The organism is Pseudomonas sp. efr-133-TYG-103a, assembly GCF_030209235.1.
GTDB lineage: Bacteria > Pseudomonadota > Gammaproteobacteria > Pseudomonadales > Pseudomonadaceae > Aquipseudomonas.
Genome location: NZ_JARVSK010000006.1, coordinates 1 through 354504, shown reverse-complemented (window position 1 = coordinate 354504; position 354504 = coordinate 1). Strand labels below are relative to the sequence as shown.

Genomic DNA, 354504 nt, shown 5'->3' with positions numbered 1-354504 from the left:
TCCCGCGATCTGGCGCGCAGCGGCAGCAGAATCGGACGGGGTATGTCAGGCAGACCGCATGGCCGGGCTTTACGACGACTTCGTCGCCGATCGCGGGACAAGCCGCGCTCCTACGGGCAGTGCATCAATCCTTCGCGAGCAAGCTCGCTGCCACAGGTTTTGTGCTTGACGCAATACCAGGCGACGCCGCAGAAATCGTGTGGGAGTGAGCTTGCTCGCGATGGGGCCGATATGTTCGCCGGAGAGATAACGCGTGACAGTTAGCCTTCGCGAGCAAGCTCGCTGCCACAGGTGAGTGTCTAGCCGAACGGTTGATCACCCAACCGTCAATGTCCCGCTGGCGACCAGTGTCGCGTAGCCGCCGATCTTGACGCGGTCGCCTTCAAGCCTGCAAAACAACTCTCCACCACGGGCTGAACTCTGGTGTGCGGTCAGGCTGAATTTGTTCAGGCGTGACGACCAGTAGGGAATCAGGCAGCAATGGGTCGAGCCGGTGACCGGGTCTTCAGGAATACCGATGGCAGGCGCGAAATAGCGGGACACGAAATCGTAGCGCTCGCCATCACCTTTTGCCGTGATGATCACGCCCGGCCAAGGCAGTCGGGCGATCGCGGCGAGGTCCGGTTTGCAAGCGCGAACCGCCTCTTCCGACTCCAGCACCACCAGCAGCTCCGCCGAGCCCAGCACGTCGACCACTTCTGCATTCAGGGCGCGTTCGACATCGACGGTCACCCCCACCTCGCTCGGCGGCATGGCGGGGAAATCCAGCAGCAACCGGCCGTTCTCGCGCGTCACACTCAATGGGCCCGACTTGCTGACGAACTCGATGGTCTCGGACGCTTCGCCGTATTTCTCAAGCAGCACAAACGCACTGGCCAACGTGGCGTGGCCGCAGAGCGGGACTTCATGGGTCGGGGTGAACCAGCGAATGTGCCAGCCCTGTGCTTCGCGCACGACAAACGCCGTTTCAGAAAGGTTGTGCTCAGCGGCAATGCGCTGCATCAGCTCATCGGTCAGCCATGCATCGAGCCGGTAAACCATGGCCGGGTTGCCCGCGAACGGCCGATCACTGAACGCATCGACCTGATGAAATTCAAGCTGCATGGAAGGCATCCCCAATCATTGTTGTAGGGCGGCGTCCTGCCTCGGTCGCCGCAAAACGGTCGCTGTACGAATAATCGGAATATTTCTGACGATGCAGAGGAATCATTCGCGGCCAATCTGCGCAAAAGTCGCGTTGGTGTGCTGCGCCAGCACTGCTGCGGAAAGCTCGACCTCAAGTCCCCGTCGGCCCGCGCTGACGTAGATGGTGGCAAAAGGTTGAGCGGTCTCGTCAATGAAAGTTCGCAGTCTTTTCTTTTGCCCCAGCGGGCTGATGCCACCGAGCAAATAGCCGGTCGCTCGCTGTGCTGCGCCGGGGTCGGCCATCTCGGCCTTTTTTGCGCCAGCGGCGTGAGCCAGGGCTTTCAGATCGAGCGAGCCTGCAACCGGCACGACCGCCACCAACAATTCGCCTTTTTCAGTGCTGGCCAGCAATGTCTTGAAGACCTGAGCGGGCTGCAGGTCGAGCTTTTCTGCCGCTTCCAGCCCGTACGAAGCCGCTTTGGGGTCGTGCTCATAACTGTGCACCCGATGCTCGGCGCGGGCTTTTTTCAGTAAATCCAGTGCGGGGGTCATGCAGCGCTCCAGAGGACCAGATTGTCTCTTGTTTTCTCCCGTCACTTTATGCCATTTGCTATCGAAACGCCTCTGTTCGGCGCGCTGGCGCGGATAAAATCGACCCTGTCGTCCAGGCCTTGCAGCCGTTCACTTTCGACCTTTGACATTGTTCGTTTACGTCTATATTTTTTCGAATGCGAATATTCAGTCGTCCTTCGTGAAGAGCACCGCGCAATCGGTGCGTTTTCGCACGTAAACTGATGGCCAGTCTTCCGGACACCCGCGTTATCACCAGGCAATCGACATGACCGACACCGAAAACAAGAATTACATCATCGCTCTCGACCAAGGTACGACCAGCTCTCGCGCCATCATTTTTGATCGTGACGCCAATGTGGTCAGCACTGCGCAGAGCGAGTTCGTTCAGCATTATCCGCAGCCTGGCTGGGTCGAACACGACCCGATGGAAATCTTCGCCACCCAGACCGCCTGCATGACCAAAGTGCTGGCGCAGGCCAATCTGCATCACAATCAGATTGCTGCCATCGGCATCACCAACCAGCGGGAAACCACGGTGGTCTGGGAGAAAGACAGCGGGCGTCCGATCTATAACGCGGTCGTCTGGCAATGCCGACGCAGCACGGAAATCTGCCAGCAGCTCAAGCGCGACGGTCTTGAGGACTACATCAAGCAGACCACCGGCCTGGTCATCGATCCATACTTTTCCGGCAGCAAGCTGAAATGGATTCTCGACCACGTCGAAGGCAGCCGGGAACGCGCGCGCCGCGGCGAGCTGCTGTTCGGCACCGTCGATAGCTGGCTGATCTGGAAATTCACCGGCGGCAAGGTGCATGTCACCGACTACACCAACGCGTCGCGCACGATGATGTTCAACATCCACACCCTGGAATGGGATCAGCGGATGCTGGAAGTGCTCGACGTGCCGAGGGAGATGCTTCCCGAGGTCAAGTCCTCATCTGAAGTGTACGGTCACAGCAAAAGCGGGATTGCCATCGCCGGTATCGCAGGCGACCAGCAATCGGCACTGTTCGGTCAGATGTGCGTAGAGCCCGGTCAGGCCAAGAACACCTACGGCACCGGTTGCTTCTTGTTGATGAACACCGGCAAGAAAGCCGTCAAGTCGAACCACGGCCTGCTCACCACCATCGGCTGCGGACCGCGCGGCGAAGTGGCTTATGCGCTGGAGGGCGCGGTATTCAACGGCGGGTCGACGGTGCAATGGCTGCGCGACGAGTTGAAGATCGTCAACGACTCGATGGACACCGAATACTTCGCCACCAAGGTGAAGAACAGCAACGGGGTGTATCTGGTTCCGGCGTTCACCGGGCTGGGCGCGCCATACTGGGATCCCTACGCGCGCGGCGCGCTATTCGGCCTGACGCGCGGCGTGAAAGTCGATCACATCATTCGCGCAGCGCTCGAGTCCATCGCGTATCAGACCCGCGATGTGCTGGATGCGATGCAGCAGGACGCCGGTGAACCGCTCAAGGCGCTGCGCGTCGACGGCGGCGCGGTGGCGAACAACTTCCTGATGCAGTTCCAGGCGGACATCCTCGGAACTCAGGTGGAGCGCCCGAAAATGCGTGAGACCACCGCGCTGGGTGCCGCTTATCTTGCAGGGCTGGCGATCGGCTTCTGGAGCGGGCTGGATGAGCTGAAGGACAAGGCCGTGATCGAGCGCAAGTTCGAGCCGCAGTGCGACGAGGCCGAAAAGGAAAAACTCTATGCCGGCTGGCGCAAGGCCGTTGAGCGCACGCGCGACTGGGAGCCTCACGAAGAGGCGGAATGAGCACATACGCCGTGTTTGACCTGAGGGAGCTCGCTCCCAAAGGTTGAACTGACGTGCAGATTTTTCCGGCTGACAGGTAATGGCTGCCTGCGGCATCATGGGCGCCCTTGCCCGAAGGAAAAAAAATGAATCTGCCACCCCGTCAACAGCAGATCCTCGAGCTGGTCCGTGAGCGCGGCTATGTCAGCATCGAGGAAATGGCGCAATTGTTCGTCGTGACCCCGCAAACCATCCGCCGCGACATCAATCAGCTGGCAGAAATGAACCTGCTGCGCCGCTACCACGGTGGTGCCGCTTACGACTCCAGCATCGAAAACACGGCTTACGCGATGCGCGCCGACCAGATGCGCGATGAAAAACAACGCATCGCCGAGGCCATCGCGGCCCAGATTCCCGACCACGCCTCGCTGTTCATCAACATCGGCACCACCACTGAATCCATCGCTCGCGCGCTGCTCAATCACAACCACCTGAAAATCATCACCAACAACCTGCATGTTGCGTCGATTCTCAGCGGCAAGGATGATTTCGAGGTCCTGCTGGCGGGTGGCAATGTGCGCCGCGACGGCGGGGTGGTGGGTCAGGCCAGCGTCGACTTCATCACGCAGTTCAAGGTCGATTTCGCCTTGGTAGGGATCAGCGGCATCGACGAAGACGGCAGCCTGCTGGACTTCGACTACCAGGAGGTGCGGGTTTCCCAAGCAATCATCGCCAATGCCCGGCAGGTCATTCTGGCCGCCGACTCCAGCAAGTTCGGCCGCAACGCCATGGTTCGGCTCGGCCCCATTACGTTGATCGACTGCCTGGTAACCGATCAGGCGCCGGTGCCGGCGCTGGCCCAGCTGCTGACGCAGAACAAGATCCGGCTGGAAGTGGTCTAGCCTCCTCCTCCCCCCGCCTGCGTCTGCCCTGAGACGCAGGATGGCTGCGCGCTGCCGCGCTCTTTGACCTCCCTCCTCAATCAATCGCAAGTCGCGTGTCGCGTCCATGCTCCATCGGAGCAACGCTCCAATGTTCGATATTGTTCCTTTCCTGCCTCTCCAATCAGTATTTTCAATCAATACTGAGTGGTTCGTTGCTCGTTATTGCGCTACTATTTTCGGAAATGAACATAAATGTTCGAATTCGCCTTTCAAACGAGCGCCCTTGACGACAGGCGTCACCGAATCCACACAGGAGGCCCCGATGGCCAGCGCCACTTTGCCCACCCCACCCCTTTCAGAGGTCTATGACATCGCCGTTATCGGCGGTGGTATCAACGGTGTCGGCATTGCGGCAGACGCATCGGGGCGTGGCCTTTCGGTCTTCCTGTGCGAAAAGGACGACTTGGCCAGCCATACGTCATCCGCCAGCAGCAAACTGATCCATGGCGGTCTGCGTTATCTGGAGCATTACGAGTTCCGCCTGGTGCGCGAAGCACTGGCCGAACGCGAGGTGCTCCTGGAAAAGGCTCCACATATCGTCAAACCCATGCGATTCGTGCTGCCCCACCGCCCGCATTTGCGTCCGGCATGGATGATTCGCGCCGGCCTGTTCCTTTATGACCACCTGGGCAAACGCGAAAAGCTTCCTGCGTCGAAGAACCTGCGCTTTGGTGCTGACAGTCCGCTGAACAGCACCATCACTCGCGGCTTCGAATACTCGGATTGCTGGGTCGACGACGCGCGTCTGGTCGTACTCAACGCCATGGCCGCTCGTGAAAAAGGCGCTCATATTCATACCCAGACCCGCTGCCTGAGCGCCCGACGCAGCGGCGGCCTGTGGCACCTGAACATGGAACGCGTGGATGGCAGCCTGTTTTCCATTCGTGCCAAAGCGCTGGTGAATGCGGCGGGGCCGTGGGTGGCCAAATTCATTCGTGAAGACTTGAAGCTCGAGTCTCAATACGGCATCCGTTTGATTCAGGGCAGCCACCTGATCGTGCCGAAACTCTACGAAGGCGAGAATGCATTCATTCTGCAGAACGAAGACCAGCGCATCGTATTCGCGATTCCTTATCTGGAGCGCTTCACCATCATCGGCACGACCGATCGCGAGTACACCGGCGATCCGGCCAAGGTGGCGATCACTGAAGGCGAAACCGATTACCTGCTGAAAATCGTCAACGAGCACTTTAAAAAGCAGCTTAGCCGCGACGACATCATCCGCACCTATTCGGGTGTGCGACCGCTTTGCAACGACGAGTCGGACAATCCGTCAGCGATCACGCGCGATTACACGCTTTCTCTGTCGGGAAGCGCTGAAGAGGCTCCGATTCTCTCGGTCTTCGGCGGCAAGCTGACGACCTATCGCAAGCTGGCCGAATCGGCAATGCAGCAACTGGCGCCGTTCTTCCCGCAGATGAAGCCGAGCTGGACCGCCAAATCCAGCCTGCCGGGTGGTGAAAGCATGACCACGCCAGCGGCACTGGCCGCTGAGCTCAAGCAGCGTTTCAGCTGGCTGCCGGCGGACATCGCCAGCCGCTGGGCGATTACCTACGGTTCGCGCAGCTGGCGCATCGTCGAAGGCGCGCGGGATCTGACAGACCTGGGCGAGCACCTTGGCGGAGGTCTGTACAGTCGTGAGGTTGATTATCTGTGCAGCGAAGAGTGGGCGGCCAAAACCGAAGACATTCTGTGGCGCCGTACCAAGCTGGGCCTGTTCACCACGCCTGAAGAACAGCAGAACGTCCAGACTTACCTCGATAAAGTGGCGCGGAACAAAGGTGCCATCGAGGCGGCATAAATCAATACCAAACATTGTAGAGCGAGCCTGCTCACGAAGAATGCCTGTCAGACGCACGTAAGTGTGATCAGTAATGGCCCCTTCGTAAGCAAGCTCACTCCCTAAGGATTTCCGGGCATCCCCGAGCTCTCTGGTCAGACACAAATCCCGTAGGAGCGCGCTTGCCCGCGAAGACTGACTTCCAGCCGCTGCATCTCCACCGGCCACACCGGCCAATTCGCGGGCAAGCGCGCTCCTACAAAGTACGCGGGGCCGACTGGTAACAAAACCTGTGGGGCAAGCTTGCTCATGAAAGCTGACGTCCAGACACTACATTTCCACAGCATCCACTGGCCTCTTCCCGGCTGAAGCCGGTCCTACAGGCGCTGCAAATGAATGTAGGACCGGCTTTAGCCGGGAAAGCATCGGGCGTCACGCCGTTGATCGAGGGGCTGTTAAAGACAGTTAGCTCACTCCATCAGTGATTAAACGACGTCGCTTGCATCCCATTCGGATTTCCGAACACCTCTCCCCCGCCTATTCGGCATTCCGTACGTCCCATCCCTCCTCGCTGCATAAAACTAAATAAATCCCTTTATTTTTCAGCCTCTTAGCCACTGTCACGCGCCTGGCATGACTCATGCTCTACACTCTTTCACGATTGCTCCGATGTAGCGTGCCGCCTGGTTGGGCCGCCGTTGTAGCGTTCTGAAACGATAGGGCCGACCCAACACCGGACCCATAAAAAAAACAATGTCGAGGATAAACAGATGCGTATCGTTCCCCACCTCCTGGGCGCAGCCATCGCTGCCGCCGTTTTGATCAGCACCCCAGTGTCCGCTGCCGAGCTGACCGGAACCCTGAAGAAAATCAGCGATTCAGGCACCATCACCCTCGGTCACCGCGACTCTTCGATTCCTTTCTCGTATATCGCTGACGCTTCCGGCAAGCCAGTCGGTTACTCCCACGACATTCAGCAGGCCATCGTCGAAGCGATCAAAAAAGACCTGAACAAGCCTGATCTGAACGTCAAGTACAACCTGGTCACTTCTCAGACCCGTATTCCGCTGGTGCAGAACGGCACCGTCGACGTTGAATGTGGTTCGACCACCAACAACGCCGAGCGCGCGCAGCAAGTCGACTTCTCGGTCGGCATCTTCGAAATCGGTACCAGGCTGCTGACCAAAGTCGGCTCGCCGTACAACGACTTCGATGACCTCAAGGGCAAGAACGTCGTGACCACCGCTGGCACCACGTCCGAGCGCATCATCAAATCGATGAACGCTGACAAGCAGATGGGCATGAACGTCATCTCCGCCAAAGACCACGGCGAGTCCTTCCAGATGCTGGAATCGGGTCGTGCCGTTGCCTTCATGATGGACGACGCACTGTTGGCAGGCGAAATGGCCAAGGCCAAGAAGCCGACCGACTGGCACGTGACCGGCACGCCGCAATCCTATGAAATCTACGGCTGCATGGTTCGCAAGGATGATCCTGCGTTCAAGAAAGCCGTCGACGACGCGATCGTCGGCCTCTACAAATCGGGCGAGATCAACAAGATCTACGACAAGTGGTTCACCCAGCCTATTCCTCCAAAAGGCCTGAACCTGAGCTTCCCGATGAGCGAAGAGCTCAAGAAGCTGATTGCCAACCCGAACGACAAGCCGGCCCCAGACAAGAAGGCCTGAGCCCTTCGTCGCAAACCATAAGAACGTAAAAGCCTGATTCCCGGGAAGACCCAGTGTTTTCCCGGGAGCCGCTGCAAAGCGCATGCGTGCATAACGATCGATCAGAGGGGAGACCCTGATGAATTACAACTGGGACTGGGGCGTGTTCTTCAAGTCCACTGGCGTTGGCAGCGAGACCTATCTGGACTGGTACATCACCGGTCTGGGCTGGACAATCGCCATTGCCGTCGCCGCCTGGATCATCGCGTTAATCCTGGGCTCGGTGCTCGGGGTCATGCGTACGGTGCCTAACCGCATCGTTTCTTCCATCGCCACGATCTACGTGGAAATATTCCGTAATGTGCCACTGCTGGTGCAACTGTTCATCTGGTACTTCCTGGTGCCCGATCTGCTGCCCGAAAACCTGCAAGAGTGGTACAAGCAAGACCTCAACCCGACCACCTCGGCATTCCTGAGCGTTGTCGTGTGTCTGGGCCTGTTCACTGCCGCACGGGTTTGCGAACAAGTGCGTACGGGCATCCAGGCGCTGCCGCCCGGCCAGGAATCAGCCGCGCGCGCCATGGGCTTCAAACTGCCGCAGATCTACTGGAATGTGCTGCTGCCGCAGGCCTACCGAATCATCATTCCGCCGCTCACCTCCGAATTCCTGAACGTGTTCAAAAACTCGTCCGTGGCGTCGCTGATCGGCCTGATGGAGTTGCTGGCGCAGACCAAACAGACCGCCGAGTTCTCCGCGAACCTGTTCGAAGCGTTTACCCTGGCCACGCTGATCTATTTCACCCTGAACATGAGCCTGATGCTGCTCATGCGCCTGGTCGAGAAGAAAGTCGCCGTGCCCGGCCTGATCTCCGTGGGAGGTAAATAATGGACTTCTCTGGAGTAATTCCGGCCATTCCAGGCATGTGGAACGGCATGGTCATGACCCTGCAACTGATGGTCATGGGTGTGATTGGCGGTATCGCGATCGGCACGCTGCTGGCGCTGATGCGGCTGTCGTCGAACAAACTGCTGTCGCGCATCGCCGGTGCCTACGTCAACTATTTCCGTTCGATTCCGCTGCTGCTGGTCATCACCTGGTTCTACCTGGCGGTGCCCTTCGTGCTGCGCTGGATCACCGGGCAAGACACGCCGGTCGGCGCGTTCACCTCCTGCGTCGTGGCGTTCATGATGTTCGAGGCGGCCTACTTCTGCGAAATCGTGCGCGCCGGTGTGCAATCGATCTCTCGCGGCCAGATGGGCGCAGCCCAGGCGCTGGGCATGACCTACAGCCAGATGATGCGCCTGATCATCCTGCCGCAGGCCTTCCGCAAGATGACCCCGCTGCTGCTGCAGCAAAGCATCATCCTGTTTCAGGACACCTCGCTGGTGTACACGGTGGGGCTGGTCGACTTCCTCAACTCGGCGCGTTCGAGCGGCGACATCATCGGTCGCTCCAATGAATTCCTGATCGTCGCAGGTCTTGTCTATTTCACGATCAGCTTCGCGGCATCGCGTCTGGTCAAGCTCATGCAGAAAAGGTTAGCCGTATGATTTCCATCAAAAATATCAACAAGTGGTATGGGGACTTTCAGGTGCTGACCGATTGCAGCACCGAGGTCAAGAAAGGCGAAGTGATCGTGGTCTGCGGGCCTTCGGGCTCGGGCAAATCAACCCTGATCAAATGCGTCAATGCGCTTGAGCCCTTCCAGAAAGGCGACATTGTGGTCGACGGCACGTCCATCGCCGACCCGAAAACCAATCTGCCGAAACTGCGTTCGCGGGTTGGCATGGTGTTCCAGCATTTCGAGCTGTTTCCGCATTTGACCATCACCGAAAACCTGACCATCGCGCAGATCAAGGTCTTGGGCCGCAGCAAGGAAGAGGCCACCAAAAAGGGCCTGCAATTGCTCGAGCGCGTCGGCCTGTCGGCCCATGCCCACAAGCATCCGGGCCAGTTGTCCGGTGGTCAGCAGCAGCGTGTGGCGATCGCCCGCGCGCTGGCGATGGATCCGGTGGTCATGCTGTTCGACGAACCGACCTCCGCGCTGGACCCTGAAATGGTCAACGAAGTGCTCGACGTGATGGTGCAACTCGCCCATGAAGGCATGACCATGATGTGCGTGACCCACGAGATGGGCTTTGCCCGCAAAGTCGCCGACCGGGTGATTTTCATGGACAAGGGCCAGATCGTCGAGGACTGCGCCAAGGAAGAGTTCTTCGGTGACGTCAACGCACGCTCCGAACGTGCCCAGCAGTTCCTCAACAAGATCCTGCAGCATTAATTGATTCACGCCTCACAAGGGCAAAAAACCACCCGCCGCCCGTACTCGATCATCAATGACACGGGCGGCTGGCCGGTCCAGGACGACTGTGATGAAATGCGATCCACCTCTTAGCGCGCCGCCATCACTTGCCGTGAAACCCCGCCTGATCCGCCACCTGTTTCTGCCGCCGCTGGTCATTCTGCTGATGATCGCGCTGGGCTACGTCACCTATCTGTACAGCGAAAAGAACGGCATCAAGGCGCTGAGCGAAAATGGCGAACGTCAGCTCGAACTGCACGCGCGCACCGTCGAAAGTGAAATCAACAAGTACAACTATCTGCCCAGCGTGCTGGAGCTCGAATCCAACGTTTCCGATCTGCTCAACGACCCCTCGCCGGAGTTGCGCAGCAAGGTCAATGACTACCTCGAAGGCCTCAATCGCCGCAGCCGCAGTCGCGCCATCTACGTGCTCGACACCACGGGCCGTGTGCTGGCGACCAGTAACTGGCGCGACGCCGACAGCTATCTGGGCGAAGACCTGTCGTTCCGGGCTTATTATCAGGACGCGATTCGCGGACTGCCGGGGCGCTTCTACGGCATCGGCAGCACCACCGGCGAGCCCGGTTATTACCTGGCCCACGGGCTGGAAGAGAAAGGCAAGATCATCGGCGTCGCCGTGATCAAGGTACGCCTGGAAGCGCTGGAAGAGCGCTGGCAGCGGGCGCGCCTGGAGGCTTTCGTCAGCGACGAAAACGGCATCATCATTCTTTCCAGCGATCCTGCGCGGCGGCTCAAATCCGTTCGCCCGCTGACGGCCGATATCAAGGAGCGTCTGGCGCGCAGCCTGCAATATTACTGGTGGCCGCTTAACGAGCTGGTGCCGCTGGAGCGCGAATCCATCGCCGATGGCGTCGAAAAGCTGACCTTCCCGGCCAACAGCAGCGTCGACCATGAACACACGGTGGTCAGCTATCTGGCGCAGACGCGCGATCTGGCCGACACCCCCTGGCACCTGACACTGCTCACCCCGCTCGAGGACCTGCGCCGGGAAGCCGCCAATCAAGGCATGCTGGTGGCGGTGGCCTGCGCTTTGGCAATGTTTCTGCTGATCGCCTGGAATGAGCGGCGCAAGGTGATCTCCACACGCCTTGCGGCCCGGGAAGCACTGGAAGAGGCCAACAACGAACTTGAGCGTCGGATTACCGAACGCACCGCCGATCTGCGCGCGAGCAACGAGCGGTTGAAGGGTCAGATCCGCGAACGTCGCCAGGCCGAGGAAACGTTACGTCAGGCTCAGGACGAACTGGTACAGGCCGGAAAACTCGCCGCCATCGGCCAGATGTCCACCAGCATCGCTCACGAACTCAATCAGCCTCTTGCGGCATTACGCACGCTGTCGGGAAATACGGTGCGCTTTCTCGAACGCGGCGCGCTGGAGACCGCGAGCACCAATTTGCGCACGATCAACGATCTGGTTGACCGGATGGGTCGCATCACCGCCAGCCTGCGCGCCTTCGCCCGTCGCGGCGAAGACAAGGGCCAGGCGTCACTGACCAAGGCGGTCGACGCAGCGCTGCAACTGTTGGCCGGTCGGCTGGAAAGCCACGCGCCGGAGCTGCGTCAGCAACTCGATGACGTGGAACTGGCGATCGACCAGACCCGCCTGGAACAGATTCTGGTGAACCTGATCGGCAACGCGCTGGACGCCATGCAGGCGCAGCCATTGCCGGTGCTGTGGCTGGAGGGCGAAGTGTTCGAGGGCCGTTATCGGTTACGCGTGCGCGACAACGGTCATGGCATCGACGCCGAGGCACGCAAGCATTTGTTCGAGCCATTTTTCACCACCAAACCCGGCGAACAAGGCCTGGGACTGGGTCTGACCCTGTCGGCAAGCCTCGCCGCCGCGGCAGGCGGCAGCCTCAACGCCGAAGACCCGGCAGAAGGCGGGACGATGTTCGTACTGGTCTTGCCTTTGGTGGCGACTGGAATGTCGTTTCCATGATGCATCTGACCGCCCACTCTCCTGTAGGAGCGCGCTTGCCCGCGATTGCAGTCTGTCAGTCACCACTTTCAAACGTGATGAACAGCATTCGCGGGCAAGCGCGCCCTACGAATACGGATGAAGCATACACATGAACACTGAACTGACCGTTCTGATCGTCGAGGACGACCCCCACGTGTTGCTTGGCTGTCAGCAGGCGCTGGCGCTGGAAGACATTCACAGTCAGGGGGTGGGCAGCGCCGAGGAAGCGCTGTCGTTGGTCGGCGACAACTTTGCAGGCATTGTCATCAGCGATATCCGCCTGCCCGGCATCGACGGCCTTGAACTGCTCAAACGTCTCAAAGCGCGCGACCGTACATTGCCAGTGGTGCTGATCACCGGTCATGGCGATGTCTCGATGGCAGTCGGGGCGATGCGCGACGGCGCGTACGACTTCATGGAAAAACCCTTTTCGCCCGAACGCCTGGTGGACGTTGCCCGCCGCGCGTTGGAGCAGCGTGGCCTGGCTCGCGAGGTGTGGTCGTTGCGTCGCCAATTGGCCGAGCGCGATTCGCTGGAAGGCAGAATCATCGGTCGCTCTGCTGCCATGCAGAACCTGCGTGCCCTGATCGCCAATGTCGCTGACACCTCGGCCAACGTGCTGATCGAAGGCGAGACAGGCACCGGCAAAGAGTTGGTCGCCCGTTGCCTGCACGATTTCAGTCGGCGCCACAGCAATCAGTTCGTCGCGCTGAACTGCGGCGGATTGCCGGAAAACCTGTTTGAAAGTGAAATCTTCGGTCATGAAGCCAATGCGTTCACCGGCGCCGGCAAGCGCAGGATCGGCAAGATCGAACATGCTCACAACGGCACGCTGTTCCTCGATGAAGTGGAAAGCATGCCGATCAATCTACAGATCAAACTGCTGCGCGTGCTGCAGGAGCGCACCCTGGAACGGCTGGGCTCCAACCAGAGTGTCGCGGTGGATTGCCGGGTCATCGCGGCCACCAAATCGGACCTGAACGAACTGAGCAAAGCCAGCCAGTTTCGCAGCGACCTGTACTACCGCCTGAACGTCGTGACGCTGGAACTGCCACCGCTGCGCGAACGCCGCGAGGACATCCTGCAACTGTTCGAGCATTTCCTGCAGTTGTCGTCGCTGCGTTTCGACCGGGAGCCGCCGCAGCTCGATGCGCAGACTCTGTCGTCACTGATGAGCCACGACTGGCCGGGCAACGTGCGTGAACTGCGCAACGTTGCCGAGCGTTATGCGCTGGGACTTCCGGCGTTCAAGAAGTCGGGGCTGTCGGCGAGCAGCCAGAGCCTCGGGTTTTCCGAGGCAGTGGAAGCGTTCGAAAAAAACTTGCTCAGTGAGGCGCTGCAACGCAGCGGCGGGAACCTGAGTCAGGCCAGCCAGGAGCTGAGCATGGCCAAGACCACGTTGTTCGACAAAGTGAAAAAGTACGGATTGGGCTGAGGTCAATCCTGGAGGAGCGCGCTTGCCCGCGATGGCGGCCAAGCGCACGAACCTACTGTTGCGCGTTCCCGATCAGCTCATCCACCTCGTCGGCCTTCGGCGCTGTCGCCGGCCCCCAGCGCGTGACGGCAATCGCCGCCGCCGCGTTGGCACGCAGTGCCGCTTCTTCCGCCGACAGTCCGGCCGCCAGCCCCGCCAGCAACACGCCGGCATGAGCATCGCCCGCGCCGTTGGTGTCAATGGCCTTCACCGGGAATCCGCGCACGTGCTGGGTACGGTTTGCCTGGCGAATCCAGCAACCCTGCGGCCCGTCGCGGACCACAATCAGCGCGTCCTGATTCAGCCATCGCGCCAGGGTCTCCAGCGCATCGGCAATGGCGTTGCACTGAGTGAAACGCAACGCCTCCTCACCATTGCTGGTCCACAGCGAGATAACCGGCAGAACAGCCTGCATCTCGGCGCCATCTGGCGAATTCACCAGCGGCCCCGGATCGAACACCACGCCAGTCCCCTGCGGCAGCGTCCCCAACCAGTCGAGCAGCGTGGGGACCTTGTTCGTGTGCAACAGGCTGTAGCCGCTGACGAAAACGTAGTCCTCAGGCTGCACCGAGACATCACGCAGGTCGTCTTCCGACAAACCACCTTCTGCCCCGACGTAGGAGATAAAGGAACGCTCGGCCGAAGGCTCGATCAGTGCAACCGACAAGCCCGTGTCCTGCTCATCGGCGCTGGCCGCAGCGAACGCGATGCCTTCCTCGGTCATGGCCTGACGGGCGAGGTCACCGAAGCGACCCTTCCCGTGACGCCCGAGATAGCGTGTCTGCATGCCATTGCGACAGGCAGCGGCCATGACGTTGAAACCACCACCGGTCTCGAATCTGGCGGAGCTGGCGAGCACATCGCCCCCCGACCGCGGCAGCGTGTCGAGCGCCATGACCAGGTCAACCACGACCTGGCCGGTGTACAGCAATCTAGCGGGCATGAGCAGCCTCTTCGTTGACGACGCGGCGATCGCGCGAACCGCCGAGAATCGCGTACAGACCGCCCGCCACTATGAATGTCACGATCCAGCCCAGACCGTTATGGCCGAACCAGGAATCTGACAGAAAGCCTTTGAACAGCACGTTTTCCGGCGTGGTCGCGACCGTCGTGAAGCTGAAGCCCAGTACGATGGCCAAGGCCCACGCGCCCACCGCGCGCCACTCCACGCCGCCGCGATACCAGTAGGCGCTGCGCGGCGAGACATCCATGAGGTCTTTGGCCGAGTAGTAATGGCGATGAATGAGGTCGACGACGAAGATCCCGACCCACGCCGTGATCGGCACTGCCAGCATCGAAATGAAGGTGATGAACGGGCCGTAGAAACTGTCTGCGATCAGCATGAAGTAAATCGACCCGGCGAAGATGGCCACGATGTCGACGATCACTGCGTGCACGCGCTTGATCTTCAAGCCCAGCGTCAGCGTGGTCAGGCCTGCCGAATACACGGACAGGTTGTTCGACAGCAGCAGACCACCGAAAGCAGTGATCAGATAAGGCACCGCCATCCAGGTCGGCAGCAGCTCGCGGATTGCAATGATCGGGTCGGTGGCCGAGGCCAGATGATCGTTGCCCACCGAGAGCAGGCCGCCGAGGGTGATCAGCAATACCAGTGGAATGCCTGCACCGAACGCTGCCGACGCAACCAGCCCTGCAGCCCTCACGCTGCGATGTTGATAACGCGACATGTCGGCGCCAGCGTTGGCCCAGCCGATACCGGTGCCGGCGGCCATGGTGCCGACGCCGATGATCATCGCGCTCAAGGGCGCCGGTGTCGCGTTGAACACCGCCGTCCAGTCGATGTGCGCAATCAGGAAGCCACCGACGATGATGTTCAGCGCACCGAAAATGTAGGTCGCCCACTTCTGGATCACCAGCAATGTCGCGTGGCCGAGACCGGACACGGTCAGCGTCATCAGCACGAAGATGGCAATGAACACCAGCGTAAGACCCGGCGCGCTCTTCGCTTCGACCGGCGTGCCGAAGAGGATCGAGCACAGCGACAGCAGTACGAAAGCGGCCGTCGTGGTGTTGACTGTTTCCCAGCCCAGGCGCGACATCAATGAAACGATGGTAGGACCGATGTTGCCACGCACCCCGAAAATGGCCCGGGACAATGTCAGGCTTGGCGCCCTGCCGCGTCGGCCTGCGATGGAGATCACCCCGACCACGGCGAAGGAGCCCGCAGCTCCCAGAATCGCCACGATGATGGCCTGCCAGATCGACAAGCCACGAAATGCCACGAGGGTCGCACCCAGCGGCAAGCCGAGAATGCTGATGTTGGCGGCGAACCAGACCCAGAAGAGCTGCAGCGGATGACCGTTGCATTCGTTTTCCGGTACGGGCTCGATACCGCGTGTTTCAAGCTGTCCTGCGCCCTGATTGGCGTTGGATGACGTCATTGGAAATGCTCCTGTTGCCATTTGTTCTGGTTGTGGGCAGTACGCAAAGCAAACGACGTCCGTGTCAGCATGGGGCTTTCTGGACAGCAAGAGGCCCCGGATCGCCGCTGTGATCAGCGACGACGTGTGTCTTATTCATATCAGTGCTCTGGCGTCGGCCGGCTCAGGCCGCGCGCAGGGTCAACAGGTTTTCGACCAGCGTGGTGAGGTCGAGATCGTTCACTGTGCGGATCTGCTCGATCATGGCGTGCGGCCAGGCATTCATGCCCTGGCAAGCGCCGAGCATGGCGCCGAGCACCGCTGCGATGGTGTCGGTGTCGCCGCCCAGACTCGCGGCCATGCACAGCGCATCGAACGCATCGAGCCTTGCGCTCGCCACTTGATGCGCGATGGCGAACGCTGCGATCACCGACTCCTGCGACGCCACCGACGTGCCAATGACGTCGTAAATCACATCGGGCAACTCCTCGTTGCTGCAATCGGCGCAGAGCGTCTGGGCCCAGCGGATACGCGGACCGATACGCGCGCCAGCGATCCAGTAACCGAAACGCTCGGCCTGATCGGCGATGCGCGCGCCGACAGTCAAGGCGTCGCTCAGACTGCCGCCATTGATCCCTGCCGACACCACGGCCGCGACCGCCGCAGCGCTGGAGATACCCAGATTGGTGTTATGGGTGACCTGGCACGCCTGTTTGACCGACTCGACGAAAGCCGCTTCCTCAGCCACGTCGAAAGCGATTCCAATTGGCGCAATGCGCATGGCCGCACCATTTGTCGTGCCGAAACGTCCAGCTTCTTCAGGGCTATGGCCTGCCAGAATCATTTCGATCGCACGCTTTGTCGACGGGCCAAGCAGGTCTTGCGAGCCCTTGGCCTGCATCACGGCTTCCCACTCGATCAGGCTCTGCGCCAGGTCCGACGGGACGATGCGCCCTGCTCCTTCGACCAGTAACTCACCCACCAGCACCGCTTGCTCGGTGTCGTCGGTGATGGAACCTGCAGCCATGTTCGGAGCAATCGGCTGGTCGGCATCGGCTGCCGTCAGCGTGGTGATACGGTTGAAACGTTGCTTGATCTGCTCGCGACTCAACGACTGCGTGGGCATACCCAGTGCGTCGCCGAGGGCCAGGCCATAGAAAGCGGCCAGGCTTCGGTCGCGAATGTCGATCAGTGCGGTCATGTGGACGATCCAAAAGCCAGATGCAGTCGAAAATGCACGGGGTCCAGAAGGCTCTCCACGTGCTCCATGAAACGTTCGCGACGATCAAAGGTGGTTCGAATGGCCTTGAGGAACACCGAGCCGGGCTCGCGCAACATCAACGTCGCATCGTCCTTGCTCAAAGGCTCCGCTCCGATCCACTGATCGCCCCGGTCACCGACGAATCCATGGGCGGCCATGGTCACCGTCAGCGAATCATCGATCAGGCCATCGCGCGGCAGATTCTCCAGGCCGTCACTGGCCGGAATCAGGACGCGCTCCAGCGATACCACGCTGCCGTCGGCCGCCGTACGACGACGATCCAGCGCGATGAAATCCGCCGTTCCGAAACGACCCGCAAGGTCCGGGCGCTGCACAGCCACCAGTCGCAATATTTCGGTCGTCACCCTGGCACCGGTATCGGCCAGTGCCTGCGCCCAGCCGGCGCGCTGATCGAGCGAAATACCGTCGTACGTGACAATCGATCCCACGCCTGTCTGGGTCGCGATGTAGTTGCGCCGCTTGAGTTCGGACAGCGCCTCGCGCAGCGTGCCGCGACTGACATTGAATTCCTGAGCGAGCATGTTCTCGCCGGGCAGCAACTCCCCGGAGCCCATCTGGCCGGTTTCAATGCGTCGGGCGAGCTCATCGACCACGCGTTTTTTCTTGTCGAATCGAACCTGTCTAATCATGTACAAATTGATATCCGAAAGTGGTTGATGGGAGCAAGTGATTTTTTATTTGCAATCGAAGATTTGTTACATCCGTTACATCGCATTACGAGCGCGCATGGCCCCTTTCAAAGAATGCGAAGGTGACAGATGACGCCCGCGGACACACGCGTGACTGGGCAGAGCGTCCGTCAGCGTAGCTCATCACTGCGCCGGGTCGATCACGCTCGATTGTTCGCTGACGATCTGACGAATGGCGCTGACGAACACGTCGACAGGCTGCCCGCCGGACACCGCGTACTGGTCATTGAAGACGAGGGTGGGCACTGAGCTGACGCCTCGCGAAACCCAGAGTTGTTCAAGCTCCCGTACCTGGACCGCGTACTCGTCGGACGCCAGCACCGCTTCGGCACGCATCCGATCCAGCCCGACTTTCTGTGCGATGTCGGCGAGCACCTTGTGGGACGACACATCGGCGTGATGACTGAAATAGGCGGTAAACAGGGCCTCTTTCAGGGCCTGTTGCTGCCCTTCAAGCTCCGCCCAGTGCAGCAGGCGGTGAGCATCGAAGGTGTTGTAGATCCTCCGCTCGCCCTGCATGAAGACAAAGCCCAGCTCGGCACCACGCTGACGAATGTTTTCGGCATTGGCCTGATACTGCTCGCGGCTGGAACCATATTTTTCAGCGATGTGCTCGAAGATTTCCTGCCCTTGCGGGCCCATGTTCGGGTTCAGTTCAAAAGGTTGAAAGTGAATCGTGGCCTGGACTTCGTCGCCCAGATGCTCCAGCGCCTGGTCCAGGGCGCGTAGACCGATGATGCACCAAGGGCAGGAAACGTCGGAAATGAAGTCGATCTTCAGCGGAGTGCTCATGGCAGCCTCGTGCAAATGAGGGAAAACGCCACGATACGCCGATCAGGCTGACACACAAACCTGTGCGCGGCCCGCTGTCATTAAAGTTGCGCCACGTGAGACGCATCCTCGCGGTGCTCACGCAGGTATGGCAACACGGCCGCGAGCAACGGCGCCTTGAATGCCTCCTGAAAACGATGGGCAAGGCCGGGAATCAGCTTCAGCTGACTGCCCTGGATATGCGCGGCCACATGAATGCCGTGCATCACGGGCAGCAGTGGATCAGCCGTCCCGTGCACCACCAGCGTTGGCACCCGCAGACGATTCAATAACTCCACTCGACTGGGTTCAGCGAGGATCGCCAGAATCTGCCGCTTCACGCCTTCCGGATTAAACGCACGGTCGTAGGAAATCGCCGCTTGCTGAAGCAGTTTCTGTCGATCGTCCTTGACCTCAGGACTGCCGAGCGCGGCCAGCAAATCAGCCTGTTGTTCCAGCGCGCTCTGACGATCCGGCGCGCCACGGCGGGCCAGTAACTGAAGCAGTGCCGGGCTCGGCATTGGCAGTCCCGGCGCACCTGAACTGGTCATGATCAGCGTCAGACTCTCCACGCGCTTCGGCGCCATGTCGGCCAGATGCTGCGCGATCATCCCGCCCATGCTCGCCCCCAGCACGTGGAATTGCTGAATGCGCAAAACGTCCATCAGGCCCAACGCATCCTGCGCCATGTCGGTCAGCGAGTACGGCGCGGACACCGGCAAACCGATTTTGTAGCGCAGCACTTCGTAGGTCAGGTTCGCGTTGCCAGGCGTCTGCACCCAGGTCGACAGTCCGACGTCGCGATTGTCGTAGCGAATCACCCGAAAACCCTGCTGACACAGCGCGACGACGACCTCATCGGGCCAGTGAATTAATTGCCCGCCCAGCCCCATCACCAGCAGCAGCGCAGGGTCGGAATCCTGCCCGATGCTCTGGTAAGCCAAATGCACGTCGTCAAGCTCCGCCACTTGCGTGGGAACGTCAACATCGCATCGAGAGGCCGCAAAAGACGGCAAGCCGCACATCAGCGCAGCCAGAAAGAAGAAAAACCGCATGGAAAACACCGAACCGCAGAACCCCAGTAGGCCGCGAGTCTGATGAAGTTTTCAGATGCGCGCTGCCACAGTTGCATGACAGTTTGATGAAGGGAGCCGGGTGGTAGGCAAACGGGGCGTACTGTCACCCTGTAGAGCCCCGGCGCACGGGTTGGAAGCGATATCGACAGCGACGCTCACATGAGACAAACTCATCACATTCGTCCCGACCACAAAATTCATTCATGGAGCGCCTGGGTGCTTGAGATCCGCCATCTGAAAACGTTGCACGCCCTTCGCGAGACCGACAGCCTGGTGGACGCCGCCGACCGGCTGCATCTCACCCAGTCCGCGTTGTCGCACCAGTTCAAGGAACTCGAAGAGCGCATGGGCATGCCGCTGTTCGTGCGCAAGACCAAACCGGTTCGCTTCACCAGCGCGGGGTTGCGTCTGTTGCAACTCGCCGACTCGGTGTTGCCGCAGTTGCGTCATGCGGAACGCGATATTTCTCGCCTGGCGGGCGGCGTTGCTGGACGTCTGCACATGGCAATCGAATGCCACAGCTGTTTCCAGTGGTTGATGCCGACCATCGACCAGTTCCGCGATGCCTGGCCTGAGGTCGAACTGGACCTGGCGTCCGGCTTCGCGTTCGCCCCGCTGCCTGCTCTGGCGCGAGGCGACCTTGATCTGGTGGTGACTTCCGATCCGCTCGACCTGGCAGGCATTACCTATGTGCCGCTGTTTACCTATGAAGCGATGCTTGCCGTTGCCAATCAGCACCCGCTGGCTGCGCGCCCCTACGTGGTGCCGGAAGATCTGGCCAGCGAGACACTCATTACATACCCCGTGGAGCGAGACCGGCTGGATATTTTCACGCGCTTCCTCGAACCTGCGGATGTCGAACCGGCGCAGGTCCGCACCTCGGAGCTGACGGTGATGATGATGCAGCTTGTGGCCAGCGGCCGCGGCGTCTGTGGGATGCCGCACTGGGCGCTGCACGAATACAGCTCAAGGGGCTATGTGAAAGCCAAACGGCTGGGGGAAAAGGGACTGTTCGCCACGCTCTATGCGGCGATTCGTACAGATATGCTGGATGCGCCCTACATGCGGGACTTCCTGCTGACGGCAAAGGACACGTCGTTTTCGACGCTGGATGGCGTCAGCGCGGTACGCTGAGCCAGCGTGTCCTGGGCAGACCGCAAGAACGCAGGGTGAAACGCGGTCGTTTCACCCTCGATACAGCGTCGATCAGGCTGTCTGCAGCGTTCGGTACAGCGGCAGGATGGCGTCGCGGGTCAGCGGCGCGAGTTTGAGATGGCCAACATCGCCAGCGTCAACCCACACGATTTCTTCGATTTCTGCCGCTGGCACAACGTCTTGCTCGACCTGCACGCGGTACAGCTGGCAATTGACCTCGTGTCCGGGTTCGTTGGCCGCGACAGCGGAAAATTCGCCGAGAAACCCGGCGTCTTCGGTCGCTATCACCAGCCCCAGTTCCTCGTTCAACTCACGGGCCAAGGCCTGAACCGCGGATTCGCCGGCGTCGATTTTGCCACCCGGCTGCATGAACGCCTGCGTACCGCGCTTGCGCACCAGCAGGGTTCTGGCGTCGGGCCCGATCAGCAACGCTGCAGCAATACGAATCGTCTTCACAGCACCACCTCGGTTTTCAGCGCGCGGGTTTCCTCGGCCCGCTCCAGCGCCAGTACGATCAGCCTGTCGATGAGCTCGGGATAGCTCAGGCCGCTCGCCTGCCACAATTTGGGATACATGCTGATGGAGGTGAAACCGGGGATCGTGTTGATTTCGTTGATAATGATTTCCCGCGCTTCAGTGACGAAGAAATCGACCCGGGACAGACCTGCGCAGCCGAGCACGCGGTAGGCCTGCAACGCGACTTCTCGGACTTCGTCGCTCAAACCGTCGGGCAATTGCGCCGGGATCGCGATGCGCGCCTGGCCATCATTCAGGTACTTGGTGTCGTAGGCGTAAAACTCATCGTTGGCGACCACTTCACCGCACACGCTGACCTGAGGTTCGTGGTTGCCCAGCACGGCGCACTCCACTTCACGGCCAACGATACCCTGCTCGATCAACACCTTGTTGTCGTACTCGAAGGCAAGCTTCAACGCCTGCAGATAGCTGGCCTCGTCCGTCACCTTGCTCACACCCACTGACGAGCCCTGACATGCGGGTTTGACGAACAGCGGCAATCCAAGCTGCGCCGAGACGTTGACGAAATCCACGGATTCGCCGCGATGAAGCACCACAAATGGCGCCACGGCGATCCCGGCGTCGCGCAACAAACGCTTGGTCACATCCTTGTCCATGCACGCAGCGGAACCCAGCACATCGGGGCCGACGAAGGGAATATCCAGCAGACGCAGCATGCCCTGCAAGCAACCGTCTTCGCCGAAGCTGCCGTGAATCAGCGGGAATACGACGTCAATGCGCGGGACTTCCAGCCCGGTTTCCACTTCAACGAACTGCGGCCCTTGCGCGCCGGGCATCAGCGACAGCAGACGGCCAGACTCACTGAGCTTGATATGGGCCGGATCCGAGGCATTCTGCAGGTAATCACGCTCGTCGAAGCGCAGCCAGTGGCCTTGCTTGTCGATACCGATGAGGGTGACGTAGTAGTTGTTGCGATCAATCGCATTGATCACGTTGCGCGCCGATTGCAACGACACTTCATGTTCGGAGGATTGCCCACCGAAAACGATGGCGACTGACTTTTTCAAAGGGTTGGCTCCTGGATTTCAGGTCGCAGAGCTAAAAGCAATTTGCGCCGTTAGTCCAGTGCCACGGTCATCTGCTGGACGGAATGCAGACGTTAAACGCAGACAAAAAACCCGCGCCTGGCGTGCCGCAAAGCGACATTTCAAGCGCGGGCGCAGCACCGGTCATTCAGCTTTTTTCGCGCCGGAGCCAAAGGTCGCGAAGCGTTTGTTGAACCCTGCGATACGGCCTTCGGTAGTGGTCTTGCGCTGCTGCCCGGTGTACATCGGGTGTGAGGCGCTGGACACGTCGAGGGCGACGTAGGGATAGGTGTTGCCATCCGTGTGCTTTTGAGTGCGATCGGTATCGACGGTGGAGCCGATCAGGAAGTACACATCGGCAGCGGTGTCGTGAAACAGGACCTGACGGTAGTCGGGATGGATATCGGCTTTCATGGCGCTCTCCAGATGTAAGTAATCATGTAATACGTTATACAGTAACACGAGAACGAAGTTCAATCGAACCATTTTGTAACCGTTACAACTTTAGTCTTTGCTCTCATCCCCCCTGCCGCTAATGTTCGCGCCGCTGAAGCCAGCCCGGATTTCCGGGAACGGAATCGAACCGCCACCAGGAGGTAATGCCATGTACATGATCGACCGATATGAACTGACCATCCCAGGCCACATGCGCCTGGTCGACGCACGGAGCGCGCTGAATCATCTTGAGCGTCTGGTGCAGTCCACGGAAGAACCGCTGGGAAGGGACCAGCTTGTCGACTCGCTGACACCGCTGGTGGAAGCGCTGAACGACGCCGCTGACGACGTCCGCGCAATCAACGGTCACGACGCATTCATGCGCCAGGCCTGCGAGTGGAATTACATCGCGCTGTCGCCATCGGAACGAGAGATGTTGCATCAGATTCGCTGCTGCAACGACGACGGGAAGAAGGACATCTGCAAAATGGTCAGCGAAACCATGAACCGCAAACCGATGCCCGAACCGAAGTAACAACGGCCGTCGCCGCAGTTCAGCGGCGCAGGTGACATCCACACAGCAAAAAAAGGCGCACCCGAAGGGCGCGCCTCGCTGTGATCAGGTCGCTTCCTGAAAGTCCATTTCAGGCGGCTGGCGACGAAAACCGCCGGTCAGCCAGGCCAGATAGACACAACCCACCGCAAGCCAGCTCACGCCCAGGATGATCGCCAGCCTGTCCAGACTGACCATCAGCCAGAGATCGGCAATCAGACCGATCAACGGGCAGACGAGAAACAGCAACAGTTCACGCAAGCCGCGCTTTTCCCCCGCGATCCAGTAATGAAAGATCACCGACAGGTTGACCAGGCTGAACGCCAGAAACGCACCGAAGTTGATGAATGAGGTCGACGTGGTCACGTCCAGTTTCAACGCCAGCAACGCGACGACCGCGCACAAGAGAATGCTGTTGACCGGCGTGCCGAAGCGCTCGCTCAGCCCCGCGAAGAAGGATTTCGGCAGGACGCCGTCGCGACCCATCGCGTAGAGCAGGCGCGAACCGCTGGCCTGCGCCGAAAGCCCAGACGCGAACTGGCCAACGATCAGACCGATCATGAAAATGGTCACGAATACATCGCCGCCGATGTTGCGCGCAATTTCGTAAGCGGCCGAATCGACGTTGTCGAATTGCGCCGATGGGTGAGCCAGTTGCACGAAGTACGACACACCCACGAAGATCAGCCCGCCGATCAGCGTAATGAGCATGATGGCTTTGGGAATCGTGCGCCGCGGATCTCTGGTTTCTTCGGTCAGCGTGCTGACAGCGTCAAAGCCCAGGAACGAATAACAGGCAATCGCCGCACCGCTCATGATCAAGGGCATCTGCATGTCGCCATTCAGGAAAGGGGTCAGCGTCCACAACGGCTTGCTGGCGTCGCCGGCGATGTAATGAATGCAGAGCGCCACGAAAGCCGCCAGCACCAGGAACTGCACGATCATCAGCAAGGCATTGACCGTGTTCGCCAGTTTCAGGCCGACGATATTGATCAGGCTGGTGACGACGATGAACGCCAGCACCCAGACCGGCTGCGGCACCGAAGGAAACGCCGAACCCAGGTATGCGGCGCCGATCAACCAGATCGCCATCGGCAGGAACAGGTAGTCCAGCAAGACTGCCCAGCCCGCGATGAAACCGAGCTTCGGGCTGATCGCCTTGCGCACGTAGCTGTAAGCAGAACCGGCGACGGGAAAGGCCGAAGCCATACGGCCGTAGCTCATTGCGGTGAAGAACATGGCGACCAGCGCCGCCAGATACGAAGCCGGAACCATGCCGCCGGTGGACTGCGCCAGGATTCCGAATGTCCCGAGCACGATGATGGGGGTCATATAGGCGATGCCGAACAGCACCACCGACCCTAACGAAAGGGTGCGTTGCAAACGAGCCATGAGCGACTACTCCGAATTTATAGGTTTTATGGCAGAGAAAAGTTCGGCAGAACAAAGGCGTTTCTTTTATTGAGTGACGCGGTGACCGTCGAGGGAATGCGCCCGGCGACGATCACTGATGACTTCTTATGGGTGCTTCGGAATCAACAGTTCGCGGATGCCATCGGGCCGCTCGATCACTTCGCCCGGCAGGCGCAGGCGCTGGTCGTCCAGATAGCGGTAGTCGCGACGGGCAGCCTGCAACTGCTCCAGATCGAGTTCGACGCTGAACTGCTCTTCGTCACGTCCTGCTTCGTGCAACAGCGTGCCGAACGGGTCGACCAACGCACTGCCGCCGGCGAATACCAGGCCGCCGTCGCCCTCGCCCACGCGGTTGACCATGAGCGCGAACGCCTGGTTTTCCTGGGCGCGCGCCATGATCGCGGTGCGATGCGTTGGGCCGTACGGGTCCATGTTGCCGTTGGTGACGATGATCAACTCGGCCCCCAACTGGGCCAAGGCGCGGGCCGACTCGGGAAATTCGATGTCATAGCAGATCAGCATGCCGACGCGCACGCCGTTCCAGAGGCAGGTTGCATAGCGATCACCTGCGCTGAACACGCCTCGGTCAGAGGCCCACAAATGGGTTTTGCGATAGCGCAGCGCGACGCCTTCAGGGGTGATCAGCAACGTGGTGTTGTAGAAACGCCCCTGGTCATTCTCGGCCATGCCGATCACGACCGAGACGTCCCGCGCTCGGGCTGCCTGAACAATCGCGCGCACGGTCGGACCGCCGAGGTGCTCGGACACGTCAGCGACGGTTTCGCTGGAAGGGAAGCCCATCAGATGGGTCTCCGGGAACACGATCAGCGCGGTATCGCTGGCGCACGCAGCAATTGCGTTCAACGCCTGTTTCAGGTTGTGCGCCGTGGCGTTGTCCTGGCCCGTCAGTTGGGCTAATTCCACCTTCATGGGTTCTCCTTATTAGAGTCACGTGGCCGATCGGGCACAAAATGCTGGCCTGAACATTGGCTCTGCGGGCAGTATGCGCATCAGCAAGTGTCACGGGGTATTACGCAGCTGTAGTAACCCATTAGGGGTAGATCAATGACAATCGCACTTCAGGACATTGCCTGGCATCGCTCGGTCGCGCAGTTGATCGAAGCGCTTGACCGCCCCAACTTCTGGGCGCAACTGGTACGCCTGCTGGGTCAGTACGTCAGCTTCGATAGTTGGGTGGCGCTGCAATTCAGCTCTGGCCAACGGCCCCACGTATTCGCCGAATGCCCGGCTGAGGACGGCAGCCCCGATCAATTGTTCCAGGACTATCTCAAAGGCCTGTACCTGCTGGACCCCTTCTACATCGCCAGTCGCGAGCGCTCGCAAAGCGGTCTGTTTCGGCTTGCAGAAGTCGCGCCGGAGCACTTCGAACTGACCGAGTACTACCAGCGATACTTTCGTCTGAATGTCGTCGCCGATGAAATACAGTTCAATTGCCAGCTCGATCAGGACCGAACGCTCTGCCTTTCGCTGGGTTCGACGCAACGTTACAGCGCCGAGCAGATCGCCCTGCTGTCAACGATCCAACCGTGGGTCATTGCGCTGCTGCGCCAACGGCTGCCGTTTGAGCTGGCGGAAAGGACGTCCGATAACGAACCGGTCATCGCCCAGCAGCCCGGCGCCGACTGGCGTATCCAGCTGGAGGCCTCGGTGCAGCAAAGTCGCGGAGCACAGTTGACCGCCAGGGAGCTGGACGTAGGCCGCCTGATGCTCAGCGGTTGTTCGAGTAAGGAAATCGCACGCAAACTGGATATCTCCGCCGAAACCGTGCGGGTTCATAAAAAGCACATCTACAGCAAGCTCGGAATCAAATCACAGTCCGAGCTGTTTTCGATTTTTCTTCAGGCGCAGAGCGCGTGAAGCGAAACACAGTCTTGCCGAAACAAGGCGCGGCACAGCGCTCTCTCCCTTAACCGTGTAAAGACCAGGACCGCCTATGAGCTTGTCGCTTCTAAGTCGCTACGCCGTATTCGTCGGCTGCGTATTGTTCACCCTGTTCAGCCTTCCGTTTCTGTACCACGAATGGCTTTGGCCGTTCACCCTCACCACGGCAGTGTTGAGCCTGATCGGGCTGTTCGATCTGATCCAGGTGCCACACTCGATACGTCGCAACTATCCGATTCTTGGCAACATCCGCTACGCCGTCGAGACCATCCGACCGGAGATCCGCCAATACCTGCTGGAATCCGACAGCGACGCCCTGCCCTTCTCCCGCGCTCAACGTTCGCTGGTTTATGCACGCGCGAAAAATGAATCGGCCGACAAACCGTTTGGCACCTTGATCGACGTCTATCAGACCGGTTTCGAATTCATCAGCCATTCCATGCGCCCGGCGCCGCTGGCCGACCCGAACCAGTTCCGCGTGACAGTTGGCGGGCCGCAATGCGCTCAGCCGTATTCCGCGTCGATCTTCAACATCTCCGCCATGAGCTTCGGCTCATTGAGCGCCAACGCAATCCGCGCGCTGAACAAGGGTGCAAAACTGGGCAACTTCGCCCACGACACCGGCGAAGGCAGCATCAGCCCCTACCATCGTGAAAACGGTGGCGATCTGACTTGGGAACTGGGCAGTGGCTACTTCGGATGCCGTACCGCCGATGGCCGCTTCGATCCTGAACGCTTTGCGAAACAGGCGCAGGATCCTCAGGTGCGGATGATCGAGATCAAGATGAGCCAGGGCGCCAAGCCGGGTCACGGCGGCATTCTGCCCAAGCACAAAGTCACTCAGGAAATCGCCGACACGCGCGGGATTCCCATGGGCGAAGACTGCATTTCGCCCTCTCGGCACAGTGCGTTTTCGACGCCCACCGAATTAATGCAGTTCATTGCGCAACTGCGTGAGCTGTCCGGCGGCAAACCGGTGGGCTTCAAGTTGTGCCTGGGCCACCCGTGGGAATTCATGGGCATCGCCAAGGCCATGCTGGAAACCGAGATTCTTCCGGACTTCATCGTCATCGATGGCACCGAAGGTGGCACCGGAGCCGCACCGGTGGAATTCACCGACCACATGGGCGTGCCGATGCGCGAGGGCCTGTTGTTCGTGCACAACACGCTGGTGGGCCTGAACCTGCGCGACAAAATCAAGCTGGGCGCCAGCGGCAAAATCGTCAGCGCGTTCGACATCGCCAGCGTGCTGTCCATCGGCGCTGACTGGGCCAACTCGGCGCGCGGGTTCATGTTCGCCATCGGCTGCATCCAGTCGCAAAGCTGTCACACCAACAAATGCCCGACCGGCGTCGCCACTCAGGATCCGCTGCGCCAGCGCGCGCTGGTGGTTCCGGACAAAGCCCAGCGGGTGTTCAACTTCCACCGCAACACGCTTCACGCGTTGGCCGAGATGCTCGCCGCGGCCGGTCTGGACTCGCCATCGCAACTGGAAGGCAAGCATCTGGTGCGCCGCATGTCCGCCACCGAGGTCAAACTGTTCTCTCAGTCACACGTCTTCTTGCAGCCTGGGCAGTTGCTCAATGGCGTGGTCGATGACAGCTTTTATTCACGCATGTGGCGCATGGCGCGGGCCGACAGCTTCGAGCCCAATGACATCGATTGATCGATTCGCCCTCGCGACTGAATGGAAGTCGCTATTGCCGGCAGCGTGTTGAACACGCTGTTGGCGCACCTGCGCAAGGCTGCTTCAGCCCTGTTCCAGAGCGGCCGGTTGAGACATCCTGTAATATTCAACCTTTGCCTTTACCCCCTAAAAGCCCCACCCTTCGCGCCGCCGATCAGCCCTGGCTGTCGCTGCGGAACCAAGGCCTCCATTGGCCTATCTTCTTTAAACACATTGCAAGAGCTCCACCGTCATGACGAACGGACGCGACCATCGAATCGACTTCTTTCGAGGTTTGGCGCTGATCTTCATTTTTTGGGATCACGTACCGGACAACCCTTTCGCGCAGTTGACCCTGCGCAACTTCGGCTTCAGCGACGCGGCTGAAGTCTTCGTTTTCCTCGCCGGTTATGCCGCTGTTCTGGCCTATGGCCGTGTCGCCCAGCGCGACGGTTATGCTGTTGCCTGCCTGCGCATCCTGCGACGCACGTGGGTGCTCTATGTGGCGCACATCTTCCTGCTGACACTGCTGATGGGCATCGTATTCGTTGCCAACAACCACGTCGAAACCCGCGACATGGTGCGCGAGATGGGCCTCGAATATTTTGTCGGCAATCCGCAACAGGCGCTGGCCGACGAATTGCTGCTGCGCTTCAAACCCAACCTCACCGACCCGTTGCCGCTTTACATCCTGCTGATGGGAGCGTTGCCGCTGATCTTGCCGATCATGCTGCGCAACGCTGCCGTCGCCGTCGGCCTATCGATCTCGCTGTACATGATGGTGCCGCTGTTCGGCTGGAACCTGCGCGCCTATGAAGGCGGCGGTTACTGGTACTTCAACCCGGTGGCCTGGCAATTGATCTTCGTGCTCGGCGGCGCCTTCGCCATGCACACACAAAAACCGATGACCGTTCGTTCTGGCGAGCGCCCGTTGTGGCAACAGCCGCTGTTTATGGGCGCCGCGCTTTACCTGTTGATCGCGGCAAACATCGCGCTGCTCTGGAAATTCCCGGAGGTGCACGACGCCTTGCTGCCCAAAGCGTTCACCGACCTGATCTATCCGATCGACAAAACCAACCTCTCTCCACTGCGCCTGTTGCACTTCGTCGCGCTGGTCTACGTGGTCGCCAAACTGCTGCCCGCCTCACACGCGTGGCTGGACAACTGGCCTGCCCAGCAAACCTGCCGCATGGGCCGCTACTCTCTGGAGATCTTCTGCCTGGGCGTGCTCCTCGCTCCCCTGGCCGACGGCATCAACGCGCTGGCAGGTGACATCTGGCAAATGCGCGTGATCACCGCCCTGCTGGGCCTGGGGCTGATGTTGCTGCTGTCCAACTGGCTGGAATTGAACAAGCGACTGGGCAGCCCGAAGAGAGCGCAGGTGGTGCAGGTCTGAGAACGGGTTCTCACTGAACGAAACCCTCGGAACTTTCCTACTGGTTTATCAGGCAAAGCTTTTCCGCATGCGGCCGTTATGCGAGGAAGGTACTGGTAAATCAGCGAGGAAATAATGGATATAACTCTTCGGGTCAGCGTCCCGAAGAGGGGTGCCGACCGAATCCGCAACAAGGCCTGACTGGACGTCATGACGTCGTCTTACTCAGGTAATAATCGAAATAATATAGAAACAGGATACTTCTACCCATCACTGCAGCCCAGGAAGTGAAAATCTGACGTCGAGCTCGAAACCACAGCCGGTCGCCCCCGCCTGCTGCGCCCCCGAGGGAAAATTCACAAATCCCTCACCCTCCCCACCCAGCGTCTAAGCTTGTAGTCAGGTGCGATTAACAGGTTTAACCGGGCCAACGATATGGGCGCTTTCTGGCATTCCGATACGAAGAAGACTGCGGTTACGGCTGACAGTCAGGGGGAATCTCCAATGCCTGTGAGCCCGAGACAGAGGCAGTATGTCTGGCGGGTCGTCTGGGTTGTGTTGCTGATGGCGATGGTGGCTCTGGGGTTTGCCGTTGCCTCGGAGGTGCGCAGTTCCAGACTGCAGGCCCGCGAGTTCAGCGATTTTGCCAAGGACCTCAGCTACACCGTGGAACCGGGCGCAAGCGATGCGATTGTCTACCCCGGCGATGGCCCGTTCGATAAGCGTTTGGGTTATTCGGCGCTTGGGGAGTTTCTGCCACGTCTGCTCAAGCGCGATTACCTGATCAGCGCGCAGGCGCGGTTCTCCCCCAGTATGCTGTCCTACGCCAACCGCGGTTTCTTCGTGCCTTATCAAGAGAAAAGCCAGTCTGGCTTGACGATCACGGACTGCCGCGGCGATGCCCTCTATCAATACACCTACCCTCAGCAGCTTTACCCGACCTTTGCGGCGATCCCGCCGGTGCTGGTTAACAGCCTGTTATTCATCGAAAACCGCGACCTGCTCGATGCCGGTCAGCCGCAGGCCAACCCGGCCGTCGACTGGCCCCGGTTCCTCAAAGCCGCCGTGTCTCAGGTCGCCAAGGCAGTTGGCTTGCCCGGGCAATCGGCGGGTGGCAGCACGCTTGCCACGCAACTTGAGAAATACCGTCATTCGCCTGATGGCTTGACGCAATCCGGCAGCGAGAAGATCCGTCAGATGGTGTCCGCCAGCGTGCGGGCCTATCAACCAGGGCCGCAAACCCTTGAAGCCCGGGAGCGTGTCGTGCGTGACTACCTCAACAGCGTGCCGCTTTCTGCTGTGCCGGGCCACGGAGAGGTCCACGGCATGGCAGAGGGGCTGCGGGTCTGGTACGGCGCCGACTTCGACCGCACCAACCAGTTGCTCATGGCAGCGGGCAACGATGCGAAGACCCTCGCCGCACAGGGGCTTGCGCTGCGCGAAGTGCTGTCACTGGTGATCGCGCAACGGCGGCCTTCGCACTTTCTGGCAAAAGGCCGAAAGGAACTGGCGGACCTGACTGACAGCCACATTCGTCTGCTGGCGCAGAACAAAGTCATCGACCCGCCGCTGGCCGACGCTGCGCTCGCGGCGACCGTGACCTATCGCGACTGGGTGCAGCAGCCTACCGTGCAGCCCATCGAAACCAACAAGGGGATAACGGTCGCGCGCAATCGCCTGTCGAACATGCTGGATCGCCCGCTCTACGATCTTGATCGTCTGGACCTGTCAGCGACCAGCACCTTGCAAAACGATCTGCAAATCAGTGTCGGCCAGTACCTGCGGGACCTGGCGAATCCTGAATTCGCAGGCAAGCTGGGCCTGATCGGTGAGCACTTGCTCACGCCCACCAGCACCCAGGCGGTGCGCTACAGCTTTACGCTGTTCGAACGGGACATCGACGGCTCGCGTGTGCGCGTGCAGACCGACAGCACCGATCAGCCGTTCGACATCAACGAGGGGAGCAAACTGGAGCTGGGCTCGACCGCGAAAATGCGGGTGTTGACCACTTATCTGCAGGTCATCGCCGAACTCCACGACAAGTACGCGGGCATGAGTAATGTCGAACTCAAGAAAGTCCCGGTCGAGGATCCTGACCGGCTGAGCCGGTGGGCGCTGGACTACTTGATGCAGAACAAGGACCGCGACCTGTCGAAGATGCTGGCCGCAGCACTGGACCGCAAGTATTCCGCAAGCCCAGGCGAAAGCTTTTTCACTGGCGGCGGCATGCACCACTTCAACAACTTCCGGCGCGAAGACAACGCGCGCAATCCTACGCTGCGCGAGGCGTTGCGTGAGTCGATCAACCTGCCGTTCATTCGGCTGATGCGCGACCTGGTGCGCTACACCACGTATCAGGGACCGAACAACAGCGCCGTGTTGCTCAAGGACGACAGCGATCCGCGACGTCAGGAGTACCTGGCGGAATTCGCCGATCGCGAGGGCACCTCGTTCCTGCTGCGGTTCTGGAAACGCTACAAGAACAAATCGACGCAGGAGCGGCTCGATACGTTTCTCGACAGCGTTCATCCCTCAGCCAGCCGGCTTGCCGCCGTGCATCGCTATCTGCTGCCCGAAGCCAGCCAGAGTGCTTTCAACGCATTCGTACGGGCCCATGCCGTGGCGGACAAAACCAGGCCCGGGCTGACCGAGAAGCGTCTGGACGAGCTGTATTACGCCTACGGCCCGGGCAAGTTTGATCTGCCGGATCAAGGCTACATCGCCCGCGTTCACCCGCTGGACCTGTGGCTGGTCGGCTATCTGCTGCAAAACCCTGATGCCAAGTTCAAAGACGCCGTAGCCGCCAGTCGTTTCGAGCGTCAGGAGGTGTACAGCTGGCTGTTCAAGAGTCGGCACAAGAGCGCTCGGGACAGTCGCATCCGGACGATGCTGGAGATCGAAGCCTTTCTGGATATCCACCAGCGCTGGCAGCGTCTGGGCTATCCATTCGATCATCTGGTGCCCTCGCTTGCGACGGCGATAGGCAGCTCCGGCGATCGCCCTGCCGCGTTGGCCGAGCTGATCGGGATCATTCAGAACGACGGCGTGCGCTTGCCTGTTCTGCGTATCGACAGCCTGCATTTCGCCGCCGGAACGCCTTACGAAACGCAGCTGAACAACAACCCGGAACTGGGCAAGCGCGTGCTGTCTTCCCAAGTGGCGGCCGCCATGCGCGAGGCGTTGTCCCAGGTGGTCGACGCGGGTACGGCAAGGCGCGTCTCCGGAAGCTTCAAGCTGCAGGACGGGACGACCCTGGCGATGGGCGGCAAGACCGGGACAGGCGACAATCGCATCGAAAGCATTGGCTCCGGCGGACGCATTCTGGCGTCCAAGGCGATCAACCGGACCGCCACCTTCGTGTTCTTCATCGGCGATAACCATTTCGGCACGCTCACCGCTTACGTGCCCGGTCGCGCGGCCGAGAGTTTCAAGTTCACTTCCGCTTTGCCCGTTCAGGTGCTCAAAGGCATGGCGCCGATTCTTAATCGGTATCTGGAACCGGGCACGTACAGCCAGTGCAAAGCGCCTGCGGCGACGCAGGTGGCGAGCATCTACTGACCGCCAAACGAGAACCGTTCGTCTTAACGTCTCTTGCGGAAGCATTAAGATATATCTTAAGGTATATCTAACTGTAACGAGAGATGAAAAGCGATGAGAGACCACTCACACGATCACCCCCACCATCACCGGCCGCATTTCGGCGAACATGGCGACAGCCGCGACGGTTTCGAGAAACGCACCGGCCGCGAACGCGGCGGACGCGGGCCACGTGTTTTTGCGCCCGGCGACCTGAAGCTGCTGCTGCTCGCCTTGATTTCCGACCAGCCTTGCCACGGCTACGACCTGATCCGGCAGATCGAGGGCATGTTCGACGGCGCCTACAGCCCGAGCCCCGGCGTGATCTACCCGACGCTGACCTTCCTGGAAGAAAGCGAACTGATCCTCGGCGACGCTGAGGCAGGCAAGAAGCGTTACCAGATCACCGCGACCGGGCAGCAATTCCTTGCAGAACAGGCTGTCGCGCTGGACGGCGTGAAGATGCGCATCGATGTCAGTAAGCGCTCGCTGCGGGGACACGACCGTCCGCCGGAAATCCACGAGGCTGTGCATAACCTGCGTCACGCCCTGCAGATGCATCACGGTCGCTGGAGCCCGGAAGAAATCATCCGCGTTCGCGACCTGTTGAACGAAACCGCCAAAGCCGTCGTCGACGGTCCAGTCAAGCCGTCGGAGGCGTCCGTATGAATTCGCAGCAGTCGATCCACCGAGTCAGCCATGAGATCAAGCGCCGCAAGCTTCAGGTGTTGCGCGTCACGGACATCACGCCGCGAATGCGCCGCGTCACGTTGCACGGGCCGGAGCTGGCCGGCTTCATCAGCCTGGGCACCGACGACCACGTCAAACTGCTGTTCGCGACCACCCCGCAGGAACAAGCGGCGCTGGACAGCTTCATGCCTGGGCAGAACAGCGAAGGGCCAAAGCCTGCGATGCGGGATTACACGCCACGCCGCTATGACGCGGCATCGGGCGAGCTGGACATCGATTTCGTCCTGCACGGCGAAGGTCCGGCCGCCACTTGGGCCGCTCAGGCTCAAGCCGGGCAGTTTCTGTACATTGCCGGCCCGCGCGGCTCGATGATTGTCCCGGACATGTTCGACAGTTATCTGCTGATCGGCGATGAAACCGCCCTGCCCGCCATCGCCCGCCGCCTGGAGGAACTGCCCGCCAACCGCCGCGCGCAGGTCGTCATCGAGATCGAAGACGCCGCAGAGCGTCAGACCTTGAACAGCAAGGCCCAGGTGGACGTAATCTGGGTGCTGCGCGGGGAGCGCGACCTGTTGGAGGTCACACGCCAACTGACCTTACCCGAAGGCAAGCTGTATGCCTGGGTGGCGACCGAATCAGGCCTGTCGCGCAAAGTTCGTCGCGTATTGCTCGATGAATTCGGGCTCGATGAAGCATCGGTCAAAGCGGCAGGCTACTGGCGCATCGAAGGTTCGGACGAGCAATAACCCTGACACCGCGTGACGTCGAGGGGATCGCAGCTATTCCCTTCGACGCCTCGACCTGTCGATCAGCAGGATCAACAACCCGATTCCGACGTACCCCGCCAGCACCCCGAATGCATTGATCAATGCACTCGTCACCCCCAGCGTGCCGATGTCCAGAAACGGATAGAGGTAGTCGCCGTAGATGTCCCCGCGAAACAGTAAGTACGCAAAATACAGCGCCGGATAAAGCATCCACAGCAGCACGTGATTCAGACGCAGCACGCCCCTCGCGACGTACAGCCACCAATACACCAGAAACAGCAGCGGCATGACGTCGTGCAGCAACTCGTCAGCGACCCACTGCCAGCCCTGCGGGCTCCATAAATGGCGCAGCAGCAGGCTGTAAGCGATGCCGACCAGCAGAATGCTGGTGACGATACCGCCGCACACCACGGGGGATCTGAAGAAGCGATGACCCGCGCTGTGCCGGTCGGTGATCGCACACGTGAGCGCCACGGCGACCAGCGTGTTGGTCAGTACCGTGAAGAAGCTGAAATAGCGCACCAGCCCGCCCATCACACTGGCGTCGTCAGTCCAGCGGCCCCACAGAATCAGATAAAGCTGCACGGCCAGCGCAAACCAGCCCAGTAGCGCAGCGGCGGTGGCATAGCGGCGCTGTCCCCGCGCCAGGTGCAGCGTTTGGCTTTCCATCCAGCGTCATTCCTGTGCGATCGAAGCGGAGTGAATCAGCCGCGTTTGGTGCGGGCCAGTTTCACGTAAAGGGCTTCGACCTTTTCCCGCGCCCAAGGTGTCTTGCGCAGGAACGTCAGGCTCGACTTGATGCTCGGATCGCTCTTGAAGCAACGAATATCGATGCGCTCGGCAAGGCCAGACCATTCGTAGTGCTCGACCAGCGCATTGAGGATCTGCTCCAGCGTCACGCCATGCAGCGGGTTGTTGTGGGGTGTGGTCATGCCAGGCCTTTTGCATTCGATGAGTGACAGGGTCGCGAGGTGCGCACCTTAACGGAGCAACCGGCAGGTGTGAAGAGACAGCTGACGTGCAGGAGCGGCCTTGCCCTTACAGGCCTGCGAAAGGGCCGCCGGCGCCAGCCAACGAGCGCTGTAATCGTCGTCCGATTCCAAAATGATTGCAATTTTATTGTTATGTTATAACACTAACAGCCCGATCATTTTCGAATCACTCCCTGACAAGGAAACGCTGCATGTCCCGCCCATCCATTTTTCCGCTCTGGCATCTGACTCCGCTGGCCACCGCGCTGCTGCTGGCGTCACCGGCGAACGCCATAGAACTGGAGCAACAAACCATCACCGCCAATCCGCTTGGCAGCGATCAATTGGCGTCGCCCAGCACTGTACTGACGGGCGACGAACTGACGCTGCAGCAAAAAGGCAGTCTGGGCGAGACGTTGAACAAGCAGCCAGGCGTGTCCTCATCGTACTTCGGACCTGGCGCAAGCCGACCGATCATTCGCGGCCTGGACGGTGACCGCATCCGTCTGCTGCGCAACGGCGTCGGCGCGCTGGACGCTTCATCGCTGTCCTACGATCACGCGGTTCCGCTGGACCCGGTCAACGTCGACCGTATCGAAATCGTCCGCGGCCCAGCCGCGCTTCTCTATGGCGGCAGCGCCATCGGTGGCGTGGTCAACACGTTCGATAACCGCATCCCCACCGAGGCCATCGAAGGCATTCATGGCGCAGGCGAACTGCGCTACGGCGGCGCCGACACCACGCGCAGCAGCGCAGGCAAGCTTGAGGCGGGCAACGGCACGTTCGCCCTGCATCTGGACGCGAACGCTCGCGAGTTCAACGATCTGAAGATTCCGGGGTATGCCCGGACCGCCGATCAACGCGCACGCGATCCGGATGGCGACGACAAAAAACATCGACTCGGCAACAGCGACGGGCGCCAGGACGGCGGGGCAATCGGCGGGGCGTACACGTGGGACGAAGGTTATGCCGGGCTCTCCTACAGCAACTACGACGCCAACTACGGTTCGCCCGCCGAGCAGGACGTGCGTATTCGCATGAAGCAGGATCACTACGCCTTCGCCTCTGAGATCCGTAACCTCAGCGGTCCATTCAGCTCGGTGAAACTGGACGCCGGCTACACCGAATACAAACACATGGAAATCGAAGACGGCGAGGTCGGCACGACGTTCAAGAACAAGGGTTACGAAGCCCGCGTCGAAGCTCGGCACCAGCCGATCGGTCCATTGAATGGCGTGATTGGCGCGCAGGTGACGCGCAGCGAATTCTCCGCCCTGGGCGAGGAAGCGTTCGTGCCGCAGACCGATACCGATGCCGGCGCGCTGTTCATTCTGGAAGAAATGCAGGCAACCGATCGCCTGAAACTGAGCCTGGGCGGGCGACTGGAGCACACCACCGTCGACCCGGACGGCAAGGGCAACGAGCGCTTCTCCGGCGCCGACAGTTCAAGCAGTTTCACGGCGGGCAGCGTGTCTTCCGGTGCGGTCTACACGTTGACGCCGGTCTGGTCGCTGGCGGCCACTCTGGGCTACACCGAACGTGCGCCGACGTTCTATGAGCTGTACGCCAACGGTGCTCATGTCGCCACCGGAACGTACGAAGTCGGCGATGCCGGTCTGTCGAAAGAAAAAGCCGTCTCCAGCGATCTGGCGCTGCGCTTCGACAACGGTACCCACAAAGGCAGCGTCGGCGTCTTCTATAGCCGCTTCTCCAACTACATCGGGCTGCTGGGGACAGGTCGCACCCTCAACGATGAGGGCGTCGAAGACCCGGACGGCATCCCCGAGTACGGGTATTCGGGCGTGCGCGCGCGGTTCGCCGGTTTCGAGGCGCAAGATCACTGGAAGCTGGGCGAAAGCCGCTACGGAAGCTTCGCCCTCGAGCTGGCGGGGGATTACACCCGCGCGAAGAATCTCGACACCGGCGAAGCACTGCCACGCATCGCCCCACTTCGCCTGAACAGCGGGTTGCTGTGGGCGCTGGACAAGTGGCAAGCGCGTATCGATGTGGAGCACGCCGCGTCACAAGGACGAGTGCCGGACAACGAAACCGGCACCGACGGCTATACCACGCTGGGCGCCAGTGCCGGATACACATTCGACGTCGGCGGCAGCCAGTGGCTCGCTTTCGTCAACGGCGAGAACCTGACCAACCAGACCGTGCGCTACGCCAGCTCCATTCTGCGCGACATCGCTCCGGCGCAAGGTCGCAGTATCGAGGTCGGGCTGAGGACCACCTTCTGATCTGATTCGCCCATCCGGTCAGTCATGCGTCCGCAGCGTGCAGGGGCCAGCCATCTGGTTCCTGCACATGCACAACCACGCAGCGTTGCCGCCTTATCTGTACATCCTGCGCAACGGTCTCATCTTCCAGCTTCAATCGTCTCATCCTCTCGAAACAGAAGAATCATGAGGGACAGCGCTGTCCCGTCTTTTCACGACTGTTGCGCAACCTGTAACTATTCTTGTCGCAAAAACCTCTTTTTTTAAAATCGTTAGCCCCCTATCATCGCGCCGCGTTGCATGCTGAAACGATTAATTTTTTTGTCTGTCAAGTTTTGACACGCGGCTTATCGACGCAGCTCGCGCCTGTGCCGTCTTTAGATCACTGAAAAGAACTCATTGCCCTATGCCTTCTCACTCCAAACGCTGCATCTGCATTCGTCCGCTTCGTCATCGCCATGTGCTGGGACTGGCCGTCTTGAGCCTGGCGACAAGCGCTCACGCTGCGCCCGCCTTCGACAGCCAATCGCCGTGGATGCTGGGAGACTGGGGCGGCAAACGCAGTGAGTTGTCGCAGGAAGGCTACGACTTCAAGCTCGATTCGGTCGTGGAAGTGGGCTCCAACCTGCATGGCGGTTACGACCACGACAAGGCCACCCGCTACAGCGATCAGTTCGCCCTCGGCGCGCACATGGATCTGCAGAAGATCCTTGGCTGGCAGGACGCCGAATTCCAGCTGACGCTGACCAACCGCAACGGCGACAACATCAGCAACGACCGTGTCGGCGATCCGCGCGTGGGCACGATTTCTTCCTCGCAGGAAGTCTGGGGCCGTGGCAACGTCACGCGCCTGACGGACATGTGGTATCAGCAGAAATTTTTCGACCGCTCGCTCAGCGTCAAGGTCGGCCGCTTCAACCCGGGCGAAGACTTCAACACCTTCCCGTGCGACTTCCAGAACCTGGCGCTGTGCGGTTCGCAAGTGGGCAACTGGGGCGGCGGCATCTGGTACAACTGGCCGATCAGCCAGTGGGCGATGCGCGTCAAGTACGAGCTGAATCCGGAACTGTTCGTACAGATCGGCGCCTTCGAGCAGAACCCTTCGAATCTGGAAAACGACAACGCGTTCAAGCTCAGCGGCAGCGGCACCAAGGGCGCGGTACTGCCTGTGGAAGTCGTGTGGTCGCCGAAAGTCAACGGACTGCCGGGTGAATATCGCCTGGGCTACTACTACAGCACCGCCAGCAGCACAGATGTGGTCAAGGACAGCAACGGCGGTTACGCAGCCCGCAGCGGCGATGACTACGCGTCGTCGTCGAGCAAACACGGCATGTGGCTGACCCTGCGCCAGCAAGTCACCAGCGAGGCCAGCGATAACAGCCGCGGCCTGAGCCTGTTCGCCAACGGCACGCTGCACGACAAAAAGACCAACATGATCGACAACTTTGTCGCCCTCGGTGCCACGTACAAAGGTCCGTTCGACGCGCGGCCCGAAGATGACCTCGGGGTTGGCATCAGTCGCATTCACGTCAATCCGGCGTATCGCAAGAACATCAATCTGAGCAATCAGGCCGCAGGCGTGTCGGACTACGACGACCCGGCCTTCCTGCCTGTGCAGGACACCGAATACAACGCCGAGGTGTATTACGGCGTGCACGTTACCAACTGGCTGACCGTGCGTCCCAACCTGCAATTCATCCGTCATCCGGGCGGCGTGAATCAGGTCGATGATGCGCTGGTTGCCGGCCTGAAAATTCAATCCTCGTTCTGATCGGCTTAATTAACCTTTCTGAATCCCGTTTCAGGAACTAGCTTCAATAAGACGGATTCAAAGGGCTCGAGCCGAAAAAATTGAAAAGAACAAAGCGTCAACCACTTAATCGTTACGGAGTACGACACTATGAGCACTGAAGGTGCTTTCGGTAAGGGTCGCCTGCTTCCGAGCTTGCTCGGACTGGTGATTCTGATCATGGGCCTGGCCTTGCTGGCCGGGGGTATCAAACTGCTGACGCTGGGCGGGTCGTTGTACTACCTGCTGGCCGGTATTGGCTTCATTGTCACTGGCGTCTTGCTGATCATGGCGCGTCGAGCCGCACTCGGTCTGTATGCACTGGTGCTGTTTGCCAGCACCGTGTGGGCCTTGTGGGAGGTCGGCCTGGACTGGTGGCAACTGGTGCCGCGTCTGGCCCTGCTGTTCGCCCTCGGCATCGTCATGTTGCTGCCGTGGTTCCGCCGCCCTGTGCTGCGTGGCCAGGCAGGCGGCATGGGCACCGGCGCACTGAGCGTGGCAGTCGTGCTGGCTGGCCTGGCTGCTCTGGCGAGCCAGTTCACCAACCCCGGTGAAATCAAAGGCCAACTGGACCGTGAAACCGCAGGCACCTCCAGTGCCGCGCCTGCCATGCCTGAAGGCGACTGGCAGTCGTACGGCCGCACGGCGTTCGGCGATCGCTACTCGCCGCTGGCGCAGATCACCCCGGACAACGTCAGCAAGCTGGTCCCTGCCTGGACCTACCGCACCGGCGACATTCCGGGTCCGAACGATCCAGGTGAAACCACTGCCGAGAACACGCCGCTGAAGGTCAACGGCATGCTCTACGTCTGTACTCCGCACAGCCAGGTGATTGCCCTGGATCCGGACACCGGCAAGGAAATCTGGCGTTTCGATCCGAAGATCAGCAGCGGCAAGGCGGCCAACTTCAAAGGCTGGGCGCACATGACCTGCCGTGGCGTGTCGTATCACGATGACGCCGCTTATGCTGCCGCCGCACCGACCGACGCTGCCGCTCCGGCGCAAAGCCCGGCCACGCCGGCCGTTGCCACCACCGGTAATGCCTGCCCGCGTCGCCTGTTCCTGCCGACCGCAGACACTCGTCTGATCGCACTGAACGCTGACACCGGCAAGGTCTGCGAAGACTTCGGCACTAACGGTTCGATCGACCTGAGCGCCAACATCGGTACGTACGCGCCAGGCGGTTACTACTCCACCTCGCCACCTGCCGTGACCAAGGATCTGGTGGTCATCGGCGGTCACGTCACTGACAACGTCTCCACCGACGAACCGTCGGGCGTGATCCGTGCATTCGACGTCCATACCGGTCGTCTGGTCTGGAACTGGGACAGCGGCAACCCTGATGACACCACGCCGCTTGCGCCAGGCAAGACCTACACGCGCAACTCGCCCAACATGTGGTCGATGTTCAGCGTCGACGAGAAGCTGGGCATGCTCTACCTGCCGATGGGCAACCAGATGCCTGACCAGTGGGGCGGCAACCGTACGCCTGAGTCCGAGAAATTCAGCGCCGGCCTGGTCGCGCTGGACATCGCGACCGGCCACGTGAAGTGGAACTTCCAGTTCACTCACCATGACCTCTGGGACATGGACGTGGGCGGTCAGCCAACCCTGATGGACATGAAAACCGCTGACGGCGTGAAGCCGGCCGTGCTGGCGTCCACCAAGCAAGGCAGCATCTATGTGCTGGATCGCAGCAACGGCCAGCCGATCGTTCCGATCAACGAAGTACCGGTTCCCGGCGGCGCTGTCGCAGGCGACCACACTTCGCCGACTCAGCCTAAATCCGACCTGAACTTCATGCCGCCTCCGCTCAAGGAACGCGACATGTGGGGTGTCACCCCGTTCGATCAGATGCTGTGCCGGATCGACTTCAAGTCGCTGCGTTATGAAGGCCCGTTCACGCCGCCGTCGCTGCAAGGCTCGATCGTCTACCCAGGTAACTTCGGTGTGTTCGACTGGGGCGGCATTTCGGTCGACCCGGTGCGTCAGATCGCTTTCGTCAACCCGAGCTACATGGCGTTCCGCTCCAAGCTGGTTCCGGCTGCCGAAGTGGAAGGCGGCCCTGGTCGCAAGAGCGAAACCGAAGGTGTACAGCCGAACAAAGGCGCACCGTATGGCGTGATCCTCGAAGCGCTGCTATCGCCGATGGGCCTGCCATGCCAGGCGCCAGCATGGGGTTATGTGGCGGCCGTCGACCTGACCACCCACAAAACCATCTGGATGCACAAAAACGGCACCGTGCGTGACAGCTCGCCTGTTCCGCTGCCGCTGACCATGGGCGTTCCAAGCCTGGGCGGCACGTTCATCACTGCCAGCGGCGTATCGTTCCTGAGCGCAACGCTTGACCAGTACCTGCGTGCCTATGACGTGCGTAACGGCAAGCAACTGTGGGAAGGCCGTCTGCCAGCAGGCGCCCAGACCACACCGATGACCTACACCGGCAAGGACGGCAAGCAATACGTGCTGGTCGTTGCAGGCGGTCACGGATCGCTCGGCACCAAGCAGGGCGACTACGTGATGGCGTTCAAACTGCCGGACTGATCCGGTCAGCAGCAACGCAAAAGGCGGTCATCGCAAGATGACCGCCTTTTTTGTGGGTGAAGATTTCGTGTGTCAAGTTCGGTGCCTGGAGATTTCGCGCCCGGCGCGGCGGCTGCCGGCCGGCTGCACACCCCCCATGAGTGCCCGTACAGCCGGAGCCGGGACGTTATCGGCGCGACCCTTTAGGGCCGGCGCGCAAGATGTCGCCCCAGCGGCGCACCAGATAGTTGTGTTCATCCATCACCGCGTTCCACACCGCGATGTGCCCCATGCGTTGTTCATAAGAGCCGCCATCGCGGACTTCTCCCACGTCGATCAGCGGCAGACCATCGCTGCCCAGCAGCTGCTCACGGGCAGGCAAACCGGCGTACCAGTAATCCCACTCAGCCGGGCTCAGGTGATCACGGCTGCGAGCCGGATTGCCTATGTAATAACCCTGACGTGCCATGACCGCACCGGGCCAGCCGGACAGCCACCAGTTCAGGTACGCATAGGCCGCATCGAGCACTGCGCCTTTGGCGTGGCGTGACAGCGACAACCCACCGAACCAGCCCCGATAACCTTCGCGCGGCACCGCCACTCGGTACTTGACCCCGGCGCGGTGCAGGCGCACCAACGTCGGCGACCACAGGCTCTGAATGTCGATGGTCGGGTGCAGCATCAATTCGGCGGCTTCCTCATCGTCGGACCAGAAGGCGCCAAACATCCCCTCCTCCTGCTTGCGCACCAGCACATCGGCGAGCACGTCTATCTCCTCGATGCTCATGTTGCCGATGTCTCTGAACTGCGCCAGACCCGCACCCTGTACGGCCAACGCTGCGTCCAGAGCGCCGATGGCCGCATCGCTTTGCAAGGCAATACGCCCGCCCCAGGCCGGGTCGAGCAACCAGCCCCAACTTTCGTTCTGCGCACTCAGCCCCTCGGGCAAACGCTCCGGGCGATAAGCGAAGCTGTCGGCATTATGGGTAAGCGGCAACATACTGATGCGGTCGCTGACCGCACTGCCCAGGCTGCCATCGTGCTGCACGAACAGACGCTCGCTGGGCACGCTGCCGCTGCCCAGCTTGTCGTTCACCGACAGCCGGCCGCGTTTGGGGAGATCGTTGATTTCGTGCCACAGCGCGATACGACGCGTGTCGATCGGCTGGATGGCCCGGGCCGGCCAGACGAAGTCGACGTTATGGAACCATTGATCGTACAGGTCATAACTGTCGGGCTGCATGACCGCGATACGCTGCGCCGTCTGCACGTCGTGCACCTGATACACCAGCTTGATACCCAGTTCCTGCTCGGCCCGAACCCGCAGCGACTCAAGCAGTGTCACCGAGGTGCCCAACACCCGAAGCGTCACACTCATGCCGCCGCCCCGTTGGTCATGGGCGCAAGGCTCTGACTGAAAACGGTGAAAGAGCGACGCAGTTGATCCGCGTCCAGCCCGCGCAGGATGAATACCAGTCTTGAGGTGTGATCGTCGCTCGGCCATGCGGGCAGATGAACCGGCGCATGCAGGCAATGCTGCACACCATGGATAACGATGGGGGCCTGGCTGTTATTCACGTTGAGCAGTCCTTTGACGCGGAGGATTCGTTCGCCGTGGCATCTTAACAGCATGGAAAGCCACACCCCGAAGCCGATCCAGTCCAGCGGCCGTTCAAAGGTCAGGCAGCAAACCTGTGCGTCACCGTGGCGTGCCGGTGTCGACTGCACGCGATGCAACTGCCAGCGTGCCACCTCGTGAGCCGGTTCGGCACTGCGCAGACCTTCGCCGAGCAGCAGTTGATCGCCGCTGTGAATATCGGCACTGTCCAGAACCGGCGCCGGGTTGAGGGTGTGCAAACGAGCGCGCAGAACCTGCTGTTGCTCCGGGCTGACCGTGTCAGTCTTGCTGATCAGCAGCCGGTCCGCAGCGGCCACTTGCGCCAGCCACTCGGGCTGCAGGCGCTGCTGCATCTCGGCGTGACTGGCATCGACCAGGGTCACCACGAGACCGATATGAAAACGCCCGCGAAGATGAGGGTCGTTGTTCAGCGTGGCCAGAATCGGTGCCGGGTCGGCCAGGCCGGTGGTTTCCAGAATCACCCGCCGAAACGCCGGGATTTCGCCCCGCCCCCTGCGCTCCAGCAATCCCGACAAGGCATCTCTGAGTTCGCCGCGAATCGAACAGCACACACACCCACTGGGCAACAGCACCGTGTCGGGCGCGACCTCTTCCACCAGCAGGTGATCGATACCGACATCACCGAACTCATTGATCAGCAACGCGGTGTCGCCCATGTTCTCGTCGCTGAGCAAGCGTTTGAGCAAGGTGGTTTTGCCGCTGCCGAGAAAACCGGTGATCACATTCAGCGCGATACTCATGATCCGCACTCCAGTTGATTGAGCAGCGCCGGATCCAGCGGATCCAGAGCACGTCCGATCAGCGACTCGGCGCGCTGCCAGAGCTGATCCAGGCCGGTCGCCAATTCCTGTTTGCCCGTCGCGCCGAGCAGCAGGTAAGAGACGCCCTGAAAGTCCTCGACCTTGAGTCGAAATGGCGCCAACACCTTGTTGATCGCAACGATGCGGCTCAGTCGCTCACGGCGGCGCGGCAAACCGTCGCCCAGTGGATCGCTCCAGTGCACATCCTCGCCCAGCAGCCCGCACAATCCACACATGCTCATTCACTCCGAGGTATCAAGGCATGACGTCGCCGGAATTGGGACCCAGCGTCTGACCGACGAACAGGTTGCCGCCCGGCTCGCTGGCCAGCAACACCGCCACCGGCGCGACTTCCTGGGCCAGTCCAAAGCGTCCCAGCGGCAACTCGGCGGCTTTGGCGGTCTTCCAGCTGCTGCTGATGCCCGACACCAGCGGTGTCTCGATCGGCCCCGGCGCGATAGCGTTGACCAGTACGTGGTCCTTGGCCACTTCCAGTGCCAGCGACTTTGTGAAACCGATCACGCCCGCCTTCGCAGCGGCGTAATGCGTCAGCTCGGCGCCGCCTTTGATGCCCAACTGGGAGGCGATATTGATGATGCGCCCCCAGCGCTGGGCGAGCATGTGCGGCAAGGCGCGCTGGCTGGCAACGAAGACGCTGGTCAGGTCCACGCGCAGCATGTCGTTCCACATCTGGAGAGTCAGATCGACACACCGTGCCTGGGTCAGCATGCCGGCGTTGTTGACCAAAATATCGATGCCGCCAAAGTGAGCCACACAGGCGTCCACACCGGCCTGCGCACCTTCGACACTGCCGACATCGGCGACACTTTCAAGCACTTGCGCGCCCAGTTCGCGACAGCGTTGCGCGGTGTGCGCCAGGGTGACGGCGTCGCGATCGCCCAGCACCAGCCTCGCGCCCTGTTCGGCGTAGGCAAACGCAATGGCGGCGCCGATTCCGCTGCCGGCACCGGTGATCACGGCGCGTTTGTTGTTCAGTTGCATAGGATTGTCCTCAATTCGTGATCGCCCTGCGGATGCGCCCGCTCACTCTGGCCAGCGCACCGTCAGGCCGCCATCGATGACGATGCTCTGGCCCGTCAGGTAGCTGGACTCATCGCTGCACAAGAAGCGCACCAGCGAGGCCACCTCGTCCGCCCGCCCGACGCGTCCCAGCGGGATGGCACGTGCCGCTCTGGCCAAGCCTTCGGGGCCCAGCGAGTTTTTGCTGTCAAGGGACTGCGGCGTCTCGATCAGCCCCGGAATGACGGCGTTGCAACGAACGCCACGGGGCGCCAGTTCGACGGCCAGCGAGCGACACAGGCCCGGCACGCCAGCCTTGGCGGCAGCGTAATGGGCATGGTCCTGCCAGCCATACACGCCGCCGGCAATCGATGAAATCGCCACCATCGAACCGCCTTCGCCCATGTGTCGGGCCGCGGCCCGGAAGGTGCGCATGACGCCAGTGAGGTCGACATCGAGCATTTCGTTCCAGCGCTCGTCGGTCATTTCCAGCAACGGAGCACGGCGCAGCAGGCCTGCATTGGCGACCGCGTAATCGATGCGGCCAAACGCGCTGACCGCACACGCGGCCAACGCATCCACAGAGGTGCTATCAGTCACGTCCAGCGGCGCCATCAGGCATTCGCCACCCGCCTCCTGCACCAGCCGGCGGGTGATCTGCGGGTCGTGGGGGTCGGCGGGGAAGAATCCACCCACCACCGCCACACCGCTTCTGGCGAATGCTACGGCCAATGCCTGGCCGATGCCGCTGGCGGCACCGGTGATCAACGCTACTTTGCGAGTCATGTCTCGTTCCTTATTTCACGGTTTCCGGACGCACGTGGCGAGCGGCGAACATCAGTGCGCCGGAGAGAAAGCACGGCACCGCTCCGAAATACAGCGCGGAGGTCTGCCAGTCACCGCCTGCACTGAGCACCGAGGTCGCGCCGAAACCTGCGACCACTGCGCCAATGGGGCCCATCGCATGAATGATTGCGCCTCCGGTGGCTCGGATGCTGGTCGGGAAACTTTCGCTGATGAAAAACAAGGCCGCCGAGTAAGGGCCGATCAGGAAGAAAAGGCCCAGGCTGTACAGCCCGACCACCATCGGCATGTTGCTCGGCCCGTAAAGCATGCCGGCGAACGACAGGCCGCCGAGCATCCAACCCAGGCCGATGACGTTGCGGCGGCCGATCTTGTCGCCCATCCAGCCATGACTGAGGTAACCGCAATAGCCCACCAGGTTCGACAGCACCAGGATGATCAGCGAGTTCTCGAAGGAGATGTGGTGCACGCTGACGATGACCGATGTACCCAGCACGCTGAACACTTGAATCGCTGCCCAGTTGAGCAGAATCGCAGCGCCGATCACCAGCGTCGCCCGGCGTGAGGTGCCGCGAAACGCTGCCGCAAGGCCTGCAGTGCGGTGCTCTTCATAATCCACGCCGTAGGTTTGCGCCACCGCCTGTGCCTGACCGACGTCGCCGGCCTTGCGCAGTTGAGTGATGCGCTGGTGAATCTGGAACTGCGGGCTTTCCTTGAGTTTGCGCGCCATGATGGCAATGACGATGGCCGGAATTGCGGCAAAGATGAAGCAGCCCTGCCAGCCGATGATGGGCAGTAACACGGCAGTCAGGCCCGCAGCGATCAACGCGCCCACCGGCCAGCCGCCCTGCACCAGGCTGTAAATGAAGCCGCGACGCTTGGCCAGCTTCGGGTCTTCCGAGGCAGCGTAGATTTCACTGAGGTAGGTCGCGTTGACCGTTTCCTCGGCATAACCCAGCCCGCTCAGGGAGCGAATCAGAATCAACGGCGACTTGCCCCATGAACCACCGATGGCGGTCAGGGCCGAGCAGATCGCCGAACCGGTCACCGTGAAAATGATGCCCATGCGCCGACCGAGTCGATCCACCAATGGCCCGATGGCCAACGCGATGACTGCCGTGCCCACTGCCGCCCATGTAGCGATCTCGGCCTGCTCCGCTTCGCCCCAGTTGAAATGACGGCCGATCTCCGGCAACAGCGTTCCGAACAGGATGAAGTCATACACCGCAAAAACCCATGCGAAGAACGCGATCCACGTGGCGTAACGCACTTGCTGGGAGGTCAGAGGCTGAGGTTTCCAGCCGGTCAGATCGAGCTTGTTGTAAATGGACATGGGTCATGCCTCGGAATGAAAGAACAATCAGCGGTTACGAGGGTTGCGGCGCACGAAGTCATCGGCGATTTCATCGAACGTCACGAACTTCACGCCCGCGTGGCTCTGGATGTGTTCGATCAGCCGCTCCAGCATCAGCAGCACCTGTGGCCGGCCCGAGACATCAGGGTGAATGGTCATCGTGAATACGGCATGCTCGTGCTCGCGGTAGACCCAGTCGAACTGGTCGCGCCACATTTCTTCCAGGTGACGCGGATTGACGAAGCCGTGGCTGTTTGGCGCCTTCTTGATGAACATCATTGGCGGCAGGTCATCGAGGTACCAGTTGGCCGGAATCTCGACCAGATCGGTTTCCTCACCTCGCACCAGCGGTTTCATCCAGGTGTCCGGATGCTGGGTGTAATCGATCTTCGTCCAGCTGTCGCCGACGCGGACGTAGTACGGATGGAAGTCGTTATGCATCAGGCTGTGGTCGTACTTGATGCCCTTTTTGAGCAGCAGCTCGTTGGTCACCTTGCTGAATTCCCACCAGGGCGCGACGTAGCCGGTCGGGCGTTTGCCGGTCATCCGGGTGATCAGCTCGATGGATTTGTCGAGGACGATTTCTTCCTGTTCGGGAGTCATCGCGATCGGGTTTTCGTGGCTGTAACCGTGTACGCCGATTTCATGCCCGGCATCGGCCACCGCCTTCATTTGCTCAGGGAAGGTTTCCATCGAGTGGCCGGGGACGAACCAGGTGGTGCGCAGGCCGTAGCGTTCGAAGAGCTTGAGCAGGCGCGGCGCTCCGACCTCGCCGGCGAACAGCCCGCGTGAAATGTCATCCGGCGAATCTTCGCCGCCGTACGAACCCAACCAGCCAGCAACCGCGTCGACGTCGACGCCGAATGCGCACAGAATTTCTTTAGCCATCATTGTTCTCCTGCGGATTAATCGAATCGGATCAAACGTGAATCAGAGCCCGCCGAGCACGGCCTCGACCGCCAGGGCCGCGCGCAGCAGGCGCGTGTCCTCGCCGGCAGGCGCACTGATCAGCAAGGCGGTGGGCAATCCCGACGCATCCCGCCCGCTGGGGAGCGACACGCCGGGCAGGTTCAACAGACTGCCCGGCATGGTCAGGCGCAACGTCGCCAGATTGGTGCGCGCGAACAGCTCGTCATCGGCCTCCAACGGCGCAAGGGGCGGCGCGACATGAGCCACGCTCGGGGTGATGAGGAAGGCGCCATCGAGTTCATCGGTGAGCTGCTGTTGCAGCCGCTCGCGCTCGTTGCACAGGTGAATCAACTGGCTGGCCGGGAAATGCCGGGCCGCTTCCAGACGGCGGCGCACACGTGGATCGAGCTGTTGAGCTGCCGGGCTGTCGAGCAGCGGTTGATGCAACGCAAAGGCTTCCGCCGAACCGAGCCAGCCGTGCTGCTCGATCAGCGTCAACGTCGCTTGGAATGCAGGCGATGGCCGCACATCGAGGCTCGCGCCTGCGTCCTTGAGCATCGCCACGCAGCGCATCAGGTTGTCGCGCACCGCAGGCTCCGTGCGCGGGTCGAGCATCACCGCTTCATCGACCCAGAAACGCTGTCCAGCGAGGCTGCGCGCCAGTAGCGAGGTGGGCTGTGAACGCGCCCTGAGAATGTCGTCGATCGCCAGAACGTCGCGCACGCTGCGGGTCAATGGGCCAATGCTGTCGAGCGTACGCGCCAGCGGGAAAACCCCATCGCGGCTGTAGCGCTTGCAACTGCTGCGAAACCCGACCAGGCCATTGAACGCCGCCGGAATGCGAATCGACCCTGCGGTGTCGGTGCCCATCGCAATGGGCACGACGCCAGCCGCCACCGCCACCGCCGATCCCGAAGACGAGCCGCCCGCCACCCGGGGCTGATCAAGGCCATGGGGGTTGGTCGGCGTGCCGAAGTGAGGGTTGAGCCCAAGGCCGGAATAGGCGAACTCGCTGAGATTGGCCTTGCCCAGGCAAACCAGCCCGGATCGGCTCAGCAGCGCCACTGCCGTTGCGTCAAGCAACGCAGGCGAGACATCAAGGCGAACAGCCGCAGCGGCCGAGGTCACGCTGCCCGCCACATCGAACAGGTCTTTCCAGGCAACCGGCACGCCATCCAGACGACTCAACGGCTGTCCGGCTTTCCAGCGAGCAGCGGATGCCTGCGCTTCGCGACGCGCCCGTTCGTGGGACAACGAGATGAACACGTGCTCTGCCGTCGCAGCGCTGGCCAATGCAGAATCCAGCGCTTGCACGGGATCGCTTTCGCCGAGAGCGAACGACTCGGCCATCGCGATGGCATCAGCGAAATCACTGGAGCGAGCAGCGTGGGCATCCAGCATGGGACCACCTTAAATGTACATATTAGTAAAATGTACGTTTTACAAAGGCAGAAAGCATGCCAGAGTGGCGAAAGGTGCTCGGCTGGACGCGCCGATGCGAAGCGATGATTCTGGAGCAGGCCTTGCCGGATGAGCCTTGTAGCGTTGGACAACAAGGGACCAATTGTCAGGCGCTTCTGTGAGAAGAGTGGCCGAAGCCTAATAATGTACTTTTCATAAAAGATACATTTCAGTGCAGAAAAGTAACGCAGGCCCCACGAATGGGCACAAACAACGTGGTCTGCGGTGACAAATCCACATGTGCGAGAATCGCCGTCCGTTTGTTCGAGAAGCGTATGAAATCGATGTCTGCTGAGGATTCGCGCACCGCGTCACGCTACGCCATGATTCGTCAGGTCTTGCGCGACGCCATCGTCAATGGCGCTGCGGCCCAGGGCCTGGTACTGCTCGAAGCACCACTGGCCGACCTGTTCGGCACCAGCCGTGTACCCGTGCGCAAGGCGCTGAATCTGCTGCATGAAGAAGGGCTGATCAGCCGCTTTGACGGACGCGGCTATCTGGTCAATCCCGAAGGTGCGCAAATCGAGCCCGTGCGGTTGACGTTGACCCACAAGCAGTTCGGCCTGGACAGCAGCGAAGAGCTGGTCGATACGCGGCCGCTGGGCGAAAGGATGTACGACGAAATCGGCGCCGCGCTCTCGACCTGCATCGCCTTCGGTCATTACCGCCTGGATGAGCAGAGCGCCGCCGAGCATTACGGCGTCAGCCGCGCGGTGGTGCGTGAAGCGTTGATGCGTCTGCGGGATCGCGGCCTGGTGGAAAAAGAGCCTTATTCACAGTGGCTGGCCGGGCCGTTGACCGCCCGTGAGGTGACCGAGGATTACGAACTGCGCGCCTGTCTCGAGCCCGAGGCCCTGCGCCAGACCGCGCCACAGCTGAGTCGCGAGGTGCTCGAGGCCATGCTGGAGCGGGTGATCGCGGCTCAGAACGGCCCGCAGTGCAGCCTCGCCGACATTGAGCGCATTGAAGAGGATCTTCATCACCACTGCCTGGCCGGGCTGAACAATCGCAAGATTGCCGCGCTCATCCGGCAGGGTCAGAACCCGATGATCATCAGCCGCATCTTCTATAGCCAGCTGGGAATCGGCCCTGACGAAGCGATGCTCGCCGAACATCGCCTGATCCTTGAGCTGTTGCTGCACGGCGCTTTTGACGCCGCGGCACTGAATCTCAAGGAACACCTGAACCGCGCCCGCCAACGCATGTTGCAGCGCCTGAAGGTGTTGTCGGTGTTGCCCGAGCAGGAGGCGCCGGGTTATCTGACCAAGTTGAGTTGAGTGCGCAGTAGTCGCCTGCGCCAGCACACATCGGACGGCACGCGTTCTACTTCTCGATCACTTCCCCACGCTGCGGCGCAAGCCGCGCGATCAACCGGTTCTGCGCTGGCACGGGAATGTGCTGGTCGTCCATCGCGTCGATCAGGTTTTCCACCAGCGCGTTGAAATCACTGCGGCTGATGTTCAGGCCTTTGTGCGCCTCGACCAGGGTGTCGCCGGTGTAGGTGCACGGGCCACCGGCTTCGACGCAGAATTTCTCGACCAGTTTGTCACGCACCCGAACGATGTCGACTTTGGCGAAATACTTGTAAATCCGGTCGTCTTTGGCGATGTGCAGCAACATGCCTTCGACGATTTTCTGAATGCCGGCGCGTTGCCCCAGCTCCTGATACAGGCTGTCATCTTTGGGCGGCTGCTGCGCGCACCCGACCAGCAACGCCAGCGCCAACGCACTGATCCATCGAACGGGCCGCATCATCAGAAGCTCCCCTGTACGGACAAGTACGTGCCGTTCTGATTATCCAGGGTGGCGATTTCGCCCAGGTGCGCGTAAGCCAGCACCACCGAAACATGTTTGTTGGGGAACCAGCCGACGAACATGTCGACCCAGTCGCTTTCGCCTGCAAACGACAGGTTGTCCGGCTTTTCGCGGTAATCGACGCCAAGTGCCCAGTGCGGGTTGAACAGAATCGCCGCGCCGCCTTCTTTCAGCACGCTGCGGGTGTCCCGGCGGTCGCCGCCGAAACCCAGCAGACCGGTTTCATTGGCGCGACTGTAACGCAGGCCGCCGTTGACCACGACGTTGTAGCCAAAGGCGGCACCCATGAACAGACGGCTGGCGGTCAGGTAGCCCTCGACGTCCGAATCGCGTCTGGCGCCGACCAGACTGGGGATCAGGAAATCGTTCTGGTGCTTGTATTCAAGGCCGGCGGAGACTTGAGGCAACTGGTCATAGATCAGGTCGCCGAACAGACGCACCTTCACCCCGAAAATGTCCTGAGTGAGGTTGTCCTCGGGCAGGCTCAGCTTGCTGACCAGAGACCCCAGATCGAAACGCTGATGGGCGTAGGAAAACTCGATGCGGTTAGCGTAGGACGCCGCTGCGCCGACCACGTCCAGCGTGTAGTCCGGCAGATTGACGTGGGTCGCGAAAGCGCTGCCACCCCACTCGCCCTTCTCGCCGTAACCGGCCAGGACGGCCCATGGAATGACGCCGCCGCCCGCGCCGCCTTCGATGCTGCTCGCACCGCCGGTCGCCACCAGACGACCCTGTTCGCCCCAGGCCAGTGGCGCGCCCGCGCTCACGCAGCCGCCGACCACACTTGCCAACACCAAAGGGCTGAAAACAGCCGAGAGACTACGTGCCATAACATTGACCAATCAGTGAACCATCAAGCTCGGAGAAGTGTGCGACTTGGCGATCCATGCCTCGAACGCGACCGCATTGAGCGGCCGGCTGATGAGGTAGCCCTGCGCGGTATCGCAGTGCCAGCGCTCCAACAGACGCAGACTGTGTTCGTATTCAACGCCCTCGGCGACCACCTTCAAGCCCAGGTTGTGGCTCATTTCGATGGTCGATCGAACAATCACCGCGTCTTCACTGGTTTCGTCCAGATTGCGCACGAATGATTGATCGATCTTCAATTCCTGCACCGGCAGGCGCTTGAGGTGCGCCAGCGACGAATAACCGGTGCCGAAGTCATCGACCGACAGGCTGATGCCGCACTCACGCAAGCGGTTGAGCACCTTGAGGGACTGCTCGGGCTCGCGCATCACGGCGCTTTCGGTGATCTCGAATATGAGTTGTTCGGCTGGCACGCGGTACAGCTTGAGCAGATCCGACACACGGTCGGGCAAATCGCCACCGAGCAAATCATCGGCCGAGATATTCACCGACAACTGAACGTGCAGACCGCGGCGAGCCCATTCCGCCAACTGGCGCATCGACTCTTCGATGACCCAGTTGGTGAGGATTTGAATGCTTCCAGTGCGCTCGGCGAGCACGATGAACTCGGCAGGCGAGACATTGCCGAATTGCGGGTGCTGCCAGCGCAGCAGCGCCTCGGCCTGACGAACGCGGCCATTGCGGATGTCGAGTTTGGGTTGGTAATGCAGCATCAGCTCGCCATTGCGAGCGGCCTGCCGCAGGTCGCGAATCAGGCTGATCTGGCGCTGGTGAGCCAGATCGCGCCCGTCTTCGTAGACTTGCAGGCGGCCGGGCATCTGCACCGCGTCCTGGCGGGCAATGGAGGCGCGCTGGAGCAATTCGGCTGCCGAATCGCCGTTGGCCGGGTACACCGCGATACCGATGCAGGCATCCATGGCGATGTCGTGTTCGCCGATGCGCTGAGGCTTGAGCAACAGGCGCTGCAGACGGTCGGCCACCGCCACGGCGGCGTCGGTGCCAGCGTTGTGCACCAACAGCAGGAATTCGTTGCCGGAAAGGCGCGCGACGGTGTCGCCGGGACGCAGCGGCAACAACAGCTGTTCGCCGATGATCTGCAGCAACTGCTCGACGCCCTCAGGACCAATGCTGTCGTTGATCGCCCGGAAGTTGTCGATCCCCAGATACAGCAGTGCCACGGCACGCTTGGCTGCAATCGCACTGCCCAGACGCTCCATCACCAGCGCCCGATTGGGCAGGCCGGTCAGCCCGTCGTGCAGCGCATTGTGTGCCAGTTGCTGTTCGCGCTCGGCGATGCCGCTCTGCATCGAGTTGATTGCACCGGCCAGCAGACCCAACTCATCGCTGCGCGCCAGCACCACCGGCGTGCTGTAGTCGCCGTCACCAATGCGCTGGGCCGCCTGGGCCAGTTCGCGCACCGGCAACGACACACTGCGCGCCAGCAACAGCGTGCCGATCAGCGAACCGACGAGCGCCACCAGCGTGATCCAGAACAGCTTCTCGTCCAGTGGCGCGAACGCTTGCATGGCCTGATCCAGCGGGCTTTGCAGCAACGCCACGACTTCGCCGTCGCTGTCACTGATGCTGCCCAGCCTCAGGGTTTTGCTCAGAAAGCTCTGGCTCTGGTGCTCAGTCATCTGCATGTGATCGCTGGACGCGCTCATCATGACGCCGCGCAAACTCTCGAACAGCGCTTCAGGCTGGGTGCTGATGATCTGCCCCGGCAATCGGTGCACGACCGACAGGAACGAGACCTGCAATCCACTGAGCGAACGCAGCTCCTGCGCCAGGTCGTTGTCCATGCTGAACCCCATGACCACGCGCGCAATCGGCAGCGGTGCCATCACTGTGCTGTCGACCAGCAAGTGCGGCTGACCCTGCAACGGCACGATCAGCATCGACTGGTTTTTGCTTTTGAGGTCGCGCAGCGCCTGGATGTACGGAAAAGGCGTGCCTTCGGGAATCTGCGCCACGGTGCTGGAGAGCACAGTCCCGTCCATGCCCAGCAGGAACATGTCATTGGCATTGATGCGCGCTCCGTGATTGAGCAGCACCGAACGAATGGTCGCCGAGTCGGCAGACGCCACGGCGTCCCGAAACCCGAAATCGGCGGACAGCAACTGCACCGCATCGCGCAGACGCTTGCCGCGCATCTCCAGCAGCCCTTCGAAAACCCGCGTACCCACTTCCAGCTGCGCCTGAGCCTGCTTGCGCACAGCATCCTGCGTCGCGGCCTTGACGGCCAGAAACACCGCGACCACAACGATCAACAGCAGCATGATCAGCACGCCGGCAATGCGTGCCTGGAAGCTAGTTCGTAGTTTCATTCATGGGCGGCTTTGTGAAAGGCGTCGCCGAACGCACTGGACGGCGGCGCTGCGGGCATGTCGTCACCCTTGGGTTGCACGGCCACGCTGAAGCGCTGGCGCAGGCCCGAGGCCGGAATGTCGAACTCGCCGCCGGAAACCGGCTGCATGTCAGGCGCAAGCGGATGCCACAGGGTTGCCGAATAGTGGCCCGCCGGCAGTTGATCAAGCGTCAGCGTGCCTTTGTCATCGCTCACCCCGAACCAAGGGTCGTCGGTGACGTAGACATAGCCCAGCATCCAGTCATGGATGTTGCAGCCGAGCACCACGACGCCGGGTTTATCGAACAGGACCGGATCCGACGGCGTGCCGCCATAAAGGCGCAACTCGAAACGCTTGGGCGTCGAAAAGGAGTACACCTGATGGCGTATGTTGTCGCTGTTGGGAAATTTGATCTGCGTCCCGGTGCGCACGGCGAGGACATGAGGCGCAAAGCGCTGGTCGCGCTGATCCATGTCGGCCTTGAGCGCTGGCTCTGCCTTGGGCGCCGGTCCTTGCAGGGTCAGCACGGCGTCAGTCAACGGCTTGCCCTGCCCGTCGACGAACTCGGCGGTCAATGTAGCGGCGCTGGCAACAGCGCCGAACAGGACAGATGCGGTCACCAACAGTGAAGAAAGGACATGGGTCATACAGATGTTCCAGAACGGCGTAGTCGGTAGAAAAAGCGCCGGCCCTGGCAAATGTTGCAGCGTCCCGCGCAGATTAACCGTCAGCCGACGGAAGATCACGCACTAAAAGCAGGCATAAGGCCATCACTCTCGAACCGCCGACGAAAGGCACACAGGCACTCTCTTTATTTATATCGGCGTCGTTATTCATTGCTATCGACCGCTCCTATTGAAACCTGAGCCCGACTGCCCCATCTAAGCCTCATCTCCATTTATGCAGGTGCCCCATGAGCGACCAGCAAACCGACTCTACACACGCGCAACACGACGACGAGCACGAACACGAAGTCATTGGTTCAGACAGAAAGAGTCTCGCTCTGCCCGGCCAGAACCTGCCGGACCAGGTCTACATCATTCCGATTCACAACCGTCCCTTCTTCCCGGCGCAGGTGCTCCCGGTCATCGTCAACGAAGATCCGTGGGCCGAAACGCTGGAACTGGTGAGCAAGTCCGACCACCACTCGCTGGCCCTGTTCTTCATGGACACGCCGCCCGACGACCCTCGCCACTTCGATACCAAGGCGCTGCCTGAATACGGCACGCTGGTGAAGGTTCATCACGCCAGCCGGGAAAACGGCAAGCTGCAATTCGTGGCCCAGGGCCTGAGCCGTGTGCGCATCAAGACCTGGCTCAAGCACCATCGCCCGCCATTCCTGGTGGAAGTCGAATACCCGCATCAGCCCAACGAGCCGACCGATGAGGTCAAGGCTTATGGCATGGCGCTGATCAATGCGATCAAAGAACTGCTGCCGCTCAACCCGCTGTACAGCGAGGAGTTGAAGAACTACCTCAACCGCTTCAGCCCCAACGATCCTTCGCCGTTGACCGATTTCGCTGCCGCCCTGACCTCCGCCACCGGCGTCGAGCTGCAGGAAGTCCTCGACTGCGTGCCTGTGCTCAAGCGCATGGAAAAAGTGCTGCCGATGCTGCGCAAGGAAGTCGAGGTGGCGCGCCTGCAGAAAGAAATCTCCGCCGAAGTGAACCGCAAGATCGGCGAGCACCAGCGCGAGTTCTTCCTCAAGGAACAGCTCAAGGTCATCCAGCAGGAGCTGGGCCTGACCAAAGACGATCGCAGCGCCGACATCGAACAGTTCGAGGAACGTCTCGAAGGCAAGGTGCTGCCGCCACAAGCGCGTAAACGCATCGATGAAGAGATCAACAAACTCTCGGTGCTGGAAACCGGCTCGCCGGAGTACGCCGTCACGCGCAATTATCTGGACTGGGCGAGTTCGGTGCCGTGGGGCGTGTACGGCGAAGACAAGCTGGACCTCAAGCATGCGCGCAAAGTGCTTGATCAGCACCACGCCGGGCTCGACGACATCAAGAGCCGCATTCTGGAATTCCTTGCCGTGGGCGCCTACAAAGGCGAGATTTCTGGCTCCATCGTGCTGCTGGTGGGCCCGCCGGGTGTGGGCAAGACCAGCGTCGGCAAGTCCATCGCCGAATCCCTGGGTCGTCCTTTCTACCGTTTCAGCGTCGGCGGCATGCGTGACGAGGCCGAGATCAAGGGCCACCGTCGCACCTACATCGGCGCCCAACCGGGCAAGCTGGTGCAGGCGCTCAAGGACATGGAAGTGATGAACCCGGTCATCATGCTCGACGAGATCGACAAGATGGGCCAGAGCTATCAGGGCGACCCGGCCTCGGCGCTGCTGGAAACCCTCGATCCGGAGCAGAACGTCGAATTCCTCGACCACTATCTGGACCTGCGTCTGGACCTGTCGAAAGTGCTGTTCGTCTGCACCGCCAACACACTGGACTCGATTCCAGGCCCGCTCCTGGACCGTATGGAAGTGATTCGCCTGTCGGGCTACATCACCGAGGAAAAACTCGCGATCGCCAAGCGTCACCTGTGGCCCAAGCAGCTGGACAAGGCGGGCGTGTCGAAAAACAGCCTGACCATCAGCGACAGCGCATTGCGTGCGGTCATCGAAGGTTATGCGCGTGAGGCCGGCGTGCGGCAGCTGGAAAAGCAGCTGGGCAAACTGGTGCGCAAGGCGGTGGTCAAGCTGCTCGACAACCCGGACACCGTGGTCAAGATCGGCCCGAAAGACCTCGAAGCGTCCCTCGGCATGCCGGTGTTCCGCAGCGAGCAAGTGTTGTCCGGCACCGGCGTCATCACCGGACTGGCCTGGACCAGCATGGGCGGCGCCACGCTGCCGATCGAAGCCACGCGGATTCACACGCACAACCGTGGCTTCAAGCTCACCGGCCAGCTGGGCGATGTGATGAAGGAATCGGCCGAAATCGCCTACAGCTACGTCAGCTCCAATCTGGCGAAGTTCGGTGGCGACAAGGGTTTCTTCGATGAAGCCTTCGTCCACCTTCACGTTCCGGAAGGCGCGACGCCGAAAGATGGCCCGAGTGCCGGCGTGACCATGGCCAGCGCCCTGCTCTCACTGGCTCGCAATCAGGCGCCGAAAAAAGGTGTCGCCATGACCGGCGAACTGACCCTCACCGGGCACGTCCTGCCCATTGGCGGCGTGCGCGAAAAGGTCATCGCGGCCAGACGGCAGAAAATCTTCGAGCTGATCCTGCCTGAACCGAACCGCGGCAACTTCGAAGAGCTTCCGGATTACCTCAAAGAAGGCCTGACCGTGCACTTCGCCAAGCGCTTCTCGGACGTGGCGAAGGTGCTGTTCTAAGCCTCGCGCCACTTGCTCGATGCCCTGCAGGACGCTCACTCCTGCAGGGATCACCGGGTATTCCCGAATTCTCCTCCCAGACACGAATCCTGTAGGAGCGCGCTTGCCCGCGAAGAGTGAATTCCAGCCGCTGCATCACCACGGCATGCACTGGCCTCTTCCCGGCTGAAGCCGGTCCTACAGACGTTCCAAGTCTTTCGTAGGACCGGCTTCAGCAGGTCCTACAGACGTTCCAAGTTTTTCGCAGTACCGGCTTTGGCAGGTCCTGCAGGCGTTGCAAGTTTTCCGTAGGACCGGCTTTAGCCGGGAAGGCGTCGGTTGTTACGCGTTGATCGAAGGCGGCGTTAAAGACAGTTGGCTCACTGCTGCAGGGTTTCTCTCCCGCATTCTTCGGTTATGCTCCCCTCACGTTGCCCACGACCGGAGCCCTCATGACCCCTGCACGACTGCTCGTTCCGCTGAGCCTTGCCCTGCTGGCCGCCTGCGCCCAGCAACCGAAACAAATCGTGTCTCTTGAAGATCAAAAAGACTGCCCGATCACCCTCAAGACCGGTCAGACCCTGATGCTCATGCTGCCCAGCAACCCCACCACCGGGCACCGCTGGTTGATGCAGAATCCCGCGCCGTCGATCCTCAACGCCCTCGGCCCGGAAGTGTTCAACGCGCCGGAAGACGTCGGTCTGGTCGGCACCTCGGGCCAGTCCGTCTGGCGCTACAAAGCCGCGGCGGCAGGCAGCGGCCACCTGATGATGGTCTATCAGCAACCGTGGGCGCCGGAAGTCGCGCCTGAACGCACGTTCGATTGCGCGATCACCGTGCAGTAAACACGGCTGCGCTCCCCCGCGACACCTGCAAGCTCAAACGTCCGGATCAGATGAGGTTTCGGCATTGCCACACAATTGGCTAAAATGCCGCACTTTTCGCCTCGTCCCCCGGAACCGCCGTGAGCCAAGAACCCGACCGCCTATTCGCCCAGCCGCTGGCCCAGGTGCCCGACTTCGCTTTCAACGAAGACGTGGTGCGGGTATTTCCGGACATGATCAAACGGTCGGTGCCGGGTTACCCAACCATCGTCGAGAATCTTGGCGTGCTGGCGGCGCAGTTCGCGCAGCCGCACAGCGTGTTGTATGACCTGGGCAGCTCGCTCGGCGCCGTCACTCAGGCGCTGCGCCGACACGTGCGCACCGAGGGCTGCCGGGTGATCGCGATCGACAACTCCTCGGCGATGGTCGAGCGCTGCCGCGAATACCTCAACGCGCAGGACTCGATGTTTCAGGAGCTGCTGCCGGTCGAGGTGATCGAAGGCGATATTCTGGCTCTCGAATTTCAGCCTGCCTCGGTCGTCGCGCTGAACTTCACGCTGCAATTCATTGCGCCCGATCAGCGTCTGGCGCTGCTCGGCCGGATCCGCCAGTCGCTGCTGCCCGGGGGAGCCTTGATCCTCTCGGAGAAGCTGCGCTTCGACGATGACGGCGAACAGGCCCTGCTCACTGAGCTGCACGTGGCGTTCAAACGCGCCAACGGCTACAGCGAGCTGGAGATCGCCCAGAAGCGCAGCGCCATCGAAAACGTGATGAAGCCCGACAGCCTCGAGCAACACCGCGAACGCCTCCTCGCGGCCGGTTTCAGTAAAGTCGTGCCCTGGTTCCAGTGCCTTAATTTTGCCTCGTTGATTGCCCTGCCATGATTGATCTTGCCCCACTGGTTCGCCGTCTGGCGGGCACACCTCTGTACACCTGGGCCCAAGGCCTGCAAGCGCAACTCGATGCGAAGCTTGAAAAAGGCCATGGCGACCTCGATCGCTGGCAGGGTGCGCTCAATGCATTGCCCGATCTGGTGCCAAGCCGCGTCGAGCTCAAGGACGACTTCATTCTCGACGCCGAATGCGATGACGCCACGCGCGAACAGACACGCGCCGCACTGATGGGCCTGTCGCCCTGGCGCAAGGGCCCGTTCGATGTCTTCGGCGTCCACGTCGACACCGAATGGCGTTCGGACTGGAAATGGTCGCGAGTCTCCCCGCATCTGGATTTGAAAGGCAAACGCGTACTGGATGTCGGCTGCGGCAACGGCTACTACCAGTGGCGCATGCTGGGCGCCGGCGCCGACAGCGTCATCGGCGTGGACCCGAACTGGCTGTTCTTCTGCCAGTTCCAGGCCATGCAGCGCTATCTGCCGGACCTGCCGGCCTGGCACCTGCCTTTCACGCTCGAAGATTTGCCTGCGCGACTGGAGGGTTTCGATACCGTTTTTTCGATGGGTGTGCTGTACCACCGCAAATCGCCCATCGATCACTTGCTGGCACTGAAGGACTGCCTGGTCAAAGGCGGCGAACTGGTCCTGGAAACCATGGTGGTGGAAGGCGACGCGCAGCAGGTGCTGGTGCCGGAAGACCGTTACTCACAGATGCGCAACGTCTGGTTTCTGCCCTCCGTACCGGCCCTGGAACTGTGGTTGCGCCGCGCCGGGTTCGTGGATGTGCGCTGTGTCGACGTCAGCACCACGACGATCGAGGAGCAGCGCAGCACCGAATGGATGCGTTACCAGTCGCTGAGCGACTTCCTCGATCCGGCCGACCACAGTAAAACCGTAGAAGGACTGCCCGCGCCACGGCGTGCGGTGATCGTCGGTCGCAAAGCCTGATCACAAAACAGCGGTCATGACCCACCGCGCCCCCCTGTAGGAGTGAGCTTGCTCGCGATCCGCAATGAGCCAGCCATGCGATTGGCTTACGACACCCCGCAATCGCGAGCAAGCTCACTCCTGCAAGGTGCCCACCGGCTCAGCCCTTGGTCGCTGCCAGAATCAACGCCTTCATCTCCGACACCGCCGACTTGAAGCCGACGAACAGGGCATGCGCCACCAGCGCATGACCGATGTTCAGCTCGTTGATCCCCTTGATCGCGGCCACGGCTTCGACGTTGTGGTAATGCAGACCATGGCCGGCGTTGACGATCAGGCCCTGGCCCAGCCCGAAGGCGACGCCATCGGCAATCCGCTTGAGTTCCAGCGCCACTTCGGTCGGGGTTTCGGCATCGGCGTAGCGACCGGTGTGCAGCTCGATGGCCGGTGCGCCCACCCGCGCCGATGCTTCGATCTGGCGCTCATCGGCGTCGATGAACAGTGACACTTCGCTGCCGATGGCCGAAAGCCGCTCAACCGCTGCCTTGATCCGCGCTTCCTGCCCCGCTACGTCGAGACCACCTTCGGTGGTCAATTCCTGCCGCGTTTCCGGCACCAGACAGATGTGCGCCGGGCGAATACGCTCGGCGAACGCCATCATCTCTTCGGTAACGCCCATTTCGAAATTCATGCGGGTCTGCAGCACGTCCTTGAGCAACAGCACATCGCGCTCCTGAATGTGGCGACGGTCCTCGCGCAAGTGAACAGTGATGCCATCGGCACCGGCTTCTTCAGCGTCCAGCGCGGCCTTTACCGGGTCGGGATAGCGAGTGCCACGGGCCTGACGCAGGGTAGCAACGTGGTCGATGTTGACGCCGAGCAGAATTCGGGTGCTGTGGGTCACGGGTCTCTCCTGAAACTTGATCTGAACAGGCGACTGACGCCTGCGACGGTCTTATCGATTAAGGCTTGCGGAACAATTCACGGCTGACCAGCGGGCGCCCTCCCAGATGGACCGCCAGGGCCTGACGCATCAAGCGTTTGGCTGCCGAAAGCGCGCCGGGCGCGGTCCAGTCGGCTTCTGACATCGCCAGCAGTTCGGCGCCCTGAAACAGCCCCGGCTGAAAGAGATACACCCGCTCCAGCCCAGCGTCTACCTGCAACCGGTACATGCCGTCGCCAGACAACGGGTCGCCGTTCACGTCCGCATCGAGGGCGAAACCGTAACCCAGGTCGTCCAGCAGACGCCACTCGAACGAGCGCAACAAGGGTTCCAGCGCACGCCCTTCGGCGAGCGCCAACAGCGTTGCGGCGTAATGGTCGAAAACACCAGGATGCGGGTCTTCGGCGGGAAGCAGACGGATCAACAGCTCATTGAGATAAAGGCCGCTGAACAACGCCTCGCCTTCGAGCCAGGCGGCGATGCCCGCGCTTTCCATCCGGCCGACGTTCTTCAGCTCGCCCTTGCCCCGAAATTCGACTTCAAGCGGCACGAACGGCCGCGCCAGAGAGCCAGCCTTGCCACGGGCACTGCGCAACACGGCGCGCAGACGTCCCTGCGGGGTCAGGAAATCGACCAGCGCACTGTTTTCGCGGTACGCCCGGCTGTGCAGAACGTAGGCAAGCTGGCCGACGGGAGGCGTTTGCGACATTGCGATCTCAATGAAAGAACGGGTCTTACAGGCAATCCGGAAAACAGTGTGGGAGAAACCACTGTGGGAGCGAGCTTGCTGGCGAAAGCGGCGTATCAATCAACATCAATGCTGAGTGCTACACCTCATTCGCGAGCAAGCTCGCTCCCACAGTCGGCCGGCGTACAGCCTGATTTTACAGGTCGCCGTAACCCAACGAACGCAGCGCGCGCTCGTCGTCGGACCAACCACCCTTGACCTTTACCCACAGGTTGAGCATGACCTTGGAGTCGAACAGCACTTCCATGTCACGGCGCGCATCGGAGCCGATGCGCTTGATGCGCTCGCCCTTGTCGCCAATGATGATTTTCTTCTGCCCGTCACGTTCGACGAGGATCAGCGCATGGATGTGCAGCGTCTTGCCCTGCTGTTTGAACTCTTCGATCTCGACCGTGATCTGGTACGGAAGCTCAGCACCCAGCTGACGCATGATCTTCTCGCGCACCAGCTCGGCAGCGAGGAAACGGCTGCTGCGGTCGGTGATCTGATCTTCCGGGAAGAAGTGATCGTTTTCGGGCAACTGCTCGGCGATGACCTTTTCCAGCGCCTCAAGGTTGTGTCCCTGTTGGGCGGAAACCGGGATGATCTGCGCGTTCGGCAGTTGTTCCTGCAGCCACGACAGGTGCGGCATCAGTTCGGACTTGTCCTCGATGCGGTCGGTCTTGTTCAGTGCCACGATCAGCGGACCGGTGACGTACTGCACGCGCTCCAGCACCATCTGGTCTTCTTCGGTCCACTTGGTGCGATCGACCACGAAGATCACCACGTCAACGTCTTTCAACGCTGCCGAGGCAGTCTTGTTCATGTAGCGGTTGAGCGCTTTGTCGCTGCCCTTGTGCATGCCCGGCGTGTCGACGTAGATCGCCTGCACGTCGCCTTCGGTCTTGATGCCCAGCATGTTGTGACGCGTGGTCTGGGGCTTGCGCGATGTGATCGCCAGTTTCTGCCCGAGGATGTGGTTCAACAGCGTCGACTTGCCCACGTTTGGCCGGCCGACGATGGCGACATAGCCACAGCGTGTTGCAGTTGAATCAGTCATTGCCATTCTCCACACCCAGGGCGATAAGGGCTGCGGCCGCTGCTACCTGTTCGGCAATGCGACGGCTGACGCCCTGTCCCCGGCTTTTTTCGTTCAAGAGGGTGATTTCGCATTCGACGAAAAACGTTCGGCAATGCGGCTCGCCCTGAATGTCCACCACTTCGTAACGCGGTAATTCACAGGCGCGCGACTGCAGGAATTCCTGCAGACGGGTCTTTGGGTCCTTGTTGGTGTCGACCAGCGTCAGGCTGTCGAACTCGCTTGTCAGCCAGGACAGCACGCGATCACGGGCGGTTTCCATGCCGGAATCGAGGTAGATCGCCCCGATCAAGGCTTCCAGCGCATCGGCCAGAATCGACTCGCGACGAAAACCACCACTTTTCAGCTCACCCGAACCCAGACGAAGATATTCGCCCAGATCGAAACCGCGGGCCAGCAGCGCCAGGGTCTCGCCTTTCACCAGACGGGCGCGCAGTCGCGACAATTGACCTTCGCGCGCCTGCGGAAAGCGCTCGAACAGCGCTTCGCCGGCGACGAAGTTCAGAATGGCATCACCAAGGAACTCCAGACGCTCATTGTTGCGGCCGGCAAAACTGCGGTGGGTCAGGGCCAGAACCATCAGTTCCTGGTCTTTGAAGGTATAGCCGAGCTGACGCTCCAGGCGACTCAATGACACGCTCACGGTTTACCCACGCTGAATTCGTGGTCGAACGTGACCACCAGATCGATGTTCTGGATCAGTGGCTCACGCTGTTCGTATTTCAAATGGGCGAGGAACCTGTTGTTCTCCGTCGTCACACTTAACGCCTTCTTCAAATCCACATCCCGAATATTGTTGACCTGCATGCCTTTGGCGACATAACTGTAGAAATCGTCGCTGTCACTGATATCGCCGCCCCGGTCGGTGCCCGCGGCCTCGATGATTTTCTTCAACGACAGATAATCCAGATAATGCGGCACCAGTTTGGCTGCGGTACTCCCGACAAACGCCAGAACTGCCAGCAATACCAGCCAGCCAACGAATGACAAACCTTTTTGCGATCTGGCAGAACTCATGTTTGCCCTCAAGAATAGTCCTTCCCTGCTGCCTGCACGTTCAGCTACGCAACATAGCCCGCCGAAATGACATACGGCGCTGCATCTGGCAGCGCCGCATCGGTTACTTGATCAGGCCAACCCGCGAGAAATTAGGCAGGTGGCTGAGCTTCGGCTCGGGCCAGCTCATCCAGACCGCGAAGGCCTTGCCGACGATATTCCGGTCCGGAACCATGCCCAGCTCGTCTTTGGGAATGTTGGGATCATCCCAGTAGCGGCTGTCGTTGGAGTTGTCGCGATTGTCGCCCATCATGAAGTAGTGAGCGGCCGGAACCGTCCATTCGTGATCGGGTGGCGCACGATAGCGGCTCATTTCCTGACGAATCTGGTGCTCAACCTCGCCCAGCTTCTCGTTGTACAGCTCGGCGCTGCCCAGCGTTCCAGGCTCCGAGCCGATCAACTGCTTGGCGACCAACTGGCCGTTGATGAACAACTGCTTGTCATTGGTGTAGCGAATGACATCGCCCGGCAGACCGACCACACGCTTGATGTAATTGACGTTCGGATCGCTTGGGTAGCGGAACACCATCACGTCGCCGCGCTGCGGATCGCCGACGGGAATGACCTTCAGGTCGATCACCGGCAGACGAATGCCGTAGGAAAACTTGTTGACCAGAATGAAATCACCCACGTCCAGCGTCGGCTTCATCGATCCCGAAGGAATCTGGAACGGCTCGACCAGAAACGAGCGCAGGACCAGCACGATGAACAACACGGGAAAGAACGACTTGCCGTATTCCACCAGCAGAGGTTCCTTGTTCAACTGCTCCACGACGGCGACGTCCGGCTGGCTGACGCTGCCTTCGTAATTCGCTATCGCGGTGCGGCGACGGGGCGCCAGTATGATCAGATCGAACAAGGCCAGCAGACCGCAGACAAACACGGCGACGACCAGCAACAGCGGGAAATTTAGTGACATAGGGCCTGACTATTCCAACCTGAGCACTGCAAGGAAAGCTTCTTGTGGAATCTCCACGTTGCCGACCTGCTTCATGCGTTTCTTACCGGCCTTCTGCTTTTCAAGCAGCTTGCGCTTACGGCTCACGTCGCCACCGTAACATTTGGCCAGTACGTTCTTTCTGAGGGCCTTGACGGTTGTACGCGCGATAATCTGGCCACCGATGGCAGCCTGAATAGCCACGTCGAACATCTGACGAGGAATCAGTTCTTTCATCTTTTCGGTCAACGCCCGGCCTTTATAGGCCGCGTTGTCACGGTGCACGATCAGCGCAAGCGCATCGACCTTGTCACCGTTGATCAGTACATCGAGCTTGACCAGGTTTGCCGACTGGTAACGATCGAAATGATAGTCCAGCGACGCATAACCGCGACTGGTGGACTTCAGACGGTCGAAGAAGTCCAGCACCACTTCGTTCATCGGCAGGTCGTAAGTCACTTGAACCTGGGTGCCGAGGAAAAGCATGTCGTGCTGAATGCCGCGTTTCTCGATGCACAGCGTAATGACGTTGCCCAGATGCTCTTGAGGCACAAGGATGTTGGCGCGCACGATAGGTTCGCGCATGTCCTCGATCGTCGAGAGATCCGGCAGCTTCGACGGGTTGTCGACGTAAATGGTTTCGCCGGTCTTGAGCAACAGCTCGAAAATGACCGTAGGTGCCGTGGTGATCAGGTCAAGGTCGTACTCGCGCTCGAGACGTTCCTGGATGATCTCCATGTGCAGCATGCCCAGGAAGCCGCAACGGAAGCCGAAACCCAGTGCGTCGGAGCTTTCAGGCAGGTATTGCAGCGACGAGTCGTTCAGCGTCAGCTTCTGCAGTGCATCGCGGAAGTCTTCGAAATCGTCGGAGCTGACCGGGAACAGACCGGCATAGACCTGCGGTTGAATGCGTTTGAAACCGGGCAGCACTTCAACGTCTGGCGTCGAGCTGAGGGTCAGGGTGTCACCGACCGGCGCACCGTGAATGTCCTTGATGCCGGCGATGATAAAGCCCACTTCGCCCGCTTTCAGGTCAGCAGTCGCGGTGTGCTTGGGGTTGAATACGCCGACGCTGTCCACCAGATGAATCTTGCCGGTGGACTTGACGAGAATCTTGTCGCCCTTCTTGACGCGGCCATGACGCACGCGCACCAGGGAGACGACGCCCAGATAATTGTCGAACCAGGAGTCGATGATCAGTGCCTGCAGGGGATCTTCGATGTTACCGGTCGGCGCCGGAATGGTCTGAACCAGACGTTCCAGCACCTCATCCACGCCCATGCCGCTCTTGGCGCTGCAGGCCACGGCGTCGGTGGCGTCGATACCGATGATTTTCTCGATCTCTTCCTTCACACGGTCCGGATCGGCCTGCGGAAGGTCCATCTTGTTCAGGACCGGCATGACCTCCAGGCCCTGCTCGATGGCGGTGTAGCAGTTGGCGACGGACTGCGCTTCGACGCCCTGACCGGCATCAACCACCAGCAGCGCACCTTCGCACGCGGCCAGCGAGCGGCTGACTTCATAGGTGAAGTCGACGTGGCCGGGCGTATCGATGAAGTTCAGCTGGTAAGTGATGCCGTCCTTCGCCTTGTAATAAAGGGTGACGCTGTGGGCCTTGATCGTGATACCGCGCTCACGCTCCAGGTCCATGGAGTCAAGCACCTGCGCTTCCATTTCGCGCTCGGTCAGGCCGCCGCACATTTGAATGAAACGGTCAGCCAGCGTCGACTTGCCATGGTCAATGTGGGCGATGATGGAGAAATTGCGGATATGACTCAAATCACTCACGGATCAACACTCGAAAAAGGTTGCAGGCAGACTGCCCGCCGAAAAATAGCCGGGAATTGTACCTGAAGGAAGCCTGAGGCGTCACGTTCACACGCGAAGCCGGACGGCCACAAGCCCTCCGCGCACAAAAAAAGGAGCGGTCCGACCGCTCCTTTTTCTATTTCCGACGCTTATTCGGCCAGTTTGAACGTGATGAATGTCGCACGTCCCTGACGCAGGACCCGCATCGACACCGAACGGTTCTTCGGCAGGCCTTTGGCGACCTCAGTGAACTGCCGGGCCGAGGTGATCGCCTGATTGTTCAGATGCGTGATCACGTCACCGGTCTGCAGGCCGATCAGCGAAGCCGGGCCGTCCTGCACGTCCTTGATGATGACGCCGCCCTTGAGGTCAAGCGACTTCAGCTGCTCGGCGGTCAGATCCGTCACCGAAACGCCCAGCCGATTGCTGTTGCGCTCGACGCCGGCATCGGCTGCGCCCATTTCTTCACCTTCAGCTGGCAATGCGCCAACGGTCACGGTCAGTTTCTGGCGCTTGCCGTCGCGGATCACTTCCAGCTCGGCTTTGCTGCCGTCTTTCAGATTGCCGATCAGGTGTGGCAGGTCAGCGGACATGATGATCGGCGTGCCATTGGCGCTCAGGATCACATCACCCACTTGCAGGCCGCCCTTCGCTGCCGGGCCGTCCTCGAGTACCTGTGCGACCAGCGCTCCGGCAGGCTTGTCCAGACCGAACGACTCAGCCAGATCCTTGTTCACTTCCTGGATGACTACACCGAGCCAGCCGCGGTTGACCTTGCCGTTAGCCTTGAGCTGGTTGGCCACGTCCATGGCCACGTCGATCGGGATCGCGAACGACAGCCCCATGAAACCACCGGAACGGGTGAAAATCTGCGAGTTGATGCCCACGACTTCGCCAGCCATGTTGAACAGCGGACCACCGGAGTTACCCGGGTTAATCGCCACGTCGGTCTGGATGAACGGCACATAGGTGTCATTCGGCAGGCTGCGCCCCTTGGCGCTGACGATGCCTTTGGTCACCGAATGGTCAAAGCCGAATGGCGAGCCAATGGCCAGTACCCACTCACCCACTTTCAGCTTGTCTGAATTACCCAGCTTCACGGTGGGCAGGTCTTTACCATCGATCTTGAGAACCGCGACGTCGGTGCGCGGATCGGTGCCGATCAGCTTGGCCTTCATCTCGCTGCGATCGGAGAGCCGCACGAGAATCTCATCAGCGCCGTCAATCACATGGTTATTGGTGAGGATGAAACCGTCAGCGGAGATGATGAAACCGGAACCCAGCGACTGCGCTTCACGCTGACGGTCGCCTTTGCCCGCTCCCGGCGGACGCGAACCTGGCGGCATGCTCCGCTCCAGAAATTCGCGAAGCATCGGCGGCAGCCCTTCAAGGTCGGGCGCCTGCCCCTGCGCCACCGAGCGATCCGGCAGCTTCTGGCGGGTACTGATGTTGACGACGGCAGGTGAGGCCTGCTCCACCAGAGAGGTGAAGTCTGGCAACGCTTCTGCCTGCGCGGTTAAGACCTGGCCAAGCATGACCACTGCGGCCATCCAGGACAGATAGGATTTCAAACGTGGTATCGACATACGGCTCCCGTTCACAACGAGCATGGTTAAGCGGTACGAACCAATCGGTTCGAGGAGCATCTACGCGCTGCGGTCATCCGCAACGCATTCTCAACGCCTGTTTCAGCGCTCAGCGGATTCACTGGGGCTGAAACAACAAAGGCCAGAGCTGCGAAGCTGTGACCTATAGAAAAAAAAGAGTGGGTTTGCAACCTGCAAAGCTCACCAAACATTTCAGTGTCTCGTCCAAAGCCCGAAATTGCCGGGCCGGCAGCCTGAAACGCCCAATATGAAACCTTTTTCACACTGGGCATTCACCGGTATTGTCAGGTTACTTCTTGCTCGTGGCAGCGGCGTCGTTACGCATGGACAACGCGATGCGCTCCGCTGTCCCGATCGGTATTTCGCCGACCACGGTCACCATCGCATCGCCCTTGGGCGTGGTCAGTCGGCGAGAAACGGCAACGGTGGGCCCCAGCTGAGTGCGAATATCCGTCACGGCAGCACCACTGACCGGCTCGATAAACACCGAAAACCGCGCCAGCCCATCGTCGTACATCAAGCTGGTGACAAGATTCTTGGACTGAGGATCTTTGCGCGCGGCAGCACTGCTGAGCGCAAATCCTGGCGGAAGCCAGTCAGAGCGCCACGCTACCTGAGCCTTCTGCGCATCAGCGGCCTTCGCCTTCACCGCATCCACCGGTTTGCAGTCACCGCTTGGCTGCAGCGCCTGGTCGCTCGGCAGTTCTTTGGTGTCCAGCTCAGTGAACTGGAAGCGCTCGAGCAACTGGCCCTTTTCGCTCAACAGCAGCGATTTGAGCGGCAGGCCGGTTTCACTGTCCAGATGCAGCTCGATTCCGTAGCGATGCTGGTCACGCGGCGTCAATGTCACGACAACGGCTGGACGGCCCGCCACACGCGAATTTCCCGCCACTTTCATGTCGTACCACGAAGACAGCTTCGCGGCATCGAATGCGTGGGCAGGAGAATCGGGGATATTGGAGACGCCCGCCTCAAGAGTACCGCTTACGCATTGGGTCACCCCGTCGACGCGCAGTACTTCTTGTGCGGAACCATCAAGCTGGAGAAGGTGCTCACGAACCTTGCCGTCGGCAACCCGGTGCCAGATTCGGTGAGTGGAAAAGCTTCCATTACGCTCGTAAACGAAGGTGCCTTGAAAGCTTTGCTGCTGTTCTGCCTGCGCAAGACGCTTGAGTTGGTCTTGCGCATCATCGGCATGAACTGGGAGGACCAGCCATCCACCAAGCAGAAGCGGCACTAGAGGGATGGCGCGCATGATCCTCCTTAACGGTTTTCCAGGCTGGCGGCGCGTGCGTATGGCAGAGCGCTTTCAGTGCCTTTCAACGCGGCTTGCTGAGCATGCTGACGCAGGTAACCTGGCAGACGCTGGTCATGCCAGCCAGCCTGATTCTGCAACACGCCGCTGGCCATTGGACCCGGGGCTTGCTCGCCTTCAGTGTAGCCGGCCAGTACTGCAGGGCCCTTAACTTGAGGCATGGCGATGTTGGCAGGCTGAGCCGATTGCTGAGCCAGTTGAGCGCCAGCGATTTCATCCTGGTTGTACAGACGGACACCTGCCAGAACAGCCACGGTGACGGAAGCAGCCACTGCCAGACGACCCAAGGTACGCCACGGGCCGCGACCGGCCTTCAGCGGGCTGACTTCATCGGCGATCGCGGCAGAAACAGCAGCCGAGATGTCCAGATGCGGCATCAGCAGTTCTTTATGCATTGCTGCGCGAGCAATTTGATAACGCGACCATGTGGCACGTGTATCCGCATCGTCGATTGCATTGAGCACCCGACGTAATTCCAATTCGTCCGCTTCGTTATCCATCACCGCGGACAGCGATTCCTGCAGGGCTTCACGACTCATGGCGGTTCCTCTCATATGGCTATCGCCGCTGTCTCAGGTTTCCTGCAACAAAGGCTGCAGGGCTTTATCAATGGCTTCCCGAGCGCGGAAAATGCGAGAGCGCACGGTACCAACCGGGCATTGCATGACGCTGGCAATGTCCTCGTAACTCAGACCGTCGAACTCACGCAAAGTTAGAGCTGTACGCAAATCTTCTGGCAGTAACTGGATGGTCCGATGGACGGTGCCCTCGATCTCATCCCTTAACAATGCACGCTCCGGCGACTCGATGTCCTTGAGGCCATGATCGCCGTCGTAGAACTCCGCGTCTTCAGATCTGACATCGCTGTCCGGCGGTCGCCGACCTCGCGACACCAGATAGTTTTTCGCCGTGTTGATGGCGATGCGGTACAGCCACGTATAAAACGCACTGTCGCCGCGGAAGTTCCCAAGCGCGCGGTAAGCCTTGATAAAAGCCTCTTGCGCAACATCCTGGGCTTCATGGGTGTCGTGGACGAATCGCACGATCAACCCAAGAATCTTGTGCTGATATTTCACCACTAGCAGATCAAAGGCTCGCTTGTCGCCGCGCTGTACGCGTTCGACCAGTTGCTGATCCTCTTCCTGGGTTAGCATGAACACTCCTCATAGAGCTTAAAGGAGCATTGCATCGGCTCTTTCGCAGGCTTGCAAACATAGACTCGGGCTTTTAGCAAAAGTTCTCCCCCCTTCAAGCAAGTTTCCGGCGAGCGTCGGTAGCCCGCACGAAAAACGCAGCTCGAACCAGGTCGGCTGCGTGAATAATCTTGTCGTCGAAAGCGCTTGCGCTGGTCCGTGAAACGGCCATTGCAGAACGCCGACGCTGTCCCTTTATCGGCAACCCTCTATTGAACGTGGGGCTTTATGAAAAGTTCCCACATTTCGCATTAGAGCGTAAGACACACACCTGCCCGAATGTAGGATCCATTCCCGCCCAAAAACCTGGGACGGGGATCGACTGCCAGACGGTATGCACGATGTCGCGGAGTGGCGCACAATTCGCCTCCGCCGTGATTCACAATTGCCATAAATCACGGCCATTGTGCCGTTCCCACCCTTCATATACTAGTGGCCATTAGAAGCCGGAATAAGACATGAGTCAGCATTTTCAGCACGACGTATTGGTGATCGGCTCCGGGGCAGCAGGCTTGAGTCTGGCGCTGACATTGCCCGCACACCTGCGCATCGCCGTATTGAGCAAGGGCGACCTGGCCAACGGCTCGACGTTCTGGGCTCAGGGCGGCGTTGCGGCCGTTCTGGACAACGCCGATACAGTCCAGTCCCACGTCGAAGACACCCTGAATGCGGGGGGTGGGCTATGCAATGAAGAGGCCGTGCGCTTTACCGTGCAGCACAGTCGGGAAGCCATTCAGTGGCTCATCGACCTGGGCGTGCCGTTTACCCGGGACGATCAGTCGTCGGTGGAAGATGGTGGCTTCGAATTTCATCTGACCCGCGAAGGCGGCCACAGTCATCGTCGTATCATCCATGCCGCCGATGCGACGGGTGCGGCCATCTTCCGCACGCTGCTCGCTCAAGCCAAGGCGCGTCCGAACATCGAGCTGCTGGAACAACGCGTCGCCGTTGACCTCATTACCGAGCGACGGCTGGGGCTGGAGGGTAAGCGCTGCCTGGGCGCCTACGTGCTGGATCGCGCCACGGGCGAGGTGGACACGCATGGCGCCCGGTTCACCGTTCTGGCTTCCGGGGGCGCAGCGAAGGTCTACCTTTACACCAGTAACCCGGACGGTGCCTGCGGTGACGGCATTGCCATGGCGTGGCGGTCGGGGTGCCGGGTCGGCAATCTGGAATTCAATCAGTTTCACCCCACCTGCCTTTATCACCCGCAAGCCAAGAGCTTCCTTATTACCGAGGCGCTGCGCGGCGAAGGCGCTTACCTGAAGTTGCCTGACGGCGAACGCTTCATGCAGCGTTTCGATCCTCGCGCCGAACTGGCGCCGCGAGACATCGTTGCCCGGGCCATCGACCATGAGATGAAGCGCCTGGGGGCGGACTGTGTCTATCTGGACATCAGCCACAAGCCCGAAGCGTTCATCAAAAGCCACTTCCCGACCGTCTATGAGCGCTGTCTGGCGTTCAATATCGACATCACCCGCCAGCCCATTCCCGTGGTGCCGGCCGCCCACTACACCTGCGGTGGCGTGATGGTGAACGAGCAAGGGCGAACGGATGTGCCGGGGCTGTACGCAATCGGCGAAACCAGTTTCACGGGCCTGCATGGCGCCAACCGCATGGCCAGTAATTCGTTGCTGGAATGCTTTGTGTACGCACGATCGGCGGCTAACGACATCGTCGGACAATTGACCGAGGTCAGTCAGCCACAGGACTTGCCGGCGTGGGACTCGAGCCAGGTGACGGATTCGGACGAAGACGTAATCATCGCGCACAACTGGGATGAATTGCGGCGATTCATGTGGGACTACGTCGGCATCGTGCGCACCAGCAAGCGCTTGCAGCGCGCGCAACACAGGGTGCGGCTGTTGCTGGACGAGATCGACGAGTTCTACAGCAATTACAAGGTCAGCCGTGATTTGATCGAGCTGCGCAACCTGGCCCAGGTCGCGGAGCTGATGATCGCCTCGGCCATGGCGCGCAAGGAAAGCCGGGGCCTGCACTACACGCTGGACTATCCGGACATGTTGCCGGAGGCGCTCGACACTATTCTGGTGCCGCCCACCTTCGTCGACTGAACTTCAAGCGCAGACGCAAGCGTCGGTGGCTGTCCGGCGCCATTGCGTCGGCAGGAATGCAAAGGCTGCGAACCCGCAACTGTCGCAACCAGGAGCCGGAACGCAGCCGGAATCGCAAGATGACGAGCTGCGGCAGCGCAACGCTGTCGGGACGAAGCTGCGCAGGCTCCCATCCGCCCTCCTCGCTCCAGAGATGCCAGCCCGAGGTATCGCGGCGCAGGCCCGTGAACGCCCGGGCGCCGTTCTTTGCGGTCAATGCGCGCAGGGTGCACGCGCCGTGCAGCAGGCACAGCAACACGCCGACCGATCCGGCCCAGAGGGGAATATTCAGTTGAGAGAGTGACACGAGCGCCAGGACCTGCGCGCCGAGGTACGCCGTCAGCAATGCCCGAGAGGCCTGCCAACGGCATTCGAAACGATCACTTCGGCTGGACACGGTCCAGAATCATGCGGACCATGCGCTGCAGCTCCGGATCTTCCGATTCGCCACGCTGCATGAACCAGCCGAACATGTCCTGATCTTCACAGGTCAGCAGGCGACGGTAGAGTTCGCGATCGACATCATTGAGCGATGGATAGACTTCTCTGACAAACGGCACCAGCAACACATCCAGCTCGAGCATGCCGCGGCGGCTGTGCCAAAAGAGGCGATTGAGTTCAACATCTTCGACCATGGGGCGCTCCTCGAATTTGCCGGCGAGTATACAGGGGCAGCGTCGCGGGGCGTACCCGCTCTTAGTCGCAGCTTTTTGCATATACCCATAAACGAAACACGGCACTATGATGGTGCCCCAGACTTTTACCCCTGCGATGACTCATGGCCGATTCAGCTTTTTTCTGCCCCTTGTCCCATGAAGGTGTGCTTGCCGTTCGCGGCGTGGACGCCAGCAAATTCCTGCAAGGCCAACTGACCTGCAACATGGATTACCTGAGCGAGGCGAAAGCCACGCTGGGCGCGCGTTGCACGCAGAAAGGCCGCATGCAGTCCAGCTTCCGCATTCTGCTGGAAGGCGACGGTGTTGTGCTGGCGATGGCCAGCGAACTGGTCGAACCACAGCTGTTGGATCTGAAGAAATACGCCGTGTTTTCCAAGTCGAAGCTGACTGATGAAAGTGCATCGTGGGTGCGTTTCGGCCTGAACGGCGGCGACGGCGCGCTGGTGAGCCTCGGGCTCGATCTGCCCCAGGACACCGATTCGGTCGTACGCGCGAACGATCTGATCGCCATCCGCGTCTCGCCTTCGCGCGCAGAATTGTGGGCTAAAGCCGATCAGGCCGATGAGCTGCACAATCGTCTCGCCGCGCAAATGACCCAAGGCACCCTGAACGACTGGCTGCTCGGCCAGATCCGCGCAGGGATCGGTCAGGTGTTCGGGCAAACCCGCGAAGAGTTCATCCCGCAGATGATCAACCTGCAAGCGGTGGGCGGCGTCAGTTTCCGAAAAGGCTGCTACACCGGGCAGGAAATCGTTGCGCGGATGCAGTATCTGGGCAAACTCAAACGCCGCCTGTACCGCCTGTCGCTGTCTGGCGAAGACGTACCGGCGCCGGGCGTCGAATTGTTTTCCCCGGTTCACGCTAGTTCGGTGGGTAACGTCGTCGTGGCGGCGCGCGCCTCTGGAGGCGTTGAATTGCTGGCGGTGTTGCAGGCCGATGCGGTGGAAAACGGTGATATCCGCCTGGGCTCTTCCGATGGCGCCGCGTTGCAATTGGGCGAATTGCCATACACTCTCGACGCCAAGCTTGAAACGCAGCGTTGAACCTTGATACAGACACCGTTTCAGCTGTCAGCGTAGTCGCCCGCGCCTGTGCCAGTGGATGGCCAGGCGCCGGCCGGAAGGCAATGTCCAGAGACCCGATATGAGTAGCATGGCTGACGAGGTGCAGAGGAACCTGATCAAGGCGATCGACAAAGACGCCCTGTTCCTGCCGACGCTCCCTGAAGTGGCAATGAGAATTCGCCTGGCGGCGGAAGATTCGGAAATTTCCATCATTGCCCTGAGCAAGGTCATCGGCAGCGACACCGCCCTGTCCGCGCGCCTGATCAAAGTCGTCAACAGCCCGCTGCTGCGGCCGAATTTCGAGGTCAGCGACGTGCTGACAGCGGTTCGGCGGCTGGGCGTCAATTACAGTTGCAACCTGGCGATCGGGCTGGTGGTGGAGCAGATGTTCCATGCCAAATCCGAGGTTGTCGAAACCAAGATGCGCGACATCTGGAAGCTCAGCCTGCAGGTGGCGGGCGTGAGCAACCTGCTGAGCCACCGCCGGGCGCATCTGAAAGCCGACAAAGCCACACTTGCCGGGCTGATCCACCTCATCGGCGTGCTGCCGATCCTCACGTACGCAGAAGATAACTTCGAACTGCTCGCAGACCCGATCAGCCTGAATCATGTCATCGAGCGGATTCACCCGATCATCGGCGAGCGGCTGCTGCGCTCCTGGGACTTCCCCGAAGCACTGGCGATCGTGCCGCGCCAGTTCCAGAACTTCAGCCGGGTGTCGCAACAGGCCGATTACGTGGATCTGGTGCAAGTGGCGACGGTTCACGTTCATGAAGCCACCGGCAGGCCGTACCCGCACCTGGACGTCCAGGCGATTCCGGCGGTCGCTCAACTGGGCCTAAACATGGCGGAAGGCGCCCTCATCGGCGAGATGAACGAGGCAATGACGCTGCTGTACTGAGTCGGCCTTTCGCGCGGTACGCGCCGCTACCGTCCTTCCGTTTCCACCGCCGCAAACGTCACCCGGACTTTCAGACCGCGCTGAGCACCGTCGTGCAGCGTGATGCGCGCCAGATGCGCCCGGCATATTTCACCCACGATCGCCAGACCGAGCCCGGAACCGGTGCCTTGCTGATGGCGCCGGTAAAAGCGCTCGAACACGCGGTCGCGCTCGTGCAGCGGAATGCCGGAGCCGTCATCCTCGACTTCAAGAACGCACGGCGCGTGTACGCGCAACACGACGTTTCCGCCCGGCGGCGTGTGCGCCAGGGCGTTGTCCACCAGATTGCTCAGCAGCTCGTTAAGCAACGTCGGCTCGCCGCGCACCCAGATCGGCGCATCGGCCTCCAGCGCCAGGGCGACGCCGCGCGCGTGTGCCAACGGCGCCATCGCCATGCCCAGTTCGCGCGCCAACTGGCTGAGATCAAGCAACTGCGCGCCGCCTTCGGCAACCGCCCGCGCGCCGTTTTCGATGCGCGCAAGGGACAGCAACTGGTTGGCCAGATGCGTCAACTTGTCGGTGCCGAGGGCCGTGCTTTCCAGCGTGGCGCGCCAGGCATCCGGCTCCTGATCGCGCAGCCCCAGTTCGACCCTGGCCTTGAGCGCAGCCAGTGGCGTGCGCAGTTCATGGGCGGCATCGGCGATGAACTGTGCCTGACGCTCGAACTGCATGCGCAGGCGTTCGGTGAAGTGATTGAGCGAGCTGACCAAGGGCCGCAGTTCGTGCTGCACCTCAACCATGGGCAGCGCGCGCAGGTCGTCCGGCTGACGCTCCTCGACCGCCGTGCGCAAGCGCTCCAGCGGACGCAGCGCGGCGCTCACGGTAAACCACACCAGCAACAAAGCGCCGCTGCCGAGCATGCCAAGGCGCAACAGCGTATCGGCCATCAGGCTGCGGGCCATGGCCACGCGCTGCTCTTCGGTTTCGGCCACGCGGATTTCGGCGATACCGTTCATGTTCGGTTCGCTCACCGCTTTGAGCAGGCTCACGACGCGCACGTCCTGGCCCTGATATCGACCGCTGTAGAACTTCGCCAGCGCGGGATAGGCGTCGGTTCGAGGCGTGCCGGGCGGCGGCGCAGGCAAATCTTCGTAGCCGGAAATCAGCTTCTGGTGGATGTCGTTGACCTGATAGTAGATGCGCCCGGCGCTGTCGTAAGCGAAGGTATCGAGGGCCACGTAGGGGACGTCGGCGCTGAGGGTGCCGTCGTGCGCCGACAAACCGGCGGCGATGGTTCTGGCCGAAGCCAGCAAGGTGCGATCGTAGGCGGTGTCAGCCGCTTCGCGGCCGTTCCAGTAGGCGCTCATGCCGCTGGCGATCATCAGCACGACCAACAACAGGCCAAGGTTCCACAGCAGGCGCCAGCGCAGGCTGTTTTCCGCGGAGGGAAACGGATTAAGCATCCCGGCTTTCCAGCAAGTAACCCAGCCCACGAAAGGTGACGATGGCGATGGGCTGGCCATCGAGCTTCTTGCGCAGGCGATGCACATAGATTTCGATGGCATCGGCGCTCGCCTCTTCGTCGAGACCGAACACCTGCGCCGCCAGTTGCTCCTTGCTCATCACCCGTCCAGGTCGGGCGATCAGGGCTTCGAGCACCGATTGCTCACGGGAGGTCAGGGTCAGCATCTCATCACCAAGGGTGAACCGCCGCGTGTCCAGGTCATAGACCAGTACGCCGCAGCGCTGCTGACGCTCGCCCCCCAGCACGCTGCGCCTGAGCAGCGCCTTGACCCGCGCTTCCAGTTCCGTGAGTTCGAAGGGCTTGGCCAGGTAGTCATCCGCGCCGAGGTTCAAGCCGTGAACGCGATCTTTGACGTCGCTCCGCGCCGTGAGCATCAGCACCGGGATGTTTTTGCCGCGAGCCCGCAAGCGCGCCAGCACTTCGAAACCGTCCATGCGCGGCAGCCCGACATCGAGGATCGCGACCGCGTACTCTTCGCTGCCCAACGCCAGATCGGCAGCAACGCCATCGTGCAGAACGTCCACGGTGAGTCCGCTGCCCTTGAGCGCCAGCGCGACGCTTTCAGCCAGTTGCAGATGGTCTTCGACGAGCAGGACACGCATCGACTTCTCCCGAATCAGGCGTTGTTTGGTGGCGGAGTTTACAGGCGCGCTGCCGTCTGTGAAGACCCGACCCACTTCGAACCCGGCCAGCCCCGCTCAGTGCACGTCTGGCGAAAGCTTCATGAAAGGTAGTTGAAAGGTTGATGAAAGCTTCGCTGATTAGGATTCAGTCACGACTTGTTACGCCTGCGGCCAGCGCCGCCTGCGCAACGCCTCTGAGTCGTGACGAAAAACGCCTCGACGCGTTTTCAACAATAAAAACAATATCGGAGTCATCGGTGATGCAATCACTGCAATCCTCGGCCACCGTGCCGCCTGAATCCCGTTCTGTTTTCTGTTCGCCACGCAGCCCTGCCGCGCGGTGCTTCGTCACGTCCCTGACACGGGTCCGATACGCGCAGCCAGCGTGCGAACGCGCCTGACCGATTACCTGACCTTCCAAAAACAACAACTCCTCTGGAGACAGACCATGAACCTATCGATGCGTCGTATCAGCGTTGCTGCCAGCTGCATGCTGCTTGCCACCCAGTTATGGGCGGCCAGTGAGCCCAAGCGTCCCGAATGCATTGCCCCGGCCTCGCCCGGCGGCGGCTTTGACCTGACCTGCAAACTGGCACAAAGCGCGCTGGTGAACGAGAAAATCCTGACCAAACCCATGCGCGTGACCTACATGCCCGGCGGCGTTGGCGCGGTGGCCTACAACGCGGTGGTCGCCCAGCGGCCGGCCGATGCCGGCACTCTGGTCGCGTGGTCCAGCGGCTCGTTGCTCAACCTGGCACAGGGCAAATTCGGGCGCTTCGATGAAAACGCCGTGCGCTGGCTGGCGGCCGTTGGCACCAGTTATGGCGCCATCGCGGTGAAAGCCGACTCACCGTACAAGAACCTCGACGATCTGGTTAAAGCGCTGAAGGCCGACCCGAGCAAAGTGGTCATCGGTTCCGGCGGCACTGTGGGCAGTCAGGACTGGATGCAGACGGCGCTGATCGCCAAGGCCGCCGGCATCAACCCGCGTGACCTGCGTTATGTGGCCCTGGAAGGCGGCGGCGAAATCGCCACGGCATTGCTCGGCGGCCATATTCAAGTGGGTTCCACCGACATCTCCGACTCCATGCCACACATCCTCAGCGGCGACATGCGCCTGCTGGCTGTCTTCTCCGAGCAACGCCTGGACGAGCCGGAAATGAAGAACATCCCGACCGCCAAGGAACAGGGCTACGACATCGTCTGGCCGGTGGTGCGCGGGTTCTACCTCGGGCCGAAGGTCACCGACGAAGAATACAACTGGTGGAAAGACTCGTTCGACAAGCTGCTGGCCTCCGAGGATTTCGCCAAGCTGCGCGACCAGCGTGAACTGTTCCCCTTCGCCATGACCGGCGAGGAACTGGACAAGTACGTCAAGAAGCAAGTCGCGCAATACAAGACGCTGGCCAAGGAATTCGGCCTGATTCAGTGATTGAGCCCAATTGACTGACGACGGTCACGCCGCCTGCGCGGTGGCGTGACCCAGGAGCTTTCCCATGGTCTTGCAACGCATTTTCGCCCTGGTGCTGCTGTTGGCCTGCATTGGCCTGGCACTCATGGCCTGGCCTTATCAGGCCCCGTTTTCCTATGAGCCCGTCGGTCCGCGTGCGTTTCCGCTGCTGATGCTGGGGCTGATGGGCATTTCCCTGCTCTACATGCTGATTCGCCCGACGCCGATCAAGCATTCCGAGGACGAGCCGCCGCTGGACCGTCCGACCCTGATCAAGATCGGGATTTGCACCCTTTTGCTGCTGATCTTCGCCGGGCTGTTCGAACCATTGGGCTTCGTGCTCAGCAGCATGCTGATCGGCATTCCGATGGCGCGCCTGTATGGCGGTCGCTGGCTGCCGAGCATCGTCATCATCACTTTCATGAGCATCGCGCTGTACGTGCTGTTCGACAAGGTGATGGATGTGCCACTGCCCTTGGGCCTGCTCGACGTTCTGGAGAACTGATATGGACACTCTCGGCTATCTGGGCCAGGGCTTCGGCGTCGCGCTGACCCCATACAACCTGGTTACAGCGCTTTCCGGCACCCTGATCGGCACCATCGTCGGCCTGTTGCCGGGCCTGGGACCGATCAACGGCGTCGCCCTGTTGATCCCCATCGCTTTCGCACTGGGCCTGCCACCGGAGTCGGCGCTGATTCTGTTGGCGGCGGTTTATCTGGGCTGTGAGTATGGCGGGCGCATCAGCTCGATCCTGCTGAACATTCCAGGCGAGGCATCCACCGTCATGACCGCGCTCGATGGCTACCCGATGGCGCGCCAAGGGCTGGCGGGTGTGGCGCTGTCGTTGTCGGCGTGGAGTTCGTTCATCGGCGCACTGATCGCCACCTGCGGCATGGTCATGTTCGCCCCGCTGCTGGCCAAATGGGCGATTGCCTTCGGGCCGGCTGAGTATTTCGTGCTGATGGTGTTCGCCATCGTCTGCCTGGGCGGCATGGCCGGCGATCGTCCGCTCAAGACTTTCGTCGCGGCGTTGATCGGGTTGTTCCTGTCGAGTATCGGCATCGATGCCAACAGCGGCGTGTACCGGTTCACCGGCGACAACATTCACCTGGCGGACGGCATTCAGTTCGTGGTGCTGGTGCTGGGCCTGTTCTCGATCAGTGAAATCCTGCTGTTGCTGGAGAAGACCCATCGCGGTCAGGAAGCCGTCAAGGCGACGGGCCGCATGATGTTCAACTTCAAGGAAGCCAGCTCGGTGTTCGCCGTGAACATCCGCTGCGGCCTGATGGGCTTCATCATGGGCGTACTGCCAGGGGCCGGTGCCACGCTTGCCAGCGCCGTGACCTACATGACCGAGAAACGCATCGCGGGTGCCAGCGGCAAATTCGGACAGGGCGACATGCGCGGTCTGGCAGCGCCCGAAACCGCGATCGGCGCAACCGCCTGCGGTGCGCTGGTGCCGATGCTGACACTGGGCGTTCCAGGTTCAGGCACCACTGCGGTCATGATCGGCGCGCTGTCGCTGTACAACATCACCCCAGGACCGCTGCTGTTCCAACAGCAACCGGACATCGTCTGGGGCCTGATCGCCTCGCTGTTCGTCGCCAACATCATGCTGGTGATCCTGAACATTCCAATGATCCGCATCTTCACTCGCATCCTCGCCGTGCCTAACTGGGCGCTGGTGCCGGTGATCGCGATCATCACGGGTATCGGTGTCTATGCGGTGCACGCCACCACGTTCGACCTGTTCCTGATGGTGGGCATCGGCATCTTCGGTTACATCCTGCGCAAGCTGGACTTCCCGCTATCGCCGATTCTGCTGGGCTTCATTCTGGGTGGCCTGATGGAGCAGAACCTGCGTCGCGCGTTGTCGATTTCCAATGGCTCGATGGACATCCTGTGGTCCAGCCCGATCACCTTGGGCGTCTGGGTGGTCACCGCGTTCATGCTGGTGCTGCCGCTGATTCGTATCTGGCGTAAACGCGCCGTGCAGCGTCGCGCGCTGGCCGATGTCTGACCAGCCATTCAAGACATGGTGGGGAACACCGCTGGTCGGCCTGCTGGGGGGATACCTCGCCAGTCAGGTCGGCTGGCCTTTGCCGTGGATGGTCGGCTCGTTGCTGGCGATCATTCTGGTTCGCTGCCTGACGCCATGGCAGCTGGCTGAAATCCCCGGCGGTCGCAAGTGCGGCCAATGGGTGGTCGGCATCGGGATCGGCCTGCATTTCACGCCGGTGGTCATCGAACAGGTGGTTTCGCACTTCGGCCTGATTTTCATCGGCGCGCTGGTGACCAGCGTTTCCAGCGTCGTTGGCGTGTGGCTCATGCTGCGCACCGGCGAAGACCGCGCGACTGCTTTCTTTTCCAGCATGCCCGGTGGTTCGGGCGAAATGGTCAACCTTGGCGCGCGAAATGGCGCGATCCTCAGCAACGTCGCCGCCGGCCAGAGCCTTCGGGTGCTGGCGGTGGTGCTGTGCGTTCCGGCGATCTTCAAATACCTGATGGGTAACGGCGGCCCGCCCTCCCACGCGAACGTGGTGGATGGGGGGTGGCTGCTGATTCTGTTTCCACTGGGCGCAGGGGTGGCCTGGCTCTGGCAACGATTGAAGCAGCCCAATCCGTGGCTGTTCGGGCCGTTGCTGGTGAGCGCGGTGATCAGCGTCAGCTTTGACCTGCACATCGGGCTGCCCAACGGCGGCAGTCAGATGGGTCAATGGCTGATCGGCAGCGGCCTGGGTTGTCATTTCAATCGAGCGTTTTTCCGCCGTGCGCCCTCGTTCATCGGGCGTACGCTGATTGGCACGGCGCTGACGATGAGCATCGCCGCACTGTGCGCACTGGCGCTGAGCACGATGACTCATCTGGACCTGCGCTCCCTCACCCTGGGCATGATGCCCGGCGGCATTGCGGAAATGAGCCTGACCGCCGAAGTGCTGCAACTGTCAGTGCCACTGGTCACGGCGATGCAGGTGATGAGGCTTTTGTTTGTGTTATTTCTGGCGGAGCCACTGTTTCGCTACTGGGATCGCAAAGCCTGCGCCGACCCAAAACCGTAGGTGTACGGCTGTTTCCGCAATCGGCAAAGCCGGTCCTACGAAACGTTGCAGCATCTGTAGCCGGGGCATGCTGTGGATACCTGCGCCGCAGAATCCAGTCCTGTACCCGACAGGCCCAGCACCTGCTTCAGACGTTTGCCGGCAGCCGCCACTCGATCGGCGAGATGCCGTTGTCGACCAGAAACTTGTTCGCCATGCCGAAATGCCCGCAGCCGAGGAAGCCTTTGTAGGCCGACAGCGGTGAAGGATGCACGGACGTCAGGATCAGGTGCTTGGTGGCATCGATGAGCTTTTTCTTGCTCTGCGCGTGAGCGCCCCACAGCAGGAACACCAGATGCGGCTGGTGGGCGCTGACGGTTTCGATGATCTTGTCAGTAAAGTGCTGCCACCCGCGCCCCGCATGGGAAGCGGCATTCGCCCGCTCGACGGTAAGGGTGGTGTTGAGCAGCAACACACCCTGCTCGGCCCAGGATTGCAGATAGCCATGATTGGGAATGTCGATGTTGAGGTCGCGCTTGAGCTCTTTGTAGATGTTGACCAGCGACGGCGGCGCGGGCACGCCTGGCTGCACAGAGAAGCACAGCCCGTGCGCCTGATTGGGGCCGTGATAAGGATCCTGACCGAGAATGACCACCTTGACGTTGTCCAGCGGGGTGGAATTCAAGGCATTGAAAATCAGCGGGCCTGGCGGGTAGATCTCCTTGCCCGCCGCATGTTCCTGGCGCAGGAACTCACGCAGCTCGCCCATGTAAGGCTTCTCGAATTCCTCGCGCAGGGCCTGCTTCCAGCTGGCCTCCAGTTTGATGCGGTCGTCATTGGTCATGATGCTATCCGGCAGGAACAAATGGGCGGACTTTAGGGGTTGTCGCCAATTATTTCCAGCGCAGCGCACGCCGCGTTTCCTACACTGGTCTGCGTCACCTGATTTGCAACTTCCCGGCGTCGACGGGACTCACAGTCCTTTATAGATGCCCGTACCACTGACAAGAGGTCACGATGAATCTGCAATTCGAAGAGCTCACCGCTACCGATGGCGCCCGTCTGGGCGTTGCCACGCTGGACGCGGAAAAATCCCTGAATGCCTTGTCCTTGCCAATGATCCTCGCCCTGCAGGATCGGCTCGACGCGTGGGAAAGCGACTCCGGAATCGTCTGCGTGCTGTTGCGCGGCAAGGGCGAGAAGGCCTTTTGCGCGGGAGGTGACGTCAGGGCGCTGATCGAGGCCGGACGCGGAAAAACCGGAACCGTCCCACCGTTGGCGGCGCACTTCTTCGCGGCTGAATACCGACTGGACTACAAGCTGCACACGTATTCAAAACCGCTCATCTGTTGGGGCCACGGTTATGTCCTTGGCGGAGGAATGGGCTTGCTGCAAGGGGCCAGCATCCGCGTCGTCACGCCAAGCAGCCGGCTGGCAATGCCGGAAGTCAGCATTGGCCTGTATCCCGATGTAGGCGCCAGCTGGTTCCTGTCGCGATTGCCCGGCAAGCTCGGGCTGTTTCTGGGCCTGACCGGCGCCCACATCAATGGTCGGGACGCGTTGGATCTGGACCTCGCCGATCGGTTTCTGCTGGACGATCAGCAAGAGGAAATGATCGACCGGCTGCTGCAGATCAACTGGCAGGAACAGACCGCGGTGCAACTCAACAGCCTGTTCAAGGCCTTGCAGCAAGAGGCCGTCGAGCAGTTGCCCCAGGCCCAATGGCTGCCGCGTCGAAAAGCCATCGACGAACTGCTGGATGTCGCCGATGCACCGGCGGCCTGGAACGCGTTGAAGCTTGAACTCGGCTCGCACGACGCGCTGATCGCCAAGGCCGCGAAGACGCTGATCGAAGGATGCCCGATGACGGCACAACTGGTCTGGGAACAGATACAGCGCGCTCGACATATGTCGTTGGCCGAGGTCTTTCAACTGGAGTACGCCATGAGCCTCAACTGCTGCCGTCATCCCGAGTTCGCAGAAGGTGTACGCGCCCGGTTGATCGACAAGGATCAGACGCCACGCTGGCACTGGCAGGACATCGCGACGATACCGCTGGCCGTGATCGATGCGCATTTCGAGAAGGCCTGGGAAGGACGCCATCCGTTGGCTGATCTGTCGGAATATTGAAGGTCGGACAAACAAAAGCATGGCTTGCTGCGTGTTCGGTTGCAGAGCATTCATCAACCTGGCGCATTGGCAGTTCCAGGCAGATTCGGTGCGAAGGATTGACTGCCGCTGCGCGCCAGATCGCGGGGCAAGCCACGCTCCTACACGTTGACTTGACAGATACAGCGCTCCCAGCCGTCGTACTCTGTATGCCAGCGGCATCAGCCAGATCGGTGTGCTGGATTGGCCGCCGTTGCATGCCAGGTCGGGACAAGCTACACGGCCGCAGGGTGAATCGGCAGGACAAAAAACGGCGCTCTCAGGAGCGCCGTTCAATTTTCTCACCAGGGAAGTTTGCTTCAGCGATTTCCGCCGCCGGGACCGCCGTGTCCGCCTCGGCCGAATCCGCCGTCCTGACGAATGCCGCCTGACGGCCTTCCCGGAGGTCGGCCTCCCCCGCCGCCACCGCCCGGATTGCCGTTCCATCCCGGACGCGGACCATTACCGCCACCGCCAGGCCTCGGACCGGGCGGCGGTGGGTGATAACCGGAGCCGCCACCACCATGGTAGCCACCGCCACCGTGATAGCCGCCTCCTCCGCCGTTCCAGTGACCACCACCGTAACCGGGTCGACCACCGCCGTATCCTGGGCGACCCCCGCCATAGCCAGGACCGTAATAGCGTGGCGGGGCGTAATACCGCGGAGGCGGCGCGTAGTAGCGCGGCGCCGAGTAATAACGCGGTGATGAGTAATAAACCGTTGATCCGTAATAACCGGATGGCGTGTAAGGGCGATAGCCGTCGTACACATAACTGCTGCTATAGCCGCTGCCGTAGACCGGTCTTGGCAGCGTATACGTCTCTGACTCGTAATAGCCTCCGTAGCAACCTGCGAGGGACAGTGTCATCAAAACGGTTAGCAAGCTTCGTCGATACATGGCGGCCTCCCGGACCGCGATAGAGCTCGAACCAGCGGCGCTGGTCGGCGTTCTCCCAATTGCCGAGAACGTAATTTAAGACTGCCGGATCCGTTTCGAGTGCCCCAGCTCAAGCCCCAACCGCCGGACGGCGCCCCGCAACAGTGCATATTCTTCCGCTCGGCAGACCAGGTTTTCGCCATTGCTCCCACCCACCAAGGCCTGCTGCAACTTGGCACAACTCTCGCTTGGTAAACCTTGTGCAGGAGTCAACACCGGTTCGCGGCACCACAATTTGCAATAGCCGACTAGGGTTCCGGCTCGCTTGAAGCGAGTGGCTGGTCCGAGAGTTGGCGACCTCCAGTAGAGGTTACACGGCGGGATAAAAGCCCGGGAGACAGGACACCAGTGGTGTCGCCGTGCTCCTGAACGTCCCTTTTCGCTACTGGAGGTTTTCCAATGCAGAAGTCCCCTCTCTTCGGCCTGATCACCGCAGGCCTCATCGCAGCTTTCAGCCTCTCGGCCAACGCCGCCCCGAAAAAAGATTTCGACGTTTGCTGGACGATCTATGCCGGCTGGATGCCGTGGGAGTATGCGGGTACTCAAGGCATCGTCGACAAGTGGGCCAAGAAGTACAACATCAACATCAAGGTCACCCAGCTCAACGACTACGTCGAGTCAATCAACCAGTACACCGCCGGGCAGTTCGACGGCTGCACCATGACCAACATGGACGCCCTGACCATTCCTGCCGCCGGTGGCGTGGAAAGCACGGCGCTGGTCGTCAGTGACTTCTCCAACGGCAACGACGGCATCGTCATCACGGGCGACGGCAAGAAAGTCACCGATCTGAAAGGCATGGACGTCAATCTGGTGGAGCTGTCGGTGTCCCATTACCTGCTGGCCCGCGCGCTGGACTCGGTGGACCTGACCGAGAAGGACCTCAAGGTGGTCAACACCTCCGACGCAGACATCGCGGCTGCCTTCAACACCAGTGACGTCAAAGCCGTCACCACCTGGAACCCGATGCTGTCGGAGATCAAGGCCAAGCCTGGCGTCACTGAAGTGTTCGACTCCAGCAAGATCCCTGGCGAGATCATGGACATGATGGTCGTCAACACCCAGACCCTGAAGGACAACCCGGCACTGGGCAAGGCGTTGACCGGCGCCTGGTTCGAAGTCGTCGCACTGATGAACGCCAAATCCGCCGAGTCCAGCAAGGCGCTTGAGCACATGGCCAAGGCTTCGGGTACCGATCTGGCCGGTTTCCAGTCGCAACTGGACACCACCAAGCTGTTCGCCACGCCTAAAGAAGCCCTGGAATTCGCCACCAGCAAACAGCTGCCGAGCACCATGCGCAAGGTGGCCGACTTTTCCTTCGAACACGGCTTGTTGGGCGAAGGCGCCAAGGACTCGAGCGCGGTGGGCATGACCTTCGCCAACAGCGTGACCGAGGGCGACAAGGGCAATCTCAAGCTGCACTTCGACCCGAGTTACGTGCAGATGGCCGCTGACGGCAAGTTGTAAAACCCGCTCCGCTGAAGGTCACATTTATGCGTCTGATAAACCGCCGCCCGGATCGCGCCAGCCGTTTGATTCTGGTGATCCTGCCGTTCGCCCTGCTGCTGTTCGCCTACTTCACAGGCTCGGCAACGCGGCTGACGGAAAACCCCAACGACAAGCTGTTGCCCAGCGCCGTGCAAATGACGGATGCGATCAAACGTGTGGCGGTCATTCCCGACCAACGCACTGGCGAGTACATCCTCTGGCAGGACACCGGCGCCAGCTTGCAGCGTCTGGCGATCGGGCTTGCGATCAGCGCAGTCGTCGGATTGTGCCTGGGCATTGCGTCGGGCGTGCTGCCGCTGTTCGGTGCGCCGTTGTCTCCTCTGCTGACCGTGCTGTCGATGGTGCCGCCACTGGCGATTCTGCCCATCCTGTTCATCGTCTTCGGGCTGGGCGAGCTGTCGAAAGTGATGCTGATCGTGATCGGCATTACGCCCGTGCTCGCGCGTGATCTGGAGCAGCGCGCCCGGGAAATTCCGGTTGAACTGCTGATCAAGGCACAGACACTCGGCGCTTCGACATGGACGTTGATTCTGCGCGTGGTGCTACCGCAGCTGCTGCCGCGCCTGTTGATCTCGCTGCGGCTGGTGCTGGGTTCGGCGTGGCTGTTCCTGATCGCGGCGGAAGCGATTGCGTCCACCGACGGGCTGGGTTATCGGATCTTTCTGGTGCGGCGGTATCTGGCGATGGACATGATCCTGCCTTACGTGGTCTGGATCACCTTGCTGGCCTGGCTGATGGACTGGGGCCTGAAGGCCCTCACGCGTAAAGCGTTTCCGTGGTACGAGGGGGCGCGCGCATGAGCTTCATTTCGGTCAATAACGTTTGGCAACAATACGGCGATCAAGTGGTGCTCGAAGGCCTGAACCTGAGCATTGCCGAAGGCGAATTCTGCACCCTCGTCGGCGCATCGGGCTGCGGAAAATCGACGTTCCTGCGCCTGCTGCTGGGTCAGGAAGTGCCGAGCAAAGGCAGCATTCTGCTCGACGGTCAGCCCTTGGCCCGAGAGCCGGATGCCAGCCGCGGCGTGGTGTTTCAGCGCTACTCGGTGTTTCCGCATCTTTCAGTGCTCGACAACGTCGCGCTGGGACTCGAACTGCCGCGCTCGGCGCTGCTGGGGCGACTGTTCGGAAAAGCCAAACGCGATGCGCGGGAGCAGGCTTCGGTGCTGCTGCACAAGGTTGGCCTGGGCCACGCGCTGGACAAATACCCGACGCAGCTGTCAGGCGGCATGCAACAACGTCTCGCCATCGCCCAGGCGCTGATCATGAAACCTCGCGTGCTGTTGCTCGACGAGCCCTTCGGCGCACTCGACCCAGGCATCCGCAAGGACATGCACGCGCTGCTGCTGGACTTGTGGCGCGAGACGCAACTGACCGTGTTCATGGTCACCCATGACCTGTCCGAAGGCTTCAATCTCGGCACGCGCCTGATGGTCTTCGACAAAGTCCGCCACGACCCGCACGCCCCCGGTGCCTACGGCGCCCGCATCACTTACGACATTCCCCTGAACAGTGATCGCCGCGCCGCGCGCGCGGCCATCGAATCGCTGCAAACGGCTTGAAGGATTTCGACATGACTGATTCAACCACTGTGTTTCCGGTTTTCGCCGAAGAGTTGCTGCCCGGCGGCGGGCACCTGTCTTTCGTGCTCAGACGTGGCGAGCTGCTGCGCCTGACCGACATCAATGGCAACGCCAACGTCAGCCTGACGATGTTCAACGCCCACGAGAAAACCGAGCGGCTGAACCTGCCCGACAGCCTCAAATGCCAACACACGGCGAAGCTGACCACCGGCCACTGCCTGTACTCGGACATGGGCCGCGTATTGGCGGCGATCACCGCTGACACCTGCGGCTGGAGCGACAGCATCGGCGGCGTGCTGTGTGCCGAAGAAGTGACTGAAAAATACGGCCAGGGCCGCTATCAGGAACTGCGCAACGGTTTCTTCCGCAACGGCGCCGACAACCTGCTGGTGGAAATGGGCAAATGGGGGCTGGGGCTGTCCGATCTGCTGATGACCCTGAACCTGTTCAGCCGGGTCAACGTCGATGATCACGGCGCCCTCGCCTTCGTCCCCGGCAACGCCAAAGCGGGAGATTACATCGAGCTCTATGCCCCGATGGACACGCTGGTCGTGCTGACTGCGCTGCAACACCCGATGGACCCCAATCCCGACTATGCCCCGCAGCCCGTGAAGCTGAGCCGGATGAAAGCTGACGCCAGTGTCGCCGAGCACTGCCGCACCTCGCGCGAGGAAAACGTGCGCGGCTTCATCAATACCGACCGCCTGTTCGCCTGAGGAGGCCTGCCATGAACACTGCACACACCCACACGAACGCCCCCGTTTCCATCACCCACATCCCGGCAGGCGAACCGTCGCTGACCGAGCTCAAGGCCGGGCAGACCCTGCGCCTGCTCGACCTGGAAGGCAATCAGGCGGTCGATACGCTGTTTTACAGCCTCGCCAACCCTCGCGAGCGCTATGACGTACAGCGCACGTTGCGTCGACAGAACAACGTTTATCTGAGCAAGGGCAGCGTGCTGTATTCCAACCTCGGCAAACCGATGCTGACCATCGTCGAAGACACCTGCGGGCGCCACGACACCCTTGGCGGCGCCTGTGCGCAAGAGAGCAACACCGTGCGTTACGCGCTGGAAAAACGCCACATGCACAGCTGCCGCGACAACTATCTGCGGGCCTGTATGCACGACGGCCGCCTGGGCAAGCGCGACATCAGCCCAAACATCAACTTCTTCATGAATGTGCCGGTCACCGCGGAAGGCGGCCTGACCTTTGAAGACGGTATCTCCGGCGCGGGCAAATACGTGGAACTGCGCGCTGAAATGGACGTGATCGTGCTGATCTCCAACTGTCCGCAGCTGAACAATCCGTGCAACGGCTACAACCCGACGCCCGCTGAACTGTTGGTGTGGGATTGAGCGAGCGGCGCTCACCGATCTGACGTTTCGGCGCGAGGGACGGCCTTCGCGCAACCAGTACCACAGCGGGACGGCCCGCTACCCCAGTTCGGGATCGATGATCGTCGGTCTCCAGGGTCAATGCCATGTTCGACACACTGCTGATCGCCAACCGCGGCGCCATTGCCTGCCGCATTCTGCGCACCCTGCGCACCTTGAACGTCGAGGGCGTGGCGGTTTATTCCGAAGCCGACGCCGCCAGCCTGCATATTCTCGAAGCCGATCAGGCCCACAGCCTGGGTGAAGGCGGCGCGGCCGGGACTTACCTGGCGGTGGACAAGATTCTCGCCATCGCGCAATCCACCGGCGCCAAGGCCATTCACCCAGGCTATGGGTTTCTTTCCGAAAACGCCGCGTTCGCACAAGCGTGTGAAGACGCGGGCATCGCTTTCGTCGGTCCGACGCCTGAGCAACTGCGCGTGTTCGGGCTCAAGCACACCGCCCGCGCACTGGCCAGACAGCATGGCGTGCCGATGCTCGATGGCACCGAACTGCTCGACAGTGTCGAGGCGGCCCTGAGCGCAGCAGCGGCCATCGGCTACCCGGTGATGCTGAAAAGTACGGCAGGCGGAGGCGGCATCGGCATGCGCGTGTGCCGCAGCGCCAGCGAGCTGAGTGAATCGTTCGAAGCGGTCAAGCGTCTGGGGCAGAACAACTTCAGCGACGCAGGCGTGTTTCTGGAGAAGTACATTCAGCGCGCTCGTCATCTGGAGGTTCAGGTATTCGGCGATGGTCAGGGGGATGTCATTGCGCTGGGCGTGCGGGATTGTTCGGTGCAGCGGCGCAACCAGAAAGTGCTCGAAGAAACCCCCGCGCCAAACCTGCCCACCGGCATGGCCGATGAGTTGTGCGCCGCAGCGATCCAACTGGCGAAAGCCGTCAGTTATCGCAGCGCGGGCACGGTCGAATTCGTCTTCGACAGCGACGATCAGCGCTTTTATTTCCTTGAAGTGAACACGCGGCTGCAGGTGGAACACGGCGTCACCGAGCAGGTCTGGGGCGTTGATCTGGTGGCGTGGATGATTCAACTGGCGGCCGGTGATCTGCCGCCATTGCCGCAGTTGGCTGCGAAACTCAAACCGGACGGTCATGCGATTCAGGCACGCCTGTACGCCGAAGATCCGGGCCGGGATTTTCAGCCAAGCCCAGGCCTGCTGACTTCCGTGCAGTTTCCGCCTGCCGATGGTCGACAGCTGCGTATCGACACGTGGGTCGAAGCCGGCTGCGAGATCCCGCCGTTCTTCGATCCGATGATCGCCAAAGTCATCAGTTGGGCGCCTGATCGGGCAGCGGCCAGCGCCGGGCTGTCGAAGGCGTTGGGCGAGTCGCGTCTGTATGGCGTCGAAACCAATCGCGACTATCTGCGCCAGATCATCGACGATGCGCCTTTCGCCAGCGGCCAGCCGTGGACGCGCTGCCTGGAAGGCCTGGTGTACCGCGCCGACACATTCGAAGTCATCAGCGGTGGCACCCAGACCAGTGTTCAGGACTATCCGGCGCGCCTGGGTTACTGGGCAGTCGGCGTCCCGCCGTCAGGGCCCATGGACAGCCGCTCGCTGCGCCTGGGCAATCGCCTGCTGGGCAACCCAGAGGGCTGCGCCGCGCTGGAAATCACCATGAGCGGGCCGATGCTGCGCTTCAATACCGACGCGGTCGTGGCGGTGACGGGTGCGGTAATCCCTGTGGCGCTGGACGGCGAAGTGCAGCCGATGAATCAATCGCTGCGGGTTCCGGCCGGTTCGACCTTGTCGCTCGGAACGATCGCCGGCGCCGGCGCGCGCAGTTACCTGTGCCTGCGCGGCGGGCTGGACGTGCCGGATTATCTGGGCAGCAAGAGCACGTTCACGCTGGGTCAGTTCGGTGGACACGGGGGACGTGCGTTGCGCGCCGGCGATGTCCTTCATCTCGCGCCGCTGGTGGACCGCAGCGCCGGTCAGCAACTGGCCGCCGAATTGATCGCCGATCTGCCGACGGTGCGGGATATCCGGGTGATCTACGGCCCGCACGGCGCGCCGGAATACTTCACCGAAGGTTACATCAAGACATTTTTCGACACCGACTGGGAGGTGCATTTCAACTCCAGCCGCACCGGCGTCCGCCTGATCGGACCGAAACCTGAATGGGTGCGCGCTGACGGCGGCGAAGCCGGTTTGCACCCCTCGAATATCCACGACAATCCTTATGCCATCGGGGCAGTGGATTTCACCGGCGACATGCCGGTGATTCTCGGCCCGGACGGTCCGAGTCTGGGCGGCTTCGTGTGCCCGGTAACCATCATCGAGGCCGATCTGTGGCAACTGGGGCAGCTAAAGGCGGGGGATAAAGTCAGGTTCCATGCCGTAAGCATCGAGACAGCCCGCATGCTGTTTTGTAGGAGCGCGCTTGCCCGCGAAGACCATGGATCAGCCGCCAGAGATGCAATGGATGTACCGGCCTCTTCGCGAGCAAGCTCGCTCCCACAGGGTGTGGATGGCGCCTCTGATATCGCGTCCGAACCTCAGTCCTGCAGGAGCGCGCTTGCCCGCGATGACGATGGATCGGCCGCCAGAGATGCAACGGATGTACCGGCCTCTTCGCGGGCAAGCGCGCCCCTACAGGGAGCGGCGCTGACCTCGCCGATTGTGTTGGACATTGGTGTCGACGACACGCGCCTCGTTGCTCGTCTGTCCGGCGATACGCACCTGTTGCTGGAGATTGGCGCGCCGGAGCTGGATCTGGTGCTGCGTTTTCGTGGCCACGCGCTGATGCAGGCGCTGGAAGGCAAACGCCTTGCGGGCGTGATCGACCTGACGCCGGGCATTCGCTCCCTGCAAGTGCATTACCAGCCCGAGCAACTGCCGCTGGCCGAACTGCTCGCGGTCGTCGCGGGTGAATGGGACGGCGTCTGCGCCAGCAAGAATCTTGAGGTGCCTTCGCGCATCGTGCACCTGCCGCTGTCGTGGGACGACCCGGCCTGTCAGCTGGCCATCGAGAAGTACATGACGACCGTGCGCAAGGATGCGCCGTGGTGCCCGAGCAACCTTGAGTTCATCCGTCGCATCAACGACCTGCCGAACCTGGACGAAGTGCAACGTACAGTGTTCGACGCCAGCTATCTGGTCATGGGGCTGGGAGATGTCTACCTCGGCGCGCCCGTCGCCACGCCGCTGGACCCGCGCCATCGGCTGGTGACCACCAAGTACAACCCGGCGCGCACCTGGACCGCCGAGAACTCGGTCGGCATCGGCGGCGCCTATATGTGCGTTTACGGGATGGAAGGTCCGGGAGGCTATCAATTCGTTGGCCGCACACTGCAGATGTGGAACCGCTACCGCGCCGTCGAAGCGTTCGATGGCAAGCCCTGGCTGCTGCGTTTCTTCGACCAGATCCGCTTTTATCCGGTGAGCGCCGACGAGCTGCTGAAAATCCGTCGCGACTTCCCGCTCGGGCGTTACCCGCTGCAGATCGAGCACAGCACGCTCAATCTGGCGAACTATCAGGCGTTCCTGGCTGACGAGGCCGACAGCATCGCGGCGTTTCGCGCTCAGCAGCAAGGCGCTTTCAACGCCGAGCGCGAACGCTGGATTGCCAACGGTCAGGCGACTTTCGAGAGCGAGGAAGCGGTGGCCGAGTCCAGCGAAGAAGCGCAATTGCAGGCCGGGCTGATGAGCGTGGACAGCCATATCGCAGGCAATCTCTGGCAGGTGCAGGTCAACGTCGGCCAACGCGTCGAAGCGGGGGAAACACTGGTGGTGCTGGAGTCGATGAAGATGGAGATTCCAGTGCTGGCGCCCGTTGCCGGCATCGTCAGCGAAATCCGTGTGCAACCCGGCTCCGCCGTGCGCTCCGGTCAGCGGGTCGTGGTACTGGAGGCGTCGACCTGACCGCCACGCCCGTCGGCTCGCTCGAGCACAGGCACAAAAACCCGTCGCAGGCGCCATAAATAGTTAGCGCCTTTTGACAGACTTACCGCGCCATAGTGAGGGTCTTTTCACGTGGCGCAGTATTCATGAACGACAGCATCCACCCATCGGCCGATCACGGCCTGAATCTCAACATCAACGACGCCCTGCCAGACCCCGCTTTCTCGGGCATCCCGCCCTTCGAAGAACTGACTCGTCCTGAAGTCGCGCCGCCTGCCCAGCCGCCAGCCGATGCGCCACGCACGCTGGATCACAGGCGTCTGGCGCAGCTGTCCGCCAGCCCCGTCGCCACACTGTTGGTCGGCTCGGCCACGGTTTTGCGCGCCTGGCAACTGGATCTGGAACTGCCCCCTTCGATCCACGACCATCTGGACCGCTGCCTGCAGGCCGGGCTGCGAGATGAGTATGGCCAGACGCTCGATCTCGACGCGATCCACATCGGTTTCAGCACCGACCACGCGCCTGAAGTGCACAGCAACGGTGAGGAGCGTTTCGAGCGACGACTGTCCCTGCGGCAACTGGGCCGCGCTGTTCTGGACCCTGCCGCCTTCCTCGCGCTCAAGCGCTGTGCCGAGCCCGATCGCGCGCTGCGGGACGAGCTTCCCGGCTTCACCATCAACGCGTTCTTCAAACGGCTCATCAGCGCTCGCTGGACGCTGGAGTACGAGCAGACCCTGGGCCAGTTTTGGGCGCGCCATCGCGACACCTGGCAAACCCTCGCCAAACTGTCGTTTCTCGACAGTTTGTGCCGACTGCGAGCACGCAAACGCATCGACAAGGAAGGCTACGCCCTCGCGCTCGATGCGTTGGGGCTGGACGCTTTTCCGCGCACAGTGGCGCAGCTGCGTCAGGGCAAGCGGCGAAGTGGCTCCTCGGTCTGCGGCATTGCGCTGAACGGCAGAATCATTCCTGGCGTGTTTCACCTGAAAGCCAGGCACACCGGCCACTGCTACGTTCATGTGCTCGGCCAGCATCCGCAATGCCGCGAATACATCAGCGACGACGCGCCGTGGCGTGCGCAGAGCGTTCTGGATGCGCTCAACGCGTCCGAGTGGCATCGGCTGCATCTGCAGCCCGGCGATGTCGAACAAGGGCTCACTCTGACAGAACCGGTGGACGACGTGTTCACCTTGCTGCAGCGCGCGCAGGAGGCGTTCTGCACAGCGAGACTCGAGTCGGGCGACGCCTGCGAACTCCTGGAACACGACGCCACTGACGAAGATGACTGCGTGGTGATGCCGATCCTGCCGGCGCTGACGCTGATCGGCACCCTGAACCATTGGCACGCCCCCGCGCAGATGCCGCAGCGTGTGCCGACGCCGTTGAAACTGGCCAACCGAATCATGAGCAAATGGCTCAAGCATCAACATGGCCTGGATATGGACCCACGGCAGGTGTTTATCCGCTATTTGCGCGGCACGTCGACGACGCCGTGGGGGCGCCCGTCCATTGCGGCCGGCAATGTCGTGTTCACCCCTGATGAAACGCCAGTCGCGCTGGATCAGGCACTGGTGGACAACCTGCGCGTGCGCGCCCCGCAAGGCTATGACGACCACGGCGGGCGCTGGGTCGTGTACGCGGACCCGAGCGCCGCGGGCCACTGGACAGGCCAGAACGAACTGCCCATCCGCGCAAACGACGTCGACGCCTACCTCGCAAGCGTTGATCTGCTGTCCTTGATGCAGCGCCGGCTCGAGCGCTTCTGGCGCAGTCAGCGCGACGCGATAGAACGCTCATTGTGTTCAACCCTGATTGGCCAGGCGCTCGTGAGCCTGAAAAGCGGCGATCTCTCGGTTGACGATTTCAACTCGCTGGCGGCGGCCATGGAAGCCGCCGAATGGCAGACGCCGCACGCCTCGCTGCAGTGGAGCACGCTGGGGTTTTATGTCAGCACCGGACTGCCCGCCGAGAGTGACTGCCCTTTTTGTGTGGGCCTGTTGCTGCTGCGCCACAAGGATCGACCGGGCGGCCTGCTGTATCAGGCCGGCCAGAAACAACCGTTCATGGCGTTTCGCGACCCGCGACAACTGACCGAACACCTCGCGCGTGCGGCCGGTGACGAGCAGTGGCGCCGGACGCTGCTCAACCACATGCCGGCCCGTTATCACACCAGGCTGACGTACATTCTTGAGCTGTGGGCCGGCATCAGGCAGCCGCCGCAGCAGGTTTCCATTCTGCGTCCGTGGCTTGAACCGCTCTACCGCCCGCACGCTCACAAAGCTCGCCAACACACGCTGTGCGAGATGCAGGTGGACGGGTCGCCGGCAGCCTTCATCTGCCAGGGCCTGCAACGCAACAGCCAGTACGATGCAGAGGACAGCATCGTGACCGACCGGGAGGTGGCGCTGCGCAACTGGACCCGACTGGCTGAGCGATTGCAGTTGCTGCTGGCACCGCTGGCATTGCTCATTCCCGCGGCGTCCATTGCGTCGCTGACCGCAGGCGCCGCCACACTCGCGCTTCATGTCCAGGCCGCTCATCTGCCGGGGGATCGCGAGGCGGAGCGTCGGCAGGTTTTGTTCGCCATTCTCTCATTGGGGTTACTGCAGATGGGACCGGCCACGCCCCGACTGCTGCGGGCGTTCAGGGCTATCAGCGTGTCGAACCCACTGCCGGGGCGAGCGGTGCCGGTGGCTCCGGCGCGCGGTTTCAGCGGCTGGCTTGAGCGCATCACTGCATCGCGCAAGACCACGCTCAAGCCCTTCTTCAACGATCTTGGCCCGCTCAAGACCTGGAGCGTGGCCGGAAACGCGACGTTCGGGACAGAACCGGTGCGAGTCTGGAAACTCGGCCGGCGGTTTCTGCTCTGGACGTCCGAACACCGGCAGGCGCGCACGCTGGTAGTCAGCAGCCACGGCTATTATCTGCCCTGGACGCGCACAAGCGCCGTTCCCAACGGCACCGAGTTGAGGACCTACGCGCCCCATGGTCACTCGCTGGTCGACCCGTCGCTGCATCGAGTGGTCAGTCAGAAGATTGCGCCTTATTCGCTGCTCAATGACACGCACACGCTTCCGGGCCCACGTACCGGCGAGTTGTCCGGCGCCCCCGGTGCCGACGTTCTCATGGCCGGCACGCCGCTGGCAGGGCGCATCAAAAACTACACGCTGGCCAAATTCCAGAGTGAGCGCTACGAGAGCTACCGGCAAATCAGCCATATTGTGCGCAACTCTCATCAGCCCTCGCCCGGCAGCGACCTGCCTGCCGTTGCGATGGACGTGATGACCGTGCGCAACCGGTTCGGCATGCCCAACCCGAGCCTTGAGGATCTGTTCGCCGAATTGCATCGCCACGGCATTCATTACGACAGAATCCTGCTGCTGCATTGCCGTTGTTCTGCGCTCAGCTCGCTGCTGGGCCGGGCGCCGGAGTTTGTTGCGCCGCAGGGTTCGTCGCCGATAACGCCCTGATCCGGTCCGTCGCAAACTGAAAACGCCCATGGCGCAAAACAGTGGCCGCAAGCTAGCATGTCCGGCTTAACGGATTAATCATTCAAGCGGATCGGTCATGCCCCTTCGTTCCACGCTCCATTCACAACGCTCCCTGCTGTTGACGTTGGTGATCCTTTTGGGGAGCGGCTTTCTGGCAACGTCCTTGCTGAGTTACTTCGCCTCCAGGGACGCCATACGCGACAGCATCGTCAACACCGAATTGCCACTGACCTCCGACACGGTCTACTCGGAGATCCAGAAAGACCTGGTCAGGCCAGTCCTACTGTCGTCGATGATGGCCCGCGATACGTTCGTGCGGGACTGGGTGGTGGCGGGTGAAAAAGATCCGCAGCAGATGACCCGTTATCTCAAGGAGGTCATGAATCATTACGGCGCGTACACCGCTTTCTTCGTCTCCAACCAGAGCCTGACCTACTACCAGGCCAAGGGCGTCCTGAAAAAAATCCGCGCCGATGAACCCCGGGACGTCTGGTATTACCGCGTGCGCGACATGCGGGACCCGTATGAGATCAACGTCGATCCGGACATGGCCAACAAGGACAACCTGACCTTTTTCATCAACTACAAGGTCTTCGATTACAACGACAACTTCATTGGTGCCACCGGCGTGGGCCTGACGGTGGACGCCGTGATCAAGCTGATCGATCGCTATCAGCAGCGCTATCAACGCAGTGTCTATTTCGTCGACACATTTGGTCGGCTGGTCCTGACAGGCGCCGAAGGCGGCCCCAATGGCGCCAAGATCGGTCAGGTGCTGCGTGACCTGCCGGATCTCAAGGAGCTCCATCGGCAGATGCCGAAGCCCCACAGCGGCAGCTATCAATATGACGCCACCGATGACGGGCACTTTCTCAACGTGCGCTACATCCCGGAGTTGAACTGGTACCTGTTCGTCGACAAGCGCGAAAACGGCGCGCTGAACGAGATTCGCCGCTCCCTGTTTCTGAACCTGCTGATCTGCCTTGTCGTCATGATCGTGGTGCTGATTCTGCTCAACCGGGTCGTGCGCCGATTCCAGTTGCGCATCGAAACCCAGGCGATGACCGACAGCCTCACCGGTCTGCCTAACCGCCGTGGCTTCGACCGAATCGCCATGAATGCCATTGCCGAGACGCGTCGCGAGCACAAAGCATTGTCCGCGATGCTGCTGGACCTGGATCACTTCAAATGGCTCAACGACACCCACGGCCACCTGGCCGGCGATGAAGTGCTGAGCGGGTTCGCCGAAGACATCCGACGCTGCCTGCGCGATACCGACATCATTTGCCGCTGGGGTGGAGAAGAGTTCATCATTCTGCTCAAGGACACCAACATCAGCGGTGCCCGACGCGTCGCCGAGAAGATTCGCTTGCTGGCCGAGCAACATACTTATGTGTTCACCGGCTCCGCCCTACAAGTAACGGTAAGCCTGGGCCTGACCGAACTGCATCCCGACGACACCCTGCAAAGCCTGATCGCACGCGCTGACCAGGCGCTCTACAGCGCCAAACAAAGCGGCCGCAATCGGGTATGCACTGAAGCAGCGGAACCGGCATGACCCTGATATCCCCCGCCGCAGACCTATGCCCGGTCTGCGGCCAGAGCAATCGCTGCACGCTGACCGATCCACGCACGGTGGACCGCGCCTGCTGGTGTTTCAGCGAAACCATCGACCCCGCCGTTCTCGCCGCCTTGCCTGACGAGGTGCGCGACAAGGCATGCCTGTGTCCGCGATGCGCCGGGCTGGCTGATAAACACCTGCCGGCCCTATGACGCTCGCCTGCCGAACATAGCCATGCGCCTCGATCGCTTTCTCAGCAACCTCCCCCGTTTCAGTCGCAAAGACGTGCGCCTCGCGCTGCTTGCTGGCCGTGTGCAGGTCGATGGCTGCACGGTCCGGGATCCACTGCACGAGGTGCGTGAGTTCAGCCGTGTCATGCTCGACGACGAAGTGCTGCAGGTGGGCAAGCCCGCTCGTTACTTCATGCTGCACAAACCGCCCGGATGCGTCAGCGCCACCACCGATCCTCAGCATCCGACCGTGCTCGATCTGCTGCACGAGCCTGACAAGCACGACCTTCACATTGCCGGGCGTCTGGACTTCAATACGTCCGGGCTGATGCTGATCACCAACGACGGCCAATGGTCGCGACGACTGACCCAGCCCACCACCAAACTCCCGAAGGTCTACTACGTCGAGACCGAGCAAGCGATCGGCGATCATTACCTCGAAAAGTTCGCCGAAGGGTTTTATTTCGCTTTCGAAAACCTGACCACGCAGCCGGCGCTGCTCACGATCCTCGACAGTCACTGCGCCAGGCTCAGCATCGTCGAGGGCCGCTACCATCAGGTAAAACGGATGTTCGGTTATTACGACAACAAGGTTGTGCGCCTGCACCGTGAAAGCATGGGGCCGCTGGTCCTCGACCCATCGCTGGCGCCCGGTCAGTACCGGCCATTGACGGCTGAAGAGATTCAGCTGATCTGAAGGCTTGCGACCGCCCGGCAGATCGTGTCGGACAATTCACCAACGGCACTTGCGGGTTACCCGATCGCCTGCTTGAATCCAGACGTCGGTCCACAAGTGACCGGCGAGTCACCTGTGCATCCAAAAAAACGATTTCGCCGCTGCAGCTGCCTCCCCTGGCACTGCGTCCGGCAACCCGCCCGCCAATAACAATACCTGTCGGACAGACCGTTGCGGACCGACATGGGGCCCCTTCAAGGCAAATGCCTACCTGTCACGAAACTCGTGCAACGTGGTTGCGCGCACACCTGTTTTTACGTCAGGAGACATGGATATGAGGCCAGAAATCGCTGTGCTTGATATACAGGGCCAGTTTCGGGTTTACACGGAGTTCTATCGCGCAGATGCCGCAGAAAAGACCATCGTCATGGTCAACGGCTCACTGGCCACTACTGCATCTTTCGCCCAGACCGTCCGCAACCTGTATCCGCAATTCAACGTGGTCCTCTACGATCAGCCCTACGCGGGCAAATCCAAGCCCCACAATCTTCATGAAAAACCGCTCACCAAGGAGACAGAAGGCCAGATCCTGCTGGAGCTGATCGACCACTTCAACGCCGAGCACATCATGTCGTTTTCATGGGGTGGCGCAGCCGCGCTGGTCGCGCTCGCGCATCGGCCCAAACGCATCGAAAAGGCCGTGATCAGTTCGTTTTCGCCTGTGATCAACGACCCAATGCGCGACTACCTCGAACGCGGTCAGCAACACTTGGGCGCATTCGACCGCTACGAGGTTGGCACGCTGATCAACAGCACCATCGGCAAGCACTTGCCATCGCTGTTCAAGCGCTTCAACTACAAGCACGTCAGCTCGCTGGATCTGCATGAATATGCGCAGATGCACCATCACATCAACCATGTGCTGGACACCAACACTCAGCATCAACTGAAAGCGGCCAAGCGCATCAACGTCCCCGTGCTGTTCATGAACGGCGAATGGGATGAGTACACCGCAGCACTGGACGCCCGGCTGTTTACCCACCACATTCGCGATTGCCATTTCACCACGATCCACGGCGCCGGCCACTTCCTGGACATGGAACACAAGGCGGCATGCCTGCAATCGCAAAACGCCCTGATGGACTTTCTCGCACCGACACCCGAGCCCGGCAGAACTCGCTATCGACAGGTACAGACGCACCATGCATTTGCAATCTGACCGTGCAGGTCTCAAGGAACGGATTCATTCGTCAACGCCCGTCATTCGCGGCGACGAATGAATCCTGTCCTTTCTCGCAGCAAGGCGGATTTCCCCGCCGACGATTTAACGCTTCAATTCACCGCCCGCATCTGGTACAAAGTCAGCCGCTGAAAGCGTCATAGCGTTCTCACAGCTGATACGAGGGTCTGACAGACCTGTCCGTTCAGTGAGTAAACAGACGAAAAAAGCGGGTATAGTTTAGTGGCAAAACGAAAGCTTCCCAAGCTTTAGTTGAGGGTTCGATTCCCTCTACCCGCTCCATCTTTCCTCCTCCCTTCAATCCTCTGGCTCTTCCCCTCATCAGCATTCCTGGCTGACCCCAACGCCAATTTTACTTCTCCATTCTCGAAGCCCTTTTGCAGTCAGTTGCACACTGCAGTCACGCAATTTCAGCGCTGATCAGAATTCCTGACTGCTGACTCTGCGTCATGAAAATAAAATCATCAGCGCATCTTGGGAAACCGATATGCGCAGTCTCCCTACGAACGCTCCGATGTACTTTCTTTATGGTGGCCGCAGGTCGTAATTTGCTCAGCACGTAGCGCTTTTTGCTGAAAATGGCCCAGTGCAAAGGGCATTGAGGGCGTTTTGATTGTAGTGGCGATGTGGTTTATCAAACCCATGCTCAAGCTGTATATTTCAGCGTCCAAAAATGACCATGCAAAACTTTTCATCGCCATCAGCCTCTGGTTTAGTTTTGCACAGCTAACTTCCTGGTTGGGTTTTCATCAAGCGATCGGAGCTGTGCTTGCCGGATGTGTTTTTTTTGGCATTCCAGGAGTGGCCGAAGCTTGGAAAAAAACAATATGGTTTTGCAGACTTTCTCCTTACGCCAGTGTTCTTCGCTTGTTCCGGCCTCCAAGTTTCACTTATTTTTTCCGATGGCCTCAGCATTTGGGCATGGCTCTGCATTCTCGTTATCGGCGGATGTTTTGGTAAGATTTTCGGATCGTATGTGGCCAGTCGGCTGATTGGCCTGGATAAGGCGACCTCGCTGGAAGTGGGCGTTCTTATGAACACGAAAGGGCTGGTAGAACTCGTGGTTTTGGGAGTGGGACTTTAAACGGGGATATTGAGTGGTGCTGCATATAGCGTTTTGCTGCTATTGGCATTGATATCCACAGCGCTCACTGTCCCTCTTATAAACCTCATTAATGGCGCGGTACCAAAGCCTGATAACCAGTACCGAGGAATTGGGAGGACAAGCGTTTGATTTTCGATTGGATCCAGTTTACTGTGCCGAGGATTTGGAATTCAACAAGAAAAAGGACGCACAGTGGACGTCGTAATGGGGCTTTTGGCGGCTGTATTTTGGGGGGCGACTGACTTCCTCGTTGGGGTAAACGCTCGTAATGTTGGGATCAAGAGAGCTGTTTTCTTCGGGCAACTCTTAGGATTGATGATAATGAGTATTATTCTCTTATTGTCTTCTGGTTACTCAAAAATTCTTGCAGCCCCCCCTCAAGCGTTGGTTTTCGGAGTTGTCGCCTCTTGCTTCACCCTGACAGGTGCGTTAGCCATTTCTAAAGCGTTTGCTTTAGGTAAGACCGCAGTGGTCGCTCCATTAGTAACCTCCTATGGTGTTTTCACTGCTCTTTTTTCTTGGTGGAGTGGAGAAAGCATTTCTTCGTCGCAACTCGCGGGGATCTTAATATGCGTGTGCGGTGTAGTCCTCGCCAGTTTGAAAGAGAGGGCCTCCAAGGCTAAGCCTACGCAGAACGGTGGAGTGGCTATTTTTTTTGCCGTGCTCGCGGCATTGCTATATGGCAGCAGCTTTTGGCTACAGGGGAAGTTTGCCCTCCCTAGCCTAGGCGCCACGACAATGCTTTGGTTAGGCTATGCAGTGGGAATAGCGATGATGACGCCGACGTTTCTGAGTAGCGCTATTAAAGCGGAACTGGGACTTCCCCCAAAAGCTGCACTGGCTCCATTGTGCGCTGCGAGCATATTTAATCTTGGAGGATTCTCCGCTTTTGCATGGGGCGCACTTAATGGGTCGATTTCAATTGTCACAGTTATCAGTACTCTCTCCGGAGGCATTGCAGCGCTCATGGGATACGTATTCTATAAAGAAACGCTCTCGCCCGTGCAGTTGGCAGGGATTCTCCTAGTGCTTGCTGGTGCGGCCGTGCTACATGCGTATGGCTGAGCACGATTCTCGCCAACGCCTGGCCAACTCTCTCACAGATGCATACAGATCTACTTAACTTCTGCTCAAATCGACATAAGTGGTATAAATAATGGAATATAGCGATTATCTTCCTAGGCATCACGTGGAAATGCTGCCTTGCATGGCTGCTTTCGCAGTGGTAGTCGAAACAGAAAGTTTTATTGATGCCTCATTGAAATTAGGCGTCACCGCTTCTGCGGTCAGCAAACATATATCCAGACTGGAAAATGCGCTATCTATTAGATTACTTGAGCGCAGCACTCGACAGCTGAAGGTCAATGCCGAGGGTGCAGAGATATACTCTCATTGCCGAGAGCTGCAGGAACTGAAAATGCGATGTAAAGATTTCTGGGCGCTAATATTCCGACGGGCCAGAGTCCTCTCAGACCGATTCAGAGCATGGAATCCCTCCCGGAACCGCTTTTGAAGATATCCCTGACGACTGGGTGTGCCCAGACTGCGGCATGGGTAAAGAATATTTCATCGCAAAACTAGAGTAACTGGCTTGAGATGCTAAGCATCAACGATGCCATGCTTCAAGCCAAGCCACTCTGCCTTTATCCATTTTCACTTAGCCCGTAACTTACTAACGAGTGCTTTAGTCAAGCTCGTTCGTTGGAAAATGCTTTCTGAGTCTCATAGCACCGTGCTCTCCTAGGATGATCAGATCAATCGGCCACATTGGCCGCCGTGCCGTGAACATGATGAACCAATCCTGACTCCGCATCTGCGCCGATGCGCCGATGCGCCTTCATCCCGAAGAAGTTTTGAGGACTTGCTCGGAGACCCTCAAAGTGCGCGCAGGCATCTTCCAAAATGGTCATCCAACCACTGTCATTCGCCGCCCTTCATTCGTCGGGCGATGAGATAGATCGCCAACCCTGCCAGTGCAGTGGCAGCGCCCACATATCCCGTGCTCGTCCAGCCAAATCCCGCCGTTATCGCCATTCCGCCCAACCATGGCCCCAAGGCATTGGCGAGGTTGAACGCGGCATGATTTGAAGCCGCCGCCAGACTGGGCGCTTCATGGGCGATATCCATCAAGCGAATCTGCAAGGGTGCCGCCATAGCAATCATGGTTCCGACGAGACCGATGCCGAGCATCACTCCCCAGACCGACTGGGCCGCCCACGGGAAGAAGGTCAACACCGCAATCGACCACAACAGAACGCATCCCACCGCTCGAAATTGCAGGCGATCGAACAGTTTGCCGCCTGCGATGTTGCCGATGATGCCGCCTAAACCGAAGGCTGCCAGGCCAAACGGGATCAACGTCGGAGACGTCCGGGTGACCTCAAGCATCGTCGGCGCCAGATAGCTGAAAACCGAAAACATGCCTGAGAAACCGATGGCGGCAATGGACAGTGCCATCCAGACCTGAGGTTTCTTGAATGCCTGCAACTCTTTACGCGGATTGCTTCGGGCTTCGTCCCGACGATCAGGGACACAGAGCCATATCAACGCAATGGTGATGACTGCAATGACGCCCACGAGCGCGAACGCAGAGCGCCAGCCGAAGAATTGACCCAGGGTCGTCGCCAGAGGGTTTCCAAGCAGCATCGCCAACGTGAGCCCCATCATCACTCTCGCGACTGCACCGGCACGCTTGTTGGCCGGCACCATGCTCGAAGCGACGACTGCAGCGATGCCGAAGTAGGCGCCGTGGGGCAACCCGCTGATGAACCGAAATGCCACCAGGCTTCCGAAGGTGGCGGTAAACGCCGTCGCTACGTTGCCCGCTGCATACAGCACCATCAATAAAATCAGCAAATGCTTGCGCAACATCTTCGCGCCGAGGATGGCCAGCAAGGGTGCGCCTACCATCACCCCTAATGCATAAGCACTGATCGCATGCCCAACCTGCGGCTCGCTTAAATGAAGATTATTGGCGATGTCCGGCATCAGGCCCATGATCGCGAATTCGCCGGTGCCGATGGCGAAACTGCCCACCGCCATCGCCGCTTCCATCTTGGCTGCGCTGCGGGCAGACAACACTTGGCCAGGTGTTTGCTGGATAGACATTAGAAGTGCTCTTTAGAAGGAAAATCAGGAAAAGCGTCATTCACGTCGATGACGCGAGAACACCTTGAAACGCTCTCGACGCACTGGAGCGATAAATCCATATTCGATGCGCACGCATCGACGGCAGTCCGCGCAATACGGATCAGCAAAAACAAGGTGTTTGAAACATGACCGACCCGAGCGGCCGGTGAAGAGGTCGTCATAAAGCCACGCAACTAAAGGACGGACGTGTCCTAAGGTTGCGTTGGTTGACGTTAACGCTTACGCAAAGCGCGGGTGAGCGCAATGTCTGTGACGAAATGTATCAAACCCACATCCGCCACTTCAAGCGACAGGACCGTTGCCCGGACGCGCCGAGCTATTCGGATGATCGGGTCAGCAGTATATAAAAGCACCTGTGTAACTCGCCGAGCGCCAGGAAATACCAGAATTCCAGAAAGTACATGAGGTAGGACAACCACGCGCCCCATCCTGATTCGGGCAAACTGCGGTGCAAGCAGATAATCACTACGGCACCCACTGACCAGGCGACAAACGCCAAGCCCCACGCCCGTCGGCGACATTCGCTCTGTTCTATTTTTATCATGCTCGCAACATCTGGCTCGATTACTCATTCGGCCTCACGGCACGAGAAACGTTCGCTCGGGCGCAACGCGACATTGCTGAAATCACCTATAAAAAAACCCGGAACAGGTCCGGGTTTTTAGCGTGCATCGAGTCGTTATGCGGCAAGGTCCGACATCAGCGACTTCTTATACTGAGCCTTCATGGCCTCCATCTGTGCGCCGAGTTCGTCGAGCTTGGCTTTACCCAGCAGTTTTTTCGCCTGCGGGAACATCTCGGATTCTTCTTCCTCGATGTGATGCTCCAGCAACTCCTTGACCACTTTGACCCGGCCTGAAAATTCTGGCGTCGAGGGGTCGGTCTGCTTGAGGTCTGGCAGTACGAGGGAATCGACGGTGCGGTGCTCTTCCTTGGCTTCGTAGTACATGATGTCCTGCTCTTTGGCGCCGGCCTCTTTGAAGGCTGGGTAAAGAAGCTCTTCTTCCAGCTTGGTATGAATGGTGATTTCCATCTCAAGCTTGTTGAGCAAATCAGTGCGTTTTTTCACACCACGTTCGGTGGATTCGCTCAGCTGCGACAGGATGCTCTTCACGCGTTCATGGTCGGCGGTGAGAAGGTCGATAGCGTTCATGATTATTTCCTCTGGCTTCACGAATGGTGGACCGATCTGACGTCGATCCTGCAAGTACCCCTAGTGGGTTGCATCGACCGTGCCGCCAAGCGCCAATAAAATTTGTTCAGCTATTACAATGAGTTAAGTCGAGCGTGAGAGGCAGGTAGTCGTGCACCTTGCATGAATCTGCGCAAACGGGTGTTGCAGATGAAGGGACCACGCAAGGTCCGCACGGGAGTGACAGGCACAAGACGATGACCCGCGAAAAACTGTCCATACAAAAAGCCCCGGTTTCCCGGGGCTCTGGTCGATCAGTGCTTGGCTCGTGGCTTTTCAGCTTCATCTGACGCATCCGCCGTGCGATACGCCGTTCGCTCCTGATAAGCAGGCAACGATGCCGCGAAGGCCATCGCCTCTTCACGGGTGCTGAACGAACCTAATCGATCATGGTGGGTGCAGACCCGCCATGGGCCGTTGTTGACGTTGATGACGTCATAACCGTTGAAGTGCGTTTTACTGAGCATCGCGTTGTGCATGGTGACCTCCCTCTCGTTTTGAGAGTGTTATTGGAAGCAAAACCTTACGCCGGACAATTCTTCTGCAGACGACCGCCAGACAAATGGCCTTCAAGGCTTGAGGGGAATTTCCTCGTCTTTCTCCGACAGACTCTTACCGTCGTCCGGGTGTTTCCAGGTCTGCGGCGGGGGGATTTCTGATGATTGTTCATCGGCGTGCTCTACCCGCTCGAACTCTTGCGCCTGCTGGCGGGTCGCATCCTTGCGCGGGTTTTCCATGGGGCTTGGGTGCGGCCCGGGACTTTGCGCCGCTGTGCTATTCACTGGATCGGTTTTCATGTTCACCTCGCAGCGAACCGGATTCGGGGTTCAAAGCTTAGAAGCACGTCCGATGTGCGGGTTCGAAATATCTGCCGGGCGGCAACCCGTTCCCGCAGCGTTGACAACGCGGACCTGGGTTTCTATAAGTCCACTCCGTTCTGGCGTCCGGTCAGTACTGCTCACCTGAAAGCGAAGCGAGAAGATGGAATTCACGGATTTTGATGCCGAACTGGCCGACTGGAACACGCTGCAGACCACGCATCCCTGCTCGGGGCTGTTGATGGGCAATGGCGCCAGTCTGGCCGTGTGGAGGAACTTTGCCTACGATTCGCTCTTCGAACTGGCACAGACCACGCGCAACAAGCCGCTGAGCCCGACCGAACTGGCGTTGTTCAAATCCATGGAGACCGAAAATTTCGAGCCTGTCCTGAGCGGCTTGAAGATCGCCATGCGGGTGAACGCGGCGCTGACGATCAGTTCGTCTTCTCCGCGCAATCGCTATTTCGCCATCAAAGAAGCGCTGATTCACGGCATTCGTTCGGCGCACATCCCGTGGCGGCTGATGGAAACCAGTACGATTGCCCACCTCAGCGCGGCGCTGAGCCAGTACGCAACCGTCTACTCGACCAACTACGACCTGCTCGCCTATTGGGCGGTGATGCACGGGGCGCAGCCATTCGACGACCTGTTCGAAGAAGACGCGGTCTTCAATCTTCATCGCACCCACAGCCACGCCACGCGCATCCTCTATCTGCACGGCGGCATGCACCTGGTGAAGAACTTCGACGGCACGGCGCGCAAATTGATGTCTTCGGAGAGCACCCTGCTCGGCAGCTTTGCGGTGAACGCCCTGGACGACGTGCCACTGTTCGTCTGCGAAGGACGCAGCGACGACAAGATGAAGATCATCCGCAGTTCCGATTACCTGTCGTTCTGTCACGCGCAACTGGCGCAACATGACGGCGCGCTGTGCATCTTCGGTCACTCATTGGGCAAGCAGGATCGACACATCCTGCAGGCCATCCTGCAAGCCCGGCCGAAGACCGTCGCGATTTCCGTGCTGCCACGCAGCGAAGCGTTCATTCAGCACCAGAAGCGCCATTACAGCGCACTGTTCACGGGCCAGAACATCGAGCTGCAGTTTTTCAATGCGAAGACCCATCCGCTCGGCCAGCCGCATTTGAGTGTGTCCACAGGACGACTGAAAGAAACGCTGGAACACAAGAAGGCGTGAATCCGCGGGACGTGCAAAACAGCCCAGCCAGGGGCGGATCAGAAAGAGCCGCCCGAAGACGGCTCTGTTGAGGGTGAAGCCTGATGCTTCTGAACTTCCCAACCCTGACGCTTATTCGTTACCGTCCGACAGCGCGCCCACCACAACGGCCTCGCCTGGTGATTTTTTATTGACGCTCTGTGCAACCGACTCGGTTGACAGGCGCACGCTGCTCAGCGCCGCCAGGCGGTCGCTGCTGGTCGATCTGACAACGCTGGATGATCATTGAGCCGCTACGGTCGCCATCCATGCGAACAGGAACACCACGACACCTTGCAACGCCCACTTTCCGATGACCGACACGATTGTTCTCCTGGCTGAATTCGATGGCACCCATTTGACCTTCAAACGGTTGCAGCAAGATTGCATTCAAGTTCTGCACCAAGATCCGGGCTGGAAATGCGCGCGGCTGAAAAATCCTCGATTACGGCGTTTCCCTCACTGACGGCAAGTGTACGGATGATTCTGTCGCCAGCTGTTAAGGGGCTTTCGCGACGATCTGTGGCTGAATGAATGCCTTCTTTCATCCCTGCTCTTACTCATAAAAAGAAAGGCACGCTTACCATGTCCTCTCGTGAAAACACTGGAATGATCCTCGGCCTGATCGGCGTTGTGATCTTCAGCCTGACCCTGCCCATGACACGTATCGTCGTTCAGGAAATTCACCCGCTGCTCAACGGTCTGGGCCGCGCGCTGTTCGCCGCGATCCCGGCGGCAGCGCTGCTGCTGTGGCGCCGGGAAAAATGGCCGACGCGTGCGCAAGTGAAGGCGCTGATGGTCGTGGCGCTGGGCGTGATCATCGGGTTTCCGGTGTTGTCGGCCTGGGCAATGAAAACCCTGCCGGCGTCGCACGGCGCGCTGGTCAACGGTCTGCAGCCCTTGCTCGTCGCGATCTACGCAGCCTGGCTGTCGCATGAACGTCCGTCGAAAGCCTTCTGGATGTGCGCGGCGATGGGCAGCGTGCTGGTGCTCGGTTACTCGTTGATCAGCGGCGCGGGCAATCTTCAGGCGGGCGATCTGTTGATGGTCGGCGCAGTGGCGATCGGCGGCCTGGGCTACGCCGAGGGCGGGCGACTGGCCAAGCAGATGGGTGGCTGGCAGGTGATCTGCTGGGCGCTGGTGATCTCGATTCCGGTGCTGATCATTCCGGTCGGCTATCTTGCCGCGCAGCATGAAGGACCGATCTCGGCAGGCACATGGTGGGCGTTCGGCTACGTGTCGCTGTTCTCGCAGTTCATCGGCTTTTTTGCCTGGTACGCTGGCCTTGCCATGGGCGGCATTGCGCGCGTGAGTCAGATCCAGCTGATCCAGTTGTTCTTCACGATGGCGTTCTCGGCGCTGTTCTTTGGCGAGCACATTGACCCGATCACCTGGATCTTCGCAGCGGGCGTCGTGGTTACCCTGGCCATCGGGCGCAAGACCGCCGTCATCGCGCCCAAACCAGTGACCTCGGCGAGGATCTAGCCGAGCAGGCTGTCCGCCTGGAGCAAGCTCTCCAGGCATTGCTCCTGAATGCCGTAGAAGGTTTTCAGCTCCTGAATCTTAGCCAGCAGCTGCGCGGGATCGGCCGGAGTCGCGCGCTTCACCGCCAGAATCATCTTGTTCTTGTTGGTGTGTTCCAGCGAGATGAATTCGAACACTTTGGTCTCGTAACCGCACGCTTCCAGCAACAGCGCACGCAACGCATCGGTGACCATCTCGGCTTGCTGGCCCATGTGCAGGCCGTATTGCAGCATCGGCTTGAGCAGCGTCGGGCTCTGGATCTGCGAGCGGATCTGCTTGTGGCAGCAAGGCGAGCACATGATGATGGAGGCGCCGGAGCGAATGCCGGTGTGAATCGCATAATCGGTGGCGATGTCGCAGGCGTGAAGCGCGATCATCACGTCCAGCTCGCTGGGCGCCACAGTGCGCACGTCGCCACACTTGAACACCAGCCCCGGATGATCCAGCCGCGCCGCCGCGTCGTTGCACAGCGTAACCATGTCCTCGCGCAATTCCACGCCAGTCACGTTGCCTTGCGCCTGCAGCGTGTTGCTCAGGTAATCATGGATGGCGAACGTCAGGTAGCCCTTGCCCGAGCCGAAATCGGCGACCGTCACCGGTTGGTCGAGCCGAATGGGCGACGTTGCCAACGCGTGGGAAAACACCTCGATGAACTTGTTGATCTGCTTCCACTTGCGCGACATCGCGGGAATCAGCTCGTGCTGCTTGTTGGTGACACCAAGATCCACCAGAAACGGCCGGCTGAGCTCCAGATAACGCTTCTTCTCGCGATCGTGTTCTGCCGCAGGCGCCTGGCGCTGTTGTCCGGACTTGTTGCGGAACAGCGTGCTCTTGCCCTTCTTGCTGAACTCCAGCTGCACTTCATCGGTGAGCGAAAGCAAGTGCGCATTCTTGAACGCATCGGGAATCAATGTGGCGATCAGCGCCTGCGCATCGGTCAGCGGATGGTTCTTGGTGATGTCCCGGGTTTTGTAGCGGTAGACGAATGACAGGCAAGCCTGATCCTTTACCGTCACCGGTTTGATGATGACCCGCTGCAGGTCCACTTCATTCCCGACGTACTTGGCCAGTACCAGCTTGATCAGCGAGTTTTGCGTCAGGCAGGTCTCCAGCAGGCTGAGGAACTGAGCGCGGTGATCGGGCGCTGAAGCGGCGGCGGGAGCTGTTGCGGACATCGGATGAAGCCTCGGGAGCGAAAATGCGAGGGCGCTATTTTAGGCGTGTCCGACGATTGTGGTGGATTTAATTGCCGACCGGTCCGTAACGGGCCGGATCGATCAGCCAGCACGTCCAGGCAAGTACCTGCGCGCCTGCTCGACGGTCAGTCGAGCACCACCAGGCGATTGGGCAATTCATTGCGCGCATCAGTGACCGGCACACTTTCGCTCAGCACCTCGCCGCAGGAGCGGATGCATCCCAGAAACCCTTCCAGAATCCGCCCTTCTCTGACCTGCCCGGTGAAGGTGTCGACCATCGACCGCCAGACCTGATCGTCCACCCGCCGCGCGATGCCATCGTCGACGATGATCTCGACATAGCGCTCCGCTTCGCTGACGAATATCAGCACGCCGGTGCCGTTGACCGTCGCGTGCAGGTTCTGCTCGAGAAATTGACGCCGGGCCAGACTTCCCGCTCGCCAGTGCCGCACGGCGGCGGGCACCAGCCGCGTGGTGATGGCCGGCAGGCGGCAGAAGAACGCGACCGCAATGAAGGTGGCCACTTGCGTCACCAGCAGTTCGTTGGCGTTGAGCCAGCCGGGATAGAAATTGATCAGACCGGGCAACAGCATTCCGATGAACCCGGCCCAGATCAGCGGCACATAGGTGTAATCGTCGGCGCTGGCCGCCAGCACGGTCACAAGCTCCGCGTCGGTGACGCGTTCGACCGCTTCGATGGCCTCGGCCACCTGTCGCTGTTCGTCTTCATTGAGTAACGCCATACCACGCATCCTTATTGAGCTATCGACTACCAGCCACCGGAGGCACCGCCACCGCCAAAACTGCCACCGCCGCCACTCATTCCGCCCGAGCTCGATCCGCCCGAGCCCATACCGCCGGAGCCGAAGCCGCCCGAGCCGATGAAGCCGATCCCGTTGCCCCAGCGCATGCTGATGTAGCCGGCAATCACGAACAACGCAAAGAGCAGCAACGTGATTCGCCAGTCCGAAACCTCTTCTTCGCCGCCCGAGGCGCCAACGGCCGGTTCGGCCAGCGGATCGCCGCCGAGGACCTGCACGATCGCTTCAGTGCCACGGGTGATCCCGCCGACAAAATCGCCTTGTCTGAAAGCCGGGGTAATGATCTGGCTGATGATCACCGACGCCTGCGCGTCGGTCAGCCGGTCCTCCAGGCCGTAGCCGACCTCGATACGCACCTTGCGCTCGTCCCGGGCGACGATCAGCAGCGCGCCATTGTCCTTGCCCTTCTGCCCGATGCCCCAGTAGCGGCCGAGCTGGTAGCCGAAATCCTCGATGGTCGAGCCCTGCAGGTTCGGCACCGTCACGACCACGACCTGCTCGGTGCTGAGCTCCTCGTGCGCCCGCAGCATCTGGGACAGACGTTCCTTGCCGGGTGTGTCGAGCATGCCGGCGGTGTCCACCACCCGGCCGCTCAACGGCGGAAACGTCAGGTCAGCCTGCGCCCACTGCGCGCAGACACTCAGGCACAGCGTCAGAATCGCCAGCCACGCACGCCGCCGAACCCCGAGCATCAGAATTTCACTTGCGGCGCTTTGTCGGCGTCGGCGGCAGTGGCTTCAAAATTGGGCCGTACCGGCAGATCGCTGTACATCACCGAATGCCAAAGGCGACCGGGGAAGGTGCGGATTTCGGTGTTGTATTTCTCCACCGCAGCGATGAAGTCGCGCCGGGCAACGGCAATGCGGTTTTCAGTCCCTTCAAGCTGCGATTGCAGGGCCAGGAAGTTCTGGTTGGATTTCAGGTCCGGATAACGCTCGGAAACCACCATCAGTCGGCTCAGCGCCCCGGTCAGTTGTCCCTGGGCGTCCTGAAACTGCTTGAGTCTGGCCGCGTCATTCAGGGTGTTGGCGTCCACCTGGATCGATGTCGCCTTGGCGCGCGCCTCGATGACAGCGGTCAGCGTGTCCTGCTCCTGCTTGGCGTAGCCCTTGACCGTTTCCACCAGGTTGGGAATCAGATCGGCGCGCCGCTGATACTGGTTCTGCACTTGCGCCCAGGCCGCTTTGACCTGTTCATCGTAGGTGGGAATATTGTTGATGCCGCAGCCGGCCAACAAGGTGCTGAGGAGCATCAACAATGTCAGTGACAAATTGTAACGACTGCCCCGTATGTGCCCGTAACGCTCTATTTGCATGGCCTGCGCGCTCCTTGTTGTCGCTATTAATGGTTCCGGTCAGACATGACTTTAGCCAAATCGGATGATCCCCGGCATAATCCTGCCCCATCGCGTTGTCAGGGGTCTGGATTGCCAGACCGCAATCAGATAAAACTCGCTGCGCTACTGATGCTCATAAGAATCAGGAGTTCAGCGACTTCCCCGTCCTGACGACAATAAAAACCAAAGGTTCGACACCTGAAAAATGGCTGACCGGTATTACGCGCGAGTTGCCGCTACCGCCTTGAGAAAACCATTCATGAATAAGCTGTGTTTATTGAGTCTCGTCATCGGTCTGGCCAGCCAGTCGGCCTGGGCCGAGAACGCCGCCAGCCCTGCGGGCAACCTTTCTACACTCCAGGCCAAGAATGCGTTCGTTGCCAATCTGATGAAGCAGATGACGCTGGACGAAAAGATCGGCCAGCTGCGATTGATCAGCATCGGTCCGGAGATGCCCAAGCCGGAAATTCTCAAGGAAATCGCCGCCGGACGCATTGGCGGCACATTCAACTCCGTGGTCCTGCCTGACAACCGCGCCATGCAAGACGCCGCAGTTGCCCACAGCCGCAGCAAAATTCCGATGTTCTTCGCTTACGACGTCGTACACGGTCAGCGCACCATTTTCCCGATCAGCCTGGGTTTGGCTTCGACCTGGGACATGGACGCGGTCACCCGCGCCGGTCGCGTCTCGGCGATCGAAGCCGCTGCCGATGGCGTGGACATGACGTTCGCGCCAATGGTCGACATCACGCGCGATGCCCGCTGGGGCCGCAGCTCCGAAGGTTTCGGCGAAGACACGTATCTGGTTTCACGCCTCTCGGCGACCATGACCCGCGCCTTTCAGGGCACCAGCACTCAAGCGCCCAACAGCATCATGGCGGCGGTCAAGCATTTCGCGCTGTACGGCGCAGTCGAAGGCGGTCGCGACTACAACACCGTCGACATGAGCCCGGTGCGCATGCAGCAGGATTATCTGCCGCCCTATCGCGCCGCCATCGACGCCGGCGCGGGCGGTGTCATGGTCGCGCTCAACTCGATCAATGGCGTGCCGTCCACCTCTAACGCCTGGCTGCTGCAAGACGTGCTGCGCAAGGATTGGGGTTTCAAAGGCGTGACCGTCAGCGATCACGGCGCGATCAAGGAACTGATCGATCACGGGGTCGCCAAAGACTTCCGTGAGGCCGCCAAGCTGGCCATCAAGGCGGGCGTGGACCTGAGCATGAACGACAAGGCGTACGGCGAAGAACTGCCGGCGCTGGTGAAGAGCGGCGAAGTGTCGGTCAAGGAAGTCGACAATGCCGTGCGTGAGGTTCTGGGCGCGAAGTGGGACATGGGTCTGTTCGCCAACCCTTATCTGCGCATCGGCGCTGCGGTCGATGATCCCGCCGATCGCAACGCGGAAAACCGCCTGCATCGCGAAGAAGCCCGCGACGTCGCGCGCAAGAGCATCGTGCTGTTGAAAAACGAGCGCAACACCCTGCCGCTCAAGAAGCAAGGCACCATTGCCGTCATTGGCCCGCTGGCCAAAAGCTCGCTGGACATGATGGGCAGTTGGTCGGCAGCCGGTCTGGCGCGCCAGACCGTCAGCGCTTATGACGGCCTGGCCAATGCCGTGGGCGACAAGGCAAAACTGCTTTACGCGGCCGGTTCCAACGTGACCGACAACCAGGAAGCCATCGCTTACCTGAACAACATGGACGACAAGATTCATATCGACGGCCGTCCGGAACAGGAGATGATCGACGAAGCGGTCAAGGTCGCTCAGCAGTCGGATGTGATCGTCGCCGTCGTGGGTGAGTCGCGCAACATGTCTCACGAAGCCGCGAGCCGCGTCGACCTGGTTCTGCCAGGGCGTCAACGCGACCTGATCCGCGCGCTCAAGGCCACCGGCAAGCCGCTGGTGCTGGTGCTGATGAACGGCCGGCCGCTGGCGCTGGGCGAAGAAAACCAGTTGGCCGACGCCATGGTGGAGAGCTGGTTCCTTGGCACCGAAGGCGGCAATGCGCTGGCCGATGTCCTGCTGGGCGATTACAACCCGTCGGGCAAACTGCCGATGACGTTCCCGCGCTCCGTCGGTCAGGTGCCTGCGTACTACAACCACCTGAACACCGGCCGCCCGTATCGCCCGAACGATTCTAACTACACCTCGAACTACTTCGAAGAGCCGACCAGCCCGTTGTTCCCGTTCGGCTACGGCCTGAGCTATACGCAGTTCAGCGTCTCGGACATCACGCTGTCGATTAACAAGATGACGCGCAAGGACAAACTCACCGCCACCGTACAGGTCAAGAACACCGGCAAAGTCGCCGGAGAGACCGTGGTGCAGCTGTACCTGCGTGACGTCGCCGCTTCGCTCAGCCGTCCGGTCAAGGAGCTGAAGAACTTCCAGAAGATCATGCTCAAGCCGGGCGAAGAGAAATCCGTGAGCTTCACCGTGACAGAGCAAGACCTGAAGTTCTTCAATCCTTCTCTGCAATTTGCGGCCGAAGCCGGGGAGTTCAAGCTGATGATCGGCCTGGATTCAGAAGATGTGAAAGAAACAACGTTCAATCTGCTGTAGGCATCGCGGCCGGGGTGCGGTCCGTTTCGGCCGCACTCACACGTGCAGCGCTGCGATCCACGGACGACGTCTGGCGAGCGCACCTGCGCAGCTGCGCTGGACCGCGCCACGGCAAGTCGACTCAGGTTTTCGTCAATAACAAAAACAGTGTGAGCAGCCCGTCCGTCATCGGGATGACTCGCCACGGCGCCAACCGGATCGCCGCACATGACAGGCCCCTCCATGTCCCGCTCAGCGCGCCTCGCTCTCTCCGTTCTGCTGATTCTCGCCGGCGCGGTTCTCGTTGCTTCTCTGGCGATGCATCAGGCGCAGCGTCATGCACTCGAAGACGACGCGGCACGCGCCGAGGATCGCCTTTCGCTGTACGCGAATACGTTGCAGACACTTATCGAGCGCTACCGGGCATTGCCTGCCGTCCTCGCGCTGGACACGCAGATGCGCGCAGCCTTGAGCGGCCCCGTCAGCCCTGAAACCACGCAGGTGCTCAACGAAAAGCTGGAGCAGATCAACGGCGCCGCGCAGTCCTCCACCCTCGAGTTGCTGGATCGCGAGGGTCTCGCCGTGGGGGCCAGCAACTGGCGGCTGCCCAGCAGTTACGTCGGCCACAATTACGGGTTCCGGCCTTACTTCACGCAAACCAGGGCCAACGGCGTCGGCCGGTTCTATGCGGTGGGCGTGACCAGCGGCATTCCCGGCTACTTTCTGTCCAGCGCGGTGCGCGACGATGCCGGACAGTTCATTGGCGCGATGGTGGTCAAACTCGAATTTCCCGATCTGGAGCACACCTGGGCGCAGGGCGATGATCTGCTGTTGGTGAGTGACGCCAAAGGCATCGTGTTCATCGCCAATCACCCTGGCTGGCGCTATCGTGCGCTGCGCCCGCTGTCCGAACAGGATCGCGCAGAGCTGGCCAGCACTCGCCAGTACGATAAACAGCCGCTGACCTCGCTCACGCACACGTCACTGCGCACCTTCGGCGAGCACAGTCAGCTCAGCCGCGTTGTCGCTCCCGGCGAAGAAGCCGACTACTTGTGGCAATCGCTGCCGCTGCAGCCGGAAGGCTGGACGCTGCACCTGCTGCGCAAACCGCAGCCTGCCGACGAAGACATTCGCAATGCGGCGCTGGCGGCTGCCGGGACGTGGCTGACACTGGTCTTTCTGGGGCTTTTCCTTTACCAGCGCTGGCGGCTGGCCCGGATGCGTCAGCGCAGTCGCGAAGAGCTCGAACAACTGGTCGCCGCGCGCACGCGGGACCTGCAGACCGCGCAGGACGGTCTTGTCCAGTCGACAAAGCTGGCGGCGCTGGGGCAGATGTCCGCCGCCCTCGCCCACGAAATCAACCAGCCGTTGACCGCTCAGCGCATGCAGCTGGCGACCTTGCGCCTGCTGCTCGACCACGGCCGCGTCGAAGAAGCTGGCAAGGCGCTCGATTTGCTGGATCAGCAACTGACACGCATGGCTGCCCTGACCGGCCACCTCAAGACCTTCGCGCGCAAAAGCCCCAGCGGCCTGCGCGAACGCGTCGATCTGGCGTGCGTGGTCGATCAGGCGTTGTTGCTGCTGGACGCGCGCATCCGCGAAGAGCGCGTCAGTTGCGTGCTGGATCTGACGCGCCCGGCGTGGGTGCGCGGCGATGCCATTCGCCTCGAACAAGTGCTGATCAATCTGCTGCGCAACGCGCTGGACGCCATGCGCGACAAGCCCCTCAGGCGCCTGGAAATCCGCATCGATGACACCGGCGAGCATTGGCGCCTGACGGTCGGCGACAGCGGCGGCGGAATTGCCGATGAACACCTGGCCAACGTCTTCGATCCGTTCTTCACCACCAAACCGGTCGGCGACGGACTCGGCTTGGGACTGGCAGTGTCCTACGCCATCGTTCACGAGTCGGGCGGTCGTCTGAGCGCCGAAAACCTGAATAATGGCGCACGATTTTTCTTCTCGCTGAGCAAGGCTCCGGAGACTCAACCCCCATGCTGAATTCAGTGATCGTGGTCGATGACGAAGCACCGATTCGCGAAGCGGTCGAGCAGTGGCTATCGCTGTCCGGTTTCACCGTTCAGGTGTTCAGCCGGGCAGAGGATTGTCTGACGCACCTGCCGGCGCATTTTCCCGGTGTGATCCTCAGCGACGTGCGCATGCCCGGCATGGGCGGACTGCAATTGCTGGGAGCGCTGCAGGCGCGGGATCGCGATCTGCCGGTGATTCTGCTTACCGGCCACGGTGACGTGCCGATGGCAGTCGACGCCATGCGCGACGGCGCGTACGACTTCCTAGAGAAACCGTTCACGCCTCAGACACTGCTCGACAGCCTGCGCCGGGCGCTGGAAAAACGCGCGCTGGTGCTGGAAAACCGAAGACTGCTCGAGCAGGCGGACAGTCGCACGCGTCTGGACGCCACCCTGCTGGGGATGTCGCCGACGATGCAGACCCTCAGGCGTCAGGTGCTTGATCTGGCGCAACTGCCGGTGAACGTGCTGATACGGGGCGAAACCGGCAGCGGCAAAGAGATGGTCGCGCGTTGCCTGCACGACTTCGGTCCTCGCGCGAACAAGCCCTTCGTGGCGGTCAATTGCGCGGCGATCCCTGAGCAGCTGTTCGAAGCAGAGCTCTTCGGTCATGAAAGCGGTGCGTTCACCGGGGCGCAAGGCAAGCGCATCGGCAAACTGGAATTCGCAGACGGCGGCACGGTGTTTCTCGACGAAATCGAAAGCATGCCGCTGGCTCAGCAGGTCAAACTGCTGCGCGTGATCCAGGAGCGCCGACTGGAACGGCTGGGATCGAACCAGAGTATCGAGGTCGATCTGCGGATCATCGCCGCGACCAAGCCGGACTTGCTGGAAGAGGCGAAAGCCGGGCGTTTCCGCGAAGATTTGGCCTATCGCCTGAACATCGCCGAGCTGCGGCTGGCACCGCTCAGGGACCGACGCGAAGACATCCCGATGCTGTTCAGTCACTTCTCGCGCAACGCGGCGGAGCGCCTCAGCCGCAGCGCGCCGGTGTTGAGCGGTGAACAGCTGAGCCACCTGCTCAGCCACGACTGGCCGGGCAACGTGCGCGAACTGGCCAATGCCGCCGAACGCCAGGTGTTGGGGCTGGACGGGCCTGCTGTGCAGCAGGGCATCCCGGCGGGGCAGTCGCTGGTGGCGCAGCAAGAAGCCTTCGAAGCCCATTGCATTCGCTCGGCGCTCAGGCGCCACCGAGGCGACATCAAGGCGGTCATGCACGAACTGCAACTGCCCCGCCGCACGCTGAACGAGAAGATGCAGCGGCACGGGTTGGTGCGCGAGGACTTTCTGGCTGAGGGTAATGCTCAGCGCTGACCTAGGCCGAGCAAGACCGGTTTCAGCGAGTCTTATGATGAACACGGGGTGTACGCGACACCCGCGACGGGCGCGGCGTACGCGACGGGCGCGACGGGCGCGGGTGCGCGGGTGCGCGGGATCTCTAGGACCGGCTTCAGCCGGGAACAGGCCTTCATGAACACCTTCAATTCAGCGGCGCGACACCCGACGCTTTCCCGGCTGAAGCCGGTCCTACGAATGCACCCAGAGCACGCGGCGGGCGCGGCGGGCGCGGCATCTGTAGGACCGGCTTCAGCCGGGAACAGGCCTTCATGAACACCTTCAATTCAGCGGCGCGACACCCGACGCCTTCCCGGCTGAAGCCGGTCCTGCGAAAAGCACGTGACGCACGTGGTCATGACACCTCACGCCCGCAGGACAATGAGCGGATTTTCGCTCAGGATTTTCGGGGAGCAAGCGGATTTCCGCTCATCGCCTGCCCCAAACCCCTTCTAAACCGGGCCTCTGGGCCGTGGCACGGCTCCTGCTATCACACTCGCCAGACCGCATCGCTGCGCTCCTTCTAAAAACAATGATTGCAGGAAAACCTATGGCTATCCCCAACTCTGTGTCGAACGGCTCGACGGCTGCAACAGCCGCCGAGAAAACCACCGGCAGTCGTCTGAAATCCATTTTCAGCGGCTCCGTCGGGAACATGGTCGAATGGTACGACTGGTACGTCTACGCCGCATTCTCCCTCTATTTCGCCAAAGTCTTCTTTCCCAAAGGCGATACCACCGCACAACTGCTCAATACCGCCGCGATCTTTGCCGTGGGCTTTCTGATGCGCCCGATCGGTGGCTGGCTGATGGGCCTCTATGCCGACCGCAAAGGCCGCAAAGCCGCACTGATGGCCTCGGTGCTGTTGATGTGCTTCGGGTCGCTGATCATCGCGTTGACCCCAGGCTACGAGACCATCGGTGTCGGCGCGCCGATCATGCTGGTGCTCGCTCGCCTCATGCAGGGGCTGTCGGTGGGTGGCGAATACGGCACTTCCGCCACTTATCTCAGCGAGATGGCGACCAAAGAGCGCCGCGGCTTTTATTCCAGCTTCCAGTACGTCACCTTGATCTCCGGCCAGCTCATCGCCCTGGCCGTGCTGATCGTGCTGCAGCAGGTGCTGACCACCGAGCAGTTGAATGAATGGGGCTGGCGTATCCCGTTCGCCATCGGCGCGTTGTGTGCAGTGGTGGCGCTGTTCCTGCGCCGCGGCATGGAAGAAACCGAATCCTTCACGCGCAAGAAAGAAGCCCCGAAAGAAAGCCTGATGCGCACGTTGATGCGTCATCCCAAAGAGCTGATGACGGTCGTCGGCCTCACCATGGGCGGCACGCTGGCGTTCTACACCTACACCACCTACATGCAGAAGTATCTGGTCAACACGGTCGGCATGAGCATTTCCGACTCCACCACCATTTCTGCCGCGACCTTGTTCCTGTTCATGTGCCTGCAGCCGGTCATCGGCGCGCTGTCCGACAAGGTCGGCCGTCGTCCGATCCTGATCGCCTTCGGCGTGCTGGGAACGCTCTGCACTGTGCCGATCCTGAGCACGCTGCACACGATCCAGACGTGGTGGGGCGCGTTCTTCCTGATCATGGCCGCGCTGATCATCGTCAGCGGCTACACGTCGATCAACGCGGTGGTCAAAGCGGAGTTGTTTCCGACCGAGATCCGCGCGCTCGGCGTCGGGCTGCCTTACGCGTTGACCGTATCGATATTCGGCGGCACTGCTGAGTACATTGCTTTGTGGTTCAAGAGCATTGGCATGGAGACCGGCTACTACTGGTACGTCACCGCGTGCATCGCGGTTTCTCTGCTGGTGTACGTGTTCATGAAGGACACCCGCAAGCACTCCCGCATCGAGACCGACTGACCGAATCAGCGTCGCAACGGCCCTGCCAGGCCGGTTTGCTGGAGCAAGAGCACCAGAAAAGCCGGATCAGCGCCGGCTTTTCAGACGCCAAGCCATGGGGCAGCCACGCAAATGGCTGCCCTTTTTGCTGCCGTGAACGCGGCTAAGTCGCTGAAACCGCTGGCCCTTTGCGTAGTATCAATTTCAGCGATGTTCGCTACTAATGCGATTGACTTCTTAATAATCCAGACGCGAGTAAAGTTAACTCCATACCGAGTTACCACTTAATTAAATAGATCTGGAGCAACTACCATGAAAACTAACAAACTGATCTTCGGCCTGGCCTTCTCGATTCTTGCCAGCAGCGCTTTTGCACTTCCAGCTGTCGATGCCAGCAAACACGTGAATGCCCCTGTCGTTGCAGAAAACGGTTCTTCCCATACCAACATTGGTCGCGTTGCTGCTGACGGTGCTGACCACGTAGGTGCCAACCGCGTTGCCGCTGACGGTGCTGACCACGTAGGTGCCAATCGCGTTGCCGCTGACGGTGCTGATCACGTAGGTGCCAATCGCGTTGCCGCTGACGGTGCTGACCACGTAGGTGCCAACCGCGTCGCTGCTGACGGTGCTGACCACGTAGGCGCCAACCGCGTTGCCGCTGACGGTGCTGACCATGTTGGTGCAAATCGCTTCGCTGCTGACGGTGCCGATCACGTGGGTGCAAATCGCTTGAGCTGATTTTAAAAGGCTCATCCTCTAGCCCGGCTTTTGCCGGGCTTAATTTCTTTCTGCAGCAACAACCCGTTACAACCCCCGGAATACCTAACGTTCGATCGCCGCCTGGCAGATTTCCCCTGATCCTGATCCACTTGCGCAACTAGGCTTCAGCTTGCACCTATCCTCAGCAACGCAAAGCCATAAAAATTTCCAACCACAAAACTAACGACAAGTCAACAGACAAAACTGACGATGCCGCTGTTTTTTGCCCCGTTTCGGTTCAGCCTCCGCTGAAACGCTTTAAAACCGGGCGCTCCAGCCAACTATCAATTTTAGCGATGGTCGTTAGCAATGTTGTTAACTTCAACTTAATCCGTGCGCGCGTATTATTAGCTCCATACCCAAGTTGAAAAAATTATTGAACTTTCGCTGGAGCGAACATCATGAAAACTTCAAATATCCTGTTTGGCCTTAGTCTTTCCATCCTGGCATCGAGCGCTTTCGCTCTGCCTGTTTCTGACACTCATTCGGCATTGAATGGCACTGTTGTTGCGGAAGGTGGTTCGTCTCACACTAACGCTTCGCACACTGGTTCTTACCGTCAAGCCTCTGATGGCGCCGATCATGTTGGCGCAAATCGCCTGGCAGCAGACGGTGCCGACCACGTCGGTGCAAACCGTCAGGCCGCTGATGGCGCTGACCACGTCGGTGCAAATCGCCTCGCAGCAGACGGCGCCGATCACGTTGGTGCAAACCGTCAGGCCGCAGATGGTGCAGACCACGTTGGCGCAAACCGCCTGGCAGCCGACGGTGCCGATCACGTCGGTGCGAACCGCGTCAGCTGATCCGTTTCAACACGCTCTACGTTTCACGCTTCACGTTCCACCTCCCGAACTCCCTTTGTAGCCCGGCATATGCCGGGCTTTTTTTTGCCCGCAGGTTGGTCAGGTCTGGAATAGCGCGTGAATGCCTTGCACTATGACGGGCCTCATCCTCTGCGGACGTCATTGCCGATCCGCTGTGTAGAAGCACTTTTCAGGAAATGCGCCATGTCAGATGAAATTCATTTCTACGAACCCTCCAAGGGCCACGGCCTGCCGCACGACCCGTTCAACGCGATCGTGGGCCCACGGCCGATTGGCTGGATTTCGTCGAAAGATGCGCAAGGCATGCTGAACCTCGCGCCGTACAGCTTCTTCAATGCGTTCAACTATGTGCCGCCGATCATTGGTTTCTGCAGCATCGGTCGCAAGGACAGCCTGAACAATATCGAGCAAACCGGCGAGTTCGTCTGGAATCTGGCGACGCGCCCGTTGGCCGAGCAAATGAACCTCAGCTGCGCAGCAGTGGCAGCCGACGTCAACGAATTCGAGCTGGCGAATCTGACCGCCGAGCCCTCGAAGATCGTCTCGGTGCCGCGCGTGAAAGAGACGCCCGTGGCCTTCGAGTGCAAGGTGACGCAGATCATCCAGCTGCAGCGCGCCGACAAGGAAGTCGTGCCGAGCTGGTTGATTCTGGGAGAAGTGGTGGCGATTCATATCGCCAAGCGGCTGCTCAAGGACGGCGTCTATGACACCGCGGCCGGCGAGCCGATCTTGCGCGGCGGCGGCCCCGCCGATTATTTCCAGCTGGGGCCAGAGTCGTTGTTCAAGATGTACCGCCCCAAAGCCTGATCAGTCCTGAGCGAACATCAGTTCGCCTTCGGATGTAACGTCGATCAGGCGCTCAAGTTCCTCGACCGCAGCCTGATCGGCGGCCAGCGCGGTTTTGAATGTCTGATCGAGCAGTACACGATGGAAAGTCGGCGCGCCACCGGCGCCCAACCCTTTGACGGCGATGGCGGCGCTGTAGCCTTCGTTGCCCGGGACGGCGGCCGACACCGCTTCGTAATGCTGGAATTCTTTGCGTGCCATGAATCGAAAACCCTGCCTTGGTGAGAAGGCCGGGATTTTAAACCGTCAGCAGCACTTTGGCGCCCGTTCAATGATGGAGGGCGTGGGGCATCAACCGGCTTTGCGCATGTCGCCCATCTGGGCCGAGGCTTCGGCTTGAGCCGCACTGATGGTCGCGAAGGTCTGGAAATCCAGACTGCTCACCAGCCGCTCGGTCACCAGGTCAGCGAACACTTGGAGTTCGGGGTTGGAAAACCAGTCATTCATCGCCGATCGGTCAGCCCACGATCCACTGACCATCCAGACGTCGTCCTCGATCAGCGATTGTTGCAGGACAAAGTGCATGCAACCGGCGGCCTTGCGAGCAGGCGCGAGTAATGCGCTCAAGCGTGCGCCCACTTGCGCGCTGTTGCCGGCGCTCGAGCGAACTGATACGAGATGGCTCACGACTGATTGGCTGTGCATGGTCTGCGCTCCTTTTGATGCAGCCACAATCACGAAAGGCGTTGTGGCCGGAAGTGAAGATTAGGGGGACGCGGGTCAATCCCGTTAGCCGATTACTGCCAGGTTATTGCCTGATTCTGCGCTGGTAACCCGGCGCATGCAGTAATGAGCACCGGATTTGCCTGCTGCTGCATCGGACTTTCAAGCAATCGTCCCGGCATTACAGGGCCTTTCGTCGCGACAGGCATGAAGCGTTGGCAGAATCAGGCAATCATCCGACAGGATTCGCCTAACGCTTGCGCTTGCACAAAAATAAGCTGTGCTGCATCAACGCTCCGCCAGAGGAATTTCCCGATGTTGCCATCCGCTCTTGAGCCTACCGTATCGGACAGCCGCCCCATGCCTGAGCTGAGCGCGCAGTTGGAGCAGCAGCGTGCTGAGCTGGCCGACCTGATCCGCCGTCATGCGCCTACCGATGGCAGCTTCCAGACGGTGATCAAGCAACTGTTCATGGTGCGTCACGACCGTCCGCTGCAATCGGTGCCTGGCCTTGTACAACCGGCGTTGTGCATCATGGCCCAGGGCCGCAAGGACGTGACATTGGGTGGCGAAGTGTTCACCTATGATCCGCTCAACTACTTGGTGTTGTCAGTCGCACTGCCGATCAGCGGCAAGGTGATTCACGCGACGCCGGAAGACCCTCATCTGGCCATGCGCCTGGACATCGATCCGGCCGACATTAACGCGCTGATCGCCGAGGCGGGTCCCATGAGCGTGCCAACCCGGCCGAGCGGGCGCGGCATGTATGTCGAGCGCATCGACGCGCAGTTGCTCGACGCCGTCATCCGCCTGATTCGCCTGCTGGACAGCCCGAAAGACATTCCCATGCTGGCGCCGTTGATCACTCGGGAGATTCTTTACCGCCTGCTGCGCGGGAGTGAGGGATATCGTCTGTACGAAATTGCCATCTCGAATTGCCAGACCCATCGCGTCAGCCAGGCGATCAAATGGCTGAACAGCCATTTTCAGCAACCGCTGCGCATTGAGGAACTGGCCAGGGAGGTCAATCTGAGCGTCTCGACGCTGCACCACCGTTTCAAGGCAGTGACCGCCATGAGCCCGCTGCAGTACCAGAAGCAGCTGCGTTTGCAGGAAGCCCGGCGGTTGATGCTGTCCGACGGCCTCGAAGCGTCGGCAGCCGGTTACCGAGTGGGATACGAAAGCCCGTCGCAGTTCAGCCGCGAATACAGCCGTTTGTTCGGCGCGCCACCCCTGCGAGACTTGGCGCGCCTGCGCAAAACACTGTGATCACACGGCGCGGATGACGTGCTTGATCTCCTGGAACGCTTGCAAGCCCCACGGGCCCAGCTCGCGTCCCAGACTGCTCTGTTTGTAACCGCCCCATGCCGCCTGCGCAAAGATGACCTGTGGCGCGTTGATCCAGACCAGCCCCGCCTGCAATGCATTGGCGACCCGCTCGGCATTCGCGGTGTCGCCACTGACCACGCTGGCGACCAGACCGAACTGGCTGTCGTTGGCCAGTGCGATCGCTTCAGCCTCTGAACCGAAGCCGCGCACACACAGTACTGGGCCGAATATCTCTTCGCGCCACAGCGCACTGTCCAGCGGCACCTGAGTGAACACCGCCGGTTGCAGGAAATACCCGCGAGGTTGATTGTCGGGACGTCCTCCGCCACACAGCAGACGTGCCCCGGCTTGCTTGCCAGCCTCGATATGGGCAATCACCCGCTGGTATTGCGCCTGATTGACCAGCGGCCCCATTTCGGCGCCTTCTTCAAGCGGGCCGGCCACCTTGATCGACTCAGCCTTGGCGACGAGGCGTTCGAGAAACGGCTCCAGCAGCGCTTGCGCGACCAGCACCCGGCTGGTGGCTGAGCACATCTGGCCTGCGTTGAAGTAACCGCCGCCACTCGCCAGTTCCACTGCCAGGTCCAGATCGGCATCGGCGAGCACCAGCAATGACGATTTGCCGCCCAGTTCAAGGCTTACGCCCTTCACGGTCTCAGCCGCACGCTGCATGACCTGCACGCCCACCGCATTGCTGCCGGTGAAGGATATTTTCGCGACGCCCGGATGCCCGGACAGCGGCGCACCGACCGCTGCGCCAGTGCCGCATACCAGGTTAAAGACGCCGCCGGGCAGTCCGCTGGACGCGATGATATGCGCCAACTCCAGTTCCGCCAGTGGCGTCACTTCCGAAGGTTTCAGCACTACGCAGCAACCTGCCGCCAGCGCGGGCGCCAGCTTCCAAGCGGTCGTCACCATCGGAAAATTCCAAGGCACGATCAGGCCGACGACCCCACATGGCTCACGACGCAGTCGCGCGGTGAAGTCGTCGCTCGGCAGCTCCACGGCGGTGTTCTGCTGACCATCGGATGCCTCCGCCAGCGCCGCGTAATAATTGAACGTGGCGATCACGTCATCGACGTCGATGCCTGCTTCGAAGGCTGGCTTGCCATTGTTGCGACACTGCAGTTCGATCAGTTTTTCACGCTTGGCCGCCACGCCCGCGGCAATGTTGCGCAGGATCATCGCGCGCGCCGCGCCTGTGGTTTTTGACCAGGCCTCAAAAGCCTGGCGAGACGCCTGAACGGCGTCATCCACCGCCCTGGCGTCGCCGCCGGTCACAATGGCCAGACGCTCCTCGGTCGAAGGATTGATCACCGTCAGTTGCTCGCCGCCGGTACGCCATTGCCCATCGATATACAGTCCAGCCAAAACCGGGTTCAACACAGTTGCCTCACTCACGATGCTTTCAGTCCGTTCATCCAGCCACGCTGGTCAATTTCAATCACGGTCGGGCCGTTGCGTTCACTGGCGGCACGCAATGCAGCTTTCAGTTGCTCGACTTCGACCACCGTTTGGGCCGAGCAACCCAGGGCTTTGGCGACGCCGATGAAGTCAGGCGTGTAGATGTCCACGCCGACCGGCTCGATGGCGCGGTTGACCATGTATTTCTTGATCTCTTCGTAACCCTGGTTATTCCACAGCAACACGATGATCGGCGTCTTCGCTTCAACGGCGCTGGCAAGCTCGGACAAGGTGAATTGCAAACCACCGTCGCCGATCAGGCACGCCACCGGGTTGCGTTCGCCTGAGTCCTGACTGCCAAGCCAGGCCCCCACCGCCGCAGGCAGCGCATAACCCAGCGTGCCGTAGCCGGTGGAGGAATTGAACCAGCGGCGGGGCTCGTCCAGATCCAGCGTCAGGTTGCCGGTATAGACCGGCTGTGTGGAGTCGCCGACGATCACGGCCTTCGGCAAGACCTCGAGCACCGTGCGCAGGAACAGCGTCTGCCCGCGCGTCGCCTGATCCCAGCTCGCATCGAGCGTGGTTTTCAGCGCGGCGGCTCGTGCCTGTCCCCAGCCCTCACTGCGCGGCGTCGAAGCCTCGTTTTTCACAGCGGCTACCAGCGCCTCGGCGGCCGTGCCGGCGTCGGACACCAGCGCCACTTTCGGCGGGAAGTTGCGCACCGTCTGGTCTGGATCGATGTCGATACGCAGCAGCGTGCCCGGGATCTTGAAGTGCCCCTGAAAAGTAATGTCGTAGTCGGTTTCTGCCAGCTCTGTTCCGATGGCCAGCACCACGTCGGCGGCCTCGATGATCTCGCGCGTCGGATCGAGCGACTGCGTAGAGCCGATGAGCAAGGGATGGCTGGCAGGCAACATGCCTTTGGCGTTGATCGTCAGCGCGACAGGCGCGTCCAGGTATTCGGCCAGATCCGTCAAAGGCGCCGCGGCATCGATCGCGCCGCCGCCTGCCAGAATCAGCGGTCGTCTGGCACCTGCCAGCAGCGCCGCCATTTGCTTGATTGTCGCGGGCGCAGGCCCCGCGCGGGTGACCGAGACAGGTTGGCTGTCGAGCAAGTGATCGGCGTTTTCCACCAATACATCCAGCGGGATCTCGATGTGCACCGGGCGAGGACGGCCGGCCTGAAACAGCGCAAAGGCGCGCGCCAGTACCGCCGGCAGTTCGTCAGCCGACATCAGCGTGTGGGAAAACGCCGCAACGCCCGCCACCAACGCGCCCTGGGCCGGCAGTTCGTGCAGCTTGCCCCGCCCGCCGCCCAGTTGACTGCGCGATTGCACACTGGAAATCACCAGCATCGGAATCGAATCGGCATAAGCCTGGCCCATGGCGGTGGTGATGTTGGTCATGCCCGGGCCGGTGATGATGAAGCACACACCCGGTTTGCCACGGGTACGCGCGTAGCCATCGGCCATGAAGCCTGCGCCCTGTTCATGGCGCGGGGTGATATGGGTGATCGACGAACTGGCCAGTCCGCGATACAGCTCGACGGTATGCACGCCCGGAATGCCGAACACCCGCTCGACGCCATAACCTTCCAGTAACTTGACCAATACTTCGCCGCACGTCGCCATGTGTCAGGGCCCTTAATTCAGTGTGATGACATCTGCGCCGCTCGCCGGACTGCGCCCGCTTGAGCATGCGCGGTCATTGGACCTGCGCGGCCATATCGGTGACAACGCAAAAAATGTCATGCTTAGCCATGTCTCCAGCTCATGCCTCGCGCCTGCCATGAAACGTCTGCCTCCCCTGCCCGCTCTGCACACCTTCCTGATCACGGCCCGTTGCTGCAATTTCACGCGTGCGGCGCAGCTGTTGCACATCACTCAAGGGGCGGTCAGCCGACAGATTTCTGGGCTGGAGAGCCACTTGGGCTATCGCCTCTTCCACCGCCAGGCCCGGGGTTTGAGCCTGACCGCACAAGGTCGGGCGTTTTTTCCCCGCATCGAGCAGATCTTCAGCTTGCTCGAGGATGCGGTCGACGAGGTGGGCACGGCGCGCCAGGCACTGCAGTTGAAGGCGCCGACCTGCATCACGCGATGGCTGCTGCCGCGCTTGATGCAATGGCAAAAAGAACGGCCCGATGTCCCCGTGGAACTGACGACCACCATCGCTCACGGCGTGGACTTTCGACGAGAGCGCTTCGATGCGGCAGTGGTCTACGGCGCTCATCCCGGCGACTCGATGAACGTCCATCACCTGTTCGACGAACAGCTCACGCCTGTCTGCTCCCGATCGCTGATCGGCGAGTCGCAACCGCTCGCACAATACAGCGACCTGGAACGACACATGCTGCTGCACCCCACGCTGGACGAGCAAGACTGGACGCAGTGGTTGAAAGCGGCGGGCACCCGGCTGAGCAACGTCGGCAAGGGTCAGCATTTCGATACGATGGACCTGGCGATGACAGTGGCGTCTCAAGGGTCAGGCGTGGCCATGGGCGATTGGGCCCTGATCGGCGAAGACCTGAGCGCAGGTCGGCTGGTCACACCGTTCGAGCTCAAGCTCAGAACGGGTGCGGCGTACTATTTCGTCTACCCGGAGCGCGCGACCGTCCCTGCACAACTCAATGAACTGCTGGACTGGCTGAAGACCCAGGCTGCCCAGCGACAGATTGCGCACTGACTGCCCCAAACGGCTGCATGAGCGCATCTCTGGCAGCCGCGCGGTCGATATAAACATTCAATCCCGATCCCTGCGCCATGATGGCCATCGGCGCCTACACTGACCTTAACGGTAGAAATTCATTTTTGACCGGATCGAGGCAGACGTCATGAAAACCACAATAAAAAGGCAGTGCGTTTATGTAGCCGCCGTTGTGACCGTACTCAGCATCTATGCAGCGGGCGCCTACAGGATCGAGCAGCTTCGCAGTGAACCGCGCATGGCGGTGGTCTGCACCTTCGGCCATTGCATGCCGACGGACGCCAGTTTCAGCGCCCTGCGCTGACGATCACAGGTTTCGAGCTCGGTGAATCGATACACGCGGCTATCGATTAGCAAGCTAACGGACTAGACTGGACCCACTTTTCCCGCGCAGGTCTGCGTGGGTCAACTTGCCAGTTCGAGTCTTTTCCGTGACGAGCCTCCACCAAACCCGCCCGGACATCCGCAGCATTCTGTTCGCGTTGATGATGGCTGTATTTCTCAGCGCGCTGGACCAGACCATCGTGGCGGTGTCGATGCCCGCCATTTCTGCTCAATTCAAAGACTTCGACCTGCTGGCCTGGGTGATCTCGGCCTACATGGTCGCCCTCACCGTGGCCGTGCCGATCTACGGCAAACTCGGCGACCTGTACGGGCGACGTCGCCTGATGTTGTTCGGCCTCAGCACCTTCACGATTGCCTCACTGTTCTGCGCCATGGCCCAGAGCATGGAGCAACTGGTGCTGGCGCGGGTGCTGCAAGGCATCGGCGCGGGCGGCATGGTCTCGGTCAGTCAGGCCATCATCGGCGACATCGTGCCGCCTCGCGAACGTGGGCGATATCAGGGTTATTTCAGCGGCATGTACGCGGCGGCCAGTGTGGCGGGGCCGGTTCTGGGCGGATTCATGACCGAATATCTGTCGTGGCGCTGGGTGTTCATCATCAACCTGCCGCTGGGCTTCGCAGCGTGGTGGGTGGCACGCAAGACCCTCGTCGGGCTGCCGGTTCCGCAGCGTAAACCGATCATCGATTACCTCGGGACGGTGCTGATGATCATCGGCCTGACGGCCTTGCTCCTTGGCATCACTGAAATCGGTCAAGGCCACAGCTGGCGGGACGAACACGTGCAGTTGCAACTGGGCGTGGCGCTGCTGGCGCTGGTGGTCTTCGTCCTCTACGAACGCCGCACCCGCGAGCCGTTGCTGCCGATGCACCTGTTTACAAATCGCAGCGCGGTTCTGTGCTGGTGCACGATTTTCTTCACCAGTTTCCAGGCGATTTCGCTGATCGTTCTGCTGCCGCTGCGCTTCCAGACCGTCACCGGTGGCGGTGCCGACAGCGCTGCACTGCACTTGATGCCGCTCGCCATCGGCATGCCGATGGGCGCGTACTTCGGCGGGCGCAGAACTTCGCTGACGGGGCGCTACAAGCCCATCATCCTTACCGGTGCGCTGCTCATGCCGCTGGCAATCCTCGGCATCGCCTTCACGCCGCCGCAGTCGGCGCTGCTGACCGGGCTGTTCATGGTGCTGACGGGGATCGCCAGCGGCTTGCAGTTCCCGACTTCACTGGTCGGGACGCAGAACTCGGTGGAGATGAAAGACATGGGCGTGGCCACCAGCACCACCAATCTGTTCCGCTCATTGGGCGGTGCCGTCGGCGTGGCGAGTATGTCCGCTCTGTTGCTGGCGATGCTCGCGGGTTCCGGGATTGCCCAGGCAGACCACAGCATGATCGGCGTCGAAGGCAGCTCCGGCAACCTGTTGATGGACAGCCTGCACGCAGCCAGCGGCCCCGCGCTGGATCTGTTGCGTGGACAACTGTCGATGACGTTCCAGCACCTGTTGATGGGCAGCGCCGCGGTATCGCTGCTGGGTCTGGCGGCGGCGCTGGCGATGCCCAATCATCTGCTGCGCGGGCGCGAAGACAAGGACCGCTGAACCCGTGCCCGGAACCTGTGGGACTGCTTCCCACAGGTGTTGACTCAAAGACCCGACAACTCAGCCGTTGTAATACCCCACGGCAACCAGGAAATGGCCCACTTTACGGACGTACGCGTGTTTGCGTTCGATCTTGCTGGTGACCGGATTACGCCAGCGATACTCGTACTCGCCTTCGGCCTGCTTTTTGATCATCTCCAGTATCGGCGCCCCCACCGGCTTGCCTTCCGGGTCCTTGACCTTGCTGAAATCGGTATTCACCAGCCGCAGGTTGGTGCCGTGGGCGACGTATCGCTTGGTGTCAACGTCGACCACGAACACATAAAGGTCATCTTGCAGGAATCCGCCCTTGAGGCCATTGATGGCCTGAACGGTGCCCTCCGAGTCCTGTTCGAGCGCCTTGGACGCCTTGTTCAGCAAGGCGCGAGCTTGCTCGGGCGACGCACGGGGCAAGTAATAGCCCACCGCCAGAACGCGGTCGCCGATGCGCTGAAAATACACGCGCTTGCGCTCGACCTTGCCATCGCGCCAGTTCTGCCAGCGGTATTCGGCCTGTTGAATGCCGGCGCTTTCCGGGGTCTGCAACACCTGCTTGAAGGCCTTCTGCAAATCGGGATCGAGGACCGAAGAAACGTCGCGCCCGATGAGCACGACAGAGGGCCCGCCGCTGGCCAGCATGATGCCGTTGGTGTCGGTCACGAACACATAACGCTCACCATCGACGAACTCGCCCTGACGACTGAATTCGGCCAATGCCTTGTCGCCTTGCTGCTGATAGCGCGCCACCGCTTTTTCCAGCAACGCTCTGGCGGCTGGAGCCTCTTGCGCTTCATCGCCCGTCGCCCACGCCTGGCCGATGCACAGGCAGGCCAGCAAGCCGAAAATTTGCCTTCTCAACGCTCCACATCCTGAAACGACCGGCATCGCGCTCACCCCGTTTTTATTGGTTTGGCAGCAAGCTTAGACGGACGATGGCAATAGGGAAGCATTCGGGCGCTGGATGAACGGCGTGCACATCCTCAAGAGGCAGCGGCAGGCTGTCGCGTGGCTGAATGCGAAGATGAATTCAGGTAAAGGCTCGGTAAACCTCCTGTTCAATCGGAAAGAACGAATGTATAGATGCAGGCTAAGCGCCACACAGTTATAGTCCAACGCGTGAACAGGCCGAACGGCGTGGCTTGCAGACGATATGACGGGGACTGGAGGCGAATCAGGCGAGTCGCGCGACGGCCTCGGGCGCAGGGTCGCGCAGCGCCGGGCTGAAGCGCAGCATGTCCAGCACGGTTTCGACAAGACGTTCGGCGTCGTCGTACAGCGAGAAGCTGTCAGGCACCAGCAGCCACTGACCGAGAATGCCGTGAATATAAGCGTGCAGACACAACGCGCCGCGCCGGGGGTTCAGGTCGGCGGGCAACTGTCCCTGACGCGCAGCATTACCCAGCGCAAGTGCAATGCGCTCATTGGCATCGAGCCAGACCGACTGACGCTGACGGCGCATGTCACACATTTCATCGGTGAACTCGAATTTATGAAACAGGATTTCATTGATGCGGCGGGTTTTGGGATCTTGTGCAACTTGCTGAAACAAATGAATCAGAAGTTTTCGCGTCCAGCCAAGTGGATCGACTTCGTCTTCGCTCTCGCTGGCCCTGGCCATTTCCTCCAGCGGCTCGTGCAGGCTGTCGAGCATCGCCTGCACCAGATCGGCCTTGTTGCTGAAGTGCCAGTAGATGGCGCCTCGGGTCACCCCCGCCAGCGCAGCGATGTCTGCCAAGGTCGTGCGCGCAACGCCACGGTCGTAAAAAGCCTGCTCAGCGGCTTCAAGAATCTGCCTGCGGGTTTCCTGGGCTTCCTCTTTCGTGCGACGGACCATGGCAGTAAATCCTCAATAAAAATGCTTCAGGCTCTCTGGTCGAGTGGCCTGAACAGCATGCCGGGCGGCCTTTGTAATGCCTTGTCCCGGACCTACAATCGATGCCCCCGCTGCGTTCGAGTGTCGCAGGCGCGGGTGTTTACAAACAACCGTGAACGTAAGTATATTCATTAGCTTGCTACTTATCCAGCCGGAACGCTTAAACACCCCTTCCACTTTTCATGAGCCATGCTCCTGACCCGAGGATCTTCATGCAATTCAAGCCAGCTGTTACCGTACTGGTCACTGCCGCCGCCTTGGCATCGCTGCTCAGCGGATGCAGTAAAAAGGAAGACGCGGCCGCGGCTGCACCACCGCCCCCTCAGGTCGGCGTCGTGACTATCCAGCCTCAAGCCTACACACTGATTTCCGACCTGCCAGGCCGCACCACGGCTTATCGCGTCGCCGAAGTGCGTCCACAGGTCAACGGCATCATTCTCAAACGGCTGTTCACCGAAGGCTCCGACGTGAAGGCCGGTCAGCAGCTGTATCAGATCGACCCGGCGGTCTATGAGGCTAACCTCAACAGCGCCAAGGCGACTTACGACTCCAACAAGTCGCTCGCTGATCGCTACAAGCAGTTGATCAACGAACAGGCCGTCAGCCGTCAGGAATACGACACCGCCGTTGGCAATGCTCGCCAGGCTCAGGCCGCCGTGCAGACTGCCGAGATCAACCTGCGCTACACCAAAGTGTACGCGCCGATTTCCGGTCGCATCAGCCGCTCGCTGGTCACCGAAGGTGCGCTGGTCAGCAACGGCCAGGCCGATGCGATGGCAACCATTCAACAGCTCGACCCGATCTACGTGGACGTGATCCAGTCGTCGGCCGAGATGCTGCGTCTGCGCCGCGAATTGGAAAGCGGCAAGCTGCAGAAAGCGGGCGACAACGCGGCGAAAGTCAAACTGACCCTGGAAGACAACAGCCAGTACCCGACTGACGGCAAGCTGGAGTTTTCTGAAGTGTCGGTCGACCAGACCACGGGCTCCGTGACACTGCGCGCCGTGTTCCCCAACCCGACCCACACGCTGCTGCCGGGCATGTTCGTGCACGCGCGTCTGCAATCGGGTGTGAACGAACAAGCCCTCCTCGTCCCACAGCAAGGCGTGACCCGTGACCTGAAAGGCACGCCGACCGCGCTGGTGGTGAACAAGGACGACAAAGTCGAACTGCGTACCCTCGTCGCCAACCGCACCAGCGGCACGGACTGGGTCGTGGAAAAAGGTCTGAGCGCGGGTGACCGCGTCATTACCGAAGGCCTGCAGTACGTCAAGCCAGGCGCGCAGGTGAAAGTGGCCGAGGCGACCAATATCAAACCTGCTGCCGCCCCGGCTCCCGCGCAAGGGAGTAACTGATCCATGTCGAAGTTTTTCATCGACCGACCGATTTTCGCCTGGGTTATCGCCCTCGTGATCATGCTGGTCGGTGCTTTATCGATTCTCAAGCTGCCGATCAACCAGTATCCGGCGATCGCGCCACCGGCCATCGCCATTCAGGTGACCTACCCGGGTGCGTCTGCACAGACCGTGCAGGACACCGTGGTGCAGGTGATCGAACAGCAGATGAACGGCATCGACAACCTGCGCTATATCTCGTCTGAAAGTAACTCCGATGGCAGCATGACCATCACGGTGACCTTCAACCAGGGCACCAACCCGGATATCGCTCAGGTACAGGTGCAGAACAAGCTGAACCTGGCGACCCCGCTGCTGCCGCAAGAAGTGCAGCAGCAGGGTCTGCGCGTGACCAAGGCAGTGAAGAACTTCCTGATGGTGGTCGGTCTGGTGTCGGAAGACGGCAGCATGGCCAAGGAAGACTTGTCCAACTACATCGTTTCCAACATTCAGGATCAGATCGCGCGTACTCCCGGCGTGGGTGACTTCCAGGTGTTCGGTGCGCAGTATGCGATGCGCATCTGGCTCGACCCGGACAAGCTGAACAACTTCCAGCTGACCCCGGTCGACGTCAAGACCGCCATCACTGCGCAGAACGTTCAGGTGTCGTCCGGTCAGATCGGTGGTCTGCCAGCGGTCAAGGGCCAGCAGCTCAACGCCACCATCATCGGCAAGACACGTCTGCAAACCGCCGAGCAGTTCGGCAACATCCTGCTCAAGGTCAATCAGGACGGCTCTCAGGTTCGCCTGAAAGATGTCGCCAGCATTGGTCTGGGCGGTGAGAACTACAGCGTCGACGCACAGTTCAACGGTAAGCCGGCCTCGGGTCTGGCGATCAAACTGGCGACCGGTGCCAACGCGCTGGACACTGCCAAGGCGATCCGCGACACCGTCAGCCGTCTGGAACCTTTCTTCCCGCCGGGCATGAAAGTCGTATACCCGTACGACACCACGCCTGTGGTCAAGGAGTCGATCAACGGCGTTGTTCACACACTGGGTGAAGCAATCGTCCTGGTGTTCCTGGTGATGTATCTGTTCCTGCAGAACTTCCGCGCCACTGTCATCACCACGATGACGGTACCGGTCGTACTGCTGGGCACCTTCGGTATCCTTGCCGCCGCCGGTTTCACCATCAACACGCTGACCATGTTCGGGATGGTGCTGGCCATCGGTCTGCTGGTGGACGATGCCATCGTTGTGGTGGAGAACGTCGAGCGGGTCATGGCCGAGGAGCATTTGTCTCCCAAGGAAGCGACGCGCAAATCCATGCAGCAGATCCAGGGCGCCCTCGTCGGTATCGCCATGGTGCTCTCTGCGGTACTGCTGCCAATGGCATTCTTTGGCGGATCCACGGGCGTGATCTACCGCCAGTTCTCGATCACCGTGGTATCGGCCATGGCGCTCTCGGTACTGGTCGCGCTGATCTTCACCCCTGCCCTCTGCGCCACGATTCTCAAGCCGATCGATCCCGAGAAGCACGGCCAGCCGCGCAAGGGTTTCTTTGGCTGGTTCAACCGCACCTTCGACCGCAGCGTACTGAGCTACGAGCGCGGCGTCGGCAACGTCATCCGCCACAAGATCCCGTCGTTCCTCGTCTATATCCTGATTTTCGCGGGCATGATCTGGATGTTTACCCGCATCCCGACCGCTTTCCTGCCCGAAGAAGATCAGGGCGTGATCTTCGCCCAGGTGCAAACGCCGCCCGGCTCTACCGCCGAGCGGACTCAGAACACCCTGGACAAGATGCGCGAATACCTGCTGACCGACGCAGGCGTCAATTCCGTGTTCACCGTCAACGGCTTCAACTTCGCCGGTCGCGGTCAGAGCTCGGGTCTGGCGTTCGTGATGCTCAAGTCGTGGGAAGAGCGGGATTCGTCGAACAGCGTGTTCGAAGTGGCCAAGCGTGCGCAGGCGCACTTCTTCGGTTTCCGTGACGCCATGTCGTTCGCCGTCGTTCCTCCCGCCGTACTGGAACTGGGTAACGCCACCGGTTTCGACCTGTACCTGCAGGATCAGGCCGGTCTTGGCCACGAGAAACTGATGCAGGCGCGTAACCAACTGCTGGGGCTGGCCGCGCAGAGCAAGATCCTGACGGGCGTACGTCCGAACGGTCTGACCGACGAGCCGCAATACCAGCTGTTGATCGATGACGAAAAAGCCCGTGCGCTGGGCGTGACGCAATCGGACATCAACACCACCCTGTCGGTGGCGATGGGTGGTAACTACGTCAACGACTTCATCGACCGTGGCCGCGTGAAGAAGGTTTACATCATGGGTAATCCGAAATCCCGGATGAGCCCTGAAGACCTGAAAAAGTGGTACGTGCGCAACGCCAGCGGCACGATGGTCCCGTTCGACGCCTTCGCCACCGGCGAGTGGGTGTTCGGCTCGCCGAAGCTGTCGCGCTACAACGGTGTTCCGGCCGAGGAGATTCTCGGTACGCCGGCGCCGGGTTACAGTACCGGCCAGGCGATGGCCGAAATCGAAAACCTGGCCAAGCAGCTGCCACAGGGCATCGGTTACTCCTGGACAGGTCTGTCGTTCGAGGAGCGACTTTCCGGTTCGCAGGCCCCGGCGCTGTATGCGATCTCGGTTCTGGTGGTGTTCCTCTGCCTCGCGGCGCTGTACGAAAGCTGGTCGATTCCGATCGCGGTTCTGCTCGTCGTTCCACTGGGCGTCATCGGTGCGTTGATGGCAACCAGCCTGCGCGGTCTGTCCAACGACGTGTTCTTCCAGGTGGGTCTGCTGGTGACGGTGGGTCTGGCGGCGAAGAACGCCATTCTGATCGTCGAGTTCGCCAAGGAACTCCATGAGCAGGGCAAGTCGCTGATGGATGCAGCGGTGGAAGCGTGCCGGATGCGTCTGCGTCCGATCGTGATGACGTCGATGGCGTTCATCCTCGGCGTGGTGCCGCTGACGATCTCCAGTGGCGCAGGTTCAGGCAGCCAGCATTCGATCGGTACCGGCGTTATCGGCGGTATGATCACGGCGACGATTCTGGCGATCTTCTGGGTACCTCTGTTCTTCGTTTCGGTATCCTCGCTGTTCAAGAGCAAACAGAAAGAAACCCCACACGATGAGGCTGGCCAATGAGCAAGTCCCTGATCTCGCTGGCAGTTACCGCGTTCATTCTCGGCGGCTGCTCGTTGATCCCCGATTACAATCAGCCTGCCGCACCGGTGCCCGCACAGTATCCGCAAGGTCCGGCGTATTCGCCGGCCCAGGCGGCCAACCAGGCGGCCGCCGAGCAAGGCTGGCGTCAGTTCTTCCACGATCCGGCGCTGCAACAGCTGATTCAGACATCGCTTGAAAACAACCGCGATCTGCGCGTTGCCGCGTTGAATATCGACGCCTACCGGGCGCAGTACCGCATTCAGCGTGCGGACCTGTACCCAGGCATCAATGCACAGGCGACCGGCACGCGTCAGCGTGTGCCGGGTGACCTGTCACAGACCGGTGAGGCTGGCATCAGCAGCCAGTACTCGGTGGGTCTGGGCGTGAGCGCCTATGAACTGGACCTGTTCGGCCGCGTGCGCAGCCTGAGCGAGCAGGCTCTGGAAACCTACTTCGCTGGCGAAGAAGCCCGTCGCAGCACGCAGATCAGCCTGGTGGCCAACGTCGCCAACGCTTATCTGACCTGGCAGGCGGACAAGGAACTGTTGAAGCTGACGCAGGACACACTCGGTGCGTTCGAAGAAAGCTTGCGTCTGACCTCGCGCAGCAACGAAGTCGGTGTCGCGTCGGCACTGGATCTGGCGCAATCGCGTACGTCGGTTGAAAGCGCCCGCGTGAAGCTGGCGCAGTACCAGCGTCTGGTCGCGCAGGACGAGAACAACCTGGTGCTGTTGCTGGGCACTGCCCTGCCCGCCAACCTGCCGGCCTCGCAACCGCTGAGCGCCGACATGCTCAACGAGCTGCCGCCCGGGCTGCCTTCGGAGTTGCTGCAACGTCGTCCGGATATCCTCCAGGCCGAGCACAGCCTCAAGGCCGCCAACGCGAACATCGGCGCTGCGCGTGCCGCGTTCTTCCCCAGCATCAGCCTGACGGCCAGTGCCGGTACCGCGAGTGGCGATCTGAGCGGCCTGTTCAAAGGCGGCTCAGGCACCTGGCTGTTCGAGCCGACGATCAATCTGCCCATCTTCAACGCCGGCAGCCTGCGGGCCAGCCTGGATTACTCGAAGATCCAGAAAGACATCGGCGTCGCCAACTACGAGAAGGCGATTCAGACAGCGTTCCAGGAAGTCTCCGACGGTCTGGCTTCGCGCAAGACCTTCACCGATCAGTTGCGCGCACAGACCGACTTCGTCAACGCCAACCAGGATTACTACCGCCTGGCCGAGCGTCGTTATCGTATCGGGATCGACAGCAACCTGACGTTCCTCGACGCTCAGCGTCAGCTGTTCAGTGCTCAGCAGTCGCTGATCACCGATCGCCTGTCGCAGCTGAACAGCGAGGTCAACCTGTACCGCGCCCTCGGCGGCGGCTGGTATGAACAAACCCCGACCGGCCAGCAACAGCCGACCTCGGGCGATGTCCCCTCGACACGCTTGTTCTGATCCACGCTCAATAAAAAAACCCACCGTCTGGTGGGTTTTTTTATGGCTGTTGGCATCGCCCGTCAGTTCGGACAGCGGTCCTTACCGGCTGGAAGAGCTGCGTGAATTAATGCCTTCCCACAATGGGGATGCGCCCGGACTGGGTATCAGCTCAGCAGGAACTCTCTCACACGCAAGGTAAAAGTTTCGCCCAGTTCGACGTTGGAAAGGTGCGCCGCGTAGTAGTCAGACAGCTGCGAGCCATGGATATGGTTCTGCAGGTAGTGACCGTCCGCCACCGTCGTCACTGCATCATGACTGCCGCATATGATGAGGGTGTCCACCGTGATTGACCCGACCTGCTTGCGAAAATCGACGTCGCGCACCGCAGCACAGCATGCGGCGTAACCCAGTGGCGAGGTCGCGGCCAATACGTCCGTAACCGCCTTGACCTTGTCGGCATGATCGCGCGCGAACTCAGGGGTGAACCAGCGCCCTACCGCACCAGCGCCTAATTCCTGCATCGCCTGTTCACCGCCTTTTTCGATCATCTCGATGCGCGGTCCCCACATCTCTGGACCACCGATTTTGGCGGCGGTGTTGCACAGGATCAGCTTGTGCAGACGGTCATTGGCGTGAATGCCCAGCCACTGGCCGATCAGGCCGCCCATGGACAACCCGCAAAAATGCGCGCGCTTGATGTTCAGCGCGTCGAGCAAGGCCAGCACATCGCGGCCCAGCTGCTCGACGGTGTACGGGCCTTGAGTGACGAGCGATTTGCCGTGGCCACGAGTGTCGTAACGAACCACACGGAATGACTGGCTGAACGCTGCGACCTGCGCGTCCCACATGTGCAGGTCGGTGCCCAGGGAGTTGGACAGCACCAGCACGGGCGCGTCGGCCGGCCCGTCGATCTGGTAATGCATTTCACCGTCTTCAAGTTGTACGAATGCCATAGCGGCCCCCTTTTGCGGACTGTCGTGAACGTCATGAGGAGTATGGAAGACGCGCGCCCGATTGCAGGCGCGCGCAGTGGATCAATGATCTTCGTGCAGATAAGCCGGCTTTTTCGGCAAGCGCAGGCTGAACAGGAAGGCAATCGCCATCATGGCGGTGACGTACCAGTAGAACGTGTTTTCCATGCCCATGTTCTTCAGGCCCAGCGCAACGTATTCCGCCGAACCACCGAAGATTGCGTTCGCCACGGCGTAGGCCAGGCCGACACCCAGCGCACGCACCTGCACCGGGAACATTTCGGCTTTTACCAGCCCGCTGATCGAGGTGTAGAAGCTGACGATGGCCAGCGCCAGCGTGATCAGGATGAATGCCATGATCGGGCTGGTCGTGGTTTTCAGCGTCAACAGCAGCGGAACCGTGCAGAGCGTACCCAGACCGCCGAACCACAGCATTGAAGCGCGGCGCCCGATCTTGTCAGCGAGCGCACCGAAGACCGGTTGCATGCACATGTACAGAAACAGCGCGCCGGTCATGATGTAGCTGGCAACCTTGGCGTCCATGTGCACGGTATTCACCAGGTATTTCTGCATGTACGTGGTGAAGGTGTAGAAAATCAGCGAACCACCGGCGGTGTAGCCCAGCACAGTGATGAACGCCGCCTTGTTGTCGCGGAACAACGCGGCCATGCTGCCGGCGTCCTTGTCCTGACGCGCTTCGGCGGTGGTGGTTTCCTTCAGCGAGCGGCGCAGCAACAGCGAGATGACCGCGGCAACGGCGCCGACCACGAAGGGAATCCGCCAGCCGTAGGCTTTCAGCTCATCGGCAGAAAGAAATTGCTGCAGGATGACCACGGTCAGAACCGCCAGCAGCTGGCCGCCAATCAGCGTCACGTACTGGAACGACGCGAAGAATCCACGCTGCCCCCGCAACGCGACCTCACTCATATAAGTGGCCGTGGTGCCGTATTCACCGCCGACCGACAAGCCTTGCAGCAGACGCGCCACCAGCAGAAGAAACGGTGCCCAGGCGCCGATCGAGGCGTACGTGGGCAGACACGCGATCACCAGCGAGCCACCGCACATCATGAGGACGGAAATCATCATCGAGTTTTTGCGGCCATGCTTATCGGCCACGCGACCGAACAGCCACCCGCCAATCGGACGCATCAGGAAGCCTGCAGCGAACACGCCTGCGGTATTGAGCAATTGCACGGTCGGGTCGTCGGAGGGAAAGAAAGCCGGTGCGAAATAGATCGCGCAGAAGGCGTAAACATAGAAGTCGAACCATTCCACGAGGTTGCCCGAAGAGGCGCCCACAATCGCAAAAATCCGTTTGCTCCTTTCTTCTCCGGTGTAGTGAGTCGTTGTCATTATTTTATCCCCAGTTTTTATAAGACCAGCTTCAAACCACCAGTCTACGACATAGTCTGTAACAGTTAGACTTAAGCAGTAACACTTCGACATCACAAGGACAACCGCCCGAGCCATCAAGTTGCCTTTTCGTGGAGGCAACCGATGACTCGGGTGGCTGATTCGGTTGTGTGGCGCTTAGCGTTCGATCGCCAGAGCCAGGCCCTGCCCAACGCCGACGCACATGGTTGCCAATCCTTTGCTGCCGCCGGTTTTCTCCAATTGATGCAATGCCGTCAGAACCAGACGCGCCCCGCTCATCCCCAGCGGGTGTCCGAGAGAAATTGCGCCGCCGTTCGGGTTGACCTTGGGCGAATCGTCCGCAAGGCCCAGTTCGCGCATGACCGCCAGGCCTTGGCTGGCAAACGCTTCGTTGAGTTCGATGACGTCGAAGTCCGAAACCGCCAGACCCAGCCGCTCCACCAGTTTGCGAACGGCCGGCACCGGGCCGATGCCCATGACCCGAGGTTCGACGCCAGCGCTGGCCATGCCCAGGACGCGGGCGCGAGGGGTCAGACCGTGCTTTTTCACCGCATCGGCCGACGCGAGAATCAACGCCACCGCACCGTCATTCAGGCCTGCCGCATTGCCCGCCGTGACCGTGTTGCCAGGGCCGTTGACCGGCTTGAGTTTGCTCAGTGCCTCCAAAGTGGTGTCTGCGCGAGGGTGCTCGTCCCTGTCGACGATGGTTTCGCCCTTCTTGTGGGCGATGCGCACCGGCACGATTTCTTCAGCGAAGAAACCCGAGGCCTGCGCCGCTGCGGTCCGTTGCTGACTGCGCAAGGCAAAGGCGTCCTGATCTTCGCGAGAAACCTTGAAATCCTGCGCCACGTTGTCGCCGGTCTGCGGCATGGTTTCGACACCGTACTGATCTTTCATCTGCGGATTGACGAAGCGCCAGCCCAAGGTGGTGTCTTCCAGCTTCTGGCCGCGACCGAATGCTGTGTCTGCCTTGCCCATCACGAAGGGCGCGCGGGACATCGACTCGACGCCGCCGGCAATCGCCAGCTCCATCTCGCCACAGGCAATGGCGCGGAACGCCGTGCCCACCGCATCGAGGCCCGATGCGCACAGGCGATTCAACGTCACGCCGGGTACGGTTTCCGGCAGTCCCGCCAGCAGCGCAGCCATGCGCGCCACGTTGCGGTTGTCTTCACCGGCCTGGTTGGCGCAGCCGAGGAATACCTCGTCGACCTGATTCCAGTCGACCGAAGGATTGCGCTCCATCAACGCCTTGATCGGCAAGGCCGCCAGGTCGTCGGCACGAACGGTCGCCAATGCGCCACTGAACCGGCCGATGGGCGTGCGGATCGCGTCGCAGATAAATACTTCACGCATCATGCTTCTCCCGGCGCCTGACCGTGAGCGGCGGCGGTCCGCGCCTCCAGATCACGCAGGGCGTTCAATTCGTATTCTGAAGGCGCTTCGGACACCGCCACGTTGTCGGCAAAGCGAACGTCCCAGCCGGTCGCGGCGATCACCTGTTCACGGGTAACGCCTGGGTGCAGCGTGGTGACGACAAACTCATGGGAGTCGGCTTCAGGTTCCATGATGCACAGGTCGGTGATGATCCCGACCGGGCCGGCCCCAGGCAGACCGAGGCGTTTGCGCGAGTCACCGCCCTCGCCATGGCCGACCGACGTTACAAAATCCAGTTTGTCGACGAAGGCCCGCGAGGACTGTTTCAGGATGATCAGCACTTGCTTGGCGGAACCTGCAATCTCCGGCGCGCCACCGGCACCCGGCAGACGCACTTTCGGGTTGTGATAGTCGCCCACCACCGTGGTATTGATGTTGCCGAAACGGTCGACCTGCGCAGCGCCAAGGAATCCGACATCCACCCGACCGCCTTGCAGCCAGTAGCGGAAAATCTCGCTGGTCGAGACCACTGTGTCAGCGGTTTCAGCCAGTTCCCCATCGCCAATGGACAGCGGCAGAACATTGGGCTTCGCGCCGATGGGGCCGGATTCGTAGATCAGCACGACGTCAGGCGATGAGGTCAGTCGGGCAAGGTTGGCAGCCTTGGATGGCAAACCGATGCCGACGAAGCAGACCGAGCCATTCTTCAAACGGCGGGCAGCGGCCACGGTCATCATTTCACTGGTGGTGTAGGTCATTATTTTGCCTCCGAAGCGTGGGCCAGCTTGCTCTGGAATTCACTGAAATCACGCGTGCCGTGGATGTATTCGTCGATCCACGCGGTAAACGCCTCACGGTCACGGCCGATCGGGTCCCACGCCTGATAGAAACGATTGTCGCGCTCGTAATAACCGTGGGCGTAGGAAGGATGCGCTCCGCCGGGAACCACACACACCGCGCTCAATGCCCAGGTGGGCAGGACACAAGCGTTCATGGGGGCATTGAGGTCATCGACGATTTCCTCGACGGTCACGATGCAACGCTTGGCAGACAGCGCGGCTTCTTTCTGCACACCGAGAATTCCCCACAGCAATACGTTGCCCTTGCGATCGGCCTTCTGCGCGTGGATTACGCTGACGTCTGGCCGCACGGAAGGCACTGCCGCCAGCACTTCGCCGGTAAAAGGACACGTCACCGATTTGATCAGCGGGTTGACCTTGGGCAAATCAGAACCGGCGTAAGCACGCAGCACCGCGAATGGCAGACCGGAGGCGCCAGCCACGTAAGCATTGGCCAGGTCGGCGTGGCTGTGCTCTTCGATTTCCATCGGTTGCGGCCACTGTTTCTCGACAGCGTCACGCAGCCGGTGCAGGGACCCCACGCCAGGGTTACCGCCCCACGAGAAAATCAGCTTTTTCGCACAGCCTGCACCGATCAACTGGTCGTAGATCAGATCCGGAGTCATGCGAACCAGCGTAAGGTCCTTCTTCTTCTGACGAATGATTTCGTGACCGGCCGCTGTAGGAATCAGATGGGTGAAGCCTTCCAGCGCAACGGTGTCGCCATCGTTGACGAATTGCTTCACGGCATCGTGCAGGGAAAGAATTTCAGCCATGGGGTGCTCCAGGTTCAAATCTCGATCGGTGGACGGCGCACGTACATCAGCGCCTGATTGAGATCGAGGTTAAGCCTGAGCAAGAAAAGCGACAATCCGATAATCGACTATCTGTTCGATAATCGAACAGATAGTGACAAGCAGGATTCAAGTGAACAGCTGGGTGCTCAGGTCTCGGCTGGCGTCGAGCATGATCGGGAGAAACTTCTGCTCGAGCTCGTTGCGCGTCACCCGGCCAGCGCTGGTGCTGACGTTCAACGCGGCCAGGACCTGGCCCGATGCATCATAGACGGGCACGGCAATCGACCGCAGACCTTGTTCGAGCTCCTGATCGACGATGCACCAGCCTTGTTGCCGGACTTGCTGCAGGCACTCGAGCAGCGCTTCGGGCGTGCGCAGCGTTCGACTGGTCTTGGGCTGCAGGTCAACGTGGTCCAGGTATTCGCGCAAGGAAACGTCGTCCAGCGCCGCCAGAAGAATCCTGCCCATCGATGTGCAATAAGCAGGAAGGCGCCCGCCCACCGCCAGATCAACGGAGATCAGTCGCTGAGTGGTGGCCGAGCGCGCGATATAAAGGATGTCATCTCCCTCCAGTGTCGCCATGTTGCAGGCTTCGTGCAGTTGATTGCTCATGCGGTCCAGATAAGGCTGGGACGACACCGCGAGCGGCGTGGAAGACAGGTAAGCGTGGCCGAGGGTCAACACTTTCGGCAGTAATGAGTAGGTGCGGCCATCAGTGGTCGCGTAACCCAACTTGATCAGCGTGTGCAGGCAACGGCGCACGGCGGCGCGCGGGATTTCGGTTCGATGGCTGATCTGCGCGATGGTCAGGTGCCGCTTGCGCTCCTGAAACGCATGAATCACAGCAAGCCCGCGCGCCAGCGAGGTCATGAAATCCGGATCACCTGTGAGGGCCTGAATCCTCTTCGCGGGGGACGCCACAATGGGCGGCGCCAGGGAGGCAAAGGAATTACGCAGTTGATCGTTCATGCTGACACCGTTCGTCGCGGCCATGCAGGCCTTCTGTTGCGCCACTCTCGCCTCTTTTTGCAAATGCGGCAAGGCTGCTTTGGGCGATTATCGAACCACTGGCCGATAATCGCAATTGACCCGTCGCCCGGTTGCTTATACCTTTCACACGCCACCATGTGGCTTCTTGGAAATACTGGTCAGGTACCCACTGAGAAGTCCCAGGCACGGCCTTGCTCACCGCAAGGCCGTTTTTGTCTCTGCCCGCCAGCACTCCCGATAAATGTATGAGTTCGGATACATTCGTGCCGTCCGATTCACGATCGCTTGCATTTACGTCGTCAGAAATTTGTCTCGCCAGTTCTGAATCCTGAATAACAAAGTTCTGTCACAACTCCGTTCGGTCTAAACTTCGGAACCTTCGTACAGCAAAATAGTATTTATCCCATCTAATGGAACTGCGACACTTTCTACAGTTGACTCCTCTGTAGTTCTTGGAGATAGTAGCGTTTCATTGACGATCTAAACGCTACAGCGTGTTTTCAATCCATCGCACATCCTGCATGGATCCAATTCACGCAGGCCCTGCACAACTCATCGAGCAGGTTCAGCGATAGACAGGCCAGAAGCCTGGTCAATATGCCAGCATCCTGGCATTCGATAATGAATTGTAGCTACGACAAGGTTGTCGTTCTGGTGCACGTAGCCGCAGATATGAAATGTGCTTAATACTTTCGCCGCGCTCTGATTGCGAAGGTCAGTCCTGGCAACCGGCAATCCGGGCAGCAGGCCTTGGTACTTTTCAGACCCTGTGTTATCGCCGGAATCAAACTCGACCATTCAGGTAATAACGTGACCAAAGATGAACTGCGCGCAGAACTAGAGCGCCAGGAACAACGTTACAAGGAAGTTTACGGTGGCGAAGTGACCACCTATGCCGCTCAACCCGAGCCAGAGCGCAAACCGTGGCGCAAGCGAGCGAGTCTGCTCGATCAGGCGTTCAAGCAAGAACTGCAGAAGATGGAACAGGAACTGAAGGAAGAGCCTTGAGCGACCTTGGCAGTGCGCTCGACATGGGTCACTGACGGTCACTCGCCTCGCCCCTTCCCGGATTCAGCTAAGGTTGAAGCGTGCATGTGCGCTTCCTGACAGGAAGTCAATGGGCTGTATCGGCAGAAATTTCGTTGCAGCGTGCTACCAGTTGGCAGCTTGCCTATCGATTAGTTTTTTTTCTGTCATAATCCCGCCCCCTTAATACCGGGTCAGAAAACCTTCCATGATCGATTTATTCAGCGGACTGGATGCTTGGGTGATTGTGAGCCTGTTGCTCGCCCTGGCTTTTGTCCTCACCTTCGAGTTCATCAACGGCTTTCATGACACCGCCAACGCGGTGGCGACAGTCATTTATACCAAGGCCATGCCGCCGCATCTGGCCGTGTTCTTCTCGGGGTTCTTCAACTTTCTCGGGGTATTGCTCGGCGGCGTCGGCGTGGCTTATGCCATCGTCCATCTGCTGCCGGTCGAGCTTCTGATCAACGTCAATACCGGTCACGGGCTGGCGATGGTGTTCTCGCTGCTGGCGGCGGCGATCACCTGGAATCTGGGCACCTGGTATTTCGGCATTCCCGCATCGAGCTCGCACACGCTGATCGGCTCGATCCTCGGCGTGGGCCTGGCCAACGCGCTGATCAACCACATCCCACTGGGCGAAGGCGTGAACTGGCAGAAGGCGATCGACATCGGCGCCTCGCTGGTTTTCTCGCCGCTGGCGGGGTTCATCATCGCGGGTCTGGTGCTGATCGGCCTGAAAGCCTGGCGTCCCTTGTCGAAAATGCACAAGACGCCCGAGCAACGCCGCAAGCTCGACGACAAGAAGCATCCTCCGTTCTGGAACCGCCTCGTCCTGGTGATCTCCGCGATGGCGGTGAGCTTCGTACACGGCTCCAACGATGGCCAAAAAGGCATCGGCCTGATCATGCTGGTGCTCATCGGCATCGTGCCGGCCCAGTTCGTACTGGACCTGAGCACCACCACTTACCAGATCGAACGTACCCGCGACGCGACTTTGCACCTGAGTCAGTTCTATCAGCGCAACAATGCAACGCTGGGTGAATACCTCGCACTGGGCAAGGCGACGACAGGCGACCTGCCTGAGCGTTTCAGCTGCAACCCGGAGCAGACCGAGCCCACCATCGATGCGCTGCTGAACAATCTCAAAGGCGTCACCGACTACCACAGCCTGGCGCCTGAACATCGCATCGAAGTTCGCCGTTATCTGCTGTGCCTGGATGACACCGCGCGCAAAGTCGGCAAGCTGCCGGCGCTCGATGCCCGCGAGAAATCCGATCTGGAGAAGCTGCGTAAAGACCTGACCGCCACGACCGAATACGCGCCGTTCTGGGTGATTCTGGCCGTCGCGCTGGCGCTTGGCATCGGCACCATGGTGGGCTGGAAGCGCGTCGTGCTGACCATCGGCGAGAAGATCGGCAAGCAGGGCATGACCTACGCGCAGGGCATGTCCGCGCAGATCACTACCGCCAGCGCCATTGCCCTGGCCAACGTGTTCAGCCTGCCGGTTTCGACCACACACATCCTGTCGTCCGGCGTCGCCGGGACCATGGTCGCGAACAAGAGCGGCCTGCAAGGTGGCACCGTGCGCAACATCCTGCTGGCGTGGGTTCTGACATTGCCGGCCACCGTGCTGCTGTCTGCCGGCCTGTTCTGGCTGGCGTCCAAAGCATTGGCCTGACCCGACCGATGTGAAAATGCCCATTCATTGAATGGGCATTTTTTTGTCCGGACGTTGCTTGAACATCTCCGGCAGGAGCCGTCACCGCCGCTTCTTGCCCCCACCCAGCAATGACCCCATCAACCCACGCACCAGCTCTCGGCCGATCTGATTGGCGGCCTGACGCACCGCGCTTTTCATCGCCTGCCCAGCCAGTCCTCCCAAAAAACCGCCTGCCAGGTCGGCGAAACCGCCTTCGGGCTTGGCTTCCGCAGGCGCAGTTGAAGCAGTGTCTTTTCCGGTCTCGCCTTTGCGCGCCAGCAGCATTTCGTACGCCGACTCCCGGTCGATGGGCTTGTCGTAGCGGCCAGACAGTGCCGACTGGCCGATCAACTCCGCGCGCTCCGATTCGCTCAGAGGTCCGATCCGCGATTGTGGGGGCGCGACCAGAACCCGCTGCACCATAGCGGGCGTGCCCTTTTCCTGAAGAGTGCCGACCAACGCTTCGCCGATGCCCAGTTCGGTCAGCACGGCCAGCGCATCGAAATCCGGATTGGGACGAAACCCCTCGGCCACGGCGCGCAGCGATTTCTGCTCTTTGCTGGTGAACGCGCGCAAGCCGTGCTGAATCCGCAGGCCAAGTTGCGCCAGAATGTTGTCCGGCAGATCCCCCGGCGACTGAGTCACGAAGTAGACGCCAACGCCCTTGGAGCGGATCAGCCGCACCACTTGCTCCAGCCGATCCTGCAAGGCCTTCGGCGTGTCGGCGAAGAGCAGATGTGCCTCATCGAAAAACAGCGCCAGCAGCGGTTTATCGGCATCGCCCCGCTCCGGCAACTGCTCGAACAGCTCGGCCAGCAACCACAGCAAGAAGGTCGCATAGACCTTCGGTGCCTCGTGCACCAGGCGGCTGGCATCAAGCAGGTGGATGCGCCCGCGACCATCGCTGGCTGGCTGCAAAATGTCTTCCAGCTGCAACGCGGGTTCACCGAACAATGCTTCGGCGCCCTGTTGCTCAAGTACCGCAAGACGCCGCAACAGGGCCTGACTGGAACCGGTGGTCATCAGCGCGCTGTCTTCGCCCAGCACCTCGGGGTTGTCTCGAAGATGATTGAGCAGGGCTTTGAGGTCCTTGATATCCAGCAGCAGCAGACCTTCGCGATCCGCCACTTTGAACGCCGCATATAACGCCGATTGCTGACTGTCGGTCAGCTCCAGCAGGCTGCCCAGCAGCAACGGTCCCATTTCCGACAATGTAGTGCGCAAAGGATGACCGGACTGGCCGTGTACATCCCACAATGTCACGGGATATCCCTGCGGTTTGTGGTTCAGCCACGGCATACCGGCGATGCGTTCGGCGATCTTGCCCTGGGGATTGCCAGCCGCCCCCAGGCCGCAAAGGTCGCCTTTGATGTCGGCGGCGAACACCGCAACGCCGGCATCGCTGAAAACCTCTGCCAGGCGTTGCAATGTCACGGTTTTGCCGGTCCCGGTCGCCCCGGCCACCAACCCGTGACGGTTGGCCAGCCGCAACGCCTGGCCCACCGGTTCGCCGCTCAGATCAGCGCCAATCAGAATCTGTTGAGAATCAGCCATGTCTTTACCCACAAGTCGCGATTGATTGTCCCGAGAGCATCGAAGCCGCGTCCTGCATCGGCGGCAACCCACGGTGCCGGTCAGGCTGGCTTTTTCACTTTAGCCCACGTGGCGCAATTCCCCTTGGCGGCGCTTATGGCGGCGGATATGTAACCGAACATCTATTCTCGGGAGGGGTCAACCAATGACGACAGTCCGGACGGAGGCATACCGTGCACATCGCTGACATGACCATGTTCTACGCCCCTGCCAGCGGTGGCGTGCGCACCTATCTGGACGCCAAGCATCGGCGTCTGGCGCTCTATCCCGGGGTTCGGCACAGTCTTCTGGTGCCAGGTCCGGACAGCAGTCATGAAGACGGTGTCTATCGGGTTCCGGCGCCGCCTGTGCCTTTCGGCAACGGCTATCGCTTTCCGCTGCGTCTGGCGCCTTGGCGAAACACGTTGAACAACCTGCAACCGGACCTGATCGAGGTCGGCGATCCCTACCTGACGGCATGGGCAGCGCTCGATGCGCGTCGTCAACTGGATGTCCCGGTGATCGGCTTCTATCACTCGGATCTGCCGCTGCTGGTGAGCAACCGGATAGGCACCTGGCTGGGCGCCAACGTGGAGGCCTATGTCAGCAAGCTGTACGGCAATTTCGACCGGGTTTTGGCGCCCAGCACAGCGATGGCCGAAAAGCTGATCCGGCTTGGCGTCAAGCATGTCCATGTGCAGCCGCTGGGGGTCGACCTGCAGACGTTCGAACCAGGCTGCCGCGATCCGGGCCTCAAAGCCGAACTGGGACTGAGCCCGGATACTCGCTTGCTGATTTTCGGCGGTCGCGGCTCGAAGGAGAAAAACCTGCCGGTACTGCTCGATTGCATGAAGGCACTTGGCAAAGGCTATCACCTGCTGCTGGTCGGCTCGCACATGCCGACCGCCGTGGCGGACAACGTTTCCGTCATCGATCACTTCCGCCCTGCCGGGGAGGTTTCACGGTTACTGGCCAGCGCCGATGCGCTGGTGCATGCCGGTGATCAGGAGACATTCGGGCTGATCGTTCTTGAAGCGATGGCATGCGGGATTCCCGTGGTGGCCGTCGATGCCGGGGCGTTTCGCGAAATCATTCCCGAGCGCTGCGGCCTGCTGTGCAAACCCAATGACGCGCAGGACATGGCTGCGACTGTTCGGCAGCTGTTCAGCGAAGACGTCGAAGTCCGTGGAAACGCTGCGCGCCGGCACGTCGAGCAACATTACGCATGGGATGCCGTCGTCGCCGGACTGCTGGGCCATTATGAAGCGGTGCTCGGTGTCAGCACCCCGGTGTACGCCCATGGCTGACCACTACGTTCGCCAACCTCGCAGCGTCATGCTGGTGCTGCACGACGTCGCGCCGCAGACCTGGGAAGATTATCGCCCCTTTGTCGAAGCGGTCGATGCGCTGGGCGATATCCCGATCACGTGGCTGGTCGTGCCGGACTTTCACAAACACGATCGTGTCGATGCCGCACCCGCGTTCCAGCGCCTGATGCACTCGCGCCTGGCGCGTGGGGATGAACTGGTGCTGCATGGCTACTTCCATTGCGACGACAGCCCCGCGCCGCGTACCCCGCAGGCCTTTTTCATGCGCCGGATCTACACCTGGGAAGGCGAGTTTTACACCCTCGACCAACGTCAGGCCCTACAACGCCTCGAAGCCGGAATCGAGGTCTTTCGACATAACGACTGGCCGCTTCACGGCTTCGTCGCCCCTGCATGGCTGATGAGTGAGGGCACCCGCCAGGCGCTTCGCCAATTGCCGCTGGACTACACAAGTGATGCCCAACACTTGTATCGTTTGCCTGACTTTCACGCGATAGACGCACCGGGTATCGTCTGGAGCGCCCGCAGCGCCGTACGTCGCGGGCTGTCGAAAATCATCAGCGACCATCGAGAGGCTCATTTGCACAACGCTGCCACCATTCGCCTGGGTTTGCACCCGGTCGACATGCGCCACGAATTTTCCCGCCGCTATTGGCTGCAGACGCTGACACGCTTGCTGGAAAACGGCCGCGAACCGGTAACCAAATTCACTTGGTTACAGCATCAGCCATTGATCAGGTCCGCAGCGTGAAGCGACTTGGCTGGCTGGCGGCAGGCCTGATCCTCGCCCTCCTCATTCCCCTGTTCATGGGCGGCACGGACATGTTCCACCGCTTGCGCAACTTCCCGGTCATGCTGTTGATGGGCATGTTCGCGATGGTGTTGGTCGGCTGGTGCATGAACACGATGCGCCTGCGCCTGCTGCTGGGTGACAGCGCCAAAGGGCTCGGCATGCGCAGAAGCCTGGGGGTGGTCATGGCCACTGAATTCGCCTATTGCGCGACGCCCGGCGGCAGCGGCGCGCCTTTGACGCTGGTTGCCTTGCTGTCGCGCAGCGGTATCGGGCCGGCGAAAAGCACGGCGGCGTTCGCGACGGATCAACTCAATGATCTGGTGTTTTTCCTGCTCGCGCTGATCGGCATTCTGATCTACGCGGTGTTTCACAAACTCAGTGAAAATCTGGAATGGATGCTGATTGCCAGCGCACTGCTGATCGGCGCCGGGTTATGCGCCTGCGCCGGGTTCGCGCGGTATCACCGACGAATCATTCTGTTCAACGGCAGGCTGCTCAAACGCCTGAAGCGCAAGAACACTACCCGCATTCGCTGGGCTCGCAAGCTGCTGCACTTTCGCGACGCGCTGGCCGATACCTGGAAAATGCCGCACCGGATTCTGTTCCAGGTCTTCGTGCTGACGTGCATTCACTGGAGCCTGCGCTACAGCGTGATGTACCTGGCGCTGCAAGGTCTGGGCGTGGATATCCAGTGGGCCTGGACGTTCCTGGTGCAGATGCTGTCGCTGAGCGCCGGGCAATTCAGCCTGTCGCCAGGCGGTGCAGGCGCTGCGGAACTGACATCGGCCGCCTTGCTGGCGCCGATGGTGGGCAAATCGACTGCGGCGGCGGCGATCCTGATCTGGCGGATCGTCACCTACTACTTCTATCTCGTGGCGGGCGGTCCGGTGTTTCTGTTGATGGTCGGACGTCCGTTGCTGTTGAAGCTACTGCGGGTCCGAGCCGCCTGAGCCGTCGTCTTTCTCGTTGGCTTTCAGTTGTTCCCACAGCTGCGCAGCGCCCTCGAATTCCGTGCCGTCGTCCGGCGAAAGGGCGTCGACATCGTAGCGACTCAGGCAGCCCTCCCCCAGCGTCGGCGGCGCTTTGGACGTGGCTTTATCGAGCGGGTCGGTCATGGCGGTTGCCTCTGTGAGGAATGAAAGCGGCAGTCAGGGATGTGCCGTACGGCACCCCTGAATCATGTAAACGAACCATGCAAACGCGGCCTCGCAAACTGAACGGTATGCCCGCCTGACGCCCGGCGCGGGCAGGCATCCCCTGCCCCGCCGAGTCGGGTCGAGCCCGATCAGTCAAACACGACCGTCTTGTTGTCGTGCACCAGTACGCGATCCTCAAGGTGCGCGCGCAGACCCCGGGCCAGCACCATCTTCTCGACATCGCGGCCGAAGCGCACCATGTTCTCGATGCTGTCACGATGACTCACGCGAACCACGTCCTGCTCGATGATCGGCCCTGCGTCCAACTCTTCGGTGACGTAGTGACAGGTCGCGCCGATCAGCTTCACGCCCCGCAGTGACGCCTGATGGTAGGGCTTGGCGCCGACGAACGATGGCAGAAAGCTGTGGTGAATGTTGATCACCTGATGGGCGTATTCACGGCACAACTGCGGCGGCAGGATCTGCATGTAACGCGCGAGCACCACGACATCGGCGTCGTGCTGCTTGACCAGCCGCGACACCTCGGCGAACGCCGGCTCCTTGTCTTTCGGGTCGACCGGGACGTGGTAATAAGGAATGTCGTGCCACTCGACCATGCTGCGCAGGTCCTGGTGGTTAGAAATGACGCAGGCGATCTCGCAGTCGAGTTCATCGCTGTGCCAGCGATGCAGCAGGTCCGCCAGACAGTGGGACTCGCGGCTTGCCATCAGCACCACGCGCTTCTTCTGATCCGAATCAGTGATGCGCCAGTCCATCGAGAATTCTTCTGCAATCGGCGTGAATGCCTGACGGAAGCCTTCCAGGTCAAACGGCAAGGTATCGGCACGGATTTCGTGACGCATGAAGAACCAGCCGCTTAGGTTGTCAGAGTGATGACTCGCTTCGGTAATCCAGCCGTTGTACGACGCCAGAAAGTTACTGACTTTGGCAACGATACCAACACGGTCCGGGCAAGCAATCACCAGACGAAAAGTGCGCATGAGGGGAAACTCCAGAACTTCGCAAAGGCCGCTATTCTAGCGATTACCTGAGGACTGTGCAGTATTCCGGTGCACCTGATTGATGAGGACACAAAACCACGTCCGATCGGCGGTAATGGACGGCCGGCCCGGCATTTCCGGGCGCCGGGATTTCGGCGCCAGACGCTGGCACTAAATAAGCGATATTTTTTTGTCCGACAGCGCCCATTTGTTTCTAAGACGCGCAGCGCATGTCACTATTTCAACAATCGACCGATAAAACTTTTCTTAAATGTTTACTTGCGCAAACGCTATGACTATTATTGCGTCATTGCACCCTGCCCATCACAACATAGGTAGTCCTCATGTCTCTGATCAACGAATACCGCGCCACAGAAGAAGCCATCAAAGAACTGCAAGCCCGTCTGCAGAACCTGCAACAAGACGACAAACTGCAAAAGGAACTTGAGTTCGAAGGCAAACTGCGCACCTTGATGGGTGAATATCAAAAATCCCTGCGTGACATCATCGCGCTGCTGGATCCGGATTCCAAACTGAAAGCACCGCGCGGCGCCGCCGTCAAAACTACCGGCACCAAGCGCGCGCGCAAGGTCAAGCAATACAAGAACCCGCACAACGGTGAAATCATCGAAACCAAAGGCGGCAACCACAAAACTCTGAAAGAGTGGAAAGCCAAGTGGGGCGGTGACGAGGTTGAAGGCTGGGCAACTCTGCTGGGCTAATAGCCTGCGTGATGTGACAGCAGTTGTGCAGTGATGTACGACGTAAAAAAACGCCAGCACTCGCTGGCGTTTTTTATTGCCTGGGGTTCACCTTCCGCCTGTCTGCAGGCCCAGCCGTTGCTGCAACTGCAGCGAGTATTCCTGCCACTGGGCGAGCACCTTCAACTGCTCTGGCGTCGCCTTCATGGACAGCTCGATCAACGCCCGGGAAAAGGCTTTCAATGTATTGGGGGCCCCGGCGACGGGATCAGTCAGGCGCCACTGGCAGAAATTCAACCAGCGTTGCTGCTCGGCGACATTCAGTGTCTCGGCAAAGTTACGGGCGCGATAGCGGAACAGTAATTCGGGAAGACGTGGGTCATCGAATGGCCACGGGTCAGTGCCCAGTTGCTGCGGTTCGACAGTGCGCACCTGCTCACAAAGGCGCCGGTCGCGGTCGTTAATAAAACCATCATATAACTGCTGTTCGGGGTCTTCGCTGACAGCAAAATCGTCGCTGGCATAAACGCTTTTCAACTTTTCCAGCCAGACGGCCTGACCTTCATTCAAGCGCGCGACGCGCTCTTTGTAGGCCGGCATATCCAATTGCAGGCGTTGACGGTCTTCCTCGCGCAGCACGCTCAATGGCGCGACCACGGGGCATTTATTTATATGCAGTAACTTGAGCGGGACCGCTAATTGCCCCTGCGCCAGATCTTCGCGGCGTGTATATAAACGCTGACGCAAGGTGTCGCCATCTTCGTCGAGCAATGGACTGTGGTCATGAAACAGATCGCAAACAATTAGCGCATTGCGATTGACCGGATGCCAGGCCAGCGGCAGCACCACGCTCAAATAACTTCGCGCGGCGGAGAACCGTCCTGATATATGCACCAGCGGCTGCAGCAAGCGGATCTGTTCCTGCACCTTGTGCTTGCTGCGTAACTGAAACAGATAGTCATAAAGCTTGGGTTGTTTTTCTCGAATCAGACGCGCCAGCGCAATCGTCGCCCGCACGTCCGAAAGCGCATCGTGAGCGTGACCGTGGTCGATGCCGTTGGCCGCGGTCAGACGCTCGAGTTTGAGCGTGACCCTGCCCTCCTCTTCCGGCCAGACAATGCCTTCCGGGCGCAGCGCATAGGCCGTGCGCGCTACATCGATCAGGTCCCAGCGGCTGTTGCCGCCCTGCCATTCGCGCGCATAGGGATCGAAGAAATTGCGGTAAAGACTGTAACGCGTCATTTCATCGTCGAAGCGCAAGGTGTTGTAACCGGCGCCACAGGTACCCGGCAGCGACAGCTCGGCATGAATCCGCGTCATGAAATCAGCTTCGCAAAGCCCTTTTTCGGCCAGACGCTGCGGGGTAATCCCGGTGACCAGACACGCGGCGGGATGCGGCAGGATGTCGTCGCTGGGCTGGCAATAAAGGTTGACCGGCTCGCCGATCTCGTTGAGCTGGTCATCCGTGCGAATGCCCGCCACTTGCAACGGACGGTCGTTGCGCGGATTGATCCCGGTGGTTTCGTAGTCGTACCAGAAGATGCTGGAAGTCACGGGCTGATCCTGAACAAAAGACCGACGAAGTCTACCAGATGGGTTCTACGCCGATCCGCGCAACATGGAAGGGACACGGTTCAAAGGCGCAGTCGAGGTGCAGGACGGCGAGCCCGCCGGCCGGCCGGACAGCTACGAAATGTCAGCGCCTGATCGCGCGCAGCACTTTGTAACGCAGGTTGCTTACCGGTCGTGGCGTGGCTAGCATCAGACTTTAATTTCTGGCGTACCTCCTCCGAATGTCCTCCTCGCAAGCCTGGCCAAGGATCGCTGCACAGCCTGCTCCGCTGGACACCCGTATTCGCATGGAAACGCCTGAGGGCATTGACCTGCTTCTGCGCCCGGCCGGTCTGCTGTCTCGCTCGCTGGCATTCGCCATCGACCTGATCATTCGAGGCGTGCTGCTGACCGGTCTGTTCTTCCTGCTCGGGACGCTCGGCGACTTCGGCACCGGGCTGTTCGTGCTTTCGCTGTTCCTGATCAACTGGTGGTACATGGTGCTGTTCGAGGTGTTGCATCAGGGGCGCACGCCGGGCAAGCAGGTCATGGGGCTGCGGGTCATTCACGACGACGGCACGCCCGTCGGCTGGTCTGCGTCACTGCTGCGCAACCTGCTGCGCTTCGTGGACATGCTGCCCTTTGGCTACACCGTGGGCGCGTTCAGTTGCCTGCAGCATCCGCTGTTCAAACGGCTGGGCGACATTGCCGCCGGTACGCTGGTGATCTACCGCGATACGCTGCCGCCAAGGCCCGTGTTGCCGGATGCCGCGCCTCTGGTGGCACCGGTCGCCCTGACGCTGGATGAACAACGCGCATTGCTCGCCTTCGCCGAACGTCAGGGCCAGCTCGTCACGGCGCGCGCCCATGAGCTGGCGGCCATTGTCGTCGAGCCCCTGCAAATCCCGTCGCAGGCGGATCCGCAACAGTCCGTGGACCGGCTCAACGGTATCGCTCGCGGGCTGGCGGGCACGCCATGATGCGGGGGGCGAGATGAAACAGAGCCAGTTCGAACGACGGCATCAGGACGAATGGCAGCGCTTCGGTGCTCGGCTGGACGTGCTGGAACGCAGCCGCGGCAGGAGCGAATCCGGCGACGATTTCACCCGTGATTACCGGCAGATCTGCCAGCATCTGGCCCTCGCGCAGGCGCGGGGTTACAGCAGCCATCTGGTCGATCCGCTGCAACAACTGGCGATGCGCGGGCATCAACAGCTCTATCGCCATCGCAGCCAGTTTGCCGCACAACTGCTGAGCTTCGTGCTCGCCGATTTTCCCCGCGCGGTGCGTGCAGAATGGCGTTGGGTCGCACTGGCCGCGCTGCTGTTTTTCGGCAGTCTGATCGTCATGGGAGGGTTGGTGTACGGCTACCCGGATCTGATCTACAGCGTGGTCAGCCCCGCTCAGGTGGATGAATTGGAAGCCATGTACGATCCCGCCGCGCGGCGCATCGGCCAGGCCGTCGAACGGGCGTCGAGCACTGACTGGCTGATGTTCGGCTATTACATCATGCACAACATCGGCATTGCGTTTCAGACCTTCGCCAGCGGCCTGCTGTTTGGCGTCGGCAGCCTGTTTTTCCTCTTCTTCAACGGCTTGATGATCGGAGCGGTGGCGGGCCATCTGACTGATGTGGGTTTTGGCGAAACCTTCTGGCCGTTCGTGATCGGCCACGGCGCGTTCGAGCTGACCGGCATCGCGCTGGCGGGCGCCGCCGGACTGAAACTCGGCTGGGCGTTACTCGCCCCGGGCGCTCTGCGACGGGATGAAGCGCTGCGCCTGGCTGCCCGCACCAGCGTGCGACTGATTGGCGGCGTGATGCTATTTCTGCTGATCGCCGCGTTTATCGAGGCGTACTGGTCGTCGATGACCTGGCCGCAACCGACCACCAAGTATCTGGTCGGCGCGGCGCTCTGGGCGTCGGTCGCCGCTTACCTGCTGTTCGCTGGACGCTCGTCCCATGCGCCTGACTGAAGCCAGCGTCGAACTGCGTCCGCGCAACCCTTGGGAGGCTGTCGATCTGGGCGTGCTCCTTGCGCGCAGACATCGCCGCTTGCTGATGAGCAGTTGGGCGATCGTCACGCTGCCGGTGTTCACGCTGCTGAGCCTGCTTCTTTGGGATTATCCGTCGCTGGCGATCCTGCTGTTCTGGTGGCTCAAACCCGCTTTCGAACGACTGCCCTTGTTGATCCTTTCCCAGGCACTGTTCGGCGCCACGCCAACGCTCAAGCAGGCATTGAAGGCCTGGATTGCGGCGCTCAAACCACAATTGATTGCCAGCCTCACGCTGCGTCGGCTGAGCCTGAGCCGCAGCTTCATCCTGCCAGTTCAGCAGTTGGAGGGACTGGACGGTTCCGCTCGCGCTCAGCGCATCGCGTTGCTGGGGCAGAAGGATTTGCGCGCGGCCCGGCTGCTGACATCCATGGGCGGCTCGCTGGAATTGTGTCTGTGGCTGGGGCTGATGCTGCTGTTCTACGCCATGATCCCGCCACAGATCGAAATCGACTGGTCGTGGCGCAGCCTGCTGGACGTCGAGGGCGACTGGAACTGGCTTGAGCATCTGACCAACGGGTTCTACGCCATTGTGCTGGTGCTGTGGGGACCGATTTACGTGTCGTGCGGATTTGCGTTGTATCTCAATCGACGCACCACGCTGGAGGCCTGGGACATCGAACTGGCGTTTCGCAGGCTTCGCCAGCGCGTCATGGGCAGCGCTTATGCGTTGCTGCTCGGCGCGTTGGTTGCCTTGAGTTTTTCGCCCACGGTGGTCATGGCTGACGATGCCCCGCAGGAGCAGGCCTACAGTTGCCCGCTGCCGCCGCTGGATTCCCCCGAACTGGACGAACAGGCCGCAGCGCCGGGAACGCCGCGTCTGCTCAATCAGCCATTGACCAGCCAGGCGTCACAGACCGCCATCAAATCCGTGCTGGGAAACCCGCCGTTCAAGAACCCCAAGCCGGTTTCCGGCTGGCGCCTGGCCGAGCACAAGAAAGCAGGCAAGGCCGGCGACGCACCCGACTGGCTGGCGAAGTGGGTGGTCGGGCTGTTGAATGTCGGCAAGACCCTTTCAACGGTGTTCGAGGTGGCGCTGTGGACGCTGCTTGCGCTGGGGGTGACGTGGGTGATCTGGCGCTATCGCGCCTGGTTCAGCACGTATGTCGGGCGTTCTCAGCAAAAAACGCGGGTACCGCGCAAGGCGCCTGAACAGTTGTTCGGCCTGCAGGTCAGCGCCGAGAGTCTGCCGGCCGACATCGCCGGCACCGCCGAACGCCTGTGGCAGCAATCGCCCCGCGAGGCCTTGAGCCTGCTCTATCGCGCGTTGCTCAGCCGTCTGCTGACGGACTATCAGTTGCCGCTCAGGCACGCCGATACCGAAGGTCAGGTGCTCGCCCGCATCGCCGAACTCAAACAGCCGTCACTGGATGCGTTCAGCCATGAATTGACACAGCATTGGCAGAACCTCGCTTACGGTCATCAGCTGCCGCCCCTGACGGCCAGGCAAAACCTCTGCGATCGCTGGCGGCAATTGTTCGCAGCGCAAGGCGCGACATGAGCCGGCGCAACACGTGGATTCTGGTCAGTGTATTGGCGCTGCTCGGCCTGAGCATCGCCAGCCTGCCGCTGCTCAAGCGCGTCGAACACTATGAGGAAGTGGTCGATCAGGGGCCTTCGCCGGATGTCCGGGCCAATCCCTACCTTGCAGCCCAGACTTATTTGCGTGGGCAGCATGTGCCGGTGAACGTCGCCGAGACGCTCAACAGCCTGCCAGACACCGCCCAGCAGGCACAGACTCTGATGCTGCTCGACACGCGAGAAAACATGACGCCGGGCGAGGTCAGGCGTTTGCTGGCGTGGGCGCGCGCCGGTGGTCGTCTGTTGTTCGTCGCCGAGCAATTGTGGGATGAAGAAAAAGGACGCAGCGGCGATCTGCTGCTGGATCAATTGCAGATTCGCCAGTTCCTCACGCGCGATGTGCGTGAACAGGACCGGCGACGCGAGCGCGAGTTGATCAAACCGGTCATTCCCCTGAGCGCACCTGAGGTTCAGACACCGAAAACGCCCTGGCCCGAGCTGACGCGACTCTATGTCGAAAACGAAAGCGACCCGGCCTACATGAGTTTCGACCCGGCCTTTCATCTCGACGACCCGCAGGATCACGCCCGATCCTGGGCCAACAGCGCCGACGCCACGCACCTCTTGCAACTGATCTACGGTAAAGGGCTGATTACCATCGTCACCGATGCCGACCTGTGGAAAACCCGCGCGATCGCCAAGTACGATAACGCGTGGCTGCTGTGGTATCTGAGTCAGGACAGCGAGGTGACGATGTTGCTTCGTACCGAACACGATGATCTGTTCGGCCTGTTGTGGAAGTTTTTCCCACAGGCCCTGTTGGCGCTGGGGCTCTGTCTGGTCGCCACGCTATGGCACGCGGGCATGCGTCACGGGCCGATGCTGCCCCTTGCTCCTCGCGCACGTCGTCAGTTGAGTGAACATTTGCGTGCAAGCGCCGACTTCATGCTGCGGCGCCGGGGCCAGCATGCCCTGCTGCGTGCGCTTCAGCAGGATATCCTGCGCCGCGCGCGCCAGTTACACCCCGGATTCGAAACGCTGCCTGTGACCGAGCAATGGCAAACCCTGGCACGCATGACGCGCCAACCCACCAGCAACGTCGGCCAGGCCCTGCGGCCCCGCCCCGAAGAACGCCTGTCCAACAGCGACTTCACCCGTCAGGTTGCGTACCTGCAGACACTCAGGAATGCCTTATGAGCGAACATCCGACCGAACCGTCGAGTTCCGTATTAAACGGAGCGAGCGAGACTGACCCCGCGGCACTGGAACCTAAAGACAGTGAGGCTGGCGCGGCGCCGTCGAGCAATCCCGCCCAGCAGCGCCAGCGTGCGATCCATCTGGCGCAGGCTGTGCGTCACGAGTTACAGAAAGCCGTCATCGGCCAGAATGCTGTCATCGACGATGTCTTGACCGCGCTGATCGGCGGCGGGCATGTCTTGCTCGAGGGCGTGCCGGGGCTAGGCAAAACGCTCCTCGTGCGCGCCCTCGCCCGATGCTTCGGGGGCGACTTCGCGCGCATCCAGTTCACGCCCGATCTGATGCCGAGCGATGTGACCGGCCACGCTGTTTACGACATGCAGAGCGAGCAATTCAAGCTGCGCAAAGGCCCGCTTTTCACCCATCTTCTGCTCGCCGACGAGATCAACCGCGCGCCGGCGAAAACCCAGGCGGCGCTGCTGGAGGCCATGCAGGAACGTCAGGTCACTCTGGAGGGCCGCGCCCTGCCGGTGCCCCAGCCCTTCATGGTGCTCGCGACGCAGAACCCGATCGAACAGGAAGGCACGTACCCATTGCCGGAAGCCGAGTTGGACCGATTCATGCTCAAGCTGCGCATGGACTATCCGCAGGCTGAACAGGAGCTGGAGATGGTCCGTCAGGTCACCCGCTCCACGCGCTCGGACATGCTCGATGTGCAACCGCTGCGCACGCTCATGCAGGCCAGGGACGTCATCGCGTTGCAGCGCATTGCCAGCGAACTGCCGGTGGATGAACAGGTGCTCGATTACGCCGTGCGACTGGCGCGTGCGACCCGCACCTGGCCGGGACTGAGCCTGGGCGCAGGTCCGCGCGCATCGATCGCGCTGGTGCGTGGCGCGCGCGCCCGTGCATTGCTGCGCGGTGGCGAGTTCGCCATTCCGGACGACATCAAGGGCTGCGCTTTGGCGGTTTTGCGTCATCGCGTCAGGCTGTCGCCCGAACTGGACATCGAAGGGCTGTCTGTCGATCAGGTGCTTAAACAACTGCTCGATCAGGTCCCGGCGCCTCGCCAATGAAGCAACTGCTCAAGCCCTCGACGCGACTGCTCAAGTGGCTGGCGATTCTGGCCGGCATCGCCGTCTTGCTGGGCATCAGCCAGGCGCTCGGGCGCGGGATCGCGGCCAGACTGGAGGGTCTGTTCTGGTCGTTGCTGTGGGTGATGGGCGGCCTGGCCTTACTCGATGCGTTCTGGGTCTGGCGCACGCCGTCGCCACAGGTTCAGCGGCGATTGCCCGGCAGTCTGGCGCTGGGCCGCTGGAGCGATGTGCACATTGAACTGCTACACGACTCGCGCCGCTCGGTTGCGTTGAGCCTGTTCGATCACGGCCCGCAAGGCCCGGGCAATCGCTTCGAGGTCGAAAATCTGCCGCAGGACATCGTGCTGCGTCCGCAACGCAAAGCCGATTTGAGTTATCGGCTGAGGCCGACCAGCCGCGGCGCGTTCCTCTTCGAACGCATCGAAATCCAGCTGCGCAGCCCCTTGCGGCTGTGGCTGTCGCGACGCTATCTGGCGAGCGCGGACACGGCGCGGGTCTATCCGGACTTCGCCCGTTTGCACAACGGCCAATTGCTGGCGGTGGACAACTGGCTGAGCCAGATCGGCATACGACAGCGACAGCGCCGAGGACTGGGGCTGGAATTCAATCAGTTGCGCGAGTTTCGTGAGGGCGACAGCCTGCGCCAGATCGACTGGAAAGCCACCGCGCGGCAGCGCACGCCGATCGCCAGGGAATACCAGGACGAGCGCGATCAGCAGATTGTCTTCATGCTCGATTGCGGCCGACGCATGCGCAGCCAGGATGGCGATCTCACCCACTTCGACCACGCACTCAACGCCTGCCTGCTGCTCAGTCACGTGGCACTGCGCCAGGGCGATGCGGTGGGTATTTCCACGTTTGCCGCCGATGAGGATCGCCACCTGTCACCGGGCAAAGGTGCGCGGCACTTGAGCGTGCTCCTGAATCAGGTCTATGACTTGAACAGCACCCAGCGCCCGGCCGATTACAGTCTGGCGATCCGCCAGTTGCTGGCCCGACAGAAACGCCGTGCGTTGGTGGTGCTGGTCACTAACCTTCGTGATGAGGACGACGAACAGCTCATTGAGTCGGTAAACCAGCTGTGCAGGCATCATCGGGTTCTGGTTGCCAGCCTGCGCGAAGAAGTGCTCGATCAACTTCGTCACACGCCGGTACACACCTGGCAACAGGCGCTTGATTACTGCGGCACGGTGGAATTCTCCAATGCGCGGGCCAGCCTGCATGAGCGCCTGAGCGCCCACGGCATTCCGGTGCTGGACGTGCGCCCCGCAGAGCTGGGGCCGCAATTGGTGAGTCGCTATCTGAGCTGGAAGAAAGCCGGCACCTTATGAAGGTGCCGTTTTCAGGCGGACGCTTCCAGAGGATAGAAGCTGAAATAACGCTGCAAGGCCTGAATGAGGTGGTAATACTCGGCTGGCGCAACCTGCAGCCGGAAACCGGAATCGAAAACGCCAGGCGTTTCGTCTTCCTGGCACCACAGGCAGCTGGCGTTGATATCGATGTTGTAGAGTCCGTTCTTCTCGTCCGGGACTTTCAGGCGAAGCTGAAAGTCGGCACCGACGAGAATGGGCAGATCGCTGATCAGCATCAGCCCCTGTTCGGATACATTACCCAGGCAACCTAACGGCTTATCGGTGTATCGATTGAACACCTGCAGGTAATACGGCAGCTGGTGACGCTCTATTCGCCTTTCGTTCAGCATTGGACACTCGCCCTGGAATGACCATTTAGCATGGTCGTGCTAGTGCATTGAGATTCGGTCGTACGTGAACTGCCGGGACGACGAAAACGAACGAATCCACCTGTTCATTACAACAGGGACGTCATCTGACTCACCAGCGTTAACCGAAGTCACTCATCCGATTATTCGATTTCGCGATAACCGCGACGATAAACCGAGCGCCCTCGCCACTCCTGTGAGAAACACTTAGGTCCCTACTCATTGCAGCCTAGCCAAGATTTTTACAAAGGCCACTCAAAACAGGTGCCGTCCATCCATACGGGTGTAATCAGAGTGACGCAGGCCGTGCCACCGCTGGCGGAGCGAGGTTGTCGTAACCCAGCTGGTGCAGGGTATCCAGGCGCGCCTGAGCCCGGAAAGCGTATTCGCTGTACGGAAACTGAGTGATGATGAAGCGGTAGGTCTGCACGGCGTCGACGTACAATTTCTGGCGTTCCAGGCACTGGCCGCGCAACATTGACACTTCCGGTTGCACATAGCGCCGCGCGCGGCTCTCCCGGTCGACCTTCGACAGGTTGTACATCACAGCGTCGCAGTCGCCCTGGGCGTAGGCGCGGTTGGCATTGTTCAAGTGGCTGTTCATCGCCCAGCGAGTGCAGCCGCTGAGGGCGGCAAGCGCCACAAATATGATCACGATTCGCATGAGAGTCTCCTGTGCTCTGCATTGTATCGGCGCCTGACGGGATTTCTTCAAGAGCGATTTGACCGCCGCCGGTCTGCCAGTTGCCCACCATTCGGGCAGTCAGGTAGTGCAAAGGAACAATGACTACAGACCAATACAGTAGTAGCCTCTCGCTGCGCTTCATTTAAGGAGTTTGTGCATGTCCGTTCGCCGCACCAAAATCGTAGCCACACTTGGCCCTGCAAGTAATTCGCCAGAAGTCATCGAGAAGCTGATCCTTGCCGGGCTAGACGTCGCCCGCCTGAACTTCTCCCACGGCACGCCCGACGAGCACAAGGCTCGCGCGAAGCTGATCCGCGACATCGCCGCCAAGAACGGCCGCTTCGTCGCGTTGCTGGGTGACCTGCAAGGCCCGAAAATTCGTATCGCCAAATTCGCCAACAAGAAGATCGAGCTCAAGGTCGGTGACAAGTTCACCTTCTCGACCAGCCATCCTCTGACCGAAGGCACCCAGGAAATCGTCGGTATCGACTATCCCGATCTGGTCAAGGACTGCGGCGTAGGCGACGAACTGCTGCTCGACGACGGACGAGTGGTGATGCGCGTTGACACGCAGACCGCCGACGCCCTGCACTGCACCGTGACCATCGGCGGCCCGCTGTCGGACCACAAAGGCATCAACCGTCGTGGCGGCGGTCTGACGGCTCCGGCGCTGACCGAAAAAGACAAGCAAGACATCAAGCTCGCTGCGGAAATGGACCTGGATTACCTCGCCGTTTCTTTCCCGCGCGACGCTGCGGACATGGAATACGCCCGCAAGCTGCGTGACGAATCCGGCGGCACCGCCTGGCTGGTTTCGAAGATCGAACGCGCTGAAGCCGTCGCCGATGACGAGACCCTCGATGCGCTGATCCGCGCCAGTGACGCGGTCATGGTTGCCCGTGGCGACCTGGGCGTCGAGATCGGTGACGCTGAACTCGTCGGCATCCAGAAAAAAATCATTCTGCACGCACGTCGCCACAACAAGGCGGTGATCGTTGCCACGCAGATGATGGAATCGATGATCTCGAGCCCCATGCCGACTCGCGCCGAAGTGTCCGACGTGGCCAACGCCGTGCTCGACTACACCGACGCCGTCATGCTGTCCGCCGAAAGTGCTGCCGGCTCCTACCCGGTCGAAGCGGTCGAAGCGATGGCGCGCATCTGCGTCGGCGCCGAGCGTCACCCGACTGGCAAGACGTCCAGCCACCGCATCGGCCACTCGTTCACCCGTTGCGACGAAAGCATCGCGCTGGCGGCGATGTACACGGCGAACCACTTCCCGGGCGTCAAAGCGATCATCGCGCTGACCGAAAGCGGCTACACCCCGCTGATCATGTCGCGCATTCGCTCCTCGGTGCCGATCTACGCGTTTTCTCCGCACCGCGAAACCCAGGCACGCGCCGCGATGTTCCGTGGCGTTTACACCATTCCGTTCGACCCGGCGGCATTACCGGCCGGTCAGGTCAGCCAGTCGGCTGTGGACGAACTGGTCAAGCGTGGTCTGGTCGAGCAAGGTGACTGGGTCATCCTGACCAAGGGCGACAGCTACCACACGATCGGCGGCACCAACGGCATGAAGATCCTGCACGTCGGCGACCCGATGGTTTAAGACGCGGTACGCAACAGGCAAAAGCCCCGGCGCTCGTGAGAGGTCGGGGCTTTTGCGTTGTAGGGCTGCGAATCAGGATCACAAGGCCACTCGGGCCTGACGCGGGGACCATACTCCTGCACGTACCTTGGGTGGCATACCGACTGGCGAGCCTGCTCCGGTCAGGTTTTCTCGAGAAACACATCGGCGAGCATCTGCCCTCGCGGCAATCCGGCGATGAATAAGCGCCTGGAAAACGCCTCGACGGTCGCGGGCGAGCCGCACACCAGCGCGATGGTCTGCCGGGAGGTGATGCGCAGATGCGCGAGGGCGGCTTGAAAATCGGCCGCGGCTACGAGTTCGGTCTTCAGGTTTGTATGTGCGTGCGCAAGCTGCTTCATCGGTTCGGCCAGATAGTGCTCGCTGCTGTCGCGAGCGACATGCAGTACGTTGATCGGCCCTTGATGATCCTGCCGCAAGGCTTCGCGCAATACGCCCCACAAGGGTCCCAGGCCGGTGCCAGCCGCCAGCAGCAACAACGGCCGGTCCTGCCAGTCACGATCGTATTGCAGCGCGCCGCCGCGCAGTTCGCCGAGCCTGAGCGGATCGCCCGCTTTGAGGGTGCGCGCCACATCGGCGAAGGCACCGGGACGCTGGCAATCGATGTGAAATTCCAGAAATCCGTCCTCGCCAGGCAGGCTGGCCAGTGAATACGGGCGAGCGACGCCGCTGGCGGTCCACAGGACCAGATGCTGCCCGGCGCGATAGCGCAGCGGGCGCTCGGGCTCAAGGCGCAGGCGCAACACCGAAGCACTGAGCCAGTGGCAGTCGCTCACCGTGGCGGGCAGGCCATCGCTGGCAGGATCGAAAATTTCCACGGCCAGGTCGTCGACCACGCGGCACTGACACGCCAGCCGCCAGCCCTGATCACGTTTGTCGGCGTCCAGCGCCTGCGGCAGTTCATCGAGCGGCTCGCCGCCGACGCAGCGCACCAGACAGGTGTGGCAACTGCCGGCTCGGCAGCTGTAAGGGACGGAGAAACCGGCATCGTTCAGGGCATCGAGCAGGTTGGCAGCCGGCGCGACCGTCCATTGACGGCCGCCTGCCCGCAAATCAGGCATCGGCATAATCCCAGGCGCCGTGACAGCGATTGCGGCCCTGATGCTTGGCCCGGTACAACGCCTGGTCGGCCCGCTGCAGTGCCGGGTCCATGTGGTCATTGCGCTCGATGAGGGTCATGCCGATGGACAGACTCAGGTCCAGATCAGGCACGTCCGCAAGCTTGACCTGCATGAACGCCAGCCGGATACGCTCACAGCAATCGACCAGTTGCGCGCGGGTGCAGCGCGGAATCAGCAACACGAACTCTTCTCCTCCGTAGCGCGCCAGAATGTCATCCGGGCGCAGGCACTCGTCGGCAATCTTGGCGAAGACCTGCAAGACCCGGTCACCTGCGGCGTGACCATAAATGTCGTTGACCCGCTTGAAGTGGTCCAGGTCGATCAGCGCCAGTCCGGCGGCATAACTGCCCTCCATGGCCTCCAGCTCACGGGTGGCCAGGCGCAGGAAATACCGACGGTTATACAGGTTGGTCAGTTCGTCAGTGGACGCCAGTTCCTCGAGCTGGAACATCATTCCGCGCAGGGTTTCCTGATGGGCCTGCAACGTGATCCTGCGCTGATGCATCCGCTGGCGGGAGGCCTGCACGAACCGTGCATAGAGGCACAGCCAGGCAAGCACGATGAACAACGCACAAGTCTGCAGCGCAGCCAGGCCGGGATCGTCGAGTTGGTCATGGGCCGCATCCCACAGGTTAAGCCCTGTGAAACCGAGCAAGGCGAGCACCGAACAGCGGATGAATACTTTCGGCCTCAGGTGAAACAGACCGAACAGCAAGACCAGCACATACAGCACCAGAAACGTGCCTCGGGCCGAATCCATGTGGGCGAGCAGAAAGGTCTGCCAGCCAAGCCCCATGAGCACCTGAAACTCGGTCAGGCTCGGGTCTTTGAAGCGCAGGTTGTAGCCGCCAAAGAACACCAGACTCAGCACGCCCTGCATCAGCAATACCGACACACTGGCGAGCCAGACGCCAAAAAACGTCGCGTGGTAATACCCGGCGCAGTACGCAACCATTATCAGCATGATCAATAACACGTACGTGCCAGTTGCCAGGCCAAAACGCTTGAGCCTTAAGCGCTGGATAGATCCGTCTAATGGAGGCTGGGTCGTCATCGTCTGCGCTTTCGTCCTGTCCGGCCACAGGGGCCTGCTTCGCGCCGCTGGCCGAGAGAGGTCAGTGGACGCTTCGATCATCCGGGAAGATGCCAATGTAGTGGAAACCGCGCGTTTCGCCAACGCGCCCGTCGCCCCGGATGTCGATACTGCCATTCGAGTGTAAGGATTTTGGTACTGCGCGGTGCGATGACTGCCGAATCTCCGCTGCGCGCGTCGAAACATCGCGTTATATCTGGGCACCTTCTCGATATATATATTTATATCAATTCGGACGATGCAAGCGCGTAGTCTGAGGCTGCACTCAACAACCACGGAAGGTTACCCATGCATATCGAATTCAAAGATGACGCCAAATGGCTGAGCAAATTCAAGATTGACGTGACGTCAAACTCGAACAAGCTTTATAACAATGGCAGTCAGCAACTTAAAGTCACCGTCAGCCTGACGCCGGTCAAAGGCGAGCGCATCACCGATGAACAGATGGACAGAATCTGGCTCTTCCTCATCAAGGATGGCAGCGACCACCGCGATCTGGGTATCGATTTCGGTCGCGGTGCATACGATCCGGCGTGGGCAAAGAATAACCCCGCAGAGCCAGAGGAGCTGTTCAGGGTGTCCACGATTAAAGATCCGCGCTTCGAATACTTCGCAGCGACGGGTTTTGCTCCTCAAAACCTGACTGCATCCGCGCCGCGAAGCCGGGATTTCTATGTTTCTACCTTAGCGCCAGGCGGAGAGCGTTATAAAATTTACGCGGGTATCGTGAAAGAGGATGGGGTGGACTACGCCACCAGCACGTCGCGCTTCAACTCGTACGTCGAACTTGAGGCGATCAGCTTTCCGCGCCGCAGACGCACCGACTTTACGCTGGAGCGAGTCCATGCTTTCGTAGGCTCCACCGACGACGACAAGACCGAGGTAGACATTGACGTGTACTACCTGGAGTTCAAAGATCGCGGGTTGAGAATTGTCGATGCGATCCCGCTGGGTGCTGACGAGAACAATCATTATTACGACGACTGGCGAGATGCTGACCCGTTCGTGTTTACCGGTACCCATTACACTGAAATTCAGCGCCACTACGCATTCAAACCTGGGGCTGCCCGGCATTTCAATTACCAAAACGCTTCCGCCGCGGTAAACAACCGCCCCGGCGCGATGAGTCTTTAACGATTGGAGCTGATCGGTCCGGCCGATTTAACGCCTCGCGTCCCGGCAACCGGTCCAACGCGCTGGATAGTGCTGGACCAATACGGCACCGAACACTTCATTGAAATGACCCAGAAAAACTCGGGCAACGAAATAGATTTCAGAATGTTTGACGTGTAAGTCGAACTTGCGCTGGCGCGTCATATCGACTTTCTCATGACGCGCTTTTTCACTTAATGGCCTACCACTAAAGAGAATTCGCATGTCCAGCATTCATACCCAAGCCAACAACTTCATGGACTGTATAAAAACCGGTGTCGATGCCCGCACCGGACAATTCACCATCGCTTTCAAACTGCCTCTACTGCCGGCCAACAACTTGGCCGGTCCCGCGCTCACGCCCACGCTGAGTTTTGGCGTACTGGGCTCGACCCGCAATAAAGGGTTCGGACTGGGCTGGTCGCTGGACTTGAGCGAGCTCGACCTGCATCAGGATGCGCCATCGCTGCGCTTGTCGTCGGGCGAACAGTTCGCCGTCGACCTCGACGACACCACCTTCACCCCGGGCAGCGAGCTGAAGCTGTTCGACGCCAAACTCACATCCATGGTGGTGACATGTGAGCATGAAGACGTGTTCCGCGTGGATCAGAAAAACGGTCAGACGGAAATCCTCACTCGACAGCACGACAGCGCGCGCTACCTGGTCACGGAAGTGCGCAGCCCGGAAGGCAATCGCGTGTTCGTCGAATGGGCGCCTCATGGTAATGGCGATTTCATCCTTGAAACGATCCGCGACGAAACCCGGACCTTGCTCGAGCTGAACACCGATGACGGCGAAGTCGTGTTCTCGATACCGGGACGCGAGGACGAGGCCGTGCGCCTGCAACTGGCCAACGACAAGCTCAGCGAGATGTACCTGCCCGGCATCGAGACGCCCTTCTCCATCGTCTACGACCATCATGCCCTCGACGCCCAGAACTTCCTGCTGCTGCCAACCAGCCTCACCAGCCCTCTGGGCGCGACCGATTCAGTGATCTGGGCGACTGGGGAAGAAGGCCATCGACTGCCACCCGGTGCGCCTTTCGACGTCATGCCCAGAGTGCTGGAATGGACACACTCGGCGGGAACGGCCGATACCGCACTCTCTCGCTATTACGAATGGTCCGGCGCCCATAACTTTCTCGGGTTCGGCAGCGATCAGGCTTTTGACTGGCAACGAGGGCGCGACAACCTCTATCAGGTCGAGCAGGATTATGAGTACGAAGTCGTCGAAACCCTGACCGCGCCCAACGGGGAAACCCTGGCGACCATCACCCGGACTTGGAACCGCTTCCATTTGCTGACCTGCGAAGTGACACGCCGCGGCAGCGCCGAGAAGCGCACCGAAACCACGTTCGGCCTTGAGCCCGATGTCGACTGGGATGGCCAGCCCGCGTGGTGCCAACTGCCCCATCTGCAGACCGTCACGTACATCGACCACAGCCGCGCCGGTGTGCAACGCAGCGAGCAAACCGAATATCGCTACGACGTGTCGGGCAACATCGTATTCGCCCGATCGCCCGCCGGCGTTGAAGAACACAGCGAGTATTACCCGGCTGAAGGCGCTTCGGCTTCGGCCGAAGGCAGCGGTTGTCCGCCCAACGCGCTGGGCATGGTGCGGCACTTGAAGAAAAAGACCATCAAGCCCGCGCCCCTTGGAGACGGCACCTACGGCGGCGCCCCGGTGATGTCCACCACCTACCATTACGAATCACTGGCCTCGAAGCTCAAGGGCGCGCCCGCATTTGTCGTGGTGAACAGCGAAACCGTGCGGGACGACACCCAAGGTCGTCTGCTGGAAACCACCACGCAGACCTACATCACCGAACCGGGACCGCACTACGCACGTCTGGACAGCAAGGTCACGACCCTCAACGGCAAAGCCACCACAACAAGCTTTCGCTACGAGCTGAGCGAGGACGAGCTGAGCACTCACACCACCATCACCGGTTTCGAGAACACCGAATACGTGCGTGCCACGCAAAGCAGTGCCAGAGCCCTCGACACGGGCCGGCTGACGCGGGAGCGCAATCAGGCGGGCGTCGTTTCGCGCTACGTCTACGACAGCCTCGGTCGCATCACACTGGCGGTGACCGCCGATGACAGCCGCTACGAAGCCAGGCGTGCGTCGACCTACCATGTGCACGATCAAAAAGCGCGTGAATGCAGGACCGGTGACGAGAATCCGGTGTTGATCGAGCATCGGCACTCGACCGGACAGCGTCGTCGCCAATGGCTCGACGGCGAGGGTCGCACAGTGCGCGTAGAGCTCGAAGACATCGACCACGCCCCTGACGTGTTCCGCGAGATCGCCTGCTGTGTGTTCGACGCCGAAGGCCGCACGGTCAGTGAAACGCAGCAGGACTGGCTGCGCGATCCCGAGGATCCGACCACCGTGACCGCACTCAGACTGACCACTCACACGCACTACGACGACTGGGGCCAGACCAGCCTGAGCGTTACACCCGATGGGGTCCAAAGCCATACCGAGCACAACCCGATCAACCTCAGCGTCAAAAGCTGGCAGCAGAATGGCGCACTCAAGGGGCCGCACACGGTCACGCACCACAACGCCGCCGGCAGCGCGATCATGGAGCAGCTCTACGACACCGAGGGCAGGTTGATTCGCGCCAAAAAATGGCAACGCGATGGCCTGGATCGAGTGACCCGAACCACCCTTCAGGTGCCTGGCCAGGTCGATCGCGTGACGTCCGTGCGACTGGACGCATACGGGCGCATCGTCGAACAGCGACTGGCTGACGACACGGTCGTGAACTGGACCTTCGCCGCTCACAGCGACGACAACCACCCCGAGACCGTCGCCGTCACCGCGCCCCTTGTCACCCAGGCGTCGTGAGCACAGTGCTGGAACACGGCATGTCATGAACGGGAACGCTGCGGCGCAGAGCAGCGCTTCCGATGGAAGCAACATTTCGAAGGATCGAAAACATGAACAACCCCACAATCATCGGTCGTCAGACCTTCGACGGCCTGGGCCGTCAGCTGTCGGTCAGTGTCGGCGGCAACACCTCCCGCTTTCACTACCACGCCGGGCAACTGCCGCCTACATCGACCACGCTCGCTGATGGCAAAAAGATTGAGTTCACCTATGAGAAAGACCTGAACAACCCACTGCTCAGGGTTGAAGCTGATGGTGAAACCGCAACGCAGATAGCCAGGCACGCACAATTCGGACACCCTTCGACAATCGTCGGTGAGCTGGGCATCCAGGCTTTCGCATTCAGCACCACAGGACAGGCAACCGAAGACAGCTGGACCGTCGACGGACAAACGCACACCACCGCCTGGCGCTACTCGTTCAGTGGCCTGCTGCAGGGCTTTCGAGATGCCAAGGGGGTAACCCATCAGCGCGAATTCGATCCATCTGGCCGCGTGTGCACCACCCGCGTCGGCGAGGTTGACACCCACTACACCTACGACGCCCTGTCGCGACCGGCGACCGTCAGTGTCAGCGACCCGCAAACCGGGAAGACCCTGACCACTGCGATCACGTACGATGCCGCAGGGCGTGAGCACACGCGCACCTTCACCCTCACGCGAACGGGTGAGACGCGCGGCACAGACGGTCGAACGATCACCCAGACCCTGACGTACACCGGGCTCGACCAGATCCTCTCTCGAACCTGGGACGATGGGACCGAGCGCCGCGCAGAGCATTTCGCCTACGATGTGCGCGATCGGCTCGTGCGCTACACCGCAGATGAGCACGCGGCAGCGCCGGATCCATTCGGCAACCTCATCGTCGATCAGACCTTCGCTTTCAACGCGTACAACGGCCACGAGACAGTCGTGAGCACCTACGCTGACGGCAGCCGCGATGAAGCCCGCTTCAGCTACGCCGTCGACGACCCGACCCGTCCGGTGAAAGTCACTCACACCCATCCGTCCTGGCCGTCAGAGATCACGCTGGAATACGACGCGTGTGGGCGCGTGGTCAGCGACAGCCTTGGTCGTCACCTGAGCTGGAACACCCAGGGTCGACTGACCCAGGTCCGCTCGCCATCCGGCACTTGCACGTACCGATACGACCCCAGCGGACAGCTGACTGACCGAGAAGTCGACGGGCTGCTGACACGTGATTTCTACAGTGCCGATCAACTCACCCATCAGCGTTGCGGCGAAGACAGCATCGAATTGATCGGCGATCTGAGCACACTGTTCGCCGTGAACAAAGTGACGGGCAGCATCCGCAAGACCATCCTGCTGGGCACTGACGCACAGGGCAGCGTGCGCCTCGAAGCCGACAGCACCGTGCGCACACGCCGCTACACCGCCCATGGGGCACAGGCTCCAGACGCCAGCGAAGTCGCATTTGGCTACGCCGGCGAGCAGATCGAGCCCCTGTCAGGACTGAGCATCCCCGGCGGCAATCGCCCCTATGACCCGGTGCTGATGTGCTTTCTCGCACCCGACACCGACAGCCCGTTCGGGCCGGGCGGGATCAATCCATATGCGTGGTGTGCAGGGGATCCGGTCAATCGTGTAGACCCCGATGGCCATAGCTGGACGGATTACATTCTTCCAGTCGCAGGTATCGCAGTGGCCGTGGTATCGGTAATTGCGGGGCTCATTGCGACCATGCCGGTGGCAGGAGCGCTGATCAGCGTTGGACCAGGCTTACTGACCTCCTCACAAATCGCCGGGCTTGTCAGTATGGCGCTGGACATCGTCGGCATGACGACAGGCATTGCCAGCGTGATATTGGAAGCCGCTGGCGACGACAGCGCCGCCTCCGGTGTCTTGGGCGGCATTTCCATGGTAGCCGGCCTGGCGGGCGCTGGCGTAGGCCTAAAGCTGTTCACGTTGAAACAGGCAGGCAAACAGCTCAAGGCGCTGGACCGCAAGCAAGGATGGGCAGTGCCCAAGCCGGGCCGGCTGGGCAAGGGAGAAGTGCTGGCGCAGCACACATCCAAGGGAGTGGACGTCGGGTTCATCGAGACGTATCTCGGTTCCAACCGCGCCGCCCTTCTGACCCACGGAGATCCAAAACGCGCGCTGCTCATGGCGCCAGACGGCAGCACATTGCGTGCAGCCGACCTCGCAAGAGACATCATCGCCCCTCGACTGCAAGCGCTCGGTGCCGGCGCAGATGACACGTTCGTGCTGCTGTCGTGCTGGGGCGGGAAGAACGGTGCTGCGCTGGAGATTGCCAAGGAGCTGGGCCGTCCCGTTCAGGGCTTCACGGAAAAGGTGTTCGTCAAAGGGTTCGCCAATCTGCAGTTGAACCCGAACGCCGCAAACATCCCGACGCAAGCCACTTCTTACCTCGAACGCATGCGTGCGACGGGCAACCCTTTCAAAGCCTGGAAAACCACCTACAAACCGGCGCGATCCAATATCTATCACCCTGACGGCACCGTGGTGCCGGTCTGAATCGTCGGCGCACTTCTCGGACATCACCTCCAAGGATTGGAACCATGAATGCTCCTCTCATCATCGGTCGTCAGGCCTTCGACGGCCTGGGCCGTCAGTTGTCAGTGCAAGCAGCGGGCTGTCTCACGCGCTTCCATTATGCGAAAGGACAACTTCCGCCGTCAGGCAATACCCTGGCCGACGGCACACACGTTGAGTTCACCTACGAGCCGGAATTGAACAACCGCCTGCTCAGTGTCACCCCTCGCGACGAGGCGACGCAGCGCATCACCTACCACCCGATGGGCATGCCGGTTTCGGCAAGCGGTGCGCTGGGCACCGAGTCGTTCAGCTTTACGACGTCCGGGCAGCCTGAGGAGGACATCTGGACGGTGGACGAACGCCACCACCGCACCCAGTGGCATTACTCGCTGAACGGCACGCCGCTGGGTTTCGTCGATGCGTTGGGCAAGGTTCACCGCCGCCGATTCGACGCCTTCGGTCGCGTGCAGGAAACGCGGGTGGGCGATGTGGTGACCCGCTATCGATACGACGGGCTGTCTCGGCCCGTCGAAATGATCGTCGACGATCCCGACAGTGCAGGATCGTTGATGACCACACTCACCTACGACAGCCTGGGCAGGGAGCACACACGCACATTCACGGCCGTCACGCATGACGGCGAATCCACGACATCCACTCAGACACTGGGCTATTCGGCGCTGGATAAAATGACCTCGCGCGCCTGGGTAGACGACGCCGGAACGGGCGCGGAAACGTTCACCTACGACGTCAGAGGCCGCCTGACCGGTTACGCAGCAGACGCGCAAGTCGCCCCCGAGGATCCGTTCGGCAATCGTATCGTCAGACAGGCCTTCACCTTCAACGCGCTCAACGGTCACGAAAAGGTGGTGACGCTTTATGCTGACACGAGCGTCGATGAGGCGCGCTTCACCTACGCCGCCAACAACCCGGTTCAAGTGGTGAAAATCACCCATACCCACCCGGCGTGGCCCAAAACGGTGACGCTCACTTACGACGCCTGTGGTCGGGTCATCAGTGACAGCCTGGGCCGTCGCATGGTCTGGAACTCGCAAGATCGCCTGGTCGAAGTGCACCACGCGAACCGCACCTGCCAATATGGTTACACCGCTCATGGCCGCTTGGTCGATCGCACCGTCGATGGCACGCTGAGCCGCAGTTTTTACAGTGGCGAGGAACTGACCCATGAAACGACCGAAGGCGTCAGCCGACAGTTCTGCTCAGGTGAACTGGGCCTGTTCGCAGTCAGCAAGGTAACCGCGGGCATTCGTCAAACCACCCTGCTTGGCGCAGACGCGCAAGGCAGTATTCGTCTGGAGGCCGGACATTCGGTGCGCACGCGCCGCTACGGCGCCTACGGCGTCGAGCCACAGGATGAGGCAAGCGTGCCGTTCGGCTACGCGGGTCAACGCCATGAGCCGCTCACCGGATGGCAGATCCTGGGCGACTACCGCCCTTACGACCCGGTGCTGATGTGCTTTTTGAGCCCCGACAGCGAAAGCCCGTTTGGCAAGGGCGGCATCAACCCCTACGTTTATTGCGCGGGTGATCCGGTCAATCGCATCGACCCGGATGGACACAGTTGGGTGAATTACGCGCTGGCGGGGGTTGGCCTGGTGATCGGTGTCGCGGCAGCGGTGGCCAGTGCGGGCGCTGCAACGGCAGTGATCGGATCATTGTTTTATGCCGGCTACGGGTCGCTGACTGCAGGTTCGGTGATGATCCTCACCGCCGCGACGCTGGATGTCATTTCGGTCGCGACAGGGGCTGCGTCGCTGTTAATGGAAATAGCGGGTTGTGACAAAACCACCACTGGCGTGCTCGGCTGGATTTCACTGGGTACTGGGATCGCCGCAGGCGCATTGAGCGGAGCTGGTCAGCATCTGGCCAGAGCCGCGTCGCGCAAAGCTGCAAGCCCGTCTTCCACGCTTCGCAAACAAGCACACGCTCATGTCATGTGGGAGAGTGGTCCTGGCGGACACGACGTGACGTTTTATGAACAGCTATGGGGGACCAATAATCTCAGAGCCTTTGAAACCCATGGTTCACCACGTGGCCATCTGCTTAACGCAAACGGGGTCTTCGAGTCAGCCGGCACCGTTGCCAAACGCGAAATCATGCCGCGGCTGGTCGGCTATGAAAACCATCGCCCGTTGGTACTGCTGGCGTGTGAGGCGGGGTCCAGTGGCGCAGCGCAGCAGGTTGCCAATGTCTTACGCAGGCCGGTAATTGCATTTGACGAGATCATCTACGTCGGTCAGACAGGCGAACTGCAGTGGTTTTTCCACACTGCCGGGCGTCATGGCATCGATACCAGTCTTCCCTTACAGAAAATCCCTTTTCTAAAACGTCTGGTTGGCGCCAGAGGGCCAGGTTACTCGAAAGGACAGAAATTTGACCTGGCAACGCCCGGCGTCTACCTCCCTGTTTGAACATTCTCCTCAACGCAACCTGCGGGCCCGGAACGAACCTTGACCACTCGGCGCCCCCTGCCCATTAAGACCAATGTTTACCCTGCGGCAGGGTGTCGCGTCGGCGGTCAAGCGGTATACTGCCGCGCCTTTTCCTGCCGCAGCGCCCGAGCGGTAGCCGAGCCAAGGCCGTTTGCGCGATTGCCGATCGCATCCTGCGCGAACCGCCCTACATAATGTTCCCGCCTGATAGAGGAGAACGCCCATGACCGTGATCAAGCAGGATGACCTGATCCAGAGCGTCGCCGACGCCCTGCAGTTCATCTCCTATTACCACCCCGTCGATTTCATCCAGGCCATGCACGAAGCCTATCTGCGTGAGGAATCGCCCGCTGCCCGCGACTCCATGGCCCAGATTCTGATCAACTCGCGGATGTGCGCCACCGGCCATCGCCCGATCTGCCAGGACACCGGCATCGTCACCGTATTCGTACGCGTGGGCATGGATGTGCGCTGGGATGGCGCCACCATGAGCCTGGACGACATGATCAACGAGGGCGTGCGTCGCGCCTACAACCTGCCGGAAAACGTCCTGCGTGCCTCGATCCTCGCCGACCCGGCGGGCGCTCGCAAGAACACCAAGGACAACACCCCGGCGGTCATCCACTACTCCATCGTCCCGGGTAACACCGTGGAAGTGGACGTGGCGGCCAAGGGCGGCGGCTCCGAAAACAAATCGAAGATGGCGATGCTCAACCCGTCCGACTCGATCGTGGACTGGGTACTGAAAACCGTCCCGACCATGGGCGCCGGCTGGTGCCCGCCTGGCATGCTCGGCATCGGCATCGGCGGCACCGCCGAGAAAGCCGCGGTCATGGCCAAGGAAGTCCTGATGGAATCCATCGACATCCACGAGCTCAAGGCTCGCGGCCCGTCGAACCGTCTGGAAGAAATGCGTCTGGAGCTGTTCGAGAAGGTCAACCAACTGGGCATCGGCGCCCAGGGCCTGGGCGGTCTGACCACCGTGCTCGACGTCAAGATCATGGATTACCCGACCCACGCTGCGTCGCTGCCGGTCTGCATGATCCCGAACTGCGCCGCCACCCGCCACGCACACTTCGTCCTCGACGGTTCCGGTCCGGCTTCGTTGGAAGCGCCGCCGCTGGACGCTTACCCGGAAATCGTCTGGGAAGCCGGCCCGTCGGCTCGCCGCGTCAACCTCGACACCCTGACGCCGGAAGAAGTGCAGAGCTGGAAGCCGGGCGAAACCGTTCTGCTCAACGGCAAGATGCTCACCGGTCGCGACGCGGCGCACAAGCGCATGGTCGAGATGCTGAACAAGGGCGAAACCCTGCCGGTCGATCTGAAAGGCCGCTTCATCTACTACGTCGGCCCGGTCGATCCGGTCGGTGACGAAGTGGTCGGCCCTGCAGGTCCTACCACTGCCACGCGTATGGACAAGTTCACCCGTCAGATCCTGGAGCAGACCGGTCTGCTGGGCATGATCGGCAAATCCGAGCGCGGCCCGACCGCTATCGACGCGATCAAGGACAGCAAAGCCGTTTACCTGATGGCCGTGGGTGGCGCTGCCTACCTCGTCGCTCAGGCGATCAAGAAGTCGCAAGTGCTGGCATTCCCGGAACTGGGCATGGAAGCGATCTACGAGTTCGAGGTCAAGGACATGCCGGTCACGGTCGCCGTCGACAGCAAGGGCGAGTCGGTTCACATCACAGGTCCTGCCATCTGGCAGAAGAAGATCAGTGAGAGCCTGGCGGTGGAAGTGCAATAAGCGCAAACCGTCTGTCAAAAAAGCCCGGCCTGTGTGCCGGGCTTTTTTCATGCGCGCGAACGGCCTGCCTGTTTTACTGATTAGACCGATTCGAAATGAGCATTATCTCCAAATTGGATAGCTCATAACGCTTCGCGATATTAGACCGACTGCTTAACTCCCTTTTTACACCGTCAGCGCTATTCGCTATAACGCCACTGCTGGCCGAAGCACAGTGGCTATTAACTTTTTTAACTCTACAGCGCTCGGACTTTCTCTGCCGAGACAACTTAATACTGCTCGCCAAAAGAATGCTAAGGTTGGTTTAATAGCAGTCCTGACAGGATGATGCAGTCATGGAAAGACCCAATGAAGCGGCCAATAGGCATGGAGATATCACTGAGTGGCTTAGCACTTTCAAAATTGAAGTCAGCTCAACAAATTCTGGGCTGTACGGCAACGGCTTACAACAAGTTGAAGTTACGCTGACCGTCGAAGCGGTGGAAGAAGAGATTATTACAGAGGAGCAACTGAAGTCGCTCACGCTCGTTTACCTCGATGCCGAAGGCAGTTACATACCGCTTCCCGATCATAGAACTGAAAGCTTTGACTGGTTTGCCAGCTTGACGCACGACGAGCGTTTTGACTACTACGAAGGTTCGGGCAGAACTCACGTGTCTTCCTCCCCGCCTTCTTCCGCCAGCAGAGCCGAGCTCACCAAGAAATTTTACGTGAGCACAGTCGCCTTGGGAGGCAGTGAGATCACGCTGCGCGCCAGGATCAGCAAAACAGACAATGAACATTACGTCACCGAAGACACCTTTGATTCAAGTGTCGATCTATCTTCCGTATCCGTCCCGACTTATTCCTTTCCCGACGACTACAACTGGGCAATTACCTGGCAGAACGGAGGCCCTCCTGCTAGCGCTTTCGTAAACGAATGGTCGATTTCTACCAAGCAGGATGTTCTTGTTTACGCTGAGGCACGCGATGCTCACTCCGATGGGATGATCAAATGGCAGCGCAATGCTAATGATGAATCCGCAGCGTCGAACGTTGGCATCGCTTATCCGAATGATAAAAAGTTCCGATTCAACCCGGCTATCGTAGTCGGAGCCGATTTTTCTGGACGCCGGCATGAAGAGGTCAAGTCAACTAACAGCCATCACGTCGTCGTTGTGCTACAGGCCGACAACAAAATCCCTTTTAACGCTGAAGGACTTGAGCATCAAGGCCCTTGCGGCGTACTGGCCTTTGACAAAAATGGCAACAGCCATGAACTGAAGTTTTCGTTTGGCCAAGGTAATGATTATGAACAGCGCACTACGCTACAAGTAAACGTCGCCTCCCCCGCTCACATCGGCCATCGGTCTGCAAAGCCTTCTGATGGAGCAGTGAAAAGATGATAAGCGACGTGTCCCGGGCGCTTACCAGCGCGCGTCTCGAAAACCCCGGAGGCCTCTATTCCCAGAGCAACAATTTTCTGGGGGTCGTGCAGTCTGCTGTTGATCCTCGTACGGGTCAGTTCAATCTTGCTATTACGTTACCCGCCGTACACGCCAATGAACTGGGCGGCCCTTCGTTCGCCTTGACCCTGTCGTTCAGCCCGTTGTCATCGTTGCAAGATTACGGTTATGGCTTGGGTTGGTCTGCTCTGGTCTCAGCACTCACGCTGAAGATGGATATGGCATTTCTGACGCTGTCGTCCGGCGAGCACTTCTCTGTGGATCGAGACGCCAGCGGCGGCGCCATCGGCAGCGAGTTGGTATTTGCCGATCACAAACTCAAGTCACGGAAGGTGACCAAACTCAGCGCCGACAGCTATCGGGTGGACAGCAAATCGGGCGAAGTCGAGATCCTGGAGCGGCTTGGTGGGGAAGGCGATTTTCTGTTGCGGGAAATGCGATCACCGGAAGGCCGCAGGATGTTTTTCGCCTGGCGTCCGGACGGTAAGGGCGGACACACGCTGTCCAGTATCTCCGACGCGAGCCGAACCTTACTGGAGATCGAGCGTGAAACCGGCCGGGTCCATTTTGTGTTCGACCCCGGTTCCGAGTCTCCTCACACCATTGAGCTGAGGCTGCTCAATAGTCAGCTTTCAAACATCATGCTGCCAGGATTCGAGTCGTCTTTTCATATCACGTATGAACTGATCGACCTGGGCGCCGAGCGAGACTTTCTCTTTCCCAAGCAAACCACCAGCCCCCTGGGGGCCACAGACACGATCACATGGAGTTCGCGGAACAACGCGCATCAACTTCCCACTGGCGCGCCCGTCGAATACGTACCAAGGGTGGTGGCATGGAAACAAAGCACAGGCGCTTCTGAAACGACTTTGCATCACAGCTACAGATGGATCGGCAATACCAATCACTACGGATATGGCAGTCAGGCCGGCTTTGTGTGGGATGAAGGCCGTGACAATCTCTACAAAGTTCAGCAGAACTATCAGTATTCGGTTGTGGAAACGTTGACCGACAAGGCGGGAACGACGCTTGTCACCATTACCCGGCAGTGGAACCGATTTCATTTGCAGACCCGTGAGAACACCGTCCGGGGCCAGGCGCAGGTTCAGGTCAGCACTGTGTACCATGACGATCCGGATTTGAACTGGGAAGCACAACCCGCGTACTGCCAATTGCCTCATATAGTCACCACGACTTATTACCAGGATGCGCAGAATCAGCGCAGCGAGGCCATCGAGTACCGCTATGACGATTACGGCAATGTGATTTACACCCGTTTTCCAACGGGCGTGATCGAACAAAGCCTCTATCATCCGGCAGAAGGCTGTGATGACGCTCCGCAGGATCCGTTGGGCATGGTGCGATTGCTCAGCAGGAAAACCACGACACCCGCCGACCACTCGGCGCCCACGCTGTACACCACTTATCGTTACGAGAATCTTGCGTCACTGCTGCCCGGAGAATATCCCCGCGCCGTGGTGGTTGAAGAGCAGAGCTGGAACCAAGCCGAGGGCCAGCTGCTGGAGCGCACGCTGCAAACGTACATACGCGGGAATGGGCCGGACTACGGACGACTCGATACCTCGGTGACCCACCTCAACGGCCGGGCTACGACCACTCGATATGTGTACACCACGGAAGCAGATCGGCTTCGTACCCAGATGATTATCGAGGGGCACGACTTCGACCCCAACCGTCCGGTCAGTCGTTCAATGACGTCTGACAGCCGCTCATTGTTCACTGGCCAGACCCTGGATGAGACAAGCCCCGCAGGCGTTGTCACCAGTTTTCGATATGACCTGCTGGGTAGAATCATTCAGACCGTCATCGCCGACGGCTCCGAGTACGAGGCCAAACGCACTTGCGACTACCACGTGGCCGATGCCTTCGTAGACGCCAATCGCCCCAGAAACCTGGCGACGAGCGTCGGGCTCGAAGAAACCGACGCTTCGGGCCAACGTCGGCGAACGTGGCTGGATGGAAAAGGCCGTGTCGTCGCTGTCGAGCTGGAAGACCTTGACCACGCCGAAGGCACGTTCCGCGAAATCTCGCGTACCTCATACGACCCGTTAGGCCGCGTGATCACGCAAACGACCCTTGAGTGGCTCGCCGACGGCACCAAAGCGTTCGAGTTTTGCACCCGGACAGCTTACGACGACTGGGGAAACGCCTGCTGCATGACCTCTCCCTCGGGTGTCATCAGCCATCTCATGCATGACCCGATCAAAATGCGCACCGTGCGGTGGGAGCAGGCCACCTCCGGCAAACGCACCGCCAAGCGAGTAACCCGCAGCAATGTGTCCGGCAGCACGATCCGGGAGGACATCCTGGACGATCAGAATCAAGTGGTTCGCGCGACTGTGTTCAAGCGTGACGGCCTGGACCGAATAGTCGAACGACGGATCAAGGTACCGAGGCAACAAGACATCGTCACCCGATACCACTACGACAGTTACGCCAGAGTCGTCGAGCAGGTGCTGCCGGACAACACGCGGGTTGCCTGGACCTATGCCGCGCATAGCGATGGCGAACACCCGGAATCGGTCAAGGTTATTGAGGTCAGTCTTGATCGTTAGTTTTTCCGTCCCGAAAGACAAAACGCACACGAAACAGAGGGAGTCATCATGGCCAGGATTATAGGTTTGAATCATTTTCAGATTAAAGGCAATGGATCACCGGCGGATCAGCATGAATGTAAGGTGTACAAAAATGGCCGGCAGCAGTTTCAAGTTGATATCGTTATCGAGGCTTACGCAGAAGGTGGAGTTATTGTTCCGCTGTCCAAGGATCAGTTAGAAAGCGTAAGGCTTATCAACTATGACAGCGGTGCTGTCGTGGATAGTCAGTTTTCCCGAAGCGCAACAAAAAATGTGTACGAATTTTATGGCGCTCCCCCTCCGTCTCGCACTGGCTCGGTCAAGCAGAACATGAGTGCCATTACATTTTTTATGTCGGTGCCCGCCTCAGCAAACTTTGCTCAAATGCAGATTGCAGCAGAGATCACTCTGGATGGCGCAACGTACCGAACCAATGCGCGCGACTCTGCACCTGGGGGCCACGTCGACAAAGGGAAATTCAACAGCTCCATTCTTGTCGCTCCGCTGGCTGCTTATTTACTTTCGGCTCGAGACTTCTGGATCGCATATCTCGGACACATTGGTTATGGCTACCCCGCTGGGGGCAGCGGCGACAACAGATACTTTTTTCGCTGGGAAATAATGTTCAGAAACGCGAACTTTCGCATACTGGGCTCTGACATATCTGATACTGCCTATCCTACTAACTGTTTTTCCCAATTCGTTCGAGCTGGTGGTAACAAGGACACGAGACATTGGGCATTGCCTGTTCGCGGAGTGGGTCAGCAGGCGGATTTAGGTGCCGCATTCGAGGGAACCAACATTCACGATGTTTTCGTGTTGCCGTACGACAGGCATGGCGCAGCTTACGCGATCCATGAAGAGGCGTCGTGGCTGGCGGACCAACGCTACACCTCTAAAAAAATCATGTATATCGACCAAAACGGTTGTGGGCATTACGTCTACCTGCTTCCCAACAACAATGGCACCACTTTCCAATTGTCCGACACTGCCACTGGCGTATTAGTCGATAGTGGTGCATCCATGTAGCCCATCATCGTCACCATCACCTCGCCTGACATCATTTTACAAGTGGAAGTGCTGACCGCTGTTCATCTGGATAAGTTGCGGTCAGAAACGAGCGGCTAGGAGGATTGTATGTTGACGCTGGGCCAGCAAACCTTCGACGGTCTGGGCCGACAACTGACTGTAGTTGTCGGCGGCCGCACCACTCATTACGAATATGTGGCTGAACAACTTCCACCCAGCGCCAATGTGCTGCCTGACGGCAAGCGGGTGGAGTTTACCTATGAGCCGAAGTTGGAAAACCAGCTTCGCTCGATTCAGCCAGCCAACGAAGCCGCCAACAGCATTGCCTACGATCGGCGACTGGGTCTGCCCATTTCCCTGACTGGCCCTTCAGGCACCCAAGTCTTGACGTATACCCTCTCAGGGCTGCCCAGAACCGGCACCTGGACGGTCGACGGCAATGAACACGTCACCACGTGGCATCACACGCTGAGCGGTCTGTTGAAGGGATTCGCCGATGCTGACGAAGTGCAACATGAGCGAGACTACGACAGTTGCGGTCGCTTATCGAAATTGACCACCGACGGCATCACGCGCGACATCACCTACGACGAGTTCGACCGGCCCGGCTCATTCACTGATGTCGACACGACTTCCGGCAATCGTCTGGTGCAGACACTGACCTACGATGCCTTGGGCCGCGAGCACACGCGCACCTTCGACATCAGCGTGAAAGGTTGCGGCACTCGCAACATCGTTCAGACCCTTGTCTACTCAGCGCTCGATCAAGTCATCTTTCGTCAATGGCGAGACGGCACCGAAACCGGCGAGGAGACATTTGCATACGACAGCCGTGGCCGTCTCATTCATTACACCGCCAACGCAACCGCCGCCCCGACCGACCCGTTCGGCAACCGGGTCGTCGATCAGGTCTTCAAACTCAATGCCGTCGATGGCTACGTGGAGATCAGCAGCACCTTCATCGGCGGCGAAGTTGATGTCGCGACATTCGAGTACGCCTCGATTGTCGACCCCACTCAAGTGTCGAGCATCAGCCACAGTCACCCTTCATGGCCGACCCAGATAGATATCGCCTACGATGACTGTGGCAGAGCGATCAATTACCGCTTCCCCGCCACAGCCACACGCCCTGCCCTTGATCGGACGCTGACATGGGATGCACAGGATCGGTTGGTCAAGGTCGACGACCAGACCACGACGTGCAACTACCGCTACAACCCCAGCGGTCAACTCACCGATCGGGTGGTCGATGGCAGGCTTACCCGCAGTTTCTTCAGCGGCGATCAGCTCACCCATGAACGAACCGGTGATCAGACGCTGCGCCTGATCGGGGACGGCAACGCGCTGTTCGCGCAAACGAGGATGGCGGCTGGCGTGCGTCAGGTGACCACCCTGCTGGGCTGCGATGCTCAGGGCAGCGTGCGCCTGGAAGCAGACAACGCAGTGCGTACCCGGCGCTATTCGGCCCACGGCGCGGAAGCCGCCAATGACGACAACAGCCCGTTTGGTTATGCCGGCGAACGCCGCGACACCTTGACTGGCTGGTACATGCCGGAAGGCTATCGTCCTTACGACCCGGTCATCATGGGTTTTCTGTCGCCCGACAGCGACAGCCCGTTCGGTCAGGGCGGCCTCAACGCCTATGCGTACTGCGCAGGCGATCCGGTCAACCGCATCGACCCCAGTGGTCACGGCTGGGTCACCTGGCTGGTGGCCGGCATCGGCATCGGATTGGGGGTGATCGGCACCATTGCCACGTTCGGTGCCGCTGCTCCGGCGTTTGCCGCACTGGCAGCAGGCGGCGTTGGAGCACTGACTGCCAGTAGCGCCATGGCCATGACCGCCGCCACCATGAGCGCGGTATCGCTCGGTACCGGGATCGCTTCAACCGTACTGGAAGCCACCGACAAAGACAGCAAGGCCGCCAGTGTCTTGGGATGGGTTTCCTTGGGCACCGGATTAGTGGGGTTAGGGCTGGAAATGGCGCCCAAGGCCGCGGCCAAGCTGAGTGCCCAGCTGGGCCGTTCAGCAGGACGCGCCGCTAGCAAGTCCGGACGAGGAGCTTCCTCAGCCCGGTTGTCTGCACCCACCCGCTCAGGCAGCTCAGGCAGCTCAACCACCCTGTACGAAGCCCGCCCTACGGCATACAAAAATGGAGCGATTGAACTGGGCAGCCATGATGTCGTATTTCACGCAGACTGGTTGGGCTCTGGAGTGGCAGCCTTCGAGACTCATGGCAGTGCAGTGGGTAAGTTGATGAACAGTAACGGAATAATGCGTCCCGCCTCGGAAGTTGCTCAGATGGACATTGCGCCTGCGCTGCGTAATGTCGGCTATCCAGACGACAAAGGAATAATTTTGTTAGCCTGCGGTGCAGGAAAGTCCGGCGCGGCTCAAGACGTTGCCAACAGTCTGAACAGGACCGTTTCTGCGTACGATAAAATCATATGGACCGGTCACCCCAAGTTCGCAAATACACTAGACGTAGGACCGGGAACAACCTCTTTGCCTTTGTCTAAAGTTTCGTGGCTGGACTGGTTTCTAGGATCGAGCGGGAAGTTCGGACCGCGTTCAGCGTTCGATTTAGCAGCGGCGCGGCTGTATCGACCCAATAACATCGTGTGAAGCCACATACGGGCTCTAGACACACACGAATCAGCCCCGCCGATCCAGCGCATTGACCACCAGCCGATCCACCCATCCCCACACGCGCTGCTTGATGCGGCGCCAGAGCGGACGGGATTGCCAGTCTTCCAGGCTGATCTGGCTGCTGACGGCGAAATCCCGGGTGAAACTGGCAACCACGTCCTGCGTCAGTTGCGCGTCGAGCGCCTCAAGATTCGCTTCCAGATTGAAGCGCAGATTCCAGTGGTCGAAGTTGCAGGAGCCGATGCTGACCCATTCGTCCACCAGCACCATTTTCAGGTGCAGGAAACACGGCTGGTACTCGAAAATCTTCACGCCGGCCTTGAGCAGACGCGGGTAGTAGCGATGGCCTGCGTAACGTACAGACGGGTGATCCGTGCGCGGGCCGGTCAACAGCAGTCGCACATCAACACCGCGGGAAGCGGCACGGCGCAACGCACGTCGAACCTTCCAGGTCGGTAGAAAGTACGGCGTTGCCAGCCAGATGCGTTTTCTGCCGGTGTTCAGCGCGCGAACCAGGGATTGCAGAATGTCGCGATGCTGACGGGAGTCGGCATACGCGACTCGCCCGAAACCATCGCCCGCTATCGGGGCCTTTGGCAGTCGGGGCAATCCGAAATTCTCTGCCGGGCGCCACGCTCGGCGACGATTGTTGGCATGAAACTGACGGTCGAACAGCGCCTGCCAGTCGATCACCAGCGGCCCGCGGATCTCCACCATGACTTCATGCCATTCGCTGGTGTCCTGATCGGGCCGCCAGAACTCGTCCGTGACCCCTGTCCCGCCGACCACTGCGAGTTCTTTGTCCACCAGCAACAGCTTGCGGTGGTCACGGTAGAAATTGCGGATGCCGCGACGCCAATGCACGCGGTTATAGAAACGCAGAATCACCCCCGCTTCGGTCAGGCGATTGCGCAGACTGAGTGTGAACGCGAGGGAGCCGAAATCATCGAACAGGCAGCGCACGATCACGCCGCGCTTCGCCGCATCGACCAACGCCCGAACCACGGCCTCGGCGCAGGTCCCCGCCTCCACCAGATACAGCTCCAGTTCGACCTGCTGCTGCGCGTTATCAATAGCGGCGATCATGCGCGGGAAGAACGCTGGCCCGTCTATCAACAGCTTGAACTGGTTGTCATCGCGCCACGGAAAGATAGCGCCCCTCATACGCGACGCGCCTTCATGGGCGAAGCACCGCCACCTGCAAAGCGTGCCGACAGGGCGAACGAGGAAGGACAGCGAGTGAGCATGCAAACTCCGGGCGGGCGATTGAGGCAACCTTATCCGCCTGTCTGACCGCTGGCAAACCGCAACGTTCTGTGAGCGATGCGGCGCGTCGGAGGCCGAAATCAACCGGCCCTGCCGCATCCTCTTGTCGACCGCCCTGCTGATCGGTCAGACGTCAGCCTTCAAAGAATGATCTGCGTGCCGAGCACCTTGAGAAACGCCGCCAGCCACGCAGGATGCGCAGGCCATGCCGGGCCGGTCACCAGATTGCCGTCGGTGTGCGCCTCATCCATCGCGATCTCGACATATTCGCCACCGGCCAGCCGGACTTCCGGCGCGCACGCAGGATACGCGCTCAACGACTTGCCTTTGAGCAGCCCGGTCTCGGCCAGTAACTGCGGCCCATGACACACCGCTGCAATCGGCTTGTCATCACGACCGAATTCGCGCACCAGTTCCAGCACCCGTTGATTCAGGCGCAGGTATTCCGGAGAACGTCCGCCCGGCACCAACAGCGCGTCGTAGTCGGACGACTTCACGCTGTCGAAATCGAAGTTGAGGCCAAAGTTGTGGCCGCGTTTTTCGCTGTACGTCTGATCGCCCTCGAAGTCGTGAATGGCCGTGCGAATCACGTCGCCTTTCTTCTTGCCCGGGCACACTGCATGCACCGTGTGACCGACCATTTGCAATGCCTGAAACGGCACCATCACTTCGTAGTCCTCGACGTAATCGCCCACCAGCATGAGAATTTTCTTCGCCGCCATCATCCATCCTCCAATGTCATTGCGCCGTTTGCAGGCGCTGCCCGTGTTCGTCGGGTAACAGACTAGTACTACAGAACTGGCAGAGCTCAGGTGTCAGACATATGGAAAACGCTTACAGCGTTGCAGGCTCCAGTCGACAGCCCTCTCGTGCGCCGAGCCACTGGGCGCGGCTCTCACGCCCCATCCCGTTGGCGATGACGCGCTTGCGGGCGGCGTCCTCGATCAACGAACTCGGCAGCCATTGCTTCACGTAGCGCTGACAGTACTCAGCCGGGTTGTCCATGACATAGCGGCACGAGCAATACTCCTTGGCAGTGTAGGCGCTGATGATGCCGGGAAAGGCTTGTAGCTCAACGCGCCAGACCCACATCAACGCGCACAGAAGCAGCAGGATCAGGATGCAGACGGTGCTGAACGGACGCCGCCGGACAAAACTGCGCGAACTCATTGCGTGCCCTCCTCGGCCACTGCTTTCAAGGCCCGTTTGAGCAGCTGATTGTGTGCATAAGTCCCGTCACGATCATCGCCGTAACGCACAATCAACAGCCCTGCGCTCGGGATCACATACAGCGCCTGACCCCAGTGGCCGAGTCCGGCAAAGGTGTCGGTCGGTGCGTCCGGCCAGGGTCCGGGCTTGCCGTCGGCGGTCTTGTTCAGCCACCAGTGACCACCCGGCGCCTCATCCACCGGCGTCCCGGATTTGAACGGGGTGAGGTTGAAATCAATCCAGGCCACAGGCAGCAACTGCCGCTCGTGCCAGCGTCCGCCGCGTTGCATCAGCAAACCGATCCGCGCCAGATCCCGAGCGGTCATGTAGGCATAAGACGAACCCACGAACGTGCCCGTGGCATCGGTTTCCCACGTCGCGCTCGTGATGCCCAGCGGATCGAACAGCGCCGTCCACGGATAACCGGCGTATTGCGTTTCGCCGACCATGCCTCTGAGCGCGGCGGCGAGCACCGTGCTGTCGCCACTGGAATAGCGATAGGCGGTGCCAGGCGCGCTGGCCACTCTGTGCCCGGCGGTGAAACGCGCCATGTCGTCGCGACCCCGCGTGTAGAGCATCGCCACCACGGAGGAGTTGAGCGGCGCGTATTCGTAATCTTCTTGCCAGTCCAGGCCGGAGGCCCAGTGCAGCAAGTCTTGAATCCGGACCCCAGGATGCGCGCTGAATGGCGCATAGAAGCGCATCACCGGATCATTGAGCGTGAACCGTCCTTCGCCGAACGCCACGCCCAATACGGTTGCCAGCACGCTTTTGCTGATCGACCAGATCAGATGCGGCGTCTGCGCCCGAGTGACCCCGCCGTAGCGTTCGTAGACCACTTCACCGTTGCGAATGATCAGCAGCGCATCGGTGCGAACACCTTTGCGCTCTTCCTCGTCGCGAGGCGGGAAGGCATAAGTTTCAAGGTCGTTAAGCGCAGGCGAAGGCTGCAAGGGGCGCGCCTGCCATTGCGCATCGGGCCAGGTTTCAGCGCGGGCCGGGGCGTCGATCAACGACAGCACCACGACCAGCGCAGAACAGATAAACAAGCCACGGCTCATGAAAGGACCTCGGACGAAAGCTGCAGGCAACCCTAGCAGCGATTCATGACAGCCTCTGGACGAGCCCGCGCGTGCCCCCCCTGACAAGTCGCGTATCCGCTGCGTTTCCCCTGTCACGCAACCATCACCAAAGCTTAACGGTGATGACATCGGCCCTCCCTAGCCTGCATTTGTACAGCAATGCTTTCGAATAATCAGTCGACCGGCCTGGACCAGGGCTGGCCCACGGAGACGCCACATGACTCAGATCGCCAGTATTCGAGACACCCGCTCCGAACGCCGCCTGCAGGCTGAACGCCTGGTCGGCATCAAAGCCCTGCAGGAAGCACAGGCCTTGCGCTTCAGCGTTTTCAGCGGCGAATTCAACGCCAGACTAAAAGGCGCCGAGCTGGGCCTGGACATCGATGATTACGATGTGCACTGCATGCACATCGGCGTGCGCGACCTGAGCACCGGTCAACTGGTGGCCACGACCCGACTGCTGGACCACAAGGCTGCCAGCACGCTGGGCCGCTTTTACAGCGAAGAAGAATTCAGCCTGCATGGCCTCGGTCATCTGCAGGGGCCGATTCTGGAACTGGGCCGCACCTGCGTCGACGCCGCCTACCGCAACGGCGGGACCATCGCTGTGCTGTGGAGTGAGCTGGCAGAAATCCTCAACGAAGGCGGCTACAGCTACCTGATGGGTTGCGCGAGCATTCCGATGCAGGACGGCGGCATTCAGGCCCATGCGATCATGCAGCGCCTGCGCGAGCGCTATCTGAGCACCGAGCACCTGCGCGCCGAACCCAAGAAGCCTCTGCCCACCCTCGACCTGCCAGGCAACGTGATCTGCGAAATGCCGCCGTTGCTCAAAGCCTACATGCGCCTGGGCGCCAAGATCTGCGGCGAGCCTTGCTGGGACGAGGACTTCCAGGTCGCTGACGTCTTCATCCTGCTCAAGCGTGACGAGCTGTGCCCGCGCTACGCCCGCCACTTCAAGGCTGCAGTGTGATGAGCACCCTGCGCAGCCATGCGCGCGTCATCCGTGTGCTGTGGGTCATCGCTCTGGGCCTGACTATCGCCGGCGCGTTCACGCTGATGGAGCGCCTGCGCATCGGCAACTCCATGGCCCGCCGCCAGCGCTGGACGAGTTGGTTCATGGCGCGTCTGAGCGCCGCGTTGCCATTTCGCGTGACGGTGAGTGGCAAGTTGCCGAGCCAGCCGACGCTGTGGGTCAGCAACCACGTGTCGTGGACCGACATCCCGCTGCTGGGCATGCTCGCGCCCCTGTCCTTTTTGTCCAAGGCCGAAGTGCGCACCTGGCCGGTCGCGGGATGGCTGGCGCTCAAAGCTGGCACATTGTTCATCCGCCGGGGTTCGGGCGACAGCAAGCTGATCCAGAAGCAGATCGGGCAGCATCTTCTGGGCCATCACTCGCTGGTGATTTTCCCGGAGGGCACCACCACCGATGGCCGCAGCCTGCGCACCTTTCATGGTCGCCTGCTGTCCAGCGCCATCGAGACAGGCGTCCCGTTGCAACCGGTGGCGATCAAGTACGTGCGCGCCGGCAAGCCAGACCCGATCGCGCCGTTCATTGGCGACGATGACCTGCTCTCGCATCTGCGTCGGCTGTTCGCCAATGAGGTGAGTGAGGTGCATATCCAGTTGCTGCCGACCATTGCCTCGCAAGGCAAGGAACGCGCGGCGCTTGCGTTCGAAGCGCAGCAGGCGGTGCAGGTCGCGCTGTTCGGCGAAGTGGATCAGCCAGCCGACGTTCGCCCGGCCGCGAGAGCCGCTTGAGCGAAGCGTTGCACCTGTGGATAAAACGCAGTGAAATCTTCGCTTAATGGCCGATAAAGCGCCTGCAGTTCCTGCATGGCGCCGGCCAGTCCTTCAGGGCGCGATAACCGGCGCGAAATCCCGGCGAGCGCATCGCCCACCACCTCAAAATCCTGGTACGAACCCAACCAGTCCTGAGCGGCCATGCGCGGTGCAATCCTCGCCAGACGCTCAGGCAACTCGGGTTCGTTCGCCAGCACGCGGTAGACCTTGTCGGTGAACGCACCCAGCGGCACATCCGAATACTGAGGCCAGTCCCGCGCCAGACAGTGATCGAAAAACACATCGAGCACGATGCCGGCGTAGCGCCTGCGTTCGGCAGGGAACCGCCCCATCGCCTGTCTGATCAGCGGATGCGAATCGGTGAATGCGTCGATGCTGCGGTGCAGGCGGATCGCCGTTTCGATCTCGGCCGGGAAACGCCCAGGCAACAGCCCTTTCACGAAGTCGCCGTACAGACTGCCCAACAGCTGCGCAGGGCGGTCGCCGCCCAGGTGGAGATGTGCGAGGTAATTCATGGGAGTCTTCGTCTGCCGCTCAACGGCTCAAGGTATCCAGTGGCGAAACTAGCCCGGCCCGTGGTGTATGACAAGCCGACGTGTGCCAGACCTTGGAAAAATGCTGTCGCTTGAGCGCCAACGCGATCAATCATTTCGCGATAAGCGCTATCGCGGCGGGGATTAATTTATCGCGGCGGGTTATAACGCGCGATGAGATGTGCAATTAACTCACGCAACTTTCCTTCCTTATCAATAAGCAACACGTCCGTTAGTCACACCAGGAATATCAAGTACTCAGAATTGAAGAGTGAATTTCCGGGCGCTAATGACCACCTTGAACTCGGCGCGAGATTTTCTATTCTTCAGACACCTATCAATACACCAGCCGGCGCGCCGCCGGCCTGACCAATCAACTGATAGCAACATTATTTCGTTGAGCGCCAGCCCACTTTATCTATCGACATTGCCAATCTGACAGGGAAGTTTTCATCATGCGTCCGGAAGAAGCAGAGCGCTCACGTCCACGACAACTTTCCGGTGGTATTCACACCCAGGCGATGAATTACCTGGGTGCGGTTCAATCGGCGGTCGATGCACGCACCGGACAGTTCAATCTGGCGATCAAACTGCCCGCGTTGCATGGCAATAACCTGGCCGGGCCTGTGCTCTCTACGGCGTTGTCTTTCAACATGATGGGGTCGACCCTGAATCAGGGATATGGCCTGGGTTGGTCCCTGCTGTTGTCAGAACTCGTGCTTGAGCCAGATGCCCCTTACTTGCTGCTGTCATCAGGTGAGCGGTTTGCAGTGGATTGGGAGGCGTCGGGTGACAAGAGCAAGTTGGTGTTTTCCGACAACAAGTTGCGCTCGATGGAGGTTGTGCGCATCAGCCCGACCAGCTACCAGATATCCGACAAATCCGGCGAAATACAGATCCTCACGCAGCCTCCTAATCGGAGCTCCTACCTGTTGAGCGAAATACGCTCGCCTGAGGGACGACGGTTGTTCTTGAAATGGTCGCCAGCTGGCGCAGATGACAGTTGGTTGGATTCCATTTCCGACGAAAACCGGATGTTGCTGAAAGTAGAGCGACAGGCGGGTGTGAAATTCGTGTTCGATCCACAGACCGAACATGCCTATGCCCTCGAACTGTCTTTGGCCAACGACAGGCTGGCGTCCGTCAAATTGCCGGAAACCTCGGAGCGCCACCGCTTTGTCTATGAATCCACTGCAGTGGGTCTTGGCCAAACCCTGCTGTTGCCTAAAGAAGTGAACGGGCCACTGGGCGCGCGGGACACTGTCTTTTGGTCATCCCGCGAGAACAGCCACAAGCTACCGGAGGGAGCGCCTTTTGGCTGGCTGCCGCGTGTCACCACTTGGTCTCAGACCCCTGGAGACGATGACACTCGCATTATTCATGAGTACGTCTGGAAGGGTACGGCCAATTTCCTCGGCTATGGCACCGATGCCGGGTATACCTGGGAACACGGCCGCGACAACCTTTATCAGGTCAATAAAGACTACCTGTACAGCGTCGAGGAAACCCTGAAAGACCACGAAGACACTGTACTGGCCGTCACCACCCGTACCTGGAACCGCTTTCACTTGCAGACCCTTGAGCAGACCGTCGTCGGCCAGTGCGAAATTCGCACGGACACCGAGTACGGCGTCATCCCGGATGCGACATGGGAAATGCAGCCTGCGTACTGCCAGTTGCCGCATCTTGTCACCGTCACCTACATCGATCATGGAAAGGAGGCAGAGACCGGAGAAGGCACCGCGCGGCGCAGCGAGCGCAGCGAATACAGCTACGACGATTACGGCAATGTCCTGCGTACCGAGTTGCCAACGGGCGTTGTAGAGTGCTCGGAGTACTATCCGGCCGACGGCAGCGCTCAGGGCTGTCCAAGAGATGCATCGGGCCAAGTGCGCTTTCTGAAGAAAAAAACGACCTTCCCTGCGCCGGCGATGGCTGACGTCGAAGCACCCACACTGTCGACATCATACGTTTATGAGGATCTGCCCTCGCTGATCCCTGGCGACCCTGCTCATTCAGTGGTCGTGCAGGAACAGTTAAGGGACGAATCTATTGATCAGCTCATCGAAAGCACGGCACAGACGTACGTCACCGATGCAGCCAGCCCCCACTATGGTCAGATTGCCACGTCAATCACCACCCTCAACGGACTGGCGACCACCACACGGTACACCTACTCGATTCTCAAAGAGGGCTGGCTGCGTACGACCACCATCATCGAAGGCCACGACTACAGCACGTTCAATCTGGCTTCGCGCTCCGTGACCCACGAGGCCCGCTCGTTGACCACCGGTTTGATCAAGGAACAGACCAGCGCCGCCGGTGTGGTCACGCAGTATGAATATGATCTCCTGGGCAGGAACACACGGACACTCATCGCCGCCGACGGGGCATTCGAAGCCGAGCGCACGTGCAGTTATCACATCAACGATGAGGCCGTGGCGCAAAGACCGCCCGACATCATCAGCATTGCCTTCAAGGAAGAAACCGACGTCACCACCACACGCAGACGCTCCTGGCTCGACGGCGCGGGCAGAGTGATTTGCGTGGAACATGAGGACAAGGACAACGCCCCCGGTACCTTTCGCGAAATCAGCCGCACGCGGTATGACCCGTTGGGCAGGGTCACCCGACATACCAGCACCGACTGGCTCCCAAATCCGGATGTTCCGGATTCATCTGCGCCCCTGACGCTCACTCATGCGTTCACCTATGACGACTGGGGCAATGCCGCCACGGACACCGGGCCGGATGGCGTGACGCTGCACACGTGGAACGATCCGATCGGCCTGCAGGTTCAAACGTGGCGGCAGAGCGCGTCCGGCGTGGCTTCCAAAAGAGAGACTGCCATCAAGAATGTCGCCGGCAGCGCAGTGAAGACGCTTGTCCACGACGACGGCGGAGTGCTGCAACGCTGCACGCAGCTGATTCGTGACGGTCTGGACAGAATGATCGAACAGTCGACCGTCGTGGCGGATCAGCCCCCGTTCGTCACGCAGTATCGGTATGACGCGTATTCACGGATCATTGAAAAGACCTTCCCTGACGACACCCGCGTACGGTGGACCTATGCCCTGCACAGCGACGGCAACCACCCGCAATGTCTGGAAATGGACGAGGTCGGGGTATTGGGCCGCCAGACGTTCGACGGCCTGGGTCGCCCGTTGACCATTGCAACAGGTGGCCGCGAGACGCAGCTGCGTTATGTGCCGAACCAGCTTCCCGCTTGCGCTCACAGGCTGCCAGACGGCAGCGAAATCGCTTATACCTACGAGCCGCAGCTGGAGAATCGCAAGCTGTCCGTTGCCCCCGCGGCGGAGACTGTCAGCCGTTTCACTTATGATCCGACGCTGGGGTTTCCGACCTCTGCCAGCGGCGCGCTGGGTACGCAGGAGCTGGCTTACAAGGCGTCCGGCCAACCGCGCTCTCAGACCTGGACCGTCGATGGCCAGCAACATGTCGCCAGCTGGCAACACTCGCTTAACGGGTTGCTGCTGCAATTCGACGACGAGGACGGCGCGACGCATCGTCGGTTCTACGATGCCTGCGGTCGGGTTCGCCAGGTGGTCGCCGGTGAGGTGACCATGGACGTCACCTACGACAGCCTGTCCCGACCCGACACCTACACGGCGCGCGATGCCGCGACGGGCCGCACCCTCACACGCGCCCTGACTTACGACGGCATGGGGCGCGAACGCACCCGCACGTTCAGCACGACGCTCGACGGCACCCTGCGCGAGTGGACGCAAACGTTGGTCTGGTCGCCGCTCGATCAGTTGGTGCAGCGTCAGTGGCAGGACGCAGAGCAACGAGGCGAGGAGACGTTCGACTACGACAATCGCGACCGGCTGGTGCACTACACCGCCAACGACCAGGCGGCTCCTGTCGATCCGTTCGGTAATCGCATCGTCGAACAGACCTTCACGTTCAATAAGCTCAGTGGCTATGAACGGGTTTCCAGCCTGTTCCTCGACGATACGCGGGACGAGGCGGCGTTCAGCTATGCCACTGACGATCCTGCCCAGGTGCGTCACATCACGCACACCCACGCTTCCTGGCCCCAATCCATCGAGCTGACCCATGACGAGTGCGGTCGGTTGATCAGCGACACGCTGGGCCGGGTGTTGCGTTGGGATGCCCAGGGCCGGCTGATAAAGGTCGATTACCGTAATCGCACGTGCGATTACCGCTACGACCCGCCGGGTCAGCTTTCCGATCGGGTTGTCGATGGCGCCCTGACCCGCAGTTTCTTCAACGACAACCAGCCCACTCATGAACGGAGCGATACCGGTACCTTGCGCCTGGCGGGCGATGGTCAGACCTTCTTTGCGCAGACTCGGCTGGCGGCGGGCGTGCGCCAAGGCACGACTCTGCTCGGTACAGACGCTCAGGGCAGCGTGCGTCTGGAAGCTGACGCAGACGTACGGACCCGCCACTACACCCCGCACGGAGCCGATCCCGACAGTGAAGAGACCGGGCCTTTCGGTTTTGCGGGGGAGCGCAAGGAGGCCCTGACCGGTTGGTACATTCAAGGCGGCTATCGCCCTTACGATCCGGTGTTGATGAGCTTTTTGAGCCCCGACAGCGAGAGCCCGTTCGGCCGCGGGGGGTTGAACCCCTATGCCTACTGCGCGGGTAATCCCGTTAACCGGATCGATCCTGATGGGCATGGCTGGCTGACCTGGGCGTTGATCGGTATCACGACTTTAGCGGGCATCGCAGCGACTGTCGCCTCATTCGGCACCGCCAGCCTGGCCTTCGCAACCTTTGCAGCGTATGGATGGGGCGCCCTCACCGCCAGTGAAGTAGTGGCCATTGGTGCTGCAACCTTAAGCGCTGTTTCACTTGCGTCCGGGGCTGCGGCCAGCGCAATGGAAGTATGGGGCAAGGACGACAAGACCGCCGACATCCTGGGCTGGATATCGTTTGGCACCGGCCTGGGCGAATGGGCAGCATCGTCTGCCAAAGTCGTGAAAATGGCGACCCGATTGAGCCGCTCGGCGGGACGAGCCGCCAACAAAATATTACGGCGAGGGACTATCTATCACGTACAACCCTTGCCTAAGGTCAACTGGCAGCAGAGTTATGCACAGGCCAGAGCTGCTAGCCACCGAGCAGTGAATCATGCCGCAAGGTGGCTACTGACCGAGGGTACGATCAGGGACGAACTCCTCGGCATGCTCATCAAAGAAATTGAATCCTATATCGAGGAAAGGCAGGCCAAAATGCAAGAACAGCGCGCCCAGGCTGCGAGCGACGTCGCCCCCCCGATCCGACCAAGACAGCTGCAGCTGCCGGAGCATCAAGCTGATCGTCCCGACCCTGAGCCCTACTCCGAGCGCGCAGGTCATTTCAAGCTCGATGACACAGGCACTGAAACTGATGCGCCTGGCGCAGGACGTTTCTTTTCCACAGATCAGGCTGCCTTCCTCATTGGCGGCAAATGGCGGTTGCTCCTGACCTGACTCGTCGAACATGGCGCAGGAGCCACCGCCCTATATCGTTATAACCCGATATAGCGATTCAGCCTTCACTTAGCACCACTTCATATTTGTATATCGCGATAGACAGATATAAAGTTCGCTCCATCGCGATATATCGCTACACGACTTGAGAACGACATGCCTATCGACCTCGACGAAATAATAAAAGCCCTGGCGCACCCTGTTCGCCGCCAGATCCTCGTCTGGCTCAAAGACCCATATGCCTGCTTTCCGGATCAGGATCACTCGCTGGAAAACGGCGTGTGCGCCGGTCAGATCGATCAACGCGCCGGCCTGTCCCAGTCGACCGTCTCCTCGCATCTGGCAACGCTTCAGCGTGCCGGTCTGATCACCAGCAAGAAGTTCGGGCAGTGGCACTTTTTCAAACGCAACGAAGACGTCATTCAGGCGTTTTTGCAGGAACTGGCCGAGCAACTCTGAGCGGCCAGCTCAAACACAGACTTCAGGAGACGCACGTGCCCCTTTCACTACTCATTCTGGCCCTGAGCGCCTTCGCCATCGGGACGACCGAGTTCGTCATCATGGGCCTGCTGCCCGACGTCGCCTCGGACCTGGGCGTCAGCATTCCGGGCGCCGGCTGGCTGGTAACCGGCTATGCGCTGGGCGTGGCCATCGGCGCACCGTTCATGGCGATGGCCACCTCCAGGCTGCCGCGCAAGGCCGCTCTGGTCACGCTGATGGGCATTTTCATCATCGGCAATCTGCTCTGCGCCATCGCGTCGGACTACAACGTGCTGATGTTCGCCCGCGTGGTCACGGCGCTGTGCCATGGCGCGTTTTTCGGCATCGGCTCGGTGGTGGCGGCGGGTCTGGTCCCGGCCAATCGTCGCGCCTCAGCCGTGGCATTGATGTTCACCGGTCTGACCCTGGCCAACGTACTGGGCGTTCCGCTGGGCACCGCGCTGGGCCAACAAGCTGGCTGGCGCTCGACCTTCTTTGCTGTGACGGTGATCGGTGTGATCGCCTTCATCGGCCTCATCCGTTTTCTGCCCACGCGACACGATGAAGAGAAACTCGACATGCGCGCCGAGCTGGGCGCACTCAAAGGCGCCGGTATCTGGCTGTCGTTGAGCATGACGGCACTGTTCGCCGCGTCGGTGTTTGCACTGTTCACCTACGTTGCGCCGCTGCTGGGCGAAGTCACCGGCGTATCGCCACGTGGCGTCACCTGGACCCTCATGCTGATTGGCCTGGGGCTGACCGTCGGCAACATCATCGGCGGTAAACTGGCGGATCGCCGTCTGGCTGCGACGCTGATCGGCGTGTTCATCACCATGGCGGTGGTCTCGACCCTCCTGAGCTGGACCAGCGTCACGCTGATCCCTGCCGAGGTCACGCTGTTCCTTTGGGCGGTGGCGTGCTTTGCAGCGGTGCCGGCCCTGCAGATCAACGTCGTGACCTTCGGCAAGGAAGCGCCCAACCTGGTGTCGACCCTGAACATCGGCGCGTTCAACGTCGGCAACGCGCTTGGCGCATGGGTCGGCGGCAGCGTCATCGCCCACGGCTTCGGCCTCACCAGCGTGCCGCTGGCTGCCGGAGCTCTGGCGGTACTGGCGCTGCTGGTCACCCTGATCAATTTCCGTCAGCGCGGCGACGCCGAACTGGCTGCTGTCACCCCATGAATTCGAACGACTGCGGATCCATCCACTACTGACTGCTTTGAGGATTTCCCCGATGGCAACAATTTTTGACCCGATCAAACTGGGCGACCTGGAACTGGCCAACCGCATCATCATGGCGCCGTTGACCCGCTGCCGTGCCGATGAAGGCCGAGTGCCCAACGCGATGATGGCCGAGTACTACGTGCAGCGCGCATCGGCCGGCCTGATCATCAGTGAAGCGACCTCCGTCACGCCGATGGGCGTGGGCTATCCGGATACGCCGGGCATCTGGTCCAACGATCAGGTGCGCGGCTGGGGCAATGTCACCAAAGCCGTGCACGCCGCTGGCGGCAAGATCGTCCTGCAACTGTGGCACGTCGGTCGGATTTCACACCCAAGCTACCTGAACGGCGAAGCTCCGGTGGCGCCAAGTGCCATCGCCGCCAAAGGCCACGTCAGCCTGGTTCGTCCGCTGGCTGACTATCCGACGCCACGTGCACTGGAGCTGGCCGAAATCGAAGACGTCGTCGACGCCTACCGCGTCGGTGCCGAGAACGCCAAGGCAGCGGGCTTCGATGGCGTTGAAATCCACGGCGCCAACGGTTATCTGCTCGACCAGTTCCTGCAGAGCAGCACCAACACGCGCACCGATGCCTACGGCGGCTCGCTGGAAAACCGCGCGCGTCTGTTGCTGGAAGTGACCGATGCAGTCGTTGAAGTCTGGGGCGCGGGGCGCGTGGGCGTGCATCTGGCCCCTCGCGCCGACGCTCATGACATGGGCGACGACAACCTGGCCGAGACCTTCACCTACGTTGCGAGCGAGCTGGGCAAACGCGGCATCGCCTTCATCTGCGCACGTGAGCGTGAGCTCGATGACAGCCTGGCACCGCGTCTGAAACAGGCCTTCGGCGGCGCGTTCATTGCCAACGAAAAATTCACCAAGGCAACCGCCAACGAGTGGCTCGCCAGCGGCAAGGCAGACGCTGTGGCGTTCGGCGTGCCGTTCATTGCCAACCCTGACCTGCCAGCGCGTCTGGCCAAAGATGCGCCGCTGAATGAGCCGCATCCCGAAACGTTCTACGCCAAGGGCGCCGAAGGCTATCTGGATTACCCGACGCTGTAAGGCTCCAGGTTGTGAAAGGGCTTGAGGGCTAACAAGGTTTCAGGTTGTTACTCTGATGCCCTTCGGGCCGCTCGCGAGCACGCTCGCGCCCACAGGGATTGAAACGTGCCATGGTCTGAGGAACCGAGTGGGTAGCTTTAGAGGCTGACCACTCGGTTCAACAGAATAGGGTTCGTTGCAAAAAATGTGGGAGCGAGCCTGCTCGCGATCAGGCTCGAAGGGCTTCAATGCAGCAATCCAAAGCCCGATTGAACCTACTGCGGCCGGGCGTTGATCTGCTGCGACAACGTCTGGATCTGGCTCTGCAAAGTATTCAGGTTGCGCGTCATCTGCCCGCGGAATGCATCGAACTCCGCCGTGCTCGCACCCGTGGAAGCACCTGCCGCCGGACGATTGTCCTGCTCGCTCTTGAGCACAATCATGTCCTGCTCAAGACGCTCGATCGCCTGGCTGTTGTTGCTCTTCTTGAGAGTGGCCACGTCCGCGCTCAGGCTCTTGACCTCGTTGTCCAGTCGATCCTGACCCGACTGCGCCGATTTGCTGTCTGCCACAGCCGCTTTCAAGGCGGCCAGTTCAGTCGTCACGGCTTTGAGCTGATCCTGCAACTGCTGATTGACCGCTTGCTGCTGAGCACTCTGCGTGCTGATCTGCTCCAGCCGTTTATCCAGCCCGCCCTGCAGACCGGCCACGCCCTGTTGCTGCTTGCTCTGGTCAGCCAACTGATCCTGCAGCTGCTTGATCTGAGCCTTGAGCGCTTCGCCGCCGCTGTTGGCAACCGATTCGGTCGCGACCACCTTTCCGGAAATATCCTGCAGCCTGCCAGCGGCTTCCTCACTGATGCGCGCGAAGCTTTCCTGCGTGGCGACCAATTGCTGCTCCATCAACGTCACCTGTTGAAAACTCCACCAGCCCAGGCCGCAGAACGCAATGAACAGCGCCCCGATCAAGGCCCACAAGGCGCCGGTACCGGGCGCTTTGACTTTGACGACCGGCGTGGTGCGCGAATACACGGTGGTGCGCTCGCGGGCACCGGCGTCGGGAAGGAAATCATCGTCATCATCTTTGGCACTGAGGCTTGGGACGTCATCGACGTCGTCATACGGATCTTTGCGCATGCGTTTCCCTTTGAAAAAACCGCTGAATCTGAATGGCAGGCAGTATAACCACGGATGCTGACAGCCGTTTACAGCGCCCCGCCGTGCTGCGCTTTCCACCAGCCGCAGAACTCATCGAGCGCGGTCCAGACGCTGACGTTGGGCTGGTAGTCCAGATAATACTGGGCGCGGCTGATATCAAGCGTGAAATCACGCGTCATCACCTGCATCCCCAGTCTGGACAGCGTCGGCTCAGGTCGGCCCGGCCACATCATGCACGCCGCCTCGTTCAGCGCCGCCACGCCATAGGCCAGGCCATAAGAGCGATAACGCGTGACCGGCGGCAATTGCATCTGGCGCATCACGTAATTGACCACATCCCAGATCGGCACCGGCGCGCCGTTGCTGATGTTGTACGCCTTGCCCAGCGCCGAACCGCTGGCGAGCAGGCTGCTGATCAAAGCTTCATTGAGATTCTGAATGCTGGTGAAATCGACCTTGTTCAAACCATTGCCAATGATCGACAGGCGTTTCTTGCGCTGCATCTGCATCAGACGCGGAAAAATGCTCGTGTCCCCGGCGCCGGTCACGAAACGCGGGCGCAGCGCAATGACTTCAAGACCGAACTCTTCAGCGCCGAACACTTTCTGCTCAGCCAGATACTTGGTCGCGGCGTAATGATTGCTGAAGCGCTTGGGCACCTGTTCCTCGCGGATATTCAGGTGCGAACGGCCATCGAAATAAATCGACGGCGAGGACAGATGCACCAGCCGCCGCACGCGCTGTTTGAGGCAGGCCTCGACGACATTTTCGGTGACCTGAACGTTGCCCTGATGAAAGTCCTGCCGACGCCCCCACGTGCCGACCGCCCCGGCGCAATGCACCACGGCTTCGACGTCGTCGCACAGTGCGTGAACCACGTCGGGATCGTTGAGATCGCCCTGAATGAATTCGGCTCCGCGCCGGACCAGATGCTCGACGCCTTCTGCGCGGCGGCCGTTGACCCGAACGCTCAACCCCTGCTCCAGGGCAAAACGCGCGAAGCGCCCGCCGATGAAGCCGCTTGCGCCGGTGACCAGAATCTTCATTTACCGCTCCGTTTGCTTACCGTCTTTCATGCATGAATGCGGGGCCATCCCGCGCTCATCGAATCTGAACCGCTGCCGCTGCCTGATGGCGCGGGAATCAGAGACGCTTAGTGTGTCTGAAGGGGCACCAGCCAACGACCGGCTTTTTTCGCCAGATGTGCGGTCAGCTGCGTCAGCAACAGCCCGCCATTGCGCCAATGATGCCAGTACAGTGGGACATCGATGCAGTGATCGGGCACCAATTCCACCAGACGGCCGCTCGCCAGTTGCTCGCCGACCTGCAGTTCGGGCACCAGTCCCCAGCCCATCCCGGCCTCGGTCATGCGCATGAAGCCTTCGGACGAAGGGCACAAATGGTGTTCGAACCCGCCCTCGACACCCAGCGACGCCAGATAGCGATGCTGGAGAAAATCGTCCGGGCCGAATACCAGCGCCGGCGAGCGCGCAAGCGCCGTGGCGGTGACCCCTTCGGGAAAGTGCCGGGCAATGAATGCCGGACTCGCCAACGCACGATAACGCATCGCGCCAAGCAAAAGACTGCGGGCGCCCGCCACTGGCCGTTCGCTGCCGCACAGGCACGCCGCCACTTCTCCGGCGCGCATGCGCTTGAGGCCAACGTCCTGATCTTCGACCACTAGGTCGGTCAGCAATTGATGTTCTGCGCAGAAATCGCCTACTGCCTGCGCCCACCAGGTGGCCAGACTGTCGGCATTCAGAGCGATACGCAGTCGCTCGGGCGTGCCGCCTTCGTCCAGCGCCGGCACGACGCTTTGCAGATCCCGTTCGAGCAGACGAACCTGCTGCACATGGTTCAGCAACCTGCGACCGATGTCGGTCGGACTGGGCGGCGTCGCGCGTATCAGCACCGGCTGGCCGACCCGTGCTTCCAGCAATTTGATGCGCTGAGACACCGCTGACTGGGAGAGTCCGAGGACCTGCGCCGCACGCTCGAAACCCGCCTGTTCTATCACCGCGGCCAGCGCTGCCAACAGCTTGTAGTCGAACATCAGTTTTCCTAATGAGCGATCATGATTATTGGTTTTTCTTATACCGTGTCGGACCCGACAATGGCCACTTCTGTTTAGCGAGATATGTCATGTCCGGTGAAACCTCCCTCGGTGTGCTGCTGCGCAGCATGAGTCCTGAATTGAACGACGGCGATTACGTGTTCTGCAGCGTGCCCGACGTCAGTCATCTGCACGGAACCCAGCCTCTGGGCAGCTTTCGCGAGCGCGAAGGCATGACGGTCATTCTTGAACGTCAGCAAGCCCGGGCGCTGGGGCTTGATTCGGATTATGTGATGGCGTGGATCACCCTGACTGTGCACTCGTCACTGGAAGCCGTCGGACTGACCGCCGCCTTCGCCACGGCGCTGGGCAATGCGGGGATCAGTTGCAACGTCATCGCGGGGTTCTATCACGATCATCTTTTCGTCGGTAAGGACGATGCGCACACAGCGCTGACCGTTCTGCGTGAGCTGGCCAAGAACGCCCACTGATCCGACTCTGGAGCCAACTACCATGTGGCAAAGCTATCTCAACGGGCTGCTGGTGGCCGGCGGTCTGATCATGGCCATCGGCACACAGAACGCCTATGTCCTCGCGCAAAGCCTGCGCCGCGAGCATCACGTCTCGGTCGCGGTGCTGTGTATCGTGTGCGACGCGGTTCTGGTGGCCGCCGGTGTATTCGGGCTGGCCAACGTGCTCGCGCACAATCCTGCGTTGTTAGCGGTGGCGCGCTGGGGCGGCGTGGTGTTCCTGCTGTGGTACGGGGCGAAGGCGCTGCGTCGCGCCCTTTCACCACAAAGCCTGGCGCAGGGCGACGCCGATGGCCAGCGCTCGCGTCGCGCCGTTCTGCTGACCGCACTGGCGGTAACGCTGCTCAATCCGCACGTCTACCTCGACACCGTTCTGTTGATCGGTTCGCTCGGAGCCCAGCAAGCCGTGCCCGAGGCCTATGTGGTGGGCGCTGCGAGCGCGTCGCTGTTGTGGTTTTCGACTCTGGCGCTGGGCGCGGCGTGGCTGGCGCCGTGGCTGGCACGCCCGACGACGTGGCGACTGCTGGATCTGATGGTGGCGGTCATGATGTTCAGCGTGGCCTTGCAGCTGATCCGCTCGGCGTGAACCTGGAATTGATTGCAATGCTCTGGAACCTCTATCCCACACAGTTGTTGCGTGGTTAAGGGCCGGGGCCGGTGCTATGATCCAGCCCCTGCGTCGCAAAGAGTATAAAACTCGCCGGCGTATGTTCTGTCTGGCCGCCCGTGATCGGCCTTGCGCAAACCGCAACTGACCTGATTAGGAGAATTACCATGGCTTTCGAATTGCCGCCGCTGCCGTACGCTCATGACGCTCTGGCACCGCACATCTCCAAGGAAACTCTGGAATACCACCACGACAAGCACCACAACACCTACGTCGTGAACCTGAACAACCTGGTGCCAGGCACCGAGTTCGAAGGCAAAACCCTGGAAGAAATCGTCAAGACCTCCTCGGGCGGTATCTTCAACAACGCAGCCCAGGTCTGGAACCACACCTTCTACTGGAACTGCCTGGCTCCTAACGCCGGCGGTCAGCCAACTGGCGCACTGGCAGATGCCATCAACGCTGCGTTCGGTTCCTTCGACAAGTTCAAGGAAGAATTCAGCAAGACCTCCATCGGCACTTTCGGCTCCGGCTGGGGCTGGCTGGTGAAGAAAGCTGACGGCTCCCTGGCACTGGCCAGCACCATCGGTGCCGGCAACCCGCTGACCAGCGGCGACACCCCGCTGCTGACCTGCGACGTGTGGGAACACGCTTACTACATCGACTACCGTAACCTGCGTCCAAAATACGTCGAAGCATTCTGGAACCTGGTGAACTGGAAGTTCGTCGCTGAACAGTTCGAAGGCAAAAACTTCACCGCCTGATGACTGATTCACACAAAAAACCCGGCCTGGCCGGGTTTTTTTTCGCCTTCTGTTCATCCTTTATGTATTGTCAGAAAGCGATAGCGGACTAATATCAGCTGACGCCCATTCGACGAAACGAGGCTCAAGTTCCGCCCACTGTCTACCGACACAGTAGTGATAGCCTTACGTGCCTGCATGTGAAACGTTATCCGAATCATACGAGTCATGCGTTAACCAGGACGCTTGACCCGAAGGCCTGCAATGTCAATGCTTGCAAGCAGTCGCCCCGCTATCAGCATGGATGAAGGAATGCCCATTTGAAGCTGGAACTCAAAAACAGCTTGTCGGTAAAGCTGCTGCGCGTCGTGCTGCTTTCGGCACTGATCGTTGGCGTTGTGCTCAGTTGTGCGCAGATCGTCTACGACGCGTACAAGACCCGACAAGCTGTCGCCACCGATGCCGCGCGGATCCTCGACATGTTCCGCGACCCGTCTACGCAGGCTGTCTACAGCCTGGACCGTGAGATGGGCATGCAGGTCATCGAGGGGCTGTTCCAGGACAAGGCCGTGCGCATGGCGTCCATCGGTCATCCCAACGAGACCCTGCTGGCAGAAAAAACCCGCGATCTCAAGGCATCCCCTACCCGCTGGCTGACCGACCTGATCCTCGGCCAGGAGCGCAGTTTCACCACTCAGCTGGTGGGCCGCAGCCCGTACAGCGAATATTACGGCGATTTGCGGATCACCCTCGACACCGCCACTTACGGCGAAGGCTTTCTGATCAACTCGATGATCATCTTCATCTCAGGCGTGCTGCGCGCGCTGGCGATGGGCCTGGTGCTTTATCTGGTCTATCACTGGCTGCTGACCAAACCGCTCTCGCGAATCATCGAACACCTGACCAGCATCAACCCCGATCGTCCCAGCGAGCACCAGCTTCCGTTGCTCAAGGGCCATGAAAAAAACGAGCTGGGCATCTGGGTCAATACGGCGAACCAACTGCTGGCATCCATCGAGCGCAACACCCATTTGCGCCATGAGGCCGAGTCGAGCCTGCTGCGCATGGCGCAGTACGACTTCCTCACCGGACTGCCCAATCGCCAGCAATTGCAGCAGCAACTGGACAAAATCCTCATCGACGCCGGCAAGGTGCAACATCGCGTGGCGGTGCTGTGCGTGGGTCTGGACGATTTCAAAGGCATCAACGAGCAGTTCAGTTATCAGGCGGGCGACCAACTGCTGCTCGCGCTGGCCGATCGCCTGCGCAGTCACAGCGGAAGACTCGGTGCGCTGGCACGTCTGGGCGGCGATCAGTTCGCGCTGGTTCAGGCCGACATCGAGCAACCGTATGAAGCCGCTGAGCTTGCGCAGAATATCCTCGATGACCTTGAAGCGCCTTTTGCCGTGGAGAACGAGGAGATCCGGCTGCGCGCGACCATCGGCATCACGTTATTCCCGGAAGACGGCGACAGCACCGAGAAGCTGCTGCAAAAAGCCGAACAGACCATGACGCTGGCTAAGACCCGCTCGCGCAACCGTTATCAGTTCTATATCGCCAGCGTCGACAGCGAGATGCGCCGACGTCGCGAACTGGAAAAGGACCTGCGCGAAGCGCTGGTGCGCAATCAGTTTCATTTGGTGTATCAACCTCAGATCAGCTATCGCGATCAACGCGTGGTGGGCGTCGAGGCGTTGATTCGCTGGATTCACCCGGAACATGGCTTTGTGCCGCCGGATCAGTTCATCCCGCTGGCCGAGCAGAATGGCACTATCATCGCCATCGGCGAGTGGGTGCTCGACCAGGCCTGCAAACAGCTGCGCGAGTGGCATGACCAGGGCTTTACCGATCTGCGCATGGCGGTGAACCTGTCCACCGTACAGTTGCACCACTCCGAGCTGCCTCGAGTGGTCAACAACCTGCTGCAAATCTACCGTTTGCCGCCCCGCAGTCTGGAATTGGAAGTCACTGAAACCGGCCTGATGGAAGACATCAGCACCGCCGCTCAGCATCTGCTCAGCCTGCGCCGCTCCGGTGCGCTGATCGCCATCGACGACTTCGGCACCGGGTACTCGTCATTGAGTTACCTGAAAAGCCTGCCGCTGGACAAAATCAAGATCGACAAGAGCTTCGTTCAAGACCTGATCGACGACGATGACGACGCCACCATCGTGCGCGCGATCATCCAGCTGGGTAAGAGCCTGGGCATGCAAGTGATTGCCGAAGGGGTCGAAACGACGGAGCAAGAGGCGTACATCATTTCCGAGGGCTGCCACGAAGGTCAGGGTTACTTCTACAGCAAACCATTGCCCGCCCGTGAATTGCTGTCGTATCTGAAGCAGGCGCAACGTACTCACGTCGGCGTATTGTAAGCTCAGGTCACCGGCCTGCAGGGACCCACTCCTGCAAGATGACGGGCTCCGAATCCTTGTAACAGCTTGAAATATCTCCCCTCGCCAGTAAGGGCGTTTTGCCTTTACACGGAATGCAAATCCTTCGCATTATGTCGCAGCTTTTTTGGCGCTCGCCAACGCTCACATACTCTTTCGACGCAGGATTCCGTCATGATTCGTACGCCTCTGGCAACCGCTAGTCTGCTGGCCCTCGCTATTTCTCTGGCCGGCTGTGACCAAGGCAAGGACAAGCCCGCCGCCGCCGCACCGACGCCCGCAGCGGCAGCCTCCGCACCCGCCGCTCCCGCTGCCGCCCAGACAGACGAGTCCACCACCAAGGCAGTGGTCGCGAATTACGCCAGCATCGTGTTTGCCGTGTTCAGCGACGCCGAGTCAACCGCGAAGAAACTGGGCACGGCCGTCGACGCCTTCCTCGCATCACCCAACGATCAAACGCTCAAAGCGGCCCGCGACGCCTGGACCGCAGCCCGCGTGCCTTACATGCAAAGTGAAGTCTTCCGTTTTGGCAACACCCTGATTGACGACTGGGAAGGTCAGGTCAATGCCTGGCCGCTGGACGAAGGCCTGATCGACTATGTGGCCAAGGATTATCAGCACGCCCTGGGCAACCCTGGCGCGACCGCCAACATCATCGCCAACACCTCGGTACAGGTCGGCGAAGACAAGGTCGATGTCACCGAAATCACCCCGGAAAAGCTTGCGAGCCTCAATGAGCTGGGTGGCTCCGAAGCCAACGTTGCCACTGGCTATCACGCCATCGAATTCCTGCTCTGGGGTCAGGATCTGCATGGCACGGGCCCAGGCGCGGGTGAGCGCCCGGCCAGCGATTACATCGAAGGTCAAGGCGGCACGGGAGGTCATAACGACCGTCGTCGCGCGTACCTGAAAGCCGTGACACAGCTGCTGATCAGCGACCTCGAAGAGATGGTCAACAACTGGAAACCCGGCGTGGCCGACAACTACCGCGCAACGCTGGAAGCCGAGCCTGCCGAAAGTGGCCTGCGCAAAATGCTGTTCGGCATGGGCAGCCTGTCGCTGGGCGAACTGGCCGGCGAGCGTATGAAGGTCGCACTGGAGGCCAAGTCCAGCGAAGACGAACACGACTGCTTCAGCGACAACACCCACAATTCCCACTTCTATAACGGCCTGGGCATCCGCAACGTCTATCTGGGCGAGTACACCCGCGTGGATGGCAGCAAGGTCAGCGGGGCGAGCCTCTCTTCCCTCGTCGCCAAAGCGGACGCCGCCACCGATGCCACATTGCGTGCAGACCTGGACGACACCCAGGCCAAGCTGCAAGTCATCGTCGATCATGCGAACAAGGGCGAGCACTTCGACCAGTTGATCGCCGCCGGCAACACTGCTGGTAATCAAGTGGTGCGTGACGCCATCGGTGCGTTGGTCAAACAGACCGGCGCGATCGAGCAGGCCGCAGGTAAACTGGGCATCACGGACCTGAACCCGGACAACGCCGACCACGAGTTCTGACGGATCGGGCGGCGCCTGTTCGCCGCCCGTTCAAGCGAACGACAAACCAATGCCGACCCGGTCACGGGCCGGCATTTTTTTTGTCATCCGAAGGCTGGAAATACCTCACACGCGACCGAATTTGAGGATCGATCCGTAAGGTTTGTAAGGCATTTCCTGTTCGCTCGCCGTCGGATTGAACGCCCTTCCCACGCCGTCGATCATGCGCACTTCCTTGACCCCATCCCATCCAGGAGGAGACAGACAGTGCCCAAGAGAGACAAGAAAAGGCGCCGCGTCAGCAAGCAGAAAGCCAACGATTACGGCATCCATCTGTTGGTCGGCATCAAGGGGCCTCGAGCCTGGAAAGTGACGCTCTATCGCGATGGCAAAACCTTCAACCGACTGTTCTCATTCTCCCGCTATGGCGGTCGCGAAGCAGCGCGCAAGGCAGCCGACGCCTGCCGCGATCAACTGCTCCTGAGCCATCTGCCCAGACTCAGCCGCGACATTCGTCAGCGCATCATCGCCACCAACACCAGCGGACATCCCGGGGTGCATTACCGCTGCTACACCGGCGTCGCCTACTGGGTCGCGCGGACAACACTGCGCAACGGCAGCAGCGTCACCAAGTCGTTCCGGGTCGAGTATTACGGCTACGAGCGGGCCAAGGAGCTGGCCATCCGGGAGCGAGAACGACAGCTCGACGGCATTGGCGACTACCGCTCATTCAAGGTGGTCGAAGGCGAACGGCGGCTCATGCAACTGCTGGTGGAAAACCCCACGCTGGAGATCGCCGGCACCTGAAATCGCGGATTGATCGCGCTCGATCGGCGAATTGGTAACAACACATTGCGAGAGGCACTTACAAACGCAAATCCCTCTTATTCATCAAAGTCGGGGCTGGTAAGCTTGCTCGCCCCGATTTCCAGCCCTTTGCAGGATCTGTATGACTGCGCGGTCCCGTTCCTCGTTATTCCTGCTCGTGGCCATGGCCATTGGCGGGTGCGATGACGCCCCGCGTTTCAGCACCGCCGAACCCGGCGAGGCCCAGTCCGCCGGCGCGGCCACCGTCAACAAAAGCGACCGCAACGCCTTCTCCATGCCTTCTGCCAACCTGTCGCCATCCCGGCGCCTGGACTTCAGCGTGGGCAACAGTTTTTTCCGCAGCCCTTGGGTAATCGCGCCGGCCACGACGACCGCCCGCGACGGCCTCGGCCCGCTGTTCAATACCAATGCCTGTCAGAACTGCCACATCAAGGATGGCCGTGGTCATCCTCCCGAGGCAGGGGCCGACAACGCCGTATCGATGCTGGTGCGCCTGTCGATCCCCAATGACCCCGCATTCGCCCGGCAGATCGAACAGCTGGGGCTGACACCCGAACCCGTTTACGGCACTCAGTTGCAGGACATGGCCATTCCCGGTGTCCCGCCGGAAGGCAAGGTGCGGGTCGAATACGACTCGATGACCCTGCACTTCCGCGACGGCACGCCGGTGCAACTGCGTCGCCCTACCCTGCAGATCACCCAGCTCGGGTACGGCCCGATGCACCCGCAGACCCGCGCATCGGCGCGCATTGCCCCGCCCATGATCGGCCTGGGCCTGCTGGAGGCAATCCCTGAGGCGGCGATTCTCGCCAACGCTGATCCCGAGGACAAAAAAGGCACCGGCATCACCGGCACCCCCAACCGAGTCTGGGACGATGCGCAGCAAAAAATTGTGCTTGGGCGCTTCGGCTGGAAGGCCTCGCAGCCCAGCGTCAATCAGCAGAATGCCCACGCCCTGGCGGGCGACATGGGGCTGACATCCCGTCTGAAGCCAGCCGACGATTGCACCCCGACGCAAACGGCCTGCCTGGCTGCGCCCAATGGCGAGGGGCCAGATGGCGAACCTGAAGTCAGCGACAACATCCTGCGACTGATGACCTTCTATACGCGCAATCTGGGTGTTCCCGCGCGCCGTGACGTCGCCGACCCGCAAGTGCTGGCGGGCAAGAACCTGTTCTTCAAGGCCGGCTGTCAGCAATGCCACACGCCACAGTTCACTACTTCCGCCGACGCCGCCGAACCTGAGCTGGCCAATCAGGTGATCCGGCCCTACACCGATCTGTTGCTCCACGACATGGGCGAAGGCCTGGCCGACAACCTCAGCGAGTTTCAGGCCAACGGTCAGCAATGGCGCACGCCGCCGCTATGGGGCATCGGCCTCACGCAGACGGTCAGCGGCCATACCCGGTTTCTGCATGACGGGCGCGCCCGCAACCTGATGGAAGCGGTGCTCTGGCATGGCGGCGAGGCGTTGCCCGCACAGCGCCAGGTGCTGGCCTTCGATGCGCAGCAACGTGCGGCGCTGCTGGCGTTCCTGAATTCTCTATAACGTTTTCCAAAGATAAGGAGTCGGGCATGTTCCGTCCCAAGCTGTTGTTCACCAGTCTGGCCGCCCTCGCGCTCGGCGCCTGCGCGCCTTCCGACCCGCAGGCGGTGACGTCGGCAGCCATCGCCAAACAGGTGATCCTGCCGACCTACAGCCGCTGGGTCGATGCAGACAGGCAGCTGGCGGTCAGCGCATTGGCCTACTGTGAGGGCAAGTCCGATCTCGACACCGCGCGCGCTGACTTTCTGCATGCGCAAAAAGCCTGGGCCGAGCTGCAACCGCTGTTGATCGGTCCTTTGGCCGAGGGCAATCGTGCGTGGCAGATTCAGTTCTGGCCAGACAAGAAAAACCTCGTCGGGCGTCAGGTCGAGCAACTGGTCACCGCTCAGCCGCAGATCACTGCCGACGCGCTGGCGAAATCCAGCGTGGTGGTCCAGGGCCTGTCGGCCTACGAATACATTCTCTTCGACGCCAGCATCGACATGGCCAACGCCGAACAGAAAAGCCGCTATTGCCCGCTGCTGATCGCCATCGGCGAGCGTCAGAAAGCCTTGGCCGAAGACATCCTCAACGGCTGGAACAACAGCGACGGCATGCTCGCGCAGCTGAGCAAATTCCCCAACCAGCGCTACGCTGACGCTCACGAAGCGATTGCCGAATTGCTGCGCGTGCAAGTGACTGCGCTGGACACGCTGAAGAAGAAACTCGGTACGCCGCTGGGTCGCCAGACCAAAGGCATGCCGCAGCCTTTCCAGGCCGAAGCGTGGCGCAGCAAGGCGTCGCTGAGCAGCCTGCAGGCGAGCCTCGCCAGCGCCGAAACCGTCTGGTCGGGTGTCGACAACAAAGGTTTGCGTGGCCTGTTGCCCGCTGGGCAGAAGCCGTTGGCCGACAAGATCGACGCGGCCTACGCGGAGAGCCGCAAGCAGCTCGCCGCGTTGAAACCGCCCCTGGCGGATTTGCTGGCGACTGAAGAAGGCCGTCAGCAATTGAACGCTTTCTACGACAGCCTGAACGTCGTCCATCGCCTGCATGAGGGCGAACTGGCCAAGGCGCTGGGCATTCAGTTAGGTTTCAACGCCAACGATGGTGACTGATATGTTGCGACGTCAGGCTCTGGCCCTCGGCAGTCTCGTGCTCAGCGCCTGCACCCTGGGCGGCTGGACGCTGTTCAGGAAAAAGGGCGAAAGCCCGCTGCTGCTGTCCGCCCGGGACGGCAGCGACGGGCAGCACTACGCCGTGGGCTATCGCGTGGATGGCACTCAGGTGTTCGCCACCGCCGTCGCGCAGCGTTGCCACGACATCATCAACCATCCGCACCGGCCGCTGGCGCTGTTCGTCGCGCGCAGGCCAGGGACGCAAAGCTACCTGATCGATCTGCGCGACGGGCGTCTACTACAAACCATCACATCGCGACCGGACCGGCATTTCTACGGCCATGCGGTCATCCACAAGAGCGGCGAATGGCTCTACGCCACTGAAAACGACACGCGTGATCCGGGCCGCGGCCTGCTGGGCATCTACCGTTTCGTCGGTGACCGGCTGGAGCATGCCGGTGAGATGCCGACCCACGGCATCGGTCCGCATCAGGTGTCATGGATGCCGGATGGCGAGACGCTCGTGGTCGCCAACGGTGGCATCCGGACCGAGGCGGAAAGCCGCGTCGAAATGAACCTCAATGCGATGGAGCCGAGCCTTGTGCTGATGCAGCGAGACGGCACGCTATTGAGCAAGGAGACGCTGTCGCAACAGATGAACAGCGTGCGGCACATGGCGATCGCCAGCGACGGCACGGTTGTCGCCGGTCAGCAGTTCATGGGGCCCTCTCACGAGTCAGCCGAGTTGCTGGCGATCAAGCGTCCGGGCCAGCCGTTTCAGGCATTCCCGGTTGCCGCGCAGCAGCTGCAGTCGATGGCGCATTACACCGCCAGCGTGGCCATTCACGACGAATTGCGGCTGGTCGCATTGACTGCGCCGAGGGGCAACCGTTTCTTTATCTGGGACCTGGACAGCGGCGCACTTCGCCTGGACGCGCCACTGCCTGATTGCGCAGGCGTCGGCGCGGTCGCGGACGGGTTCGTCGTGACCTCGGGCCAGGGCCGCTGCCGGTTTTACGACTGCCGCCAGAACACATTGATCGCCCAGCCACTGGCATTGCCTTCGGGATTGTGGGACAACCATCTGCATCTGGTGTGAGTGGGCCTGGGGTTGGCTTGGGATTGCGACTTTGATACCTGCGGGCATCAAAATCAGTGGTTCAAATCAACGCCTGAGCCCGTAGGGCATCGAGTTTCCAAGGAAGTGAAATATGTTGCGTCGCCGCATGGTGATCATGTTGGGAGTCGTGTTGATCGTGGTGCTCGCCCTGGGTGGCTACAAGGCGTTTTCGATCTACCAGCAGATCCAGCAATTCAGCGCTCCGAAGCCGCCGATCAATGTGGCGGTCGCTGTGGCCGAAGAACGCGCGTGGCAGAACCGGCTGCCGGCCATCGGCACGCTCAAGGCCTTGCAAGGTGTCGATCTGGCACTGGAGATCGCCGGCACGGTCAGGGCTGTGCAGTTCGAATCCGGGCAGAAGGTCAAGGTCGGCCAACCGCTGGTGCAACTCGACAGCGATGTTGAAAAAGGATTGTTGGGCACTGCCGAAGCGGACTTGGGGCTCGCTCAGGTCGACTACGCCCGCGGCAGCAAGCTGGTGGGCGACTCGGCCATTTCCCGAGGCGAATTCGACAAGCTCGCCGCGACCCAGAAGAAAGCGGCGGCTACCGTGGCGCAACTGAATGCCTCGCTCGCCAAGAAACGAATTCTGGCGCCCTTCAGCGGCACCATCGGCATCCGCCAGGTGGACGTCGGCGACTATCTCGCCAGCGGCACGGTGATCGCCACGCTTCAAGACCTCACCAGCCTTTACGCCGACTTCTATGTACCGGAACAAATGGTGCCCAGACTTGCCATCGGCCAGCAGGTGCAAGTCAGCGTTTCGGCGTATCCGGACAGCGTGTTCACCGCCAGCATCAGCGCGATCAACCCCAGGGTCGAGGACACGACGCGCAATGTGCTGGTCCGCGCCACGCTGCCCAATCCCGACGGCAAGCTGCTGCCGGGCATGTTCGCCAACCTGCAAGTGCTGCTCGGTGAGGACAGCCGGCAACTGGTGCTGCCCGAAAGCACGATCACCTACACGCTCTACGGCAACTCGGTGTACGTCGTCGTTCCTAAAAAAGGCAGCGACGGCCAGCCTGAAAAAGATGCCAAGGGCGAACCGCAGCTCATCGTCGAACGGCGCTTCGTCACCACCGGCGAGCGTCGCGGCGGTCAGGTCATCATCAGCAAGGGCCTGCAACCGGGCGAGCAAGTGGTGACCGGTGGCCAGCTCAAACTCGACAACGGCGCCGCCGTCGCCATCAGTGCCGATCAGGCAGCACCCGCCGAGCAGAACTCTCAGCCCAAGGCTGATTGATCGGCTGACTGTCCAAGGAGCATTCATGGCATTCACAGACCCGTTCATCCGCCGTCCGGTGCTCGCCAGCGTGATCAGCCTGCTGATCGTGTTGCTGGGTTTCCAGGCCTTCAACAAGCTGACCATCCGCCAGTACCCGCAGATGGAAAACGCGTTGATCACCGTGACCACGGCGTATCCCGGCGCCAATGCCGAAACCATTCAGGGCTATATCACGCAACCTTTGCAGCAAAGTCTGGCAAGCGCTGAAGGCATCGACTACATGACGTCGGTGAGTCGACAGAATTTTTCGGTCATCTCCATCTACGCCCGCATCGGCGCCAACAGCGACCGGCTTTACACTGAACTGCTGGCCAAGGCCAACGAGGTAAAGAACAAGCTGCCGCAGGACGCCGAAGATCCGGTCCTGACCAAAGAAGCGGCCGACGCCTCGGCGCTGATGTACATCAGTTTCTACAGCGCCGAACTGAATAACCCACAGATCACCGATTACCTGTCGCGGGTCATTCAACCGAAGCTGGCTACCCTGCCGGGGATGGCCGAAGCCGAGATTCTCGGCAATCAGGTCTTCGCCATGCGCCTGTGGCTCGACCCGGTAAAATTGGCGGGTTTCGGCCTGAGCGCCAATGACGTCACTGACGCAGTGCGCAAGTACAACTTCCTGTCGGCCGCCGGTGAAGTAAAAGGCGAATACGTCGTCACCAGCGTCAACGCCACGACGGATCTGAAATCCCCGGAAACCTTCGCCGCGATACCGCTGAAAACCGTGGGCGACAGTCGCGTGTTGCTGGGGGATGTGGCCCGCGTGGAGATGGGCGCGGAAAACTACGACACCGTCAGCTCGTTCGACGGCACGCCCTCGGTGTACATCGGCATCAAGGGCACGCCCAGCTCCAACCCGCTGGATGTGATCAAGGAGGTGCGGCGGATCATGCCGGAGCTCGAAGCCCAGTTGCCACCGAGCCTGAAAGCCTCCATTGCCTACGACGCCACGCTGTTCATTCAGGCCTCGATTCACGAGGTCGTGAAGACGCTGATCGAAGCCGTGCTGATCGTCATCGTCGTGGTCTTCCTGTTCCTCGGCGCGCTGCGCTCGGTGCTGATTCCGGTCATTACCATCCCGCTCTCGATGATCGGCGTGCTGTTCTTCATGCAGATGATGGGCTATTCCATCAACCTGCTGACGCTGCTGGCGATGGTGCTCGCCATCGGTCTGGTGGTGGACGACGCCATTGTCGTGGTCGAGAACATCCATCGGCACATCGAAGAAGGCAAGACGCCGCTGAATGCCGCCCTTGAAGGCGCGCGCGAGATCGCCATGCCGGTGGTGTCGATGACGATCACCCTGGCGGCGGTGTACGCCCCCATCGGCTTCCTCGAAGGGCTCACCGGTGCGCTGTTCAAGGAGTTCGCCCTGACGCTGGCCGGGGCCGTGGTGATTTCCGGCATCGTGGCGCTGACGCTGTCGCCGATGATGTGCGCCCTGCTCCTGCGACACGACGAGAACCCGAGCGGCCTGGCGCATAAGCTCGATCAGGTCTTCGAGGGCTTGAAAGTGCGCTATCAGCGCCTGCTGCACGGGACGTTGAACACCCGAGCGGTGGTGATCGTCTTCGCTGTACTGGTGCTGTGCCTGATCCCGGTGTTCCTCAAGTTCAGCCAGTCGCAACTGGCCCCTGACGAAGATCAGGGCATCATTTTCATGATGGCGACGTCGCCGCAGCCGACCAACCTCGATTACATGAACCGCTACACGGATCAGCTCATCGAGATCTTCAAGGCGTTTCCCGAGTACTACTCGTCGTTCCAGATCAACGGCTTCAACGGCGTGCAGACGGGTGTGGGTGGCTTCCTGCTCAAGCCGTGGGATGAACGCAGCCGCACGCAGATGGAATTGCTGCCCGAGGTCCAGGCCAAGCTGAACAGCATCACCGGCCTGCAGATTTTCGGCTTCAACCTGCCTTCTCTGCCCGGCACCGGAGAAGGCCTGCCGTTTCAGTTCGTGGTCAACACGCCCAATGATTACGCGGCGCTGCTGGAAGTGGTCGACCGGATCAAGAAGCGCGCGGCGGATTCGGGCAAGTTCGCGTTTCTGGACATCGATCTGGCGTTCGACAAGCCGGAAGTGGTGGTCGATATCGACCGCGCCAAGGCCGCACAGATGGGCGTATCGATGCAGGACCTGGGCGCGAGCCTGGCGACGTTGCTGGGCGAGGCGGAGATCAACCGCTTCACCATCGATGGCCGAAGCTACAAGGTCATCGCTCAGGTTGAGCGCGCGTTTCGGGACAATCCCCAGTGGCTCACCAACTACTACGTGAAGAACGCGGAAGGCAAAATGCTCCCGCTGTCGACGCTCATATCAGTCAGCGACAGAGCAAGGCCGCGCCAGCTCAATCAGTTTCAGCAACTGAACGCCGCGATCATTTCCGGCTTTCCACTGGTGAGTCAGGGCGAGGCGATCGAGTTGGTCAGGCAAATCGCCAGTGAGGAAGCACCTCCCGGCTTTTCCTACGATTACGCCGGCGCCTCCCGACAGTACGTTCAGGAGGGCAATGCACTGTGGGTGACGTTCGGGCTGGCGCTGGCGATCATCTTCCTGGTGCTGGCGGCGCAGTTCGAGAGTTTCCGCGATCCGCTGGTCATTCTGGTCACGGTGCCGCTGTCGATTTGCGGCGCGCTGATTCCGCTGTTCCTGGGGATTTCGACGCTGAACATCTACACCCAGGTCGGGCTGGTGACGCTGATTGGATTGATCAGCAAGCACGGCATCCTGATCGTCGAGTTCGCCAATCAATTGCGCCGCGACAAAGGCCTCACGGCGCGTGAAGCCGTGGAAGAAGCCGCCGCGATCCGACTGCGCCCTGTGCTGATGACCACTGCAGCCATGGTGTTCGGCATGGTGCCGTTGATCCTCGCGACCGGCGCCGGCGCGGTCAGCCGTTTCGACATCGGCCTAGTGATTGCCACAGGGATGTCGGTCGGCACGTTGTTCACCCTGTTTGTGTTGCCGTGTGTGTATGCGTTGTTGGCTTCTCGGGCGTCACATTGACGCCTTATGGACTTGGAGTAGGCAGAGTAAGCACTTCAAGCGAACGGCAGGCCCTGAACAAATCAAAATAAAAAGGCCCCGATGTTCGGGGCCTTTTGGTCAGGTGGTTGTATCAATGCTGCGGCCCCGTTCCTTGTGCCAAGCCAAACATCAACAACAGCAGATCATGATCGGGTTGGGCCGAAGCAACGGCCTTGGTCCGAGGCAAAGGACAGGCCCCTTCGCCATGCACAGCACTCAGAATCTTCGGCCCGGGTTGATCCCAGGCAGCCAGGGCAATGGAAGTGACTCCCAGCGCCCCGATCAAAAACAAACCTCGTGCCATTTCTAACTTCATCGATCTAAACCTTTGATGGAGCTGCCAAACGCGGTTTCGTAAAAGTAGACTAGCTTGCTCCAATCTGCAGGTTTGAACGACGAGTGGCGACGCAGTTGCTTCATGTCGTGCTGAGCGGCGGCGTAGGCGGTCATTCGCTGGCGGCATTTCTCAAGATCGAGCAGCGCGACCTCAGGCTTGGCATCCGCGCCTTCGCCGACGACGCGCACGAACACATGCTTGATGTAGATGCAGCTGTGCTGCCAGCGCCCTTTGTGCATGCGAGCCAGATTGCCGGCCAGTTCCTTGAGCATCTGCTCATAAACGGCTTCGCCGTACTGCTCGCGACCGCCCGCTTCCAGCCACTTCTCGAATTCGACGTAGCCGTCCAGAGAAGCGGTGACCAGCAGCGCACGCCACTCGTTGTTTTCATCGCGCTCCGCCCCGCAGAACACCATGCGCGGGACGTTGACGTTCAGCTGGTGCAGACCTTCGAGGGCGTCACGCTCGCGCAGCACCGTCGGACGACCGAACGGGTGCAGCCAGCTGCGATAGATGTGGCCGGTCTGGCGCTTCACGTACAGCAGGCGACCATTCTCTGAAACGACGCGCTGCACACCACTCTCACCGCCCCGGCGAACGTTGGGCTCTTCCACCCATTCGCCCCGGGTGTTCCAGAAGTAGGCGAAACGGTCCTTGGCAGGAACGGTAAACTCTGCAGCGAAATCCACGGCCATCCTGTTACCTCTTACGTAATAGATACACACGCCACATGGCGTACATCGGCAGGAAATCCAGTCGTTCCTGGATGCGGAATCCTGCCTGTTGAAATTCAGCTTCGACCGTATCGACCGGTAACACAAAACGATTCTGGAAATCGTGCGGGTTTCGGGTTTTCTCAGCGCGCTTGCGTTTCCAGGCTTTGAAATTGCCGTCAACCCACAGCGAGACGATCACGCTGTCTCGGGTGACCCGATGAAACTCCTTCAGCAAAACCGCTCTGTCCTCGGCTTTACCGATATGGTGCAGCAGGCGCATGGAAAAAATACTGTCGACTGCGTTATCCGGCATGTCGATGGCGAATGCAGATGTCTGCAAGGGTTGTACCCGTTTCACCACCTCGGCCGGCTGAGACTCGCAGGCAATCTTGACCATCGAGGCCGAGTTGTCTGCGCCGATGATCACGCGGTTCTCTTTTTCTGCCAATACGGGCCAGAAGCGACCCGCACCACACGGCAAGTCCAGAACCAGCCCCGGCTCACCTGCCAGCGCGAGCGCACGACGCGCCAGCTGCTTGTCCCGGCGATCAGACAACCGTCGAGCCAGTCCGTCCTTGTGTTTGCGCAAATATTTTTTCGCGTGTTCGTCGTCGTATTTGCGTGAAAAATCCAGCTCGATCCGATTGCTCATGTGTGCATCTCCTGAAGTTGACGCCACCAAACTAGGTAGATTGGCGTCATCGGCAGGTAATGCTGGTGTGAAAAAAACGTCGAAAAAGCGGGCCAAATGTTACGGGGTTTTTCAAGACGATAGGGCTAGCATATGGCCATATCGCGTCAGATCCCAGCAACATTTCATTTTGGCCGTTTGCAGTCTAGGCAATCGGCTGTCACTGGCGGTCCGATCGCATGTCCACGCTGAAGCGGCAGCCGTTGGGCTCCATGGTGTCGAGCGTGACGGTCCATCCCTGGTTCTCGCAGATCCGCTGGACCAGCGACAGCCCCAGCCCCAGCCCTTCTCCGCGCTTCTCGTTGCCGCGCACGAACGGCTGAAACATCGCTTCGCGCTTCTCCTCGGGAATGCCCACACCGGAATCTTCCACCATGAAGCCTTCGTCTCGCAGCGTCAGGCGAATGAAGCCCTGATCGGTGTAGTGCAAGGCGTTACGCAGCAGGTTGCCCATGACCGCATACAGGAAGGTAGCGTTGTAGGGTTTGTCTGATGGATCCGCAGGACAGTACTCCAGCTTTAACCCCTTGGCCTCGATCGGCTCCCGCCACAGGTTGATCAGCTGTTGAGCAGCGCCTTGCAACGTCAGCTGAGGATGCATACCGGCGTCATCGCGCTGGGTACGAGCCAGCATGAGGAACGTCTGCACCAGATCGCGCATCTCTTCGCACGCCCGCGCCACCCGCTCGACCTGCGCCCTGGCACGCTGATCCAGCGCCGGGTTGCCCAGCAGCAGTTCGCAAGAACTGGCCAGCACCATCAGCGGCGTACGCAGCTCATGGCTGACGTCGCTGGTGAACATCCGTTCGCGGGTCAGCGCATCGCGCAGACGCCCGAGCGTCGCATCGAAGGCCACCGCCAGCTCACCCACTTCGTCGGCGGCGTAATCTGGCGCCAAGGGCGGCGCCAGGCCGAGTAATTGATCGCGATGGCGAACCTGCCGGGCCAGCCGCACCACTGGCGCCATCACCCGACGCGCCAGCACCCAGCCAAGGAACACCGCCAGCGCCAGTGCCAGCACGAAACCCACCAGCACGACGGCGAACAGCACACGCTCGCGCTCTTCAAAGTCGCTTTGATCCTGAAGGAGCACGTAGTGTCGGCCGTCGACGATCTCGACCATCGCGTGGTACGACAACGGCCCGCGAAACACTTCATGAAATCCCGGTTCCAGGTGGCGCAAATCCTTGGGCAGTTCGAAATCGCCCGGCCCGCCACTGAAGTAGAACAGTTGGTCGGGCTCGGGACGGTGACTCCAGTCGCTGACGCTGTCCATCAACAGCAAGCGAGTGAGGTCGCCGCCCAGCCCCGCCGAGATCAGCTTTTCTTCGACCAGATGGACAGTGGCAACGATGCCCATCGCGAACGACCCGGCAACCAGCGCACTCATCAGCGCAAACGCGATGATGATCCGCTGGGCAAGGCTTTGCTTAAACTCCATCGCGGCCCTCGGCCAGGCGATAGCCAACACCGTGCACGGTCTGCAGCAGAGGTTTGTCGAACGGCTTGTCGATCACCTGACGCAATTGGTGGACATGACTGCGCAAGCTGTCGCTGTCCGGGCAATCGTCGCCCCACAGGGCCTCTTCAAGCACCTCGCGGCGCAGCACGTGCGGGCTTTTCTGCATCAACACCGCCAGCAGTTTGAGGCCGACCGGGTTGAGCTTGAGCATCTTGCCGCCGCGCGTGACTTCCAGGGTGTCGAGGTCGTACTCCATATCGGCAACCTGCAGCGTACGACGTCCGCCGCCTTGTGCACGACGCAACACCGCTTCGATCCGCGCAGCCAGTTCGGAAAGCGCAAAAGGCTTGAGCAGGTAATCGTCAGCCCCGGAGCGGAAGCCCTGCAGGCGGTCATCCAGTTGGTCCCTGGCGGTGAGCATGATGACCGGGGTGTCCCGGCGCGCGTCTTCGCGCAGGCGCTTGCACAAGGTATAGCCATCGATGCCAGGCAGCATGATGTCGAGCACGATCAGATCATAGTGTTCAGTGGCCGCCAGGTGCAGGCCAGACAAGCCATCCTGCGCGCAATCGACGGTGTAGCCCTTGAGGCCAAGATAGTCGGCGAGGTTCGCGAGAATGTCGCGATTGTCTTCAACCAGCAGAATTCTCATGAGTGCAGGTCTCCCATTGCGGTTGTCGGCATGTCATGAAGGCACTACGGATAACGCGTTCAAGATGCTCGAAGTTGGCGGCAGCTTACGGCCAAGAACGCCCAAGGGCCAGCGTCGGCGTGCATAACGTTTTTTTCACTCGCGATTCACACCCCGCCGACAGCGCCGCGCACAGACTGCCGACGCTTTGACTCACCTGCGAAATTTCTTCGTCATCACACGGAATCTGCCATGTCACACGTCTTCGAACGGCCGGCCTCCCGCCCGATCAACCTATGGGTTTTCCTGGGCATTCCAGCGCTGACCGCCCTGACGTTGCTGCTGTTGGAGTTGACGTCGCTGGACATGGACATCGCTAAGCTGGCTTATGACCCGGCCACCGGCGATTTCATCGGTCGCCACAGTTACTTCCTGGAAAACGTCTTGCATGACCGCGCCAAACAGGTGGTCATCGCGTTGGCCCTGTTCTCGGTCGCGGGATTCGCTGCTGCTTTCTTCGTCGAAAAACTCAAACCGTGGCGGCGTGAACTGGGCTGTATGGTGCTGTCCATGGCGCTGTCCACGAGCTTTGTTACGCCTGTGAAAGCGGTGACAGCGGTGCAATGCCCCTGGAGCCTGACCGAGTTCGGCGGCAAGGAAACCTACAGCGAACTCCTCAGCCCACGCCCACAAACCGACAGCCCCGGCCGATGCTGGCCCGGCGGTCATGCGGCAACGGGCTTCACGCTGTTCGCATTGTTCTTCGTGTTCCGCGACCGAAGACCCCGGCTGGCCAGAGCGGGCCTGATCTTCGCTTTCAGCCTGGGGACGATCTTCTCCATTGGACGAATGCTCCAGGGCGCGCACTTCTTCTCACACAACATCTGGACAGCGGTGTTCTGCTGGTTGATTTGTCTGGGCGCTTACTACGCCGTGCTCTACCGGCCAGAGGCTGGGAGGGATAAGGTGGTTGAAGGGGCGGCGGTTTCTGGATAGGTGTTGGCTTCAGGGCGCTACATCGATGCCCTGCGGGCCCATCGCGAGCAAGCTCACTCCCACAGGGATCTGCGGGTATTCCCGAACTCTCCGGCCACACCCAACTCCCGTAGGAGCGCGCTTGCCCGCGAAGACTGAGTAACAGCCGAAGCATCTCCACCGGACACACCGGCCAATTCGCGGGCAAGCGCGCTCCTACAAAGGTACGCGGCGCTGACTGGTTACAAAACCTATGGGGCAAGCTTGCTCATGAACGGTGACGTCCAGACGCTACATTTCCACAGCATCCACTGGCCTCTTCCCGGCTGAAGCCGGTCCTACAGGCGCTGCAAATGTTTGTAGGACCGGCTTTAGTCGGGAACGCGTCGGGCGTCACGCCGTTGATCGAGGGGCTGTTAAAGACAGTTGGCTCACTCGCACATTTGTTGCAACGTGCCGCAGTCCGACAGATCTCCTCGTCCGCATTTCGGTGTTCCATCGAAATTCTTGGCGAACACGAAGGCGATCAACTCAGTCCAGCAGACCGCGGCACGTTGCAACAGATGTAGGAGTGAGCTTGCTCGCGATAGGCCCGAAGGGCATCAGAGTAACGATCCAAAGCCAGACCCCCATAAAAAAACCCCGCCGAAGCGGGGTTTCTTTATTACAGCTAAAGGGTGAAGGCCGACTTACATCATGCCGCCCATGCCACCCATGCCGCCCATGTCCGGCATGCCGCCAGCTGCAGGCTTGTCTTCAGCCACGTCAGCGATCATCGCCTCGGTGGTGATCATCAGACTGGCGATGGAGGACGCGGCCTGCAGAGCAGAACGAGTCACTTTAGCCGGGTCCAGAATACCCATTTCGATCATGTCGCCGTATTCGCCGGTGGCAGCGTTGTAACCGAAGTTACCCGAACCCTGCTTGACCTTGTCGACTACAACGCTTGGCTCGTCGCCGGAGTTGGCAACGATCTGACGCAGCGGTGCTTCAACAGCGCGGCGCAGCAGTGCGATACCGACGTTCTGATCGGCGTTGTCGCCTTTCAGCTCGGAGATGGCCTGCAGGGAGCGGACCAGCGCCACGCCACCGCCAGGTACCACGCCTTCTTCGACGGCTGCGCGGGTTGCGTGCAGGGCGTCTTCAACGCGGGCTTTCTTCTCTTTCATTTCAACTTCGGAACCGGCACCGACCTTGATCACTGCAACGCCGCCGGACAGCTTGGCCAGACGCTCTTGCAGCTTCTCTTTGTCGTAGTCGGACGAAGTGTCACCGATTTGCTGACGGATCTGAGCGATACGTGCGTCGATGTCGGTTTTCACGCCGGCACCGTCGATGATGGTGGTGTTTTCTTTGTTCAGCACGACGCGCTTGGCGTTACCCAGGTGCTCCAGGGTAGTGCTTTCCAGGCTCAGACCGATCTCTTCGGAGATGACGGTACCGCCAGTCAGGACAGCGATGTCCTGCAGCATGGCCTTGCGACGGTCACCGAAGCCTGGCGCCTTGACGGCAGCGACTTTGACGATGCCACGCATGTTGTTCACAACCAGAGTCGCCAGGGCTTCGCCTTCAACGTCTTCGGCAACGATCAGCAGAGGACGGCCGGCTTTGGCGACGGCTTCCAGGACTGGCAGCATTTCGCGGATGTTGGAGATCTTCTTGTCAACCAACAGCAGCAGAGGGCTGTCCAGCTCGGCAACCATGGTGTCCGGCTTGTTGATGAAGTACGGGGACAGGTAGCCACGGTCGAACTGCATGCCTTCAACGACCGACAGCTCGTTTTCCAGACCCGAACCTTCTTCAACGGTGATGACACCGTCTTTGGTCACTTTTTCCATGGCTTCGGCAATGATGTCGCCGATGGAGTTATCGGAGTTGGCCGAGATGGTGCCGACCTGAGCAATGGCTTTGGTGTCGGTGCAAGGCTTGGACAGCGACTTCAGCTGAGCAACGATGGCGATGGTCGCCTTGTCGATGCCGCGCTTGAGGTCCATCGGGTTCATGCCGGCAGCGACGGCTTTCAGGCCTTCGTTGACGATGGCTTGAGCCAGAACGGTAGCGGTGGTGGTACCGTCACCAGCGTCGTCGTTGGCACGGGAGGCAACGTCTTTGACCAGCTGCGCGCCCATGTTTTCGAAACGGTCTTTCAATTCGATTTCTTTGGCAACCGACACACCGTCTTTGGTGATCAGCGGAGCGCCGAAGCTTTTCTCGATGATGACGTTACGGCCTTTCGGGCCCAGAGTTGCTTTGACAGCGTCGGCCAGGACGTTTACACCAGCCAGCATCTTTTTACGGCCAGCGTCGCCGAATTTAACTTCTTTAGCAGCCATGATCGTTATTCCTTAAATACTTTGTAGTAACGGGAAATGCGGGGTATCAACTCAGCCTTCGACGACCGCGAGAATTTCGTTCTCGCTCATCACCAGCAGGTCTTCGCCGTCTACTTTCACAGTGTTGCTGCCGGAGTAAGGGCCGAACACCACTTTGTCACCCACTTTCACGGCCAGCGCACGTACTTCACCGTTGTCCAGGATGCGACCGGCACCGACGGCGATGATTTCGCCACGGTTTGGTTTCTCAGCAGCCGAACCTGGCAGCACGATACCGCCAGCAGTCTTGGTTTCTTCTTCGCTGCGACGGATTACGACGCGGTCATGCAGAGGACGAAGCTTCATTGTCGATCTCCTAATTATGGTTTTTGAACGCCCGGTGTTGGCACCGGGGGGTTAAAACATCCGGGCTTGCCGGTTACGGTTCGCGAGCGAACCGCAGAATACGGTCTGACGAAATGCGCCAGAAACCTTGCGGTGACCCATACATAAGGGCGAGCAAGCTGATTACAAGGCTCGACCCAGAAATTTTTTAACGAAATGGCGGTCGCCAAAAAGCAGCACGGCACCCGAAGGTGCCGTGCAAGTCCTGGAGGCGGATCACTTTTTGTCGAGCGGCTCGTATTCGCCTTCGATCACCTCACCTTCGATGACCTCCGGCCGCCGCGCACTCGGGCGACCCGCGCTCGGGCCTGCGGGGTTCGCCGCATGCATGTCTTCGGCAAAGGCCCGCTGCCGCGCGGCCTGATCCTGCGCACGCTGGCGCACCTTGTTGGCCAGCAGACGACGAGTGAACGGCATCAGGCAGATGACACCGAGCACATCACTGATGAAGCCCGGCAGCACCAGAAGCCCGCCGCCGACCGTCATCATCAAGCCATCCATCATCTGCTGCGCGGGCAGTTCGCCCCGAGCCAGACTTTCGCGTGCGCTCATGGCAGTGGCCAGACCGGCGACGCGAATCACGAAAACCCCAAGCATCGAGCCTGCGACCACCAACAGAAACGTCGCCAGAAAGCCGATAGACATCCCGACCTTTACCAGCACGAACAGCTCGAGCACCGGAAAAAGCAATAAAAGCAAAAGAAAAGCGCGCATCAAATCAGTTCCTCAACGGAAGACGTCTTCCAGTAGAGCCTAGATGAAGTCGCAAATTCGTTAATTCAAGCCTCGACGGCTTCAGCGACCGGCCATTTTTCAGCGTGAGCCAGCTGAACCAAGGCCTGGCGCACTTGTGTCGGCGTATTACAAGGTTCCGGGAAAGCCAACCAGAACAGTCCCTGACCGATGCGCAGATGCATGCCTTCGCTGTCGATGCCGACCAGCGTCGCGGGCTCGGTCGCCGGCAGACCCGCCAGTTCGACATAGTGCGCGATGGCTTTGGCGTGGTCCTGGTTCATGTGCTCGACCATGCTGGTCTCGGCGGCACCGGCGAAAGGGTTAGTCAGTGCGACCTCGTCCAGCCAGTGGATCGCGCCGAAGCCACCGATGAAGCGATAACGCACCGGCGTCAGCACCCAGAAGTCGAAATCGTGCGCGCTGTGGTAGCTCTGCGATTCGGGGAAATAGCGGTAATAGCGCTCAGCGGCGGCTTCGATGGCCACGTCATCGCTGAGCTTATGCGCCTCGGCCATGACAGTGACGCGCCCGACGGCCTGAATGTCTTCGGCGCCCCGCTCGCCCACCAGCAGCGAGCATTTGGGGTCGAGCTGCAGGTTGTGGGTGTGCTGAGCGATGCGGCTGATCAGGATCAGCGGACGGCCCTGGTCGTCCAGGCAATACGGCACCACGGAGCCGAAGGGGAAACCGGGCATCGACTTGGAATGAGTCGACAGCACGCCACGATATTCCTTGAGCAGCAATGCTCGGGCTTGCCGGTTGGCTTTGGCGCTCATGGTGGGGCTCCTCAAAGAAACGTGATCTGCACAGACGAAAAGACCCACATCGGCGGGTATCGGGAACAAGATAATCGTTATCGCAGGCGGGTGCCAGATTGAGAAGCTGTGACGATTTTGCGGAGAAATCGCGTAAAAACTCTGCGGGCAGTCGCGAACGCTGTGGGAGTGAGCCAACTGTCTTTAACAGTCCCTCGATCAACGGCGTGACGCCCGACGCTTTCCCGGCTAAAGCCGGTCCTACGAAAAGCTCGCAGCGTCTGTAGGACCGGCTTCAGCCGGGAAGAGGCCAGTGCATGCTGTGGAGATGTAGCGTCAGGACGTCACCGTTCATGAGCAAGCTTGCCCACAGGTTTTGTTACCAGTTAGCGCCGCGTACCCTTGTAGGAGCGCGCTTGCCCGCGAATCGGCCGGTACATCCGCTGGAGATGCTTCGGCCGTTACTCAGTTTTCGCGGGCAAGCGCGCTCCCACGGGAGTTGGGTGTGGCCGGAGAGTTCGGGAATACCCGGAGATCTCTGTGGGAGTGAGCTTGCTCACGAAGCGGTCATGACATCCGGCAAAGATGCGACGACAGCCAGCAAGCATTCGCGAGCACGCTCGCTCCCACAGTGCCTGACTCCGCAAGCCGACTGAAACTCAACTTGCGGGCCCAATACCAAGAAACCGCCTTACCAGGCCACGCCGAAGCCTGCGGTGTAACGAGTCTTGTCCAGATCGCCGTCGTCAGATCCGCTGATGATGTTCTTCTCGGCCTTGAGGTTGAGGGACGCCCACTCGGTGACTTTGTAACGCAGGCCGATTTCGGTATCCAGGCTGTAATCCGCAACGCCACTGATGGGCTTGCCGAGTTCGCCGTTGGTGAAGAACTCAACCTTCTTGCCAATCAGGTAGCGGTTGTAATCCCAGGTGCCGGATACCGAGTAGAAGTTGTCTTTCTCACCGTTGGAGTATTCGTAGTCCGTGCGGTTAAGCAACGTCCCGACCTTGAACGCACCCAGTTCGTCGTCCCAGAACTGATAGCCCGGACCGGTACCGACCGTTCTCTGGCGGCGCAGGTCTTCGATGTTGTCGTGCTTGTAGGTGATCCGGCCATCCCAGAACCACTTGTCGGTGATGAACCGGTCAATGGAATACTCGGCGTTCCAGTTGTCGGTGGTGGTCTCTTTGTCCTGCGTCTCGCGGTTGTACTCACCCTCGGCGTTGTGACGCCATCTGCCATGAGTAGCCGAAGTCTTGAACGCGATGTTGTAGTCGTCGGTGTCTTTGTCAGCACGCTGGAAGTCCAGCGCAGCGTCGACATTGCCCTTCCAGACCAGATCAGTCACCACAGGCTTGGGCTTCATGATCTGCTGGATGCTGGCCAGGTCCACGGTCTTGGGCGCGTCGCCGTTGGCAAGGGTGACCTTGCCGTCATCGGCGGCGTGCAGCGACTTGGAAATCTCACCGTTGTAGGCATCCTGCTTGACCAGCAAGTGCTGGTCACTCTCCAGCGTCTTGACCTCTTTCCAGTCCAGCGGGATATCGCCTGCATACTTGGTGTTGAGCAGCAGCTTCCCGCCGTCGAAGACCTTGATGGTCCCGGTCAGCTTGTCACCGTTCTTCAACCAGACGGTGTCGGCGAGCAAGGGAGTGGAAGCGCTGGTAATAGCTAGACACAACAGGGTTCTGGACAACATAAGCAACTACAAGGCTCTGGTTCGCGGAAAATCGGGCATTATCCTTGCGGACAACGTCAAGGCAATCGAGGGACCGCCGGCACAGGTATCACTGACCGTAGGAAATTTCCCAAGTTCCTTATCGAAAATTCCCGTTGGTCCTACAATCAGGAACGAATGCGTGATCGAACAATCCTCGATCGAAAACGACCCCACCGGCCTGTCTCCCGCAGAGGCCCGGCGCACGGCGCTTTACCTCACGCTGCATCAAGTGCCGGAGGGAAAAGTCGTGAGTTACGGGCAACTGGCCGAGCTGGCCGGTTTAGGACGAGCGGCACGCTTCGTCGGCCGCGCCTTGAGCCAGTTGCCTGACGGCAGCACCCTGCCGTGGCATCGCGTATTGGGCGCCGGAGGTCGACTCAGCCTGGCGGCAGGCACCGTGTCGGGAGAGGAGCAACGGGCGCGGTTGCGTGCCGAAGGCGTGACCATCCGTAACAATCGTGTGGATATGCAGCGTCATGGCTGGCGTCCGACAGAGCACAACGGTTAGAGTGCGCGCTTTGTTTACGTAATCTGAGGCAGATTCCAGCCCATGCCCCGCAAAACCTGGCGCGCCGCGCTCGCCGCATATGCCAGCCCCTCTACCTTTGTGCTCTTGCTGCTCGGGTTTGCCGCAGGCATGCCTTACATGCTGGTGTTCTCTACGCTTTCTGTCTGGCTGCGCGAAGCGGGCGTGGCCCGTGAAACCATCGGTTATGCCAGCCTGATCGGCCTGGCCTACGCGTTCAAATGGGTGTGGTCGCCCCTGCTCGACCAATGGAGTCTGCCGCTGCTGGGTCGGCTGGGTCGTCGGCGCTCCTGGCTGGTGCTGTCGCAGTCTCTGGTGACACTGGGTCTGATCGGCATGGGCTTCTGCGACCCGCAGCAGCACCTGTCCTGGCTGATCGCGATTGCCGTTCTGGTCGCCTTCTCGTCTGCCACGCAAGACATCGCCATCGATGCTTACCGCCTGGAGATCGCCAGCGATAGCCAGCAAGCCACCCTCGCCGCCAGCTACATGGCCGGTTACCGGGTCGCGGCGCTGCTTGCCACGGCCGGCGCGCTGTATTTTGCCGAAGGTTTCGGCTCCACCGGCTTCGCTTACAAACACTCCGCCTGGACCGGCACCTACGTGTTGTTCGGTTTGCTCATGGTGCCCGCGCTGATCACCAGCCTGATCATGCGCGAGCCGTCCGTGCCATTGCGCACGCAGCTGTCGGCGGCCCGTTACGGCTTCGTTCATCAACTGGCATCGGTGTTCGTGCTGATCGTCCTGTTGGTGTCGGTGCCTGCCATGTTCACGCAGTTGTACAACACCGACTTCGCCAGCGTGCTGTTTCAAGGCACGACCTGGAAAGACCTGCTCATGGAAGACCGCGCCTTTCTGCGTGCGATTCTCTACACCCTCCTGACAGGCGCGTGCCTTTCTTCTGTAGGACGTCGCGGATTGGCGCCGGTGCTGACGCCGATCAACGACTTCATCCTGCGTTACCGCTGGCAAGCGCTGTTGCTGCTCGGCCTGATCGCGACCTATCGCATGTCCGATACGGTGATGGGCGTGATGGCGAACGTGTTCTATATCGACCAAGGCTTCACCAAGGATCAGATCGCCAGCGTCAGCAAGATTTTCGGGCTGGTCATGACCTTGGTGGGCGCGGCATTCGGCGGTCTGGCGATCGTGCGGTTCGGCATCCTGCCGATCCTGTTCATTGGCGGCGCAACCTCTGCCGCCACCAACCTGCTGTTCCTGATGCTGGCCGACATGGGCCCGAATCTGAAAATGCTGATCGTCACCATCTCGCTGGACAACTTCAGTTCCGGCCTTGCGACATCGGCGTTCGTGGCGTACCTGTCGAGCCTGACCAACCTGAAGTTCTCGGCCACGCAATACGCCCTGCTCAGCTCGATCATGCTGCTGTTGCCGCGTCTGATCGGCGGCTATTCAGGGGTCATGGTCGAGAAGCTGGGCTATCACAACTTCTTCCTGGTGACGGCGCTGATGGGAGTACCGACACTGTTCATGATTGCGCTGCACTGGGTGCAGGAAGCGCGCAAGGAGAAGCGCGAAGAGGACGAGAAACCGGCCGAAACGCAGGTAAGCGAACAGCCCTGATCTTCACCCGGCAAAACGCGCGTAGCCTCTGACGCACTCCCGACACCCAACAAAAAGCCCCGGTCTCTTTCGAGCCGGGGCTTTTGCGTTTCTGCTCAGGGCTTAACGCTGAGGCATTGCTTCCTGCTGCTCCTGCACCACACGAACCACTCGCTGCGGGAACGGGATGTCGATGTTCGCTGCACGCAGGCGATCACGAATCTCGGCGTTGAAACGGTTGGACACTTCACCGAAATCGCCGGTCTTGGTCCAGACCCGCAGTGACACGGTGATCGAGCTGTCGCCAAGCGCCGCCACCACGGCCTGCGGCGCCGGATCCTGCAGCACGCGCGGATCGTCGGCCATTTCCATCAGCACGCCAAGCGCCTGCTTGAGGTCGGCGTCGTAATCGATGCCCACGTCGAAGGTGATCTTGCGGGTCGGCTGACGGTTGGTGTTGGTGATGATGCCGTTGGACAGGTTGCCATTGGGCAGGATCACGGTCTTGTTGTCGCCGGTGCGGATGATCGTGTGGAAGATCTGAATGCTGTCGACGGTGCCCGACACACCTTGCGCTTCGATCCAGTCACCGATGCGGAAGGGACGAAACAGCAGAATCAGCACCCCACCGGCGAAGTTGGCGAGGCTGCCTTGCAGCGCCAGGCCGATGGCCAGACCGGCAGCACCGATCGCAGCGACGAACGAGGTGGTTTCGACGCCGATCATCGAGGCGACGCTGACGATCAGGAGGATCTTGAGAATGATGTTGCCCAGGCTGCTGATGAACCCCTGCAACGCCAGATCAACGTGACGCAGGGCCAGCAGCGCGCCCACTTTTGAAGTCAGTTTATTTATCAGCCACCAGCCGACCAGCAGCACGACGACCGCCAGCAGCACGCGGCTGCCGTATTGCATGACCATGGGAATCCAGGCTTGGGAAGCCTTGACCAGGTGATCCACCTGGCCGTTCAAATCCAGCTCCATTGAGTGCTCCTTGTGGTCGCGAAACGAAAGCAGAAACGATGACGCTCACAGGCGCCATCGTTTCAAGGGGACCTGCACTCCGACGCGCGTAAAACCCTCAGGTTCCCGCGTTGAGGCAAATCGGCGGGATCAGTCGCGGAAGTTATTGAATTGCAGCGGCATGCCGAATTCTTTCGCACGCAGGGCGGCGATGGCTTCCTGCAGATCGTCACGCTTCTTGCCGGTCACACGCACTTGCTCGCCCTGAATGGCGGCCTGGACCTTGAGCTTGGCGTCCTTGATGTGCGCGACGATTTTCTTGGCCAGCTCCTTGTCGATGCCTTCCTTGAGCGTGGCTTCCTGCTTCATCACTTTGCCGGACGGATAGGCGTCCTTCACTTCCAGACATTGCACGTCGATCTTGCGCTTGATCAGGGCCAGTTTAAGGATCTCGATCATGGCTTCGAGCTGAAACTCGGCCTCGGCGGTCAGGTTGACGGTGAGTTCCTTTTCCTTGAACTCGAAGCTGCCTTTGCCTTTGAGGTCGTAGCGGCGGTCCAGCTCCTTGATCGCGTTGTCGACGGCATTCGTGACTTCGTGTTTATCCAGTTCGGACACTACGTCGAACGAGGGCATGTAGATTCTCCAATTGATACGGCGCGGCTCGACATGTGGATGGAGCACGCCTGACTTGACGGTATGAAAGCCCGCTCATTATAACGAGACTTTTCCCACGTTCATGTGAGCCTGCGATGTCGATTTTGTTTTCACTGCCCACCGCACTCACTGACCTGCGGCGCGCCCGCTCTTGAAACCGCTGTGCTGGCACATACTCGGCGCGGGCAGCCTGGGCAGTCTGTGGGCCACGCGACTGGCTCGCGCCGGCCTGCCAGTGCGGCTGATCTTGCGCAACGAAGCGCGACTGGCGGCCTATCACGCGCACGGCGGGCTCGTTTTGAATGAAGGAGGCCAGCGTCAGACCTTTGCGCTCCCTGCCCAATCGGCCGCGTCTGCGGAGCCTGTCGAGCGACTGCTGGTCGCCTGCAAGGCGTACGACGCGGAACGTGCCGTGGCCTCGATCGCTTCGCGTCTGGCCGACGGCGCCGAGGTTCTGCTGTTGCAGAATGGTCTGGGCAGCCAGGATGCCGTCGCAGCGATGATCCCCAAGGCTCGCTGCATTTTCGTCTCCAGCACCGAAGGCGCATTCTGCGACCCGCCATGGAACGTCGTGTTTGCCGGACAAGGCTTCAACTGGCTCGGCGATACCACGCAGACACCGCCGGCATGGCTGGACGAGCTCTCGGCAGCGGGAATTCCTCACCAATGGACCGCCGACATTCTCGACCGCCTCTGGCGCAAGCTGGCGCTCAACTGCGCGATCAACCCGCTGACGGTGCTGCACGCGTGCACCAATGGCGCGTTGCTGCAACAGGGCGAAGAAGTCCGTGCGCTGTGCGACGAACTGGTTCAAGTACTGAACGTATGCGGCAGCCCCGGCGCCGCCACGGGTCTGCACGACGAGGTGAATCGGGTGATTCAGGCCACTGCAGCCAATTACTCGTCGATGTATCAGGACGTGGCGCACGGACGGCGCACCGAAATCAGCTACTTGCTCGGTTACCTCTGCGCCAAAGCGGTTGAACACGGCTGTCCCGCGCCAGAGCTGAACCGGGTGCGCGAGCGGCTGACCGCCCACCTGGTCGCCAAAGGCCTGCCCAGCGACTGACCACGGAGAAGGTCGCGCTTTGCCGGGTGCCGATCATTTCGCCGGTTCGGGTTTGCGCAAGCCGCGAACAGCGCTAACCTGCCTGCTCCTCATTTCGGTGACTCTGCCCCATGCCATTGCGCCAGCGCCTTGAAAATCTGCCGGTCGGTCAAAAGCTTCTGGCCGCCCTGTTGGTCTTGCTGACTACGGTCCTGCTGGTCGCCAACCTGACCTTCATCAGCGCCGCTTACTACATTTCTCAGGAAGCGATGGCGCCGCAGGCCCTGCAGACGATCGGCCGGCTGATCAGCAATCCCGGCCTGTCCGAACAGGCGCTGTCTTCGCCCTACAACGCGCAAGCGCTGCTCAAGGAGCTGAAAAACTACAGCCCTTTGAGGGCAGCGGCAGTCTATGACAGCAACGGCAATCGACTGGCCCAAATGCAACAGGGCGACAAGCTGCGCCTGCCCGATCACTATCGCAATCTGGAAAGCTGGCGCATCACCGAGTTTCGCAATACTCAGGTGATTCCAGTGCCCAAGCCCGGTCAGGCGCCCGGTCACCTGCTGCTGGTGGCCAGCAGCGAACTGCCGACGGCGTTCTACACCGGCACGCTGACGGCCAGCCTTGGCATTCTGATTTTCAGCGTGCTGCTCTGGGCCGGGGTCGCCCGGCAGATTCGCCGCTTCATCACCGAGCCGATCTATCAGCTGGAAGACTTGTCCCGACGAGTCACCCGCGAGGAGAACTACGCGCTGCGTGCCGGCCCCGGCAATCATGACGAGATCGGCTCGCTGGCCGAGGCATTCAACACCATGCTGTCGCGCATGGAGGCCCGTGAGCAGCAGCTCAAGCGCGCGCGTGACGAGTCGCAGGAAGCTTACGATCAGGCGCAAGGGCTGGCCGAAGAAACCCGCCACACCAACCGCAAACTGGAGCTGGAAGTTCAGGTACGCAGCAAGATCGAGAAGAAGCTGACCGGCTTTCAGAACTACCTCAACAGCATCATCGACTCGATGCCTTCGGCGTTGATCGCGCTGGACGAACAGCTTTACGTCACGCAGTGGAATCAGGAGGCGGGCGCGTTGTCGGGCACCCCTCTGGACGAAGCCTTGAACCAGCCGATCTACCTGGCCTTTTCGCCGATGAAGGCCTTCCTGCCGCAAATCAAACAGACGGTCGAACGCCACACGGTCACCAAGATCGAGCGAGTGACTTGGGTCAAGGGCGACGTCTCGCACCATTACGCCCTCACCTTCTACCCGCTGACCGGCGGCGCAGGTCGCGGCGCGGTGATCCGGATCGACGACATCACCCAGCGCCTGTCGCTGGAAGAGATGATGGTGCAATCGGAGAAAATGCTGTCGGTGGGCGGCCTGGCAGCCGGCATGGCGCACGAGATCAACAACCCGCTTGGCGCGATCATGCACAACGTGCAGAACATTCGCCGTCGCCTGTCGCCGGAATTGCCGAAGAACCTGGAGCAGGCCGAACAGGAAGGCGTCGAGCTGAGCGCAGTGAACCAGTACCTCAGCGCCCGCGAAGTGCCGCAATTGCTCGACGGCATTCAGCAGGCCGGTGCGCGCGCTGCAAAGATCGTCAGTCACATGCTCAGTTTCAGTCGTCGCAGCAATCGGCAAATGGCACCTTGCGATCTCCCGGCGCTGATCGATCAGGCTGTGGAAATCGCCAGCAACGACTTCGACCTGACCATCGGCTTCGATTTCAAGGGCCAGAACATTATCCGTCAGTTCGATCCCAACCTGGGACCGGTGCCCGGCACCGCCAACGAACTGGAGCAGGTGTTGCTCAATCTGCTGAAAAACGCGGCGCAGGCCATTCACCAGCGCGAGAACGACGCCGAGCCAGGACGCATCATTCTGCGCACTCGCCTGAATCCGCCATGGGCCGAAATTCAGGTCGAGGACAACGGCATCGGCATGTCGGAAAGCGTACGCAAGCGCACGTTCGAGCCCTTCTTCACCACCAAGGAAATCGGCCAGGGCACCGGGCTCGGGCTTTCGGTTTCCTATTTCATCATCACCAACAACCACAAGGGCCAGATGGAAGTGCATTCCACGTTGGGCCAAGGCACCTGCTTCACTTTGCGCCTGCCGCTGGCGGGCAGCGAGATGAACGTGCCCGAGCAGATCATTGCCGGTAATGAATAGGTCCGCAGGACCAGGAGAAAACGATGGGATTTCGCTTGTCGAAAATCTACACGCGCACGGGTGACAAAGGTGAAACCGGGCTGGGCGATGGCCGCCGCGTGCCCAAGGATCACCCTCGCATCGAGGCGATTGGCGAGGTCGACACGCTGAACAGCCAGTTAGGGTTGCTCCTGGCCGGCCTTGAAGGGCTGGCGGGAGCAATGCCGGCGATGCAGGAAATCATCGAAGTGCTTGGGCCGTGCCAGCACCGGCTGTTCGATCTGGGCGGTGAGCTGGCGATGCCCGAATATCAGGCGCTGAATGCCGCCGAAGTCGAGCGTCTGGAAGCGGCGATCGATCGCTGGAATGAGGAACTCGGCCCGCTGAAGAACTTCATTCTCCCGGGCGGCTCGTCGCTGATCGCTCAGGCGCATGTCTGTCGAAGCCTGGCACGCAGCGCCGAACGCCGTTGCCAGCACTTAAACAGCGTGGAGCCACTGGCCGGCGTCGGGCTGGCTTATATCAATCGGCTGTCGGATTTGCTGTTTGTCGCTGCGAGGATCATCGCCCGACGCGAAGGTGTGGCAGAAATCCTCTGGGAGCCAGCGAAGAAGCCTGAGTGACCACAAGCCTGCAAGCGCGCGGCGGGTCCCGCGCCTGCAGGAATCGCGTTCAGACGGTTGGCCAAAACGCCCGGATTCCGGCTACACCTTGTGCGCCGTTTTCCCACGCAAGCTCGCGCTCGGCAGGACCCACTCCGCCAAGCAGGTAAACCGGTTTGCTGAAGCCATCGATCAACTCGCGGGCCAGCTCCCAACCCAACGGCTGCGCGTCCGGGTGAGTCTGTGTCGGCTGGACTGGCGAGAGGGTGACGAAGTCCACGCCCATCTGCTCTGCAAGGCTCAGTTCTTCAGCGCTGTGGCAGGATGCCGCCAACCAGCGATCTTCGGGAAACGGCCTGCCCTTGCTGGCGTACTTTCGCAATTGCTCGCTGGTCAGGTGCCAGCCAGCGGCGGGAAAATCGCCCAGCCATTCCAGTGGGCCCTTGAGCATCAACTGCGCCTTGCCCGCACACAGGCCGACCGCATCGACCGCCACATCGCGGTATTTCGGGTCATAGCCATTCGGCGCACGCAGCTGGATCAGCTTGATCCCGTCGCCAATCGCTTTCTGCATGCCCTGCAACAATTGCGGGGTGTCGAGGGCATCCGGGGTGATCAGGTATTCGGCAGGCAAACGGGCAGCCGCGACGATGGGCCGATTGGCGGCCGGAAAGTCGTAACCGGCCAGCTCGCGATTCGACACCCAGGCCAGCGGCTGGCCTTCCGCCCCGTGAGGTTCGCCAGTGAAGGAAGAGACCTCCCAGACATCCAGCAGCACTTGCTTGTCGGGGTAATCGTGCTTGATCTTGATCAGCGGGCGCGCCGCCTTGACGACGATGCCCAGCTCCTCGTTCAGCTCTCGGGCCAGCGCTGTTTCGACGGATTCCTGAGGTTCGACCTTGCCACCGGGAAACTCCCACAAGCCGCCCTGGTGCTGCTTGTCGGCACGTCGGGCGATGAGAATCCTGCCGTCGATGCCACGAATGACGGCGGCGGCCACATGGATGCGTTTCACGTTAACCTTCCTCCAGACCGGCCTGCTGCCAACGCTTGAATGCAGGCCATTGGTAAATCGTCTCGACATACGCACTCGCCGCATCCGGCAAGTCGACGTGGTACGTGCGCAGCCGCACGGCTACCGGCGCGAAAAACGCGTCGACAATGCCTGGCTTGCCGAACAGAAACGGGCCACCGTCTCTGGACGCCGCGCGGCACTCGGACCACAGCTCGACCATGCGATCGATGTCGGCCTGTGCCTCCACCGGAATGACTTCCAGCGCCTCATCGCGGCGCAGGTCCATCGGCAGGTTGGAGCGCAGAGCGACGAAGCCGCTGTGCATCTGAGCGCACGCCGAACGCGCCTGAGCACGCGCCGCCACATCCACCGGCCACAGCGCAGCGTCGGGAAAACGTTCGGCAAGGTATTCGCAGATCGCCAGCGAATCGACGATGGTGCCGTGCTCGCATTTCAGCGCAGGCACCTTGCCGGTGGGTGAATGCTCGCGAATCAGGCGGGAAGTGTCCGCCTGATTCAGACGGATGACCTGATCAGTGAAGGGCTGGCCGATCATTTCAAGCACCAGCCAAGGTCGCAATGACCAAGAGGAGTAGCGTTTGTCGCCGATGATCAGGTGCAGGCTCATGTTTCAGCTCCATTGATATCTGTATGAAATGAACCCTGTCGAGGGCGAATTCATTGGCAATGCGGCAGTCCGGCGATGAAGCCTGACGCTGATACCGCCCTGTCGCAGGCATTCGCCCTTACAGATTCAGCACCGGAGTGTGCATGCCCGCCGCACGGGGTCCGATCAGGTGCGGTATTCCGCGTTGATCTTCACGTACTCATGGGACAGGTCAGTGGTCCAGATGGTCTCGCTGCAATCGCCACGCCCCAGCTCGATGCGGATGGTGATTTCTTCTTCAGCCATGACCGCCGAACCTTGCGCTTCGGTGTAAGTAGAGGCCCGCGCGCCCTTGCTGGCGATGCACACGCCGCTGAGGAACACGTCGATCTTGCTCACGTCCAGTTCCGGCACACCCGCACGCCCAACGGCTGCCAGAATGCGGCCCCAGTTCGGATCGGAGGCGAACAGCGCAGTCTTGATCAGCGGCGAATGAGCGACGGTGTAGCCGACGTCCAGACACTCCTGATGGTTGGCGCCGCCGTTGACTTCGACGGTCACGAACTTGGTCGCGCCCTCGCCGTCACGCACGATGGCCTGAGCCACGTCCATGCAGACTTCGAAGACAGCCTTTTTCAGCGCGTCGAACAGCGGACCGCGCGCTTCGGTGACCTCCGGCAGGTCGGCCTGACCGGTGGCGATCAGCATGCAGCAGTCGTTGGTCGAGGTGTCGCCATCGATGGTGATGCGGTTGAACGACTTGTTCGCACCGTCGCGGATAAGGTCCTGCAATACGCTCTGGGAAACCTTGGCGTCGGTGGCGATGTAGCCGAGCATTGTGGCCATGTTCGGGCGAATCATGCCCGCGCCCTTGCTGATGCCGGTGACGGTGACGGTCACGCCATCGATCTGGAACTGACGGCTCGCGCCTTTGGGCAGCGTGTCAGTGGTCATGATGCCTGTGGCCGCGGCAGCCCAGTTATCCACGGACAGATCATCCAGCGCCGCTTGCAGTGCGCCTTCGATTTTTTCCACAGGCAACGGCTCGCCGATGACGCCTGTGGAAAACGGCAGCACGGCGCTGGCGTCGACGCCGGTCAGGTCAGCCAGACGCGCGGTGGTGCGCTCAGCGGCTTGCAGCCCAGGCTCGCCGGTGCCCGCGTTGGCGTTGCCGGTGTTGGTCAGCAGATAACGCACGGTGCCGCCGACGCGCTGCTTGGAGAGGATCACCGGCGCTGCGCAAAAGGCATTGAGGGTGAACACGCCCGCGACGCTGGAGCCTTCGGCGCAGCGCATGACCACGACATCCTTGCGCCCCGGGCGCTTGATGCCGGCAGAGGCGATGCCAAGTTCGAAACCGGGAACCGGGTGCAGCGTCGGCAGAGGACCAAGACCAACAGCCATGAAATGCGCTCCTTGAAATAGCCGGCCGCCCGCTATCGCCGGTACGGCTCGATCAATTGAAAAACGCCGCGACGGCAAAGCCGGTCGCGGCGCGGTATTACGGTGCAGCCACTGTCGAGCCGTTACTTAATTGATCTGGCCGTGACAGTGTTTGAATTTCTTGCCCGAACCACACCAGCACAGTTCGTTACGGCCCAGCTTCTGGTCGTTGCGCACTGGCGACATGGCCGTGGCGGCGGCAACGGCGACGTCTTCACCGTCTTCCGCCAACGCCTCAGGCTGATCCAGCCCCGGTGCTTCGGCATGCTGGAACTGCATGCGCTGAGCCAGTTCTTCGGCTTCGCGGCGCAGACGGGCTTCTTCTTCGGCCGGATCTTCGCGGCGAACCTGGACGTGAGACAGCACACGGATGGTGTCGCGCTTGATCGAATCCAGCAATTCCTGGAACAGCGTGAACGACTCGCGCTTGTATTCCTGCTTCGGGTTCTTCTGAGCGTAGCCGCGCAGGTGGATACCGTGACGCAGATGGTCCATGGTCGACAGGTGGTCTTTCCACAGATCGTCCAGAACGCGCAACAGAATCTGCTTCTCGAAGGTGCGCAACGCTTCTGCGCTCGCCTGATCTTCCTTCTCGTTGTAAGCCTGCATGATTGCTTCAAGGAGTTTCGGACGCAGGGTTTCTTCGTGCAGGTGATCGTCTTCGTCCAGCCACTGCTGAATCGGCAGCTTGACCCCGAAATCGCTGTTCAGCGCGGCTTCCAGACCGGCCACATCCCACTGCTCTGGCAGCGATTGTGGAGGGATGTGCGCACTGATGGTCGCGTCCAGGACTTCCTCGCGGAACTCGGCGATGGTGTCACCAATGTTGGTCGCAGCCAGCAGGCTGTTACGCATGTGGTAGATCACTTTACGCTGTTCGTTGGAAACGTCGTCGAACTCGAGCAATTGCTTACGGATGTCGAAGTTGCGTCCTTCGACCTTGCGCTGCGCCTTCTCGATTGCGTTGGTCACCATGCGGTGTTCGATCGCCTCGCCAGACTGCATGCCCAGCGCCTTCATGAAGTTCTTCACCCGGTCAGAGGCGAAAATGCGCATCAGGCTGTCTTCCAGCGACAGGTAGAAACGGCTCGAACCGGTATCACCCTGACGGCCCGCGCGACCGCGCAGCTGGTTGTCGATACGACGCGATTCGTGACGCTCGGAAGCGATGACGTGCAGGCCGCCCGCTTCGATCACTTGCTGATGACGCTTCTGCCAGTCGGCCTTGATCTGTGCGATCTGCTCTGGCGTCGGATCTTCCAGGCTGGCGACTTCCACTTCCCAGTTGCCGCCCAACAGGATGTCGGTACCACGACCGGCCATGTTGGTGGCGATGGTCAGCGCGCCGGGACGACCGGCCTGAGCGATGATCTCAGCTTCTTTTTCGTGGAACTTGGCGTTCAGAACCTTGTGATCGATGCCTTCCTTGCGCAGCAGATTGGACATGTGCTCGGAAGTTTCGATGGTCGCGGTGCCGACCAGAACAGGACGTTGCTCGGCCAGACAAGCCTTGATGTCCGTGATGATCGCCGCGTATTTCTCTTCGGCGGTCAGGTACACCAGATCGTTGAAATCCTTACGCGCCAACGGCTTGTTAGGCGGAATGACCATTACGGCCAGCGAGTAGATCTGGTGAAATTCGAACGCTTCGGTGTCTGCAGTACCGGTCATGCCGGACAGCTTGTTGTACAGACGGAAGTAGTTCTGGAACGTGGTCGATGCCAGTGTCTGGCTTTCGGCCTGGATGTTCAGGTGCTCTTTGGCCTCGATGGCCTGGTGCAGGCCCTCGGACAGGCGACGACCCGGCATCGTACGGCCCGTGTGTTCGTCGACCAGCAGAATGCCGCCGTCCTGAACGATGTATTCAACATTGCGGTGGAACAGCTTGTGCGCACGCAGACCGGCGTAGACGTGGGTCAGCAGGCCCAGGTTGTGCGCCGAGTACAGGCTTTCGCCTTCAGCCAGCAGACCCACTTCGGTCAGCATTTCTTCGATGAACTGGTGGCCGGATTCATTCAGCTCCACCTGACGGGACTTCTCGTCGATGGTGAAGTGACCTTGCTTGGTGACCTGACCTTCCACTTCCTCGATGTGCTGTTCGAGCTTCGGGATCAGCTTGTTGATTTCGGTGTACAGCTTGGAACTGTCTTCGGCCTGACCGGAAATGATCAGCGGCGTACGGGCTTCGTCGATGAGGATCGAGTCCACTTCGTCGATCACGGCAAAGTTCAGCTCGCGCTGGAATTTGTCTTCCAGGCTGAAGGCCATGTTGTCGCGCAGGTAATCGAAACCGAATTCGTTGTTGGTGCCGTAGGTGATGTCCGAATTGTAAGCAGCACGCTTTTCTTCAGGCGGCTGAAATGGCGTGACGACGCCTACGGTCAGGCCGAGGAATTCGTACAACGGACGCATCCAATTGGCGTCACGACGGGCCAGGTAATCGTTCACGGTTACCACGTGCACGCCCTTGCCGGACAGCGCATTGAGGTATACCGCCAGGGTCGCTACCAGGGTTTTACCTTCACCGGTACGCATCTCGGCGATCATGCCTTCGTGCAGCGTCATGCCGCCGATCAGCTGAACGTCGAAGTGACGCATCCCCATGACGCGTTTACCCGCCTCGCGGCAGACCGCGAAAGCTTCAGGCAGGAGCTTATCGAGGGTCTCACCTTTGGCTATGCGGGCCTTGAACTCTTCGGTCTTGGCGCGCAGTTGCTCGTCCGAAAGGGCCACCATTTGCTCTTCGAAGCTGTTGACGACCTGAACCGTCTTGAGCATGCGCTTCACTTCGCGCTCGTTTTTGCTTCCGAAAAGTTTTTTTAACAAAGGTGCAAACATATCGACAGGATCTTCCACACATAGGGATGGAGGGCGGCCCCGTGAGTCGCCCGTGCAGCCCTCATGGCCGCATGCGAACGAGCATTCTACCCGGAAATGGTGGTGAGGAAAGTGGCGTTATTCCACGATGCTGGCACAGCAATGTTACGGGGCAGAAGTACAATAGGGGCATTTCTTCGGACTTCAACCCATCGAGGGCAGAAGTTTGATTAATGTTTTTTCATGAGGCGCAACAGTGAGCCTCCCTCAGGCCCAATGAGTACAGGGGTCACGTCCGGCGTTCTGGTAACATGATGCCGTGTACCGTCAGGCAACTTCCATGGCATTTCGTCCTTTACCGGCTCGCGCACCGGCCGTACTTTTGCGCGAAGCCAGGCCACTCAAAGCCATTTTCAACCACGCCCAACGGCTGGCGCATTTGCAGCGCCTGCTTGAAAGTCAGCTGCAACCGGCCGCTCGCCCTCACTGTCATGTGGCTTCGTGGCGCGAAGGCACGCTGCTGCTGGTGGTCACCGACGGACATTGGGCCACGCGGCTGCGCTATCAGCAAAAACGTCTGCAGCGGCAATTGGTGGCGTTCAAGGAATTCTCGAACCTCACGCGCCTGCAGCTCAAGGTGCAGCCTGCGACAATTCATCGGGCTGCCGTTGGTCACTCAAGAGGCATTTCGTCAAACGCCGCCGAAACCATCAGCGCAACGGCCGAGGGAATCAGCGATCCCAAGCTGCGCGCAGCGCTGGAGCGATTGGCGGCGCATGCGGTGCCGAAAGAGCCTGGAAAATCATAAGCGGCGAAAAGCCAGCGTTCGCACCGGCTCTTTCCCAGCTGAAGCCGGTGCTACCGATACAGAGCCGGTCCTGCCTCGCACACTGCAGGACCGGCTTCAGCCAGGAAGCCGCACTGCCTTCCGATCACGCATAAAAAAGGCCACCCGAAGGTGGCCTTAAATAATCAAACTAGAAGAAGAGACTGTTTACACTGCCGCAACAGGGCGCATGTAAGAGATCGGTGCGGTACTGGCATCTTCGAAGGTCACGACTTCCCAAGCGTCTTCCTGTGCAATCAATGCACGCAGCAGACGGTTGTTCAGGCCATGCCCCGACTTGAAGCCGTGGTACTCGCCGATCAGGCTGTTGCCCAACAGATACAGGTCACCGATGGCATCCAGGATCTTGTGTTTGACGAATTCGTCCTCGTACCGCAGACCGTCTTCGTTCAACACGCCGTCCTTGTCCACGACGATTGCGTTCTCGACGCTGCCGCCCAGTGCAAGGTTGTGTTTGCGCAGGTATTCGATGTCTTTCATGAAACCGAATGTCCGGGCGCGGCTCACTTCCTTCACGAATGAAGTGCTGGAGAAGTCGACGCTTGCAGTTTGCGTGCGATTTTTCAGGAACGGGTGGTCGAAATCTATTTCGAAACTCACCTTGAAACCTTCGAACGGCATGAACTTCGCGTATTTTCCGTCTTCCTCAACGCAGACTTCTTTAAGGATGCGGATGAATTTCTTCGGTGCGTCCTGCTCTTCCAGGCCAGCCGACTGAATCAGGAATACGAAGGGACCTGCGCTGCCATCCATGATTGGAACTTCGGAGGCAGAAAGTTCAACGTAGGCGTTATCAATGCCAAGGCCGGCCATGGCCGATAGCAAGTGCTCTACCGTATCGACCTTCACGTCGCCGTTGAACAGCGTTGTGGAGAGCGTGGTGTCACCGACGTTCAACGCGTGCGCGTTGATCTGGACAACCGGCTCGAGGTCGGTACGGAAAAACACAATGCCAGCGTTCACAGGTGCAGGTTTGAGGGTCAGGTAAACCTTTTCCCCCGAGTGCAGGCCGATACCTGTGGCACGGATAATATTCTTCAGGGTGCGTTGTTTAATCATGGCATTGGCCGCTTCAGCGCATATCGCGAATTAGTATCAACAAAGGCTGGCGATGATAGCAGACCTCGCCTTTGCTGAACACCAATCACCCTTATACCCCTGATAGAACTCATCAATCAGCCTGACGACGCAGGAAGGCTGGAATATCCAGGTAATCCAGATCGTCTTGCGGGTTCATTTTCGCCGCGGCTGTCGCGCCTGCGTGAGCCTGATTGCGCATCACGGTTGGACGGTCCAGGTCACGGTAGTTCACCGATGGCTGCTCCTGACGGACTGCCTGCTGCTGCACGGGTGCGGCTTGAGCGGTCTGCATGGTGTTGTCGATGACCTTCACAGGCTTCTCGATTTTCGCGCCCAGACCGGTTGCAACCACAGTCACGTGCAGCTCGTCGCGCATGTCCGGATCGATAACGGTACCGACCTTGACCATGGCGTGCTCAGAGGCGAACGCTTCGATGATGCTACCCACGTCGGAGTACTCACCCAGAGACAGGTCAGGACCGGCGGTGATGTTGACCAGAATGCCGCGCGCGCCCTGCAGGTTGACGTCTTCGAGCAGCGGGTTGCGGATGGCTGCTTCGGTCGCTTCACGTGCACGATTAGGACCGCTTGCAGCGCCGGTGCCCATCATCGCCATGCCCATTTCGGACATCACGGTGCGCACGTCAGCGAAGTCGACGTTGATCATGCCGGGACGCTTGATGATGTCGGAGATACCGCGAACGGCACCGGCCAGTACATCGTCAGCCTTGGCGAATGCCGACAGCAGGCTTGCGTCCTTGCCCAGGATGGTCAGCAGCTTTTCGTTGGGAATGGTGATCAACGAGTCGACGCTTTCGGACAGCGCGCGGATGCCTTCATCGGCGATCTGCATGCGCTTGCGGCCTTCGAACGGGAACGGACGGGTGACCACTGCAACGGTCAGAATGCCCATTTCCTTGGCCACTTCAGCGATGATCGGTGCAGCACCGGTACCGGTACCGCCGCCCATGCCGGTGGTGATGAAGACCATGTTGGTGCCCTGCAGAACTTCTGCAATGCGCTCACGATCTTCCAGTGCCGCCTGACGACCGACCTCAGGGTTCGCACCTGCGCCCAGGCCTTTGGTCACGCCGGTACCCAACTGCAGGATGGTCCGCGCGCCGATGTTTTTCAGTGCCTGAGCATCCGTGTTGGCGCAGATGAACTCGACGCCTTCGATGTTGCTCTTGACCATGTGATTGACTGCGTTGCCGCCGCCACCACCAACGCCGATAACTTTAATTACCGGGCTTTGTGGGATGTTGTCTACGAGCTCGAACATGTTCCCTCTCCTTCAGTTCTCTAGTTTTATGTCGCCTGTTGCCTGCCTACCACTTTTTGAATCTTAGAAATTCCCCTGAACCCAGCGTTTGAGACGCTCGAACACTGGCGCTTTCGGTTCATCGCTATAACTGCTACCGGAGCCGGAAAGGCCGGACAGCGAGATGCCGTCAGACTGCTTTTGCAGTCCGTACAGCAACAGGCCGACGCCGGTGGAGTAAATCGGGTTGCGAACCACGTCCGCGAGCCCCTTGATGCTGTGCGGCACGCCCAGGCGTACCGGCATGTGGAAGATTTCCTCGGCCAGTTCGACCGCGCCTTCCATTTTCGAGGTACCACCGGTCAGCACGATGCCGGCCGGAATCAGGTCTTCGTAGCCACTGCGACGCAGCTCGGCCTGGATCAGGGTGAACAGTTCGTCGTAACGCGGCTCGACCACTTCGGCCAGCGCCTGACGGGACAGCTCACGAGGTGGACGGTCGCCCACGCTCGGCACCTTGATGGTCTCACCGGCACCGGCCAGCTTGGCCAGGGCGCAGGCGTAACGGATCTTGATTTCTTCGGCGTACTGGGTCGGCGTGCGCAGCGCCATGGCGATGTCGTTGGTGACCTGATCACCCGCAATCGGGATCACGGCGGTGTGACGGATCGCGCCTTCGGTGAAGATCGCGATGTCAGTGGTGCCGCCACCGATGTCGACCAGACAGACGCCCAGCTCTTTCTCGTCATCGGTCAGGACCGAATACGCCGAGGCCAGTTGTTCCAGAATGATGTCGTCGACTTCCAGGCCGCAGCGACGCACGCACTTCTCGATGTTCTGAGCGGCGTTGACGGCGCAGGTGACCACGTGAACCTTGGCTTCCAGACGTACGCCGGACATGCCCAGAGGTTCGCGAACGCCTTCCTGGTTATCGATCACGTAATCCTGCGGCAGGGTGTGCAGCACGCGCTGGTCAGCCGGAATCGCCACGGCCTGGGCAGCGTCAAGAACGCGCTCCAGGTCGGCGGAGCTGACTTCGCGGTCACGAATCGCCACGATGCCGTGGGAGTTCAGGCTGCGAATGTGGTTACCGGCGACGCCGACGAACGCCGAGTGAATGCGGCAACCAGCCATCAGCTGCGCTTCTTCCACTGCGCGTTGAATCGATTGCACGGTCGACTCAATGTTCACCACCACGCCCTTCTTGAGGCCGCGCGACGGGTGGGTGCCGATACCGACGATTTCCAGCGTGCCATCAGCCGCGACTTCGCCAACCAGCGCCACCACCTTGGAGGTGCCGATATCCAATCCGACGATCATTTTGCCGCTTTGCACGTTTGCCATGGGTCCTGCCTCTTATCAATTCTTCGCGACGGCGGGTTTGTCCGTCGTTGGCGCTGGCGCCTGCTCGCGCCAACCGACGGCAAGGCCGTTGTTGTAACGCAGGTCGACTCGCGCAATGTTCGTGATCTGTTCTTTAAGCGTTTTTTCGTAGATGGCGATAAAGCGGCGCATCTTCTCAACCAGGTGGTCACGTCCCAGCAGCAGCTCCAGGCCTGGGCCTGCATTGCCTGCGCCGGTGGTCAGGAACCAGCTGCCTCGCTCGCGCAGTTCCAGACGAGCGATGGAGAAGCCCAGCGGGCGCAACATCTGACTCAAGACCTGGTACTGCTGCATCACCTGCTGTTGAGCCCGTTGAGGGCCGAACAACTGCGGAAGGTGTTCGTAGTTCGCCAGCTCGCGCGGCGTAAAAGCCTGGCCCTGGTTGTTCAGCAGGGCCTCGTCGCCCCAGCGCGCAACCGGCAGTTGTTCTTCCAGACGGATGACCACCTGGTCCGGCCAGACGCGGCGGACTTCGGCGTGGGCGATCCATGGCATCTGCTCAAGCTCGGTACGCATGCCGGCCAGATCGATGTTGAAGAAACTGGTCGCCACATAAGGCGCAATGCGCTGCTGCACGGCCTGCTGGCTGATGTAGCTCAGGTCGCCCTGAACGTTGATCCGCGAGATCGGCCGGTCGGCGTAGGGCAACAGACGTTGGGCCGCTTCGTAGGTTCCGAAGCCGAACACCACCAGCAACACCGGCCACATCAGGCTGCGCAGGAAACCGAAGCTCGGTCTGGGCATGCGCGCGGACAGAGGCTCTTTGGCCACCATCCGGCTCGCGCCGCGCGGCACCGGCTTGCGACCGGGAGCTGATTGCTGATGACGAAGCGTCGCGCCGTGCATGATTTATCCTCGCACCTGGACACTGTCGGCCAGAATCGCCAACACCAACTGTTTGAAATCGAGACCGGCAGCTTTCGCGGCCATCGGCACCAGACTGTGATCGGTCATGCCGGGCACGGTGTTGACCTCCAGAAGCCAGAACCTGCCCTCGGCGTCCTGCATGACATCGGTGCGTGCCCAGCCGGCGATGCCGACCGCTTCGCACGCACGCGCCGTCAAGGCTTTGAGCTCCTGTTCTTTGCCTGCATCGAGGCCGCATGGAATCCGGTACTGAGTATCGGAAGCCAGGTACTTGGCGTCGTAATCGTAGAAACTGTGGGGAGTGCCCAGACCGATGGGCGGCAATACCTGCCCGCGCAGAGTGGCGACGGTGAACTCCGGACCTTGAATCCATTGTTCGACCAACACGTGTGAATCGTAGGCAGTGGCGGCGTTCCATGCGGCGATCAATTCGTCGACGCGGTTCACCTTGGCCATACCGATACTGGAACCTTCATGGGCGGGTTTGACGATCAAAGGAAAGCCCAGTTCCGTCGCGGCAGAAATACAATCCGCTTCACTGCTCAATACCGCATGCCGAGGCGTCGGCAGACCCAGGCTCTGCCACACCTGCTTGGTGCGCAGTTTGTCCATCGCCAGCGCCGAAGCCAGCACGCCGCTGCCGGTGTACGGGATGCCCAGGCATTCGAGCAGGCCCTGCATCGTGCCGTCTTCACCGCCACGGCCGTGCAACACGATGAACGCCCGGTCGATCTTTTCGCTGACCAGCCGTTGCAGGAAATCGTCGCCCACATCGATACCGAACGCATCGACGCCCGCGCTCGTCAGTGCCTGGAGCACTGCTTTGCCGGATTTGAGCGAAACCTCCCGCTCCGCGCTCTTGCCACCGAAGAGCACGGCTACACGACCGAAGCTTTTCGGCTCCAGGGTCGAGAACAGGGAGGATTGCAGGGCGGCTGTCATTTCAGCTTACCTTCGGTTGAGGCCACGATCGCACCGGTGAACAGCGGGCTTTTCAGCAACTGCGGAGCAAGGCCGCCGATGTCGCCGGCGCCCTGGCACAGCAGGATGTCGCCTGCGCGCAGCAGCGGCTTGACCAAGGGAGCCAGCTCGACGCCGCGCTCGATGTAGATCGGGTCCAGCTGACCGCGCTGACGAATGCTGTGCGCCAGCTGACGGCTGTCGGCACCGGGAATCGGCTCTTCGCCTGCGGGATAGACTTCCATCAGCAGCAACACATTGGCGTCGTTGAGCACCTGCACGAAATCGTCGTACAGGTCGCGGGTACGGCTGTAACGGTGCGGCTGGTACACCATGACCAGCCGGCGATCCGGCCAGCCACCGCGCACGGCATTGATGACCGCCGCCACTTCACGCGGGTGGTGACCGTAGTCATCGACCAGCATCACGTTGCCGCCTTCGACCGGCAGCTCACCGTAGACCTGGAACCGACGCCCCACGCCCTGGAAGCCGGACAGGCCCTGAACGATGGCCTCGTCGGTGATACCTTCGTCGGTGGCGATGGCGATGGTCGCCAGCGAGTTGAGCACGTTGTGGTTGCCCGGCATGTTCACCGAAACTTCCAGTGGCTCGCGGTCGCGACGCAACACGGTGAAGTGAGTGCGCATGCCTTCCTGACGCACGTTGATGGCGCGAACGTCGGCTTCTTCGTTGAAGCCATATGTCATGACCGGACGTTTGACCGCCGGCAGGATATCGCGCACGACCGGGTCGTCGGTGCACACCACGGCCAGTCCGTAGAACGGCAGGTTGTGCAGGAATTCGACGAAGGTTTTCTTCAGTTTGTTGAAGTCACCTTCGTAAGTCGCCATGTGATCGGCGTCGATGTTGGTGACCACCGCGACCAGCGGTTGCAGGTGCAGGAAGCTGGCATCGCTTTCGTCGGCTTCGGCAATCAGATAACGGCTGGTGCCGAGCTGTGCGTTGGTCCCGGCAGCGTTCAACCGGCCACCGATCACGAACGTTGGATCAAGACCGCCCGCGGCGAACACCGAAGCGATGAGGCTGGTGGTGGTGGTCTTGCCGTGGGTACCGGCGACGGCGATGCCATGGCGATAGCGCATCAGCTCGGCGAGCATTTCGGCCCGTGGCACCACGGGGATGCGACGCTCGAGCGCGGTCGCCACTTCCGGGTTGGACGTGTTGACGGCACTGGAAACCACCAGCACGTCGGCGGTCGATGCATTTTCTGCGCGATGGCCGATGAAGATGTGCGCGCCGAACGATTCGAGACGTTCGGTGACCGGCGACGCCTTGAGGTCGGAACCTGAAACGTCATAGCCCAGGTTCAACAGCACTTCGGCAATCCCGCACATGCCCACGCCGCCGATGCCGACGAAGTGAATGCGACGAATCCGGCGCATTTCAGGCTGCGGCATCGCACGTTGATTCTCAACCATGGGCCACCTCCAGGCAGACATCGACGACGGTATTGGTGGCGTCCGGCTTGGCCAGTTGGCGTGCCGTGGTGGCCATGCGCTTCAATTGTTCGGGTTGCATCAAAACCTCTTTCAGGCGAGCGGCCATCTCGGCCGCGCCAGTTGTCGCTTGCGGCATCACGAAGGCAGCGCCTTCACGAGCCAGATATTCGGCATTGCGCGACTGGTGATCGTCGATCGCGTGGGGCAGCGGCACCAGCAACGACGGCAACCCGGCGGCAGCCAGTTCACTGATGGTCAACGCACCTGCGCGGCACACCACCAGATCCGCCCAGCCATAGGCCTGAGCCATGTCCTTGATGAAGGGGGCGACCTGCGCCTCCACGCCCACCGCGCGATAACGCTCGGAAGTGACTTCATCGTGATTCCTGCCGGCCTGATGAAACACTTCAGGCCTTATTTCAACGGGTACCTGCGAAAGCGCTTCGGGCAGCAACTTGTTCAGCGGTTCGGCGCCCAGGCTTCCGCCCAGTACCAGCAAGCGCGGCTTGCGTCCCATCAACGCCTGACGCGGCGTTTCAAAGAACAGTTCGGCACGCACCGGATTGCCGGTGGTGCGGCGCTTGGCCGATGCGGCGAACGTCTGCGGAAATGCCTCGCACACACGCGCCGCAAAGGACGCCAGGCTGCGGTTGGCGGTCCCGGCCACGGCGTTCTGCTCGTGAATGATCAACGGCACACCGGAAAGCCTGGCAGCCAGCCCGCCCGGGCCGGTCACGTAACCACCGAAGCCGACCACACAAACAGGCTTGAGCTCGCGCACGATCTTGCGCGCCTGCCCCAGCGCCTTGAGCAACATGAAAGGTGCTTTGAGCAGAGACAGACGCCCCTTGCCACGCAGACCCGTGACGTTGATCAGATGCAGCTGCAAGCCGGCCGCAGGCACCAGTTCGTTTTCGATGCCGCGTGGCGTGCCCAGCCAGTGCACGGTGTAACCACGTGCCTGGAATTCACGCGCGCAGGCCAGTGCCGGGAACACGTGTCCGCCTGTGCCGCCCGCCATGATCAAGACATTACCGACGGCCATGAGTGGGCTCCTCGGCAAAATCGCTTTCCTTGAATTCGGCCTCTTCACTGCCCATGTTGTTGCGCGATTCCCATTCGATGCGCAGCAGCAGCCCGAGGCTTGCGCAGCAGATGATCAGCGAGCTGCCGCCGTAGCTGAGGAATGGCAGGGTCAGGCCCTTGGTCGGCAGCAGGCCGACGTTCACACCGATGTTGATCAGAAACTGACCAATCCACAGGAACGCCAGACCGTACGCGGTGTACGCGGCGAAGAACTGCTTGGCGCGCTCTGCCCACATGCCGATGTACATGGCGCGAATACTGACGAACACGAACAGCGCAACCGTCGCCAGCGAACCCACGACACCCAGTTCTTCGGCCAGTACCGAGAACACGAAGTCAGTATGCGCTTCAGGCAGATAGAACTGCTTCTGTACGCTGTTGCCCAGACCGACGCCGAACCACTCGCCACGCCCGAATGCAATCAGTGCCTGGGTCAACTGGTAGCCCGAACCGAACTGATCGGACCACGGGTCGGTGAAGGTGATCAGACGGGCCATACGATAAGGCTGCGCCTGAACCAGAACGAATACCGCGCCCACCGCCAATGCCACCATCAGGGCGAAGCGGAACAGACCGACGCCGCCCAGGAACAGCATCGCAGCGGCCGACCCCATCATCACGACGGTGGCCCCGAAGTCAGGCTCCATCAACAACAGACCGGCCATCGGCAGCAGGACGATGAACGGCTTGAAGAAGCCCATCCAGCTCTCGCGAACTTCCTGCTGGCGGCGAATCAGGTAGCCGGCAAGGAAAATCACCACGAAAACCTTGGCGATTTCCGAGGGCTGTACGTTGAACATGCCGAAGCCGATCCAGCGCATCGAACCGTTCACCTCGCGGCCGATGCCAGGCACGATCACCATGACCAACAGGCCGAAGGCGCCGATCAGCATCAGCCAGCCCAGGCGCTGCCAGGTCGCGACCGGCACCATCATCGTGGCGACGCACGCGCCAAGACCCAACACCAGATAGATCAGATGGCGAGTCATCATGTACAGCGCGTTGCCCGATTGCACGGCCGCCACTTCCGACGACGCGGAGGTGATCATCACAAGGCCCAGCCCCAGCAGCGCCAGGCAGCCGGCGAGCATCGGGAAGTCCACATCGACGCCACGACCGCTGATGATCGGCGACGGGTAAGGCTTGATCACGCCAAAGATCATGACAAGTCCCTCGCGGCCTGAGCGAACAGGCGTCCGCGCTCTTCAAAATTCTTGAACATATCCAGGCTTGCACAGGCCGGGGACAGCAATACCGCGTCACCCTCCTGCGCCAGTTCGGCAGCACGTTGCACGGCTTCTTCCAATGTGGTGACGCGTACCAGAGGCACCGAATCGCCGAAGGTCGCGGCGAGCAGTTCAGCGTCGCGCCCCAGCAGTACGACAGCCCGACAATGAGTGGCGACCGGGGCTTTCAGCGCAGAGAAATCAGCGCCCTTGCCGTCGCCGCCGGCGATCAGCACCAGCTTGCCGCTGATGTCCGCGCCCAGGCCCTCGATGCCTGCCAGCGCGGCACCGACGTTAGTGGCCTTGGAGTCGTCGTAGTAACCGACGCCGTTGCGGTCACGCACCCACTGGCAGCGATGCACGAGGCCGGCGAACGTGCGCAGGCTCGACAGCATTGCGTCGAATGGCAGGCCCGCCGCGTGTCCCAACGCCAGCGCTGCGAGCGCATTGGCCTGATTGTGACTGCCGCGGATTTTCAGCTCACGGACCGGCATCAGATTGTCGAACTGGAAGGCGAGGTATTTTTCGCCGTTCTCTTCTCGCAGACCAAAGCCGTTGATGTCAGGTTTGTTCAGACCAAAGGTCCAGCAAGGCACGCCTTCGCCGATCAATGGTCGGGACAGCGCGTCCTGACGATTGACCACCACTTGCCGCGCCCCACGGAAAATCCGGTGCTTGGCCAGGTGGTAGGCCGGCAGGCCGCTGTAGCGGTCCATGTGGTCCTCGCTGACGTTCAGGACGGTCGCCACTTCAGCGCCCAGATGGTCGGTGGTTTCCAGCTGGAAACTCGACAACTCCATCACGTACAGCTCGACGTCATCGCTGAGCAGATCCAGCGCAGGCACGCCCAGATTGCCGCCGACAGCGACACGCTTGCCCGCCGCCGCCGCCATTTCGCCCACCAGGGTGGTCACGGTGCTCTTGGCGTTGGAACCGCTGATCGCGACGATCGGCGCCTTCGCATTACGCGCGAACAGCTCGATGTCGCCGGACAATTTCACACCGCGCATCGCAGCCTGCTGCAGCGCAGGGGTCGCCAGCGCCAGGCCGGGGCTGACGTAGAGCTCGTCGGCGCGGCAGAGGAATTCGACGTCCAGCTCACCACAACGCACTTCCACTTGCGGGTAGTCACGGCGCAAGGTCGCAAGCTCTGGCGGATTCTCCCGCGTATCGGCCACAGCAAACGCCACGCCCCGGCTCGCCAGAAAGCGAACCAGGGACATGCCGCTCTTGCCGAGGCCGACAACGATGCGGAAGTGGTCAGAAGCGATCAGTGACACTCGTTCTACCTCAGTTTCAACGTGGCAAGGCCGATCAACACGAGGATCACGGTGATGATCCAGAAACGGACGATCACGCGCGGCTCGGGCCAGCCTTTGAGTTCAAAGTGGTGATGAATCGGCGCCATGCGGAAAACGCGGCGGCCGGTCAATTTAAAGGATGCAACCTGAATGACGACTGACAGGGTCTCCATGACGAAGACGCCGCCCATGATGAACAGGACGATTTCCTGACGGACGATCACAGCGATGGTGCCCAAGGCGGCACCCAGCGCCAGCGCGCCGACGTCGCCCATGAACACTTGAGCCGGATAGGTGTTGAACCACAGGAAACCCAGACCGGCGCCGATCAGCGCGCCGCAGAATACGATCAACTCGCCTGCGCCCGGCACATAAGGGATCAGCAGGTACTCGGCAAACTTCACGTTACCGGACAGGTAGCAGAAGATCCCCAGTGCACCGCCGACCATGACCGTCGGCATGATGGCCAGACCGTCCAGGCCGTCGGTGAGGTTCACCGCGTTGCTGGACCCGACGATCACGAAATAGGTCAGGATCACGAAGCCGACGCCCAGCGCGATGCTGAAATCCTTGAACATCGGGATCAGCAGCGTGGTTTCGACCGGTGTCTGCGCAGTCATATAAAGGAAGAGCGCAGCGCCCAGGCCAAACACTGACTGCCAGAAGTACTTCCAGCGGCTTGGCAGGCCTCTGGAGTTTTTCTCGATGACTTTGCGGTAATCATCTACCCAGCCGATGCCGCCAAAGAGCAACGTCACGATCAGCACGACCCACACATAGCGGTTGGTCAGGTCGGCCCAGAGCAACGTGGAAATACCGATGGCGGACAGGATCAGCGCCCCGCCCATGGTGGGCGTACCGGATTTGGACAGGTGCGATTGAGGTCCGTCGTTACGCACGGATTGGCCGATCTGTTTGTTCTGCAGGGCACGGATCATCCATGGGCCCAGGCACAGGGACAGCGACAATGCGGTGAGCACGCCGAGGATCCCGCGCAGGGTCAGGTACTGGAAGACCGCGAAGCCTTTGTAGAACTGTTGCAGATACTCGGCCAGCAGCAGCAGCATTAATGTTTCTCCGCCTTCAAGGGGTAAGTCTCGGTTGCGCAGAGTGCTGCCACGACGTTTTCCATCGCGGCACTGCGTGAACCTTTGATCAGAATGGTTGTGTTTTTATCGTGCTCGCCGCGCAGCGCCTCGATCAGCTCGGCCTGACTCGCAAAATGGCGGGCATCCTGCCCGAAAGCCTCGACGGCATGGGCCATCAGCGGACCGACGGCATACAGCGCGTCGACCTTGCCCGCAGCGTATTGGCCAACGTCGCGATGGCCTTGCTCGGCCCAGTCGCCCAGCTCGCCGATATCACCGAGGACCAGCACCTTGCGGCCCGGGAATCCGGTGAGGATGTCAGTGGCCGCAGCGACGGACGTCGGGTTGGCGTTATAGGTGTCGTCGATCACGCGAATGCCGTTGGTCGCCAGTTGCGCGACGGTGCGGCCTTTGACCGGCTGCACGCTGTTCAGACCGTCGACGATCCCGGCCAGCGATACATTCAGCGCGTGCGCGGCAGCGGCGGCGGCCAGCGCATTGGCAACGTTATGCGCGCCCAGCAGGTTCAGCTGCACTTGCGCTGAGCCGATCGGGCTGTGCAGCGTGAACGTCGGGCAACCACGAGCGTCGATGCCCAGATCGCTGGCGTAAAAGTCAGCGCGGCTGTCCCGGGTCGAGAAGCTCAGGACCTTGCGGCCATTGGCGCGGGCGACCCAGATGTCGAACGCTTTGTCGTCACGGTTCAACACCGCAACGCCGCGAGCGTCGAGCCCCTCGATGATTTCACCTTTGGCCTGAACGATTTTCTCTGGCCCGCCGAACTCGCCCACATGGGCGGTGCCGGCGTTGGTCAGCACGCAGACGTGAGGCTTGGTCAGGCTGACGGTGAACGCGATCTCGCCGATTCGCGAGGCACCCAGTTCGATCACCGCGGCGTCGAATTCCGGTGCCAGTTCCAGCAATGTCAGCGGCACGCCCAGTTCGTTATTCAGGTTGCCACGCGTCGCCAACACCGGACCACGGGTGCGCAGAATGCTCGCAAGCATTTCCTTGACGGTGGTCTTGCCGCTGGATCCCGTGATCGCAGCCACCGGCTTGTCGATGAAGGCATTGCGGTTCAGCGCACCCATCTGCGCCAACGCCTTGCGCGTATCGCCGACGATCAGTTGCGGCAGCGAACTGCCTGGCACTTCGCGCTCGACCAGCGCCCCGACGGCGCCTTTGGCGGCGACCTGATCGAGGTAATCATGACCGTCGAAACGCGGACCGGTCAGGGCAACGAACAACTGCCCCGGATTGATCGCACGGCTGTCGATGCTGACGCCGCTGAAACTGACGTCTTCGCCGACGCGACGGGCATCGAGCGGCACCAGCAATTCGCTGAACTTAAGTGGCTTAAGCATGTGCAGCCCCCCATGCGTCCAGTGCCTTGGCGGCTTCTTCAAGATCGGAAAACGGATGACGCTGGCCGTCGATTTCCTGGTAATCCTCATGACCCTTGCCTGCCAGCACGATCACGTCGGCGGCCTGAGCCTGCTCGATGACCCGGGCAATGGCAGTGGCGCGACCTGCAACGAAATCGACATTGTCCGCCGCGCTGAATCCTGCGCGGATGTCGTCGAAAATGCGCATCGCGTCTTCAGTGCGCGGGTTGTCGTCGGTCACCAGAACCTTGTCGGCAAGACGCTCGACCACTTCGGCCATCAATGGACGCTTGCCGCGATCGCGATCACCGCCGCAACCGAACAGGCAGGTCAGCTGACCTTTGGCGTGAGGCCGCAGGGCCGCGAGGACTTTTTCCAGCGCATCGGGCGTGTGCGCGTAGTCAACGACCACCAACGGCCGAGACCCGCCACCCAGACGCTGCATGCGGCCAACCGGTCCTTCGAGACCCGGCAGCACTTTGAGGATGTCGTCCAGCGGGTAATCCAGCCCCATCAACGCGCCGACCGCGGCCAGCACGTTGCTCAGATTGAAGCGGCCCAGCAGGCTGCTGCGCAAGGCATGGTCACCTTGCGGCGTGACCAGCGTGGCGCGCACACCATCGTCATCGAAATGCGCATCGCGGCAGAACAAGTAAGCGCTGCTGTCTTCCTGGCTGTAGGTGATCAGACGCGAGACGTGTTGTTCGGCGGCCAGTTGCCGGCCGAATTGGTCATCCAGATTGATCACGCGGCAACGCAGGTCATTCCACGCGAACAACTTGGCCTTGGCTGCGGCGTAGGCTTCCATCGTGCCGTGGTAGTCCAGATGATCGCGGGACAGGTTGGTCATCACCGCGACGTCGAACGCCAACGCGGTCACGCGGCCCTGATCCAGCCCGTGGGACGACACTTCCATGGCGATGGCCTTGGCGCCGGCCTTCTTGAGGTCGTAAATGGTCGACTGCACGGAAATCGGATCAGGCGTGGTGTGGATGCCGCTGTGCAGTTCACTGTAGAAACCGGTGCCCAGCGTGCCAATGATGCCGCAGTGCTGTCCGAGCTGGTCGAGCGCCTGGGCGACCAGTTGCGTCACACTGGTTTTACCGTTGGTACCGGTCACGCCGACCATGTCCAGGCTACGACTCGGGTCACCGTAGAAACGGCCGGCGATATCGGACAGCTGGGCTGCCAGGCCCTTGACCGGAATCATCGGGATGTCTGTGATCGGCAGCACTTTGGCGCCTTCGACTTCATAGGCGATGGCGGCAGCGCCATGGGCAATCGCGTCGGTGATGTGATCGCGGCCATCGACCTTGAAGCCCGGGATCGCGAGGAACAGATCGCCCGGGCGAACCTTGCGGCTGTCCAGGGTCAGTTCGCGGATCAGCAGGTCACGATCGCTCTGCGCGAAAATCTTGCTCAGGTTGAAAGACATCAGCCACGTCCTCCCTTGACTGGAACGACGAGCGGCGCCGCGTTGGCCTGTTGTTCCGGCGGAATCGGGCCGAGGTTGTCCGGGCGCACGTTCATCAGACGCAACGTACCGGACATCACTTTGCTGAACACTGGCGCTGAAACCAGACCACCGAAGTAGCCGCCTTTGCTCGGCTCGTCGATGACCACGACGATCGCGTAACGCGGATTGCTCATCGGACCGAAGCCTGCGAACAACGAACGGTAGGAGTTCTCGGCGTAGCCCTTGGTGCCCACGGAAGTCTTGCGCGCAGTTCCCGACTTGCCGGCAACGTGATACGACGGCACCCGCGCACGATAGACGCCGCGCGGATCCTCGATCACCTGCTGCAGCATGCCCTGCAGGGTTTTGGCCGTGGTTTCCGGAATCGCCTGGACCGAATCCGACGGTTTGTCGGTCTTCAGAATGGTCAGCGGGACAATCTTGCCGTTGTTCGCCAGCGCCGAGTAAGCGTGCACCAGTTGCAATGCAGTCACCGACAAACCGTAGCCGTAGGACAGCGTCGCGGTTTCCGCCTTGCGCCATTCACGGTAGTTCGGCAGGTTACCGACGCGCTCGCCCGGGAAGCCCAGACCGGTGTACTGGCCGAGGCCGACACGCTGCATGGCACGGAAGATGGCTTCGCCGCCCACGTCGAACGCCACCTTGCTCATCCCCACGTTACTGGAGTTGATCAGGATGCCGGTCAGATCGAGGATCGGGCCTTCGGTCTTGGTCACGTCACGAATGGTGTATTTGCCGATCTGCAGCGTGCCCGGATAGACCTCGACCTTGTCGCTGGGCTTCCAGCGGCCGCTGTCCAGTGCCGCAGTCATCGAAATCGGCTTCATGGTCGAGCCCGGCTCGAACACGTCAATGATCGCGCGGTTACGCATTGCCGCAGGCACCATGGTGCGGCGGTTGTTCGGGTTGTAGGTCGGCTGGTTGACCATCGCCAACACCTCGCCGGTCTTCACATCCATGATCACCAGGCTGCCGGCCTTGGCGTCGTTTTCCTGGATGGCGTTGCGCAATTCGCGGGTCGCCAGGTATTGCAGGCGCAAATCAATAGACAAAGCCAAGGTCTTCCCGGCCTTGGCGTTTTTCTTCACTTGCAGGTCTTTGATCAACCTGCCGCGCCGATCCTTGATTACTTGCCGTTTGCCAGGCACCCCGGCGAGCCAGTCGTCGTAGGCGAGTTCGACGCCTTCCCGGCCATGATCGTCCAGGTCGGTGAAGCCGACCATGTGAGCAGTGACATCGCCTGCAGGATAGAAGCGACGGAATTCTTCCTTGCCGTAGACGCCCGGGACTTTCAGGTCGAGCACCGACTGGCCCTGCTCCGGCGTGAGGCCCCGGACCAGGTAAATGAATTCTTTGGTGGCCTGTTCATTCAAGCGGTCGGTCAGCGATTTAGGGTCCTGCCCAAGCGCCTGGGCCAGCAAGCCCCACTTGCTCTTGTCGGCCTGCATTTCCGAAGGGTTGGCCCAAATGGTGGTCACCGGCGTACTGACGGCGAGCGGCTCGCCGTTGCGGTCGGTGATCAGGCCACGGTGTGCCGGAATCGAAACAGTACGCAGGCTGCGCGCATCGCCCTGCTCAATAAGGAAGCGATGATCGATGACCTGCAGGTCGACGATGCGATAGGAAATCGCCAGCACCATGACCGACAGCAGGCCGACCACGACGCGGAACCGCCACGGGTAGAGAGCCCCTTCGAGTTTCATCATGGCGACACCATCCGGATGTCGGCAGCGTTGGGGATACGCATCTTGAGTTGATCCGTGGCCAGCGCTTCGATACGGCTGTGCGCGGTCCAGGTGCTTTGCTCAAGAATCAACCGACCCCACTCGGCCTGCGCCTTGTCGCGCACGCTCAGTTCAGCGTACAGCGAGTTGAGCAACTGACGGTTCCAGTGCGCGCTGTAGGAAACGGCGATCGCGGAAACGAGAACGGCGACGAACAGCAGCAGCATGAAGAAGCTGCCGCCCGGCAACGGCTTGAAGAATACGCGGCTCACCGTAGTTTCTCCGCAACACGCATCACTGCGCTGCGCGAGCGCGGGTTGGCACGTGTTTCTTCATCGGAGGCGAATTGCGCCTTGCCGATCAACTTGATGCGCGGCTCGAACGCCTGATGACGAATCGGCAGGTTGCGCGGCATGTTGTCCGCCTCGCCTTTCACCAGCTTGCGCATGAACAGCTTGACGATGCGGTCTTCCAGCGAGTGGAAACTGATCACGACCAGGCGTCCGCCCACTTCGAGCGCGTCGAGTGCCGCGTCGAGGCCGGCTTCAAGGTCGCCGAGCTCGTTATTGACGTGAATCCGCAGCCCTTGAAACGCGCGCGTTGCAGGGTTCTTGCCCTTTTCCCACGCAGGATTGGCCACTTTCAGGACTTCGGCCAGATCGGCGGTGCGCTCGAAGGGCTGGGTTTCGCGACGAGCCACGACAGCGCCTGCCATGCGCTTGGCAAAACGCTCTTCGCCGTATTCCTTGAAGACGCGGGCGATCTCTTCGGCCGGCGCGCTGTTGACGAACTCCGCCGCACTGATGCCACGGGTCGGATCCATGCGCATGTCCAGCGGGCCGTCATTCATGAAACTGAAGCCACGCTCGGCGTCGTCGAGTTGCGGCGAGGAAACGCCCAAGTCCAGCAGAATGCCGCTGACTTTCCCTGCAAAGCCGCGTTCCAGAGCCTCGGCGCCCAACTCGGCAAAGCTGCGCTGCACAATGACAAAGCGGCCGTCTTCGGCCGCCAGCGTTTGCCCTGTGGCAATCGCTTGAGGATCTTTATCGAATCCGAGAAGTCGGCCGTCCGGCCCCAGGTGCTGCAATATAAGACGGCTGTGTCCGCCGCGCCCGAAAGTGCCATCCATATAGCAGCCATCCGCGCGCACCGCGAGAGCCTCGACGGCTTCTTCGAGCAGTACGGTGATGTGGGTAAAGCCGCTATTCGTAGTCACAGGATCAAATCACGCAGTTCATCAGGCATCGCGCCCGGTTTTTGAATGGCCGCAAGGTCCGCATCAGCAAGTGCGTTCCAGGCGTCCTCATCCCACAATTGAAACTTGTTCAGCTGGCCTACCAGCATTACTCGCTTATCTAGCTTGGCGTACTCACGCAAACGGGGTGGCACAAGAAAACGGCCACTGCCGTCGAGTTCCAGGTCAACCGCATTCCCGATCAACAGCCGCTGCAGACGACGGTTCTCTTCACGGAATGTGGCGAGCTCACGCAATTTGGCTTCGATCAACTCCCATTCCGGAAGCGGATAGATGCACAAGCATGGGTCGACGGTATCAATGGTTACGATCAACTGGCCGGCGCTACGCGAATCGAGCTCGTCACGGTACCGACTCGGCATAGCGAGACGGCCCTTTGCGTCGAGATTGATTGCGTTTGCACCACGGAACACAGGCGCGATCTCCGAATATTATCTTTTTGCGCTCAAAAAACCCACTTCACGCCACTTTCCGCCACTTGCGCACACTATAGGAATGCGCCCACCACACCGTCAAGGCGACTTCTTAAGGAAAACCCTTACAGGACGGAGATTTAGGAGAGGTAATGCGGGAGTTTTGAAAAAATTCGGATTGTTCCTACGGATAATTCCGAGGATGAACAGAAAGTTCAGCGCAGAACTTAAAGTGATTTGTGAGGTTTAAGATTTTTTTGGCATTACGCGGAGGGAGAAACGGTACAAACGAGGGGAGAAAAAAGGTGGAGAGTCGATCTGTAAGCCGGGTTCTGTCGAGGACAGTCATTCCTCTACGATGGCCATCACTGGACATCTTTAGCAACCTACCCGGTTCCAGCGCGGGCCACGCCTTGGAACCCTATTTGGTCTTGCTCCGAGTGGGGTTTACCTAGCCACGAACTGTTGCCAGTCGTGCGGTGCGCTCTTACCGCACCTTTTCACCCTTACCGGCACCGAAGTGCTTAGGCGGTTATTTTCTGTGGCACTTTCCGTAGGCTCGCGCCCCCCAGGCGTTACCTGGCACTCCGCCCTATGGAGCCCGGACTTTCCTCCCCCCTTCATTGCGGAACAATGAAAGGCAGCGACTGTCCAATCGACTCTCCGCCGCCAAGGGTAATGGCAGGGCGCCTTGAGAACAAGCTTTAATAAGCCGCTCACACGTTTGTCTGACAAATCAAATAGCGTGGGTTACTCGCTTTTCTGCTTTTCCAACGCTACCTGATACAACAGGTTCTTGCGCACGCCGGTGATCTCCGCCGCCAGTGCAGCCGCACGTTTGAGCGGCATCTCTTGCAACAGCAAATCAAGCACGCGCCGCGCCTCGGCGCCAATCACGTCCTCGCCCTGCGGCTCACTCCATCCCGACACGAGCACCACGCATTCGCCGCGCTGCTGATTGCTGTCACCTTCGACAAAGGCACGCAATTCGCCCAAGGGCAGCCCTTTGAGGGTTTCGAACGTCTTGGTCAGCTCTCGACCCAGCACCGCAGGCCGCTCGGCGCCGAAAATGACTTCCATGTCCTGCAGGCATTCCAGAATCCGGTGCGGCGCCTCATAGAAAATCAGAGTACGAGGCTCCTCCTTGAGAAGCTCGAGACGCGATTTGCGCCCCACTGATTTGGCGGGCAGAAAACCTTCGAAAATGAAACGATCGGACGGGAGCCCTGCCGCCGACAGCGCTGCGATCAAGGCACAGGCGCCCGGCACCGGCACGACTTGAATACCCGCCGCCCTGGCCTGACGCACCAAGTGATAACCCGGGTCGGAGATCAGCGGCGTGCCTGCGTCGGAGATCAGCGCGACATCATCCCCGGCCAGCAGACGCGTAATGAAACGACTGCCTTCATCACGCTCATTGTGCTCATGGCATGCAGCCAGCGGGGTGGCGATGCCGAAATGCTGCATCAACCTTGATGAATGACGCGTATCCTCGGCAGCGATCAGTGCAACGTCACGAAGCACTTTCAGCGCGCGCACGCTCATGTCGTCCAGGTTGCCAATCGGCGTGGCCACCACATAAAGCGAGCCTGTAGTGGAATTCGAAGCACCCGGAGCAGTCAAAGCGCACACCTCATGTTGTGTAGAAAGCCTGCATTGTACAGCCTCTGGCCAGGACAATCGGGCGCAGCGAACAGGGATATTGAAAAATGGACGCAAAGATTCGCTCACACACGGGCACGATGCCGCGGATGGGAAACCTGCCGACCAGGGCGCGCCTGTGCGCCTCAGGACGATCCATATCGCAGCTTTGACGCCTTCAACGTCGCGCCCCGGCCAGTGCTTGGGTACAATTCCACGCTTATTTGCTCGAGTATCAGGAACATATACATGATCGCTTGCCTGCGGCTGTTCTCTGCCCTCTGCCTGGCTGCCTTGTTGGCGGCTTGCGCCGGTTCGCCCTCCTCAAGTCTTGGCGAACTGCCACGCACCACTGACGCCAGCATCGAGCAGTTGCTCGAACAAGCTTCGACGGCGAAAACGCCTGATCAGGCTGCCTTGCTGAAACTGACCGCTGCGGATCTGGCTGCACGCCAGAACAACCCAGGTCGCGCTGCCAGCATTCTTGAGCAGGTGCAGATGGATCAGCTCAAGACCGACAAGCAGATCTATGCCAATACCCTCTCGGCCGAACTCGCGCTGGGACGCAGTCAGCCAAAAGCTGCGCTGACCGCGCTGAATCATCCGAGCCTGCAGCACCTGGGTGAAATGCCGGTCGATCTGCAGACCCGCACCCATACCGTCCGCGCCCGCGCGCTGGAAGCCGATGGCCAGACACTGGCCGCCGCGAGCGAGCGCGTCTTCATGGGCCCGTTGCTGCAAGGCGACGCCCTGAGCGCTAACAACGACGCGATCTGGACGCTGGTCGCAGCCTTGCCGCCCGAGCAATTGCAAAGCACCGCCAATGACGACATGGGCGGCTGGCTGAGCCTGGCCCGCGCGGTCAAGGGCGCAGGCACGCTGGAACAGCAGCAGGCCGCCATCGATAACTGGAAAGCACAGAACCCGCAGCATCCGGCCGCGCGCCAGCTGCCGTCAGCCCTGGCTCAGTTGCGCGAGCTGAAAAGCCAGCCACTGACCAAGATTGCCTTGCTGCTTCCGCAGGACGGTCCGCTCGCTTCGGTCTCGCGCGCGTTGCGTGATGGCTTCATGGCGGCTCATTATCAGGCCCAGCAAGCTGGCCAGACGCCGCCCGCCATCGAGGTGTTCGACAGCTCCCGCGTCACGTCCATGGATGCCTTTTATGCACAGGCCAAAGCGGCAGGCGTCCAGTTGGTAGTGGGTCCGCTGGAGAAACCACTGGTCAAACAGCTGAGCACTCATCAGCAACTGCCGATCACGACCCTCGCGTTGAACTACAGCGACACCACCGCGCAGGGGCCTGCCGAGCTGTTCCAGTTTGGTCTGGCGGCCGAAGACGAAGCGCGGGAAGTTGCACGCCGCGCCTGGGCCGATGGTAAACGCAGCGCTGTCGCCATGGTGCCGAAAGGCGAATGGGGCGATCGCGTACTCGAGGCGTTCCGCCAGAGCTGGCAGGCCAACGGCGGCACGCTGCTGGGTGTGGAGCGCATCGATCAGCCGGTGGCGCTGGCCCAGCAAGTCGCCGATCTGTTCCAGTTGCGCAACAGCGAAGGCCGCGCTCAGCGACTGCAGAGCACAACGGGCGCGCAGATGGCCGCTCAGCCGAGTCGCCGCCAGGACGTGGACTTCATGTTCCTCGCCGCAACGCCGCAACAGGCTCAGCAGATCAAGCCAACCATGGTCTTCCAGTACGCGGGCGACGTGCCGGTCTACGCGACTTCGCACTTGTTCACCAACAGCGGCGACCAGGCGATGTACAACGACCTGGCTGGCGTGCGCTTCTGCGAAACGCCTTGGCTGCTCAATGCTGCCGACCCGCTGCGCCAGCAAGTCACCACGCAGTGGCCTCAGGCCGGCGGCAGCCTGGGTCGCCTGTACGCCATGGGCATCGACGCCTATCGTCTGGCACCACGCCTGACCCAACTGAAAACACTGCCCGACACCCGCATCGACGGCCTCTCCGGCAGTCTGGCGATCGGCCAGGGCCAGCGCATCGAACGTCAACTGCCATGGGCCGAATTTGTCGATGGCAAGGTTCAGCGTCTGCCGGACACCGCTCCTTGACCCTTGGCAACACCCGACAGACCGCAGGGCGCGAGGCCGAAGCCTACGCCCTGCGGCACCTCCAGCAGCAGGGTTTGCGGCTGATTACACAGAATTGGTTGTGCAAGCGCGGCGAGCTTGATCTGGTCATGCTCGACGGCGATACAGTAGTATTCGTCGAAGTTCGCTATCGTCGCCATGCAGGTTGGGGTGGTGCGCTGGAAAGCGTGGATTTTCGCAAGCAGGAAAAGCTCACCCTGGCCGCCCAGTCGTTTCTGCAAAGCGAGTCGAAATGGGCCGATTCACCCTGCCGTTTCGATGTCGTGGCGATCAATGGCGATCCGGGAACAGCACCCGCACTGAACTGGCTGAAGAATGCCTTCGACAGCTGAAAGGCCCACGCCAGAGCGGCAATGCTTCCGTTCATAGCCAGGCGGGCCGATGATTCCATACCGTTTTTTTTGCTCTTTGCTTTGCGGGCTGCACAGTTTTGTGCCGGGAAGCCGATGACACACTTCAAACGTCACCCGACCCGCTGCCCCTATTAAGGTTTACATAGATGGACATGCAATCCCGAATTCGCCAGCTTTTTCAGGCCAGCATCGATACCAAGCAGCAGGCGATGGACGTTCTTGCACCTTACGTCGAGCAAGCCAGCCAGGTGATGGTCAACGCGCTGCTCAACGAAGGCAAAATGCTCGCTTGCGGCAATGGCGGATCCGCCGGCGACGCGCAGCACTTTTCGTCGGAGTTGCTCAATCGATTCGAGCGCGAACGTCCAAGCCTGCCGGCCATTGCGCTGACAACCGACACGTCGACGATCACCTCGATCGCCAACGATTACAGTTACAACGAAGTCTTTTCCAAACAGATCCGCGCGCTGGGTCAACCTGGCGACGTGCTGCTGGCGATCTCCACCAGCGGCAATTCGGCGAACATCATCCAGGCCATCCAGGCCGCACATGATCGTGAAATGATTGTCGTAGCCCTGACCGGTCGCGACGGCGGCGATGTAGCCTCACTGCTGCTGCCTGAAGACGTCGAAATCCGCGTCCCGGCCAAGGTCACCGCTCGTATTCAGGAAGTCCACCTGCTGGCGATCCATTGCCTTTGCGATTTGATCGACAGCCAATTGTTCGGGAGTGAAGAATGATATCCAAACGCCTCTGCCTGCTGGGTCTGACGCTCTGCCTGGGCGTCAGCGGATGCAGCTCTGTGGTCAACGCCAGCCGTGAAGCGCCCATCGATGATGACCGTGGCACTCGCACCTTGGGCAGCAAGATCGACGACTCGCTGATCGAGACCAAAGTGTCGGTGAACATCGCCAAGGCCAGCCCTGATCTGGACAACAACTCGCACATCGTCGTCACCAGCTTCAACGGTGTGGTCCTGCTGGCCGGTCAGACGCCTCGGGCCGACCTCAAGCAGCTGGCCGAGCAGACCGCCAGCCAGGTGCAGAAGGTCAAGAAAGTCGACAACGAGCTGCAGGTCATCGCGCCCTCCTCGCTGCTGGCCCGCAGCAACGATGCCTGGCTGACCAGCAAGATCAAAACCGAGATGCTGACTGACAGCGCGATCCCGGGTTCGCGAATCAAAGTGGTGACCGAGAACGGCATCGTTTACCTGCTGGGCCTGCTTACTCAGGCTGAAGCCAACCGCGCGACCAATCTGGTGCAAGGCGTGGCCGGCGTGCAGAAGATCGTGAAGCTGTTCGAGTACATCGACTGATTCACACCCCTGTGGGAGTAAGCTTGCTCGCGATCGCGGTGTGAGATTCAGCGAACGGTCACTGACTCAACGCCACCGCGAGCAAGCGCGCTCCTGCCGCTTCAATCGATACGCAATAAAAAAGGCGATCCCTCGGGATCGCCTTTTTTCGTTGCAGCGCAGTCGTTATTTGACCACTTTCAGACTCGGCCGACCGGTCGGACGTGGTGGCTCGTCGTCCGGCGGCGGCATGTCGTCATCGACATCCAGATCTTCGTCGTCATCCACGGCAGGTTCGAGATCGAACACCATGCCCTGGCCATTCTCGCGTGCGTAAATCCCCATGACGGCCGAGACAGGGACGTACAGGCTGTGGGGAACACCGCCGAAGCGGCCTTCGAAACTCACTGCGTCGTTGTCCATGTGCAAATGGCGTACGGCGCTTGGCGAAATGTTCAGAACGATCTGGCCATCATTGGCGAAGCCTTGAGGGACTTGTACCGCCGGGTATTCGGCGTTGACCAGAATGTGCGGCGTGCAATCGTTATCTACGATCCACTCATAAAGAGCGCGGATCAGATAGGGGCGACTGGAGTTCATCAAACGGCTCCTTAGGCCTTAGCGCATGTCACGTTCGGCAGCAGACAGACTTGCCTGGAAGGCCTCACGCGCAAACTGGCGCTCCATATAATCAAGCAGCGGCTTGGCAGGCCGCGGCAATTCGATACCCAGAATCGGCAGGCGCCAGAGTATGGGCAATAGACAGCAGTCGACCAGACTTTGCTCGTCACTGAGGAAAAAAGGCTTCTCAGCAAACAGCGGCGAAACGCCGGTCAGACTTTCACGCAGTTCCTTGCGCGACTGGGCCCGGACAGCTTCTTTGCTGCGCGGATCCAGAATCACATCCACCAGCGCGCACCAGTCACGCTGAATCCTGTGGATCAGCAAACGGCTATTGGCACGCGCGACCGGATAAACCGGGAGCAGAGGCGGATGCGGATAACGCTCATCCAGGTATTCCATCACCACCGTCGACTCGTACAACGCCAGGTCACGATCAACCAGGGTCGGCACGCTGCCGTACGGATTCACCTCGATCAGTTTGGCCGGATGACGACCCTCTACAACATCAATGATCTCGGCGCTGACACCTTTCTCGGCGAGCACGATGCGCACGCGATGGGAATAGTGGTCGGCGGGGTCGGAGTAACAGGCCAACCGGTTGGTCACGCCCATGGCGATCCTCCTCGCTTGTTTAATATTCAAAAGCAGAAAAAACGAACGCGCCCCGAAGGCGCCTCCGGCAACATCCACAGTGGCAGGTGTCCGTCGCGGGCGACAAGATAGCTCATTTACTCGAAGTAAATTCTGCAATCTTTCGCCCGCCACTATACCTGCTCTGCGTGCATTACCCGAACGAGGCTCTGCGGAGCGCGTTCTGCGTCAGCGATACCCATCTTCGATCAGTGCACGTCCTTCCAGTATTCGCGCTTGAGCAGGTACGCAAATATGAACAGGACCGCCAGATAGAGCAGCACATAAGTGCCGATTCTTTGATGTTGCAACTTCACCGGGTTCGCCGAGTAGGCAAGGAACGTCACCAGATTCTTGATCTTCTGATCGAACTGCTCTTCGGTCAGGGTGCCCGTCTTCGGCAAGACGGTGAGCTGATCACACGCCTCGTGGGTCAGCGGCGAGCCGGTCAGCGGGTCATACTGCTTCTTGCCGTCCTCGACCAGTTGCACTTGCTTGCAGCCAATCACCTGACGGCCCTGCAACCCCTCAAGCACATTAGGCATGCCGACATTGGGAAACACTTTGTTGTTGACGCCCCAAGGCCGCGCGGGATCTTCGTAGAACGAGCGCAGATACCCGTAAAGCCAGTCGGTGCCGCGCACGCGTGCCACCAGGGTCAGATCCGGCGGCGCAGCGCCAAACCACACTTTGGCGTCCGCAGGCTGCATGCCGGAACTCATGTGATCGCCGATCTTGGCGCCGGTGAAGACCAGTTTTTCCAGCATCAGCTCGTGAGGAATGCCCAAGTCGTCGGCCACTCGCTCGTACCGCTGAAATTTGGCGCCGTGACAGCCCATGCAATAGTTGACGAACGTCCGGGCGCCGTCCTGCATCGCGACATTGTCGGCGACATCGATATCGACGCTTTCCAACTCCGGGCCGCCGTGTTCGTCGGCCAAAGACAGGACAGGGAGTGCAGCCAGCAACAAAACAGCCAGTAGCTTTTTCATCAGCCAGTCACCCTTTCCGGAACCGGTTTCGTCTTCTCCATGCGCGTGTAGAACGGCATCAGGATGAAGTAGGCGAAGTACACGAACGTACACACCTGCGACAGCAACGCACGCCCCGGGCTGGGCGGCAGCACACCCAGAATCCCGAGAATCACGAAGGCCACACAAAACAGCAGCAACCAGATCCGGCTCAGCCATCCCTTGTATCGCATGGATTTCACCGGGCTGCGATCCAGCCACGGCAAGACGAACAGTACAGCGATGGCGGCGCCCATCGCCATGACACCCAGAAGCTTGTCGGGGATCGCTCGCAAGATCGCGTAGAACGGCGTGAAGTACCAGACAGGCGCAATGTGTTCCGGCGTCTTGAAGGCGTTCGCCTGCTCGAAGTTAGGCTTCTCGAGGAAGTAGCCACCCATCTCGGGAAAGAAGAATACGACTGAGCAAAAAATGAACAGGAACACCACCACACCGACGATATCCTTCACGGTGTAGTACGGATGGAACGCGATGCCGTCCAGGGGCTTGCCGTTTTCGTCCTTGTATTTCTTGATGTCCACGCCGTCCGGATTGTTGGAGCCGACCTCGTGCAGCGCCAGCACGTGCAGCACGACAAGCCCCAGGATGACAATGGGCAGTGCAACGACGTGAAGCGCAAAGAAACGGTTGAGCGTGATGCCCGAGATCAGATAATCGCCGCGAATCCATTGGGTCAGGTCGTTGCCAATGACCGGAATCGCGCCGAACAGCGAAATGATCACCTGTGCGCCCCAGTACGACATCTGGCCCCACGGCAACAGGTAGCCCATGAAGGCCTCAGCCATCAGCGCCAGATAGATGAGCATGCCGAAGATCCAGACCAACTCCCGCGGCTTCTGATACGACCCGTAAAGCAACCCGCGGAACATGTGCAGGTAGACGACGATAAAGAACGCCGACGCGCCTGTGGAGTGCAACAGGCGCAAAATGGAGCCGTATTCGACGTCGCGCATGATGTACTCGACGGACGCAAACGCTTCCTCCGCCGACGGGGTATAGCTCATCGTCAACCAGACCCCGGTGACGATCTGATTCACCAGCACCAGCAGCGCCAGCGAGCCGAAAAAGTAGAAGAAGTTGAAATTCTTCGGGGCGTAATACTTGCTGAGATGGTCTTCCCACATGGAGGTCGCGGGGAAGCGCGCATCGATCCAGTCCATGAACTTGCTCATTACGCTTTCTCCTGATCGACACCAATGACGATGATTGAGTCCGACTCGTAGGAATGCGGCGGCACTGGCAGATTCAGGGGTGCAGGTTGCGCCTTGTAGACGCGCCCGGCCAGGTCGTAATGGGAGCCGTGACAAGGACAGAAATAACCACCTACCCAGTCCTTGCCCAAATCGGCCGGAGCGACTTCAGGGCGAAAGGTGGGCGAGCATCCCAAGTGAGTGCAGATGCCGATCAATAACAGCATTTCGGGCTTGATCGACCGGACGACAGGGTCGACGTAAGCAGGCTGAGTGGAGTTCTTGGATTCGGGATCGGAAAGCTGGCCGGCAATCTTGCCCAGATTGGAGAGGATTTCCGGCGTGCGGTGCACGATGAAGACCGGCTGCCCGCGCCACTCGGCAATCATCTGCTGGCCGGGCTCTATCTTGCTGATGTTGACCTTCACGGGAGCGCCTGCGGCTTTGGCTTTGGCGCTGGGAAACCATGACCCCACGAACGGGACCGCAGCTCCAACCGCTCCTGCTGCGCCTACCACAGAAGTGGCTGCGACAAGGAAGCGACGCCGGCCTGCATTCACGCCGTCATTGCTCATTGCGTCCTCTCCCATCAGCTTTTCGAAAACCCGCTTGGCCGGGTTTCTTTTGGAATTATTGTTCTAGCTGTCAAAAAAACCCGCCGAATGGTAAGTAAAAAGCCCTCCTGGCTGCAAGGGAGTTACCGTTTGGCTAAATCAGGGAGCCTTGTAGATCGCGGCGTCCACGGATGAGTCGTGTTGTCACAGACAATAATAGACGCCCATAAAAAAACGCCCAGTTCCAAGCGGAAACTGAGCGTTCTTTTTGAACGAAAAGCGAATTAACGCTTCGAGTACTGCGGACGCTTACGCGCTTTACGCAGACCGACTTTCTTACGTTCAACTTCGCGAGCGTCGCGAGTGACGTAGCCTGCTTTGCGCAGAGCGCTACGCAGAGTTTCGTCGTATTGCATCAGAGCGCGGGTGATACCGTGGCGGATTGCGCCAGCTTGACCACTCACACCACCGCCGATGACAGTGACGTAGATGTCGAATTTTTCGACAGTCTCGGTCAGTTCCAGCGGCTGGCGAACTACCATGCGGGCAGTTTCACGGCCGAAGAACGTGTCCAGGGAACGGTTGTTGATAGAGATGTTACCGGTGCCCGGACGCAGGAAAACGCGTGCGGTTGCGGTCTTGCGACGGCCAGTGCCGTAATTTTGAGTCGCCGACATAATGAACTATTCCGTTAAAACTTCAGTTCTTGGGGCTGCTGAGCAGTATGAGGGTGTGCAGCGCCCGCATAGACTTTCAGCTTACGATACATGTCGCGACCCAGCGGGTTCTTAGGCAGCATGCCTTTGACCGCGGTCTCGATCACGCGCTCAGGAGCTTTGGCGATCAGCTTTTCAAAGTTGATCGACTTGATCCCGCCCGGGAAACCGGAGTGAGAGTAGTAGATCTTGTCGGAGGTCTTGGCACCGGTGACACGGATTTGCTCAGCGTTGATCACGACGATGTAGTCGCCAGTGTCGACGTGCGGAGTGTATTCCGGCTTGTGCTTGCCACGCAGACGGCTCGCGATTTCGGTGGCCAAACGACCCAGGGTCTGGCCAGCAGCGTCGACGACGAACCAGTCGCGCTTTACTGTTTCCGGTTTAGCGGTAAAAGTTTTCATTCTTTATAGCCTCAAAGGCCGCCCTGAAAAATAGACGGCGGAGCATACTCATTAGTACGGTCTTTGACAAGTCAAAGGCCGCCGGGCACGAACGCTATAGGGGGCTCGGGTCAGCGCGTTCGATCGCAGCGGTGTCTTGTGGCGCGGGGCATCACTCCCACGACAAAGAGACGCGGAATTATGCAGATTGCGAAAAAAATTTCAACCTGCTTTTATGGCTCTTTTCAAAAGGAGAGCCAGATGGACTATCGCAAACTGGGTAGAACCGACCTCAACGTCAGCGCAATCTGCCTGGGTACCATGACCTGGGGCGAGCAGAACAGCGAGTCCGAGGCCTTCGCCCAGATCGAACGCGCCAAGGCGGCGGGGATCAATTTCATGGATACGGCCGAGATGTATCCGGTCCCGCCGAAAAAAGAAACCTACGCCAGCACCGAGACCATTATCGGCAACTGGTTCAAGAAATCGGGCGATCGCGCCGACTGGATCCTCGCCAGCAAGATCGCCGGACCGGGCAACGGCATCGACTATGTGCGTGACGGTCATCTGAAATTCAACCGCGACCACATCGTCGCCGCGGTCGACGCCAGCCTCAAGCGCCTGCAGACCGACTACATCGATCTCTATCAATTGCACTGGCCGGAACGCAGCACCAACTTCTTCGGCAAGCTGGGCTATACCCACAGCGACGAACACTTCACACCGTTGCTCGAAGTGCTCGAAGCGCTGGATGAACAGGTCAAGGCAGGCAAAATCCGTCACGCGGGGCTGTCCAACGAAACGCCGTGGGGCGCCATGACCTTTCTGGCCGAATCCCGCGCCCACAACCTGACCCGGCCGGTGTCGATTCAGAACCCTTACAACCTGCTCAACCGCAGCTTCGAAGTCGGTCTGGCCGAAGTCGCCATTCGCGAACAATGCGGCCTGCTGGCCTACTCGCCGATGGCGTTCGGCATGCTGTCCGGCAAGTACGAAAACGGCGCGCGTCCGGCCAAAGGTCGTCTGAGCCTGTACAGCCGCTTCACGCGTTATTTCAACCCACAGTCGGAAGCAGCGTGCGCTCGCTACGTGGCACTGGCGCGCGAGCACGGCCTTGATCCGGCGCAAATGGCGCTGGCGTTCGTCACGGGCCGTTCGTTCGTGACCAGCAACATCATCGGTGCCACCACGCTCGAACAGCTGGAGAGCAACCTGGCCAGCGCCGAGCTGGTGTTGTCTGAGGAAGTGCTGGCGGGGATCGAAGCGATTCACAAGGATCAGCCCAACCCTGCGCCGTGAATCGATACATCGGCTTGTCCTGATTTAACGGGTCAGCCAGCACGTGTGAGAGTGAACTTGCTCACGAAGGCATTGTGTCAGTCACCATTGCTGTGACAGAACCGCCGCTTTCGTGAGCAAGCTCACTCCCACAGTGTTTATGCCCTCTCCCTACAGCGAGCGCGCAATGATCTCCTTCATGATTTCGTTGGTTCCCGCGTAAATCCTCTGCACCCGCGCGTCTGCCCAGGCACGTGCGATCGGGTACTCCCACATGAAGCCGTAGCCGCCGTGCAACTGCACGCACTCATCGAGCACCTTGCATTGCAGGTCGGTTGACCAATACTTGGCCATCGCGGCAGTGGGCACATCCAGCTTGCCCTCCAGATGCAGCTCCAGACACCGGTCGATGAACGTGCGGCCGATCTGCACTTCAGTGGCAATCTCGGCCAGCTTGAAGCGCGTGTTCTGGAAATCCGCGATCGCCTGACCGAACGCCTTGCGTTCACGGGTGTACTCCAGCGTCCACTGCAGCGCGGCTTCAGCCGACGCAATGGCGCCGATGGCGACCGTGAGGCGCTCCTGCGGCAGCTCCTGCATCAAATACGCGAAGCCCATTCCCGCCTGGCCCAGCAGATTGTCCTTAGGGATTCGCACGTCCTGGAAGAACAATTCCGACGTGTCCTGCGCCTTCATGCCCACCTTCTCCAGACGCTTGCCCTTCTCGAACCCTGGCGTGCCCGCTTCCACAAGGAACAGGCTGGTGCCCTTCGCGCCGGCCTTTGGATCGGTTTTCGCCACCACGATCACAAGGTCCGCCAGAAAGCCGTTGGTGATGAAGGTCTTGGAGCCGTTGATGACGTACTCGTCACCGTCGAGCACCGCAGTCGTCTTGACGCCTTGCAGATCAGACCCGGCGCCAGGTTCGGTCATGGCAATGGCGGTGACGAGTTCGCCCGAGACCATTTTCGGCAGGTATTTCTGCTTAAGCGCCTCGCTGCCGTAATGCAGGATGTAGGGCGCCACGATGTCCGAGTGCAGGGAAAATCCGATGCCGGTCAGGCCCAGCCGGTAGATTTCTTCGATGACGACGGTGGTGTAGAGGAAGTCCGCAGCCATGCCGCCGTACTCCTCCGGCAGGTGCGAACACAACATGCCTTGCTCGCCTGCGCGGTTCCAGAGCGTGCGGTCGATGTGGCCCTGTTTCTCCCACTGCGCGTGCCAGGGCGCGGCTTCCTGCTCGAGAAACTTGCGGACGCTGTCGCGGAAGAGCTCGTGTTCGGCACTGAAGAGTGTTCTTGGAAGCATGGGACACCTTGGGCTGGCGGGATTGTCGGACAGAGTTGGAGCATGAGCGTATGCCGAGCGGATTGACGACGACACTGGACACATCCGACAAAAAATAAGACGATCACGCCGTTGCATGACCACTTTCCCATATAAGAACAACAGATTATGTCTACTCAACCCACCGTGCCGTTGCGGCGCGTCAGTATCCTTGCGATCGACGGAATTTTTGCCTCTACCCTCACCCAGGCAAAGGACTTCTTCCACCTGGCCAGCCTGCGTTATGGCAAGCAATTGGGCCAGGGCCTCAACCCCGCTTTCGAAACGCGTCTGGTCAGCCCGGACGGTCAATCGGTGCGCAGTTTCAGTGAGGTCGTGCTGCCAGTCGACGGCGTGCTCGATGACAGCGACATCATCATCCTTCCCGCTTTCGTCGACAATTTCGACACACTGCGTGAGCGTTATCCGCAGATCCTGCCCTGGCTGCGCGAGCAACATGCTCGGGGAGCCGTTCTCTGCGGCGAAGCCAGCGGCGTGTTCTGGCTGGCCGAAGCCGGGCTGCTCGACGGCAAGGAAGCCACCACGTACTGGCGCTTCTTCAATGAATTTGCCGAGCGATTCCCCAAGGTGCTGCTCAACCAGGAGAAACACCTGACCGATGCCGACAACCTGTACTGCGCAGGCGGCACGATCTCAGCCTGCGACCTTTATATCTATCTGATCGAACGCTTCTGCGGCCCTAACGTGGCGCAGACCGTCGCGCGCGACATCTTGTATGAAGTGCAGCGCAGCTATGCGCCGGGTCGCATGGGTTTTGGGGGACAGAAGCTGCATCAGGACGTGATCATCCTTCAGATTCAGCATTGGCTCGAAGAGCATTTCGCCGACAAATTCCGCTTCGAGGACGTCGCTCGGGAACACGGCATGAGCATTCGCAACTTCATGCGCAGGTTCCAGACCGCAACCGGCGACAAGCCATTGCACTATTTGCAGCGCCTGCGCATCGAAACCGCCAAGGGACTGCTGTCAGGTTCGCGCAAAAGCATCAAGACCATCAGCTATGAAGTCGGCTACGACGATGCGAGCTTCTTCGCGCGCCTGTTCCGACAACACACTGATCTGTCGCCGAACCAGTACCGCCAGCAGTTTCAGCAGGCAGCCTGAAAAAACCAGACTGTAGGTGCGCGCTTGCCCGCGGTAGCGTTGTGTCAGACGACCTTGTTCTGACCGACCCATCGCCAGCGCGGGCAAGCGCGCTCCTACGATTCGCAGCTTGCGGCTGCTACTAGGGTTTGTGCGCGCGGGACAGGAACTCGTGGGACTGCATTTCCAGCAGACGACTCAACGTACGCTGAAACTCGAAGTTCAGGCGACCGCCGGTGTACAGGTCTTTCAACTCGACTTCCGCAGAAATGATCAGCTTGACGTTGCGATCGTAGAACTCGTCGACCATGTTGATGAAGCGCCGGGCGATGTCGTCGGTGGTCACACTCATCTGCTCTACACCGCTGAGCAGCACGGCATGGAAGATTTTTCCGAGCTCAATGTAATCGTTCTGGCTGCGAGGACCGTCGCACAGCTCGCGGAAATCGAACCAGGCGACGTCGTCACACGTGCGCAGCGCCTTGATCTGGCGATTCTCGATGATCAATACGTCATTCTCGATCGCCTTCGTGCATTCAGGCGTCAACGCCCGGAAGCTCTTGCGCATGCTCTCTTGCGCCGCCTCGTTGAGCGGGAAGTGGAACAGTTCGGCCTGCTCCAGGTGACGCAGGCGATAATCCACGCCGCTGTCGACGTTGACGATGTCGGTGTTCTGCTTGATCAGCGCGATGGCAGGCAGGAAGCGCGCACGTTGCAGGCCGTCCTTGTAGAGCCCGTCAGGCACGATGTTGGAGGTCGCTACGAGGGTCACGCCGTTTTTGAACAGTTCTTCCATCAGCGTGCCGAGGATCATGGCGTCGGTGATGTCAGACACGAAGAACTCATCGAAACAGATCACGCGGGCTTCTTCGGAGAAGCGCTTGGCGATCAGGGTCAGCGGGTTCTTTTCGCCCTTCAGGTTTTTCATTTCTTCGTGCACACGCTTCATGAAGCGGTGAAAGTGCGTGCGCATCTTGTCCTGAAACGGCAGCGCCTCGAAGAAGGTGTCGACCAGATAGGTCTTGCCGCGCCCCACGCCGCCCCAGAAATACAGGCCCTTGACCGCCACGGCTTCCTTTTTGCCGAACAGCTTGCCGAACAGGCCAGGCTTGTTCTCATGGGCAGCGATCAGGTCGTCGTACAGGCGCTGCAGATGACGCACCGCATTTTCCTGCGCGGCGTCGTGAAAGAACTCGGGGCGTTTAAGGTCGTTCTGATAGCTTTCTAGGGGGGTCATATTCGTTAGCTGAGCAGCAAAAACGGGCCGCCACTGTAGCGATGGCCCGTTGGAATGGCAATTAATCCTGTTGTGGCGCCAAGGCCAGCTTCAGGCTCTCTATTGCGGCGTCGCGCGCGGCGGCATCGGCGAAGCTCGGGCTGTCGGCGACGCAGTCACCCCCAAGCCATACGCTGAAGGCAGCACCCTCACTGCGGATGTCCAGATCGCCACCTTGCTGCAGCTGTCTGGTCACCGCACCGGCGGCCTTGCCGTCAGCGAAGTTGCGCGAGAGCAGCAGTTGCTCGCCATCGGCCGCCAGCAAGCGGAAGCGGAAGCTGCCGTCGTCTTCACGAAAGCTGACGAACCGCGCGCCTTTACTGGCTTTTTTCTTGCTGGTCGCGACGGCTTGCGGCGCTGCACGGAAAGAACGCAGGCCAACCGCCTCACGCAGCTCGCCCAGAAACGGCGTTGCGATGCGGCGGGCCTTGGCCGCGCCCGCCTGGAGAATATCTTCCAGATCAGCCGGGCGTTCAATCAGACGATGGTAGTTCTCGCGCGCTTCACTCAGCTCGCTGTCGAGCAACTGGAACAGACGCTGCTTGGCGTCGCCCCAGCCCAGCCCCTGCAGCAGATCGGCACGGAATTGATCGCTCTGCTCGCCGGTGGCGAACGCCTGATACAGGGTGAACAAATGCGAGTTGTCCGGATCCTTGGCCTCGCCCGGCAAGCGGGAGTCGGTGACGATGCGCGAGATCGCGTCCTTCATCTCCTTCGCGCTGCTGAACAGTGGAATGGTGTTGTCGTAGCTCTTCGACATCTTCCGGCCGTCCAGGCCGGGCAAGGTCGCCACGCTCTCTTCGATCAGCGCCTCGGGCATCACGAAAAATTCTTTGCCATTGCCGAACAGGTGATTGAAGCGCTGGCCAATGTCACGGGCCATTTCCACGTGCTGAATCTGATCTCGACCCACTGGGACCTGATGCGCGTTGAACATCAGAATGTCAGCGGCCATCAGCACCGGATAGCTGAACAGGCCCATGCTGACGCCGGCATCCGGGTCTTCGCCGGCCTCGACATTCTTGTCCACAGACGCCTTGTAGGCGTGGGCCCGATTGAGCAGCCCTTTGGCGGCAACGCAAGTCAGCAGCCAGGTCAGTTCTGGGATTTCCGGGATGTCGGACTGGCGGTAAAAGGTCACGCGCTCGACGTCCAGACCGGCTGCCAGCCACGTTGCGGCGATTTCCAGACGCGAGCGCTGAATGCGCAGCGGGTCATCGCACTTGATCAACGCATGGTAGTCGGCCAGGAAATAAAACGAATCGGCATTGCTCTGGCGGCTGGCGACGATGGCCGGGCGAATGGCGCCCGCATAATTGCCCAGGTGTGGCGTACCGGTGGTGGTGATACCGGTCAGGATACGAGTGGTCATGGCTAGTCGCTTATTCTGTGTACTGCGATCAATTCGAAAGGCGCGGCAGGACCAGATCCTTGAGGTCGGTCAGCTTGCCGTGGAAAAAGTGTCCGCATTCTGCCACTTTCAGCAGCTCATGGGGGCGCTGAAGCGCGTCAGACCATGCGTACACCAGTTGTGGGTCAACGACTTCGTCGGTTTCCGGCTGGATCAGGGTCAACGGGCCTTTCTGCGGCAGTGCCGCGGGATCAGCGATACGCATGACCGCGGGCGCGACCATGAACAGGTGATTCAGTATTTCGCCCTTCGCCTCGAGCCGGCCGCCGAGTGTCGCGGCGACGAATCCGCCGAAGGAAAAACCGAACAGGGTGATCGGAAGATCAGGGTGTTTTTCCCGCAGCCACGTCGCTGCCGCTTCGGCATCGTCGACCTCGCCCTGGCCCATGTCCGAGCTGCCGGCGCTGGTGCCGACGCCACGGTAGTTGAAACGCAGGGTAATGAAACCCGCATCGCGCGCCGTACGCTGCAAAGTGGAGATCACTTTATTGAGCATCGTGCCGCCCTGAACCGGGTTAGGATGGCAGATCAGCGCCAGGCCTTTGGCCCCTTCCAGGTCAAGGTACAAGGCTTCGAGTTGGCCCACCGGGCCGTCGATGAATACAGGGGTTTCACGCATGAGCAAGAATGAACTCCGTGACCTTCAAATGGGTCGACTCGTCTAGCTGATTGTCTGTGGCTGGCATGTTGGCGACGCGTCGCCGCTATACAGCGCAGGTTCGAGCCGTTAACGTAAAGCAAAGCCGTTTATAGAGGAAGGACTCGTGGATTACTCGCTCTTAGTTTGGTTGCTGCCGACTATCGCCCTGATCGTTGGTGTCGCCATCGGTTTCTTCGTGGCGCGTGCGCTGCCCCATGCCGCGCCTAACAGCACTCAGCGCCAGCTGGATGACGTTCAGGAGCGTTTCGACAGATATCAGAACGAGGTGGTCACTCACTTCAACAGCACGGCTAATCTGGTGCAAAAGCTGTCCCAGAGCTACCAGGATGTCCAGGAACACCTCGCCGAAGGCGCCGACCGTCTGGCGACCGACGACCTGACTCGCCAACGCCTGCTGGCCGCTTTGCACCCGGATGCGCTGCAGGCCCCGCGCGACCGCCTGACGCCACCCCGCACGGCCGCCGAGCCGCCACGTGATTACGCGCCCAAGGCGCCAAACACGCCAGGCATGCTGGATGAGCACTACGGCTTGAAGAAGTAATCGCAGACACCCGAAACAGCCCGCCCCTGATCCACTCAGCGGTGGGCTTTTTTATGGCCAGCTGTGTGAGGGAGCCAGTTCACCGGGTTGCTACAGCAGCTGATCGACCTTGCAGGAGTGAGCCAAGTGTCTCTAATGCCCCTTTGATCTGCGGCGTAACACCCAACGCCTTCCCGGCTAAAGCCGGTCCTACAAAAAGCTTGCGGCGTCTGCAGGACCGGCTTCGGTCGGGGAGAGGCCGGAGCATGAAGCCGGTCCTGCGAAAAGCTTGCCGCATCTGTAGGACTGGCTTTAGCCAGGAAGAGGCCGGTGCAGTCGGTGGAGAGGTAGCGTCCGGAATTCAGTCTTCGCGAGCCAGCTCACGCCTACAGTGCGATATTCGCGGGCCGTCACATATCCGGGAAAAACAAAAAACCCGCCATCGCTGGCAGGTTTCCTGTTTTGCAGCCTGTGACTCAGATCGCGCCGCGTGTGCGCAGCAGATCGAGCACTTGCTTGACGCTGTCTTCGACGTTCAGCGACTGAGTGTCGATCACAAGATCAGCGTCCAGCGGCACGTCGTACGGGAAGGACTCGCCCGGGATGTTGTCCTTGTCCGCAGCGTAGAGGCCTTGAGGATCGCGTTCACGGCAGACCTGCGGCGAGGCCTGGACGTAAACGGTGATCAGACGATCGCTGCCGATCAGGCTCTTCGCGTTCTCACGACCCGCTGCATCGGGAGCGACGAATGCCGCCAGTGTCAGCAGACCCGCTTCGTTGAACTGACGTGCGACATGAGCGGCACGACGCCAGTTCTCGGTACGACCGGCACGATCCTGCGGCAAGCCCTTGTTCAGGTCATGGCGCAGATTCTGGCCATCCAGGACGAACACCGCGCGGCCCATGTCGAACAGCTTGCGCTCCACGGCATACGCCAGTGTGCTCTTGCCCGCGCCCGACAGGCCGCTGAACAGAACGGTGGCCGGTTTCTGACCGAAACGCTGCGCACGTTCCTCGACCGAGACGTGAGCCAGTGCGCCGTGGTGCTGACCTGCGCCTGTCACAGTCGGTTTGGCGATGATCATGCCCGCCGCCACGGTGCCGTTGGTCAAACGGTCAATGACGATGAATGCGCCGGTGGTGCGGTTGCTGTCGTAGCCATCCAGCGCGATCGGAGCGTCAAGGCTGATTTTCACCCGGCCGATTTCGTTGAGTTGCAACGAGCTGGCCGGGCCCTCTTCCAGCGTGTTGACGTCAACGCGGTGGGTGATGCTGGCGATCGAACCTGGCACGTAGGAAGTCGCGCGCTTGATGTCGTACTTCTTGCCCGGGAGCATCGGCTCCTCGGCCATCCACACCAGCATCGCGTCGAACGCGTCAGCCACTTGCGGGACGTTGTCGGCATGCACCAACAGGTCGCCACGGGAGATGTCGATTTCGTCTTCCATGGTCAGCGTAACCGCCTGACCGGGACCTGCGTGCTCCAGCTCGCCTTCGAACGTGACGATGGATTTCACGCGGCTGCTCTTGCCCGAGGGCAGCACGACCACTTCGTCGCCCTTGTGAACCACGCCACTGGCCAGCGTGCCGGCAAAGCCACGGAAGTTCAGGTTGGGGCGGTTCACGTACTGCACCGGGAAGCGCAGATCGGAGAAATTGCGGTCGTTGGCGATCTCGACGGTCTCGAGAATTTCCATCAGCGACTTGCCGGTGTACCAAGGCGAACGCTCGCTCGTGTTCACCACGTTATCGCCCTTGAGCGCCGACATCGGCACGAATTCCATGGTGGTCGGCTTGAGCGAGATACGCTCGGCGAACTTCAGGTAATCGGCCTTGATCTGCTCGAAGATGTTCTCGTCGAAACCATTGAGATCCATCTTGTTGATGGCGACCACGATGTGCTTGATGCCCAGCAACGAGGCGATGTAGCTGTGGCGACGGGTCTGGGTCTGCACGCCATAACGGGCGTCGACCAGGATGATCGCCAGGTCGCAGGTCGATGCACCGGTGGCCATGTTGCGGGTGTACTGCTCATGGCCGGGGGTATCGGCGATGATGAATTTGCGTTTGGAGGTCGAGAAGTAGCGATAGGCGACATCGATGGTGATGCCCTGCTCGCGCTCGGCCTGCAGACCGTCGACCAGCAGCGCCAGGTCGACGTCATCGCCGGTGGTGCCGGACTTCTTCGAATCTCGGGTGATGGCTTCCAGATGGTCTTCGTAGATCATCTTGGAATCGTGCAGCAGACGACCGATCAACGTGCTCTTGCCGTCGTCGACGTTGCCACAGGTCAGAAAACGCAGCATCTCCTTGCGTTCGTGCTGGCCCAGATAGGCGAGGATGTCCTCGCTGATCAATTCAGATTGATGCGACATGTTCAGACACCCTAGTTAGAAATAACCCTGACGTTTCTTTTCTTCCATGGAGCCGGCGCCGTCGTGATCGATGACCCGGCCCTGGCGCTCGGAAGTTCGCGTCAGGAGCATTTCCTGAATGATGTCAGTGAGGCTGGTGGCCTCGGACTCGACAGCGCCCGTCAACGGGTAGTCGCCCAGCGTGCGGAAACGGACTTTCTTCTTGACGATGCGTTTCTTGTCTTCGTCAGACAGGTGATTACGCAAGCGATCGTCGTCGATCATGATCCATGTGCCATTCATCTCGATGACTTCACGCTCGGCGGCGAAGTACAGCGGCACGATCGGGATGCCTTCCAGATAGATGTACTGCCAGATGTCCAGCTCGGTCCAGTTGGAGAGCGGGAACACGCGGATCGACTCGCCTTTGTTGACGTTGCCGTTGTACACGTTCCACAGCTCTGGGCGCTGGTTTTTCGGGTCCCAGCGATGCTTGCTGTCGCGGAAGGAATACACGCGCTCTTTGGCGCGAGACTTCTCTTCGTCACGACGTGCGCCACCGAAGGCGGCGTCGAAACCGTGTTTGTCCAAAGCCTGCTTCAGGCCCTCGGTTTTCATGATGTCCGTGTGCTTGGCACTGCCGTGGGTCAGCGGGTTGATGCCCTGCGCGACGCCGTCCGGGTTGATGTGGACGATCAGATCCAGGCCCATGTCCTCGACCATCTGGTCACGGAAACGATACATTTCCTGGAATTTCCAGCGGGTATCGACGTGCATGACCGGGAACGGCAGCTTGCCCGGGAAGAACGCCTTGCGCGCCAGGTGCAGCATCACGGCGGAATCTTTACCGACGGAGTACAGCATCACCGGGTTATCGAACTCGGCGGCGACCTCGCGGATGATGTGGATGCTTTCCGCCTCCAGCTGTTTCAGATGCGTCAGTTTGTCGACCATGGTTACTCACGGGATAACGTACTTTATGGAGAGCCTGCGGGCTCTATCGAGCGAGGCACTTTATCATGGGGCCTGATTCTATTCAGTTGGCGGGTTAGATCGAAACGATCTAACGATATAGCTCACTCTTTGGACCGCCTGCCCCGCCTCGCCGGGTCAGATCGGATTGGGACAATCGATGAACAGATGTTCAAGCGCGAAGCGCCGCGCCAGATAGTCTCCCAGTGCCTGCACGCCATAGCGCTCGGTGGCATGATGGCCGGCCGCGATGAAGCTGATGTCGTTTTCACGGGCGCTGTGAAAAGTCTGCTCCGATGCCTCGCCGCTCAGGTAGAGGTCCACGCCGGCCAGCACGGCCTGATCGATGTAGCCCTGCCCGCCCCCGGTGCACCAGCCGACGCGGCGGATCATCTCACTGCCCTCGATCAGCAAGGGCTCGCGCCCCAGCGCCGACTGAACGCGATGGGCGAAGTCGCGCGGGGTCATCGGCTCGGACAATGACCCGACCAGACCGACGATGCGCGGATTGTCGGGATCGAGTGGTCCTTCGACCGTGATGTCCAGTTGCCGGGCAAGCTGCACGTTATTGCCCACTTCAGGGTGCAGATCCAGCGGCAGGTGATAGGCCAGCAAGCTGATGTCGTGTTTGAGCAGCGTCTTCAGGCGGCGCTGCTTCATGCCGGTGATGCAGGGGTTTTCGCCTTTCCAGAAATAGCCGTGGTGGACCAGAATCAGGTCAGCGCTGGCCTCGACCGCCGCATTCAGCAACGCCTGGCTGGCAGTCACGCCGGAAACGATGCGGGTGACCTGCGGGCGACCTTCGACCTGCAATCCGTTAGGGCAATAATCCTGTACCCGGGCGCTACTCAGATAGCGGTCCGCTTCTTCAACCAGAGTGCTCAGCGCGACGGCCATAAAAGTCTCCTAAATATGCAGTTCAGACCGGTCCGGTCCTCGTATAATGCCCGCCATTATGGCGCAGGTGATGCGCATCTACTCTCAGGACTCTGCTCAATGTTCAAAGCGCTGCGTTTTCTCGGCTGGCCATTGCTCGCTGGTGTGCTTATCGCTTTACTGATTATCCAGCGCTTCCCGCAGTGGGTCGGGCTTCCCAGCCAGGACGTCAACCTGCAGCAGGCACCTCAGACCGCTTTCATCCAGCAAGGGCCGGTGTCTTACGCCGACGCGGTCAGCAGCGCCGCGCCTGCGGTGGCCAATCTGTACACGACCAAAATGGTCAATAACAAGCCCAACCATCCGCTGTTCGAAGACCCGCAATTCCGGCGTTTCTTCGGCGACAACCTGCCCAAGCAGCGACGCATGGAATCGAGCCTGGGTTCGGCAGTGATCATGAGCCCTGAAGGCTATCTGCTGACCAACAACCACGTGACCTCGGGCGCCGACCAGATCGTGGTGGCGCTCAAGGACGGCCGCGAAACCATCGCCCGGGTCATCGGCAGCGACCCTGAAACCGACCTCGCCGTTCTCAAGATCGATCTGAAAAACCTGCCATCCATTACCCTCGGCAGCTCAGACAGCATTCGCATCGGCGACGTGGCGCTGGCGATCGGCAACCCGTTCGGGGTCGGCCAGACCGTGACCATGGGCATCATCAGCGCCACAGGCCGCAATCAACTGGGCCTCAATACCTACGAAGACTTCATTCAGACCGACGCCGCGATCAACCCCGGCAACTCGGGCGGCGCACTGGTTGACGCCAACGGCAACCTGACCGGCATCAACACGGCGATCTTTTCCAAGTCCGGCGGATCACAAGGTATCGGTTTCGCAATCCCCACCAAGCTTGCGCTCGAAGTCATGAAGTCGATCATCGAGCACGGACAGGTGATTCGCGGCTGGCTGGGCATCGAGGTGCAACCGCTGACCCAGGAACTGGCCGAGTCCTTCGGTTTGAAAGACCGCCCCGGCATCGTGGTGGCAGGCATTTTCCGCGACGGGCCAGCGCAGAAGGCAGGTCTGCAACTGGGCGACGTGATTCTGAGCATCAATGGCGAACCCGCGGGCGATGGCCGCAGGTCGATGAACCAGGTGGCGCGCACCAAGCCGTCGGAGAAGATCGCGATTCAGGTGATGCGCAACGGCAAGGAATTGAAGCTGATGGCGGAAGTGGGTCTGCGTCCGCCACAAACCCCGGCGCCTGCGGCGGAGGATTAAGCTTCAGACATGCAGAGGCGGTGGGCCGGCGACCCGATGGTTGGCCGGACCGCCGCGCTCCTGCAATAGATCGCTACAACGCTCCCAATGCATCCACCAGCGCCTGATTCTGCTCGGGGGTGCCGATGGTGATGCGCAGGAATTGCGCGATGCGTGCCTGCGTGAAGTGCCGAACGATCACGCCCTGCTCTCGCACTTTGGCCGCAAGGCCTGCTGCGTCGTGCTGCGGGTGGCGAGCGAAAATGAAGTTCGCCGCGGACGGCAGGACTTCGAACCCCTTGGCTTCCAGTTGCTCGACCAGACGCTCGCGGCTGTCGATCACCCGCTTGCAGGTGCTCAGGAAATACTCGCGGTCATCGAACGCAGCCGCTGCACCGACGATCGCCATGCGATCGAGCGGGTAAGAGTTGAAGCTGTTCTTGACCCTTTCCAGCGCCTCGATCAGGTCGGGATGACCGACTGCCAGACCGACGCGCAGTCCCGCCAGCGAGCGCGACTTCGACAGCGTCTGCGTGACCAGCAGGTTGGGGTAGCGGCTGATCAGGCTGATCGCCGTCTCACCGCCGAAATCGATGTACGCCTCATCGACGATCACCACCGAATCCGGACTGGATCTGACGATTTGCTCCACCGCATCCAGCGCCAGCAGGCAGCCGGTCGGTGCGTTAGGGTTCGGGAAAATGATGCCGCCGTTCGGGCGGGCGTAATCTTCGACACGGATCTGGAACTGCTCATCCAGCGCGATGGCTTCGTATTCGACGCCATACAAACCGCAGTACACCGGATAGAAGCTGTAGCTGATGTCCGGGAACAACAACGGCTTGTCGTGCTTGAAGAACGCGTTGTAAGCGTGTGCCAGTACCTCGTCGGAGCCGTTGCCCAGAAACACATGAGTGGCTTCAACGCCGTAGTAACGGGCGACCGCCTGCTTAAGCAGGTCGCTGTTAGGGTCCGGGTACAGACGCAGGTTGTCGTTGACCTCGGCGCGCATGGCTTCGATCGCTTTCGGCGACGGCCCATACGGGTTCTCGTTGGTGTTGAGTTTCACCAGCTTGGTCAGCTTCGGCTGCTCACCGGGCACGTACGGCACCAGATCGTTGACGAAGGGACTCCAGAATTTACTCATGTCAGTTGCCTTCCTGATTGTTGTCGACGATGCGGTATTCAGCGCTGCGTGCGTGAGCGGTCAGGGATTCGCCACGCGCCAGCACCGACGCAGTCTTGCCCAGCTCGGACGCGCCTTGCTCGGAGCAGAAAATGATGGAGGAGCGTTTCTGGAAGTCGTAAACACCCAGCGGCGAGGAGAACCGCGCAGTGCCCGAAGTCGGCAGCACGTGGTTGGGACCTGCGCAGTAATCGCCCAGCGCTTCGGAGGTGTGACGGCCCATGAAGATGGCGCCGGCATGACGAATCTGCGGCAGCCACGCCTCCGGGTCCGCGACCGACAGCTCCAGGTGCTCGGGGGCGATGCGGTTGGCGACCTCGATGGCCTGGGTCATGTCCGCCACTTTAATCAGCGCACCACGGCCATTGATGGACGTATTGATGATCTCGGCGCGTTCCATGGTCGGCATCAGCCTGGCAATGCTCGCGGCCACCTTGTCCAGAAAGTCGGCGTCCGGGCTGACCAGAATCGCCTGGGCGTCTTCGTCGTGCTCGGCCTGGGAGAACAGGTCCATGGCGATCCAGTCCGGATCGGTCTGACCATCGCACACCACGAGAATTTCCGAAGGGCCGGCAATCATGTCGATACCCACTTGGCCAAACACGTGACGCTTGGCCGTCGCGACATAAATGTTGCCCGGCCCGACGACCTTGTCGACCTGCGGAACGCTCTCGGTACCGTAGGCCAGCGCCGCTACCGCCTGAGCGCCCCCGATGGTGAACACCCGATCGACGCCGGCGATGCACGCGGCCGCCAGCACCAGTTCGTTGATTTCACCGCGCGGCGTCGGCACGACCATGACCACTTCACCGACACCGGCGACCTTGGCAGGAATGGCGTTCATCAGCACCGACGAAGGATAGGAAGCCTTGCCGCCCGGCACATACAGACCGGCGCGATCCAGCGGCGTGACCTTCTGGCCGAGCACAGTGCCGTCGGCCTCGGTGTAGCTCCACGAGTCCTGTTTCTGACGCTCGTGGTAATTGCGCACACGGTCTGCGGCCTTTTCAAGCGCCTGACGCTGTGCAGGTGTGATGCGTGTCAGTGCCAGCTCGAGGCGTTCGCGCGGCAGAATGAGGTCCGCCATCGACGCGACATCGAGGCCGTCGAAACGCTGGGTGTATTCCACCAGCGCCGCGTCGCCGCGCTCGCGAACGTTCTTGATGATGTCCAGCACACGCTGATTGACCGAGTCGTCGGACACGCTTTCCCAGCTCAACAGATGATCCAGATGTCGAGCGAAATCAGGGTCAGCAGCGTTGAGTCGGCGAATGGTGTTGGAAGTGGTCATAGCGTGAGCCTCAATGAATGGCATTTTCTCAGGAGCCTTGTGCATAGGCAGGAGCCTAAGCTACCAAGCCATCCGCGCAGGCACCTGAGAAATTTGGCTATGACACGGATAGCTGGGCGCAACCTTGATCACGGTCGCGCGAAACAGTCAGCCGCGGTGTCGCGATTCCACTGCGGTGCGCAGGGTATCGATCAGCGACTGGATACGGGCGTGCTGCATCTTCATCGACGCCTTGTTCACCACCAGACGCGAGCTGATGTGAGCGATCATTTCCTGCGGCTCCAGGCCGTTGGCGCGCAGCGTATTGCCGGTGTCGACGACGTCGATGATCTTGTCCGCCAGCCCTACCAGCGGCGCCAGCTCCATCGAGCCGTACAGCTTGATGATGTCGACCTGACGACCTTGCTCGGCGTAATACCGCTTGGCGACGTTGACGAACTTGGTGGCCACACGCAGACGGCCCTTGGGCTCGGCAGCCCCGACCGCGCCTGCGGTCATCAGCTTGCACTTGGCGATCTGCAGATCCAGTGGCTCATACAGGCCCTGGCCGCCGTACTCCATCAACACGTCCTTGCCAGCCACGCCCAGATCGGCGGCGCCATGCTCGACATAGGTCGGCACGTCGGTCGCACGGACGATCAGCAGGCGAACATCGTCCTGGGTCGTCGGAATGATCAGCTTGCGGCTCTTGTCCGGATTCTCGGTCGGCACGATACCCGCTGCGGCGAGAAGCGGCAGGGTGTCGTCAAGGATGCGGCCCTTGGACAGTGCGATGGTCAACATTGGAAACGTCAGTCCTTATCAGCAAGCGCGCGTCGGGTCGCAATCGGCGCCCGACGACTTCCGGATCGAACAACGCAGACCCGGAGTAAAACGAATCAGAAAATTCTGGCTGCACTCGGTCACGAACGCTGCCCGGCCGATCGACTCGGCTCAGGCAGCGGGTCGCAACGACTAGCCCGGCACGCGACGGATTTTCGCGCCCAGCATCTGCAGTTTCTCTTCGATGCACTCGTAACCACGGTCGATATGGTAGATGCGGTCGATCAGCGTGTCGCCTTCCGCGATCAGCGCGGAAATCACCAGACTGGCCGAAGCACGCAGATCGGTCGCCATCACGGGCGCACCTTTGAGCTTCGCGCAGCCGGTGACGATGGCAGTGTTGCCCTCGACCTGAATCTGAGCGCCCATGCGGTGCATTTCGTAAACGTGCATGAAACGGTTTTCGAAAATCGTCTCGATGACCGCGCCCGTGCCTTCGGCAATGGCGTTGAGCGAGATGAACTGGGCCTGCATGTCGGTCGGGAACGCCGGGTACGGCGCAGTGCGCACGTTGACGGCTTTCGGACGCTTGCCATGCATGTTCAGCTCGATCCAGTCTTCACCGGTGGTGATCTCGGCACCGGCTTCACGAAGCTTCTCGAGTACGGCTTCAAGAATGGTCGGATCGGTGTCCTTGACCTTGACGCGGCCGCCTGTTGCAGCAGCGGCAACCAGGTAGGTGCCGGTCTCGATGCGGTCAGGCATGACACGGTAGGTCGCCGAACCCAGTCGCTTGACGCCATCGATGGTGATGGTGTCGGTGCCAGCGCCGGAAACCTTCGCGCCCATGGCATTGAGGAAGTTCGCCAGATCGACGACTTCCGGCTCACGAGCAGCGTTTTGCAGCACGCTTCGGCCGTTGGCCAGCGCTGCGGCCATCATGATGTTTTCGGTACCGGTCACGCTCACGGTATCGAAGAAGAAGTGCGCGCCACGCAGCCCGCCTTCAGGGGCCCGGGCCTTGATGTAGCCGCCTTCGACGTCGATGATCGCGCCCATGGCTTCAAGGCCGCGGATGTGCAGATCGACCGGACGCGAACCGATGGCGCAACCGCCAGGCAATGCGACTTCGGCTTCACCGAAACGCGCAACCATCGGGCCCAGCACCAGAATCGACGCACGCATGGTTTTCACCAGTTCGTACGGCGCGACGAGGGTCTTGATGGTGCGAGGATCGATTTCGACACTGAGCTTTTCGTCGATGATGGGCTCGATGCCCATGCGACCGAACAGCTCGATCATGGTGGTGATGTCATGCAGGTGCGGCAGGTTGGCGACGGTCACGGGACCGTCAGCCAGCAACGTGGCTGCGAGAATCGGCAGGGCAGAGTTCTTTGCCCCGGAAATGCGGATTTCGCCATCAAGACGAATGCCGCCAGTAATAATCAGTTTGTCCATTAGAATCTCGACGCCATTTTGGCTCAGGTGCGCTCGGCCCATGCAGCGCGGCTGAAAAATTTCATGGTGACCGCGTGGATGCTGCCATCAGCGATCCATGGGTTCAAATGCGTATAGATCTGCTGCTGGCGCTTGACCGGACTTAGTGCAGCGAGCTCGTCGCTGATCACGTTCAGCTGAAAGTTACAGCCTTCGCCTTCAACTTCGACCTGAATCTCTGGCAGCTTACCTTCAAGGAAGCTTTTAACTTCTACGGCCTGCATGCTTAACCTCAATCGGCGCCCTACGCGCGCGGGTCGGCCATCATACAAAAAAGCCCTCTCGTTGCGAACCCTACTTTGCAGGAGACGGACGAGGGGCTTGATCGATGATCAGCTATCAATGTTGTTCGAACAGCTCGGTCAGACCCGATACCTGTGCGATTTCCTGCATGTCTTCAGGGAGCGAGCGAACGCTGACCGTCTTGCCTGCGTTGCTGGCGTCCCGCATGAAGGCCAGCAGCAGGGCCAGCCCAACGCTGCTGGACTTCTCGACGCCAGAGCAATCAAGGACCAAAGCCGGCGCATCGCTGGCCTTGATCAGTTGAGCGCCCTGCTCGCGCAACGCAGGGCCGGTGCGGTAGTCGAGCACGCCGAACAGCTTCAGCTCGCCGCCGCCCACCGCCGTGATAGCCGCCTCACTCATTTGACGACCTTGTCAGGCGAGTTTTCGGTGGCGTCCTTGGCCTTGGCAACTTCGCCCGCCCATCCATCGATGGTCTTGTCCAGGTTGTTGCCGTTGCGCTGCATCGCGTCAGCGAACTGATCGCGGAACAGCTTGCCGATGTTGATGCCGTTGATGATCACGTTACGCACTTTCCACTCGTTGTTGATGGTCACGAGGGTGTACGAAACCGGGTAGACCGCGCCGTTGTTGCCCTTGACCGACATGTCGACGGACGTGCGGTCAGCCGCTTCTTCCTTGGCTGGCGAAACGGTGATGCCCTGGTTGTTGTACTCCAGCAGCGCATTGCCATAGAACTGGATCAGGCTGCGCTTGAAGTTTTCCTGGAAGCGTTGCATCTGCGCCGGGGTAGCGTTGCGCGAGTACTTCACGGTCATGATGCTTTTGGAGATGCCGTCAGCGTCGATCACAGGACCGACGATGCCGTTGAGCGCCTCGTAGAACGCCTGCGGATCGGATTTGTACTTGTCCTTGTTGGCAGCAAGGTCAGCCAGCAGCTGCTTGGTCGTACGGTCCACCAGATCATGAGCGGAGGACGCAGGTGCAGCGTTGGCGAACAGCGGCAGAGCAGCCAGCAGCACCAGAAGGCCACGGCGCAGAATCGAGATCATGAAAAAACTCCTCATTTAGCGTCTTTACCCACGGAATTCAGCAGGAATTTGCCGATCAGGTCCTCGAGTACCAGCGACGACTGCGTGTCGTGGATGGTGCCGCCGTCTTTCAACAGCTGATCATCTCCGCCAACGCTGATGCCGACGTATTTCTCGCCCAGCAGGCCAGCGGTCAGAATCGAGGCAGTGGAATCGGACGGCAGGTTGTTCACCCGCTTATCCACTTCCATCGTCACACGGCCCATGAAGGTATCGTGGTCCAGATCGATTGCAGTGACCTTGCCGATGGTCACACCGGCCATGGTCACTTTCGCTCTGACAGTCAAACCGGCGATATTGTCGAAATTTGCATAAAGTTTGTAGCTGTCGTTGGTGGCGCTGGCGCTCAGACCACTGACCCGCAGGGCGAGCAGGAGCAAAGCCAGGATCCCGGCGAGCAGAAACAGGCCTACACCGGTTTCGAGGGTGCGGTTTTGCATCAGAAGTCTCCAAACATCAAGGCGGTCAGAATAAAGTCCAGGCCCAGTACGGCCAGCGAGGCGTACACCACGGTCTTGGTCGTGGCGCGACTGATCCCCTCGGATGTGGGCTCGCAGTCATAGCCTTGGAATACGGCGATCCAGGTGACGACAAAAGCGAAAACGACGCTTTTGATGACACCGTTGATTACATCATTGGGAAAGGAAACGCTGTTTTGCATGTTCGCCCAGAAGGAGCCTTCGTAGACGCCCAGCCAGTCCACCGCCACCCAGGATCCGCCCCAGATGCCGACGACGCTGAAAATGATCGCGAGCACTGGCAGCGAAATGAAACCGGCCCACAGACGCGGCGCGACGATGTACTTCAAAGGGTCGACGCCGATCATTTCGAGGCTGGACAACTGCTCGGTGGATTTCATGTTGCCGATTTCGGCAGTCAGCGCCGAGCCGGCACGACCGGCAAACAGCAGCGCCGTCACAACCGGGCCCAATTCGCGCAGCAGCGTGAGGGCAACCATCTGCCCCACCGCCTGCTCCGAGCCATACTTGGCCAGGATACTGAAACCCTGCAGCGCCAGAACCATGCCGATGAAGACACCTGACACGACAATGATCGCCAGCGACATGACGCCGACCGAATAAAGCTGACGCACCAACAGTTGGAAACCACCGCCAATTCCGCCGCGCCCAAGCAGGGCATGAACCAGAAAAATCCCCGAACGACCCAACACTGCAACAACATCGATCGCTGAGCGCCCCATCAGGCGTACACGATCCATCAATGACTTTCTGCGCATCAGCGCTTCCCCAAAAGATCTTCGCGATAATCCGGCGCCGGATAATGGAAAGGCACCGGCCCGTCGGGATCGCCCGTCATGAATTGACGAATGCGAGGGTTATCCGACTGCATCAATTCCTGCGGCGTCCCCTGCCCCAACACCTGCCCGTCGCCCACGACGTACAGATAGTCGGCAATGCTGGCGGTTTCTGCCAGGTCGTGGGACACCACGACACTGGTGATGCCGAGCGCATCATTGAGCAGGCGGATCAACCGGACCAGCACGCCCATGGCGATCGGGTCCTGACCCACGAAGGGCTCGTCGTACATGAGGATCTGCGGATCCAGCGCGATGGCACGGGCCAGTGCGACGCGACGCTTCATGCCGCCGGAAAGTTCGTCGGGCATGAGCTCGACCGCGCCACGCAGCCCCACCGCCTGCAGCTTCAGCAGGACGATGTCGCGAATCATGTCTTCGGGCAGTTTGGTATGGACACGCAGCGGGAACGCCACGTTTTCGAATACGTCGAGATCGGTGAACAATGCACCGCTCTGAAACAGGACACCCATCTGCTTGCGCGCGTCGAACAGGTCACTGCGCGACAGCTTCGGCAGGTTCTGGCCATTGACCCAGACCTCGCCCGCGCTTGGACGCAGTTGTGCTCCCATCAGTCGCAGCAATGTGGTTTTACCACTGCCTGACGGCCCCATGATGCCGGTGACTTTGCCCCGGGGGATGCGAATGTCCACATTATTGAAGATGCTGCGCGTACCGCGTTTGAAGGACACGCCCTTCAATTCGACCGCGTAGGCGTTATCGGCACTCATCTAAACTCCTTGCGATGCAACCTGTCTCTGAGATGCCGCGTCCTTGACGAACGACACACTATCAGGAGGGGCCGAACAAGCGGCGAACTATAACACCGGTGTGCCAAGCCGCCAAAGCACCAACGTGTCGAGTCGCAAACAAAGAAGAAGATTTCAGACACAGAGGAAATTTCCTGCTTCAGCCACTTCGATTAATCAGCATCAACTGAAGGACTGAACGCCTCTATAAACAAAGAGCGACGATGAAGCGTGAGGCTTTTGAACATTGTCGCTATAATCCTCGCCTTTTCACCAAGCGACCCTTTACAGACATGGCCAACGCCCGCGACCTGATCCAATCGGCACAAAGCACCATCCACCTGGAAATAGAAGCCGTGGAAGGGCTGCTTGCGCACATCGATGCGGATTTCGTCAGCGCCTGCGAGATGATTCTGGGCAGCAAGGGTCGGGTCGTCGTAGTCGGCATGGGCAAGTCCGGTCACATCGGCAAGAAGATTGCCGCAACCCTGGCCAGCACCGGCACCCCTTCGTTTTTCGTCCATCCGGCCGAGGCCAGCCACGGCGACATGGGCATGATCACCAGCTCGGATGTCATCCTGGCGCTCTCCAACTCGGGCACCACAGCCGAGATCGTGACACTGCTGCCGCTGATCAAACGCCTGGGCATCAAGATGATCAGCCTGACGGGCAATCCGGAATCCACGCTGGCCAAGGCCGCTGACATCAACCTCAATGCCCGCGTCGAAAAAGAAGCCTGCCCCTTGAATCTGGCACCGACCTCCTCGACCACCGCCGCGCTGGTCATGGGCGACGCCCTGGCCGTCGCCTTGCTGGACGCGCGAGGCTTCACCGCCGAGGACTTCGCCTTCTCGCACCCGGGCGGCGCACTGGGACGCCGTCTGCTGCTGAAGGTCGAGCACGTCATGCATTCCGGTGCCGAACTGCCGCAGGTTGCACGCGGTACGCCACTGCGCGATTCCCTGATGGAAATGACCCGCAAGGGCTTGGGCATGACCGCTATTCTGGAAGCCGATGGCCGCCTCGCCGGGATCTTCACCGACGGCGATCTGCGCCGTACGCTGGACCGGCCGATCGACATCCGCCAGGCAATCATCGACGAAGTGATGACCGTGCACGGCAAGACCGTGCGCCCGGAAATGCTCGCCGCCGAAGCCCTGAAAATCATGGAAGACAACAAGATCGGCGCACTCATCGTGGTCGACGAGAACGATCGCCCCGTCGGCGCGTTCAACCTTCAAGACCTGCTCCGTGCGGGAGTCATGTAAATGAGCGCCGATATGAACGATCTGATGCAGCGTGGCAAAAACATCAAACTGGCCGTTTTCGACGTCGATGGCGTGCTGACTGACGGCCGCTTGTACTTTCTCGAAGACGGCAGTGAATTCAAGACGTTCAATACGCTCGACGGCCAGGGCATCAAAATGCTCATCAACTCTGGCGTGACCACGGCGATCATCAGCGGACGCAAGACACCGGTCGTCGAACGTCGCGCAAAAAACCTCGGCATCGCACATCTTTACCAGGGACGCGAGGACAAACTCGTCGTCCTCGACGAGCTTTTGCAGCAACTGAATCTAAGCTACGACCAGGTCGCGTACCTGGGTGACGACCTCCCCGATCTGCCGGTCATCCGCCGGGTCGGCCTGGGCATGGCCGTGGCCAACGCCGCCGGTTTCGTACGTCAGCATGCCCACGGGACTACCCAGGCACGTGGCGGCGAAGGCGCTGCCCGAGAATTCTGCGAGTTGATCCTGAGCGCTCAGGGCAACCTCGAAGCGGCCCACGCCGCCTACTTATAGAAGTGCATTTATGCTCAGCAAAAAGTTTCGTACGTTTCTGATCTTCGGTGTTCTGGCGGTGCTGCTTGCAGCGGTCGGATACTGGAATGTCAGCCCCGAAAGCTTCATGGATCAACCCAAGGCTGCCGTGGATGAGAGTGCGATCGACTATTACGCGATCAACGCCCACAGCATTCAGTACCTGCCCGACGGCAGCATGCAATACGACATGACCTCCGATAAGGTCGAGCACCTGAAGGCCACCGATGTCACGCTGATGACCACGCCGGTCCTGCAAATGTACCGTGGCACCGAATTCCCCTGGCACGTACAGAGCGTGCGCGCCGAGGTCTCCCCCGGTGGCGACCATGTCGAGCTGATCGATCAGGTGCGCATCAACCGCACCGACGAAAAGAAACGCACCACCGTGATCACCAGTACCCGCATGACTGTCTTCCCTCAGAAGCAATATGCGGAAACCGCGCAACCCGTTAGAATCGACGGCTTCAACGGCGTGAGCACCGGTACGGGTATGAAGGCCTATCTAAAAGAAAGCAGGATACACCTGCTATCGAATGCAAGAGGACAGTATGAGGCTCCTTAAAACCCTCCCTATTTTGCTCGGCCTGGGCGCAGCACTGGGAAGCGTGAGCGCCTGGGCTCTGCCGAACGATCAGGATCAGCCTATCCGTATTCAGGCCGACGATGCTCAGCTGGACGACAAGCAAGGTGTCGCGACCTACAAAGGCGACGTGATCATCACCCAGGGCTCGATGAAGGTGACCGGTAACACCGTGACCATCACTCGCACCCCTGCCGGCGACATCGACGTCGTGACCTCGGTGGGCAACCTCGCCTACTTCGAGCAGTTGCAGACTGCTGGCGACACCAAGCCCGTCCAGGGCTGGGGCGTCACCATTCAGTACCACGCAGCGCAGAACCGCGTCGTGCTGATCGACAAGGCCAAGGTCATCGACAAGGACAACAACACCACTCAGGGCGAGAAAATCGTCTATGACACGGTCCGCAAGCTTGCCAGCGCCGGCCGCGCGACAGGCAGCAAGGTGACCGAAGCCCGTCCGCGTGTCGACATGGTGATCCAGCCGAAAAAGAAAACCGACCAGCAGAAGGCCCAGTAATGGCAACGCTGAAAGCCCAACACCTGGCCAAGAGTTACAAGAGTCGCCAGGTCGTCCGTGACGTCAGCCTTTCCATCGAAAGCGGTCAGATCGTCGGCCTTCTCGGCCCGAACGGTGCGGGCAAGACCACGTGTTTCTACATGATCGTGGGCCTGGTTCAGGCCGATCAGGGCCGCGTGCTCATCGACGAGCAGGACGTCAGCCACCAACCCATGCACGGCCGCGCGCGTGCCGGTATTGGCTATCTGCCTCAGGAAGCGTCGATCTTCCGCAAACTGTCGGTATCGGACAACATCATGGCGATCCTCGAGACCCGCAAGGAACTCGACCGCGCCGGACGTCGCAAGGAACTGGAAAGCCTGCTGCAGGAATTCCACATCACCCACATCCGCGACAACCTCGGCATGAGCCTGTCGGGTGGTGAGCGCCGCCGCGTCGAGATCGCACGCGCATTGGCCACTGCGCCGAAATTCATTCTGCTGGATGAACCGTTCGCAGGTGTCGACCCGATTTCCGTGGGCGACATCAAGCAGATCATTCATCACCTCAAGGCCAAGGGCATCGGCGTTCTGATCACCGACCACAACGTACGTGAGACGCTGGATATCTGCGAAACAGCCTACATCGTCAACGACGGGCAACTCATCGCAGAAGGCGACGCTGAAACCATCCTGGCCAACCAGTTGGTTAAAGAAGTGTATCTCGGCCACGAGTTCCGACTGTAACCCGGTGAAGACGGGGGCTGGAGACGAACGCAAACGTGCGCCTCATCGCCAACCCCGGATTAATTGTCGTCACACTCTAGGCAAACACTCCGGTTTCAGGCATATAATTTGCTTAAGTAGGCGCCTCGGCGCCCTAGTAGTGGATGGCGCGCAGTGCGCCGGCGAATAAGGTGTTAAGCCCCTGCCATGAAACCTTCGCTAGTCTTGAGAATGGGCCAGCAGCTGACGATGACGCCGCAGCTGCAACAGGCCATCCGCTTACTCCAACTGTCGACGCTGGATCTCCAACAGGAAATCCAGGAGGCACTGGAGTCCAATCCGATGCTCGAACGACAGGAAGAAGGCGACGATTTCGATAATGTTGACCCAATGGCCGACAACATCGAGCACAAGCCCAACCCTGATGTTCAGGAGCCGACCTATCAGGAAGCCACTCCGACCGTCGACAACCTCGACGATGGCGAGTGGAGCGAGCGCATTCCCAACGAATTGCCCGTCGATACTGCATGGGAAGACATTTATCAAACCAGCGCGAGCAGCCTGCCGAGCAATGACGATGATGAGTGGGACTTCACGACCCGCACCTCCGTCGGCGAAAGCTTGCAAAGCCATCTATTGTGGCAGCTGAATCTGGCACCCATGTCCGACACCGATCGCCTGATCGCCGTTACCCTCATCGACTGCATAAACCCTCAGGGCTACCTGGACGAGTCGCTGGAAGAGCTGCTCGACGCATTCGATCCGGAACTCGACATCGAGCTGGACGAAATCGAAGCCGTTCTGCACCGCATCCAGCAGTTCGAACCGGCCGGTATCGGCGCACGCACGCTGAGCGAATGCCTGCTGCTGCAGCTGCGCCAGCTGCCGGCCAAGACCAAATGGCTGGCCGAGGCACAGCGTCTGGTGAGCGATTACATCGACCTGCTCGGCAGCCGCGACTACGCGCAACTCATGCGCCGGATGAAGCTCAAGGAAGATGACCTGCGCCAGGTGATCGAACTGGTTCAGAGCCTCAACCCGCGTCCGGGATCGCAGATCGAATCCACCGAAGCCGAATACGTCGTCCCTGATGTCATCGTGCGCAAGGACAATGAACGCTGGCTGGTCGAGCTCAATCAGGAAGCCGTGCCACGCCTGCGGGTCAATCCGCAATACGCAGGCTTCGTGCGTCGCGCCGATACCAGCGCCGACAACACGTTCATGCGCAATCAGTTGCAAGAGGCCCGCTGGTTCATCAAGAGCCTGCAGAGCCGCAACGAAACCCTGATGAAAGTGGCCACGCAGATCGTCGAACATCAGCGCGGCTTCCTCGAGTACGGCGACGAGGCAATGAAGCCGTTGGTCCTGCATGACATTGCGGAAGCGGTCGGCATGCATGAATCGACGATTTCCCGCGTGACCACGCAGAAATTCATGCACACGCCGCGTGGCATCTACGAACTGAAATACTTCTTCTCAAGCCATGTAAGCACCTCCGAAGGCGGTGAATGCTCGTCCACGGCGATCCGCGCGATCATCAAAAAACTGGTTGCCGCGGAAAATCAGAAAAAGCCGTTGAGTGACAGCAAGATCGCTGGTTTACTGGAGGCACAAGGCATTCAAGTGGCCCGTCGCACAGTCGCCAAATACCGCGAATCTCTAGGGATAGCGCCTTCGAGTGAACGCAAGCGACTGATGTAAAGGTCACAGGCCACAGCGTTCCAGTGGCAGGCACCCAAGCCTGCCTCTTAATGCACTGGCAACGAAGGAGAAGCTGTATGCAAGTCAACATCAGTGGACACCAACTGGAAGTGACCAAGCCCCTGCGCGAGTACGTCGAGCTGAAGCTTAAAAAGCTCGAAGGGCACTTTGACAAGATTACCAATGTGCAAGTGACGATGGCCGTCGAGAAGCTCAAACAGAAGATCGAGGCCACGCTGCATATCCACGGTGGAGAGGTGGTTGCCAATGCGGAGCATGATGACATGTACGCGGCGATCGACCTGCTCACTGACAAGCTGGACAGACAATTGCTCAAGCATAAGGAAAAGCAGCAAAGCATCCTCAAAGGTGCGGCAGCTCGCTGATACCCCCCACCCATGATTCGACTTGAAAACATTCTGACCCCTGGCCGTTCCCTCGTGAACGTGCCAGGTGGCAGCAAAAAAGCCGTCCTCGAACAGATTGCCAAAATGATCGGGCAGCAGGTGCCTGAACTTGATCAGCAAACTGTCTATGAAAGCCTCACTGCCCGTGAAAAGCTCGGATCGACCGGGTTCGGCAATGGTATCGCCATTCCACACTGTCGACTGAAAGGTTGCGACTCGCCCGTCAGCGCAGTGCTTCATCTTGAAAAACCGGTCGACTTCGACGCCATCGACGGCGCGCCCGTCGATCTGCTGTTCGTGTTGCTGGTGCCGGAAGCGGCAACCGACGCTCACCTCGAACTGCTGCGCCAGATCGCCAGCATGCTTGACCGTGCAGATGTCAGGCAGAGCCTGCGGAACGCGAAGAGCAGCGATGAGCTCTACAACGTCGTGCTTCACGTTCAGAACGGTCACTGATCATGCGCATGGTCATCGTCAGCGGTCGCTCCGGCTCCGGCAAGAGTACGGCCCTCGATGTTCTTGAAGACAGCGGCTTCTACTGCGTCGATAACCTGCCTGCCGGGCTGCTGCCTGAACTGGCCGAGCGAGCGCTGATCCACACCGAGCTGGCTGAGCCATTGCTCGCGGTTTCGATCGACGCACGCAACCTACCCAGCCATCTGAGCCGTTTTCCGCGCATGCTCGAAGAGGTGCGCAGCCGGCACATTCAGTGTGACGTGTTGTTCCTCGATGCTGAAGAGTCGACGCTGCTCAAGCGTTTCTCCGAAACCCGCCGCCGCCACCCGCTGAGTACGGCAACCCGCTCGCTGGCTGAAGCCATCCGGGATGAGAAAACCCTGCTGGGGCCGATCATCGACCTCGCCGACCTGACCGTCGACACCACTCACCTGAATCTGTATCAGTTGCGCGATACGCTCAAGTTGCGGCTGTTGAACAGACCTGAGCCAGGCACGGCCTTCCTGATCGAGTCGTTTGGCTTCAAACGCGGCATGCCGGTCGACGCCGACCTCGTGTTCGACGTGCGCTGCCTGCCGAACCCTTACTGGAAGCCCGAGCTGCGCGAACAATCCGGGCTTGACCAGCCAGTGGCGGACTACCTGGCCGCCCAGCCGGATGTCGAGGAGATGTTCCAGGACATCTGCGCCTACCTTACCAAATGGCTGCCGCGCTTCGCCGCCAGCAACCGTGCCTACGTCACCATTGCCATTGGCTGCACCGGCGGGCATCACCGCTCCGTCTACCTGACCGAACGTCTGGGTCAGGTCCTGCAACAATCGCTCAAGAATGTTCAGGTTCGCCACCGCGACCTAAGCTGAAAGGATCCCCATCGCGATGCCCGCTCACCAAATCACTATCATCAACAAGCTGGGCCTGCACGCCCGTGCTGCAGCGAAATTCGTCGGCGTGGCGGGCAAATATCCCTGCCAGATCCGCGTGGGCCGGACTCCGGAAAGCATGGTCGACGGCAAAAGCATCATGGCGGTCATGATGCTGGCTGCCGGCAAAGGCACGGACATTCATCTGTCGACCGAGGGCGACCAGGAGCAGGCCGCGCTGGATGGCCTGATCGAACTGATCAACAACAAGTTCGACGAAGGCGAGTGACCCTCAGCGCACGTTAACGATTCAGTTTCCAATGGCGAACGAAGCCTGCGATCTGGCGGCTTTGTTCCATGTAAACGCCTGCCGTCCTCCTCTGCGCTTTCGCCGATCTGTCCGACTTACACGCAATAAAGAAAATTGCGCGATATCTACGGAATTTTCAGACTTGCGCGGCGCGCACAAAGTATCTTTAATCCATCGCTTCGAAACAGTGAGTCGCTAGCCTTCCCGATCAGGCACGGACCAGCCAGGGCGATTCCCGGTGCGTATCAGGAATCAAGATGTGGGTGGTGATGTTCCAAGGCAGAGCGGATTGATGACAGTCACAGGTCCACCCCGGCTCAAAAACAGGTCCGGCCCGGAAAAAATGCTGATGCTCGGCAGCGTCCTGGCGGTGATCGCGATCCTGACGATCGTGGCGTCCTTGCTGATTCGCGAGCGCGGCAATGCTACCGAATCCGCCGTGCGCTCGGCCAACAACGTGGTTCAACTGATCGATGCCGATGTGCAGCGCAGTGCCGAACTGTACGACACGTCGCTCAAGGGCCTGATTTCAGCATGGCAGCGTCAGGACGTGACGTCGATTTCTCCGGAATTACGTCAGCTGGTGTTCTTCGACCGGGCGACCGCCGCGCCCTTCAAAGGCGATATGGTGTTGCTCGACAGGCGCGGCGATATCATTGCCGATTCCGTTTCCGTCATCCCACGTGAAGACAATTTCTCTGATCGCTCGAGCTTTCAGAAGCACCGCGAAAGCGCCTCGCTTGCCATGCGAGTGGATGGCCCGTTCAAATCGCGCTGGGGTTTCAAGGACTGGTGCATCAGCTTCAGCAGGCGCCTGCCCTCCGCGGACGGCCAGTTCGTCGGCATCGCCGCTGCGACGATGCGGCTTTCCTACTTCAACCAATTGTTCAGAAGCCTGGACGTGGGCAAGAACAGCTCGATCAATCTGATCAATGCCGAAGGCGTTCTGTTGGCACGGCAATCCGATGATGCGGGTAAAAGCCTGATCGGCGAGGACTTCAGCCGACGCCCCAATTTCCAGCGAATCCTCAATCAAGTGAGTGGCCACTTCTCCGCAATGTCGGAGCTGTATGGCACCGAGCGGTTGTACACGTTCTCACGCGTGGGCGATTTGCCTTTGATCGTGGTAGTGGCCCAGTCACAGGACGAGGTCTATGCGGTCTGGAAACGCAACGCCCTCCTCGTCGCCAGTGCCACTGGCCTGTTGTGCCTGGGAATCCTGTGGCTGTCGTGGCTGCTGGGCAAACAATTGCACCTGCGCCACAACGCTGAGCACGAGCTGGCCGAACTGGCCTCAACGGACGTGCTCACCGGGCTCGCCAACAGGCGCCGGCTGGATCAGGTGCTCAAACAGGAGTGGCTGCGCGGGATGCGCTCGGGCAAATCGCTGTCACTGCTGATGATCGACGTCGACCACTTCAAGGCGTTCAACGACCGCCATGGCCACCACGGCGGTGATGTCGCGCTGCGCAACGTCGCCCAGACGATCTCGGCCAATATTCGACGCCCCGGCGATCTCGCGGCCCGTTACGGCGGCGAGGAATTTCTGGTGGTCTTACCGGAGACCGATCTTGCTGGCGCTCGCGTGCTTGCCGAAAAGATCCGGACGGCAATTGAGTCGTTGCCTCCCTTCGAAGACGATCCGTTACCCATCACCGCCAGCATCGGCATTGCATCGCACCTTCCACACGCAGCAGACAGGCCTGACCAGCTTTTCAACGTCGCTGACAAAGCGCTCTACTTGGCCAAACGCAACGGCCGCAATCGCGTCGAGCCCACTGAGTCGTGAATCGTCAGGCATAAAAAAACGCCAGACTGGCTGGCGTTTTTCGTACTGCTCAGGTCAATCAGCTAGCACGTGCATTGGCTGCTTTGACAGAGTCACGCAGTGCCTTCACTTTGTCGTGATTGGCTTGCACGCCGGTCAGCTGACGCTGAATCAGGCCGGTGACGTTCACAGGCAGGTTCTTTTCAGTTGCCTTCTGCAGCGCTTCTTTGTAAGCCTTCAGCGCATGGTCTTCACCGCGCTCGACTTCGTTCAGCACCGCTTCGTCGCTCTTACCGGTCACTGCCGCTTTCAGCTCTACCCAAAGACGATGCAGGCCGCCAGCAGCGCTGGAGGTTTTATCCGGATCACCGCCCAAGGTACGAACTTCAGCCTGAAGCTCGGCCACTGCGGTTTTGCACTCTGAGGACCGGGAAAGGAAGTACGCTTTGATTTCGGGGTTTTTGATATCTTCGGCAGCTGTGTGGAAACCTTTCTCGCCGTCAATGCTGGTCTCGATCAGATCGTTCAGTACCGAGATCGCTTCTTTATTGATATCTGTCATTTTGCTATTCCTTTCTGGCAGGTTAATCGAAGAATTGATACATCCAAACTCGATACGATAATCATTGCAGAGCGCATGCCAGCTTTAATCGAACTATAAAGTCATTATTATTCAATGACTTGTATTTATTGCCATACAGCCACACCGAGCTTTATGCATGATCTGTCTGTTGGCGGAGTTGCAGAATGCACGTATCTTCCAAGTTCATTGAAACGGACAAACGGCAACAGTATGAATCCTGAAAAACTCAAGTTGTTAGTCGAGCGGGAGATGCCGTACGGGAAGTACGAAGGTCGCTTGCTGGCCGATCTGCCCGGCGACTACCTGAACTGGTTTGCCCGTAAAGGGTTTCCCGCTGGAGAGCTGGGCAGTCTGCTGGCGCTGATGCACGAAATCGACCACAACGGGCTGTCCTCGCTGCTCGATCCATTGCGCACCCGCCCTCGGGAACCCCTGCGCAACAGCCCGTTGAAATCACCCATTCGCTTTTCCTGACCTCTTCATTGAACGCACGAGCGGCCCGATGACCAGCATTCCCAAGAGCAGCACAGCCGAACAGGCAGACCGACTCGCCCAGGACGAAACGTTCTGGGAGAACATTGCCCAGCAATACGACGTTGAGTCCGGGGCGCTTAACCTCGAATACGGCTATTTCGGCCGCATGACCCGCGAAGTGTTGCGTCAGTACGAGCAGAACCTGGCGTACGTCAATCGCAGTAACGCTGTCTACGTGCGCCAGCGCTTCGACGCGCACGACAGCGAGGTCATCCGCGCCGACCTTGCTCAACTGCTGGGCGTCGGCGCTCACGAAATCGCGCTCACCCGCTGCGCCACCGAGTCATTGCAGACGCTCATCCGCAACTACAACGAGCTTCAGCCCGGTGAGCAGGTACTCATCAGCGATCTGGACTACAACAGCGTGCAGACAGCCATGCGCTGGCTGGCCAAGCGTTGCGGCGCGGGCATTGTCGAGATCACCCATCGGCATCCCGCGACCCACGAATCGCTGCTGCAAAGCTATCGCGATGCGTTCGTTGCCAACCCTGGCATCAGGCTAATGGCGCTGACCCATGTAACTCATCGCACGGGGCTGGTGATGCCGGTTCAGGACATCACTGACCTTGCGCGATCCCACGGCGTCGATGTCATCCTCGACGGCGCCCATGCGTTGGGCCAACTGGATTTCGAACTGGATACCCTCAACGTCCCGTTCGCCGGGTTCAACCTGCAGAAATGGATGGGCGCGCCGTTGAGTCTGGGCTTCCTCTATGTCCGCCAGGGGCGGCTCGGGGCGATTGATCCGGACATGGGCGACACGCGCTATGCCGACGACGACATCCTTGGCCGCGTGCCCTATGGCACGCCGAACATCCCTGCGCTGATGACATTACCCACGGTATTTGCCGAGCATCGGGCGATCGGCGGCTCGGCGGTCAAGGGCGCGCGACTGGCCTACCTGCGCGATCTGTGGGTCAAGGAAGCACGTGCCATCGAGGGCATCGAAGTTCTGACGCCGGACGATCCGAGACTTTATTGCGGGATTACCTCGTTTCGCTTCACCCGCCACGAAGATCAGCAGGTCATGGCCCAGCGACTGCTGGATGAGCATGGAATCTTCGCCGTGACACGCTACGGCGCAAGTTGCGGGCCTTGCATCCGCATCACGCCAGGCTTCACCACCCGCGCCGATGACATGGCGCGGCTCGTAGCGGCGCTGCGTGCGCTGGCCTGAGCCTGATCCAAAAAAAACGGCGCCCTGTTGACAGGGCGCCGTAAAAACCAAAGAAACGAACTACAAAGGAGCGGCCAAGATATCCGCTTCATGCGGCATCCGTGCGGTACATATTTATCGCTGAACCGGCAGGCAAAAAAAACGGCGCTCCTGACCAAGGAGCACCGTCAAACAGCCATGCAACAACGACTTCTTTAGCTGCGCTGCCGTGCATGGGTCAGGCAGCGCAATCTCTTCAATCCTTCATTGACGACGATTAGAACAGCCTGCGCTTGAACGCAAGCTGTCCGTCATCAACGTTTCGTCAGCCATCCACGATCAATCGAACAGAGCGATGGCCTCAGCCGTGGCGTCGGTAATACGCTGCCAGTCACCATTTTTGACCCATGCGTTGTCGATCATCCAGGTACCGCCCACGCACATGACATTCGGCAGCGCCATGTAGCTCTTCAGGTTGGCAGCGCTGACGCCGCCTGTGGGGCAAAAACGCACTTCGGGGAACGGGCCGCCCAGCGCTTTGATCGCACCGACGCCGCCGCTGATCTCGGCCGGAAACAGCTTGAAGCGGCGGTAGCCCAGCGCATAACCGATCATGATTTCCGACGCGCTGCTGATACCCGGCAACAGCGGCAACTCGCTTTGCGCGCCGGCTTCCAGCAAATCCTGGGTGCTGCCCGGCGTGACGATGAATTGCGAACCCGCCTCCTCGGCCGCCTTGAGCATGTGGCGATCGAGGATGGTGCCGGCGCCGACGCACAACTCAGGACGCGCATCACGCAGGGTGCGAATGGCCTTGAGACCGAATTCGGAACGCAGGGTAACTTCGAGCGCGTTCAGGCCGCCGGCCGCCAGCGCATCGGCCAGCGGCAGCACGTCCTGTTCACGTGCAATGGTGATGACCGGCAGAATCTTCGCTTTCGCGCAGAGTTCGTCGATCTGGGCAATCTTGCTCGCCATGCTATTCAACGGCTGTTTCACTTGGTTTTTCTCCATGGCGGCTGATCCTTTGCTTATGGGCACCAGTAGATCTCTAAAGACGGGTTGAGGAACGCACGCACCGGCATTTCAGCGAGGTCATCGCCCGCCAGCGCCTTGCGCAGGGTTTCCAGTTTTGCCTGCCCGGAGACGGACAGGATTGGCGTTGCGGCCGACGCCAGAAGCGAACGCGTCATGGTCAGGCGCTGATGAGGCACCGTGGGCGCCTGCATCGGCAGGCAACGGCGTTCGCTGTTCAGATCCAGCGCCTCGGCCAGGTTCGGGCTGTCAGGGAACAGCGAGGCCGTGTGGCCGTCGTCGCCCATGCCCAGCACCAGCACATCAATCTTCGGCAGCTCCTTGAGCGCCTCGTCGGTGGCGGCCGCTGCTTCATCCAGCGTCGTGGTCGGGCGATACAGGCTGAAGAAGCCCGCTGCCGCTGCCGGCCCCTGAAACAGATAACGCTTGAGCAGGCCGGCATTGCTGTCGGCGTGTTCGGTCGGCACCCAACGCTCGTCCGCGAGGCTGATGCAGACCTTGGACCATTGAATCGGCTTCTGCGCCAGCGCCTGGAAGAACGCCACCGGGCTTTTGCCGCCCGAGACGACCAGCGTGGCCACGCCATGGGGATTGCTGGAAATGGCCGCGCTCAAACGCTCGGCCACGTGATCGGCCAGCGCATTGGCCAGCAGTTCGGGGTTATCGAATTCCAGGGCTTTCAGACCCGCTGGAAATTCAAGTTCACATATCGCCATACCAGGACCTCCCGTCACGAGTAATGAGCGCAATGGAACTCATTGGTCCCCAGGAGCCTGCCGCGTAAGGCTTGGGCGCATCGCCCGCCTTCTTCCAACCGGCAATCAGCTGGTCGCACCACTGCCACGCATACTCGATCTCATCTTTGCGGACAAACAGGTTCTGATTGCCACGCATGACCTCCAACAACAACCGCTCGTACGCATCCGGGATGCGGGCGCTGCGGTAGGCGTCGGAGAAGCTCAGTTGCAAAGGGTTGCTGCGCAATTGCATGCCTTTATCCAGCCCCTGATCCTTGGTCATCACTTGCAGCGAGATACCTTCATCGGGCTGCAGGCGGATGATCAGGCGGTTGCTGATCTGCATCCGCTGTTCGGGGGCAAAGATGTAGTGCGGCGGTTCCTTGAAGTGAATCACGATCTGCGACAGCTTCTGTGGCATGCGCTTGCCGGTACGCAGATAGAACGGAACCCCCGCCCAACGCCAGTTACGGATATCGGCACGAATGGCAACGAACGTTTCGGTGTCGCTCTGGGTGTTGGAGTTTTCCTCTTCCAGATAACCGGGGACCGGCTTGCCCTCGCTGTAGCCGGCAATGTACTGCCCGCGGACCACCTGGGTGGCGAGGCGTTCGGGCGTGAACGGTGCCAGTGCCTTGAGCACTTTCACCTTCTCGTCGCGGATGCTGTCGGCGGACAGGTCGCTGGGCGGGTCCATGGCAATCAGGCACAGCAGCTGCAACAGGTGGTTCTGGATCATGTCACGCAGCTGACCCGCCTGATCGAAGTAACCCCAACGGCCCTCGATGCCCACTTTCTCCGCCACCGTAATCTCGACGTGGGAAATGTAGTTCTGGTTCCATTGGGTTTCGAACAGGCTGTTGGCAAAGCGCAGCGCGATGAGGTTCTGTACGGTGTCTTTGCCCAGATAATGGTCGATCCGGTAAACGCGGTTCTCCGGAAGGAATTTGGCCACCGCGTCATTGACCCGGCGCGAAGATGCCAGGTCATGGCCGATAGGCTTTTCAAGCACGGCGCGCGTGCGATCGGTCAGGCCGACCAGCGCAAGGTTTTCACAGATGGCGCCGTACACCGAGGCCGGCGTGGCGAAGTAGGCGATCATCGTTTGTGCGTCGCCCACTTCCTCGGCAAGCGCCACGTAGTCGTCGCCTTTGAGGAAGTCCACGTGCAGGTAGCTCAGGCGTGCCTGAAAACGCTCAACGTGCTCACTCTCAAGCTGCGCCTCGGGGACGAAACGGCGCAGGCTTTTGTCGATGTAGGCCAGATGCTCCTGAGGAGTTCCGGGCTCACGGGCCAAGGCAAGAATTCGGGTCTCGGCATGCAGCAGTCCAGCCCGATCAAGCTGGTACAACGCAGGAAACAGTTTGCGCACTGCCAGGTCACCCAAGGCACCAAACAAGGCAAAAGTGCACGGTTCAACCGTAATCGAGAGCATAATGTTGGTTCTTTTATCAAGTTAGGCTACAAATACCTTTTTTAAAGGCGTTACTCAAGGCCAAATGTAGTAATAACCACAACATTTCTTCCGAAACCACATTACAGTGGTGATCACCACAGGCCCTCAGTACGATAGGCCACCTTTGCTACAGGCTAAAGGCCCACGTCACTACCTTTTTAAGAAAGGCCCGCAGATCAGCCTGTTGCAGCTTCATGAAAGGACTTTGAATGGACCGCGTACGCAATCTTCTGGAGCAGATCCAGAGCCGTCTCGACGAGTTGAACAAGGCTGAACGCAAGGTTGCCGAGGTGATTCTGAGCAACCCTCAGCAGGCCACGCGCTTCAGCATCGCTGCGCTGGCGCAGGCGGCGAAGGTCAGCGAGCCGACCGTCAATCGCTTCTGCCGCTCGTTCGACGTCAGCGGGTATCCGGAGCTCAAACTGCAGCTGGCGCAAAGCCTGGCCAGCGGTGCGGCGTATGTCAGTCGGGCCGTCGAAGCCGATGACAACCCGGAAGCCTACACGCGCAAGATTTTCGCCAGCGCCATCGCGTCGCTCGACAGCGTGTGTCAGGTGCTCGACCCGAACCTGATCAGCAAAGCCGTCGACCTGTTGATCCAGGCGCGTCAGATCCACTTTTTCGGGCTGGGGGCATCGGCGCCTGTGGCGCTGGATGCTCAGCATAAATTCTTCCGCTTCAATCTGGCGGTGACGGCCCATGCCGATGTGCTGGTGCAGCGCATGCTGGCGTCCGTGGCGCATACCGGCGAGCTGTTCGTGATCATTTCCTACACTGGTCGCACGCGCGAGCTGGTGGAGGTGGCGCGCATCGCCCGCGAGAACGGCGCATCGGTGCTGGGCCTGACCGCAGCCGACTCACCGTTGGCGAAGGCCAGCACGTTGAGCCTGAACATCCCGCTGCCCGAAGACACCGACATCTATATGCCCATGACGTCACGTATCGTTCAGCTGACCGTGCTCGACGTGCTCGCGACCGGGATGACGTTGCGCCGCGGCGTGGATTTTCAGCCCCACCTGCGCAAGATCAAGGAAAGCCTCAATGCCAGCCGCTATCCGGCGGATGATGAGTTGAATTAACGCGTTCATCAGGCGCTGTTCTGTAGGAGCGTGGCTTGTCCCGCGACCTGCCGGGCACCGGCAGTGAAATCTGCAAATCTGGTACAACTGATCCGCCGCATTGTCTGATTTTGCGACGGTTTCCCCGCCGGTCGCGGGACAAGCCACGCTCCTACAGGGCTTCGCAATCAATGCATCAGTTGCGCCTGCAAGCTCAACCGCGCCTGCTGCCCCGGCGCAAGGCTCAGGCCATCGTCGATGCCCGACACGGCCTCGAGGCGCAGGAAGCCCTGTGCTTCATCGCCGCCTACACCCAGCAACGGTCGATTGCCGGGATGCCAGACCACCGTGCTGTCGCTGTCGCTCGTGTCGATGCTCAACCGACGCGACCACGCCTCGTCCTGCAGCGCCAGCGGTCCGGCATGCTCGAACACCCGCTGACAACCGCCCATCACCCGCAACTCGCCCTTTTGCTCACAGTGGCTGCGGCTGAGCTCGTCGTAGCCCTGCACACCGTCGAGGCCCTCGAGCGCAACGTCGGCGATGTCGCTGATGCGCCAGTAGACGTGCAGTGCGTGCCCGAAGTGGCAGGGCTCGCTGTCTTCGTGGCGGGTTTCGAGCCGCAGGTCCATCCCCTGCCCCAGCTCGGCATGCAGATCGGCCTGCCAATCCCATAACGACAATCGCCAATGCAGCGACACACCCGCGTCGTGGGTCTGACTGTCGATCAGTTTCCAGTCGAGCAAGCGCCCCCAGCCATGAGCGGGCCAGCCGCCCTCACCGGGATGGCGCCCGACCCACGGCCAGCAGACAGGCACGCCACCACGAATCGCACCGACGTTTGGCCACTGCGACGCGCACCATAACCACGGCTTCTGACCCTTGGGCTGAAAATGCAGCAACTGAGCGCCCTGACGACTGAATACCGCCTGACACTGGGGATGGTCGATGATCAGCACATCGCGTTGCTGATAGCGTTCCCACTGAAAAGTCGGCTGAGGCCGGACCGAGGTGTAAAAGCGCTGAAGTGGATGCTCAAGCGATTCTGTGTCTCTGTTAGCCATTGCTGTACCAGTCCAGAGAGTGGATTCATTTGTCCTTTGCAGCGGCTGCCCGTCGACGATTACGGTGCGTCAGACGAACGTGTTTTCGCTGACAGACTGCCATCGCAGGCAAGCGCCGCCCTCGCCAAAGGAGGCAGACGCAAATCAAAAAAACACCCCGAAATCCGGGGCGGGATGAGCCACAACAGTGCCTCACAAAAAAAACGGGCAGCTGAGCTGCCCGTAAAGCACACACGACCCTTGATCGTTTGTGAAGCACATCAGAGAGGTGTGCGGAGGAGCGGGTCCGCACACGATTGCAGCGTTAGAACTTCGATTGAATCTTGATGCCTGCCACCAGCGCGTTCTGGACGTCGTCCACACCGCCTGGGCTCTTCACGTATTGCAGGTTAGGACGCACGGTCAGCCAGTCGGTGACGTGTACGCCGTAGTAGATTTCCGAGTTGTATTCGGTCTTCTGGATTGGCAGGTAACCCGGGTTGTCGTAGTCGTCGATCCCGTTGACGGCGTTGACCAGGCGACGGTTGTCCTGAGCATCGTCGTTCACGTGGATACGCGCGACGCCGATACCGATGTCATCCTTCGGACGGGCATCGAATGGGCCTTTGTAGACGAAGCCGATCTGCTGATAGTTGTCGACGAAGTTGGTGGCTTTGTCATGCACAGTGGCGTTGGCGAAGATGCTCAGACCACGGGACGTGTCGCCGTTGTGGCTGGTCAACTGTTGCTGAGCCACGACCCACCAGCCGTGCTTGTCCTTGTGAGACTTGAAGTCGCCGCCATTTGTGGCTTGAGGCTGACCTGCTTCGTTCTCGTAGAGGTCGTCCGCGCTCGGGTTACTGATGTAATAACCCAGACGGTATTCGCCTGGCAGCGAGTTGACGGTTGGCGACCAGACCACTTCCACGGGCACCACGGTCCCTTGCGAGCCGCTGCCGCTGAGTTTGAAGCTGTTGCCGGTTTCCAGGTACGAAGGGTTCTGCTCGTAGACACCGATCTGGGCGAAGACTTCCGGCGTGATGTTGTACTTCACGCGCAATGCCCACTGGCTGACTGGCCAGTTGTACCAGGTGTTCACGTAGTTACCGACCTGCGAGCCGCAGAACGAAAGGTTCTGGAAGTCGCATGGGAAGCTGTTGAAGTCCTCGCCCTCACCGAAACGACCGACCTTGATGTCCAGGGCGCCGTCGAAGTACTTCTGCTTGACCCACATTTGCGTCAGACGCCAGGTCTGACCACGACCCCAGACTTCTTGCGAGGAGCTGAGTGTGCCGGCGCGCGGGTCGCCGATACGGTCGTTGGAAATGTTGTTACCGCTACGCTCGGTGATCGCCAGCTTGAATTCCGCATCATGCCAACCGAGGATTTTCTGCAGATCCATCTGCACACCAAACGCGAACTGATCGCTGTAGCGGCCAGTGCGGTCATCGTTGTAGCCGCCATTGAGGTTGGAGGCGGCTTCGCCAACATACTCGATGGGGAAGTCGTAACCCTTGTCATACAGCTCCTGGCGCAGACCACCCCAGTCACCGGTCAAGTGTTCGCTGGCTTTGAACGGCTCCATTGCAGAGGCCGTTCCGGAAATCGTCAGCGCACTCAGAACAGACAACCCACCGATCAACTGAAACTGGTTAAGCGATTTGCTTCGTACCTTCTTCATCCCTTAAATCCTCGTTTTATTGTTATTAGCTATGAACAGCGTTGTAACCACTTGCTTCGTGTGCCTGACAGGCTTCTTTTACGGCAGAAATCAGCCTGTCAGATGTGCTCGTTGATGAAGTGCTCCTGCTTACGGGATCAGTTGCGATTAAGTCGCGTGACGTTCCCCATGTTTTCAACCGGTTGAGACTTTCCCAGAGCCCCCAGACGCTCGCCGCTTTTGGCGTCGAACAGCAGAACCTTGGCTGGATCGAATTGCAATGTCAGTGTCTCGCCCACCGCAGGGGCGACGTCTGGCGCCAGTCGGCAGCAGACCTTGCTGTCATTGAGGGTCACGAAGACCAGCGTATCCGGGCCAGTCGGTTCGGTAACCTGAACCTCGGCGCGAATGGTCGGCATCCCCGCAGCCTCGCCGGACGCTAGCACGATCTGCTCAGGACGAAGGCCCAGAATCACCTCACGGTCTTCAAGGCCCGCGTCGTTCATGTTCATCGGCAGCTCACAACGCGCCTGGCCGCTGTCGAGCAACGCCACCAGCCGACCGTCCTTGCGTTGCAGCCGCAGCGGGATGAAGTTCATCGGCGGCGAACCGATGAAGCTGGCAACGAACAGATTGGCCGGATCATTGTAGATCTGCTTCGGCGTGCCGAACTGCTGGATGATCCCGTCCTTCATGACCGCCACTTTGTCGCCCAGCGTCATTGCCTCGATCTGGTCGTGGGTCACGTAGACCGTGGTGGTTTTCAGACGCTGGTGCATCAGCTTCATTTCGGTACGCATCTCGACCCGCAGCTTGGCGTCGAGGTTGGAAAGAGGCTCGTCGAACAGGTAGATTTTCGGACGACGCGCCAGCGCACGGCCCATCGCCACACGCTGTTGCTGACCACCGGACAACTGACCCGGCTTGCGGTTGAGCAAGTGTTCGATCTGCAGCAGCTTGGCCACGCGGGCGACTTCGGCATCGATGTCCGTCTGGCTCATCTTGCGAATCTTCAGGCCGAACTCGATGTTCTCGCGCACGCTCATGGTCGGGTAGAGCGCGTAGGACTGGAACACCATCGCGATGTCGCGATCCTTGGGGCTCATGCCGCTGACATCCTGGTCGCCAATCATGATCGCGCCGCCAGTGATGTTCTCAAGACCTGCGATGCAGTTCATCAGGGTCGACTTACCGCAGCCCGAGGGCCCCACCAGAATCAGGAACTCGCCGTCCTTGATCGACAGTTCGATGTTCTTGAGGGTGTCCGGCAGACCGGTCCCGTATGTCTTGTTTACATTGCGAAGTTCAAGCGTTGCCATGATTACCCCTTGACTGCGCCGGCCGTCAGCCCGCGCACGAAATACTTGCCTGCGACCACGTAGACCAGCAGGGTCGGCAGTCCGGCGATCATCGCCGCTGCCATATCAACGTTGTATTCCTTGACGCCGGTGCTGGTGTTGACCAGGTTGTTCAGCGCCACCGTGATCGGCTGCGAGTCACCACTTGAAAACACCACGCCGAACAAAAAGTCGTTCCAGATCTGGGTGAATTGCCAGATCAGGCAGACCATGATGATCGGTGTCGACATCGGCAGAATGATCCGACGGAAAATGGTGAAGAAGCCTGCACCATCCAGGCGAGCGGCCTTCACCAGCGCATCCGGAATGCTGACGTAATAGTTGCGAAAGAACAGCGTCGTGAACGCCAGCCCGTAAACCACGTGCACCAACACCAGCCCGGTCGTGGTGCTGGCCAGCCCCATCTTGCCGAGGGTGAACGATGCCGGCAGCAGGACGGTCTGGAACGGCAGGAAGCAACCGAACAGCAACAGGCCGAAGAACAACTGCGAGCCGCGGAAGCGCCACATCGACAACACGTAGCCGTTCAGCGCACCGATGGCGGTGGAGATCAGCACCGCGGGAACGGTGATCAGGAACGAGTTCCAGAAGTAGCCCTTTACAGTGGCCCAGGCCTTGATCCAGCCGATGGTGGTCACTTCGGCGGGCCAGCTGAGCAGGTTGCCGGTGCCGATGTCTTCAGGCGACTTGAAGCTGGTCAACAGCATCACCACCAGCGGCACCAGGTAAATCAGGACAGCCGCGATGAGGACCGCGTAAATCGCAACGCGGCTCAGGCTGATGGAAGGTTTGCCGGCGAGACTAGTCATTGCGCTTGGCCCTCAACTCCGAATACAGATAAGGCACCAGGATCGCGAGAATCGCACCGAGCATCAGGATTGCACTGGCCGAGCCCATGCCCATCTGGCCGCGGCTGAACGTGAAGGAATACATGAACATGGCAGGCAGGTCGGAGGAGTAACCAGGACCACCGGCCGTCATCGCCGCAACAAGGTCGAAGCTCTTGATTGCGATGTGCGCCAGAATCATCACGGCACTGAAGAACACCGGACGCAGGCTTGGCAGCACCACTTTCCAGTAGATTTTCGGCATGCTTGCGCCATCGATCTGCGCTGCGCGGATGATCGACTGATCGACGCCCCGCAGGCCGGCCAGGAACATGGCCATGATGAAGCCCGACGCTTGCCACACGGCCGCGATGACCAGGCAGTAAACCACTCGATCCGGATCGATCAGCCAGTCCAGACGAAAGCCTTCCCAGCCCCAATCCCGCAGTAATTTGTCCAGGCCCATGCCCGGGTTGAGCAGCCATTTCCAGGCCGTACCGGTGACGATCATCGACAGCGCCATCGGGTACAGGTAAATGGTGCGAATGAAGCCTTCACGACGAATGCGCTGATCCAGGAACACGGCGAGCAGCACGCCGACGACCATGCTGATGCCGATGAACATCCCGCCGAACACAGCGAGGTTCTTGCTCGCGACCCACCAACGATCGTTGTCGAACAAGCGCGCGTATTGCGCCAGACCCACCCATTTGTAGCTGGGCAGGAAGGTGGAATTGGTGAACGACAGAACGAACGTCCACAGGATGTAGCCGTAGAAGCCCACCAATACGATGAACATGCTTGGCGCCAGCACCAGTTTGGGTAGCCAGCGCTGCAGTGCATCGAACGGCGAGGCTTTGCTGAACACAGCAACAGAACTCATGGTGAAATCCAGTACAGAAAAATGAAATGCAGAGACCGTTTTTGTAGGAGTGACCGGGGTGGCGGTCCACCAGGCTCGCGAATACGGTGTGTCAGGCAAAGGTGCACTGACTGACACACCGCAATCGCGGGCAAGCGCGCTCCTACAGACTTTGCTGCTATGCGTTATTTAGCGGCCTTGATCGCACTGCCCAGCTTCTTCGCCGCATCAGCCGGATCGGCTTTCGGATCGTTGATGAAGTTGGTCACGACGTCAAAGAACGCGCCTTGAACGGCCAGCGTGGTTGCCATGTTGTGCGCCATGCTAGGTTGCAGGCCGCCGGTTTTGGCATCTGCGAGGAAGTCCTTGGCAGCAGTCTGGGCGCAGGAGTCGAAACCGTACTTGCCCATGTCGCCGAGCATGTCGTTACGCACCGGAATCGAGCCTTTGTTGATGCTGAAGACCTTCTGGAAGTCTTCGCCCAGCACCACCTTGGCAATGTCCTGCTGACCTGCCGCAGTGCCGGCATCCTTCTGCTTGAACACCGCCAGGGAGTCGATGTTGTAAGTGAAGGCCTTGTCAGTGCCAGGGAACGCTACGCACTCATAGTCCTTGCCCGCGACTTTCTTGGCAGCAGTCCATTCGGACTTGGCCCAGTCGCCCATGATCTGCATACCGGCCTTGCCATTGATGACTTTGGCGGCTTCCAGGTTCCAGTCCTGACCTTTGCCGTCCGGGTCCATGTAGGAGGCGACTTTCTTCAGCTCGGTCAGCGACTTGATCATTTCAGGACCGGTCAGCGCGCCGTTGTCCAGGTCGACGAAGGCTTTCTTGTAACCGTCTGCGCCCATGACCGACAGCACGACGGCCTCGAACACGGTGCTGTCCTGCCAAGGCTGACCGCCGTGAGCCAGCGGAATGAAGCCGGCTTTCTTGAGCTTGTCGCCTGCGGCGTAGAATTCTTCGAGGGTGGTCGGGGCTTTTTCGATACCGGCTTTCTTGAAGACTTCCGGGTTGATCCACAGCCAGTTCACGCGGTGAATGTTCACGGGAACGGCGACGTAATCACCGTCGTACTTCACGGTATCGGAGACTTTCTTGTCGAGCAGGCTGTCCCACTTCTCCGACTTGGCGGTGTCTTTCAACACGTCGGTATCGAGCAAACCGGTGGACGCCCATTCCTGAATGTCAGGGCCTTTGATCTGAGCGACGCCTGGCGGGTTGCCGGCAACGGCGCGGCTTTTCAGAACGGTCATGGCAGTCGAGCCGCCGCCACCTGCGACAGCGCCGTCTTTCCAGGTGAATCCGTCTTTTTCAACTTGAGCCTTGAGCACATCGACTGCCGCTTTTTCGCCACCGGAAGTCCACCAGTGGACGACTTCGACAGTGCCTTTGGAATCAGCGGCCATGGCGCTCAGAGGGAACAACGAGGCGAGAGAAATGAGTGCAGCGAGACGGGTAATCGAATTCATCTATTTGACCTTTCTTGTTGTTATGCATGAGCAAGTCTTGGTGCTTGCGCTGCATGGATTCTAACCAAGGGGCTAGAGCGGACGGTAACGAAGGGATGCGCGAATGTCACAGGATGGTGACATTCACGAAACCTCCCGTATGACCTGTAGAACCGGGTCGGCGCTCACTCCACCCCACGTGGCAGATACAGCGTCACCCGCAACCCGCCTTCGCGCATGTTCTGCAGCGTCACTTCGCCGCCATGGCTGTGGGCGATGTTGCGTGCGATGCCCAGCCCCAGGCCATAGCCCTGCTGATGCTTGCCGGCCAATCGAAAATGCGGCTCGAAAACTTGCTCCAGACGCTGCTCAGGCACGCCGGGGCCTTCATCCTCCACGTGAAGCACGAACGCATCGGCATCGTCTTCGATGGTCAGGTGCGCCCGGTCGCCGTATTTGATCGCATTGTCGATGAGGTTCCCCATGCACCGCCGAAGCGCCAGCGGCTTGCCATAAAACATCGACATTGCCTTGCCCTTGAGCGTCACCCGGCCCGCCCCCTCTGGCGCCATGTAGGGTTCGATCAGGCAGTCCAGTGCATGATTGAGGTCGACCGGCTCGATGTTCTCGTGGATGTCAGTGTCTTTCACGCACTGCAACGCGCCTTTGACCAACAGCTCCAGCTCGTCGAGGTCCCGGGTGAATTTGGCCTGCATCTTCTCGTCTTCGAGCAGCTCTACCCGCAGCCGCAGTCGAGTGATCGGCGTGCGCAAATCGTGGGAAATCGCGCTGAACAGCTGGCCGCGCTCGGTCAGGTAACGGCTGATCCGGTCGCGCATCGTGTTGAACGCGCGGGTCACTTCGATGACTTCGCTGCCGCCACCTTCCACCACCGGCTCGACATCGGCGCCCAGTGACAGGTCTCGCGCGGCACGAGCCAGGCGTTTCAACGGGCCGCTCTGCCAGTGCACCAGCAGCCCGATGAACACCAGCAGGAAAATGCTCGTCAGGCCAATGAACCACACCTGCTGAGAGGGCAGGCCCTCTTCTTCGAGCATCGTGTAGGGCTCAGGCAGCAATGAAGCGATGTACAGCCACTCGCCGGGAGACAGCTCGATCTGGGTCACCAGTACCGGCGGATTCACCGGCTCCAGCGTCAACGCGTAATGGGCCCACGAACGTGGCAGCTCGTCGAGCTTCAGCCCGCTGTTGAAGATGCGCAGGTCTTCGGGACGGACGAAACGCACCAGAATATCCGGGTCAGCGCCCAGGTTCTGGCGCAACACCTGCCCGACCACGTTGATGACGGCCGACTTGCGCACGGTCGGTTCCAGCACCTGCATCTCCAGCGGACGGTCGTTCAGGGATACGAAGAATCGCGTGCCGCCCATGCTGCGCAGCTGATCGAGCACCAGGGGACGGAACGCAACGGGTAAAGACCGGAAATAACTGACGCTGGCCGCCATGGAAAACCCAAGGCTGCGGGCGCTGGTGATCAGGCCTTCCATTTGCGTCGCGCGCAGCTGCGAAAGCCAGATCAGGCTGGACAGCGTCTGGGCCAGCAACACCGCTAACAACGTCAGCAGCAACATGCGCCCCAACAGCGAGCGCGGCACCGGGAGACGGCGCTTTCTCTCGACGACCATCGAGGATCAGTAACCGTTGCTGGCTTGTGGCAGCACATTGGCTGCCAACAGATAGCCACTGCCTCGCACCGTGCGGATCAGCCGCGGCGCTTTGCCGGTATCCCGAAGACGCTGACGCAGGCGGCTGACCGCCATGTCGACGATGCGCTCCAGCGGCATCAGCTCGCGCCCGCGGGTGGCATTGCCGATGGTGTCGCGATCGAGAATCTGTTGGGGATTGTCGAGAAACAGCTTGAGCAGCGCAAAGTCGGCGCCGGAGAGAATCACCTCTTCGCCATCGCTGTGAAAGAGGCGATGACTGACCATGTCCAGACGCCACTCATCGAACACCAGGACCTCGCCACCCGTGCGCTCCTGGCCGAATTGGGCTCGCCGCAGCAACGCCTTGATGCGCGCCTGAAGCTCACGCGGGCTGAAGGGTTTGGCCATGTAGTCGTCGGCACCGAGCTCCAGCCCGATGACCCGGTCGGCCTCGTCGGAACTGGCAGTCAGCATGATGATGGGAATATGCGGCTGGCGTGGATGCTGCCTGACCCAGCGACACAGGCTGAAGCCATCCTCGTCGGGCAGCATGACGTCGAGAATCAGCAGGTCGCTCGGCTCGTCATTGAACGCCTGACGAAACTGCGCCCCGTCGCCCACTGCCCGCACCTGGAAACCTGAGCGGCTCAGGTAGGCTTGCAGCAACTCGCGAATCTCCTCGTCGTCATCGACGACGAGGATCGATTTACTGACAGCGTTCACGTTGGTCGTCCTTGTAAGCACTGAAATTGTTGTTATGAGAGAAGCAGCTACAAGCCTCAAGCTCCAAGCCTCAAGAAAAAGCAGAGCCGTTCGCGTTCCTTTTTGTAGCTTGTAGCTTAGAGCTTAGAGCTGGCGACTTGCCAGCGCCTGATCCAGCGCCACCCCGGCGCCCATCAGGCCCGGGTATTCGGCCGTCACCAGCCACACTGGCACGTCCTTGAAGTAATCCTTCATCAACCCCTTCTGCGCAAATGCGGCGTTGAAGCCACTCTGCTTGAAGAAATCGATGAACCGCGGAATCACGCCCCCGGCAATATACACACCTCCACGCCCGCCCACGGTCAATACATTGTTACCCGCAACGCGGCCGAGGAAGACGCAGAACTGCTCCAGCACGGCGCTGGCAACCGGATCGCCCTTGAGCGCTGCGGAGGTGATCGCCGCCGGTGACTTCAGCTGCGGTTCGATCTCATCGAGCGCGCAGCTGACCTGATACAGCAGCAACAGACCGGCGCCGCTTAAAATCGTTTCAGCACTGACGTGCTCATGCTCAGCCATCAGGCGCATCCACAGCATCGCCTCACGTGGATTGCCGATCGGCAGATCGACGTGACCGCCCTCGCCCGGCACTGCCGTCCAGTGCGCTTCGCCCGTGCGGATCAGCGTGCCGACGCCCAGACCGGTGCCCGGCCCGATCACCACGCGGGCGCCTTTCGGGTCGCCCTTGCCGTGGCGCACGGTCAGGTATTCATCGTCGCGCAGGCGCGTCATGCCCAGTGCCATGGCCGTGAAATCGTTGACCATGATCAGGCTGTCGATTTTCAGCGCCGCACAGAATGCCTGCCGATTGATCTTCCAGTGGCTGTTGGTGAAGTGAAAATCGTCGCCCGTTACCGGGCCGGCAACGGCCAGACAGATCGAACCGACATCGCCCGGCTGCAGCTCCAGATCTTGCAGGTAGACCAGCAGCGCCTTCTCGGGACTGGCGTAATCGACTGTCGGAAAAACCCTGATCGAATGCAGCTGATCGTCTTCCCAGATGGCAAAACGAGCATTCGTCCCGCCGATATCACCCACCATCGCCAATGTCACTTGAGCGTCTCCAGATTCGAAGTAAAGGCGCTGGCGCCCTTCTCTGCCGAGCTGAAGGCCATGCGCATGAAGCCGAACAATTCCCGGCCGCTGCCCACATTGTGAGAAAGACGACCGATTGCTGGCTCTCTGGCGGCCAATTCTGCCGGTTCGACGAGAACTTGCAACGTCCCTTTCACGCCATCTACCCGAATGAGGTCCCCATCGCGCACAAGTGCCAATGGGCCACCATCAGAGGCTTCGGGGCAGACATGAATCGCCGCCGGGATTTTCCCCGAGGCCCCGGACATGCGGCCGTCGGTAATCAGGGCGACCTTGAAACCGCGATCCTGCAGCACGCCCAGAAACGGCGTCATTTTGTGCAATTCAGGCATGCCATTGGAGCGTGGCCCCTGAAAGCGCATCACCGCAACGAAGTCGCACTCCAGCTCGCCGGCCTTGAACGCGTCGGCCAGATCCTGCTGATCCTCGAAGACCTTGGCCGGGGCCTCGACGATCTGATGCTCCAGCGCCACCGCGGAAACCTTCATCACGCCGCGCCCCAGATTGCCTTCCATCACCCGCAGACCGCCTTCTGGCGAGAACGGACGGGCAATCGGACGCAGGATGTTCTCATCCAGGCTGTGCGTCGGGCCGTCGCGCCAGACCAGTTCGCCGTCGTCCAGGAACGGCTCCTGGGTGTAGCGGCGCAGGCCACGCCCCACGACAGTGTTGACATCCTCGTGCAGCAAGCCCGCATCAAGCAGCTCGCGGATCAGGAACGACATGCCGCCGGCAGCCTGGAAGTGGTTGATGTCGGCTTTGCCGTTCGGGTACACGTGGGTCAGCGTCGGCACGACTTCGGACAGATCCGCCATGTCCTGCCAGGTCAGCTGAATGCCCGCGGACTGGGCGATCGCCGGCATGTGCAGCGTGTGGTTGGTGGAACCACCCGTCGCGTGCAGCGCCACAATCGAGTTGACCAGCGAACGTTCGTCCACAATCTCCCCCAGCGGAATGAAATCGCCGCTCTGCTTGGTAAGACGCGTGACCTGGAACGCCGCCTCGCGTGTCAGTGCGTCACGCAGTGGTGTGTAGGGATTGACGAAGGAGGCGCCCGGCAAGTGCAGCCCCATGACTTCCATCAGCAGTTGGTTGGTGTTCGCCGTGCCATAGAAGGTGCAGGTGCCCGGGCCGTGGTAGGACTTCATTTCCGAGTCCAGCAGCTCTTCTCGGGTCGCTTTGCCTTCGGCGTAACGCTGTCGTACGTCGGCTTTCTCTTTGTTCGAGATGCCCGATACCATCGGCCCGCCCGGCACGAAGATCGTCGGCAGGTGCCCGAACCGCAACGAGCCCATCAACAGACCCGGCACGATCTTGTCGCAGATGCCCAGCATCAGCGCGGCGTCGAACATGTTGTGCGACAGCGCCACCGCCGTTGCCATCGCAATGACTTCCCGGCTGGCGATACTCAACTCCATGCCAGGTTCGCCCTGAGTCACGCCATCGCACATGGCCGGCACGCCGCCAGCGAACTGACCGACGGAGCCGATTTCGCGCAGGGCTTTTTTGATCTGTTCAGGGAAGTGCTCGTAAGGCTGATGCGCCGAGAGCATGTCGTTGTAGGAAGAAACGATGGCGACGTTGGCCGCGTTCATCATGCGCAGGCTGTGTTTGTCTTCAGGACCACAGGCCGCCACGCCATGGGCGAAGTTGGCGCATTGCAGCTTGCCGCGCATCGGTCCGTCGCTCGCCGCGCCCCGGATCAGCTGCAGATAGCGTTGGCGGGTGTCACGGCTGCGAGCGATCAGCCGTTCGGTTACCTCAAGGACGCGGGGATGCATGGTCATGAACTCCAGGCTAGCGGATGTGGTCACCCGTTCAGGCGCTTTCAGAACTCGCCGGTCAAAACGCTGCTTGAGAGAAACGCTTCAGCAAACGCTTTGATTTTCAGACAGTTGAGAAGGCTCGACGGGTTTCTATTTGTAGATAAAACAAAATACTGCCACTAAAAGGGCTTGTTTTCTATTTTTATGAGAATAATCTTGTAATTCCAACAACAAATTCACTGAGGACGGGTGTATGACTCTCCGCATCGCAATCAACGGCTTTGGCCGCATCGGCCGCAACGTCCTACGCGCACTCTATACCCAAGGCTACCGCCAGGACCTGCAAGTCGTCGCCATCAACGATCTGGGCGACAGCGAGATCAACGCCCACCTGCTCAAATACGACACAGTCCACGGCCCGTTCGATGGCACTGTGGAACACGACAAGGAAAGTCTGACCGTCAATGGTGACCGTATCTCGGTCAGCGCCATCCGTAATCCGGAAGACTTGCCATGGAAGTCCGAGAACATCGACGTGGTGTTCGAATGCACCGGCCTGTTCACTGATCGCAACAAGGCTGCAGGACACATCACCGCTGGCGCCAAGAAAGTCATTATTTCCGCCCCGGCCAAGGGCGCTGACGCCACCGTGGTCTATGGCGTCAACCACGATGTGCTGCGCCAGTCTCATCAAGTGATTTCCAACGCTTCGTGCACCACCAACTGCCTGGCGCCCGTGGCGCAGGTACTGAACCGCGAGCTGGGCATCGAAAACGGCTTGATGACCACCATTCACGCCTACACCAATGACCAGAATCTGATCGACGTCTATCACACCGACCCTTACCGCGCCCGCTCGGCCACTCAGTCGATGATCCCGAGCAAGACCGGGGCCGCCGAAGCGGTGGGTCTGGTATTGCCGGAACTGGCGGGCAAGCTGACCGGCATGGCCGTGCGCGTGCCGGTCATCAATGTGTCTCTGGTTGACCTGACCATCCAGCTCAAGCGCGATGCAACCGCTGATGAAGTCAACGCGATCATGAAAGAAGCGGCCCAGCATTCGAAGATTCTTGGCTACAACGCTCTGCCGCTGGTTTCCCACGACTTCAACCACAATCCGCTGTCGTCGATCTTCGATGCCAACCACACCAAAGTCAGCGGTCGCCTGCTCAAAGTGCTGGCCTGGTACGACAACGAATGGGGCTTCTCCAACCGTATGCTCGATAACTGCCTGGCATTGATGAATGCCGAGTAAGGCCTGACGCCGGGCGCAACGTCCGCCCCGCAACAGACCTGTAGCAGAACGCGCGCTCGCGACGGCGGCGGGTCAGCCTCATGTGCATCGGCTGACACGCCGCCCTGGCGGGCAAGCGCGCTTCAATTGATCAAGACCGTCACTCCCCTTTACAAAATCTTTGCGAATTCCCACCTTGCCAGGCCCGCAGATGATAAGCATTATCATCCGCTGATTTTCTGGTCGGGTTATCCGCGTGACGCAATCGCACTTCAACGATGTATTCCTGGCCCGGCGAACGATTCTTCTGCGCACTTTGCAGCGCATGGTTCGCAACCCCAGTACCGCCGAAGACCTGCTGCAGGAAACTTATCTTCGCGTCACGCGCGCACTGGGCGAACGCGCGATCGATCATCTCGAACCCTTCGTTTTCCAGACCGCACGCAATCTGGCGCTTGACCATCTGCGCGCCCGACGCATCCACGCCCGAACCATCGTCGACGACGTTCCGCTGGCGGATATCCACAACGTCGTAGCACCGGACTCGACGCTCGAAGATGCCGCGCACGCCAATCGCCTGCTCGAAAGCCTGAACGCCAGCCTGGAAAAACTGACGCCGCGCCAGCAGAAGATATTCACGCTCAGTCGCCTCAACGGTGCCAGCTATCTGGAAATCGCCGAGCAACTGGGCGTGTCGGCCAGCACCGTACAAAAGGAACTCAAGCTGATCATGGCGATTTGTCTGGGCGTCGCAGCCCGGCTCGATCAGTGATGACGACAGCCTGACCCGTTACCGATAAGAAACAGGCGGCTCGCCAGCCTGGCCAGCGCTACACTGCGCCCCACACCGTGTATCCGAGGACGCTCCCTTGAGGGACTCTCATTCATCAGGCCCGCATCCGGCCGACGATGCGTTGAAGCACAGCGCAATGGACCAGGCCCTGAACTGGCTGATCGAACTGGAAAGCGCCGACGCTGCCGGGTACGCCCGCTTTCAGGCGTGGCTGGCGGCAGACCCGGCCCATCGCGAAGCCTTCACCCGGGCCGAAGCCGTGTGGAATTCTCAGCCAGTGTTCGCGGCAGCCGTGAACCTCGCGACGCCGAAAAAACCGTCGCTGCTTCGCCGCGTACGCCCTCACTGGCTGCCTCTGGCCACGGCAGCGGTTCTGTTGCTGGGCCTGTTCAACTTCAGCGATCTGCCCCTGCGCCTGCGTGCCGACCACCTGACCGTGGCCGGAGAGCGCCAGCGGCTGGAGCTTGCGGACGGTTCGAAGGTGCTACTCAATACCCGATCTGCGTTCTCCTCCGACCTGGACGAACAGCAGCGGGTCGCGCGTCTGTATCAAGGCGAGGCGTTTTTCGAAGTGCCCGGCGCCAAGGGTCTGCCGCTTGAAGTCGAGGCTGGCCCGGTACGCATGAGCGCCAGCAGCACCGCGTTTGCCGTTCGTTATCTGGACGGTGTGGCGCAGATACAGGTCGAGCGCGGCGCACTGAACGTGCAGGCGCTGCGTGGCAATTCGCAGATGAACCTGGGCGCAGGCGACAGTCTGAAGGTCGGCCCGGAGGGTTTTGGCCGCCGCGAAAAGGTCGATCAGAACAAGGATCTGGCGTGGATTCAGGGCCGCCTGATTTTCGACAATTGCCCGCTCAGCGAGGTACTGGTCGAGCTGCGCCGTTACTATCCGGGCTGGATCGTGAACACCAACAGCAAGCTCGATCGTGTGGCGGTCACCGGTAATTACCGCCTGGACAGCCCTGTCGACGTGGTGCGCTCGCTCGCGCAGATCACCTCGGCCAGCTTTCACGAGTTGCCGGCGCTGGTGATTCTCAACTGAGCAAAACTATTTTTACGCGATAGCCGTTCGTCGTTCGTCTAGTCATAGCCAATGCAACTGATTCTTATTTGAATCATTCAGCAAAAACTATAAACGACCCGCACGACAGGGAGCGCTATCGATGTTGTCCACGTTCACCCCTACGCCCACCGACTCGCCCAGGACCACCCGCCACTCCACCCTCTCACTGCTGACCGTCGCCATCCTGAGCGCCAGTCTGCACAGCCCTGCCACCGCCGCTGCCGAGCAACCGGCGCGCGTGGCCGGCGCCTATCAGTTTTCGATCAAGCAGCAACCGCTGGTTTCGGCGCTCAACGAATTCAGCAAGATCACGGGCTGGCAGGTGGGGCTTTCGGCGGATCTGGCGCAGAACGTCACCTCGCCCGGCGTGAACGGAACCTTGTCGGCCGAGCAAGCACTGGAGCGCCTGCTGGCGGGCAGCAATCTGAGCTACCGCAACCTGGGCAACAACAACGTCGTGCTCGAGCGTCGCGCCGGCGGCGCACTGGCGCTGGATCAGGTCACCATCAGCGCCACGCGCCAGGCGCAGTCGATAGCCTCGGTGCCCAACACGGTCAGCGTGCGTGATCGCGCCGACCTGGACCGGCAGAACGTCAACAGCATTCGCGATCTGGTGCGTGACGAGCCGGGCGTGTCCGTAGGCGGTGCGGGGCAGCGTGCTGGCACGACCGGTTACAACATCCGCGGGATCGACGGCAATCGCGTTCTGACTCAGGTCGATGGTGTCGAAGTCCCGGACAACTACTTCTCAGGCCCCTACGCCAACACCCATCGCAATTACGTCGACCCCGAGATCGTCAAGCGTGTGGAAATCCTTCGTGGCCCTGCATCTGCCTTGTACGGCAGTAACGCCATTGGCGGCGCGGTGAGCTATTACACGCTCGATCCGGAAGACATCATCAAGCCAGGCAAAGACGTCGGCGCACGCCTGAAAACCGGCTACAGCTCAGCGGACAACAGCTGGCTGAACTCCGCGACCGTGGCGGGGCGCGAGGGCGACTTCGACGCCATGCTGCACGTCAGCCAGCGTAACGGCCGGGAAACCGAGTCCTACGGCGAGCATGGCGGCACCGGGCTGGACCGCACCGCCGCCAACCCGGAAGACAAACGCGCGACCAACGTGCTGGCCAAACTGGGCTGGAATTATGGCGACAATGACCGGCTGGGCTTCACCTACGAAAAGTTCAAGGACGATACCCATACCAACCAGAAAAGCGCGGTCGGCGGGCCTTTCAACGAGGGCAGCGGCATGGGCTATTACCAGTCCCGTGAAGGCAACGATGTCGTGACCCGCGAGCGCTTCGGCGTTGAAAACGCTTTTGCGCTGGACAGCCTGCTGGCGGACAACATCAAGTGGAGCCTGAACTACCAGATCGCCAAGACCGATCAGGACACACTCGAGCGGTACGTCCCGAAAAACCCATTCACCGGCGCTGTCTCCCGGGATGTCTGGCGCGCGCGCAATACGTTCTACAAAGAGCGTCAATGGATATTCGATGCCCAGCTGGACAAGGCGTTCAGCATCGCTGACACCGAGCATCTGCTGACTTACGGCACCACGCTCAAACAGCAGAAAGTCACCGGTGAGCGTAGCGGCAACGCCACCTGCGCGGCCGTCGGGGGCACCTGCACCACCATTGGCGCGCCCAGCACGAGTTCGACGGACAGCCTGTTGCCGACCAGCGATTTCCCGGATCCGACCGTGAACACCTACGCCCTGTTCGCCCAGGATCAGATCAAATGGGGTAGCTGGACCTTCATGCCCGGCGCGCGTTATGACTACACGACACTGTCACCGCATGCGACAGACGAGTTTCTGAAAGCCTACAACCTGACCAATTCCGACCAGTTCAACGACAAGGACAAGAAGTGGCATCGCTTGTCGCCAAAACTTGGCATCACCTACGCGTTCGACGACGCCTACACCTGGTATGGCCAGTACGCCGAAGGTTTCCGCACCCCGACGGCCAAGAGCCTGTACGGGCGCTTTGAAAACGTCAGCGGCAACTATACCGTCGAGCCGAATCCGGACCTTGAACCGGAAAAAAGCAGGAGCTACGAGACCGGTCTGCGGGGCCGTTTCGACGAGGGCACGTTCGACGTGGCGGTGTTCTATAACAAGTATCGCGACTTCATCAATGAGGACGCCATCCAACCGGCAACCTCGTCGGCTACGGTTTTCCAGTCCAACAACATCAAGCACGCCACCATCAAGGGTGTGGAGCTCAAGGGCCGTCTGAATCTGGACAGCTTCGGCGCGCCTGATGGGCTCTACACACAGGGCTCCCTGGCATATGCCTACGGTCGCAACGATGACACGGGACAACCGCTCAACAGCATCAATCCGCTGACTGGCGTGTTCGGTCTGGGTTATGACCAGGACAACTATGGCGCACTGGTGAGCTGGACGCTGGTCAAGCGCAAGACCCGCGTGGACGATTCGCAATTCCACGCACCGAATGGTGTGTCGAGCGGTTTCAGGACGCCAGGCTTCGGCGTCGTTGACCTCACTGGCTTCTACAAAGTGACCGATGACGTCACCGTCAATGGCGGCGTTTATAACGTGGCCGACAAGAAATACTGGCGCTGGGACGACGTGCGTGGCTACGACGGCGTCGGCGAGGCAGGTGTGACTGCGCCGTCCAGCCTGGATCGTCTGACCGAGCCGGGCCGTCACTTCGCGGTCAATCTGGTGTGGGATATCTGACTCAAATGACAACCGCGCCCCTGCAGGGGTGCGGTTGTTTTTTTACGCTCGAACGCCACTCACTCGTCTCGTTAACAAACGCCTCTATTCCAAGGAAGACACATGTCCCACGACCCGATTCGTCGCTCCCAACGACTGAACCAGATCACCCACGCCCCGCATGAGCAGCTGGACAAGGCCGTCAAAGCCAATGCGCCGTTCGAAACCCTGGCCAGCTACAGTCGCTTTCTCAGCGCGCAGTATCTGTTTCAGCAAGAACTCAAAGCGCTGTACACCGATCCGCAACTGATCGAACTGATCACCGATTTACCTGCGCGATGCCGGGCAGAACAGGCCAGGGCGGACCTGAATGACCTGGGTGCGCCCATTCCGGCCCCGGTGTCAGGCGCCGTGGCGACGGTCAGCATGGCCCAGGCGCTGGGCTGGCTGTTCGTCTCCGAAGGGTCGAAGCTGGGCGCTGCATTTCTGATCAAGCGCGCCGAGGCGCTGAACCTGAGCGACACCTTTGGCGCACGTCATCTGGGCGAGCCCGCCGGTGGTCGCGCCGATGGCTGGAAGCGCTTCATCAGGATCCTCGACGACCTGCCCTTCAGCCCCGAGCAGGAAGAACAGATCGATCGTGGCGCCGTCGCCGCCTTCGAACGTTTCAACGTGCTGCTGCAGCACGCCTATGCTTGTCCGGCAGCGGCGCAACCGGCCTGACCCCGCGCGTTTGGCGCCCGGCACTGTTAAGCTAGGCGCCTCTGCCGGGAAGCATTCCCGCGCATTGCATCATTACCCTGCCGTTTCCGAGACCATGACCAGCACACCCCAAGGCAGCAAACTGTCCCGCATCCTGTTTGGCATTCTGGCCTACGTGAGTCTGACGATCGGCATCATCGCCATTTTCATTCCGGGACTGCCCACCACCGAGTTCATCCTGCTGGCGGCATGGGCGGCGACCAAAAGCTCGCCTCGCCTGAGTGCCTGGCTGGAAAACCACCGGGTCTTCGGCCCGATGCTGACCAACTGGCGCAACGGCAAACTCATCGCACGCAGCGCCAAGATCAGCGCCACTGTGACCATGCTGATCTGCGCCGTCATGATGCTGGTGCTGCTCAAACACAATTGGTGGATCTACTTCGCCGTAGCGGGCATGGTGCTGGTCAATCTATGGATATGGTCGCGACCCGAGCCCGAGGCTCAGTCTGTCGGCAATGCCAAGACGCCTGCCCGTGATGAACCCTGAGCAGACCGCAGGGTCTGTCCTTAACCTTCATCACATTTCGCTGGAGCACCCCATGTTCGAGCCCGGCCATCTGCACATCGCCCGTCCTGCCCTGCAACCGGAGGACGTCGGTTACGACATTCATATCCGTTACGAAGTCGCGCAGACCGACGAAGGTCCTGGCATGCACTTCACGCTCGAAGGCGATATCAACGGCAAGGGCTTCAACGAGTCCTTCGATCTGCCGAAAGACAAGGCCTACAACTTCGCCAGTGAAGCCTCCCGGCTTGCACAGAAACACGGCCTGCCCAAAGACGCCGACCTGCATGCGATGGACGGCCAGTACGACGCAATGTTCGAGGACATTCGCGACAAGCTCGACATGAAGTCAGGCGATGCGGTCAAGCCAGAGCATCTGGAATAGCCGGGCAGCGCCTGACATCGAATCGCGCATCGCCCTTGTAGGCACGAGCTTGCTCGCGAAGACGCTGCCATGGCCGACAGGTACATTTCAGAGCTTCTTCTTCGCCAGCAAGCCCGCTCCCACAGATCTCAGAACATCGAAGATTCGCCTGGCCCCGCTGTGTAGGGCGGGACCCCATCATTTACTGGCATAATCGCTCCCTTCAATCGCCCGAACCTCTTCGCTCCCCATGCGCATTCACGTTACGTTCATCGACCGCGTCGGCATCACCCAGGAAGTGCTGGCGATTCTCGGCGCGCGCAACTTGAACCTCGATGCCGTGGAAATGGTGCCGCCGAATGTCTACATCGACGCGCCGACCCTGAGCCACGAACTGCTCGAAGAACTCAAGGACCGACTGTTCCGGGTGCGAGGCGTGGAGGCGATTACTGTCGTGGATATCCTTCCAGGGCAACGCCGTCACTTGCAGCTGGACGCGTTGCTGGCGGCGATGACCGATCCGGTTCTGGCGCTCGACAGCGGCGGGCATGTGCTGCTCGCCAACCCTGCGCTCGTCGCACTGTATGGTCGCGAACCCGCTGGCGAACCGATTGGTGAGCTGTTCGGCGACCCCGCGTTGCAAACGGCGCTGCTGGAAAACGGCTTTCGCTTGCCGTTGCGCGAAGTCACGCTCAACGGCGAGGCGTTGCTGCTGGATGCGACGCCGATCACCGATGCAGGCGCGTTGCTCACGCTGTATCTCCCCAGCCGCATTGGCGAACGCCTGTCCGCCCTGCACCACGATCACGCAGAAGGCTTCGATGCGCTGCTCGGCGATTCAGCGCCCATCCGGACCCTCAAGGCGCGCGCCCAGCGCGTGGCCGCCCTTGATGCGCCGCTGCTGATTCAGGGTGAAACCGGCACCGGCAAAGAACTGGTGGCGCGGGCCTGCCACGCGGTCAGCGCACGCAATGGCGCGCCTTTTCTGGCGCTCAACTGTGCGGCGCTGCCGGAAAATCTCGCCGAAAGCGAATTGTTCGGTTATGCCCCAGGCGCTTTCACCGGCGCGCAACGCGGGGGCAAGCCCGGCCTGATGGAGCTCGCCAACCAGGGCACGGTCTTTCTCGACGAAATCGGCGAAATGTCGCCCTATCTGCAAGCCAAGCTACTGCGTTTTCTCAATGACGGCACTTTCCGCCGCGTTGGCGGCGACAAGGAAGTGCAAGTCAACGTGCGCATCCTCAGCGCGACGCACCGCGATCTGGAAAAAATGGTCGCTGAAGGGACGTTCCGTGAGGACCTGTTCTATCGTCTCAATGTGCTAAATCTGGAGGTCCCGCCACTGCGTGAGCGCGGTCAGGACATCCTTCTGCTCGCGCGTTTTTTCATGGAACAAGCCTGCACGCAGATTCAGCGCCCTGTGTGTCGTCTGGCGCCCGCCACTTATCCGGCCTTGTTAGGCAACCGCTGGCCGGGCAACGTCAGGCAATTGCAAAACGTGATCTTCCGCGCGGCGGCCATTTGCGAAAGCTCGCTGGTGGACATCGGCGATCTGGACATTGCCGGCACTTCAGTTGCGCGCCAGGGCGACGGCGAAATCGAAAGCCTGGAGGCCGCCGTGGAACATTTCGAAAAATCCCTGCTGGAGAAGCTCTACAGCCACTATCCTTCCACCCGGCAACTGGCCGCGCGCTTGCAGACTTCCCACACCGCGATTGCCCATCGTTTACGCAAATACGGGATCACAGGGAAATCGTAAGGCCCTTATCGGTGGCATGCGCAATAACACGCTGTTCGGAACGATTTCGAAACAGTGGAACGATTTCATTCCATTCAAGGCACATGCACGCACAGCAAGGCCTTGATCCTGCAATGCTTTTCAAACACCCGGATTCCGTAACGATTTCGCTACAGCCTCGTCGATAGCGGTCGGCGACAAATCGCTGAAAGCCTTGATCTACAGGCGCCGAGCAAGGTTGGCCGCAAACTTGCTAAGCAGCTACCCATCATGCTCGCGCCAACGACGAGCGATTTCATCTGGGGAGATTTCATGAGCGAGTTGCGTTTTACTGAAGATCACGAGTGGCTGCGCGCCGAGGCTGACGGCAGCGTGACTGTCGGCATCACCGCTTTCGCGCAGGACGCACTGGGTGACGTGGTTTTCGTGCAACTGCCCGAGCTTGCGTCCTACGATAAAGGCGCAGAAGCCGCTACGGTCGAATCGGTCAAAGCCGCCAGCGGCGTGTACATGCCGCTCAATGGCGAAGTCGTCGAGGTCAACCCGGCGCTTGACGCCAATCCCGAGCTGGTCAACGAAGACCCGTTGGGCCAGGGCTGGTTCTTCCGCTTTATTCCTTCCGACGCAGATGCTGTCGGCAAACTGCTCAATCAGGACGCCTACGACCGTCTGATCAAAGCCAACGCCGAAGCCTGAGGAGACTGCCATGACTGACCGCATCGAATTGAGCACCGCCAACGAGTTCATCGCACGCCACATCGGCCCGCGCGCCGACGATGAAAAAGCCATGCTCGCCACGCTCGGCTTTGACTCGCTGGAAGCCCTGAGCGCCAGCGTCATCCCCGAATCCATCAAAGGCACCAGCGTACTGGGCCTGTCGGCAGGTCAGAGCGAAGCCGATGCGCTGGCTGACATCAAAGCCATCGCCAGCAAAAACCAGCTGTTCAAGACGTACATCGGCCAGGGTTACTACAACACCCACACGCCGGCACCGATTCTGCGCAACCTGCTGGAGAATCCGGCCTGGTACACCGCTTACACCCCGTATCAGCCCGAGATTTCCCAAGGTCGTCTCGAGTCGCTGTTGAATTTCCAGACCCTGATCAGCGACCTGACCGGCTTGCCGATCGCCAACGCGTCGTTGCTCGACGAAGCTACTGCTGCCGCCGAAGCCATGACCTTCTGCAAGCGTCTGAGCAAGAACAAGTCCAGCCAGAAATTCTTCGCGTCGGTCCACTGCCACCCGCAAACCCTTGATGTCCTGCGCACACGCGCCGAGCCTCTGGGTATCGACGTTGTCGTGGCTGACGAAAGCCAGTTGACCGACGTCAGCGAATTCTTCGGCGCGCTGCTGCAATACCCGGCCAGCAACGGTGACGTGTTCGACTACCGCGACCTGGTCGAGCGCTTCCATGCCGCCAACGCACTGGTTGCCGTTGCAGCGGATCTGCTGGCCCTGACCCTGTTGACGCCACCCGGCGAATTCGGCGCAGACGTCGCCATCGGCAGCGCCCAGCGCTTTGGCGTGCCGCTGGGTTTCGGCGGCCCACACGCGGCTTACTTCTCCACCAAAGATGCCTACAAGCGCGACATGCCGGGCCGTCTAGTGGGCGTTTCGATCGACCGTTTCGGCAAGACCGCATTGCGTCTGGCGATGCAGACGCGTGAACAACACATTCGCCGTGAGAAGGCGACGAGCAACATCTGCACCGCGCAGGTTCTGCTCGCCAACATCGCCAGCATGTATGCCGTTTACCACGGTCCGCGCGGCCTGACCCGCATCGCCAATCGTGTGCACCAGCTGACCGCGATTTTTGCCGAGGGCCTGAGCACGCTGGGCCTGAACGTTGAGCAGGCTTCGTTCTTCGACAGCATCACCCTCAACACTGGCGCCAAGACTGCCGACCTGCATGCCAAGGCGCGCGCTCAGCAGATCAACCTGCGCGAAGTCGACGCCGATCGTCTGGGCGTATCGCTGGACGAAACCACCCAGCAAGCCGACGTGAAAGTACTGTGGCAACTGTTCGCAGGTGAAGGCCAGGCACTGCCCGATTTCGATTCGCTGGCCGAAAGCGTTAAAGCCCGCCTGCCCGCCGAACTCAAGCGTCAGTCGCCGATCCTGAGCCATCCGGTGTTCAACCGCTATCATTCCGAAACCGAACTGATGCGCTACCTGCGCCGTCTGGCGGACAAGGACCTGGCTCTGGACCGCACCATGATCCCGCTGGGCTCGTGCACGATGAAGCTCAACGCTGCCAGTGAAATGATCCCGGTGACGTGGGCCGAGTTCGGCAACCTTCACCCCTTCGCCCCCGCTGAACAGAGCGCCGGTTATCAGCAACTGACGGACGAGCTGGAAGCGATGCTCTGCGCCGCGACCGGTTATGACTCGATCTCGCTGCAGCCCAACGCCGGCTCCCAAGGCGAATACGCCGGCCTGCTGGCCATCCGCGCGTATCACCAGAGCCGTGGCGATGACCGTCGCGACATCTGCCTGATTCCTTCGTCCGCCCACGGCACCAACCCTGCCACTGCCAACATGGCAGGCATGCGTGTGGTTGTGACCGCATGCGACGCACGTGGCAACGTCGACATCGAAGACCTGCGCGCCAAGGCCATCGAGCACCGCGATCACCTTGCGGCACTGATGATCACCTACCCTTCGACCCACGGCGTGTTCGAGGAAGGCATTCGCGAAATCTGCAGCATCATTCACGACAACGGCGGCCAGGTTTACATCGACGGCGCGAACATGAACGCGATGGTCGGCCTCTGTGCGCCGGGCAAGTTCGGCGGCGACGTCTCTCACCTGAACCTACACAAGACCTTCTGCATCCCGCACGGCGGTGGCGGCCCGGGCGTCGGCCCGATCGGGGTCAAGTCTCATCTGGCGCCGTTCCTGCCGGGTCACGGCAAGATGGAACGCAAGGAAGGCGCGGTCTGCGCGGCACCTTTCGGCAGCGCGAGCATTCTGCCAATCACCTGGATGTATATCCGCATGATGGGTGGCGAAGGCCTGAAACGCGCCTCGCAACTGGCAATTCTCAACGCCAACTACATCTCGCGCCGCCTGGAAGAGCACTACCCCGTGCTGTACACCGGCAGCAGCGGCCTGGTGGCGCACGAATGCATCCTCGACCTGCGCCCGCTCAAGGAAACCAGCGGCATCAGCGTGGATGACGTCGCCAAACGTCTGATCGACTTCGGCTTCCATGCGCCGACCATGTCGTTCCCGGTAGCGGGCACGCTGATGATCGAGCCGACCGAAAGCGAATCCAGAGAAGAGCTGGACCGCTTCTGCGACGCGATGATCAAGATTCGCGAGGAAATCCGCGCAGTGGAAAGTGGCGCGCTGGACAAAGAAGACAACCCGCTGAAAAACGCCCCGCATACGGCGGCCGAGCTGGTCGGCGAATGGAGCCATCCGTACAGCCGTGAGCAGGCGGTGTATCCGGTCGCCTCGTTGATCGAAGGCAAATACTGGCCTCCGGTCGGTCGTGTCGACAACGTCTTCGGCGACCGCAACCTGGTCTGCGCCTGTCCTTCGATCGAAAGCTATCAGGACGCGTGACGGATAAGGGGCTACTGTGCGAGCAGTGGCCCTTTTCAAAATAGATCCCGCGTGGTGCTGAAATCAATTCGCGAGCACGCTCACTCCTACACGATTTGTGGCGCGCAGATATGCACGAACGCCCCGACCTTGCAGGAGTGAACTTGCCCGCGACTGAATCCAGCCCGATCAGCCTGCAAAAACCATAAAAACAACACCGGAGCCCAATCATGTCCCTGAGCGTGTTTGACCTGTTCAAGATTGGCATCGGCCCTTCCAGCTCTCACACCGTGGGCCCCATGCGTGCTGCGGCGCGGTTCGCCGAAGGGCTGCGGCGTGACGATCTGCTTTCCGGCACCGCCAGTGTGCGGGTCGAGCTGTATGGCTCGCTTGGCGCCACTGGCAAAGGTCACGGCAGCGACAAGGCCGTCTTGCTGGGGCTCGAAGGCGAGCATCCGGACACCGTCGACACCGAGCACGTTGCCGAACGCTTGCAACGGATTCGCAGCACCGAGCGGATCAGCCTGCTGGGCGAGCACAGCATCGAGTTCATCGAAAAGCAGCACCTGGCGATGATTCGCAAGCCGCTGGCCTACCATCCCAACGGCATGATTTTCCGCGCCTTCGACGCCGCCGGCCTGCAGATCCGCAGCCGCGAGTACTACTCGGTGGGCGGCGGTTTCGTCGTCGATGAAGACGCTGCCGGTGCCGACCGTATCGTCGAGGACAGCACGCCGCTGCCCTACCCGTTCAAGACCGGCAAGGAATTGATGGCCCACTGCGCAAGCACCGGGCTGTCGATCAGTCAGGTGATGCTGGCCAACGAATCCGCCTGGCGCCCCGAAGCGCAGACCCGCGCCGGACTGCTGAATATCTGGCAGGTCATGCAGGACTGCGTCGAAGCGGGATGCCGCAACGAAGGGATCTTGCCGGGCGGCCTGAAGGTCAAGCGGCGCGCGGCAGCCTTGCATCGCCAGCTGTGCAAAAACCCGGAAGCCGCCTTGCGTGATGCCCTGTCCGTACTGGATTGGGTCAACCTTTACGCGCTGGCCGTCAACGAAGAAAACGCCAACGGCGGACGCGTCGTCACGGCGCCCACCAACGGCGCGGCAGGCATCATTCCTGCGGTGCTGCATTACTACATGCGTTTCATCACCGGTGCGAACGAAGACGGCGTCGTCCGGTTCCTCCTGACCGCCGCCGCCATCGGCATTCTCTATAAGGAAAACGCGTCGATCTCTGGCGCCGAAGTCGGCTGTCAGGGTGAAGTCGGCGTCGCCTGCTCCATGGCCGCCGGCGCGCTCTGCGAGGTGCTGGGCGGCAACGTTCAGCAAGTCGAAAACGCCGCCGAAATCGGCATGGAACACAACCTCGGTCTGACCTGCGACCCGATTGGCGGCCTGGTTCAAGTGCCCTGCATCGAGCGCAACGCCATGGGTTCGGTGAAGGCCATCAATGCGGTACGCATGGCGTTACGCGGCGACGGTCAGCACTTCGTCTCGCTGGACAAAGTCATCCGGACGATGCGCCAGACCGGCGCCGACATGAAAAGCAAATACAAGGAAACAGCCCGTGGCGGGCTGGCCGTGAACATTATCGAGTGCTGATACCCGCCTAATTTCATCGTGCCCTCGGTTTTCAGGCCGGGGCACGTAAACACTTTCAAGGAGCCATCGATGTCTGCTGAACTGTTGAAAACCCCACTCAACGCCCTGCACCGTGAACTGGGTGCCAGGATGGTCGAATTCGCAGGCTACGACATGCCCGTGCAATACCCGGCGGGCGTGATGAAAGAACACCTGCACACCCGCGATCAGGCTGGCCTGTTCGACGTTTCGCACATGGGACAGATCCTGCTGAGCGGCGCTGATGCCGCCCGTGTGCTGGAAACCCTGGTGCCGGTGGACATCGTCGACCTGCCGGTGGGCATGCAGCGCTACGCCATGTTCACCAATGAGACCGGCGGGATCCTCGACGACCTGATGGTGGCGAATCTGGGTAACGAGCAACTGATGCTGGTGGTCAACGCCGCCTGCAAAAACGAAGACCTCGCTCACCTTCGCGCGCACATCGGCAATCGCTGCGAGATCACGCCGCTGTTCGAAGAGCGTGCATTGCTGGCCTTGCAAGGTCCTCAGGCCGTCACGGCGCTGGCTCGCCTGGCACCGGAAGTCGCGAAGATGACCTTCATGCAGTACACCTCCGCGCGGATCGACGGCATCGACTGCTACGTGAGCCGTTCCGGGTACACCGGCGAAGACGGCTACGAGATTTCAGTCCCGGCCGATCAGGCCGAATCGCTGGCTCGTCGCCTGCTGGCTGAGCCGGAAGTCGCGCCAATCGGCCTCGGCGCACGTGATTCGCTGCGTCTGGAAGCAGGCCTGTGCCTCTACGGTCATGACATGAATACCGAAACCACGCCGATTCAGGCCAGCCTGCTGTGGGCGATTTCCAAGGTTCGTCGCGCCGACGGCGCTCGCGCAGGCGGCTTCCCGGGCGCTGATCAAATTTTCGCCCAGCACCAAACCGGTGCGGCTCGCAAGCGTGTCGGCCTGCTGCCGCAAGAGCGCACGCCGGTGCGCGAGGGCGCTGAAATTGTCGATGCCGACGATAAAGTGATCGGCTCGATCTGCAGCGGCGGCTTCGGACCGACCCTCGGCGCACCACTGGCAATGGGCTACCTGGACGCAGGATTCACAGCGCTGGATACACCGGTCTGGGCAATCGTTCGTGGCAAGAAAGTACCGATGCTCGTTAGCAAAATGCCTTTCGTTGCGCCACGTTACTTCCGAGGCTGACAGGCGCGTCAAGAAACTGCGGCACCGCAACAGTGCATTCAACTGTTCGCATGCCGCAGTCTGGCGCTCGCGCAAACAGCAATCAAACTGTCAAAAAAATGCACTTTCCAAGGGGCTTCGATATTAAAAACTATCGATCCCCTCGATGTGGTTAAAGTTTTCAAAAAACCGGCCAAAGCCCCTGAAACCGGGCATCAGCGGGGCTTGTTTTTTCTGCGAGAGTTAGCGTAGAGTTTCTCAACTGTGTTTGCATAGGTCGCTGGGATCGTGACCTGGGCAGTAGCGCCAAAAGCAATGCTACATCCCGCTCTACGTTTCTTCTTCCTGCAACCAGCCCAGTACTCTTTCGTGTGAAAGGGACTGTCATTAATTTATGCGTCTAGGAATAAGAAAATGTCTACACGTCAGAGCGGTACCGTTAAGTGGTTTAACGACGAGAAAGGTTTTGGTTTTATCACTCCAGAGAGCGGTCCGGATCTGTTCGTCCACTTCCGCGCTATTCAGGGCAACGGCTTCAAGAGCCTGAAAGAAGGCCAGAAAGTTACTTTCGTTGCTGTGCAAGGCCAGAAAGGCATGCAGGCTGATGAAGTACAAGCTGAAGGCTGATCGCTGAAAGCATAAAAGCCCTTGATGGCGACATCAGGGGCTTTTTTATGCCTGCGATTTCGTACACTGCCCGCTTCCCCGTGAACGAGCGTCCGAGATGCCCAAGCACCTGCTAAGCCCACAGGGTGATTTCCCCGCAGTCGGTCTGGGCCGTCGCATGGCCGCCATCTGTTACGACGCGCTGCTGTGCGTTGCGCTGCTGATGGTAATCACCTTCCTGTACAAGCTGGTCTGGATGAGCGTCGTGGGCGAGGCCAGATTGCGTCAGCTGTCCGAGTCAGGCGCGCTGGACGGCGATCCCCTGCTCTCCACGCTTCTGCTGTTCGCCCTGTTCGCATTCTTCGCCAAGTTCTGGACCCACGCCGGCCAGACGCTGGGCATGCAGGTCTGGGGCATTCGCGTGCAAAACGCGGACGGAACCGGTATCAGCCTCTGGCAAGCGCTGCTGCGTTTCGTCGTCGCGATCGCGTCCTGGCTGTGCGTGGGGCTCGGTTTTTTCTGGAGCCTGTTCGACAAGCAAAAGCGCTGCTGGCACGACCTGTATTCCGAGACGCAGCTGGTGCGGATTCCGAAACGAAAGCAGTAGCCAGGCGATCACTCAGACACAAAAAAGCCGACCCTGAGGTCGGCTTTTTCATTGCCCGCTGACGATCAACCCGCCCGACGCAGCAGCCAGAGCCCTGCCAGTGCGCAGATACCCGCTGGCACCAGAACAGCGAACAGCGGCGAGAACCCGAACACAAGGCTCGAAGGCCCGAGCAGGTCCTGCGCGATTCGGAAGGTGAAACCAACCAGCACGCCGGTGAACACGCGCTGACCCAATGTCACGGAGCGCAGCGGCCCGAAGATGAAGGAAATGGCCATCAGCACCAGCGCCACGGTCACCAGCGGTTGCAGGATCTTGGTGTAGAACGCCAGCCAGTAACGGCCGTTGCTCAGGCCCTGATCTGCCAGATAACGTGCGTACCCGTACAGCCCGGTCATCGACAGCGACTCGGGCGGCAGCACCACCGTGCTCAGCAATTGCGGGCTCAATGCGACGTTCCAGCGCTCTTCCGGGGCAGACACCACCTCGGTGCGGTCTTCATGGAACAGCGTTGTGGAGACGTCCTTGAGCAGCCAGTAATCGGTCTGGAAGTTCGCCTGTTTGGCAAAACTGGCGCTGAGCATGTGACGCTGATCGTCAAAGCGGTAGCGCGTGACGCCGTACAGCAAGCCATTGGGCTGCACGGTGTTGATGTGAATGAACTCGTCGCCCTGACGATGCCACAAGCCATGACGCGCGCTTTGCGCATCGCCGGTACCTTGCGCCAGGGAACGCGCCGCCTGGGCCTGAGCCTCGGTGACCGGCGCGACGTATTCGCCGATCAGCAGACCCGCCACCATCAGCACCAGCATCGGCTTCATCACCGCCCAGACGATCCGGCCGATGGACACACCCGCAGCGCGCATGATGGTCAGCTCGCTGCTGCTGGCCAAGGCGCCAAGGCCGATCAGGCAGCCGATCAGGGCAGCCATCGGCAGCATTTCATAAAGACGGCGCGGCGCGGTCATCACCACGAAGCTGCCGGCATCCCAGAAGGTGTAGGTGTCGCTGATGTCAGCCATCTCGTCGATGAATGCGAACAGCGACGCCAGCCCGAGAATGATCCCGAGCACGGCGAGAATCGCCATGAAGACGCTTTTGCCGATGTACCGATCGAGCTTAACCATGAGCCACCTCCGACACGCTGCGGCGGCTCGCCAGTTTCAAACGCAGAGGCTCCCAGTAAAGCAGGCCCAGCCCGATGGCCAGGAACAGCGCATGCACCCACCACAAACCCAGGCCCAGCGGGATCTTGCCTTTTTCGAGCGCGCCGCGAGCGGCGATGAGGATGGTCAGATAGGCCATGTACAAAAGAATCGCCGGCAATAATTTGAGGAAGCGGCCCTGACGCGGGTTCACCCGGGCCAATGGCACGGCCATCAGCGTGACGATGAAGACGAGGATGGGCAGGGAAATGCGCCACTGCAGTTCAGCCTTGTTGCGCAGGGTGTTTTCGCCATTGAGCAGCTCGCTTGTAGGGATGGCGTCCCGGTCGGTGATTTCGTCGCTGATTTCGGGCTTGGGCAGCAGAGCGCCGTAGGTGTCGTATTTGATCGCGCGGTAATTGGCCTGCCCAGGGTTACCGTCGTAGCGATATCCGTTGTCCAGAATCAGATAACGGCTGCCATCGGGTTTGATTTCCTGACGGCCCTTCTCGGCGACCAGTACGGTGATGCCGTGATCTTTCTTCTCGTTCAGTTTCTTTTCTGAGATGAACACGCCGCCAAGGTTGATACGGTCGTCCGTCATGGTCTCGGTGTACGTCACCCGGCTGCCGTCACGCAGCAGCTGGAAGCGGCCCGGCACCAGCGTGTCGAACTCGGTCATCGCGTCCTGTTTGTTGATCAGCAGCTGAAACTGGGTTGCGCCCTGAGGCGCGAGGCTGAAGCTGAGCCAGGCGACCAGCAGAGACACGACGGCGGCGGGCGCCAGCGTCATCCACAGCAGACGCTGCTGACTCATGCCGGTGGCCGCCAGAACGGTCATTTCGCTTTCCAGGTACAAACGCCCGTAAGCCAGCAGAATCCCGAGGAACAGCCCCAGCGGCAGGATCAGTTGCATGAAGCCCGGCAGGCGAAAGCCCATGATCAGAAACAGCACGCCCGGGTCCAGGGCACCCGATGCAGCCTGGGCCAGGTACTTGATGAAGCGGCCACTCATGATGATTACCAGCAGCACAGCGCTCACAGCGCTCAAGGTAACCAGCACTTCTCGGGACAGGTAACGGAAGACAATCAAACCAGACACTCCAGGGTTGTCACGCTCAGGCAGCCTGACAATGAATTGGATCAGCCATGACGCGCTGCGGCGAATCACCGAAAAAATATGCGGCATTATCCTGTGATTGGGTGTGTCTGTCACTGAGCGCGCCGGATACTTCTTTAACCGATGCAGGTGCCGGCCGCGCTCCGGGGTTGTCATGCATTGGCAAGCAAGGTCAAACTGCGGGCCTTGCCGCTGGCAGGGCGATGCGAGACACCTGCGCATCCTGCCGCGCACTCGATTATTGCGATCACCCACAGTTTACCCGGGGACCCCGACATGGAATTGGTTGTTAAAAGCGTCAGTGCAGAAACCTTGAAGACCGCCACGCTGGTGGTTGCCGTCGGTGAAGGCCGCACGCTGAGCGACATCGCGAAGACCGTCGACGCGCTGAGCGGCGGCGCAATCAGTGCCGTTCTCAAGCGCGGCGATCTGTCCGGCAAAGTGGGCCAGAGCCTGCTGCTGCACAGCCTGCCCAACCTCAAGTCCGATCGGGTTCTGCTGGTGGGTTCCGGCAAAGAGCCTGAGCTGAGCGATCGCCAGTTCCGCAAGATCATCAGCGGCGCGCTGAACACGCTCAAGAGCCTGGGCGGCACCGACGCAGCATTCGCGCTCGATCACCTGGCCGTGAAAAACCGTGACATCTATGGCAAGAATCGCCTGCTGGTGGAAACCCTGGCCGATGGCGAGTACGTGTTCGATCGCTTCAAGAGCCAGAAGGCCGACCCTCGCGCCCTGAAGAAAGTCACCCTGCTGACGGCCAAGGCCAACGTCGCTGAAGTGGAGCGCGCTGCTAAGCATGCTCAAGCCATCGCCGCCGGCATGGCGTTCACCCGCGACCTGGGCAACATGCCGCCTAACCTGTGCCACCCGACCTATCTGGGCGAAGAAGCCAAGGCGCTGGGCAAGGCGTACAAGGGCCTGAAAGTCGACGTGCTCGACGAGAAGAAAATCGCCGATCTGGGCATGGGCTCGTTCCTGGCCGTCGCTCAAGGCAGCGCCCAGCCACCTCGCCTGATCGTGATGAACTACGCCGGCGGCAAGAAGGCCGACAAGCCGTTCGTGCTCGTTGGCAAGGGCATCACCTTCGACACCGGCGGCATCAGCATCAAGCCTGCGGCGAACATGGACGAAATGAAATTCGACATGTGCGGCGCTGCCAGCGTGTTCGGCACGCTGCGCGCCGTGCTGGAACTGCAATTGCCGATCAATCTGGTGTGCATCGTGGCCGCCGCCGAGAACATGCCGAGCGGCACCGCTACCCGTCCGGGTGACATCGTCAAGACCATGAGCGGCCAGACCGTCGAGATCCTCAACACCGACGCCGAAGGCCGTCTGGTGCTGTGCGACGCCCTCACCTACGCCGAACGCTTCAAACCGCAAGCCGTCATCGACATCGCTACGCTGACCGGCGCCTGCGTGGTTGCGCTGGGTGGTCACACCTCCGGCCTGCTGGGCAACAGCGACGCGTTGATCAATCAGGTGCTGGAAGCCGGCAAGCGTGCCGATGACCGTGCCTGGCAACTGCCGCTGTTCGATGAATATCAGGAGCAACTGGACAGCCCGTTTGCCGACATCGCCAACATTGGCGGTCCGAAAGGCGGCACCATCACGGCCGCCTGCTTCCTGTCGCGCTTCGCCAAGGCCTACGAGTGGGCGCATCTGGACATCGCCGGCACCGCATGGCTGAGCGGCGGCAAGGACAAGGGCGCCACTGGCCGTCCGGTTCCTCTGCTGACCCAATACCTGCTGGACCGCGCTGGCGTATAAGCGCCCTGAAACGTGTCGGCCCGCCGGGCCGGCACGTTTGGCGCTCTGGAACCTTCATGACCCAAGTCGACTTTTACATCCTGCCCAGCGCCGATCCACTCGCGCGCCTGGATTTTGCCTGCAAGCTCACCGATAAAGCCTGGCGGCTTGGCCACAGGGTCTATTTGCACTGCAGCGACGCGCAACAGCGCGAAGACCTCGATGCCCGGCTCTGGCGCTTCAAGGGCGAAACCTTCGTGCCCCACGGCGTGATCGAGGAAGATCAGGACGCTCCGGTGGCGCTTGGTGTCGGCGATGACCCGGGTCAACATCAGGATCTGTTGGTCAATCTGGACCTGCGCATCCCCGAGTTTTTCAAACGTTTTGCCCGTGTGGCCGAGATCGTCGTCGAGGATCCGGCCATCCGCCTGGCGGCACGAGAGAGTTTCCGCTTCTACCGTGAACAGGGCTATCCTCTGCAAGATCACCGACTGCAGCGTCTTTGAGCACACGATGGACAATTCAAAAAACCTGAAAGATTCCGCGCACCTGCTCGATGACCTCGAGTCGATCCGGCAGTTGCTTGGCGATGATTCCCTGCAACCTCCCCTGCTCACCGATAGCGTTTCCGGCGAAGGCCAGATCCCGTTGCTGTTCGACGTGGTCAGCGGCCAGGTCGTCGCCGCTGAAGAAGCGGACGTCAATGACATCCCGACACTGACCGCCGAACCGGTCATTGCCCTGGAACCGCCTGCACCTGAACAGGCCGAGCCAGTCGCCAGCAAACCCAATCCGGACGACCTGCTGCACCTGGACAACGAGCTGCGTGCCGCTGCACAACTGATCATGCAAGACGTCATCGACGACTTCGCCCCGCACATCGAGAACGAGATCAAGCGCCGTCTGGATGCGCGGATGGAGCGGCTCCTTTCGCAGTACAACACCTGATCTGACAACTCGGTGCCGCTTCCGGGCGGGATCGAAAGCAGGGATGTGCGCCGCTCATAAGGTCGCGGTCTAGCGCTTGTAGCTTGCCGCTGCCTTGAAAAGCTATACTTCCCGGCTTTTCCGACTGAAAGCAGATCAGGTTCCCGCCGCGCATGGACAAGACCTACCAGCCGCACGCTATCGAAACTTCCTGGTATCAAACCTGGGAGTCCGAGAATTATTTCGCCCCGCAAGGCGCGGGCGACTCGTACACCATCATGATTCCGCCGCCGAACGTCACCGGCAGCCTGCACATGGGCCACGGTTTCAACAACGCGATCATGGACGCCCTGATCCGCTTCCGCCGCATGCAGGGCCGCAATACCCTGTGGCAGCCAGGGACCGACCACGCCGGTATCGCCACGCAGATGCTGGTGGAGCGCCAGCTCGAAGCGCAGGGGCAGAGCCGTCACGATCTGGGTCGCGAGAAATTCCTCGAAAAAGTCTGGGAGTGGAAGGATCAGTCCGGCGGCAACATCAGCCGTCAGATCCGTCGCCTGGGCTCGTCGGTCGACTGGAGCCGCGAGCGCTTCACGATGGACGACGGCCTGTCCGAAGCCGTGAAAGAAGCCTTCGTGCGCCTGCATGAAGACGGCCTGATCTATCGCGGCAAGCGTCTGGTCAACTGGGACACCAAACTGCACACGGCCATTTCCGACCTCGAAGTGGAAAACCACGACGAGAAAGGCAGCCTGTGGAACCTGCGTTATCCACTGGCAGACGGCGCAAAGACGGCCGAAGGTCTGGATTACCTGATCGTGGCCACCACGCGTCCGGAAACCATGCTCGGCGATGCCGCTGTTGCGGTGAACCCGAACGATGAACGCTACAAGGCGCTGATCGGCAAATTCGTCGAACTGCCGCTGGTGGGCCGTCGCATTCCGATCATCGCTGACGACTACTGCGACCCTGAATTCGGCACTGGCTGCGTGAAGATCACCCCGGCGCACGACTTCAACGACTACGAAGTGGGCAAGCGCCACAACCTGCCGCTGCTGAACATCTTCGACAAGAACGCCAACGTGCTGGCCGCCGCTCAGGTGTTCAACCTGGACGGCACGCTGAACGACGCCATCGACGGCAGCCTGCCGGCGCAGTACGCAGGGCTCGACCGCTTCGAAGCGCGCAAGCAGATCGTGGCTGCCTTCGACGCCGCCGGCTTGCTGGTCAGCGTCGACGACCACGCGCTGAAAGTGCCGAAAGGCGATCGCTCCGGCACCATCATCGAGCCGTGGCTGACTGACCAGTGGTACGTGTCCACCAAGCCACTCGCCGAGCCTGCGATTGCCGCCGTGGAAGACGGTCGCATTGCCTTCGTGCCGAAACAGTACGAAAACATGTACTTCTCCTGGATGCGCGACATTCAGGACTGGTGCATCAGCCGTCAGCTGTGGTGGGGCCATCGCATTCCGGCCTGGTACGACGAATCGGGCAAGGTTTACGTCGGTCGCGACGAAGCCGAAGTACGCGCCAAGCACAATCTCGGCCCTGACGTGGCGCTGCAGCAGGACAACGACGTACTCGACACCTGGTTCAGTTCCGGCCTGTGGACTTTCTCCACGCTGGGCTGGCCTGAGCAGACCGAATTCCTGAAAACCTTCCACCCGACCGATGTGCTGGTGACCGGCTTCGACATCATTTTCTTCTGGGTCGCCCGGATGATCATGCTCACCATGCACCTGGTGAAGAACGAGGACGGCACGCCGCAGATCCCGTTCAAGACCGTTTACGTCCACGGCCTGGTGCGCGACGGGCAAGGCCAGAAGATGTCCAAGTCCAAGGGCAACGTCCTTGACCCGCTGGACATCGTCGACGGCATCGAGCTTGAAGCACTGGTGCAGAAACGCACCAGCGGCATGATGCAGCCGCAACTGGCGAAGAAGATCGAGAAGCAGACCCGTCAGGAGTTCGCCGAGGGTATCGCCAGTTACGGCACCGACGCGCTGCGCTTCACCTTCTGCTCGCTGGCCTCCACCGGTCGCGACATCAAGTTCGACATGGGCCGCGTCGAAGGCTATCGCAACTTCTGCAACAAGATCTGGAACGCCGCGCGCTACGTGCTGGACAAGGGCGAAGACTGCGGTCAGAACGGCGAAGCATTCGAGCTCTCCCTGCCGGATCGCTGGATCATTTCGCAGCTGCAGCGCACCGAGGCCGAAGTGACCCGCCAGCTGGATCAATTCCGTTTCGACCTCGCGGCGCAGGCGCTGTACGAGTTCATCTGGAACCAGTACTGCGACTGGTACCTGGAGCTGTCCAAGCCGGTTCTGTGGGACGAAACCGCGCCGGTCGAACGTCAGCGCGGCACCCGCCGCACGCTGGTTCGCGTACTGGAAGTGGCGCTGCGTCTGGCGCATCCGTTCATGCCGTTCATCACCGAAGAAATCTGGCAGCGCCTCGCGCCGCTGGCCGGTGCACAGGGCAAGACGATCATGCTGCAACCGTGGCCGGTGGCGAACGAGTCGCGCATCGATGCCGCTGCCGAAGGCGACATCGAGTGGCTCAAGGGCCTGATGCTGGGCGTGCGCAACATTCGTGGCGAGATGAACATCGGGCCGGGCAAACCGCTGCAGCTGTTCCTCAAGAACGTCAGCGCCGAAGATCAGCGCCGCCTCAACGAGAACGAGCACTTGCTGAAAAAGCTGGCCAAGCTCGAGTCGTTCACCGTGCTGGCGGCGGGTGCCGAAGCGCCGCTGTCGGCTACCGCGCTGGTGGGCGAGATGGAAGTGCTGGTGCCGATGGCCGGCCTGATCGACAAGGGCGCCGAGCTGGCGCGTCTGGACAAGGAAATCCAGCGCCTGCAAGGCGAAGTCCAGCGCGTGGGCGGCAAGCTGTCAAACGCCGCGTTCGTCGACAAGGCGCCACCTGAAGTCATTGCCAAGGAACGCGCCAAGCTGACCGAAGCTGAGCAGGCGCTGAGCAAACTGGCCGAGCAGCACGCACGGATTGCCAGTCTGTAATCGACCGATCAGCCAGCCCGATCACCGGGCTGGCTGAGAATCCTGTAGGAGCGCGCTTGCCCGCGATGAGGCCAGCGATGACAGCGCTGTTCTTCTGAAGAACGGCGATGTCCGATCCGACGTCATCGCGGGCAAGCGCGCTCCTACAGGGTGCGGTGCCTGTCATCAGAACTGACTGCCCATGAATACCCCACGCCATCCCAAACCGCCGCGCAGGACGCCAAAACCCGCGACTGCAGCCAAGCCCGCCGCCCCTCGCGAGAAGGCCAGCCTTCACCCGCGCAACCGTCATCAGGGCCATTACGACTTTCCTCGGCTGATCAAGAGCAGTCCGGAACTGGGCAAGTTCGTGATCACCAATCCCTACGGCAAGGAGAGCATCGATTTCGCCAATCCGGCGGCGGTTCGGGTGTTCAATCGCGCCTTGCTCAAGGCTTTTTACGGCATCGCGCACTGGGATATCCCTGCCGATTATCTGTGCCCGCCGATCCCGGGCCGGGCCGATTACGTGCATTTCCTCGCTGACCTTCTGGCCGAGCGCAACGAGGGCGTGATCCCGCGGGGCGCGGCGATCAAGGCGCTGGACGTGGGCACCGGCGCCAATTGCGTCTATCCGCTGATCGGGCACAGCGAGTACGGCTGGCATTTTCTGGGATCGGACATCGACAAGATCGCCCTCGCCTCGGCCACCACCATCGTCAAGGCCAACCAGTTGGGCAAAGCGATCGGCGTGCGTGAGCAAAGCAATCGCAAATACATCCTCGCAGGGCTGCTCGAACGCGATGAACGCTTCGACATTACCCTGTGCAATCCGCCGTTCCACGCCTCGCAGGAGGAAGCACTGCGCGGCAGTCAGCGTAAATGGCGCGCGCTGGGCAAGGCCGATCCCAAGCGCAAACTGCCCGTGCTCAACTTTGGAGGTCAGGCAGCTGAGCTGTGGTGCGAAGGCGGCGAGGCACGATTCGTCGCGCAATTGATCGCCGAGAGCGCGCAGGTTTCAGCTCAGGTGCTGTGGTTCAGCACACTGGTGTCAAAGGCCTCGAACCTGCCGCTGATTCAGAGCACGCTGAAGAAAACCGGCGCGTTGGAAAGCCATGTGGTCGAGATGTCGCAGGGACAGAAACAAAGCCGGTTCGTCGCCTGGACGTTCCATGACAAGGCGCAGCAGGCTGCCTGGCGGGCCGAGCGTTGGAGCGCCGGCAAGTGATCTGGATATCGGCCCGTTTTTTACTGAATCCCGGGCACAAAAAAACCGTGTCCGGATCACTCCGTCACACGGTTTCCTCACACAAGTAGCGTTTTCGCTTACTTGTTGACCGAGTCGGTCAGCACTTTGGCTGGTACGAACTTGACCACTTTCTTGGCAGCGATTTCGATGGCTGCGCCAGTCGAAGGGTTGCGGCCGGTGCGAGCTGGACGCTCGGTGACTTTCAGTTTGCCGATGCCTGGCAGAGTAATTTCACTACCGTTTTCCAGTTGGTCAGCGACGATTTGGCCCAATTGGTCCAGAGCATTGCGCGCGGTGGTTTTTGGCGCGTCGATAGCTTCTGCGATATCGGCGATCAATTGGTCTTTAGTCAGAGCCATGGTGGTGTTCCTTCCCTATCAAATTCGAATGGTTTGCAGAGTGTGTACAGACGCGAAATGTAGATGCTGAAATCGGTCTTTGGTTCGGCAGAACCCCACAAACTGCGTGCTTGGCGCGCTTCAGTGCGCAAGACCGGGCAAAACTAGCACAGAGCCAAGCAAATATCCGCACCCTGCTGCCCATTTGGTCAGCTTTATCGCGGTTCAACCCCAAAAAAGTCATATTAATAGGCCCGGCGCCGTGTTTTCGGCCCGCACAGCGCGTTCCAGGGCCTGTCTGCGGTACACTTGCCGACTTTCGCACGGGCCTGGCTTCCACCCGTTCAGTTCCACTTCAGCAGCCGAGAAATCCATGCCGATCCGTCATGCCATCGTTCACCTGATCGACAAAAAACCCGACGGTACGCCCGCAGTCCTCCATGCTCGAGATTCCGAACTCGCGGAGTCCCAGGCCATCGAGAACATGCTGGCCGACCTCAACGAGAGCTATAACGCCAAACAGGGCAAGGCCTGGGGTTTCTTCCACGCCGAGTCCGGCGCGCACCCGTTCAGTGGCTGGTTGAAGGAGTATCTGGATGAGGGCAAGGATTTCACGGCGTTCAGTCGCGTGGCAGTCGAGCACCTGCAGAAGCTGATGGAAGAGTCCAACCTGTCGGTGGGCGGCCACGTGTTATTCGCGCACTACCAACAGGGCATGACCGAATACCTGGCTATCGCGTTGCTGCACCACAGCGAAGGCGTCGCCGTGAACGAAGCGCTGGATGTCACGCCGTCGCGGCATCTGGATCTGGGCCAGCTGCACCTGGCCGCGCGGATCAACATTTCCGAATGGCAGAACAACAAAGCGTCCAAACAGTACATCTCGTTCATCAAGGGTAAGAACGGCAAGAAAGTCTCGGAATACTTCCGCGACTTCATCGGCTGTCAGGAAGGTGTCGACGGCCCCGGCGAGACCCGCACCCTGCTCAAGGCCTTCAGTGACTTCGTCGAGAGCGAAGACCTGCCGGAAGAATCCACCCGCGAGAAAACCAAGGCGCTGGTCGATTACGCCAGCAGCCAGAGCAAAATGGGCGAGCCCATCGCGCTGGAAGAGTTGTCCGGGCTGATCGACGAAGATCGCCCGCGCGCGTTCTACGAACACATCCGCAACAAGGACTACGGCCTGTCGCCAGAGATCCCCGCCGACAAGCGTACCCTGAACCAGTTTCGGCGCTTCACCGGTCGCGCCGAAGGCTTGTCGATCAGCTTCGAAGCGCACCTGCTGGGGGATAAGATCGAATACGACGAAGAGAAAGGCACGCTGATCATTAAAGGCCTGCCGACTCAACTCACCGATCAGTTGAAGAGGCGCTGAAGCAGATGTTCGCGCGCACGCTCAAGAAGTTCGTGCTGATCCTGCTGGTCGTTGTCGTTTACCAGAACTGGGGCAAGATCGAGAACTTCGTGCACCCCGCGTCTTCGGTCTCTGCGCAGGTGCAGGCAAACGCGAAGGTCACGCTGTATGCGACCGACTGGTGTGGCTACTGCAAACAGACCCGACGCTTCCTCGACAGCAAGGGTATTCCGTACACCGAGTTCGACATCGAAAAAGACGCCGCCGGGCGCAAAGCCTACGAGGCGCTGGGCGGCCGCGGCATTCCTCTGATCGACGTCAATGGCACGTTGATCAGAGGTTTTTCACCGGACGAGATTCTCGCGGCGCTTAAGTGACGGCCATGCTCTGTTGGGAGCTGCCCTTAAGCGGCCTTGATCTGAAACCCATAACGCGGAAAGTGCACATGCACGTCCCCGGCGCGCTCGTCCTCACGACGCACGACGATTTCTTCGCGACCGTTGAAGACCAACTCGCCCTGCACAGGGTTCACGCCGTAGTCGACAGCAGAAACACTCACCTGCTGACCCACCTCAAAGCCGTTGGGGTCGATAAAGTCTTCCACCGGCAGCGGCTGCGGCGCAGCCCGGCGGGCGATCTCCAGTGCGTCGGCAGAGCTCAACTCACTGGCCGCGCCGTGACCAAACCCGATCACGCGCTGATACCAGGCCAGTATTTCCGGATAGTCGTCCACCAGCGGTGAGGTGACGGGCGTCTGTTTCAGGAACCACAGCGTATGAGCGACGGCGAAGTCGGCAATTGAAGGGGCGCCCAGCAGGAAGTCGCCGTTGCGCTCCAGTTGCAGCTGCAAACGGCCCATGAGTGTGGGCCACTGATGCTTGGCCAGTTCGAGCGGAATACGCGTCGCGGTGCCGCCCTCGAAGAATGATGCGCGATCCGCGGAGAACGCTTTGACAACCTCCGGCGGGGCCTTGGCGAATCGCACCGCCATCGACGCGGGTTGAAAGACCAGGCTGACGGCGTGCAGAAACAGCACTGAGTCGGCCCAGGCTGCGAGGCTCGACGCGGTGAACTCCTGACCTTCCGGGTAAAAGGCAGGCGACGACTTCTCCTGCTCCAGCCGACGCGCGATCAGCGCGGTGTCACAGTAGATATCAGCGCCGATCTGTAACACCGGCGTCTTGCGATAACCGCCGGTCAGCGCAGTGACGTCCGGTTTGGGCATGATGGGAGGGATGATGACCGAACGCCACGACAAGCCTTTGAAGCCGAGCATCAGACGCGCTTTTTCGGAAAACAGTGACGCCGGGTAATGGTGCAGGATCAGTTCTGACATGCTTCGGTCCATCCGCAAAGGTGAACGACCAGCTTAGCTGGCGCAGCGGCGATGGCCTACCCGCTCAGGCTGATGGCGCGGCATCAGCCCTGTGTATATAGCTGGCGGCCAGCGCTTCCTTCGCCCGCTTGCGCAGCTTTTTGATCAGCCGTTCCTGACGCAACGCATCGCCCTTGTCGCGGCACGCCTCGACATACACCAGCGCCGTCGCAGGACTGGAACTGAAAAAGCGCGCGCCTTTCCCGCTTTGGTGCTTGATGAAGCGCTGCTGGGGATCAGTGCTGATGCCGCAGTACAACGAGCCATTGGCCGCGCGCACGAGATAAACGAACCACGGTTTAGTGACCGTGGCTTCAACGGCGGCGGTAATGGGGATCGCGACTTCGGTCATCGTCTGAACAAGCGGTGAGGACAGGAAAGCTGCGATTCTACCAGAGCATCAGCGGCCAGCCTGAAAGGCCTTCAATCCCTTCTGCGCCTGCGCGCGAATGGCGTTCTGCACCAGCGGCGTCCATCCCAGTAAAGTGCCTTTGGCGCCCAAGGCCTGACGCGACCAGCGCCACAGATCGAAATGATCGTGGTGTTCGCAGATCTTGCCATCGCGAAACACGAAGCGCGCCTGAATGTCGTTGACCACCGTTCGACCGGTCTGGCTGAACAGGTAAGTCGCCACCCAATGCGCGCCACCCGTGCGCTCGTCAGCCCGCACGGTGTCGTAACGCAGCGAGAAGTCCTTGGCCCGCGACGTCAGCATTCGCCACATGTCGCCGGCATCCCGCCCGCGCAGCTCGCCGAACACCGGATCACTGAACACCACGTTATCGCTGTAACAGGCGGCCATGGCTTCGGCGTTCAGGCGATTGAACGCCTCGTAGAAGCGGCTGATCAGGGCTGCGTGTTGTTCACTCAGGCGGGTTTCGCTCATGCGCTTGGACATCCGTGGGAAATGAGCTCGCACGATAAGCGCCAGCGAGCCGTTTTGCCACGGACATTCGTGATGGAAATACCGCTTCTCAGATTTTTTCGCTGGTCACATTCACATAGAGCGAGCGTCCGGCTCCCATCCCGGCGACGATTGCCGTCACGCCAATCAGGCCGAAAATCCAGCCGACGGCGCTCCAGTTGCCGGTCCAGTCATGCACCACGCCCACTGCAAAAGGCCCCAGGGACGCCAAGGTGTAGCCGACGCCCTGAGCCATGCTGGAGAGGTTGGCCGCAACGTGGGAATCGCGAGAGCGCAGCACGATCAGCGTCAACGCCAGGCTGAAGGTGCCGCCCTGCCCCAGCCCGAGCACGACGGCCCAGAACCACAGCTGGTTGAGCGGCGCATATAGGCAGCCGTAAAGGCCAGCCAGCGTGAGGAGCATGACCAGCAGGATTGCCAGCCGCTGGTCCTTGCCCCGCGTCGCCAGCCATGGCGTGGCCAATGAGCTGATGAGCTGGACCATGATCGAACCGGACAGCAACAAACCGGCCTCGGTCGCGGTCAGGCCGCGTCCGATCAGAATCGAGGGCAACCAACCGAACACAATGTAGGCCAACGACGACTGCAGGCCCATGTACAGCGTGACCTGTCGGGCCAGACGGTCGCGGAAAAGCCCTCTCACCCGGTAGGCCGCCTGATGCTGACCGTGACGCTGGCGGGTCTGTGGCAGCCAGAACACAGCCGCGACAATCGCCGGAACGATCCAGAATCCCAACCCTGATTTCCAGCTGTCACCGACGCCATCCCCGAACGCGTGGCTCAACGGCACAGTGGCCCCAGCCGCGACAGCGGCACCCAGACACAATGCCATTGTGTACACGCCGGTCATCGTGCCCGCCTGGCTGGCGAAGTCGCGCTTGACGATGCCGGGCAGCAGCACACCGATAATGCCGATACTGGCGCCTGCCATGATGCTGCCGGCGAACAGGCCTGCTTCGCCGAACGAGCTGCGCAGGAGAATGCCGCACGCCAGCGTCAGCAAGATTCCCAGCACCACCCGCTCGCTGCCGAAACGGCGTGCAAGGATCGGCGCAAGGGGCGCGAACAGTCCCAGACACAGAACCGGCAGCGTGGTCAGCAGCCCCGCCTTGGCAGCAGACAAGCCCAGACTTTCCGACACCTCGCTGAGCAGCGGCGCCATGCTCGACAGCGCAGGGCGCAGATTCAGCGCGACCAGCACCAGTCCGAGCAGCAAAAGCCAGGGTCGCTTCACCACCGGTTTTTCGTGCTGAACCTGATCGTCATCCGCTTCCGCATCGATCAGCAGCTCAACGGTTTCATGATGTTTTCGGGAAAGGGATAGCGTGTCGCTCGCCGCAGGCGCCTTGGTCGTCATGGGATTCTCGTGGGGGCAGGATTGTGTAACAGCGCATAGCGCAAAGACGTAATCCTGTTGGAGATCGCTAAAGAACACAAGTTTGACGAGAATTGGGTACAGAATCTGCGGGAGTAAGCCAGCTTCCCTAACGCTCTTTCGATCTACTGCGTAACACCTCACGCCTTCCCGGCTAAAGCCGGTCCTACGAAGAGCTGCGGCATCTGTAGGACCGCCTCT

At 60.4% G+C, this 354504-nt stretch carries 313 protein-coding genes, 1 tRNA gene, 1 other RNA gene, 1 pseudogene and 1 riboswitch; of the genes and pseudogenes, 154 read left to right on the top strand and 162 right to left on the bottom strand.

Annotated features, from left to right (window positions below; translation table 11 throughout):
* Positions 1 to 315: 315 nt before the first annotated feature.
* Positions 316 to 1104: a PhzF family phenazine biosynthesis protein gene (locus QRN36_RS06400; RefSeq protein ID WP_285423262.1), complete on the bottom strand. Its 789-nt coding sequence runs from the start codon at positions 1102 to 1104 to the stop codon at positions 316 to 318.
* A 102-nt stretch (positions 1105 to 1206) separates the two neighbouring features.
* Positions 1207 to 1677 (bottom strand): Cys-tRNA(Pro) deacylase, encoded by a 471-nt coding sequence (ybaK, locus tag QRN36_RS06395; protein ID WP_285423261.1) that lies wholly within the window; start codon positions 1675 to 1677, stop codon positions 1207 to 1209.
* A 286-nt stretch (positions 1678 to 1963) separates the two neighbouring features.
* On the opposite strand from ybaK, the gene glpK reads away from it, so the two are divergent.
* The 9 genes from glpK to QRN36_RS06350 all read left to right on the top strand — a co-directional run bounded on the left by glpK (position 1964) and on the right by QRN36_RS06350 (position 13561).
* Entirely contained in the window at positions 1964 to 3469 is a 1506-nt protein-coding gene (glpK, locus tag QRN36_RS06390; RefSeq protein WP_285423260.1) for a glycerol kinase GlpK, read from the top strand.
* Between the two features lie 125 nt (positions 3470 to 3594).
* Positions 3595 to 4350: a DeoR/GlpR family transcriptional regulator gene (locus QRN36_RS06385; protein ID WP_037012305.1), complete on the top strand. Its 756-nt coding sequence runs from the start codon at positions 3595 to 3597 to the stop codon at positions 4348 to 4350.
* Between the two features lie 304 nt (positions 4351 to 4654).
* On the top strand, positions 4655 to 6193 hold the full coding sequence (gene glpD, locus QRN36_RS06380; protein WP_285423259.1) for a glycerol-3-phosphate dehydrogenase: 1539 nt from the start codon (positions 4655 to 4657) through the stop codon (positions 6191 to 6193).
* Positions 6194 to 6942: 749 nt separating this feature from the next.
* Complete coding sequence (locus tag QRN36_RS06375) at positions 6943 to 7860, top strand: glutamate/aspartate ABC transporter substrate-binding protein (RefSeq protein WP_285423258.1); 918 nt, start codon at positions 6943 to 6945, stop codon at positions 7858 to 7860.
* Positions 7861 to 7978: 118 nt separating this feature from the next.
* Positions 7979 to 8725 (top strand): amino acid ABC transporter permease, encoded by a 747-nt coding sequence (locus tag QRN36_RS06370; protein WP_093461256.1) that lies wholly within the window; start codon positions 7979 to 7981, stop codon positions 8723 to 8725.
* Complete coding sequence (locus QRN36_RS06365) at positions 8722 to 9390, top strand: amino acid ABC transporter permease (protein WP_177182116.1); 669 nt, start codon at positions 8722 to 8724, stop codon at positions 9388 to 9390. The genes QRN36_RS06370 and QRN36_RS06365 overlap by 4 nt, the downstream gene beginning before the upstream one ends.
* Positions 9387 to 10121, top strand: a complete 735-nt coding sequence (locus QRN36_RS06360) for an amino acid ABC transporter ATP-binding protein (RefSeq protein WP_093461263.1) — start codon at positions 9387 to 9389, stop codon at positions 10119 to 10121. The genes QRN36_RS06365 and QRN36_RS06360 overlap by 4 nt, the downstream gene beginning before the upstream one ends.
* 91 nt (positions 10122 to 10212) lie before the next feature.
* Positions 10213 to 12105 carry an ATP-binding protein gene (locus QRN36_RS06355; RefSeq protein ID WP_285423257.1) on the top strand — a complete coding sequence of 631 codons (1893 nt, stop codon included), beginning with the start codon at positions 10213 to 10215 and terminating at the stop codon, positions 12103 to 12105.
* 130 nt (positions 12106 to 12235) lie between these two features.
* Positions 12236 to 13561, top strand: coding sequence for a sigma-54 dependent transcriptional regulator (locus tag QRN36_RS06350; RefSeq protein ID WP_285423256.1), 1326 nt, complete (start codon positions 12236 to 12238; stop codon positions 13559 to 13561).
* Between the two features lie 52 nt (positions 13562 to 13613).
* Here the strand turns inward: QRN36_RS06350 and QRN36_RS06345 are convergent, their stop codons facing one another.
* The 6 genes from QRN36_RS06345 to QRN36_RS06320 form a co-directional block, all read right to left on the bottom strand.
* Positions 13614 to 14543 carry a PfkB family carbohydrate kinase gene (locus QRN36_RS06345; RefSeq protein ID WP_285423255.1) on the bottom strand — a complete coding sequence of 310 codons (930 nt, stop codon included), beginning with the start codon at positions 14541 to 14543 and terminating at the stop codon, positions 13614 to 13616.
* Positions 14533 to 16002 carry a cytosine permease gene (locus QRN36_RS06340; protein ID WP_285423254.1) on the bottom strand — a complete coding sequence of 490 codons (1470 nt, stop codon included), beginning with the start codon at positions 16000 to 16002 and terminating at the stop codon, positions 14533 to 14535. The genes QRN36_RS06345 and QRN36_RS06340 overlap by 11 nt, the downstream gene beginning before the upstream one ends.
* A gap of 163 nt (positions 16003 to 16165) precedes the next feature.
* A complete protein-coding gene (locus QRN36_RS06335; protein WP_285423253.1) occupies positions 16166 to 17182 on the bottom strand; it encodes an ADP-ribosylglycohydrolase family protein in 1017 nt (338 codons plus the stop codon).
* Positions 17179 to 17892: a GntR family transcriptional regulator gene (locus QRN36_RS06330; RefSeq protein ID WP_285423252.1), complete on the bottom strand. Its 714-nt coding sequence runs from the start codon at positions 17890 to 17892 to the stop codon at positions 17179 to 17181. Before QRN36_RS06330 ends, QRN36_RS06335 begins: the two co-directional genes overlap by 4 nt.
* Positions 17893 to 18075: 183 nt before the next feature.
* A complete protein-coding gene (locus QRN36_RS06325; protein ID WP_285423251.1) occupies positions 18076 to 18744 on the bottom strand; it encodes a DsbA family oxidoreductase in 669 nt (222 codons plus the stop codon).
* An 80-nt stretch (positions 18745 to 18824) separates the two neighbouring features.
* Positions 18825 to 19817, bottom strand: coding sequence for an alpha/beta fold hydrolase (locus QRN36_RS06320; RefSeq protein ID WP_285423250.1), 993 nt, complete (start codon positions 19815 to 19817; stop codon positions 18825 to 18827).
* A gap of 237 nt (positions 19818 to 20054) precedes the next feature.
* Between QRN36_RS06320 and metR the strand changes: the two genes are divergently transcribed.
* Positions 20055 to 20972 (top strand): transcriptional regulator MetR, encoded by a 918-nt coding sequence (metR, locus tag QRN36_RS06315; protein WP_093461292.1) that lies wholly within the window; start codon positions 20055 to 20057, stop codon positions 20970 to 20972.
* Positions 20973 to 21044: 72 nt separating this feature from the next.
* On the opposite strand, the gene QRN36_RS06310 is transcribed toward metR, so the two are convergent.
* The 3 genes from QRN36_RS06310 to QRN36_RS06300 form a co-directional block, all read right to left on the bottom strand.
* Positions 21045 to 21449 (bottom strand): NUDIX domain-containing protein, encoded by a 405-nt coding sequence (locus QRN36_RS06310; protein ID WP_285423249.1) that lies wholly within the window; start codon positions 21447 to 21449, stop codon positions 21045 to 21047.
* Entirely contained in the window at positions 21446 to 22537 is a 1092-nt protein-coding gene (ddlA, locus tag QRN36_RS06305; protein WP_285423248.1) for a D-alanine--D-alanine ligase, read from the bottom strand. Before ddlA ends, QRN36_RS06310 begins: the two co-directional genes overlap by 4 nt.
* Before the next feature lie 162 nt (positions 22538 to 22699).
* Positions 22700 to 22969 carry a type B 50S ribosomal protein L31 gene (locus QRN36_RS06300; RefSeq protein ID WP_093461301.1) on the bottom strand — a complete coding sequence of 90 codons (270 nt, stop codon included), beginning with the start codon at positions 22967 to 22969 and terminating at the stop codon, positions 22700 to 22702.
* A 190-nt stretch (positions 22970 to 23159) separates the two neighbouring features.
* Between QRN36_RS06300 and QRN36_RS06295 the strand changes: the two genes are divergently transcribed.
* Positions 23160 to 23525 carry a hypothetical protein gene (locus QRN36_RS06295; RefSeq protein WP_285423247.1) on the top strand — a complete coding sequence of 122 codons (366 nt, stop codon included), beginning with the start codon at positions 23160 to 23162 and terminating at the stop codon, positions 23523 to 23525.
* Between the two features lie 84 nt (positions 23526 to 23609).
* On the opposite strand, the gene QRN36_RS06290 is transcribed toward QRN36_RS06295, so the two are convergent.
* Both QRN36_RS06290 and QRN36_RS06285 read right to left on the bottom strand, forming a co-directional pair.
* Positions 23610 to 24935, bottom strand: a complete 1326-nt coding sequence (locus QRN36_RS06290; protein WP_285423246.1) for an APC family permease — start codon at positions 24933 to 24935, stop codon at positions 23610 to 23612.
* A gap of 126 nt (positions 24936 to 25061) precedes the next feature.
* Positions 25062 to 25886 carry a carbon-nitrogen hydrolase family protein gene (locus tag QRN36_RS06285; RefSeq protein ID WP_285423245.1) on the bottom strand — a complete coding sequence of 275 codons (825 nt, stop codon included), beginning with the start codon at positions 25884 to 25886 and terminating at the stop codon, positions 25062 to 25064.
* Between the two features lie 135 nt (positions 25887 to 26021).
* On the opposite strand from QRN36_RS06285, the gene QRN36_RS06280 reads away from it, so the two are divergent.
* The 6 genes from QRN36_RS06280 to QRN36_RS06255 all read left to right on the top strand — a co-directional run bounded on the left by QRN36_RS06280 (position 26022) and on the right by QRN36_RS06255 (position 34911).
* The gene (locus tag QRN36_RS06280; protein ID WP_285423244.1) at positions 26022 to 26834 is read left to right on the top strand and encodes a helix-turn-helix transcriptional regulator; all 813 of its coding nucleotides are present in this window, start codon (positions 26022 to 26024) and stop codon (positions 26832 to 26834) included.
* 76 nt (positions 26835 to 26910) lie between these two features.
* Positions 26911 to 28524 (top strand): FMN-binding glutamate synthase family protein, encoded by a 1614-nt coding sequence (locus QRN36_RS06275; RefSeq protein WP_285423243.1) that lies wholly within the window; start codon positions 26911 to 26913, stop codon positions 28522 to 28524.
* A gap of 253 nt (positions 28525 to 28777) precedes the next feature.
* The gene (locus QRN36_RS06270) at positions 28778 to 29920 is read left to right on the top strand and encodes an OpgC domain-containing protein (RefSeq protein ID WP_285423242.1); all 1143 of its coding nucleotides are present in this window, start codon (positions 28778 to 28780) and stop codon (positions 29918 to 29920) included.
* Positions 29921 to 30334: 414 nt separating this feature from the next.
* Positions 30335 to 33457, top strand: a complete 3123-nt coding sequence (locus tag QRN36_RS06265) for a transglycosylase domain-containing protein (protein ID WP_285423241.1) — start codon at positions 30335 to 30337, stop codon at positions 33455 to 33457.
* A 93-nt stretch (positions 33458 to 33550) separates the two neighbouring features.
* Positions 33551 to 34144, top strand: coding sequence for a PadR family transcriptional regulator (locus QRN36_RS06260; protein ID WP_285423240.1), 594 nt, complete (start codon positions 33551 to 33553; stop codon positions 34142 to 34144).
* A complete protein-coding gene (locus QRN36_RS06255; protein ID WP_285423239.1) occupies positions 34141 to 34911 on the top strand; it encodes a siderophore-interacting protein in 771 nt (256 codons plus the stop codon). The genes QRN36_RS06260 and QRN36_RS06255 overlap by 4 nt, the downstream gene beginning before the upstream one ends.
* A gap of 33 nt (positions 34912 to 34944) precedes the next feature.
* On the opposite strand, the gene QRN36_RS06250 is transcribed toward QRN36_RS06255, so the two are convergent.
* Both QRN36_RS06250 and QRN36_RS06245 read right to left on the bottom strand, forming a co-directional pair.
* Complete coding sequence (locus QRN36_RS06250) at positions 34945 to 35601, bottom strand: Pr6Pr family membrane protein (protein ID WP_285423238.1); 657 nt, start codon at positions 35599 to 35601, stop codon at positions 34945 to 34947.
* A gap of 35 nt (positions 35602 to 35636) precedes the next feature.
* On the bottom strand, positions 35637 to 35864 hold the full coding sequence (locus tag QRN36_RS06245) for a VF530 family DNA-binding protein (RefSeq protein ID WP_062388148.1): 228 nt from the start codon (positions 35862 to 35864) through the stop codon (positions 35637 to 35639).
* Between the two features lie 251 nt (positions 35865 to 36115).
* On the opposite strand from QRN36_RS06245, the gene QRN36_RS06240 reads away from it, so the two are divergent.
* From QRN36_RS06240 to QRN36_RS06230, 3 genes are all read left to right on the top strand, one after another.
* Positions 36116 to 38146, top strand: a complete 2031-nt coding sequence (locus QRN36_RS06240) for a TonB-dependent receptor (protein WP_285423237.1) — start codon at positions 36116 to 36118, stop codon at positions 38144 to 38146.
* Between the two features lie 385 nt (positions 38147 to 38531).
* Complete coding sequence (locus QRN36_RS06235) at positions 38532 to 39896, top strand: carbohydrate porin (protein WP_285423236.1); 1365 nt, start codon at positions 38532 to 38534, stop codon at positions 39894 to 39896.
* 129 nt (positions 39897 to 40025) lie between these two features.
* Positions 40026 to 42458, top strand: a complete 2433-nt coding sequence (locus tag QRN36_RS06230; protein WP_093461340.1) for a glucose/quinate/shikimate family membrane-bound PQQ-dependent dehydrogenase — start codon at positions 40026 to 40028, stop codon at positions 42456 to 42458.
* Between the two features lie 166 nt (positions 42459 to 42624).
* Here the strand turns inward: QRN36_RS06230 and QRN36_RS06225 are convergent, their stop codons facing one another.
* From QRN36_RS06225 to QRN36_RS06190, 8 genes are read right to left on the bottom strand one after another with little or no spacing between them, the layout of a single operon-like run.
* Positions 42625 to 43815 (bottom strand): PotD/PotF family extracellular solute-binding protein, encoded by a 1191-nt coding sequence (locus QRN36_RS06225; protein ID WP_285423235.1) that lies wholly within the window; start codon positions 43813 to 43815, stop codon positions 42625 to 42627.
* Positions 43812 to 44816 (bottom strand): GTP-binding protein, encoded by a 1005-nt coding sequence (locus tag QRN36_RS06220; protein WP_285423234.1) that lies wholly within the window; start codon positions 44814 to 44816, stop codon positions 43812 to 43814. The genes QRN36_RS06225 and QRN36_RS06220 overlap by 4 nt, the downstream gene beginning before the upstream one ends.
* Complete coding sequence (locus tag QRN36_RS06215) at positions 44813 to 45112, bottom strand: hypothetical protein (RefSeq protein WP_285423233.1); 300 nt, start codon at positions 45110 to 45112, stop codon at positions 44813 to 44815. The genes QRN36_RS06220 and QRN36_RS06215 overlap by 4 nt, the downstream gene beginning before the upstream one ends.
* Positions 45113 to 45131: 19 nt before the next feature.
* Positions 45132 to 45878 (bottom strand): SDR family NAD(P)-dependent oxidoreductase, encoded by a 747-nt coding sequence (locus QRN36_RS06210; RefSeq protein WP_285423232.1) that lies wholly within the window; start codon positions 45876 to 45878, stop codon positions 45132 to 45134.
* Between the two features lie 42 nt (positions 45879 to 45920).
* Entirely contained in the window at positions 45921 to 46682 is a 762-nt protein-coding gene (locus tag QRN36_RS06205) for an SDR family NAD(P)-dependent oxidoreductase (protein WP_285423231.1), read from the bottom strand.
* A gap of 10 nt (positions 46683 to 46692) precedes the next feature.
* A complete protein-coding gene (locus QRN36_RS06200; protein ID WP_285423230.1) occupies positions 46693 to 48033 on the bottom strand; it encodes an MFS transporter in 1341 nt (446 codons plus the stop codon).
* Positions 48034 to 48060: 27 nt separating this feature from the next.
* Positions 48061 to 48942, bottom strand: a complete 882-nt coding sequence (locus QRN36_RS06195; RefSeq protein ID WP_285423229.1) for a polysaccharide deacetylase — start codon at positions 48940 to 48942, stop codon at positions 48061 to 48063.
* Positions 48943 to 48984: 42 nt separating this feature from the next.
* Positions 48985 to 50364, bottom strand: a complete 1380-nt coding sequence (locus QRN36_RS06190; protein ID WP_285423228.1) for an amidase — start codon at positions 50362 to 50364, stop codon at positions 48985 to 48987.
* 335 nt (positions 50365 to 50699) lie between these two features.
* Here QRN36_RS06190 and QRN36_RS06185 point away from each other — a divergent pair, with 335 nt between their 5' ends.
* Complete coding sequence (locus QRN36_RS06185) at positions 50700 to 51701, top strand: GntR family transcriptional regulator (RefSeq protein WP_285423227.1); 1002 nt, start codon at positions 50700 to 50702, stop codon at positions 51699 to 51701.
* A gap of 46 nt (positions 51702 to 51747) precedes the next feature.
* Here the strand turns inward: QRN36_RS06185 and QRN36_RS06180 are convergent, their stop codons facing one another.
* The 4 genes from QRN36_RS06180 to QRN36_RS06165 are packed head-to-tail and all read right to left on the bottom strand — an operon-like array spanning position 51748 to position 56101.
* The gene (locus QRN36_RS06180) at positions 51748 to 52176 is read right to left on the bottom strand and encodes a group 1 truncated hemoglobin (protein ID WP_093462554.1); all 429 of its coding nucleotides are present in this window, start codon (positions 52174 to 52176) and stop codon (positions 51748 to 51750) included.
* Between the two features lie 2 nt (positions 52177 to 52178).
* Positions 52179 to 53069 (bottom strand): DUF3034 family protein, encoded by an 891-nt coding sequence (locus tag QRN36_RS06175; protein ID WP_285423226.1) that lies wholly within the window; start codon positions 53067 to 53069, stop codon positions 52179 to 52181.
* Between the two features lie 12 nt (positions 53070 to 53081).
* Positions 53082 to 55433 (bottom strand): EAL domain-containing protein, encoded by a 2352-nt coding sequence (locus QRN36_RS06170; RefSeq protein WP_285423225.1) that lies wholly within the window; start codon positions 55431 to 55433, stop codon positions 53082 to 53084.
* Positions 55430 to 56101 (bottom strand): methylamine utilization protein, encoded by a 672-nt coding sequence (locus QRN36_RS06165; protein ID WP_285423224.1) that lies wholly within the window; start codon positions 56099 to 56101, stop codon positions 55430 to 55432. Before QRN36_RS06165 ends, QRN36_RS06170 begins: the two co-directional genes overlap by 4 nt.
* A 266-nt stretch (positions 56102 to 56367) precedes the next feature.
* Here QRN36_RS06165 and lon point away from each other — a divergent pair, with 266 nt between their 5' ends.
* The 4 genes from lon to cmoB all read left to right on the top strand — a co-directional run bounded on the left by lon (position 56368) and on the right by cmoB (position 61428).
* Positions 56368 to 58785: an endopeptidase La gene (gene lon / locus QRN36_RS06160; RefSeq protein ID WP_285423223.1), complete on the top strand. Its 2418-nt coding sequence runs from the start codon at positions 56368 to 56370 to the stop codon at positions 58783 to 58785.
* A 431-nt stretch (positions 58786 to 59216) separates the two neighbouring features.
* Positions 59217 to 59609: a protease inhibitor I42 family protein gene (locus QRN36_RS06155; RefSeq protein ID WP_285423222.1), complete on the top strand. Its 393-nt coding sequence runs from the start codon at positions 59217 to 59219 to the stop codon at positions 59607 to 59609.
* Positions 59610 to 59728: 119 nt separating this feature from the next.
* Positions 59729 to 60472, top strand: a complete 744-nt coding sequence (cmoA, locus tag QRN36_RS06150) for a carboxy-S-adenosyl-L-methionine synthase CmoA (RefSeq protein ID WP_285423221.1) — start codon at positions 59729 to 59731, stop codon at positions 60470 to 60472.
* On the top strand, positions 60469 to 61428 hold the full coding sequence (cmoB, locus tag QRN36_RS06145) for a tRNA 5-methoxyuridine(34)/uridine 5-oxyacetic acid(34) synthase CmoB (protein ID WP_285423220.1): 960 nt from the start codon (positions 60469 to 60471) through the stop codon (positions 61426 to 61428). Before cmoA ends, cmoB begins: the two co-directional genes overlap by 4 nt.
* A gap of 139 nt (positions 61429 to 61567) precedes the next feature.
* On the opposite strand, the gene pdxJ is transcribed toward cmoB, so the two are convergent.
* The 11 genes from pdxJ to rpoE form a co-directional block, all read right to left on the bottom strand.
* Positions 61568 to 62311 (bottom strand): pyridoxine 5'-phosphate synthase, encoded by a 744-nt coding sequence (gene pdxJ, locus QRN36_RS06140; protein ID WP_285423219.1) that lies wholly within the window; start codon positions 62309 to 62311, stop codon positions 61568 to 61570.
* Positions 62312 to 62369: 58 nt separating this feature from the next.
* Positions 62370 to 63059, bottom strand: a complete 690-nt coding sequence (recO, locus tag QRN36_RS06135) for a DNA repair protein RecO (protein ID WP_285423218.1) — start codon at positions 63057 to 63059, stop codon at positions 62370 to 62372.
* A gap of 175 nt (positions 63060 to 63234) precedes the next feature.
* Positions 63235 to 64137, bottom strand: coding sequence for a GTPase Era (gene era, locus QRN36_RS06130; protein WP_093461375.1), 903 nt, complete (start codon positions 64135 to 64137; stop codon positions 63235 to 63237).
* Positions 64130 to 64819, bottom strand: a complete 690-nt coding sequence (rnc, locus tag QRN36_RS06125) for a ribonuclease III (RefSeq protein WP_285423217.1) — start codon at positions 64817 to 64819, stop codon at positions 64130 to 64132. The genes era and rnc overlap by 8 nt, the downstream gene beginning before the upstream one ends.
* The gene (locus QRN36_RS06120; protein ID WP_285423216.1) at positions 64816 to 65193 is read right to left on the bottom strand and encodes a DUF4845 domain-containing protein; all 378 of its coding nucleotides are present in this window, start codon (positions 65191 to 65193) and stop codon (positions 64816 to 64818) included. The genes rnc and QRN36_RS06120 overlap by 4 nt, the downstream gene beginning before the upstream one ends.
* A 103-nt stretch (positions 65194 to 65296) precedes the next feature.
* A complete protein-coding gene (gene lepB, locus QRN36_RS06115) occupies positions 65297 to 66151 on the bottom strand; it encodes a signal peptidase I (RefSeq protein WP_285423215.1) in 855 nt (284 codons plus the stop codon).
* Positions 66152 to 66160: 9 nt separating this feature from the next.
* Complete coding sequence (gene lepA / locus QRN36_RS06110) at positions 66161 to 67957, bottom strand: translation elongation factor 4 (RefSeq protein WP_093461389.1); 1797 nt, start codon at positions 67955 to 67957, stop codon at positions 66161 to 66163.
* 170 nt (positions 67958 to 68127) lie between these two features.
* Positions 68128 to 69528, bottom strand: coding sequence for a DegQ family serine endoprotease (locus tag QRN36_RS06105; protein ID WP_373568707.1), 1401 nt, complete (start codon positions 69526 to 69528; stop codon positions 68128 to 68130).
* 346 nt (positions 69529 to 69874) lie between these two features.
* On the bottom strand, positions 69875 to 70840 hold the full coding sequence (locus QRN36_RS06100) for a MucB/RseB C-terminal domain-containing protein (RefSeq protein WP_285423214.1): 966 nt from the start codon (positions 70838 to 70840) through the stop codon (positions 69875 to 69877).
* An 8-nt stretch (positions 70841 to 70848) separates the two neighbouring features.
* The gene (locus QRN36_RS06095; RefSeq protein WP_285423213.1) at positions 70849 to 71439 is read right to left on the bottom strand and encodes an anti sigma-E factor RseA C-terminal domain-containing protein; all 591 of its coding nucleotides are present in this window, start codon (positions 71437 to 71439) and stop codon (positions 70849 to 70851) included.
* Between the two features lie 33 nt (positions 71440 to 71472).
* On the bottom strand, positions 71473 to 72054 hold the full coding sequence (gene rpoE, locus QRN36_RS06090; RefSeq protein ID WP_037014368.1) for an RNA polymerase sigma factor RpoE: 582 nt from the start codon (positions 72052 to 72054) through the stop codon (positions 71473 to 71475).
* 497 nt (positions 72055 to 72551) lie between these two features.
* Here rpoE and nadB point away from each other — a divergent pair, with 497 nt between their 5' ends.
* Complete coding sequence (nadB, locus tag QRN36_RS06085) at positions 72552 to 74168, top strand: L-aspartate oxidase (RefSeq protein WP_285423212.1); 1617 nt, start codon at positions 72552 to 72554, stop codon at positions 74166 to 74168.
* On the opposite strand, the gene QRN36_RS06080 is transcribed toward nadB, so the two are convergent.
* Positions 74137 to 74604 (bottom strand): protein YgfX, encoded by a 468-nt coding sequence (locus QRN36_RS06080; RefSeq protein ID WP_285423211.1) that lies wholly within the window; start codon positions 74602 to 74604, stop codon positions 74137 to 74139. The genes nadB and QRN36_RS06080 overlap by 32 nt on opposite strands.
* Positions 74588 to 74842, bottom strand: coding sequence for a succinate dehydrogenase assembly factor 2 (locus QRN36_RS06075; RefSeq protein ID WP_093461407.1), 255 nt, complete (start codon positions 74840 to 74842; stop codon positions 74588 to 74590). Before QRN36_RS06075 ends, QRN36_RS06080 begins: the two co-directional genes overlap by 17 nt.
* Before the next feature lie 143 nt (positions 74843 to 74985).
* Here QRN36_RS06075 and QRN36_RS06070 point away from each other — a divergent pair, with 143 nt between their 5' ends.
* Positions 74986 to 75927, top strand: coding sequence for a folate-binding protein YgfZ (locus tag QRN36_RS06070; RefSeq protein ID WP_285423210.1), 942 nt, complete (start codon positions 74986 to 74988; stop codon positions 75925 to 75927).
* A gap of 100 nt (positions 75928 to 76027) precedes the next feature.
* Positions 76028 to 76849: an HDOD domain-containing protein gene (locus QRN36_RS06065; protein ID WP_285423209.1), complete on the top strand. Its 822-nt coding sequence runs from the start codon at positions 76028 to 76030 to the stop codon at positions 76847 to 76849.
* Between the two features lie 26 nt (positions 76850 to 76875).
* Here the strand turns inward: QRN36_RS06065 and QRN36_RS06060 are convergent, their stop codons facing one another.
* From QRN36_RS06060 to QRN36_RS06050, 3 genes are all read right to left on the bottom strand, one after another.
* On the bottom strand, positions 76876 to 78291 hold the full coding sequence (locus QRN36_RS06060) for a sensor histidine kinase (RefSeq protein ID WP_285423208.1): 1416 nt from the start codon (positions 78289 to 78291) through the stop codon (positions 76876 to 76878).
* A complete protein-coding gene (locus tag QRN36_RS06055; protein WP_093461419.1) occupies positions 78284 to 78955 on the bottom strand; it encodes a response regulator in 672 nt (223 codons plus the stop codon). The genes QRN36_RS06060 and QRN36_RS06055 overlap by 8 nt, the downstream gene beginning before the upstream one ends.
* A gap of 166 nt (positions 78956 to 79121) precedes the next feature.
* A complete protein-coding gene (locus tag QRN36_RS06050; protein ID WP_285423207.1) occupies positions 79122 to 79397 on the bottom strand; it encodes a hypothetical protein in 276 nt (91 codons plus the stop codon).
* Positions 79398 to 79424: 27 nt separating this feature from the next.
* On the opposite strand from QRN36_RS06050, the gene QRN36_RS06045 reads away from it, so the two are divergent.
* The 4 genes from QRN36_RS06045 to QRN36_RS06030 all read left to right on the top strand — a co-directional run bounded on the left by QRN36_RS06045 (position 79425) and on the right by QRN36_RS06030 (position 83486).
* Positions 79425 to 80408 (top strand): tripartite tricarboxylate transporter substrate binding protein, encoded by a 984-nt coding sequence (locus QRN36_RS06045; RefSeq protein WP_285423206.1) that lies wholly within the window; start codon positions 79425 to 79427, stop codon positions 80406 to 80408.
* 64 nt (positions 80409 to 80472) lie between these two features.
* On the top strand, positions 80473 to 80931 hold the full coding sequence (locus tag QRN36_RS06040; protein WP_093461429.1) for a tripartite tricarboxylate transporter TctB family protein: 459 nt from the start codon (positions 80473 to 80475) through the stop codon (positions 80929 to 80931).
* A 1-nt stretch (position 80932) separates the two neighbouring features.
* Positions 80933 to 82447, top strand: coding sequence for a tripartite tricarboxylate transporter permease (locus tag QRN36_RS06035; protein ID WP_285423205.1), 1515 nt, complete (start codon positions 80933 to 80935; stop codon positions 82445 to 82447).
* Positions 82440 to 83486: an AbrB family transcriptional regulator gene (locus QRN36_RS06030; protein ID WP_285423204.1), complete on the top strand. Its 1047-nt coding sequence runs from the start codon at positions 82440 to 82442 to the stop codon at positions 83484 to 83486. The genes QRN36_RS06035 and QRN36_RS06030 overlap by 8 nt, the downstream gene beginning before the upstream one ends.
* 127 nt (positions 83487 to 83613) lie before the next feature.
* Here QRN36_RS06030 and ung read toward each other — a convergent pair whose 3' ends face one another.
* Entirely contained in the window at positions 83614 to 84312 is a 699-nt protein-coding gene (ung, locus tag QRN36_RS06025; protein ID WP_285423276.1) for a uracil-DNA glycosylase, read from the bottom strand.
* 170 nt (positions 84313 to 84482) lie between these two features.
* Between ung and QRN36_RS06020 the strand changes: the two genes are divergently transcribed.
* A complete protein-coding gene (locus tag QRN36_RS06020; protein WP_285423203.1) occupies positions 84483 to 85595 on the top strand; it encodes an enoyl-CoA hydratase/isomerase family protein in 1113 nt (370 codons plus the stop codon).
* 338 nt (positions 85596 to 85933) lie between these two features.
* Here the strand turns inward: QRN36_RS06020 and QRN36_RS06015 are convergent, their stop codons facing one another.
* On the bottom strand, positions 85934 to 86512 hold the full coding sequence (locus QRN36_RS06015; protein ID WP_285423202.1) for a hypothetical protein: 579 nt from the start codon (positions 86510 to 86512) through the stop codon (positions 85934 to 85936).
* 276 nt (positions 86513 to 86788) lie between these two features.
* Positions 86789 to 86890, top strand: a riboswitch (guanidine-I (ykkC/yxkD leader).
* A 60-nt stretch (positions 86891 to 86950) separates the two neighbouring features.
* Between QRN36_RS06015 and QRN36_RS06010 the strand changes: the two genes are divergently transcribed.
* The 16 genes and pseudogenes from QRN36_RS06010 to QRN36_RS05940 form a co-directional block, all read left to right on the top strand.
* On the top strand, positions 86951 to 88018 hold the full coding sequence (locus QRN36_RS06010) for a putative urea ABC transporter substrate-binding protein (RefSeq protein WP_285423201.1): 1068 nt from the start codon (positions 86951 to 86953) through the stop codon (positions 88016 to 88018).
* Between the two features lie 26 nt (positions 88019 to 88044).
* Positions 88045 to 88860, top strand: coding sequence for an ABC transporter permease (locus QRN36_RS06005; RefSeq protein WP_285423200.1), 816 nt, complete (start codon positions 88045 to 88047; stop codon positions 88858 to 88860).
* Positions 88857 to 89621 carry an ABC transporter ATP-binding protein gene (locus QRN36_RS06000; RefSeq protein WP_093461452.1) on the top strand — a complete coding sequence of 255 codons (765 nt, stop codon included), beginning with the start codon at positions 88857 to 88859 and terminating at the stop codon, positions 89619 to 89621. The genes QRN36_RS06005 and QRN36_RS06000 overlap by 4 nt, the downstream gene beginning before the upstream one ends.
* An 11-nt stretch (positions 89622 to 89632) precedes the next feature.
* Positions 89633 to 90358: an urea amidolyase associated protein UAAP1 gene (locus QRN36_RS05995; RefSeq protein WP_285423199.1), complete on the top strand. Its 726-nt coding sequence runs from the start codon at positions 89633 to 89635 to the stop codon at positions 90356 to 90358.
* An 11-nt stretch (positions 90359 to 90369) separates the two neighbouring features.
* Positions 90370 to 90999, top strand: a complete 630-nt coding sequence (locus QRN36_RS05990; protein ID WP_093461458.1) for an urea amidolyase associated protein UAAP2 — start codon at positions 90370 to 90372, stop codon at positions 90997 to 90999.
* Between the two features lie 125 nt (positions 91000 to 91124).
* Complete coding sequence (locus QRN36_RS05985) at positions 91125 to 94901, top strand: urea carboxylase (RefSeq protein WP_285423198.1); 3777 nt, start codon at positions 91125 to 91127, stop codon at positions 94899 to 94901.
* Positions 94902 to 95026: 125 nt separating this feature from the next.
* Complete coding sequence (locus QRN36_RS05980; protein WP_285423197.1) at positions 95027 to 98350, top strand: dermonecrotic toxin domain-containing protein; 3324 nt, start codon at positions 95027 to 95029, stop codon at positions 98348 to 98350.
* Positions 98351 to 98447: 97 nt separating this feature from the next.
* Positions 98448 to 99929, top strand: coding sequence for a sensor domain-containing diguanylate cyclase (locus tag QRN36_RS05975; RefSeq protein WP_285423196.1), 1482 nt, complete (start codon positions 98448 to 98450; stop codon positions 99927 to 99929).
* Positions 99926 to 100144 (top strand): cysteine-rich CWC family protein, encoded by a 219-nt coding sequence (locus tag QRN36_RS05970; RefSeq protein WP_285423195.1) that lies wholly within the window; start codon positions 99926 to 99928, stop codon positions 100142 to 100144. Before QRN36_RS05975 ends, QRN36_RS05970 begins: the two co-directional genes overlap by 4 nt.
* Before the next feature lie 22 nt (positions 100145 to 100166).
* A complete protein-coding gene (locus QRN36_RS05965; RefSeq protein ID WP_285423194.1) occupies positions 100167 to 100859 on the top strand; it encodes a pseudouridine synthase in 693 nt (230 codons plus the stop codon).
* 313 nt (positions 100860 to 101172) lie between these two features.
* Positions 101173 to 102057 (top strand): alpha/beta fold hydrolase, encoded by an 885-nt coding sequence (locus tag QRN36_RS05960; RefSeq protein WP_285423193.1) that lies wholly within the window; start codon positions 101173 to 101175, stop codon positions 102055 to 102057.
* Between the two features lie 229 nt (positions 102058 to 102286).
* Positions 102287 to 102360: transfer RNA gene (locus tag QRN36_RS05955), tRNA-Gly, on the top strand.
* A gap of 496 nt (positions 102361 to 102856) precedes the next feature.
* Positions 102857 to 103162, top strand: coding sequence for a cation:proton antiporter (locus QRN36_RS05950; protein ID WP_285423275.1), 306 nt, complete (start codon positions 102857 to 102859; stop codon positions 103160 to 103162).
* Between the two features lie 213 nt (positions 103163 to 103375).
* A complete protein-coding gene (locus QRN36_RS05945) occupies positions 103376 to 104248 on the top strand; it encodes a DMT family transporter (RefSeq protein ID WP_285423192.1) in 873 nt (290 codons plus the stop codon).
* A gap of 91 nt (positions 104249 to 104339) precedes the next feature.
* Positions 104340 to 104696, top strand: coding sequence for a LysR family transcriptional regulator (locus QRN36_RS27525; protein WP_373568705.1), 357 nt, complete (start codon positions 104340 to 104342; stop codon positions 104694 to 104696).
* Positions 104665 to 104769 (top strand): annotated as a pseudogene (locus QRN36_RS05940) (rubredoxin); the annotation flags it as partial. The gene QRN36_RS27525 and the pseudogene QRN36_RS05940, both read left to right, overlap by 32 nt.
* A 168-nt stretch (positions 104770 to 104937) precedes the next feature.
* On the opposite strand, the gene QRN36_RS05935 reads toward QRN36_RS05940, so the two are convergent.
* From QRN36_RS05935 to QRN36_RS05915, 5 genes are all read right to left on the bottom strand, one after another.
* Positions 104938 to 105093: a hypothetical protein gene (locus tag QRN36_RS05935; RefSeq protein WP_285423280.1), complete on the bottom strand. Its 156-nt coding sequence runs from the start codon at positions 105091 to 105093 to the stop codon at positions 104938 to 104940.
* Between the two features lie 10 nt (positions 105094 to 105103).
* Entirely contained in the window at positions 105104 to 106291 is a 1188-nt protein-coding gene (locus QRN36_RS05930) for an MFS transporter (protein WP_285423191.1), read from the bottom strand.
* Positions 106292 to 107012: 721 nt separating this feature from the next.
* Positions 107013 to 107486: a hemerythrin domain-containing protein gene (locus tag QRN36_RS05925; protein WP_285423190.1), complete on the bottom strand. Its 474-nt coding sequence runs from the start codon at positions 107484 to 107486 to the stop codon at positions 107013 to 107015.
* A 293-nt stretch (positions 107487 to 107779) separates the two neighbouring features.
* A complete protein-coding gene (locus QRN36_RS05920; protein WP_285423189.1) occupies positions 107780 to 108004 on the bottom strand; it encodes an SPOR domain-containing protein in 225 nt (74 codons plus the stop codon).
* Positions 108005 to 108094: 90 nt separating this feature from the next.
* Positions 108095 to 108322, bottom strand: coding sequence for a hypothetical protein (locus QRN36_RS05915; protein ID WP_285423279.1), 228 nt, complete (start codon positions 108320 to 108322; stop codon positions 108095 to 108097).
* Positions 108323 to 108506: 184 nt separating this feature from the next.
* Between QRN36_RS05915 and QRN36_RS05910 the strand changes: the two genes are divergently transcribed.
* Positions 108507 to 109538, top strand: a complete 1032-nt coding sequence (locus QRN36_RS05910; protein ID WP_285423188.1) for a DUF4917 family protein — start codon at positions 108507 to 108509, stop codon at positions 109536 to 109538.
* Positions 109539 to 109921: 383 nt separating this feature from the next.
* Here QRN36_RS05910 and QRN36_RS05905 read toward each other — a convergent pair whose 3' ends face one another.
* Positions 109922 to 110104 (bottom strand): hypothetical protein, encoded by a 183-nt coding sequence (locus tag QRN36_RS05905; RefSeq protein ID WP_285423187.1) that lies wholly within the window; start codon positions 110102 to 110104, stop codon positions 109922 to 109924.
* 37 nt (positions 110105 to 110141) lie between these two features.
* Here QRN36_RS05905 and QRN36_RS05900 point away from each other — a divergent pair, with 37 nt between their 5' ends.
* Positions 110142 to 111041, top strand: coding sequence for a DMT family transporter (locus QRN36_RS05900; RefSeq protein ID WP_285423186.1), 900 nt, complete (start codon positions 110142 to 110144; stop codon positions 111039 to 111041).
* Here QRN36_RS05900 and QRN36_RS05895 read toward each other — a convergent pair.
* The 4 genes from QRN36_RS05895 to QRN36_RS05880 all read right to left on the bottom strand — a co-directional run bounded on the left by QRN36_RS05895 (position 111038) and on the right by QRN36_RS05880 (position 114412).
* Positions 111038 to 112255: an SAM-dependent methyltransferase gene (locus QRN36_RS05895; protein ID WP_285423185.1), complete on the bottom strand. Its 1218-nt coding sequence runs from the start codon at positions 112253 to 112255 to the stop codon at positions 111038 to 111040. The two genes, QRN36_RS05900 and QRN36_RS05895, sit on opposite strands and share 4 nt — an antisense overlap.
* Before the next feature lie 146 nt (positions 112256 to 112401).
* On the bottom strand, positions 112402 to 113019 hold the full coding sequence (locus tag QRN36_RS05890; RefSeq protein ID WP_285423184.1) for a TPM domain-containing protein: 618 nt from the start codon (positions 113017 to 113019) through the stop codon (positions 112402 to 112404).
* Positions 113020 to 113045: 26 nt separating this feature from the next.
* Positions 113046 to 113789 (bottom strand): YgcG family protein, encoded by a 744-nt coding sequence (locus tag QRN36_RS05885; RefSeq protein WP_285423183.1) that lies wholly within the window; start codon positions 113787 to 113789, stop codon positions 113046 to 113048.
* The gene (locus QRN36_RS05880) at positions 113789 to 114412 is read right to left on the bottom strand and encodes a LemA family protein (protein WP_285423182.1); all 624 of its coding nucleotides are present in this window, start codon (positions 114410 to 114412) and stop codon (positions 113789 to 113791) included. Before QRN36_RS05880 ends, QRN36_RS05885 begins: the two co-directional genes overlap by 1 nt.
* A gap of 280 nt (positions 114413 to 114692) precedes the next feature.
* Here QRN36_RS05880 and bglX point away from each other — a divergent pair, with 280 nt between their 5' ends.
* The 7 genes from bglX (at position 114693) to QRN36_RS05845 (ending at position 124579) form a co-directional block, all read left to right on the top strand.
* Positions 114693 to 116993, top strand: a complete 2301-nt coding sequence (gene bglX, locus QRN36_RS05875; protein ID WP_093461509.1) for a beta-glucosidase BglX — start codon at positions 114693 to 114695, stop codon at positions 116991 to 116993.
* Positions 116994 to 117200: 207 nt separating this feature from the next.
* Positions 117201 to 118973 carry an ATP-binding protein gene (locus tag QRN36_RS05870; RefSeq protein WP_285423181.1) on the top strand — a complete coding sequence of 591 codons (1773 nt, stop codon included), beginning with the start codon at positions 117201 to 117203 and terminating at the stop codon, positions 118971 to 118973.
* Complete coding sequence (locus QRN36_RS05865) at positions 118967 to 120316, top strand: sigma-54 dependent transcriptional regulator (protein WP_285423180.1); 1350 nt, start codon at positions 118967 to 118969, stop codon at positions 120314 to 120316. The genes QRN36_RS05870 and QRN36_RS05865 overlap by 7 nt, the downstream gene beginning before the upstream one ends.
* Positions 120317 to 120887: 571 nt before the next feature.
* On the top strand, positions 120888 to 122210 hold the full coding sequence (locus QRN36_RS05860) for an MFS transporter (RefSeq protein WP_285423179.1): 1323 nt from the start codon (positions 120888 to 120890) through the stop codon (positions 122208 to 122210).
* Between the two features lie 291 nt (positions 122211 to 122501).
* Complete coding sequence (locus QRN36_RS27430) at positions 122502 to 122927, top strand: hypothetical protein (RefSeq protein WP_306470234.1); 426 nt, start codon at positions 122502 to 122504, stop codon at positions 122925 to 122927.
* 422 nt (positions 122928 to 123349) lie between these two features.
* The gene (locus QRN36_RS05850; protein ID WP_285423177.1) at positions 123350 to 123751 is read left to right on the top strand and encodes a hypothetical protein; all 402 of its coding nucleotides are present in this window, start codon (positions 123350 to 123352) and stop codon (positions 123749 to 123751) included.
* Between the two features lie 204 nt (positions 123752 to 123955).
* Complete coding sequence (locus QRN36_RS05845; protein WP_285423176.1) at positions 123956 to 124579, top strand: flavin reductase family protein; 624 nt, start codon at positions 123956 to 123958, stop codon at positions 124577 to 124579.
* Here QRN36_RS05845 and QRN36_RS05840 read toward each other — a convergent pair whose 3' ends face one another.
* Together QRN36_RS05840 and QRN36_RS05835 are read right to left on the bottom strand one after the other, a co-directional pair.
* Positions 124580 to 124819, bottom strand: coding sequence for a hypothetical protein (locus tag QRN36_RS05840; protein ID WP_285423175.1), 240 nt, complete (start codon positions 124817 to 124819; stop codon positions 124580 to 124582).
* A gap of 90 nt (positions 124820 to 124909) precedes the next feature.
* Positions 124910 to 125263 carry a putative quinol monooxygenase gene (locus QRN36_RS05835; protein WP_285423174.1) on the bottom strand — a complete coding sequence of 118 codons (354 nt, stop codon included), beginning with the start codon at positions 125261 to 125263 and terminating at the stop codon, positions 124910 to 124912.
* A gap of 378 nt (positions 125264 to 125641) precedes the next feature.
* Between QRN36_RS05835 and QRN36_RS05830 the strand changes: the two genes are divergently transcribed.
* Positions 125642 to 126550, top strand: a complete 909-nt coding sequence (locus tag QRN36_RS05830) for an AraC family transcriptional regulator (RefSeq protein WP_285423274.1) — start codon at positions 125642 to 125644, stop codon at positions 126548 to 126550.
* Here the strand turns inward: QRN36_RS05830 and QRN36_RS05825 are convergent, their stop codons facing one another.
* Positions 126551 to 127993 carry an aldehyde dehydrogenase family protein gene (locus QRN36_RS05825; RefSeq protein ID WP_285423273.1) on the bottom strand — a complete coding sequence of 481 codons (1443 nt, stop codon included), beginning with the start codon at positions 127991 to 127993 and terminating at the stop codon, positions 126551 to 126553.
* A 14-nt stretch (positions 127994 to 128007) separates the two neighbouring features.
* The gene (locus tag QRN36_RS05820; RefSeq protein ID WP_285423173.1) at positions 128008 to 129645 is read right to left on the bottom strand and encodes a 5-guanidino-2-oxopentanoate decarboxylase; all 1638 of its coding nucleotides are present in this window, start codon (positions 129643 to 129645) and stop codon (positions 128008 to 128010) included.
* Positions 129646 to 129802: 157 nt separating this feature from the next.
* Here QRN36_RS05820 and QRN36_RS05815 point away from each other — a divergent pair, with 157 nt between their 5' ends.
* From QRN36_RS05815 to QRN36_RS05805, 3 genes are all read left to right on the top strand, one after another.
* Positions 129803 to 130696: a LysR substrate-binding domain-containing protein gene (locus QRN36_RS05815; RefSeq protein WP_285423172.1), complete on the top strand. Its 894-nt coding sequence runs from the start codon at positions 129803 to 129805 to the stop codon at positions 130694 to 130696.
* A gap of 193 nt (positions 130697 to 130889) precedes the next feature.
* The gene (locus QRN36_RS05810) at positions 130890 to 131021 is read left to right on the top strand and encodes a hypothetical protein (protein ID WP_285423278.1); all 132 of its coding nucleotides are present in this window, start codon (positions 130890 to 130892) and stop codon (positions 131019 to 131021) included.
* A gap of 127 nt (positions 131022 to 131148) precedes the next feature.
* Positions 131149 to 132657, top strand: a complete 1509-nt coding sequence (locus QRN36_RS05805; protein WP_285423171.1) for an MDR family MFS transporter — start codon at positions 131149 to 131151, stop codon at positions 132655 to 132657.
* Positions 132658 to 132717: 60 nt separating this feature from the next.
* Here QRN36_RS05805 and QRN36_RS05800 read toward each other — a convergent pair whose 3' ends face one another.
* Both QRN36_RS05800 and QRN36_RS05795 read right to left on the bottom strand, forming a co-directional pair.
* Entirely contained in the window at positions 132718 to 133581 is an 864-nt protein-coding gene (locus QRN36_RS05800; protein ID WP_373568704.1) for a cache domain-containing protein, read from the bottom strand.
* A 286-nt stretch (positions 133582 to 133867) separates the two neighbouring features.
* Positions 133868 to 134530, bottom strand: coding sequence for a TetR family transcriptional regulator (locus QRN36_RS05795; RefSeq protein WP_093461554.1), 663 nt, complete (start codon positions 134528 to 134530; stop codon positions 133868 to 133870).
* Positions 134531 to 134781: 251 nt separating this feature from the next.
* On the opposite strand from QRN36_RS05795, the gene QRN36_RS05790 reads away from it, so the two are divergent.
* From QRN36_RS05790 to QRN36_RS05780, 3 genes are read left to right on the top strand one after another with little or no spacing between them, the layout of a single operon-like run.
* A complete protein-coding gene (locus tag QRN36_RS05790) occupies positions 134782 to 135924 on the top strand; it encodes an efflux RND transporter periplasmic adaptor subunit (protein WP_285423170.1) in 1143 nt (380 codons plus the stop codon).
* 3 nt (positions 135925 to 135927) lie between these two features.
* Entirely contained in the window at positions 135928 to 139056 is a 3129-nt protein-coding gene (locus QRN36_RS05785; protein ID WP_285423169.1) for an efflux RND transporter permease subunit, read from the top strand.
* Positions 139053 to 140519, top strand: coding sequence for an AdeC/AdeK/OprM family multidrug efflux complex outer membrane factor (locus QRN36_RS05780; RefSeq protein ID WP_285423168.1), 1467 nt, complete (start codon positions 139053 to 139055; stop codon positions 140517 to 140519). Before QRN36_RS05785 ends, QRN36_RS05780 begins: the two co-directional genes overlap by 4 nt.
* A gap of 146 nt (positions 140520 to 140665) precedes the next feature.
* Here the strand turns inward: QRN36_RS05780 and pcaD are convergent, their stop codons facing one another.
* From pcaD to pcaR, 6 genes are all read right to left on the bottom strand, one after another.
* Positions 140666 to 141454 (bottom strand): 3-oxoadipate enol-lactonase, encoded by a 789-nt coding sequence (gene pcaD / locus QRN36_RS05775; RefSeq protein ID WP_285423167.1) that lies wholly within the window; start codon positions 141452 to 141454, stop codon positions 140666 to 140668.
* Between the two features lie 81 nt (positions 141455 to 141535).
* Complete coding sequence (locus QRN36_RS05770) at positions 141536 to 142825, bottom strand: MFS family transporter (protein WP_093461569.1); 1290 nt, start codon at positions 142823 to 142825, stop codon at positions 141536 to 141538.
* Between the two features lie 177 nt (positions 142826 to 143002).
* Entirely contained in the window at positions 143003 to 144205 is a 1203-nt protein-coding gene (pcaF, locus tag QRN36_RS05765) for a 3-oxoadipyl-CoA thiolase (RefSeq protein WP_285423166.1), read from the bottom strand.
* The gene (locus QRN36_RS05760) at positions 144202 to 144981 is read right to left on the bottom strand and encodes a CoA-transferase subunit beta (RefSeq protein WP_306470232.1); all 780 of its coding nucleotides are present in this window, start codon (positions 144979 to 144981) and stop codon (positions 144202 to 144204) included. Before QRN36_RS05760 ends, pcaF begins: the two co-directional genes overlap by 4 nt.
* Complete coding sequence (locus tag QRN36_RS05755; RefSeq protein WP_285423165.1) at positions 144981 to 145838, bottom strand: CoA transferase subunit A; 858 nt, start codon at positions 145836 to 145838, stop codon at positions 144981 to 144983. Before QRN36_RS05755 ends, QRN36_RS05760 begins: the two co-directional genes overlap by 1 nt.
* Before the next feature lie 147 nt (positions 145839 to 145985).
* A complete protein-coding gene (gene pcaR / locus QRN36_RS05750) occupies positions 145986 to 146828 on the bottom strand; it encodes a pca regulon transcriptional regulator PcaR (protein ID WP_285423270.1) in 843 nt (280 codons plus the stop codon).
* Between the two features lie 831 nt (positions 146829 to 147659).
* Between pcaR and QRN36_RS05745 the strand changes: the two genes are divergently transcribed.
* Both QRN36_RS05745 and QRN36_RS05740 read left to right on the top strand, forming a co-directional pair.
* Positions 147660 to 147857 (top strand): hypothetical protein, encoded by a 198-nt coding sequence (locus tag QRN36_RS05745; protein ID WP_093461580.1) that lies wholly within the window; start codon positions 147660 to 147662, stop codon positions 147855 to 147857.
* Between the two features lie 226 nt (positions 147858 to 148083).
* Positions 148084 to 149556 carry an inorganic phosphate transporter gene (locus tag QRN36_RS05740; RefSeq protein WP_285423164.1) on the top strand — a complete coding sequence of 491 codons (1473 nt, stop codon included), beginning with the start codon at positions 148084 to 148086 and terminating at the stop codon, positions 149554 to 149556.
* An 81-nt stretch (positions 149557 to 149637) separates the two neighbouring features.
* On the opposite strand, the gene QRN36_RS05735 is transcribed toward QRN36_RS05740, so the two are convergent.
* Positions 149638 to 151131: a helicase HerA-like domain-containing protein gene (locus QRN36_RS05735; RefSeq protein ID WP_285423163.1), complete on the bottom strand. Its 1494-nt coding sequence runs from the start codon at positions 151129 to 151131 to the stop codon at positions 149638 to 149640.
* Positions 151132 to 151358: 227 nt separating this feature from the next.
* Between QRN36_RS05735 and QRN36_RS05730 the strand changes: the two genes are divergently transcribed.
* Genes QRN36_RS05730 through QRN36_RS05720 form a run of 3 tightly spaced genes read left to right on the top strand, consistent with a single transcriptional unit; the run spans position 151359 to position 154220 of the window.
* The gene (locus tag QRN36_RS05730; protein WP_285423269.1) at positions 151359 to 152456 is read left to right on the top strand and encodes a glycosyltransferase family 1 protein; all 1098 of its coding nucleotides are present in this window, start codon (positions 151359 to 151361) and stop codon (positions 152454 to 152456) included.
* Positions 152449 to 153228, top strand: coding sequence for a polysaccharide deacetylase family protein (locus QRN36_RS05725; protein ID WP_285423162.1), 780 nt, complete (start codon positions 152449 to 152451; stop codon positions 153226 to 153228). Before QRN36_RS05730 ends, QRN36_RS05725 begins: the two co-directional genes overlap by 8 nt.
* Entirely contained in the window at positions 153225 to 154220 is a 996-nt protein-coding gene (locus tag QRN36_RS05720; protein ID WP_093461593.1) for a lysylphosphatidylglycerol synthase transmembrane domain-containing protein, read from the top strand. The genes QRN36_RS05725 and QRN36_RS05720 overlap by 4 nt, the downstream gene beginning before the upstream one ends.
* On the opposite strand, the gene QRN36_RS05715 is transcribed toward QRN36_RS05720, so the two are convergent.
* Together QRN36_RS05715 and purU are read right to left on the bottom strand one after the other, a co-directional pair.
* Positions 154197 to 154385, bottom strand: a complete 189-nt coding sequence (locus QRN36_RS05715) for a hypothetical protein (RefSeq protein ID WP_285423161.1) — start codon at positions 154383 to 154385, stop codon at positions 154197 to 154199. The two genes, QRN36_RS05720 and QRN36_RS05715, sit on opposite strands and share 24 nt — an antisense overlap.
* A 170-nt stretch (positions 154386 to 154555) precedes the next feature.
* Positions 154556 to 155407: a formyltetrahydrofolate deformylase gene (gene purU / locus QRN36_RS05710; protein WP_285423160.1), complete on the bottom strand. Its 852-nt coding sequence runs from the start codon at positions 155405 to 155407 to the stop codon at positions 154556 to 154558.
* A gap of 344 nt (positions 155408 to 155751) precedes the next feature.
* Here purU and mvaT point away from each other — a divergent pair, with 344 nt between their 5' ends.
* A complete protein-coding gene (gene mvaT / locus QRN36_RS05705; protein ID WP_093461602.1) occupies positions 155752 to 156129 on the top strand; it encodes a histone-like nucleoid-structuring protein MvaT in 378 nt (125 codons plus the stop codon).
* Positions 156130 to 156216: 87 nt separating this feature from the next.
* On the opposite strand, the gene sbcB is transcribed toward mvaT, so the two are convergent.
* Positions 156217 to 157662 carry an exodeoxyribonuclease I gene (gene sbcB, locus QRN36_RS05700; protein ID WP_285423159.1) on the bottom strand — a complete coding sequence of 482 codons (1446 nt, stop codon included), beginning with the start codon at positions 157660 to 157662 and terminating at the stop codon, positions 156217 to 156219.
* Between the two features lie 239 nt (positions 157663 to 157901).
* Between sbcB and QRN36_RS05695 the strand changes: the two genes are divergently transcribed.
* From QRN36_RS05695 to QRN36_RS05670, 6 genes are read left to right on the top strand one after another with little or no spacing between them, the layout of a single operon-like run.
* Entirely contained in the window at positions 157902 to 158639 is a 738-nt protein-coding gene (locus QRN36_RS05695) for an RDD family protein (protein ID WP_285423158.1), read from the top strand.
* A gap of 13 nt (positions 158640 to 158652) precedes the next feature.
* The gene (locus QRN36_RS05690; protein WP_285423157.1) at positions 158653 to 159633 is read left to right on the top strand and encodes a stage II sporulation protein M; all 981 of its coding nucleotides are present in this window, start codon (positions 158653 to 158655) and stop codon (positions 159631 to 159633) included.
* Positions 159620 to 161212 (top strand): DUF4129 domain-containing protein, encoded by a 1593-nt coding sequence (locus tag QRN36_RS05685; RefSeq protein WP_285423156.1) that lies wholly within the window; start codon positions 159620 to 159622, stop codon positions 161210 to 161212. The genes QRN36_RS05690 and QRN36_RS05685 overlap by 14 nt, the downstream gene beginning before the upstream one ends.
* A complete protein-coding gene (locus tag QRN36_RS05680) occupies positions 161209 to 162429 on the top strand; it encodes a DUF4350 domain-containing protein (protein ID WP_285423155.1) in 1221 nt (406 codons plus the stop codon). Before QRN36_RS05685 ends, QRN36_RS05680 begins: the two co-directional genes overlap by 4 nt.
* Positions 162426 to 163505, top strand: a complete 1080-nt coding sequence (locus QRN36_RS05675) for a MoxR family ATPase (RefSeq protein WP_285423154.1) — start codon at positions 162426 to 162428, stop codon at positions 163503 to 163505. The genes QRN36_RS05680 and QRN36_RS05675 overlap by 4 nt, the downstream gene beginning before the upstream one ends.
* Complete coding sequence (locus QRN36_RS05670; protein WP_285423153.1) at positions 163502 to 164857, top strand: DUF58 domain-containing protein; 1356 nt, start codon at positions 163502 to 163504, stop codon at positions 164855 to 164857. Before QRN36_RS05675 ends, QRN36_RS05670 begins: the two co-directional genes overlap by 4 nt.
* An 11-nt stretch (positions 164858 to 164868) precedes the next feature.
* Here QRN36_RS05670 and QRN36_RS05665 read toward each other — a convergent pair whose 3' ends face one another.
* Positions 164869 to 165228, bottom strand: coding sequence for a PilZ domain-containing protein (locus QRN36_RS05665; RefSeq protein WP_285423152.1), 360 nt, complete (start codon positions 165226 to 165228; stop codon positions 164869 to 164871).
* 307 nt (positions 165229 to 165535) lie between these two features.
* On the bottom strand, positions 165536 to 165910 hold the full coding sequence (locus tag QRN36_RS05660; RefSeq protein ID WP_093461629.1) for a tol-pal system YbgF family protein: 375 nt from the start codon (positions 165908 to 165910) through the stop codon (positions 165536 to 165538).
* A 178-nt stretch (positions 165911 to 166088) separates the two neighbouring features.
* On the opposite strand from QRN36_RS05660, the gene pyk reads away from it, so the two are divergent.
* Positions 166089 to 167540, top strand: coding sequence for a pyruvate kinase (gene pyk, locus QRN36_RS05655; RefSeq protein ID WP_093461632.1), 1452 nt, complete (start codon positions 166089 to 166091; stop codon positions 167538 to 167540).
* Positions 167541 to 167701: 161 nt separating this feature from the next.
* Here pyk and QRN36_RS05650 read toward each other — a convergent pair whose 3' ends face one another.
* Both QRN36_RS05650 and QRN36_RS05645 read right to left on the bottom strand, forming a co-directional pair.
* Complete coding sequence (locus QRN36_RS05650; protein ID WP_285423151.1) at positions 167702 to 168640, bottom strand: iron-sulfur-binding ferredoxin reductase; 939 nt, start codon at positions 168638 to 168640, stop codon at positions 167702 to 167704.
* Positions 168633 to 169754, bottom strand: a complete 1122-nt coding sequence (locus QRN36_RS05645) for a diguanylate cyclase (RefSeq protein ID WP_285423150.1) — start codon at positions 169752 to 169754, stop codon at positions 168633 to 168635. Before QRN36_RS05645 ends, QRN36_RS05650 begins: the two co-directional genes overlap by 8 nt.
* A 327-nt stretch (positions 169755 to 170081) precedes the next feature.
* Here QRN36_RS05645 and QRN36_RS05640 point away from each other — a divergent pair, with 327 nt between their 5' ends.
* From QRN36_RS05640 to QRN36_RS05600, 9 genes are all read left to right on the top strand, one after another.
* Positions 170082 to 170927 carry a hypothetical protein gene (locus QRN36_RS05640; RefSeq protein ID WP_285423149.1) on the top strand — a complete coding sequence of 282 codons (846 nt, stop codon included), beginning with the start codon at positions 170082 to 170084 and terminating at the stop codon, positions 170925 to 170927.
* A gap of 241 nt (positions 170928 to 171168) precedes the next feature.
* A complete protein-coding gene (locus QRN36_RS05635; RefSeq protein WP_285423148.1) occupies positions 171169 to 173802 on the top strand; it encodes an RHS repeat domain-containing protein in 2634 nt (877 codons plus the stop codon).
* Between the two features lie 92 nt (positions 173803 to 173894).
* Positions 173895 to 176339: an RHS repeat domain-containing protein gene (locus QRN36_RS05630; protein ID WP_285423147.1), complete on the top strand. Its 2445-nt coding sequence runs from the start codon at positions 173895 to 173897 to the stop codon at positions 176337 to 176339.
* Positions 176340 to 176383: 44 nt separating this feature from the next.
* Entirely contained in the window at positions 176384 to 178792 is a 2409-nt protein-coding gene (locus tag QRN36_RS05625) for an RHS repeat-associated core domain-containing protein (RefSeq protein ID WP_285423146.1), read from the top strand.
* Positions 178793 to 179036: 244 nt separating this feature from the next.
* The gene (locus tag QRN36_RS05620; protein WP_093461653.1) at positions 179037 to 180560 is read left to right on the top strand and encodes a fumarate hydratase; all 1524 of its coding nucleotides are present in this window, start codon (positions 179037 to 179039) and stop codon (positions 180558 to 180560) included.
* A 335-nt stretch (positions 180561 to 180895) separates the two neighbouring features.
* Positions 180896 to 181945 (top strand): hypothetical protein, encoded by a 1050-nt coding sequence (locus QRN36_RS05615; protein WP_285423145.1) that lies wholly within the window; start codon positions 180896 to 180898, stop codon positions 181943 to 181945.
* Entirely contained in the window at positions 181942 to 184581 is a 2640-nt protein-coding gene (locus QRN36_RS05610) for an RHS repeat domain-containing protein (protein WP_285423144.1), read from the top strand. Before QRN36_RS05615 ends, QRN36_RS05610 begins: the two co-directional genes overlap by 4 nt.
* A 48-nt stretch (positions 184582 to 184629) precedes the next feature.
* Positions 184630 to 185631, top strand: coding sequence for a hypothetical protein (locus QRN36_RS05605; RefSeq protein ID WP_285423143.1), 1002 nt, complete (start codon positions 184630 to 184632; stop codon positions 185629 to 185631).
* A 108-nt stretch (positions 185632 to 185739) separates the two neighbouring features.
* A complete protein-coding gene (locus QRN36_RS05600) occupies positions 185740 to 188256 on the top strand; it encodes an RHS repeat-associated core domain-containing protein (protein WP_285423142.1) in 2517 nt (838 codons plus the stop codon).
* A 30-nt stretch (positions 188257 to 188286) separates the two neighbouring features.
* Here the strand turns inward: QRN36_RS05600 and QRN36_RS05595 are convergent, their stop codons facing one another.
* The 4 genes from QRN36_RS05595 to QRN36_RS05580 all read right to left on the bottom strand — a co-directional run bounded on the left by QRN36_RS05595 (position 188287) and on the right by QRN36_RS05580 (position 191816).
* Positions 188287 to 189444: a phosphatidylserine/phosphatidylglycerophosphate/cardiolipin synthase family protein gene (locus tag QRN36_RS05595; RefSeq protein WP_285423141.1), complete on the bottom strand. Its 1158-nt coding sequence runs from the start codon at positions 189442 to 189444 to the stop codon at positions 188287 to 188289.
* Positions 189445 to 189686: 242 nt separating this feature from the next.
* A complete protein-coding gene (locus tag QRN36_RS05590; protein ID WP_285423140.1) occupies positions 189687 to 190271 on the bottom strand; it encodes a DJ-1/PfpI family protein in 585 nt (194 codons plus the stop codon).
* 109 nt (positions 190272 to 190380) lie between these two features.
* Entirely contained in the window at positions 190381 to 190716 is a 336-nt protein-coding gene (locus tag QRN36_RS05585; protein WP_285423139.1) for an amidase, read from the bottom strand.
* On the bottom strand, positions 190713 to 191816 hold the full coding sequence (locus QRN36_RS05580; protein WP_285423138.1) for a serine hydrolase: 1104 nt from the start codon (positions 191814 to 191816) through the stop codon (positions 190713 to 190715). Before QRN36_RS05580 ends, QRN36_RS05585 begins: the two co-directional genes overlap by 4 nt.
* A 238-nt stretch (positions 191817 to 192054) precedes the next feature.
* Between QRN36_RS05580 and olsB the strand changes: the two genes are divergently transcribed.
* Positions 192055 to 192810, top strand: a complete 756-nt coding sequence (gene olsB, locus QRN36_RS05575) for an L-ornithine N(alpha)-acyltransferase (RefSeq protein WP_093461677.1) — start codon at positions 192055 to 192057, stop codon at positions 192808 to 192810.
* Entirely contained in the window at positions 192810 to 193598 is a 789-nt protein-coding gene (locus QRN36_RS05570) for a lysophospholipid acyltransferase family protein (protein WP_285423137.1), read from the top strand. The genes olsB and QRN36_RS05570 overlap by 1 nt, the downstream gene beginning before the upstream one ends.
* On the opposite strand, the gene QRN36_RS05565 is transcribed toward QRN36_RS05570, so the two are convergent.
* On the bottom strand, positions 193559 to 194155 hold the full coding sequence (locus QRN36_RS05565; protein ID WP_285423136.1) for an ACP phosphodiesterase: 597 nt from the start codon (positions 194153 to 194155) through the stop codon (positions 193559 to 193561). The two genes, QRN36_RS05570 and QRN36_RS05565, sit on opposite strands and share 40 nt — an antisense overlap.
* A gap of 473 nt (positions 194156 to 194628) precedes the next feature.
* Here QRN36_RS05565 and QRN36_RS05560 point away from each other — a divergent pair, with 473 nt between their 5' ends.
* The 4 genes from QRN36_RS05560 to QRN36_RS05545 all read left to right on the top strand — a co-directional run bounded on the left by QRN36_RS05560 (position 194629) and on the right by QRN36_RS05545 (position 202401).
* Positions 194629 to 199638 carry an RHS repeat domain-containing protein gene (locus QRN36_RS05560; protein ID WP_285423135.1) on the top strand — a complete coding sequence of 1670 codons (5010 nt, stop codon included), beginning with the start codon at positions 194629 to 194631 and terminating at the stop codon, positions 199636 to 199638.
* A 156-nt stretch (positions 199639 to 199794) separates the two neighbouring features.
* Positions 199795 to 200097 carry a helix-turn-helix transcriptional regulator gene (locus tag QRN36_RS05555; protein ID WP_285423134.1) on the top strand — a complete coding sequence of 101 codons (303 nt, stop codon included), beginning with the start codon at positions 199795 to 199797 and terminating at the stop codon, positions 200095 to 200097.
* A gap of 35 nt (positions 200098 to 200132) precedes the next feature.
* Positions 200133 to 201299 (top strand): MFS transporter, encoded by a 1167-nt coding sequence (locus tag QRN36_RS05550; protein ID WP_285423133.1) that lies wholly within the window; start codon positions 200133 to 200135, stop codon positions 201297 to 201299.
* A gap of 52 nt (positions 201300 to 201351) precedes the next feature.
* Positions 201352 to 202401, top strand: a complete 1050-nt coding sequence (locus QRN36_RS05545) for an alkene reductase (protein ID WP_285423132.1) — start codon at positions 201352 to 201354, stop codon at positions 202399 to 202401.
* Positions 202402 to 202655: 254 nt separating this feature from the next.
* Here QRN36_RS05545 and QRN36_RS05540 read toward each other — a convergent pair whose 3' ends face one another.
* From QRN36_RS05540 to QRN36_RS05530, 3 genes are all read right to left on the bottom strand, one after another.
* On the bottom strand, positions 202656 to 203516 hold the full coding sequence (locus QRN36_RS05540) for an ATPase (RefSeq protein ID WP_285423131.1): 861 nt from the start codon (positions 203514 to 203516) through the stop codon (positions 202656 to 202658).
* A gap of 68 nt (positions 203517 to 203584) precedes the next feature.
* Positions 203585 to 204583 carry an NAD(P)-dependent oxidoreductase gene (locus tag QRN36_RS05535; RefSeq protein ID WP_285423130.1) on the bottom strand — a complete coding sequence of 333 codons (999 nt, stop codon included), beginning with the start codon at positions 204581 to 204583 and terminating at the stop codon, positions 203585 to 203587.
* Positions 204584 to 204690: 107 nt separating this feature from the next.
* Entirely contained in the window at positions 204691 to 205590 is a 900-nt protein-coding gene (locus QRN36_RS05530; protein WP_285423129.1) for a LysR family transcriptional regulator ArgP, read from the bottom strand.
* Between the two features lie 89 nt (positions 205591 to 205679).
* On the opposite strand from QRN36_RS05530, the gene QRN36_RS05525 reads away from it, so the two are divergent.
* The 11 genes from QRN36_RS05525 (at position 205680) to QRN36_RS05475 (ending at position 220234) form a co-directional block, all read left to right on the top strand.
* A complete protein-coding gene (locus tag QRN36_RS05525) occupies positions 205680 to 206081 on the top strand; it encodes an ACT domain-containing protein (protein ID WP_285423128.1) in 402 nt (133 codons plus the stop codon).
* Positions 206082 to 206103: 22 nt separating this feature from the next.
* Positions 206104 to 206706: a LysE/ArgO family amino acid transporter gene (locus QRN36_RS05520; RefSeq protein ID WP_285423127.1), complete on the top strand. Its 603-nt coding sequence runs from the start codon at positions 206104 to 206106 to the stop codon at positions 206704 to 206706.
* A gap of 188 nt (positions 206707 to 206894) precedes the next feature.
* Positions 206895 to 207491, top strand: coding sequence for a superoxide dismutase (locus tag QRN36_RS05515; RefSeq protein WP_285423126.1), 597 nt, complete (start codon positions 206895 to 206897; stop codon positions 207489 to 207491).
* Positions 207492 to 207790: 299 nt separating this feature from the next.
* Entirely contained in the window at positions 207791 to 209842 is a 2052-nt protein-coding gene (locus QRN36_RS05510) for a bifunctional diguanylate cyclase/phosphodiesterase (RefSeq protein ID WP_285423125.1), read from the top strand.
* 192 nt (positions 209843 to 210034) lie between these two features.
* Entirely contained in the window at positions 210035 to 211372 is a 1338-nt protein-coding gene (locus tag QRN36_RS05505) for an imelysin family protein (RefSeq protein ID WP_285423124.1), read from the top strand.
* Positions 211373 to 211618: 246 nt separating this feature from the next.
* Complete coding sequence (locus QRN36_RS05500; protein WP_143070286.1) at positions 211619 to 212158, top strand: AP2 domain-containing protein; 540 nt, start codon at positions 211619 to 211621, stop codon at positions 212156 to 212158.
* Between the two features lie 142 nt (positions 212159 to 212300).
* Positions 212301 to 213728, top strand: coding sequence for a di-heme oxidoredictase family protein (locus tag QRN36_RS05495; RefSeq protein ID WP_285423123.1), 1428 nt, complete (start codon positions 212301 to 212303; stop codon positions 213726 to 213728).
* Positions 213729 to 213754: 26 nt separating this feature from the next.
* Positions 213755 to 214819, top strand: coding sequence for an imelysin family protein (locus QRN36_RS05490; protein WP_285423122.1), 1065 nt, complete (start codon positions 213755 to 213757; stop codon positions 214817 to 214819).
* A gap of 1 nt (position 214820) precedes the next feature.
* The gene (locus QRN36_RS05485) at positions 214821 to 215918 is read left to right on the top strand and encodes a DUF1513 domain-containing protein (RefSeq protein ID WP_285423121.1); all 1098 of its coding nucleotides are present in this window, start codon (positions 214821 to 214823) and stop codon (positions 215916 to 215918) included.
* Between the two features lie 112 nt (positions 215919 to 216030).
* Entirely contained in the window at positions 216031 to 217182 is a 1152-nt protein-coding gene (locus QRN36_RS05480; protein WP_285423120.1) for an efflux RND transporter periplasmic adaptor subunit, read from the top strand.
* Positions 217183 to 217207: 25 nt separating this feature from the next.
* The gene (locus QRN36_RS05475; RefSeq protein ID WP_285423119.1) at positions 217208 to 220234 is read left to right on the top strand and encodes a multidrug efflux RND transporter permease subunit; all 3027 of its coding nucleotides are present in this window, start codon (positions 217208 to 217210) and stop codon (positions 220232 to 220234) included.
* Positions 220235 to 220346: 112 nt separating this feature from the next.
* Here QRN36_RS05475 and QRN36_RS05470 read toward each other — a convergent pair whose 3' ends face one another.
* From QRN36_RS05470 to colR, 5 genes are all read right to left on the bottom strand, one after another.
* Complete coding sequence (locus QRN36_RS05470; protein ID WP_285423118.1) at positions 220347 to 220571, bottom strand: hypothetical protein; 225 nt, start codon at positions 220569 to 220571, stop codon at positions 220347 to 220349.
* On the bottom strand, positions 220568 to 221287 hold the full coding sequence (locus QRN36_RS05465) for a lipopolysaccharide kinase InaA family protein (protein WP_285423117.1): 720 nt from the start codon (positions 221285 to 221287) through the stop codon (positions 220568 to 220570). Before QRN36_RS05465 ends, QRN36_RS05470 begins: the two co-directional genes overlap by 4 nt.
* A gap of 4 nt (positions 221288 to 221291) precedes the next feature.
* Positions 221292 to 221960 carry a class I SAM-dependent methyltransferase gene (locus QRN36_RS05460; RefSeq protein WP_285423116.1) on the bottom strand — a complete coding sequence of 223 codons (669 nt, stop codon included), beginning with the start codon at positions 221958 to 221960 and terminating at the stop codon, positions 221292 to 221294.
* A gap of 199 nt (positions 221961 to 222159) precedes the next feature.
* Positions 222160 to 223440, bottom strand: coding sequence for a HAMP domain-containing sensor histidine kinase (locus QRN36_RS05455; protein ID WP_093461742.1), 1281 nt, complete (start codon positions 223438 to 223440; stop codon positions 222160 to 222162).
* A complete protein-coding gene (colR, locus tag QRN36_RS05450) occupies positions 223430 to 224113 on the bottom strand; it encodes a two-component system response regulator ColR (RefSeq protein ID WP_285423115.1) in 684 nt (227 codons plus the stop codon). Before colR ends, QRN36_RS05455 begins: the two co-directional genes overlap by 11 nt.
* A 231-nt stretch (positions 224114 to 224344) precedes the next feature.
* Here colR and QRN36_RS05445 point away from each other — a divergent pair, with 231 nt between their 5' ends.
* The gene (locus tag QRN36_RS05445) at positions 224345 to 225088 is read left to right on the top strand and encodes a phosphatase PAP2 family protein (RefSeq protein WP_285423114.1); all 744 of its coding nucleotides are present in this window, start codon (positions 224345 to 224347) and stop codon (positions 225086 to 225088) included.
* 668 nt (positions 225089 to 225756) lie between these two features.
* Here the strand turns inward: QRN36_RS05445 and groL are convergent.
* The 5 genes from groL to QRN36_RS05420 form a co-directional block, all read right to left on the bottom strand.
* Positions 225757 to 227400 (bottom strand): chaperonin GroEL, encoded by a 1644-nt coding sequence (gene groL / locus QRN36_RS05440; RefSeq protein WP_093461751.1) that lies wholly within the window; start codon positions 227398 to 227400, stop codon positions 225757 to 225759.
* A gap of 51 nt (positions 227401 to 227451) precedes the next feature.
* Positions 227452 to 227745, bottom strand: a complete 294-nt coding sequence (locus QRN36_RS05435; RefSeq protein WP_062384143.1) for a co-chaperone GroES — start codon at positions 227743 to 227745, stop codon at positions 227452 to 227454.
* A gap of 255 nt (positions 227746 to 228000) precedes the next feature.
* Positions 228001 to 228498 carry an FxsA family protein gene (locus tag QRN36_RS05430; protein WP_285423113.1) on the bottom strand — a complete coding sequence of 166 codons (498 nt, stop codon included), beginning with the start codon at positions 228496 to 228498 and terminating at the stop codon, positions 228001 to 228003.
* Positions 228499 to 228563: 65 nt separating this feature from the next.
* Positions 228564 to 229295: a HugZ family protein gene (locus tag QRN36_RS05425; RefSeq protein WP_285423112.1), complete on the bottom strand. Its 732-nt coding sequence runs from the start codon at positions 229293 to 229295 to the stop codon at positions 228564 to 228566.
* 670 nt (positions 229296 to 229965) lie between these two features.
* Positions 229966 to 230973, bottom strand: a complete 1008-nt coding sequence (locus QRN36_RS05420) for a DUF481 domain-containing protein (RefSeq protein ID WP_285423111.1) — start codon at positions 230971 to 230973, stop codon at positions 229966 to 229968.
* 160 nt (positions 230974 to 231133) lie between these two features.
* Here QRN36_RS05420 and QRN36_RS05415 point away from each other — a divergent pair, with 160 nt between their 5' ends.
* Together QRN36_RS05415 and QRN36_RS05410 are read left to right on the top strand one after the other, a co-directional pair.
* Positions 231134 to 231502, top strand: a complete 369-nt coding sequence (locus tag QRN36_RS05415; protein ID WP_285423110.1) for an MGMT family protein — start codon at positions 231134 to 231136, stop codon at positions 231500 to 231502.
* 42 nt (positions 231503 to 231544) lie between these two features.
* A complete protein-coding gene (locus QRN36_RS05410) occupies positions 231545 to 233104 on the top strand; it encodes an AmpG family muropeptide MFS transporter (RefSeq protein WP_285423109.1) in 1560 nt (519 codons plus the stop codon).
* Between the two features lie 102 nt (positions 233105 to 233206).
* Here the strand turns inward: QRN36_RS05410 and QRN36_RS05405 are convergent, their stop codons facing one another.
* Both QRN36_RS05405 and QRN36_RS05400 read right to left on the bottom strand, forming a co-directional pair.
* Entirely contained in the window at positions 233207 to 234061 is an 855-nt protein-coding gene (locus tag QRN36_RS05405) for a mechanosensitive ion channel family protein (RefSeq protein ID WP_093462567.1), read from the bottom strand.
* A 135-nt stretch (positions 234062 to 234196) separates the two neighbouring features.
* Positions 234197 to 234682: a YajQ family cyclic di-GMP-binding protein gene (locus QRN36_RS05400; protein ID WP_093461769.1), complete on the bottom strand. Its 486-nt coding sequence runs from the start codon at positions 234680 to 234682 to the stop codon at positions 234197 to 234199.
* A 181-nt stretch (positions 234683 to 234863) separates the two neighbouring features.
* Between QRN36_RS05400 and QRN36_RS05395 the strand changes: the two genes are divergently transcribed.
* From QRN36_RS05395 to QRN36_RS05385, 3 genes are all read left to right on the top strand, one after another.
* Complete coding sequence (locus QRN36_RS05395; RefSeq protein WP_285423268.1) at positions 234864 to 235772, top strand: putative 2-dehydropantoate 2-reductase; 909 nt, start codon at positions 234864 to 234866, stop codon at positions 235770 to 235772.
* A gap of 110 nt (positions 235773 to 235882) precedes the next feature.
* On the top strand, positions 235883 to 237922 hold the full coding sequence (locus tag QRN36_RS05390; RefSeq protein ID WP_285423108.1) for an ATP-binding protein: 2040 nt from the start codon (positions 235883 to 235885) through the stop codon (positions 237920 to 237922).
* Positions 237923 to 237945: 23 nt separating this feature from the next.
* Positions 237946 to 238524 carry a cob(I)yrinic acid a,c-diamide adenosyltransferase gene (locus QRN36_RS05385; protein ID WP_285423107.1) on the top strand — a complete coding sequence of 193 codons (579 nt, stop codon included), beginning with the start codon at positions 237946 to 237948 and terminating at the stop codon, positions 238522 to 238524.
* Between the two features lie 49 nt (positions 238525 to 238573).
* Here QRN36_RS05385 and QRN36_RS05380 read toward each other — a convergent pair whose 3' ends face one another.
* The 4 genes from QRN36_RS05380 to secA all read right to left on the bottom strand — a co-directional run bounded on the left by QRN36_RS05380 (position 238574) and on the right by secA (position 244406).
* The gene (locus QRN36_RS05380) at positions 238574 to 239518 is read right to left on the bottom strand and encodes a Nudix family hydrolase (protein WP_285423106.1); all 945 of its coding nucleotides are present in this window, start codon (positions 239516 to 239518) and stop codon (positions 238574 to 238576) included.
* 1 nt (position 239519) lies between these two features.
* Entirely contained in the window at positions 239520 to 240146 is a 627-nt protein-coding gene (locus QRN36_RS05375) for a glutathione S-transferase family protein (protein ID WP_285423105.1), read from the bottom strand.
* 165 nt (positions 240147 to 240311) lie between these two features.
* Positions 240312 to 241529, bottom strand: a complete 1218-nt coding sequence (gene argJ, locus QRN36_RS05370) for a bifunctional glutamate N-acetyltransferase/amino-acid acetyltransferase ArgJ (RefSeq protein WP_285423104.1) — start codon at positions 241527 to 241529, stop codon at positions 240312 to 240314.
* Between the two features lie 126 nt (positions 241530 to 241655).
* Entirely contained in the window at positions 241656 to 244406 is a 2751-nt protein-coding gene (gene secA / locus QRN36_RS05365) for a preprotein translocase subunit SecA (RefSeq protein WP_285423103.1), read from the bottom strand.
* 319 nt (positions 244407 to 244725) lie between these two features.
* On the opposite strand from secA, the gene QRN36_RS05360 reads away from it, so the two are divergent.
* Positions 244726 to 245193: a DUF721 domain-containing protein gene (locus QRN36_RS05360; protein ID WP_285423102.1), complete on the top strand. Its 468-nt coding sequence runs from the start codon at positions 244726 to 244728 to the stop codon at positions 245191 to 245193.
* 186 nt (positions 245194 to 245379) lie between these two features.
* On the opposite strand, the gene lpxC is transcribed toward QRN36_RS05360, so the two are convergent.
* From lpxC to rsmI, 18 genes are all read right to left on the bottom strand, one after another.
* Positions 245380 to 246291 carry a UDP-3-O-acyl-N-acetylglucosamine deacetylase gene (gene lpxC, locus QRN36_RS05355; protein WP_093461792.1) on the bottom strand — a complete coding sequence of 304 codons (912 nt, stop codon included), beginning with the start codon at positions 246289 to 246291 and terminating at the stop codon, positions 245380 to 245382.
* 112 nt (positions 246292 to 246403) lie between these two features.
* A complete protein-coding gene (ftsZ, locus tag QRN36_RS05350) occupies positions 246404 to 247594 on the bottom strand; it encodes a cell division protein FtsZ (protein ID WP_062384185.1) in 1191 nt (396 codons plus the stop codon).
* Positions 247595 to 247657: 63 nt separating this feature from the next.
* Entirely contained in the window at positions 247658 to 248917 is a 1260-nt protein-coding gene (gene ftsA, locus QRN36_RS05345; protein ID WP_093461795.1) for a cell division protein FtsA, read from the bottom strand.
* 15 nt (positions 248918 to 248932) lie between these two features.
* Positions 248933 to 249802, bottom strand: a complete 870-nt coding sequence (locus QRN36_RS05340; protein ID WP_093461798.1) for a cell division protein FtsQ/DivIB — start codon at positions 249800 to 249802, stop codon at positions 248933 to 248935.
* A gap of 3 nt (positions 249803 to 249805) precedes the next feature.
* A complete protein-coding gene (locus QRN36_RS05335) occupies positions 249806 to 250765 on the bottom strand; it encodes a D-alanine--D-alanine ligase (protein ID WP_285423101.1) in 960 nt (319 codons plus the stop codon).
* On the bottom strand, positions 250762 to 252222 hold the full coding sequence (murC, locus tag QRN36_RS05330; RefSeq protein ID WP_285423100.1) for a UDP-N-acetylmuramate--L-alanine ligase: 1461 nt from the start codon (positions 252220 to 252222) through the stop codon (positions 250762 to 250764). The genes QRN36_RS05335 and murC overlap by 4 nt, the downstream gene beginning before the upstream one ends.
* Positions 252215 to 253288: an undecaprenyldiphospho-muramoylpentapeptide beta-N-acetylglucosaminyltransferase gene (gene murG, locus QRN36_RS05325; RefSeq protein WP_285423099.1), complete on the bottom strand. Its 1074-nt coding sequence runs from the start codon at positions 253286 to 253288 to the stop codon at positions 252215 to 252217. Before murG ends, murC begins: the two co-directional genes overlap by 8 nt.
* Positions 253275 to 254492, bottom strand: coding sequence for a putative lipid II flippase FtsW (gene ftsW, locus QRN36_RS05320; RefSeq protein WP_306470225.1), 1218 nt, complete (start codon positions 254490 to 254492; stop codon positions 253275 to 253277). The genes murG and ftsW overlap by 14 nt, the downstream gene beginning before the upstream one ends.
* Complete coding sequence (murD, locus tag QRN36_RS05315; RefSeq protein ID WP_285423098.1) at positions 254489 to 255835, bottom strand: UDP-N-acetylmuramoyl-L-alanine--D-glutamate ligase; 1347 nt, start codon at positions 255833 to 255835, stop codon at positions 254489 to 254491. The genes ftsW and murD overlap by 4 nt, the downstream gene beginning before the upstream one ends.
* A gap of 5 nt (positions 255836 to 255840) precedes the next feature.
* Positions 255841 to 256923 (bottom strand): phospho-N-acetylmuramoyl-pentapeptide-transferase, encoded by a 1083-nt coding sequence (gene mraY / locus QRN36_RS05310; RefSeq protein ID WP_285423097.1) that lies wholly within the window; start codon positions 256921 to 256923, stop codon positions 255841 to 255843.
* The gene (gene murF, locus QRN36_RS05305) at positions 256923 to 258308 is read right to left on the bottom strand and encodes a UDP-N-acetylmuramoyl-tripeptide--D-alanyl-D-alanine ligase (RefSeq protein ID WP_285423096.1); all 1386 of its coding nucleotides are present in this window, start codon (positions 258306 to 258308) and stop codon (positions 256923 to 256925) included. Before murF ends, mraY begins: the two co-directional genes overlap by 1 nt.
* Positions 258301 to 259764: a UDP-N-acetylmuramoyl-L-alanyl-D-glutamate--2,6-diaminopimelate ligase gene (locus tag QRN36_RS05300; RefSeq protein WP_285423095.1), complete on the bottom strand. Its 1464-nt coding sequence runs from the start codon at positions 259762 to 259764 to the stop codon at positions 258301 to 258303. The genes murF and QRN36_RS05300 overlap by 8 nt, the downstream gene beginning before the upstream one ends.
* Positions 259764 to 261512, bottom strand: a complete 1749-nt coding sequence (locus QRN36_RS05295; RefSeq protein WP_093461824.1) for a penicillin-binding protein 2 — start codon at positions 261510 to 261512, stop codon at positions 259764 to 259766. The genes QRN36_RS05300 and QRN36_RS05295 overlap by 1 nt, the downstream gene beginning before the upstream one ends.
* Positions 261509 to 261802: a cell division protein FtsL gene (ftsL, locus tag QRN36_RS05290; RefSeq protein ID WP_093461826.1), complete on the bottom strand. Its 294-nt coding sequence runs from the start codon at positions 261800 to 261802 to the stop codon at positions 261509 to 261511. The genes QRN36_RS05295 and ftsL overlap by 4 nt, the downstream gene beginning before the upstream one ends.
* The gene (gene rsmH, locus QRN36_RS05285) at positions 261799 to 262746 is read right to left on the bottom strand and encodes a 16S rRNA (cytosine(1402)-N(4))-methyltransferase RsmH (protein WP_285423094.1); all 948 of its coding nucleotides are present in this window, start codon (positions 262744 to 262746) and stop codon (positions 261799 to 261801) included. Before rsmH ends, ftsL begins: the two co-directional genes overlap by 4 nt.
* Positions 262743 to 263198 carry a division/cell wall cluster transcriptional repressor MraZ gene (gene mraZ, locus QRN36_RS05280; RefSeq protein ID WP_037017349.1) on the bottom strand — a complete coding sequence of 152 codons (456 nt, stop codon included), beginning with the start codon at positions 263196 to 263198 and terminating at the stop codon, positions 262743 to 262745. Before mraZ ends, rsmH begins: the two co-directional genes overlap by 4 nt.
* Before the next feature lie 305 nt (positions 263199 to 263503).
* Positions 263504 to 263861: RNase P RNA component class A (gene rnpB, locus QRN36_RS05275), an RNA gene on the bottom strand.
* An 87-nt stretch (positions 263862 to 263948) separates the two neighbouring features.
* Positions 263949 to 264821, bottom strand: a complete 873-nt coding sequence (rsmI, locus tag QRN36_RS05270) for a 16S rRNA (cytidine(1402)-2'-O)-methyltransferase (protein WP_285423093.1) — start codon at positions 264819 to 264821, stop codon at positions 263949 to 263951.
* A 267-nt stretch (positions 264822 to 265088) separates the two neighbouring features.
* Here rsmI and QRN36_RS05265 point away from each other — a divergent pair, with 267 nt between their 5' ends.
* From QRN36_RS05265 to QRN36_RS05250, 4 genes are all read left to right on the top strand, one after another.
* Positions 265089 to 266903, top strand: a complete 1815-nt coding sequence (locus QRN36_RS05265; RefSeq protein ID WP_285423092.1) for a penicillin-binding protein activator — start codon at positions 265089 to 265091, stop codon at positions 266901 to 266903.
* Positions 266900 to 267274: a YraN family protein gene (locus QRN36_RS05260; protein ID WP_285423091.1), complete on the top strand. Its 375-nt coding sequence runs from the start codon at positions 266900 to 266902 to the stop codon at positions 267272 to 267274. Before QRN36_RS05265 ends, QRN36_RS05260 begins: the two co-directional genes overlap by 4 nt.
* Before the next feature lie 167 nt (positions 267275 to 267441).
* Positions 267442 to 268035, top strand: a complete 594-nt coding sequence (locus tag QRN36_RS05255; RefSeq protein WP_285423090.1) for a phosphoheptose isomerase — start codon at positions 267442 to 267444, stop codon at positions 268033 to 268035.
* The gene (locus tag QRN36_RS05250) at positions 268032 to 268610 is read left to right on the top strand and encodes a BON domain-containing protein (protein WP_285423089.1); all 579 of its coding nucleotides are present in this window, start codon (positions 268032 to 268034) and stop codon (positions 268608 to 268610) included. Before QRN36_RS05255 ends, QRN36_RS05250 begins: the two co-directional genes overlap by 4 nt.
* A 165-nt stretch (positions 268611 to 268775) precedes the next feature.
* On the opposite strand, the gene QRN36_RS05245 is transcribed toward QRN36_RS05250, so the two are convergent.
* From QRN36_RS05245 to rplM, 7 genes are all read right to left on the bottom strand, one after another.
* Positions 268776 to 269189, bottom strand: coding sequence for a ClpXP protease specificity-enhancing factor (locus QRN36_RS05245; RefSeq protein ID WP_093461845.1), 414 nt, complete (start codon positions 269187 to 269189; stop codon positions 268776 to 268778).
* Between the two features lie 18 nt (positions 269190 to 269207).
* A complete protein-coding gene (locus QRN36_RS05240; protein ID WP_093461848.1) occupies positions 269208 to 269825 on the bottom strand; it encodes a glutathione S-transferase N-terminal domain-containing protein in 618 nt (205 codons plus the stop codon).
* A 227-nt stretch (positions 269826 to 270052) separates the two neighbouring features.
* Positions 270053 to 270835, bottom strand: coding sequence for a cytochrome c1 (locus tag QRN36_RS05235; RefSeq protein WP_285423088.1), 783 nt, complete (start codon positions 270833 to 270835; stop codon positions 270053 to 270055).
* The gene (locus QRN36_RS05230) at positions 270835 to 272046 is read right to left on the bottom strand and encodes a cytochrome bc complex cytochrome b subunit (RefSeq protein ID WP_285423087.1); all 1212 of its coding nucleotides are present in this window, start codon (positions 272044 to 272046) and stop codon (positions 270835 to 270837) included. Before QRN36_RS05230 ends, QRN36_RS05235 begins: the two co-directional genes overlap by 1 nt.
* Complete coding sequence (petA, locus tag QRN36_RS05225; protein WP_093461856.1) at positions 272046 to 272639, bottom strand: ubiquinol-cytochrome c reductase iron-sulfur subunit; 594 nt, start codon at positions 272637 to 272639, stop codon at positions 272046 to 272048. The genes QRN36_RS05230 and petA overlap by 1 nt, the downstream gene beginning before the upstream one ends.
* Positions 272640 to 272902: 263 nt before the next feature.
* Positions 272903 to 273295, bottom strand: a complete 393-nt coding sequence (rpsI, locus tag QRN36_RS05220; protein ID WP_062384252.1) for a 30S ribosomal protein S9 — start codon at positions 273293 to 273295, stop codon at positions 272903 to 272905.
* Between the two features lie 14 nt (positions 273296 to 273309).
* Positions 273310 to 273738 (bottom strand): 50S ribosomal protein L13, encoded by a 429-nt coding sequence (gene rplM / locus QRN36_RS05215; RefSeq protein WP_062384256.1) that lies wholly within the window; start codon positions 273736 to 273738, stop codon positions 273310 to 273312.
* A 240-nt stretch (positions 273739 to 273978) separates the two neighbouring features.
* Between rplM and QRN36_RS05210 the strand changes: the two genes are divergently transcribed.
* Positions 273979 to 275016 (top strand): NADP(H)-dependent aldo-keto reductase, encoded by a 1038-nt coding sequence (locus QRN36_RS05210; protein ID WP_093461858.1) that lies wholly within the window; start codon positions 273979 to 273981, stop codon positions 275014 to 275016.
* Between the two features lie 150 nt (positions 275017 to 275166).
* Here QRN36_RS05210 and QRN36_RS05205 read toward each other — a convergent pair whose 3' ends face one another.
* Positions 275167 to 276303: an acyl-CoA dehydrogenase family protein gene (locus QRN36_RS05205; RefSeq protein WP_285423086.1), complete on the bottom strand. Its 1137-nt coding sequence runs from the start codon at positions 276301 to 276303 to the stop codon at positions 275167 to 275169.
* A 246-nt stretch (positions 276304 to 276549) separates the two neighbouring features.
* Between QRN36_RS05205 and QRN36_RS05200 the strand changes: the two genes are divergently transcribed.
* Positions 276550 to 277446 (top strand): GlxA family transcriptional regulator, encoded by an 897-nt coding sequence (locus QRN36_RS05200; RefSeq protein WP_285423266.1) that lies wholly within the window; start codon positions 276550 to 276552, stop codon positions 277444 to 277446.
* A gap of 121 nt (positions 277447 to 277567) precedes the next feature.
* Here QRN36_RS05200 and zapE read toward each other — a convergent pair whose 3' ends face one another.
* From zapE to QRN36_RS05185, 3 genes are all read right to left on the bottom strand, one after another.
* Complete coding sequence (zapE, locus tag QRN36_RS05195) at positions 277568 to 278662, bottom strand: cell division protein ZapE (protein ID WP_093461864.1); 1095 nt, start codon at positions 278660 to 278662, stop codon at positions 277568 to 277570.
* 61 nt (positions 278663 to 278723) lie between these two features.
* Positions 278724 to 280073: a tryptophan--tRNA ligase gene (locus QRN36_RS05190; protein ID WP_285423085.1), complete on the bottom strand. Its 1350-nt coding sequence runs from the start codon at positions 280071 to 280073 to the stop codon at positions 278724 to 278726.
* Between the two features lie 28 nt (positions 280074 to 280101).
* Positions 280102 to 280731, bottom strand: a complete 630-nt coding sequence (locus QRN36_RS05185) for an alpha/beta hydrolase (RefSeq protein WP_285423084.1) — start codon at positions 280729 to 280731, stop codon at positions 280102 to 280104.
* 145 nt (positions 280732 to 280876) lie between these two features.
* Here QRN36_RS05185 and QRN36_RS05180 point away from each other — a divergent pair, with 145 nt between their 5' ends.
* A complete protein-coding gene (locus QRN36_RS05180; protein ID WP_093461870.1) occupies positions 280877 to 281314 on the top strand; it encodes a YhcB family protein in 438 nt (145 codons plus the stop codon).
* Positions 281315 to 281769: 455 nt separating this feature from the next.
* Here QRN36_RS05180 and cysN read toward each other — a convergent pair whose 3' ends face one another.
* The 3 genes from cysN to QRN36_RS05165 all read right to left on the bottom strand — a co-directional run bounded on the left by cysN (position 281770) and on the right by QRN36_RS05165 (position 285516).
* Positions 281770 to 283668 (bottom strand): sulfate adenylyltransferase subunit CysN, encoded by a 1899-nt coding sequence (cysN, locus tag QRN36_RS05175; RefSeq protein ID WP_285423083.1) that lies wholly within the window; start codon positions 283666 to 283668, stop codon positions 281770 to 281772.
* 15 nt (positions 283669 to 283683) lie between these two features.
* Entirely contained in the window at positions 283684 to 284601 is a 918-nt protein-coding gene (gene cysD / locus QRN36_RS05170) for a sulfate adenylyltransferase subunit CysD (protein WP_093461876.1), read from the bottom strand.
* Between the two features lie 156 nt (positions 284602 to 284757).
* Positions 284758 to 285516, bottom strand: a complete 759-nt coding sequence (locus QRN36_RS05165) for a Nif3-like dinuclear metal center hexameric protein (protein ID WP_285423082.1) — start codon at positions 285514 to 285516, stop codon at positions 284758 to 284760.
* Positions 285517 to 285615: 99 nt separating this feature from the next.
* Between QRN36_RS05165 and algW the strand changes: the two genes are divergently transcribed.
* Complete coding sequence (gene algW, locus QRN36_RS05160) at positions 285616 to 286776, top strand: Do family serine endopeptidase AlgW (RefSeq protein ID WP_285423081.1); 1161 nt, start codon at positions 285616 to 285618, stop codon at positions 286774 to 286776.
* 73 nt (positions 286777 to 286849) lie between these two features.
* Here algW and hisC read toward each other — a convergent pair whose 3' ends face one another.
* The 10 genes from hisC to QRN36_RS05110 form a co-directional block, all read right to left on the bottom strand.
* Entirely contained in the window at positions 286850 to 287902 is a 1053-nt protein-coding gene (gene hisC, locus QRN36_RS05155) for a histidinol-phosphate transaminase (RefSeq protein WP_285423080.1), read from the bottom strand.
* A gap of 1 nt (position 287903) precedes the next feature.
* On the bottom strand, positions 287904 to 289232 hold the full coding sequence (hisD, locus tag QRN36_RS05150; protein WP_285423079.1) for a histidinol dehydrogenase: 1329 nt from the start codon (positions 289230 to 289232) through the stop codon (positions 287904 to 287906).
* A gap of 147 nt (positions 289233 to 289379) precedes the next feature.
* Entirely contained in the window at positions 289380 to 290015 is a 636-nt protein-coding gene (hisG, locus tag QRN36_RS05145; RefSeq protein WP_074753869.1) for an ATP phosphoribosyltransferase, read from the bottom strand.
* Positions 290016 to 290186: 171 nt separating this feature from the next.
* Positions 290187 to 291452, bottom strand: coding sequence for a UDP-N-acetylglucosamine 1-carboxyvinyltransferase (gene murA, locus QRN36_RS05140; protein ID WP_093462571.1), 1266 nt, complete (start codon positions 291450 to 291452; stop codon positions 290187 to 290189).
* A gap of 23 nt (positions 291453 to 291475) precedes the next feature.
* Positions 291476 to 291715, bottom strand: a complete 240-nt coding sequence (locus tag QRN36_RS05135) for a BolA family protein (RefSeq protein WP_093461891.1) — start codon at positions 291713 to 291715, stop codon at positions 291476 to 291478.
* Between the two features lie 115 nt (positions 291716 to 291830).
* Entirely contained in the window at positions 291831 to 292136 is a 306-nt protein-coding gene (locus QRN36_RS05130; RefSeq protein ID WP_285423078.1) for a lipid asymmetry maintenance protein MlaB, read from the bottom strand.
* Entirely contained in the window at positions 292133 to 292786 is a 654-nt protein-coding gene (locus QRN36_RS05125; protein WP_285423077.1) for a phospholipid-binding protein MlaC, read from the bottom strand. Before QRN36_RS05125 ends, QRN36_RS05130 begins: the two co-directional genes overlap by 4 nt.
* Before the next feature lie 11 nt (positions 292787 to 292797).
* Positions 292798 to 293265: an outer membrane lipid asymmetry maintenance protein MlaD gene (mlaD, locus tag QRN36_RS05120; protein WP_093461900.1), complete on the bottom strand. Its 468-nt coding sequence runs from the start codon at positions 293263 to 293265 to the stop codon at positions 292798 to 292800.
* Entirely contained in the window at positions 293265 to 294062 is a 798-nt protein-coding gene (gene mlaE / locus QRN36_RS05115) for a lipid asymmetry maintenance ABC transporter permease subunit MlaE (protein WP_285423076.1), read from the bottom strand. Before mlaE ends, mlaD begins: the two co-directional genes overlap by 1 nt.
* Complete coding sequence (locus tag QRN36_RS05110) at positions 294062 to 294871, bottom strand: ATP-binding cassette domain-containing protein (RefSeq protein WP_285423075.1); 810 nt, start codon at positions 294869 to 294871, stop codon at positions 294062 to 294064. Before QRN36_RS05110 ends, mlaE begins: the two co-directional genes overlap by 1 nt.
* A gap of 311 nt (positions 294872 to 295182) precedes the next feature.
* Between QRN36_RS05110 and QRN36_RS05105 the strand changes: the two genes are divergently transcribed.
* From QRN36_RS05105 to QRN36_RS05055, 11 genes are all read left to right on the top strand, one after another.
* Positions 295183 to 296157 (top strand): KpsF/GutQ family sugar-phosphate isomerase, encoded by a 975-nt coding sequence (locus QRN36_RS05105; RefSeq protein ID WP_285423074.1) that lies wholly within the window; start codon positions 295183 to 295185, stop codon positions 296155 to 296157.
* The gene (locus QRN36_RS05100; RefSeq protein ID WP_285423073.1) at positions 296158 to 296691 is read left to right on the top strand and encodes an HAD family hydrolase; all 534 of its coding nucleotides are present in this window, start codon (positions 296158 to 296160) and stop codon (positions 296689 to 296691) included. It begins immediately after the preceding gene.
* 10 nt (positions 296692 to 296701) lie between these two features.
* Positions 296702 to 297274, top strand: coding sequence for an LPS export ABC transporter periplasmic protein LptC (lptC, locus tag QRN36_RS05095; RefSeq protein ID WP_093461916.1), 573 nt, complete (start codon positions 296702 to 296704; stop codon positions 297272 to 297274).
* Complete coding sequence (gene lptA, locus QRN36_RS05090; protein WP_093461919.1) at positions 297261 to 297809, top strand: lipopolysaccharide transport periplasmic protein LptA; 549 nt, start codon at positions 297261 to 297263, stop codon at positions 297807 to 297809. Before lptC ends, lptA begins: the two co-directional genes overlap by 14 nt.
* A complete protein-coding gene (gene lptB / locus QRN36_RS05085) occupies positions 297809 to 298534 on the top strand; it encodes an LPS export ABC transporter ATP-binding protein (protein ID WP_093461922.1) in 726 nt (241 codons plus the stop codon). Before lptA ends, lptB begins: the two co-directional genes overlap by 1 nt.
* A 186-nt stretch (positions 298535 to 298720) precedes the next feature.
* The gene (locus QRN36_RS05080) at positions 298721 to 300214 is read left to right on the top strand and encodes an RNA polymerase factor sigma-54 (RefSeq protein WP_285423072.1); all 1494 of its coding nucleotides are present in this window, start codon (positions 298721 to 298723) and stop codon (positions 300212 to 300214) included.
* A 77-nt stretch (positions 300215 to 300291) separates the two neighbouring features.
* A complete protein-coding gene (hpf, locus tag QRN36_RS05075; RefSeq protein ID WP_003377554.1) occupies positions 300292 to 300600 on the top strand; it encodes a ribosome hibernation-promoting factor, HPF/YfiA family in 309 nt (102 codons plus the stop codon).
* Between the two features lie 12 nt (positions 300601 to 300612).
* Positions 300613 to 301077: a PTS IIA-like nitrogen regulatory protein PtsN gene (ptsN, locus tag QRN36_RS05070; RefSeq protein ID WP_285423071.1), complete on the top strand. Its 465-nt coding sequence runs from the start codon at positions 300613 to 300615 to the stop codon at positions 301075 to 301077.
* A 2-nt stretch (positions 301078 to 301079) separates the two neighbouring features.
* Positions 301080 to 301937 carry an RNase adapter RapZ gene (rapZ, locus tag QRN36_RS05065; protein WP_285423070.1) on the top strand — a complete coding sequence of 286 codons (858 nt, stop codon included), beginning with the start codon at positions 301080 to 301082 and terminating at the stop codon, positions 301935 to 301937.
* A 16-nt stretch (positions 301938 to 301953) separates the two neighbouring features.
* Positions 301954 to 302226 carry an HPr family phosphocarrier protein gene (locus tag QRN36_RS05060; RefSeq protein WP_285423069.1) on the top strand — a complete coding sequence of 91 codons (273 nt, stop codon included), beginning with the start codon at positions 301954 to 301956 and terminating at the stop codon, positions 302224 to 302226.
* Positions 302227 to 302590: 364 nt separating this feature from the next.
* Positions 302591 to 304036 (top strand): sensor domain-containing diguanylate cyclase, encoded by a 1446-nt coding sequence (locus QRN36_RS05055; protein WP_285423265.1) that lies wholly within the window; start codon positions 302591 to 302593, stop codon positions 304034 to 304036.
* A 58-nt stretch (positions 304037 to 304094) separates the two neighbouring features.
* Here QRN36_RS05055 and QRN36_RS05050 read toward each other — a convergent pair whose 3' ends face one another.
* Complete coding sequence (locus QRN36_RS05050; RefSeq protein ID WP_285423068.1) at positions 304095 to 304577, bottom strand: PA2169 family four-helix-bundle protein; 483 nt, start codon at positions 304575 to 304577, stop codon at positions 304095 to 304097.
* A 231-nt stretch (positions 304578 to 304808) separates the two neighbouring features.
* Between QRN36_RS05050 and QRN36_RS05045 the strand changes: the two genes are divergently transcribed.
* On the top strand, positions 304809 to 305072 hold the full coding sequence (locus QRN36_RS05045) for a DUF3820 family protein (RefSeq protein ID WP_285423067.1): 264 nt from the start codon (positions 304809 to 304811) through the stop codon (positions 305070 to 305072).
* A 28-nt stretch (positions 305073 to 305100) separates the two neighbouring features.
* A complete protein-coding gene (locus tag QRN36_RS05040) occupies positions 305101 to 306309 on the top strand; it encodes an aminotransferase class V-fold PLP-dependent enzyme (RefSeq protein ID WP_285423066.1) in 1209 nt (402 codons plus the stop codon).
* A gap of 318 nt (positions 306310 to 306627) precedes the next feature.
* Here the strand turns inward: QRN36_RS05040 and QRN36_RS05035 are convergent, their stop codons facing one another.
* Genes QRN36_RS05035 through zwf form a run of 3 tightly spaced genes read right to left on the bottom strand, consistent with a single transcriptional unit; the run spans position 306628 to position 309495 of the window.
* Positions 306628 to 307302, bottom strand: a complete 675-nt coding sequence (locus tag QRN36_RS05035; protein ID WP_093461947.1) for a bifunctional 4-hydroxy-2-oxoglutarate aldolase/2-dehydro-3-deoxy-phosphogluconate aldolase — start codon at positions 307300 to 307302, stop codon at positions 306628 to 306630.
* Positions 307303 to 307319: 17 nt separating this feature from the next.
* Positions 307320 to 308039 (bottom strand): 6-phosphogluconolactonase, encoded by a 720-nt coding sequence (gene pgl, locus QRN36_RS05030; protein ID WP_285423065.1) that lies wholly within the window; start codon positions 308037 to 308039, stop codon positions 307320 to 307322.
* On the bottom strand, positions 308026 to 309495 hold the full coding sequence (gene zwf, locus QRN36_RS05025; RefSeq protein ID WP_093461953.1) for a glucose-6-phosphate dehydrogenase: 1470 nt from the start codon (positions 309493 to 309495) through the stop codon (positions 308026 to 308028). The genes pgl and zwf overlap by 14 nt, the downstream gene beginning before the upstream one ends.
* A 230-nt stretch (positions 309496 to 309725) precedes the next feature.
* On the opposite strand from zwf, the gene QRN36_RS05020 reads away from it, so the two are divergent.
* Positions 309726 to 310595 carry a MurR/RpiR family transcriptional regulator gene (locus QRN36_RS05020; RefSeq protein WP_093461956.1) on the top strand — a complete coding sequence of 290 codons (870 nt, stop codon included), beginning with the start codon at positions 309726 to 309728 and terminating at the stop codon, positions 310593 to 310595.
* A gap of 167 nt (positions 310596 to 310762) precedes the next feature.
* On the opposite strand, the gene QRN36_RS05015 is transcribed toward QRN36_RS05020, so the two are convergent.
* The 10 genes from QRN36_RS05015 to edd form a co-directional block, all read right to left on the bottom strand.
* Positions 310763 to 311638 (bottom strand): D-hexose-6-phosphate mutarotase, encoded by an 876-nt coding sequence (locus QRN36_RS05015; RefSeq protein ID WP_285423064.1) that lies wholly within the window; start codon positions 311636 to 311638, stop codon positions 310763 to 310765.
* A gap of 304 nt (positions 311639 to 311942) precedes the next feature.
* Positions 311943 to 313298: a carbohydrate porin gene (locus tag QRN36_RS05010; RefSeq protein ID WP_285423063.1), complete on the bottom strand. Its 1356-nt coding sequence runs from the start codon at positions 313296 to 313298 to the stop codon at positions 311943 to 311945.
* 137 nt (positions 313299 to 313435) lie between these two features.
* Positions 313436 to 314596, bottom strand: coding sequence for an ABC transporter ATP-binding protein (locus QRN36_RS05005; protein WP_093461965.1), 1161 nt, complete (start codon positions 314594 to 314596; stop codon positions 313436 to 313438).
* Positions 314597 to 314598: 2 nt separating this feature from the next.
* Positions 314599 to 315444 carry a carbohydrate ABC transporter permease gene (locus tag QRN36_RS05000; RefSeq protein ID WP_093461968.1) on the bottom strand — a complete coding sequence of 282 codons (846 nt, stop codon included), beginning with the start codon at positions 315442 to 315444 and terminating at the stop codon, positions 314599 to 314601.
* Complete coding sequence (locus tag QRN36_RS04995) at positions 315437 to 316345, bottom strand: carbohydrate ABC transporter permease (protein WP_093461971.1); 909 nt, start codon at positions 316343 to 316345, stop codon at positions 315437 to 315439. The genes QRN36_RS05000 and QRN36_RS04995 overlap by 8 nt, the downstream gene beginning before the upstream one ends.
* A 164-nt stretch (positions 316346 to 316509) precedes the next feature.
* Positions 316510 to 317796, bottom strand: a complete 1287-nt coding sequence (locus QRN36_RS04990) for an ABC transporter substrate-binding protein (RefSeq protein WP_285423062.1) — start codon at positions 317794 to 317796, stop codon at positions 316510 to 316512.
* 164 nt (positions 317797 to 317960) lie between these two features.
* Complete coding sequence (locus tag QRN36_RS04985; RefSeq protein WP_285423061.1) at positions 317961 to 319421, bottom strand: ATP-binding protein; 1461 nt, start codon at positions 319419 to 319421, stop codon at positions 317961 to 317963.
* A gap of 6 nt (positions 319422 to 319427) precedes the next feature.
* The gene (locus tag QRN36_RS04980) at positions 319428 to 320165 is read right to left on the bottom strand and encodes a response regulator transcription factor (RefSeq protein ID WP_285423060.1); all 738 of its coding nucleotides are present in this window, start codon (positions 320163 to 320165) and stop codon (positions 319428 to 319430) included.
* Positions 320166 to 320288: 123 nt separating this feature from the next.
* Positions 320289 to 321257, bottom strand: coding sequence for a glucokinase (locus QRN36_RS04975; protein ID WP_093461984.1), 969 nt, complete (start codon positions 321255 to 321257; stop codon positions 320289 to 320291).
* Entirely contained in the window at positions 321254 to 323080 is a 1827-nt protein-coding gene (gene edd / locus QRN36_RS04970) for a phosphogluconate dehydratase (RefSeq protein WP_285423059.1), read from the bottom strand. The genes QRN36_RS04975 and edd overlap by 4 nt, the downstream gene beginning before the upstream one ends.
* A 238-nt stretch (positions 323081 to 323318) precedes the next feature.
* On the opposite strand from edd, the gene gap reads away from it, so the two are divergent.
* From gap to QRN36_RS04900, 14 genes are all read left to right on the top strand, one after another.
* On the top strand, positions 323319 to 324320 hold the full coding sequence (gene gap, locus QRN36_RS04965; RefSeq protein WP_093461990.1) for a type I glyceraldehyde-3-phosphate dehydrogenase: 1002 nt from the start codon (positions 323319 to 323321) through the stop codon (positions 324318 to 324320).
* 235 nt (positions 324321 to 324555) lie between these two features.
* The gene (locus QRN36_RS04960) at positions 324556 to 325071 is read left to right on the top strand and encodes a sigma-70 family RNA polymerase sigma factor (protein ID WP_285423058.1); all 516 of its coding nucleotides are present in this window, start codon (positions 324556 to 324558) and stop codon (positions 325069 to 325071) included.
* Between the two features lie 97 nt (positions 325072 to 325168).
* Positions 325169 to 326134, top strand: coding sequence for a FecR domain-containing protein (locus QRN36_RS04955; RefSeq protein ID WP_373568699.1), 966 nt, complete (start codon positions 325169 to 325171; stop codon positions 326132 to 326134).
* A gap of 121 nt (positions 326135 to 326255) precedes the next feature.
* Positions 326256 to 328862 carry a TonB-dependent receptor gene (locus QRN36_RS04950; protein WP_285423057.1) on the top strand — a complete coding sequence of 869 codons (2607 nt, stop codon included), beginning with the start codon at positions 326256 to 326258 and terminating at the stop codon, positions 328860 to 328862.
* A 102-nt stretch (positions 328863 to 328964) separates the two neighbouring features.
* Positions 328965 to 329564 (top strand): biliverdin-producing heme oxygenase, encoded by a 600-nt coding sequence (locus QRN36_RS04945; protein ID WP_285423056.1) that lies wholly within the window; start codon positions 328965 to 328967, stop codon positions 329562 to 329564.
* A 94-nt stretch (positions 329565 to 329658) separates the two neighbouring features.
* Positions 329659 to 330090 (top strand): YbaN family protein, encoded by a 432-nt coding sequence (locus tag QRN36_RS04940; protein ID WP_285423055.1) that lies wholly within the window; start codon positions 329659 to 329661, stop codon positions 330088 to 330090.
* Positions 330091 to 330142: 52 nt separating this feature from the next.
* The gene (locus tag QRN36_RS04935; protein ID WP_285423054.1) at positions 330143 to 330493 is read left to right on the top strand and encodes a DUF5064 family protein; all 351 of its coding nucleotides are present in this window, start codon (positions 330143 to 330145) and stop codon (positions 330491 to 330493) included.
* A gap of 229 nt (positions 330494 to 330722) precedes the next feature.
* The gene (locus QRN36_RS04930) at positions 330723 to 332231 is read left to right on the top strand and encodes a sigma-54-dependent transcriptional regulator (protein WP_285423053.1); all 1509 of its coding nucleotides are present in this window, start codon (positions 330723 to 330725) and stop codon (positions 332229 to 332231) included.
* Positions 332232 to 332522: 291 nt separating this feature from the next.
* On the top strand, positions 332523 to 332906 hold the full coding sequence (gene gcvH, locus QRN36_RS04925) for a glycine cleavage system protein GcvH (protein WP_285423052.1): 384 nt from the start codon (positions 332523 to 332525) through the stop codon (positions 332904 to 332906).
* A 10-nt stretch (positions 332907 to 332916) separates the two neighbouring features.
* Entirely contained in the window at positions 332917 to 335781 is a 2865-nt protein-coding gene (gene gcvP / locus QRN36_RS04920; RefSeq protein ID WP_285423051.1) for an aminomethyl-transferring glycine dehydrogenase, read from the top strand.
* 209 nt (positions 335782 to 335990) lie between these two features.
* Positions 335991 to 337367, top strand: coding sequence for an L-serine ammonia-lyase (locus QRN36_RS04915; protein WP_285423050.1), 1377 nt, complete (start codon positions 335991 to 335993; stop codon positions 337365 to 337367).
* A gap of 69 nt (positions 337368 to 337436) precedes the next feature.
* The gene (gene gcvT / locus QRN36_RS04910; RefSeq protein WP_285423049.1) at positions 337437 to 338558 is read left to right on the top strand and encodes a glycine cleavage system aminomethyltransferase GcvT; all 1122 of its coding nucleotides are present in this window, start codon (positions 337437 to 337439) and stop codon (positions 338556 to 338558) included.
* Between the two features lie 393 nt (positions 338559 to 338951).
* Positions 338952 to 339164, top strand: a complete 213-nt coding sequence (locus QRN36_RS04905; protein ID WP_003237709.1) for a cold-shock protein — start codon at positions 338952 to 338954, stop codon at positions 339162 to 339164.
* Positions 339165 to 339261: 97 nt separating this feature from the next.
* Complete coding sequence (locus tag QRN36_RS04900) at positions 339262 to 339750, top strand: RDD family protein (RefSeq protein WP_285423048.1); 489 nt, start codon at positions 339262 to 339264, stop codon at positions 339748 to 339750.
* A 65-nt stretch (positions 339751 to 339815) separates the two neighbouring features.
* Here the strand turns inward: QRN36_RS04900 and lptG are convergent, their stop codons facing one another.
* Together lptG and lptF are read right to left on the bottom strand one after the other, a co-directional pair.
* Positions 339816 to 340877: an LPS export ABC transporter permease LptG gene (gene lptG, locus QRN36_RS04895; RefSeq protein WP_285423047.1), complete on the bottom strand. Its 1062-nt coding sequence runs from the start codon at positions 340875 to 340877 to the stop codon at positions 339816 to 339818.
* Entirely contained in the window at positions 340870 to 341988 is a 1119-nt protein-coding gene (gene lptF / locus QRN36_RS04890; protein WP_285423046.1) for an LPS export ABC transporter permease LptF, read from the bottom strand. The genes lptG and lptF overlap by 8 nt, the downstream gene beginning before the upstream one ends.
* 303 nt (positions 341989 to 342291) lie before the next feature.
* On the opposite strand from lptF, the gene QRN36_RS04885 reads away from it, so the two are divergent.
* The 5 genes from QRN36_RS04885 (at position 342292) to rlmF (ending at position 348915) form a co-directional block, all read left to right on the top strand.
* Positions 342292 to 343782, top strand: coding sequence for a leucyl aminopeptidase (locus QRN36_RS04885; RefSeq protein ID WP_285423045.1), 1491 nt, complete (start codon positions 342292 to 342294; stop codon positions 343780 to 343782).
* A 56-nt stretch (positions 343783 to 343838) separates the two neighbouring features.
* The gene (locus QRN36_RS04880) at positions 343839 to 344267 is read left to right on the top strand and encodes a DNA polymerase III subunit chi (protein ID WP_285423044.1); all 429 of its coding nucleotides are present in this window, start codon (positions 343839 to 343841) and stop codon (positions 344265 to 344267) included.
* A 7-nt stretch (positions 344268 to 344274) separates the two neighbouring features.
* Positions 344275 to 344709, top strand: coding sequence for a DNA polymerase III subunit chi (locus tag QRN36_RS04875; protein ID WP_285423043.1), 435 nt, complete (start codon positions 344275 to 344277; stop codon positions 344707 to 344709).
* A 152-nt stretch (positions 344710 to 344861) separates the two neighbouring features.
* Entirely contained in the window at positions 344862 to 347708 is a 2847-nt protein-coding gene (locus QRN36_RS04870) for a valine--tRNA ligase (protein ID WP_285423042.1), read from the top strand.
* A 181-nt stretch (positions 347709 to 347889) separates the two neighbouring features.
* Positions 347890 to 348915, top strand: a complete 1026-nt coding sequence (gene rlmF / locus QRN36_RS04865) for a 23S rRNA (adenine(1618)-N(6))-methyltransferase RlmF (RefSeq protein ID WP_285423041.1) — start codon at positions 347890 to 347892, stop codon at positions 348913 to 348915.
* Positions 348916 to 349013: 98 nt separating this feature from the next.
* On the opposite strand, the gene QRN36_RS04860 is transcribed toward rlmF, so the two are convergent.
* Positions 349014 to 349295, bottom strand: coding sequence for an HU family DNA-binding protein (locus tag QRN36_RS04860; protein WP_037014905.1), 282 nt, complete (start codon positions 349293 to 349295; stop codon positions 349014 to 349016).
* Positions 349296 to 349647: 352 nt separating this feature from the next.
* Between QRN36_RS04860 and yejK the strand changes: the two genes are divergently transcribed.
* Together yejK and QRN36_RS04850 are read left to right on the top strand one after the other, a co-directional pair.
* Complete coding sequence (gene yejK / locus QRN36_RS04855; RefSeq protein WP_285423040.1) at positions 349648 to 350649, top strand: nucleoid-associated protein YejK; 1002 nt, start codon at positions 349648 to 349650, stop codon at positions 350647 to 350649.
* Between the two features lie 5 nt (positions 350650 to 350654).
* Positions 350655 to 351005, top strand: a complete 351-nt coding sequence (locus QRN36_RS04850; protein ID WP_285423039.1) for a glutaredoxin family protein — start codon at positions 350655 to 350657, stop codon at positions 351003 to 351005.
* A 26-nt stretch (positions 351006 to 351031) separates the two neighbouring features.
* Here QRN36_RS04850 and QRN36_RS04845 read toward each other — a convergent pair whose 3' ends face one another.
* The 4 genes from QRN36_RS04845 to QRN36_RS04830 form a co-directional block, all read right to left on the bottom strand.
* Complete coding sequence (locus QRN36_RS04845; protein ID WP_285423038.1) at positions 351032 to 351964, bottom strand: glutathione S-transferase family protein; 933 nt, start codon at positions 351962 to 351964, stop codon at positions 351032 to 351034.
* Positions 351965 to 352028: 64 nt separating this feature from the next.
* The gene (locus QRN36_RS04840; protein WP_285423037.1) at positions 352029 to 352355 is read right to left on the bottom strand and encodes a GIY-YIG nuclease family protein; all 327 of its coding nucleotides are present in this window, start codon (positions 352353 to 352355) and stop codon (positions 352029 to 352031) included.
* Between the two features lie 48 nt (positions 352356 to 352403).
* Complete coding sequence (locus tag QRN36_RS04835; RefSeq protein WP_285423263.1) at positions 352404 to 352874, bottom strand: nuclear transport factor 2 family protein; 471 nt, start codon at positions 352872 to 352874, stop codon at positions 352404 to 352406.
* A 103-nt stretch (positions 352875 to 352977) separates the two neighbouring features.
* A complete protein-coding gene (locus QRN36_RS04830; protein WP_285423036.1) occupies positions 352978 to 354285 on the bottom strand; it encodes a CynX/NimT family MFS transporter in 1308 nt (435 codons plus the stop codon).
* Positions 354286 to 354504 lie beyond the last annotated feature (219 nt).

What these genes read in the sequence shown, in the direction of transcription:
- QRN36_RS05610 (WP_285423144.1), top strand. Translation starts at nt 181,942, where the DNA reads ATGATAAGCGACGTGTCCCGGGCGCTTACCAGCGCGCGTCTCGAAAAC.
- QRN36_RS05620 (WP_093461653.1), top strand. Translation starts at nt 179,037, where the DNA reads ATGACCGTGATCAAGCAGGATGACCTGATCCAGAGCGTCGCCGACGCC.
- QRN36_RS05005 (WP_093461965.1), bottom strand. Translation starts at nt 314,596, where the DNA reads ATGGCAACGCTTGAACTTCGCAATGTAAACAAGACATACGGGACCGGT.
- QRN36_RS05815 (WP_285423172.1), top strand. Translation starts at nt 129,803, where the DNA reads ATGAAACGTCTGCCTCCCCTGCCCGCTCTGCACACCTTCCTGATCACG.
- QRN36_RS06170 (WP_285423225.1), bottom strand. Translation starts at nt 55,433, where the DNA reads ATGAAACTACGAACTAGCTTCCAGGCACGCATTGCCGGCGTGCTGATC.
- QRN36_RS05385 (WP_285423107.1), top strand. Translation starts at nt 237,946, where the DNA reads ATGGGATTTCGCTTGTCGAAAATCTACACGCGCACGGGTGACAAAGGT.
- QRN36_RS06350 (WP_285423256.1), top strand. Translation starts at nt 12,236, where the DNA reads ATGAACACTGAACTGACCGTTCTGATCGTCGAGGACGACCCCCACGTG.
- QRN36_RS05035 (WP_093461947.1), bottom strand. Translation starts at nt 307,302, where the DNA reads ATGGAGAAAAACCAAGTGAAACAGCCGTTGAATAGCATGGCGAGCAAG.
- QRN36_RS05920 (WP_285423189.1), bottom strand. Translation starts at nt 108,004, where the DNA reads ATGCACAACGCGATGCTCAGTAAAACGCACTTCAACGGTTATGACGTC.
- QRN36_RS05460 (WP_285423116.1), bottom strand. Translation starts at nt 221,960, where the DNA reads ATGAGCAATCGGATCGAGCTGGATTTTTCACGCAAATACGACGACGAA.
- QRN36_RS06020 (WP_285423203.1), top strand. Translation starts at nt 84,483, where the DNA reads ATGAATCTGCAATTCGAAGAGCTCACCGCTACCGATGGCGCCCGTCTG.
- gcvT (WP_285423049.1), top strand. Translation starts at nt 337,437, where the DNA reads ATGTCTGCTGAACTGTTGAAAACCCCACTCAACGCCCTGCACCGTGAA.
- bglX (WP_093461509.1), top strand. Translation starts at nt 114,693, where the DNA reads ATGAATAAGCTGTGTTTATTGAGTCTCGTCATCGGTCTGGCCAGCCAG.
- QRN36_RS05495 (WP_285423123.1), top strand. Translation starts at nt 212,301, where the DNA reads ATGACTGCGCGGTCCCGTTCCTCGTTATTCCTGCTCGTGGCCATGGCC.
- QRN36_RS06165 (WP_285423224.1), bottom strand. Translation starts at nt 56,101, where the DNA reads ATGACCCATGTCCTTTCTTCACTGTTGGTGACCGCATCTGTCCTGTTC.
- QRN36_RS05560 (WP_285423135.1), top strand. Translation starts at nt 194,629, where the DNA reads ATGCGTCCGGAAGAAGCAGAGCGCTCACGTCCACGACAACTTTCCGGT.
- QRN36_RS05465 (WP_285423117.1), bottom strand. Translation starts at nt 221,287, where the DNA reads ATGGCCGTGGATTTCGCTGCAGAGTTTACCGTTCCTGCCAAGGACCGT.
- QRN36_RS06230 (WP_093461340.1), top strand. Translation starts at nt 40,026, where the DNA reads ATGAGCACTGAAGGTGCTTTCGGTAAGGGTCGCCTGCTTCCGAGCTTG.
- QRN36_RS05755 (WP_285423165.1), bottom strand. Translation starts at nt 145,838, where the DNA reads ATGGCTGAAATTCTTTCCCTGCACGATGCCGTGAAGCAATTCGTCAAC.
- QRN36_RS05375 (WP_285423105.1), bottom strand. Translation starts at nt 240,146, where the DNA reads ATGAGCCTGCACCTGATCATCGGCGACAAACGCTACTCCTCTTGGTCA.
- colR (WP_285423115.1), bottom strand. Translation starts at nt 224,113, where the DNA reads ATGAGAATTCTGCTGGTTGAAGACAATCGCGACATTCTCGCGAACCTC.
- QRN36_RS05925 (WP_285423190.1), bottom strand. Translation starts at nt 107,486, where the DNA reads ATGAACGCTATCGACCTTCTCACCGCCGACCATGAACGCGTGAAGAGC.
- QRN36_RS05835 (WP_285423174.1), bottom strand. Translation starts at nt 125,263, where the DNA reads ATGCACAGCCAATCAGTCGTGAGCCATCTCGTATCAGTTCGCTCGAGC.
- QRN36_RS05240 (WP_093461848.1), bottom strand. Translation starts at nt 269,825, where the DNA reads ATGGGCGTGACCAACCGGTTGGCCTGTTACTCCGACCCCGCCGACCAC.
- nadB (WP_285423212.1), top strand. Translation starts at nt 72,552, where the DNA reads ATGAGTCAGCATTTTCAGCACGACGTATTGGTGATCGGCTCCGGGGCA.
- QRN36_RS05245 (WP_093461845.1), bottom strand. Translation starts at nt 269,189, where the DNA reads ATGAACTCCAGTCGCCCCTATCTGATCCGCGCTCTTTATGAGTGGATC.
- QRN36_RS06015 (WP_285423202.1), bottom strand. Translation starts at nt 86,512, where the DNA reads ATGTATCGACGAAGCTTGCTAACCGTTTTGATGACACTGTCCCTCGCA.
- QRN36_RS05645 (WP_285423150.1), bottom strand. Translation starts at nt 169,754, where the DNA reads ATGACGACCCAGCCTCCATTAGACGGATCTATCCAGCGCTTAAGGCTC.
- QRN36_RS06295 (WP_285423247.1), top strand. Translation starts at nt 23,160, where the DNA reads ATGTACATGATCGACCGATATGAACTGACCATCCCAGGCCACATGCGC.
- QRN36_RS05015 (WP_285423064.1), bottom strand. Translation starts at nt 311,638, where the DNA reads ATGGCTAACAGAGACACAGAATCGCTTGAGCATCCACTTCAGCGCTTT.
- QRN36_RS05435 (WP_062384143.1), bottom strand. Translation starts at nt 227,745, where the DNA reads ATGAAGCTTCGTCCTCTGCATGACCGCGTCGTAATCCGTCGCAGCGAA.
- QRN36_RS05880 (WP_285423182.1), bottom strand. Translation starts at nt 114,412, where the DNA reads ATGCAAATAGAGCGTTACGGGCACATACGGGGCAGTCGTTACAATTTG.
- QRN36_RS05390 (WP_285423108.1), top strand. Translation starts at nt 235,883, where the DNA reads ATGCCATTGCGCCAGCGCCTTGAAAATCTGCCGGTCGGTCAAAAGCTT.
- era (WP_093461375.1), bottom strand. Translation starts at nt 64,137, where the DNA reads ATGACTGATTCAACTGCAACACGCTGTGGCTATGTCGCCATCGTCGGC.
- QRN36_RS05475 (WP_285423119.1), top strand. Translation starts at nt 217,208, where the DNA reads ATGGCATTCACAGACCCGTTCATCCGCCGTCCGGTGCTCGCCAGCGTG.
- ybaK (WP_285423261.1), bottom strand. Translation starts at nt 1,677, where the DNA reads ATGACCCCCGCACTGGATTTACTGAAAAAAGCCCGCGCCGAGCATCGG.
- glpK (WP_285423260.1), top strand. Translation starts at nt 1,964, where the DNA reads ATGACCGACACCGAAAACAAGAATTACATCATCGCTCTCGACCAAGGT.
- pcaD (WP_285423167.1), bottom strand. Translation starts at nt 141,454, where the DNA reads ATGGCATTCGTACAACTTGAAGACGGTGAAATGCATTACCAGATCGAC.
- QRN36_RS05760 (WP_306470232.1), bottom strand. Translation starts at nt 144,981, where the DNA reads ATGACCTACACCACCAGTGAAATGATGACCGTGGCCGCTGCCCGCCGT.
- QRN36_RS05840 (WP_285423175.1), bottom strand. Translation starts at nt 124,819, where the DNA reads ATGGCACGCAAAGAATTCCAGCATTACGAAGCGGTGTCGGCCGCCGTC.
- QRN36_RS05915 (WP_285423279.1), bottom strand. Translation starts at nt 108,322, where the DNA reads ATGAAAACCGATCCAGTGAATAGCACAGCGGCGCAAAGTCCCGGGCCG.
- QRN36_RS06035 (WP_285423205.1), top strand. Translation starts at nt 80,933, where the DNA reads ATGGACACTCTCGGCTATCTGGGCCAGGGCTTCGGCGTCGCGCTGACC.
- gcvP (WP_285423051.1), top strand. Translation starts at nt 332,917, where the DNA reads ATGACTGACCGCATCGAATTGAGCACCGCCAACGAGTTCATCGCACGC.
- zapE (WP_093461864.1), bottom strand. Translation starts at nt 278,662, where the DNA reads ATGACCCCCCTAGAAAGCTATCAGAACGACCTTAAACGCCCCGAGTTC.
- yejK (WP_285423040.1), top strand. Translation starts at nt 349,648, where the DNA reads ATGCCGATCCGTCATGCCATCGTTCACCTGATCGACAAAAAACCCGAC.
- QRN36_RS05615 (WP_285423145.1), top strand. Translation starts at nt 180,896, where the DNA reads ATGGAAAGACCCAATGAAGCGGCCAATAGGCATGGAGATATCACTGAG.
- QRN36_RS27430 (WP_306470234.1), top strand. Translation starts at nt 122,502, where the DNA reads ATGAAAACTAACAAACTGATCTTCGGCCTGGCCTTCTCGATTCTTGCC.
- QRN36_RS05685 (WP_285423156.1), top strand. Translation starts at nt 159,620, where the DNA reads ATGCGCCTGACTGAAGCCAGCGTCGAACTGCGTCCGCGCAACCCTTGG.
- QRN36_RS05210 (WP_093461858.1), top strand. Translation starts at nt 273,979, where the DNA reads ATGGACTATCGCAAACTGGGTAGAACCGACCTCAACGTCAGCGCAATC.
- QRN36_RS05340 (WP_093461798.1), bottom strand. Translation starts at nt 249,802, where the DNA reads ATGCACGGCGCGACGCTTCGTCATCAGCAATCAGCTCCCGGTCGCAAG.
- QRN36_RS05480 (WP_285423120.1), top strand. Translation starts at nt 216,031, where the DNA reads ATGTTGCGTCGCCGCATGGTGATCATGTTGGGAGTCGTGTTGATCGTG.
- QRN36_RS05790 (WP_285423170.1), top strand. Translation starts at nt 134,782, where the DNA reads ATGCAATTCAAGCCAGCTGTTACCGTACTGGTCACTGCCGCCGCCTTG.
- QRN36_RS05580 (WP_285423138.1), bottom strand. Translation starts at nt 191,816, where the DNA reads ATGAGCCGTGGCTTGTTTATCTGTTCTGCGCTGGTCGTGGTGCTGTCG.
- QRN36_RS05540 (WP_285423131.1), bottom strand. Translation starts at nt 203,516, where the DNA reads ATGCGCAAAGATCCGTATGACGACGTCGATGACGTCCCAAGCCTCAGT.
- QRN36_RS05300 (WP_285423095.1), bottom strand. Translation starts at nt 259,764, where the DNA reads ATGTCTTTCAACCTGAGCAAGATTTTCGCGCAGAGCGATCGTGACCTG.
- QRN36_RS04840 (WP_285423037.1), bottom strand. Translation starts at nt 352,355, where the DNA reads ATGACCGAAGTCGCGATCCCCATTACCGCCGCCGTTGAAGCCACGGTC.
- QRN36_RS04880 (WP_285423044.1), top strand. Translation starts at nt 343,839, where the DNA reads ATGACCCAAGTCGACTTTTACATCCTGCCCAGCGCCGATCCACTCGCG.
- QRN36_RS05650 (WP_285423151.1), bottom strand. Translation starts at nt 168,640, where the DNA reads ATGCCTGATTTGCGGGCAGGCGGCCGTCAATGGACGGTCGCGCCGGCT.
- QRN36_RS05995 (WP_285423199.1), top strand. Translation starts at nt 89,633, where the DNA reads ATGACTGATTCAACCACTGTGTTTCCGGTTTTCGCCGAAGAGTTGCTG.
- QRN36_RS06180 (WP_093462554.1), bottom strand. Translation starts at nt 52,176, where the DNA reads ATGCGGCCCGTTCGATGGATCAGTGCGTTGGCGCTGGCGTTGCTGGTC.
- QRN36_RS05890 (WP_285423184.1), bottom strand. Translation starts at nt 113,019, where the DNA reads ATGGCGTTACTCAATGAAGACGAACAGCGACAGGTGGCCGAGGCCATC.
- QRN36_RS05425 (WP_285423112.1), bottom strand. Translation starts at nt 229,295, where the DNA reads ATGAGCGCCAAAGCCAACCGGCAAGCCCGAGCATTGCTGCTCAAGGAA.
- QRN36_RS05605 (WP_285423143.1), top strand. Translation starts at nt 184,630, where the DNA reads ATGGCCAGGATTATAGGTTTGAATCATTTTCAGATTAAAGGCAATGGA.
- cysN (WP_285423083.1), bottom strand. Translation starts at nt 283,668, where the DNA reads ATGTCGCATCAATCTGAATTGATCAGCGAGGACATCCTCGCCTATCTG.
- QRN36_RS05255 (WP_285423090.1), top strand. Translation starts at nt 267,442, where the DNA reads ATGGACATGCAATCCCGAATTCGCCAGCTTTTTCAGGCCAGCATCGAT.
- QRN36_RS05000 (WP_093461968.1), bottom strand. Translation starts at nt 315,444, where the DNA reads ATGACTAGTCTCGCCGGCAAACCTTCCATCAGCCTGAGCCGCGTTGCG.
- QRN36_RS05135 (WP_093461891.1), bottom strand. Translation starts at nt 291,715, where the DNA reads ATGCAGGCCGTAGAAGTTAAAAGCTTCCTTGAAGGTAAGCTGCCAGAG.
- QRN36_RS06105 (WP_373568707.1), bottom strand. Translation starts at nt 69,528, where the DNA reads ATGGCCGCAGTGGTCATGCTTGGCCAGGTCTTAACCGCGCAGGCAGAA.
- QRN36_RS05670 (WP_285423153.1), top strand. Translation starts at nt 163,502, where the DNA reads ATGAAGCAACTGCTCAAGCCCTCGACGCGACTGCTCAAGTGGCTGGCG.
- QRN36_RS04930 (WP_285423053.1), top strand. Translation starts at nt 330,723, where the DNA reads ATGCGCATTCACGTTACGTTCATCGACCGCGTCGGCATCACCCAGGAA.
- QRN36_RS04990 (WP_285423062.1), bottom strand. Translation starts at nt 317,796, where the DNA reads ATGAATTCGATTACCCGTCTCGCTGCACTCATTTCTCTCGCCTCGTTG.
- QRN36_RS05400 (WP_093461769.1), bottom strand. Translation starts at nt 234,682, where the DNA reads ATGCCCTCGTTCGACGTAGTGTCCGAACTGGATAAACACGAAGTCACG.
- hisG (WP_074753869.1), bottom strand. Translation starts at nt 290,015, where the DNA reads ATGTTGACCATCGCACTGTCCAAGGGCCGCATCCTTGACGACACCCTG.
- rpsI (WP_062384252.1), bottom strand. Translation starts at nt 273,295, where the DNA reads ATGTCGGCGACTCAAAATTACGGCACTGGCCGTCGCAAGACCGCAACC.
- QRN36_RS06045 (WP_285423206.1), top strand. Translation starts at nt 79,425, where the DNA reads ATGAACCTATCGATGCGTCGTATCAGCGTTGCTGCCAGCTGCATGCTG.
- QRN36_RS05205 (WP_285423086.1), bottom strand. Translation starts at nt 276,303, where the DNA reads ATGCTTCCAAGAACACTCTTCAGTGCCGAACACGAGCTCTTCCGCGAC.
- QRN36_RS05905 (WP_285423187.1), bottom strand. Translation starts at nt 110,104, where the DNA reads ATGAAAGAAGGCATTCATTCAGCCACAGATCGTCGCGAAAGCCCCTTA.
- QRN36_RS05125 (WP_285423077.1), bottom strand. Translation starts at nt 292,786, where the DNA reads ATGATCTCGATTCTGCGCCGTGGCCTTCTGGTGCTGCTGGCTGCTCTG.
- QRN36_RS05525 (WP_285423128.1), top strand. Translation starts at nt 205,680, where the DNA reads ATGTCCGGTGAAACCTCCCTCGGTGTGCTGCTGCGCAGCATGAGTCCT.
- QRN36_RS04875 (WP_285423043.1), top strand. Translation starts at nt 344,275, where the DNA reads ATGGACAATTCAAAAAACCTGAAAGATTCCGCGCACCTGCTCGATGAC.
- ftsW (WP_306470225.1), bottom strand. Translation starts at nt 254,492, where the DNA reads ATGATCTTTGGCGTGATCAAGCCTTACCCGTCGCCGATCATCAGCGGT.
- QRN36_RS05060 (WP_285423069.1), top strand. Translation starts at nt 301,954, where the DNA reads ATGCCCGCTCACCAAATCACTATCATCAACAAGCTGGGCCTGCACGCC.
- QRN36_RS06000 (WP_093461452.1), top strand. Translation starts at nt 88,857, where the DNA reads ATGAGCTTCATTTCGGTCAATAACGTTTGGCAACAATACGGCGATCAA.
- QRN36_RS06250 (WP_285423238.1), bottom strand. Translation starts at nt 35,601, where the DNA reads ATGGAAAGCCAAACGCTGCACCTGGCGCGGGGACAGCGCCGCTATGCC.
- pcaR (WP_285423270.1), bottom strand. Translation starts at nt 146,828, where the DNA reads ATGAACGATCAACTGCGTAATTCCTTTGCCTCCCTGGCGCCGCCCATT.
- QRN36_RS05230 (WP_285423087.1), bottom strand. Translation starts at nt 272,046, where the DNA reads ATGAGCAAGTTCATGGACTGGATCGATGCGCGCTTCCCCGCGACCTCC.
- QRN36_RS05185 (WP_285423084.1), bottom strand. Translation starts at nt 280,731, where the DNA reads ATGCGTGAAACCCCTGTATTCATCGACGGCCCGGTGGGCCAACTCGAA.
- QRN36_RS06370 (WP_093461256.1), top strand. Translation starts at nt 7,979, where the DNA reads ATGAATTACAACTGGGACTGGGGCGTGTTCTTCAAGTCCACTGGCGTT.
- murG (WP_285423099.1), bottom strand. Translation starts at nt 253,288, where the DNA reads ATGGCCGTCGGTAATGTCTTGATCATGGCGGGCGGCACAGGCGGACAC.
- QRN36_RS05885 (WP_285423183.1), bottom strand. Translation starts at nt 113,789, where the DNA reads ATGCTCGGGGTTCGGCGGCGTGCGTGGCTGGCGATTCTGACGCTGTGC.
- QRN36_RS05590 (WP_285423140.1), bottom strand. Translation starts at nt 190,271, where the DNA reads ATGATGGCGGCGAAGAAAATTCTCATGCTGGTGGGCGATTACGTCGAG.
- QRN36_RS05635 (WP_285423148.1), top strand. Translation starts at nt 171,169, where the DNA reads ATGTCCAGCATTCATACCCAAGCCAACAACTTCATGGACTGTATAAAA.
- mraY (WP_285423097.1), bottom strand. Translation starts at nt 256,923, where the DNA reads ATGCTGCTGCTGCTGGCCGAGTATCTGCAACAGTTCTACAAAGGCTTC.
- QRN36_RS06275 (WP_285423243.1), top strand. Translation starts at nt 26,911, where the DNA reads ATGAGCTTGTCGCTTCTAAGTCGCTACGCCGTATTCGTCGGCTGCGTA.
- hpf (WP_003377554.1), top strand. Translation starts at nt 300,292, where the DNA reads ATGCAAGTCAACATCAGTGGACACCAACTGGAAGTGACCAAGCCCCTG.
- QRN36_RS06290 (WP_285423246.1), bottom strand. Translation starts at nt 24,935, where the DNA reads ATGGCTCGTTTGCAACGCACCCTTTCGTTAGGGTCGGTGGTGCTGTTC.
- QRN36_RS04845 (WP_285423038.1), bottom strand. Translation starts at nt 351,964, where the DNA reads ATGTCAGAACTGATCCTGCACCATTACCCGGCGTCACTGTTTTCCGAA.
- mlaD (WP_093461900.1), bottom strand. Translation starts at nt 293,265, where the DNA reads ATGCAAAACCGCACCCTCGAAACCGGTGTAGGCCTGTTTCTGCTCGCC.
- QRN36_RS04850 (WP_285423039.1), top strand. Translation starts at nt 350,655, where the DNA reads ATGTTCGCGCGCACGCTCAAGAAGTTCGTGCTGATCCTGCTGGTCGTT.
- edd (WP_285423059.1), bottom strand. Translation starts at nt 323,080, where the DNA reads ATGCATCCCCGCGTCCTTGAGGTAACCGAACGGCTGATCGCTCGCAGC.
- QRN36_RS05050 (WP_285423068.1), bottom strand. Translation starts at nt 304,577, where the DNA reads ATGACAGATATCAATAAAGAAGCGATCTCGGTACTGAACGATCTGATC.
- QRN36_RS05265 (WP_285423092.1), top strand. Translation starts at nt 265,089, where the DNA reads ATGATCGCTTGCCTGCGGCTGTTCTCTGCCCTCTGCCTGGCTGCCTTG.
- QRN36_RS05735 (WP_285423163.1), bottom strand. Translation starts at nt 151,131, where the DNA reads ATGGCTGATTCTCAACAGATTCTGATTGGCGCTGATCTGAGCGGCGAA.
- QRN36_RS05870 (WP_285423181.1), top strand. Translation starts at nt 117,201, where the DNA reads ATGACAGGCCCCTCCATGTCCCGCTCAGCGCGCCTCGCTCTCTCCGTT.
- QRN36_RS05830 (WP_285423274.1), top strand. Translation starts at nt 125,642, where the DNA reads ATGCCTGAGCTGAGCGCGCAGTTGGAGCAGCAGCGTGCTGAGCTGGCC.
- QRN36_RS06300 (WP_093461301.1), bottom strand. Translation starts at nt 22,969, where the DNA reads ATGAAAGCCGATATCCATCCCGACTACCGTCAGGTCCTGTTTCACGAC.
- QRN36_RS06225 (WP_285423235.1), bottom strand. Translation starts at nt 43,815, where the DNA reads ATGAGTGTGACGCTTCGGGTGTTGGGCACCTCGGTGACACTGCTTGAG.
- hisC (WP_285423080.1), bottom strand. Translation starts at nt 287,902, where the DNA reads ATGAGTAAATTCTGGAGTCCCTTCGTCAACGATCTGGTGCCGTACGTG.
- QRN36_RS05845 (WP_285423176.1), top strand. Translation starts at nt 123,956, where the DNA reads ATGTCAGATGAAATTCATTTCTACGAACCCTCCAAGGGCCACGGCCTG.
- QRN36_RS06100 (WP_285423214.1), bottom strand. Translation starts at nt 70,840, where the DNA reads ATGCGCGCCATCCCTCTAGTGCCGCTTCTGCTTGGTGGATGGCTGGTC.
- QRN36_RS05860 (WP_285423179.1), top strand. Translation starts at nt 120,888, where the DNA reads ATGGCTATCCCCAACTCTGTGTCGAACGGCTCGACGGCTGCAACAGCC.
- QRN36_RS06255 (WP_285423239.1), top strand. Translation starts at nt 34,141, where the DNA reads ATGAATTCGCAGCAGTCGATCCACCGAGTCAGCCATGAGATCAAGCGC.
- hisD (WP_285423079.1), bottom strand. Translation starts at nt 289,232, where the DNA reads ATGACCACTTCCAACACCATTCGCCGACTCAACGCTGCTGACCCTGAT.
- QRN36_RS05295 (WP_093461824.1), bottom strand. Translation starts at nt 261,512, where the DNA reads ATGATGAAACTCGAAGGGGCTCTCTACCCGTGGCGGTTCCGCGTCGTG.
- QRN36_RS06400 (WP_285423262.1), bottom strand. Translation starts at nt 1,104, where the DNA reads ATGCAGCTTGAATTTCATCAGGTCGATGCGTTCAGTGATCGGCCGTTC.
- QRN36_RS06220 (WP_285423234.1), bottom strand. Translation starts at nt 44,816, where the DNA reads ATGAGTATCGCGCTGAATGTGATCACCGGTTTTCTCGGCAGCGGCAAA.
- QRN36_RS06040 (WP_093461429.1), top strand. Translation starts at nt 80,473, where the DNA reads ATGGTCTTGCAACGCATTTTCGCCCTGGTGCTGCTGTTGGCCTGCATT.
- QRN36_RS05965 (WP_285423194.1), top strand. Translation starts at nt 100,167, where the DNA reads ATGCGCCTCGATCGCTTTCTCAGCAACCTCCCCCGTTTCAGTCGCAAA.
- algW (WP_285423081.1), top strand. Translation starts at nt 285,616, where the DNA reads ATGTTCAAAGCGCTGCGTTTTCTCGGCTGGCCATTGCTCGCTGGTGTG.
- QRN36_RS06190 (WP_285423228.1), bottom strand. Translation starts at nt 50,364, where the DNA reads ATGCTGGATGCCCACGCTGCTCGCTCCAGTGATTTCGCTGATGCCATC.
- QRN36_RS06345 (WP_285423255.1), bottom strand. Translation starts at nt 14,543, where the DNA reads ATGCCCGCTAGATTGCTGTACACCGGCCAGGTCGTGGTTGACCTGGTC.
- QRN36_RS06335 (WP_285423253.1), bottom strand. Translation starts at nt 17,182, where the DNA reads ATGACCGCACTGATCGACATTCGCGACCGAAGCCTGGCCGCTTTCTAT.
- QRN36_RS05680 (WP_285423155.1), top strand. Translation starts at nt 161,209, where the DNA reads ATGAGCCGGCGCAACACGTGGATTCTGGTCAGTGTATTGGCGCTGCTC.
- QRN36_RS06385 (WP_037012305.1), top strand. Translation starts at nt 3,595, where the DNA reads ATGAATCTGCCACCCCGTCAACAGCAGATCCTCGAGCTGGTCCGTGAG.
- QRN36_RS05235 (WP_285423088.1), bottom strand. Translation starts at nt 270,835, where the DNA reads ATGAAAAAGCTACTGGCTGTTTTGTTGCTGGCTGCACTCCCTGTCCTG.
- QRN36_RS06375 (WP_285423258.1), top strand. Translation starts at nt 6,943, where the DNA reads ATGCGTATCGTTCCCCACCTCCTGGGCGCAGCCATCGCTGCCGCCGTT.
- QRN36_RS06075 (WP_093461407.1), bottom strand. Translation starts at nt 74,842, where the DNA reads ATGGTCGAAGATGTTGAACTCAATCGCCTCTTTTGGCACAGCCGCCGC.
- QRN36_RS06285 (WP_285423245.1), bottom strand. Translation starts at nt 25,886, where the DNA reads ATGAAGGTGGAATTAGCCCAACTGACGGGCCAGGACAACGCCACGGCG.
- QRN36_RS05850 (WP_285423177.1), top strand. Translation starts at nt 123,350, where the DNA reads ATGAAAACTTCAAATATCCTGTTTGGCCTTAGTCTTTCCATCCTGGCA.
- QRN36_RS05770 (WP_093461569.1), bottom strand. Translation starts at nt 142,825, where the DNA reads ATGACAACGACTCACTACACCGGAGAAGAAAGGAGCAAACGGATTTTT.
- QRN36_RS06265 (WP_285423241.1), top strand. Translation starts at nt 30,335, where the DNA reads ATGGGCGCTTTCTGGCATTCCGATACGAAGAAGACTGCGGTTACGGCT.
- lepB (WP_285423215.1), bottom strand. Translation starts at nt 66,151, where the DNA reads ATGTCACTAAATTTCCCGCTGTTGCTGGTCGTCGCCGTGTTTGTCTGC.
- QRN36_RS04905 (WP_003237709.1), top strand. Translation starts at nt 338,952, where the DNA reads ATGTCTACACGTCAGAGCGGTACCGTTAAGTGGTTTAACGACGAGAAA.
- QRN36_RS06010 (WP_285423201.1), top strand. Translation starts at nt 86,951, where the DNA reads ATGCAGAAGTCCCCTCTCTTCGGCCTGATCACCGCAGGCCTCATCGCA.
- QRN36_RS06270 (WP_285423242.1), top strand. Translation starts at nt 28,778, where the DNA reads ATGACGAACGGACGCGACCATCGAATCGACTTCTTTCGAGGTTTGGCG.
- QRN36_RS05695 (WP_285423158.1), top strand. Translation starts at nt 157,902, where the DNA reads ATGTCCTCCTCGCAAGCCTGGCCAAGGATCGCTGCACAGCCTGCTCCG.
- QRN36_RS05420 (WP_285423111.1), bottom strand. Translation starts at nt 230,973, where the DNA reads ATGTTGTCCAGAACCCTGTTGTGTCTAGCTATTACCAGCGCTTCCACT.
- gap (WP_093461990.1), top strand. Translation starts at nt 323,319, where the DNA reads ATGACTCTCCGCATCGCAATCAACGGCTTTGGCCGCATCGGCCGCAAC.
- QRN36_RS05800 (WP_373568704.1), bottom strand. Translation starts at nt 133,581, where the DNA reads ATGCCGGTCGTTTCAGGATGTGGAGCGTTGAGAAGGCAAATTTTCGGC.
- QRN36_RS05820 (WP_285423173.1), bottom strand. Translation starts at nt 129,645, where the DNA reads ATGGCGACGTGCGGCGAAGTATTGGTCAAGTTACTGGAAGGTTATGGC.
- QRN36_RS05430 (WP_285423113.1), bottom strand. Translation starts at nt 228,498, where the DNA reads ATGCGCGCTTTTCTTTTGCTTTTATTGCTTTTTCCGGTGCTCGAGCTG.
- QRN36_RS05900 (WP_285423186.1), top strand. Translation starts at nt 110,142, where the DNA reads ATGTCCTCTCGTGAAAACACTGGAATGATCCTCGGCCTGATCGGCGTT.
- QRN36_RS06120 (WP_285423216.1), bottom strand. Translation starts at nt 65,193, where the DNA reads ATGAGTTCTGCCAGATCGCAAAAAGGTTTGTCATTCGTTGGCTGGCTG.
- QRN36_RS27525 (WP_373568705.1), top strand. Translation starts at nt 104,340, where the DNA reads ATGGAATATAGCGATTATCTTCCTAGGCATCACGTGGAAATGCTGCCT.
- lptA (WP_093461919.1), top strand. Translation starts at nt 297,261, where the DNA reads ATGAGGCTCCTTAAAACCCTCCCTATTTTGCTCGGCCTGGGCGCAGCA.
- QRN36_RS06245 (WP_062388148.1), bottom strand. Translation starts at nt 35,864, where the DNA reads ATGACCACACCCCACAACAACCCGCTGCATGGCGTGACGCTGGAGCAG.
- QRN36_RS05020 (WP_093461956.1), top strand. Translation starts at nt 309,726, where the DNA reads ATGGACCGCGTACGCAATCTTCTGGAGCAGATCCAGAGCCGTCTCGAC.
- QRN36_RS04995 (WP_093461971.1), bottom strand. Translation starts at nt 316,345, where the DNA reads ATGAGTTCTGTTGCTGTGTTCAGCAAAGCCTCGCCGTTCGATGCACTG.
- QRN36_RS05960 (WP_285423193.1), top strand. Translation starts at nt 101,173, where the DNA reads ATGAGGCCAGAAATCGCTGTGCTTGATATACAGGGCCAGTTTCGGGTT.
- QRN36_RS06065 (WP_285423209.1), top strand. Translation starts at nt 76,028, where the DNA reads ATGAGTAGCATGGCTGACGAGGTGCAGAGGAACCTGATCAAGGCGATC.
- QRN36_RS04885 (WP_285423045.1), top strand. Translation starts at nt 342,292, where the DNA reads ATGGAATTGGTTGTTAAAAGCGTCAGTGCAGAAACCTTGAAGACCGCC.
- QRN36_RS05660 (WP_093461629.1), bottom strand. Translation starts at nt 165,910, where the DNA reads ATGCGAATCGTGATCATATTTGTGGCGCTTGCCGCCCTCAGCGGCTGC.
- pgl (WP_285423065.1), bottom strand. Translation starts at nt 308,039, where the DNA reads ATGGCGATATGTGAACTTGAATTTCCAGCGGGTCTGAAAGCCCTGGAA.
- QRN36_RS05895 (WP_285423185.1), bottom strand. Translation starts at nt 112,255, where the DNA reads ATGTCCGCAACAGCTCCCGCCGCCGCTTCAGCGCCCGATCACCGCGCT.
- QRN36_RS05990 (WP_093461458.1), top strand. Translation starts at nt 90,370, where the DNA reads ATGAACACTGCACACACCCACACGAACGCCCCCGTTTCCATCACCCAC.
- QRN36_RS05505 (WP_285423124.1), top strand. Translation starts at nt 210,035, where the DNA reads ATGATTCGTACGCCTCTGGCAACCGCTAGTCTGCTGGCCCTCGCTATT.
- QRN36_RS05045 (WP_285423067.1), top strand. Translation starts at nt 304,809, where the DNA reads ATGAATCCTGAAAAACTCAAGTTGTTAGTCGAGCGGGAGATGCCGTAC.
- pyk (WP_093461632.1), top strand. Translation starts at nt 166,089, where the DNA reads ATGTCCGTTCGCCGCACCAAAATCGTAGCCACACTTGGCCCTGCAAGT.
- QRN36_RS05585 (WP_285423139.1), bottom strand. Translation starts at nt 190,716, where the DNA reads ATGAGTTCGCGCAGTTTTGTCCGGCGGCGTCCGTTCAGCACCGTCTGC.
- QRN36_RS04985 (WP_285423061.1), bottom strand. Translation starts at nt 319,421, where the DNA reads ATGGTCGTCGAGAGAAAGCGCCGTCTCCCGGTGCCGCGCTCGCTGTTG.
- QRN36_RS04935 (WP_285423054.1), top strand. Translation starts at nt 330,143, where the DNA reads ATGTTCGAGCCCGGCCATCTGCACATCGCCCGTCCTGCCCTGCAACCG.
- QRN36_RS06095 (WP_285423213.1), bottom strand. Translation starts at nt 71,439, where the DNA reads ATGAGTCGTGAAGCCCTGCAGGAATCGCTGTCCGCGGTGATGGATAAC.
- QRN36_RS04830 (WP_285423036.1), bottom strand. Translation starts at nt 354,285, where the DNA reads ATGACGACCAAGGCGCCTGCGGCGAGCGACACGCTATCCCTTTCCCGA.
- QRN36_RS05360 (WP_285423102.1), top strand. Translation starts at nt 244,726, where the DNA reads ATGGCATTTCGTCCTTTACCGGCTCGCGCACCGGCCGTACTTTTGCGC.
- QRN36_RS06070 (WP_285423210.1), top strand. Translation starts at nt 74,986, where the DNA reads ATGGCCGATTCAGCTTTTTTCTGCCCCTTGTCCCATGAAGGTGTGCTT.
- QRN36_RS05470 (WP_285423118.1), bottom strand. Translation starts at nt 220,571, where the DNA reads ATGAAGTTAGAAATGGCACGAGGTTTGTTTTTGATCGGGGCGCTGGGA.
- QRN36_RS06260 (WP_285423240.1), top strand. Translation starts at nt 33,551, where the DNA reads ATGAGAGACCACTCACACGATCACCCCCACCATCACCGGCCGCATTTC.
- QRN36_RS06330 (WP_285423252.1), bottom strand. Translation starts at nt 17,892, where the DNA reads ATGATTAGACAGGTTCGATTCGACAAGAAAAAACGCGTGGTCGATGAG.
- QRN36_RS06030 (WP_285423204.1), top strand. Translation starts at nt 82,440, where the DNA reads ATGTCTGACCAGCCATTCAAGACATGGTGGGGAACACCGCTGGTCGGC.
- QRN36_RS05455 (WP_093461742.1), bottom strand. Translation starts at nt 223,440, where the DNA reads ATGGAGTTTAAGCAAAGCCTTGCCCAGCGGATCATCATCGCGTTTGCG.
- QRN36_RS04915 (WP_285423050.1), top strand. Translation starts at nt 335,991, where the DNA reads ATGTCCCTGAGCGTGTTTGACCTGTTCAAGATTGGCATCGGCCCTTCC.
- lon (WP_285423223.1), top strand. Translation starts at nt 56,368, where the DNA reads ATGAGCGACCAGCAAACCGACTCTACACACGCGCAACACGACGACGAG.
- lpxC (WP_093461792.1), bottom strand. Translation starts at nt 246,291, where the DNA reads ATGATTAAACAACGCACCCTGAAGAATATTATCCGTGCCACAGGTATC.
- QRN36_RS06175 (WP_285423226.1), bottom strand. Translation starts at nt 53,069, where the DNA reads ATGGCACGTAGTCTCTCGGCTGTTTTCAGCCCTTTGGTGTTGGCAAGT.
- QRN36_RS06210 (WP_285423232.1), bottom strand. Translation starts at nt 45,878, where the DNA reads ATGCAACTGAACAACAAACGCGCCGTGATCACCGGTGCCGGCAGCGGA.
- QRN36_RS05445 (WP_285423114.1), top strand. Translation starts at nt 224,345, where the DNA reads ATGTCACACGTCTTCGAACGGCCGGCCTCCCGCCCGATCAACCTATGG.
- QRN36_RS05625 (WP_285423146.1), top strand. Translation starts at nt 176,384, where the DNA reads ATGAATGCTCCTCTCATCATCGGTCGTCAGGCCTTCGACGGCCTGGGC.
- QRN36_RS06340 (WP_285423254.1), bottom strand. Translation starts at nt 16,002, where the DNA reads ATGACGTCATCCAACGCCAATCAGGGCGCAGGACAGCTTGAAACACGC.
- murA (WP_093462571.1), bottom strand. Translation starts at nt 291,452, where the DNA reads ATGGACAAACTGATTATTACTGGCGGCATTCGTCTTGATGGCGAAATC.
- QRN36_RS05165 (WP_285423082.1), bottom strand. Translation starts at nt 285,516, where the DNA reads ATGGCCGTCGCGCTGAGCACTCTGGTTGAAGAAGCGGACCGCTATCTG.
- QRN36_RS05715 (WP_285423161.1), bottom strand. Translation starts at nt 154,385, where the DNA reads ATGACCGACCCGCTCGATAAAGCCACGTCCAAAGCGCCGCCGACGCTG.
- QRN36_RS05080 (WP_285423072.1), top strand. Translation starts at nt 298,721, where the DNA reads ATGAAACCTTCGCTAGTCTTGAGAATGGGCCAGCAGCTGACGATGACG.
- murF (WP_285423096.1), bottom strand. Translation starts at nt 258,308, where the DNA reads ATGCTTAAGCCACTTAAGTTCAGCGAATTGCTGGTGCCGCTCGATGCC.
- murC (WP_285423100.1), bottom strand. Translation starts at nt 252,222, where the DNA reads ATGGTTGAGAATCAACGTGCGATGCCGCAGCCTGAAATGCGCCGGATT.
- QRN36_RS05630 (WP_285423147.1), top strand. Translation starts at nt 173,895, where the DNA reads ATGAACAACCCCACAATCATCGGTCGTCAGACCTTCGACGGCCTGGGC.
- QRN36_RS06185 (WP_285423227.1), top strand. Translation starts at nt 50,700, where the DNA reads ATGAAATCGATGTCTGCTGAGGATTCGCGCACCGCGTCACGCTACGCC.
- rplM (WP_062384256.1), bottom strand. Translation starts at nt 273,738, where the DNA reads ATGAAAACTTTTACCGCTAAACCGGAAACAGTAAAGCGCGACTGGTTC.
- QRN36_RS05970 (WP_285423195.1), top strand. Translation starts at nt 99,926, where the DNA reads ATGACCCTGATATCCCCCGCCGCAGACCTATGCCCGGTCTGCGGCCAG.
- QRN36_RS05545 (WP_285423132.1), top strand. Translation starts at nt 201,352, where the DNA reads ATGGCAACAATTTTTGACCCGATCAAACTGGGCGACCTGGAACTGGCC.
- QRN36_RS06280 (WP_285423244.1), top strand. Translation starts at nt 26,022, where the DNA reads ATGACAATCGCACTTCAGGACATTGCCTGGCATCGCTCGGTCGCGCAG.
- lptB (WP_093461922.1), top strand. Translation starts at nt 297,809, where the DNA reads ATGGCAACGCTGAAAGCCCAACACCTGGCCAAGAGTTACAAGAGTCGC.
- lptG (WP_285423047.1), bottom strand. Translation starts at nt 340,877, where the DNA reads ATGGTTAAGCTCGATCGGTACATCGGCAAAAGCGTCTTCATGGCGATT.
- QRN36_RS04870 (WP_285423042.1), top strand. Translation starts at nt 344,862, where the DNA reads ATGGACAAGACCTACCAGCCGCACGCTATCGAAACTTCCTGGTATCAA.
- QRN36_RS06360 (WP_093461263.1), top strand. Translation starts at nt 9,387, where the DNA reads ATGATTTCCATCAAAAATATCAACAAGTGGTATGGGGACTTTCAGGTG.
- lptC (WP_093461916.1), top strand. Translation starts at nt 296,702, where the DNA reads ATGCTCAGCAAAAAGTTTCGTACGTTTCTGATCTTCGGTGTTCTGGCG.
- QRN36_RS05105 (WP_285423074.1), top strand. Translation starts at nt 295,183, where the DNA reads ATGGCCAACGCCCGCGACCTGATCCAATCGGCACAAAGCACCATCCAC.
- ftsZ (WP_062384185.1), bottom strand. Translation starts at nt 247,594, where the DNA reads ATGTTCGAGCTCGTAGACAACATCCCACAAAGCCCGGTAATTAAAGTT.
- QRN36_RS05795 (WP_093461554.1), bottom strand. Translation starts at nt 134,530, where the DNA reads ATGGTCCGTCGCACGAAAGAGGAAGCCCAGGAAACCCGCAGGCAGATT.
- QRN36_RS05665 (WP_285423152.1), bottom strand. Translation starts at nt 165,228, where the DNA reads ATGCTGAACGAAAGGCGAATAGAGCGTCACCAGCTGCCGTATTACCTG.
- QRN36_RS06320 (WP_285423250.1), bottom strand. Translation starts at nt 19,817, where the DNA reads ATGCGGTTTTTCTTCTTTCTGGCTGCGCTGATGTGCGGCTTGCCGTCT.
- QRN36_RS05130 (WP_285423078.1), bottom strand. Translation starts at nt 292,136, where the DNA reads ATGAGTGAGGCGGCTATCACGGCGGTGGGCGGCGGCGAGCTGAAGCTG.
- QRN36_RS05040 (WP_285423066.1), top strand. Translation starts at nt 305,101, where the DNA reads ATGACCAGCATTCCCAAGAGCAGCACAGCCGAACAGGCAGACCGACTC.
- QRN36_RS05600 (WP_285423142.1), top strand. Translation starts at nt 185,740, where the DNA reads ATGTTGACGCTGGGCCAGCAAACCTTCGACGGTCTGGGCCGACAACTG.
- QRN36_RS05785 (WP_285423169.1), top strand. Translation starts at nt 135,928, where the DNA reads ATGTCGAAGTTTTTCATCGACCGACCGATTTTCGCCTGGGTTATCGCC.
- QRN36_RS05690 (WP_285423157.1), top strand. Translation starts at nt 158,653, where the DNA reads ATGAAACAGAGCCAGTTCGAACGACGGCATCAGGACGAATGGCAGCGC.
- QRN36_RS05675 (WP_285423154.1), top strand. Translation starts at nt 162,426, where the DNA reads ATGAGCGAACATCCGACCGAACCGTCGAGTTCCGTATTAAACGGAGCG.
- QRN36_RS05485 (WP_285423121.1), top strand. Translation starts at nt 214,821, where the DNA reads ATGTTGCGACGTCAGGCTCTGGCCCTCGGCAGTCTCGTGCTCAGCGCC.
- QRN36_RS05055 (WP_285423265.1), top strand. Translation starts at nt 302,591, where the DNA reads ATGCTGATGCTCGGCAGCGTCCTGGCGGTGATCGCGATCCTGACGATC.
- QRN36_RS05535 (WP_285423130.1), bottom strand. Translation starts at nt 204,583, where the DNA reads ATGAAGATTCTGGTCACCGGCGCAAGCGGCTTCATCGGCGGGCGCTTC.
- cmoB (WP_285423220.1), top strand. Translation starts at nt 60,469, where the DNA reads ATGATTGATCTTGCCCCACTGGTTCGCCGTCTGGCGGGCACACCTCTG.
- QRN36_RS05520 (WP_285423127.1), top strand. Translation starts at nt 206,104, where the DNA reads ATGTGGCAAAGCTATCTCAACGGGCTGCTGGTGGCCGGCGGTCTGATC.
- rapZ (WP_285423070.1), top strand. Translation starts at nt 301,080, where the DNA reads ATGCGCATGGTCATCGTCAGCGGTCGCTCCGGCTCCGGCAAGAGTACG.
- purU (WP_285423160.1), bottom strand. Translation starts at nt 155,407, where the DNA reads ATGCGCACTTTTCGTCTGGTGATTGCTTGCCCGGACCGTGTTGGTATC.
- QRN36_RS04860 (WP_037014905.1), bottom strand. Translation starts at nt 349,295, where the DNA reads ATGGCTCTGACTAAAGACCAATTGATCGCCGATATCGCAGAAGCTATC.
- QRN36_RS04950 (WP_285423057.1), top strand. Translation starts at nt 326,256, where the DNA reads ATGTTGTCCACGTTCACCCCTACGCCCACCGACTCGCCCAGGACCACC.
- QRN36_RS05490 (WP_285423122.1), top strand. Translation starts at nt 213,755, where the DNA reads ATGTTCCGTCCCAAGCTGTTGTTCACCAGTCTGGCCGCCCTCGCGCTC.
- ftsA (WP_093461795.1), bottom strand. Translation starts at nt 248,917, where the DNA reads ATGGCAAACGTGCAAAGCGGCAAAATGATCGTCGGATTGGATATCGGC.
- QRN36_RS06195 (WP_285423229.1), bottom strand. Translation starts at nt 48,942, where the DNA reads ATGGCTAAAGAAATTCTGTGCGCATTCGGCGTCGACGTCGACGCGGTT.
- QRN36_RS05530 (WP_285423129.1), bottom strand. Translation starts at nt 205,590, where the DNA reads ATGTTCGACTACAAGCTGTTGGCAGCGCTGGCCGCGGTGATAGAACAG.
- QRN36_RS06235 (WP_285423236.1), top strand. Translation starts at nt 38,532, where the DNA reads ATGCCTTCTCACTCCAAACGCTGCATCTGCATTCGTCCGCTTCGTCAT.
- glpD (WP_285423259.1), top strand. Translation starts at nt 4,655, where the DNA reads ATGGCCAGCGCCACTTTGCCCACCCCACCCCTTTCAGAGGTCTATGAC.
- rlmF (WP_285423041.1), top strand. Translation starts at nt 347,890, where the DNA reads ATGAATACCCCACGCCATCCCAAACCGCCGCGCAGGACGCCAAAACCC.
- secA (WP_285423103.1), bottom strand. Translation starts at nt 244,406, where the DNA reads ATGTTTGCACCTTTGTTAAAAAAACTTTTCGGAAGCAAAAACGAGCGC.
- olsB (WP_093461677.1), top strand. Translation starts at nt 192,055, where the DNA reads ATGACTCAGATCGCCAGTATTCGAGACACCCGCTCCGAACGCCGCCTG.
- QRN36_RS06060 (WP_285423208.1), bottom strand. Translation starts at nt 78,291, where the DNA reads ATGCTTAATCCGTTTCCCTCCGCGGAAAACAGCCTGCGCTGGCGCCTG.
- QRN36_RS04945 (WP_285423056.1), top strand. Translation starts at nt 328,965, where the DNA reads ATGTCCCACGACCCGATTCGTCGCTCCCAACGACTGAACCAGATCACC.
- QRN36_RS05565 (WP_285423136.1), bottom strand. Translation starts at nt 194,155, where the DNA reads ATGAATTACCTCGCACATCTCCACCTGGGCGGCGACCGCCCTGCGCAG.
- QRN36_RS05725 (WP_285423162.1), top strand. Translation starts at nt 152,449, where the DNA reads ATGGCTGACCACTACGTTCGCCAACCTCGCAGCGTCATGCTGGTGCTG.
- QRN36_RS06240 (WP_285423237.1), top strand. Translation starts at nt 36,116, where the DNA reads ATGTCCCGCCCATCCATTTTTCCGCTCTGGCATCTGACTCCGCTGGCC.
- QRN36_RS06355 (WP_285423257.1), top strand. Translation starts at nt 10,213, where the DNA reads ATGAAATGCGATCCACCTCTTAGCGCGCCGCCATCACTTGCCGTGAAA.
- QRN36_RS06200 (WP_285423230.1), bottom strand. Translation starts at nt 48,033, where the DNA reads ATGTCCATTTACAACAAGCTCGATCTGACCGGCTGGAAACCTCAGCCT.
- argJ (WP_285423104.1), bottom strand. Translation starts at nt 241,529, where the DNA reads ATGGCTGTTGGTCTTGGTCCTCTGCCGACGCTGCACCCGGTTCCCGGT.
- QRN36_RS05515 (WP_285423126.1), top strand. Translation starts at nt 206,895, where the DNA reads ATGGCTTTCGAATTGCCGCCGCTGCCGTACGCTCATGACGCTCTGGCA.
- groL (WP_093461751.1), bottom strand. Translation starts at nt 227,400, where the DNA reads ATGGCTGCTAAAGAAGTTAAATTCGGCGACGCTGGCCGTAAAAAGATG.
- pcaF (WP_285423166.1), bottom strand. Translation starts at nt 144,205, where the DNA reads ATGATGCGTGAAGTATTTATCTGCGACGCGATCCGCACGCCCATCGGC.
- QRN36_RS05410 (WP_285423109.1), top strand. Translation starts at nt 231,545, where the DNA reads ATGCCCCGCAAAACCTGGCGCGCCGCGCTCGCCGCATATGCCAGCCCC.
- gcvH (WP_285423052.1), top strand. Translation starts at nt 332,523, where the DNA reads ATGAGCGAGTTGCGTTTTACTGAAGATCACGAGTGGCTGCGCGCCGAG.
- QRN36_RS05930 (WP_285423191.1), bottom strand. Translation starts at nt 106,291, where the DNA reads ATGTCTATCCAGCAAACACCTGGCCAAGTGTTGTCTGCCCGCAGCGCA.
- QRN36_RS05910 (WP_285423188.1), top strand. Translation starts at nt 108,507, where the DNA reads ATGGAATTCACGGATTTTGATGCCGAACTGGCCGACTGGAACACGCTG.
- QRN36_RS04940 (WP_285423055.1), top strand. Translation starts at nt 329,659, where the DNA reads ATGACCAGCACACCCCAAGGCAGCAAACTGTCCCGCATCCTGTTTGGC.
- mvaT (WP_093461602.1), top strand. Translation starts at nt 155,752, where the DNA reads ATGTCTCTGATCAACGAATACCGCGCCACAGAAGAAGCCATCAAAGAA.
- QRN36_RS06325 (WP_285423251.1), bottom strand. Translation starts at nt 18,744, where the DNA reads ATGAGCACTCCGCTGAAGATCGACTTCATTTCCGACGTTTCCTGCCCT.
- recO (WP_285423218.1), bottom strand. Translation starts at nt 63,059, where the DNA reads ATGTCGCAAACGCCTCCCGTCGGCCAGCTTGCCTACGTTCTGCACAGC.
- QRN36_RS05640 (WP_285423149.1), top strand. Translation starts at nt 170,082, where the DNA reads ATGCATATCGAATTCAAAGATGACGCCAAATGGCTGAGCAAATTCAAG.
- QRN36_RS05740 (WP_285423164.1), top strand. Translation starts at nt 148,084, where the DNA reads ATGATCGATTTATTCAGCGGACTGGATGCTTGGGTGATTGTGAGCCTG.
- zwf (WP_093461953.1), bottom strand. Translation starts at nt 309,495, where the DNA reads ATGCTCTCGATTACGGTTGAACCGTGCACTTTTGCCTTGTTTGGTGCC.
- QRN36_RS05570 (WP_285423137.1), top strand. Translation starts at nt 192,810, where the DNA reads ATGAGCACCCTGCGCAGCCATGCGCGCGTCATCCGTGTGCTGTGGGTC.
- QRN36_RS05780 (WP_285423168.1), top strand. Translation starts at nt 139,053, where the DNA reads ATGAGCAAGTCCCTGATCTCGCTGGCAGTTACCGCGTTCATTCTCGGC.
- QRN36_RS05555 (WP_285423134.1), top strand. Translation starts at nt 199,795, where the DNA reads ATGCCTATCGACCTCGACGAAATAATAAAAGCCCTGGCGCACCCTGTT.
- QRN36_RS05865 (WP_285423180.1), top strand. Translation starts at nt 118,967, where the DNA reads ATGCTGAATTCAGTGATCGTGGTCGATGACGAAGCACCGATTCGCGAA.
- QRN36_RS05335 (WP_285423101.1), bottom strand. Translation starts at nt 250,765, where the DNA reads ATGACAGCCGCCCTGCAATCCTCCCTGTTCTCGACCCTGGAGCCGAAA.
- QRN36_RS06005 (WP_285423200.1), top strand. Translation starts at nt 88,045, where the DNA reads ATGCGTCTGATAAACCGCCGCCCGGATCGCGCCAGCCGTTTGATTCTG.
- QRN36_RS05190 (WP_285423085.1), bottom strand. Translation starts at nt 280,073, where the DNA reads ATGACCACTCGTATCCTGACCGGTATCACCACCACCGGTACGCCACAC.
- QRN36_RS05110 (WP_285423075.1), bottom strand. Translation starts at nt 294,871, where the DNA reads ATGAGTGCCGATAACGCCTACGCGGTCGAATTGAAGGGCGTGTCCTTC.
- QRN36_RS05250 (WP_285423089.1), top strand. Translation starts at nt 268,032, where the DNA reads ATGATATCCAAACGCCTCTGCCTGCTGGGTCTGACGCTCTGCCTGGGC.
- cysD (WP_093461876.1), bottom strand. Translation starts at nt 284,601, where the DNA reads ATGGTCGACAAACTGACGCATCTGAAACAGCTGGAGGCGGAAAGCATC.
- QRN36_RS06155 (WP_285423222.1), top strand. Translation starts at nt 59,217, where the DNA reads ATGACCCCTGCACGACTGCTCGTTCCGCTGAGCCTTGCCCTGCTGGCC.
- QRN36_RS06205 (WP_285423231.1), bottom strand. Translation starts at nt 46,682, where the DNA reads ATGACTCGCAAAGTAGCGTTGATCACCGGTGCCGCCAGCGGCATCGGC.
- mlaE (WP_285423076.1), bottom strand. Translation starts at nt 294,062, where the DNA reads ATGCGCAGAAAGTCATTGATGGATCGTGTACGCCTGATGGGGCGCTCA.
- rpoE (WP_037014368.1), bottom strand. Translation starts at nt 72,054, where the DNA reads ATGCTAACCCAGGAAGAGGATCAGCAACTGGTCGAACGCGTACAGCGC.
- QRN36_RS04900 (WP_285423048.1), top strand. Translation starts at nt 339,262, where the DNA reads ATGCCCAAGCACCTGCTAAGCCCACAGGGTGATTTCCCCGCAGTCGGT.
- QRN36_RS05975 (WP_285423196.1), top strand. Translation starts at nt 98,448, where the DNA reads ATGCCCCTTCGTTCCACGCTCCATTCACAACGCTCCCTGCTGTTGACG.
- QRN36_RS05100 (WP_285423073.1), top strand. Translation starts at nt 296,158, where the DNA reads ATGAGCGCCGATATGAACGATCTGATGCAGCGTGGCAAAAACATCAAA.
- QRN36_RS05935 (WP_285423280.1), bottom strand. Translation starts at nt 105,093, where the DNA reads ATGACCATTTTGGAAGATGCCTGCGCGCACTTTGAGGGTCTCCGAGCA.
- QRN36_RS06055 (WP_093461419.1), bottom strand. Translation starts at nt 78,955, where the DNA reads ATGCGTGTCCTGCTCGTCGAAGACCATCTGCAACTGGCTGAAAGCGTC.
- QRN36_RS05985 (WP_285423198.1), top strand. Translation starts at nt 91,125, where the DNA reads ATGTTCGACACACTGCTGATCGCCAACCGCGGCGCCATTGCCTGCCGC.
- ptsN (WP_285423071.1), top strand. Translation starts at nt 300,613, where the DNA reads ATGATTCGACTTGAAAACATTCTGACCCCTGGCCGTTCCCTCGTGAAC.
- petA (WP_093461856.1), bottom strand. Translation starts at nt 272,639, where the DNA reads ATGAGCAATGACGGCGTGAATGCAGGCCGGCGTCGCTTCCTTGTCGCA.
- QRN36_RS05595 (WP_285423141.1), bottom strand. Translation starts at nt 189,444, where the DNA reads ATGAGGGGCGCTATCTTTCCGTGGCGCGATGACAACCAGTTCAAGCTG.
- QRN36_RS05730 (WP_285423269.1), top strand. Translation starts at nt 151,359, where the DNA reads ATGACCATGTTCTACGCCCCTGCCAGCGGTGGCGTGCGCACCTATCTG.
- QRN36_RS06215 (WP_285423233.1), bottom strand. Translation starts at nt 45,112, where the DNA reads ATGTGTGGATTGTGCGGGCTGCTGGGCGAGGATGTGCACTGGAGCGAT.
- QRN36_RS05010 (WP_285423063.1), bottom strand. Translation starts at nt 313,298, where the DNA reads ATGAAGAAGGTACGAAGCAAATCGCTTAACCAGTTTCAGTTGATCGGT.
- QRN36_RS05980 (WP_285423197.1), top strand. Translation starts at nt 95,027, where the DNA reads ATGAACGACAGCATCCACCCATCGGCCGATCACGGCCTGAATCTCAAC.